Consider the following 368,014-nt stretch of genomic DNA (forward strand, 5'->3'; position numbering starts at 1 on the left):
ACGTCGTTTTTAAAACCTCACCACTCATAACATTGCTCTAGAAACGAAAAAGCCCGCTGCTTATACAAGCAGCGGGCCTTTAAAGAAGTGCTTACAAGAAGCTTTGTTATAATCCGTAAGACATTAGACGCTGGTAGCGACGCTCGACCAACTCTTCAGTTGAAAGCGCTTCTAGCTTATCTAATACTTCAAGTACTTTTGTTTTATAACGCTCAGCCATCAAAGCAGGGTCTGTATGCGCTCCACCTAGTGGCTCTTCTAGAATTGTATCAACAAAGCCCAACTCTTGAAGACGGTCTGCAGTAATGCCCATTGCTTTTGCTGCGTCTGATGCACGCTCCGCACTCTTCCATAGAATTGAAGCACAACCTTCTGGAGAGATAACAGAGTAAGTACCATATTGAAGCATCATTAACTCATCACACACACCAATAGCCAATGCCCCACCAGAACCACCTTCACCAATAACGGTCGAAATGATTGGTGTTTTTAATCGTGACATGACAGCAAGGTTGAAAGCAATCGCTTCACTTTGACCACGCTCTTCAGCGCCAATCCCTGGGTAGGCTCCAGGAGTATCAATCAAAGTCACGATTGGCATATTGAAACGCTCAGCGGTTTCCATTAAGCGCAAAGCTTTACGGTAGCCTTCTGGACGCGGCATGCCGAAGTTACGCATGACTTTTTCTTTGACTTCACGACCTTTTTGGTGACCTATCACCATGATTGGTCGACCTTCAAGACGAGCAATACCACCGACAATTGCACGATCGTCAGCGTAATGACGGTCACCATGCATTTCTTCAAAGTCAGTAAAGACGTTTTGAATGTAGTCTAATGTGTAAGGACGCTTAGGGTGACGAGCAAGTTGAGAAACCTCCCAAGCACCTAAATTACTGAATAGGCTCTGTGTTAGAGTAATCTTCTTGTCTTCTAATCGGCTGATCTCTTCACTGATGTTAAGATCATTATCGTTACCAACTAGTCGTAACTCTTCAATTTTTTGTTCGAGCTCAGCAATTGGCTGCTCAAAAGGTAAGTAATCTAGATTCATTTTTTTACACGCTGCTATTTAGTTGCCTAATATTCTACAGAAAGTTCTAGCTTCGAACATCCTATCGCGCCGCTCCATTGGCGTTACGCGAGTGAAAGAATGATAAAATGGCGCTAAGTATACACTAACTGCACATTTTGTTTACCGTATTGTTTTTGAAGTTCATGAATTAATTCATCATCAGGACGAATTTTCCACTGCGATCCAAGCTTCACATCACCTGCCGCCTTACTGGTTTCAAACCCTATCACTACATCGCAGCCATCGCCACGGTATGGAGCAATATGGCGCGCCAACGCTTCAATTTTTTGTTTGGTAACGTCTTCTTCAAGCCAATCGATACGTAATGCTTCAACATAACGTATCCGCGCTGTTGCCATGTCTAACACATTCCGCGCCGCCACTTTTTGGCCACCACGAAATTCATCAAAACTTATTTCACCTTCCACTACAACCACTTGATCTGGGACCAAGTATTGTTTAACGCTTTCAAATGTATCAGGAAATACGGCAACTTCAATTCGGGCTGAGCGATCATCTAGGGTGATAAACGCAATATTGCCTCCGCGTTTACTCTTGGTAATCCGCATTTCCACAATAAGCCCCGCAATCACTTGCGTTTCTCGTTTGGGCTGCAAATCTACTATGCGCTGACGTGCGAATCGACGTATTTCACTTTCATAATCGTCTATCGGATGCCCCGTCACATACAGGCCTAGCGTATCCTTTTCTCCATCTAAACGTCTACGACCATGCCATTCTTCTTGCACACCGATATCGTCATACGCATTCTCGGTTGATTCCTCAACAGCAATACCAAACAAATCGCCCATACCAGCATCTTGGCTTTTAGCGCTTTGATCGGCACGCTTTAACGCCTCAGGAATACTCTCAAATAAAGTAGCGCGATTTGGTCCAATCGTATCAAATGCACCGGATCGAACTAATGCCTCCATGACACGACGATTAACACGTCGCCCTACTCGCTGACAGAAATCAAAAATATGCTCAAAGGGACCGTCTTTACGTGCCTCAACAATGGCCTCGATAGGCCCTTCGCCGACGCCTTTAATCGCTCCAAGTCCGTAAACGATGACACCTTTACGGTTTACCGCAAATTTATAAACTGATTCATTCACATTCGGTAAGTCGACCACTAACTTCATGGCACGACATTCTTCCACGAAGATAACGATTTTATCGGTATTTTGCATATCGGCAGACAGTACTGCCGCCATAAAGGGCGCAGGGTAATGTTGCTTCAACCACGCAGTTTGATATGACACTAAGGCATAAGCTGCCGAGTGCGATTTGTTAAAACCGTAGCCCGCAAATTTCTCCATTAAGTCGAAGATGTTGCCGGCAAGGTCTTTATCGATGTTATTCTTCGCCGCACCTTCCATGAAGATTAAGCGCTGCTCTTGCATGACTTCCGCTTTCTTCTTACCCATCGCTCGACGCAGTAAGTCTGCACCACCAAGCGAGAATTTTGCCAGAACTTGGGCAATCTGCATTACCTGCTCTTGGTACAAGATAATTCCGTAGGTAGGCTCAAGGACAGGTTTTAGGTCTTGATGCTGATAATCAGGATGCGGGAAAGCAAGTTCGGAACGACCATGCTTACGATTAATAAAGTCGTCTACCATGCCCGAACCTAACGGTCCAGGTCGATAAAGGGCTACCAAGGCGATAATATCTTCAAAGCGAGAGGGTAACAGTTTCTTAATGAGCTCTTTCATACCACGAGATTCCAGCTGAAATACCGCGGTTGTTTCAGCTCGCTGCAATAAGTCGTAGGTCGCTTTATCTTCTAAATCAATTAAGGCAATGTCTAAAGGCGGCTTCCCTTGACGCTCATGGATCTCATTGATGCTTTCTAGTGCCCAATCCACGACGGTTAGTGTTTTCAAGCCTAAGAAGTCGAATTTCACCAAGCCGGCTTCTTCTACATCGTTTTTATCGTATTGCGTTACTAAGCCAGTTCCATCCTCTTCACAGTAAAGCGGAGCAAAGTCAGTCAACTTAGTGGGCGCAATGACAACACCACCGGCATGTTTACCAAAGTTACGTACAGTACCTTCAAGCTTAAACGCCATCTCCATGACTTCGGCGGCTTCTTCATCACCTTCGATAAACTCAACCAATGCGGGTTCATCTTCCAACGCTTTTTTCAGTGTCATGCCGATTTCAAACGGAATCAGCTTGGACAGCTTATCACCCAAACTGTACGACTTTCCCTGAACACGAGCCACATCTCGCACTACCGCCTTCGCCGCCATCTGACCAAATGTAATGATCTGAGAGACGGCATTACGGCCATAACGCTGGGCCACATAATCAATCACTCGATCGCGATTATCCATACAGAAGTCGATGTCAAAATCCGGCATAGACACACGCTCAGGATTCAAGAATCGTTCGAATAGCAGATCGTATTCAAGTGGATCCAAATCGGTAATTTTAAGAACATATGCAACAAGAGAACCCGCACCAGAACCACGCCCAGGCCCCACCGGAATATCGTTATCTTTAGACCATTGAATGAAGTCCATTACGATCAGGAAGTAACCAGGAAACCCCATCTGATTGATAATATCGAGCTCAAAATTAAGGCGATCTATGTACTCTTGCTTACGCGCTAAAATCCGATCGCCACCTTTTTTCACCAGTAATTCGAAGCGATCTTTTAAACCATTATGAGACAGCTCACGGAAATATTCTTCCATGGTCATCCCCTCAGGCACAGGAAAGTCTGGTAAAAAATAAGTTCCTAACAGCACATCAACGTTACAACGTTTAGCAATCTCAACTGTATTTTCAAGCGCTTCTGGAAGATCGGAAAAAAGAGCCTCCATCTCTGATGCAGTTTTAAAGTACTGTTCTTCAGAGTATTTACGTTTTCGACGCGGATCATCAAGTGTTATACCATCACAAATACTGACACGCGCTTCATGTGCTTCAAAATCTTCTCGCCTTAGAAAGCGTACATCGTTGGTTGCCACAACAGGGCAATCAAACTGAGCAGCCAATGGCACGATCTGATGAATATAATCTTCTTCTCCTGGGCGCAGCGTACGAACCACTTCGGCATAATAACGCCCTGGAAAAGTACCCATCCAACGCTTCAAGTACACTTCAGCTTCATCCGCTCGGCCTTTTGCAAGCAAGAAACCTACATCACCAAAAACACCACCAGATAAAGCAATCACATCTTCTCGATGCTCGGCCACCCATTCGCGCTTAATTACTGGTCGCCCGTCCACTTGTCCGAGCTGATAACCTTTTGAAATCACCTCAATGATGTTCTTATAGCCTTTGTTCGACATGGCCAACAGCGTCATTCGCGTTCGCTGCTCAATCTCATCATTCGCTTCAAGCATAATGTCTGCGCCACAGATCGGCTTTATACCTTTCCCCATCGCACCACTATAAAAACGAATAAACCCACAAAGGTTATTTTCATCTGTCATAGCAACCGCAGGCATTTCATTTGCTTCTGCTTGATTCACCAACCCTTTAACTTTAACAAGTCCATCAACAAGGGAAAATTCGGTGTGTACTCTGAGGTGAATAAACGACGACATACAATTAACCTTCTAAGATTCTTTTAACCGGACCAAAACTACGGCGATGCAATTCACACACACCGTACTCTTTAATCGCAGCAAGATGTACCGCTGTTGGATAACCTTTATGCTTAGCAAACCCATAGTTTGGGTACTGATTATCTAACGCAACAATTTCACGATCACGTGTCACTTTTGCCAAAATCGACGCCGCCGCAATGGCCGCGTGTCGCGCATCCCCCTTTATGACGGCCTCAGCAGGACAGGACAACTCTGGCGGGATACGATTACCATCGATCAAAGCATGCTCAGCTTGGACTGGTAACGCTTCGATGGCACGTTTCATCGCTAACATGCTGGCATGTAGGATATTAATATCATCAATTTCAGCAACACTTGCACGCGCAATACTGAAAGACAGCGCTTTATTACAAATTTCTGAAAATAAGGCTTCGCGTTTTTTCTCTGACAATTTTTTGGAATCGTTCAAACCAACAATAGGATTATCGGGGTCAAGAATAACAGCTGCTGCAACCACATCTCCGGCTAATGGACCACGTCCCGCTTCATCAGCACCAGCCAGTAATATACCTTGATAAATTGCACTCTCAAACGGCTCGACATCAAGCATTACGAAGTTCCTTTGCGATCGCTCTTGCTGCTGCATCGCCCGCATTCTTACGTAGCATTTCGTGCAACGCTAAAAACGTGCTTTGTATCTGCTGGTCTGAAGCAAAGTCTTTCCACTCTCCTACTAATGCGTTCGCTAGTTTCACAGGCGTTGCCTCATCTTGCAATAACTCAGGCACGAGTCGCTTACGTGCCAATAAATTTGGCAATGACACATAAGGTACTTTGATCATGCGCTTCATAATTGCGTAAGTCAGTTTTGTAAAGCGATAAGCCACGACCATGGGACGCTTCACCAGCATCGCTTCTAAAGCAGCAGTGCCAGATGCCAACATAATCGCTTCGCCTGCCGCCATAACATCGCGAGACTGACCATCAACAACGACGGCACTAACGCCAACCTCTTTAAGAATATGCTCTATTTGCTGACGCCTTTCCTCATTCGCGGCAGGAATGACAAATTTAGCGCTGTCGACTTGCTGTTGAATAACTTTCATTGCCTCGGCAAACACAGGCATTAAACGGCTAACTTCCCCACCACGAGAGCCGGGCAGGATAGCAAACCAGTTGTCAGATAACGATAAACCTAATCGAGCACGAGCTTCTAACTTATCACTCTCCAGAGGCACCTCATCCGCCAATGTATGTCCAACACAAACCGCCGGAATCTGGTGTTGTTGATAAATTTCTAGTTCAAACGGAAACAGCGTGAGCATTAAATCAACAGATTCTTTGATTTTGAAAATGCGCTTCTGACGCCATGCCCATACGGAGGGGCTGACGTAATGAATCGTCTTAACACCTTGTAATCGAAGTTTGCGCGCCAGTGGCAAATTAAAATCAGGCGAATCTATGCCTATAAAAGCCGATACATCTTCTTCAAGACAATGGTTAAAAACCGCTTTACGAATGCCTAACAACTCTCTTAAGCGACCCAATACTTCAACCAAGCCCATGACAGACAATCGCTCCATCGGGAATAAACTATTGAAGCCTTGTGCAATCATCAGCGGACCACCAATACCTTCAAACACAGCATCCGGGAACCGTAGTTTTAAATGCTTAATTAGGTTAGCACCTAGAATGTCTCCAGAGGCTTCACCTGCAACAATGACAAATCGCTTTTGCATAATAATCATTAACCTTCATAAAAAAACCCCGAATGAGTCGGGGTTTCTTTTCAATCAGCCAAACACTTAACGGACTATGCCACGTTTAGACTGACGTATAGAGAGCACAAAGTCAGCCACTTCTGGTACATTGAAAATATCGTTCGCTTCAATGTGGCTCAATGCTTGTTCCAATGGCATTTTTTTCAAATACACCATTTTGTAAGCAGAGCGAAGTGCCCTGATCGCCTCAGCAGACATACCACGACGACGCATACCTTCGAAATTCATACCATGCGCTTTCGCAGGATCACCCGACACCATCATATAGCGAGGGACATCTTTAGTTACCATGGACCCCATACCACACATACTGTACGAATTCACTTGGCAAAACTGATGCACACCGGTATAGCCACCTAAGATAACAGAGTCACCTACTTTTACGTGCCCCGCTAAAGCAGCATAATTAGCAAGGATGTTGTTATCGCCAACAATACAGTCATGTCCAACATGCGTACTGGCCATAAACAAATTCCCATCACCAATCTGCGTAATCCCTTGATCTTGAATTGTGCCACGATGAATTGTCGCATTTTCTCGAATCACATTACGATCACCAATGATCAATCGAGTTGGCTCACCTTTATACTTTTTATCCTGGTTTACTTCTCCAACGGAAGTAAACTGAAAAATCTCATTCTGTTGGCCAATCGTCGTATGACCATTCACAACAACATGAGATTTCAACACTGTACCTGCACCGATCTGTACGTCGGGTCCGACAATACAGAAAGGGCCGATTTCAACATCACTGTCTAGTTCAGCTTTTGGGTCAACTATCGCAGTTGGATGTATCAACACTTATAGCTTCCTGTCAGCACATAGAATGGTAGAAGAACACACTAGCCCACCGTCAACTGTCGCTTTGACTTCGAATTTCCAAATACCACGACGTTCTGTCAAAATTTTCGCTTCTAACTGAAGACGATCACCTGGTACTACTGGACGTTTAAAACGAGTATTATCAGCACCAACGAAGTAGTAGATAGAACCATCTTCAGGTGTTTTATCCATGGTTTTAAAGCCAAGGATACCAGCTGCTTGTGCCATTGCCTCAATAATCAACACACCAGGCATTACTGGATGATCTGGGAAATGCCCGTTAAAAAACGGTTCGTTTACCGTCACATTCTTGTACGCAACAATTGATTCCCCGGGAGTTATCTCTACTACTCGATCTACCAACAAAAACGGGTAGCGGTGGGGTAAGTAACGGCGAATTTCATTCACATCCATCATTTATGCATTAACCTTTTGTTAAAAGCGTATTAACTTGTTTTTCCAATTTTGAAATTTGGGCAGCCATGCTCTCTATTCGGCGTAAACGAGCCGCCGATTTTCGCCATTTTGGTGTCGAGTCTAAAGCTGTTCCAGAAGAGTATGAACCAGGCGTATCAATTGAACGAGTCACCAAACTCATCGCAGTAACATGAACATTATCCACTAATGTAATATGCCCAGCTAACCCTGCCCCTCCTGCAATTGTGCAGTTTTCACCGATAATGGTACTGCCTGCAACGCCCACACAACCCGCAATCGCGCTATTATCACCGATTACGACGTTATGAGCAATTTGAACAAGGTTATCAATCTTAACTCCGTTGCCTATAACGGTATTTTCTATAGCGCCGCAATCTACTGTAGTATTCGCACCAATTTCAACATCATCGCCAATTATGACACCGCCAAGCTGATGTATTTTGTTCCACTGACCGTCGTGAGGAGCAAAACCAAAACCATCAGCACCGATAATTGAGCCGCTATGAAGAATACAACGCTCGCCAATCTCAACATGATCATAGATTGTCACATTGCCAGCCAAACGTGAGTCGCCCCCTAAGCATACGTGCTCACCAACCACTGAGCCGGGACCTAAATAGCAATTAGCTCCAATGACAGAATAAGCGCCCACCGTAACATTAGGACCAATCAATGCAGTATTCGAAACCCTAGCGGTTTCATGTATCACAGCCGTCGGATGTATTCGGTTTGCCCAACCTTCCTCTTGATGCTTAAACAGCACCGTTACTTGGGCATAAGCAAGATATGGATTACGAACAACAATAGCATTACGAACATTTTCTGCGTCGGTAGGATTACGCAATAACACCGCTCCGGCATTGCATAGGGTCAGCTTGCTGGCAAACTTGGGGTTCGACAAAAAACTCAACTGCTCTGCACCCGCATGATCTAAAGACCCCAACGAGGATATTGGGTACTCAGGATCACCAAATAGCTCGCCGCCAACGTGGGCGGCGATTTCAGAAAGGGTGTACCCCATCCATTATTTCTCTTTATTAAGTTTATCGATCAACTCTGCTGTGATATCAACAGACTCATTCGTATAAATGGCAGCTTGACGCGAAATCACAGCATCTATATTACGCTCTTCAATGATCTCTTTAAGCGCAGCCTCTCCTCGAGGTGTTAGATCTTGAATCAAACGCTGCTCCATTTGCTGAGCTTGCTGCTGCATAGCAGACACCATTTGACGCAGCTGAGCTTGCTTCTGATTCACTTCTGATCGACGCTTTGTCACTTCTTCCGAAGACAGAGTAAGCTCATCACGCTTCAATGACTCAACCATATCTTTTAATGTACGGTTTTCTTGCTCTAATCGCGCTTTCATTTGATCTACTTGTTGACGCGGCGCTTGAGCGGCTTGCTGACCCGCATCACTTTGAAGCAACGCTGCACGAAAGTCCAAAACCGCAACCTCCGACGCTATAGTTTGCGCACTTAGCAATGTCAATAGCGCGATACCCAATAGTCTTTTCATGTTAAATCCTTAACTTTATTAGAAGGTGGTGCCTAGCTGAAACTGGAACGCATCCGTCTCATCGCCTTCTTTGTCATTCAACGTTTTCGCAATGTTAAACGACAGCGGTGCGATAGGTGTAATCCATGTCCAGTTGAAACCGACACTGTAACGGATCTCACCAGCGTCAAACCCTTCTTCACAACTTGTACTGCCAGAGAAACAGTTATCGGTAAATACGTTACCCGCATCCAAGAAAATAGAAGTACGTACTGAACTGTGATCTTCAACCATAGGCATAGGGAAGATAATCTCTGCCGTCGCTGCAACCAGCATGTTACCGCCAATTGAATCGGTTTCAGTATTGTCATTGTAGGTGTTCTTAGGCCCCAATGATGATGCACTAAAACCACGTACAGTATAAACACCGCCAGCATAATAGTTTTCAAAGAATGGTAAACGATCAGTATCACCGTAGCCAAAACCATAACCTGCGCGCCCTTTCAAATGAAAGAGCCATAAGTTATTTTCGCTTATATTCCAATAAGCTTGTGAAAGTGCACCAATTTTGGTGTAGGTTTGGTCACCCAGTGGGGTCGCTACATCTAATGTTACACGATGGCTCACACCACCTGTCGGCAATAGACCGCCCACAATGTCATTATCACTCCAAACAACATTGGCAATCACATCATCAAACGAATCACCATATTGATTCAGGTAGTCCTGCGTCTCAAGCGACGGGTTCGCACCTAGGTCTACACCAGTGTTTTTAAGCGTCATACCGAAGCTTAAACGTTGCGTATCTGTAATTGGATAACCGAAATTAACCGATACACCAATCCGATCTAGATCGTAATCCTCTACATCATCTTCGTCGTGATCGCTGACTTGATAAAATAAACTGTAGCCTCGACTTACACCGTCAACCGTAAAATAAGGGTTGTCGTAAGACAGCGTGAGGTCTTTAGTCTGATTACTACGGCTCATGTTAAACGCTAACTTGTTACCCGTTCCTAAGAAGTTACGCTTAGAGATACCAAAACCGAGCACTGCACCTTCTGATTGAGAGTAGCCAACACTCGCTTGAATACTGCCAGATGGTTGTTCTTCAACGGACACATCGAGGTCAACCTGATCAACCGTACCCGGAACAGGGCGAGTCTTCAGATCAACGGTTGAGAAAAAGCCCAAACGTTCAATAGCACGCTTTGACGATTGAATTTTAGAGTGGGTTGCAAGGGCGCCTTCAAACTGCGTCATTTCTCGGCGAAGCACTTCATCCTTAGTCTCTGAGTTGCCACTGAAATTAATGCGACGAACATAGACTTGAGGACCTGGCGCAATATGATAAGTAATATCTACTTTGTGGCCAGGCAGTTTATTAGGAATAATGTTCACATTGGTAAATAAATAACCATCATCACCTAACTCACCGGAAACATTTTCCATAATCTCAGTCACTTGCTTACGCGAGAACACGTCACCAGTCTTTTGATTAATATGCTTCCAAATGCGATCTTCACTGATCGGTAAAGAGCCGCTTAAAGCCACCTCATTGATAGAGTACGACTCACCCTCTTTAACATTGACCACCACATAAACTTCACGCTTATCTGCAGACAGACTGACTTGGCTAGAAATCAACTCGTAATCTAGGTAACCGCGGTCAAGATAAAAACTGCGCAATGTTTCAAGATCGCCTTGAATTTTTTGCTTTGAATATTCATCTGCCGAACTAAACGGATTGAAATAGCCTGTCTCAGCCGACTGAAAATTCTTGGTTAACTCGTCATCCGCAAAATCTTTGTTACCCACAATATTGATGTGGACAATCTTAGCCGTCACACCTTCTTCAATGTCGACTTTCAAAGACACTCGATTGCGTGGAAGTTCTTCAACTTCCATATTAACCTGAGCACTGTAGCGACCCAAAGCGTAGTACTGGCGCTGCAGTTCTTGTTGAATCTGATTTAAGGTTTCTGGCTTGTAAAGCTCACCTTCTTCAAGTCCAGACAGGCGTAATCCGCGCTGCAAGTCCTCAGTTGAAATCATATCGTTACCATCAATCTCTATTTGACCAATGGTAGGACGCTCTACAACTTTGAAGATAACAACATCATCTTCTTCAAATACATCAATGTCACTGAAGTACCCCGTTGCAAATAGATTATTAACAGCTTCATGGACTCTAGAAGAGTCATAGCCTTGGCCTTGTTGAAAGCCGATAGTCTCGAATGCGCGTGTTGGTGACATTTGCAACAAGCCGTCTACACGGACGTCTGCAACGGTCTTCGCATAACTTTGAGCGCTACAAATTGCTAATACTGTGGCTACAAAGACTTTCACATATACCTCTCTACAAGCGGGCAATATCATTAAATAAAGCTACGGCCATCATCGCGAACAACAATGATGCACCGAAACGGTAGGCAAACCCTTGAATACGCTCAGAAACAGGTTTGCGGCGCACGGCTTCTATCCCAAAAAACAGCAGATGCCCACCATCAAGCATAGGTATTGGTAACAAATTCAATACCCCTAGACTGACACTTAAATACGCTAAAAATTTTAAAAACGACTGCACGCCTGAATCAGCAGATGCACTCGCAACCTTGGCAATCGTAATCGGACCTGACAAATTATCAAGAGAGATTAAACCTTGAATCATTTTACCTATCGATGACACAGTCAATGCTGTCATTTTCCAAGTCTGCTGCACACCATAAACTGCTGCGCCCAAAAAGCCAAATTCACGTGTTCGAATGTCATCATCGGACAACACTGGCGGCTCAACAGCTAACCCAGCAAACCCCATCACCGTTCCGTTTACTTCGCGGGCATCCGGAACTAATGACAGATCAATTTTCTGACCACTCCGATCCACCACTACATCAAGAGCAGTGTCAGGGCTCTTTTGAACCCAGCTAACGAAACTTTGCCAATCAGAAACCGGTTCCGCATTTATCGCTTTGACGGTATCGCCCTTGAGAAAACCTGCTTTCTCAGCAGCACCACCCGTCACAACCTCTGAAATGGTTGGTACAACCTGTGGCCGCCAAGGAACAACACCAAACTCTGAAATTAAATTACTTGGTTCTTCTCCAGCTAACCAGCGATTCAGCGTAAAACGCTCTTCACGCTCTAAGTTTGTATCTAAAAATTGGTAACGAACAGTATAGGTCCCAGTCCGTCCAATCAAGTCAGCTAACGCTAAATTTACATCTTCCCAAGAATGTGTAGCCACACCATTTAATTGCGTAATTTCAGCACCCGGCTCAATTTGAGTTTGCGACAAAGGAGAGTTTTCTGTCACGCTAGCCACTTTCGGAGCAATCGCTTGAATCCCCATGCCAGCAACCACAGCATAAATAGCAATTGCTAAAATAAAATTCGCAATAGGTCCCGCAGCCACGATAGCAATTCGCTGCCAAACAGTTTTACAGTTAAACGTTTGCCCCTTTAATGCTTCAGGAACATTCCCTTCTCGCTCATCCAACATGCGTACATAGCCACCAAGTGGAATCATGGCAAGTGTAAACTCTGTCCCACTGCGAGAAACATGGCGATAAATCGGCTTACCAAACCCTACCGAAAATCGCAACACTTTGACGCCACATAAACGAGCGATGTAATAGTGCCCGAATTCATGGAAAGTAATCAGTACACCAAGCGCTATAACAATGGATAAGATATTTTGTAGCATGTTATACAAACTCCGAAGCAATCAACTGGTTGGCCAGCACTCGTGCCTCATGATCGGCAATAAATACTGTTTCCAGATCATTGACCACTTTCGCATCAGACTGTTCCAATACCCGCTCATTTAAGCGAGCAATGTCCAAGAAAGATATTTTTTCTTTTAGAAACGCATTCACAGCAACTTCATTCGCCGCATTCAATATCGCCATTGCCGTTCCGCCAGCGTACCAAGCATCACTTGCTAGCCTAAGATTTGGAAAACGCTGTAGGTCAGGTGCCTCAAAATTCAGTTGAGCTAAGCGATAAAAATCTAATGCTTCAACGCCAGTGTCAATACGTGCCGGCCACGTCATCCCATAAGCAATCGGTATTTTCATATCCGGGTTTCCCATTTGAGCGATGACGGATCCATCTTTATAGGAGACCATTGAATGAATAATACTTTCAGGATGAACCACCACTTGCACATCCGCAGGCGTAACATCAAATAACCAACAAGCCTCAATCAACTCCAAGCCCTTATTCATCAGACTCGCAGAATCAACCGAAATCTTTTGACCCATAGACCAATTAGGATGCGCACAGGCCTGAGCAGGCGTAACAGACGCCATCTGTTTAGCGCTAAACGTTCTAAACGGTCCTCCTGACGCGGTCAACAAAATACTGGAAACATCTCGCTTACTGACACCAGCATCTGTTTGCGGCAAACACTGGAAAATAGCATTGTGCTCACTGTCAATTGGCATCAAGGTTACGTTGTAACGCGCTACCTCATCCATAAACAAACGACCAGCGGTCACCAGACTTTCTTTATTAGCAAGTAACACTCGCTTTCCTGCTCGAATCGCCGCTAACGTTGGGCGCAGCCCCGCAAACCCGATAATAGCGGCCATTACTTGGTCGCAACCATCGCTTGCAATACTCTCCATTGCTTCATGGCCCCACTCAAACTCCGTTGACAACCCCAAGCAACGTTGAGCCAACGCATCTCGTGCTTGCTCCGACCCCATTACCGCACGTTCGGGTTTGAACCGCTGACAAATTTCAGCCATTCGATCCACATTTGCATTCGCTGCGACACTCATCAATTGAAATTGCTCTGGATATTGAGCAATCACATCAAGCGTACTACTGCCAATGGAACCGGTCGCCCCCAGAAGGCAAATTTTCTGCATTAGACCCAACCTACAAGACAAAGAAGCAATACATAGATTGGCGCAGCAGATGTCAAACTGTCTACTCGGTCCATAACGCCACCATGCCCTGGAATCAGATGACTGGAATCTTTCAAGCTTTCATGACGCTTAAATAAACTTTCGGTCAAATCTCCTAACACAGAGGTTATTACGGTTACCAACGCAAGCATACTCAGAGCCAACCAATTCAAGTCGCTGTAAAAAACAAATACAGCCACTCCAATTTGTGTTAATACCATCCCACCAATAACGCCTTCCCAGGATTTTCCTGGTGATACCGCGGGCGCTAATTTACGCTTACCAAACGCCTTACCTGAAAAGTACGCTCCAGAATCCGCCCCCCAGATTAGCCCCATAAGTAGCAAAATCCACAGCACAAAATTACTGGACTCACGCAGCACAACCAGAGCACACCAAGTCGTTAGTAGAATCAACAAACCAAACACCATTCGAGCAAAGCGAGACTGCCACCCTCTTTCATCTGGATAACTAATCACCCAAAACAGTGCAATAAGCCAAAGTACTGGTGCCACCATTAACAGGAATCGCTGCAACTCGAACAGTGCAGCCCCATAACATAAAGTCACGACTAGACCTGCATAAGCGATGCGACCCTGCTGCCCTTCCAGACCAGACAATCTGGCCCACTCCCAGCCAGCCAGCAGCACGACACCACCCATAGCAAATTGAAAGCTAGATGCCTCTAGAACAAACACCGCATATATAAATAGCAGCGCCATAACGATCGCGCTAAGAACTCTTGGTAAAAGCATAAAAACTACCGGCCACCGTAACGGCGTTGACGTTGTTGGTAAATAGACAAAGCTTCATTAAAGCATTCGCCATCAAAATCTGGCCAAAGTACTGGCATAAAAATAAATTCAGCGTACGCAAGTTGCCAAAGCAAAAAGTTACTCACTCGCTCTTCACCTGATGTACGGATAATAAGATCCAATTCTGGCAAACCTGCTAAGCACACATGCTGACCTAAACGCTCTTCTGTGATGTCATCGGGCAGTAATTCACCGGCCGCCACCTGCTGAGCCAACACTTGGGCTGCTTGAGCAATATCCCAACGGCCGCCATAATTTGCTGCAATCGCAAGCACCATACCTTGATTAGTTGCTGTTGCCTCTTCCGCTAATGCGATCTGCTCTTGAAGGCTTTTACTAAAGCCTGATTTATCCCCAACAACAACAAGTCGAATGGAGTGTTCATTCAAGCGCTTCGCCTCTTTTTTCAAAGAACGCATAAAGAGTGCCATCAAACCATCAATTTCAGCCTGTGGACGCCTCCAGTTTTCACTTGAAAAAGCAAATAAGGTCAACACTTTTACACCACTGCGCGCAGCAGATTCAACCGTTTTACGAACGGCTGCCGCACCTGCTCGGTGCCCTGCAATGCTTGGTAAGTGCTTTTTTTTCGCCCAGCGATTATTGCCATCCATAATAATGGCGACGTGAGCAGGAACTGATTGGCCATCAACGACCAACATTTGGTTCGACATAGAACTACCTAGTCAGAAAAAAGGCAAGCGCACAGCGCCTGCCTTCTTACTCAGATTTCCATTAGATCTTTTTCTTTAGCAGCCAAACGCTCTTCAATTTGAGCAACATACTTGTCTGTTAATTTTTGAACTTGATCTTGACCACGACGTTCTTCGTCTTCAGAAATCTCTTTTTCTTTCACTAGGTCTTTTAGACTATTGTTCGCATCGCGGCGAATATTACGGATCGCAATACGACCGTTTTCGGCTTCAGACTTAGCTTGCTTGAAGTAGTTACCGCGAGTCTCTTCTGTTAAAGCTGGCAAAGGAATACGGATCAAACTACCTGTAGAAGATGGATTCAAACCTAAGTCAGACTTCATGATTGCCTTTTCAATTTCAGACACCATGTTACCTTCCCAAGGAGAAACTCCCAATGTACGAGCATCTTCAACTGTGATGTTCGCCACTTGGCTTAGAGGTGTTTCGCTTCCGTAGTAGTTCACTCTGACAGAATCTAAAAGGCTTGGGTGCGCGCGACCTGTGCGAATCTTTTTAAAGGAATTATCAACGGCAACGATTGCCTTGCCCATGCGCTCTTCCGCATCTTTTAAAATCTCGTTAATCATTATTTCCTCACTTAATAACGGTACCTTCGTCGCCACCGGTCATGACGTTAATCAGAGCCCCTGGCTTGTTCATATTAAATACTCGAACAGGCATTTGGTGATCACGCGTCAAGCAGATTGCTGTTAAATCCATGACACCTAACTGTTTTTCCAAAACCTCATCGAAAGTTAATGTATCATATTTCACTGCATTTTGATCCTTCATTGGATCAGCAGAATAGACACCATCAACTTTTGTTGCTTTGAGCACGACATCCGCATCAATCTCAATACCACGTAAACACGCAGCAGAGTCAGTTGTAAAGAATGGGTTACCGGTACCAGCAGAAAAAATAACGACATCACCATCTTTAAGATGACGCATCGCACGACGACGATCGTACGGCTCGACAATGCCTGTCATCGTAATAGCAGACATCACACGCGTTGAAATATTGGCTCGCTCTAGCGCATCACGCATTGCAAGGGAGTTCATAACCGTTGCCAGCATCCCCATATGGTCGCCAGTCACTCGGTCCATCCCCGCCTGACTCAACGCCTGCCCACGGAACAAGTTACCACCACCGATAACAATCCCTACCTCAACACCGATACCACGCAACTGGCCAATCTCTAGCGCAATCCGACTCAACACTTTAGGATCGATACCAAAGGTTTCATCGCCCTGTAGCGCTTCGCCACTTAATTTCAACAAAATGCGTTTGTATTTTGGATTCGTTTCTTTAGGCATTAGAACCTCCGGTAATGGTGAGAAGCCTGTATTGAGATCAGATAAGCTTAATCTCAATCAGTTATTCATAAAAAGGGGCAGTCAAGCTGCCCCTTAATTTGCACTGAAAACTTATTAGCGATTAGCCTTTAAGTTGTGCAGCAACCTCAGCAGCGAAGTCAGTCGCTTCAACTTCAATGCCTTCACCTACTTCTAGGCGAGCAAAAGAAGCAATCTTAGCACCAGCATCTTTCGCTAGCTGACCAACTTTAATTTCTGGGTTTTTAACAAATGCTTGCTCTTCTAGGCTGTTTTCAGCCAAGAATTTTTTGATACGACCGCCGATCATTTTCTCAACGATCTCAGCTGGTTTACCAGCCATGTCTGGTTGAGCTCGAATGATTTCTTCTTCTTTTTCAAGAACTTCAGCAGGCATATCTTCGCCACGCACAACACGTGGAGAAACAGCTGTTGCGTGCATAGCAATATCTTTTGCTAGCTCGTCACTGCCACCTTCTAGTTGAACTAGCGCAGCAATTTGACCATTGCTGTGTAGGTAACCAGAAACAACACCACCTTCTACAACCACTGCGCGGCGAGGAGTGATGTTTTCACCGATTTTCTGAACAAGCGCTTCGCGAGCTTCTAGCAATTCACCAGAGATCACAACTGCCATGTCCGTTTCTTTTGTAGCGAAAACAGCGTCAGCTACTTTGTTAGAGAAAGCTAGGAAACCTTCATCACGTGAAGCAAAGTCAGTTTCAGAGTTGATTTCAACCAACACACCGTAAGAGTTATCATCAGCAACTTTCATGATGATAGTACCTTCAGCTGCAGTACGACCAGCTTTTTTAGCTGCTTTCATACCACTAGACTTACGTAGTTCTTCGATTGCTACTTCAATATCACCACCAGCGGCTGTAAGTGCTTTTTTACACTCCATCATGCCAAGACCAGTACGTTCACGTAGCTCTTTTACCATTGCTGCAGATACTGCGGCCATGTTAATTCCCCTTGTACGATAACAATTTTAAAAAAGGGAGAGAGTCATCCCCTCTCCCTTGATCAGTAAGACCAGATAAGATCAGTAAAATTACGCTTCAGCGGCGTCGTTTACTTCAACAAACTCGTCAGCACTACCTGCTGCTGCCGCACGACCTTCTAGAGAAGCATCAGCGAAAGCAGAAACGTACAGCTGTACTGCACGGATAGCATCGTCGTTTGCAGGGATAACGTAATCAACACCATCTGGATCGCTGTTAGTATCAACGATACCGATAACAGGGATACCTAGCTTGTTAGCTTCTTTAATAGCAATACGCTCATGGTCAACGTCTACAACGAAAAGAACGTCAGGAAGACCGCCCATATCCTTGATACCACCTAAAGAACGCTCTAGCTTCTCAAGTTCACGCGTACGTACAAGTGCTTCTTTTTTAGTCAGCTTCTCGAATGTACCGTCAGCTTGTTGACCTTCAAGGTCACGCAGGCGTTTGATAGAAGTACGGATTGTTTTGTAGTTCGTAAGCATACCACCTAACCAACGGTGATTAACGTACGGCATACTTGCGCGAGATGCTTGTTCTGCAATAGATTTAGCCGCTGCACGCTTAGTACCAACAAACAATACCTTGTTTTTGTTCTCAGCCATTTTCTTAACAAGCGCTAGCGCTTCGTTAAGAGCAGGAACAGTGTGCTCAAGGTTGATGATATGGATTTTGTTACGAGCACCAAAAATGAATGGCTTCATTTTTGGGTTCCAGTAACGAGTTTGGTGACCGAAGTGTGAACCAACCTGTAGCAGGTCGCGCATTGAAACTGTAGGCATTTTAATATCCTTTACGTTTGGGTTAGGTTAACTTGCTAGCCCTAACTTCTCAGCCTTTTGAAATTTAAAGCAATTTCAGGCACCCCAGAGACGCTATTTTTAATTAGACAGCAAGGTCGTTAAATTAATTAGTTTTAGCTTACCCCTTTTCAAAAGAAATAAGCCGGCGTTTTATACCATAAAAGCGCAACATTCAAAAGCAGATATTCGTCTGTTAGCGCACCTTTGTTCATGATTTTTTCTTAAGTCAGGGCGAATAACCGAGTTAAGTCATGTAGAATATCTTCATCCTTAAGACTAGCGAAGATTTAAGACAGTTTTATTATGAGCAACGAGATTCTGCAAACAGTAAAAGAGTTAACTAAAAACGGTCGTGTTGATGTACCTCAATGGACGCCGCGTCCGAGTGCAACACGCTTCAATGACATCAATGATATCGAAGGCATGCGTACAGCGGGTCGCTTAGCCGGTGAAGTACTAACCATGCTTGAACCATTTGTCATACCTGGTGTTACTACTGACGAGCTTGACATTATTGCGCACAACTACATTGTGTCAGAGCAAGGTGCCATTCCTGCGCCATTGAATTACCATGGCTTCCCTAAATCCTGCTGCACCTCTGTAAATGATGTGATTTGTCACGGCATTCCGAACGACAAGCCGTTAAAGAAAGGTGATGTACTCAACATCGATATCACCATTATTAAAGATGGCTACTACGGCGACACCAGCAAAATGTTTTTTGCAGGTCCTGCGCTAGCGCACGCTGAACGCCTATGCAACATCACTCAACAAAGCCTTTATTTAGCCATTAATATGGTCAAACCTGGCGTACGCTTAGGGGACATCGGTGCGGCAATTTCTGAGTTTGCGCACAAGAACCACTATTCAGTCGTAGAAGAATACTGCGGTCACGGCATTGGTACGACCTTCCACGGCGAACCCCAGGTAGCCCATTATGGTCGCTCTGGCACAGGTGTCGTTTTAGAAGAAGGCATGACCTTTACGATCGAGCCGATGATTAACGCTGGCAAAAAACAAGTCAAACACTCTGGTCCCGATGGCTGGATTGCCAAAACCAAAGACGGCCGCTTATCAGCGCAGTATGAGCACACACTATTGGTGACAGCTGATGGTGTTGAAGTACTCACTTTACGCCCAGACGATACGCTTTAAGCCTTTCATCTAAGCAGTGCAACCAAAGAGGCCTTGTATGGACTTTCCAGCTTTTCCTGATGCCCCACCTTTGTTCAGCCAAGCCGAAAAGCATGAATTGGCATCCTCGAACACCAGTCCCAGACGGTTTCGAGAACTCTTAAATGAGAAAACAAAGGCGTATAATGACTTATTTCACGATTTATACCCTATCGAAAAGCTTGTCAAAGGCCTCTCAAGCCTCTACGACGAAGTAATGCAAGCCGCTTGGTTACGCGCTGGTTTAGACTCAGAGCAGGACGTTGCCATGGTCGCCGTTGGCGGCTATGGCCGTAGTGAACTGCACCCCAACTCTGACATTGATTTATTGATTTTGTTGCGTGATGACAGCGAACCCAAAACAGAGAAAATTGAAGCATTTATCACTTTTCTTTGGGATCTAAAGCTTGATGTAGGGCACGCCGTTCGCTCTGTCAGCGAATGCGCAGAATTAGCCGCCAGCGATATCACCGTCATCACTAACCTCATTGAATCGCGCACTCTGTATGGTTCCCCAGAACTACGAGCCAACCTAAAACTGAAGATCGATGTCAGCCAAATGTGGGATGGTGAAACATTTTATCGCGCCAAATTGGCCGAGCAAGAAGCCCGTCACGCTAAATACCAAAACACTGCTTACAACCTTGAGCCCAATCTAAAAGAGTGCCCCGGTGGCCTTCGCGATATGCAGATGATCGATTGGGTTGCAAAACGCCACCTACACACAAATCGGCTCAGTGCACTGATCGATAAAGAGTTCTTATCTGACGATGAATACACCCAGCTCAAAGGCGCCGTCTCACACCTTTGGCGCATTCGTTGGGCACTGCACACGATTGTAGGTCGTAAAGAAGACCGTTTATTGTTTGATCATCAACGAACGCTTGCCAAAGAGTTTGGTTTTGACGACGAAGATCTTAAGCGCAATGTTGAGCGTTTTATGCAAGGTTACTACCAGAGCGTAGCAGCAATTCAGCAGCTCAATGATCTATTATTACAGCATTTCGAAGAGTCTTTTTTATGCTTTGAAGAAGAACCTGAAATCGAAGTCATCAACGAACGCTTCCAAGTCACTAATGGTCAATTGGAAATTTGCTCTACTGAGGTGTTTCAAGAAACGCCGTCAGCGATGTTGGAAATGTATAAGATCATGGGAGATCGAAGTGACATCAAAGGCATTCGAGCCAATACGATGCGCGCACTTCGAGACAACTTAGAAGCCGTTGACGAAGACTACCGCAACAACCCGATCAACACAGCTCTGTTTTTGGATATTATCGCCAGCCGTCATCGCATGACCACCGTCCTTCGTTCAATGAAACACATTGGATTGCTAGGGCGCTATTTACCTGAATTCGGTGCCATCATCGGTCAGATGCAGCACGACCTATTCCATATCTATACGGTGGATGCCCACACCTTACATTTGGTAGAAAACCTACGCCGATTCTTATTGCCTGAAAGTCGCGCCATATTTCCTATCTCTTCCCAAGCCATCCGTCACATTGCAAAAGTTGAGCTGCTCTACATTGCCGGTTTATATCATGACATCGGTAAAGGCCGTGGCGGAGACCACTCCGAACTTGGTTGTGTCGATGCACGTGAATTTTGCGAGCGCCATGGCCTGAATAAACACGAAACCAATTTGATCGAATGGCTAGTACGTCACCACCTACTCATGTCAGTAACCGCACAACGTAAAGACATATCTGATCCAGAGGTTATATGGGAATTTGCCAGCATCGTTAAAAACCAAGAGCGGCTGGATTATTTATTCCTATTAACGGTTGCGGACATTAACGCCACCAACCCAAGCATGTGGAACAGCTGGCGAGCTTCTTTAATGCGTCAGCTTTATTTGGAAACTAAGCGAGCATTACGTCGCGGCCTAGACTCGCCTATTGATGCCGACATGCAAAGTGACGAACACAAACAACGTGCACTGGAAATTTTAATTGAGCGTAACGCTGACATTATGGAGGCGGAGAATATCTGGGAAGACATCGAGGAAGAATACTTCATTCGCTCAAGCGGTGAAGAGATTGCATGGAATACAGAAGCCATCCTCAACCATCGTCCTAGCACCAAGCCGCTAGTTGAAATCAGCCCTCTTGGCGGTCGTAACTTCTCCGGCGCTAGCAAAGTATTTATCTACACACCGAATGCCAGCCACCTATTCGCAGTCACAGCGGCGCTGTTTGAGCAAATGGGGCTGACCATTCTTGATGCGAAAATTAACAGTACGTCCTACAACTATACACTTGACACCTTTGTAGTAATGGAAAGCGCAGAAAATTGCGACACAGATCTCCATTTAGACCACAGCCGCATTGAATTAATGAAAAAAACCCTTATTGAGCAACTCGACTCTCCTTCTTTATATGAGAGTGTTGTTAAACGCTTTACTCCGCGCCATTTGAAAATATTCAATGCGCCTTCTACTGTGCATTTCGTGAGCCAGCCTGAAGAGGTTTGGTCGGCAGTAGAAGTCACCGCCCCTGACCGACCTGGCCTGCTGGCTTTAATCGGTCAGTTCTTTATGGAACACAACTTAATGCTACACAAAGCCAAAGTTGCCACTCTGGGGGAGCGCGTAGAAGATACCTTCTATATCACCGAAGAAAATGGCGATTTGATTACTGGCAGTGCACGCATGAAACACATCTGTGACGCCCTAAAACACAGCATAGACCGTTTTTCACAAGCTACGGAACAATAAACGCATGAATCCGCTGATCCACTCTTTACACCCATACCCATTTCAGAAGCTAGCTGACTTACTGTCTAGTGTTGAACCGAACGGTGAGCTTCCTGTTATCAAGCTCACTATTGGCGAGCCGCAACATGACGCACCAAGCATTGTGCTTGAGACATTAAAAAATGCTTTGGATGGTGTGTCTAAGTACCCTCTTACAAAAGGGGAAAATAGCCTACGCGAAGCCATCTCTGACTGGGCTTGTAATCGCTTCAACCTTCCTCAGCTGAGCGCTGATAGCCAAATTTTACCCGTAACTGGCACACGTGAAGCCCTATTTGCCATTACACAAGCTTTGGTGGGCGAGAAAAAAGATCCGTTAGTAGTGAGCCCAAACCCGTTCTATCAGATCTATGAAGGTGCTGGCATCTTAGCAGGCGCTGAGCTGCACTACTTACCTTGCGAAGCAGACAAACAATACAAAATTGATTATCAAGCCGTGCCCGATTCCATCTGGCAACGCTGTGAGTTACTTTTCGTATGCTCGCCTAACAACCCAGCAGGCTCAGTCACGACACTGGACGAGTACCGTTTCCTACTTGAGAAAGCAAAGCAATATAACTTTGCCATCATTGCTGATGAGTGCTATTCAGAGATCTATTTTGAAGAGAAACCGCTTGGCTTATTAGATGCCTGCATTCAATTAGGCAATCATGACTACAGCAACTGTCTTATTTTCCAGTCGCTCTCCAAGCGCTCTAACTTGCCTGGATTACGCTCTGGTTTTGTGGCGGGGGATGCAAGCTTACTGAAGCCATTCCTTCAATACCGCACTTATCACGGCTGCGCTATGCCCCTGCATCACCAACTTGCCTCAATCACCGCCTGGAACGACGAAGCGCACGTCGCTAATAATCGCGATATTTACCAGCGTAAATTCAAGCAAGTGTTAGACATCTTATCGCCTGTCATATCCGTGAGTAAGCCTGAAGCCGGTTTTTACTTATGGCCCAAGCTACCCATGAATGACGAAGAGTTCTGCACCAAGCTGTATCACGAAGAATCGGTATTGGTCCTTCCTGGTAGCTACCTTGGCCGCGACGTGGATGGCCATAACCCCGGACAAAATCATGTCCGCATGGCACTCGTTGCCGAAGAATCCGAATGTGTTGAGGCTGCTCAACGTATCGCACGGTTTATGAAAAAACACCAAAACCTTTAAATTATTATTTTAGGAGCACTTTCTCTAATGAGCGACTCTACTTTCGCAATTGGCCTTGGCATTGGTACCCAGAACAAAGAAGGTACTTGGTTAGAAGTTTTCTACCCATCTCCAGTGGCGTCTCCAGAAAAGAGCATCATTGATGCAGTCATGGAAAGCACTAACTACGAAGGCGGCAACGCAACGTTAGTACTGGATGAAAGCGATCTTAACCGCCTTCACCTAACACTTCTAAAAGCAGGCCATATCGAATTGGCTGAACGCGCCTCTCGACTGAAGCCATCGACTCAGCCAGTCGTACTTTGTGTACTAGAAGCAGATGAAGCGCCAGCAAACCCGGCTGAAGTTTACTTGAAGCTACAACTGATCTCACACCGTCAAGTACAACCGCACAAAACAAAACTTGACGGCATGTTTGGTCTTCTAGTCAACACAGCTTGGACAAGTGAAGGCCCAATCGATGTGCGCGAATTGGCAGACCGCCAACTAAGCGCTCGCATGGAAGGTCGCACTATCGAAGTATTCAGTGTCGATAAATTCCCTAAAATGGCGAATTTCGTAGTACCTACCGGCATTCGCATTGGTGATGCAGCGCGTATTCGCTTAGGTGCTCACCTAGGTGAAGGTACCACGGTTATGCACGAAGGCTTCGTAAACTTCAACGCTGGCACACTTGGCACAAGCATGGTCGAAGGCCGTATTTCTGCGGGCGTTGTAGTCGGCAATGGCTCAGACCTAGGTGGCGGCTGCTCTACAATGGGCACTTTATCCGGCGGCGGCAACATCGTTATCGCAGTTGGTGAAGAATGCCTAATCGGCGCTAACGCTGGTATTGGCATAGGTCTTGGTGATCGCTGTACCGTTGAGTCTGGTCTATACATCACAGCTGGCTCTAAAGTAGCCCTACTTGACGAGAACAACAGTGTCGTATCTGTCGTTAAAGCTCGTGAATTGTCAGGTCAATCCGATCTACTATTCCGTCGCAACTCGGAAACAGGTGCAATCGAATGCAAGACAAACAAAACAGCCATTGCTCTAAATGAAGCACTGCACGCACATAACTAATTAAGTGTGTCCTAATGCCGGAGCTCCCTTAGGACTCCGGCATTTTTGCAACTAAACAATAGGATAAACACCGTGACAACTATTTATGGCATTAAAAACTGTGACACGATGAAAAAGGCATTACGCTGGCTAGATGAGCATAAGGTCACCTATCGTTTTCATGATTACCGAAAAGATGGCCTTGAACGAGCGCAACTAACCCAGTGGATAGAGCAACTAGGCTGGGAATCAGTCGTTAACAAACGCGGCACCACGTGGCGCAAGCTTGATCCTGAAATACAAGCAACAATGAACAATGAAACTGCGGTAGAAATACTACTGGAGCAACCTGCCATGATTAAGCGACCATTGTTGGATCATGAGCAATCCCTTACACTTGGCTTCAAAGCAGAACAATACCAAGCAATTTTTCCATCATAATCCCCTATTTAATCGGTTATGACAGGAATATAGAATGCTCTCTCAGAATTGCTAGGTTCATCAGAACGATGAACCGGATATGCTTTTGGTGCTGCATTGACAGGGCGATCTCCCGTAATAACAGGGACATAGTAGGCTTCTTGAATATGAGAGTTTGAGCCACCTATAAGCGCACAACCTGTCAGCCATAAAGCGGTAAAACTAAGTAAGCCCAATTTCATTATGTCACCCTTATTAGTCTACTAGACACACGCTAAGGTAACGAAACTCAACGCAAAGGTAAAGAATGACGCAACTTACGCCTACTCTAGAACTTGCTCTAGATTTAATTTCACGCCCTTCTGTAACACCAGAAGATGCTGGCTGCCAAGATTTGATGATCGAGCGATTAGAGAAGATCGGCTTTAAGATTGAACGTATGCCGTTTGGGGATGTAAAAAACTTCTACGCAAAACGCGGCATCCAAGGCCCCAACCTTTGCTTTGCAGGCCATACCGACGTGGTGCCAACTGGGCCAGAAACGGAATGGAAAGCACCTCCGTTTAAGCCAGAAATCGTTGACGGCATATTATATGGCCGAGGTGCGGCGGATATGAAAGGCAGCTTGGCCTCGATGATTATTGCGGTGGAAAACTTTGTTGCCGAACACCCAAATCATGATGGCCAGATTTCATTCTTAATTACCAGCGATGAAGAAGGCCCATTTGTCGACGGCACAACGCGTGTTGTTGATGCATTAATGGCGCGCCAAGAGAAAGTAGATTGGTGCATCGTCGGCGAGCCATCTAGCACTAAAACTGTTGGCGACATCATAAAAAATGGACGTCGTGGCTCTTTCAGTGGCGATGTGACCATCTATGGCAAACAAGGCCACGTTGCCTATCCTCACTTAGCCATCAATCCGATCCATTTGGCCGCACCAGCTTTAGCAGAATTTGCGACAACCAAATGGGACGACGGCAATGAATTCTTTCCGCCAACCAGCTTCCAAGTGTCCAATATTCATTCTGGCACGGGTGCAACCAATGTTGTTCCCGGTGCGCTTAAGGCACAATTCAATTACCGTTTTTCCTCTGAGCTAACATTCGATGACCTAAAAGAAAAAGCATTAGGCATTCTTGATAAGCACAACCTTAAATACGATATCGAATGGACCTATAATGGCCTACCGTTCTTAACGAAACCTGGTGAGCTTGTTGATGCCATGGTTGATGCCATACAAACAACCGTCAACATCACACCAGAGTTATCAACCTCTGGAGGCACATCGGACGGCCGTTTCATTGCTAAGATGGGTACGCAAGTGGTTGAACTTGGTCCAATCAACGCCACCATTCATCAAATTAACGAATGCGTAGAGGCTGAAAGCTTGAATCAACTTTCCCTAATTTATCAGCGCATTTTAACTAACTTGATGGCAAAATAGGTCTATCGTGAGCAAGCCATTCGCTTTTCTTCATAAACTTGCTATCAGACTGGGCCAGAACCCAAGACTGGCCCTAATGAAGTTAATTCAAGGTGGGCTACTTTTTGCTTTTGGCGTGCTAATGATATTTATAGCCAACAATTTGGTTATAGAATCCATTCAACGAGAGCTCATAGCCCTGTTAGGTCTAATCATTTCAGGATTGGGCATAACATGGTCATTGATTGGCTATTTATCTATGAGCGTATTGCGTATCTACCACATGTTAAATAAGAAGGATTAATCCGATGCAGCCCGATATCGAAATCTACCTCTTGTCATGCCCGACAGAGCGTATCATCCGCTGGCTGGAGCAAGACTTCTCCATTATAGATATGCACAAGCCCAGCGACATTGTAACTAAACTGCACTTAGAACATAACGGTGAAGTCATTCCCGTCACCATTCTCGAAAAAGCTGCAGGAAAGCGCTTCACTTCCATCTGGTTTGATTCTGACAAAACCCCTTGGGAGAATGACACGGAATGCTCTAAATGCGCGTTCGAAGCGTTAGAGTGCGAGGTTCGCTGTAATTATCAAGGGTGGCAAGAAGATGGGCAGGAAGACCCCGATCTTTGGTGGCACATTAACGCTGAAGGCGAAGGCCCATTCATTTGGCGGTTATAGCAACACACCCTTTTTTGCTAAAACATCGAGAGTAAGAGAAATACACTATGCAAATCACATTGCTTAAAGGCAAACTTCACATGGCCTCTGTCACTCAAGCAGAGCTATGGTACGACGGCTCTTGTGCTATCGATAGCGACCTTGTGAAACTGGCTGGTCTTCGTGAATTCGAACAAATAGACATTTATAACGTTGATAATGGCGAGCGCTTCCATACTTACGTCATTCTTGCTGAGGCAGGCTCTGGCACCATTTCTATGAACGGTGCAGCGGCACGTAAAGTACAAGTTGGCGATCGTGTCATCATCGCAGCTTATGCGCAGATGGATGAAGCGGAAGCTAATAACTTTTTACCAAAGCTCGTGTACTGCCATAAAGACAATACCGTTGAACGCACAGCGAATACCATTCCTGTTCAAAAAGATTAGCAATATTAATTGCACATAAAAAAGGTCGCCTAAGGGCGACCTTTTTTGGATCTGAACATCACGAATAGAATGAAAACTTATTCAACCGCAGCAAGTGCTGCATCGTAATTAGGTTCTTCCGCAGTTTCTGAAACTTGTTCAGTGTAAACCACTTCACCAGACTCATTAAGCACAACAACTGAGCGTGATAGCAAGCCTGTTAGAGGGCCTGTAACGAACTCAACACCGTAGTCTTTACCAAAGCTAGAACGGAAGCTAGAACCCGCCACAACGTTATCTAAACCTTCAGCACCGCAAAAGCGTGCTGCTGCAAAAGGTAGATCTGCAGACACACACAATACAACCGTGTTCTCAAGGTTCGACAATGACTCGTTGAACTTACGAACAGAGGCCGCGCACACACCAGTATCAACAGATGGAAAAATATTTAAAACAACTTTCTTACCAGCATAATCTGCTAATGATGTCGTCGACAAATCCGTCTTAACTAACTCAAACGATGGCGCTTTAGAGCCGACTTCAGGAAGTTCACCGATCGTTTCTAACGGGTTACCTTGTAATGTTACTGTAGCCATAATGTCCTCTCAATATAATGTGGGTGAGGAAACAACACCCTGTATTTTAACCTTTAACGATGGATACGTTTTCCGCCTGTTTGCCTTTCTCGCCTTCCGTTACAGTAAAGCGAACTTTCTGGCCTTCAATTAAGAAGCGGCGGCCACGTCCACGGATCGCACGGTAATGTACAAATACATCATCACCGTTTTCCATGGTAAGGAAACCAAAACCTTTGGAAGAATTAAACCACTTTACGGTACCAACTTCACGATCATCATCTTCTTCCTCACTTGTTGCGTCATCTGACTCAAAAGTTGAAGAAGTGTCATCTGTCGTTGCGGCACTAGATTGAGACAATACCGTACCCAGGTAAACAGTCACCAAGGTTACTAAGAAGTACACAATATAGTGTTGTGCAATATCGACCCCAACCAAAGGCGCAATGATAAGCGGCGTCACCAAAGCTAAAATAAGACTCACTAAAAATGCACGTACAGATAAAAACATTGGAGTTCCTTGAATATGTTTAATGATTTTTTGTTATTTATTACTAATACACTTTATACAGTTTAGTAACGCGTACTACACCTCTATTTCAACAGCTAGATCAATGTTTAAAAAGAAAAGCCAAGCTATTGAAAAAAACAATTCACGTCACCATTAACATACTGACACAAGTGTATAGAATGTCAGCAAAATTTGCGCAAAATACATTACGAAACTTATTTCGTTAAACTCTTATTGACACACGAAATTAAGTACTTAGCACATTAAAAGACTACCATATAGCAGCCATCTATGAACACCTCAGACTTATTAAACCGTATTGACGATCTTGAGATTCGCAATCAATTTCAAGAAGAAACCATTGATGCACTCAATAACGCCCTAACCAAGCAACAGCAAGATATTTTGCTGCTCAAAGAGCAAATCAAACTACTTGCCCAGCGCATGGGAGATCAACGCCAAAATTCAGGTATCGACTCAGCTATCGAGAAGCCACCTCATTACTAAAGTTTAATGCAACGAAACGCCAACCTTTTTAGTCGGCGTTTTCTAACGACCGCTTTACGTAAACATCAAAGCGTCCAGACTTACCATCTATCCGGTAACTCGGCGCCTGATCATTTAAGTAAGGCGCACCTTTAGGTCGCTTAACTACCACTCGAAAACGCGCTAATTGCTGAGCCTTAGGCAAAAGCAAATCAGCGTCCTCATCATAGCCAACCAAGTCACGAAAAAACGCCATCTCTTTCTTGACGGCCGCGGAGGATTTATCGTTGTGTGGAAACATAGGGTCTAGATACACCACATCAACGCAATCTTCTTCCATCACATCAAAGATAGTGCCATGAGCCAGCATCATATTCGACATAATATCTTCGATATCGGCCACTAATCGCGCTCTTTCTAAACCATCGGCCAGCAATTCTCTAACAAAACCCACACGTTCAAACAGCGAAACATGACAACCTAAGCTGGCCAACACAAAACTGTCTCGTCCAAGGCCCGCTGTGGCATCGAAGACAGTTAACGACGAACGCTTATTTAAACCACAGGCTTTAGCAATGTCTTGTCCTTTACCACCACCAAACTTACGACGATGATCAACTGCGCCAGTCGCTAATTCTACACTCACAGGTTTAGGTGCGCCTTTCCCAGTTTTAGCAATGACCAGAGCATCCTCTTGGTGCATCAATAAATACTCATACGTGGTCGAAAATTTTAATTCGGTGGAAAGACGAAAAGTGGTTAAGCCAAGACGCTCGGCAAGATCGCGAACATGGCTGTCTGAATTGCGGTATGCCACCGCAAGGGAGCTAGGCGTAAACATCGATACCTATTAGTTGATGGCGAGGGTTATTAGAAGACAAGGACTCAGTAGACTGATACGCCGACATGGCTTGTTGCGCTAAAGCACTTAAGCCATCAACCTTAAAAAAGCGTGGCGACTCAGTGCTCGAAGCCCGCTCAAAGGCTTGCATTGAGCTAGGCAACATTGCCGAAGATCGCTGCTCTGAATTTTGGCCAGCCACAACGGGGACTGAGGATCGCGCACTTTGATTTGCACCACCTTGAGGAATAACTGGAAAGTTACCGCCAATTTTCATATTACCCGCTCACCATTACTAACCAAAGAAGCCCAAAGCCCAATATAAGTCGATAAATCATAAATGGCAAAAAACCTATGCGGCTAAGCCATTTTAAAAATAGATGTATACAAAGATAGGCACTGATGCCCGAAAGCACAATCCCCCAGCCTAAAGACTGATAGTCAATTGGGACAACGGATTCCGCAGTTAACAACTCAAAGGTCTTCAAACTGCCAGCAGCGAGAATAATAGGGATCGACAACAAAAATGAAAAACGCGCCGAACACTCACGACTAAATCCTAAGAAGCGTGCCGCAGTCATTGTTATACCCGAGCGAGACGTGCCCGGTATAAGTGCTAGCGCTTGTGCTAAACCGATGATTAACACTCGTGACCACGTGAGGTCATTTTGTTGTTTGTGATGACTAGCAAATCGGTCCGATATCCACAGCAACACACCAAAGCCGATGGTCGTGTACGCAATCACTTCAATCGAGCGCAAATACTGCTCGATAACACTATTGAATAGCAAGCCAACAATAACAGCCGGTATCGTTGCTAAAACAACCCACATTCCTAATCGACTGTTTTCAGTATGACGATGAGTAAATAAAACCCCAACTGTGTCACGAATAATAAGGCTAATATCACGCCAAAAATATCCAACTACCGCGACCAAAGTACCGACATGAACCGCGACATCAAATGCTAGCCCTTGATCCGGCCATCCCAACAACTGAGAAGGCAAAATCAAATGAGCGGAGCTAGAAATCGGTAGAAACTCAGTTAGCCCTTGAATTAAAGCTAGGAAAATGACGTGATACCACAACATATTTTAGCGTTTGCCAATCCGTGCAGGTTGCTTTTCCCAAGTGATCTCATCACGAAGATAAACAGGAAGCGCTTCATTTGCCATCACAACCTTACCAAGCGAAAAATCATAGTCCGCCAACTGAGCAATACAGGCGGCTCGAGGCGCAATATCAGACAGAACGTTTGCAGCGGGCTCTGGCAACACAGCATTTAATTGGTCTTGATAAATCCAGCCAGATCCAACGCCATGGTATCGCTCAGAAATAGAGGTAAGATTATCAGGCGAAATAACACGCTCCGATAAAATCTCTTCAGCTACCCAAAACTCATCTTTTTGCTCTATCGAATATCCACCTAAATAGATTTCACCCATACGGGCATCTAGGGCAGCCAACCAATGTGAGTAATGCGTTTTTTGATGCGCTTCAAGTGCCATCGCCGCTAACGTCGAAACAGGTACAACCGGAAGATCTGCACCATACGCGAGCCCCTGCACAACACCTGCACTGATGCGCAGTCCAGTAAAAGAACCTGGACCCCGACCAAACGCAATGGCGTCTAGCTGAGATAAAGACAATTGAGCTTGAGCAAGAATTTGATCTACCATTGGCAGGATCAAATCGTTATGTTTTCGGGGCGCCATGCGGAAATCTTCCAGCACCACGCCATCTTGAATCAACGCCACCGAGCAGGCAGGCGTTGATGTGTCCAAAGCAAGAATAGCAGTCATTGCAGGATTAGGCCTTAAGTGCTGACAGCAAACCTTGCTTGATTTCGTTCAGATCACCGACACCGTTCACTTTCACAAACTTAGGTGCTGTAGCGGCATCTTCTTTTAACCAAGCTTGGTAATAACCAATTAGAGGCGCTGTTTGATCGTGGTAGATAGCAAGGCGTTTACGTACCGTTTCTTCCGTATCATCTGCACGCTGAATCAAGTCATCACCTGTTTCATCATCTTTGCCTTCCACTTTAGGAGGGTTATAAATCACGTGGTAAGTACGACCAGACGCTTCGTGTACTCGACGACCGCTCATACGCTGTACGATTTCTTCATCAGCCACGTCAATTTCAACAACGTAGTCAATCGCAACACCAGCATCTTTTAATGCATCCGCTTGAGGTAGCGTACGCGGAAAACCGTCGAACAAAGCACCGTTTGTACAATCATCTTGTTGCAAGCGCTCTTTTACCAGGCCAATGATGATGTCATCGGAAACCAGTTGACCAGCATCCATTACTGCTTTTGCTTTTAAACCAAGCTCTGTGCCCGCTTTTACGGCTGCACGAAGCATATCGCCAGTTGAAATTTGAGGAATACCAAACTCTTCTGTAATAAATTGAGCTTGCGTGCCTTTACCTGCGCCTGGCGCTCCTAACAAAATAACTCGCATAAATTTTCTCCAATAGTCTGCGTAAAATCGACATGGCGAGCGAAACAGCTCAATATAAAAGGTCGCGGATGACAGCAAAAAAAGCGCCCAGAATCCACCGTTTGCTCGCTGATTATAATTTTGAGGCAGCTAGCATACCCAAGCCTATGCAAATTATGCAAACGAACTTGTCGGTTTTTAGATTTTTGGGCGCGTTATGTTACGTATTTTTGTCAATTTTTCCAGATTAGCCCGTATTTTGCATGCCGCTGGCGATGCCAGCCATGGTAATCATTAGGGCTTTATTCACCGCGACGTTGTCACCGTCAATACGACTACGGTGCAATAATTCTGCTTGCAGGTAGTGCAACGGATCAATGTAGGGGTTACGCACATCGATTGATTGGCGGATAGTTTTATTGTCCTCAATCAGTCGTTCTTGCTGCTTAATTTCTTTTACTAACTCGCGTACCTGATTTAATTTACGGCGCAATAAGTGACCCAAGCCACGTAACTCATCTGGCACTAAACGTTTTTCATAATATTCTGCTATGTCCGGCTCCGCTTTTGCCAGCACCATATCAAGCATGTCTAAATAGGCGCCAAAGAAAGGCCACTTTTTATGCATTTCTCGAAGACGTTCTAAGTTGCCAGACTCTACACTCTGCTGCAAAGCGCTTTCAGCTCCAAGCCAAGCTGGCAACATCATACGGATTTGCATCCACGCAAAAATCCAAGGGATTGCACGTAAACTTTCCACACCACCGTCTGAGCGACGACGTGCAGGACGAGATCCCAACGGTAATTTAGCTAACTCTTGTTCTGGGGTAATGGTTCTAAAGTACGGAACGAAGTCTTCATGACCGCGTACAATAGAGCGGTATTGATTCATACCCTCTTCAGCCATTTCATCCATCAAAGCACGCCACTCTTCTTGCGGAGACTCTGATGGGATCAAAGACGCTTCTAAAACAGCAGAACAATAAAGCTCCAGTGAGCGAACAGCAATGTCTGGAATGCCAAATTTGAAGCGAATCATTTCACCTTGTTCAGTGACACGGATCGAGCCTTTTACTGATCCTGGTGGCTGCGACAAGATAGCCACATGAGCCGGACCGCCGCCACGACCAACGGTACCACCTCGGCCATGAAACAAAGTCAGATGAATACTGTGCTTTTTACACAAGCGCGTCAGGGCTTCCTGAGCTCTGTACTGCCCCCACGTTGCGGCTATTTGTCCTGCATCTTTTGCTGAGTCAGAATAACCAATCATGACTTCTTGATGTCCATTGATATAGGCTTTATACCAAGGCAATGAGAATAGCTGTTCGATAATAGGCTCGGCGTTATCTAAGTCAGCTAATGTCTCAAACAAGGGCACAATGCGCATATTAAAACGCACCCCTGACTCTTTAAGCAGAAGAGCCACCGCTAGAACATCAGAAGGCGCACTGGCCATAGAAATAACGTACGAACCAAAGGAATTCTGATAGCCGCTAGCAATGGTTTTGAACGTCTCTAGCACTTCGGCTACCATCGGATCAGGTGACCAGTCTTTTGGCAGCAAGGGGCGTTTTGAATTTAACTCCGCTAACAAGAATGCTTGGCGTGAAGCTTCATCCCATTCTGCGTAATCCCCCAGACCATAAAAACGAGTAATCGCTGACAGGGTTTCAATGTGCTTGGACGCATCTTGACGAACATCTAACCGCACTAACGTCATGCCAAACGTAGCTGCCCGACGAATCAGGTCTAATACAGAACCGTTGGCAATCACTTTCATACCGCAGTCTAATAGTGATTGATAACATAGAGATAGATCATCCATTAGCTCTTTGTTATCGAGCATGATGCCTTCATCACTGACAGATTGACCATCGAGCTTAGCCTTAGCCCAAACTTTGGTTTTTTCCATTTTACGCTCTAAACTACGCACGACCTCACGATAAGGCTGAGCGCTGTCGCCAACGCGTTCACGCAGTGCATCGTTGCATTGTGTCATGGAAAATTCAGCGCGCAGTGCAGTAAGGTCTTTCAAATATAAATCAGCGGCCATCCAACGGGCTAATAAGACCACTTCTTGAGTCACAGTGTGTGTGACATTAGGATTACCGTCTCGGTCTCCGCCCATCCATGTGGCGAAGCGAATCGGTGCCAGGTCCAGTGGTAAGCGCTCCTGTTCCGCATGCTGTTTAAATTGCTCATCTAATTGTCGAAAGAAGTGCGGTACTGCTTCCCAAAGAGACTGCTCAATCACAGCAAACCCCCACTTAGCTTCATCGACAGGTGTTGGGCGCTGTTCACGAATTTCATCCGTATGCCAAGCTTGGGTGATGATTTCTTTTAATCGGCGAACATGCTTTTCATGCTCAAGAGGCAAGATATTATCTTTGTCGAGGGCTTCCAACTCAGTGGAGATGTTATCGTATTTTCGAATTAATGAACGACGCACAACCTCTGTTGGATGCGCTGTCAACACTAGGTCAATGGCTTGCCCGCGGAGCGCTTCAACCATCTGTTCAGACGTGAAATCTTGCTCTTTTAAGCGTACCAATAAGTCACCGATAGGGTTTTTATAGATACCCAAACTTTCATTCGAACGACGTCGATGAACACGATGATATTGCTCAGCAAGATTAGAAAGGTTTAAAAACTGATTAAACGCTCTAGCGACAGGAACAATATCTTGATCATCAAGATTTTCCAGTGCTTTGATTAAGGCACTGGAATCGCCACTTTGTCGTCCATCTTTGGATAACTGACGAATGTTTTCGACCGTATCTAGAAAGCGTTCTCCCAAATGATTACTCATGGTTTCCCCTAAGCAATCCCCCAACAAACGCACATTTTCTCGTAACGAGGCTTGACGATCGGTCACAATACGTCTCCTTTCTTCTTCTGTTATCGCTCGCCCATGCGAGCCAGATATCGCTATAAACCGTTGGCTTTAGCGCGCTCCCACAACTGATCTAACTCTTCTAAAGAGCAATCCGTTAACGGTGTGTTCAGTTCTGATAATTGATGTTCTATAAAAGCAAAACGACGACGAAATTTCACATTGGTCTGCATCAATGCATGCTCAGGCGAAATCGATAAGTGCCTTGCTAAATTTGATACGGCAAATAACACATCGCCAAGCTCCGCTTCAGCTTCGGCATGCGATAAATGATCAATCGCTTCCTCTAATTCATCAAGCTCTTCTCGAATCTTAGCAAAAACAGGCTTTACATTTTGCCAGTCAAAACCAACTTTACCTGCTTGCTTTTGCAATTTCACCGCTTGGCTCAACACTGACATACTACTGGGCACGGAGCCCAATAGACCTTGCGACGCTTGGCCTTTAGCACGTTTTTCTTCGGCTTTGATTTTCTGCCATTGCTCACCAATTTGTTGTTCAGACAACGCATTCGGCGTGGCATAACTGTCAAACGTACCATCAGGAAAAACATGAGGATGACGACGCAGCATTTTTTCTACGATGGTATTAACTACATCAGAGAAATTGAAGGCATTTTCTTCACTGGCCATTTGCGCATGAAATACCACTTGAAACAGCAAATCCCCTAGTTCGTCTTGAAGGTCTTCTCGATCGCCTCGAACAATCGCATCCATGACTTCATAAGCTTCCTCAATCGTATAGGGCGCGATGCTGTCAAAGCTTTGCTTTTGATCCCACGGACAACCATACTTGCGATCACGCAACATGGTCATTAACGCTAATAAGTCATTCAGGCCGTATTTCAATTATCGCGCTCCCTAAAGACATCCAATACATTTGGCAATTGATTGATGCGATGAAGCAAACGAGAAAGCGTACTGATTTCACTCACCTCGATAGTAAACCGTATGGCGGCAGTGTGATCTTCCTTGGCAGAAATCGTATTCATCGACAGCAAATTCACCTTCTCATTGGAAAGCAACGCCGTAATGTCATTCAGCAAACCAGTGCGGTCATAGGCTGAGACGCGAATATTCACAGGATATAAGTTATCGACTTCTTCTCCCCAATTCACTTCCACTATTCGCTCAGGCTCTTCAAGCTGTAATTGCGCTGCATTAATACAGTCTTGGCGATGAATAGACACTCCTCGACCTTGTGTAATGTAGCCAATAATGTCATCACCAGGAATCGGAGAACAGCATTTTGCCATTTGTGTCAGTAGCTTCCCCACACCTTGAATATGAATATCATTATCCGAAGATTTATGACGGCTTTTTTTCAAGCGAACAGGGCGAACGGCAGGATCACCATCTAAGCCATGCAAATCATCTATGACACGCAGCACACGGCCTAATTGGATGTCTCCTGCACCAAGAGAGACGTATACATCTTCTCCTGTTGAAAAATTGAAGCGTTCAGCAATGGCATTAAAATTCAGCTTATTTTCTTCAATACCAAGACGCTTTAGCTGCTTATCAAGAACACTCTGCCCCGCCTCAAGATTTTTCTCACGATCTTCTCGTCTGAACCAACTTTGAATCTTAGCTCTGGCTCGGTTGGTGTTTACATATCCTAATGTTGGATGTAACCAATCTCGGCTCGGACCACCCTCTTTGGTCGTCAAAATTTCAATTTTATCACCCGTTTTAAGATGCGTAACAAGGGAAATAATCTTACCGTTCACTTTAGCACCACGACAGCGATGCCCAATTTCTGTGTGCACACGGTAAGCAAAATCTACCGGCGTTGCATTAATAGGTAAATCGACCACATGTCCATCTGGCGTAAATACGTAGATACGGTCTTGCTCAATGTCGTTAAGCACTTGCTCACTGAGTGACTCTAAATCGCCTTGCACTTCATTGAAATCTAGAATCGTACGCAACCACTGCAGCTTTTCTTCATAGCTTGAGCTGTTCGATGTGAGGTCAGTACCCTTGTATTTCCAGTGCGCGCATACACCAAGCTCTGCATCTTCATGCATTTTATGGGTTCGTATCTGAATCTCTAACACACGCCCTTCTGGTCCAACAACCGCCGTGTGGAGAGATTGATATCCATTGGATTTGGGGTTGCTGATGTAGTCGTCAAACTCCTGAGGAATAGGCTTCCAAAGATTATGGACGATACCTAATACACCGTAACACTCCATCGTTTCATCAACGAGAATTCGCACTGCACGAACATCATATACTTCATCGAACGGGATGTTCTTACGACGCATTTTGCGCCAAATGCTGTAAATATGTTTCGCTCGTCCCATCACATCCGCATGGATATTAATCGCTTCCATACGCAATTTAAGATCTTTGATAGCGTCATCAATAAACTGTTGGCGATCTAATCGCTTTTCATCAAGCAATTTGGCGATGCGCTTGTAATCAGCTGGGTAAAGATAACGGAACGATAAGTCCTCAAGTTCCCACTTGATATGACCAATACCAAGTCGATGAGCAAGCGGGGCATAAACACTCTGCACCTCCAAGGCGATCGACTCTTTGCGTTCATCACTCTGATGCTTGGCCTCTTTTATAGCGCAGGCTCGTTCAGACAGCTTGATCAATACAACGCGGACATCGTCAATGATAGACACCAACATTTTACGCAGTGATTCAAGCTGGTTTTCATGACTACCAAGTACTTCTGCAGTGCTGTCTTTGGATAAGTTTTTCGACACCTCACCCATGCGAATCACGCCCTCAATCAATGACGCCACCTTACGGCCAAACATGTCACTGACTTTGGAAAGTTCTAATTGGTCCTCACGCACGACACGGTAAAGCGCTGCAGCCAAAAGAGAGTCTTGATCGGCACGGAAACCGGCAAGAATTTCGACCATTTCGAGGCCAGCTCTAAACGTGCTCGCCTGTGGCCCCCAGTAAGATGATCGTCCCGACGCGGCTTCCGCCTGCCTTGCCAACTGACAAGCCATTCTCAAAGGAACGCGACTCGCTTCATCAATCTTGTCAGCAAAGTGAGACATCCAAGCATCGATATCGACACTCCCGTCTGCTAATACCGGGTGATCCTTTCTTACCGTAACCATATAACTACCCTTCTGGTAACAACTTACTTCTGCAACAACATCATTGCTTCAACATGCGACGTTTGCGGAAACATATCCATCATACAAACCTTTGTCACACGAAATCCATTTTCGACCAAATACTCTGCATCCCTTGCTAAAGTTGAAGCATTGCAGGAAACATACAAAATTTGCTGCGGTTTTAAGCGCACCAAAGTCGGTAAAAACTCAAGTGCCCCGGCCCTAGGAGGGTCCAACAGAGCTTTAGTGATTTTAGCTTTTTTTATGCGATTTGGCGGGCTTTGAGTCAAGTCAGCTGCGATAAACTCTATATTATCTAGATGCGCTTGACTGGCATTAAACCGCCCCATTTCAACCATCGTCTCAATCGCTTCTACTGCCAATACATGGCCTGCACGCTTAGCCATTGGCAAAGAGAAATTCCCGGCACCACAAAACAAATCCAACACAACGTCGTCTTCACTTAACGCTAGCCACGACATCGCTTGCTCTACCATAGCCTCGTTGATTTGCGCATTCACTTGGATAAAGTCTTGTGCTTGAAAGTTCAATACTAAATCATCTACTACATAATGACGCACTGCGTGATGACCAACTTTGTTCTCAGAAGGAGCCTGCCACAACAAAGTAACAGAAGAGGCTTTAGCCCAGTCATTGAGTGCAACCTTATCAGCATCTTGAATATCACGTGACTGCCTTAAAACAACGCACACACCTTGGCTGTCATACAGCAACTCGATATGCCCTAGTTTGGCTACAAGCGCAGAAGCTTTAAGATAGGAGCGCAATGCCTGATAAGTGTCTTGCAAAAAAGGTTCCAAAACTTGGCATTGATCAATATCAACAATCTCATTTGAGGATTTCGCACGGAACCCTATTTGAGCATGGTTGTTTTTAACGAACACCGAAATGCGAGCGCGTCGACGATAACCGAAAGGCTGTCCTTCAAGACGACTCATCTCGGCAGGCAGCGATAGCTTACGAAATTGACCAGCTAACCAGTTCTCTTTTAAATGACGTTGCGCAGAAATATTCATGTGTTGCAATTGGCAACCGCCACATTGCTCAAAATGAGGGCAAGTAGGCAATATTCTATCTGGACTGTCCTGCAGACGCTTTACTGCGATGGCTTGGTTAAATTGACGGCCTTCTTTTACAATACGCGCCTCAACTCGCTCACCTGATATTGCACCTACAACAAAAGTCACTTTGCCATTTTCGCGCGCGACGCCATGACCTTCATGAGTCGTATCCTCGATAGAAAGCAAACGAATAGGGGAAGAGATAGGCTTATTCTGAGAAGGTCTAGCTCGACGATGAGATCGATTTTTCAAGGTAACGTCTCTAGCAATAAAATTTACCGAAGATGATACCTCATTCGCACCCATCGACCTAGAGTAAGCCAACACTTTGCCGGAATGACGGGCTTATTTAATTAAACACGCCTGTTGAAAGATATCGATCGCCGCGATCACAAACAATCACAACAATAGTCGCATTATTCACTTGCTCTGAAAGCGCCATAGCAGCACTGACAGCGCCACCAGATGAAACACCACTGAATACACCTTCCTCTTTCGCTAAACGACGCATTACAACTTCGGCGTCCTGCTGCGCAATATCCATCACGCGATCAACACGTTTTTCATCAAAAATGGTCGGCAGATACTCTTTAGGCCAGCGGCGGATGCCCGGGATGCTACTGCCTTCAGATGGCTGCAAACCCACTATTTCAACTTCTGGATTTTTCTCTTTTAGGTATTTCGAGATTCCCATGATAGTGCCTGTGGTTCCCATAGAGCTCACAAAATGTGTCACTGTGCCTTGAGTTTGTTGCCAAATCTCAGGGCCTGTAGACTCATAGTGGGCGTTCGGGTTGTCTTGGTTACCAAACTGGTTCAACACAACACCTTTTCCTTGCGCTTGCATTTCTAGCGCTAAGTCTCGAGCTCTTTCCATGCCTTCTTCTTTGGTAACAAGATGCAAAACGGCCCCATAAGCTGACATCGCAGATTTACGCTCTTGGCTCATGTTATCAGGCATTATCAAATGCATTTCATACCCTTTTATGGCGGCAGCCATCGCTAAAGCGATCCCCGTATTGCCACTGGTCGCCTCAATCAGGCTATCCCCTGGCTTAATATCACCTCGCAACTCCGCTTGGACAATCATGTTTAGAGCAGGGCGATCTTTCACTGAACCTGCAGGGTTTTGCCCTTCAAGTTTAAGCAAAATCGTATTACTGGGGTTAGGATTAATACGTTGCAACTTTACCAGCGGCGTATTGCCTACAATGGATTCAATAGTTTGATATTTGATCATACAACTCAGACACTTAAGATGTTCTATAAATTAATGGTTTACGCTTTTTTACTCGAACTTATTAGAATGCATATCAAATACGTATTAAAATAAAAACTTGTTATAAAGTTAGGCCAATTTTGTTGCACTAGGAGTGACAGACCATGCATAAACCTCTTGTACTCAGCGCATTACTCGCAGCCGCTACAATTTCTGGCTGCGATATATTCGGCGGCCCTGCAGCGGATATTCCCGACGCAGAACTGCGCCAAAAATGGCGTGAATGTAAATCCATCAGCAATCCATCACGCACAAAAGTCTTGGCTTGTGAAAATTATGTTCGCGAGTGTGATCGCCGCAAAAGCAAAGGTAACATAGCTTGTTACTAAACTTCTTGTAGAGAAATAGGAAAATGGGAAATGCGCCCAATCGATAATCCACCTTTACAACAGAAGTTATGGAAAGCTATTTTTCTCCCTGTACTCGCAGTCATCGCCAGTGCAGCCATTATCATTTATCTAAGTGAGATTTTTGACCGCAAGAAGCAATTCGAATATCTCAGCCGCTACCAAACAGAGCAAGTTGCAGACTCCAGTGAATACGCACTCTTGTTTAATGATCAAAATCTAATCGCCAGCAATATCCATGGCTTATTACGCCAACAAGACATTATTGGTGTTACTTACTTTAACAATCAACGTCAAATCATTGATAAAGTGGGTCAGGTTACCCCACCTCAAACAGACCTACCAACCCAAATAGTCAGCCGCTATGTCAACAACGGCAATCATTATGTTTCAATTGCTCCTATTTTCTATCTCAACACCACTCAAGAAAATATGGTAGAGATACCGTTTAATCAAGCAAACCCGACGCTGATTGCAGACTCAATCGGACTAGCCAAAAGCCCTCAACGAGAGTTACTAGGATGGATACAAGTAACTGCCAGCACCCAACGCATCCAACTCGAAAAGATCTCCTTTGCCCTCTCCATTTTTGGTTACTTTATCGCTGCAGTAATCGCCAGCGCATTTTTATGCTGGAAATACGCCGTTCGTTTGTCTGCACCTTGGCTACACATCACACGCACCTTAACAAATATCACCAGCGGCGATTACGACTCAAGCAACACACTATCTTTGCCTAAACACCTTCAGAAAACCCAAGAAGAACTGAGATATATTTCAGAACGACTCAAAAACTACCGTTCTGACTTAGAAACAGAAATTGAGCAAATCACCAAAGAAACCCGTGAAAACTCAATTTTATTAGAAGAAAAAAGCGCACAACTGCATATAGCCAACAAAGAAGCGATGGAATCGAACCGCTTAAAAACTCAATTTTTGGCCAACATCTCTCACGAGGTACGCACACCATTAAGCGCTATTCTTGGTTATACTAAGCTATTGCAGAAAGACCGTCTCGAAGCACAGCAGAAAGACTACGTAGAGACCATTGCGCAATCCACCAATGATCTACTTACAACCATTGGCAATATTTTAGATTTTTCCAAAATCGAAGCGGGAAAAACGGTCGTCTTAGACAGTGAAGATTTTAATCTTCGAGAGAGTATCGACGATGTTCTTCATTCGCTCGCTTCAACGCCATCCACTGAAGCCAAAGACATCGATTTAGTTCCTAGCTTTAATCCTAACTTACCGGACTGGGTAAAAGGCGATAAAACTCGCTTACGCCAAATACTCAACAACCTCATTGGTAACGCCATCAAGTTCACTCAGAAAGGCTCAATTCAGGTCATTGTTGATGGCAAGCAAGTCAGTAGCGAAGAGCTCGACATATCAATCGAAGTGATCGACACTGGCTGCGGAATCCCCAGCGAGAAAATCAATCAATTATTCAAACCTTTTTCGCAAGTAGACTCCAGCCACACTCGAAGCTACGCAGGTACAGGCCTTGGCTTAGTGATCACCAAAAAACTAATTGAGCAAATGAGTGGTGAAATTGGTGTCATCAGTGAACAAGGGCGTGGCTCCAATTTTTACTTTACCATTCGCTTAAAAGCGTCAAAAAAGACAACGGAACCGCTAGCGCCACTAGAACACCACCTACTCATTTTAGAACCTAGCAATAACTATCGAGCCTACTTAAGCTCATGCCTTGATGCGTTTTCATCAAGCTATGTTTTTACCAGCTCAACAGAGCAGTTCATAAACTCTTTGCATCATTCGGATAAGCCTTACACGGCAACATTAATCTGTGCAGATAGCGATCAAGAAACAGCGCAAGATATTCATGAATTGGTGCAGTATTTAAATCAACGCTTTCAACTGCCAAGCCTCATTTTAGCGAAGCCCACAAGCCACATCACACTTCACGCCCAACACTATCAACATTTAAGCGCTATTGTGCAGAAGCCATTGTCTGCTTCTAAGTTACATCACGCGTTGACGCATTTAAGCACTCAAAATGGATCTTTAGACACAATTGAGACAAACACTAAAGAAATTGAGCCGCCAGTCTATGAGCGTCTAAATGGGTTACATGTATTAGCAGTCGATGACACACAAATCAACTTACAACTATTGGGGCATTGGCTTGACCCTCATGGCATTAAACTCAGCCTTGCCCACTCTGGGCAACAGGCTCTGACTATGGCCCAGACTCAATCGTTTGATTTAATCTTGATGGACATACAAATGCCGGAAATGGATGGCATGGAAACCACAAGACGATTGCGTCAGATAGACGACTATAAAGACACCCCGATTATTGCATTAACAGCACACGCCCTAGCTCAAGAACAACAATCTATTCTAGCAAGCGGCATGAATGCTTACCTAACCAAGCCAATCAACGAAGAAACTCTGCTCAATACATTACAAGATTGGTGCCATAGCGATAAGAGCTTAAGTGCTCAAGTAGAAGAGGAATTATCCGAAGTATTTGACTTGCATAAAGCGCTTTCAATGACGGGCAATCGAGCACAAGCTGCCAAAGACTTATTTGAAATGCTCATGCAATCACTTATCGAAGATAAACGCCTGCTTAGCCATCACTTCGAACAGCGAGATTTAGATAAACTGATCGCCACCGTACATAGAATCCATGGTGCGAGTAAATATTCTGGCACCATCGAGCTCACTAAACATGCAAATTTCCTAGAAACCCACCTAAAGGAACTAGGGTTCGATGAAACAGAGGATGTATATAACGACTTTATCAATGCGTTAGAACGACTTGAATACGCACAAAGCCTTATTCCTTGGCCTCTAGCGTCACAAAGGCAAGAGCAAACTGCTTCTCATCCGACAAGCTAAGATGCCAAACAGCAGGCCGCCCGATCAGTTGATGTATGCTGTCAGCGGCCTCTAGCACAGGCTTTCCTGAGTCTAAATTGCACACTGTAAAATGCTGAAAACTCACCCCTGAGCCGATCCCAGTCCCCAACGCCTTCACTGCGGCTTCTTTGGCTGCAAACCGCTTAGCCACAAAAGACACTGCACGATGTCCCGATAAACCAAGGTATTGAGCCTGCTCAGGCTTTGTTAAAATACGATTAACAAATCGATCACCTAAGCGCTCAATCGACTCCGCAATCCGACTGATTTCAATAATGTCTGTTCCAATACCAATAATCATCTATTCGCCTAAACCGTCACTCTGATTACAATACATTAAACAGAGAACCTAAAAAGCGGCACATGCCACAATCGTTCGCCCTCATAGGGCTTTGAGGGCAGCAAAGAACGCGATTTTAACACACGAGCACCCAGCGCATGATCTAACCATGCTCGGTGCAGCTCTTTCGCCAACATTAACACCTGCCTATTATCCCATCGACCTTTGGCGTAGGCTAACGCTGCCGCACCGTCTAAATACACAATAGGCTTCACTTTAGGCTGCTCACCATAATAAGGGCGCAGACCAAATCGATGATGTAACTGGTAGAGTTGCTGTGACTCCAGTGGCTCACCACGACTGGTCGCACTCATATTGACTTGAATACCTAACTCTTCGAAGACACCTAACTCAAAGCGTCGCAACAACGGCGCTATTGGTGCCTCACCTTGTAGATGCGTAATTAGCCATCGATACAAGACAAACAAAGGTTCTAGGGGAAGCCCCACCGGCAACAGACGCTCAATCAATTCATGTACATAAAAAGCACTGTATAGGGCATTACCCTGTAATAAAATAGGGGATTCCAGCGCCTCAGCGGAGCGGACACTCTTAAGTTCAGAGCGACCAGACAACTCAAACTCCATCAACAAAAAAGACCCGGGGGATACCCGAGCCTCTTTTGCTTTTTTACGCCATACACTACGAATCAAGCCTGCTTCTTTTGTCAGAATATCCAAGAGCACTTTTTCATCTTGAAAGGGGCGAGTGTGTATGATGTATCCTTGGACGCGCACAGTTTAATCGTCTTGATAACCTAAACTAGCCAATGCCCGCTCGTCATCAGACCAGCCCGATCGCACCTTCACCCACAAGTTAAGCATGACCTTCTGCTGGAACAGATTCTCCATATCAATGCGAGCTTCTTTACCAATTAACTTAATCTTAGCGCCTTTATCACCGATGATAATGCGCTTTTGCCCATCACGCTCAACTAAGATCAAAGCTGAAATATGAATGGTAGCCCCTTCAAATACAAACTCTTCGATTTGCACTGCCACTTCATAAGGTACTTCTTGCCCCAATTGACGTGTGATTTTTTCACGCACAATTTCAGAAGCAAGAAAACGAGAGCTACGGTTGGTAATCTGATCTTCTGGGTAATACTGCTCACCTTCCGGAATATAGCTTTCAACCAGCGACTCTAAACGATCCAGATTCTTGTTACGCAGTGCCGAAATTGGAATAATCTGAGAGAACGTCATTTTTTCAGAGAACGCTGCAAGCTTCGGTAAAAGCTCTTCCTTATCATCCAATTGATCAACTTTGTTAACCACCAACACGACAGGACAGTCCGCATAACGAACTTTTGCTAACACGTTATCATCTTCTTCTGTCCAGCGCTCAGCATCGATCACAAACAACACAACATCGACATCTTTTAGTGCAGAGCTTGCTGTTCGGTTCATATATCGGTTAATCGCTTTATCTTGGCCTTTATGCAGCCCTGGCGTATCCACATATACTGTTTGGATGTGCCCCTTGGTCTGCACTCCCAAGATTTGATCTCGAGTGGTTTGCGGTTTACGCGACGTAATCGACAGCTTTTGACCGAGGATGTGGTTCATTAAGGTTGATTTACCTACATTTGGACGACCAACAATCGCCACAAACCCACAGTGCGTAATCTCTTGATACTCTTCTTCGTGATCCATTTAGTTCTTTTCCAGCTCTTTAAGCGCTTTGGCAGCAGCATTTTGCTCTGCAATTCGACGACTTCCACCCTTGCCTTCAACAGGCGTATCGAACAACTCAATTTGGCAGTGGACAAAGAACATTTGATCATGAGGCTCACCTACAATCTTCACTACTTCATAAAGAGGCAGTGAATGCTTACGCGCTTGTAAATACTCTTGTAAACGTGTCTTAGCGTCTTTCGTAACCACTTTTAATGAGGTTGCGTCTAAGCGCTCTTTGTACCACTCCAAAATGTGCTGACGGCAGACATCCATTCCAGCATCTAAATAGATAGCACCAATAATGCCTTCTACCGCATCGGCTAGAATTGAGTCGCGACGGAAGCCACCACTTTTTAATTCACCCGCTCCCAATTTTAGGAAATCACCTAATTGAAACTCGCGAGCTAATTCAGCTAACGTATCACCTTTCACCAACGATGCTCGAAGGCGACTTAGCTCACCTTCTTTAGCTTTTGGGAAGCGATGAAATAACTCTTCAGCGATAACATAATTTAAGATTGAATCTCCTAAAAACTCCAACCGTTCATTATTTCTACCACCGAAGCTTCGGTGCGTTAACGCCAGTTCAAGTAGCCCTAGGTCAGCAAAGAAGTAGCCTATTCGCCGACACAATTTTTCATAAATAGAGCTCAAAATTTCTCCAAAAGTATTATTCAATTAAACCATTATTCTTAAAGCTTGGAAGACTAAAAAATTCATTCCAATGCAGCCATACATAAAACGCACGACCCTTCATATTCTCTTCTGGCACAAAGCCCCAAACGCGACTATCAGCACTGTTATCACGGTTATCACCCATAACAAAATAGTGGCCTTCCGGCACGACCCAATCCCCTTCTAACGGATTGCGACGATAGCTTTTATAGATTTGATGACTAACACCGTCTAAGTTTTCCTCATAAACCGCGACCGGTTCACGACTAGGATTAAGAGAAACAGGTAATTCAGCCAACAACTCTTCGTCCATAAGTTTGCCATTAATCATCAAGCGCTTATTGTGGTAACTGATGACATCACCCGGTAAACCAATCATACGCTTAATATAGTTCAGGCTTGGGTTTTCTGGGTACTTAAACACCACTACATCACCACGCTCGGGCTCTGTGGTAGGGATAATCGTCTTATTCAACACTGGCAGGCGAAGTCCGTAATCCATTTTATTCACCAGAATGAAGTCACCAATCTCTAACGTTGGCAACATTGACCCTGATGGAATCTGAAATGGCTCAGCCACAAATGAACGTAGACCAAAGATCACCGCAACAATCACAAAATAAGATTTCACTTCCAGCAACCACTTAGGTGTATCCGCCAGATTTAGTTGGGCATTCTTATCTAATGCAGCCACCGCTTCCGGTGCCATTTGAGACAAAATATTTTTGCGTTTTGGAGCATAAGCGATGCGATCGTAAAGCCATGCGGCAAACGTTACAAAAAACGCAATCGCCAAGATCAGTTCGAAATCAAAATCCATACATCTTCTCCAAGTAAAAGAGCCGCACATATGGGCGGCCCTTTATCATTCCCGTCTTAGCTATCTACTTTTAACACGGCTAAGAACGCACTTTGTGGTACTTCAACATTACCTACTTGCTTCATGCGTTTTTTACCTTCTTTCTGCTTCTGCAGTAGCTTTTTCTTACGGCTAACATCCCCACCATAACACTTCGCGGTTACGTTTTTACGTAATGCTTTAACCGTAGTACGCGCAATAACTTTTGCTCCGACGGCTCCTTGAATCGCGACATCAAACATTTGTCGAGGGATCAAATCCTTCATTTTTTCACACAATGCTCGACCTTTGGTTTGAACATTGTCACGGTGCATGATCGTAGCCAAAGCATCCACACGCTCACCGTTAATCATGATATCCAAACGAACTAATGGCGCAGCTTCGAAATGATGGAAAGAATAATCCAATGATGCAAAACCACGACTGCAAGATTTCAAGCGATCAAAGAAATCCAACACCACTTCGTTCATCGGTAAGTGATATCGCAATTGCACTTGACTACCGACATACAGCATATCTTTCTGAATACCACGTTTTTCAACACACAAGGAAATAACGTTCCCAAGATACTCTTGTGGCACTAGAATATTAGCCTCAACAACTGGCTCACGCATCTCACGAATAGTACCTGGATCAGGCATTTTCGATGGGCTGTCTACATTAATTGTATCGCCACTGTTTAACTCTACTTCGTATACTACAGTCGGTGCCGTAGTAATCAGATCCAAATCGTATTCACGCTCTAAACGCTCTTGAATGATTTCCATATGCAGCATACCTAAGAAGCCACAACGAAAACCAAAGCCTAAGGCGTCAGATGTCTCTGGCTCGAAGAATAGCGAAGCATCGTTCAAGGTGAGTTTGTCCAGCGCCTCACGGAAGTCTTCATAGTCATCAGAGCTGACAGGGAAAAGGCCAGCATAAACCTGAGGCTTCACTTTTTGGAAACCTTCTAGCTGAGGTACATCAGGTGTCGAAATGTGAGTGATCGTGTCACCCACAGGTGCACCATGAATATCTTTGATACCCGCGATCACATAACCCACTTCACCAGCACGCAGTACACCCGTCTCTTTACGTTTAGGGGTAAAAATACCGACGTTATCTACTGGATGAGACTGTTTTGTCGACTTAATAAAGATTTTATCTTTTTTCGCAAGTGTTCCCTGCTTAATACGCACCAAGGATACAACACCTAAGTAATTATCAAACCATGAGTCAATAATAAGCGCTTGCAGAGGTGCGTCGGTATCACCTTCTGGAGGTGGAATTGTAGCGACAAGCCGCTCAAGTACATCTTCTACGCCCATGCCGGTCTTCGCCGAACAGGTAACGGCGTCGGTCGCATCAATACCAATGATTTCTTCAATCTCTTCTGCAACTCGAATAGGCTCAGCTTGAGGCAAATCGATTTTATTCAGAACAGGCATAACTTCCAAGCCTTGTTCAATAGCCGTGTAGCAGTTGGCCACCGACTGGGCCTCTACACCTTGCGCTGCATCAACAACCAACAACGCACCCTCACAGGCGGCTAGAGAACGAGACACTTCATACGAAAAGTCCACATGCCCAGGTGTATCGATGAAATTTAGCTGATACGTTTTACCATCTTTGGCATGGTAGTCTAGTGTGACACTCTGAGCTTTGATTGTGATGCCACGCTCACGCTCGATGTCCATGGAATCTAACACTTGGTTAGACATTTCACGTGCAGTTAAGCCTTCACAGTTTTGAATAAAACGGTCCGCTAACGTCGACTTACCGTGATCGATATGCGCAATAATACTGAAATTTCGGATGTGCTTTAGATTGTTCGACACTTTAAACTCACACTTAAAAAGCGATTTTTAAAAGAGTACCTGTTGATAAGTCAACTACACAGTTAGACGCAGTCTAATCGTTGAAGGCTAACCTTCACATTGCAATAAATGACTTATAAACAGGTTCTCAGGGCAAAATATGGCGCGCATTCTACCGAAATAAAGCGCTATACTCCATTTATTTCAATGTTTTCACGCCATATCCATGGTATTTACGTTACGGTAAAACAATGCCTCGTTGCTTCAATACTCGCTCAACAGTATCTACTGTTGCCTGAGTATGCGCATCAATCTCAAGGTTTACCAAATCACCAGCCTGTAAAAGACCAAACGTGGTCAAACGAAGCGTTTCAGGAATCAGGGAAACCTCAATCCAATCATCCCCGATGGCACTGATTGTTAAACTAGCGCCATTTAACCCCACATAGCCTTTATCAAACAGGTAACGACGAGCATCCACTTGTTGATTATCAACAGCAAAGCGAATGTGGAAACTTTCTTCTATTTGCTCCACTTGATGGACTACTACTGTCGTCATGATGTGCCCTGACATGACGTGTCCACCGACCTCATCCCCCATACGAGCGGCACGCTCGAAGTTCACTTTGATACCGGGTTTAAGCTTACCAATGTTAGTAAGTTTCAGGGTTGTATCAATGACATCAAACGTCAATACATCCCCTTCAATTTTAGCCACTGTTAAACAGACGCCATTAATGGCAACACTGGCACCCAGCTGTTGTTGAAGCATCATACCTTGAGGGAACACCACCTCAAGAATTCGGTTACGACCATTTTCTTGACAGGAGCGCACTTCCGCCATACCTTGAACTATACCGGTAAACATAATTCGATCCTCTGTTTGATCATTTGAGCGCCAAAGCCTATTTTTGGTGCATGATTACTGTGTGACTGAAGAATTTATATACTATACCGCCTCAAAGCAGACAGAGTAAGGCTTTGAGGAAGTTATCACATAGTCTCTACATGGGTTATCCACAAGCATCGTGGATAATCCCTTACTGTTTCATGATAATCAAGCAGCCTATCCCTATGCGCCATTCTATCTATTTCTTAAAGTGTATCTTTATCGCGCTGCTAGTCATAGTACAAGCACCCGCATTCGCATCATCTTATCAACCATTCATGTGGAAGCTGCAGCACCACGCCGCAACAGTCTACCTAGTCGGCTCAATTCACGCATTAACGCCAGACTTCTACCCTCTGCCAAAAGCCTACGAAGACGCCTTTTCTGAAGCGGATAGAATTGCAGTTGAACTCGACCCCGAAAAGCTTGACCCTAATAAATCAGCTCGTCTAATACAATCAAAAATGTGGTTACCAAAAGGCGTCACCATCGACTCCTATTTATCGGACAGCCAAAAAATACAACTAAAAACCTTTGCCGAGCAAAATGGTTCGCAATACGAACGTATTGTCCACTTGCGCCCATGGATGCTAGTAGAGCAACTCACCCAAGCTCAACTAAAAGACTCTCAATATCAGTCTGAGTTTGGGATTGATATGCACTTCTTAAAACAGGCAAAACAAAGAAACTTACCGGTTCTTGAAATCGAAACGCTACAACAGCAAATTAACGCCATTGCAGACGCTCCTTTTCAAGCACAATTAGCCATGTTGACGACCAGTCTCGAGCAGATGGATGATGTCGACTATATGGCACAAATGACTGAATACTGGCGACAAGCGGATGCTGATGGGCTTTACCATTTTGTCTATCAAGACGTTCTGGATACACCGCAACTAAAGCCTATGATGGAATCCTTACTGGATCATAGAAACGAACGGATGGCTGATGTAATTAGCATCTATGTTGGACAAGCTGAAAGACAACCAATGACTACTTTTATTGTGGTGGGTGCATTACACCTAAGCGGTCCTAACAGCATCATCAAAGAACTTGAACAAAAGGGATTTCACTTACAACCCATGTTCAACACTGAGACACACAAAAAAGCCCTAACAAAGTAGGGCCTTTTGCATCAAACAGAGCTCATAATAACGCTCATTCTGTTTGAGGAAGCTTATCTATCATTTTCTGAGTCACCAGCACAATACCATCTTCATTACGGTAAAAGCGCTCAGCGTCTGCAACAGGATCCTCACCAATAATAATATTAGGCGGTAATTTTGTATCTGAGTCCACAATAACGTTCGTCAATTGGCAATGTCGGCCAATATCACAACCTGGCAAAATCACCGACCTTTTAACGTAAGAGTAGGAATTCACGCGTACATTATTAAACAAAATTGACTGTTCAACCGTTGACCCTGAAACAATGCAACCGGCCGAAACGACAGAGTTAAGCGCTGTACCGATACGTTCTTCATAGTTGTAATTGAATTTTGCAGCAGGTCGCTGATATTGAGCCGTTCGAATGGGCCATGACTCATCATAAAGATCCAATTCAGGAACCAGCTTAGTTAAATCCATATTAGACTCCCAAAAAGCGGTCAATGTGCCAACATCACGCCAATACGGACTTTCTGGGTAGCTTTCGTTCGGGATACAGCTATTAGCAAAATAATGCGCTTTGATTTTAGAGCGGCCGACAAACATTGGAATAAGGTCTTTGCCAAAGTCATGGCTAGACTGACGATCCTGAGCATCATTCATCAAGTTATCGCGTAAAAACTTAGTACTGAAGATATAAATCCCCATACTTGCAAGCGAAACCTCAGGATTTCCAGGCATCGTCGGAGGGTTACTCGGTTTCTCTTCAAACGAAATGATGTTGTCGTCTTCATCTACGTGCATGATGCCAAATTGATCGGCTTCTTTAACAGGCACCTCAATGCAAGCGACCGTTACATCAGCATTGTTTTGAATATGCTCTTGTAACATGACACTGTAATCTTGGCGGTAAACGTGATCACCCGCTAAGATCAAGATGTATTCACTGTTCAGCTCATCAATCATTTTAAAGTTTTGATAAACCGCATCGGCCGTGCCACGATACCAATCTTCGCCTGTTTGTTGCTGCGCCGGCCACAGTTCAATAAATTCATTAAAGTCTGAACGTAAAAAGTTCCAACCTCTTTGCACATGCTGATTTAACGTATGAGAGCGATACTGTGTCAGCACCGCAATTTTTCTCATCCCTGAATTAATACAATTAGATAAAGGGAAGTCGATAATCTTATATTTACCAGCTATCGGCACCGCTGGCTTCGATCGATGGTCTGTTAGATCTTTTAAGCGAGACCCTCTTCCTCCCGCTAAAATTAACGAAAGAGTACTCATACGTGCGGCATTCAAATCCATATATCACCTTTACTTTTTTATCCGGGCCCTACACTACATTAGGCTTTTATTAGGTATACTCTGGTCATATTACTAAATCAATATGAAAACAAAATTATGAAAGTCCTGTTTGCATCATCTGAAATCCATCCACTCATTAAAACCGGCGGTCTTGCAGATGTTGCAGGTGCGCTGCCTATTGCACTACGCAAAAAAGACATTGACGTTAAGCTTATAATGCCGGCTTATAAAGGGATCTTGGATAAACTCCCTCCAGTAAAAAACAGCATTAATTTAGGCAATCCATTTGGCTGTGGCGACCTGATTTTGCTTGAAACACAATTAGCAGAATCACACACCCCTATATATTTAGTTCAGTGTCAAAGCTTATTCGAGCGAGATGCTGGCCCGTATTTGGATGCTCATGGCCATGATTTTTACGACAATGATATTCGCTTTGCCGCATTTTCATGGGTATGTGCCTTCATCACCCAATATGGAGCATTAATTGGGTGGCAACCAGACCTTTTGCATTTAAATGATTGGCAAACAGGCTATGCCGCCGCTTACTTAGCAGCATGGCGTCTAAATCATCCCCCCATAGTCACAACAGTACATAATTTACGTTACAACGGCAGTTTTCCCATTGAGCGATTTGATGAGGTACGATTACCGCATGATTTACTGTCCATTCATGGTATGGAATTTTACGGCCGCTACTCCTCCTTAAAAGCAGGGTTGGTGTATGCTAATGCCATCACAACCGTTAGCCCTACTTACGCCCATGAAATACTAACATCTGCTTATGGGGATGGCTTAGACGGCACGCTTCGAGCACAAAGCCACAAGCTGTCAGGTATCTTAAACGGCGTAGATTACAATGAGTGGTCTCCAAGTATCGACCCATTCATTCATACCCATTACGACTTACATTCCTTAGATAATAAACAACAAAACAAGCTGGCGTTACAGCGCGAAAATGGCCTACCAGAATCTCCTAATGCTCCTATATTTGGAGTAGTTAGTCGTTTAACAGAGCAGAAGGGCTTAGATTTAATTCCTGCCGCAATTGAACCAGCCTTACAGCAAGGGGCAATGTTCATTCTATTAGGCTCTGGCGACAAAGCACTCGAACAGCAATATTTAGATCTGCAAGCACGATACCCAGATCAAGTCAGTATACGCATAGGTTACGATGAAGCGTATTCGCATCGACTTCAAGCGGGGATTGACATGTTATTGATTCCATCACGCTTTGAACCTTGCGGTCTCACACAACTTTACGCACTAAAATATGGAACCTTGCCTATCGTTCGACGTACAGGTGGGCTTGCAGATACCGTGTTCGAAGAAGGCCAACATGCTAATGGTTTTGTTTTTAATCATGCAACAGCCGAAGAACTTAGGTCTGCAATAGATCGCTCGTTACTAGCTTACCGAGATTTATCAACTTGGCGCACTCTGCAAATACAAGCCATGTCTCAAGATCACAGCTGGGAGCGCGTAACCGAACAGTGGATTAACCTTTATCAATCCCTGATCAACTAGCAACAAAAAAAGCCGACGCAAATTTATGCATCGGCTTTTACTGACTGCAATCACAGCTTATCAGACAACAGTACTATCGCGTCTTGCTGGACCACTCAGCTAGAGCATTAACAAGCACATCTTGCGGAACACCTTCATCAACCAGCTCTCTGAGTGCGGTTGTAATGCGACTTCTAAGTTCAGGGGTATTACATGGTGAGAGTTTTGATATCGTCAGAAATAACCCTTCACTACTAATAGAAGGCTCTACGGCTTCAACAAGCCCCTCTAGAGACATATGCCGAACGTAAGCAACCCCTGGGCTGCGTTCATACAGCACATAATCGGCCCGGCCAGCATCAAGCATTGAAAACGCTTGTTCTAAACTCGCAACGGTCAGCAGACTTAAGTTTTTCTTCGCATAGTCATCAAAGTCTTGTCCGAAACTGTTGTTAATAACCGTAACACCCCAATTATTACGTAAGTCTGACCACTTTTGATAGTCGAACTTGCGACGACTAGACTGCCATACCATACTTTTCGTAAACATCATTGCCGGAGCAAAATACGCCATGTAATCAGCACGCTCAGAAGTGTAAAAAGCACCTGCCATCAGATCAACACGACCACTTTTGACCTCCTGTTGAGAGCGAGACCAAGGACCAACATAAATGGTTTTAATCGGAATGTTGATTTTCTCACTGAGCTTGCCCATCAAATTAGCAACGGCGCCACGGAGCTGACCTGTTTGCTCTTGTTGCCACAAAAAAGGAGGGTATTCTGGATTACCTGTCGCTGTAATCGATGAGCACACCGAGCCACTTTCCGCCGCCATACCAGAGATGGGATTTAGAAGCGCCCCACAAAAAGCAACAGACGCTAAAATAGTTTTCACCGTGCTTTTTACATTTACTATTTTTTTCATTATAAGCACTTCACTTCTTCTACTGAGACTATCACTTACTTCTTATAACAAGTCGAAGAAAGTCTGTATTTTTTCAAAGAAAAGCATATATATCAGTAAATTACAAATCCGTATTCAATCCAATCGATAAATTGTCAAAAGAACCAAAAACAAGAACTAGATGATTTGGGTTGAGTCCCTTCAATAAAAGGAAGCTCGACCTTTTCTTTACAACGATCCGCCGCTATTTCAAATTCATCCAGTGTCACATGATAATAATTCGCTCCCCGAGGAAGCGCCTTGGGCAGTGACCTCTGCGGTAACGCCTTGGCAAAATCAATCCAAACCCACTGGGCTCCCGAGCTACCGGTGATATTCATGGATGAATTATCATCTTGGCCAAGCCATACGGTACTTAAAAAGTCATCGGTAACCGCGACAAACCAGCTATCTCGCTGATCATTGGTCGTACCGGTTTTAGCGGCAAACCTCAACCAAGGTAGCTGACCTTGAGCTGCCCGTGCTGTTCCTATTTCAGGGGATTTTGTCATCCCCGCTAACGTCACCGCTAGCGCTTCTTGAGTAAAAGGTACTTCACTGCTTCGATCAAATCGTTTTAATACTTTACCATTTTGATCCATAACAGACAGCACAACACCTAACTCTGCACTTTCACCCGTTGAGGCCAACGGCTGATATAAACGTGCGACTTCAAATGGAGAAAGCTCTAAAGACCCTAAAGCAACCGATGGGTACATGGTAAAAGGTCTTTTGACCCCCAACTGACGTAGCGTATCGGCTACACGATCAAAACCTAAGTTACTGGCTAAATCGATGGTGGCTAAATTGTACGATTTTGCTAATGCTTCGTATAACGGCACTTCGCCATGAGTCGTTCGACTGTAGTTTTGTGGCTCCCACAGTTTGCCGCCTACCTTGAAACGTTTTGCTTCATCTTGAATTCTATCCCACCAGGTGTAACGTCCTGAAGCGATTGCAGTAAGGTAGATCGAAGGTTTTACCAAAGAGCCAATCGGACGCACGGCCCCTAATGCTCGATTAAAGCCACTGTAATATTTATCAGAAGACCCAACCACCGCACGTACTTGGCCGTTATGACGGTCGGTGACAACCATCGCGCCCTGCAAGCCTTTCAACTGCCTTTTTTGCTGAACCAAAGCAGAAACACGACTGTGCATCGCCTTAAGAGCGGCTTTCTGAGCACGAATATCAAGTCCAGTGTAGATTTTAAGGTCTTTTGTCGCCAGCGTAGCTTGGTCAAAATCACGCTCTAGCTGCATCGAAACCAAATCTAAGTAGTCGCCATAGACAGATCGGCGTTTCCCTGGCGGAGACAGTTTGAGTGGCTGTTTTTTCAGTACGGTGGCATTGCGCGCAGTTAATTTCCCTTGATCAAGCAGCAAATCAATCACCACATTTCTACGTTGTTTCGCACGCTCTGGATTGCGTCTTGGGTTATACAGTGAGGGGCCTTTGACCATACCGACTAACAATGCCAGCTCGTCTAAGTTCAACTCATGCAGCGGTCGTCCATAAAAGTATTCACTCGCGGCTGCAAACCCATGTAACGCGCTATCACCTTCTTGAGCCAGATACACCTCATTAACATAGGCGGTAATAATTTCTTCTTTGCTGTAGTGGTACTCAAGCAGCAAAGCCATAAAAACTTCCGTAATTTTACGAGTGTACGTCCGCTCAGAGGTTAAGAACATATTCTTAATCAACTGCTGAGTCAGTGTCGACCCCCCTTGCCTACGACTCCCTGACGTCACATTAACAAAAGCGGCTCGCGCAATTCCTGTTGGCGATATACCAAAGTGATGAAAAAAATCACGGTCTTCGGTAATCGTCAGGATTTCAATCAAACTCTTAGGAATCTGTTCGTATACTAGAATGTCACGATTCTCTGTATTACCGCCGTATAAATAACCAATTTTTTGAGGTTCAAGCACTGCATTGCGATAACGTTTACCTGAGATATCTTGAATCTGCAGCTGGCCGTTTGCAAACGAAAACATCCGACGTGATGAAGGGTGGTAACCTGTATGATCGGTATAATCACGTAAATGAGCACTTACTTTTGTTTGGCTGCGTGCCGCCCACCCTACTTTCTGGCTATTTTTACCAAAACGATACCCGTATTCAGACAAAACATTCTCAAGATCTTGCTTACGCCAAGGCGCGCCATCGGTTAACTCCAGAGGCGCACTGTATACTTCTGAAGGCACTTGCCACTTCTGGCCTTCAAAACGAGCGACAACTTGCTCATCTAGCCACCATAACCATAGGCTAAAGGGAATACTTAAAATCAAACTGAGAATAACCAGCCACTTAAATAGCCTACGCCAAATAGAAGGTCGTTTAGGCGAGCGTTTGGTCTTTTTGGCACGCTTTTTTGGTGCTGATTTTTTCTTAACGGAGGAGGGTTTATTAGTCATAGTGCGGAGTATAAAGGGCCTCTGTAAAGACAGCAATCAGCCATTAAACAATGGGCGCTTCTTTGCATTCTCGATACACTTTATACTCATAAAAATGATAACTGGAAATGCGCTATGCTGGTTTTATCTAACATTCAGAACAATACAATTCATGCCCTTAAAAATGAACAAAGTTACGTGTTTGACATCAATTCAGCTCACTTCCTTGCCCTTGTGTCAAATAACACTCTTTTTATTTATCAAAATCTTTGCCCACATTTAAATAAACGCATTGCAAACGACAGCTTCCATTGCTTTGACGAAACTTTCAGTCTAATTGAATGTCAATTTCACGGTGCGCAATTTACACCTGAAAAAGGGGAATGTGTTTCAGGGCCATGTGTTGGCGAACGTTTACAACGTTTTATCATTACCGAGGTCGACGACGTCTTTTGCCTACTGCCGACATCAAACGAATTGAAACAGCACACCTAACTTTTATCTGATATTCTGACAGTATTTCATCAACTAGATTGAACGATTCCTCTATGGCTGACATTGAACGCGATATACAAACTGCTTTGATTGGTATTATCTCCGGACTGAAACATGCAATGCGTTTTGCTATGCAAGAAAGCAGCACACCTCTTTCGCCTTTGTACTTCATTATTTTAAAAATGATCCATGATCATGAAAACTGTACAGCCATTATGATTGCTCAGCACTGTGGCAGAGATAAAGGTCAAGTTACGCGGCTCATAAAAGAGCTAGAAAAGTACAATATGGTTCGCAAAAAGCAAAACCCAGAAGATAAGAGAAGTTCTTTTATTGAATTAACTCAGCAAGGCACTCAGTCTTTCAAAACATTAGAAAGCTATGATTTAGAAGCGCTTACAGCCATGACCCAAGGATTATCAGATGAACAACTTCAACAATATCTTGAAATATCTATGGTTATGGCAGACAACCTAGCTCGTTATGAAAGATCCTCTAACTGATCTCAAAACGCAACTGTTCCAAGTATTCTCGCATAAACTGTGTTCTGCGTGCAGCTTCAGCTCGCCCAGCTTGTGTTTGGAATGTTGCCTCTAAACGTAGAAGTTTCTGATAGAAGTGGTCTAAAGTAAATTCAGAATCATTCGGTTCGCGCTCTGAACAGAATGGATCCTCCAGCTCGTACAATAAGCGAGACAACTGCCCTCCTACCATCATACACCGCGCAATTCCGATCGCACCTAAAGCATCCAATCGATCGGCATCCTGCACAACTTGAGCCTCAAGTGTTCTTGGTGTCACCTGAGCACTAAAACTGTGAGTTATAATGGCATGCTGGATGGCACTAACCTGCGAATAATCAAACCCTAAATGTTTAAGAAAAGGTTCAACTAAAGATGCAGAGTCAAAAGACGCTTGGCTTCTCTTAGGATGATCCTTTGGATAATTAATAACATCATGCAGCCACGCTGCCGCAATCACAAGCGTCGACTCTGCACCCTCTTTTTGAGCAAGCCGCTTTGCTTGTTTGACAACACGCTCAATATGAGCCAAGTCATGGGCATTGTCCGTTTGCATTCGTTCAACAACATACGCTTTACAATGTCGCTCTAGCTCATTCGATTCAGGCATCGTTTACTCACAATCAAAAGCTTTCCATTGATCGTACCATTCTAATACCTTTTCTGCAGGCATCGGACGTGAAATGTAATAGCCTTGACCTAATTCGCAACCTAACTCAATGAGACGTTTAGCATGACCCGCTGTCTCAACACCTTCTGCGATAACGTCTAACGAAAACGCATCCGCAAAGCCTATAACCCCTTTAATAATAGCAAGATCATTTTCACCTTCTAACATTTCACGCACAAAACCGTGATCAATCTTAAGGATATCAACCGACAGCTCTTTTAAGTGGCTTAAGGTCGAATAACCCGTTCCAAAATCATCCAGTGAAAGCTTGACCCCCATTTCTTTACAGGCTTCAATCACACCTGAAACCGTCGCCAAATCCTCTATCGCACTGGTTTCGAGGATTTCCAGCTCTAGCGACTCCGCTACAGAACGGGGATAACCCGCTAACAGACCTTTCATTTCCGTAATAAAGCCACCCTGCTGTAACTGATAACTTGCCAAATTAACACTCACGGTTTGGTTATAGCCCAGCTGCTGCCATTGCCATAACTGCGCTAAAGCGGTTTTTATTACCCAATTACCAACCTCTAATTCCAAAGGCTGATTGGTTAAAGCCGGTAAGAATAACGCCGGTGCCAAAATGCCTCTGGTTGGATGCTGCCATCGAATCAAAGCTTCATACCCAAACACTTCTTTGGTACGCATATTCACTTTAGGCTGATAGTACAACCTAAACTGCTCTAACTCATACGCCTGCTGCAATTCTTCATAAAAACGGTGCTGTTCAACCAAAATATCTTCTTGGCTTAAATTAAACGCTTTTAATCGATTGCGACCACTAATTTTCGCCTGATACATCGCTTGATCCGCTTGACGAATCAATTGGTCAGCTTCAACTTCACGGTTTTGAGGATAAAAAGTCACGCCTATGCTGGCACTAATATGAAGCGTTACACCAGATACTTTAAACGGTTGAGCTAATGCATCTAACAAGCACTGCAGTTGTGGCTCAATTTCCGAAGAATTTTGTAGAATTGGCACCAACAAAACAAACTCATCTCCTCCAAACCGAGCGACAATACTTTCGCCACCAAGCGTCTCGCGCATACGTTTAGCCACATCCACGAGTAATAAATCTCCAGTATCATGACCAAAGGTATCGTTTACCTCTTTGAATCCATCCAAGTCTAGGAAGGCTAAAGCGAACTTCGTACCATAAATAGTCGCGTTTCTGATTTTGATATCGAGAGAATTGGTTAAGTTCGTTCGGTTTGGCAACCCTGTTAACGAATCAAAGTAAGCAATATGTTCTAACTGTTCTTCATTACGCTTCTGACGTGTAATATCTGAAAAAAGCGATATATAGTGGCTCACGTTTCCTAACACATCACTGACAGCGACAACGGTTAGGTTTTGAGCATAAATACTACCATTTTTACGCTTATTCCAGATTTCACCTTCCCAAAAGCCAGCACTGACAATCTGCCGCCACATTTCTTGATAAAAATCTTTACTTTGCCGTCCTGAGTTTAAAACTCGTGGATTTTGACCGATGATTTCAAACCGGCTGTAGCCTGTTATTCTAGAAAAAGCAGAATTTACATCAAGGATATCGCCCTTCGGGTTCGTAATGGCAATACCTTCACGAGCATTGGCAAAGACACTGGCCCAAAGCTCTAGCTGTTCTTCATTTAAATGCCGTTCTGACACGTCCGAATGAGCCCCTACAAAGAGGGTTACCTCACCAATATCATTACGTAACGCCTGAAGTCGATCTTCAACCCAAATCCAGTCGCCTTGTCGAGAGATCCGATATGAAAAAATCAGAGTTCCTAGGCAACCATCAACGCGCCATTGGCGAAACGTAGCTAAGGCTTTGATTAAATCGTCATCATGAATAGACTTCTGCCACCAGTTACGAATAGTCTTCACTTCTTCTGCCGTTTTACCGTACAAGTGGTAGCAATTACTGCTGATGAATTGAAGCTGACAGTACTCCGGGTCAAGGGAATAAATGACAGTAGGACTGCTGCTTAGCAATGCGTCCAATTGTTTGTTACTACGCGTAAGTAGCTCTTGGGCTTGCTTTTCTTTTTTAATCAAGCGAGCCAAATGCTTGTTTTGTCGAAACGTATTCCAGGACAAGAAGATCAATGACAAAGCGATCATGTTTGCCAATAAAAAGTACGTGGCATAGCTTTTCAGAAAGTCGATCCAACCTAAGCTTTCATCGTCATAAGGCGGCAGCGAAAGCTCTTTTAACATCAGCTCCACAGGTAAATAATCTAAGGAAGGAACAAAACCATACAATCCATAATCTCGAGCTTGTTTGCGATCAATCTTCATATTAAGCAACGCAGCAGTCACTTCACGGGTAACGTCTGTGTCTACACTTGCTTTAGCAACAAACGCCCATTCAGGAAACAGTCTTGTCGAAACAGAAAACGGATAACCTGCGAAGTTCTGTTCGTTTAGAATTTTAAAAGCATTTGCCTCGATGCGCCCCTGCTGAACAAGCTTTTCCAGCACACCACTTCGAACAAAACCTGTCTCCTGTCGCTTGGAAAGTACCGCATCAACTACCTGCTCAGCGTCAGCATATTGTTTAAGCGCATCAACAGAAGGAATATTGAACCCATTACTTTTAAGTTCATAAATTTGAGCAGTATAATTCTCTAAATAAGTCGGAGCCGTTGCAGCAACTGGGAATTGATAAAGGTTATCAAGTCTTATCGTTTGGTTGTCACGTCGAGTAAAAATCACGCCACCCATAAAGCTTGTAGTCTTCCCTTCAAAGCCACGTCGAAGCGTCAGCAAGGCTCCACTTAAGCGACCTGTACTGCGAAATTTCAAATAATGGACAGGGTCTAATAACATCAAATCATATTGATAACGTTCGATAGTACTGCTCAAATTTTCAGCACTAGAAACTTTAAGGTTAATATCATAATTCGGTAATCGTTCAGTCAAATCATCCACAATCGACTGAAATAAAAGAACCGTAGAGACATCAGGATTGTAGGAGAGAATAACAAGATTCAGTTTTTTCGACTCACCATGGGCCCATAGTGGCAAAAAGATACAAAAGAAGCAGACAATCCGTTTCAGCATGAATGCATGCACCTAATTAAGATCATATAAGTAAACAGGCAGATTCAGAATGTTACATTGGCTATCAGTAAATTGTGTTCTATACATGTCACGATCCCGTTTCATTGCCTCGAAAAACTGAGTGGAGCCATTAAGCATTCGCTAAACTCTAAGTCTGGCTAATGTAAGCCATCAAATGCCTACCCTTCTCATCGATGGTTTATAGTCTCCAGCAGGACTTCGTACATTTAACTAACGTACCAGTTTTCATCAAAAACTTACTCAGTACAATATACCGAATAGCATTCCCTTCTCGTCCGGCACGCTTAATTGATTTCGATCAATGGTTAACTTGGAATATTTTTGCACTTAAGCATTGAGCAGAACGCTACATACCTTGTAAATCATTCACTATTAGCCGATATGCTTCGTGGTAAACTCCCGTCTCGGTTTTATCCGGTTAATGAAAATTTGTTTTTAGGAGAACAGTGATGAGAATCACAGTAGAGAAAACGGGACTTTTAGCTCTTACATTGATCCCAGGAATGGCATTGGCACACCCTGGACATGAGCATACTTCTAGCTTTTTATCTGGCCTTATTCACCCACTTACCGGTTTAGATCATTTGTTAGCCATGTTTGCTATCGGCCTTTGGGCTACAAGCCTCGGCGGTCGATCGTTGACGTTAGTACCGACAATGTTTGTGACCGTTATGCTACTAGGTGCTGGTGCTGCCATGCTGGGCATGAATGTACCATTTATTGAATCGGGTATTTTATTGTCAGTCATCTTAATGGGCGCACTGTTATTAAGTGCTAAGCGTCTACCACTGGCAGCCTCTATCACAATTGCTGGGACGTTTGCCATTTTCCACGGCGCTGCTCATGGCATGGAAATGCCTTTAAATGCAAATGGCTTCGAATACGGCCTTGGCTTTGCACTGGCAACCATTGCACTTCATCTAGTGGGTATTGGGACCGGGCGTATGCTGCAATCACTTAATCTTACTCGATTAAATCAAGTGGGCGGAGCAGCCATTAGTTTAGCCGGGGTGTTCTTAGTTTTCGCTTAATCGCAAAATACCAGAACTAAGACCTAGATCAAGCTGCGTAGCATTTCCTACGCAGCTTGATCTATATACCTATTATCACTCTACGCAAAATTGTTATATTGCAATATGGATAAAATTTATTAATAGTAGCTTCATACAGATACTGTAAAAATATTGATCTGTTAAACACGGTAATAAGTAAAAAATACATGGAGTTTATAGGATATATGCTCACACCACGTATCAAAGACAAGCGCGCCTTTGTTATTTCTATGAGTATATTTGCGCTAATTTCAGCGCTCGGCATTTATTTTATTACTCTTTCCAACACCAATTTCATCCAAAACCAGCGTTTGATGCTCAGTAGTATTGCGCGTTCTCAAGCGACAGAAATAGAACGCAGCCTGAGCCTATCGTTTACATCGACACGGATTTTAGCCCACCAACTCTCACTAACAGATAAAAAGCTTGATCATTTTGACAGCTATGCCAAAAACATCATGCAATCCATACCTGGCATAGACAGCATGCAATTAGCCCCAGGTGGGATTATCGAACATATTTATCCTCTTGAAGGCAATGAAGATGCACTTGGACTAGATGTCCTTAATCACCCCAAATACAGTGAAGCGGCGTACACGGCAATAAAAAATCACAACATGATCATGATTGGCCCTCTAAGTTTAGTGCAAGGTGGCTCTGCCGTTATCAGTCGTATGCCAATTTATGAAGCGGCTCAGGGGCCTAAATCTAGCGAGTTTTGGGGGTTTGCCTCTGCACTCATCATGCTAACACCGCTTATAAATAACACAGGCATTCATGAACTAGAAAACGAAGGCTACGCGATCAAGATAGAACGTGAACACGCTGACTCCAACGAGATATTTCAGTTCTATAACCCAATAAAGCCCCTCAACCCTGACACTTTAGTGCAAGCTGGTATCGGCTTACCAACAGGCACTTGGACGCTTTCTATCTCCAATGATATTAGCAGCAATATCATAACCCGCACCTTCAATATGCTGCTCATTACCATTCTTCTTGCAACTGCATGCTCTTTAAGCCTTTACCATATCCTTATCCGCCCCATTGAGCTTCAGAAAGAAGTCAATAACAAGACATTAGAGTTAAAAGAACTGGCATTTAAGGACCCTTTAACCAGTTTACCTAATCGACGATACCTGAACGACCACTTCCATCAAATCATTCATCAAATCAAAGAAAACCAAACTCTGGGAGCGTTTATTTATTTTGACTTAGATAATTTCAAATCGATAAACGATACCATTGGCCACGATGTTGGCGATAAAGTTTTGGTTGAGGTCGCCAAGCGCTTATCTCAACATAAACGAGAGCAAGACATCTTAATACGTTTAGGGGGCGATGAATTTGCGATTGTTGTGACACAAGCAAACTCCGTTCAGGATATAAAAGACATTGCTCAAGAAATCCTATCTAGCACACAAGAAATCATCCATATTGGTCATAGAGAATTCAAGCAAAGCACCTCTTTAGGTATTACCCTCATTCCGGAGCATGGTTCACAAATCTTAGAACTCATGAGATGCGCTGATGTCGCTCTGTATGAGGCAAAACGTCGTGGTAAGAATCAATTCGTGGTCTTTGATGAAGCCATGCGCAAACAATCACTCGATACACATGCAGAAGAGCTCGCTCTTACAAAAGCCATAGCAGAAGATCAACTCATTCTACACTTTCAGCCTCAGTTTGATTTAACCTTAAATACAGTCATTGGAGCCGAAGCACTAGTCCGCTGGAATCATCCTGAAAAAGGATTAGTCTTCCCTGACAGTTTTATTCCATTAGCGGAACAGTCAGGGCAAATTTTAGCATTAGGTAACTATGTGATTCGTAAAAGCTTTGAGTACTTGGCTCATCGCGAAGCACTTGGACTTTACCCTATTTTACTGCACATCAATTTGTCATCCTTGCAACTAAATGATCCAAACTTAGTGCCTTATGTACGGGCAATGATTCAACAGTTCAATATTCCTGGGCACTACATCGGCTTCGAAATTACCGAAACAACACTGTTAACCGATTTGAAGCAAGCTAAGAAAACGTTGGAATACTTAAAGGCAATGGGAATTTGTATCGCCATTGATGATTTCGGTACGGGGTTCTCATCACTAGGACAACTTAAAAACTTGCCTGTCGATTTACTAAAAATTGACCGAAGCTTCGTATGGGATTTAGAAAACGATAACGATGATCGCATGATGGTAGAAGCCATTATCGCCATGGCACACAAACTTGATATTTTGGTCATTGCAGAGGGCGTTGAAACCCGTGCTCAGCTTGAAATGCTGGAGTCCTTTCACTGTGACCTTGGGCAAGGTTATTTTATCAGCCGCCCTATCCCTCAAGATCTATTCGATCAGTTCCCGGAAAACATTGAAGTGGATCAGCTAGCACATGCATAAAAAAACCCAGCTTGTCTGCTGGGTTTTTAAAGGTCGAGATCTTTTAGCTTACGACGCTAAACAAATTGCTCGGCCGTGGTTATGCGATTCAACAAGCTCTTTGTGTAGGCTGCGGATCGCGACTTCGTAGTCTTCCTCATCCACCACAAACTGCATGTCTACCTGACGCATTGACTGATGCATCGCTATCACGTTAATACTTTGCTCTGAAATGGCTTTCACAGCACTTGCTAACATACCAGTCGTCTTCATATCAGAACCAATAGCCGATACGATAGCGACTTTACGCTGTGTAATTTCAGCTTCCGGGAATTCTTCACCCAGCATACGAAGAACACGCTTTAGCGTCTTAAGATTTGCCGCTAAATAGTGAGTGATGCTATTCGCATTGATGTCTTTAGCGATAATGTGCGCACCCAGTTGGTTCAACACTTTCAACACGCCCATATCAAAGGCATCAATTTCACCGGCCATTTCTTGGTCGAATAATTCAACGGCGTAGACGCCGCGACTGCCAGCAATGATCTCAACACATGGCGCATCGGAGATGTAATCACCTGTAATGAGGGTACCACTGTGCTCAGGTTCGAATGTATTCTTCACACGCAATGCAATTTTACTTTGACGAAGACCTTTAGCCGCTTTAGGGTGAATCGCTTCCATACCTAAGTTTGCCAATTGATCGGCCACATCGTAGTTAGTTCGACCAATAGGAACCGCTTTATCTTCACCGACCAAACGCGGATCTGCACTGCTTAAGTGAAACTCTTTGTGGATGATCGCTTCGCGTGCTTGTGTCAGTACGGCAATACGGCTAAACGTCATTTCAGAATAACCACGGTCAAACGTTGTCATTAGACCCGTTTCACTGTGAGCATAACCTGTCGCAATCGGCAACTGAGTTGCTAAATCAACGTCGTTGAATGACTCAACAATCCGCTCGTCTAACGACATGTGAACGCTAGCATTCCAGCCTGTGAGGTCAACAAAGACTGCGTTTACACCGTCACGTTTAAGCAAATTCGCCATGTTCCATGCACTGTGCGCTTCACCAAGACTGGCAAGCATTTCACGAACTGTCGCAAGATGTTCATCAATTGCAAAGTGACCGTGAGAACACAAACGGCTCAAGTCCTCTAGCGCTTCTTGCGCTTGATCAAGACGAGCTGCTAGAAAGTCATTCGCTTCTTTAAGAAGTTCACTCTCACCGAACAAATCACGGTTGATGTCCAGCATGGTTTGACGAGTTTCATCAAACGCTTCACGCCAACCACTCTGGTTACGGTCTTTTGCAAAGTGAGCGTAAATTCCCGCATCACCACTCTTCTTGTGTTCCAGCAACTTATCGGTAATACCGCCGTATGCCGATACTACAAAAACGCGTTGATACAGGTCTTCTGTACCTGCTGGCTTAAAAATAATGTTATCTCGTACCGAACGGTAGTCACTCATGGACGTACCGCCGATTTTATCAACTGTATGTTGTCCCATTTTCTTTCCGAATTTCTTATGTTGGGTTAAGAGAACCTCAACCTATATTAGTGAGCGCCGGCGGGTAGTTTGTCATAAGGAAGCTCAAATATTAAGCATGAATTACACTAATTTTAATTAAAAATGACACTTTTAATAGGTTTGATGCTATGCCGTGCGCCGATGAACTCAGGTCTAATAGAATCACTTGCAAAAGGTTGAGACACTTTGTTGCTTAATGCATTGTATACAAAGAATAAATTAGATCTTGGATAAGGGGTTATATTGCCATTTGAACCGTGCAATGTATTACAGTCAAATAGTATGATGCGCCCAATATCCCCTACAGCGGTTTCAATACCACCCTGCTCAATCAAGTCAGCAACAGAGGATTGATCTGGAATACCAAACTCTTGCTGCTTCAGTGATGACAAATAATGATCTTTAGGAGTCTCACCGACACAAGAGATAAACGACCTATGTGATCCTGGAATAAGCAATAAAGGACCATTATTGTGGTCATTAGGTGTCAATGTGATCGACATACTGAGTGCCCGCATTCTTGGCATTCCGTCTTCTGCATGCCATGTTTCAAAGTCTGAATGCCAATAAAACTCTTTTCCTTCAAAACCCGGCTTGCAATTTAATCGACTTTGATGAATATAAACACTATCGCCAAGTATGTATTCAGCAACAGCCACTAGCCTCGGGTCTTCAGCCAAATTGGCAAAAACTTTATTCAGTTGGTGCACTGAAAAGACAGAACGCACCTCACCACTCCCCTTCTCCGTAATGGTTTCAGGTCTGCGCTTTATGGCCTCATCAAGACACATACTCTTCATTTCCCTGATTAGGGAAGATAATTCTTCAGGACTAAATATATCATCCAGAAATAAAAAGCCTTTTTCTTCGTACTCCGCTAGCTGCGCTTTCGTTAAAGGCGCAGCTTTTTGTGAGTCGGAGTAAACAACCGGATCTTGGCGGCTAAATTTAACAGGCTCTGGATACGTCCGTGAAGGATACAAATCACGATCGGATGCAGTTGAAGTCTGCACAACAGCCATCGGTATATTCTCCTTTGAAATTAATCGACTAATTCGTAGGCACCGTCTTTGTTATGCACCTCTTTCCCTGTAACAGGCGGATTAAACACACACGCAAGTTTCAACTCTTTAAAGGCTCGTAATGTATGACGATCGTGCTCATTAAGGTTATAAAGTGTGCCCGGTGTAATCGGATAGACTTTGCCATCTTCGCGGCTTTCAATCTCACCTTCACCTTCCATACAGAACACCGACTCAAAATGATTCTGATAATGGAACTGGCACTCTTCGCCAGCAAAAATAGTTGTAATATGAAATGAATAACCCATGTCATCACCTTTAAGCAGCATACGTACGCTTTGCCACTTGCCATCAGGGGATACCACACGACGCTCTGTTTTCTCACACTCACTTAACTGACGTACAATCATTGTTGCTCCTTCATAGAATTCATTATTGACGGGCAGAGGGTGAGCAAAATGAGCTCACCCACTTCTAAGCTACACAGCGATGTCGTAGTTCTCATCAAAGTAACTACGCTCTTCCGGCATTTCATCTGTTTTCGCACACACTTCACGAATAGCCTGCTCTACTATGTCTAGACCTTGCTTTAGCTGCTCATCCGTAATAACAAGAGGACACAAGAACTTAACCACTTGATCATCTGCACCAGAGGTTTCTATCATCAGATTTTGCTTGAAACATGCTCTTGTGATTTGGCTTGCCAGTTCACCGCTAACACAGTTAATGCCTCGCATCATGCCGCGACCGCGCACAGTAAAGTTACCATCACCAAGCTCATCAACAATGGCATTAAGTCGATCTTCTATGTATTGGCCTTTACGACGCACGTCTTTAGCAAACGAGTCATCTTTCCAAAAGGTTTCCAGTGCATGCTTAGCTGTTACGAAGGCGAGATTGTTACCACGGAAGGTTCCATTGTGTTCACCTGGTTTCCATTGATCCAGTTCCGGTTTAAACAGAACAATAGCAAATGGCAATCCGTAACCACTGATTGATTTAGACAAGGTCACTATGTCCGGATTGATACCGGCCGGCTCAAAACTAAAAAAGGTACCTGTTCGACCACAACCAGCCTGGATATCATCAATAATCAACAACACATCATGTTTGCGACAAACCGTTTCAAGATTTTTCAGCCAATCCATAGACGCTGCGTTAATGCCACCTTCACCTTGAACGGTTTCGACCAATACGGCCGCTGGGTGATCAATACCGCTTGAAGAATCAGACAGCACCTTATCTAAATACTCAGTGGTTTCAATACCATCACCTAAGTAGCCATCAAAAGGAACGCGGCTAATACCGCCAAGCGTAGTGCCCGCTACCCCACGATGATGAGAGTTGCCTGTTGCAGACAATGCTCCCAAACTACAGCCATGGAAACCATTAGTGAACGTGATGATATTTTCTCGACCCGTAACATTACGCGCCAATTTCATCGCCGCTTCGATCGCATTAGTCCCCGTTGGTCCAGTAAACTGCATCACATACTCAAGGCCGCGAGGTTCTAAGATATATTCTTTGAAGGCTTCTAAAAACTCACCTTTTGCTTTGGTATGCAGATCCAAACCATGGGTAATACCATCGTCCATAATGTATTCTAGGACAGCTTTTTTAAGGACTGGATGATTGTGGCCATAATTAAGTGTGCCTGCACCTGCTAAAAAATCGAGGTATTGATTACCCTCTTCATCGTACAAATAGCTGCCTTGAGCTTTATGAAATACACGCGGAAAAGAGCGAGCGTAGGATTGTACTTCGGATTCAATTTCCTCAAAAATCTTCATGGATAGTCCTCTATGTTTAATAATTTATAATGTTATTTGAATATGCTAGACCTGAGTATGGGGGTACTCAGATGGTCAAGAAAAGGGGCCGATTCGTACTAGGTACTCGGTATTATGTTTCCCTTTAAAATGTTTCTGCTCATCAAAGAAAGGCTCTTCCTCAATGGCGGCATTCAGCTCCTTGGCAAGACTTTTAAAAAGTCCCCAAGACGCTTTATTGTCTAAGGTAATCGTCGTTTCTATATATTTCACATTCGTTAAGTTTTGACGCTCAAGTACTGACTTCAACATACGTTTAGCTAGTCCGCAGCCTCGAGCCTCGGCATCTACCGCCACCTGCCAGACAAACCAAACATCGCTCGTTGAAGGTTTCAAATATCCTGAAACAAAACCCACCAAACGATCATTACGTGTCGCAGCAACACCTGTTTCAGCGAAATGACTGCAGTGAAGCAAATTGCAATAAGATGAGTTGGGGTCTAACGGTGGACAACGCTCGACCAACTCAAATAAGTCCATTCCATCTTCGGCCTTTGGTTTGCGTAAGGTAATAACGTCATTCATCATTTGAAAATTACATCTCTAATAAGTTAAATAACAATTTCTTCTTTAAAATTCCGTTCTTAGCTGTGTAAGCCTATAAAAATAGTTACATGTCTAAATATTTATATCAACCACTGTTGCTGAGTTTTCGTATTTGTTGGTAAAAATCAGCCCGTCACTAAAGCTCTCGATCATTGATTTTTGGCGCGTTATTGACCAAATCGACAGATTTAACTTGAAAAGCTTGAACAAAATTTGCAAAATCGCCCGCCAAATCAGAGTGATTATGTAATGCAAATCGCATTACGACCTGGATATCACCTGTGGGAAGGTATTTAGGTAAGATCTCTGTAAGCAGTTCTTCCATTAACAAAATTAAGCATGAGAACCGAGCCTGCAGTCCGGAAAGTCGCCGATGAGCGATGCTCTCAACATATCCTCAAAAAGGATGTGTCACTTGCTTAGAACAAAGAGAATTTTATGCAAGAGAAAAAATCCATCCACGGCTCTTGGGCGAGCCGCTGGATCTTTATCTTAGCCGCAACGGGATCGGCGGTTGGCCTAGGTAACATCTGGAAATTTCCTTACATTACTGGCGAAAATGGTGGTGGTGCGTTTGTACTGGTTTACCTGCTGTGTATTGCTCTGGTTGGTATTCCGATCATGTTAGCCGAAGTATTCATCGGTCGTCGTGCTCGTCAAAGTCCTTACAATGCGCTGCAAGAACTTGCTGAAGAATCAGGCAAAAGCAAAAATTGGGGCTTAATAGGCCTTATGGGCATGTTAGCTGGCGTGATGATACTGTCTTTTTACTCTGTCGTTGCAGGCTGGGTTTTACAGTACATTGTTTCTACCGCAAATGGCTCATTAAACGATATTACATCTGAACAAGCTGGCGCTGTTTTCTCTGGCTTACTTGCTGATCCATCTACGCTGCTGATGTGGCACAGTATCTTTATGATCATGGTTGTTGTGGTCGTTATTGGTGGTGTGAACGCGGGGATTGAGCGCGCAACACGTATCATGATGCCAGCTCTATTTATCTTGCTGTTTGTACTGTTTGGTTACGGCATGAGCACAGATGGCTTTGAAGCGGGCTGGGATTTCATGTTTGACTTTGATTTCAGCAAGTTAACTTGGGACTCTGTATTAGTTGCTGTGGGCCACTCCTTCTTCACCCTATCATTGGGTATGGGCACGATCATGGCTTATGGCTCTTACATGCCTAAACGCGCATCAATCGGCTCAACCGTTCTTGCGATTGGCTTCCTTGATACCTTAGTAGCCTTGGTAGCGGGCCTTGCGATTTTCCCTATCATCTTCTCTAACGGAATGGATCCTGCTGCAGGCCCAGGCTTGATGTTTGTCTCTTTGCCAGTAGCCTTTGGCCAAATGGCTGGTGGTCAATTCTTTGGTACATTGTTCTTTATCCTGATTGGTGTAGCCGCTTGGACATCCGCGATTTCTCTGCTAGAACCTACCGTTGCTTTCCTTGTTGAACGCATGGGCATGAAGCGCTCTACCGCTTCAATCTCTATCGGTATTGTTGTATGGGCGGTAGGTATTCTATGTCTAGGGTCATTCAACTTTATGTCTGATGTAACCATTTTCGGCAAAAATATTTTTGATACGCTGGACTACGCCACTGCCAATATTATGCTACCTCTTGGTGGTATCTTCATTGCTCTGTTTGCTGGCTGGACTGTTAAGCAAAAGATTGCGGCAGATGAGCTGAACTTTAAATCTGAAAGCTTATTCAAACTTTGGTTGTTTGTTATCAAGTTTATTGCACCCGTCGCCGTTGCTATCGTGTTTGTACTTAACCTTTAACAACGAATACACTTAGAAACACAAAAACCCTGCTAAGCAGGGTTTTTTTATGAGCTTTTTAAGGCATACGTATCAAATACTGAGCGCAAACCAAGCCTTAAAGAAGCTTGCTTCTCTGGCGTCATGCGCTGCCAAAATTTTTCATGGAAGTAATACGCTACGGTATTAATTGCCGGCTCAATGGTGGCAACCAACCCACCGACTAAGAAACTACCAGTGATCAAATATGCGACAGAGAAAGCGACTGTAAAATGCATAACGGCGAAGGTCAGTGTTTTAGTCATTTGAGTTACCTCTGAGTGTTATTGAATACACTCAGAGTAAATAAAAACCAATAATACCTAAAATTAATTAAATATATAACATTGATAGCCAAAGCCACTATGATAGAAAAGCGGATACATCCGAATAAGCCTTTATACCAACGATAGGCTTAGTATCAAGCACACCTAACCAAAACCCAGAGCCAATCAGAGATAGATTCTCTAAAGGCGCTTCAGATAAAAAACTTAGCCACTTTTCCGCTTCAGCTTGCGTCAAACTTTCCGCCACCAAAATAGTAGCGCCGGGCTGCAAGGCGCCAACTAATACAGACACCTCAGCAGCAGTTTTAACGCCTTCGATATAACGATACAACTGCTGACTTTCAGATAAGGACCAACAAACAAGATGCGACATCAGAGCACTATTATCCGCATTAATAATCAGTGTTATTGGACCGTCCGTTTTAACTTTAGATCCACTCGTTTTTATGGATGATACCCGTTCTACTAACGCACTTTGCAAGCATAACCGAGCGACTAAAGCGCTTTTTTGATTACGTAACTTTTGCAGAGCGGGTAGTAAGCCCTTCTTCAAAAGCACACTCACAGGGTACTGCTTACTGGCTTCTTGAAATAAACGTTGCCACTTACTCTGATTCAATTCAACAACCGCTGCAATAAACTGCCACTGCCAATCAGGCCATTGGTCCTCATCACCTTTCATACGTAGATCATCTGAACCAGAATCCAACAACGCACGAACCTTACCGACGGATACCCCCTGATTAATCCAATACAAAATCCGCTTCACGCGCTCAACATCTTGTAGACAATATAAGCGATGACCTTTTTCAGTTCGAAACGGTTTCAATAAACCATAGCGACGCTCCCACGCCCTTAAGGTGACAGAATTGACACCTGTCTGCTCTGAAAGAATTCGTATTGGAAAGTAATCCGAAGCTATTAATTCAGTCGTAATGTTCATTCATGCATACCTGAGGCTTGTACAAAATCATTTTATGTACAAAAATTAACTTATACAAAATATATTCTTGTATAAGATTAAAAAACAAATATCACATAGAGAACATAAATATGACATCCGGTATTCCTCGCACACAATTTGCTATCATCGGAGCAGGCCTTGCAGGCGCAACATTTAGCTATCTTGCCCGTAAACAAGGGCTTGAATGCATGATACTTGAAAAGTCTCGTGGTACCGGAGGCCGGGCAGGAAGCAAACGCTTAGGTGAATACAGTGTCGACCTTGGCGCGAGCATTATTAGTTTTGGCGATGAAGAGCTTACTGAATTGCGAGAAGCACTGCTAAAGGATCACATCATTGAACGCTGGCAAAGCGCCTACGTGGGCGTTCCACGCATGTCTTCAATCGCTCGATTCCTAACCCAAGATACGCCACTCCTCACTGAGACCAAAGTTCATCATATTGAACGACAAGGTAGCAAGTGGCTACTGCGTGACGACAAGTACCAGCCAATTTGTCTGACAGAACATGTTGTGATCGCAACCCCAGCAGTGCAGTCTGCTATGTTATTAGCAACCATTCCAAATTCTGGCGCTTTACTCCAATTCGCCAACCAAGCGGGAAGCCAAACACAACCCCAATGGAGCATGTGGGTAACAACCGAACCTACAGACAGCGCGCCACTACAGCCTTGCCAGCATCCTATCCTAGAGTCTCTGATTAAAGACTCAGATAAACCTCAAAGAGTTGCCGGCTCGATGGAAACATGGGTTATTCAAGCGTCCCCTCAATGGAGTAAAACGCATTTAGATACACCCAAGGAAGACGTTAAAGCCATTCTGATTGAAGCATTTACAAAGACAACCGAATCAAACGTACAGGAGTCTGGAGAGCCACATCGCTGGCTGCTCGGACGTCAGGCGATGGCCCTTTCTCCAAACCCGTACTTTTTCGACAGCACACTAAACATCAGTTTGATTGGAGACTGGCTATGCCAAGGCGATGCAGAGGGTGCCATGTTGAGCGCGAAATTTGCTTTCGAAGCACTTCAAAAAACACTGACGGAAACGAATGCATAGGAGGCTGTTATGACAGTCAATGAATGCCATCCAGATCATATCAGCAAAAAAATACCGGTAGGCATTAGTGCCTGTTTATTAGGTGAAAATGTTCGTTTCAATGGTGGTCACAGTCGTTCATTGTACTGTTTAGGGCCACTTTCCGAGTACTTTGATTATCAAAAATTTTGCCCCGAAATGGCGGCGGGGTTTGGTACACCAAGACCGACTATGCGATTAGAAGGCGATCCTAATGATCCACGCCTTGTGTTTTCGAACAAGCGCGATGTGGAGATAACCGATCAACTCGTAAGCTCTAATGAGCGTTATTTAGATAACCTGCCCGATATAGATGGCTATATCGTAATGAAGAACTCTCCCTCATGTGGCTACGAGCGCATTAAGGTATACCAAGAAAATGGTCACCCTCACATGCAAAGGGTGAGAGGTCTGTTCACTCAATCATTGATGGATCGTTATCCTCACCTCCCGATCGAAGAAGACGGCCGATTAAACGACCCTCTTTTACGAGAAAACTTTTTATTACGAGTGTTTGCTCACCATGAATTTCGCAACACAGTACTGAACGATCTATCAATGAAAAACTTAATCGACTACCACAGTCGCTATAAGTACATCGTGATGGCGCACTCCCAAAAAGCCTACAAGACTATTGGCCGTCTTCTTTCTGGCCAAGAAAAAATGTCTATTGAAGACCTTTCTGAAGAATACTTTAAGCAATTTATGGATGCGCTCGCAAAACCAGCAAAACGCAAAGACCATTGCAATGTGCTGATGCACTTAGTGGGGTATTTAAAGCGTGAAGTCGACTCTGAAGTACGACAGGACATACTTAGCGTCGTAGAACAATACCGTCGCGGGGAAGTGAACCTAACCACACCGACTACACTGCTATATCATTATCTAAAACTGTACGGCAGTGAATACGTTAAAGAGCAACGCTACTTTGCTCCATACCCACAAGCATTAGGCATTAGGAATACAGTGTAACCATGGCAATCACGCAATTAGTTTGGCTCCGAAATGATCTTAGGCTAGATGATCACCCTGCTATCGCTCAAGCCCAACAACAAGGGGAGGTGGCTGTCGTTGTATGCTTAACACCTGAGCAATGGGATGAGCACCATGAGTCCCCAGCTAAAGGTAGCTTACGCTTAAAACTCATACAGACACTACGACAGCAAGCACATGAGCTCAACATCCCCTGCCATGTGCTACCTCTGAGGCGTTTTTCGGACTGTCCAAATGCACTATTAACGCTCTGCCAAGAGCAGAACTATCAGCAAGTTTGGTGGCAAAATGAATTACCCGTTCATGAAGCCCAACGTGATGATAATACAGAGAACCATCTTCGTGAGCACAATATAGAATGCCAGCGATTTGCACCGGACTTAATCGTTTCTCAACCCGTATTGAATCAACAAGGCCAGCCCTTTAAAGTCTTCACACCCTTTTATAAGCGCTGGCTGGCGACATTGTCAGCAAATGTTCAATCCCCCTACGACCTGCCAAATAAGCAAACACAAGGGGAGGCTTTGCCCAATGAGTTCGTCATACCTTCTGAACAATCGAGCTACCGGGAAGATCTATGGCCCGCAGATTATCAAGCTATTCGTGAAAAGTTATGGCATTTTTGTCATACCAAGGAAGCGCTGTACGACGAGCTACGTGATTTTCCAGCAAAACCAAATACGAGCTTATTGTCACCTTATTTAGCACTGGGCGCTATTGGACCAAGAGCGTGCCTAGAGGCCATTATTTATTCTGCCTCTCAAGACAACCGTGACTGGCACGCAAGCGTCTGGTTAAAAGAGCTCGCTTGGCGAGATTTTTATAAGCAACTAATGGGCTTTTTTCCTGACTTATCTAAGTCACTCCCTTTTAAGCCTGAAACAGTGAACGTCATTTGGAACAATAATGAAGCGGGCTTTAAGGCCTGGTGTGAAGGAAATACTGGCTTCCCTATCGTTGATGCAGCCATGCGCCAACTCAATCAAACAGGCTGGATGCACAACCGACTACGCATGATTGCAGCGAGCTTTCTAACCAAGTTATTGCTAATCGATTGGCGTAAAGGCGAAGCATATTTTATGAGCAAGTTAATTGATGGTGAGTTCGCTGCCAATAATGGCGGTTGGCAATGGAGCGCATCAACCGGTTGTGACGCCGCCCCCTATTTCCGAGTATTCAACCCGACGCGTCAATCTGAACGATTCGACCCAGACGGCACCTTTATCAAAAAATTTATTCCTGAACTAAAGAGTATTCCAGCCAAAAACATTCATAATCCAAGTAGTGCTATTCGTGATCAATGCAATTATTCAGAGCCAGTAATCGACTATAAGTTAGCTCGACAACACGCCATAGCGGCATTTGAAAACCTCAAAAAGGAGAATGAGTAGACTCAGGGCAGGTCTACTCATTGACTTTTACTGGCTCGGACACTATTTTGAAGTCTAATTAATCCACTTTAGAGAGTTTGTTGCCCCCAAGGGGTTCATCCTGCTGGAAGTTCTCTCTATAATGCGCGTCTTTACAGACACCTCAGACATCAAAACAAGTGTTATATGCCCGAACAACAACATCTACATGACGTCCTCGTTCATTTGCGCCGCATCATTCGTGCAACAGACCTTCAATCTAAACGAATAGTAAAAGCGTGTGGTCTTACAATCCCTCAAATCATGGTGTTACGTGCCATTGAGGAGCTCGGAGACGTCACCGTACGCAAAATTTCTGACAATGTATCTTTGAGTCAAGCGACCGTGACAACGATCCTAAATCGTTTAGAAGAACGAAAGCTAGTTGAGCGCGTACGCGCGCAAAAAGACAAACGCATTGTGAACGCACGCCTTACCGAAGAAGGTAGAAACGTATTGCTAACATCGCCGCCGCTGCTGCATGAAAAATTCATTTCTGAATTTGAATCGCTGCAAAGCTGGGAACAGACACAAATTCTATCTTCTTTACAGCGTGTTGCTGTAATGATGGACGCAGAAAAGCTAGACGCTGCACCGTTACTCGATATTAACGCTCCAGGTTCGCACTAACTGGAATTGATGAGCAACAAAAAAGGCCGCATAAGCGGCCTTTTACTCTTCTACGTCTTTATTTAAGATTTAAAACATCTTGCATGTCATATAGGCCGGCAGGTTTACTTTCTAACCACGCTGCAGCTCGAACTGCGCCTTTAGCAAAGGTCATACGACTGCTGGCTTTATGAGCAATCTCAATACGCTCACCTTCTGTGGCAAACCATACACTGTGCTCGCCTACAACATCGCCTGCGCGGATGGTTTCAAAGCCAATCTCTTTTTGCGTGCGTGGACCAATTTGGCCTTCACGACCATAAACAGCGCATTCTTTCAGATCACGACCTAAGGCTTCAGCAACCACTTCACCCATGCGCAATGCTGTGCCCGATGGTGAATCTACTTTATGACGATGGTGCGCTTCAATCACTTCAACATCATAATCATCACCAAGGATCTTAGCCGCTAGAGACAACAACTTCAAAGTCAGGTTAACGCCAATACTCATATTAGGTGCGAAAACAACAGGCGTTTGCTTGCCAGCTTCTTCTAATTGAGATTTTTGCTCATCGTTAAGACCCGTTGTGCCGATGACAATTGATTTGCCATGCTTAGCACAAAAAGCAGCATTACCAACACTCAGCTCTGGCGTCGTAAAATCAACAAGTACATCAAAATCATTAATGCATTGCTCAATGCCGCTCACAATGCTGACGCTCAACTTGCCAACGCCTGCTACTTCACCAGCGTCTGCGCCCAACAAAGAACTCGTTGGCTCAACAATGGCCGCGCCAAGCTTAACACCGTCTGCATCGGTAATGGCTTGAATTAATGTTTTACCCATGCGGCCAGCTGCGCCGATTACTGCAATTCGCATCATTAAAATCCTCAAAAAATTTTGCCAAGAACCATAGCAAAAAACCTCTAAAAGCGCATCAGAAGAACCAAAAAAGCGACGTATCACGTCGCTTTTTTGGTTCTATGTCATTAGAAAATTTCATTCGGGTTTAACTCAAACCCACCATCACCTTCGGTAAATAGATCATTCGTATCTGGTTCATCACCTAACCCTGGTGGATATTCAGGCTCAATCACATTCGGACGCGCTAAGTCATTTTGACGTATAACAATTTCAACCCGACGATTAGTAGCGCGATTTTGAGCGGTATCATTTGGAACAAGGGGCCGGGTATCTGCAAAGCCCGTTACAGAAAAGCGACTTTGTTCAAGTTGCCCTGTTGCAAACAATTCTTCCGCCACAGAAATTGCTCGGGCCGATGATAACTGCCAGTTAGAGCGGAACCGTCGACTATCAATTGGAATATTGTCTGTATGACCCTCTACCGCAATACTGCCATCTAAACCAACCAATAAGTCACGCACCATGTCGATAATTGGAATAAAGTCGTAGTTCAGCTCAGCTGACCCCGACTGAAAAGACCCTTTATCTTTTAAGCGTATCGTGATGGTATTTTCTTGCGTTTCAACCTCAACAGTTCCTTTAGAAATTTCTTCACGCATGACCGACGCCACCTGTTGTGCCGTTTCTTCAGTCTGCTGAATCTGCTGTTCCCGCTGCATATCTGCTTGCGACATATCGACCGCAGTATTCGGCGAAGGCTGTCCTGCACCGTCTTGCTCGTTTAATTGAGCAGAATCCGGTTTACACATCACTTCTAGAGTGTTTTCAGGAACATCATCTGCTTTTTGTTTTACTTCGTTAATCGGTGTTGGCTCTGGCCGCCCAGGACTAAACTCCTGCGCAATGATCGAAGTCCCCATAGGAATAGATTCCGCTTCAATCTGCTTTTGCACACCAAATGCTTCTCGCATCGAACCTGCCAACTGCTTAAATTTAAGTACATCCATTTCAGCAAACGAAAGCAGCAATACGAAGAAACACATCAGCAACGACATCAAATCGGCAAATGTCCCCATGTAGGCTGGGAGACCCTCTATACATTCGGGGCAGTCGTTTTCGTCTTCTTCATCACTCATGATATTTAAATCCAGTTACTAATCTGAAGAGTATTACTCTCTCTCTGTCCGTTTGCCTTCGGCAATATAGGTTTTTAAGGCACCATCCAAGACTCGAGGGTTTTGACCGGCTTGAATCGCTAATAAAGCATCTAGAATAAGCTGCTGACACAATAACTCTTCGTTGGCACGGTTAGTTAATTTCGCTTGGAGAGGCAAACACAACATGTTCGCCAGCATGGCGCCATATAATGTTGTTAAAAGAGCAACGGCCATCGCAGGCCCTATGGATTTTGGGTCGTCCATGTTGGCCAACATTTGCACTAGACCTACCAAGGTCCCGATCATCCCCATCGCTGGGCCAGTATCACCGAAGGCTTTAAAGACTTTTGCGCCATTATCATGGCGCGTATATGATTGGTTCATGTCTTTTGATAACTGCGCTCGAACGACTGTACCATCATGGCCATCCACAAGCATTTGAATGCCTTTTGATAAAAATGGATGACTGACCTCTTTCCCTTCCAAGGATAGTAATCCCCCTTTACGCGCTTCGTCCGCTAAACCGTAAATTTCATCAATCAACGTATCTAAAGGAATGCTTTTGAACATGAACGCTTTGGCAGCGGATTTACCTGCGCCTAAAAATTGCTTCAATGGGTATTGCATCAATACGACAAATGTAGAACCAATCAAAACGATAAGTACGGAAGCAGGGTCTAGGAACATACCCGCCGAGCCGCCAAAAATGATGGCCATCAATACGATGGCAAATGCCCCAACAAGGCCTATTAGCGTTGCGATATCCACACACGTCTCCTACGAATAAAGCTATAATGCAACTTAACTTCTTTCATTTTAAACAAATAGTAGCGGCGCGTCTTAATATACCGTTACTATTTTGTAACTTTAGAGTGTCATCGCTCTTGAATTATGCGGAATTCCGTTACAAATTGTAGATTACCAAAAGAGAAGTCATTATGTCTCGAAAAACCAGCGTGCGTCACTTCGAAGAAAACCTATCGGAATTGGAAACCATTGTCGCGCAACTTGAATCTAACCAGCTATCCCTTGAAGAAGCATTAAAAGCGTTTGAAAAGGGTGTGAAACTTAGCCAAGATTGCCAGTCTGTACTCACCCAAGCAGAGCAAAAAGTACAAATATTGCTTGAAACCAATGAAGGCGAGCGCCTAGAAAACTTTGATCCGGAACCTGAACAGTGAACCTAGAGCAATTTTCGCAGTACGCTTGTGAGCGCGTAAACCGCTACTTAGACCAAACTTTATCTGCATACACACCAGCAAACACGCTTCAAGAAGCCATGCGCTACAGCCTTTTTAATGGCGGAAAGCGCGTTCGCCCTATGCTGACGTATGCCGTAGCACATCTTTTTGCAGAGCCCAATGAGCTGACAGATGCTAGTGCGGCGGCAGTCGAATCAGTGCACGCCTATTCTCTTATACACGATGATTTACCTGCGATGGACGACGATGCCTTGCGCCGTGGCAAGCCAACATGTCACATACAGTATGATGAGGCGACAGCGATTTTAGCGGGTGACGCATTACAAACTTATGCTTTCGAATTACTAAGCCAACACCACCTAGGCAAAGCCGATGATCAGCTTGCGTTAATACAAACACTGCAACAGGCATCTGGGCGTCACGGCATGGTCACAGGCCAAATGATTGACTTATCAAATGTCGATAAGGAAATGACGCTTGAAGACTTAGAACTAATGCATCGCCACAAAACAGGCGCCATTATCCGTGCAGCCGTTAGAATGGGTGCGCAAAGTGTCGGTGTAAAAAACTCGGAGCAACTTAATGCTCTCGATCTATACGCCTCTGCTATTGGTCTTGCCTTCCAAGTTCAAGACGACATAATCGACATTACTAGTGATACCGAAACGCTTGGTAAAACACAGTTTTCCGATGCGGATGCAAACAAACCCACTTATCCTAAATTACTTGGATTAGAGGGTGCTAAAGCACTCGCAAAGCGCTTGCACAACGACGCAATCGCGCAAGTCATGCCATTTGGCCCAAAAGCGACACCATTAGTAGAGCTGGCTAACTATATTATTGCCCGCAACCACTGATATAATGCATCGCTATTTTAAGACAGAATAAGTGACCTTCCGGTGCCCATGTTCGAAACGATACCTACATCGCGTCCTTTGACGCCTCTATTAGATCAAATAGACAGCCCTGCTGATCTGCGCGAGCTAAATAAGAAAGATCTCAGTACGCTGATTCGCGAACTGCGCGCCTACATGCTTTACAGTGTTGGGCAAACAGGTGGTCACTTTGGGGCTGGATTAGGCGTCATTGAATTAACAGTCGCGCTGCATTACGTATTCAATACACCAGAAGACCGTTTAGTGTGGGATGTCGGCCATCAAGCTTACCCTCATAAGATTCTAACTGGACGCCGCGATTCTCTGCTTACCATTCGCCAAGAGAACGGTATATCTGGCTTCCCAAAACGGGAAGAAAGCGAATTTGATACCTTTGGTGTCGGCCACTCCAGCACATCAATTGGTGCGGCATTGGGCATGGCTCTCGCTTCTCGCCAACTGAAAACAAACCGCAAAGCAGTCGCGATCATTGGCGATGGCGCCATGTCGGCGGGTATGGCTTTTGAAGCCATGAATCACGCTGGTGACGTTGAGGCAGACATGCTAGTCGTCCTTAACGATAATGAGATGTCCATTTCTAAACCTGCTGGCGCGCTATCAAGCTCCTTAGCTCGAATCTGGGCCAGCAAGACCTATGAGAACCTTCGTGAAGGGGGTCGTAAAGTTTTCTCAGGCATGCCATCCGCACTGGAATTGGCACGCAAAGCAGAAGAGCATATGAAAGGTATGGTTGCGCCAGGCACCATCTTTGAAGAGTTAGGTTTCAACTATATTGGTCCAATTGATGGTCATGATATTGAGCTACTCACCCAGACGCTTAGCAATCTTAAAGACCGAAAAGGTCCTCAGTTCCTACATGTCATTACCAAGAAAGGTAAAGGTTTTGAACCTGCTGAAGGGGATCCTATTGGCTATCACGCCATTAATAAAATTGAACCAGATCCTAAACCAGATACTGAAGAACCAAAAGTTAAATTGCCAAAATACAGCAATATCTTTGGTCGCTGGGTATGCGATGCAGCCGCTTTAGATGAAAAGTTAGTTGCCATCACGCCGGCAATGAAAGAAGGCTCAGATCTCATAGAATTTGCCGACAGTTACCCTGACCGTTATTTCGACGTCGCCATTGCTGAACAACATGCGGTAACACTTGCTGCGGGTATGGCCTGCGATGGTTTAAAACCGGTTGTTGCCATTTACTCAACCTTCTTGCAACGCGGCTACGACCAGCTCATTCATGATGTAGCACTGCAAAAGCTAGACGTATTATTTGCGATTGATCGCTCGGGTTTAGTCGGCGAAGACGGTCCAACCCATGCTGGCGCATACGATTTAAGTTATCTGCGCTGTATTCCTGGTATGGTAGTGATGGCACCGTCTGATGAAGACGAATGTCGAAAGTTGCTGCACACTGGCTACCAACACCAAGGCCCTGCTGCAGTGCGCTACCCTAGAGGCACAGGTCAAGGAGTTACAATAAGCAGCACTCTTGAGACAGTTAAAATTGGGCAGTCGCGAATACTCCATCAAGGTAATTCAGATATCGTAATTTGCGGTTTTGGTCGCCCTACATACGACGCTCTACTTGCTGCTAAAACGTTAAATGCCACACTGATCGACATGCGTTTTGTTAAGCCTATCGATGAAGAGGTTCTTTTAAGTTACCGTCATGCTAAGTTGTTTGTCACAGTAGAAGAAAATGCCATCATGGGCGGTGCAGGTTCTGCCGTATCTGAATTCTTGCAAAGCCATGACATCGCTTCATCGATACTGCAGCTAGGGTTACCGGACAGATATGAAGAACATGCAAGCCATAGTGCAATGCTTAAACGTATTGGCTTAGACCCAGAAGGAATCCTTTCTCAAATTCAAGCAAAACTAGAACGCCTGACTTATTAATATCTCAGGCGGTGATGCACACCGCCTGAACAATCTAGGAAAAATATCAACATAGTGTGAAAGCACTATTTCTCCATATTAGCTGCTAACTTATTGGCTACGATTAATTAAATTCAAAAACAAGGGCCAATAACCATGAAAACTATTTTGGTAATCGGCGCAACCGGTCAAATCGGGCAACGTGTTTGCCATACTCTCATAGAGAGAGGGCATTCTGTTCGAGCGATTGTACGAGACAGTCAACGCGCCAGCGAACTAGAACACCTTAATTTAGAAATTTATAAAGTCGATTTAGAAGACGATTTTTGTGATGCCTATGAAGGCGTACAAAAAGTTATCTTTGTCGCAGGATCAGGCAGTGCCACAGGTTTCGACAAAACCTTATTAGTCGACCTTTGGGCCGCTAAGCGAGCCATCGATTACGCTGAGGAAGAGCCTTCTGTCGAACACTTTATTCAATTAAGTTCGTTTGGTGCAGACGATCCAGATGAGATCAACTCAAGTATCAAACCTTATTTGATCGCAAAACACATCACAGATGAGTACCTAACCAAAGCCAGCCTACCTTATACTGTGCTGCGCCCGGGAAAACTCACCAACACGCCAGCAACAGGCGGATTTACTTGTGATCGACCAAGCATTGGTGAAGACACTAGTATATCGCGAGCGGATGTTGCCAATGCTATTTGCTACTGTGTTGAACATGATTCGACGAAGATCAAAGTAGTTGAATTATTTTCAGGTCACGAAACTATTGAACGAATATTAGGCTGATTTTCTAGAATTAGGGCTAGACTACACATTCAACAGTGACTCTAGCCCTATATCTCCCAAATTTAAGTATCTATTCTTTTAATAAATGCTTAACTAGCATTTCATTCCACCCTAATGTGCACTATATTTGCACGCTAACCACTACCATTTGCTCAAAGGCCCATAGGAAGGAGTCGACTTGCAAAGATTTGAGGATTTCAGCCTTAATAGTATAAAAAATCCTATATGGATCTATGACGTTCAAAATTTCCAAGTATATTGGGCCAATAATGCAGCCTTGAATCTGTGGGAAGCCAATGACTTAGATGAACTAATAAGTCGAGATTTTAAATCAGAAAGTTCCGATGCTGTTACTCAAACACTGCTTGGCTATTTAAACGACTTTGAGGCAGGAAGAATCATAGACTGTTGGTGGCGCATTTCTCCAAAAGGCATCGATAAACAAGTATTTATGCGGTTCAGCGGCGTAGAAATTGAAGGCAACCGTACAGCAATGCTCGCCGAGGGGATCCATTCAGACATTCTAAATCGTTATGTTGGCGAAGTCGGAAAGAGTGCTATTTTAGGCCTATTTAATAATGAAGGTCATTTACTAAGTTTCAACCCTCCATTCAAAGACCAATTTGGCCACGAAATACAGACATTCTCAGACCTATTTCCCGAAGAAATTGATCTTGAGTCCTTTGTTTTCTCAGGAGAATCTCTGTTCGAAAATGATTACTTATTGCCCACCAATAAAGGGAAGCGCTGGCATAGGTTAGAGCTTAGCAAAGACATTCATGCGAAAAGTGTCATTGCCACATTGAACGACATAAATGAACGAAAAATAAGCGAATTAAAATACGTCCACGCCTCTATTACAGACTCGTTAACAGATTTACTCAATCGCCGTGGTTTACAAAATAAGCTGAAGGATATTCATGGCCTACCCTACACCTTATTTTATATTGATCTTGATGGTTTTAAACCCATTAATGACAGCTATGGACACTCCGTTGGAGATTCCTTACTTGTAAAAGTCGCTGAGATCTTACAGAACTCTATGCATTCAAATTCTGTCTGCGCCCGCTTGGGAGGTGATGAATTTGTCTTAATCATTCCTGAAGATTTACCAAAAGAGCAACGTGAGACTATCGCTAATAAGTTAGTGCAAAAGCTATCTTCACCCATGCAACTGGATGATATACACCGTACCTTAATTTCAGCGAGCATCGGGGTTGCGCACAACAACGACAACATAACCAATGACCCCTTACAAGTATTAATCTATGCTGATGCAGCGCTTTATGTGGCAAAACGGAGCGGACGAAACCGATTCATAAGCTACATTCCGGGCATGGAAGAGCATCAACTCAAACGTAGCCTCATCATTAAAGAGCTAGAAAGCGCCATTGAAAACAACCAACTAAATCTTCACTATCAACCCATTTATAAAACCTCTACCACTGAAGTCGCTGGTGTTGAAGCATTGCTTAGATGGCAACACCCTTCGTTAGGCAACATCCCTCCACTTGAATTGATCTGCGCCGCTGAAGAAACAGGGCGAATCGCCGTTTTAGAAAATTGGGTGATTCGTCGTGCCTGTTTAGACCTACCAAACCTCAAGAAGCATCATAAAGACAGTTTTGCAGTTGGCATCAATATTTCCGGCGCACATCTGACGCAGCTAAATTTTTTGGATGATATCAAAGCTATTCTTGAAGAGACTAAAACAGAAGCGAGCGATATTGTTCTGGAGCTGACAGAAAGTGTACTTGTGAATTTCTTAGAAAAAGACCACAACATATTACTGGAACTTTGTGATTTAGGATTCGTTTTTGCTATTGATGACTTTGGTACTGGCTACTCATCCCTTGCCTATTTGAGCCAAATCCCTGCGAGCTTCGTTAAAATAGACAAAGCTTTTACTAATAATATCGAGAACGACCCTCACACCATTCGCTTCATTCGCGACCTTTGTCAAAACCTTAATATGGAATGCTTAATCGAAGGTGTGGAAACACAGGAGCAAGCATTCCAATTAGATGCGTTGGGGATTAGTTATCGACAAGGGTATTTTTACGCAAGACCCGCACCGTTAAGTCAATTAACTTAACTTTTTTCTAGCAGAAATCATCGAACTCAATATTCATTAATTGCGCTTTAGCACAAAATAAATAGATATCGAGTTCGATAGGGTCGACCGTTAAATTTCTTTTAACCTAGCAACTAACGCCGCCATTTCAGCATCCGTACCAATCGTAATACGTAAGAAATCTCCGATGCGAGGTTTGTTACCAAAGTAACGCACCAAAATACCCTGCTCTTTTAGACCTAAGTACAATGACTCCGCTTCACGTTCAGGATGCGTCACAAAGACAAAGTTCGTCGCTGATGGTAAAACTTGGAAGCCTAATGCCTCAAGCTCAATTGTCGTCCATTCGCGTGTTGCGACAGTCTTTTGACAAATTTCTTCCAGATAATCCGTATCTTCCACCGCTGCTGTCGCGCCGGCTAGTGCAATACGATCAACAGGATAAGAGTTGAAAGAGTTCTTTAAACGCTCTAAACCTTCAATTAACTCTGGCTGAGCAATGGCATACCCTACTCGTATACCCGCTAAGGCACGCGACTTCGACAAGGTTTGCACGACCATGAGATTCGGATACTGGCCAACTAACGTCACAGCACTTTGCGCACCAAAATCCACATACGCCTCATCAACAAGAACGACAATATCAGGATTCGACTGCAGTACTTTTTCAATGTCTGCTAACGGCAATGCTTTACCTGTCGGTGCATTTGGGTTGGTAATTACAATGCCTGAAACATCCAGATTTTCGTAGTCACTTGGCACCACATCAAAATCATCGTTCAGCGGCACGATATCTGGTGTAATGCCATATAAGTTCGCGTACACCTTATAAAAACTGTAGGTGATGTCTGCAAACGCTAACGGTTTACCACCTGCAAAGTAGCCCATGAACGCCAGCGCCAGCACTTCATCAGAGCCATTGCCGACAAACACATGATCCGCATCTACCGAATACGTCTTTGCCAACGCATTTTTCAGTGTTTGGCAATTTGGATCAGGGTACAAGCGTAACTTTTCACTCACCTGATCCTGCATCGCTGCCAACGCTTTAGGGGAAGGACCATACGGGCTTTCATTGGTATTTAGTTTAATGTATTGCTTATCTTGTGGCTGCTCGCCTGGCACATAAGGGTCCAGTGATGCAATTTTATCCGTCCAAAAGCGACTCATTTCAACGCTCCATTTTTTAAAAATTTAACCGTTAAGAAGTTTTTAAAACCATAAAATAAGGCCTCAAAAGAGGCCTTATACAAAATCAAACGTGTGCTACGTGAGACGCCTCAATTAGTCCTGAGGGCGCATATGAGGGAACAATAGCACATCACGAATTGATGGCGAATCGGTAAACAGCATCACCAACCGGTCGATGCCAATACCCTGACCAGCCGTTGGTGGGAGACCGTATTCCAATGCATTGATGTAATCAGCATCGTAATGCATCGCTTCATCATCACCCGCATCTTTTTCTTCCACCTGACGGCGGAAACGCTCTGCTTGATCTTCAGCATCGTTAAGCTCCGAGAAGCCATTAGCGATCTCACGCCCCCCTACGAAGAATTCAAAACGATCCGTAATAAACTCATCATGGTCATTACGACGTGCCAGCGGTGATACTTCTGCAGGGTATTCTGTAATAAACGTCGGCTGAATCAGCTTGCTTTCTGCCGTCTCTTCAAAGATCTCTGTCCACAACTTACCAAGACCCCAGATTGGCTTCACGTCAATATGCAATGCCTTCGCAACAGCGGTCGCTTTTTCAACCGTTGAAACGTCATCCGCCGTTAGCTCAGGATTGTAGTGCAAGATTGCTTCAAGCATGGTCATACGTGTGAATGGCGCACCGAAGTCAAACTCATATTCACCGTACTGAACAACCGTTTTACCTAGAACCGCTTCAGATACTGTACGCAGCATCTCTTCCGTCAGATCCATAAGATCTTTGTAATCCGCATAAGCTTGGTAGAATTCGATCATAGTGAATTCTGGGTTATGACGTGTCGACACGCCCTCATTACGGAAATTACGATTAATCTCGAAAACGCGCTCAAAACCACCAACCACTAAACGCTTCAAATAAAGCTCTGGTGCGATACGTAGGAACATGTCCATATCCATCGCATTGTGGTGGGTTACAAACGGACGTGCCGATGCACCACCAGGAATGGTTTGCAGCATAGGTGTTTCCACTTCCATGAAACGACGATCTTCTAAGAAGCGACGAATAGTAGAAATGATTTTCGAGCGTACTTGAAACGTATTGCGAGACTCTTCGTTTACAATCAAATCTACGTAACGCTGGCGGTAACGCATTTCCATATCAGCCAAGCCATGGTGCTTATCAGGCAATGGACGTAACGATTTTGTCAGCAGCTCAACAGACTGCATGTCAACGTAAAGGTCGCCTTTACCGGATTTATGCACTGGACCAGTTACGCCAATGATGTCACCCAAATCCCAGCTTTTGATGTCTTTCAAAAGCTCTGGATCAAGCGCTTTACGGTTTACATAAGCTTGAATTTGACCACTCATATCTTGCAGCAGCATAAATGCGCCACGGTTACGAACGATACGACCCGCAATGCTCACCACGTGGTTCTTTTCTTCTAACTCTGGCTTTTCTAGCTCAGCGAACTCAGCCTGTAGGTCAGCAGCGTAAGCATCACGGCGAAAGGTATTTGGAAAAGCATTACGCTCTTCACGAATGGCAGCCAACTTAGCGCGACGCTCGGCAACTAAACGGTTATCTTCAGAATTTACGCTGGTCTCGTTTTGAGTTTCGTTAGACATGATCTTGTAAGGTACTCTTGTCAAAAGGTTTTAGTGCACTAAAGGCCTTGTTTAAGGCTCGCCACAATAAATTGATCTAAATTGCCATCAAGTACGGCACCAGTGTTGGAGCTTTCCACACCGGTACGCAAATCTTTGATACGAGAGGCATCCAATACATAAGAACGGATTTGGCTTCCCCAACCGATATCAGACTTAGTGTCTTCTAGCGCTTGAGCGGCTTCCGTACGCTTTTGCATTTCCATTTCGTATAATTTCGCACGCAACTGTTTCATAGCGAAGTCACGGTTAGCATGTTGCGAGCGTTGGTTTTGACACTGAACCACAATACCAGACGGTTCGTGTGTGATACGTACCGCGGAATCGGTCGTGTTCACGTGCTGTCCACCAGCACCTGACGAGCGGTAGGTATCAATGCGCAAGTCTGATGGATTAATATCGATATCAACGTTGTCATCAATCTCCGGAGAAACAAACACCGATGCAAAAGACGTATGACGACGATTGCCTGAGTCAAAAGGCGATTTACGCACTAGACGATGAACGCCCGTTTCAGTCCGTAACCAACCGAATGCATAGTCACCTTCGAAACGTACCGTCGCTGATTTGATGCCTGCAACTTCACCTGCGGAGACTTCAAGCAGTTCCACTTTAAAGCCTTTATCTTCACCCCATCGCAAATACATGCGCAGCAATATATTGGCCCAATCTTGTGCTTCAGTACCGCCCGAACCAGACTGAATGTCTAAAAATGCACTGTTCGGATCCATTTCACCGGAGAACATACGTCGAAATTCTAGCGCCGCCAATTGCGTCTCAAGCTCTTCAAGCTCAAGTTGAACGGCGTCAACTGAGTCTTGATCGTCTTCTTCAACGGCCATATCCAATAATACCGAGGCGTCTTCAACGCCCGTTTCCATATTATCGATAGTGGATACCACACCCTCAAGTGTTGAGCGTTCTCTACCTAGCTTTTGAGCGTAATCTGGGTCGTTCCAAACGTCTGGATCTTCCAGTTCACGGTTCACTTCTTCTAGTCGTTCTTTCTTTGACTCGTAGTCAAAGATACCCCCGAAGTACCTGAGTTCGTTCGGAAAGGTCTTTTATCTTTGAAACAATCGGATTAATTTCCATTTTTTCGTCAATTTACTATAAATTTAGGGTGGATTTAGCGAATCATCAATTGTAACGAATTTACCAGCGGCATAAAATGTTATTCGTTGCGAAAATAATGGAAATTCAACTCACTTAACACTTATCTAGCTGTCGGAGATACTATGGAAAAGCCAACTGTTGCTGTCGACATTCTGGGCAAGCCTTTCAATATCAACTGCCCGAAAGGTCATGAGGCAGAATTAAAAGAAGCCGCAGAATATCTGAACGCCCAAATGCGTGAGCTTCGCGCAAGTGGCAAGGCGGTCGGTCTTGAAAAAATTGCTATTATTACCGCTTTAAACATTACTTATGATTTGCTATCGAGCCGTCGTTACGCTCGCTCTAATGAGCAGCAACTTCGCGAGCTAACATCACAGCTGGATTCGGCTCTGGGCCAACAGACTAAAGTTAGCTAATAGTTTTCATCATAGGTTTTACAGCGTTTAGCAAGCGTTTTGTTCACGAAAATTCTTCAAGTAACACCCCACCTCACAAGATTATTAGGGTGATTTTTCATATCGTCTCCCCTATACTGGCGGTGTTTCCTGGGTTGTTCGGAACGGCTTAACGCCCTTGAGCCTATGAGTATACCCCCGGAAAGATGCTGTAAGTTCGGTGAGCATGTCCGTGCGTCGGAAAGCCTAAAGAGCTTCAGCTATTTCCACCTTGAACCACTGGGTTCAAGGCCAATAGTCGAAACGGCAACTTGGGAAACTCTTTTTTATGTCTTTAGATCGTCAAACGCTTCGTAAATCTCTTCGCCTGCTACGCAAACAACTCTCCGACACAGAGCAACAACATGCTGCAGATGCTTTACAAAAAGAATTTTTACAAGCCTTAGCCCCCTCTCTACCGACATCGGCCAATGTTGCCCTGTATCTCACCAACGATGGTGAAGTCTCACCTAGCAGCATCTGTGACTGGTGCTGGAACAACCAAATAAACGTCTATCTTCCTGTTCTAGATGGCAAGGCACTCCTGTTTGCACGTTATGACGAACACAGTCAATGGCAAACAAACAGCTTTGGCATTCTTGAGCCTGTCGACCTTACACCGGCTACCGGTGCGGAGATGGACATTGTGCTGATGCCACTAGTAGGCTTCGATGCACAAGGTGGGCGCTTAGGTATGGGTGGCGGCTTTTATGATCGCACCTTCGAAAACAAGGCTGAGCGGACCCATTTAATTGGTTTGGCACATGATTGCCAAGAAGTCGAACAACTACCAATTGAGTCTTGGGATGTATCGCTAAGTGGTATTTTAACGCCTAGCCGCTATATTACCTGCTCGAACTAATCAGAGAGTATCTTTCTTTTTTATGAAAGACAGGACTAGTCCAACGTGATCCGTAAGCTGACTAGCCCTGACTCGATTTTTTCTATTTGCATGCTCTCAATGATTACGCGCTGCTCACGCAGCGCTTCGAACCATGCTGACACAACCGTAAATGGCACGCGCGACGACCACACCTGAATGCGCCCATCTCTTTCCACCTGAATACGATCTGCCACAAAACCCACTTGGTTTGCTGTTTGTGTTAAGACATTACGTAACGCATTCGTGTCCCGATCTTCTAATACCTGCTCAGGTCGAGCTTGAGCCAGCACATCGGCACCCATTACAAGACGCTGGTATTGGTTTTGAGCATTGGACAATCGAGTGATTGCTTGCTGGTGTGCCACTTGAGAAGGCTCAATGGTCGTATAAAAAACCATCACTAATACAAATACAGATACCAAAACAAGAATAAGAAGGCGCTCTCGTGCGCTTCTAGCTTGAAAAGAAATCATCATGCGTTGCAGTACAGTACTCTGCTGCAACTGTTGAACAAACCAGCTTTTCATCTCGTCACCCCTTGTACTCGGTACACACCCAAGTATTGCTCACCTTGCCGCGCCCATTGAACCAATTCGATCGAGACATTCTGCTGCACTAGAAAGGTTTGTATACGCTCTAATTCAGTTCGCGACGCAGCCAACCATTCAAAACGATATACTTGCTGACGCAATGTCACCTGCTGTAAACCGGACTCAATATTTAACGTCTTTTGTAAATCACCAAGCTTGCCAAGCAGTTCGTAGGCAGACCAGTGCGTTGACTGGTCTTGTTGCTGCGAGGCTTGTTGTAAGCGTGCGTCCAACTGTCGAGACAAATTCACAACACGCCCAGCGCTCGGCACCAGACTTAAAAACAGTTCATTAGAAGCTTGTTCAACCTCCAACGCTTGCGAATTTATTTCTTGCGTAGCGAGCTCACTATTCAACCATTGCGCCGCCAAAGCGACCACGACCAACCCAGCCGCCCATTGCCAACGGGGAGCCGTTATCTTCACGCCCTCAGTGATTTCTTTTATTTCACCTATACGCCACCGTTTCCATTGCGTTTCCTGAGCCAACGCCTCATTTAGACTGTCTAAATCATAGACTTGGCTAATCGTCGTTGGGGGATGAGTCGCCGACAGCTCTTCAGGTAGCCAGCACAGTTGATCCTGACTGACTTCAAAACGCTCGCCCAATACTTCCGCAGCGCCATTTTGAGTTTGATGTGAGACTACGAACTGCAGTGGTAGTATGACGCCTGTAGTGCGACTAATACTTTGTAGATCTGCTTGCCAATCCGCCAATAGCGATTTATCCATCGTCATTGCCCAGATCTGATTGGGGCTGTCAGGAACCCAAAAAAACGCCAATGACTCAATCGGTTGCGCTAAATAAGGCTCCATTAAATATGGCAGCACTTTGTCCATATGGCGACGCTGATGTTTGGTCACGGCCAGCTTACGAACATGAAAACGATGATGTGGAGGAAAGAAAAAAACACGTAAATCACTGTGTTTAGACGCCATTTCTTGATACAATGCCGCCATCTCAGTATTAGATTCAACCATACCTTGCTGTATCATTTTTTGGTCATCAAAACACCACCAGTCATACACCCAGTGGCCATGTCCTAAATGCGTTTCGCGTAGCTGAATCATCAATCTTTGCACAGCATCTCTCAATCGTTTGGTAATCGTATTTGTTCGTTTACTAAAGCTTTCGATAATACGTCAAAGGCAATAAAGGAGCGAGATAAAGGCACCACGATACCCGTTTCTTCATCCTGCCTAAGTACTGTTCTTAGATAACGCTGGTGTGCCCCATCCTTTAACGTAATCAACACTTCAAATGTGCTACTTTGTACGCACCAATCCTGCGTTTGTAATGCTTGATCAGCTAATATTGGCCAGTTGGTTAACTCTTCAACCGAACTAAAACCCGCCGAGGCAATACGGGCCTCTAATGCCTGCCGTTTTCGCTCTGTCAATTCGGGGAAATAAGCACGTAATAACGGCGGTGTTAATCGGTTGATATTGATCGCACTATCTTGAGGTAGCACACACACATAAGGCATCAACCTAAGCCAGGTTTGCTCGGGTACCGGTAGTAACCGTAACTCTGAAACATCAGCCAAGAGCGAATCCGCCGTTCGATAGGCGGGTTGCAACCCTGCATAGTATTCATCCTCATGACTAGAGGCTGCACTCAACACTTGATCGTTATCAACCCAATCTTTAACCAAATACACCCACTCATCAGAAAGAGATAACTCAGATGACAGGCGCAGTAACCGATCTTGAACAGCTTTGGTACGATTGGCGTCAGCCAGATCATTCAGATTAATACAGGCTTGCCGATCTATCATGTCCACTTGTATAGGCACTTCTTGCAGCACAAACTCGCGCGACGCTAAATGCCACGGGCGACTTGTATCCGGTGATGCCAGTCGGTCCGATACATGCAACTGTTGGGCAAGCCACGCTGACGACCACGCCTCTCCAGCTAATAATCGATGACGTACTGTTATGTCCGATTGGACTCTCGATACCACCGCAACACTCTGCTCGACATAATTTAATACCTGAATAGACAAGGTCGCTACAACAGCAAACACCATTAAAGCGACCAGCACTACAACGCCATTTTGAGAGGATTTCATTGCTCCTCCTTTCGCTGCATTGATACGCCACGGGGCAACTCAAATAAGCGCGTTATACCCCCAAATCTAGGCGTATCTAAGGTTATACGGAGCGCTATGGCTATAGACGAACGCTCTTGTCCTAGCAGTGAAGAGTTGATTGGCCATTGCTCATACCACCCCTCTGTCGTAAGCACCTGAACTGAAAAACGAGTCGCTGGTGTTAACTCTTGTATTTGAGGCGTGGAGCTCTCTACTTGATCTAATACTGGCCAGACAACTCGCTGCAGTCCATTATTGACGACTTGATACGCGATCCGCTGTAGCTGTGACTGCGTCTTATCAAGCGCATTCGAGCGCCCCAAATGAGTAAAGCTTAGTGCTTGATCGGCGACCATCAAACTTGGTAGAGTCTCGCCCAATTCGTTTCGTACTGGTTTGCCAATATATTGTGTGACGTCTCTCTCCAGCCAGTTCATCGCTCGGCTGAGTTGATTTAGTTCCTTCGTATGATCTGCAGTGGTGTCAGACATCCGCACAGACGTTCCGAGCATTTGATAACCAACCCCCCCCATCACTGCGGTTATGAACACCACCACCAGTAGCTCTATCAGGGTAAAACCACGCTTATTGGGCCTCATAAAATTGATGCCTCGCGCGGTAGAAAAGACTCTAAACGATACAGTGGTTGATCCACATCCGATGGATAAAAGACTGAAACCTCGATCGTTTGCAGAAACTCAGTCTGCTCGATTTTCAACACCCGAGTACGAAAACGTAACGTTCCTTGCTCAGTCCATACGTCGCCTAGCTCTAAGGGTTGCCCTAATCGAACAGCCAAACGCAACTCAGTCGCCCGGTCTTCAGCAACCCAAGCGGCCAGTATTTTCTCGGTTAAATAGTCACTTTGCTTCGTCCCAGTAACACTGGTCTGCATTAACACCACACCCACAGACGCCAAAATAACCAGCGCAACCAGCACTTCGATCAAAGTAAACCCAGTAACTTTACTCCACCGAAAGAACATTTAAGCCATCCCCAACGACTGTCACTTGATGGTCACCTTCTACGACGCGCCAACGAAAGGGCAAATACTCCCCCGACTCTAAAACGAACAAGGCCATTGGCACCGACATATTGACTGTCTGCTGTGCACTACTTAAACGGTTTTTGTTAAATGACAGCTCATAGTCCAACTCATTATTAAACGTATACACCACCTCAGCGGGTCGCCATGTTCCTGTAACGTTTTGCCATAATACAAGCTGCTCCTGATCCACCTGTAAAAAGGAGGTTTGCCGAGACATCCATTGCTGATCAAAGACACGCTGTAAGGTTTTTTGCAACGAATGGGCTTCGCTATTAGCACGACTGTTTGCCGCAATCCTAACTAAATTAGGCGCTACCAAACTGGTCATCACCGTTAAAATCACCAGCACTACCAGTAATTCCAATAAAGTAAAACCTTGCCGCCCACTTTTAAGTGTCACTACAGATCTCGGCTACTGATATCTGACGCATCCGCCTCGCCACCATCGCGGCCATCCGCCCCCAACGTTACAAGCTCGTATTCACCTTGAGCACTGGGACTAATGTAAAGAAAGTCAAAACCCCAAGGGTCTTGAGGCACACTTGATAAATACCCTCCTTGTTTCCAATTACGCGCCTCTGGGTACCCCGTGGGGCGATTAACTAACGCCTGTAACCCTTGTGCTGTAGATGGATATTGACCGTTATCAAGCTTGTATAAATCCAGCGCCGAGACGATATTACGTAATTGAGTTTTAGCAACCGCCACCTTAGCATCATCCGAACGCCCCAAAATATTTGGGGCGACCAACGCCACCAGCAAGCTTAAAATTGCCGCAACGACCATTAATTCAAGCAGCGTAAAACCAGCCTGTCGCTTTGCAATTAAAGAGCGTTTACGATGCTTCGAAACCATTTTCATGGATGCCTTCCTTTGTTCTTTGTCTGTATTTGAAACTGCATTAGTTCAACAACTGATTCATATTCATAATAGGTAGCAAGATGGCCATCACAATCAACATGACGGCCGCCCCCATAATCAACAACATGAGAGGTTCAAACAGTGTCATAAAGTTATTCATCTGATATTGGCTTTGTTCGGACTGTTGCTTAGCCGCTTTATCCAACATCCCCGCCAGCTCACCACTGCGCTCGCCACTGTCAATCAGTTGCATCATCATAGGCGGCACTAACTGCGTCTCTTTAAGCGCTTTTGTTAACGACACACCTTCTTTTACTTGTACCTGAGCACGACCCAATAAGCATTGCACAGAGTGATTTAAGACAACCCGATTAGCGATCTCCATCGCATACACTAATGGCACCCCACTTCTAAACAGCATAGCCAGCGTCGACACATAGCGCGTCATAGAACTCACACGAATCATCCGGCCAATAACAGGCAAATTAAATAACATGACATCACGACGAAGCCTAAAACGCTCATGACGTAACAACAGCCGATAACTGACCAAAATGATAACAAGCCCTACAAGAAGACTGTCGCCCCATGTAACGACCCAGTTACTTAGAGACATCATACTGATAGTCAAGGTCGGCAAATCAGCTTTTTGGCGCTCAAATACGGCGACAATATCCGGCATCACCGAGCCTAACAAAAAACCGACGATCGCAATGGCCACTAGCGTTAATAAAGCAGGATACAAAAGTGCCGATTTTAGTTTTTGCTGATTGCTCTGTTCGCGTTCTGAATGCTCGGATAATTCCAGCAAAACCGTAGCGAGCTTGCCTGATTCTTCACCTGCTTGAACACTGGCACGAAACAACATTGGAAACGCTTTAGGATACGTATCTAAGGCTTGCGCTAATGAAAAACCTTCCAGTACGCGTGCCCGAATGGCTAACAACATGGAGCGAATATGACGCTGCTGGCTTTGGGCGGCCGCGCCTGAAATGGCTTCTTCTATCGGCAGCCCTGCATCGATTAATGTTGCTAACTGGCGAACTAGCAACGCACGCTCTCGAACAGACAAACGGCGTTGAAATACGAGTCGAGCACTTGGCTTGGCATTATGAAGCTCAAGTGGTAGCAACCCTAAGTCACGCAGCTTTTGCCGAGCGTGACGTTCATTATCCGCTTCCAAAACACCTTTCTGCTTGGCGCCTGATGGCGCTAACGCACGATATTCAAACACCGCCATGACTAATGCCCATCGCTGCTTGTTGCATCTGGATTTAAGATATCCAAGCTATGCTCTGATGTCACACGAAGCACTTCCTCTAAAGAGGTTAACCCTTGACATACTTTATCTAAACCGTCTTGTCGTAAGCTTGGGCGAGACTTTCGAATTAACGCCTCAAGCTCATACTCTCCAACACCATTGTGAATCAATTGCTGGAGCTCCTGACCGACTGGCACGACCTCGTATACCCCAAGACGTCCGCGGTAACCTTGATGACACTGGTCACATCCTTGAATGTTCGCTGCATAAAGGGCCGAAGGCGATGCATGATAATTAAAATGAGCCAGATTGGCCTCATCCAACGAGACCGGTATTTTGCATGCGTCGCATAAGCGACGTACCAGACGTTGTGCCACAACGCCTACCACACTTGAGGACAACAGAAAGCTTTCAACGCCCATATCTTGTAAACGTGTAATCGCAGCAATCGCACTATTGGTGTGCAAAGTAGACAACACTAAATGACCCGTTAAAGACGCTTGAACGGCAATGTCCGCTGTTTCGCGGTCACGTATTTCGCCGACCATCACCACATCTGGATCCTGACGTAAAATCGCCCTCAACCCTCTAGCAAAGGTCATATCTGCTCTAAGATTTACTTGAGTCTGCGCCACCCCTTCTACGTGATACTCAATGGGATCTTCAATAGTCATAATATTATGATGACCATTGTTTAAGTGATTCAATGCAGAGTAAAGCGTGGTCGTTTTACCGGAACCAGTGGGTCCAGTGACTAGCACAATGCCGTTTGGACGAGTGATTAATTGTTCAAGGCATGCTTGATCCGCTGACGACATACCCAAATGTTCTAAGCCCATTTGCCCAACACGTTTGCTCAGGAGCCGCATCACCACTCGCTCACCGTAGGCAGAGGGCAACGTCGATACTCGTACATCTGTATCTTGCCCTGAAATTCTTAATAAAATTCGACCATCTTGAGGCACGCGTTTCTCGGCAATGTCCAACTTCGCCATCACTTTAATTCGCGATATCAGCATGGGGGCTAAGGCACGTTTCGGGGAGATAATATCTTGTAACATGCCATCAATACGGAAACGCACTTTCAGCAACTTTTCATAGGTTTCTATATGAATATCCGAGGCACCGTCTTTCAACGCTTCGCTTAGGATCGCATTGATTAACCGAATAACCGGAGCATCCCCTTCTCGCTCAAGCAAATCTTCACTTTCTGGAATCGATTCAACCATGCTCTCTAAGTCATAGTGATCATCAAAAGCGCTTACATTGGCTAACGTTTGCTGGCCTTCGTGCTGGTAATACTGCACCACAAGGCGCTCAAAGTCTGGGCCTTCTAAGAGGGTAAGATTGGGCGCTAACGGGCTCAAGCGAAGTGCTTCGTTAATCGCCGCAAGGGCAGTGGTTGCTTTATAAGCCAGAGTCAAACCGCTTCGTGATTCAAAAAGCAGCACACCGTGTTCTTTTACAAAAGCGTAATTGAGCGTAAGCAAAGTTCAGCCTTAGGAGTCACCTCCAATAATGTTAAAAACTACTGTGCCACCGTATAAGGTGCATCGAAACGATCATTCAGAGCCTCTGGACGTGTAAGCGGGAACCCTTGAGAGATTTCAATACTGCGAAATGCATTGAATTTATCATCCGTCACCTGCTGCATATCTTGCTGAGAACGAAGAATGGTTGGACGAATGAATACCAGCAAGTTTTTCTTTTGATTCTCATGAGAAGTACTGCGAAATAAAGCGCCGATAACTGGTAGATCCCCCAACAATGGCACCTTCTGCTGTACTTCTATTACATTATCTTCAATCAACCCACCAAGCACGATAGTACGACGGTTGCCAGCGATCACTGTGGTTGAAATCTCTCGTTTCGTGGTAATCGTGCCGAGTGAGCTGGGCTCCGCTGATGCGGCTTCAACAATCTGTAATACTTCCATACGCACTTCGTCGCCGGCATTAATATGCGGCGTGACTTCTAACGTCAGACCTATGTCTTCACGGGTCGTGGTGACAAACGCATTACTACTACTGTCGGCGTAACCACCAGTTTGAAACGGACGGGTCTCACCCACTAGGATTTTAGAGGTCTGGTTATCGAGCGTCATGATTTTGGGTGTCGAAAGCAGGTTGGCATTAGAGTTACTTTCAATGGCCTGCAAAATGCCCGCTAAATTTAAGTCGCCATTGCTGTTAAAGCGGATACCTGCCGCTGTTAAACCATTACTCAACGTCGGGCGCCCTGTTGCTATCCCCGTTGCAATCTCCGTAATACTATTTCCAGCGGCATTAAAATTTGTCCCAAAGACAGGAGAAGAGGAATCCGACACATCACCGAAAAGCCACTGAAAACCAAATGCTTCCGCATCATCCATGGTCACTTCCGCGATAATGGCTTCTACCAATACTTGCGCACGCGGCACATCCAACTCCTTTAAAACAGACTGTATATCAACCAACACATTAGGATTTGCACGAATGACTAAGGCATTCAAGTCCTCATCTGCTTTAACATAAATAGTTTGGTTGACACTGCCTTCCGTTAAGCCATTTGCTCCCATTAAGCCACTGATTAATTCAGCCGTTTTTGGCGCGTCCGCATAGCGAAGTGGAATAACAGATAAGCGACTGGAAGATTTTGTTGGCGTATCCAATTGTTGAATCAAGTGAACTAATGACTCTATTTCTTCCGCTTCCCCCTTGAGTACCATACGATTGGTACGATCATCTGCAATGACTTTGGTACTGAGTATTGCAGAGGAAGACTGTTTTTCAGGACCGGCAGAGCCGCTATTAAGCTCAGTCAGCAGGTCTAAAATGTCATTCGCCCACGCATGATTAAGTCCTATCACTCTAACAGTCCCTTCATTAGAGTTATCCAATCGCTCAATCAGAGATTCTAGCTCACGAATATTATCGGCGTGGTCACTGATAATCAGAGCATTAACGCTGTCTACCGCCGCAAGGTGACCATATTGTGGAATCAAAGGACGTAGAATAGGAACCAATTCCGAGGCTGTCGCCTGCTTGACAGGAATCATGCGTGTAACCAACAAGCCCCCGGCAGCGATGCCTTGACTGTCAAAATCTACGCCGCTCTGTTTAGCAATATTTTGCGGTACAACTTTTACGCCATCGGGTGTTTCTACCGCAGCAAAACCATGCACGCGCAAAACCGACAGCAAAAGATGGTACACCGCCTCTTCGTTCAGCTCTTGACTGGAAATTACACTGACTTTACCTTTCACTCGCGGATCAATAATAAAGCTTTTACCCGTCATTTTTGACACTTGCTGAATAAAGACACCGATGTCAGCCTGCTGTAAATTCACTTGCCACGTTTGCGCCACGCTGATGTTTGCGCCCAGAGCAATCACGCAAAACCAAGCCGTAATGAGTTTTCTAATCGCCAGAGGCAACATGGTTTATCCTTTAATGGGTTGAAACATTTATAATGAAGCGCTTACCTTTGCGTTCCACTTCAACACGCAAATTTTCAGCGTTGCGCAACGCTTTCATTGCCTCAACACTTGGTGTTGCATCCTTCAGTAGTACGCCATTTACCGAGACAATTTTATCACCTGGCTGCAAACCAAATTGACTCAATGCATTACCCTGATTTAATTGATACCCTTCACTGGTTATAGTGACGCCTACGCCCTCTAGAAACGCTTTTGGCTGATCCAAAAATGCTTGGGAGGTTGACTTCCATCGCTCGTCTGCACTCTGTTTTCCCGCTATAACGACGTCCGTTTGATGCCGTTCACCACCTGAGGCTTGCTGAACAGTATCCGTACTCACAAATAACGCATTATTAGGATCATCGTCAGATGTATTCACCAAAAACAACGACTCCATTTTCCCAGCACGATCAATCACGACATAGTCATCATAAACCCCAACTAACCTTACGCCTGGCAGGAGTTCTGCCCCGACATCATAAGTAGCATCAGAAACACTAGGCGAACGTATTATTGCAACGCCATCGGTTGGATCTTGACTTGGCAACACACCCACTAAAGACAATTTAAGCTGGGTTGGCTTTAATGCTTGTTGTGCAATGGGAACAGCACCAAATAATTCAGCGTTCAGCTTTATTGCAGGGGAATCTAATGCAGATGTGACATTTGAAGGAGCAGCCAATGAAAAAGCCGTTGTCGGAAAATACCATCGAGCAAAACTTGCACCCACCGCAACAGCACAAGCTGTCACAGCAGCAAAAATAATTAGCCTGACGGCATATTTTTCAACAGATTTCCAAGGCACGAGCGCAACCTAATGAAGATTTAGCGGATGAGTTGCCCTTTATATTCAACAAATAGGTAATATAATGCAAGAAAATCGCACTTACGATTGTGTGAAACGTTCATTATCTGAGCTCATTCAAAGGCTGTACTACGACAAATGCCGGATACTCTTTTTTTCCTGGCCAGCGTTGGCCCAGAGACTCAATCAGTTCTGGCATTACGGTCACTTCTAACGCATGACTCGATAACAACTTTATCTCAAGCAGTTCACTTCCTTGTAAAGATCGCAGTGACACAACAGGCTCTTGCCCTAACAAATAGCCATGCAATTGCCATTGCTTAACTGGCGCGTCAATCTCTCGATTTCCCGCTGGGTAACGAATGTTGCCTTCAGGCCAATTGGCCTGAACTTTGAACGTATCAAAAGTATGATCACGCCAAACGTAATGACTGTACCAACGACTCACAGTGATGGGCTGACCGGACAATGCTATTCCCTGCTTTGCTAACACCGGGTTTAAAACGCTTGCTTGAGCACTCAAACCATCTACCCAAAGACTTACGCCAAACAGTTCAGGCTTAAGCTTGCCATAGCCCATTACTTGCGGATGATTAACTTGCCACGAGATGGGGGACAAAAAACCAGCAGTGGTCCAGCTTAACAAAGCAGGTTCTTTTGAATAAGGAACGGACAATGCTGCGCGGCCAGACCACCAATGACCAGAAACTTGCATCAAGCTAATGCCTTGAGGCATTAGCTCACGCAGCTGTGGTGACCAATAATGCAGAGGAACATACAGCCCAACCGCCAAGAAAGCGACCAAGACAAACCAAACTGCAAGCAATGCGTATGTCTTGAATCTCACAAGTTACTCCTACTGCGAAGAGAGTTTTTGAGTCAGCGCCTGAAGATCTTCTGGGGTGTCGACACCGTGCGGAGGGAGCTCTTGTGTAACCGCTACCTGGACCTTAATGCCTTGGTGTAGGAATCTTAGTTGTTCTAGTTTCTCCCACTTTTCAAGTGGCGACATCGGCATGTGCGCATAGCGATCAAGCAAAGACACACGATACACATACAGACCCACGTGGCGCAGAGCCGGATACCCGTCACTGATGACTTTAGGTTCTTGAGCAAAGCCATCGCGATCCCATGGCATGGTGGCACGACTAAAATACAATGCACGACCTTTGGCATCGCATACTACTTTCACCACACTTGGATTGAAGATATCTTCAGAACGATGAATAGGGCACGCTACAGTCGCCATTTCAGATTCATCATCTTCGGCAAGGGCACGAACTGCATCCTGAATCAGCGCAATCGGCAACAGTGGTTCATCACCTTGCACATTAACGACAATCTCATCGCCAGACCATCCCTTTAGCATAGCGACTTCTGCCAGACGTTCAGTACCGTTTTCATGGTCGTCTCGCGTCATCACCGCGTCTGCACCAAACGCTTTCGCCGCAGCAAAGATCGATTCGTGATCGGTAGCAATGGTCACCGACTCAGCACCTGCTTTAAGTGCCAGCTCATAGACCCATTGCACGACTGGCTTGCCTGCCAAATCAGCCAGCATCTTCTGCGGAAATCGCTGCGATGCGTATCGCGCCGGTACGACAATATGGAACGGAGGTAAATTCATATTACTTTTTCTCAAATTCAGGCCGCTTGGCAAGCTCATAAGCCGCTTCAAGCTCCATGCGTGTCGCTAGAATTAAGTCAGCTACTTCTCGAGCAACCCCTTGCCCACCTGCTTTACGTAAGCAAATATCACAATGGCGCTGCAAAAGAATATGCGCATCGTTTGGACACAAAGACACACCTATTTTCGGCATCACTTGTAAATCAATGACGTCATCTCCCACATAAGCCACTTGCTCGGGCTCAAGCTTTAGCGTTTTCATCAAATCATCAAACGCGGCCGCTTTATCATGACAGCCATAGTAAACGTGTTTGATGCCAAGATCCGACATTCGCTTACGCAACGGCGCAGAGTCTTTCGCGGTAATTACCGCCACATCTACGCCCCACTGTGGCAAAAGTTTCAACGCTACGCCATCTTTGACGTTGAAGCGTTTGATCATCTCGCCGTTGCCATCAAAGTACAAACCGCCGTCCGTCAACACGCCATCCACATCAAAGATGGCCAGCTTTAAAAACGGCAGTTTTTTCATCAACACATTGCCTTGCTCAAGCTCTGCGTATTGCGCTAGAAACTGCGTATCCATTAGGCACTGGTATCCAAGGTTTCAAAGGTTTTAACCAGCTCATCCAGCTGCTTAATCTGCTTCAAGAAGGGCTCTAGCTTGTTTAAAGGCAAGGCACACGGGCCGTCACACTTAGCATTGTTTGGATCTGGGTGTGTTTCAAGGAACATGCTTGAAAGACCTAATGACATACCCGCACGCGCCAACTCAGTGACTTGCGCTCGACGGCCATCCGCTGAATCTGAACGACCACCAGGACGTTGTAACGCATGGGTCACATCAAACATCACCGGAAACCCAAATTGCTTCATTTCCCCAAAGCCCAGCATATCAACCACTAAGTTGTTGTAACCAAACATAGTACCGCGCTCACACAGCATCAGTTGGTCGTTACCAGCCTCTTGGCACTTGGTCATGATGTGCTTCATTTCATGCGGCGCTAAGAACTGCGCCTTTTTGATATTGATCACCGCCCCCGTTTTCGCCATTTCAACCACAAGATCAGTTTGACGAGATAAGAACGCGGGCAACTGGATTACGTCTGCTACCTCAGCAACTGGCTTACATTGTTCATTCTCATGAACGTCTGTAATCACCGGCACATTAAATGTGTCTTTTATTTCTTGAAGAATCTTCAAACCTTCTTCTAGGCCAGGACCACGAAATGAATTGATTGAAGAGCGATTGGCTTTGTCAAAAGACCCTTTAAATACATAAGGAATACCAAGCTTTTCCGTGACTTTGACATGCTCTTCCGCCACCTTCATCGCAAGGTCTCGAGACTCAAGCACATTCACTCCACTGAATAATACAAACGGTAGGTGGTTTGCGACTTCTACTTTGTCACCAATGCGAATAATTTTGCTGGTTTCAGACATACTCTGGAGTTCCTTTAGTTTAACGGTCGTATATTTCTAATAGGCCAACGACATTTTTTGCGTCATCAACGGCTACCAATAGGGTAATTTTATCGCGCAGCATACGTTCTTCTGCTTCGACAATCATCGTCTCTTGAGAAATGGTTTTGGGGTTCGCCGTCATCAATTCGGCCATGGTCTTAGTCAACATCCCTGCCGCATCATGTAGCATTGAGCGACGTAAATCACCATCGGTAAATATGCCCACTAAGCGCTCATCTTCCTTCACTAACACCACACCTTTACGACCTTTTGTCATGACGGCAATGGCTTCTTGAAGCGATGTATCTGGAGTACAAAACGGCAGATTATCTTTATGCATTAGATCGCGCACCCGAGTCAGCAACTTACGCCCTAAGCTTCCCCCTGGATGAAAACGCGCAAAGTCTTGAGGTTGGAAGTCACGGCACTGCATTAGCGCAACAGCCAATGCATCGCCCATAGCAATCGTCATCGTTGTTGATGTAGTAGGCGCTAAATTGTTTGGACACACTTCTCGATCAATAGCGATGTCTAACACACTGTCACAGTGTTTCGCTAAGGTGGACTGCGAATTACCGACGATGGCAATTGATTGATTGCCGAAGCTTTTAAGGGATGGCAGTAAGCGAATCACTTCTTCTGTTTCACCGGAGTAGCTAATCAAAATCAATAAGTCATCTGGGTGCACCATGCCAAGATCACCGTGGAAAGCTTCGCCAGGATGCATAAAGAAAGATGGGGTACCCGTTGAGGCTAATGTAGCAGCAATCTTTTTACCAACAATGCCAGACTTCCCCATGCCACAAATAATCACGCGACCACGACAATTAAGCGCCATGTTTACCGCGTCAGAAAACTGCGTATCAATGCGCTCGGCTAAGCCCATTAGCGCTTGCCCTTGGGTTTTTAACGTCGTTTTAGCACTGTCGATCAGAGTATCCGTAGAACAAGATACAGAAGAAAGGGTATCACTCATGGGTCAACTCGAACTGATGAATATGACGCCATTATACAGAGGCAAATGCAGAACGCCTACCGTGATTGGTAGACGTTCATGAGTCGATTATTTAAGGCAAGAAATGTACTGGTCTGCCAAACCCGTTAAGAACATCGCGTAGCTGTTTGCACCTAGCTCAACATTGGTACCTAGTGGATCAAGTACCGCCGTTTTAACATCGGTTCCATCGATCAATGTCTCGACGATCGCAGGACTGAATTGAGGCTCACTGAAGACACAAGAAACGTTATGCTCTTCAATTTCTTCTCGAATATGCGCTACAGTTTTTGCGCCTGGCTTACGCTCCGGACTGAGTGCAATGGCGCCTTTGTTGTTCAACCCATAATGATTTTCAAAATAGCCGTAAGCTTCATGGAACACAAAATACGGCACATCTGCGACATCAGCTAATCGCTCAGCAACATCATGATCTGCGTGCTCTACGCTACTCATAAAGGCTTGGAAATTCGTTTGGTAATCCTGCTTGTGCTCTGGATCGATTGAAATCAGTTGCTCAGTGACGGCTTTTGCCAAAACTTTTGCATTAACCGGATCTAACCACACATGTGGATCGGTGCCTGAGTGATCGTGACCTTCATGCCCATGCTCTTCGTGATGCTCATCCTGGTCGTGGTCTTCGTGATGCTCATCCTGGTCATGGTCTTCATGATGCTCATCATGGTCGTGGTCTTCGTGATGCTCATCATGGTCGTGGTCTTCGTGATGCTCATCATGGTCGTGGTCTTCGTGATGCTCATCATGGTCATGGTCTTCATGATGTTCATCTTGGTCATGGCCTTCGTGATGTTCATCATGGTTGTGCGCTTCTTTGTCACCAAATTCACGCAGGAAAGCATCATTTAATGCCATCCACTCTAGATCTTTTTTAGCGGAAAGGTTCGCTAACGGCTTTTCCATAAAGGTTTCAAGGGATTCTCCGACCCAAACAACTAAATCGGCTTGATCAAGTTTTCGTAGATCAGAAGGTCGCATAGCAAAATCATGAGGAGATGCCTGGTTACTAACAAGTTGTTGCACTTCTATATGCTCACCACCAATGGCTGACACAATCATAGACACAGGCTTCACCGAGGTGACAACTTGAGTTTGTGCAAAAGCTGATACGGATAATAAAAGGGATGCAGGTAATACGTACTTAAACATGAGTAAAAATCCAATCCATAATAGATGTTATAACATAACAATAACAGCATTCATTTTTACACTCAATCCCTAATGGCAGGTTTCATTAGACTGTACGAAAGGTTTCCCAACTGTCCTGTCGCACGACTAGGCCCGCACGCTGACCCACCGGTAAATTCACATTTGGAAACACAATCGCATCACCACTCTGTTTAATTTGGTAATGACTCACATTAGATGTTGCCAGCTCAAACCCCGCTTCAAATGCGGTAAAGTTTTTGACGTCATCAGCAATCTTAAGCAGATAATCATCAGCGTCCTTAATAAGCACTTCGACAACAGAGAAGAGCTTCACAGTCGTTGCATCGGCGCACGACAACTCGCCTTGTTCAATAAGCAACTTGAGCGCTTTGCTAAGCTTTTCAAGACTTAGCAAATCATTCTGTCCAAACGGACGTACTTGCCCAAGCTCAATAGTGGCCGCCTGCGCACCATGATTAATATACGAATGATAAGAAAATGTTGTGGTTGGCTGATGAGACAACAGCACCGCTTCCAAACCGATTGCTGCGTAGAAATCGAACTGTTGCTGCTGATAAGGTTGGCCATGGGTAAATGGATGTACGGCAAATTTCTCGTATTCAGAACCACGAATGGCGGTATGCAGATCGTAATGGAGTTTACACCCGGTCTGATGCGCCTCAAAGAACTGAGCTACCGAGTGTTCCAGTTGTTGAGCTCTCGCCACTTCTTGCCCATTGTATTTGCGCCATGCACCACAAAAAAGTCGATTTAAGTTTACATCACAAAACCGCTCACCCGTACGCATCGCTTCTGGATGACCCAATATAATCAGCAAACGTATTGAGAGCGTCAGTTCCCCATCAAGTATCTGTTTTAGTAACGTATTAAGCAGCTCAATGGGGGCCGTTTCATTACCATGAATGCCAACCGACAACACCACGCTGTGCTTTGCCTCGGCAATCGGTTCCAGCTGAATAATGCCCTGCCCTAAAATCTGCGCACTCCCTGTGGCAAAGAGCACCTGCTCTATCGTGTCATTTATTGGTTTGGACAAGGTGTAGTCTAAAAAATCATGGTTGGGCAATGTCATCAACGGTCTCCATTTAAATCGTATACTGGCTATGCTAACGAAATTTCTCGCTGACAAAAGAAAGAGACAGTCGAGCACTTTCAATTACTTAAGTATCTGTCGCAATTTCGTAACTTATCTATTCTCCTACTGAATTGGATTAAGTCTTTAAAATCCAGCGCTAAATCGTTACCCTTCTGGCTTTGCTTACAACTAAGAATAGTCCTATGTCTGAAACTGATGAAATAATTACGCTCGTTGATCGCCAAAACCAAGTAATTGGTGATATTCCTCGACGTTTAATGAACTTTCAACAAGACATACACCGTGTAACATTTATTTTAGTATTCACCAAACAAGACACTTTGTTAGTTCAGAAAAGAACCGATACAAAAGCATTTTGCCCAGGCTATTTTGGCATCACAACCGGTGGCGTCGTTGCTAAAGATGAAAGCTATGATTTATGCGCGAGCAGAGAGCTTGAAGAAGAGCTTGGCGTCGAGCTGACACTGGCGCCACAAGGAATGTTTTTCACTGAGGGGGAAGGGTTTCGTATTTGGGGTAAGGTCTATACATGTCAGTATGATGAAGCGCGACATGGTCCACTACACTTGCAGGCTAAGGAAGTGTCCGAAGTACGTGAAATGCGTATCCAAGATATTCTTGAAAATACCCATAACCTGCCATTCACTCCTGATTCTTACGACGCTTTACTGCATTACGTTAATGATAACCTTAAAGAGCATGTCCATGTTCCGTAACTACTGCTTGTTAGTCATAAGCCTCTTCCTGACTATTTCTGCCCACGCCAAAGAGCAATACCATTGGCAAGAGCGTGATTTTATCATTAACAGCTTTATAGACATTGCACTGCAACGGGAATACGACCGAAAACAAACACCTATGTTGGTACGCTGGGAACGCCCTATCCATATTTACGTAGAGAGCGATTATGGCGACAGCCAATTGCAAGCAGAATTACTGAGCATTCATGCTCGACACCTATCAAAAATCACCGGCGTCCCCATCTATTTCACGCCTAATGTGAAAAAAGCCAATATTATCGCTATTTTTACAGATATGGACTCCGTGGAAGATAAAGTACGCCGCTATATTGGCCCACCTGACACGATTAGAACCGCATTAGACGAAGCAATCTGTTTAGGTAATTTTAGCATCAATGGTAAAGGCCAGATCCAACGTGGCGTCATTATCATCCCCGTAGACTATGCTCGACAGAACGCACGCTTCTTAGATTGTATTGTTGAAGAGATCACTCAGTTAATGGGGCTACCTAATGACTCAGATGATGTGTACCCCTCGGTTTTTAACGACTCCAGCACAGATATATATCTATCCCCATTAGATTTCATCTTATTAAAAGCTCTCTATTCGCCTCGCTTTTCAGCTGGTATGGGCGTCGATCAAGTTGATCAAAACCTGTTTAAGGTGATTGATGATTTGTACTATTCAGGAGTCATCGACAATGCGGCTTCGCTGGTACAAGAAGGCAGCCTTAAGAGCTATCTAGGGGAATAATCATTTATTTTTCTAAGTTTTAGTGCATTTTTCTTAACCAGAATCATAAATTCTGGTTATTGCATCTTTTTTTTGATTCAACTTAGGTAAAATGCCGAAAACTTGAAACTCATCGGAGAAATTGAATGTTTCCAGAACTCAAGAACGACCGTTTTCTACGTGCTCTTTTAAAAGAGCCTGTTGACGTAACACCTGTATGGATGATGCGCCAAGCGGGGCGTTACCTTCCAGAATACCGACAAAGCCGTGCGACTGCGGGTGACTTTTTGAGTCTATGTAAAAACGATGCGTTCGCTTGTGAAGTTACCTTACAGCCATTAGAGCGCTACGACCTAGACGCTGCCATTTTATTCTCTGACATCCTAACGATTCCAGATGCGATGGGATTGGGACTTTACTTTGAAACGGGTGAAGGCCCAAAGTTTAAACATGTCGTGCGTACCGCGGCCGATGTAGACGCCCTACCGATTGCCAAAGCGTCTGATCTTGATTACGTGATGAAAGCCGTTACCACCATTCGTCATGCTTTAAATGGCCGTGTCCCTCTTATTGGTTTCTCCGGCAGCCCTTGGACGCTAGCTACTTACATGGTCGAAGGAGGCTCAAGTAAAGATTTTCGCCATATCAAAGGCATGATGTACGCGCAACCTGAAGTACTGCACGCACTGCTTAACAAGTTAGCTATCTCGGTTACCGATTACCTAAACGGCCAAATCAAAGCAGGCGCGCAAGCGGTGCAGATCTTTGATACATGGGGCGGCGTATTAAGTGGCCCGATGTACCAGCAGTTCTCTTTGATGTACATGCGTCAAATTATGGATGGTCTGATTCGCGAACATGAAGGCCGCAAAATTCCCGTTATCATGTTTACCAAGAACGGCGGTCAATGGCTTGAAAACATGGCGGCGGCAGGCCCAGATGCACTGGGGTTGGATTGGACGACGGATATGGCTGAAGCCCGCGCACGTGTGGGCGACAAAGTCGCATTGCAAGGCAATATCGACCCTTGTGTCTTGTATGCAGGTAAAGAGGTCATTGAACGCGAAGTTGCAGCCGTATTGGAAGGCTACGGTACAGGAACAGGCCACGTATTTAACCTTGGGCACGGCATACACCAATTCGTAGACCCTGAGCGTCCTAAATACTTAATTGATGCAGTACATGAACTAAGTCGTCCATACCATGAGCAAAAATTCGACGACCTAGATGCCTTAAATGATTTGAAATAGCATTCTAACGCTTGTTCTCATCCCTAAGGCGCTGTGTTTTAAACTTCTTAAATAGGAGACTGCAGACGACTCCAAGTCTGTAAACACATCGCCTCAGGGATGTTTTTCTCCCTCACCCACAAGCCATTTTTCTTGCGCTTTATCGCTTCAAATGCGCTGTTTAAATAGCAACATATATGATCACGCCCTTTGGCATCGAGCCAAGATAAACGAGCCAGCATCGTTGTGGGGGTATACCCAATGACAACTAATCGAAGAAAATAGGCGTTCGCACGATCATCCGCTACCTTATAGCTTTCCAAACATTGGGGCATAGTTTGATGGGTAACATGCAGTTGATCCTGCTGCAGACTCTTTTTCAAATTCGACATGAATTGATCCATACCCTCTTCAAAGCTCATTAAGTCATGATTATCCATTACGCCCCCCTTTTAAAACCGAGTATCGTTCCCATATCGTGATTAACTGTAGAACAATTTTATGCATTTAGTAGCGGGGTCCGCTTTTGAATGGTAATTTATAGAAAAACATTGCCTTAAATGGAGAGAATCTATGAAATTAGTAACAGCCATAGTTAAACCTTTTAAACTAGATGAAGTGCGTGAAGCGCTTTCTGAAATTGGTATTAACGGCATCACTGTTACAGAAGTAAAAGGCTTTGGTCGCCAGCGTGGTCATACTGAGCTATATCGCGGCGCAGAATACGTAGTCGACTTCCTACCGAAAGTGAAGTTGGAGCTGGCGATTGATGACGACCAAGTGGACGTAGCAATCGAAGCCATCCAAAAAAGCGCTAACACAGGCAAAATTGGTGACGGTAAAATATTCGTTACAGCTCTTGAGCAAGTTATCCGTATTCGTACTGGCGAAACGGGCGCAGAAGCAATCTAATCGCTTACCATACTGATCATAAAGAAAGGCGCACCCTAGAGGGATGCGCCTTTCTTATTTCTAACATTCAAAACGCAAAGCCACTCTTAACCTTTATCAGGCACTTTGATCGACAAGGTTCCTAAATAGCGATTCTGGCGCTTCTCTACCAGCCTAAAGATGTAAATCACCAAAATACTAATCACTAAGTAAATACCACCCGCCGCTAAAAATATTTCGATTGGTGTGTAGGTTCGCGCAATAATCGTACGCGCCATTCCTGTTAGATCCAGCAATGTAATCGTACTGGCCAATGCACTGGCTTTGAGCATCAAAATAATCTCATTACCGTAAGCGGGCAAAACAATACCAAATGCACGCGGTAATAAAATACGACAATACATTTGAGTTTTTGTCATACCAATCACTTTACACGCTTCCACTTCCCCCTCAGGAATCGCCTGAATCGCGCCACGGAAGATCTCAGCCGTGTAAGCGGAGGTATTTAACGTAAAGGCGATAATTGCACACCAAAATGGCTCCCGTAGAATCGGCCACATAAAGCTTTCTCGAACCGCTTCAAATTGAGAGGCACCGTAATACACCAAAAAGATCTGCACCAATAACGGTGTGCCTCGAAAAAAGAAAATAAAAGCAAAAGGTACGCCGCTGATAAACCAATTTTTCGAGATACGAGCCAGTGCAATTGGCAGCGCAACAAGCGCGCCCAGCACAATCGACAACAACACCAACTTGATCGTCATCCACGTGCCGGTTAGCAAACGCGGGAAATATTCTATAACAACAGAAAAATCTAATTCCATGTACTTATCCTCGGCTCAAACCACGACTGGCGCGCTTTTCTAAGAAGTGCACCACCGCCATCGACACAATCGTCAATGCTAAGTACATAAACGCCGCGACTAAATAAAATAGGAACGGCTCTTTGGTATTGCTTACTGCCACATTGGCCTTACGCATAATGTCTTCAAGACCCACCACGGAAACCAAAGCTGTATCTTTAAGCAATACCAAAAACAAGTTACCAATGCCCGGCAAAGCAACACGCCACACTTGAGGTAGAATGATGCGGAAGAATTTACGCTGTGAGCTCATTCCTAATACAATTGCAGCCTCATGTTGCCCTTTAGGGATCGCTTGCAACGCCCCCCGAAAGACTTCTGTTGCGTACGCGCCAAACGTTAGTCCTAACGCCGTAACACCTGCCGCAAATGGGCCTATTTCTATGTATTCTTCATAACCAAATACGCTGGCAATGGACATCAGTACCGTAGTGGCACCAAAATAAATGATCAATACCGTCAGCAGCTCTGGCACACCGCGGATGATCGTCGTGTAAAAGTTTGCTATCCATTGCAAAGGTTTAATATTGGACAGTTTTGCGGACGCCCCTAACAAGCCGAGAACTAACCCAACCGCCAAAGAACAAAGCGCCAGCTGAATGGTTATACTCGCTCCTTGTAAGAGCTGATCACCAAAGCCGTGAAGATCTAACATAAAGATATCTCAGTCTGAATATAAACAGTGCGCAGGAAAGAACCTGCGCGCTGTTTGTTTTCATCTTAATAGATGGAGAATGGGAAGTACTTAGCATTGATTTTTTGGTAAGTGCCATCTTCCATGATTTCATCCAACGCTTTGTTGAACTTTTCTTTCAGATCGTCGCCCTTACGTACTGCAATGCCGATTTCATCTTCTTTCTTAAAGGATTTACCTTTAAATTCAAATTTGTCGCCATTACCTGATGTTTTCAGCCAATCATAAGTAGGCAATTCATCCGACAAAACGATATCTAAACGCCCTGATATCAGATCAAGGTAAACACTGTCTTGAGTGTCATAGAATTTAATATCTGATTTATCCATGAAGTTGTCTTCTAAATACTGAGCGGCAAGCGTCGCACGCTGAGCACCGATGACTTTGCCATCTAATTCTTCAAGGTTAAATTCTTTACCCTTTGGCGCTAAGAAACGAAGACCACCAGAATAATATTTATTGGTAAAGTCGACTTGACGTAAACGCTCTTCAGTAATGGACATGGATGCAATAATCGCATCAAACTTACGCACTTTTAGACCTGGAATCAGACCATCCCAATCTTGCGTCACGACTTTACAATCGGCTTCCATCTTCTCACATAATGCCCACGCAATATCTACATCAAAGCCCTGTGGCTTTCCCTGGTCGTCGATGTAGTTAAACGGTGCCCAAGCACCTTCCGTTGCAATACGCACCGTATCTGCAGCGTTAACAGAAAGAGAGGACACAGCAGCCGTTAATACAACCGCTGAGCTGAGTGCTAATTTCTTCATATTCATTGGTAGTTCCTTTTGCTAGGTTATTGATTTTATATAGTACGTCTTATCAGTTTTCACCCTATTCAGGTGCATTAAAACCAGCGACGCTAGACAGCGCACTAGAAAACGGTTGATAAGAAAGCTTTACAACGCTCAGAGTCTGGCGAGCCAAACACTTTGTCAGGTGTGCCCTTCTCTTCCACCAAACCTTGGTGCAAGAAAACCACTTCACTAGAAACTTCTTTGGCGAAATTCATTTCATGAGTCACGATCAACATGGTACGACCCTCTTCAGCCAAACCACGCATAACCCCCAATACTTCCCCGACCAACTCTGGATCGAGAGCAGAAGTAGGTTCATCGAATAAAAGGATTTGAGGATCCATCGCCAAGGTACGAGCGATGGCAACACGTTGTTGCTGGCCACCCGACAATTGATTGGGATACATGTATTTTTTATCGGCAATGCCTACTTTATTAAGCAGGTATTCCGCGTATTCCAAGACTTCCTTTCTAGGACGCTTCAATACATGCAGCGGACCTTCCATGACATTTTGTAAAATCGTCATATGAGGCCAAAGGTTAAAGCTTTGAAATACAAATCCAATTTTCTGACGCATACGAGTCAATTGCTTCATATCAGCGGCATAGAGATCCGTTTCGCCAGGCTTTAAGTTCAACTCTTCGCCATTAAAACGGATTAATCCTTTAGTCGGATTCTCTAATAAGTTAATACAACGCAAGAACGTACTTTTGCCGGAGCCACTAGAACCGAGAATAGAAATCACATCCCCGTCACGGGCTTCTAACGAAATTCCCTTTAAAACTTCATGGTCCCCAAAGGTCTTATGGATATCCTTTAGCTCTAAAGCAGGGTCTTTAGACATTCTTTTTACCTTTTTTGATGACTCTGTTTGCGCAAAAGATAAGTTGGATAAAACTTAAAACTTACGCATAAATTTAGGTTCAGGTAGAACGTATCAAAAATCACGCCAACTACATTGTCGCCTATTCTAAAACTTTTTTCGCCAAAGTTGGCGTGTTTTCTTATCCAGATGGACAGCATTGTCAAAATTAATGGTCAAATTTTTCCGCTCTTCTCTCGGCGAAACCCCAAAAAAACTCTTATACGTCGTGCTAAAGTGGGGTGCAGAAGTAAATCCGCAGGCTTGTCCAATTTCTAAAATGCTCTTATCTGTCTGCATGATCAACTGTTTTGCATGCTTTAACCTTAGCTCTAAATAATAGCGCGAAGGTACCGTTTCCAGATTTTGCTTAAACAAACGCTCCAAATGCCGACGTGACAGGCCAACATGATAAGCAATGTCATCAGACGATAGTGGCTCTCGAATATTCGCCTCCATCAATTGCACCGCTTCAATCAATTTAGGTTGTCCTGTCCCTATTCGAGCTTGAAGCGGAATACGTTGTGGATCTTGATTGGTGCGAATACGTTCACAAACAAACTGCTCTGAGATATGGCTAGCCAATGTCATACCATGCTGTTTGCCAATTAAAAAAAGCATCATATCCATGGCCGCACTGCCGCCACTGCAGGTATAACGATCTTTATCGACTTCGAACAAGTGACTCGACACAATGACGGACGGAAACGCTTCCCGCAGACTGGCAATATCGCCCCAGTGAATCGTCGCTCGATAGCCATCTAATAAACCTGCCCGTGCCAAAATATGGCTTCCAGTACAAATTCCCGCCAATGCAATGCCACGTTTCGAGCAAGAAAGTAACCAAGCGTCTAAACTAAGATCATCGTCTTGACCAGCGGTCGATGCACCACAAATAAATAAGGCATCTAAATCTTTAGGAGCGTCATCCAACGTGTACTCTGTTGTCGTAGCCACACCAGAATTAGAAAGTACGACTTTTGTATTTTTACCTAGCGTACAAAACTGGTACAAGTCTTTACCACTGACCCAGTTGGCCATATGTATCGTTTCGATAGCAGAAGAAAATGCAAGCATAGAAAAGCTCGGCATCAGTAAAAAGCCGTACTTTTGCACTTTTTTACTGGCTTGCATGATTTCACGTGATGCGAATTGGGTATTGTACAAATTATTATCCTGCGATAAGCACATTAAAAAGATATTTATATCGTTTAGAATGAATAACAGAGGCTTTTGATATCGACATCAAGCTTTTTTTGACAGCAATATCGCTTCCTCAAAAGCATACGTCGCATTTTGAAAAGTCACCAGCTATCTATGGCGCTTATTTTTCATAATAATCAACTTAAGCGGTTTTTGGATAGCCAATAATAACAACAAACAGATCTTCAATAGACACCACCACTCATAAGGATGAGTAACATGACGAATACAAAAAAAAGTGAACTAATCACTCGTATTGAAGCAGAGATTAAAGAAAACGTTGGTAATCAATCCGCTGACGCCATCATCCAACTGGCCCATATCTATTTTCAAGACCTACTCATTGAAGATATGGAGCATGAAAATATTGATAACCTATATGGCACGGTTATTTGCCTATGGGACTTTATCCAACAACGTAACGCTAACACCCCAAAAGTTCGTGTTTACAATCCTAATTTTGAAGAGCACAGCTGGCAATCAACCCATACGGTTGTTGAAGTCCTGACCGACGATATGCCCTTTATCGTTTCGTCTTTCAATATGGCATTAGTGAGACTTGGCCATACCATTCACTTCACAGCACACCCTATCATTGCAACAGACCGCTCCAAACATGGCGAACTAGAAGCCATTAAAGATCGCCATCAGAAAGGCCATCAAGAAGCGTTAATTCGTTTTGAAATCGACCGTATTTCTGATCTTGCCAAAATGGAAGAAATCAAAGAAGGTCTGCTAGACACACTGAGCGATGTAAAACAGTCAGTTGAAGATTGGCCAACCATGAAAGAAAAGTTGGCAGAGGTCATCAAAGCATCGGAACAAGTAGAACATTTAAAAGACAACGAACAACACCAAGAAAACTTGGCCTTCCTACGTTGGGTTGAAAACAACCATTTCACTTTTGTCGGTTTCCGCGCCTACGATCTGGTACAGGAAGACAATAAAAGCCACCTGCGATTTGTTGAAAACTCAGCCCTAGGCACATTCCGTAAAACGAAGAAAGAAAAATACGACATTGTTCTAAACGATCACCTAGCCAAACTGGCATATGATCATGAAAACTTGTTAGTACTTACAAAATCGACGGCTATCTCAACGGTACACCGTCCTGTTCACTTAGATTACCTTGGCATCAAACGCTTTGATAAGAAAGGCAATGTCATTGGTGAATGGCGCTTCTTTGGTTTGTATTCATCAGCCGCGTACGTTGCGCGCCTACAAGATGTACCACTGCTGCGTAAGAAGCTACAGCTGCTTGTTGAACAAATGAATGTGGAGCCAAATAGCCACAAGGGTAAAACCCTTAAACATATTCTAAACAGCTACCCTCGTGATGAAATGCTGCAAGCACCAGTGGATGAGTTGTATCACAGCATCGAAGGTATCTTGGCCATTCAAGAGCGTCGCCAGCTACGTATTTTCCTACGTAAAGATATTTATGGCCGCTTCTTAAGCGCTCTTGTGTACGTCCCACGTGACCGCTACAACACTGAGCTGCGTATTAAGATGCAAGACATCTTGATGAAAGCCTGCAATGGCGCCAGTTCAGAGTTTAATGTGCAGTTCTCTCAGCAAGTACTAGCGCGTGTAAATTTCACCATTCAGATTGCTGATCCAGAAAACAGCCCGACCGTCGACATTGATGACATCCAACGCAAGATGCAAGACGCGGCTCTTTCTTGGGACGACAAATTGCTGGCGGCACTGCATACCAGCATAGGTGAAGAAAACGGCAACAAACTCTACACTGAGTACGCACCGTACTTGCCAGCTGCGTACCGAGAAGACTTCTCTGCCAACACTGCTGTATTGGATATTGAGCGCTTAAGCGAACTCACCGACGACAGCGATATTTCGACCCACCTATATCGCCAAGTTGGTCAAGCGAAAAACCATTACTTCTTTAAAGTCTATGGCGCAGGCACAACACTGATTCTGTCCGATGTATTGCCGATCCTTGAATGCATGGGTTTACGTGTATTGGAAGCTCGACCCTACGAGTTGGATCAAAATGGTGACGGCCAAGCCAACACCTGGGTGGTAGAGTTTGCTATCAGCGTTAACCCTAGTGTTAACCTAGATAAAAAAGCCTACCGTGACGACTTCCAAGATGCCTTCAACGCCGTCTTCAAACGTCGAATTGAGAATGACCGTTTCAACTCTTTAGTACTGGACGCCTCTTTGACATGGCGTCAAGTGACAATGCTACGAGCAATCACTAAATACCTAGTACAACTGCAAGTCCCTTTCTCACTACAATACATGCAGCAAACGCTAGAGAAAAACGCGCCAATTGCACGCCTACTGGTACAACTGTTCGAGCAGCGATTTGATCCTGCACTGGAAAGTAAACGTGACGATAAAGTCGTCAAGCTTCAAGAAAAAATCGAAGAGGCGCTTGAAAACGTTGCCAATCTAGATGAAGACCGCATCTTGAAACACTACTTATCCGTGATTCAGGCGATGCTACGTACTAACTTCTATCAGCCAGCAGAAGACGGCAACGTTAAAGACTACGTTTCCTTCAAACTGGACCCAAGCTTAATTCCGGCTGTACCACTGCCTCGCCCACGCTTTGAGATTTTCGTCTATGCCCCATGGGTTGAAGGCGTCCACATGCGTGGCGGCAAAGTCGCTCGTGGTGGCTTACGTTGGTCTGACCGTATGGAAGATTTCCGTACCGAAGTACTGGGCCTTGTAAAAGCGCAAATGGTTAAAAACGCCGTCATCGTACCAGCGGGTGCAAAAGGTGGTTTTGTTGCTAAACAGCTGAAGAAAACGTCCTCTCGTGAAGAAACCCAAGCTGAAGTAGTGCGCTGCTACACCACCTTTATTTCAGGTCTATTAGACATCACCGATAACCTAGTACAGCGTGAGCTAGTACCGCCTGTTTCAGTAAAACGTTATGACGAAGACGATCCATACCTAGTCGTTGCAGCTGACAAAGGGACAGCAACGTTCTCGGATTTAGCCAACAGCATCTCTGAAAAATACGGTTTCTGGTTAGGCGATGCCTTTGCGTCTGGTGGTTCAAACGGTTACGACCACAAAAAAATGGGCATTACCGCTCGTGGTGCGTGGGAATCGGTGAAACGCCAGTTCCAAGAGTTAGGCATTGATTGCCAATCCACCGATTTCACAGCGGTAGGTATTGGTGACATGGCTGGGGATGTATTTGGCAACGGTATGCTGCTGTCTAAGCACATACGCCTTGTGGCAGCCTTTAACCACATGCATATTTTTATCGACCCAACGCCAGATGCAGCAACGTCATTCGAAGAACGTCAGCGCTTGTTCAATTTGCCACGTTCATCTTGGGAAGATTACAACGCCGAGCTAATTTCTAAAGGTGGCGGTATCTTTAACCGTAGCGCTAAATCAATCCCAATTAACGCCGACATTCGCAAAGCCTTAGGGATCGAAGGGAACGTCAAATCCTTGCCACCGACAGAATTGATTTCCCACATTCTTAAAGCCCCTGTCGACCTACTTTGGAACGGTGGTATCGGTACCTACGCAAAAGCCTCATCAGAGACGCATGCGGAAGTGGGTGATAACGGTAATAACTCGCTGCGTGTGAACGGCAACGAGCTACGCTGTAAAATGATCGGCGAAGGTGGCAACCTTGGGTTTACGCAAAAATCACGTATTGAGTTTGCTCAAAAAGGCGGACTGATTAGCACCGACGCGATCGATAACTCTGCCGGTGTAGACAGCTCGGACCACGAAGTAAACATCAAAATCTTACTAAACCGTATCGTCGAAAACGGCGATATGACCGAGAAACAACGTAACAAGTTACTCGCTGAAATGACCGATGAAGTCGGTGATTTGGTTATTCGTCATAACAAGGGTCAAAGCCATCTGCTATCACTGGTCAATGCTCGTGCGCCTGAGCGCATTGCCGATCACTGGCGTTTGATGCTGTCATTAGTGCGTGAAGGTCGCCTAAATCGAGAAATCGAGTTTTTACCAACAGATGTGCAGATGAAAAAACGTATGGGTAAAGGCCAAGGCCTAACTCGTCCGGAAATCTCTGTGTTATTGGCGTACTCAAAAATCAAGTTTGCTGAGCAACTGGTGGAAGATGGCATTGGCAAAGATCCAGATTTGCGCGCGCAAATCAAAGATTACTTCCCAACGCCATTAGTAAAACGTTTCTCTGAACACATGAGTGACCACCCGCTGGCGCAAGAAATCATTGCAGCACACGTCACTAACAATGTTGGTAACCGTATGGGCTCTACGTTCTCAACCTATGTGCAGGAAGAAACCAGCGCATCGGCTTTGAATGTATTGCGTGCTTACATGGCGGCCGAACAGATGTTTGATATTCCTGCTTTGTGGGATGCCATTAACGAGCTGGACTTTAAAGTAGACAACTCCTTGCAAAATCAGTTGTTTATCCAAATCCAAAGTTTGCTAGAAAAAGCGACGCTGTGGTTAATTCGTAACACGCGTGAAGCGCTGGCGATTCAGAAGTTAACGGATACCTACAAACCCGGTATTGGCATTATTCGAAGCAACTTAGATGCGATATTGACGCAGCCAACTTGCGAATACATCTCTGATGTAAGTAAACAATTGCAAGAGCAAAACGTCCCTGCAGAGATTGCCGATAGACTATCTGCCCTACCATTCCTGTTCTACGGCTTAGACATTATTCGTGTCGCGGCTCAGACAGAGAAGGAAGTGCTAGACACAGCACAAACTTACTTTGCCCTAGAAATGGACCTTGGTTTGTACTGGCTACGTCAAAGCATCAACCAGCTACCAGCGGACGATATGTGGGAGCGTCGCGCCAAAGCAGGCCTTGGTGACGAAGTTGATAATGCTTTACGTACCATCTCGCAAGAGGTGATCCAGGCCAGTATCGAAGTCAATGACTTAGACAGCCGTTTGGCAAACTGGAAAGAGCTCAACCATGACAATATCCATCACTACCACAGCACATTTGGCGAAATAAAATCAGAGCCAGAATTGTCGCTGTCTATGGTAAGTGTTGCTATTCGTGAGTTGAGAAATTTGATATAAATCGTGAAGCGGCCTACTTGAGGCCGCTTAATTTTAAGAGGTATTGATAAGTGACTGAACAAGTAACGAGAGCAACATTTGATGACGTAATGTGTCCAAACTATGCACCAGCGGCGATTATCCCTGTTCGTGGTGAGGGCTCTCGCTTGTGGGATCAGGAAGGTAAAGAGTACATCGACTTTGCAGGCGGCATTGCCGTGACTGCATTGGGGCACTCGCACCCAACTTTGGTTGACACAATGCGTGAACAAGCTGGCATGCTTTGGCATCTATCCAACGTGATGACCAATGAACCAGCACTCCGTTTGGCAAAAAAACTGACAGAAAAGACCTTTGCAGATCGTGTCTTTTTTGCTAACAGTGGCGGTGAAGCCAACGAAGCGGCATTTAAGTTAGCTCGACGTTACGCGTTTGATCACTTTGGTCCGGAAAAGAATGAAATCATTTCCTTCTACCAATCTTTCCATGGTCGTACTTTGTTTACAGTGTCGGTTGGAGGCCAAGCAAAATACACCGAAGGTTTTGCACCGGTACCAGGTGGTATCAAGCATTGTGAATACAACGATATTGAAGCCCTTAAAGCACTTATATCTGACAAAACATGCGCTGTTGTGATGGAACCAATTCAAGGTGAAGGCGGCATAATCCCTGCTGATCCAGAATTTGCGAAGCAAGTACGTGAACTGTGTGATCAACACAGTGCTCTATTGGTCTACGACGAAGTGCAATCGGGTGTTGGCCGTAGCGGTACGCTTTACGCTTACCAACAACAAGGCATTACACCTGATATTCTAACCACAGCGAAATCGTTGGGTAACGGTTTCCCTGTAGGCGCGATGCTAACCACTGCTGAGATTGGTAAAAGTTTGGCTGTAGGCACTCATGGTAGTACTTACGGCGGTAACCCAATGGCAGCGGCGATTGCCGAAGCAGTTATAGACATTGTAGACACGCCTGAAGTGTTAGAAGGCGTTAAGAAACGTCACCAACTATTTGTTGACGAACTGACAGCCATCAATAATAAACATCATGTCTTTAAAGACATTCGAGGTATGGGTTTGTTGATGGGTGCTGAAGTGACTGATGAGCTAGCAGGTCATGCGAAAGACTTCCTAACTCACGCGGCGAACGAAGGCCTATTTGTCTTAGTAGCGGGCCCAAATGTGGTTCGTTTTGCGCCGTCACTGATCATTCCAGAAGCCGATATCAAAGAAGGCTTCCAGCGTTTTGAACGTGCTGTTGCAAAAACAGTAGCGGATCTAAAAAAATAAGTTCGTTTAGCAAACACCTTAAGTGTTCAAAAGCTGTGTCCTAGCGATAGGTCACAGCTTTTTTGTTGCGACGGCTTTTCGAACACAAAAAAATTGTCTAGTTTTTGTCAGCGAACTTTAAAGAGCATAAGATAAATGCACTGTGTAAAAGGACGCCTGCCCATGCTATATGCCAAATCGTTGACCCAAGCACTAATCGCTACCCTATTTGTAGCATTGCTAACTGCCTGTAGCTCAATTCCAGACAACACAATTCGTGTCGACACAGGCACTCTGAGCATTCAAAACGAACCCACTATTGCACAGCACCTTTACCAACACTATCAAGACTGGCGTGGCACGCCTTATGCTTGGGGTGGCATGAGCCGACGCGGAGTTGATTGTTCAGGATTCGTCTATTTAACATTACGTGATCAATTCGGTGCCTACCTTCCTCGTACAACCGCGAAACAAGTTCAAACGGGCTACCATGTGGATAAGGACGAGCTTGAAGCAGGCGATCTAGTCTTTTTTAAAACAAGCTCTAAAGTACGCCACGTGGGTATTTACGTGAAAAATGGTACGTTTTTACACGCGTCCACCTCACAAGGCGTTATTATATCGAGCTTGGATAATGTCTATTGGAAAAAACATTACTGGCACGGCCGCAGAATCCGCTAAGTTTATCCGTTTATTTGCATGATCATTTAACAAGTTCCGTTGTCGAAGCGAATACTCTGGTTTAAGCTCTAACGGTTTTTTACACACCTTATTAGTTAATTCAACACCTTACTGAGCTCCACTCACCTACTGACATAGAGAGATAAACTGTGTTTTTATCCTTTTTCCCGAAGCCCAAACTATTCTTTTTGACGTTTGCCCTCTGGGCACTCGTTTGTGTAATTAGCTGGTACACCATTGGACAGGACCTTGGGGCCACGTTAAGCCTTGGCCAATTTTTTGGTGTTAACTTTCCTGCTGCACTGGGCGAAGGTGCTGATCAAGCCGCGCAAGCGGCCTTTCAAGAAGCCTATAGCTTCGCTAGCGATGTTTGGCTCTATCAATACATGCTGGTGTGTTACGCGTTATTTGTCGGCGCTTGGATGGTTTACGGCGGTCACAAATGGGCAAAATGGTCGGTAATGGGGTCGGCCCTGATCGTCTTTATCACATGGTTCCAAGTACAAGTCAGTGTCATGATCAATGAATGGTACGGCAGTTTCTACGATCTCATCCAAAAAGCCTTAACCGCACCAAATAGCATTACCCTAACCGAGTTTTATGGTCAACTTTTAACGTTTGCCACCATCGCCCTAGTCGCTATTTCCGTCGCTGTCTTCAACCACTTCTTTGTCAGTCATTATGTGTTTCGCTGGCGCACTGCTATGAATAATTACTACACCGCTCTATGGCCAAAAGTACGCCATATTGAGGGTGCTTCCCAACGGATTCAAGAAGACACCATGCGCTTTGCCAGCATAATGGAAAGCCTAGGTGTTCGCTTTTTAGACTCGATTATGACATTACTCGCTTTCTTACCTGTTCTGTGGGCGCTTTCAAGTTACGTGACTGAGCTACCTCTAATCGGTGAAGTACCGCAAGCCTTAGTGTTTGTCGCCATTCTTTGGTCCATTATTGGTACGGTTCTTCTAGCAACGGCTGGGATCAAACTACCAGGACTGGAATTCAAAAACCAAAAAGTAGAAGCAGCCTACCGTAAAGAGCTGGTCTATGGTGAAGATTACGCTGACCGCGCAGAACCCGTGAAACTCGCTGAGTTGTTCGATAATGTGCGCAAAAACTACTTCCGCCTGTACTTTCATTATCTTTATTTCAACGTAGTCCGTTACGGCTACTTGCAAGCTGGTGTACTAGTACCGCTGATCGCATTAGGCCCCTCTATCGTAGCAGGTGCCTTCACACTAGGGGTCATGCAACGTATTTCGAATGCCTTTAACCAAGTAGAAAGCTCTTTCCAATTTCTCGTTAATTCTTGGACAACAATTGTCGAGTTGCTGTCGATCTACAAGCGTCTAAAAGCCTTTGAGTCAGCGATTGCTGATGTCCCAGATGACGTAATTGAAGAACAAATACAACCCTAACCTAATACCATGACAACTTTTGCGCCAGCCTAACTATTTTTCAAACTGGGCTGGCGCTTAGTTTTTTCCAGCCCACGCCAGTGCTATGATTAGCTTATAAATGAATTGCCTACTGCTCGCAGTTTCGCTTGAGCAGTTGCTTGGAGACACGAATGAAGAAAGTATTTATTGACGGTGAAACGGGCACGACTGGCCTACAGGTACGTGAACGCCTAGTAAATCATCCTGATATCGAAGTGATCAGCATCGATCCTGATAAAAAGCGCGATGTAGAAGAAAAACGCCGTCTGATGAAAGAAGCCGACGTAACGGTTTTATGCTTGCCAGATGACGCAGCAAAAGACACCGTTGCTCTCGCAAAAGCAGAAGGCTGTCGTGTACTGGATGCAAGTTCTGTTCACCGTATTGCGAATGGTTGGGTTTACGGTCTTGCGGAACTCGATGCCAGCCAACGCGGAAGCATTCAGGATGCGCAATTCGTATCCAACCCAGGCTGCTACCCAACAGGGATTATCTTGTTGCTTAAACCATTGGTTGAACAAGGCCTTTTAGCCAAAAACGGTCACTACACTGTGAACGCTATTTCTGGCTACACAGGGGGCGGTAAGCAGCTGATCGAGCAATACGAAGGTAACAGCGGCGCTGCTTCATACGGCACTTACGGCTTAAACTTCAAACATAAGCACCTACCTGAAATCCAAAAATGGTCTCAGCTAGACAACACGCCAATCTTTATCCCAAGTGTGGGCAGCTTTGCCCAAGGCATGCTAATCAGCATTCCTTTAACACTGTCTGGCGATATGACGGGTGAGAAATTACAAGCGGCGTTAGCGGCAACTTACGAAGAAGAAGACTTTGTCACTGTCCACCCATTCAATGAAGTGAAAGACAGCCACGCGCCGTTCTTGACACCGCACGGTTTAGAAAATACGAACCAAGTGGAATTAGCCGTATTTGCTTCTGAAGATGGCCAATCAGTCGTTCTTTCAGCGAAGCTTGATAACCTTGGTAAAGGCGCTTCTGGTGCCGCGGTACAGAACTTAAACCTAATGCTAGGTTTTGCTGAAAACGTTGCCGTAGAGCTGTAATCAATACACAGCTAGATTGATATCAGTTGAAGTCTAAAGCCTCATGATACGGTTGTAACATGAGGCTTTTTTTGGTTCTTGCTAGTCCGCAAGGTTATCTGGCTATTGCAATGCGCTTTGCTTTAATCGCGTTTTTACGAACCCCAATCTCTGGCGCAAGTGTAAATAGGTCGCCGTTTAATCCGGTCAGTTGACGTGGTACATGCGCAGCTTTAGCGATTCGAGCATTGGCGGCCATATGTTCAGGTTCACCATGGGTAGGTATTGCCACTTCTGGACGCACCCAGTCATACATGGAAGCAAGTTCTTCTTCGTAAGGATGGCCACTAACATGAATCGGTAAAACGGTATCGTGACCTTGAATCGTTCGAATACCTTGGGCTTTAAAAGACGTTACCAAGCGCTCAATCGCGTCTTCGTTACCTGGAATAATCATAGCGCTGAAGAGAACTACATCGCCTTTTTGAAGAGATAAATCGAAACAGTCATCCCGCGCTAGGCGGTTTAACATCGCTCTTGGCTCACCTTGGCTTCCAGTAGCAACCGCCAACACCTCATCTGCAGGTAAATAACCAAGATGCGAAGGGTCAATCACAGGTAGATCATCAGGCCAATAGCCTGCAACTCGAGCCGCACTGACCATGTTTTGTAACGAGCGACCTAACAGTGCTAAATAACGCCCTGTTTCCTTAGCTACGTAACCCAGTGATACCAACCGCGCAATATTACTGCTGAAGCAACCAACCACCACACGCCCCTGCTCATCCCTAATAACGTCCAGTAAGGCTTTATAGCAGTCATATTCCGATACAGAGTGACCCTTTTTTAAGGCATTCGTGGAATCACACACCATCGCTTTTACATCACGCTTGCGTAACGTCGACAAGACGGCAGGGGAAAACTTTTCACCAATCACAGGACTGTGATCAATCTTCCAATCCCCCGTATGAAAAACATTACCCGCTGGTGTCTCAATCATTAACCCACTTGGCTCAGGAATAGAATGCGTCAAGGTAATCCACTGTAAATCAAATACGCCCACGGAAAACTGACTCCCCATCGGCAATTCGTGAATTTCAACGTCTCCTAATAAACCAACTTGAGCAAGTTTTCGACGTAAAATTTCGGCCGTAAAAGGCGTGGTATAAACGGGCACTTGGAAGCGGCGCCACAAAAATGGCAAAGCTCCGACATGGTCTTCATGCGCATGGGTAATAACAATCCCAGCTAAACGATGGCGCTGTTGTACAATAAAATCAGGGTCAGCACACACCAGCTCGTGTGTTCGCGCACTATTTTCGTCAATCGGTTCGTTGAATGATACCCCACAGTCGACCATCAACCACTGTCCATCGTGACCATACAAATTTAAATTCATTCCTATTTCCCCCGTTCCTCCTAGGGGCAGAAACCAGAGGTCGCTTCGCGTTGGCATCAGCAAATCCACACATTTCTCCTTTTGTAAATATTTTCCATTCTACGCGAATCAAATTGAACTTAACTCATACAATTACTATAATCATGCAATAAATGTTCAAGTTGCTCGACTAATATGTTGACGTAGCTGCCCGATCGTTATTGCGGCGTTACATACTATGACAGCTAGATAAAGGATTTAGCATGCGTAATATAACGGTTTGGGGACTGTCTCTCGGACAAGCTTTGTTGATAACAGGCAACATACTTCTTGTATCTGTGACCGCACTCATCGGTCAAAGTTTAGCGCCGAGTTTTGCATTGGCAACATTACCTGTTGCACTTCAATTTTTAGGTCTTATGGGAGTCACACTTCCAGCCGCTCTTTTAATGGGCTGGCTAGGCCGTAAAAAAGGTTTTCTTGCGGGTAACCTCATCGGTGTTGGCGGTGCTTTTCTCGCCTTTTACGCCGTAAAACATGGCTTATTTGAGCTATTCTGTGGCGCGACTTTTTTACTGGGCATGGCGATTGGTATTGGTCAGCAATACCGTTTTGCCGCCACTGAAAATGTACCGAAAGAAAAAGCGCCTCTTGCCATCAGCATGATTATGGGGGCTGGCGTTATCGCCGCGGTACTGGGGCCTAATATGGCGATCTGGTTTGAGCACTGGGCACCCGAAACTCAATATTTAGGGGCGTTTGCGGCTTTAATCGTGCTGTACATCTTTAATACGGTGTTGATTGCAGTATTACCGATGCGCGCGCCCACAGCACAAGAGCTAAATGGCACACCACGCCCTTATCGTGAACTCCTCAAACAGTCAGATTTAATGAGTGCAATCGTGGCTGGTTCTATTGGCTATGCTGTGATGGTGTTAATTATGACCGCTACCCCTTTGGCAATGCAGGCATGCGGCTTTGATTTTGGTAACACCGCACACATTATTCAATGGCATGTACTGGGGATGTTCTTACCTTCTTTCTTTACCGGTCGGCTGATCATGCGTATTGGCACCTACAGCGTCATCCAAATTGGCTGCTTAATGTTACTCGGCTGCGTCTTCTTAAATCAATTTGGTGTGAGCTATTGGCACTTCTTCATTGCTCTAGTATTGCTCGGCATTGGCTGGAACTTCACGTTCATCGGGGCAACTGCATTACTAACAAAAACCTATAGGCCTGCTGATAAAGCCCGTGTTCAAGGTGTTAACGATTTGATCGTGTTCTCAAGTGCCGCGGCCGCCAGCTTGTTATCCGGTTACTGGCACTCGCTTTTTGGTTGGGAGATCCTAAATTTGCTGATGATCCCAGCGATCTTAGTCGCTATGTTTACGCTTATGTCGAGCCGCAAACGCGCAGTTATCATAACGCCTAATATTACGCCACAAAGCTAATCTTTTACGGCTTTATTTGACTCTAAGCCAAAATCCATGACAATGAAGGTTATCCTAATTACCAAGGGCTTTTATTGTCATGGGCTTTCTTTCTAAAATTACTCAAATGTTTTCTGGTGATGGAACCACCTCAAATGTGCGTACGTTTGACCCTGTTGAACACAATGGTTTCATCATTATTCCAACCCCTCAGCCAGATCAAGGCCAATACCGAGTTTGCGCGACAATTACTAAAGGCGAATTCGAAGACCAAAAAGTTCATACGTTTATTCGTTCTGATCTAGTCGCTAGCCTTGATGAATGCGTTGAACTCACCATTCGAAAAGCAAAGCTCACCATCGATCAATTAGGCGATCAAATTTTTTAGATTGTTATGATTGACTCTTGGCAGCACCTACATAGCAAACCTGATATTCTCGGTAACCCATTTGTGGCTCACACCTATCGCTTTGACGGTGCCGTGTCGGCCGTTGTGACCACCGTTATTGAATACGTCACTCCCGCGCCAAGTCATAAAGCAATTTTATACTTGCATGGCTATACGGATTATTTCTTTCAAGACCTACTGGCACATCACTTCGATCAGTTAGGGTTGCGTTTTTTTGCACTCGATTTACAAGGTTACGGTCGTTCTATTCGTCCAAATAGTGTACCTAATTGGTGCGAAAGCCTGTCTCAATACCACGATGACATCCACATCGCGCTGACTGAGATGTATAAACTCGGCGTTACTGAAGTGACTCTACTAGCGCATTCGACAGGGGGATTGATCGCGTCGAGTTATGTATCGACTCAGCAAGCATCCGAACAAGACACAAACAACAAACCACGTATTACCGGGCTGATGTTAAACAGCCCCTTTTTAGCTCTGCCCTTTTCACCCAACATCATAAAACACGTAAGTTGGCCTATCTGGCTGGCGGTGTCCCTGCTGCCATACCATTCATTACGAGCCCATAAAATCAGTTTATACGCTCAAACCTTACACCAAGAGTTTGGTGGCGAGTGGAGCTACCGCCTAGATTGGAAACCTGCGCACGGGTTCCCTCTTTCCTTTCACTGGCTTAAACAAGTGATTCTGACCCAACGTGCTTTGCAGAAGCATCCGATTGCACTACCAACCTTGATGTGCCATTCAAAAACTACAACACGCCATGCATTGGATATTGAAGAAGTCAAACTAGGGGACGGTGTTTTAGATGTGGACAGTATGAACCTAGCAGCGAAGAACGCTTTTTCTCAGCTTACAGCAGTTGCCATAGAAGGCGGCTACCATGATTTGTTTTTATCACCGAAGCCCATACGTCAGCGCTATTTAACCGCCATCGATCAATGGCTACTGGGTCATAACGTCATCAGCTCGCTACCAAATATAGCCAACGGCTAATTACCATTCGATTTCATGATACGGTCCAACAAACACGTTGGTAGCACACGACGCATCAAACCAGCTGCGTACGTTGGCCAAGTCACATAGTAACGCGGCTTAGGATTAGGTGATTCCAATGCATGCAATAATTTCTTTACGACCGCGCTCGCAGGTAATGTGCCACTTGCCGCTGGGCCAACCTTGCTTAAACGAGTAATGGCTTGCTGATAGCCTTTTTGATGTCGGCTGTTTTCCACATCAATGTTAGATTGCAACGCAATTAAAGCATTGTCTCTAAAGCGACTGACAATCGGACCAGGCTCAATGGTTGACACTTTAATCGGCGTATCGCTTAACTCCATGCGCATGGTGTCTGTAAGTCCCTCTAATGCGAACTTGCTCGCATTGTAAGAACCCCGAAACGGTGCCGCAACCAAACCAAGTACTGAACTGTTTTGCACAATACGGCCATAGCCTTGCTGAAGCATCACTTTCACAACACGTGTCGTCAGATCGTGCGTACCGAAGACATTCACCTCAAACTGTTGGCGTAATACGTCTACTGGCAAATCTTCCACTGCCCCAGGCTGTCCATAAGCACCGTTATTAAACAGCGCGTACAAAGCCCCACCAGTGATCTCTAGGGTTTGCTTTAACCCTTGCTCAATGGATTTAGAGTCCGCCAAATCCAGCTGTACAACATGTTTAATGCCTTGGCGACGCAGCGCATCAACATCAGCGGCTTTGCGGCAGCTCGCTACCACTAAAAAGTTGTTTTTTTGCAGCATCAAGGCGGCTTCTAAGCCGATGCCACTGCTGCATCCGGTGATCAAAATAGAGTAACGCATAGGAATCCCTAATCGGTTTTTTGAAAAATATGAAAGCCATGTCTTCTATAAGCTAAAAACGTAATCTATTAGTTTCAATTATATTCAACTAATGATCTATATCAGCACCCCGACCTCTAAAAAACCATAACCTCTGCTTATTAAATTTTCAGGAGGAAATCATGCGGATTGCCGATATCAAAGTCAGTCGTAAATTATGGGGCCTAATTGCACTATTAGTAGGTTTATTGGTTATTTTTGAGTTTCAAGCTTACTCAAGCCAATATCAAAGTGCGCTTGAGGCACGTAAGTTACAAGTTAAAGAGCAGGTAGACAACGCCTACTCATTGATCGAGTTCTATCATGCTCAAGCGCCTATCATCGGTGAACAACAAGCCAAAGAGCAAGCTCTGCAAGCAGTTGCTGCGCTGCGTTATGGAAATGGCGGTTATTTTTGGGTAAACGACTATCAGCACACACTGTTAATGCACCCACTCAAACCTCAACTTAATGGCAGTAATGTCAAAAATAAAACCGACGCAGGTGGCAAATATCACTGGCAAGCCATGGTCTCAACTGTAAAACAAAACGGTGAAGGCTTTGTGGAATACACTTACAAAGGCCCTCAAGTAGATGAGCCAGAAGACAAAGTTTCGTATGTAAAAGGCCTTAAAGATTGGGACTGGATTGTCGGTTCAGGCGTCTTTTTAACGGATGTTCAGCAGGCTTTTTGGGACAACACCTTAGTCTCAGTCATTGTTGAAACCCTGATGGTTCTGGTCGCATTGACAATGAGCTGCTTTCTAGTGCGTAGCATTGTTCGACCATTAAAAGCCGTCACAGCCCACCTACAAATTGTGGCAAGTGGCGATATGACTCACCACTTAGAGCTCAACCGTAAAGATGAGCTTGGCATTCTTGCGGATTCAGCTAATCAAATGTCTAGCTCGTTAGCAAAAACTTTAGGCAGCGTGGCACAGGCGATTGACGAGCTGCAAGCAGTCTCTGTTCAAATGCAAGGCAACACAAGCAACACTAAGCGTGGCATGGATAACCAATTTAATGAAGTGGAAAAATTGGCCACGGCTATGAATGAGATGTCTTACTCTATTCGTGATGTGGCGAACAACGCCAAAGATACAGCACAAGCCACACAAGTCGTACAAGACACCACGCGCAGCTCTAGCACCGATTTGAATGAAACCAATCACAACATTCAAACGCTGACACATCATGTTGAAGGCGCCAACTCTGTCATCATTGAGTTATTGTCACAGACAAAAGATATTGAATCGGTCTTAGGTGTGATCGGTGATATTTCTGAGCAAACAAACTTACTGGCCTTAAATGCGGCCATCGAAGCAGCCCGTGCAGGTGAACAAGGTCGAGGCTTTGCCGTCGTCGCCGACGAGGTACGTACTCTTGCCAGCCGTACCCAAAGCTCAACCGTCGAGATTCGTCAAATCATTGAAAAGCTACAACAGCAATCTTCTGAAGCCTCAAGCTCAATGGCATCCAGCACGCAACAAGCAGAATTGGGCGCAGAACGTATGCGTAATGCCGCACAGAATCTTGAAAAGATGTTAATGCAAGTCGATGACGTGTCTGATCGCAGCGTACAAATAGCCTCCGCTGCTGAACAACAAGGGCATGTCGCCGAGGAAATAAACAGCAACCTAATGGGGATTCGAGAAGTATCAGAACGCGTACTTCAAGAAGCCGATGAAGTGGCGCAAGGCTCGCAACTGGTGACTAAAATGGCAGAATCGCTACGTATTCAAATCAGCCAGTTCCGTTTTAACTAGTATTGTTTCAGCGTTAAAACACCAAGCATTAAAAAGGCGAGCTACTCAGTCAGTAGTTCGCCTTTTTTGTCTCTCTATGCAAAAGCGTAATTAGGTTTATAGACCCAATGCTTTTGCATGATGAACCAGATGGTCATCTACAAAGCTAGAGATAAAGAAATAGCTGTGATCGTAGCCAGACTGACGGCGTAACGTCAATTCATGACCCGCTTTTTCACACGCTTGTTCTAACGCTTCAGGTTTCAGCTGCTCTTCTAAGAAGTTATCCGCTTCACCTTGGTCCACCAATAATGGTAAACGCTCAGTGGCCGTCGCGATCAACTCACAGGTATCCCATGCTTTCCACGCTTCACGATCGTCACCTAGGTAACCTGTGAACGCTTTCTCGCCCCAAGGGCACTGCGTTGGGTTGGTGATCGGTGCAAACGCCGACACAGACTGGTAACGGCCTGGGTTCTTAAGCGCACAAATCAGCGCACCGTGCCCCCCCATAGAGTGACCCGAGATAGAACGCCTATCCGTCACTGGGAAGTGTTCTTCCACCAATGTTGGTAGTTCTTTTACCACGTAGTCATACATGTGGTAAGTGTTGGCATAAGGTGCAACCGTTGCGTTCACATAAAAGCCAGCACCGGAGCCGAAATCGTAGCTTTCGTGCTCGCCAGGGTAATCCGTACCACGTGGGCTGGTATCCGGCATCACAATCGCTAAGCCAAGCTCAGCGGCTTTCTTGAAACCACCTGCTTTTTGCGAAAAGTTCTCGTCGGTACATGTTAGACCAGACAACCAGTACATTACTGGAACACTCGCGCTCTCCGCCTGAGGCGGTAAGAAGATTGCGAATACCATGTCGCCTTTTACGGACAAGCTTTCGTGACGGTAGCGTTTTAACCAGCCACCACTTACTTTTGTACTTGATAAAAGTTCCATATATCCCTCTTTGTATCAGTAAAAAAGCCCATCATCTAGATGGGCTTTTTGTGACAAATCACTCTTATTTTGTATCAAATTCGATGACAGTACGGATACTTTCACCTTCATGCATAAGATGGAACGCTTCGTTAATATCTTCAAGCTTCATCTTGTGCGTTACGAATGGGTCGATTTCAATCTTACCGCTCATGTAGTCTTCTACGTAACCTGGCAATTCAGTACGACCTTTAACGCCACCGAATGCAGAACCACGCCATACTCGACCAGTCACTAGCTGGAATGGACGCGTTGAGATTTCTTGACCTGCGCCAGCGACACCAATGATGATCGACTCGCCCCAACCTTTGTGACAACACTCAAGTGCTGCACGCATAACGTTGACGTTACCGATACACTCGAAAGAGTAGTCCACACCGCCGTCCGTCAATTCAACAATCACTTCTTGAACAGGCTTATCGAACTTAGATGGGTTGATGAAGTCCGTCGCACCGAATTGCTCAGCCATTTCGAATTTAGATTCGTTTAGGTCGATCGCGATGATACGAGCTGCGCCAGCTAGACGAGCACCTTGGATACAAGACAGACCGATACCACCTAGACCAAAGACAGCAACCGTCGCGCCCTCTTCAACCTTCGCAGTGTTTAGAACCGCACCAATACCCGTTGTAACGCCACAGCCTAATAGACAAATTTTGTCCATGGCAGCTTCAGAGTTAACTTTCGCCAACGAAATTTCTGGTACAACGCTGTACTCAGAGAAGGTAGAACAACCCATGTAATGGAAAATCGGCTCGCCATTGATGCTGAAACGGCTTGTACCGTCAGGCATTAGGCCTTTACCTTGTGTCGCGCGAACAGCCTGACAAAGGTTAGTTTTGCCAGATTTACAGAATTTACACTCGCCACACTCAGCCGTGTAAAGTGGTATAACGTGATCGCCAACTTTAAGAGACGATACGCCTTCACCAACCGCTTCAACAACACCTGCACCTTCATGGCCTAGGATTGCTGGGAAGATACCCTCTGGGTCTTCACCAGAAAGTGTGAATGCGTCAGTGTGACACACACCTGTTGCTACCATGCGAACAAGTACTTCACCCGCCTGCGGATCTTGAACATCAACTTCTTCGATTTTAAGAGGTTGACCTGGACCCCAAGCTACGGCCGCTTTACATTTCAACATTGTGAACTCCGTCTTAACTTAATAGTTAGTGAAACATGTACAAGTAGTGTAATCCTAAAAAACTATTGCGATAATACTTATTTTAACAAATAATTATTGTCATACAGCAACAATCAGGATTTACCACTTATGAAACAATGGGAAGCAATGGAAGCCTTTGTTGAAGTTGTCCACCAAGGCAGCTTCTCAAAAGCCGCTAATCGGCTGAATGTCTCCGCCTCACACGTAAGTCGATTGATCACACACCTTGAACAACGCCTAAACACCACACTGCTGTTTCGTACCACACGTAGCATTCGACTTAGCGAAGCCGGCGAGCGCTTTTACCAACATTGTCGAGATCTACCGAATACACTCGCTGCCGCCGAAGAAGCTGTAAGTGCCCTAAACCAAGCCCCCATGGGGACGCTTCGTATCACCTGTGCAACGACTTTTGGCGAGCGCTACTTAGCGCCATTGCTGAATGACTTTCTGCTGCAAAACCCACAAGTTGATCTTGATCTACACCTGACCAACCGCGAAGTGGAATTAATTGAAGAAGGCTACGATTTGGCGATCAGAATGGGCGCATTAAGAGACTCTAGCTTATTATCAAGACGCTTGTGTGACCGAGCAGAATATCTCTGCGCTTCACGGCAATACGTGGATCAGAACGGTATGCCACACACCTTGGCAGAACTCAATAAACACAGCTGTTTAATGGGGTCGAAAACCCATTGGGTATTTAGTCAAAATGGACAACGTAAAGAAATCAAAGTATCCAGCCATTGGCGCAGTAACTCCGGTCCCGCTTTACTCGACGCCATACGTCGCGGGCTAGGGATCGCCCAACTGCCGGATTATTACGTGAAAGATGATTTAGCATCCGGCAAATTAGTCTCACTGCTAGCACAGTATCAGTACCCCTATACAGGCGTTTGGTTGGTCTACCCAAGAACTCAATTACCGTCACCCAAGCTGAAATCTATATGTGATTATTTAATCCACCGCTTTGACCAAGAAGACATCTTCGGCAGCTGGAGCAAAAGACCCTAGCATCAAGCGTCATTGAGATTGCAATGGATCACATACAAAACGTTTTGTTTTCCATTGAGCCAATCACCTTCGCAGGGTTGCCACCAATGATATTATTACCTTCAAATGAAGACACCACATTGGCTGAGGCAGACACTATTGAATGAGCACCGATAGATACACCTTTCAAAATCGTAGAATTAGCACACACCCATACCGATTTGCCAATGAAAATAGGCTTATCTGGGTTTAAGCAAACACCATCATTGTTAGTAATTGCATGAAAATCGGTGTCCATAAACAACGTTCGCCATGACACCAAGCACCCTTCCGATATGTCGATCTGCTTTTGACACGTGATACTCGTTTCACCACTAAAATTGACATTTTTACCAATGCTTAATGCACCAGACACAAATAACTTAGAGCCTGTACCAATTCTGACATTATGCCCAAACGTGACCGAGCCATTTTTCTCTAAACTCCAGATGAATCTTGAATAAGACGCATCGGCCACCTGAACCTGCCCAAACCCTAATTTAATCTTTCCAGTTTTAGCGTTTTTGGGAACGACAATGCAGCCCTTCCTATTTAAAAACTGTGTTCTATGACTAACAATCACAGGAAGCTTAATGGCCTGCTTAAACGGTAAGTAAGAAAAGTTAAATAGAAGTGTTTTGGGGATACAGCGAATGTAATTATAAAGTTTCGAGAGCGCTTTCATTGTGCAGTCCATGAATGAGGCGAATAAGAGCAGACACCGCTGCTTTTATAAGAGGTAATTATCTAAAGCGCTATGATAATTCTGCGAACATACTCCGTCTATTGATAAATGCCTTATTCGATAACGCTCAGGTGAATGAACCGACTCAGACTTTACGCTGCACTTTATAGGTGTCTAAAGCACCCTCGACTTGGCTTTCTGGTGTGGTGGTATCAGGAAATAACCCGTAGCTTGGCGCCATAATTTTAGACGAAGACTCTACGGTCACAGCAAAAATATTTTTGATTGGGTAACTTTCACCGGCTAATACCTTCAGCGCTGCCAAATACTCTGACCAATCTCTGTCTTCTGTTGTCACCACCTGAGCTGTGCCTTTTACTTTGAACCCGCGCTGTTCGAAGATATCGATAAAGGACACACAAACCTTTGGATTTACCTGAATGTTACGTTCACTCTCTGGTGAGGCAATGTTTGCAATCAATACCAAGTTTTCATCAATAAAGGTGAAAATTTCCTTAGGTGACACATTGGGCGCAGCATCCGCCGATACAGTCGCAAGCCAACACAACACACTTTTTTCAGCAAAATCGAGAAGCTTCATAGGCACTCCAGATATTCGTTAAATGAGGTAGCGGCATTAGATCGCTCAAGTCATCGCTGCTAGGGAAGCGTTTCAAAGTAATGCTTCTCCTGCTCTAAAATGCGTTCACTGTTAAGCGATGCCAATGAGATATCGGACGCATGCGGTAACATTCCTATCGTCTGTAAATGCAAATAACGCATTGCACAGACACGCAGAAACGAAGTGAAGTTTTCCAAATCATGGCCCGCGTCCAATGCTTCGTGATTTAACTTCACAATCAGTTGCGATAAAGAAAGCTGGTCACGTTGGGCAATTTCTTCCAAAGTAAACCAAAAGATATTTTCCAAACGGATACTGGTTACCATGCCATCAATGCGAAGAGAGCGCGTTATGTTCTGCCATAAACCAGGATCGGCATTGATAAATAGTTGGCACATGCTGTCGTCCTTACTAGCGTAATAGGACTAATTAATATAGAGCCAGTATCCACCAAACACAACGCCAGCTAATTAAAGACCGCCAATAAAGCAAAAAAGGCGCGTCATTAGGCTGACGCGCCTTAATCATACAACATATACCTCAAGCGCACTCGATCACTGAAATACAGTCAACTTTTATGAATTAATCATGGTGATCGCACACAAAACTAATAGTGCGATGTTCGACAACAATCCCATTAAGAAAAAGTACGAACGAGGGCTTGGATTTTCATTGGTCGCTACAGCGTAATACATCAGCATATGAAGAATACGCGCCACTGCAAAACTCCAAATACAGATCATCACCCAAAAAGCATCCGCACCTACGAGTATCGCCAGAAAGATCACACCCAACATCGCCGGGACGTTTTCAAGCGAATTCATAAAAGTACGATGGGCACGAAACGTAAACGATTTATGTCCTAGGGATTCATCGATTTTACCAGGCACCGCATCCGCTTTTTTACCTTTACTTCCAGCAGCTATAAACCACTGCACCATCCAAGTTAGTAGGATAACAAAGATCCCCCAAAACGCTGTTCCATATAACGTCGCCAGTTCCATACTGTGCCTCACCTTTTATTAATGACTGATAATAGGTTATTAAACTGACATACCTAATGTTTCTATGCACCACCTTGGGTATAAGACACACTGGCTTTTCACGGTTGTTGAACAATGCATTAAAATAGGCACATAAGACAAAATATACTTAACCCACCTCTCCACATTTGACAGTGATCCAATTCATTCTCGGAACCAACAGCATGGGGAAAATACGCAATATAAAGCAAAGGAATTGAGATTAAGACGCTAACAAAAACGCTGTTTGTTACGATGAGAAAAGAACTAATGTATCTATTCAGCAGCTATGAATAAAACATAAGGTGCGCCATTACGCGACGCACCTTATTTATGATGGTTAGTTATTCAGTAGCGTATAAAATTGAGCCAGCCACGCAGGGTGTGCAGGCCATGCTGGTGCCGTGACGAGGTTGCCATCGGTAACCGCTTGATCAACCTCAATCGACGCATAGGTTCCTTTTGCCAGTTCTACTTCGGGCTGACACGCTGGGTACGCTGAACACTTTCGTCCTTCTAACACACCCGCTGCTGCCAACAACTGCGCGCCATGACAAATCGCCGCCACAGGCTTATTGGCCGTAAAGAAATGCTGCACCATCGCAATCACCTCTTTATTTAACCGTAGATACTCAGGAGCACGACCACCAGGAATGACCAAAGCATCGTAGTCTTCAACGTTGACCTCGCTAAAGCTCGCATTCAAGGCGAAACGATGTCCAGGCTTTTCGGTGTAGGTTTGGTCCCCTTCAAAATCATGGATCGCCGTCGCCACCGTATCCCCAGCTTTTTTATCTGGACATACAGCATCAACAGTATGGCCGACGCTGATCAGCGCCTGAAATGGCACCATCGTTTCGTAGTCTTCCGTGAAATCACCCGTGATCATTAAGATTTTCTTATTCGACATGATGCTTCCTCTTACCTTGTTGTAAACAGCATTCAGTTGTAACAGCCTAAACAGCGTAAAAGGTATTAACCGGTTGCTACATGATCACCTTAAGAAAAAAGCTCCGAATGGAGCTCCTAATGTTTGAGTTTGGCTCGATAACTGTGTTTTATCAGCCAGTAACAGCCGCCTAACCCTAAAATAATAAGCCCTAAACCAATGATGGCTAACGGTTCATACTTGTCTAGATCAAGCAAAATCACTTTGCGAGACACGGCGATCACAGCAACCAGCAATACAACCTCGGCGTGTATAACGTTATCTTTGAAATACATCTCGACTGTCTCAACCAGCTCAAACCCAATCAGAATGATGAAGAAAAAGCCGAAGATCTGAAACAACTCATCGATTTCAAGGAAAAGAACATCGTCTGTTGGATCAAATATGTCTAAAAATAAAATAATACCCAACTCTACAATGGCGATTGCAACGATGATGGTCATCAATATAAGGACTATAAATGACATCCATTTTTTCGCCTTATGAACCAAAGAAACGGCCTTATCCATATTGTCACTCATTTAGTAGAACCTCGTATTTGGCATAGCAACTATTGCAAATGGATGACTAGTGCTCTCTTAAACCCTAAAAAACCTATTTTTCATTGGCTACCAATGACCGTGGACTCACCGATGCTGGCGCTTTTGTATTCTTCTATCTGTTTACTGATATCACTTCCCAAACGATCCACTAACTCGGACATAACGGAAACTGAGTAGTGATAGCCCGAGCGGTTAAGCGGTTCACTTAATGAGAAACGCTGCTTCTTAAGGGGCTTGCCATCCTCCTTTAAAGCAAAGTTACCCGCTAAAATGACCGAGTCTTGGTCAATGACATGAAAATAATCGATCACTAGGTCTAAGTGTATTGGGGAGGTTTCGCCCACGGTCGTTAACGAAACATGTCGAGATAACGCTTTTTCAATCCCTACTTTGAGCGGCTCCGCCCAAAGATGATTGGTAGAAAAAAACAATTCATGATCGGATACCTGCAAAACCATATTAGAGGTTCGCAAGTAATCCGCCAACGCGATGTTATCAAGCGTTACCTGAGTCGAAAGCTCATCCTGAACCGCACTTGTACTGGGTGCCCCGCTCAATACATAGTACTTCGGCAGCTCCAAGGTCGTCGTCGAGCAGCCACTTAACAACAGAGCACTTAGCAGCCCTATTACAATTTTCATCGATTTACTCCTCGTGGCTCAATATCAGGCGCTACTTGGCTTTTGAAAATAAGACTGTTTGGCGCGCTATTCATTTTTTGTAACAGCGGCTTCAACTCGCGAATCGCTTCTTGAACCTCCACCATCGTTTGATTGACAGACGACAAGCCCTGATCATCTGCAGCTAGCGAAGACAACAACGCATTTAGACTGTTAAGCGTCCCATTAATACCTTGCATATCCAGCTCATCAAGCTTAGTAGTCAGCGAACTACTGGTCGCGTTAAACGCTTTGGTGCTGCTGGCTAGGTCTTGAAGTAGCGTTCGTAAGTCCTGCGCCATGCCGTTAATCGGTAAAGAATTGATCTTATCCAAAGTGGTATTGAGCTGATCGGCGAACTGGACGATCTGATCAGGTACAGTAGGAATGACAGCAAAGCCCTGCATACGCCCTAAGCTCTGATCGGGCAAATTCTCGTAATGTTGCAAGTCTACAAACACGGCCCCCGTTAACAGGTTGCCTGTTTTAAGAGAAGCCCTAAGACCGCGCCCTACCCAAGCAGAGATTTGCTTTGAGATCATCTCTTTACCTGCTTGGCTATCACCTAAATTGACCAATGCAGGTTGCACCGAAATCAATACTGGAATCTTATACGCTTCGGCACTTAACGAACGCGCCATGTCCTTAAGCTCAAAGTTAATCTCTTCGACTTGACCTATCTGCAAGCCTCGATACTCCACAGGGGCGCCTTCTTCCAATCCCCTGACAGAGCTTTCCATCATCAGAATGTAATACACTTTTTCTGAATAACGGTGGGACTCAGCGCTCTTTTTAGAAGAATAAATTTTGAAGACAGTGTCTTGTTTCAAAGGCTCACCCGCTGCCATCCCCTTGGGTTCATCAAAGGTAATCCCGCCAATTAAAAGGGATTCAAGGCTGGATGTGGTTAAGCCCACACCGTCGGCGCCGAGCTCTACCTCGATGCCACTGGAATTCCAAAAGCGTGTGTTTGAGGTAATCAATTGATCAAACGGCGCTTCAATAAAAGCACTGTATTTAGCCTGCTGCGCCTCTAAGTCATATTCTACCGTTTCAATTCGCCCGACCGATAAACCTCGATACACCATAGGATCTCCGACCTGCGCTGTAAACGTCTGTTCACTCTCCATATACACACGCAATCCTGGGGTACCAATCGGCGTCACAGGCGGCTCTTGTAATGCTTTAAACGCTCGTTTTGGCTCGCCTTCTATACCCGGAGACATATCAATATAAGCACCTGACACCAAGGTTTGCAGACCAGAAATTTCTCGTAAAGACACTTTAGGAGAAACTACCCAAAAGCGTGTGTCTGAGCGTAGAAACTTATCTGCGTCTTCATTCAGCTTTGCTGTTACAAGCACGCTTGATGAATCATCACTTAAACGGATCTGCTCCACTCGCCCCATCACAACATCGCGTATTTTGACTTTAGTCTTTCCTTCTTCAAGGCCTGACGCCGTATCAAACTCAATCTCAATGGACACCCCTTGGCGCTGAATATCTTGATAAATAAACCAGCCACCAAACAGCAAGGTAATCAATGGGATCAGCCATATTTTTGAGATTTTCTGCGTACTTTTTACAACCGCTGTTGCTGCTTTATCGCTACCGCTTTTCTGCGAATCACTCATGATTGTTCATCCCACAACATTCTACTATCAAATGACATTGCTGCCATCATGGTCAATACTACTACAGCGCAAAAGGCCACCACAGCAGGGCCTGGATACACACTCATGGTACTTCCTAATTGCACTAATCCGGCCAAAATAGCCACTACAAAGACATCAAGCATCGACCAACGTCCCATAAATTCCGTCACTCGATAAAGAAGATAACGCTGCTTTGCGTTATACACATAAGGAGCACGCACTGAATAACTTAAGTACGCTAACGCCAAAATCTTAAAGATAGGTACTAACACACTCGCCACAAAGATCACGATCGCGATAAAGTAAGATTGATTTTGCCAAAGTGTGATCACACCCGCGACAATGGTTGAAGGAGAATCCTCACCTAAAAATCGAGTGGTCATAATCGGCAACAGGTTCGCCGGAAGGTACAAAAGTACTGACGTAGCAAGTAATGCCCAAGTCCACTGCAAGCTCTGTTGCGACTGTAATGGCTTGGGCTCTGATGATGCTCGCTGCAGCAATGCCAACTCAAGTTGATGACGATCCAATAGCTGCAACACCAGCATAAACATAACGATAAAGGCGCCGTAAAAATAAAAGGCAGGGCCTAACTCAACTTCGGCAATGGTCACTAACTTGATCATACTGACTAAGGCACTGACGATAAAGACTTCGGGCATACACCATTTTAGAAAAGCAAAACACAGCTTTACCTGTGTTTGTGCCGCACGAACCCCTAAGCCAAACTTAATGGCCAGCATCCAAAATAACAGCATAGAAATAACGCCTGCAGGCAAGATAATACAGACAGTGAAAATCAACACCGCCAACCCCAAATAAGCCTGATCAGCCAAAGATGCCACCACCGATGCTAAGGTGATGGACGTTTTCATGCCATTAATATCAAACGATAAAAAAGAAAAGCTTAGAGATAGAACTAACAAAAACAACGCAGAAAGGCTTAACGCTAAAATCTTATCGACCCAGTTTGCCGATAAAACCGTCAGAGTATGATCACAACGTGGGCAATGGGCTTTTTGTTTAGGTGACAGAACAGGTACCAAAGTGTGTAAACCACAATGGCGACATGTCACTGACCTACAGTCATCCGCGTGCTGCATCATAAAATGCAATTATCCTAAACCCAATTTCAGAGCCTTCATTAAGCCAAAAAAAGCGTGTTATAGCCATAGCACGCCGCCATTGCCATGACCTCCTTTTTAAAGACACATTCAATCAAGCTCTTAATACACCTGTGTTGCGTGGATGAGACGCCTAAATCACGGCTTTAGAAACGATATGGGAAAGATTAAGAATGACGGCTAATGACTGCAGACGAGCCTATTCAGTCGTATTAATTCGTGTGTTAGATGCCGTAGTCACGCTCTACTTTTGATATTCGTGTTTTAAACGATGAATACCACTTGTCATGACCCAGCCTTTGGGCAACTAGGTGCTCGGCATTGGCTTTCCACTGTTTAATGGACTCAAGATCAGACCAGTACGATACGGTAATCCCGACCTCTTCTCGCGCAGACTCTATCCCTAGAAAACCGGGCTGCTTTGACGCTAACTCAACCATTCGATCCGCCATTTGGTTGTAACCGTTACCATCATCCGTTCTGTGAGATGTAAAAATCACCGCGTAGTACGGCGGTTTCGGTGTGTTAGCGATGAGAGACATCTTTACTCCTTTAGGGATTAACGCAGCCCACAGTGGTGAGTCAATTACTCGCCCTTATTACACGACCGCATAATTAGAGACCTCAATTAGATTTCCGTCAGGGTCCCTGAAGTATGCCGAATGAATTGTACCTAAAGCACCTGTTCTCGAAACTGGGCCTTCGATCACTTTAACACCGTTACGCTCAATGTCTTTTATTGCATCAGTGATAGGCGTATCTATGATAAAGCATAAATCTTCTGAACCCGCCTTAACATTTAATGCCTTGGGCTCAAATTCATTTCCTAATTGATGAAGATTGATTTTTTGCTGACCGAAACTTAATGCCTTGCGGCCTTCGCCGAACTCAATTGCCTTCATTCCCATAACAGAAGTATAAAATTGAACGGTCACATCAATATTTTTTACAGTGAGAACTAGATGATCAATTCTATTTACTTGCATACTGTATAAACCCTTTTATCGTCTAACACGCTTAAGTGGTGAGCATCCAATGCGGAGCTTAACCATACCATCGTAAACACAAAGCCCAACAATAAAATGGAAAATGCTAAATATTGAGAATCACTCTTAAATGTCTGTTATGCGTAATTATGGCTCAGCAATGATTTCTTTTAACACTTTCGCTGGGTTACCAGCAATGACGACGTTGTCTCCAAAACTCTTCGTTACCACTGCACCAGAGGCTACCACCACATTGTTGCCAAGGGTGACGCCAGGATTGATAACTGCATGACCACCAACCCAACAATTGTCACCTATAGTGATTGGCTTTGCTAACTCTAAACCACTGCTCCTCTCGGTTGGGTCTAAAGGGTGTGTCGCAGTATAAATTCCAACTTGAGGTGCAAGTAAACAATTCTCACCAAACGTTACTTGGGCAGCATCTAAAATTACACAGCCGAAATTAGCGTAGAAATTATCACCAACATGAATGTTAAAACCGTAGTCACAATTGAAAGAAGACTCAATGTGGATAGTGTTACCTGTAGAGCCAAATAAATGCTTCACTATCTCAACGCGCTTTTGATGAAACGCAACAGACGTAGTATTTAACGCTTCAGTTAACAACCTAGCGCTCAATCTAAGCTTTAATAACTCTTCATCACTTGGATCATAAAGCCTACCTGCCAACATTTTTTCTTTTTCAGACATTAAACTTAGACTCCAAAAGCGACTTATTTATAACGCCGCATTAAGCGGACTAAAATTGTGGGTTATACTGTGTAGCGAAGCGGAACGTAACCCACTGTTTTAGTTCCGTTTAAATGCCTTGTTAGAGCACCGTTAAATGAGTGGCACCTCATTTGATAAAGCACTGAACTTATTATCTTTTTTTGCAAACTTTTCAGTGAAGTTAATAGCCAAGCATAGATATATTAATGCATGTCTCGTTTGTTTGAAAACATACATTCCTTTATCAACGAGCTCATCAGACGTAATCTTATACGCATAATCATATTCGTTTTCCCAAGTAGAGAAACCTTCACAATCAGGGTTTACAACTCTAACCCAACCGTGTTCTAGTTCATTGCGTAGTTCTCGCACTTCGAAAGCCGAATCATCAAGCCAATAAGAAGGTCTTCTCTCATCATCATCGTGCTGGGTAAAGTCTTTGCTTAACCAGAACAATGCAGTTAAAAATGGATTATTCTGGTCTTTTAATTTTTTCTGCTTATCAAACCATTGCCGATTAAACGCAATCTTGGAGCTGTCTAATTCATAGTACTTATCTAAGAGTCTTGAGATTTTGTCTAGTACACTAAAACAGCCTTTCAAAGCACTCTTTATTTTTTCAATGTATCCTTCGTAGATTACGCCGTCTAATGTGTCTGTTAGATATTTATCTTTGTCAGTGAATTTTACGTATTTTTTATTCAACCCTTCGTAGAACAAATGACGATAGAAGCAATACTCATTTTTCATTGATGAAAATGCCGCAGATAGATACGGGCCTTCAAAAACTGGAGTGCTATATGATGGAAAATTGAGAACGTCATGATCTACAACCCAAGCATTTTCTAGATCATTTAATGGATTGAGGAATAGTATATTATCTTTACACCAGTTCCGATATTTTGTTTCTTCTTTTGAATAGTCTGGCTTATAAGGGTGAGCTAATAGATCAGGATCTTCGTCAAATGAATTTTGAACATGTTGGAGGAAGCGTCCAAATTCAGAGCCTGAATCAACTTTGATACTTTCTCTAATGCCATTATGATAAATATCATCTTTAGCTAGTAGTTTTTTTGCATAGTTGTATGCATATAGCTGGTAATAATGAATATGCTCTTCATCGTATAAATAGTGAGAAATCCAAAGCAGACCAGTTGTAAGTCTATATAATCCAACTTCTTCGGCATCCCCAAAATGGGAAATCCCTTGCTTCCAAAGAGGAATGGCTTCAAAGGTTCTACATAATTTTTGTAGTGTATTTGCATGGTTTACTTCTACTTGAGGAAGTAGTTGATAAGCCTGATTTTCATATCGATAAAATTTCCTATGGCAAATGATAGCATTACCATAATTTGGATTGTTCCATATGTCATTTCTATCAGAAGCTAAATGCTGGTATATATTCGATAGGTAGTAAGTCAATATACTTTTTATAATATCGGGAGCTTTACTTTCATCAGAGATGATTTTCTTTAACTCATCACAAAAACGTACTAAAGAGTCAACATCATCAGATTCAATACAACTATCAATGTTTCTTGCAAAAAAAGCGATCTTTTCGTTCCAGCCGTCCATGCATTCTCTCGATTAAATGTGATGTGGATTTAGGTGCTCTAACAATTAAGGGTTATACGGCAGCGTAGCTGCGGCTATAACCCACTGTTGAACGGCCGCGTTTCTATATAGGGGATTTGCTTTTTTCATGGTGGGACGTCCCTGTAAAATAACTCGCTTAATACCAAAATCTGTTTGGACTATGCCGCTTCAGATCGTCTTTGATCGCCGCTATGTTGGTTCATAATGTACCTTTTTGTAGCGTGATTTTACCAGAGAGGCAAGCTATTCCCTCAGGCCTTTTAACCTAATCTTTTTTATACTCTGATCTCACTAAGCGCTAACCGCTATTGTCCCATGGCAGCATGACGCGAAGCCGTTCTATCACTTTTTACTGAGCAAAAAGTCGTAAAGCCGCTTGGTAATTCAATCGGCTGTAGTTAGTCCCTCGCACGGCGAGGCTGTTGGCTCATTCCCATGCGTTTGATTAGCGCTGACGCGTCGAAGCATGAGACATAGCGCAAGCGAATTAAATGCCATGGAATGAAGCATCAATGCAGGTTGATGTGCCGAAGCTGGATAGCTTCGGCACATTGATGATTTATTTCGGTGTGGCGAGATTGATCCCCGATGGAATCGGGTCGTACGGCTCCCTCGCTCTGCGAGGTCTTACAGGTCGCGGCACGGAGTGCGCTCCTACTAGAATTAATTTGGGATGCTTAATCCCTCGCGCAGCGAGGTCGTACAAGAGCTTTTCTGCCTTGGCTTATTGGCGATACTCCATGCGTTTGATTCGTGCGCTCTTTAAATAAACACTAGGTCGAAGCATGAGACATAGCGCAAGCTAATTAAATGCCATGGGATAGAGTATCAAAGCAGGTTGAGATACCGAAGCTGGATAGCTTGGAATGTTGATGATTTATTTCGGTGAGGCGAGATTAATCCCCGATGGAATCGTACGGCTCCCTCGCGCAGCGAGGTCGTACTGAGCTTTTTTGACTTGGTTCATTAGCGAAATCCCATGTGTTTAATTTGCGCTGACGCGTCGAAGCATGAGACATAGCGCAAGCGAATTAAATGCCATGGGATTGAGTATCAATGCAGGCTGGGGTTATCCCCGATGAAATCGGGTCGTACGATTCCCTCCCGCAGCGAGGTCGTACAGGGATTTTGTGTGGTAGTATTTGCGGCTTGTTAGGGAGTGGTTTGGGTTATGATTGAGAAACAAGATTTGCTGGATATTGCGCGTCAGAAGATGCCATTCGGGAAGTACGAGGGGCGTTTGATCGTGGATTTACCAGAGGAATATTTACTTTGGTTTAACCATAAAGGTTGGCCGGAGGGTAAGTTAGGCCGTTGGTTGCAGCTGGCGTTGGAGGTGAAGATTAACGGTTTGGAAAAGATCGTCGAGCCGCTGAAATTGCCTGAAGCGCAGAAACCTAAGCAGCCAAAAGTACAAATTCGTTTTGATGATTTAGACTAATTTATACTGATGCGCGTCGCGAAATGTGCACTTTTAACTTGTCGCTTGATTAAAGTTTGAGTAAAGTCACGCCACTTTTTATTTTACAAAGCGGCTGACTGTGAAACAACGCACTCACTTTTTCTTGATCCTCTGCTGGCTAGCGTACTTTGCTGTACCGCTGGTGAACGGTATTGGTCAGTCAGGTGTGCAACGGATCGAGCTTTGTACCACTCAAGGCGTCGAGAGCTATTTTGTTTACGCGTCCGACCTACAGCAAGAGATACAACAAGACTCTCAAGCGAGTCAGCATAGCAGTTCCCATTCTTGTCCCTGTACGCATTTCTTTATGGACACCGCCACCACCGCACTGGCGTTCCATATCCATCAAAAAGTTGTAGACCAACCGACTCACTCGTCTCAAACACCACAAACACGTCCAATCCGCACCACTCAAGCCCGTGCGCCTCCTGCATTCATTGCGTTAAGTGAAGATCAAAAACTAGCATGATGCCCTGACAATTGTCGGGGCATCAACTTTGTATGCCCGAATAGTTGCAGGAATTCTAATGTTTGGTTCTAAGGACTTTTACCGCTCTGTATGGCGCTGGCACTTCTTCGCCGGTCTATACGTCACTCCGTTTTTAATTATGCTCTCCATCACTGGTTTAATGATGCTGTTTGCGCCGATTGTTGAGCGTATGCAACACTCAGATTTGTACTATGTTGATCAAGCTACCAATACCCCATTGACCTATGAACAGCAGTATCAGTTGGTCGCGGATCAATACCCAGCAGATCAAATCCAACGCGTTTATGTGTCGGATTCCGCAACCGACGCCACTCGCTTTCAAGTGAAAATGGACGATGACACACGCTCTGTTTTTGTCGACCCTTATCAGGGCAAAGTACTGGGTGATTTGACCGTCAGTAACTCTCTTTATGCATGGGCGGACGATACCCATGGCACCTTCATGATTGGCTTAACAGGCGATTGGTTAATTGAGATTGCCATCAGTTTTACAATTTTGTTGATCCTAACCGGCGTGTACATGTGGTGGCCAAGTAAAGGGCAGTCAAAGTGGCGTGCGGCTACGACGGTCCGTGGTAAAGGCCGCTCCATGTGGCGCAACCTGCACAGTGTGACCGGTGTTTGGATCGCTGTTATTTTACTTTTCTTCAGCATCTCGGGGTTATCTTGGGCCAGTGTCTGGGGCGGAAAATTAGTTCAAGCCTGGAGCACGTTTCCAACCGAACAAAGCGCTAAAAACGTGTCTTCAACGCTGACGCATAACGACTTAAATCCAGAAGGCGTGAAGCAAATCCCTTGGAACCTTGAGCAGTCCCCTTTACCTGAGTCATCCGCATTTGGTGATCACACCATTACATTAGATCGTGTGGTGAACGATGCTAAAGACATGGGCTTCACTCGCTTCCAAGTGCATTTTCCGCGTGGAGAACAAGGTGTTTTTACCGCGACAGCCAGCACAATGGGACGCGATATTAACAATGCGTTAGATGATCGAACCGTACACCTTGATCGTTATTCAGGCTCTGTGATCGCTGATGTTGGCTTTATGGATTACAACTGGTTTGCGAAATCCATGGCCTTTGGCATTGCCTTGCACATGGGACAGTTTGGTGTTTGGAACTTAGTCGCCTGCACGGTGTTCTGTTTGGCCGTGATTCTCATGTGCGTCTCTGGTGTGGTGATGTGGTGGAAGCGTCGCCCTAGCAATGCGGTGGATCTTTCTGCGCCCCCAATGCCTAAAAACCTAAAGCGCTGGCAACATGCGGTTTGGTTACTGCTGCCAATTTCATTACTGATGCCGATGGCAACCATCGGCATGGCTGTGATCATACTAGTTGATGTATTCGTTCTACTCTCTATCCCTAAACTACGAGCAAAATGGGCTTAGTCTACTAAAGCAAAAATGGACTGGGAGAAAGTTCTCCCAGTCCATGCCATCTTCCTTGATGGGGCCGACTCGGTTTGTCTAGCAATAGAGTGGCTTATAAACCGCCTTTCGTCAGTTTGGCGGGATCTAATAAACCTTCAAGCTCTTCATGGCTTAGTTCCGTTTCTTGCGCTGCGACATCGATCACTGGACGTTTTTCTTGATACGCTTTTTTGGCGATTTCTGCAGCTTTTGCATAGCCAATGATCGGGTTCAATGCGGTGACTAAGATTGGATTTTTAGCCAGCGCTTCATTTAACTTATCTTCATTTACGGTCAAAGTGGCAATGGCTTTATCTGCAAGTAAGTGCCCACTATTGGTTAGTAACTGAATGCTACTTAATAGGTTGCTGGCGATCACTGGAAGCATGACATTTAATTCAAAGTTGCCCGATTGCCCTGCAACCGTGATGGTGGCATCGTTGCCCATCACTTGCGCAGCCACCATCGCTGTGGCTTCAGGAATAACGGGGTTTACTTTACCAGGCATGATGGATGACCCCGGTTGAAGTGCTTCAAGAGTGATCTCCCCTAGCCCTGCGAGCGGACCTGAATTCATCCAACGTAAATCGTTAGCAATTTTCATGTAAGTGACAGCGATCGTTTTTAATGCTCCTGATAACGCTACGGCGGTATCTTGCGAACCAATTAGAGCAAAGTAATCGTCTGCGGGTGAAAACGTCACTTCGGTAATGGCAGACAGTTCTTGGCAAATTTTGGTCGAAAAATCTGGATGGGCATTGATGCCTGTACCAACGGCGGTGCCCCCTTGAGCCAGCTTAGTGACTTTAGGGAGTAAGGCATTTAGATTATCAATGTTGTCTTGCAGCTGCGCCGCCCAGCCATTAAAGGTTTGATCAAAGCGCACCGGCATCGCATCCATTAAGTGGGTACGGCCCGTTTTGGTGTAACCTTTCAGTGCTTGACCCTTTGTGTGTATCTCACTTTGTAAATGGCGTAATGCCGGAAGTAAGCGTTTGCTAACCTCAATAGCAGCACTCGCATGTATCGCACTGGGGATAATATCATTACTACTTTGACCAAAATTCACATGGTCGTTCGGCCCCACTTTATCACCCAGCTTGCGGCTAGCAAGCGTGGCAATAACTTCATTGGCGTTCATATTGGAGCTGGTTCCAGAACCCGTTTGAAACACATCAACAGGAAAATGCTGCATTAGATTGGGTTGCTGCAACAGTTCGCTACAAGCTTCATCGATCGCCGATGACATTTCTACAGTAATACAATCTAAAGATTGGTTAGCACGGGCCGCGGCCTGTTTCAGTTGTACCAGTGCTCGAATAAAAGGTTCTGGAAGTGATTGCCCACTTACAGGAAAATTATTAATTGCTCGCTGAGTCTGTGCGCCATATAGCGCACTTTCAGGGACGCTTAATTCGCCCATGCTATCGGCTTCAATTCTGGTGTTCATTGGTTAACTCCTAACTGTGCTTACTCGACATGAAGTAGTGACTTAACGCACGCAGTTCATGTTCTAGACGAAAATATTCCAAAGCATCTTGTTCGGTAATGACAAATCGTTTTAATTGCATCAATGGACGATGGATTGTATCTAAGCATAGTTCACGCCAGTGCATTGGCACAGAGGCATCACACACAGTTTCTAATAAGACTTGATAGACTCGCTTGAACAGGTCGTATGCATCTGAAATACCGATCTGCTCAGCATAAGCTTCACTGGTATCTAGATACTGAAACAACACTTTTGGTGAGTCAGCCGCCATGCCACGTTTGATGGTTTGCTCAATAACAGAAAACGGAACGATATGAGAAGTCATGATGAACACCTTTGATGCAAATGATAATAATTATCAATTAATCATTGAAGTCTAGACTTGTCAAGTCACGTAATGATGTTTAACACCACTTTATAACGCTTTGGATGTGCTCGAATAAAGAGAGAAAACGATTTTTAGCGCAAAGATAGCGTCTTTTTACGTGTTTTAAACAAAATAATGGGACGTTCTAAAAGAAGGGAAAACAAAATAACAAGATAGGAATAATTGCTGTCGATCAATAAAAAACCGACAGCAATGTCATCAGTACTTAGTGGTGATGGCCACCTACACCGTGGGCATGACCGTGAGAAACTTCCTCTGCAGTCGCTTCACGCGTGTCAATGACTTGTACGGAAAATGTAAGCTCTTTTCCGGCCAAAGGATGGTTTAGATCCACTGTCGCATGTTTAAGACCCGCTTTAACGATGGTCACTTGGCGTGCGCCTTGATCTGTGCGTACGGTTGCAACCATACCTGGCTTCCACTTTTTAGCGCCGTGTAGGTGCTTAACAGGAATCTGCTGTGTTTTGCCTTCTTCGCGCTCACCGTAGCCTTCAGCGCAGGGTACAGTCACTTCAAACTCATCACCTGCAGATTTACCCAGCATGGCTTTTTCAAGACCTGGAATGATGTTACCGTGACCATGTAGGTACGCCAGCGGATCATTCCCAGCCGATGTTTCAATTAGAGTGTCGCCTTCACGAAGCGTGTAGTGAAATTGCACTACCGAATTGTCTGCAATAGACATAAATTATCCTCATCTAAAAAATGGGTGCTATGCTAACTTAAACAGCACCTGTTACCTAAAAAATCATAAATTCAATGCTATCGTCGGTGATAACGATGTTTTTCACCATTTTCGCAGCCGCTTTTTCCATTGATGAATGGTTAAGCACATACACTGGGTGCGTATCAAAATAACCCGCCAGCGCTTTTTCGAACTCATCGTGTAATGAGCCAAGCGTATTACGTAACATCTGATCACTGATACTTGAGCCTTGAACGGTTATCTGTGTCAACTTTGCACCCACTAGATACACACGATCTTCTTCAATACGCAGTCCCGATTCAAACGACGGATCCAGCTGAGTTTGCATACTCATATCTTGGCCAAATACGTTCAACGTACCGCGAATATCGGTTTTCATATCCACCATTACCAATCCGCCATCTCGCTGGGTAAGATCGATTTTGGCCTGTTTGATCAATAGATCAAGGTTTAACGTGGAACCCTCTAACGTCAGCTGAATGATATCTGGCTGAGACGTTTCTAAACGCTGTGCGACTTCACGATTCAATTCGTCTTCGGTCACACTCATATCAGAGCAACCGGACAGCATGACTGTCACAGCCAAGCCCGCTAGCCACATTAGCTTTTTCTTCATAGTGATCGCGCCTCCTACAATTGACGCTTTTTATCAAACCAAATGCGCATAAAGTCTTCGGTGACTTTCTGCTCAATTTCTGAAGCTTCCTGCGTCGGGCAAAACAGTGAGACAGTAAACACGTTGTAGCCTTCAATCGTCGTACGGACTCTTACTTTGGGTTCAGGGCCCGCTATTTTGATGTCCAACCGTTTTTCAATCAAATTATTATACCGAATCGCCACTTCATGAAAGTGCTCACTGTATTCCTTTATTTTGGCAAGGATCGGCTCTTTTATTTCAAACAAATTTACGTCGTCTGTCAGTCTAGAAATCGAAAAGGTATGTTCAATATAACGACGCATGTAGTTTAAGTTTTGCACCGAGTTTGTTAGCAATACACTGTTTGGCACCACGGTTGTTCGGCCAGTATAGGCGTAGCTACCACCCTTAAAATCAACTTCAAACAAGGTGGTGGACAACCAATCGCTGTCGGTGACCTCTCCGTCATAATTGCCAATACGCACCCAGTCGCCTACGGTATAAGGGCGTGTGCTGGCCTTATAAAACGCGCCAACGATACAAGAAATAAACTCTTTTGTGGCAATGACCAATGCCACCATAAACGCTGCAATGGAAATGGCGATGTCTTGCAGTTCTGCTGACCAGATGATCACCAGACCAATCACGATCAGTAGATTAAACACATTATCAACGGTGTTTAATCGACGACGCTTGCGATCTACATCCAGCTTTTCATTGGCTCGCAATAGTCGTTTAACATAGCGACCAACTAGCACAACCCCTAATATCCAAAGTAACGTAGCAATGTATTCAAAATTGTCCGTTAATAACGACCAATTAATTTCAGACCATTCAACGCCAAACATAATTTCTTTAAGCCTCCTATTTTGCCGCCACTTTACCATGTCCCCGCCATTAGCCAAACAAAATACTAGACAACCCTAAATTATTATCTGTATATTTATACAGTATTCTAAATGAGGTGCGATTTATGCCTGTCGTAATTAAATATGTTGTTGAACGCAATGGTGTTGAAAAGATGACCTTCTCCTCTAAAGCGGAAGCAGATCACTATGACAAGCTATTGGAAACTGCAGAAAGCCTAGAAGATTTACTGCTCTCCAGCGGCGTTGTAGACGATGAAAAATTGACCGCTAAGCTAGCCATGTACTTAGCCGAAAACAAAGACGATGTGCTTGAAGCCTTCGGAAATAAACGTAAAAAAACCGCTAAGAAGTCGAACAATGAGCGCTCTTCTAAATCGGGCAGTAAGCCTGAATCGGAGGTGCTTGAAGACCTAGTGATCGAACCGGATGAAACCTCTTACGTTGACGACAACGGTGACGATTACCGCGCCAGTGACGATGCCATTGATTACAACAAAGATGAGATCTACAGCGACAGTGATGCAGCTTAAGCTGCATCACTGATGCCTTATTACACGGGAATATTCCACAGCCAAACTAGCCATGCGAGCCCTAGGCCAAGCGACAACACTGCGCCAACTCGTGGTGTTTGTATTGTCTCGTTCGACTCTCCCCGTTTGAGCTTTTTGCCGTGTAGCATAGCTGCGACCAAGCGCTCTTTGAAACGCACTTCATGGTACAACACAGCCAAGATATGTAAGGCAACCAACGCTAATAATATATTGGGTAAAAAATGATGAACGCTGCCTAACTGAGCGGTCATCTCGTCTGAGATAGAACCGTAGAAAGGCCCAAACCAAAAAATCTCATCACTGGTAAATAAGCCACTGCCCCACTGAGCCGTCAAAGCAAGCAATAACAAAATCACCATAACACCCCCCACGGGGTTATGGCCTAAATACTCCTCTCCCTTCCCTATTAGTAAGGTTTTGCTGTACTTAAATACATCTACAGGATGATATATAAACTGTTTAAATCTAGCAAAATCCGACCCAATGAAACCGTAAATAACCCGCGCGATAATGACGGCCGATAACCCATAGCCAAAGTAAAAATGCAGCTCCATGAAATCGCCATCACTTTTTCCGGTGATGATCAGCCCCGTAAACAATATCACCAATAACCAATGCATTAGCCGCACTGGCCAATCCCAAACTAATACCTTTTGTGCCTGCATGGCTGTCTCCTTAAAGAATGCATTCATTGTTTTAACGCTTTATGTCTTACTATACTGACTATAGGATTTGCCTTTTTCCCCAATATTAGGGACAGTAAAGAATCGAATGGATTTCACTTCTGTCCGCAGTTACGAGGCAGTAAGGAGCGCAAGACCGTGATCATTGGGCTTATCATAATCGTAGTGGTGCTACTCTTTGTAGCTGGCTACGTTTTATTTACGCAAAAATACCTTTACGTACATCACTCGACATTACTAACCTCTCCCGTTGACTCGTTGCAAGAGCATACTTTGCAATTAGAGTTTTGGTCGAGTTGGTTGCCGTGGGCACTGTATGACGAAAGTGCATCAGTACTGGTAAACCAACGTAACAGTCAATCCTTGAACGGTGCTTTGATCCAGCTCAAAGGCCAACACTTAGGTACGCTTTCTTGCCATATAGAGCAAGGTGACGACCCAAAATTAATTCGGTTTTATGTGACATCGGATCACTTTTATCTAAACCCAATTCAGATTCAAGTCGAGCTTACACACACAGAAGGCCAACAAACATTGTTAAATGTTACCGCCAGCAGTGAACTCAACTTTTGGCATCGCTACCGTCAAAATACAGAACTTAAACAACTGCATTCTGACATGCACTTACTGCTGATTCGCTTAAAAGCGCGCATGCCAAGCTCTCGCGACGCGAGCATTCATTTTGACGTGCAAGGCTGTCGAGCCTTACAAAATGTCGACGCTGTTACACGTCCCTTTATTGTGAGTGACCGTCCTATGTCAATGAAAATGGAACAAGGCTTTCGCGACCTCAATACAGCCTTAGGCCCTGATAACCCTCCGGCTGGACCTCGTTTTGCACTTTATGAAGCCGCAAACCTTAGCCAGCATTACTTTGTCGGTAAACTCGGTATTCCCATTCAGTGCTTTAGCCCCTGTGAGGCACAACCTGAGAAAATAACATTTAAAGGCAAATACATTGGGCTTAAATATCAAGGCAGCTACCAACATTTGTGGTTGGCGTGGCATGTACTTCATACTTACAGCAGATTGCATGGCTACAAACATGCCAAGCAACGTATGAGTCTAGAAGTGTATGAAACGTCTCCTCGGGAAACACCTGACGAAGAAAATTACATAACGGTTCTGCACCTGCCCATTCAATAAATTCGATGACGTCTGCTTACAATGAGCTCAGACCCCATTAATCGCTAAGCTGTACATACCATGTCCAGTTGCGCCCTTAGGATTAGATAAAGTGAACAACACTATGGATAATGCTTTGTACATTCGACATTTAGAAACATTACTACAGCGCTATCGCATTGCTAGCAGTCAATTTCAACTGGACACCATCGTGGTCGGTGCAGGCTCATTAAGTCACTACTTTGAAGACGATAACGCTCACCCCTTTAAGCCCTTTGCGGCGGCTCAACAGTGGCTCCCTTTTACGTTGCCTGCGGGAAGTTTTATTGTCATCAAGCAGGATAAGCCAGAGTTAATTTGGCCCGCGCAGCAAGATTTTTGGCATATGGCTAATGCTATCCCTGAAGGCGAATGGCAATCCCACTGGCGAATTACCCCGGTCAACGATGATAGCTGGACGCAATCACTTTCAGGCAACAGCGCCTTCATTGGCCCAGACGCAATCGGCTCTCTGACCCACCACCATGGCTTAATGACATGGCTAAACTATGACCGTGCGATTAAAACAGATTACGAAATCGCATGCTTAGAAACCGCAAACAAAATTGCAGCGAAAGGCCATATTGCCGCTCAGCAGGCCTTTTTATCTGGTGCCAGCGAGCTTCAAATACATCTTGCTTACCTTGATGCCACGCAACAAGATGCCATCAGCACACCGTACCCAAATATTATTGGCATCAATGAACACGCGGCAGTTTTGCACTATGAGCAAAAATCTTCCCTACGCCCGTTCCGGTCTTTGACATTACTGGTTGATGCGGGAGCAAGCCATCATGGTTACGCCAGCGATGTTACCCGTACCACGACAACGCTCAATGATGAGTTCAGTGCCTTACTCCACGATATGGACATCTTACAGCAATCCATTGCTAACCAAGCGGTCGCTGGCGTTGCGTTTGTGGAACTGCATCAAAAAACACTGCATGGTGTCGCCCATCTGCTAAAACAGCATGACATTTGCTCACTCAGCATTGAAGAGCAATTGGCTAAGCAAATTCCTCACCACTTTTACCCTCATGGCTTAGGGCATTTCTTAGGCCTCCAAGTACATGACGTAGGTGGACGTCAACTCGATGCAACCGGCGCACTACAAAACCCTCCTGCTGACAGCCCTTTCCTACGCCTAACCCGCGATCTCGTTCCTAATATGGTCATCACCATAGAGCCAGGCTTGTATTTCATTCCAATGTTGTTAGAAAAGCTCAGAGCTCAGCAGCCCAAGCATGGATGCGATATCAAGAAAATCGAAAGACTCATACCTTATGGCGGAATCCGCATTGAAGACAACATCGTTGTCGGTATAGAAGGTATCCGAAATCTAACCCGTGATGCGTTCGCGACACTGAGCTAACGCATTCATGTCAGATACCTTTTTCGGTATATTAATTTCATGTTCTTTTATAAACCCCCTTAAATACGACTTATGATTGACATATTTAAGGGGGTTAGCGGCTTTAAATTGCAGACGATTAATTAACCATATCAAAAGTCGTATATTTATCTTTTCAAGATCTACAATCCAGTGTGTAATATAGCCCGTCTGAATTATCGAGTTGAGGGTCAAAAGGCATGATGGAAAACCGGATTAAGTATCGCCACTTAGAATGCTTTTTAGAAGTGATTCGCCAAGGTAGTGTTGTACGAGCCGCAGATGCACTTTCCCTTACCCAGCCCGCAGTCTCCAAAAAATTAAAAGAGCTAGAAGAAATTCTAGGAGTACGTTTGCTTGAGCGAAGTAAAAAAGGCATTGAACTGACTCAATACGGCAACCTTTTTCTGGAACACGCCAGTACCAGTGTTGCGGCGCTTAGGGAAGGCGCGGAGCGTGTGAATCAAGCTTTGGTGACTGGTCAGCAAAAACTCAGTATCGGCGTACTGCCGACCGTTGCTACCAGTGTATTACCCGAAGCCGTAAAACGCTTTCGTGCCAACAATGTCGATGTACGCTTACACCTTGTCTCTGGCCCTAACTCCTTATTAATGAGCCAGCTGCGCGTTGGCGAGCTGGACTTAGTCGTAGGCAGAATGGGAGTGCCCGAGGCCATGGCTGGCATATCCTTTCAACATTTATATTCCGAGCAAATTGTATTCGCGGTGCGCCCAAATCACCCTTTACTGACAAAAAAAGACTTCCAATTAACTGAAATCACTCGCTTTACGGTGCTTTATCCGCCTGAAGAATCCATCACAGGTCCAACTGTCGACAGCTTCTTGCTAGCTGAAGGCGTGAGCAGTATTCGTGATCGTATCGATACGGTATCCGATGCTTTCGGTAAAGAGTTTATCCGTCACACCGACGCTATTTGGATCATTTCGCGTGGTGTTGTCGCCCGTGAAATTGCGGATGGCGAATTAGCAGAATTACCGGTCAATACTAAAGAAACCCTTAGCGCCGTTGGACTAAGCATTCGTGCCGATACTAATGAATCCATGGCACTGCAGTTGTTTGGTAAAGCAGTTAAAGAAACAGCGGCGCAATTAGACAGTTATTACAACCCCGACCATTAGCCGAATACATTGAAGTGGATTTCATCGATAACCACATTAGGTCATCGATGAAGACCCATTTTGATACATACGCGCATCATTTATCTAACAAATCATTACGACACATTTCATGGTTATAAATTAGTCTAACTGCTACAGATACATGCTTGAGGAGATCTGACATGTTCGGATTTAAAAGATCAGAGGCCATCTCTGACACAAGCATTGTAAAGGACGACAATGCTGACTTTATCAACTCATTGAATGAGTACTGCGCCACCATCAGCTTTACACCGGAAGGCGTTATACTCGATGCAAATCCTCTTTTCCTGAAGGCTATTGGTTATTCTTTGGATGAGATTCAAGGCAAGCATCATCGTATCTTTTGCCAAACCCAAGAAGCAGATTCCATTGAATATGCCTCATTTTGGAAACAGCTTTTAGAAGGGAAAAGTCAAAAAGGCCAGTTTTTACGTCGCAGGAAAGATGGCAGTAACTTATGGATCGAAGCAACCTATTTTCCAATAAAACAAAATGGCACGGTTGTAAAAGTATTCAAGATTGCTAATGACATCACCTGTGAAAAAGTCCGTACTCAAGCTCAGGATGCCTTATTAAATGCAATCGATAAATCCAATGCTACGATTGAATTCCAACCGGACGGTACTGTCATCAGTGCCAATCAGAATTTCATCAAAGCTATGGGGTATCGATCAATAAGAGACATTCAAGGCAAACATCATCGGATCTTTTGCCACGATGCCTTCTATAAACAACACCCACACTTTTGGCAGGAACTTGCAGCAGGTCAAACGAAAACAGGGCTGTTTCAGCGAAAGCGCCAAAATGGCTCAGACATTTGGATAGAAGCGACGTACAACCCTGTTTACACACCTGATGGTGACATTATTCGCATAGTAAAAGTTGCAACAGACGTCACCGAGCGCGTGGAAAGTCAACGGTCAGTCAGAGAAGCGGCGAATATGGCGTATCAGTCAACTCGAAAAACCGCTGAAGATTCCGCCCAAGGCGCGGATTTACTGCGTCAATCGGTAGACAGTTCAAACTTAATCATTCAACAAGTCACTCAGTCTGATCAACTGATCGAGAAACTTAATCATCAATCAGAAGAAATCGGCAAGATCGTTACAACAATCGGCGCCATTGCGGAACAGACAAATCTTTTGGCGCTTAACGCTGCAATCGAGGCTGCTCGCGCGGGTGAAAACGGCCGTGGCTTTGCGGTTGTCGCAGATGAAGTGCGTACCTTAGCGGCACGAACCAGTACATCGACGTCAGAAATAGAGAGTATGGTTTCTAAGAACACGAATCTTGTCGGCGAAGTCCGCATCAGTATGCAGAGCGTGAGCAACCACGTTACCACGAGTGAACAGCTAATTAATGATGCATCGAGCATTATCAACAGCATTTTAGAAGGGGCAAACGAAGCCTACCTAACCATCGGCGACCTCGTTACCAAGGCGGAAAAACCTTAACTGCGCCTCCCTAGTCCCGATAAGAGGCTAGGGAGCCCTATCTTACTTTGCGAGCTTATGTAGTAAGCCTTGCATACCTAACACATAGCCTTGAACGCCCATTCCAACCACAATACCAATGGCGCACGGTGAAATATAAGAGTGATGGCGGAACGCTTCGCGGGCGTGAACATTGGAAATATGAACCTCTACGACCGGCACTTCCGCACCTTTGATCGCATCATGTAACGCTATGGAGGTGTGTGTGTAAGCACCAGGATTAAAAACAACGCCTAGTAGTTTACCTGCTTTAATAAGTTGGCCCGCTTCATGGATTGCGTCTATCAGAACACCTTCATGATTCGACTGACGAAAATCAATTTCATAGCCGTGCTTTACAGCCTCCTCTCGACACATCACTTCAACATCAGCTAATGTTTCATGGCCATATTGATCAGGTTCGCGTTGACCTAAAAGGTTTAAGTTAGGGCCGTTTAATACCATGATGGTAGACATATTGAATCCTCAGACAACCGTATAAATTTGTATTTAAAATATAACGCTAAATATACCACCGCTTGTTCTTCAATAACCTTCTATGCCTATAAAAAATACGCTTGCTAGAAAGCTTATATCAGCACCTATGACTGCAGCGACACTCTTATTCTCATCACAGGACGTTCATCAATAAACACATGAATCCCTGCTGTGATTAATGCCATGATAGCGGCCGCCCACCAAACAACATCGTAAGAACCTGTCGTATCGTATAAATAGCCCCCCATCCACACACCACAGAAAGACCCAATCTGATGGCTCAGGAAGACAATGCCATAGAGCATTCCCATATGCTTTAGACCGAACATTTGCCCCACCAAACCGGATGTAGGAGGCACCGTCGCAAGCCAAAGAACACCTGTTACAATCGCAAATATATACACGCTTGTTATGCTGATAGGCCATAACATAAAAGCGGTAATGGCAACCGCTCGCAGCGCATAGATATAAGTTAATAAGTATTTCTTGGAATATTTTCCAGACCACGAGCCGGAGAACAAACACCCTATAATATTAAACAAACCAATCAATGCGAGGCTCATCACCGCAACATTTGGCATGAACCCTTTGTCAGACAGGAACGCAGGCATGTGTACCGTGATAAAGGCAAGCTGAAAACCGCAGACAAAGAAGCCCGACACGAGCAGCCAATAATGAGAATAAGCCCCCGCTTCCTTCAATGCTTCACGGACGGTTTGACTGGATTGCGAAGCAGCATTGGAATGAGAGCTGTCACCACGCGAAAGTGGTAACGCAAAAATCACCATTAACAGCGCACATCCTGCCAACAGTAATAACGCGACACTCCAACCGTAAGAAGAAAGAAACGCTTGCGCGATAGGCACGACCAATAATTGTCCGGCCGATCCAGCTGCACTGCCTAGACCTAACGCAAATGCTCGCTTTTCCGGTGCAACCATCCGCGCCATAGCGGGTAACACAACGCCAAAACCTGTCGCTGAAATCCCCATGCCCATTAAAAAACCAGAGCCAATATGCAACGCTGTTGCGCCATCGGCATTAGCGGTGACATATAAGCCAAGGGCATATAAAAGTGCGCCGCACAGTACTGTTTTAAGCGTCCCAAAGCGATCAGATAGCGCACCAGCAAAAGGTTGCGCTAACCCCCACCAAAGATTCTGCAATGCCAACGAAAAGGCAAAAACTTCACGTCCATAGCCAAACTGGTCTGAAATGGGCGCCATAAAGAACCCCATTGACGAGCGTAGGCCAAAGTTTAAGGCAAGCAAAATACACGCAAAAACGATCGCGATGCTTAATAACCGTACTGGCTGAGACATGAGCGTTCCTTTCTTAGTCACATAGCATGAAATTCAGACAATACGCCAAAAGATAAAACGGAACAATTTTATTTAAATTTACATTTAAAAGACTTTAAACTCGCCTACTTGCACCACCGCTCTTTGATAGGCCGCATCTTTTCGTACCGCAACAAGCCAACGCTCGATATGCGGGTAGCCCTCTAGAGGCATCGAGGCGCTCATAGCTAAAATAGGGAAACTCATCTGCATATCTGCGGCACTGAGTTTGTCGCCAGCAAACCAATTGTTTTGGGTTAGGTGATCTTCGATGAGGCTCAATACGTCCCTCAACCGTGGCTCAATGAAGCTGGAAACCACTCTATTACAAATAGATTTAGCAACTGGCCGTACAAAAAATGGCATGGGCTGCTTCGGTATTTTACGAAACAGTAACATCATCACCAACAGGGGCATAAATGACCCTTCGGCAAAATGAAGCCAGTATCGATAATCACGTAGCGACTTTTTATCTTCTGGTTTGAGACGGCATTCAGGATCATATTCGTCTGCCAAGAATTCTAGGATTGCGCCAGATTCGGCAATGGTAATCTCACCATCTTGCAACACCGGAGCATGCCCTAACGGATGTATTCGCTTTAGTGTGTCTGGTGCTAAATTGTCAGGCGTACGTAAGTAAGTCTTTACTTCATATTCAACGCCAATCACCTCTAATGCCCAAGCAATACGTTGCGATCTAGAATTTTCTAAATGATGCAATACCAACATACTCACCTCCTTTATAGTTTCGTTACTAACTATACGTAGCGCTGAGCTTTTTGGCTTTGCATAACAAAAAAAACGCCCTAATGAGTTTTCATTAAAGCGTTTTCTGAAAGTGTACGGTAATTAACCTGCTATTTCGTCTAAGAAAAAACGAAGTGCATGTCGTGCTCGAGCATTCGCTGCAGCACTGAACGCATGACCCTCTTGAGGGGCATTGGCATCAGGTAACATAAACGAGTGCTTCGTCTGACCAAAATCGATAAATTGCCAATCCAAACCTTGTTCATCAAAGTAAGCACGAGCCTTATCCGCTGACTCTACATCGACCATTGGGTCTTGGTAGCCATTAAAAATGAGGATTTTTGTCTTCTGATTAATCTCAACTGAAGAGGTCGCTCGATGAAAATTCATCAATCCATGAAAGCTAGCCGCACCTTGACTGGTTGGGATATGCAACCCTGCTTCCAGTGATAGGCGCCCGCCTAAGCAGAAGCCAACATGGACAAGTTTCTTATTAGGGTGCGCTTCAGCAATGTCTTCACATATGCTTGTTTGCAAGGCAATCAAGGACTCTTTGTTCGCCACTAGCGCCATCATGGTGTCGGCTTTCGCTTGCAGTTCCGTAGGATTGTTCCCAACACCATATAGATCAACTGCTGTAGCAGTATGACCCCAACTAACAATGTCTTCTGCAAATCCTTTTTCAAAGTCACTTAGGCCACTCCATGTGGGCCAAATTACAACGTGTACTTCAGATGAATCATCGCCATCCCATGCCACGTGTACATGTGCACGTTTGATGTTATTAACGAACTGCTTTTCAAATTCCGTAGCCATATATACTCCAACGGTGATACCAACAGGAGCACTATAATAATTGTGTAAACAACAGTTCAAGATTTTGCAACGTTATCCATGAGAATTACATAATCCCATGCCTAAAACTGCCACAACCAGTGCTCAAGTTAAGCCATGTGACCGGTTCCATTCCTTGCGCCATGCCAAAAATTCATCAATCGGCATAGGCTTACCAATGAAATACCCTTGAGCTTCTTCACACCCAAGTTCACCTAACGCTTGGTACATTTCACCAGTTTCCACGCCCTCTGCTACCACATCTAAGCCAAGGTTATGAGCAAGATCAATGGTAGATTGGACAATCATACGGTCACTGTTATTTTCAATCATGCCAAACACAAAGGATTGGTCAACTTTTAATTCATTTACCGGCAATCGTTTTAGGTAAGCTAATGAAGAATACCCCGTACCAAAATCATCAATCGATAGCCTAAACCCCATCGCTGACAGCTTTTCTAGCGTTCGCTGAGCAAAGTTTGGATCATCCATAATGGCACTTTCTGTGATCTCTAAACATAAGCCAGATGCAGGCACATTGTATTGCGCAAGCGTTTCCTCTAAGAATGTAGGGAAACTCGCCGTCATGAGGTCTCGTGTTGATAGGTTAACCGAAACTCGAAAGGGTGTATCGTTCGTCTGTAAAACATGCCACTGGCTCGCTAATGAGCGAATCATCCACTTAGTAATCTCGCGAATATAGCCGGTTTGCTCCGCAAACGGTATAAAACGAAAAGGCGGTACCAAGTTCTTTTCAGGATGTTGCCAACGAATTAATGCTTCGGCGGCGATCACTTGATTATCTGCGGTTGCTACTTTAGGTTGCAGATACACCCTCAGTTCATTATTAATCACAGCTTGGCGTAACTCAGACAACAAGCTTAAACTGTCAGGTGTCGAGGTAACTAACTCACTCTTGTAAACAGTGATATCTTCTGTACGTTGTTTCGCCGCGTACATGGCAACTTGAGACGCGTTGATCAGAGCATCGCACGTATTCACATCATCAGGCCACGTGGCAATACCAATACTGGCACTTAGATCAATCTGATTATTATCGACCTCTAACGGTTCATTGAGTTTGCTTAGCAAGGATTTTGCGACCTCTAACGCAGAGTCACCACCGGGCACAACCAACACTGAAAACTCATCTCCGCTAACACGCGCTAATTTGTCATGTTGAGCACAGTGAATCCCCAACAAGCGAGTGGCGGTTGCTTTGAGGATCTCATCCCCCATTTCGTACCCTAAAATATCATTCACTTGTTTAAAACGGTCTAGATTAATGGTGATGATACTAAGAGAATCATGCTGCCCACTATCAATGTGGTGAGCAACTTTATTGCGAAAACTCAAGCGGTTAGGCAGACCCGTTAACGAATCATAGTAGGCTAATTTTGTAATGGTATCTTGCTGTTGCTTAATACTGGTACGCATGCCATCAAAACTTCGCGCCAACACCCCGACCTCATCGGTTCGAGTTGACCCGCTTACAAGAGCATCATAATTACCTTGCTGTAAGGCTTCAGTCGCTTTAGTTAATACTTCAAGAGGTCGCGCAACTCGACGACTTAACCATGTAATCGCCACGCCGAAGATTAACAAACCCACGAGCGTGACAGAGAAGTATTTATCAAACAATTCATCAAACTGGCGACGAGCTTCTTGCAGTGATTTCATAAAGGCGAGACTGATATACCCCCCAATCACTTCTTGGCCATGAATGACACTGACATAGGTATCCTCACCCACATTCATATCAAAGGATAAATCTTCAAGAAAATAATCACCGGGAATGTCTTCTAAGAAATGCTTTTCTAAGCGACTGGAGTTAGCCAACACCCTCACTGCACTGGAGCTACTGTTGGCCATTAACGCCATATCTATGCCAGCCAAGTCACTGGTCTCTGCGATCATGTCTCGCTCAATCGTAAAGCCCATTAATACATAACCAATAACACGAGGAGCTCGAACAGGAACGACAACGAACTGAGTTGGAGAGCCTTCATATAGCGCGGTTAAATAGGCATTGTTTTCCTTTTTAAGGCTTCTATCAGATAGAGATTCAATCAAAAACTGGGTATTAGAAGAGCTGGCCATATCCGGCAACGAGGAGCCTTTAATATTCCATTGCTGATCGACTAAAATCGCAATCGAGGCGCCAATTCTTCCTGCACTGTTTGCCAGCGCTGAGGAAATGGTGTTTTCATCTCTCGACGCAACAGCGGACCGGAAACCAAAATCAGAGGCAAGCAGTTCCGCACCTTCCTCTAAGCGCTGATGATTCTGCACCAGCAATTGATTCCAGACCCGTTCTGCAACAGCAATCGAGTGTTGCACTTCTTCTCTTACATAACGCTCAACCGTTGCCTGTACAATCCAAAAACCAATCGCTTGCAGCAACGCTAACAGCAGTAATGTCATAAAAATAAATCGAAATGACAGGCGAGCTCGAATAAGGTTTAACAAAGCGCCCATTAAAGCGTGACCCCTTCTGTTTTTAAGCTCAATACGTGCTCTTGTGTCATTTGATTATCAAACTTAAAAGATTCATAGGGGGCACCATACGGAAAGTCTCGGTGCCATACATCAACACTGTATCGCCCTTCACTCTGATCATTAAAAGACACGTAGCCAGCAGCATCCGTTTTGGCAAAAACAGCAGTATCATTTACTAATACCCAGCCCAGCATGCTGTCATGTATATTGCAGCCCAATTCCACCACACCAACAGAATCAAACACGACAGGGTCTTCTGGTTTGCCTGCATAGAGTTTCAATTCAAAAGTCTTAGCTTGAGAAAACGAGTAGACATGATGACGGACATCATCACGGTTGGGGAAATCAATCGCCGTACCCACTGTCACGACTTGAACCCCCGGAACAAAGGCACGATTTTGCTGTGCAATCTCAGCAGCGGCTAAGGGTTTGGTTTGCGCCAAAATTGTGGGCGATTTCAGGAACACCACAGCATTGCTCAGTGGCTTTCCATTTTTATCTGTGACTTTAATAGTGACGTCAGACCACGCCAAAGCTGGCAGCGACATCTGTGCTACCAGCCCAATCATTGTTAAGCGTTTCAACATGTGTATAAAAGGTCCTTTTGTTATGGCTCGATAGCCATACCAATGACATGACTCCCAGTACCAAATATACCAATAGGCGAAGCCATTCCTGTTTCTAAATCAATCGTTACCAATTGGGTCTTGGTTTCTTTAACCGATAATACCGCAGCTAGTGCCGTATTGCTGACATCACTGATATCAAATGAGGCATCTTTTAATGGGCCCATTCCTAAATTACCAACGCTATACAACACGCCAAGGTTAGGCGAAACGGATGGTGAAGCGCCTTCTTTCGTACCCTGCATCAAAAGCATACCTTTTCTTCGATCAATCGCATAATTGGTGGTCAATTTACTGTCATTTGGATTGTAAGTATACGCGGCTGCAACAATATCAGGAGACTGCCCTGCAAACTGGTCTTCATGATCAAATGCCAAAGCGGGATCCGTTTGTACGCCCGATGTCGTTTTATCAAAATCGACCCTAGCGCCACTGTCAGGATCAAGGCGCAAGTTATCATTACGGTTACCGACGACACGAAGCTTGTCCGCAGCTGGGTTGAAGTCAAAACCGTAAGGGCCGACAGCCATTTCGGCTAAAGGCTCGGACCCTTCGATTAGAACAGCATTCCCAGTTTGGGTATCGAGCCTATAAATACGCCCCGTATTAGCTAACGCGTATAAATCGCCTCGAGCGACACGATAATCGATACCTATCAACTGATCGCCCTCGACTAAATTTTTGATTTGTAATGATGTCAAAATATTTGATGGTTCATCAGGATGTACATTAAATAGTGTGTGATGATCATCAACCCCCCAAACAGAGGTCGGTGTTTTTGATAGCGTAGGCGCCGCTAGCGTTAGACTCGATGCTAACACTGCGCTAACAGCGGTCAGACCTAGATTCCATTTTGAATTCAATGCGCACATACGTTCGTTACCCCGTTTTAAAAATGTAGTAAGTTGGTAGACAACAATAAAAGCCATCTTACGTCTTCTTACGAAAAATACAGTAAAGCCGATGACATAAACATAACGGATGAAGTTTTCCACTAAACCGAAGAATGTTCCTTGAGTCATTGCGAACAACCCCTTATAATTCGCGGCTTAATTGATGCACCCGTAGCTCAGCTGGATAGAGCGCACCCCTCCGGAGGGTGAGGTCGAAGGTTCAAATCCTTTCGGGTGTACCATTTTAGTAACCATTGCTGGTTAACAGGCATTTATAAAATGCTGATAGATCCCATCATTATTAAGTCGAGCTCATTGATATCTTAGATGTTTTTTTATGTAGGATGCTATTGAGTAGGCTTGAGGCGATGTCAATTGTGAAAACATCGGCATCTTCTTATCGTCTTTATGATCATAACGAATTAACTGATCTATTTCTGACATCGTTAGCTCAGTATCTTTGATGCGCGGGATACCAAAAAGAAAGTTCCCAGTGCCTCTGTCTCGATGACAAGACGCACAATAGGCGCCATACAATTCTTTACCGCTTTGAATATTCGTCTTTTCTTCGTTCTTTTTAGAACATCCAAGCATAGAAATCATGATGAATAAAAGAATCCATTTTTTCATGATGCCCCCATTAAGTAAGACCTAAGGTCATGTTACGTCTAATCGCATAGCAATAATGGTTACATACCCTTTGTCATCGGTCACTAAACGCTATGATTACCTAGTTTTTAGTAAAAATGGAGCGAGGGCTATTTGCAATAGCCTATATTTATTGTAGCAGTAAAAACCAACAGCGGTGATACTGAGACACCATCAGTTAACCTGACTTTTGGATTTGCTCTGCAAAACGGTTCTTAATGTTTATCACTTCAGGCAAAGCCTGCACGAACAATGGCACAAGCTCTGGGTCGAAATGCTTGCCAACTTCACTTTGTAACAGCGCAATCGCTTCATCAACGGACCACGCTTGCTTATAAGGACGCTCGCTGGTCAACGCATCAAACACATCGGCAATGGCGGCTATACGCCCTTCCAAAGGAATCTCTTTTCCCTTTAAACCTTTTGGATAACCACTACCGTCCCACTTTTCATGATGAGCAATCGCAATCGAACGGGCCAATGCGACTAATGGCGATCGTGGGTTAGACAAAATATCCGCACCAATTTGGGCATGAGCTTTCATCATTTTAAATTCGCCCTCATCTAAACGGCCCGGCTTTAGCAAAATATTATCTGGAATGGCAATTTTGCCTAGATCATGCATTTGCGCAGCCAACATAAGTTCATTAGCGGATATCTCATCAATCCCCGCTGCGATGGCTAACACATAAGAATAGTGGCTCATTCGCAGTACATGCATGCCAGTTTCATTATCTTTGTACTCGGCAGCTCGCCCTAATCTCTGGATCAAATCGACTTGTGTTTCTTTCAACACATCCGCTTGAACTAAGGATAAATGTGTTTTGACTCGCGCTCGTACAATTGCAGGCACAATGGGCTTGGTAATGTAATCCACGGCTCCTAGTGCAAACCCTTTCTCTTCATCAATCGTTTCTTTAAGCGCCGTGACAAAAATAACAGGAATACGGGCAGTCTCAGGTGTCTGTTTCAGTCGTTCACACACGTCAAAACCGGTCATATCCGGCATCATGATATCCAGCAAAATCAGATCGATATTTTCTGTCTTCAGTAGCTCTAGAGCGGCTTCGCCCGATCGCGCAAACGATAAGCGATATTGATCCTGTAATACCTGCCGCAACACTTTTAGGTTCGCCGGTTCATCATCTACGATCAATAAGCGAGGTTGAGTTCTTTCTAGTAATCCCATAGGTTTCTCTTATTATTGTCGGATGAGGCTACGTGCTTGGAGAATAAACTCCACAGCATCGTTAAACTCGAATTCGTCGATGGCATGAATGGCTTGGGCGACTAATGTTGCAATATCCTGTCGCGCACCTTTTGCTATCGACTGAGACAGTTCGTCATCAATCTCACCTGACTCGGTAATGTAAAGCCACTCTGTCAGTAGCTTATTCATGGTTTGATCGGCCAATACAGTTTCCATGGCTTGCTCATCTATACATTCCTTTTGCTTTTGCTCAGACTCTAACCACACTACATCCTGCCCAAGCTTATCCCATGTCTGCTGCAACGCCTCTAACACCTGTGAGACTTCAGCGTCACGACGATTAACCACAGCACTTTCTAACATAATAAAGTGTTGGTAAAGCGGCAGTAAGGCTAAGTTACCTGTGAGGCCTTTCAGTGCATGCGCTTGTTCCGCCAATAAAGGCCAGTCCTGCTGCTCAATAGTTAGATTAAGTGTGCTCAATAATGCTTGGTGTTTATGGTAAAACTTTATTACTTCTCTCGTAAAAACACTGTAGTCACCCCATAAATCCATGCCTTTGGTAACGTGTACGACTGATAATTGTTGGCTATTATCAGGTTTAGCGCTTGAGGTAGTGTCGAGACTTTCTAATTCAAGATTTAAAGCTCGGGCCATTTCTTGACTCAGCTTGATGAGATCAACAGGTTTATTAGCAAAACCTGACATACCGGCTTCTTGGGCCTGTAATCTGTCTTCTAAAAGAACACTGGCGGTCAAAGCAATCACAGGCGTTTCTTCTAATCCTGCAAGAGCTTCAAATTCTCGGATGCCTTTGCAGGCTTCTAATCCATCCATACGAGGCATTTGGATGTCCATAAGGACTAACTGTGGTCGTAAGGACTTATATTGCTCTACTGCTTCAACGCCGTCATTGGCCATAAAGACCGTGTGACCTTGTTTGCTTAAAAGAATATCCAGTAAGGTTAAGTTTTCTTCAATGTCATCTGCAACCAGAATTCTTAATGGAGGTAATTGTAATGATTGCGTAGGGACTTCCTCTTCTTGCTCAGCAGGCGGCAAAGGAATATCAAAGTAAAAACAACTTCCCTCACCTAAGCGACTTTCAAGATAAATTCCCCCACCCATTAACTCTACTAGTTGCTTTGAAATTGTGGTGCCTAAACCAGTACCACCAAAGCGTCGACTCATAGAAGCATCGGCTTGAGTAAAGGCATCAAAGATTGCATTGACACGCTCTTCTGAGATACCAATGCCAGTATCCTTTACGGCAAAACGCACCCAGTTATCTCGCTCAACAATAGGCGCTACCGACAGCGTAACAGAGCCAGTTTCAGTAAACTTAATGCCATTGCCAACTAAATTCATAAGCACCTGTCGAATACGATCCTCAGCCCCTGTGAAAACACTGGGTAATTCAGGGCTGATATTGAAATTCAACTCTAGGCCTTTGCTTTTCGCTTGCAACCATAGGGTCGAGATCACGGTATCAACACTGGTTGTTAAGCGAAATGGCTTCAACTCCAACTCTAGTTTATGCTTATCTAGTTTCGCGCTGTCCAAAATATCATTCAGCAAATGCAGTAATGATTGGGCAGACTGGCTAATAGTCTGCAAATGTTTACGCGTCTCAACCGGCAAAGAAGAATCAAGCAAAATACTACTAAAACCAATGATGGCATTCATTGGGGTACGTATTTCATGACTCATATTGGCTAAAAACGAAGCTTTGGATTCTGCTGCGTCTTCCGCTTTTAGTTTGGCTTCGCGTAGCTCATCTTCCATTTCCTTACGCTTGGTAATATCCAACATGACCCCATCAAGCCATTTTGCGTTGCGGTCCTCATCGTAAACAATGGTACCGCTTTCTAAGATCCAAACTGTAGAGCCATCTTTATGAATTACGCGGTACTCAAGTTCGTATTTATCTTGCTTTCCCACTACATTATCGAAAAATTCAACTACTGCTTCTTTATCATCTGGATGCAACCACGAAGCGAAACCTAAACGCCCTTCTAAGTAATCTTCCACTTTTTCGCCACTAAGCTCTTCAATCGCGTCGGAAACAAACAATGGCGTCCAGTTTTCATCCAGTAAACAGCGATACGACACTCCTGGAATATTGCGAATTAAGGAACTTAAACGTTCTTCACTCTTCGAGATACGCGCTTCCATTTCACGGCGCTGAGAAAGATCTGAGGTAAAACCCACATACAGCAGCTCTCCATCAGGCAAATTGATACGACCAATACCAAGCGAAATAGGAAATAATCGACCGCTTTTGTGGCGCGCTATAAGTTCACGTTGGGTGCCAACGATATTATTCTCGCGCCCATCAAAGTAATCTATGAGAAAGCCATCATAAGAATCATCACTGGAATCAGGAAAAAGCACACCTACAAATTGATCCGTCGCTTCGCACTCGGTCCATCCAAACATATTCTGAGCAGATAAATTAAACTCTTGAATCACTCCGTTTGAATTAATTGTCATAACGGCATCTGTCGCTGTATCCAGTACTGCTTGGGTATGTGCTTCACTGGCTGTTTTCTCTATCAATAACTGACGATAACGCAACTGTGAACTCACATTAACCGCTAGAATAAAAATCAAAAATGAGAAGATAGACACCGCATACGCTAACTCGACATTTTTGTCATTCGACTGAACCAGCAAACTGATAGAGGAATCATTTATAAAATATGCAGCAGCCATTCCAGTATAATGCATGCCAGAAATCGCAAGCCCCATGATCGTTGCAATCACCAGTTTAATTCGAATAGTCGGGACATTAGGAAACATTAACCGCATGCTGCGACGCGCCAACAATGCAATACATGCCAGCACAACTGCAACCAGCAGAGATAACACAAACAAATATGGGTTGTACTTTATAGAAAGGTGCATATCCATGGCTGCCATGCCTAAGTAATGCATAGCACCAATGCCCGCGCCGACAATAACACCATTTCTTAAGGTTAAACGTAACGACAGAGCGTCCTTTTCTTGTACATATATAAGCGACTTAAGCACACTATAACTTGCAATAATGGCAGGAAATAAAGAAAGGATCGTCAGGAACAGGTCATAGTTCATTGCATGAGGAAAATCTAACGCCAGCATGCCAACAAAATGCATACTCCAAATACCGCCAGCCAGAATAACCGCACCAGTCACAGTCGCTATATGACGGTATCGCGTCAGCACAATATGCCGCGCTGTTTCCGCTAGCCGTAAGGCAAAAAACGAAGCACTGGACGCCAGTAATATAGACAACACGACTAACAGCGGGTCATACTCCCCTGTTACTAGTAAAGACGGATCTACGTCAGTCGTGAAAAATTGATTTAACCAGCTCATATTCGACTCATTCCGTATCATCAAAAATGCCATTCATTTACTTCACAGCTCGTTCATTAATGTTAACAATAATAAACGTCTCGTTATGTAGTGATAGCGTAACGCTTCTTGGCAATTTTCATCATAAGTCATAAAGTATGGAGGATTTATCATGCCACCACAGTTTGATCAGCCAGATTTTTTACAGCAACACACTCATAGCATATTAAATTTTTATGAGCCGGTTGTACTAGATCCAAATGGCGGTTTTTATCAAAGTTTTTTAGATGACGGGCAGGTCTTCGATCCTCACTCCAAGCACCTTGTTTCTTCCTGTCGATTTGTCTTCAATTATGCCGAAGCCTACCGCCGAGGTTATGGTGATCATTATGCCGATTGGGCAAGACAAGGCTTAGACTACCTCGAACAAAAGCATTATCTGCCTAAGACTGATCATTATGCTTGGATGCTAGGGGATGACACGGACAAAACCGCTATGGCGTATGGCCATGCGTTTGTTGTCCTTGCCTATTCCCATGCCCATCTTGCTGGTCTCATCGATGCAACCGACAAGCTAGTACATCTTTATCACTGGCTCGACACACATTTTTACCAAGCTGAATTCTCTGCCTACGCCGATGAATTATCCACAGACCTCACCTCACTAGACCCCTATCGTGGCCAAAATGCCAACATGCATCTGTGTGAAGCCTTTATTGCAGCCTATCGTGCCATTGGCGACCAACGTTTTTTATCTCGAGCAATGACACTTGCTCAACGCTTTGCTGGTGAACTGTGTGATCAAGCAGGCGGTATGATCTGGGAACATTACGATAAAAATTGGCAACCCGACTGGCAATACAATATCGATAAACCAGATGACTTATTTAAGCCGTGGGGATTCCAACCTGGACACCAAGTGGAGTGGACCAAACTACTCCTTCAACTCGATCAATTAAGTCCAGACAAATGGTTAAAAGAGCGCGCTCGATCTTTGTTTGATCAAGCGGTATCAAAAGGCTGGGACGACGAATTTGGTGGATTGGTCTATGGCTTTGCTCCGGATACGGGGGTGTTTTCCGATGCCCAGAAATACTTCTGGGTGCAAGCTGAAGCCATCGCCGCGGCCTATCGCCTATATCAAACGACTCAAGAGCCCGTCTACTTAGAGTGGTACAACAAGCTTTGGCAATACAGCTGGGATCATTTAATCGATCATAAGTACGGAGCTTGGTTTCGCATCGTTGCCCGTGACGGCAGCAAAATCACCAACGAAAAGTCGCCAATGGGGAAAGTTGACTACCATACGTTGGGGGCTTGCTGGGACGTGTTGGACACCATTAATAATTATTGATGCCATACACTCAAAAGCCCCGCCGTGTATTACCACAGCGGGGCTTTATATATGGGGTCAGGAATAAAGTGTATTACATGTTTGGGTAATTGGGACCACCAGTGCCCTCAGGCGTGACCCACGTAATATTCTGCGCTGGATCTTTAATATCACAGGTTTTACAGTGTAAACAGTTCTGCGCATTGATTTGGAATGTTGGCCCAGACGCTTGTTCGACTATTTCATACACACCAGCTGGACAATAACGTTGAGCAGGTTCTGCAAATTGACTTAAGTTACTGCCCGTCGGAATACTGTCATCCGCTAAAGTAAGATGACAAGGCTGATCTTCTTCATGATTTGTATTCGATAGAAAGACAGAAGACAAACGATCAAAGCTTAATTTTCCATCCGGTTTTGGGTAGTCAATTTTCTTCGCTTGCGCTACCGTCTGCATTTGAGCGTGGTCTAGCGATGTGTCATGCAGGGTAATCGGCATTTTACCGCCTAAGATATTCTGATCGAGGTAGTTAAACGCGCCACCCAAAACCGTACCAAATTTATGCATAGCAGGTGCAAAGTTACGCGTGCTGTACAACTCTTGCTTCAACCAAGACTGATCAAAGGCATCACTAAAGGTTTTACCTAAAGATAGACTGTCATCAGCCAGTACTTGGCTAATTGCCTCAGCCGCTAACATCCCAGATTTCATCGCCGTATGGGTGCCTTTGATTTTTGCTACGTTCAGTGTTCCTGCATCACAGCCCACTAACATCGCGCCAGGCATGGTCATGGTTGGCAAGGCATTCCAGCCTCCTTTTGTGATCGCACGGGCGCCGTAAGACACGCGTTCGCCACCCTCAAGGTATTGTTTGAATAACGGATGATGCTTCAACCGTTGAAACTCTTCATACGGACTAAGCCAAGGGTTGCGGTAGTTTAGATCAACGATTAAACCCGCTACGACTTGATTGTTGTCGGTGTGATATAAGAAGAAACCACCACTGGCGTCTTCAAGAGGCCAACCCGCCCCATGCACTACCAGACCCGGTTGATGTTTTGCCGGATCAATCTGCCATAATTCTTTAATACCTAGAGCGTAATGCTGAGGATCCGCATTCGTGTCCAGAGAAAACTTTTGAATCAGTTGTTTGCCTAAGTGACCACGACAGCCTTCTGAAAACACTGTATACGTGGCATGTAATTCCATGCCTTCCATATAAGTCGGCAGTTGTTCGCCACTGGCAGAAATCCCCATATCACCCGTCGCGACACCTTTCACACGGCCGTCTTCGTGATACAAAATTTCGGCTGCAGCAAAGCCAGGAAAGATTTCTACCCCTAACCCTTCCGCTTGTTCCGCTAACCAGCGACTCAAATTACCCACACTGACGATATAGTTACCGTCATTCTTCATAGAATTAGGCACTAATGCATGGGGAATTTCTTTACTCACTTCACCATTTTTTAAGACGTAGACTTCATCTTTAGTAACCGGCGTGTTTAGAGGAGCGCCCAGATCCTGCCAATTCTCAAACAATTCATTTAAGGCTCGGGGCTCAAGCACGGCACCGGATAGGATATGCGCACCGACCTCAGAGCCTTTTTCTAATACACAGATGTTTAACTCAGCATTAAGCTGTTTTAAACGAATGGCAGTAGAAAGACCTGAAGGACCAGCTCCAACGATGACTACATCAAATTCCATCGATTCACGCATAACTGCACTCCTCTTATTGTTATCGTTATAGTTTTTCAGTCATTTCAGGGAGAACCTCGAACAAGTCTCCCACTAAGCCGTAATCAGCCACTTGGAAGATAGGCGCGTCTTCATCTTTGTTAACCGCAACAATGACTTTAGAGTCTTTCATGCCCGCCAAATGCTGAATGGCACCCGAGATGCCAAATGCCATGTACAGGCTCGGTGCAACAATTTTACCAGTTTGGCCTACTTGTAAATCGTTAGCGACAAAACCAGAGTCGACGGCCGCTCGAGATGCCCCAACAGCTGCGCCCAACTTATCAGCTAAGGCTTCAACCAAAGCAAAGTTTTCGGCGCTGCCCACACCCCGACCACCAGATACAATGCGTTCTGCGGCCGTTAGTTCAGGACGTTCAGACTTAGAAAGCTCATCGCTGACCCAAGAAGAGTGGCTGTTTGCTTCCGGTGCAGCAATGGATTCAACCGTAGCTGAACCACCGGTTGTTGCTACTTTATCAAACGCTGCGGCACGTACCGTAATGACTTTCGTTGCATCTTTCGATGTTACCGTCGCAATCGCATTACCCGCATAAATTGGGCGTTGAAACTGATCGCCACTTAATACCGCAGTAATATCCGACAGCTGACCAACATCCAACAAAGCCGCCACGCGTGGCATGGTGTCTTTGCTCACAGAATTAGCCGGCGCCATGATGTGTGAATAATCACTTGCCATGGACATAACCAACTCGCTTAGGTTTTCAGCTAAGTCATGGGCTAAACTATCGCCCTCTGCCAACAAGACTTTACTCACGCCTGCGCATTGCGCCACCGCATCAGCCACGGCTTTAACATCGGCGCCAGCGACTAGAACCGTTACATCAGAACCGATCTGTTGTGCGGCGGTTAAAGCGCTCAAGGTTGCAGGCGCTAATTCTGTACCATTATGTTCTGCAATCAATAGAGTAGCCATTTAGATCACCTTCGCTTCATCTTTCAGTTTCTGGATAAGCTCATCAACCGAGCCGACTTTCACGCCGCCTTGGCGCGCTGCGGGGGCCTCCACTTTATCAAGCTGAATATGTTGCTTCACTTCGATACCAAGATCTGCAAAAGAGGTATTATCCAGTGGTTTACGCTTCGCTTTCATAATGTCTGGAAGCTTGGCAAAACGAGGTTCATTTAAACGCAGATCCGTTGTCACAATCGCCGGCAGCGCCAATTTAATCGTGCGCAAACCGCCATCGATTTCACGTGTAACCGATACACTGTCGCCATCAACGGTTACATTTGAGGCAAATGTGCCCTGAGGACGTTTCGTCAATGCCGCCAACATTTGGCCAACTTGGTTGTTGTCTGAATCAATAGACTGCTTACCTAAGATCACTAGGCCTGCCTCTTCTTGCGCCATAATTTTGGCGAAAGCTTTGGCCACATTCAGGGGCTCAACGGTCCCTTCGGCTTCCACTAAAATAGCACGATCTGCACCCAGCGCCATGGCTGTGCGTAATTGCTCTTGGCTAGCACTAGAACCCACGCTTACCGCAATCACTTCTGTGGCAATACCCGCTTCTTTCAGACGAATGGCTTCTTCAACTGCGATTTCACAAAATGGGTTGATCGCCATTTTGGTATTGCTTAAATCTACATCTGTGTTGTCAGACTTTACGCGTACTTTTACGTTGTAATCTATTACGCGCTTAACACCGACTAATATTTTCATAATCGTCACCTAAAGATACTTTTTCTTATAACAATAAACGCCAATCACCCCTTTAGAGTCGCTTCAAGGCTGGTTTTCTTCAATAACATTAAACGCTAATTACACTGACAGATTTAGGCTCTTGATATAATTCGTCAACTTGATCAGCGCGATAGTCTTGGACATTGCGTTGATTCAATGAACCTTTATCGGTTACTTCATTGGCATCGATGCAAGGCGCTTCATGTTGCAACAAAATGCGATTCACCACAGTAGAGCTCCCAGTACCTTGTGCTTTGAAGGCTTTTAATTTCTCCTCAAATGCTGCGCGGATAATAGGATGTTCCACCAGTTCTTTAGTAGATAATGCTGAACCGTTGTCTACTAACGTTTGGCAATACACCACATCGGGGAAAACTAACCCAGTAATAAAGGAGCGGTTGGTGCCGCACAGCACAACATCTTGTACCAATGGCGCAAAAGCACTGATGAATTTTGCTCGTAATGTCCCGGCACTCACCCATGTGCCACTGTCCAATTTAAAGTCTTCTGAAACCCGTCCGTCAAAACGAAATCCGCGCTCAGGCTTGTTTTCATCCAAGTATGCGATTGCATCCCCTAAACAGTAAAAGCCTTCGTCATCAAAAGATTTAGCAGTTAATTCCGGCTGGCGCCAGTAACCTGGCATCACCGTCACCGCTTTTACTCTGGCTTCCAGCTTCCCTTCGTTAGGTACTAACTTAAGTGTGACACCTGGTGCAGGCTTGCCAATCACACCCGAAGCACTCTCTTCAATCGAAGCGAAGGTCACAGATGGCGCGGTTTCAGTCGCCCCTAATCCGGTTAAAATAGGAATCTTTTTACCCGTGTACTTAATCGCTAATGCGTCAATGTCATCCCAAATATGCTGGGCCATACCTGCGGCGGCAAAAAACATAAACTGCAGACGAGAGAAAAACTTACGCGCTAACTCATCATCTTGTTGCAGCTTTTTCACTAATAACTCAAAACCTTTAGGCACATTGAAATAAACGGTAGGTGCTACTTCAGCAAGATTATTTAACGTTTTATGAAAATGCGCTTCGGTTGGTTTACCGTCATCAAGGTAGAACGATCCACCGTTGTACAAGGCAATGCTGACATTATGGTTGCCACCAAAAGTATGGTTCCACGGTAGCCAGTCGACCATCACAGGTGGCTCGTCGGCTAAAAAGGCCATGGTGTCACGGATCATGACGGCATTAGCACACAACATACGATGAGTGTTTATCACCCCTTTAGGCATCCCTGTTGTGCCTGACGTAAAGAGAATCTTGGCTACGGTATCGCCATTCAATGCTGCGTTACGTTCTTCGATCTCTGGGTTTTGTGGATGCTGCCAGAACTGGGCAAAAGATACCGTTGGATTATTGATCAACTCAGAAGTCGTATCGCCATACATCACCGCCACTGGTACGTCACTATCGGACACTGCCTTAATCGCTTTTTCATAAGGCGCTAATTTATCTACCACGATCAAGCCTGGGGTCAATAAATCAATCACGTGCTTTAACTTTGCGTAATCGGTGGCCACTAATGAGTATGCCGGTGATACTGGCGCATGGGGCACACCAACGTAGTAACCCGCCATAGCAAGCATCAAATGCTCTAAACTGTTGCCTGATAAAAAGGCAATCGGACGTTCTGAGGAAACAGGTTGTTCTAACAACCACGAAGCGAGCTGACGTACCTTTTCTAAGGCTTCAGCATAAGTATATCGATCCCATTTGTTTTCATCATCGCGTTGCGCGACAAAGACAACATCGGGTGTACGCTCAGCCCAATAGACTAAACGGTCTGTTAAACAGCGTGCATATTCTGCAAGCTCTGTTTGGCAGCTTATGATTTGTTCACCATTATCACGTTTCTCGATCGCAACAGAGTGACTCACCACCTTGATCGGATGGAATTCGCTGGTCATTTTATTCTCCTGAGACTTGTTATTTTTATTCGTTCAAAGAAGGCTTACACCTTTTGTATTAGACGCTAAAACTGATAAGCACCAACTCCATTCTGTTCTTGGCTTACGGTTGTTAAGGCCGCTTGTGCAAGCGGTAATTGGTACGCACTGTAAAAATCGGCTAAGGCCACCACATTTCTAAAGAAGCCATCATCTTGTGTTTGATTGATTTGTACTTGCTGCGCCAATCGAGCTAATTGCCACGCACAACAAATCCCCCCCATGGCATTTAAAAATGGCACCGCCACAGCGTCTAATTTGGCCGTATCCGCATTCGGATTGAGCAATATTCTATCAACAACGTGTGCCAGCTGATCCACTGCTACAGCCAAACGCTGATGGGGTTGGCTTTGTGGCGCTGCACTGATGTCATCACGCATATCTGTTAACAGCTGACTCATAGCAACACCTTGATCCATTCGGATTTTTCGATGCACTAAGTCTTTAGCCTGAATGCCTGTAGTACCTTCGTAAATCGTTGTTATCCGAGCATCGCGCATCACTTGTGCAATACCGGTTTCTTCTACAAACCCCATACCGCCAAAAATTTGGATCGCCGTGCCAGCCATGTCATTCGCTTGCTCAGTCGCGAAGCCTTTAAAGATAGGCGTCAATAAGGCAATGCGACTTTCAGCCATTCGCACGCGTGCTAAATCTTGCGAATGCTCCGATACATCAAGCAAAGCGGCAATTTGATAACCCAAAGCACGTAAGCCAAATGTTTCCGAGCGAATGCTAAGTAGCATACGCTGCACATCAGGATGCTCGATAATCGCCACACGCTTTCCGCCTGCTCCCGCACCTTGTACTCGTTCATGGGCATATTGCAGGGCTTTCTGATACGCAAGCTCTCCTAATGCCACTCCTTGTAGACCACAACTTAGGCGAGCTTCATTCATGAGCACGAACATAGCCATTAGACCTTGATTGAGTTCACCAATAAGTTCCCCCACACAAGCGTCGTTATCGCCGTAACTGATGGAACACGTAGGACTGCCGTGAAGACCCGTTTTATGTTCAATACCGGTACAACGAACATCATTAAATTCGCCACAGACACCCTCATCGCTGACGCGATATTTCGGTACCGCAAACAATGAAATTCCTCGGCTGCCAGCAGGCGCATCCGGTGTACGCGCCAACACAAGATGAACAATATTGTCCGCCATATCGTGTTCGCCGTAGGTAATGTAAATCTTTTGACCTTTGATTTGGTAAGTGCCGTCAGCTTGAGGAACGGCTTTTGTCGTTAACGCACCTAAGTCAGAACCTGCATTCGGCTCAGTCAAAGACATGGCTACGGTCCATTCACCTGTCACGATTTGAGTTAAATAGCGTGCTTTCACATCGTCTGACGCAAACTTTAATAAAATCTCTGAGCCACCTTGCGCCAAGGCTGCGAACATAACAAACGCTAAGTTGCTGGATAGCCACATCTCATTAACAGGTTGAGCTATGTATTTGGGTAAACCTTGTCCACCAAACGCTTCCGGAAGCGCTAAGCCAATCCAGCCTGAGTCTCGAAACTGAGCATACGCTTCTTTCCAACCGTTTGGGGTTGTGACCTGTCCATTGTCAAATTGACAGCCTTGCGTGTCGCCAACTGCGTTTAATGGCGCCAAAACATGACTGGCAAATTTATTAGCTTCATCAATGATGGCATTGGCTAAATCCAAATCGAAGTCTTGCAATGAATTCAACTCAGCTAAGTTTTGCGACTGATACGCTTGTTCAACTAACCATTGCATGTCTTTGTATGGGGCTTGGTAGCTCATCGCGCCTCTCCTACTTCGCAGCCATACGAATCGCACCATCTAAACGAATGACTTCACCGTTTAACATGACGTTCTCAATGATTTGCTGAACCAGTTGCGCGAATTCATCTGGGTCGCCTAGGCGTGGAGGAAAAGGCACGGCAGCGCCTAAAGATTGTTGAACTTCCTCAGGTAGCACGTCCATCATCGGTGTTTTAAAGATGCCCGGTGCAATGGTCATAACACGGATACCAAAACGTGCGAGTTCTCGAGCAATCGGAAGCGTCATCGCTGTGACACCACCTTTTGATGCGGCATACGCGGCTTGACCAATTTGGCCATCAAACGCGGCGACTGAGGCCGTATTAATGATGACGCCACGCTCTAAATTAGGCTGTTGCTCATTATTCTGCATTTTATCCGCCGCAAGACGAATCATATTAAAAGTGCCTAACAGGTTGACTTTGAGCGCTCGTTCAAAACCAGAAAGTGTATGCGGACCTTCACGTCCAACCACTCGTTCAGCCCCTGGAATACCCGCACAGTTAATCAGACCATTGATCTCACCAAACGCTTCAACCGCTTGATCAATCGAAGCTTGAACGGAAGCTTCATCAGAAATATCCGTCACGGCAAATTGCACACGTTCACCTAAGCTTTTTGCGACACGCTTAAGTCCCTCTTCATTTAAGTCTGCAAGTGAAACACTCGCACCTAGACGATGTAATCGACGAGCAACGGCTTCACCAATACCCGACGCAGAACCTGTCACAACAAAATGACGACCTTGAATATCCATAGTACCCTCCGAGGAATTATTGGCTTTTCTTACGATTCAAAAATGACTCAATGCGCGCTTTGACTTCTTCACTGGTTTGAGTGATGCCACAAATCAGTGATTCGGTGTAAAGACCATCGTCAGCGGACATGCTGTCGATGCGGTTAAGACCAGTGGTCATGGCCCAGTTAGAGTATTTTGAGTTTTTCGCAATGCTGGCTGCCAACGCCATCGCTTTATCCAAAGAGGCACCATTTTCAACGACATAATGACCGAGACCGATACGATAGCCTTCCTCAGCATCCACATCTCGACCGGTTAACATCATTTCAGTCATTCGGCTGGCGCCAATTACACGCGCCACATTAACCGAGGCTCCGCCACCCACAAAGATGCCATGACGACCTTCAGGTAAACGGAAGTACGTGCCTTTTTCCGTTACACGAACATGGGCACAAATGGCCAATTCAAGACCCCCCCCAATCACTGCACCTTGCATAGCGGCCACAACAGGAATGCCTGAGTTTTGGATGTGACCAAACACTCGATGCCACATATTGGAATGCTTAACCACTTCAAATGGTTCGCGAGCTTTATGTTCGCTTAGATCTAAGCCCGCACAGAACTCAGGGCCAGCGCCAGAAAAGACAATGACATTAACGTCATCAGAAAGGTTAATGAACACGTGTTCGATCTCTAAACATAGAGAATCGTTGATGGCATTCTTCTTGGCAGGTCGGTTCAGTCGAAGATGGCCGATGCCATTGTCTACTGAAAATTCGATGAATTGATAAGGGGTCATTCGCTTACCTCTATGTTGTTATGTTTATGGGCTGAGGTGCCTTAATAAGCAGTTCGTCTATTATTTAAAAACATAATAGTTGTATAACTAAACAAATGTCAAACACAACCATTTAACTTTTTTGCAAAAAAAAGCCACACCCAAGTGTGGCTAAACTGGAGACGGAATTTAGTCTAACGATCCGATACTCGGATCACGGTTGCCATACCTGTATCACCCGCTGCACAGCCAGTAAACAAGCCGTAGCCCCCGCCCCGCAGGGTAAGCTCTTCGATCATTTCAATCATGGCACGTAAACCCGTCGGCCCCTGAGGGTGCCCCCAGATCAGCGAACAACCGTAGTTGTTCATGCTCATCACATCGATGTCCAAGGCTTTAGCTAGCGCCACATCATTTACTGCAAAGGGATTATGAGTCTTGATCGCATCCACTTGGTCAATACTAATACCTGCCATTTTCAGAGCACGTTTCGAAGCTTCGATCGGTGCAGCAGGCATATAACCTAAGTCGTCACGCGCCTGACCAAACCCCAATACTTCGACTTTAATAGAGCGATCACTGGACAACTCTTGAGCTTTATCAGCATGACACACAACCATAGCCGCGTTGCCGTCAGCTGGATGCGTTTGATTTCCAAAGGTAATCACCCCACCTTCTACGACCGGCTTAAGCTTAGCTAAGCCTTCCGCCGTCGTTGGAAAAACACCTTCATCACCAGTGATGACACAGGCTTCTTTCTTAAAATTGGGGGTTGGCACAGACAGCGGTAACGTCATAAAGCGCTTTTGGAACGCCTGCTCATCTTTCAACGCCTCTTGGTACTGCTCATAGCGACGCAATGTCACCGCATCAAGCTCTTCACGGGTAATATCAAAACGTCGCGCTACGTTTTCACCAGTTTGCATCATAGAGTGGCCACCAACACAATCATTCATCATGTTGTAAACCACTTGATCTTCAGACTGCCCTGAACCACCAATGCCTGCAGGATTAGGGTAAAAAATATGCGGTCCATTCGAGCAACGGTCAGCACTCATCAACAAAGACACATTGGCCATACCACACATCACTTCAGAGGCGGCTGCAAACAATCCCCGTGCACCGGTCGCACATACCTGATTCACTGCATGACCTGGTGTGTGCACCGCGCCAATTTCATACAAAGGCCAAGGAGCACCATTGAAAGACTGATATTGGTTGATGGTCATACCCAATACACCCGAGTCGAACACCGTCGGATCAATTGAACGTTTTGCTAATTCTTGTTTTGCCACGTGTGCAGCAAACTTCATGGAGTGCAAGTGCTGCAATGAGCCCTGCCATTTTGTAAACGGCGTACTCCAGTAAGCACCGTACGGAATCTCAACATTTTGCATTGTCATTTTAGTCACCCTTTTTTGTTATTCTACAGTGCTGGCCATGTAGTCACCCAAACCACCCCACTGCTGCTGGAAGATGGCTTCAGGCATGGTTTTTAAGTCATCAGCAATGATCGGTTTGAAGTCCATCACGCTTAATACATCTTTTTCAAGATCCAGCCCTGGTGCAATTTCTGTTAATACCATGCCTTCTTTGCGTAGCTCTAAAACACAGCGTTCTGTAATAAAGAACACGGGCTTATCATTTTCTCGCGCAAATTCACCACTGAATGTAACGTGATCCACTTGCTCGACAAATTTTCGAGTTCGCCCTTCTTCTAGAACCGTTAACTTGCCACCTTCCAAGGACAATTTAGCGCCATTAACCAAGGTGCCACAGAACACAACTTTTTTAGCGGTCTGCGAAATATTGATAAAACCACCTGGCCCAACCACTTTTGGGCCAAATTTACTGACATTGAGGTTGCCGTTTTGATCGGCCTGCGCCAAGCCAAGGAAAGCGATATCCAGACCACCACCATCATAAAAATCGAATTGCGCTTCGTGTTCAATAATCGCTTCTGGATTCCACGCCGCACCGAAATCACCGCCTGAGGCAGGGATGCCGCCGTAAGTTCCCAATTCTGTTGTCAGCATAAAGCGGCTCGCGACATTCTCTTCCGCTGCGATCGACGCCACACCATCAGGCATACCAATACCAAGATTTACGATGGCATTATCGTAAAGCTCCATGGCCGCACGACGAGCAATGATTTTTCGTTCACCAAACGGAACAGGAGGAATAGCATTTAGAGGAACACGAGCATTACCTGCAAGACCTGGATTGTAATCCGTGGTAATGGTTTGCTTATGTTGTTCCGGTGGTGCAATCGTAACGTAATCGACTAGTACCCCCGGCACTTTGACTTCTTTCGGTTTGATGGTTTTTGCTTCGGCTAAGTATTTAACCTGCGCAATGACAATACCGCCACGGTTACGCGCCGCTTGCGCCATCGGTAGGATTTCTCCGAGCATGGCCTCTTCTTCAACTGAAAGGTTGCCGTTTTCATCTGCCGTCGTAGCTCGAATCACCACAACATCTAACGGAAAGGTTTTGTATAGCAGCCAATCTTCGCCTTCAATGTCGATGCGTTTAACAAGATCTTCCTTGGCTTTAGAGGTCACTTTTCCGCCGCTGATTAGAGGGTCTACATACGTCCCCATACCCACTTTCGTAATGACACCCGGTTTATTGCCTGCAATTTGACGCCACATAGTGGTTAAGACACCTTGAGGTAATAGATAGCCTTCAATTTTGTCTTCAACAATCATGCCTGCCATGCGTGGCGCCTGTCCGGTATGACCCGAAATCAGTCGCTTAACCAAACCATCGTGAGCAAGATGAGACATACCTGCGTCTTTGCCATCGCCACAACCACAATCATGGATCAGGGTTAAGTTTTTCGGGTAGCCCGTTTCTAAAAAACGCTTTTCTAATTGGCTAGCTACCGCTTCTGCGAAATAAGACATACCTATGGTCGACCAAGCAACCGAGTCGCCATCTTTGATTAGGCTTGCCGCCTGCTCTAGAGATATCACCTTGCTCATGTTTCACCTTCTATTTTTAGCATTGTTCCGGTGTATAAAAATTCTACGACATGATGTAGATTGCCTTTTGTTGTACTACACAACAATTATTTTTACAAATAGTTTTGCTATATATTAATAAGTCTTCTACAAATTCAAGGCGGTATCTTTTTTTCGGATAGGGGGTGGGAAAATTCTATGAGCCATATTGTTGAAATGCTCAACAATATGTGCAAAAAATGTATAAATCGGCCGTCGTTAATACGCTCAGCCGAAACAAAAACCATTAAGACTCTTATAAAAAAAACAATGTGAGGTGGAAAATGAAGTATCTAGGACGCAAAGGCTTAGCCTTAATTGCAGGCACAGTACTTTCCGTAAACGCTATGGCTGAAGCAGAGTTCACGCTCAAGCTACACCATATGCTACCGCCAATGGCGATGGCACATGCTCAATTCTTAGAGCCTTGGGCAGAAAAAGTTGAGGCAGAATCCAATGGCCGCATTGATATTGAAATTTACCCAGCCATGCAATTAGGGGGCAAGCCACCTCAACTGTTTGACCAAGTTCGCAAAGGGATCTCAGACATCACTTGGACAGTGACTGGTTACACACCTGGACGATTCCCTAAATCAACTGTATTTGAGCTACCTTTTATTCCAGGCACGGCTCAAGCGACCAGTTTGGCATTACAAGAATATGCCCAAACAGAAATGCAAGATGAAATGGAAGATGTGCACTTGCTTGCTATGCACACTCACGCTCCGGGATCTCTACACTCACGTGACAAAGCCATCAAAAAGCTTGAAGACATCGAAAGCATGAAAGTTCGCGCACCAAACAAGATTATGAATAATGCTTTTCGCTCTTTAGGCGCAAACACAACGTTTATGCCGGTAACGGAAATGGCCAGTGCTATTTCAAAAGGTGTATTAGATGTTGCGGTATTGCCATACGAAGTGGTGCTTCCCATGAAAATTTACGAGCTCGTTGACCACCATACCGAATTCAAAGGTGATCGCGGCTTGTATACCAACACTTTCATTTTTGCCATGAATAAAGATGTCTACAACGACCTACCAGCGGATCTACAAAAAGTCATTGATGATAACTCAGGGCTCGCACTAGCAGGCCACCTAGGAACGCTTTGGGATAACTACGAAATCACAGCGCGCGACTATGCAGTCAAAGAAGGTAATAGTTTTGATTATATCGAAGGGGCAGAATACGATCGTTGGAAAGAAAAGTTAGAGCCTATTACCGAACAATGGGTTGAAGATATGAACGACGATGATTACGACGGTCAACGTTTGTTAGACAAAGCACGTGAACTCGTTAAAAAATACGAAGCAATGTAAGCCGACATAGGTATTTGGCATGACTCAATCTATGACACAAGTTGTATCTAAGGGAATGATGCGCTTATCACAGGCATTTGCCCTTACAGGTGGTCTAATCATGCTGTCGCTAGCGATCATTACGGTCGCTAGCATCCTAGGCAGAACATTCCTTGGTCAATCCATTGAAGGCAACTATGAGTTAACTGAGGTCGGTTTAGCGATCTCTGTTTTTCTCTTTCTGCCGGAATGCTATCTAAGGCAGGGGCACGTCATTGTAGATTTATTCACAAGTGGGTGCCGCCCTGCCACGATTCGCTTTTTAGACAATGTTGGGCACTTTCTATTTACCTTAGTTTGCGCGTTGTTTGCTTATCGCATGACACTGAGTGGTATCGAATCCAAAGACTACTATGAACAGACAATGATTCTCGAGCTGCCAATATGGTGGGTGTATGTTGTAGGCGTGATCTGTTTTAGCTTGTGCGCGTTATGCGGTGCGCTGCAGTTATTTTCACGCAATTCGGGAGAGCACAATGAGTGATATCCAACTGGCATTTTTAATGATGGCGTTGTTACTCGTATTAATGAGTATTCGCATCCCTATTGCTTTGGCAATGCTTGTGTGTGGGGCCATTGGTTATACCTCTATCGGCGGAATGCCTGCTTTGATGGAGTACTTAGGGACCGCCTCGGTTGCGAAATTCTCAACCTACGATCTATCTGTGGTGCCTTTATTCTTATTAATGGGGGAACTAGCTACTCGCTCAGGTATTACCACAGAGCTGTTCCGTACCTGTAATACATGGGTTGGACGACAAAAAGGAGGCATAGCAATGGCCGCTGTTGCAGGCTGTGCTGCCTTTGGTGCCATTTGTGGGTCTTCACTTGCAACCGCTTCAACAATGGGGAAAGTAGCCTTACCTGAAATGCGCCGCTTAAATTACTCCGGAAGCTTAGCAGCAGGGGCTCTGGCAGCGGGTGGTACGCTGGGTATTTTAATACCGCCCTCTATGGTTCTGATAATCTTCGCTGTTCTAACCGAGCAAAACATTTCTAAAATGTTTATGGCGGCGTTTATACCTGGCTTTCTAGCGGCGGGCGGTTACATGCTGACCATCGCGATTTACGTACGAATGTTTCCTAACACTGGACCTCGTGGTGAAAAAACGACTTGGGCAGAAAAGTTCAAATCAACGCGCAACGTTTGGCATATTTCGATCATCTTTTTGATCGTTTTAGGTGGCATCTACTTGGGTTTTTTCACGCCTACAGAAGCTGCATCGGTAGGCGTTGTACTAACGGCTATCCTAGCGATTACTCATGGTAAAATGCGCTTAGATGGTTTCATGGCGAGCTTGATCCGCACTGCAATTTCCTCAGCGATGATTTTCTTTATCGTGTTAGGAGCCGATTTATTCAGTGTGTTCATCGCCCTGTCTAAACTACCCGATGTGGGCGTCGATATTCTGACGAACTCAGGTTTATCGCCGTACACTATTTTAGTGCTCATGCTGGTGACCTATTTGATTATGGGATGTTTTCTAGACAGTTTGGCAATGATCTTGCTGACAATCCCGATTTACTTTCCAATCATTATGGCGATGGACTTTGGCATTCCAACTGCTGACTTAGGCATTTGGTTCGGCATCATCGCGCTGGTGGTAGTAGAAGTGGGCCTCATAACCCCGCCAGTTGGGATGAACATTTTTATTATCAAGTCCTTTGATAATACGCTGCCTCTTAAAGAATGTTTCAAAGGGGTCGTTCCGTTCCTAATTTCAGACTGTGTACGGGTGGCATTACTGGTCATGTTCCCTGGCATTACACTCTGGCTAGTACACGCTATAGGTTAGTTTAAAATCAATCGCTGCAAGTCGATTTAAGGGCTCCCTAATTGGAGCCCTTTTCTTAAACTTGATAATGTCAACAACTGTTATACCTTTCACCAAACTCATGCGTTGGTATACAATACAAGGCTTTAATTTAGACAGCGTTAGGAACCCTACACATGCAAGATCACCCAAAAAAGTCGGATCAAAACATTGATTTTGGAGTACTAGACGAGTTTTTAGGTTATCGCTTGCGCCGTGCTCAAATGAATTTTTTCGCGAAGTTCGGTGAAGTGTGTGACGATTTAGGCATCAGCCCAGGGTTATTCGCGGTACTTGCTATTGTTGATCGTAACCCAGGCCTTACTCAAACGGCTGTTGCGCAGGCGCTTGGTAACGATCGTTCCGCGATGGTCGCTGCGGTTGACAAGCTAGAAGGCAAAAAACTGCTGGAACGTCGTCCCGCCGCAAACGACCGCCGCTCTTATGCCTTATTTATGACGGAAGAAGGCACCGCCTTTTTTGCCAATGCAGTCGAGCGCGTAAGTTGTTACGAGAACGAAATGGCTAAGTGCTTAGAGAGCGACAAGGAAAAACAATGGTTGCTTGATATGCTTGAACGTCTGGCTCATAAATCACTTTAGTCACTGGCTTTCGAGCTTTAAAATCGCCACATAAAAAAAACCCTTGCGACATGCGTCACAAGGGGTTTTTTAATCCCTGTCAGAGGATTAGCACTCGATAGCGTTTACCGCCAAACCTCCACGGGAGGTTTCTTTGTATTTGTCTTGCATGTCTTTACCTGTATCACGCATCGTGCGGATCACTTTATCCAATGAGATAAAATGCTGACCATCACCACGTAAAGCCATCTGTGTAGCGTTAATTGCTTTCATGGCCGCAATCGCATTACGTTCAATACAAGGTACTTGAACCAAACCACCTACAGGATCACATGTTAGACCTAGATTGTGTTCTAAACCGATTTCCGCTGCGTTTTCAACTTGCTCAGGTGTACCGCCTAGAATTTCACATAGACCTGCTGCGGCCATAGCACACGCTGAACCGACTTCACCCTGACAACCTACTTCGGCACCAGAAATAGAAGCATTCTTCTTACACAACGCACCAATTGCAGCCGCCGCAAGGAAGAAATCAACGACATTTTCTTCTGTCGGGTTGGTCATGAATTCCATGTAATACATCAATACCGCTGGAATAATACCTGCCGCACCATTTGTTGGTGCAGTGACCATACGGCCGCCACCAGCGTTCTCTTCATTAACCGCCAATGCATAGAGGTTAACCCAATCCATTGCACTTAACGTTGAACTGATGATATTTGGACGTGTCGCACGGATTAATGACTTGTGCAGACTCATGGCACGGCGACGAACATTCAGGCCACCCGGTAACAGACCTTCTTTATGAAGCCCATTAGCGATACACTCTTTCATCGCACCCCAGATGTCCATCAGGCCATCACGCACTTCTTTTTCAGTACGCCATACTTTCTCATTTTCCATCATCAACTGGCTGATACTTAGGCCACTTGATTTACAAAGGTTCAACAGCTCAACAGCATTATTGAAGTCGTACGGGACATCAACTTGTGGAACAACGTGAGCAACATGTGTCGCTTCTGTTTCATCGATGACGAAACCGCCACCGATAGAGTAATAAGTGTTTTGATACAATACGTTTTCAGACGCATCGTATGCCGTCAGACGCATTGCATTTGGATGGTACGGTAGGACTTCTTCAAGAAGAAGCATATCGCGATCCCAAACGAAATCGATCTCATGACCGCCCGACAGCACTAGGCGACTGCTTGCTTTTAACGTTTCAATACGACCCAAAACACTTTCAGGATCGATTCGGCTAGGACGTTCGCCCATTAACCCCATGATCACTGCATTGTCAGTACCATGACCGATACCTGTTGCACTCAAAGAGCCATAAAGATCACAGACAACACGCGATGTGTCTTGCGTTACTTTCTTCTGTGTCAAAGCATCAATGAAGTCAGCAGCTGCCGCCATCGGACCAACTGTATGTGAACTCGAAGGACCAATGCCGATTTTAAATAGGTCAAATACACTGATAGACATAAAGCCTCCAGAAAATTCCAATCTAGGAAGTAGATAGATGTATAAGAATAGCCATAATAAAACGGGATCGAGGTACTTCACTCGACCCCGTCTTAACTATGTACGACATGGTTAAATGGGTATAACCAGAACGGTAAGTAGAAATAATTTTTTAAATAATCTTAACGACCAAATACAACCGTGCGCTTACCGTTTAAGAAAACGCGCTTTTCAACATGACACTTGATGGCATTAAACAATGTAACGCGTTCAACGTCTTGCCCTTTTGCGACTAAATCTTCTGGATAATGCGCATGATCCACTGTTTGGATGCCTTGAGAGATGATTGGACCTTCATCAAGGTCGTCATTTACGTAATGAGCCGTTGCACCGACCATTTTCACGCCTTTTTCCCACGCTTGATGATAAGGGCGAGCACCTTTAAAACCAGGAAGCAATGAGTGGTGAATATTGATCGCACGACCGTCAAGGTACTGACACATTTCAGAAGACAAAACCTGCATATAACGTGCTAAAACAACCAGTTCCGCATCGTATTGTTCGATCAATTCACGGATTTGAGCTTCTTGCTGAGGTTTGGTATCGGCGGTAATTGGCAAGTGGTAGTAAGGAATATTATGCCACTGCGCTAGAGACTCAAGATCAGGGTGATTAGAGATAATAACTGGCACTTCAATGTTTAGCTGACCTGTACGGTAACGATACAGTAGATCATTAAGACAATGATCGTACTTGGAAACCATGATTGCAACACGAGGGCGATGGTTTGGTGGTGTTAGCTCCCATTCCATTTCAAACTGCTTCGAACGAGACGTGAATTCTGCAGTAAATTCATCAGCCGTAAAATCCGCAGATTGAGGGTAAAACTCAACACGAATGAAAAAACGATTGGCTTCGCGATCGTCAAAAGAATGAATTTCATCAATGTAATTACCGGCTTCTGCCATGTAGCCTGTGACTACGTCAACAGTACCAATAACGCTGGGACAGCTAGCGGTGAAAATCCATGGTTTTGTAGTTGCTTTCATAGGAAGTTCTCTTAGGAAAAAAAGGCCGACCTAAAAGGTCGGCCTATTATGGGGGCAGTATTAAGCTTAAGCTTCGACTACAAGGCCGAATTCACGACTTGCGTCTTGAATCCAAAGCCATAGGTAGTCAGAGAAGCTACGGCGAACTACCAATTCAAACTCGCTTTCACCTGAGCGGCGAATGATCGCAGAGCTCTTGGCGAAAGTTGTTGATACAACCTTACCCACTGGGAATACACTTGGGTGTACATCTACAATAGTAGATTTTTTCAATACATCCACAACATTCGCACCAGAAAGCTTAAAGATTGTCCAACCACCGCTGATGTTCACTACTTGGTAGTGACCACTTAGCTCTGCATGCAGTGCAGACTCTACTTCAAAGGCTTTCAAGCCAGGAACAACGATCAACCATTCGTCTGGAGACATCCAACGAACCGATACTTCGCCTTTCACTACAGACGTTAGCGGTTGAGTTGGCAAAGCCACGCCCAACGCCTTCTCTGCGGCTTTTAGTTGCTCAGCGTTTTCAGCATTCAAACGTAGCGTGATTTGCCCCATCAACGCTTCTTCTTTGAATGTCACACCACCTGTTTTCGGGCCGTTTTTAGCAACAGTCGCTAGGTCAGCATGAAACAGAGGTGACTGGCCTTGGATTGAAGCATCTGGCAACTGATCCATAACGGCTACAGTTGGTGCCACAGTTGCTGCTTCTTGTTTAACATCAGACATTTTGACGTTCCCCTTTTGGATCTAGGAAAATTGGGCTGCAGATTTCTGCTTCAACGATACGACCATCTACAAGTGGGTAGTAAACTTTCTCACCCATCTTGTCTAAGCCACCTTTCACAAAACCTAGGGCTACAGAACGGCCTAAGCACGCACTCCAGTAACTAGAAGAAATGTGACCAACCATTGGCATTGGAATTGACGCAGTTGGGTCAAATACAGCTTGAGCACCTTCTGGCAATACAACGTTTGGATCAATCGTTTTAATACCCACCATTTGCTTACGTTCCGCACGTACACAGTCTTCACGCTGCATACCACGCTTACCGATAAAGCTGAATGGTTTGTTCATAGAAACAGCCCAGCCCATACCTAAATCGTACGGGTGAACAGAGCCATCAGTATCTTGACCTGCGATAATGAAACCTTTCTCTGCACGAAGGATGTGCATTGTTTCAGTACCGTAAGGCGTCAAATCGTACTTAGCACCATGTTCGAACAGTTTTTCCCAAACATGCAGACCGTAGTTCGCTTGTACGTTGATCTCGAAAGACAACTCACCAGTGAACGAGATACGGAATACACGAGCTGGAACGCCCGCTACAGACATTGGCTTCCAATCCATGAACTTGAAGCTATCTTTAGAAACGTCAACATCACCGTCAATCAATTCTTCAAGCAGCTTACGGCTGTTCGGACCAGAGATCGTCATCGTCGCCCAATGATCAGTCACAGAAGTGAAGTACACTTCTAGTTCTGGCCATTCTGTTTGATGGTAGAATTCTAGCCAATTAAGAACCGTTGCAGCACCGCCAGATGTCGTTGTCATCAAGAAGTGGTTTTCAGCTAGGCAAGATGTAACACCATCATCAAATACCATGCCGTCTTCTTTCAGCATTAGACCGTAACGACACTTACCTACAGGTAGTTTCGCCCAAGCATTCGAGTATACGCGACCTAAGAATTCACGCGCATCTTTACCTTGGATATCGATCTTACCTAGCGTCGATGCATCAAGGATACCGATGGACTCACGAGTCGCTAAACACTCACGGTTCAACGCTTCTTGCATTGATTCGCCAGCTTTCGGGAAGTACCAAGGACGTTTCCATTGGCCTACATCCTCAAACTTAGCACCGTTCTCTAAGTGCCACTTATGCATTGCACTGTAACGCTCAGGATCAAACAACGCACCACAGTCACGACCTGCGATCGCACCGAATGTGATTGGCGTGTAGTTAGGGCGGAAGATCGTTGTACCAGTTTGTGGAATCGTCTGGTTAAGAACTTTCGCAGCAACAGCCATACCGTTGATGTTACCCAATTTACCTTGGTCAGTACCAAAGCCCATTGCTGTGTAACGTTTAACGTGTTCGATTGACTCAAAACCTTCGCGACAAGCAAGTTCGATACCCGCTGCAGTTACGTCGTTTTGGTAGTCAACGAATTGCTTAGGTGCTTGAGACGTTGGTTTCGTGTGAGGCACATGGAACAACGCCATTGCTTTAGATTCTTTCACTTCAGTTGTAGCTGGAACTTCTACTTCAACTGCGCTAAGACCTAGCTTAGACAATGCTTCAAGACCTGCTTTTTTACCTTCTTCAAGCGCACCAGCGGTATTAAATGTACCGTTGATCGCACCTGCAGTAAGTTGCTTCTGTACTGTTTTACCAGGTAGGAAGCCAAGTACATCTTCGTTCCAAACTGGCTTAGAACCAGTGTGACAAGATAGATGGATAACAGGGCTCCAGCCACCAGATGAAGCCACTGTATCAGCACTCAGTTTCTTAACAGAACCTGTTACTTTTGAACCGTCTTCACTGATTGGTGCAACCGATACACCCGTTACACGCTTGCTACCTTGAACATCGATGACTGCAGAACCCGTCATTACAGTGATGCCACGCTCACGCGCTGCTTCAACAAGTGCACCTGTTGGGTTCTTACGCGTATCAACGATCGCTTGTACTTTACGACCTGCATCGTGCCAGTCAATCGCTGTACGGTATGCATTATCGTTCGTTGTCATCAGAACAAGTTCGTTACCTGGTACAACACCGTAACGGTTGATGTAAGTAGAAACAGCGTTCGCTACCATACAACCTGGAACATCGTTGTTACCAAATACTAATGGACGCTCATGTGCACCAGTAGCCAATACAACCCACTTCGAACGCACACGGTGGTAACGCTGACGAACCTGACCATTAGGCGCGCGATCAGCAATGTGATCAGTCATACGCTGGTGGATCGTTAAGAAGTTGTGATCGTGGTAGCCGTTAACAGTAGAACGAGGAAGAACGATTACGTTTTCGTTCGCTTCAAGCTCTTTCACAACACCTGCAACCCAAGCGCCTGCTGCTTTGCCGTCAACGCTTTCTTTGCTGCTTAATAGGCTACCACCGAATTCGTTTTGTTCGTCCGCGATGATTACGCGAGCGCCGCCACGAGCCGCGGTCAACGCAGCGATCAAACCAGCAGGACCCGCACCGACTACTACTAGATCGGCGTGCTGGTTAACTTTGTCGTACGTATCTGGATCGTATTCATTTGGAGAACGACCTAGACCCGCCGCTTTACGGATAACTTTTTCGTATGTTTCCCACATAGTTGCAGGGTACATAAAGGTTTTGTAGTAAAAACCTGGAGGCATCATCTTGCCGCCAACTTTACCCAAAAGACCCATAATGTCGTTATCAACACTTGGCCAACCGTTCGTTGAACCAGAAACAAGACCAGAGAAAAGTTCTTGCTGTGTTGCACGAACGTTCGGTACTTGAGTCGCTTCAGTTGCACCAAGCTGCATGACAGCATTTGGCTCTTCAGCACCCGCTGCAACGATACCGCGTGGACGGCTGTATTTGAAACTACGGCCAATTATATCAACACCGTTTGCTAACAATGCTGACGCTAGTGTATCACCGGCGAAACCTTCGAACTGCTTACCATTGTAGGTAAAAGTAAGTGGCTTAGAACGGTCAATTCGGCCACCGCTTTGTAGACGATTTTTTTGAGACATGATCCGCTCCCTTACTCCGCAACTACTTTAGGTTGCTCACCCATTTTGTAAACTTCTTTAATTTCATACGTTACTGTATCGCGTGTAACGTTGAAGAACTTACGGCAGCCCGCTACATGATCCCAGATTTCATGGTGTAAGCCTTTAGGGCTCTTACGGAAGAACATGTAGTTCCCCCACTCTTCATCTGTACAAGAGTCTGGATCAGCTGGACGCTCAATGTGAGCTTGGCCGTGGTTATGGAACTCTTCTTCTTCGCGGTGTTCACCACAGTAAGGGCAATAAATATAAAACATGAACTAAATCTCCCGTTAGTGTGCTACACCAGCTGCGCCGTGCTCATCGATAAGCGCGCCGTTGTGGAATCGGAACATTGAGAATGGCTCAGCCATCTCATGCATTTCACCTTTCGCCAAAGAAGCAGCGAATACGTTGCCAGACCCTGGCGTCGCTTTAAAGCCACCTGTACCCCAACCACAGTTGAAGAAAAGGTTCTTAACAGGTGTTTTAGAAATGATCGGACAAGCATCAGGACATGTATCAACAATACCACCCCATTGGCGGTTCATGCGTACACGGCTGAAGATTGGGAACATTTCCACAATCGCTTGAACTGTATGCTCGATCGTTGGGTAAGAACCACGCTGACCGTAACCTACGTAGCTGTCGATACCGGCACCGATTACCAAGTCACCTTTGTCAGATTGAGATGCATAACCGTGTACATGGTTAGACATTACAACTGTGTCTAGGATTGGTTTGATCGGCTCAGATACCAATGCTTGTAGCGGGTGAGACTCTAGTGGCAGTTCAAAGCCAGCTTTCGCAGCCATAACACTTGAGTGACCTGCAACAACACAACCAACGCGATCTGCTTTGATGTCGCCGTAACGGTCAGTTTTAACACCAACTACAGTACCGTCTTCAATGATGAAGTCCGTTACTTCTGTTTGTTGAATCAAATCAACGCCGTGCATATCAGCACCACGAGCAAAGCCCCAAGCAACCGCATCGTGACGAGCAACACCCGCACGTGGCTGCCAAGAAGCGCCCATAACTGGGTAACGAGCGTTATCAGAACAATCTAGGATTGGTACGATTTCGCTTACTTGCTTCGCGTCTAGTACTTCGCCATCGATACCGTTTAAACGGTTAGCGTTTACACGACGTTCGATATCACGCATGTCTTGTAGCGTGTGGCCCAAGTTTAGACAACCACGCTGAGAGAACATTACGTTGTAGTTAAGATCTTGAGAAAGACCTTCCCATAATTTCATTGCGTGCTCATATAGGTGAGCAGATTCGTCCCAAAGGTAGTTAGAACGAACGATCGTTGTGTTACGAGCGGTGTTACCACCACCTAAATAACCCTTCTCGATAACAGCAACGTTAGTTACGCCAAACTGCTTCGCTAGGTAGTAGGCCGTGGCCAAACCGTGACCACCACCACCGACGATGATGACATCGTATTTCTTTTTCGGTGTCGGGTTGCGCCAAACCCGCTGCCAATTTTCATGATGGCTTAGACTGTGCTTTAACAAGCCAAATCCGGAATACTGCTGCATTGTGTCAGCTCCTTATCATGGCAGCCCTTCTGAGGACTGCATTACAAAGTGGTAATACTAGCGATAGACTGGGTAGTCGGCGCAAAGCGCTTTTACTTGCTCTTTCACTGCGGTGATTTTCTCTTCCTGTCATTTCAATCATTGAAACAACATTTCAAAAGCGACGTCATCTTATCAATACGGGCTACCCAAAAGCCAACAGCGTAGATTTTCGTTCGTTTTTGTCTTAATAAATGCAGTTCAATAGAAGAAATAATTTACAATTGAAATACTATGAAAACCCCCTACATGTCACATTCTTGAATGCGTCACATAGATGGTTATTTACGACAGCAAAAATATGACATTTCTACCTTGAAAAGGTGCTTTTTTGCTGCAACAACGCAATATTTCTATAGGTTTTACGTACTTATGCCTTACCTTGGATGATTGTTTCCCTTACACTTGCACAATTACTGACGAACTCCCCCACCAGGAATCACAGTTTAAAAATGACCCAAACCTACCATAAGAAACACTTCAGCCCATCAAACGCGGATCACAATCACGCTCATGTCACCTCACATGACAGCGAGAAAAAACCGATCATGATTGGCTTTGTTCTATTGAAGCACTTCTCCATGGTGGCCTTTACTGGCGCAGTGGATGCTCTAGTCACCGCCAACCTTGTACAAACAGAAAAACTGTTCGACTACGCCACCTTGAGTATGGAAGGCCCCTCGGTAACCAGTGATCTAGGAATAGAGATTGCGACGGGCACAAGTATAGAAGAACAACTGCAACATGCCAGCGCTCATTTTGATGTGGTCATCGTTTGTGGCGGTTACCGTTGCCAACTGTCCGAGCAAAACAAGCTAACGGACTATCTGAAAAGCTGCCACAAACAAGATGCCTATTTAGGTGGTTTATGGAATGGTGCCATCGCTTTGGCACACGCGGGACTCACTAACAATACTCGTATAGCGATCCATCCTGACAACCACCCTTACGTTCGCGAGCATTTCCAAGACACCGTTATTGCAAAAGAAACGTCTGTTTTAGATGGCCGCATTTTAAGTTGCTCGGGGCCGGTCAGTGCATTGGCCATGACATTATCGTTGGTTGAACATTTACAAGACAGCCGTATAGCACGTGCCGCAAAAGAAATTTTGACCTGTGACCAACTGTCGGAAAGTACTGTCACACCCATTACTAAACCGGCAGACGACGGTAAATACCCAGAATCTTTAAAAAAGGTTCTTGAGTTAATGCGCAGCAACATCGAAGAGCCATTAACGCTAGAGGAATTATTGCATTACGCCAGCGTATCACGGCGTCAACTTGAACGTTTGTTTCAAAATCACTTAGAAACCAGCCCATCGCGTTATTATCTTGAACTGCGCATTACTTATGCGCGACGCTTGTTACAGCAAACCAACAAGCCGATCATCGAAGTGGCCATAGCCAGTGGTTTTGTTAGCTCTAGCCATTTTAGTAACTGCTTTAAAGACTACTTTGGCGTGGCACCAAGCAATTTCCGTAAACGCTCAAACCAGCAACAACAATAGAATATAAAATAGATCCCATAAAAAAGGCCCCTAATCTTACGATAGGGGCCTTTTTACATGAGTTTGAGTCAAAATAATTTATTCGACTTCAATCACTTCGTAGCTATGCACAATATTCACGCCGCCACGCTCTAACATTAAAGAAGCTGAACAATACTCTTCAGCAGATAGCTTAACAGCACGCGCTACATGGCTTTCTTTAATCTTACGACCGGTTACCACAAAGTGAATACGAATTTCCGTGAATACAGACGGTATCGTATCCGCACGATCCGCATCCACATGCGCCACACAAGACACAACATCTTGGCGCGCTTTCTGCAGAATATTCACAACATCGTAAGAGGTACAGCCACCTAACCCAGCAAGGATAAGCTCCATCGGGCGTGATCCTAAGGTTTGGTTGCCATCGATTTCGACTTTAAAACCACTGCCCGTTTCTGCGGTAAAATGCTTATCTTCTTGCCACGCTATACTTGTTTTCATTATCCCATCTCTCAAACTATTTAAACAAATCCGCCAGTTTCTCACCCGGATTGTCTGCTTTCATAAAGGTTTCGCCCACCAAAAAAGCATGAATATCGTTTTCACGCATTGCCGCCACATCGTCACGAGTATGAATACCACTCTCAGTGACAATCAAACGATCTTTTGGCACATCATTCATCAGCTCAAATGTATGCTGTAAACTCAGCTCAAAGGTATGTAAATCACGATTATTAATACCTAGCAACTCTGTGTCAGTGTATTCCAATGCTAGCTCTAATTCAGCACGATTATGAACTTCGACCAACACATCCATGGACAAATCACGTGCCATTTGATCCAGCTCGCGTAACTCTTTACCCGTCAAACAAGCTGCAATCAACAAGACACAGTCGGCCCCAATAGAACGAGCTTCCATCACTTGGTACGGATCAACAATAAAATCTTTACGAATGACAGGTAAAGAACAAGCGTTACGAGCTTCGACTAAATAATCTTCATGGCCTTGGAAAAAGTCTTGATCTGTTAACACAGACAAACATGCTGCGCCGCCTTTTTCATAAGAAGCAGCGATTTCTTTTGGCAAAAACGGGTCACGTATAACGCCTTTGCTTGGCGATGCTTTCTTTATCTCAGCAATCACCCCCGCTTTTCCTTGACCAATTTTACGACGCAGTGCTGCAGCAAATCCACGAACTGGATTATGTGCGTTAGCCGCCGCGGCCGCCACCTCAAGGTTTGCAAACGGCGTGCGAAGCTGACGTTCCGCGATTTCTTCGTACTTACGCGCAACGATCTTTCTTAAAATTGTAGGCGTCTCAACCTGCATGATGAACCTCTATTAGTCTGCTGCTTCTGTCGACTCTGGCATATAGCAACGTGAAAAACTGGCCAGCTCTTGTAATTTGATTTTTGCTAAGCCGCCACCAATGACATCTTCCGCAATGGCCACACCTTCTTTAAGGCTGTCCGCCACACCAGACACATAAATTGCAGCACCGGCATTCAATGCCACAATATCACGTGGAGCGTTTACAACACCCTTACCTTCAATCGCAACTTTCAGCATAGCCAAACTGCTTTCAGGATCTTCTGTTTGCACACTGGCCAACGGCTGACGCTCCATCCCAAAATCTTCAGGGGCAATTTCGTACTCAGTAATCTGACCGTCTTTCAGTTCTGCAACATAGGTTTTATCTGAAATGCTGATTTCATCAAGCCCATCCGCGGAATGCACAACCAACACATGCTTACTGCCCAATGCTTGTAACGCTTCAGCGATTGGACGCACCCAATAACGATCAAACACCCCCATGACTTGACGTTTCGCGCCAGCGGGATTCGTTAACGGTCCAAGCAAGTTAAAGATCGTTCGCGTTGCCATTTCTTTACGTGGCGCAATCGCGTACTGCATCGCTGAGTGATAATTAGGCGCAAACATAAAGCCCAAACCAATCTCTTGCACGCTGCGCTTTACTTGCTCGCTGGTCAAATTTAAATAAACACCCGCTCTTTCTAAAACATCTGCACTGCCGGATTTTGACGACACCGAGCGGCCACCGTGCTTGGCAACATGCGCCCCCGCACCCGCAGCAACAAAGGCAGAAGCGGTTGACACATTAAACAAGTTACCGCCATCGCCACCGGTTCCGCAAGTATCTACAATCTCATCTCCACCAAGATCTACTTTGGTGGACAATTCGCGCATCACTTGAGCCGCGGCAATAATTTCATCAACTGTCTCACCTTTCATACGTAAGCCAATCAAAAAACCACCAATCTGTGCATCGGTAGTTTGACATGTCATGATGCTGTTCATGACATCACGCATTTCTTCACCGGATAGATCCTGCTTATTTACTACTCGAGCGATCGCCTGTTGTATGTCCACCAGCCAACTCCTACTGTTTGAAAAAATTATCTAATAGAGCGTGACCATGCTCCGTCAAAATCGACTCAGGATGAAATTGCACCCCTTCTATGTTCATAGATGTGTGACGCAACCCCATGATTTCATCCAGCTCACCTTGCTCGTTCTGTGTCCACGCGGTCACATCAAAACAATCCGGCAGCGTTGCTTGCTTCACGACCAATGAATGGTAACGGGTAGCATTGTAGGGATTCGGCAAATCACGGAACACACCAATTCCTTTATGGTACACCTTAGAGGTTTTACCATGCATTACTGTTTTGGCACGAATTACATCACCACCAAAGACTTGTGCAATACTTTGATGCCCAAGACAAATACCTAAAATAGGAATATGGCCGGCAAAAGTGTTAATTGCAGCCAAAGATATCCCTGCCTCATTGGGCGTACACGGACCTGGGGAGATGACGATATGACTTGGCGCAAGCGCCTCAATATCTTGGATCGTAAGCGCATCATTACGACGCACATCGACTTCATAACCTAACTCACGAATGTACTGCACCAAGTTATAGGTGAACGAATCGTAGTTATCGATCATCAGAACCATAGAGTTTTAAACCACTGAAATGTAAAACTTTTTAGATAGTCAGCCCAATGGTTTCCTCTACTTTCCCTTACAGGTGATCAATGGAGGTATTTTGAGCTCGCACAATACTACATGATTGTCATATTGCGCGCTATGCAACGACGCTAATCGGCACACCAGCATGCTTTACAGACAAAAAAAACGCCAGACATATAAGTCCAGCGCTTTGTTTGACAAAAAAAGCACTCTGAGCGGTTACAAATCGAGCTCGATGACATCGCCCGCATTTTTTGCGCGAGAACAACAAGTCAGTATTTGTTTGCCTTCCGCTTTTTCTTGTTTGCTTAAGAACACATCACGATGCTCAATATCGCCGCTAATCACGTCCGTTAGGCAGGTACCACAAACGCCCTCACAACATGAAACAGGAACAAAAAGAGCATGCTCTTCCAAGACATCGCTAATGGATTGGTTAGCGGCAACCTCAAACACTTGACCAGTACTAGCGACTTTCACTTGGAAAGCGTGATTATCCCCCTGATCAATGTCCATGGCTGGCGCAGCAAAGAATTCCCGATGCAGCTTCTCTTCAGGCCAATTCAGTGCCTGCGCATGTTCTAATACGCTTGAGATAAATTCAGCCGGGCCACAGACATACAAATCCGAATCAGCAACATGCTGACTCAGAACCGAACGGATATCCATACGCCCAGACGTTTGCGGTTCACTACTAAAATGGAACTGCATTTTATCGGCAAACGAGGCTTGCTTAAGAATGCCACTAAACGCCGCGGTACGAGGCGATTTACCGCAATAGTGAAACTCAAATGTCGTGCCTGCACATTGCAGCGTTTGCGCCATGGGCAACAATGGCGTTACACCAATGCCTCCTGCGATTAGAAGAGACTTGGCTTCTTTGCTTCGCAATGGAAAATGATTTTTAGGTTCACTGACGTGAACCACCTCCCCTATGGTTAAAGCATGCACTTCTGTAGATCCACCTCGTGATTGCGGGTCTTTTAAAACCGCGATTTCGTAATAGCGTGGATCTGATTGCAAGCGGCACAACGAGTACTGTCTTACCAAACCACTTGGCAACCTGATATCTATGTGAGCGCCCGCCTCAAATGAAGGTAGCGCCGTATCATTGGCCTTACCCAATACTAAACGCACTACTGCTGCGGCTTCATCCACTTTATTTAACACAACGACTTCAATCATAATAACCGCCCTCAGAATGAGATCGTTTGCAATGGCACTTCGTTTGACGCAATTTTGCTCGCATTTTCCGCCTTAATAATACGTTCAATCACACGACGAGACTGAACACCACCCGCATCAATATTCAACTTCAAAAGATCGTAGTCAGGGAACGCTTTTAAGTTGGCTTGTTGGCGTTCTAGCACGTCTAAATCTTCTTGAAAAATACCGCCTTGTCCTTCGCGAATAGAGTCTGTAAGAGCTTGATCATCGGCTTTAAAGTTGCGCGCCATGCCCCAGAAATACCACATAGTGTCTTCTGTTTCAGGGGTAATAAAGTCGACAACAATGCTGCTCGCTTTCTTTGCTTTCGGCGCATCAAACCCGCCATTACCTTCAAGTGCGACACCTACATCAATCATGACATGAGACGGTGGTGTAAAGCGGCAGCGCTGCCAACGATCCACAGACGCGTCTTTTGGCAAACCATTCGCTTCCAGAGCTGCTTGCCAAAATGGCGGTGCTGTAATGTTTTCCATGGTTCGGCTGGTAATCACTTCGTCACCGTTAACACTGGTGTCTACTGGCGATTCATCGATTTCTTTCTGCCCAATGCTGGACGCGTGCACATAGGTTTCGTGGGTCAAATCCATTAGATTGTCGATCATTAAACGGTAATCACAATGAATATGGTACAAACCGCCGCCGTAGGCCCAATCGTCACTCACCGCCCACTCTTGAACAGGAATCAAACTAGAGTCAGCTAAGTCTTGATCACCCGGCCACACCCAAATAAAACCGTAACGCTCTTCCACAGCAAACGACTTCATACACGGAAAGCCTTGCACACGCTGTAAGGGCATTTCTTTGGTTTCACCATCAGCGCCCATTTTCAAACCATGGTAACCGCACACCAACAGCCCATCTTCTACATAGCCTAACGACATGGCTGCACCACGGTGGGGACAAAAGTCTCGCACAGCGGCAATTTCGTTGGCTGATGGACGGTAGAAGGCGATGCTCTCCCCACAAATTTTACGCCCTAATGGCTTCTCTGTGCCGATTTCGTCAGACATCGCTGCGACATACCACGTGTTTTTTGGGAAAGTTGGCTGGCTCATACAAATCTCCTAATTGTTTTATTTTTGTTCTGTATGGATCCAATATAGCCCTATTTAGAGGATGGCACCCATTAAAAAAACGCATAAATGGATCCAATAAATAGATATTGCGCTCAATTAAGCAATATTTTTACTTTATCCACTGGTTTAGAGCATAATATTGGATCCAATAAAAACTTGGTTTAACGCTATGAAGAAGACCCAATCGAACGTTGTCACCTCACTTCGTCAAATGATTCTAGACGGCGAGTTAAAAGCAGGAGCGCGCTTGGCGGAAATCCCGACGTCAGAAAAGCTTGGAGTTTCACGAACTCCTGTTCGTATTGCCTTTCGTGCTCTGGAACAAGAGGGCCTGCTAACTAAGCTACCCCGTCGTGGTTACGAAGTGCGCTCTGTCTCGACTGAGGAAATCATTGGTGCGGTAGAAGTGCGTGGTGTACTGGAAGGCTTGGCAGCTCGACAAGCCGCGGAACGGGGGTTGAGTGAGGACCACCAAAAAGCCTTAGCGGTACTACTTGAAGAAGGTGATCGAATCCTAGCAGTTAAAGAGTTGAGCGAGTCCGACTTGGAACACTACCAACAAATGAACAAGCGTTTTCATGATATTGTCATTGAAGCAGCTCATAATCCGGCCATCCATGCCGCGTTGAGCCGTAACGAACATTTACCTTTTGCCTCCGCCAGCGCATTAGCATTCGATAAAGCACACATGTTGCGTGAAGCTAAACGCTTTGAGTTTGCGCACATGCAACATCACCATGTGTATCATGCCATTGTAAATGGCTTAGGCACACGCGCCGAAGGCATCATGCGCGAACATGCTAATGCAACGCTTGGCTACATAAATAGCCCACGAAATGCTGACCAATTAACAGTGATAAGCGAACGTGATACTCAAAACACCTAAAAACGCTCTAAATACAACGTTTTATAGATGTTTAGTTGATTGATTCTAAAGGTGAATTCACTCACACTGACAGCATTAAAAAAAGATGTATAAGGGGTCAGCCCGTGTCCAACCCGATCGCAGAACTGATTGAACTACTCACTCAAGAAAACATTTCTACCATCGCTATTAATCAGGCCATCAGTTCGATGCCCCCTGATGATGTCGCCCTAGCCCTTGAGTCGATCCCAGTCGCCCAACGACGCTTTGTTTGGGACAGTATTAAACAGACCAATCGCTTAGACATTTTGGTGGAGATGCGTGGCGAATCGCGCCTACTTCTATTAAAAGAGCTGAACGAGTTTGAAATAGCGGAACTCTTTTCAGACGTAGACGCTGAAGATCTGCTGGAGATCGCAGATTCCCTGCCAGATCCTATGATCGACATTGCGTTGCAAAAGATGGACGCCAAACAACGGGATTACTACCGTCAGGGCGTCACTTACGAAGAGGATGAAGTAGGTCGCTGGGTCGACCACGAACTATTGGTGGCCGCGCAATCAATTCGTGTATCGGAAGCCATGCGCTTATTCCGCCGTACCACCGCATCCTATTCAAACACCATGTACTTGGTTAATCGAACGGGGCGTTGGGTCGGGTGTGTGCATCTAAAAACCCTGCTGAATGCACAACCCCATGAGCATGTCTCTGGGCTAATGGAAGAAGATTTTCCTTTTCTTGAAGCGCAAACCGATGTCATAAAAGCAGCTGACTTACTTGAAAAAAGCGAAGTCTCTGCGCTGCCAGTATTAGATGAAAACCATTTATTAGTGGGCCGCTTTCATGCAGGTCATGCCTTAGAAGCCCGCCGTTTAGAGCAAGAAGCGGTGCAGATGTCGAACACCGGTCTCGACGAAGACTCGGACTTATTCTCGCCGGTTCGACGCAGTGCTACCTCTCGTGGTTTGTGGCTAGGTATCAACTTACTGACCGCGTTTATGGCCTCCGCATTCATTGGCTTGTTTGAAGCAACACTTGAGCAAGTGGTGGCCTTAGCCGTGTTAATGCCAATCGTAGCATCGATGGGCGGCATTGCAGGCAGCCAAACATTAACACTGATTGTTCGTGGTTTGGCTTTAGGGCAGATCACCCGTGCCAACTTAGTCTCACTTTTAAAGAAAGAACTTCAAGTGGGCGGTTTAAATGGCATTGTTTGGTCGTTGAGTATCGGTGCCGTCGTCTCTTGGTGGTTCCAAAGCCCACTGCTCGGGTTGGTAATTGCACTGGCTATCGTTATTAATATCTTAATGGCTGCACTTTCTGGCGTCATAATCCCTGTGGTATTGGATAAACTCAAAATCGACCCAGCTTTATCAGGCTCTGTAATCTTAACAACGGTAACGGATATCGCCGGTTACATCGCTTTCTTAGGCTTGGGTACATTGTTATTACTGTAAAGAACAGCACATAAGGACCTTAAATGAACTGGACTTGGGAAGAGATTCAACCGTATCTAGGTCTTGGCGATGAGCCTATGCACTGGATCGTAAAAATCTTCATCATTGTATTTGCGACACTGGTGATAAATTTTGTCATCAATAAATTGCTACTTCGTCTCGATGATAAACTAAAGCAAACACGTAACCCTTGGGACAACATGGTAGTCGAGTCAGCTCGGCTACCAATGCGCCTTTTAATTTGGCTAATCGGTTTCAGTATTGCCGTTGAAATTCCAGACGCAAACTTTGATGAGAACATTACTGAGATTGTCCTTAAAGTTCGAGAAGTGGGTGTTATCGCAATTTTTTCTTGGTTCCTATTACGCTGTGTAAAAGGAGTCGAACGCGCACTGACAACAGGGCATGCGACCAAAAAACCGGTTGATTACACCACCGCGAACGCTATTAGTAAGCTTTTGCGTGCGGCCGTTTTTATCACAGCGGCGCTCGTGATATTACAAACACTGGGCTTTAGTGTCTCTGGTGTTTTGGCTTTTGGTGGTTTTGGTGGTATCGCTGTTGGTTTTGCAGCGCGTGATTTACTTGCTAACTTATTTGGCGGTTTAGTGGTTCACTTAGACAGGCCTTTTTCAGTTGGCGACTGGATTCGCTCACCTGACCAAAATATCGAAGGTACGGTTGAAAACATAGGCTGGCGTCAAACCCGTATCCGCACCTTTGATATGCGCCCTCTGTATGTACCGAACGCCACGTTTTCGACCATTTCCGTCGAAAACCCATCTCGCATGTCACATCGTCGAATCAATGAAACAGTGGGTGTTCGCTACGGTGATTTCAGTAAATTGCAGAAAATCACTGCTGAGATTAAAGAAATGGTCGGCAACCATGATGAAATTGATAGTAACCAAATCTACATGGTTAACTTCAATCAATTTGGCCCGTCTTCACTCGACTTCTTTATCTACGCCTACACAAAAACCACGAATTGGGCTAAGTTCCATGATGTGAAACAGGACGTATTATTTCAAGCCATGAAAATCATTGAAAATCACGGCGCGGAAGTGGCCTTCCCGACTCGCACCTTGCATTTGTTTAATGAAAACGAAGTGGCTGACGAAGCGGAAGCCAACGAGCAAGCGGCTAAGCCACAAAGCGGCTCTCAATCAACAGAAACAAGTACTAAAGGCAGAGGTGGTAAAGCCGCCAACAGCCAAGCGCGCTCTGCTAAGGTTGGCGAAGTTGATGGTGATGGGGACGCCTAGTCTCACGTACGCACATCTCGAAGCATAAAAAAGGGGCATCATTGATGCCCCTTTCTCGTTTAAGCGCTCCTAATCCTTACAACCTCTTAGAACTTAGCGGCAACACTCGCCCAAACGGTACGTCCAGGCTCATTGAATGACGTATCCGCAGGGTAGCCAAACGCAGAGCTACCAGCTTTATTCAAGTGTTCGGTGTACGTACGATCGAAAAGATTATCAATGCCGGCACTCAAGGTCACGACCTCATTAAAGCGGTATTCACCATTAAGATCGATGGTGGTAAACCCTGTCGACTCAGCAAAATCATACCCCACAACATTGCCTTTATCTTTAGCAATACGATCTTGTTTCGCGACTAAACGCAACACAGAATTAATGGTCCAGTCTTGCTCATCGTAGGTAATGCCTAGTTTGGTTTCCAATGGTGCAATCTGTGGCAACGGCTCACCGTCTGTACGGTTTCTGCCCCACGCATAAGCCAAAGATGCATTCGTACTCCAGTTGTCGGTCAACTGGTAACGTGCACCTGTTTCAGCCCCTGCAATATACCCATCAACATTACCCACTTGCGTCATACCCGAATAATCAAAGATGATGTAATCGTCAACTATCCCCGCGTAAGCAGATGCCCACCAAGTCATTGCGTTTTGCTGATAGTTTATACCTAGATCTAATTGCGTTGTCTGCTCTGGTTGAACACCTGCAAACGCGTTGACATCGCCTGACAAGCTGCCATTGCTTGGCTTCATTTCCCAGTAATCTGGGAAGCGTTCCACATAGCCAAGACCAATATAGGTACTGGCAGGTAACGTTGTAAGATCACTTTCTAGACGAAAGAAGCCACTGATTAAATCGTCGCTACGTTCTTGGCCAGCCGTTGCCGTTGACGCTAATTCATCTGTTGCTGTCACATGATCAACGCGCAATCCAGTGACCCATTGCTGGGTATCATTCGCAAACCACGTTAGCTCTGAGAACAACCCCGCTTGATCGCTGCTGTAGTCCACCATGGTATTGGCGGTATTAATCCCGCGACGATGTTCTTCTTGCTTAGCATCAATACCGACCACCAAAGAGTAGTTTCGCCAATCCCAAGTAGAGGCAACACGACCACTTCTTGTACGACGATCTAATTCCATTGCCATCGGCATACCACCCATGCTCATTCCCCCCATACCACTCATAGGTGCTGGATCTCGCAAGGTAAAGTTATCCATAATATGATCGGCATAACCATAATTATACTGCGCTTCTAATTTGCTCCAGCGATCGCCTAGATTGCGCTTTTCAAAACGTAATGCTGCCGTTTCACGCAGGAACTTGGTGCCATCCATGGAGCGGCCAGCGTACTTCGACTCGCCATCACCTCGGCTTACTTCCAACTCTAGCAGTGTGTCTTCGTCCGGCGTCCAGCCTATGGCAGCATTGGTATTCCACTTATCCCATTCAGATGCCACCACATTGTCGTCGCCATCCTCGTAATCATCGGACTCCGACGCATTGGCACCAAGACGTAAATAGCCTTTTTCATTCCCGACTGCACCTTCAAGAAAACGGTCTAAACGACCATTCGAGCCGACCAGTGCACGGGCTTCAAAGCGCTGATTTTTGTCTGAGAAGTCTTCCGCCTGACGATCAAAGCGAACGGTCGCAGCAGAACTCCCCGGCCCCCATAGTACGGTTTGTGGGCCCTTTACAATGGTCACTTCATCATAAGTGTAAGGGTTAATATAAGCGCTTGGATTATCCATGCGGTTCGGACAAGCACCTGCCATTTGCGCACCATTGGTCAAAATGGCTAGACGCGAGCCAAACATGCCTCGGAACGTCGGATCACCATTCGTACCACCATTTCCTACTGCAGAAAAGCCCGGAATTTGCGTCAACACTGTCGCGCCATCCGTAGCAGATTGTAGAACAGGCGTTTCGCTTAACTGGACACGGGTCGTGGACGGTGCCGTAAGTTCTGGTGCCGAGACTACAATGGCATTATTTAATAACCGTGTTTCTTGGGCCATTGCCTGATTAGCCAACAGTAGTGCCATTGCTAAAGGCGCTAGAGTAAATAGACGTGTGCTGTTCTGTGGACGTGTTTGTCCACAAGTTTGATGATTCATCATTCTTGAGTTCTCTAAATCAGTTTAATAAAAAGTAGGGCGTTGAATTAACTGTTTAGAGGCGGCGGGGCGCGATTAGGGGCATGCAAAAACAACGCATCGGAGACATGAGCGCTGCGAATCGAGGCAACTTCTCCCGACAACGCAGGCAGGGTAACCGACGCATACTGCGGGATGTGATGACTTAAAAAAGGAAAGTGTTGTACCAGTGAACAGTATTCACACTGCTCGTACCACATGTGCTTGTGGTCAGCGCCATGATGCCCCATGCTTGACGTTTGTACGTCATCGCCACAAACCCAACTTGGGGATAGCGAGGAAGAATGGGGCTCGGCATTCAGCTGACCGACCAACGGACCAAAGGTTAACAGCATCATGGCCAAAAGGCCCATGCGTGCTAACGCTACCGCTTGATGAGTAAAGTGCTTCAGCATACCGTCCAGTCCATAACAAGGCGCAGGTATTTTAAGCAAAAAAAATGGCAACGTCATGCCTAAATCCGCACAAACATTACCATTTTCTGATATAGATCGTTTCTAAAGCCAATGTTTACATCAATAATTCCGCTAAATCATCGATCAAGGCGTCGGCTTCAAGTTCCCTCAAATCAACGCCGTGATTATAACCGTACGTTACCAGCGCCACTTTAAAACCTGCGGCCTTCGCTGCACGGTAATCGGCTAGCGAGTCACCAATCATTAAACACTTTTCAGGCAAAGCTTCGATATCTTCCATGCAATGCTGCAATGGCATCGGCGAAGGTTTTTTCTCGCTTAAGGAATCACCGCCCAGCATCCAACTGAAGTAGGTTGAAATACCAAAATGATCCAACAGTGGCTTAATAAACAGACTTGGCTTATTCGTCACTAACGCCATAGGCACTTTTTGATATTTAAACGCTTTGAGCAAAGATTCTACATTTGCATACAGTTTCGAAGCGCCAGCAAGATTAATGAAGTATTCTTTTAAGAAGATTTGATAGCCTTCTTCATAGCGATCTTCTCCCAACCCAGCCCACTCCATGGCTTGCTGAACCAGTTTAGCGGAGCCATACCCTACCCAACCGCGCACGCGTTCTTCTCCAGCGGGCGTCGCACCAAGTGTCACTAGGCTCTTGTCCATTGCTGCGGCAATGTCTGGCACACTGTCCACCAAAGTACCATCAAGATCCAAACACACCAGTTCTGGCCACCCATCAAACATGGTTTTAAAATGTCTCGGGGTTCTCATTACTTCACACCAGCCAACTCGGCACGCATTTGATCAATCACAGCTTTGTAGTCAGGCTTGTTAAAAATAGCGGAGCCCGCTACGAAAGTATCAGCACCTGCAGCCGCAATCTCTGCAATATTTTTCTCGCTCACACCACCATCCACTTCAAGACGAATGTCATAACCGCTTTCATCGATCAAACGACGCGCTTCACGTAATTTAGCTAACGTTGAAGGAATAAATTTCTGGCCACCGAAGCCTGGATTCACCGACATCAGTAGAATCATGTCGACCTTATCCATTACATATTTCAGATCATCAAGCGGTGTCGCAGGGTTAAATACTAGACCAGACTTACAGCCCCCTTCGCGAATCATTTGTAACGAGCGATCAATGTGCTCACTGCCTTGTGGATGAAACGTAATGTAGCTGGCACCAGCTTCAATAAAGTCACCAATCAAACGATCAACAGGCTTCACCATCAAATGGACATCAATATCGGCTGTCACACCATGATTCCGTAATGCTTTACATACCATCGGACCAATCGTTAAGTTGGGTACATAGTGGTTATCCATGACATCAAAGTGAACGATATCAGCACCCGCTTCCAATACGTTATCTACTTCTTCTCCTAAACGAGCGAAGTCAGCTGATAAAATAGACGGCGCAATTAGAAAGTCTTTCATATTTCTCTCCGGCAGTGACAGAATGTTGTTTGCGCAATATTCTAACAAGGCCGATTGCATAAGTATTGAATACAATGAAGAAAATAACGCTGGCCACTTGGCTTTTATTGCTCAGCCCTGCTGTCTTATGGGCTGAGGGTGAAGAGAACGAAACATCTCCAGATGCACCTGCGGGGGCGCCTTCTGTGATACAGAGTGATGTGCCACGGGTCATGCCGACACCTCAAGAAACTCGTATTGCGGGGCTGATCAATCGCCTTAGTGAAAACCACTCTCATGAAATTGAGACGCTAACCGCTGAAGGCGAAGAGTTCTTAGGACTTTTTAGGGAATCCGAAAGCGGTGATCCTCAAGGTTGCGTGATCATTTTACATGGCGATCATGGCCACCCTGATTGGCCTCAAGTTGTCTCGCCGCTCAGAGAAAAACTCACTCAGCACAGCTGGTGTACGTTAGCCATAGAAATACCAGACATACGTAATCGCGCAACGCCCGTGCAAATTCAGGCTGAGCCAACTCAAGACACACAAGATGACAACACACCTGAATTACCGAATGAGGCAACCGTATTCGCGCGCATTGATGCGGCCGTAGCGTTGACCCAAGACAAAGGCTATAGCCAAGTTGTCTATCTTGGTTACCGAACTGGAGCCGCATATGCTTTACGCTACACCGCTGAAAAAGGCACCTCTAATCAAGCTCTTATTCTGATTGAGCCACGCACTTCGTTACCTGTGAGCGAATACGATCTGGCTCAAAACATAGAACGCTTGCGTTTACCGGTGCTGGATTATTATTTTAACCGAAATACTCTGGTAGAACGATTTGCCAACTACCGCCAAGCTGCTGCCAATAAACGGACTAACCGCTCAGTAAACTATACTCAAATCGATGCACTGCCCGATGCCCGCTATGATCCGGCAGGAAATAAGCGTTTAGTGCAACGGGTTTGGGGCTTTTTGAAACAGAATACGAATCAGCAGAGTCAGAGAAAAGAGCTGCCAGAATTTGAAAAAGAGCTGTTCTATAAAAGCCCAATCGACTGATTGGGCTTTTATTCATTATTTGCGAGATTTCTTGATCATCTCGTAAGCTGACTGGATTTCTTGAGTGCGCTCTTTCGCCAGCTCGATCATTTCATCTGGCAGGCCTTTCGCACTCAATTTGTCAGGGTGATTTTGACTCATCAGCCTGCGATAGGCTTTTTTGATTTCATCATCGGTCATACTTTGATTGACATCTAACACATCATAAGCGGCTTTTAGCAAGTCTGGAGAAGACTGACCTGACTGACCTTGACGCTGATAGCCTTGGTGAAAATGAGACTGACGCTTAATCTGCTCATGGATACTGTTGTATTCCGTTTCAGACATGCCCAATTTCACACAAATTTTCTCAAGCAGTGACTTTTCTTCTAACGATAAGTGACCGTCGGCATACGCTGACAGCAACAATACTTCGATTAAAGAGCGACGCAGCATGCCACCCCCAACCACTTGGCTAAAACGATTTAACACCGCATCGTCATCAAAGTTTTCTGACTTACCTTGATTAAATAACTCCTGAGCTTGACGCTGCGCTTCTGGCGACAGACGTAAACGCTGCATCACCGCCTTCGCCAGCTGAATCTCCTCTTCTGAAACACGGCCATCAGATTTCGCCAGTCGTCCCATCATTTGAAACAACGTTTGGAAAAACACTTGCTGCTGTTCCAGCAAAGAAGCGCCTGTGCGGCGGTATCCCCTACTTGATCCTTTAGCTCGGTCGATGAACATACCGATAAAAAAACCACCAACTAAGCCAAAAAAGCCGCCAAACAATAGGCCGACAATCGATCCAATCCATTTCCACATAAAGTATTTCTCCGAATCGGTAGCCCCTTAGGGGGCGCATAGATTATTATTTGTCGCCAATATGGACCGACAAGTGCAGCGCCTTATGTTCGCGCCAGCACGCAAATGAGATTTAGTATACTCCGCATGCCAAAGCATTTACGTTACTACGCACTATTATTTCAAAGTCTTTTCATCTTGCCTATGGCTGAGGCAAATGAATGGGACTGGGTACCTCGCGAATCACTAAGCGAATCACAGCAGGCAACACTTGGCCAGTATTGCCGTGGTGCGTACGTCGACAGCTGGCAAGTGGTCGATGGTGACAATACACACTTGCTCGCGGATCTGATCTATCGCGATGAGCAAGGCACTCTGTATATGGAAGGTGCCGCGACTTTACGTCAACCTCTATCAGAACTGGATGCCGATACAATTAAAGGCGTACCGGGGGATTATTATCAAGCTCAAGGCAATGTCGCGTTACGCTCAAAAGGGCAAGTAATCAGAAGTGACAACGCTTATATCAGTACCGCAGAAGGTAACCAGAGCGCGCAATTTGATAATGCTCGTTTCCTTGCGCACGATAGCCGCCTGAGAGGGGAAGCGGGGCAAATCGCACGAAACAAAGAAGGTCTGATTTTTATTAAAGAAGGCTTTTACACTACCTGTGAACCCGGTGAAGATAGTTGGCAACTGTATGGTTCTAGCATTGAGCTGGACACTGACAGTGGTTTCGGTACCGCTAAGCATGTTCAAATTCGTGTTCACGATGTGCCTATTTTCTACTTCCCTTGGCTGCGCTTCCCTCTGGATCAACGCCGTCAAACGGGGTTTTTGTTCCCCAGTTTTGGCTTTAGTGGCAAGCAGCTCACCCTGTCAACGCCCTACTATTTGAATCTTGCTCCCAATTACGATGCGACTATCACACCTAACCTAGTGATTCCGATCGTCTCTGAGGACAGCAATGATAAAGATGACAGCGGTCAAGGATTTGATATAGAGCTGCGCCATCTTGGCCAATATGGCAAAACCCAGTTTGAACAATCTACGTTTTACGATAACCATGGCAACGAAGGCACATTGCGCAAATTCACCAGTGACCAGCAACTCACTCAAAGCTTTGGTATTGGTGCTTACCTAGAAGATAACCCCACAGAAAACGTGGAACCGGACGTAAACAACACCAGCATTCAAGAAGAAGACAACTACGAGCGCCGAGGCTATGCTCGCTATAATCTGGGAAACTTTAGCTCGAATGTTCAAGTTCGACGCTTCCAGACACCCGATCCAACAGAAGATAAACCATTGGAATGGCTACCTCGCTTGAGCGCTTCTTATCGCTATGCGGATACCCGTTACAGCTATCGACCAGATGTTGAGTTCACCGACTTCTATGAGCCGGATAAAGAAGGCTCTGATGGCAAACGTATGGTATTGAACCAAGATATCAATATCAGTACGGGTAATGCTTGGGGTCAAGCTACGGCAGGCGTGTTACACCAATACCGCGACTACAGCTTGCATAATTACGATACCAAGCAAGACAAAGACACTAGCGTCAACCACCTGTCTTATTACTTAGATACCAGTGTTGTGTTCGATCGCCGCTTTAATACAGATTGGCGTCAAACATTAGAGCCACGGGTCAATTACTTATACGCACCTTACGAAGATCAATCTGACATTCCGGATTTTGACGCGAATGAAATGGAAATGACTTATGGGCAAGCCTTTTCTCATCGTCGCTTCAGCGGTAACGACCGCATCGGGGATACAGAACAAGTCGCACTGGGTTTAGAAAGCCGCCTTTACAATGGTAACAACATAAACCGTTGGACATTCCAAGGTGGGCAGGTATTTTACTTACGTGATCGCAAAGTCGACATTGATGGTGAGACAGGAAACATTGTAGACAGCAGCCATCATAGTCCAGTGCTAACCACAGCCGCTTACAACGGCGATAATTTCACACTGGCGAATCATTTTAACTATGATTTTGATGAAGATCGTGTAGATCTTGCGCAAACTGCTTTGAAATACACACCAGACAGTGGCTTTGTCTTCAATCTTAGTTTCTCATACCTACATGATGACAACGAAGATGATATGACGAAACAATCGAGTTTTGGCACCATCATTCCAATTAATGAAAACTGGCACTTCTTCCATCAGCAATCCTATGATTGGATAGACCGAGAGCAAACCGCTCAGGTGGAAGGGTTTGGCTATGAAAACTGCTGTGTCAAAACATCGTTTAGTTACCAACGCTGGCGTGATAATGACGGGCAGTTTGACGAAGGTGTATTCTTACAATTTATTTTACGTAGTTTAAGTGGTGTGGGGCGAACCAATTCGGATATCGACACCATCGCAGATGACTACTGGAACCAAGGCAAGGTCGGATATTAATGATGTATAAGAAGTTTATTTGCTCACTGTTAGTAACATCCGCAGCGTGGACAGCAGCACCTGTGCTTGCGGAGCCTGTGAAAATTGACGGTTTAGCAGCAGTCGTTGATGCTCGTCCGATTTTGGACAGTGATGTCAACGCCCGCTTCCAAGTGGTTAAAGACCGAATTCCTGGCGGCATACTGACCGATACCATCCACCGTCAAATCGTTAACCAGCTGATCGAAGAAGCTTTGCAAGTGAATTACGCACGCAAGCAAGGCATTCGAGCAAGCACCTCAGAAGTTGACCAAGCTATCATGGGCGTGGCGTCCAATTTCAACACCGATATCAATGGTCTAAAACAGCTTCTGGCGAACCAAGGTGTAGATTACAAACGCTACCGTCAGCAAATCGAAAATGAGATATTGATCGGCAAAGCGCGTCAACAAGTGGCTCAGTCCCGTATTTCTGTCACCGAGCAGGAAATTGAAGACTTTCTTCAAAATCAACAAGCAGACGGTCAAAACCAAGCAGAATTCCATCTTCGTCACATTGTTGTGCGCGCATCGGATGTCGCGGAAGCACGAGCGCAAATTGAAGCGATTGCGGACCAAATTGGTTCAGAGCAAGATTTCATTAACCAAGCCATTGCCAATTCTCAAGGCCAATTTGCAATCGAAGGTGGCGACCTAGGCTGGCGTAAAGCGAATGAGCTACCCCGTCTGTTTACGCAAGCGGTTAGTTCACAAGAAGAAGGTACTTTAGTCGGCCCATTGCAAAGTAACGCAGGCTTTCACCTATTATGGGTGATTGAAAAACGCTCACAAGATGTCGCCGTTCAGCAAGAGACGAAAGTCAGCCACTTACTGTTGCGCCCAAATGAAATCCGCAACAATAAACAAACTCGCGAATTGGCTGAGCAACTTCACACTCGCTTAGAACAAGGCGCTAACTTTGCCGACCTTGCTCGCGAGTACAGTGAAGACCAAGGTTCGACCATTCAAGGCGGTGACTTGGGCTGGGTAACACCAGGAACCATGGTGCCTGAATTTGAAGAGATGATGAACAAAACACCTGTGGGCAGTATCAGTGAACCGTTCCAGTCTCAATTCGGCTGGCATATTCTTGAAGTCGATGGTCGTCGTCAAAACGATATCAGCGATCAAGTAAAGCGTCGTAATGCAGAGCGTGCAATCATGACCCAGAAGCAAGACTTTGTTTTGGATAACTGGCTATCTGAGCTGCGTGCCGATGCGTTCATTGACCGCAAAAGCGACTCATAAAGGAGCGACACTGTGAGCCCACGTATCGCTATTACCTCAGGCGAGCCTGCCGGTATTGGTCCTGATATCATTCTTTCTGCGCTGCAAGACTCATTTGCCGCGCAGTTAGTGATCGTCGGCGATCCAGACCTTTTTCGCCGCCGTGCGACAGAGTTAGGCTTAAACATTAAGGTCATCGTTCGTGATGATCTTAAGGATCTAACAGAACACCAAGCGGGCACACTGCAAGTATTGCCTACCCCATTGGCGAATGCCGTAACCACAGGGGTACTAGACGTTGCGAATGCGCCGTATGTACTTGAAACCCTGCGTATCACTGGTCAAGGTTGTCTTAATGGTGACTTTGACGCAGTGGTGACACCACCGGTCCATAAAGGCGTTTTGTGTGAAACCGGCGTACATTTCTCTGGACACACGGAATTTTTCCAAGAGTTATGCAGCAGCCCACAAGTCGTTATGATGTTGGCCAGTCAAGCCATGCGAGTGGCATTAGTCACCACGCATTTGCCACTTAAAGACATTCCCGCAGCCATCACGCCTGAAACAATCAAAACGGTGACTCGTGCCTTGCACCATGACCTAAGAACCCGTTTTGGCTGCAACAACCCGCGCATTTTAGTGTGCGGATTGAATCCTCATGCAGGGGAGGATGGGCATTTGGGGCACGAAGAGATCGACATCATCATCCCGGCCTTGGAAAGCCTACGCCAAGAAGGCATGAATCTGATAGGCCCGCTTCCTGCGGATACTTTGTTCCAGACGAAATACCTAGATCAGGCTGACTGCGTGTTAGCCATGTATCACGATCAAGGATTACCTGTGTTAAAGTACTCTGGATTTGGTAATGCGGTAAACATCACCCTTGGCCTACCAATCATCCGAACGTCCGTTGATCACGGCACGGCTCTCGATTTAGCGGGAACCGGACAAGCAAGTGATGGCAGCTTGAAAGTTGCCATTGAACATGCCATTACCATGGCAACCAACGCCCAAGAAAGTACTTAAATGAGCAAACCACAGCCCCACAAAGCGCGTAAACGCTTTGGTCAAAACTTCCTTCATGATGTCGGCATTATTCGTCGCATTGTTGCCTGTATCGCGCCGAAAGAAGGACAACGTATTGTCGAAATCGGTCCCGGTAAAGGCGCGCTAACAGAGGGCATCATCAGTGCCACTAAACGCATGGATGTGGTGGAGCTTGACCGTGACTTAATCCCAATTCTGCGAGTTAACTTATTCCGTTACCCAGATTTAACGGTACACGAAGCCGACGCGATGAAATTCGACTTTTCAACGCTCGCCACTGAAGGCAACATTCGAGTAGTCGGTAACCTACCCTACAACATTTCGACACCGTTAATTTTCCACCTACTTAGCTATGCTGAGAAAATCGACGACATGCACTTTATGCTACAAAAAGAAGTGGTGGTTCGTTTAGCCGCTCGCCCTGGCGACAGTCTATACGGACGTTTGAGTGTCATGGCACAATATTACTGTCAAGTTGAGTCTTTGTTTATCGTAGGCCCTGAGTCGTTCGATCCACCGCCGAAAGTGGACTCTGCGATTGTACGTATGACCCCCCATAAGACTCGACCATTTGTTGCGCAAGACCTTAAGACACTTGAGGATATGGTACGCATTGGCTTTCACCAACGCCGTAAAACACTGCGCAACAATTACAAAGGCGTATTGAATGACGCTGACTTCGAAGCACTTGGTATTGATCCAAGTTTGCGTCCTGAACGTTTAGATGTAGAAGACTTCGTCAACATCGCCAACTTAGTAAGCCAAAAGGACTAACCATGCAGTCGGAACACGATATCGTCGTTACCGTTCGTACGGAATTTTTACCTGAGCAGTCAGTTTCCGAAGATGATCGTTTTGTGTTCGCTTATCACATTACAATAACCAACTGCGGTACTGAAGCGGCAAAGTTATTGTCTCGCCATTGGGTCATCACCAATGGCAATGAAAAAGTACAAGAAGTAAAAGGCGCTGGCGTGATTGGCGAATACCCTTACCTAGCGCCAGGTGAGTCATATGATTACAGCAGTGGTACGGTACTGGATACCGTGGTTGGTGTGATGCACGGCAGCTATCGTTTTCTAAGCGATGACGGCACGGAATTTGATGCACCGATCTCGCCTTTTATTTTAGCGGTACCCAACCAAGTACATTAAGGTTTGATATGTCTACCTACGTCATCGGTGACTTACAAGGGTGTTTTACGCCACTGCTAAAACTGCTTGAACAAATTCAATACAACCCTGAGGTCGATCACCTGTGGTTCGCAGGTGATCTAATTAATCGCGGCAAAGAATGCTTAGAGACCCTGCGTTTTGTGAGCTCCCTAGGGGACAAAGCCAAAGTTGTTTTAGGCAACCATGATTTGCATTTATTGGCCGTTGCCCATGGTTTTGCCACCCTAAAGCGTGGCGACACTTTGGTTAACATTCTACAGGCCAGTGACCGTGACGAACTCATGGCGTGGCTAAGACAACAGCCGCTGTGTCATTACGATGAGCAGTTTAATGTCATTATGACGCATGCGGGCGTGCCTCCTTGCTGGGATATCCAAGACACTTTACGCTTAAGCAATGAAGTCGAAAGCGTACTGCGTTCCGAGCAACTAGAGGATTTTCTTCAGGTCATGTATGGTAATAAGCCAAACGTATGGTCAGAAGACCTAATCGGAATGGATCGCTTACGAGCCATCACAAACTATTTAACCCGAATGCGTTTTTGCCGTGCTGACAGCAAGCTTGACCTGAAGTCTAAAGAAGGCCCAAGCACCGCTCAAAAGGACTATTTACCTTGGTTTCAATTACCCAGCAAACTCCCTCAGGAGACGCGCGTAGTATTTGGACACTGGGCAGCCTTGGAAGGTGTTACCAATGCATCAAACATCTATGCATTAGACACAGGCTGTGTCTGGGGTGGTACGTTAACGGCACTACGACTGGAAGACAATCAACGCTTCAGCACTCCTTGTAACTTAGCCTGAGAGAACCATGAGTACCTATTCTTGTATTGATATTAACGATGCCCTACCCCTTCTTGAAAATGACGCTGTTGTTGTAGATATTCGCGATACAGCCAGTTTTGAAGCGAGCCACATGAACACAGCGATTAGTCTTAACAACGACAACGTGCAAGCATTTATCGCCAGCACGAATAAGGACGTCCCTGTTATCGTATGTTGTTACCATGGCAACAGCAGTAAAGGTGCGGCTGAATTTCTTGCTAGTCAAGGTTTTCGCGAAGTCTACTCACTGAATGGCGGTTTTAGTCAGTGGAGTGCCATGTACCCAGAACAGTGCGAGCAGGGCTAACTCATGTTGCATACTGTTTACCTAGTAGGCGGCGCCGTTCGCGATGAGCTATTAGGCCTACCTGTAAAAGATAAAGATTGGGTTGTAACAGGCGCAAAGCCAGAACACATGTTAACCCAAGGCTACCAACAAGTGGGTAAACAGTTCCCTGTCTTTCTACACCCTGATACGAAAGAGGAATATGCGCTCGCTCGAAAAGAGCGCAAGCAAGGCATTGGCTACACAGGTTTTGTCTGTGACTTTGCACCAGACATACGTTTGGAAGAAGACTTGGAGCGTCGAGATTTGACCATCAATGCCATCGCTAAAAGTGATGACGGCACATTGATTGACCCCTTCAACGGTCAACAAGACATTGCCGAACGCATCCTACGCCATGTCTCCGACGCATTCATTGAAGACCCCTTAAGAGTCCTTCGAGTGGCTCGATTTATGGCACGTTTCGCTGAATTTGGCTTTCAGATCGCGCCAGAAACCAAAGCTTTAATGAAGGCTATTGCGGATTCTGGAGAGCTTAGCAGCTTAACGCCAGAACGCGTCTGGCGCGAAACTGAAAACGCTTTAAACAGCCCTCACGCACATGTCTATTTCGATGTATTAAAAGAAGTAGGTGCTTTAAACGACCTCTTCCCTGGCATGGTGTACCACACTCAAACACTGTCAACACAATGGGATAAACACAGCCGCTGGAGCTTAATCACGGCCGACACTCCTATTATTGCGTTATCAGAGCTGAACGCGCATTTACGTGCGCCCAATCAATTTTGTTGGTACAGCCAACAAGCTCGCGCTTTTATTGAAGCCAATACATTGCCTTTGCCAGCGAGCGCTTGGGAGTCATGGCTCGCAAGTGTGGCGGCAGTCAAAAAGCCGCAACCCTTTGAAAAGTTGGTACAAGTACTCGCGCAGTTAACTCAAACGGATGCTGTCTATTGGTTGGAGTTGCGCTCGAACATCGCCAAAATGAATGCGCAGGTTTTGATTAAACAAGGTTTTAGTGGTGCGGAGTTGGGACAAGCTTTAAAGCAAACGCGAGTTGAAGCACTTGAAGCGCTGGACAACCCGCTGTTGCTCAAAGCAGAAAACCTCAGAGAGGCGTTAGCCGATTAGGCACTACGACGAATTTTGACACCCACCGCTCGAGCCGATGGCACTGCACCGGGCTTACGCAATGTCATCGTAATTGAGGTCAAACCAAAACGCTCAATCAATACCGCACAAAGGCGCTCCGCTAACGTCTCAATCAACTCGAATTGATGTTCTTTACAAAAACCAATAATGGCATTCGAGATCGCTTCATAGTCTAGCGTTTTCTGAATGTCATCGTTTGCAGCTGGCACACGGTTATCATGCTCCATCTCAATGTCGAACACCAAATCTTGCCAAATAACTTTTTCCCACTCGTATACACCAATCACGGCTTTAGTGTGTAGGCCTTCAATAAATACGATGTCTTGCATGATTACACTGCCTCTGTGATGTCTGGCAAATCAGCCAATGGCCAACGAGCACGAATAGAAAGATTAAGGGGAGAACTTTGGCCTGCTAACAAACGCTGAGCCCCCGCGTAAGCAATCATTGCCCCATTATCGGTACAAAACTCAGGGCGCGCATAGAATACGCCGGCATTAATCTTCGACAATTGCGTTTCCAACTGTGTTTGCAAACGCTTGTTTGCACTCACACCGCCCGCAATGATCAACTGATTTAAGCCCTCTTGCTCCAATGCGCGACGACACTTAATAACCAATGTGTCGACCACGGCCTGCTCAAACGCTAACGCAATGTCTGCTTGAAACTGGTCATTAAACGCTTCTCGGTCCAATGCATCGTGCACCGCGGTTAAAAACGCGGTTTTAAGGCCACTAAAACTGAAATCTAATCCGGGTCTATCTGTCATCGGACGCGGGAACTTAATGCCCGAGTCTGGATTACCTTGTTGAGCAAGCTTAGCGATGTATGGACCACCCGGATAAGGTAAACCAATCATTTTCGCCGCTTTGTCGAATGCTTCACCGGCTGCGTCATCTAATGACTGACCTAGAAGTTTGTATTCACCAATAGCATCCACACGCACAAGCTGTGTATGACCACCAGAGACCAACAAAGCAATAAAAGGCATTTTAGGCTGTTTCTCTTCTAGCATTGGCGCTAGCAAGTGGCCTTCCATGTGATGCACACCTAACGCAGGAATTCCCAATGCATACGCCATCGAACGACCTATTGTAGCGCCTGCCATCAAAGCGCCAACTAAACCTGGCCCAGATGTATAAGCAACAGCATCAAGATCCGACTTCGTTAATTTGGCATCCTCAAGCACCTCATCAATCAAAGGCAGCGTTTTACGCACATGATCACGAGAGGCAAGCTCCGGCACGACACCACCGTACTCGGCATGCTGAGCAATCTGAGTGTAAATTTTATGGGTCAGTAGGCCTTTATCGGTGTCATAAATGGCAATACCGGTCTCATCACAAGATGTTTCTAAACCTAAAACTATCATGGTATTCCTACACAAGTGTTAATGCCGCCATTGTACCCAATCTTGATTCACTTAGCAGTCACATTGATGAAAGCATTGGACATATTCGATTAGATCGCATACACTATCGCCCGATTTAATCGTTTAATTAAAAGGCAGGTGATTTTTTATTATTGTCCCCTACATGATGGGACACACTGTATAAGCCACACATAAAGGCTCATACCAATTTATTTTATGAAGAAAAATCGGTATGATTCGCGCCGTTTTGTGTTTACTAAACGAATTAAACTCTTTTATAGGTAATTAGATATGCCACAAGTTAAAGTTAAAGATAACGAACCATTTGACATCGCTCTACGTCGCTTCAAGCGCTCTTGTGAAAAAGCAGGTGTTCTTGCTGAAGTTCGTCGTCGTGAATGCTACGAGAAGCCAACAACTCTACGTAAGCGCGCAGCAGCAGCAGCTGTTAAGCGTCACGCTAAGAAAGTATCTCGCGAGCAGAAGAAATTCCAACGCATGTACTAGGCAATTGCGAGTTGCAGTTTAGCAACTAACGCATTGCAGTAGAGTCGAAAAGCTTTACGATACGAAATCGGCTAGTTCTACAACTAGCCGATTTTTTTTGTTTCAATAACCTGATTAACCATTCCAGAGGAAGACCCCAATGTCAGAATTGAGAAAACAGATCTCCGATACTCTAAAAGCTTCTATGCGCGCCAAAGAAAAAGAGCGTGTTACCGTAATTCGTACCATTCAAGCCGAAATCAAACGCGTTGAAGTGGATGAGCGTATCGAAGTTGAAGACGATCGCGTACTGGCAATTCTTGATAAAATGGTTAAACAGCGCAAAGACTCTTTCCAACAGTTTACCGATGGTGACCGCGCTGACCTTGCCGAGATTGAAAAGAAAGAAATGGACATCATTGCCGAGTTTCTTCCTCAGCCATTGAGCGACGAAGAAGTGACGGAAATCGTTAAACAAGCGATTGCTGAAACAGGCGCTACCAGTATGCAACAAATGGGCGCAGTAATGGCCATCGTTAAGCCACAGGTACAAGGCCGTGGTGACATGTCTGTTGTTAGCAAGCAAGTTAAAGCGCTTTTAGGCTAATACAACACTATGTCGGGACGCATTCCAGATCAATTTATTGATGAGCTATTGGCTCGCACAGACATCACAGATGTTGTCGCGTCCCGCATAACCTTAAGAAAAACTGGGCAAAATTTCTCAGCGCTGTGTCCTTTCCATAACGAAAAATCCCCCTCCTTTAGCCTAAACCCTAACAAACAGTTTTATTATTGCTTTGGCTGCGGCGCAGGCGGTAATGCGATCTCGTTTGTTATGGAGCATGATCATTTAGATTTTGTTGACGCCATTGAAGTACTCGCAAAAGACGCAGGTTTGGAAGTCCCTAGAGATCAGGGCGCACCGGATCGCTATGAACAAAATGCGGAGCTACTAAAGCGCTTAAGCGAAAGCGCTACCTTTTTCCAAGAACAACTGGTGAAACACCCTACTAAGGAAAAAGCCCGCGATTACCTTGCTAAAGAACGTGGTCTCACTGGACAAATTGCGAAAGTATATGGCATTGGCTATGCCCCTCCAGGGTGGGATAACCTACTAAAGTCGATTGGTAACCATCGTGCTGAGCACGAAGAGCAGCTCCTACATGGCGGCATGCTAATCGAGAAAAAAGAACAAGCCGGACACTATTACGATCGCTTCCGTGATCGAATCATGTTTCCGATTCGCGATAATCGTGGACGCGTGATTGCCTTCGGTGGACGAGCCTTTGGCGACGAAAAACCCAAATATCTAAACTCACCAGAAACACCTGTTTTCCATAAAAACCAAGAACTATACGGTCTTTACGAAGCTAAGCAGAACACCCAAATCCTTGACCATATTATTGTGGTCGAAGGCTATATGGATGTCATTGTACTGGCTCAGTACGGCATCACCAATGCGGTCGCGACTCTTGGCACATCGGTCAACAGTCAACATTTCAGAAAACTGTTCAAACTGGTCGATAAAGTCACACTGTGTTTTGATGGTGACAAAGCGGGACGCTCAGCCGCCATTCGCGGCCTAGAAGCCACCTTGCCGGTGATTCAAGATGGCAAACAGGTACGCTTTTTATTCTTACCTGAAGGCGAAGACCCAGACTCTCTTGTTCGTAAAGAAGGCTCAGATGGTTTTCTAACGCTATTAGAAGACTCTTCATCCCTTGCCCACGTGCTGTTTGAACATGCTCGATCTCTAGTCACACTGGCAGATGAAGAAGGTGAGGCTCAATTTACACAAAACGCGATGGCGCTGATCCAAAGCATTCCAGCCGAAAGCACCTTAAGGTCTTTACTGGTCAAGCAACTGTCTGAGCAATCTGGTTTAAGTTCAGATACGTTAACCGCTAATGCGCCAACCCCAAGACATCAAGAATACTCGCCACAAACTAGTGATGCGCACCCTGCCACAAGCAGCGGTCAATACGACCCCTACGGATACGATGATGGCTATGCGCCAATGGATTATTCTGAGGGTGATTACACCCCTTATCCTGACGAAGCCCCTATTCCACACCACAGCCCAAAAGGTGCCACAGGGAGCAAACCGTTCAAAGGAGGTGGTCAATCCAAGCAAGGTAAATGGCAAGGTAAAGGTAAGTGGCAGAACAATAGTGACCGCGAGCAGTTTGCACCAATGTCGCAACAACCACGCTTAGGGCGCATTGCCCATGCCACACTTTGTATATTGATGCACCCGGCTATCGCTCACGAGATTGAAGTGCCGGACCCCTTGTTGACGGGCGATACCCCTGAACGCCAAGCATTTAGCCGAGTGTGGCGCTATTTTGCTAAACACCCAAACAACAATGCTGGGCATTTTTTATATCAAGAGCGCAATCAAGATTTATTGAACACTGTTTATGCCCTGCTAAACCACCCTGATGCCACCACAAAGCAGCAGCTCACCAACGCTAAACAAGAAGTTTTAGACATGGTTGCAGAACAATCTGATGCACTTGGTTTAAATTCTAGTATCCAACGGTTGAAAAGTCGTGGCAATGACGCCATTAACAACCCTGAAGCACAGCAAGAACTACGCGCATTGATGGAACAGTTACGCAAAAAGAAGTCTAAATTTTGACTAATTATTGCCCAATGTAATCGAGAATATCTGGATAAAATCGGAAGATTTTGTTATAATACGCGGCTTGCTAATCTCCCAAACGAATTTCTAAACGATAGGTTGTCGAATGCCAGACACTCAACAGTCACGTCTTAAAGAGCTGATCGCCAAAGGTAAAGAACAAGGTTACTTAACTTTTGCGGAAGTTAATGACCATCTACCTGATGACCTTTCTGATCCAGAGCAGGTTGAAGAAATCATTGCCATGATTAATGACATGGGCATCGTGGTTTCTGAATACGCGCCTGATAAAGAAAGCCTTCTTATGGAAGAAGGCGACTCAACCGATGACGACGCAGCTGAAGAAGCTGCTGCAGCACTTGCTGCTGTAGAAGGTGATGTAACCCGCACCACCGATCCTGTACGTATGTACATGCGTGAAATGGGTACTGTAGAACTGCTTACTCGTGCCGGCGAAATCGCTATTGCTAAGCGAATCGAAGAAGGTACGCGTGAAGTAATGGCAGCTCTGTCTTACTACCCAGGCGCTGTCGATGTATTGATCAATACATACGATCGAGTACTTGAAGAAGAAGGTCGCCTAAGCGATATCTTCAGTGGCTTTATTGACGGTGATGGCGAAGAGCCAGTATTCGAAGAGCTAGAAGAGCCTGTTGTAGAAGCCGCTGAAGACGACGCTGATGACAGCGACGACGAAGAAAGTGACGACGATGATGATAGCGAAACTGAAAGCGGTCCTGATCCAGAGGAAACAGCTTTACGTTTTGGAGAGATTCGCCGCACTCATCGCGAGCTGCAAGCATTACTTGAACAACACAACTACGATCGCAAAAATCCAGATGTGGTGGCTAAGCAAGAAACGCTCAGCATCATGTTTGCACCCATCAAACTTGCGCCTAAACTGTTTGATGAACTAATCGATCGTGTACGTTCACGTATGGACAAACTGCGTGAGCAAGAACGTCTAATCATGCAACTGTGTGTACGTAAAGCAAACATGCCTCGTACCGAGTTTTTGAAGCGTTTCCCGAACAATGAAACGAATCCTACTTGGATTCAAGAGCGTATCGAAGCAGGTGTTGCCTACTCTGAAGGCCTACGTGAAAACGAAGCTGAGTTTATGCGTTGCCAACGTAAACTACGTGGCATCGAGAAAGATACTGGCTTAACGATCACAGAGCTTAAAGAGATCAACCGTCGTATTTCGATTGGTGAAACTCGTGCTCGTCGCGCTAAGAAAGAAATGGTTGAAGCTAACTTACGTCTGGTTATCTCGATCGCTAAGAAATACACCAACCGCGGCCTACAGTTCTTGGATCTCATCCAAGAAGGTAATATCGGCCTAATGAAAGCGGTTGATAAATTCGAATACCGTCGTGGTTACAAATTCTCTACTTACGCGACATGGTGGATTCGTCAAGCAATCACTCGTTCGATTGCAGACCAAGCTCGCACAATTCGTATTCCTGTACACATGATTGAGACGATCAACAAGCTAAACCGTATCTCTCGTCAAATGCTACAAGAAATGGGGCGTGAAGCGACGCCTGAAGAGTTGGCTGTGCGCATGGACATGCCAGAAGACAAGATCCGTAAAGTATTGAAGATTGCGAAAGAGCCTATCTCAATGGAAACGCCTATCGGTGATGACGAAGATTCGCACCTAGGTGACTTCATTGAAGATGATGGTGCCGTATCACCAAGTGATACTGCGACTAGCGAAGGCCTAAAAGAATCAACAACAATGGTTCTTTCTGGTTTGACTGCACGTGAAGCGAAAGTATTGCGTATGCGTTTTGGTATCGATATGAACACTGACCACACCCTAGAGGAAGTGGGCAAGCAGTTCGACGTGACACGTGAGCGTATCCGTCAAATCGAAGCAAAGGCACTGCGTAAGCTACGCCACCCAAGCCGCTCCGAGCACCTACGTAGCTTCCTAGACGACTAAGAAGTTATATAGAGACAAGCTCTAAAGCCCCTAGTCGTTCCCACGACTAGGGGCTTTTTTGTATCTAAGTCTTAATGTTTTATTTTGTTGTTAAACTTCACACTTGTCGCATTTTTGTCATACACTGAAAATATGCTCAAGGTTAAGAAGCAAGTTAGCTTGTCTAATGTTAGTGAATGCCGTTAATGACAATGCGCAACGTATACCTCCATCCACAAGGGAAAGGTGATACTTAATGACCCAAGAGACTCGACACCCCTCCCTGCCCACGCGTTATTGTACGCAGCACTTCGCCGTATTCCTCACATACTACACAAGCGTATCTAAAGGATTATTTATCTCTAAGTAGAGGAGAGAAGTACTATGGAAAAGATCTATGTGTTAGATACCAACGTGTTACTTCACGACCCAATGGCCATCTACGCCTTTGCGGAACACAAAGTCGTTATTCCTATGACAGTCTTGGAAGAGTTGGATGAAATTAAGGATCGCAGAGATAAAGATGTCAGCCGAGAAGCACGCCTAGCAATTAATATCATTGATAAAATTGTTGGGGACGCTTCACCTAAAGAACTGCAAAACGGTGTCCCTATCCATACCGCCGAAACGGAGCAAGTGGCAAAAACCTTTGGTACTTTGGCTATTTTCCCAGACCAACAAATTACCAACATCGACAACGTTCCATTCTTAAATGGCAATCACCATCATGCCAACGATAACCGTATTATCAATGTCGCACTGAGCTTACAGGCCACTAATCCACGCGCCAGTGCATGCCTAGTCACTAAAGACATTAATATGCGTATCAAAGCCAAAGGTTCGGGGCTTGAGCGTGTTGAAGACTACCGTAAAGACAAAGTCTTAGACGATGTTGACCTTTTAAATAAAGGTTACGTACATATCGAGGGCCGTTTGTGGGACGGTATTTCAAACGTAGAAACAGAGAGTCATGGCTCTCACACAGTTCATAAAATCAAAAAAACAGAACTCCCAGACGAACTGTATTTAAACATGTTCGTTATTGATGATGAGGAGTTCAGTGGCTTTGTAGTCAATATTGACGAGGAATTCATCTATTTGGTAGATGTAAATCGTCAAAGCCTGATGCATCAAAGCTTCTGGGGAATTGAGCCGCGCAACTTAGAGCAAGCCATGGCTTTTTATCTACTCCGCCATGAGAACAGCGACATGATGATTATGACTGGACCCGCAGGCTCTGGTAAAACACTGCTCGCCTTGGCATATGGTCTGCATGTCACCATGGAAGAGAAACGCTTTAATAAAATCATCGTAGCCCGATCAACTCCACCACTGGCGGAAGACATCGGTTTTCTACCTGGGACAGAGGAAGAGAAAATGGCGCCTTGGTTGGCCGCTTTTGACGATAACCTTGAAATACTGCACGGCAGCGATGAGCACTCCGTCAGTAGCATTGAATACGTGAAACAGAAAGCCAACATACAATTCAAGTCGCTGAACTTTATGCGTGGCCGCTCGTTTAACAACGCACTGATCATTGTAGATGAGGCGCAAGGCCTAACCCAGTTCCAACTTAAGTCCATCGTCACCCGTGTTGGCGTAAACTCAAAAATCATCGTGTTGGGTAACCTAGCGCAGATTGATAACAAATATATTACGCCACTAACCTCAGGTTTAACCTATCTGGTTGAGCGCTGTAAGCCCTTCAAATACACCAGTATTATGCATGTAAACGGCATCGAACGTAGCCGCTTAGCGGAGTTTGCTGAAGAAAACTTATAAGGACTCACTATTAAGAGCGCAGTATACCTGCGCTCTTAATGTTACCTCTAGTGAGGGCGAGCCTCGATACGCTGATCAATATCAGGATGAGACTGTAAATAGTTCCAACCCTTCTTATCATCGCTATCAGTCATTGGATAGGCACTTTTTAGCTTGCGTAATGCCATCGCAAAGTCATTGCTTGAACGGTCTATTTCAAGCAAATGCTGATACGCGAACTGATCCGCTTCGCGCTCCATTTCCCGTGAAAAAGAAAGATCGACCAAGCCAACCCCTGCCCCCAAAACAACCTCTCCTGCCCCCTCTATGTCGCCAAAAATAATGGCGTACAATACCGTGGTGATGGTGGTACGAATGACAGCTTGAAGACTATGTCGATGTTCCACATGCCCAATTTCATGCAACAGAATAGCGTCCAATAGATGCAAATCGTCCTGCATCAACTCAACAATACTGTCTGTAACAACAACCGTACCATCAGCAAGCGCCATTGCATTCGGCCCTAGATGCCAGCTACGAAATTGTAATTGATAATGCTCTTGAGGTAACTCTAAGCGTTCAAGTAAAACATCCCAGTTGCCCTGTACTTGAGCCATCGTATCCGATTCCAGCTCACTCTCTTCAAAGTATAGTTGGTCTAACAATGATAGGCTCTGCTGACCCATTCCTTGAGAAATCGTCATGGGCACAACCGAGGCGACTTGAACAGCGGCAAAAGGAATCGCCACCTTTACCATGCCAGTCAAAAAACCAATCATTAACCCAATGGCAAGTAACCCGTAGAGCCATTTACGCTCTAGCCAATAGATGAAGGAAGAAGATTTGCTGCTATTAGGCCAAGAAAAATCAGGATCAGCTGGCGTGAAGCTTGCTCCATCACCAAAAGAAAGCGTCATCGGAACACCAGGCAAGCGTGACGACATGCTACAGCTTGAATACGACTGCTGTTGTAAGACACCGTCTGACAAGTGATCAGATACAATGATCTGATCACCATCAAGATCTAGACACAGCTTAGCAGCATCAATACGTGACGATGCTGCGTGCTGAAATGTCCCGACTATTGGCTCAGAAATGGCCGTCATAGACGGAGCCCCTTAGGTGATAGACAAGTCTGCGTCGAAGAAACCAGACATTTCCTCTCCGAACGCGGAGTCCAATTCACTGGAAGAGGCCACAAGACGATCAATTTCAGGCGTTAGATGAACTTCTGTCGCGTCGGCCAATAGCTTATTCATACGAACTTGCGCTACAGGAAAGCCTAACCCTAAGGTGAAAACCACAATCAGAGCATTACTTGCCATCACCCCTAGGTAACGACCGATTTGAAGGTCCGAGCGGAATGAAGCTAAGTTGCGAGCGCTTAGACCGTTCATAATATGGTTGCGGATGATCACATGAAAAACACTGAAAGCAACAAAGAATAATGCATAAGAGGCGAAAACCATACCCAATGGTGGACCGCCAGCAGCACTCATTGTTTGCATACCGATAACAAACAGCAGAACTACTGGTACCATGAACAAAGCAAACGCAATAAGCCCTGCTTTGTAGAAAGTTTTCAGTGACAGATCTGCTTCGAATTCATGCTTACCAAATAAAATGTTGTTGTAAATATAGTGACTGGTACGAAAAATCACCCAAGGCATTGCAAGACCCAAACTTAGTACACCAAGCAAAGGCAGCAACATAAAGTTCATATATGCACCACCAATCGATCCGGTAAAACCAAATCGTACATTTCGGTAGGCAGTATGACGCAAGCTAAATTGTAGACCTTTAACCATCAAATATGGCGTCGCAAACATCACAACTAACGCTAACAAGGCCGCAACGAGCGGCATAAAAGTCGAACTTAACATGTAAATAATGAACAACACTAGAGCGATTAAACGCCCTTTTAACAGTTGCATCGGAGTGGCTAGGTATTGTAAGCGATGGCCTTCAATTTGCGTATGGCCATAAAGATACTGAGTGTTGCGAACCTTCGCCCAAGCACTGTAAATGCCTAGAGTGACGACGGTTAAAACCAAGTTCACAATCCAAAGTTTAAAGTATTCCCACTTACCAGCAGAAAAAGAAATAGCGCTGACACGCGTGTCAGTTGAGAGAGATGAATCCATATCAAATTGTCCATTTAGCAATCAAAATTCGAAGCGGAATTATCCACAACCGTTACTAAAAAACAATATGCAAATGAAAATCAATATTAAATAGACAATAAAAAAGCGGCATAATCGCCGCTTTTTACACTACCTTTACAAGCGTCATTCTACTTTTGACAGGATATCCTTTAACGTCGCTGTCAGCTCAGCATTGGTTAGCACGCCTTTGTCGGTATCAAAGTTATCGTTAAACGAAGGCACAGATAGACTGCCCTTTAAATCCATTGCGAAAAACTCTGCCGACCCTACAGCAGCCGACAAGACACTGTTTGCACCACCAGGACCAGGCGACGTCGACAATAATACGGTTGGTTTGTTTTGGTAGACTTTCATGTCGATGCGCGATGTCCAGTCAAACAAATTTTTGTAGACTGCTGAGTAAGAACCATTGTGCTCTGCAAATGAAATAAGCACGACATCCGCTGCACCTATTTTATCGAAAAACTGCTGCGCCAACGGGTGCATGCCATTTTCAGTTTGACGCTCGATGCTATAAATAGGCAACTCATAGTCATTTAAATCGAGTACTTCAACGTCAGCACCTTTATTTTCAGCCAACACGTTAGCTGCATAGGTAACCAGTTGTTTGTTAATTGATGCTTTATGGTTTGTTGCGGCAAAGGCTAATACTTTCACAGATTGTCCCTCAAATTGGTATTTAAATATCTTGGTTACTCTTAATAGAGACTACGATAGCACGCTATTAAGGATCAAATATGTTAAAAGAAAACCGATTAGTTAATACTTTATTTACTTTAATGCAAAAGTCACTGCGGCTTGCGTATGAATCGCTGTTGTATCAAATAAAGGCACATCTGTGTCTTTTTGTTCAACCAACATACCAATTTCAGTACAACCAAGAATCACAGCTTCAGCGCCCTGCTCTTTTAGAGATTGGACAATACGTAGGTACTCAGCTTTAGCGGCGTTAGTCGTAATACCTAGACACAGCTCTTGGAAGATAACTCGATGTATCAAAGCTCTATCGCCATCCTCCGGAACCATCACATCCAAGCCAAACTTATCAGTCAAGCGACCTTTATAAAAGTCTTGCTCCATTGTAAACGCCGTACCAAGCAAACCAACACGTTCGATACCAGCGCGAACTAACGCCTCGCCAGTTGCATCCGCAATGTGAATAAGCGGGATATTAATAGCGTCTTCAACTTGATCCGCCACTTTGTGCATGGTGTTGGTACAAATTAATAGGCAGTCTGCTCCGGCAGACTCTACACCACGAGCGGCTTGCGCTAGTATTGAACCTGCTTGCTGCCAATCAGAATTGCGCTGGCATTCTTCTATTTCAAAAAAATCGACACTGTACAACGCAATCTTCGCAGAATGTAGACCACCCAAAGACGCCTTGATGCCTTCATTCAGAGCTCGATAATAGCTCTGCGTACTTTCCCAGCTCATACCACCTAACATACCAATCGTTTTCATTGCGTCTTAAATACTCCCTTAAATAGTTCTACTGTTTTACCTTATCCTATGCTCCGTTATCGATCAAAGGTGCTACAAACTTATGTTCTTACTGTAACCGAAAAGCAGTGCTAAATCAGACATAGCCTCCTCAGTAAACCGTCTTTTTGCGCTCACCTGTAGTATTCACACAGAACGCCTCAATCACGAAAAATCGATTTTTCTAAATTAACGCGTACATTTTTGACTCATATTGTAGAGCGAACTATTGAGATATTTACGTTAAAGAATAAGCTATTTACCCCTTAACTGATTACGTGTAATTGCTCTTTTGTGTACGTAAAAACATATAGACAAGAACAAAAAATGATACAATCCTCAACCAACTAACGAGTCCTTTAGATTTCAGTATATTGACGCTTCATTTTTTATTGGAAGACCTAAATATGATTCCAAATCAGTTAAATACATTTAACACTGTTGTTAAAAATGGCAGCTTTTCCAGCGCAGCCAGATTACTCGGCGTATCATCTGCTGCGATCAGTAAATCTATTTCGCAGTTAGAAAAAAACTTAGAATTACGACTTTTTCATCGCTCTACTCATTCCCTTACATTAACCGAAGATGGCCAGGAGCTTTATAAACGTACCGGCCATTTAATCGAGCAATTAGAAGATCAAATACGCTTAAGTACCGACAAGCAAAAGTCACCCCATGGTCGCTTAAAAGTGAATTTACCTGATAGCTTTGGAAGAATGTTTGTCTTACCCCTAGTTCCCGCGTTCTTAGAAAAATATCCAGATGTTGAATTAGATTTGAAGTTTGATGACCGCATGGGCGATTTGGTTAAAGAAGGTGCAGACGTAGGTATTGGTGTATTGGGCAACGACGACAGCTCACTGATTGCAAGGGAGTTCTACTCATTACAACCAGTACTGGTTGCTAGTCGTGACTACCTTCTTAAATACGGTGAGCCCTCGACGCCTCAAGACTTATTGCAACACAACTGCATTGCATATCGTTCAAATACCACAGGTAAGAAGAAACTCTGGAACTTCAGAACAGACGGTGAGCAGATTCAAATGGAGCCCGAGGGCAATCTCATTGTTAACAACTTGTCAGCCGCCATGACAGCAGTAGAAACAGGGGTCGGTATCGCGGCAGTAGGTGTTGGCAACTATGGAGCGTGCCTTGAACAAGGCGGCTTTCGCCGAGTATTACGAGGCTATGAATCAGATCCGATCAAAGTTATGATTTATTATTCATCAAGGCATTACCTTCCAGCTAAAACGCGTGCTTTTATCGATTATATGATTGCTAATGTGCAAGAGAAATGTCCACTAGAACTTGAAGAAATGATCCATGCTTTATAAATAGAAAGGCGACCCTAAATTCAGGATCGCCTTTTGATGTCTAAACAGAATTTCGATTAAGGTTTTTCCGCTCTAGCGCCGTCATTGCCATATAAAATACCGGCGTAAATAATAATCCAAAAATAGTGACACCAATCATACCTGAAAAGACAGCAATCCCCATTGCCTGACGCATTTCAGCGCCGGCTCCCGTTGCTAACACCAAAGGCACGACTCCTGCAGTAAAGGCAATTGATGTCATCAAGATTGGGCGTAAACGCAAACGACACGCAGATAATATGGCCTCTAATCTAGACTCACCTTGATGACGTTTATCTCTAGCAAACTCCACCATCAAAATAGCATTTTTACTGGCCAATGCGACCAATACGATCAGAGCAACACTGGTAAAGATATTGTTATCTCCCCCCATTAACCACACTCCAAATAGTGCTGACAGTATCGTCATCGGTACGATTAAAATGATCGCTAACGGTAACGTTAAACTCTCGTATTGAGCGGCAAGAACCATAAACACTAGCAGCACTACAAGTGGAAAAATATAAACCATTGTATTACCCGCTAAAATTTGTTGGTAGGTCACTTCTGTCCACTCAAATGCCATACCTTTATCAAGTTGCTCACTAAGAATTCTCTCAATCGCTTCTTGTGCCTGATCCGAGCTGTAGCCAGGTGCAGGATTACCATTTAATTCAGCGGTTGGATAACCGTTGTAATGCATGACACGGTCAGGTCCAATTGCCGATTCAACAGTAAGAATGGATCCTAGTGGCACCATGGTTCCAACCTTATTACGCACTTTTAAGCGTAAAATCTGCTCTGGATCAACACGATGTTCAGCTTCTGCTTGGGCATTTACTTGATACGTTTTTCCAAATAAATTGAAGTCGTTTACATACGCTGAACCCAAATAAATCTGTAGCGTTTCAAAAACTTGATCAAGAGGAATCCCTTGTAGTAAAGCTTGCTCACGGTCCACTTCAATATCCATCTGCGGTACCTGAATACGGAAACTTGAGAAAACTCCAGTAAGAGCAGGTTCCTGATATGCGGCATTCATCACTTTCTGTAGATTAGCAAACAAAGCATCAAACCCTAGACTTGCTCGATCTTCAATTTGAAGTTTAAAGCCTCCCGTTGACCCCAAACCAAGAATCGGTGGTGGTGGAAAGATCGCTACAAACGCTTCATCTATGGTGCTAAATCGACCGTTCAGTTGTCCTGCTATGGCACCAGCAGAAAGTTCAGGTGTCTTACGTTTTTCAAAGTCCTCCAATGTCACAAAGACAATGGCACTGTTGGAGCTATTGGTAAATCCGTTTACTGACAAACCAGGGAATGAAACGGTTTGCAGTACACCGGGGGTAGCCAACGCAATTTGTTCCATCTCTCGAACGACAGCTTCTGTTCTATCTAGACTAGCGGCATCCGGTAGTTGAGCAATGGCCACTAGATATTGCTTGTCTTGTGACGGAATAAAACCGCCAGGAACCGCGTCAAACAGTTTAATAGTACTGCCCAACAAACCGATATAGACCACACCAACCACAACGCCTAAACGAATGAGCTTTTTAACGCCTTTTTCATAAGCTCTTCCACCTCGCTCAAACAATCGGTTGAATGGTGCAAACAACCAACGACCAAACATTGCATTCATCACTCTTGTCAGTGCATCCGGCTTCGCATCATGGGAACGTAGCAATAACGCAGACAAAGCTGGCGATAAGGTCAACGAGTTAAAGGCTGAGATAAGCGTAGAGATCGTAATGGTTAAAGCGAACTGCTTGTAGAACTGACCACTTAAGCCTTGAATAAACGCAGTTGGGATAAACACTGCGCACAAAACTAAAGCTATCGCGATAATTGGCCCAGTTACCTCACTCATTGCTTGGCGTGTAGCGGCCACGGGAGAAAGGCCATTTTCAATATTACGTTCTACGTTCTCCACCACTACAATCGCATCATCGACCACGATACCGATGGCCAATACCAAACCAAATAAAGACAACGTATTAATAGAAACGCCCAACCATTGCATGACTGCAAAGGTTCCAACAAGAGACACAGGTACAGCAATCAATGGAATAACCGATGCGCGCCATGTTTGTAAGAATAAAATAACGACAATAACTACCAATACAATCGCTTCTAACAAAGTGTTGATGACAGCATCGATTGAGCCTCGAACAAAGACGGTCGGATCATAAGCAATATCGTACTCAACACCTTGAGGAAAACGCTTTGCCAATTCCTCCATTTGCGCTCGTACTTGATTCGATAATTCAATTGCATTGGAGCCTGGTCGCTGAAAAATAGGGATAGCTACCGCAGTTTGTCCACTTAACAACGCTCTTAATGAGTAAGAGTCTTGTCCAAGCTCGATTCTAGCCACGTCCTTTAAGCGTGTCATCGCACCATTGCTACCAACTTGAACAATGATATTTTCAAATTCTTCAATGCTTTCAAGACGTCCTTTTACATTGAGAAGTATTTGAAATTCACTGTCCAACGCTACAGGTTGTCCACCTAAACTCCCTGCGGCCACTTGCTGGTTTTGTGCTCGTACAGCCTCCACCACATCACTCGGAATTAGACCTCTCGATGCCAATTCATCGGGATCCAACCACAAACGCATAGAGTACTTACCTCCTCCAAACATTCGCACATCACCCACTCCTGGCAAACGCGCCAAAGCATCTTTAATGTAAATATCGGCATAGTTTGAGAGGTAGCTAATATCTTGATCACCTTTTGGGGAAAACAAATGCACTACCATGGTCAAGTTTGGCGATGATTTCTCTGCCACTACCCCAAGACGTTGCACTTCCTCAGGAAGCCTTGGTAAGGCACTGGATACACGGTTTTGCACCTGCACTTGAGCTCGATCTAGATCGGTCCCAAGCGCAAATGTCAGCGTCAATGTCATACGTCCATCGCTGGTTGCTTGAGAGAACATATACAGCATGTTTTCCACGCCATTCATTTCTTGCTCAAGTGGTGCCGCCACCGTTTCAGCAATAACTTTCGGATTGGCTCCAGGGTAATTCGCAGTCACAACAACCGTTGGAGGCACCACCTCTGGATATTCACTGACGGGAAGTTGAAACAGAGAAATGCCACCACCAATTAAAATCAGCAAGGATAGCATCGCCGCAAAAATGGGTCGGCTAATAAAAAAATGACTGAACTTCATTATAAGTGAATCCTTATGATGCTGACGGTTTAACGTCTGCTAAGGCCAATTCAGCCGTTTTGATTGATACATTTCTAGGAGCAATTATCATACCTGGCCCCACTCGAGCAGGGCCATTTACCGCAATCCGCTCATTGGGCTGCAAGCCCGACTCAATGACGCGGAGTTCACCCTCACGACGCCCGAGCTGAACCTGGCGGTATTCCAACATATTGTCTTGATTAACCACTAAGACAAAGCGATTTTCTAAGTCCGTTCCTACCGCGCGATCAGGTACTAAAATAGACGGCTGACTTGCCGCGGCCTGTAGCTGGATACGAGCAAACGCACCGGGTCGAAGTACCTCATCATTTGACTTAAATGACGCTCGCACACGTAACGTACCACTCTCAATATTGATTTGATTGTCTATGAAGTCTAAAAAACCATGATATTCATTCTGAGCTTTGCCTGATAAAACTAAAGTGGCCTGTGTTTGGCTATTTGCTTTAACCTGTAAAAATGAGTCATTCCATGTACGCTCATCCACATCAAAGTATGCATGTAGATAATCCGTTGCGACCAGTTTCGTTAGGACACTTTGCCCCGCTTGTACGGTATTACCAACGGTAATAAATGCATTAGATACTTGTCCATTAATCGGCGCTCGAACCTCGGTAAACTGTAGATTTAACAAAGCGGATTCCAACGCAGCTTGTACTGAAGCCAGTTCAGCACGACGCTGCTGAGCAACGGACATTCGGGACTCTGCTTGCTCTGCTGACATAGCGTTACGTCCTTGCAGACTTTTAGCCCGTTGTGCTTCAGACTGAGCCTGAGTGAGCGCCGCTTGTGCACGGTTTAGTTCCGCAGTTAAGCGAGCGACTTCAGCAGAAAATGGGCGAGGGTCGATTTTGAATAGTAAATCACCGCGTTTAACTTGACTGCCCTCTTTAAAAGACACTTCATCAATGACACCTGACACTCGTGGGCGCAAGTCCACTTGCTGTGGCGACTCTAAGCGCGTAGTAAATGTGTACTCGGGGCTGTATTGGGCGTAAACCACCTTCGCTACATCTACGGGTTGAGATGGTTTTTTTGTAGCAACCGTTGAATCCGCTTCTGCGGAGCAACCGACTATGACTGTAGCCAAAAACAAAACAGAAAATATTCGCAAAGACATGTACCTAACTCCGTTGATAACGATTGCGTCAAAAGAAAGTCGGCAAGTATCTACGAATGGCCTTTAACTCTGTAGTAGGCACCAAGTTAAATTGGTTTAAACCTAAAGTTACAACAAAACGATGCAATAGCTCCTGAATCACTCACTATCAATAAAAATGGCACCATTCTTATTGAAATAGTGCCATTCAAGGTTGAGAATGTGACGATCACCTTGTCATGCTTAGAGAGTGTAAATGGATCTACTGCTGACTTGGAAAGGCAAATTGTGCTGCTTCATGAGTTGCACGTTTTGGCCAACGCTGGCTGATTGCTTTGCGTCGTGTGTAGAAACGAACGCCATCCGGGCCGTATGCGTGTAAGTCGCCAAAAAGCGAGCGCTTCCAGCCACCAAAACTGTGTGAAGCAACAGGGACTGGTAATGGCACATTGACGCCGACCATGCCAGCTTCAACTTCATCGCAAAACATCTCAGCCGCTTCACCATCGCGCGTAAAGATACAGGTACCATTGCCGTACTCATGCTCATTAATCAACGCGATGCCCTCTTCTAAGCAGTTCACACGTACAATGCAAAGCACAGGCCCAAAGATTTCTTCTTGGTAAATACTCATCTCTGTGGTCACTCGATCAAACAGACAACCACCAATGAAGTAACCTTCTTCATATCCCTCTACGTTTAATCTACGGCCATCTACTAACAAGTTAGCGCCACTGGAAACACCTTCATCGACATATTGAGTCACTTTGTCAAAATGCTCTTTAGAGATCAGCGGCCCCATTTCTGAGCTTTCTTGAGTGTATGCGCCTACTCGCAACGCTTGAATTTGCGGAATAAGCTTTTCTATTAAACGTTCTGCTGTTTCATCGCCAACGCATACCGCTACGGAGATCGCCATGCAACGCTCACCACAAGAACCAAAAGCAGCGCCCATTAAAGCACTGACTGCACCCTCTAGCTCTGCATCAGGCATAACGATCGCATGGTTCTTGGCTCCGCCTAGCGCCTGCACTCGCTTGCCTTTCGCCGTACCTTGAGAATAGATATACTCCGCTACTGGCGTCGAGCCGACAAAACTCATGGCTTTCACCTGAGGCGCCTCGATCAATGCATCGACAACTTCTTTGCCGCCGTTGATGACACTCAATACGCCTTTTGGCAACCCCGCTTCCACGAGAAGTTTCGCAATATAAAGCGTCGAACTTGGATCTTTTTCTGACGGCTTCAAAATAAAGCAATTGCCACATACTATGGCTAACGGATACATCCACAAGGGCACCATAGCAGGGAAATTGAAGGGGGTTATGCCCGCCACAATACCAACAGGTTTACTGTCACTCCACGCATTAATCCCAGGGCCTGTATTAGAAGAATACTCACCTTTAAGTAACTCAGGTGCACCACAAGCGTATTCAACATTCTCAATACCACGTTGCAATTCACCTAATGCATCAGGAAGCGTTTTACCGTGTTCTTCACTGATCAGCTTTGCGATCGTTTCTTTGTTCTGCTCCAGCAGTTCTTTGAAACGAAACATGATGCGTGCACGCTTTAACGGCGGTGTGGCTTTCCACTCAGGTAACACCTCTTCGGCCGCCGCTATGGCCGCTGTAACAGTCTGAGCATTGCCCATTTCCATAGAGCACGTAACTTTACCTGTTGCAGGGTTAAATACATCGATGACTTGTTCGCTGTGGCTGATCATTTCACCTGCGATAAAATGCGTTACTGTTTCCATAACTTTGTATACCTATTGATACGGTTTAAATATGTGATGACTTAATCTAACTCGTGTAGCGTCTCATGGACGGCACTAAACAAACGCTCTAAGTCTTCTGGATCGGCATTAAAAGTGGGCCCAAATTGCAACGTATCACCTCCTGCTCGAACACAATAGCCTTTGTCCCAAAGTGCCAACATGGCTTTGAAGGGGCGAATGGTTGGATCACCGTCTTTAGATTGAATTTGAAGTGCGCCCGCTAAACCACAATTACGTATATCTATCACGTGATCGGTTCCCTTAAGGGCATGCAATTTATTCGCAAAAATAGGGGCTAATTCCGCCGACTGCTCAATTAAATGATCGCGCTCAAGTAAATCTAAACAGGCCAACGCTGCTGCACAAGCCACAGGGTGAGCGGAATACGTATAACCATGGGTAAATTCGATCGCATGATCGGCTAGAGGTTGCTCCATAAATGTTTTATAGATCTCCTCTGAAGTCACTACGGCCCCCATCGGAATGGCGCCATTGGTAAGCTGCTTAGCTGTATTTAAAATATCCGGCGTGACGCCGAAATACTCCGCTCCCGTCCAGCGACCCATTCGGCCAAACGCAGTAATGACTTCATCGAAAATAAGTAAGATGTCATGTGCATCACAGATCTCACGTAGGCGTTGCAAATACCCTTCTGGCGGCACCAAAACACCAGCAGAACCTGACATAGGCTCAACAATCACTGCGGCGATGTTTGAGGCATCGTGAAGTTCAATCAGTTTCAAAAACTCATTCGCCAATGCCACACCGCCGGTTTCAGCCATGCCTTTGGTAAAAGCTAACTCTGGCTGCAGAGTATGTGGAAGGTGATCTGCATCTAGGAGTTGGCCAAAGGTTTTACGGTTACCATTTATACCGCCTAGGCTGGTGCCACCGAAATTTACCCCGTGATAACCTCTTGCTCGACCAATTAGCTTAGTTTTGCTGGGCTTACCTTTCGCCCTCCAATAGGCACGAGCTAGTTTTAACGAGGTATCAGCGCTTTCCGAGCCAGACCCTGTAAAAAGCACGTGATCAAGACCCTTTGGCATTTTCGCAACGATGCGCTCAGCAAGCTGAAAAGACAACGCATGCCCAAATTGGAAGGCTGGTGAGTAATCGAGAGTCCCTAGTTGCTCTGCGACCGCTTTCTGGATTTCTGGACGTGAATGACCCGCACCACAAGTCCAAAGCCCTGACAGAGAATCGTAGACATCGCGCCCATGCTGGTCTTTGAACCAAGATCCAGCTGCCGATGCAATAATACGAGGATGGCTATGAAAGTGGCGATTGGCTGAAAACGGCATCCAATGCGCACTCAAATCAACCTCTGTTTCTCCCTGCGAAAATCGATAATGACTCATGCTAACCCCATATTTTTCTATTCTATAGGAGTCTTTTTCGCATGAGTTTGGCCGCTATTAAATACAAACTTACTTTACTCAGCTTAAGTAAAAACGAAACTGAGTCGCTCATTACTCGCAGCAAAAGCTTAATATCAGGCCGAAGCTTTCTGTCAATTTAGTAGATTCCATTGGTTTATAAGCATTTTTTAAATGAGAAAAGCACCGTTAACCGATATAACAAAAACTTATCCATAAGCGACTTATTACTTTACAGATAAAAGGTAATATGTTTCTGTGTGTAATAATGGTGCAAATAAACAGGAAAAAACCTGAAGCAACTACTCGTAATCTGTTAGTAAAAATGGGAGAGGGGATTTGAAGTATCGTCATAGTTACCTACTGTGTAGTGGACTTTTACTTCTTAGCAGCCCCTCGGTTTACGCGGCAGAAGAAATAGTGCTTTACAGCATGCACTTCCCTCCCTACTCCATTGATGCGCGCGTTGCGCCTTCGTACGAGGCTGACGTCGGAGAAGATGGTTTCTATGGCGTTGACATTGAAGTCATTCGAGCAGCCTACGCTTCGCAAGAAATCGAGGTCACATTTAAAAGCGCGCCTTGGAAACGCATGATGCGTGATGTAAAAGCTGGGCTTATCCTAGGGGTTGTATCATGTCGTCCTATCTCAGCGCGAGCACCTTTTAGCTACTTTTCAGATGCTGTTAGCTACTCCACTATGGTAATGGCAACACAAAAAGGCCAATTTGGAGATCAGAACTCTTACCCACTGGAAAAACTGAACTTTTACAAAAATATCGTGATGGCGGGGTGGGCCCAAGAGCATATTTTAACACGCAACAATATCAGCTACACCGTGGTCAATGGTATAAACCAAGGTGTTTCACTTATATTACATCGCAATCAAGATGTCTTTATGACAGACAAAGAAAGTCTGCTTTACGTATTGGATCAGATGGATGTAAAGGATCAATTTAGTCTCTACAACATAGATAACATTGACTATACAGACTATAGCGTTTGCTTTAGTAAGCGATACGAACAGTCAAAACGCCTACGACACGCTTTAAATCAAGGCTTACAGGTTCTTCGAGAATCAGGAAAAATCAATGCCTTGTATGCAAAGTATGGGATTACGAATCCCAACGTTGATTCTTAACTTTACGAAGACTCTTTATGTTGGCACTTCACAAACGCTTATCCTATAAACAAGCTAAATGGGCCTTAGTACTCCTGATTGCTATGGGGATCTTAGGTAGCTCTTTTCAAATATATACGGATTGGCACGAAGAAAAAGAAAATATTACCGGCCGCATAATAGGGACATTAGAGACCGTAGAAAACGCCGCAACCGAGTCAGCCTATACATTAGACGCCAACTTGGCTAAGCAAGTTGTTGCAGGATTAGTGCGAACCAATGTATTTATTGAAATCGTACTAACAGACGATTTAAACAACCAAATGGCTTACTACAGTAGGCCTGCCTCTTCCAATGCTTTCAGTTGGGTGTCTCATTACCTAGCCATTGATTTAAAGCAGACGTATACCCTAGAGCTCAAGCGAGGCAAGCTTAAAGTCGGTGAACTGATTGCCAACATCGATAATGGAGCCGTCACAGAAAACTTTATTCGTCGCAATCTTCGCTTAATCACGACCGCAATCCTGGCGACGCTCGTATTAAGCGCTGCGTTCCTCACCTTAATTTACCTTCAAACGTCGCGACCTTTATCTAGATTTATTCAACAGCTTGAAAGTGTTGGCCGTAGTAAATTCAGCGATGGCGATGTGCATTTCACTGAAATTAAACGTGACGATGAACTCGGCGTCTTGGCTAGGACCTTCACAACGCTATGGCACCAACGTCAAACCGTAGAAGCAGAGCTCGAAAAGCGCGAGGCCTATTTTCGCGCCGTAATGCAACAATCACGTGAATGTATGCTACTGACGTCTCAAACAGGGCAAATACTAGATTATAACGACGCGGCGATACATTTATTAGGCTATCGAGAATCTAGTATCAAATCGATGAACCTAAAAAACATTGATCATAAATTTAACCAAGAAGTATTGATCGATTGGTCACAAAATGCGCTCGGAAAAGTCTCTACGTTTGAAACCCGTTATGTACGTCATAACGGCACCATGGTGCCCGTTGAAGTATGTGCCAGCATGATCACATTAGAGAATATTCCCCGCTATCTTGTCTCTGTTCGTGACATCACTCAGCGAATAAAGGATCAAGAACAGGTCAAATACCTCGCCTACTATGATGCTTTAACCAACCTTCCTAACCGACGCCTTCTGCATGACCGCTTAGAAAATGCGATCGCTGTCGCCCGAGAACATCGTCATATTGGTGGTGTTCTGTTTATCGATCTAGATCGTTTTAAAACCATTAATGACTCCATGGGACACCATGCGGGTGATCAGCTGCTTATTGAAGTATCAAAGCGTATCAACACCTTAATCTCTAAAGGAGACACCGCGTCTCGCTTAGGCGGCGATGAGTTTGTCTTACTGTTACCAGATATCTGCCACGATATGCAGGATGCACAAGCCATGGTGTCTCATCTTGCAGAGCAACTTTTGGGCACGCTGAGCACCGCCTTTGTCATTCAAAATGTAGAACTTTATGTATCAGCCAGTATTGGTATCAGCCTGTTCCCTCTGGATCAATCAGATGGCATGCGTATATTACAACAAGCCGATACCGCGATGTACAAAGCCAAAGAAAGCGGCCGTAGTGGCTTCCATTTCTACCGTAGTGAAATGCAACAGTTTGCAACGGAACGCTTAAAAATGGAAAAAGCATTACATCATGCATTAGAACGGGACGAGCTCTATTTAGTCTACCAACCTCAAGTAAATGGTCTGGGAGAACTCATCGGCTTTGAAAGTCTGGTGCGCTGGTTAAGCCCTGAGCTTGGGCCGATTTCACCAGCTGAATTTATTCCTATCGCAGAGGAAACTGGCTTAATAGCGCCTTTAGGTGAATGGGTATTGATGGAAGCGTGTCGTCAATTGCGCACATGGCAACAGGTCGTTGGTCTACCAGCAAGCTTTAAAAGCCTAGCGGTAAACATCAGTCCATTCCAATTTTCACGCGAAGACTTTGTCGAGCAAATTCAACACGTTATTGATACCACAGGAGTTGATGCCGCCCAGCTCGATTTAGAGATCACCGAAGGCATGTTGGTTGAAAACATCAAAGCCGTGGCCGCAAAAATGCATGCCTTACAACATCGCGGTATTCGTTTTTCTATTGATGACTTTGGTACTGGCTATTCATCTTTACGCTATTTACAGCATTTACCATTAGATCAGTTAAAAATTGATCAGTCTTTTATTCGAGACATTACAGAAGACCCTAACAGCTACGAAATCATTAATACGATTATCTCCATGGCAAAACATATGAAGCTGTCCGTCATCGCAGAAGGTGTCGAAACTAACTTTGAAGAAAACATTCTAAGCAGCATTGGCTGCCATCGATTCCAAGGGTTCTATTTCTCCAAACCCTTAGACAAGCATACGGCTACACAATGCTTAATAGAAAAAAAACGCTTCCCGTTGCAGCTTAATGAAGTATCTACCACATCCTAAATTGACACTCTTAAAGCCTGATGTATTGAAACAAAAACTAGAACGTTAACGCCTCATGCCACGACATATCCGAGGCGATAACTTTTGCTGGAGAGCCTGCAGCGACTTCATTATTAGCAATGCTTTTTGTCAACGTGGAATTGATCCCAACGATAGAGCCCTCGCCAATGGTAACCCCTTTTAGTACCGTAACATTATCAGCCAACCAAACAGAACAACCTACAGTGATGTCTTTAGCAAAATTAACACGCTGTCCCGCTTTCAAAATATCATGGCCATCACTGGTCATCAGCTTTACATTACGCGACAACATACAATCAGCACCAAGTGCTAAGCGTGTGCCTTCTTCACGGGATGACAGATAGCAATTCTCACCAATCACGCACCCTTCATCGATCGTAATCGAACAGTTGTTACCCAAAATTTCTATGTGTACATTACGGAGATTGCACCCTTTCGCAATTCGTAAATGGTTGTTTCGACCTTTCACTATGATCTTACATCCGCGAATTTTTGCAGAAGCATCAATCGATACATGATTGCCTTGCGCTACCTTCATCTTATTTCTCAGGTTTAATTTTAGAAAATCAATAACGTTCATAAAGGGTCCAATTCAAATCAACCAGCAGCACAAAAAGCACTTATCCGATAACATAAAAGCAAAGAATACGCTTGAGCGACTAAGCCACGCAAGCTAGAACAATGATATCGACTAAAATACGACGCTGATAAAAAACATTGTGTCTAATACTTAAACAGCAGCTGCTTTCAAGCTAGAATGGCGCAAAATCTGAGAAACACCCTAGAATACGAATAAGCGAGTCCATCTATGAAATTGTTCATTAAACTGATCCGTAACTTACTTGGAGGCATCATAGCCTTACTTGACTTAATTACCCGTGGGTCTAAAAAGAAGCGTACTCCTGAGCAGCAGCAGGAAGTGAATCAAGCAGCACAAGATCTTACCCTTTATCAATTTTTTGCTTGTCCGTTCTGCACTAAGACTCGACGCGCGATTTACAAGCTCAACCTTCCAGTGGAAAAACGCAGTGCCTCCGAAGGATCGCCTTACCGAGAAGAGCTAAAACAAGGCGGTGGTAAAGTAAAAGTACCTTGCCTGCGCATTGAAAAAGACGGCCAGACAGAATGGCTGTATGACTCGAAAGAAATCATTCGCTACTTAGAAAACCGCTTCGCTTAATGACTTTAAATAAGCGTCCCCTTAAAGTGCCCCTGAGATAAATCAACGGGGCATTTTTTATTTCCACCGTACTTCTCCACGCTCAATAAAGAACCACATCCCATCACATGAATACCATCATATAAAATGAAAACGAATCTCAATATCACTTGAAAACAAAGATTTTCTCCCTACAATAGACGCCAATAATTCTCGTTTACACTATAAGGATACCTATGAAACGTTTCGTTTTGGCAGCGTTAACAACCTCGCTTATGGCTGCATCTGCTCATGCTGACATCCAAACCATTGAAGATGTATTAGGGCGCAGCGTAAACGTTGATGTCCCCGCTCAACGCGTCGTTCTAGGTTTTTATGCTGAAGACTATATGGCTATTGGAACCGAACAGGCCTTTGATCACGTTGTAGGTATCTCTCGAGATACATGGGAAGCTTGGCGCCCTGCCAGCTGGAAGTTATATACAGATTACCGCCCATCACTTAAACAAATTCCCGATGTTGGCGAAGTCGAGTCTCAGACGTTTTCCGTTGAAAAAATCATTAGTCTAAACCCTGATGTTATCTTACTAGCAGACTGGCAATACAAAGGTTTAGGCATGGACGTGGACACCTTGGAAGACGCCGGCATTCCTATTGTCGTGGTGGACTATAATGCTCAAACACTTGAACGCCATCTCAAAAGTACACAAATCATTGGTGCTCTGACCGACCAAAAAGACCGCGCGCAAAAAATTTCTGACGAATACGAAGCATTGGTGGAACACATTCATACCACCATAGAAAACGCCCAACAGCCCAAACCTCGAACCTATATAGAGTTTGGTAATCAAGGACCAAGTGAATATTCATTTACCTATGGTAAAAACATGTGGGGCGCTATGGTAACCAGCGCAGGGGGCGACAATATTGCCGCGCCTTTTGTTGAGTGGTGGGGGCCGATCAATCCTGAGCAAGTGTTAGCATCAGACCCGGAAGTCATCTTCATTACTGGTACTGAAACAGGAAAACAATCGAACGCTATGGTCATGGGCCAAGGTATTCGACGAGAACAAGCTAAAGAAAGACTTGAAGGTTTTACTAAACGACCAGGTTGGGAAAGCTTATCAGCGGTAGAAAACAACCGTGTATATGGAATTTATCAAGGCGCTTCTCGAACCATCCTTGATGGTAGCATGTTGCAGTTTATCGCTAAATCTCAATACCCTAAATTGTTTAAGGAGCTAGATCCTGAACAACACTATCTGGATTTTTATAAACGCTATTTACCTGTTGTCCCAAAAGGTACTTTCACCGTCAGTCTTGATAAGTAACTCAATAAGAACGCATAGCAAGGCAGACTTTCATGCTTTGCTATGCGACATTAGGAAGATGTGAACATGATTAAATTTTCAACGCCTATACTCTTAAGTATGGTATTGTTAGCGACTAATAGCCTCGCCAAAGATTGGCAAATTCAAATGCTAAATTACGGTGAATCAGGATCTATGGTCTTCGAGCCAGATTACATTCATGCCAACGTTGGCGATACCGTAACCTTTATTCCAACTCAATCAGGGCACAACGCCAAGTCTTATATTGTCCCTGAAGACAGCTCGGCTTGGTCAAGTAAGTTAAATCAGGAGCATACCCTGTCTTTAGAAAATGAAGGTGTTCACGTGTATTATTGCCCACCACATTTAATGATGGGGATGGTAGGCGTTATTCAAGTTGGCAATGCCAAAAATCTTGAAAAAGTGTCTAGTAAATACCCTCGTTTACGTTCCAAGATTGCATTACAACCTGAACGAGTCGATACAACCATCGCTAAAATCCGCTAATTTTTACTAGGCGCTCGCCCAAGCCATCACATATTCTCTGTGGCCTGTGTGCTCATTCAGCTGCTCACTGGCTACTTTGAAACCTTGCGACATATAAAAACCTATACTCGGCTCATTCGCAGCATAAACCGTTAACGTCAGCGCTTTTTGCTGAGCTTTAGCATGCGCTAGTAAGCACTTACCTACACCTTTAGCTTGCTCATCTGGTGCCACAAACAATGCCGCCAAAGTGCTATTAGTCAGTGCGTAAAAACCCACCACTTTGCCCTGCTTTTCGTACACGTACACTTTTGCAGAAGGTAAGTAAGCATCGCGCATCGCTTCAACTTGCGAAGCCCAAAAATCAGGCGCCACAAAATCATGCGTTTTAATAGAAGCGGTTAACCAGATACTCAGTACCACATCCATATCGCAGTCTTCAAACGCCCGCACGCCGTCTAAAGCACCTTCGCCCAACAATCGACCTACACGATCTTTCGCTTGGTGCTTTACCCCATCGTCAATACACGAACCGACAGCCACTAACGCCGCTCCAATCATGCCGATATCATCGGTGTACCCGAGCAATGGTGTTAAATCGGGAATCGCGTCAATCGGCGTCAGTAAATACCCTAACGCCCCATAGATTGCGGTCTTATGAGCGAAGGTACAGTTTTTGTGCTCCGTCGCGTAATACAACGTAAACGCTTTTTCTAACCCTGATCGACCAATCGAACCAGCATAACGCTTACACTTCGTCCAAAAGCTCACGTCATCGTAGGCACAAGCGTATTCCTCGGCGGCTTCCGCCACGCTCATCGGCTGCTCAAGTAGATCATCATCGATCAGAGGATCATGACTCTTTCGCTTAAACGTCAGCTTATTAAACATGCCACTCCTCCATCATTTGCTGTCTATCGACAATCGCGCTATGAATACAGTATGTCTTAGTAAAGTATAAAAATAAAAGTTCAAATCAAAAAATGCCCCGCTGTTTTCACAGAAGGGCATTTAGAAAAGCACTGGAACGCTGAAGAATTACTGTTGAACCGATTTTGCCAGCTCGGTAATCTCGTCCCACTTACCCGCTTGTACAAGATCCGTCGGTACAATCCAAGAACCACCAACACACAGTACACTTTCAAGTGCTAAGTAGTCTTTGTAGTTCTTTTCATTAATGCCGCCTGTTGGGCAAAAACGGATATGAGGCATCGGGCCAGAAAACGCTTTAAGCGCTTTTACACCACCGTTCACTTCCGCAGGGAAGAATTTAAAGTGGTCGTAGCCGTATTCAAGGCCCAACAAGATATCAGAGATGGTCGCCACAGCCGGCAAGTAGGGAATATCATATTCTTTGCCGACGGCTAACAAATCAGGTGTCAGGCCAGGACTAATAATAAACTGGGAACCTGCTTCAACCGCTTGTATATATTGCGCACGTGAGCACACTGTTCCAGCACCGACGATCGCATCAGGTACTTCTTTACGCAGTGCAGTAATCGCCTCTAGAGCGGCGTCGGTACGAAGCGTTACTTCTAAAACAGGCACGCCACCTGCAACCAATGCCTTACCAAGGTTGACGGCTTGCTCCACATTATCCACAACAATAACTGGGACAACTGGCGTTGCTGTCATCACTTGAGCGGCGGTATAAGTTGTCATAATAAAGTCCTTAACTTAATAATCGTGCCAGTTACGGCCATCTTTAATCGGAAGCGCCATAGACGCGGCGGGTCCCCAAGAACCAGAAGCATATTCTTTTGGACGCTCACTGGTTTGGCTCCAAGCGGCCATAATGCCATCTACCCATTTCCAAGCGGCTTCCACTTCGTCGTAACGCATAAACAATGTTGCATCATCACGCATAACATCAAGTAACAAACGTTCGTAGGCTTCAGGGCTGCGCTTGTTATTAAACGCTTCACTTAAACTTAAGTTCAAATCAACGGGCTGCAGATTCATACCTTCTCCCGCACCCGGTACTTTGTTCATGACCGTTAAAGAGATTTTTTCTTCTGGTTGCAGGCGAATAATCAATTGGTTACGTTGCAGCTGACGGTTACTTTCATCATTAAAGATGCTGTGCGGGACCGACTTATACTGAATCACGATTTCAGAATAACGCTGACCTAAACGCTTGCCAGTACGCAGGTAAAAAGGCACACCAGCCCAACGCCAGTTATCAATATCCGCTCGTAGCGCAACGAAGGTCTCAGTTCGAGACTCAAGGTTAGAGCCTTCTTCATCGAAATACCCTTTAACGTCTTTACCGTTAATCATGCCTTTCGCATATTGGCCACGTACAGTCTTGGTGTAAGCATTCGCCCCTTCGATAGGACGCAGAGCTTTTAACACCTTGATCTTTTCATCACGAACTGAATCGGCGTCGTTGCGACCAGGAGGTTCCATCGCCACCAAGCACAACAACTGCACTAAGTGATTTTGAACCATGTCACGTAGCGCACCCGCTTTGTCGTAGTAACCCCAACGCCCTTCTACACCAACGGTTTCAGATACAGTGATCTGAACGTTATCAATGTGCGCGCTGTCCCATAATGGCTCAAACAAGGTATTACCAAAACGGATCGCGAGGAGGTTTTGTACCGTTTCTTTACCTAGATAATGGTCGATACGGAAAATTTGTTTCTCACCGAAGTTTTGCGTCACTTCATCGTTGATCGCACGTGACGAAATTAAATCACGGCCTAACGGCTTCTCAAGCACCACACGCATGCGCTCTTGGTTTAAGCCATGATTGGCAAGCGACGAACAAATTGAACCAAATAGATCCGGTGACGTAGCTAGGTAAAACACGACATCTTTCTCGTCGTCGCCAACATTGTGTTCATTAAAACGAGCAAAGTCAGACTCTTCCTGCGCATCAACAGAAACATAGCTCAAACGCTCTTTAAAACGTGGCCACGTGTTTTTATCACCAACGCTGGTAGGAACGAATTCATTCAAGGCTTCGCGCACTTTGTCTTGGTAATCCTGCGCGCTCATGTCGCGGCGTGACGCACCAATAATGCGGGTATTTTTTGCCAGCAGACCGTCTTGGTCTAAATGATAGAGAGCTGGAAGAAGTTTGCGCATGGCCAAATCACCACCGCCACCAAAAATTACCACATCACAGGCTTTTAAACTTGCCTTCATCTTTTTCTCTCCGGTTCTATTAGGCTTGATCTACAAGATACGATGCGTAGTTGGCGCACCCTACCAGCCCTGGGTATTCAGACATCACAACAAACGTCGGGATCGGCGATACAAATGCCTTCATACGACCTTTATCTTGCATTGCGTCACGAAACGCACTGCGCTTAATATGCTCTAGATAACGCGGCACAATACCGCCTGCGATGTATACACCACCGCGTGTTTCAACAGATAAAATTAAATCTCCAGTGAAGCGTCCTAGAAAGGTAAAAAATTGAGCAAGTGTCGCGTCAGCTATAGGGTCATCGCCTCGCTCTAAGGCTGCACCTATTTCAGGTGCAGATAAACGTTTTGACGTACCGTCTCTTAAAGCCAGTGCTTCATAAATGTTTTCCAGTCCCATGCCGGATATAACACGCTCAGCGGAGACACGATAATGACGATCACGAAGGAAATGTAAAATATAGTCTTCTTGGTCATTACACGTCGCTAAATCCACGTGTCCGCCTTCACTAGGCAAAACAATATTTACGCTATTCTCTTGCGGAACCACACACGCAACACCGAGTCCCGTCCCCGCACCCAATACCCAAGCTGCGGCTTTAGGATCGACTGCTGAAGGCTCACCAATCTGCACCAACTCTTCCGAAGGAATCACTTCAAGACTGTGAGCAATGGCATCAAAGTCGTTCAGCAACGCAATTTTTTTATCAGCGCCAAAATGCTCTTGGATCTGCTGGCGAGTAAAATGCCACGGATTGTTAGAAAAACGAATCACATCTTGGTTCACTGGCCCTGCAATAGCTAAGACAATCGCATTAATAGAGTCAAAGTCCACACTACATTGATCAACATAAGCAGAAACGGCATCAAAGAAAGACTCATACTCTTTGCATGAGTAAACGCTCACTTCCTGTGGTTGGTATTGATTGATCGGTACCAAGGCAAAACGTGCGTTTGTCCCTCCCAAATCCGCGATCAAAGCATGAGACATAGTAAACCTCTTAGGAGTTTTAATTTTTTTGAAATTTTACAACGAAAAAGCGTGTAAAAACACCTGAACATGAAAATAATACCGGCCAAAAATGTAATTTTATTACATTTAGCGTATTTTGTTCAGAAATTTGAAGACTTTCGTAGGAACAGATCGCTTGCGGTTGTTTTTGTAGTTATAGAGACGCTCGTCCGCTATTTTCAGCAATTGCTTATAGCTACTAGGGGCATCAGATAATACGCTAGCACCACCATAACTGATGGTGATTGGCACAAGATTGCTTTTGTAACGTAAAGGATTCGATTGCAAGTAGTCATGAACAGACTCCGCAATCGCGATGGCTTGCTCATAACTTTTCCCAGGTATTACAAAAACAAACTCGTCTCCGGCAAAACGGAACGCCAACCCCTGCTTATACACATGCCGCAAAAGACGTTTCGCTATGTATTCTAGCACTTCATCACCACAATTGTGCCCTAAAGTGTCGTTGATCGATTTAAAAGCATCGCAATCAATAAAGACAGCGGTTAAATCCCGATTTTGACCTTTACAGCGAGCAAATTCTCGCTCGAGCATCAACTCTAGTTGGCGGCGATTAAGTAAGCCAGTAAGGGGATCGCGGGTCGCTAGATATTCTAACTTCTCCCGAGCGGTCACATTGCTCAAACAAATGGATATTTTAATCGATAACTGATCCAACAGGAATGTATCCTTGGTGGCAGAATCATAGCGGGTTGGGTCTTGGTCAGCTTGGCAAAATAGTCCCACTAACTCACCGTCTATGGTCAATGGAGAAATCGCTACGGACCCAACAATGCCTCGATAAGACTGTGGGATCACTTCCCAATAACGCTCGATATCTTGGTTGACCTGTACTGTTTTAATGCCCGTACCGATTGCATCGATCATTGCACTGCGTCGCGTGAACAAAACGCGATCTTTTAAACCAACGGTTTTTTCTAAGGTTTCAATCAGATGGGCAAGAGGGGCTTCATTAATAAGGTTGACCCAAACGAATGGGACATTAAATTGTTTTTGCACTTCTTTAGTAAGCGTGGAGACAAACTGATCACAACGGCCAATCGATAGAATACAACGCTCAATGTCAAAAAACTTCAGCGCGATCTGCTCGTTATGCCTTACGTTATCTATTAGCTCATCTATATTGTGCATCCAACCAACCTAATCAGACTTGGGAACTAAGCGATTTGCTAGCTAAGCACTATCCTCTCTTGGTAGTGTCTAGATTTTGTGCAAACATCACTTTATTCAATACCTTTATAAACGTACTGTCTATGAAAAACTTTAGCTTAATTTGCTGACTTTATTAAAGAATTTATATAAATGCCGATAACATAACTATCCAAGAGACGTGGCATTTATGAATATTAGAGACGTTTTAGAAACACAGCTAACCCATGAGGTGAAAGCAGGCGCCCGGGTATCCGGGAACGCCAACTTTGCACTGTTCATGAGTCTCTTTAGCCAGCCAGGGCCAAGTCTACGCAACGCAGAAGACACGCTGAACCAACACCAACCTCATGCGGTCAACCGTCCAATCCAGTTCTCAGCAGGGATTGGCAGTAACCCAACGGCCAACATAGCTTTGCTTAAAGCTCTCAGCCACGAACCTCTAGCTCAAGGTGCGGCCACTGCTTACAACGCCGTAGACGCAGTCGACAACTTACTGACAGCTCAAGCCTAACCCACACCTTCTCCACACATTGCAAAAATACGACTCCACGCTCGACCGTGCTCCCGAGAAGCCATTAAATAACGCTGCCACTCACTGCTTGACGACTTCATATCAAACTGACCAATAAATTCGCGCCACTCGGAATGATCAATTGGACTTTGTACCCCTAGTTGTTGCACCACAGGTAATACTTGATAAGCCACTGTGTTTATACGCGCCATGTAAGGCTGTAAAACATCGATATAATGTTTTTCAAACTGCTGCCTAAGAAAGTTTAATGGAGCACCACATATTTCCTGACTTTGGCTTAATGGTTCAAGCGCCACACTGGTTTGCTCTAAGTAATGACGAATATGACTCATGCTGTACAACAACTTTCCCAGATACTCACTTTCATAAATAGCCTTCATGTCGGCTTCGATTTGAGCACTGCTTACTTGCGGAATCTCATCTAAGTGATCACTAACACGTTTAAGATGCTGTAACGCAGTGATCAATTCTTGGTAGTGGGACTCAGCAGGAGAAAGCGGAAGATAACCATTAGCCATGCTAAATAATGAGGCCGTTTCTTCTCCGGCCCAGAGCATATTAGACAAAGCGAACGGCAGTTCACTGGCTTTTACTTGCGCCACATTGGTCAACTTTGTCGCAAGTTCGGTATTCTCTATCTCACAGGTTCGAATCGCGTGAATAATCGCCAGCTCGTATACAAAACGCTGACTTGTCGCCATGACCCGTCCAAGTATACTATTGCGTTGTCCAGCTAAAGCGCCAACATCACAGCGTTGCAGAGACAAAAATTCTAATAAGCCAACATCAAATTGACTCAACTCCATCTGCCGTGTCCTCAATGCTGGCATTGGCAACAACGACACGTTTGAATCCACCTCGATTTGAACAAACGCTGACCGATTCAGGTCATTTAAATAGGATTCAAAAAGCGCCTGTGGAGCGAAACGGCGATCACAACCTGCCAGCAGCACACCCAATAGCAATAATATAATCGATTTTCGAGAGAGCAATAACGTCATGATGAACACTCTTTTAATTCAAAAGCGCGAAGAAATATCTGAAACGCGGGTCGCTAAAATGGTCTTCCCAAGTACCACAAACCACTATGACACGCTCTTTGGTGGTGAAGCACTCAAGTGGATGGACGAAGTGGCTTACATTGCCGCAACACGCTTTGCCCGCAAACAAGTGGTTACGATTTCGACAGGGCAAGTGGATTTCAAACGCCCTATCCCATCCGGAATTTTAGTTGAGCTTGTCGCCCGTGTCGTAAAAGTTGGCCGCACTTCTTTGAAAGTCGAGGTCAATATCTTCCTAGAAGAGCTCTACAGCGATAAGCGAGAAAAAGCCATTACCGGCCATTTTAATTTTGTCGCAATCGATGAGCATAAAAAGCCGACGCCTATATTTGAAGAGTAGTGCCATATATTTATAACGCATATGATTAGCACAAAAAAAGAAAATGACGCCAATACACTCATTAACATCGAAGACCAGCCGATATAAAAACACATATATTTTTATATCGTATACAAGGAGTGTCACATGAGTGATTCGTTATCAATGAATCTCAAAGCGATTAGACCTGCCTCTTCCATGGTTTCTGAAACAGGGAAGCTTTCAGGCGATCGCAATGTCACAAGCTATGCTGAAAAGTCACGCCAGTCACTTGATGAACAGCGTGGCGCCTCATCAGGCAGCCCAGAAATGCGCAAACTAAAGAGCGAATTGGCGGATCTAAAAATAGAACTAAAAGCCGCGCTTCAAGAAGGCGGTGGCGATGAAGCACAGCAAAAGATCCAAATGATTCAAGCTAAGATCGATCAAATAAACGCTCGGATTCGCGAGCTAGAAAAGCAAGAAGCAGAAAAACGCGAGCAACGAAACAACCCTAATCAAGAAGACAGCGATCAAGCCAAAACCGATATCACTGCGCTTGATATGGGCGCACTGATCAATGTTAAAGTTTGAGCGCTATGGTCGCTAGGCAAATGTATTGATATACAACGCTTCGACCTTGTCTCTTGCCCACTGGGTTTTGCGCAGGAATTTTAACGAAGACTTAACCGATGGATCATTACTAAAACACTTTACATTGACCTCTTTATAAAGACCTTCCCAACCGTATTGCTCAACCAAACGTGTGAGAATTTTTTCTAGGCTTAACCCGTGTAGTGGGTTGTTCTGTTGCGCATGGCTCATTGGGATTCCTATATCTATGAGACCGCCTAATTAGGCAAAAAGGCAGTCTAACAGAGAATGCGTTAGAAGCTCGAATTTGGCTGCTGTAAAAATGACAGCTCTTCTTGGCTAGAGTTACGCCCTAAGATTTCATTGCGATGAGGGTAACGCCCAAAACGATCGATAATGGCTTTATGTTGCTGCTCAAACTTTAAATTATTGTCATTGCCAAGTGCGGTAAATAATACCACTGCTTGCTCATGAATCTGCTTGGATTCACTGTGCATAAAGGGCATATATAAAAAGCTTCGTTGCGTCTCGGGCAATTCAAGATCAAAGCCCTTTGTAATGGCCGTCTGTGCCAACGCCAACGCGAGTGGATCACTGGCAAAAGACTCAGGCTTATCGCGGAAAATATTGCGAGAAAACTGATCCAATACAATGATTTCCGCCAAGCTCCCTAATGCGGTACTGCGCCACTCAAACAATTCGCATGCCCTAGCTTGAACATGAAGCGCTTCAAATCGATGCTTAATCGCTGTATCCAATGCCGCATCTTTTTGCCACCATTGCTTCGCTTCAAGCTCGGAAAACCAAAAGTCGATAACCGATTGATACATAGAGTACTCCCACATCATTTAAGGTGTTGTTCGTTTAACAATGTTTAAGCTACGACCACGAGGCTCATCTACTTTTTGCAATACGATGTCCGAATGTAAAAATTCTGCCGCCGCGGCAGAGTCTTGTACTTTCACTGAGCTGCGAGCCAACATTTGCGCTTCAAAGTCTGTGAGGATCGCCTCTCGAATGCCCTTGTCTCGCCAAGCAGACAGCGGCCAACATCCAGTAGAAATATCTCGCGCCAACCCCAGCGCATCCAGTAACGCTTGGTTCGCGCCTTGACCTTTAAAGGGGCTCATCGGATGCGCTGCGTCACCAATAAGCGTCGCTTGCTGTGCTTCAGAAAAGTGCTCAGGCGTTAACAGTTCTCGGTCATAAACAGGGTAACCGGAGACCAAAGCTTCATCGGTAGCGGATAAGATTTGTGGAATCGGATCATGCCATTGAGTTCGACGGCGCGCTTCTTCTTTTAAAGCCACTGGTCCTTTTGCACTAAGCTGAAGCGCGTCTTCTTCACTCATTCTAAAGCTTAACTGCCACATCACGGAATCGGCTTTGTAAGGCATGATGTAGATTCTCTCATTACCATTGGCGGTCTGAAATACCGTCGCCGCATCTAACAAATCACTTTGCAGATCATCAAGCGCCTCTAAAGCGCAAATGCCCAAAATCACAATACAGCCAAGGTAACGTAATGGGGTTTGTGCCTCCCCAATGATCTGCTCGCGCACAATACTGCGAATGCCATCGGCTCCGACGACTAAATCTGCTTTGGCGTGTTTTACCTCACCAGACACATTCAGCGTCAGATCGACACGCCCTTCCGGAGATCTTTCAAACGACATTAATTGATGGTTCCATTGCACGTTATTTTGGCGATCAAGTTGTTGAATCAACGCTTGTCGCAACGATTGACGCGCCACATGAATATTCGTGCGCTTAGGCGCTGTTTTAGTGCCTTCGTGCACCCACTTTCGCATGCCCCATTCACCAACGACCTTTCCCTCAGGGGTGTGAACCACGTGTCGTGTCGACACAACGCCTTCAGCCAACGCAGTGATGCCTAACCCCGCCATCTCTTTATTGGCTTGCTGAAGCGTCAACCCATAGCCTTGAGAGCGCGCGTCAAAACTGCTGTCACGCTCATACAGTGTGTAGGGAATACCGCGATGCAAACACGCCACTGCTAATGCCACCCCGCCGATACCGCCACCAATAATGGCCACGTGCGGATACGCTTCATTCACTGGTAAAAAACGATCACTAGCAAGCAAACCGCTGCCGTGGCACTTCCAGCATGTTTCTGGGTGCCCTTTAGGGCGCTCTGGTGCATCGCCTTCACCGCCTTGATCTTCGAAGGCAGCTAACTCTTTTTGGTATTGTAAACGTACTTTTTTACGCAACCGTCGGCTACGCTTGCCTCGGCCTTGGCACTCGGAGCACATCGCCCAACAGCGCTTTTCACTTTCTACATTGGTCACAGTTTAAGTCGCCTGATTATCCTGTTCTTTAATAAGCGAATGATAGCTGATCCAGACACAACTGGGGGACTCGCTTATGCTTTTTTCAACCGACACTGGCATTAAGGTCAGAAAATAACGACTGAATGAGTCAGTCAAGAAAGTGTTTCGATATGATATATAATCACGATAAATCATGAGTAATGCGTTAACGTAGGACAAGAAATGAAAGACATCGAATTTTCAAAAGATCAAAAAGATAATATGGTGCATAAAGTAAAACGTTATTTTGACGATGAATTAGACCAAGACATTGGTGCCTTTGAGGCAGAGTTTCTAATCGATTTTTTGGCTAAAGAACTTGGACCCTATTTTTATAATCGCGGGTTACAAGACGCGCAGCAAGCGTTGAATGACAAAATGGAAGAAGCCAATTACCTCATCCATGAGCTGGAACAGCCAGAGGGCTATTTATAAGTTAGCCTGTCTAAATTAAACGATTCATTGTCTCATCTGGCCCTTGGATATAACTCCCAACATGATGGCTGAAGTCCTTTTGTCTCACTTTATCGACTAGATATAGCAAGTCATCTGGATAAGATCGACGTTGAGGCAACTCGCTAAATGGGACCCATTCTACCGCTTGGATAACGGACTCGTCGTTTAAGCCTTCTAAATTCTCTAAATGAGGTTCCCCAGTGTAATTCGTCACATGATAGTAAAGCTCGATATTATAGCGATTCGTCTCACATTCTAAAAATTCACGGACACAAATAAGCTCGCCGATTGTGGTTTCAATACCGGCTTCTTCGAAGTATTCACGGCGTAGGCAGCCTTTGCTTGTAACGTCTTCAGGCTCAAATCCACCGCCTGGCGGCACCCAATACTCACCGGTTTCATCTTCTATTCGAAGTAATAAAATAGCGTCATGCCGAATCAATATTCCAGCGGCGCGAATACGATGCTCCACGTTTACTCTCTCCCTATCGAATAAATGACAAGTACTTGTGACCAACTTAGATTAACAATCAGAAATCTTAGCTTTTTTTTATGAACCATTTCTAGACTTCTTTCGTACCATTACGCCTAACCGTGGCGTAATCTGCAGTGACGCAAATAGACCTTAAATCGATGCACTCAGATTAGCTTTATTTGCACTCTTCGCACGATAAAAGTAAATGCCTTTTTTACAGCAAATGCATACGGCATGCTGCTATAAAAACAAGCATTAGCCGCGTAGAATGTCGCCAAATAACTCAACCTTTACAGAATGAGCGAAGTTAATGACTCAAACACTTACAGGTGAAAACTTGCGCGCAGCTAAAGCTAAGAAAGTAGCTGTTGTTGGCGCAGGAGTCGCGGGCTCGACCATCGCATTACGTCTGGCCGAGCTGGGAATCGATACAACCCTAATCGAGAAAGGTCCAAGCTTAGTCAATGGCCCTCCATTTTGCCATTTACATGCGGGCGGTAATCTCTACCGTGAAATTTCAGACCAGCAGTGCTTGACCTTATTGCAGCAATCCATTGACACAACAAAAGTCTACGTGCAGAGCATCAATGTACGTCCAACGGTTTTGGCCGTACCAACATCGGATCCAAGTGAACCTTTGGACTTATTGCCTCGCTTGGAAAAACTACGCACACAGTATCAAGTACTGGTCGATCAAGATGCCAGCAACGAAGTATTAGGCAAACCTGCTGATTACTTTCGTTTGTATGACCGAGCAGAAATTGAAGCCATTGGGCAAAGACCTCTACCAGAACAAGCACAATGTGACGAAGATTGGTTGGTCGCGTTTGCCAAACAGGTAAATTTAGACACGATAAAATTTCCTTTGGTTGTCGTTCAGGAGTACGGTTTATCCGCTTTTCGTTGGGCTGCAATCGCGAACCTCGCGATTGACCGTTTGCCGAGTTGTCACCTTCAAACTCATACCAGTGTTGTCGACATTCGCCGCAGCGAAACCGGTAAAGGCTGGCAAATCATCACCAAACCGGCATCCCGAAATTCAGAATCAACGGTCAATCAAGACGTTCAAGTGACTGAGTACGATTACGTAGTAAACGCCTGCGGTTTTAAAAGTGGTGAGCTAGACGATATGATCAAGGCCAAACGACAACGTATGGTCGAATTCAAAGCGTCTTTTGTCACACATTGGCCAGAGTGCCAAGGCCTATGGCCTGAAATTGTTTTTCATGGTCAACGCGGTACACCTCAAGGCATGGCGCAGTTAACGCCCTACCCTGGTGGTTACTTCCAATTACATGGTATGACGCAAGCGATCACTTTATTTGAAGGCGGTTTAGTTGCCAGTAGTGAGCAAAGTGCGCAGCCTAGATTGGCGCCACATTTTATTAAAAAAATTGATGAGCAATGGCCAGAGCACTTAGTGACAGAGCGTACGGTTAGTAATATTGCGCATATTGCTAAATTTATCCCTGACTTTAAATCCGCAAAAACCGCGTCAAAACCGTTATTTGGTGCGCAGCAAATTCCAGGGGAAGACCCAGATTTACGAGCAGCGGATGTCTCGTTTGATCAGCAAGGCTACGCACGTGCCGAAATTGTCAAAGCCTCCTCAGCTTTAGCAACGGCTGATGCCATTTTGAAGGACTTACTCGAAACAGGTGTGATCAAATCGGAGCTGGCGCAGCACTACTTAACTGAGCATTACTTCCCAGTGACAAAGCAATGCCGAAGCGATGAGATTACTAAACTGGCGGAACAATTTGCCCGCGACCGTCACTATCCAGATGCGCTGGCGAGGAACTTCAGCTAACACTTAAAGAGTACGTCATAAACAAAGCTTGGTTATTTGGCCAAGCTTTGTTTTAACATTTTGAACCTGACTCTTAGAAGCAATAATAGATCATTGAAGCATCGGGGGTTGCATGCCATGAACCAGATACACGACGGCGTTCACTTTGGCAGATAGCGATAATGACCCGTAATTGGGTAATCAAACAGCATATCCTCAAGTTCTGGCCCATAACCAATATTATGAACCATTAATGGCCGTTCTTGGTCTTTTGACCAGAGATCTGAAACGATGCCAATGTGTGGCTTATTGCCTGGAAGCATCCATGTGACAATATCTCCTGATTGATACTGAGCCCCCTGCTCATAAATAGGCAACTCACTACCATGACGACTGAAAAATGTTTGTAGGTTCGGGACACGCCGGTGATCAATATTAGCGTCGGGGCGCTTTAGTCCCCAAATTCTATTCGACGGATAGAGTGAAAAGTTAGCCGTCATATCCTCGTGCACCCGCTCTTGAAGATCTATCCCCAACGCTCGATAGCTGCGAATAATTACATCAGTGCATACGCCAAAATGCGCAGGAACATCGCCATTGGGGTAATCCAGTTTATAATAACTGCCATGATAAATGACATAATGCTTTGTGCGTTCTTTCGCGGCGTCGGAAAGAGTCACAATATCGGGTTGATCAGCAAACGAGTAAGTTGTTGCACATAGCATGAAAAAGAGTGCGTTAAAGCGTCTCATATTAATCCCTTAAAGCCCTTTCTGTTCTGAATCCATCATTAATAGAGAGGTCCATGCTGACATTCAATCTCTCCATCTCAACATTACACTAACCTGACTTTTCAGACAGACAAACATGACATATAACACTGTCGATTGGCCCTAACCTCATAGCCCCATCACATGCGCGTTATCACACAAGAATGCCACAGCACTGGCGTGTGACACTCTTGATCATAAATTATACTTATATGATTTAGATCATCACTCTCTGAGCATAGACGCCCTATGCTATGCACCAGTCTTATCACACACAGAAGCGCTGAACACTAAGGAGAGAACATGAAAGCGGGTGGAGTAAACGTTGTTCCCGGAATTTTATCGGTCGTTTTAACCTTAGGACTTTGGTTTGTCGTCCCCATTCCTGATGGCGTTTCAGTTAATGCTTGGCATTTATTGGCGTTATTTGTCGGCACCATCGCGGCCATTATTGGTAAGGTCATGCCCATTGGCGCTATAGCGATTTTAGCCATTACGCTAGTAGCTTTAACCGGTGTAACCAATGATTCCCCATCCGGTGCCATTAAAGATGCATTAAGCGGCTTCTCTAACTCGCTCATCTGGCTCATTGGTATCGCAATTGTCATTTCTCGGGGGTTATCAAAAACAGGGCTCGGTAACCGTGTAGGTTATTATTTTATTGCGCTTTTTGGCAAAAAAACCATTGGTGTAGGCTACGCACTGGCTTTGTCAGAACTCATAATTGCCCCGGTAACGCCCAGTAACACGGCTCGTGGTGGTGGTGTTATTCACCCTATCATGAAGTCTATTGCCAACAGCTTTGGCTCCTCACCCGAAGCGGGCACCTCTCGTAAGATCGGCCATTATCTGGCACTGGTAAACTATCATATTAACCCTATCACATCGGCTATGTTCATTACCGCCACGGCGCCTAACCCATTGATTGTCAAGTTTATTGCAGACGCCACAGGTGCCGACATCAGTATTACATGGGGAACCTGGGCGCTCGCCGCGTTATTGCCTGGTTTAGTATGTATCGCGTTGGTTCCGCTGGTGGTATACGCCATCTACCCGCCTGAAATTAAAAACACACCTGACGCAAAAACCTACGCTCAATCAAAATTAACCGAAATGGGCGTCATGAGTTACGGTGAGAAAGTAATGGTATTCGTGTTTACACTACTATTATTACTGTGGGCAGGTGTACCGGCCCTTTTGTTTGGTGATGACTTTATCGTCAACACCACCGCAGTCGCTTTTTTAGGATTGTCCATTTTGCTTGTCACCGGGGTGCTCAGTTGGGAAGATGTGCTCAAAGAAAAGTCCGCATGGGACACAGTGGTATGGTTTTCGGCTTTAGTGATGATGGCGACCTTTCTTAACAAGCTTGGATTGGTCAACTGGTTCTCTTCAGTCGTAGAAAACAACATTGAGCATTTTGGCTTTGATTGGCCTATTTCTGTGATGATTCTAGTCGCCATTTACTTCTATGCGCATTACTTTTTTGCCAGTACCACCGCACACATTACCGCGATGTTTGCAGCCTTCTACGCGGCCGGATTAGCGCTTGGGGCACCACCACTCTATTTAGGGTTGCTGCTTGCCGGCGCGTCGTCACTGATGATGTCTTTAACACATTATGCTACAGGTACCTCGCCAATCATCTTTGGCTCTGGTTATGTGTCGATGGAAGACTGGTGGCTCATGGGCTTTATTATGAGTCTAGTTAATTTGACCATTTGGGGCTGCGTCGGTGGACTCTGGTGGAAACTCTTGGGGTTTTGGTAATAAAACACATTGTTTAGCGCATTTGAATAGCGCCATATTTAAGCTCATACAACGGAAAAAGCTCGGCCGTTTGACCAAGCTTTTTCGTTTTATCATTCTTAAGCAGGCTCTTGAATCCCCTTTAGAACCGACAATAATCCCTTAAAATCACTGAAAAGATGATTGGGTTGATGGACGGCTAAATCTTCATCGTAGTTATAGCCATAAGTTAAGCCAATACTGTCCATGTTGGCGGCTTTAGCAGCCAGAATATCATTTTTAGAATCACCAATCATGACGCATTGATCGACCGATACCTCAAACCATTTGCACGCAGTATACAGTGGCAATGGGTGAGGTTTTCGCTCTGCAAGCGAATCGCCCCCTAAAATGAGCTCAAAGATCCCTGATAAACCTAACCCATCTAATATTGGTGCAACAAACTTTTCCGGCTTGTTGGTAATAATGCCTAAGCGATAGCCCTGTGCTTTAAGAGCCAGCAAAGTGTCTTTCACATTCCCATACAGCTTAGACTTATCACACACACACTTCGCATAAAAGTCTAAGAATACCGCCAACGCGTTATCCACCAATGTCTGAAGCAATTCGGGATCGACGTCTTTATCACCACTTAAGGCACGTAAAATCAACATCAATGCACCGTTGCCAACCCAATTACGAACTGTCGCTTCAGGAAAAGGCTCTCGACCTAAATGAATAAGCGTTTGGTTAACCGCAGCGGCTAAATCGGGCGCACTGTCTACCAGCGTGCCGTCCAAATCAAATAACAATACTTGTTTATCTTCTAAAATCACGCTAGCTCTCTACGATTGAATACGCTGACAAATAAAAAGGGATGCAAAAGAGCCCTTTCGTCCTATTTACCAAGGTAACACTTCACCATTGGAATGCCAAAAAGTCCCCGAGTTCTCAAGTGTTAGTTCTTCGATACGTTGTGCCAAACGCTCCGCAGCTTGATCGGGTGTAATATCACCGAAACCACCGATCATTTGTGTGCCGACTAAGCCAGGATGCAAAATTGCCACCGCGACACCATGCGGTTTTAAGTCGTGTGATAAAGACATGCCAGCAATATTAAGAGCGGCTTTTGACATGCGGTAGCCATAGCGGCTACCGCTGGTATTGTCTGTCACAGACCCCATACGACTGGTAATCAATGCCAGTTTCGCACGCGCACTAAACTGTCCCATCAATGCTTCAGTCACGGCCAATGGCGCCAAAGCATTTGTCTCAAACTGACGCCGCACCGAGGCTTTATCAATGGAACCCAATTTTTCGTTTTCCAAGATACCCGCATTGTTAATCAACACATCAATTTCGACGCCATCTAAGGCTTCAACCAGGTGTGCAATACCCGATTCTTGTGTGACATCAACGCCATCAATCACCGTGACGCCCAATGCCTTTAACTCGGCACTGGCATTGCGACAGGCCGCATAAACATGATAGCCACGCGACTGATAAAGCCCCGCAAAAGACAAACCAATACCGCGACTGGCTCCCGTAATGACGACATTTTTAGCAGACATAAAATTACTCGTTATTTAAAATGGATAGGCGTTATCTGGGGGCAATAAAAGGAAGATCAAAGTAAAAGTTTGGTCCAATAAAGCACAGCGTAGGACTGCGCCTACGCTGTGCTTTATCTTGAAAGTCATATGCCGAATTAGTAAGGCTGGTTAACGCATCATCAAATCAAGTTCATCGACGACTTCAGCCCAATCCGCATCTTCGTCTTTCATTTGCTTAAGCATTTGAGCTTGAGACTCAGACCACATTGGCGCTTGCCAAAGAAGCACACCTTGTGGAATAGAATCATTCTCAGAAACAAAAGCTTCAATTCCCTGCTCTGAACTATCTAATCCTAACTGATCAAACAACGCTTTTAACGAATGTTCGTGAGTTTCCATGTTCGCCTCCAAAAAATTGTTTTTCGTTCGAAAATCGCTCATTTTATAGCCTATAAGATTAAAAGCTCAGAGGCTATGGTTTCTTAGAAAGAAACGCCTACAAAGAAATTGATCAAATCAACTGTCTATTTTTTGCACACTTCGTATTCCTATCCTAAGCTAAGTTTTAACCAGCTTTTATATCAACACTCGCAAGCAAAGGATCTGATCATGCGTCTACATTCTATTCGAGTAAAAGTTATGCTTCCCATCGTATGCTTAGCATTAGTTCTAGTAGGATTATTCGGGTTTATGATGCTAATAAGCTCCTTCCAATCAAACGCAATGAGAACCCAAGCGGAACATTACTTCGAAGCCATATCAGAGGTTCTAAATGCCGATAGAGATCTATACCAAGCTCGACTAGCCCAAGAAAAACTCATCACGGGCGAAGGGGATATTTCTCAAAATAAAGCGACATTTTCTGAAAATGCACAACAAGTTTTTGATCGTTTTCAACTTTATCGAAACTACTTAAAAGATGAGCCTAAGGAGCTGGTTGAGCCATTTAGTCATTTTGATCAGCTGTATCAAGAATGGATCAATCGAAGTAAAAATTTAAGCTTCGCCAGTGATTCGCTAAAAAAACGCTCTGACATTGTCCTTGAAATTGAGCAGCAGTTTTCAGTACTTCGAGCGATACTGGATGATGCAGGCGAGACGCTCAGACAACACACTCGAGACTCAGCAGATGACACAACACAAGCAAAGCTTGAAAGGCATTTAGAAGCCATATCTGCAGTCTTAAATGCCGATCGAGATCTGTACCAAGCACGGTTAGCTTTTGAACACAGTCGCAATGGCTTGGTTCCTTACAGTGAAGCGAGTAAAAACTTTCACACTAACGCGGCACAAGTCATCGAACACTTTAATGAGTATCGTATCTATTTAAAAAGCGAACCCAAACTAATCAATAAATACTTAAACTTTGATATGAAATTTAATGATTGGTATCAGAACAGCTCAGACTATATAGCAAATCACGTAAATTCTACCTCATTGATCAACTCTTCAGAGTTTTCAGAAGTCGAAGATAGCTTCATTGCAATACGGAAGATTCTGGATAATGCTGGGGCGAAAGTACAAAACTACTCTCGTCAAATGGAGAAAAATACTAACCAGCAACTTGCTAATTACCAGTCCATTGCAATTGTTGTCATTAGCATTGCCTTCATTTCAGCTTTGATATTTGGCTACATTGTGCCGCTTCGTTTGACTCGTAACATCCAAAACATCAGTGAACGTATTCGAGAAATCGCAGAAGGCGATGGCGATCTGACTCAGCGTATTCGATCTTCTTCTAAGGATGAACTCGGCGACCTAGCGCATGAATTTGATGGTTTTGTTGAAAGCCTACAGAAGATGATCATCAATATAAGTGAGCAATCACATTCTCTAGGTTCAATGACCACACATTTAAAATCGGCTTCTGACCAAACAGAAGATATCGTCAACGCTTTAGTATCGTCGTCAGAGTTTATTGTGAGTGCTGGCCACGAAATGAATATGTCGAACCAAGAAATGTCGAGTATTGCGAGCAATGCAGCTAAAGAAGCGACCGATTCGAATCGATTAACAGAGCAAGGCACCAAAGCCGTTCATGCTTCACAACACGCTGTTTCGACGCTCGTAAAAGAAATTAAACAAGCATTAGCTCACTCAGACGAGCTGGAGAAAAACTCAGAATCCATATCTTCCGTACTAGAAGTTATTCGCAATATTGCGGAACAAACCAATCTTTTAGCGCTTAATGCAGCAATAGAGGCCGCACGTGCTGGCGAACAAGGAAGAGGTTTTGCCGTTGTTGCCGATGAAGTGCGCACCCTAGCCACACGAACCCAAGACAGCACTAATGAAATCGAAACCATGATTGCGCAACTTAAACGAAGTGTTAAAGCATCGTCCCAATCGACTCAGAATAGCCGCGACAATGCACTCGCTACCTCTGAAAATTTCGACAAGGTCATCAGCATTTTTGAGTCCTTGCATGTTTCTTTTACCAAAGTAGAAACGATGGCGGCTCAAACAGCCCAAGCCACCCAAGAACAATCTCAAGTGGCCAATAACATCAATGAAAGTTTGGTCTCATTAAAAGACCAAACCGACGCAGTACAAGAGGTTTCAAACACGATCAATCATCAGTCAAAAAATATATCTCAGCTTTATCAAGCTCTGCAAAATCATGTCGGCAGCTTTAAAGTGTAAGCTTTGTTCTTGCTTATGAAGTTTATGGGGTTGGCTACTGACAATGATTAACATAGCGAGTCCCTATTCAGAGTCGCCTTTTCAAGCAATGCTGTATTCAAGCATGCTATTTTCGACTGACTGCAACAATATGGACTAAATTCGATGGGCAAAGTTGACCAACTTAAGAAGGCATTCATACCTTAGTTGGCCTCTTTTTCCTGTTTCACACATCACTAAAACGGGGCAATACGCCCAATGAAAGTGCGATATCTTGTTAAGTAGACCCATATTGAGATATTTGTTGTCATTAAAGCGACTGACCGCCTATTACTTAACGCCCATACATATTAAAATTGCTCGCAGCTTTACTCTTCTCGTTAAGGATCTTTAATGACTTTGTCTACCAGCTACCCAAGCAACGTCGTCGTTGTTAGCAACTCTTCTGATAACCCTTTTGCCATTGATGTCGCCTATGCAATGGGCCAACATGAAGACATCGCTGATATCATCAGTATGAAGCACTTTATGAACTCCGAGTTCTGCCCTCGCTTCATTTCTGACGAAGCCGACTTCGATAACATCGGACGCAAGCTAAAAGGTAAATCAGTCATCATTGTCAGCACGACCAGCCATGTGCAGAGCCGCCAAGAGCTTGCCATGACAAACTTCATCATTGCCCGTGCAGCCAAAGAAAACGGCGCCGAGCGTGTGATTCTCGTAGAACCCGATCTATTCTACAGCGCACAAGACCGTGGCCCTGATAAAAACCTTGGTAAGACAAGCTTTGAGCGTGATGTGAAAGACATCAAAAAGTTTGATGGACAGCCGTTCACCGCTAAACTTTATGCTCAAATGTTAAAGTTCTCTGGCGTTGATACCGTCATGACGATCCACAACCACTCAGATTCTGTTCAGCATATCTTCAATGAAGTGTTTGATGGTGACTTCCACAACCTGATTCCATACGAAATCTACGCCCACTATCTACTGAACTCAGATATTTTAAGCTACGGCGAAGATGGCGAAGGTCTAGTATTGTGTGCGCCAGATAAAGGTGCCCGTGACTTCGTTAAGCAAATGTACAACACGCTTGGTTTGACGAAAGCGAAATTCATTATGCTCGATAAAGAGCGTACAGCAGAACGCAAAGTTGAAATCACGCTGCACAAAGAAAGTGAGAATACATTTGAAGGCCTAGACGGTGCCAGCATCGTACTGTTTGATGATATGGTTCGCACCGGCTCAACCATCATCAAGTCTTGCCAATTCTTGAAGCAAATCAACCCAGAGCGCATGGTCTTTGCCGTGTCACACTTCTACGCCAGCAATGAAGGCCGTGAACGTATGGCGCACCCTGCACTGGGTGAAATTTTAACATTGAACACTCTCCCTACGATCTTGAACCGTGATGAACAGGGTCGCCTACGTAAGAAAATCGTCGTGTTGAAAGTAGAAAAATGGCTCGCTCAAGAACTGTGCAATATTCTGGGTCTACCGCAAGCGCACGAACAAAATCCTTACAAGATCGACATGTCGTCTAAGAATCCGCGTTTTAAACGTAAAATCTGGCACAGCGAAGAGCTAGAAGAACTTAACAAGCTCGGTAAGTAGTCAAATAAAGCCAGTCTTAGACTGGCTTTATTGTTTCTAGAAGATGTTCAAAGACTAAGCCTTTGACTCCAACAATACTCTGAGTGACGTAGGAAACAGTAATCGTAGCTTTTAGGTGATCGTTTTTACCAAGGTACTTCGAGAAAAACACTTCCCAGACCAATGACAGTCAGCGCCATGGGAAATAACCAACTATCTTTGAGTTGCTACTTAAGCAAACCAACGAACTATGAGGCTAGATTATGTTAATGACTTTCCAGTGCAACGCATCCGCCGACATTACAATGTTTGGCTCAGTAGGACTGAAAATGGTAACGATGATGGGACAACCTGAAACTAATTCAGGTGCGATTAAAGCAGACAATATTCCACATGCTCTGGAGCAGCTAAAAGCCGCCGTCACGCGTGAAAAAGAAAATGACCAACCAATGCAATCGAATGACAATGCTGAGCAAGACGAACCCACTGTAAGCCTAGCAACCCGTGCCGTCCCCTTGATCGAGATGCTCAACGCTGCGATTCAGGAAGATTGCCCAATCATGTGGCAGTGCCAATAACCACTTCCCCCTTGAAGAAGTACTGTCCATTGAAACCATAAAATCCCGTCTTAGACGGGATTTTATGGTTGTCATTTGGCTCTATTAACCGTTCTAAAGCCAAGCTTCCATTTCAAACTGTTTATAATGTTTTAAGCTTTACGTGGATTTCCATTTCAAGATGCATCACCTCGTTAGTGACACGAGCAGGATACAAATCTGAAGGGCTAAACTCTTTTCTATACTTGCTAGAAATTTTTCCAATCTTGCTATTCTTAATTTTGTCAGGGTTCCGTATCTCAGACGGACTGAAGCCAAAGTGACGTTTTACTGCTTTTGAAAAATTGGCTGTTGACGAAAAGCCGTTTTCTAAAGCGATCTGCGTAACCGATAATTCAGTTCTAAAGATCAATAAATTGACCGCGCACTCAAGTCTGCGTCTAACGATGTAATCATTGACCGTTTCACCAACCATACCGGTAAAAATCCGATGAAAGTGATAGTCGGAAAAGTGGCTCACACTTGCAACGTCGGCCTGCGAAATTTTATTCGCAAGATTGCTTTCAATGTATTGAATTGCTCGATCGATACGAGCTTTGTATTTTTTATTCATATTAGACACATAGACGAATGAAAATCTAGCTCGCGCTTAAGTTCGTCATCAATGGACACAGCAGTATAATCACTTCGCTGATTTGAGTAGAAACTCATTAGTATGTCTCTGATATATTGTACTTTTTCATGAATGCACTGGAACTGAAGCACCCAATAAGACTTCCTGAAGCGATGGAAAATGCAACAATAAAAATAATCGCTTTTGAAACATCTCCTACGAAGATGTTACCGCCAAATAAATACGCCATTACTGACAACGCGAAGACTAAAAAAGTATATTTATTCACAAGGAAAAACCATGGTATTTCAAAAGCCCAAAGCTCGCTTCGACCTTGAAACGTAGATAAGCCTCCAAATACATACAGTACTGAACCAGCAACAGCCAACAGCAATACGACGCAAACGTAAGGAAAGAAAGCCTTACCTTCCAGCAGAACGTAGCCCATACGCAACGTAAAAGAGAAAGCCGCTACCCATAAAAGAATCACTGGCCCAATTATTAGTCCCATGCACCCTCTCCAACTTTAATGTCCTTTAAAATAGACTCTATTTTCATCCTCCCTCACTTCTTTGTCTAGATGTGCCTCTTTTTTGACGTATGCTAGATACGATATACACTTACTGTACCAAGCATTCAGGGCATCACGGATGAAGATTGTTCTCTTTTGTCTCACTCTTATAATTATGTCGATCAAGGCATACGGTATAGACAGGTCTGATATAAATGGCGCGTATCTTAACGAGCCCTTGCCCACATGGATTGAAAACGAGCCCATTTCACCTACGGAAGCATTGAAGCAAGTCTATTTAACTGAGCATTATCCTACTAGTGGGTTCTCAGATAACGCTTACTGGAATAAATTGACATTCCCAGCCTCTGGACACAGTAATGCTACAACGTACTACCTTAAAGCCAGTAACTTTATGATCGATGAGCTTAATTTTTATCTGTTCCACGGAACGAGCTTAGTAAAGCAGTGGGCAAGGGGCGATCGTCAGACTTGGAATGACAATGAAACTTACGAAGGTATTTGGATTCCCATTACCTTGGACGCCAGTAAAAAGACCAGTTTACTGATTCGCCGTAGTAGCAGTGGCCCTATTTTATTGCCCATTGCACTGTATGATCAGAGCGTGATCTATCAAGCCAAAAAACAGCAAAACACTCTGTGGGTCATGTCGCTGACCGCGTTAGTCTTGTTGCTTGGCTACAACATTCTGATCTATCTACTGACTCGTGAGCGATCGTTTTTCTATTACGTATTATTCAATGCTGGATTGATTTTGTCTCTCGGATTTGTCTTAGGGTTTAGCCGCTACTTAGTGCCAAATGATCGGGTACATGAGTGGCTTTCGGTGAATATTTTAACGCTGCACTCAATACTGCTTTGGACCGTGTGCCGTTTTAGCCTCAGCTTCCTTAATATTGAAAAGCACCACCCTTTCTTCTGGACTCATCGCTTTAAAATGGATGCAATTTTTGCCGCTTTAATCGTGATCAGTGGTTTGCTTGAAGAAAATAAAATGGCGCCGATTTTTCTAGCTATGCAAATAGCTGGCTCTGCATTGTGTACTTACTGGGCATTTTATACAAAATCCGTTCATACCTTAGCAACACGTCTGTACTTGTTTTCGTGGAGTATTTTTATCTTAGGTGCGCTGACTGGCTCCCTCATTTATTGGGAACTGATGCCCTACAACAGTTGGACAGAATACGCGTTTTTATTGTCGTCCCTTTGTCAGTTACTAGGGTTTTCGTTTGCCTACAGCGCTCGCATTAGACAGCTCAACGAAGACCGACACTTTACGAACTTAACCGATTCGTTAACGGGGCTTCCAAATCGCCAGTTCTTACTGACTGAGATGCAAACTTTACGCCCCGTATTGGACAATGAAGACGACGCTGATTGCCTTGTCTTAATTGTATTGGCTGGACATCACTCTTTGATCCAAGCTGTTGGGCCAGCCAAAGCCGATATTGCCGTCAAAAAAATGTTTATTAACATTAACCATGCACTCATGCGTTTGCATGCAGTACAGAGTATGCCTTGGCTAGAGAACACCAGAGTCAGATTTATTCGAGCCAGCACTAGTAATGGCGTTTTTGTCACTACACGTAAAAACGTTGATCGAATATTGTCTAAATTAATGCCGACTTTAGAGCAACATCTATCAATTGAAGGACTAGAATTTTCTTATCCAACTAATATTGGAGTCGCCTATTTTTCAGAAAGCGCAAACACGATTGAGAAGCTGTATCAAAATGCCCAATTGGCAGCCGAGGTGAATCAACATAGTCATGATGATTGGAGTACGTTTAACAAACAAATGAAGTCCGATCATAAATACCATCTGCATGTTCTATCACTACTCAACAGAGATCTGAAAAATGGCCAACTGAGCTTTGTACTACAGCCGCAAGTAAACCTAAATGATCAACGTATCATAGGTGCGGAAGTATTATTGCGCTGGCACTGTAAAGAGCTGGGTAACGTCTCCCCCGCGCTATTTATACCACTAGCAGAAAAGACAGGGCTGATTGTTAAAATCACTCAATATGTTTTTAATACAGTTTTTTCATGGATGAGTAAGAACCCGAATGTCGTCAAAGACCGTAGTGTATCCATCAATATATCCGCGAAAGATTTACTGCAACCCGGCTTTTGCGACAAAATTATTGAGTTGAAACAGCGCTACAAAACCCCAGCACATCAAGTACTACTTGAGGTAACTGAAACCGCAATCTTTGATGACAGTAGTGTTTTTAAAGCAAACTTATCACGTCTAAAAGAACATGGATTTAACTTCTCGATCGATGACTTTGGTACTGGCTACAGCTCCATGCTCAATGTTATTTCATTGTCACCTGTTGAGATAAAACTTGACCGGATGTTTGTTAGCTCGATTGATACCTGCAACATAAACCATATTTTGAGCGACTGCATCATCAACCTTTGTCATAAAACCCAAGCCCAAAGTATTGCAGAAGGCATTGAAACATACGAAGAAATGCTGACAGTAAAAACGCTCAACTGCCAAATTGGTCAAGGTTACTACTTCTACAAACCTATGACTCCCGAGGACTACTTAGTTACATTAGAGAAGAATTGATAAGGAGATTGAGCTGATTCGGCACTTACCAAATGAAATTTTCAGCGTCAGGCATTATCTAACGCCGCCCAAAAAAAGAAAAAAAACGACAACTTCATTCCTAAAAGCGACATCAAAAAACAATAAAACTAGGCTCCATCAACGCCATATACATGCGTTATTACAAGCCTCTTACTGAGTAATAAACAGACTATTTTAAACCTATCTGACAGTAGGAAGAAAAGCGTTGCTATTGTAAAAAAGCGATTAAAAATACTTATTTATGAGTAAAAACTTCTACACAGGCTTTCCTATAGACCAATCAGATTCATCTATTCTTTACATATCTTCTGGCCTAAAAATTTCTCTCTAGAGCGCACGCTACAATCATCGCATCAAGAGCACCTCCATCTTTCATATCATTGAAATACTGCATCACTTCTCATATTATTTTTTTTAATTAAACGTTTAATTAAAAATAAAAAACAAAAAACACTAACGCACTGAAAAAGATCTTGTGGATAAAAATTGATCCGCACGAGCATCAAATTACATGTAAGAAAAGAGAGCATGTAGCGTTATACTGATCTGGAGAGATTCAATGCTAGCCAAAAAATATGATCGCACTACCCTCAATATAAGCGATAACAGGTATTTTCTAACTGAGCCATTCAGTGCAAACAAACCTAATCTAAATCACAATGAGGCACTGGGTTCAGTCTTACTCAGTCAGACTACCAAAAGCGTGGTGACGCTATGAATATTCTTTTATCGTCAGGACTAATCTTCTCTTTCATCGCTATAGCGGTAATTTTATTCAAATGGTGGAATGTAAAGTGCGTCGGAGTAACGCCAGTGCGCACTCTTACATTTATCGCGATCCTGTTCACATCAGGATTGGATGTAGGTCTAATAATGTTTCCACTAACCGAATTTAGCGGCTACGCAAACCTTGTTGAAGGTCCAGAATACAGCTTTGCCAACCCTTTAGCGATTGAGTTTGGTTTTTGGGCTTTCTTGATATGGGGCTTTTATTTCCTTACCTGTTTCTACTTCTGCATCATCGAGCCGCACGTTAAATTTTTCGAAATCCCTTTAGTAAAACTGATCAATAACATCGTGATTATAGGAACCTGTGCATTCACAGCATGCCTACTACTGATTAACTTACCTTGGTATTTACCACAGATTGGTGATGGTGAGTCAGTGGTATCTGCCTTCTACCTAATTGTACTCGCATCTATCGCTCTTGCAGTCTATTCAAGCAGCAGCATGAAACTTCTCCGATTACTTAGCTTAGGTTCCAGTATTCTTTTTATCGGACTGATCGCTATTATGTGGTACCGAGCTTTCATGACGGACAACGGTTTTCCTGCGGATTTCTTAAATAAGGCCAGCTTGATCGGAGAATACTTCACCAATATTCACCAGTTCATGTTGCCACTTAACGACTACCATGCCTTTTATCTATTCTGGTGGTTTTCTTGGAGTATCATGATTGGTCAATTCACGGCACGTTTCGTCAGTGGAATCCGCACTTGGCAGCTACTGCTAGCAATGGTGGCACTTCCATCTATCGCAATTGGTATCTGGTTCGCTATTCTTTACCACTACCACATTGAAGGCATACAGATTGCAGGCTTTATCAATGACTTAATGATCATTGTTGGGATCTTGATGGTGGTAAACTCGCTGGACTCGCTGATTCGTCTATATAGCGACAACCTTAACCTAACCGTAGAACGCTTTGGATTAATCCCTTATATCATTGGTAACCTCGTTGTGATGTGCGGCCTTACGCTATTATTCCAACTCGATTTTCTACGTATAGAATGGGTCGGTGCTTTAGTAATTGGACTTTACTTCAGCTGTTTTGGTTACATCATGCTGAAAAAGCGTACCGAAGTTGCCAGTATTGAATGCCCTAGTAAGAAAAATGCTTTCGAGTTTAATCAAGTTGATGCAGCCAGCTAGGAGATAGGAACTGGGTCTCAGATGAATGAAAGTCATATGTTCATCTGAGTCCTCTCTTGATTAGTTTGCAAGATCAAATGATTTCAGAAAGGTAGGCTTTAAATTGATCAGCAAGCTCGTCAAAGCTATCCATTGTCCCAGCATGCCTATTTAGATTACCAGCATCTACACTGTGCGTTTGATAATGTATCACGACAGTTTCTAACTCATCATCCACCGTATTTTGCAACAAGGCCATATAGATTCCTTGGTTTGCTGAATTCTTATAAGAGATGTAAAAATCGATATACTTCTTACCAGAAATCATATCACCACCAGCTTTCACACCATTTTTTAGTTTATTACCAACTAAATCAAATTCCTTCGCCAGCTCATTATAAAAAGCAGCTAACTTCTCACTTGCGACAGAGCCTTTCGCACCAAAGATACGCTTTGCAGCTCTTGGAAAACGGACTCTAGTATTTTTCTCAATCGCCTCTATTAGCAACTCTTTCTCTAATTCATCCAAACCTTTCTTAGCAATCGCATTGTTATAGAGATTGATTAATTGTTTCTCAGTGTATTTGTCTTCTTGGATATTTTTTATTAGGTCTTTGATTTCCATATTCTTACTGCTTATATAAATGTAAACATTGTGATTGGTTAAATTTTTAATTAGTAAAGTTTAAGCGAAAGTAACGACAAAAACTGTCGTTTGATGCCCTAAGGGAGCTTTTAGGGTCAGATGAAAATTAACCCTATTAGACCATTCTTCCAGCAAGACTATTACCCTATTAGCTCTCACTCCTACGTTTGACTTACGCTGACGTTCGATGCTGAAGCACAAGCCGAGACTGACGCAAGCAAATTGAATTGCATAGGATAAAGGTTGAGAGGCCCAAGCTTGAGAACTAGCGACTTCTGCGATTTACTTCAAGGTGCGAGCTATATCCACGATGGAATCGGGTCATACAGGCAATAAAAAAGGAGCACCGAGGTGCTCCTTTTAGAGAGTTAACTAAAAGTTAAGATTAACCAGCTACAAAGCCGGCTTTTTCTTCTTCAGTGACTTCTTTGATAGATAGCTTGATACGGCCGCGTGCGTCTACGTCTAAGACTTTAACGATTACGTCTTGGCCTTCTTGTAGTACGTCAGCCACTGCGCGGATACGCTCTTCAGCGATCTGAGAGATGTGTACTAGACCATCTTTACCAGGAAGGATGTTCACGAATGCACCGAATTCCGCTAGACGAACTACTTTACCTTGGTAAAGCTTGTCGATCTCAGCTTCTGCAGTGATTTCATGAATACGTAGCATTGCCGCATCAGAAGCAGACTTATCAGGTGCGTAGATACGTACAGTACCGTCGTCGTCAAGATCGATAGAAGCGCCAGTTTCTTCAGTAATAGAACGGATGGTTGCACCGCCTTTACCGATTACTTCACGAATTTTCTCTGGATCAATTTTGAATGTCGCCATAGAAGGTGCATTCGGAGAAACTTCTGGACGAGCGTAGCCGATCACTTCCGCCATTTCACGTAGGATGTGCTTACGTGCTTCCATCGCTTGAGATAGCGCGATGTCCATGATTTCTTCGTTGATACCTTCGATCTTGATATCCATTTGAAGCGCTGTGATACCTTCTTCAGTACCCGCTACTTTAAAGTCCATGTCACCTAGGTGGTCTTCGTCACCTAGAATGTCTGTTAGAACTGCAAAGCCGTCGTCTTCTTTGATAAGACCCATTGCGATACCCGCAACCGGTGCTTTAAGAGGAACACCCGCATCCATCATAGACAGAGACGCGCCACATACAGACGCCATTGAGCTTGAACCGTTAGATTCAGTGATCTCAGATACCACGCGGATGGTGTATGGAAATTCGTCTTCAGACGGAAGAACCGCTTGAACACCACGACGTGCTAAACGGCCGTGACCGATTTCACGACGGCCAACACCGCCCATACGACCACACTCACCTACAGAGTAAGGAGGGAAGTTGTAATGCAGCATAAAGCTGTCTTTTGATTCGCCTGCAAGACCGTCAGCGATCTGTGCGTCACGGCTTGTACCTAGTGTACAAGTCGCAATGGCTTGTGTTTCACCACGTGTAAACAAAGCTGAGCCGTGAGTTTTCTTCAACATGCCCACTTCAACGTTGATGCCACGAACCGTTTTATTGTCACGGCCGTCAATACGTGGTTTACCGTCGATTACGCGACGACGAACGATGTTTTTCTCAAGTTTAGAGAAGACACCTGTTACATCTGATTCAGAGTATGGGCCTTCTTCAGAAACAAGCTGAGCGATTGCTTTTTCACGCACTTCACCAAGTTTGGTGTAACGCGCCAATTTCTCAGAAATACCGTAGGCTTCTTCAATTTGATCCGCGTAGCCAAGTTTAACCGCGTCAACTAGATCAGCGTTTGCTTGTTCAGCAGACCATTCCCAACGAGGCTTACCAGCCTCTGCGGCGAAGTCATTGATCACAGAGATCGCTGTTTGCATTTCTTTGTGTGCGTAAAGTACCGCGCCAAGCATTTCGTCTTCAGTCAGTTCTTGTGCTTCAGACTCAACCATTAGGACAGCATCTTTTGTACCCGCAACAACCATGTCTAGTAGAGACTCAGAAAGCTCAGAGTTAGACGGGTTTAGTACGTAGCCAGTTTCATCACTGAAACCAACACGTGCACAACCGATTGGGCCATTGAATGGGATGCCAGAGATCGTTAGCGCTGCTGATGTTGCAAGCATTGCTGCGATGTCAGCGTCCAGATCAGTGTTAGTCGACATAACCGTACAAACTACTTGAACTTCGTTCATGTAGCCTTTTGGGAAAAGTGGACGGATTGGACGGTCGATCAAACGAGACGTTAGCGTCTCTTTTTCTGAAGGACGGCCTTCACGCTTAAGGAAACCACCTGGGATTTTACCTACTGCGTAAGTACGTTCTTGATAATGTACTGAAAGAGGGAAAAAGTCTTGACCTGGTTTAGCCGTTTTAGAGCCAACCACGGTTGCAAGCACTTGCGCATCACCCATTGTACATAGAACAGCACCTGTCGCTTGACGTGCAATGCGACCTGTTTCTAGTGTGACTTCTTGATTTCCGTATTGAAACGTTTTTGTCGTAATACTCACTCGTATTCCTTAACTTATTTTTTGTAACTTTCTCTCAAAGACGTTCTTTGTTAGCCAGTACTCAAATGCATTCTTGCAGAGATAAAAAATACATTTGAAGTACAGGCTGTCTCTTGAGAGGCCTATAAGAAAAAAGGGCCATAGATTCTATGGCCCTTCTTCAGTCTTAGCGACGTAGACCTAGCTTTTTGATTAGGCTAGTGTAACGCGCTGCGTCTTTACGCTTAAGGTAATCCAACAACTTACGACGTTGGTTTACCATGCGGATAAGACCGCGACGAGAATGGTGGTCGCCTTTGTGAGACTTGAAGTGACCTTGTAAACCTTCGATGTTCTTAGTTAGCAATGCAACTTGAACTTCTGGTGAACCTGTGTCGCCTTCTTTAGTTTGAAACTCAGCAACCAATGCTGCTTTTGATTCTGCAGACAATGCCATAATCTTAATCTCCAATGTAATATGCTATTAAAAATCCAGGGTGGCCGAGCATATTTTCAGTCACTCTAGTAGCGAGGATTATAGCACTAATTCTTGGCTAACTCACTCGTATTTACCAGTCGTTGAGGCTTAATTTTGCCATTTTTAATGACCCCTAAGCCCATGAAAGCACGCGTGCCTTCAACGTATAAACGCAGCAACTGATCTTCGTCAAAACCACGGCTGTTGTCCAACAGTCTACCGAAGACTATATCTTTCGATTCTTGCAAAGACATGACGATCTCCGGTAAATGCAAAACGGCCGTGTCTGAGCCCATTAAGTTCTGATCAAGAACGTCTTCGCCCTGCTCTGCCAATGCCTCAAACTCTTCGATGCTCAGCATGTCTGCCGGATCATAATCCGCCGTTGACACACGATGAAGGGCTTTCAAATGCGCACCACAGCCCATCGCCTCTCCGATGTCTTCACCAATGGTTCTAATGTAGGTGCCTTTCGAACAGCTAATATCCAGCGTCAGAGTATTCTCTGTGCGCTCTAATACTGCTAGATTCGAAATGTGGACCTTACGGCGCTTACGCTCTATGGTAATTCCTTGACGAGCATACTCGTACAATGGCTTGCCTTCGTGCTTTAACGCAGAATACATGGGTGGGACTTGTTCGATGTCACCACGGAACTGATTAAGCAAACTTTCCAATTCATCATCGGTCAGTTGCGGCACAGGTTCGTTGCTTAAAACATCGCCTTCTTTGTCGCCGGTGGTTGTGCGTATCCCCAGTTCAATACAGGTGATATAGCGTTTATCGGCATCAAGCAGGAATTGGGAGAACTTGGTCGCTTCACCTAAACAAAGAGGAAGCATGCCAGTAGCAAGAGGATCAAGAGCCCCCGTGTGCCCAGCCTTAGCGGCACGGAACACACGACGGACTTTTTGTAGCGCTTGATTAGAACTCAGACCCAGAGGTTTGTTTAGTAGCACGACGCCATCGATGGCGCGCCATTGCGTTTTACCCATGGTAATCGCTTACTCTTCTGAATCTTTATTCTGGTCATTACGGACCGCTTCTTCGATCAAAGCAGACATACGTGCGCCGTTCACTACACTGTTATCGTAGTGGAAACGTAGATGTGGCATCACACGTAGTTTTACTTCTTTCGCTAAGCGATGACGTAAAAAGCTTTTTGCACTGTCCAAAGCCGTTTGGTTTTCTGCCAAACGCTCTGCATTGTCATCCAAACCTAGCACTGTGTAGTAAATATCAGCGTAGCCCAAGTCTTTAGCGACTCGGACTTCGTTGATGGTTACTATGCCAAGGCGTGGATCTTTCACTTCAAACTGTATAAGGGATGCCAGCTCTTTTTGGAGCTGGTCACCGATACGACTAGTACGACTGAATTCGCCTGCCATTATGTATCCCTATTAAAGTGTACGAGCGACTTCGATGGTCTTGAAGACCTCGATCTTATCGCCTTCTTTCACGTCGTTGTAGTTCTTCACGCCGATACCACATTCAATGCCTTGACGAACTTCGTTAACAGCATCTTTGTAGCGACGTAGCGACTCAAGCTCACCTTCGTAAATTACTACGTTGTCGCGTAGTACACGGATGCTTTCGTTACGGAAAACCGTACCTTCAAGTACCATACAGCCGGCCACAAGACCGAACTTAGGTGAACGGAAGACGTCACGTACTTCAGCAGTACCGACAATATCTTCGCGAAGATCAGGAGACAACATGCCAGATAGAGCCGCTTTCACATCATCGATGATGTTGTAGATGACGCTGTAGTAACGTAGGTCTACGCTTTCACGATCGATAAGTTGCTTAGCCGAGCTGTCCGCACGAACGTTGAAACCAAAGATTACCGCTTCAGATGCCAATGCTAGCGTCGCATCCGTTTCAGTAATACCACCTACACCGCTCGAGATGATGTTCACTTTTACTTCATCAGTGCTTAGATCGTTCAACGATTTAATCAAAGCTTCTAATGAACCGCGAACGTCTGCTTTCAATACGATGTTCAGAGTACCGACTTCGTCTGCACCCATTCCTGAGAATAGGTTTTCAAGCTTAGCAGAGTGCTGACGTGCGAAGCGTACTTCACGGTATTTACCTTGACGGAAGTTAGCCACTTCACGCGCTTTACGCTCATCAGCAACAACGATGAATTCTTCACCCGATTCTGGTGTACCGTCTAGACCTAAGATCTCTACAGGAATAGATGGGCCCGCAGACATTACCGCCTTACCGTTCTCATCCAACAACGCACGTACACGACCCATTTGTAGGCCAGCCAATACGATGTCGCCTTTCTTAAGCGTACCATTTTGTACCAGTACCGTTGCAACCGAACCACGGCCACGATCAAGACGAGATTCAACCACCACACCACGACCCGGCGCACTTGGTACAGCCGTAAGCTCTAGTACTTCTGCTTGAAGCAATACTGCTTCTAGAAGTGCGTCGATACCTTCACCAGACTTAGCGGAAACGCCTACGAATTGGATGTCACCACCCCATTCTTCTGGTACCACTTCTTGTGCTACCAATTCGTTTTTCACTTTGTCAATGTCTGCGCCTTCTTTGTCGATCTTGGTCATCGCCACAACCATTGGCACACCGGCAGCACGAGAATGCTGAATCGCTTCAATGGTTTGAGGCATAACGCCGTCGTCTGCCGCACACACTAGGATAACGATATCTGTCGCTTGAGCACCACGTGCACGCATAGACGTAAACGCCGCGTGTCCAGGTGTATCAAGGAAACTTACCATACCGTGGTCCGTTTCTACGTGGTAAGCACCAATGTGCTGTGTAATACCACCAGACTCTGCAGCCGCTACGCGTGTTGTACGAATGTAGTCAAGTAGCGATGTTTTACCATGGTCTACGTGGCCCATTACCGTAACAACAGGTGCGCGTTTGATCGCTTCACCTTCGTAATCAATCGCTTCTAGCATGTCATTTTCGACAGCATTTTCATCGATAAATTTCGCTTTGTGGCCCATTTCTTCAACCACAAGTGTCGCAGTATCACGGTCAATTGTTTGGTTAATGGTTGCCATAGCACCCATTTTGAACATTACCTTAATCACCTCTGCTGCTTTAATTGCCATTTTATCGGCCAATTCAGCAACAGTAATGCTTTCAGGAAGTGCTACTTCGTGAATCATTGGAGCGGTCGGTTTTTGGAAACCGTGCTCTTGTTTTGAAGGTCTCTTAAGCTTGCGCTTACCGCCGCGACGAGAAAATTCATCGTCATCATTCAAAGAAATACGACCGCTACGCTTAGAGTCTGGCTGACGGCCACGAGCTTTTTCTTTATCACGAGCAGGTGCCGCAGCTTTCTTACCTTTCGGTGCTGGTGCACTTGGCTTAGATTCGCCAGGCGCTTGAGAAACCTTACGATTGGTTTTGGTCTCTTTCGAATTTTCCACGAGTTTATCCGCTCCCATATCGGAGTCGTTTGGCTCCGCTTGCTTTGTTGCTCGTTGTTCTGCATTACGTTCTGTATTTAGACGTTCCGCTTCTTTACGAGCTTGTTCTTCAGCTTCAGCTTTTGCTTTGGCTGCCTGTTCGGCTTCAAGTTTAGCTGCTTCTTCGCGAGCTTTCTCAGCCTCTATACGTGCTTGTTCTTCTGCTGCGCGCTGCTCTGCAAGCAATTCTTGCTCGCGTGTCAACGCATCATCAGCATCCGGACGTTTTACGTAGGTGCGCTTTTTCTTTACAGCAACATTTACTGTTTTGCCACCACCACCAGCAGACAATGTGCTTTTGGTGCGACGCTGTAAAGTGATGCGTTGCTCACCTTCCGTCTCACCTGCATCGCCATGCTGACGTTTAAGATAGTTTAACAGTATTTGCTTCTCAACATCAGATACTTCTTGGTCAACACTCTTATGAGGCAAACCAGCATCTTTCATCTGAGTTAATAATTTCTCGACTGGCGTATTTACCAGTTCGGATAGTATCTTAACGGTTTGAACTGTCATTAAGTTCCCCCTTTTTACTCAGATTTCATTCAGATTCAGCAAACCATGGCGCACGCGCTGTCAGTATCAATGTCGCTGCACGTTTTTCATCCATTCCATCAATTTCGATTAATTCATCAACTGACTGTTCTGCCAAATCTTCCATCGTAACTACGCCTTTCGACGCTAGAACCAAAGCAAGGTGATTATCCATACCTTCCATTTCAAGCAGGTCTTGAGCAGGTTTTGCACTGTCTAGCTGCTCTTCTTCTTGTAGCGCTTGGTTCAATAGCGTTTCTTTAGCACGTGTACGCAACTCGTTTACTAAATCTTCATCAAATCCGTCGATGTCTAACATCTCTTCCATAGGCACATATGCAATCTCTTCAACAGATGCAAAGCCTTCTTCCGCTAGCTGAATCGCTAGGTCATCATCAATGTCCAAAGCAGACACAAACAGATCAATCAGCTTTTGTGATTCTTCTTGTTGTTTCGCTTCAGCATCTTCAGCAGTCATTACATTCAAAGTCCAGCCTGTCAAAGCTGACGCTAGGCGAACGTTTTGACCATTACGACCAATCGCTTGAGCAAGATTGTCACTCTTAACCGCTACATCCATAGCGTGTGAGTCTTCATCAATAACGATTGAGTCAACTTCTGCAGGTGCCATCGCATTGATTACTAATTGTGCTGGGTTGTCATCCCAAAGCACAATATCAACACGCTCACCGTTCATTTCGTTAGAAACCGCTTGCACACGTGCGCCACGCATGCCGACACAGGCACCGATCGGGTCAATACGACGATCGCTTGTTTTCACAGCGATTTTTGCACGAAGGCCAGGATCACGAGCCGCGCCACGGATGTCGATCACTTCTTCAGAGATCTCAGGCACTTCCAAACGGAATAACTCAACCATGTACTCAGGTGCCGTACGTGAAAGTACTAACTGAGAACCACGGTTGTCTTCACGAATTTCTAATAACAACGCACGAATACGATCGTTTAAACGGAACGTTTCGCGATTGATTAAATGTTCTTTTGGTAAAGACGCTTCCGCGTTCTCACCCAAATCAATAATCAGACTGTCACGAGTGACTTTCTTAACTTGACCATGAACAAGCTTGCCCACTTTGTCGCTGTACTGAGCCACCATTTTCGCACGCTCTGCTTCACGTACTTTTTGCACGATCACTTGCTTAGCAGTTTGTGCCGCGATACGGCCGAACGCTTCAGATTCGATTTCTTCTTCAAAAATTTCGCCAGCACCCAATGCCAGGCCCATTTCTTCCATATCATCAGTCGTCAATTCAGAATCTGGAGTAGAGTAATCTTCATCTACTACGATGTCCCATTGACGGTATGTTTTGTAATCACCAGTACGTTGGTCAATCGATACACGTACTTTGGCTTCGCCTTCAAAACGTCGTTTTGCAGCGCTTGCTAGTGCAGTTTCTACGGCCTCAAAAATCACCTGTTTAGGCACATCTTTTTCGTTGGATACCGCTTCTACTACCAAAAGAATTTCTTTGCTCATCCTTTTAGCCTCTCTCAAAGGTTGAATAAATTAAAACTGAGGAACTATGTTTGCTTTTTCAATCAACTCGATTGGCAGCAAGTACTCTTCGTTATCTACGAGCAGCACTACTTCATCACCTTCAATACTGGTGAGCTGACCTTTAAATTTGCGGCGACCATCAAACGGCACACGCAAGCGTAATGACACAACAGAACCAAGAAAACGTTGGTACTGGCTGAGTTCAAATAATGGGCGATCTAGACCTGGTGATGAAACCTCAAGGTTGTATTCGCCGGAAATAGGGTCTTCTACATCCATAATCGCACTTACTTGACGACTAACCGATGCACAAGCCTCCACATCAATACCTTCTTCGGAGTCTGTTTCAATGAAAACACGTAGAACAGAATCCTTGCCGTGAGATAGGTATTCGAGCCCCCAAAATTCAAAGCCTAAACCTTCAACAACGGGCCTGATAAGCTCTTCTAATTGTGTGAACTTAGTAGACAAATGACTTCTCCGATAAAAAGCGTAGAAACAAAAAACGGGCTCAAGGCCCATTTAACTGCAGTTCAGATAGCAAAAAACCCCATATAGGGGCCATCCAAACTATAAGATCTTCTCAGACCTTAATCTTACTATGTAACCATAATAAGACTAGGTTGGTTGCGGGAGCCGGATTCGAACCGACGACCTTCGGGTTATGAGCCCGACGAGCTACCAGACTGCTCCATCCCGCGACAACGAGAATACATTCTACTACAGGAATGCGTTACTCTTCAAGAAATGGTGCCGATGGCCGGACTCGAACCGGCACAGCCGTAGGCCACTACCCCCTCAAGATAGCGTGTCTACCAATTCCACCACATCGGCATAATCGTAGAGTAGATAATTAATCTACTGTAGGAATATCTTGACCACCTGTAGATTCTGCCGCGCTATCAAGCTCTGGCATTTCCACAGTTTCTTCAACTTGTGATGCTGTAGGAACGTATTCCAAACCACCACCAACTGTTTTGGCTTGCTCGCTAGCGAAAAACGCTAGACCAAAGCTCGTCAAAAAGAACACAACGGCAAACAGTGCAGTTAGTTTACCAAAGAAGCTACCGCCACCTTGACTACCAAATACAGTTTGAGAAGAGCCACCACCAAAGGAAGCACCTGCATCAGCACCTTTACCTTGCTGTATTAACACCAACCCGATAATAGCAACGGCCGCTAATACATGAACAACTAAAACTAAAGCTTCCATTTAATTTACTTCGCAGATTCTATAATCGAATTAAATTCTGTAGCATCCAGCGATGCACCGCCTATTAGCGCGCCATCGATGTCAGCCTGAGCAAATAGCTCAGCGCTGTTAGATGCTTTAACACTGCCACCGTATAAAATCGCAACTTTCTCTGCAACTTTTGAGGAACGTTTAGCAATGTTATCTCGAATACCTTTATGTACTTCTTGAGCTTGTTCAGAAGAAGCAGATTTGCCGGTACCAATCGCCCAAACAGGCTCGTACGCAATCACCACTTTTTCAAACAACTCAATGCCGATCTCTTCCAACACAGCATCCACTTGAGCGTTACAGACCGTTAAGGTTGTTCCCGCTTCGCGTTGCTCCAGTGTTTCACCAACACATAATATTGGCGCTAGACCCGCTTCTAGTGTCGAGGCTACTTTCCTCGCCACTTGAGCATCACTTTCTGCGAACAGAGAACGACGCTCGGAGTGCCCCAAAATAACATGAGACACAGAGAAATCTTTCAGCATTGATAAGCTGACTTCCCCAGTGAACGCACCTTTTGCAAATTCTGATACATTTTGCGCAGCCAACATAACCTCTGATCCAGTCAGAGATTGGGCTACCAAAGGCAAATATACATAGCTCGGTGCAACCACTACATCAACGGCATCATTGGCTTGAATACTTTCAACCAGTTCAACAACCGACTCTACTGAGCCATTCATTTTCCAGTTACCAGCGACTATCTTGCGACGTGTCATAGCGATACCCTTGATTTAGAGGCGCTTATTCTAGGTAATTGTACTACCTAGATCAAGCGCTATTTTTTGATTTTTGAGTTATGAATCAGCCAATTGCTTACTCTTGTCTTGAGCAACCCGCTCAACTTCAGTTGCTAAATAGTCTACAAGCTCGTCAACCATTTCCTGATCACGACCTTCTACCATCACACGAATCAGAGGCTCAGTGCCTGATGCACGCAGTAAAACACGCCCAAGCCCATTGAGTTTTTCATTGGCCATTGCAATCGCTTTTTGTAACGCTGGCTCCTCTGCGGGCGCAAAACGCGCGGCTACTCGAACGTTTTTCAGCTTCTGAGGAAACTTAATTAAACCTTCTAATAACTCGTGCAATGCTTTGCCTTCTTCTATCATGGCACGCAATACTTGCAACGCCGCAATGATACCATCACCCGTCGTTGTGATATCGCGACACACAATATGACCAGAAGGCTCACCGCCGAGTACCCAACCGTGCTGAATCAGCTTTTCATTCACATACCGGTCGCCAACTTTCGCACGACTAAAGCCTATACCATTTTCAGAGAACGCCAACTCGAGGCCGAAGTTACTCATCAAGGTCCCAACAACACCGCCATTAAAACGACCAGTGTGCATAAGGTGGTTGGCGATAATATAAAGCACATCATCACCATCACAAACCTTGCCGAAGCGATCCACTAAGATCAGACGATCACCATCGCCATCTAACGCAATACCAATGTCTGCTTCTTCAGCTAAGACATTTTTACGCAGCAACTCAGGCTTGGTTGCGCCGCTGTCTTCATTGATATTCAAACCATCGGGATTGACGCCAATAGGAATCACGTCTGCTCCCAATTCGGAGAACACTCGAGGAGCAACGTGATACGTCGCACCATCCGCGCAATCTACAACAATTTTAAGACCCGAGAGCTGCAAGCCAATCGGAAATGTACCCTTACAATATTCAATGTAACGCCCAGCCGCGTCATCAATACGCTTGGCACGCCCAATCAAACTAGACTCAACAACGACCATCGGCTGATCTAAAAAATATTCAATCTTTTCCTCAAGCTCGTCCGAAATCTTACCGCCCTGAGCAGAGAAAAATTTAATACCATTGTCCGTATAAGGATTATGTGATGCACTGATAACTATCCCAGCACTGGCGCGGAACGTTCGAGTTAGATAAGCGATGGCTGGCGTCGGCATTGGACCGACTAAACGCACGTCAGCACCCGCCGCTACGATGCCTGATTCAAGTGCCGATTCAAACATGTAGCCAGAAATGCGCGTATCTTTACCAATCAGGATTTTTTTATCATGCTCTTTGAACACTTGACCCGCTGCCCAACCTAGCTTGAGCATGAACTCTGGTGTGATAGGATCCTTGCCCACCTCACCACGAATACCGTCGGTACCAAAATATTTACGCATTTCGACTCTCTTCTATTTGATGCATCACTTTCAACATATCCACATGGGGCTTGACGTCGTGCACACGAAAGATTCTCGCGCCTTTCATGTACGTCGATGCGTTTGCCCCCATTGTGCCATATAAGCGCTCAGAAACAGGCACACCAAGAATATCGCCAATCATGGTTTTCCGTGAAACCCCAATCAGGACCTCATGACCAAGATCCAGCAGTCGCCCAGTGCAATTCAATAACGTTGTGTTATGAATCAGGGTTTTACCAAAACCTATTCCCGGATCAAGAATAATATTCTCTTTATTAATACCCGCGGCAATTGACGCCTCGATTCGCGTTATCAGGTAGCGTTCGACATCGTCAATTAAATCGCTGTACGACGGTGATTGCTGCATAGTCTGCGGCGTACCGCGCATGTGCATAAGACACACAGGTAACGCCGTCGCTGCAGCCGCCTTCAATGCACCTTCACGCTCTAATGCACGTACATCATTAATCAAACCCGCACCAAGCGCAGCCGATCCTGTTATCACCGAAGGCGTACTGGTATCCACCGAAACGATCACATTAAAACGCGCTTTAATAGCCTCAACAACCGGAAGAACCCGATTCAGTTCTTCCTGCTCGCCCACAACAGCGGCACCAGGACGAGTTGATTCTCCACCCACATCAATAAAATCAGCGCCATCGTCTATCATGCGCTCGGCTTGTTTTAATGCAGAATCTAAAGAATTGTGCTTGCCGCCATCAGAAAATGAATCGGGCGTTACGTTTAGGATACCCATAACGCGAGGAAGCGATAAGTCCAAAGACTTATCGCCAAAAACCATCACAGACATTGTTTATTCACTTTATTCGGAAAAACAAAACCGACGAAGCTTACGCTTCGCCAGTTGGTTTTTGAGAAACCGGTGTCTCACCTGTTGAATCAGACGAGTCGGTCATTTGATCAGGATTTGCAGGATCATTTGGTGCTGCTTCAGTCGTACCGCCAGCTTCCGCTGCACCACCACCTGAAACATCACTACCAGCACTTGGATCAGACCAACCCGCTGGCGGACTTGGCTTTTTGCCGTCCATGATTTCTTTGATTTGGTTCGCATCAATTGTCTCGTAGACCATCAACGCATCCGCCATTACTTCAAGCTTCTCGCGGTTTTCTTCAAGAATTTGCGTCGATTTTTGGTAACAACGGTCAATGATGCCACGCACTTCAGAATCCAGTTTCTTACCTGTTTCAGGTGAGAAATAATTATTCTTGCTGCCCGTCATACTTTGTTGATCGTCTTCTTCGTAGGCAAATGCACCTAACTCCGCAGACAGTCCCCATTTAGTTACCATGTTACGCGCTAAACTTGACGCACGCTCGATATCATTTGACGCACCGGTTGATACACCATCAAAGCCATGAATCATCTCTTCGGCAATTCGGCCACCGTAAAGGCTACAGATTTGCGATTCAATACCACGCTTACTGAGACTGTACTTGTCTTCTTCCGGCAAATACATGGTTACACCTAAAGCTCGACCACGAGGAATGATCGTTACTTTGTAAACAGGATCATGCTCTGGCATCAAGTAACCAACAATCGCGTGCCCCGCTTCGTGGTATGCCGTGTTGCGTTTCTCTTCTTCTTTCATCACCATGGACTTACGCTCAGCACCCATCAGGATTTTATCCTTAGCAAGCTCAAGCAATTCCATGTTAACCAAGCGACGATTCGAACGCGCTGCAAATAACGCAGCTTCGTTGATCAAGTTCGCAAGGTCTGCACCAGAGAAACCTGGTGTACCACGGGCAATGTTTTTCGGCACTACGTCATCTGCCATGGGCACTTTACGTAGGTGAACTTTAAGAATTTGTTCACGACCACGAATGTCTGGCAAACCCACCATAACTTGTCGATCAAAACGACCAGGACGAAGCAATGCAGGGTCTAACACGTCGGGACGGTTTGTCGCAGCAATGACGATAATACCTTCGTTGCCTTCAAAGCCATCCATCTCAACCAACAATTGGTTCAATGTTTGCTCACGCTCGTCGTTACCACCGCCCATACCTGAGCCACGGTTACGACCTACCGCATCGATCTCATCAATAAAGATGATACAAGGGGCGTGTTTTTTGGCTTGTTCGAACATGTCACGTACACGCGACGCACCTACACCAACAAACATTTCAACGAAGTCTGAACCAGAAATCGTGAAGAAAGGCACTTTCGCTTCACCAGCAATCGCTTTTGCAAGCAATGTTTTACCTGTACCTGGAGGTCCACACATTAGAATACCACGTGGAATCTTACCGCCTAGGCGCTGGAATTTGCCTGGCTCACGTAAAAAGTCTACAAGCTCTTCTACGTCCTCTTTGGCTTCATCACAACCGGCAACGTCCGCAAACGTTGTTTTAATCTGATCTTCTGGTAATAAACGCGCTTTAGACTTACCAAACGACATTGGTCCGCCTTTACCACCGCCACCACCTTGCATCTGGCGCATGAAGAACACAAAAATCGCCAAAATTAAAAGGATCGGGAAACTGGCTATCAATAGTTGCGTCCAAATGCTTTGTTGTTCAGGCATACGACCTTCAACAACCACATTGTTACTCAGTAGATCATCCATGATTTTTGGATCAGCTGCTGCTGGACGAACCGTTTCAAAACTGTCACCACTCGAACGCGAACCACTGATGGTGTAACCCTCAATGACCACTTTCGCAATACGACCGTCATGAACCTCCTGTACGAATTCAGAATAAGAGATTCGATTGGTTTCCGTAGAGGTATTAAAATTGTTAAACACTGTCAGTAAGACCGCAGCGATCACCAACCACAATAAAATATTTTTAAGCATATCGTTCAAGAGCACACCTCTTAACGGTTAGTTTACCAAGCGCTGTCACCGCGCTGGCTTAGTAACCTTTAATTTGTCGTCCTAGTAAGCACACTTAGCAGCCTAAGCTGAGAAGTATAGGGTTTACGGGTGACAACAGAACCCAAAGGGCCCTGCATCGATTTCAGGTTCTAAAAGCCAAGCTTTTAAGGACCTCAACAAGAATTCCACTAAGGCGTTATGTCTAGACAGCAATCGTTTCGCTGAGCCAGCCACACACAATCTGTGTCATCAATGACATTGCTACCACAGATATTGGGATCAATGGTTGAAATTACAAGATATAACGCCCGCTTTCCAACCCCTAAAGGTATTTTTTCGTATACCTTAGGTGCATAAGCAGCGTCTTATATCATTTACCATGTCACAATAACGCAGCATTGATAACAGAAATTACGATCTAACTATAATTTCCGATCACTTGAGCGGCATTATACGATAAATTACTCGTAAAACGGTCATTTGTAGGCGTAATCATTCAACCAATTCATTCGTTTCTAACGTCGTTAGATGCTCAGAATATCATCCGTCAAAATCACCGCCCTCTTGCCAAGAAATTTTGACAAAAAGATCGTTCAAATGTTCCGCTTAGATAAGATCGTTAGTTTTTGATCTTACACTGTTTCATCATACCTAATTCACCCGATATTCCGCTATAATATCGCTTAACCTCTGAAGCCTCCAATAAAGAGGGTCAACTAAGATGAGAAATTTTAATTATGAGTTTGACAAACGTTCAAAAAAAGCAATATCGCAACATTGGGCATACACTTAATCCTGTTGTCACTGTTGCAGGTAACGGCCTAACAGAATCCGTTCTGACTGAGATCGACCGTGCTCTAGAAGACCACGAGCTAATCAAAGTTCGCTACAGTGTTGTAGACCGTGAAGCCCGTTACGCGCTGATCGAAGAGACTGGCAAAGTGCTAAAGGCACAAGTTGTTCAGACTATCGGTAAAGTTGCACTATTCCACCGTGCAGCGTTAGAAGCGAATCCGAAGCTATCTAACCTACTTCGTTAAGCATATTAAGATTAAGGTCAGCCACTTGCTGGCCTTAATTTTTGAACTAAAGCGCCGATAAGGTCTCATAATTAAAAAAGTGAGTGCGCGCTATGCTTTTCATCGACACGGTAAAACGAATCAACCAACTTCCTGAACGGGAAGACCACGCCCACTTTCGTCGGCGTCGTAACCGCCCATCAAATGACAGCCTCACACTCAGTGACGCCGCATCTCATGTACAGCAAATCACCTTAACGTATGAATATGCCACCGAACTAACCCCTACGGACAGCATTATTGCCAACATGCTAGAAGCTGTTATTCAACAAGTAGATCAGCTTCATGTTCACGTAGAAGCGCTTAGCCATTTCGCACCAGCTAACGACTCTTGGCAACTGCCGCTGCAAACCCCACCCCGGTCGTTTACAACCAACGAACCCAGTTATGGTGACAGCGCCAAAGACCTGAAACATGAAAAACAAAACAAAAAAATAGAACTGCATTTATTGGGCGCAGACGGAACTGAAAAGGTGTGCTTATTGACGTTTGTAACACATCACTTGTCTGACACATTACGTCAAGCGCTGATCAAGCTATCGCCTAAGCAAACACTGCATACACCCTACTCTGCTGAGCAACTTGAGCCTTTACCACAACAATGGTTATTTGAAATTGACCAAGATGGTGAAGCAGAACCTTTAGAAGATTTATACCTCAGCGGAACGGCGCCCAAAGCGGATTACGACGTAAGCTTCGCAGGATTGCAAATATGGTTTGAGCGACAAAACGATGCACTGCCATTACTTATCAGTGATGTGACACTGGGCTATATTTACATCGGCAATTACGAAGCCTACGGGCATGATGCCAACGCACCAGAAGAAAGCAATACGTCTTCTGGTACATTAGACACCCGCGCCTAGTCATACATTATGAACGGACGAGCTTATCTCGCTTTAACTTGCGACGAGACAACCACCAAGCGACCAATGTCACCAAGGATACAATCAAGATAATCAGCGTCGCTAATGCGTTAATTTTAGGTGACACCCCTAAACGAACAGAGCTAAACACTTCAATCGGTAACGTCGTGGCTCCTGGACCCGATACAAAACTCGCTATCACCACATCGTCTAACGATAACGTAAATGCCAACAACCAAGCCGACACCAACGCTGGCATGATAATTGGTAAGGTAATCTGCACAAAAGCTTTAACGGGCGCCGCGCCTAAATCCATAGCAGCTTCGACAAAAGAACGGTCCAACTCCTTCAAGCGCGAGCTAATAACCACCGTCGCGTATGCCGTACCGAAGGTTGCATGGGCGATCCATATAGTGAACAAACCACGTTCTTGAGGCCATCCTAATACATCTGTCATCGATACAAACATCAGTAAAAGCGATAAGCCAATGATCACATCGGGCATTACCAAAGGCGCTGCGACAAGGCTGTGCAACATCGAGCGACCACGAAAGCGTCCAAAACGTGTCAGTGCCACAGAGGCCAAAACCCCCAAGCAAACAGCCGTATTAGCGCTCCAAAATGCCACTTCCAAACTGCGCCATACGGCAGCCATTAGGCCTTCATCACGGAATAACTCACCGTACCACTTGGTTGACCAACCCGCCCATACGGTCACTAAGCGGGAACTGTTGAATGAATAAATCACCAAACTCAGCATCGGCAGGTATAGGAATGCCATGCCAAACCAAAACATCACACTAGAGAAGCGAATAGGCTGTTTCATTTACCTTCCTCCCATTCTTTCTCTTGATACTTTCTAAAGAAATGAATCGGCAACATTAAGAGCAACAACATAATCAAAGCCAACGATGACGCCAGCGGCCAATCGCGATTATTAAAAAACTCTTGCCACAACACTTTACCAATCACAATCGAATTAGTACCACCGAGCAACTCAGGAATCACATACTCGCCCACCACAGGAATAAACACCAACATGCACCCTGCAATAATACCGTTGCGCGATAGCGGGAAGGTGATTCGCCAAAACGACTGCAGCCAGCGCGCACCAAGGTCTTGTGACGCCTCAATCAAGCTGTGATCGTGCTTAACAAGATTGGCGTATAGCGGCAATATCATAAACGGCAAGTACGCATACACAATGCCTATGTAGACCGCCACATTGGTATTCAAGATGGCTAATGGCTGATCCACCACACCAAGCCACATAAGAGTATTATTTAAAATACCGTTACTTTTCAAAATACCGATCCACGCGTAAATACGAATCAAGAACGATGTCCATGACGGCAGCAGTATCAATAACAATAGGACGGTTTGCGTAGAAGGCTTAGCTCGGGCAATGTGGTACGCCATAGGGTAACCAATAAGCAAGCATAAAAACGTCGATATCGCGGCCATCTTTAAGCTGTTCAGATAGGCAGTCAGATACAACGCATCTTCGGTTAAGAAAATAAAGTTGCCAAAATACACATGCAAATCAAACGCGTCATCCGCCATAGTTAACAGTTGCGTGTATGGCGGAATCGCGATCGCCGATTCCGCAAAGGCTATTTTTAAGACAATCAAAAATGGCAACGCAAAAAACAGCATCAGCCATAAGGTTGGAACGGCAATAACCCAGCGTTTACCGTGCTCAGCATGGCGCTTTAGACGCTCAGTGACTTTCTTCATGGACGCAACACCAGACCACTGTCATCAGACCAATAAACGTAAACTTGCTCTTCCCACGTAGGTTGATCAGCAAAACGATCAGAGTTCACCATGAAAGAGTAAAGGATTTTGCCATTATTTAAACGGATATGGTAAACCGAGTGCCCTCCAAGATAAGCAATGTCATGTACAACGCCACGACACCAGTTGTACTCACCTTGTGGCTGATCACGGGAAATCAGCGTTTTTTCAGGACGAACCGCAAACACCACGTGTTTGTCTTCAATCGCCGTAGTAACGCCATAGGAAACATACAACTGGTTGTTAATTTCGTCTGAATCAATTACTGCATGATCTTGTGCGTCAACGGTAATCGCACCGCGGAACAAATTCATGCTACCAATAAACTCTGCCGCCTGAAGACTGTTCGGCGCTTCATAGATATCTCGCGGAGTACCAGACTGCACAATACTGCCTTCTTCCATAATAGCAATACGGTTGGCCATGGTCATGGCTTCTTCCTGATCGTGGGTAACCATGACACACGTCACGCCGACACTTTCGATGATATCCACCACCTCAAGCTGCATACGATTACGTAGTTTTTTATCCAACGCCCCCATTGGCTCATCCAACAGCAAAAGCTTTGGTGACTTCGCCAAGCTGCGCGCTAACGCCACACGTTGACGCTGCCCACCGGACAGCTGCTCTGGTTTACGCTTTGCGTATTTCTCCATGTGCACCAAACGCAGCATCTGCACAACTTTGTCAGCAATCATTGCTTTGGGCATACGGTCTTGCTTCAAGCCATACGCAATATTCTGCTCAACCGTCATGTGTGGAAACAAGGCATAGGATTGAAACATCATATTAATCGGGCGACGATACGGTGCGAGCGAGACAATGTCTTCGCCATCTAAGATAATTTTGCCTGAGTTCGGCGTTTCAAATCCAGCCAACATACGCAGCAAGGTTGACTTGCCTGACCCTGACGCACCAAGCAATGCAAAGATATCGCCTTTTGCTATATCTAAAGAAACATCATTAACGGCAACCACATCGTCGTAGGTTTTTACGATACTTCTTATCTGAAGAAAGTGGCCATCTACGCCATCACGTGAAAGACTTGGCTCAATCATTTAAAACCCTCAAAGCTAAAAATCATGCCAGCGAGCACCGCCCGCTGGCGATGTGGTTATTGACCGGATTTAATCTTGTTCCATGCACGCGTAATGGTGCGCGTCGTGCGTTGATCCAACACGCTCGGTAACCACAACTTGTCGCGCACTTCTTGTGTCGGAAAAATACTTTCATCATTGGCTACGTCGGCATCCACCATGCCCATAGACGCTGGATTGGCATTGGCGTACCAAACGTAATTCGTTATGTTTGCCGTGATCTCAGGACGCAATAGGAAATTGATCAGTTCATGAGCGCCTGCTGCATTCTTCGCATCACGAGGAATGGCCAGCATATCAAACCACATCAGCGCGCCCTCTTTCGGAATCACATAACGGATATCAACGCCATTGTTGGCCTCTTCTGCACGGGCAGCCGCTTGCGCCACATCGCCCGACCAAGCAATCACAACACAAACGTCACCATTAGCTAGATCATTGATGTATTTCGAGCTATGGAAATAGCGGTAGTAAGGACGCACAGACAACATTAGCTCCGTTGCCTTATTAAGATCCGCTTTATCCGTGGTATTCGGATCAAGACCTAAGTAGTTCAATGCAGAACTGATAATCTCTGTTGGTGCATCCAACGCCACGACACCACAAGACTGCAGCTTTTCTAAGTATTCTTTTTCAAACACCAAAGACCAGCTATCAATCGGAGCATCTTCACCCAAAAGCGCTTTGACTTTGGCTTCATTTATACCAATACCTGTTGTGCCCCACATGTAAGGCACAGAGTATTTATTACCAGGATCAACGCCTTCTAACAAAGACATGATCTTAGGGTCCAGATTCGACCAGTTTGGTAACGCTGAACGATCAAGCGGCATAAACGCACCCGCCTGAATTTGTTTGCCAATAAAGTCATTCGTGGGAACCACTAAATCAAAGCCAGATTGGCCAGAGAGCAACTTGGCTTCCAGCACTTCATTACTATCGAACACATCGTAGACAACCGATGTACCCGTTTCTTGTTCAAAGCTTGGCAACGTTTCTTCGTCGATGTAATCCGACCAGTTATAAAAGTGCACAACATCTTCTGCTTGAGCAGAGAACGGAACCGCCGCCACTGCCGTCAGGGCCAACGCCGAAACGTAAGACTTAAATTTCATATAACTTCCCCTAGTCGGTTTCATTAAAAAGCGGAGTATCATACGTACCCGCACTCATTAGATAAAGGTCATGCTGTGGAAATTCTAAGCAAGTCCGCTTCAATCACTCGATTATCATGCAATAAGCTTACCGATGACGTCGTTATTGACCTAGCATCACCTCTCACTACCTCCATCATTCAAAACAGCGTCATAACCAGATAGAGGTCATAAAAAAACCCTCGGTATTACGCGAGGGTTTTCTAAGACTACTGGTAACGCTTTCGCAATGCGAATCCCTATATACTAAAACTCGCACCACAACCACAAGTAGAAGATGCATTAGGGTTAGCCACAGTAAAGCGTGCACCTTCTAAGTTTTCTTTATAATCGACTTCTGAGCCCACCAAGTACTGGAAACTTAACGGATCAACTACCAGCTTTACGCCATTGCGCATCACTTCTGTGTCGTCCTCTTGATACTCTTCATCAAATGTGAATCCGTATTGGAAGCCAGAACAACCGCCACCTGTCACGTACACACGCAACATCAAGCGCTCGTTTTCTTCCTCCACAATCAATGACTGCAATTTTGCTGCGGCAGCATCCGTCATTGAAATAGGGTCAGCTGATTCGACCATTGCTTTCTCCACTAAGGTATCGAGACACCTTTACACCATTAAAATAATGGCAAGATTATCCTCTTAACCAAGTAAATTAGTCAAGTATAGATCAGTGCTCACGCGTTGCTCGGAACTCAACTTCTGGGTAACGTTCTTTTGCTAGGTTCAAATTCACCATTGTCGGCGCAATATAAGTTAAATTATCACCGCCATCCAATGCTAAGTTTGCCTCGCTCTTACGTTTGAATTCTTCGAACTTCTTACCTTCTTCCGCCTGCACCCAACGCGCTGTTGCCACGTTAATATTTTCGTAGATGGCTTCCACGTTGTACTCCGCTTTTAAGCGCGCCACAACCACATCGAACTGAAGAACACCGACCGCACCAACGATTAAGTCATTGTTTTGCATCGGGCGGAACACTTGCACCGCACCTTCTTCTGAAAGCTGCACCAAGCCTTTTAATAGCTGTTTCTGTCGCAATGGATCTTTTAAGCGAATACGACGGAACAATTCTGGCGCAAAGTTTGGAATACCAGAGAACTTTAAGTTTTCGCCTTGGGTAAAAGTGTCACCAATCTGGATCGTACCGTGGTTATGCAACCCAATAATGTCACCGGCAAAAGCCTCTTCAGCACGTGAACGATCACCCGCCATAAAGGTGACGGCATCGGAAATACTGATTTGCTTGCCCAAACGAACATGATTCATTTTCATGCCCTGCTTGTACGTACCCGATACCACACGCATAAACGCAATACGATCTCGGTGTTTCGGGTCCATATTGGCCTGAATTTTAAAGACGAAACCAGAGAATTTCTCTTCTGTGGCTTCCACTTGGCGATCATGTGTTTCACGCGGCATTGGGGCCGGTGCCCATTGCGTCAAGGCATCCAGCATGTGATCGACACCAAAGTTACCCAAGGCCGTACCAAAGTAAACTGGCGTTAACTCACCCGCTAGAAACAGCTCTTGATCAAATTCATTCGATGCACCCATCACCAACTCAAGCTCTTCTCGTAGCTGCTCGGCCAACTCTTCGCCAACGGCTTCATCTAGCTCAGGGTTATTCAACCCTTTAACAACTCGTAACTCTTGAATTTTGTGACCCTGACCCGTGGAGTAAAGCAGCGTTTCATCATTATGGATGTGGTACACACCTTTAAACAGCTTGCCACAACCAATGGGCCACGTGATCGGTGCACACATCATTTTTAATTCGTTTTCTACTTCATCCAGAAGATCCATCGGATCACGAATATCACGGTCCAATTTGTTCATAAACGTTACAATTGGCGTGTCACGCAGACGCGTTACTTCCATTAACTTACGGGTACGTGCCTCGACACCTTTTGCCGCGTCGATCACCATCAAACAAGAATCCACGGCCGTTAGCGTACGGTAGGTATCTTCCGAGAAATCTTCGTGTCCAGGAGTGTCCAGCAGGTTAACCAAGCAATCATTGTATGGGAACTGCATCACCGACGTCGTGATCGAGATACCACGCTCTTTCTCCATATCCATCCAATCGGATTTGGCGTGCGCATTGGAACCGCGACCTTTTACCGTACCGGCAGACTGAATCGCACGTCCGAACAACAATACTTTTTCAGTAATCGTTGTCTTACCGGCGTCGGGGTGGGAAATGATCGCAAACGTGCGGCGCTTGTTTACTTCATCAAGAAAATGCTGGTCAGCCATTTAGAAACTCTTTTGTATTCACAAACTCACATGTCGATAAAAAGTCCCTAATGAGGGACTTTTTCACTGCAAGCTTGTTTTGGTAATAGGGATTGGGCGCTATTTTCGCTCATATTGAGTATATAAACAATCTAGGAACACGACTGCTTGTCATTATTCCCCTTATACCACTTAAACTAATCGACCATATAGACGGAAGAGGCTTGAACCTGCTCTAACAATCGCTTTGCTTGTTCATCAAATTGTGAATCCGGCTTGATGATGTAACTTGCTAATGACACTTCCAATGCTTTTTTTAAGTCATTAAGCTGCACCACTTGCTCTGGCGTTACCGCCATAAATACTTGGCCTTGTAACTGGCTCAACCAGCGGTTAAAAGACGCAGGCGAGTTAAACAAGGCGGCCAAGGTTAATTCAGGTTCCGCAATCATCGCCTTCAAGATATAAGGCGAGATTTCAGCGGTTAACGCACCATCACGGTGCTCCCACACTAAAATCACGGTATTTAAAGCCGGTAGAAAGTTCTCTTCTTCTGCGGACGATAAACTCATTTCAACCTGTTCTTGGTGCTGTGTCAGCCAAGACATATTTGTCTCAATCAAGGTCTGAGCCGATGCCATGAAAGAACACAGCAACAGTCCTGCCGCCATCAATTTCCGAATCATTCTGAAGCGTCTCCTATAATTGAATTACTAATCTCGATCGTTATGCGCTGCGCCCCAGCTAGATGCGCTTTTATTTCATTAAACGCAACTCGGCTTCGTCCAACAGCAAGATCATTGTTGTCTGACATTTTCACTTTGCCGGGCATTAGACACCCCTCGGTATTAGAGTGAAAATTACCAGGGTGAATCAAAATGTATGTACGACCGGGCACGTCTTTCAACTCGAATGCATCAGGATACTTGGGTGAAGAATAAGACGTCACTCGATACGTCCCCTGAGGAATGCGTTGATCCGAGCCTTCCGTTGTGGAGTCGGGGCCACTTGGCTCTAAAATGTACCAAGTGCCCGCTTTGCCACCGATGGTTAATACGCCACGAGTGGCATTGGCAGAGGTTTCTTGTCGATCAAGCTTTATTCGCACGTGAGTGTTATTACCCATACGTAAATCCTTATATATACTGCGCTTTTATACAGCGGCTATGCTAACACCGGATAAGTAGGCCACTAACCTCGACTCGCGAGTATTTCGAATTCCTGACACCGCAACACACAAAACTCACAACAAACTGACAATAGAAAATTCGTTTGTTTAATTTTTTTAATGGAGGATCAAACAACGATCATCTAAACCAAGCTTGATTCCAAAGGGTTTCGCTACTCCAACATTTTTAGCGCAAATCATCAGTGGTAAATATCAATACGCCTTGCCACTGTATCGCCAAGAAGCGCTGTTTAAGCAATACGGCATTGAGCTTAGTCGGCAATCCATGTCTAAGACTGGATAAAAAAGTGTGCAATAGCGATACAGCCTATTATGACCGCTAGCATGAGTTGCTGTTGAAGCAGCCAGCACTCCATGTGGATGAAACCATACTTAATGTGGTCAAAGAGGCGAAAAAACACCTGTTACATGTGGGTGTATTGCAGTGACTACCTACAAATTGATGGCTATAGTGGATATGAAGAAACAGGCGCACAACTGGTTGGTTGCTGGTCTCACGCACGTCGCTACTATACTGATATTGCCAAAACGTCTCCCAAGGGAAAAGCGGGTAAACACACCCTTGCACTGAACCATATTCAAAAGTGGTATGTGATTGGATCCCGAACACAACAATGTAAATCGCCTGAAGAAGCGTTTACCTATCTCAGAACCATGCGCTGCAAGCGCTAGCAAATTACAAAGCATGGTTAGAGAAAAGGGTGCCACTCAAACCGCCAATAGACAAACTGACCGAAGCGCTGAACTACAGTTTAAATCAATGGGATAAACTGGTGCGTTACATTGAGGCCCCCCTCTCAATAACGACAACAACGTAAGCGTCCGGCAAACCACACCTTGAGGATGTTTTTTGATCTATCGCATCTTTGTGATGCTTTAGAGATGCAAGCTGACCATTATGTCTCTAAAGTGTTGTTCAGACAGAGAGCCACGGATGGTTTACGCTCCCAGGATGGGAGCTCTGTCTTTCTTCAGGGCGATCAATGAGCTGCATGGAAGCGGCGGAGAGTCTCTTAAGGCGTTAACGTCACATTACAAGGCAGCAAGTCGTCGATGTCTGCGCCTGTTTTCCTTTTTGGCAGTTCTTCAAACACTTTAACAAGGTAGTCGTAAGCGATTAAGCCATTGGCTTTAGCGGTTTCGATCATGCTGTAGAGTACCGCGCTGGCCTCGGCACCGTTTTCTGTATTTGAGAAGAGCCAGTTCTTTCGTCCAATCACGAACGGCTTGATGGCTCGCTCGGCACGGTTGTTGTCGATGCTAAGATGTGGGTCGTCAACATAGCGCACAAGCTTCTCCCATTGGTTGAGACAGTAATTTAAGGCGCCTGTGAGTTTGTCTTTTGGCGGCTTGTTTTTCACTGTTTTTTCTAGCCACTTTTTAAAGTCGTTTAGCACTGGGATCGTCTGTTCACGGCGATAAGCAAAGGCCTTTTCCGTTGTCTCGCACTGTGCAGCTCTACTTTCAATCGCATAGAGCTTTTGTATCCAGTTCAGTGCCACGGTATGTGTGCCCGTCTTGTTCTTTCCTAAGCTTTTGGCGATGTCCATAAATTTACGACGTGCGTGGGCCCAGCATCCGACGAGCTGTGTGTCGGTTTGTTCGTATCCAGCATAACCATCGGCGTGTAGATACCCTGAGTAATCATTCAAAAAGGCCTTTGGATGGGTCGCTTGGCGCGTTTTTTGGAACTCGTATAAAACGATCGGTTTCAATGCCGTTTTGTACATAGGGTGTGGTGTATCTGGCCCATCCGTTCCACTGCAATAGACCCACATGTAGCATTTATCTCGGTCTTCTTTTACCAAATTGAGCGGTGTTTCGTCCGCATGAAGAGCGGGGTGTTGAAGCAAAATTTCTTTCAGCCGTTGATAAAGAGTCGGCTAAAAACTGGTCAACTGAAGAAGTACTAAGCCGTTGGCATACACTGCATAAAGGCACCATGATCACACAACAATATATGATGGATGGGGCCGTTCCAGACTACTTACAGCCACTACTTAATGCTATGGTCGAAACCTATCGCCAGCGACTCATGGACATTAGCTGGTTCATGAAAGAGCTAAATGAGAACATCGCTTGACAAGCAAATCTGGAAGATAATTGCACCGGTAGATTCTGGGAAGGCCGCTTTAAGTCCCAAGCCCTACTCGATGAGGCAGCATTAATCGCTTGTATGGCATATGTTGATTTGAATCCAGTAAGGGCAAAGATTGACCGAACGCCCGAGACATCCAAGCACACCAGCATCAAAAAACGCATCCACGCCGCCCAAAAAAACTATCAACCTAATTCTCTACATCCTTTTGTGGGCAATCCAAGAGAAAACCAGCCGAACGGCCTGCCCTTTCGTTTGGAAGACTACCTAGAACTTGTCGATCTTACGGGTCGTATTGTGCGCCAAGATAAACGTGGCAGCATAGAGCTCTCGTTTGCACCGATCTTACAGCGCCTAAATATCCCATCTGAAAACTGGATGACCATCGCCATCGAGTTTGAACAACATACCCACGCCGCAGTGGGTACAGAGTTAATCTTATCTAACTACTACCAAAAAGTAGGCTATAAACGGCGACCTAAGATCAGTAAAACGAAACAGCTACTCGCCTAGGAAACCAAACTCATCACTCAACACATATGATCTGAACTGATCAGGACTCCTCACGTCTCGTTTTCACTAAATGCCCTAAAACATATAAATCTAGACCCAAAAGAGTGTAAATAAGCCCGTTATAATCGGAACAGGCTTATTTTTGTGGCTCTGCTAAAAGTGAGCAGAGAGTCACTTTTTAAGATGGGTGTCATGTTAAACTGCGAAGTAGTAGTAAATACCTTCTTCTTCAAATAGTCGGGATAAAAAGTCAAAATCACTTTCTTTGTATTGAACACAATACTCGCGTGCGGGGTGTTGGCCTGCCAAGCGAAAGGAAAAATCACTAAAACCGTTTTCAGCGAAAATAGCAGAAGCGATTTCTTTTACCGTTTTGAACTGAAAAACTTTGCAGTCACTGGTTTGTGTTAGGAACCAAAACCAAGGTACGACAACAGCCGTGTAACTTTGTAAATCTTGTAATTTGTTACCATCCTGACGAAAGCTCTGTACGTAGCCGTTAATATAGCGATAGCTACCCGCCTGAAATAACGCATTGTCATCGGTAAGAGAGATTTTTAGGGTGACGTTTTTGCCCACTATTTGTGCTGGTGGAATGTCTTTGAGTAAGGAGTATGCTTCGATCTCAAAGCCAAACAGTGTCGAAACCTTCTCTTCCCCGACCAAACGAGTTAATAGCAATGTGTCTGGCACCGTATATGATCGTAATTTTTTAGCTATCGTTACCGATGACTTTATCTCGGCCTTTTGTAGCTGCGGTCACTAGAGTCCCAAAACAATTCAATTCCATCTATTTCAGCTACAAATTCCTTAAAGCAACTATTATTTCTTATCTCAGACAACAGATCGAACCAGTGCTCTGCAGAATAAATAAAGTCATCGATGTCTAATTCAAAAGCATCAAAAGGTAACTGTATACGACCTTCAATAAAATCCACACCTTCTTTTAGAAGTAATGTATTATCACCATATTTATCAGTTATCTTCTTCAATACTGGACTATCTTTAGCTTTATCTAAAATAAGACTAATTTTCTTATTATCGTAAATAAAACCAGAAAACAAAAAGTATATTTCACCCATTATTCAACCTATATAAAAGCATTTTCAATAATTCAAAAAAATATGAAACTAAGAAAAAAAGTTCATCATAGCTATTAAAAAAAGGTTTTTTTACCGTATCCAACTTTACATTAGATAGACTCCGAATAATTTTCGAAACAGGATAAGCTATACCTTCGCTATCATTAATAACAAAAATAAATTCACAACATCCATATTTTATTGAAATATTCATATAAACTTCAGGAGTATAAAAAACACTAAAAAAACGCTCTTTTTTAAAATATTTAATATTAAACCCTTCCTCTGAAAATAGATTTAAAATATAACTTATATCAAATTTCTCAAGAGGGTCTCTTTCAGGGTATTTTTCACAAATCAAAAAATACTTATCAAAAAAACCAATGTCTAAAAAAGCTTCTTTAAGATTATCATTCATTTCTGTACCTTATTTTAACACCCTTACTTTCAGCAATCGATTCGAATTTATATTTATTTAATGAATTAAAATTTCCATCAGGAACCTCTAAAATCCGGTCTCCTTTCAACTCTTTACCATTAATATCAGGATACTTCCTAGAATTTACCTTCGTTCCTGGTGAGTATTTTTTATTAATTTCATCTACATAACCCTCAAAAGTCGATTCTTTTATTTTATCAAAATCGGTACTTTTTCTAGAGACTATTTCTCCTTCAGAATATGAGTCTAATCGCTTTCCATTTTCCAAATGAACTTCATTATAATCATACCATCCCTCTTTTTCAGCTTTTTTATTGAAACGATTACCTCGTGCCATTGGCGAATCATTTTTCCAATAATCTGACTCTGTTTTCCACGAATCTCTATCTCTATAAGCCTTACCTTCAGATTTTTTACGAGATACATACTTTTGATAATCTTTTTCCAATTCAGGGTCATTAAATTTCCCGCCACCCTCAACATACCCACCATCTTTACCCTCACCCTCTTTTGGCCCTTCAGTATCCTTATCTTTCTTCGGGGGCTTGCTTGGTGGTGGGGCGTCGGCTTTCTTGGCCGCGGCTTCAGCGGCTTCAGCGGCTTCTTGCTTGGCCTTCGCTTTGGCGCCCGCTTCTACGGCTGTTTCGGCAGCTTTGGCGCCATATTTCGCGGCCGTAACGCCCTGACCTGCACCGGGAATCATGGCTAAGACACTTACACCTGCGGTCGTGAATTCCCCTTGCACTGCATAAAATATAGCATTGGCCGCATCCGCAAAGATACCTATAACGGGGATCATCCCCGCTGCATCAAGGGCTGCATGCGCTGCATCGGATTTATTCTCTTCCCACCAATCTCCTTCCCCTTCTATCGGCTCGATTGTTGGGGCACTGTTACCTGCCCCACTGGCTTCGGGACTGGTCTTGGGAACAACCATTCCAGAGGTGTTAGGTGGCGCAGCGGGTGCTGGTTGGCTATTTGGGTGAACGCTTCCTTCCTTTGGCTCAGGTAGTTCACATTCTTCGCCTGTTTCTCGATCTACACACACATCAAGTGTTGCTAATGTAACTTGTTCCATGTGCTTTCTGTACCTTTCTTCCTGATTCACAGCTACCTTGTATAAAAGGTCAGCTCTTTTAAATTAGCTAAGGCTTCTCAGCGTTCATCCAGGCTTGATCGCCCGTTCGCACAATGGGTTTGCCATTGACGTATACGGTGCTGCTTTTCAAAATGCTGTAGCTGATTTTGACGTGGGTTCCAGACACCACGCCCATTCCCGCGCCAGGCTCGTCCCCTGTGATGTTGTCCACGAAGCTTTCATCGTGCAGGTAGGCGGCTTTTTTCCGAAAAAAGACATTCGTGAGCATTGCTTACTTTTATCCATGGTGTGCGTAATCATGTAAGGCACCGGCACACCCACCGGTTTACTGGGGGTTAAGCACACATCGGGGAGCAGGGAGATCAGCATAAAGTCCCCGTCTTGTGCGGTGGCGGATTCATTGGCCATGGTGTTTTTCGTCCTCTTTAACGGTGTTAACCAGCGGCTAGCGCTTGTTGGATTAACTCAGCGTTTTTTGCCCGAGCCGCCTCAATGTCCCAAGTGCCTAGCTCCATTTGTTTGATACCCGCCTTGGCGGCGACTAAGGCTCGGCGTACGACCGATACGGTTAGTTGTTGCATATCAAAAATAAGAGTGTCGGTTTCCATCGGCTTGAACAACGGTACGCCAGCTTCCAGTCGAAGCAGTAATTTGATATCCGGGACAGGTAATTTAAAGCGCAGCGTACCTTGTGGATGCAGTCCGATGAGCACTACCTCTTCACCCCCCTGCGGGTAGTCGATCTGTTGGTTCTTGGGCGCGGCGTTCCAATAAGCAAAGTCAAAATCGAGAGGCAGCTTCGGCCAACGTGTGGCTTTCCATTCGGCGTCGTAGGTGCCTGCTAAGCTGGCTCTGGGTTGCCACCAGCGACCCACAGGTCCAAGCCCTACCGTAGGGTAATCTTCGTTGTCGGCGTTTTTGGCACTAAAAGGCGTTTCAAACGCTTCGATAGACGGGGCGTAAGCGTAATCCACGCCGCTTTTTTTGCGCCAAGCTCGACGGCTAAATCCGCATCCAATGAAGTTGAGTTAGGCTCAGTATTTTTTGCATCAGGGCACTTTATTGAGAAAGAAAAAAGTTTAAAAAATCAAATTGTTAAAGATCAGGCCTACATGTAGGTTAATTAAGCGCGCAGGTTGCCATCGGCATGTATTGATTACATGCCGTGTGGTTTTAAAGTTTCAAATAATGCCAAAAAGCGCTAACACACTCTGATACGTCTTGCTCTGAGGTTATCAGCCACGAAGTTAGGTTGTTGATACGCTGCAAATTGCCCCGCTAGATAACGGGTGTATTGTCGTGCGCTTTGGTGCAGATCAATGAAGCCTTCGGGCGAGTGAGTTTGCCCTCCGAGGTAGCGATTATTCGGATCGAACGCTTGTTCATGCTGTCGCCACCAGTTGGGGGCGAGGATCGGATCCGGCATGGGTAAATCAGCGTAATCACTGTTGGCGGCTTGGGGCTCAAAATCACTGGCGACATCCAGAGACAAGCTTGCATCATCCAAATGCATTCCAGTGATCACACTAAACACCATGCCGGCTTGTTGGTTGTAAGCCGGATCGTTAATCGCGTCTAATACTTCCGTCATGCGATGCGGTAAACCCGCCACCATCAAAGCGAATAAACGCAGTTCTAGCGGCAAGCCTGTGTGAAACCATTGGTCGAGCTGCTGCTCAATATCAGCCTTCGAGAGCACACTAAACGCAGCCATCACGGCTTCATTAAAATGCTCGTTGGGCTTTTCTAGATAAGGCTTCAACCGTCTTACAAAGTCTTTATTGCCCAGAAGTAGCGCCGCTCGGATGGCATAAAAGACCTCCGTACTATTGGCCTTTTCAATATTCAGCAACTGACCAAGCTGTTGCGCGATAGCAGGAGTCGTGGCTTTCAGGTCACCGATTAACTGAAGCGCTGCAACACGCTCTTCATCACTCCCAGCCGTTAGCCAATGTAATAAGCTTTGCTCGTCAGGGGGCTGTTTGAGAATGCTCAATGCTTCAATGCCACAGGCGCGAACCTTTGCCGAGGCGTGCTTGAGTGTTTGCTTAATGGCTTTGACACTTCGCCCTATGGGCAACCATGTCAGAGCAGAGACCAACTCATCGTATTGGGTATCACGCTCGGCGATGTCATCTAATATGACGGTAAAACGCTCAGTATTGTGTTGCTCTATCGCGACGACCGTCAGAATAAACACGGCACCCCATGTATCCGGCCCCATGGCTGACAGATAATCGACCTCACCTTCTGTGTCTAACCGAACAAGCTGCAAGTACTCCGCTAGCTTGTGTTCATACTCGTCAATGTGCTGCGGCGTAAGTTGGGAAGAAAAGAGCCCATGATAACGACGAAACCAAGCATAGGGCGCATCATGCTTCACATGGGCAAACAACCAAGGAGAAAGCGCCATCTAGCCCTGCCCCTTCGCGGATTTTAACTTGTCGGCTAATTCTGTCAGCTCATCAAGCTCTTGCTCGGCTTCTTTCGTCAACATTTCCAGCAGCATGGCCTCTTCTTTTGGCGATGGACCGCCGCCATAGAGATATTGCCAACGTTCGCCATCATACAAGGCAACACTGTTAAGGCTGGCCGCCAGCAATAGGCCATACCCTGCATCCAAACGACGCGCATTTAATGGGGCAATTTGCCCTTCAAAGTCATAAGGCTGACAGCTCAGCGTATCGGTATTTTGCTCTGCCACATACACGCCACTCTCACTGCCAAAAAAGACTCGACCTTTATAAGCCACGGTATCGCAGAACTTTACATTTTTATCGGTATGAAAAACGTCCCATTCTTCACCTCGACCACGTAGGACAATCCCCCACGCACAGCCGATGTAGACATAACCGTCTTCGGCACAGCATACGGAGAGCGGCAACATTTGTTCATCGCAAACATCAATATAACGCCACTTCTCACCATCAAAGTGCCAAATATCATTAGTTCCGCCTACGGCGTACAAATCATTTTTTGAAAACCCATCCATGTCTTCAAACCCACAGCCATTACCACTGGGGGCTTTGATCTCGGTGGAGATACATTCCCATTGCTCAGGGCCTAAGCGTTTAAACACATCACGCCCCCAGCCGACGCCGTACACTTGGTCATCGACTTTTGCTAACTGATGAAAGCGCGTTTTAGGTGAAAGCTGTTTTTCAGCAAACTTATTATCACCAAGACCTAGATAATAACCTTGCCCCGCATCGTCCATCATTAAGCACTCTTTAGGTTCAGTGTTCACTAAGCGAGTATTGAAAAAAGAATGTCTACCCCACCTCATCCCACCCCAAATAGCAGGACCTCCATCTTCTTGACGAGCTGAATTATATACAGCTAGCCTACTTTCCCCTCTAGATGTGTAATAGTCATACTTCTCTTCATCTAAGATTTCTTCAACTGAAACAGCGTAATAACCTTCAGCTGCTACACAACAGTCATGAATAGTGAAACCATCTAAATACTTATATTTATCAGTCGTTACATTAGCCATTTAATTAATCCAGAATATCATTATCGCTTTGAGCATTATCTGTTCCACCCACTTTATCTTTTACCGTAGGCTCACATTTAAAATCTTTATAAAACGCTTTGAGCTGAGCATTAATACAATCTGGGTCACAATGCTTCCCAAACCACCTTTCACCAAAGTCTGTATTCACCGCATTCTGGTGACCTTCTTGTGCAAGGTTAATTGCCTGATCTATAGAAACTTGTTCACCAAGATGTTTCTTTGACACTTCATCCGTTTTCGTATGAAACGTTCCATGGGTGCCATCACTATGGCCCACCCCTTCCGCACAGACGGTTGGTGCCTTGTTGTGCTTTGACTTGCTGTAACCACACTTGCTATCCGATAACCACGCCTCGGGGAGTAGGTGGTGGCCCGTTTGACCGGGGCAGCAACCGCCTGTCGAGGCATTGCCTAGCTTGCCAAACAGATCATCCGCATTTGTCTTACCCGCACTACTGGTCTTGGCGACGTTTGAAGAAGTCTCTTTACCATGCTTTCCGCCTTTTTGACCCGAGTCGTAGGGCACTAACATACATTTACGCGCTTTAAGACACTCATTATCTTCGACGAACTCTTTCATATCTACGCGGAAAGACTCCCAAAAATCAGACTTTAATTGATCCATTTCTTTTTGGCTGGTTGCACGACTCAACTGTGATTCATACTCTGCCAGCTTACTCATGTATTTTTTGGAAGTACGCGCTTGATCAACTAACGTCCCCGCTTCAAAGCGCATCCCATACACTTCAACCGCGGTACTGCCTGCCGTCCATACGCCATCCAGCACATTATATACGCCTACACCAATCTCGCAGGCTGCCGTTCCTGCTGGAGTAAATACGGTACAACCTAATGCGCCAACATGCTTTGCCCCAGCCCTGATGGCATAATCCTTTCCTGTTTCAATAGCATAATCTTTTAAGACGCCTTCCATGTCAGCAATCATACCGGTGGCTTCTTCTTTTAATTCACTAAGCCTATCTTCTAACTCTTTAATATTGGTCGGTTTGATCATCACACCAGTACAATGTTTGTCTTTCCATGTCATATTGCGTGGTTTACTAGACTTAGAGGAAGAAGCCGAGTTTTTCTTTTTGCGCTTTGAGGCTTTTTCTTGGCGTTTCTTAAAACGATCATTATCCTTTTTAGAAACACCGCACTCGTCTTCAACACGCTTTCGATCTTTCTCACAAGCTTTAGCGGCAGAGGCGCTATCGAGATATTGCCAGTGTCCTGTATTACCCGGATCAGAGCCGTGGTTATGGGTCATATTATCGGTATGACGACAGACGTTATACCCTTCTACAAACACGTCCATGGACCAAGATCGGAAGTAGGCTTTGCCCGTTATCACTTGGGTCTTTAACCCTCTAGCGTAGTTATTGGTCGCTGGTTCATTGCCGGTACTGGTCGCAAAGAACGATTTATCTTTCAGAGCGATAGGCTTATTCGTGATAAAGACTGTGGTGCTAGCATTGGCGAGGTCTTTCGCAAAGGTCGTATTCGGATACGGGATCAAATAAGGACTGAAACACGGATCTGGAAAAGCCGCGGGGGACAAACCAGCCGCCGCTTTACAGGCGATTTCTAGTCCATTAGCAAAAACTTGGTTAGCCATGACGCTCTCCTGTGTATTCCATTATAAAAGCACCGCGAGCGCTGTCATCGTTGCTACAGTGGGCGATCACATGGGCACCTGGGGCCATACCACGCTGATTGGCATAACGAGCCATCGTAATCATCCCTAACCCTACACTTGCCCCCGTTTCACCGATGTAGCTGGCTGGCAGCCACAATGGTTGCGATTCGGTTTTTTGTGTCAGGGCACGGGTCTGTGCCAAACCTGCTTCTTTAAAGAAGTATTGCTCGCCAGAGATACTCGCCATACGGTATCGGCAGTCATGTAAAGGCGTTTCCGCCCTTTCAGAGACTTGTCGATACGCCGATGTAAGCGCTTGCCCCTTCAATACGTCAGAGGTATCGATTAAAGCACTTTCATGTTGAATGCTGGTGCCGAGCACTTTTAAATCGGCGTTATGAGCCTGTCGACTTATGATCATCCCGCCGACTGCTTCGCCGGGGATAAAGCCATTACTGTTGCGCTCAGGTATTAGGACTCTTAGTTTGTGCGGAATACGCTCTCTATAAGGAGGATTGGCTAGAGCCGATAACGTCCCACTCATTAAGTAAGTATCAACAAATAACACTAATACTTTATCGACATTTTGGTTTAAAACAGCATTGGCTTTTTCAAAAGCATATACCAAAGAAGCACGGCCGCTGTTTAAAATAGAGAGCGGTTTACCGCCGATTCGTTGACGAATGTCTTCATCATCAAGTAACGCTTCGCTTAGTTGCTTTAGGTGAATATCTGCGATCAAGCCAGCGCGCGTGGGTTCACTGGTACACAGCAAGACATGACCAATATCCTTAGTATCCATTTCTTGAATCGAGTCTTTGAGTAAGCTCACCAAACGACGATAGCCGCGTACCTGACGATCTAATGCACAACGAGCCACTTCATCGTAACGACCGTTGTAGCCTAGCATCATCGCAGCCCCGTTAATTTCCCAACCACACCCTAATGATGAATAAAAGCCGATGTCTTCAATGTAAAGAGGCGCACTCACGCTCACGGGTAAAGTATTGGCGGTACTCATACTGTTTTAGGCCTTTTCAATGATCGATATTCCTTGCCTTTGGCTCTCGCTCGGCGCCAACCGGGTGTAGGGTGCCCAACAATAAGTTTGTCGATTTCCCCTGGGTAATATTCGATAGGAACATACGCGCGCCAAGTGATAGTAAAACGCTCAAGTTCAGGCTCTAGAAATAAGGTATCCGCGTGACAGTCTAGTATTTCCTCTTGTCCACCCGACTTGATAACGGCCATATAAAGCTGTGTCGTTGGTAGCTGAAATTGACGAAACTGATCCGGTGTCACGCCTGCTAATGTTACCGTTTCTCCACCTTGTAAATAGTTCATCTGCTGATCTTGGGGCGCAAATTGGTAATACTGCTCATCGAAGTCATCAGGGAGAAATGGGCTGACATTCTCTAGCCAGTTTTGGTCATAAGTGCCACCAAAGCTTAAACGAGGCTGTGATCGCCGTGCGATTGGACCAAAAGCCATTGGGCGATAATGTTTTTTATCTGGACTTTTAATGGGCTGGTCAATTGCCTCAAGTTGTGGAGCGGAAGTCCCCACTATGTCTTGTAGTGGCGTTTTTGGCGCATACCCTATGCCAATAGGATTACTTTCACATTCATGCATTTTTCCTTTGCTATCGTAGTCCGTCATATCAACGCCACCAAAGGCAAGGTCATAACGTATTTCTTGCTTGAGATAAGGCTGTGCTGTATCAGGCTCTGCGCCTAACATTGTGCGTTTCCATGCACGTGGGCCAAATACGCGAATGCTTTTATCAATTTGATCGGCAACGATTAGATTGACCACGCGCTCTGCCACGGCCTCATCATTAGGACTATATGCGCACGCATGCATCACCACATCGCATTTGGGCTTAATCGGTGCGAGATCATTTTCATATAACGTGGGACTGGTGGCAGGATCGCCCTGCGTGCTGTCGGCCACCATGATTTCAACAGGATTATCATATATCAGCGTCGGCGCTTCTCCCTGACTGGGAATACGCCAAGTGCCTTTTGCCACCAGCACAATCACTTCGCGTCCATCTTTTAACGTACTGCCGACATATTGCGCTTGTAGGTTGGTAAAGTTATTCAGTTCCATCAGTTAATTTTCACCACACCGCCTTTCAGCTGATTTGTACCATAGGCTTGTGTATTAATCGTGCTACCTTGAACAAATACACCGCCTGTAGGATCTAACACAATCTTTCCTTGACCACACTTCAGCTCAATACCATGCTCGTTCTCTAAAACAAGTGGTTCTTCATCTTTTTCAAATGCCGGTTCTTGAATCACACCGATAATAATCGGCTTACTGGCGTCTCCTTGATTGAAGATTAAGGTAACAGGCTGATCTATATCGTCTTCTTTTAGTTTCACTGTTGAAAGTGCTTTGATATGAGGAAGATCACTGTAATCATGCGAAATATAAGGAGCCCCCTCTTCATCGTACCCAAGTAGGATGCCCAGAACAGGAACGTTTATTTGCACATGTCTTTGCGATCCAGAGTTCACGGCAGACTCTACCCAGTTGCCTTGCATTGAAGCAGTTTCGGTTTGAACTTCAGCACTTGCTGATGTTTCAGCTGCTTGGCTATTCACGTCACTCATGCTAATTAATTCTCCAAAATCTTCTTGGCTTTCTGGGTAATCAGGCCACTGGCTTTCATATTGGTGTCTTTGGTTGAAACGGTATTGATGTTCTCTTCCGCTTCAATTTTGATATTCACACCAGAAATGGTGATGGTGCCGTCAGCAAGCATGTGGATGGACGATTTCCCGGTGCGAATGATGATTTCTTCTCCGACATCCACACTCATTTTTTTACCAACAGACGTTGTTTGCTCTTGTCCAACACTGGTCGTTTGCGTCATACCAATTGTGTTGGTTTGCTTCATGCCTATGGTATTTTGCTGCGCAACGCCTACGGTATTGGTTTCATTAATACCGACAGAGTGTACGCGCACAAGACCAACAGATTTGATTTCAGCCATGGCCGTAGTGTGCATACGATTTTGAGAGACGGTGACCATTTCATTACTGCCCACAGTTTCCGTTCGGTTAGCACCGATGGCAATGGTTTCGTTAGCCCCGACGGTTTCCGTGCGGTTAACGCCGATGCCGATCGTTTCGTTGTTACCTACCGTCTCGGTACGATCAACGCCAATGCTGATGGTTTCGTTGTTGTCGACGGTTTCGGTACGGTCGTGGTGGACAAAGACGGTTTCGTCGTTGTCGATGGTTTTGGTGCGGTCGTGACCGACCCAGTGGGTTTCGTCGTTTTCGACTTCGATGTCTTGGTTTTTCTCGGCGTGTAGGAAGACTTGCTCTTCGCCGATTTTGTCTTCAAAACGCAGCCAGTTAGCATTGGCGGCGGTGCCTTCTTTGGTCGAGCGCGTCAGGATACCGCTTTGGGTTTTATTGGCAGGCAGGTCCCAAGGCGGCATTTGGTCCGCATTGTAGACACGACCAGTAATAAGAGGACGATCTGGATCGCCATCCATAAAATCAACGATGACTTCTTGACCAATACGCGGCAAGAAGATCGCACCCCAGTTTTTACCCGCCCAGTTGTGGCTGACACGCACCCAGCAGGAGCTGTTTTCGTCGTAGCTGCCGTAGCGATCCCATGGGAACTGGATTTTGACACGACCGTATTCATCGGTGTAGATCTCTTCCCCTGGCGGCCCCACGACCATGGCATTCTGCGGGCCTTGCATTTTTGGCCAGCCGGTCGTCATCCGTGGGCGGTAAACGGTCGCCGATGGGATACACTGAAAGCGGTTTTCGTATTGCATTTCCGCTTCGTCATCGACCGTGTAAGAATAATCCTGAGCTTCGTGTCGCACCGATAGCAGTGCGTATTCGGCGATTTCACTTGGGGAATCATCATGACGAGCAAGAGTAAACTTATGACCCGGAGTGAAGCTGCGACAGCCACTTTCACCATGAACAATGTCGTGATGGGCTTCATCCGACTCAACACGTAAGCGTGTCCAACCATCGCCTACGCCCTTTTCTTCATAGCGTCCAGGGTAAACGAAGTGTTCATACTTGCCCACACCGGGGACTTGCATGCTGGCGTTTTCGCCGGTTTGAAGCGTGTTGCGAGGCTTTTTAAAATCGTAATCACGTTTGGCGTAAGCGCCAGTGCGAAATTCGTAACGGTGATTCCAACCATGAACGGAATGCGCTGTCTGTGTACCACTGCGATAATCCACAGCCGCTTCATCGCATTGACCGTAGCCACCGACATGATCACTGATCACTAAGGTGTGCGTCCCCGCCGAATGCTCGAAATAGTAGTAAATACCTTCTTCTTCAAATAGTCGGGATAAAAAGTCAAAATCACTTTCTTTGTATTGAACACAATACTCGCGTGCGGGGTGCTGGCCCGCCAAGCGAAAGGAGAAGTCACTAAAACCGTTTTCAGCAAAGACCGCTGAAGCGATTTCTTTTACCGTTTTGAACTGAAAAACCTTGCAGTCACTGGTTTGCGTTAAGAACCAAAACCAAGGCACGACAACGGCTGTGTAACTTTGCAAATCTTGTAATTTGTTACCATCTTGACGAAAGCTCTGTACGTAGCCGTTAATATAGCGATAGCTACCGGCTTGAAATAACGCATTGTCATCGGTAAGAGAGATTTTTAGGGTGACGTTTTTGCCCACTATTTGTGCTGGTGGAATGTCTTTGAGTAAGGAGTATGCTTCGATCTCAAAGCCAAACAGTGTCGAAACCTTCTCTTCCCCGACCAAACGAGTTAATAGCAATGTGTCTGGCCCAAGCGGCGAGTCGATGGCCAAAAGGCGACTTTTTTGGGAGAAATCAGCCATATACTTCCTTGTTGTTCCTAATTAAGAAATAAGAATTAAACTATCCAAACCAAATGCACTATAAAACAAACCACAGCCCAAGGGCTGCGGTTTGTATACATAGCTTACAGACGTGTACCTGTAGCCAAGTCGTAACCTGATGGCACGCTGCCTTCTGGCTGATGCTGTTCGTTCCAAGACGTGTATTTCATCTCAACTTTAGTGAAGTTAAGAGCGATAGCTTCAACAGGACGATCGCCATTCGATACAACGTTGTAACCGCTGATTAGCGTATTGGTCAGCGTGTATTCCATGTACGTTTCAATGCCTTCAGGAGTCGTCTGAACAAGGTGAATCAATGCAGTTTTACCTTGACCTACACAAGACTCAACGAAGAACAACGGAGACGTTTTATCCATCTTTGTTGTTAACGTGATTTCACCAATAACAGGTGTTGTAGACTCACGATCTTTACCTTGACCAGGTTTAGTAGACAGGCTGCGGTTGATATTCCAATCCAATGAGTCACACTCAACCCAATTTTCATGACCCGCTGCTGTTACGTCGCCATCAATGCCATCAATTTTTAGATAGATTGCCATGGTTTTACACTTCCTTTTTTAAAAATTTAAATTACTGGATTTTTACCCCATAAAAATAAGTAAATTCCGATAACTTAGAAAACAAGCCCTGGAATTATTTCACTCTATTTTATGAAATAAATCTTTAGTAGTTAGTAATTTTGGAAAACCAATAACAGGATGAGGAGTTCTAATATAAAGAAACATTAGAACAGACATCCTTGTCTTACTATTTGACTAATGCATTATGCTTATCAGTCAATCTACATTTTTTATTCAAATACTAGGAAAGACCTTCTCCCTGATATTTATTTTTGAACAAATATTTTATCGACTAGTTTACCTTCTAAACCACAATCTTCGCCACTTTCGCACAAAGCACTGTTACTTAGGTAACGGTCAAACCACTTAACTTCCTTTACAGAAAACTTAAAGTCTTTACCTTTATTTGTCTCGTAATGACTGTATATATATGTTCCGTAATCGCTTAAATATAATCGACCTCGTTCGAATTCATAGCTACCAGCGCTATTTACCTGTTCGCACGTACTCCACCAGTTAATATGCTGGCCATTATTGTAGTGCCTAACCCGTCCAATATTTACCTCATAATTTACACAATCTTTCGTAAGCCTTGTCGATAAAATCGTTTTTGCAAAGCGAGAAGGATTCGATACGGCCTGCTTTTGTAGGTCTGAAGGCATGTATTCCATTAAATAACTTTGTAAGCGTAATCGATTACTGCCATTACTCGTTGCAAAGTTAACCAAGCCACCGTCTAAATTCGCATTCGTTGTGTAAGAAGCCACCTCATAACCTTCCGGTAATGCCACACGAAAGTTATCATTTTCTGCCGCTAAGGCGGGCCCTGACAATAAAGCAGCCCCCCCTAATACACCGAGAGCAAAACAACGTGCTGATAAGCGCTTCAATACGCTATGCATTTTTAGGGCTCCGCTGAAGTTGGTAAGTGAATTGACTGTTATCGTCCATATCAATGGTGACGCCTATAATGCTTTGCTCTTCACCCATCGATTCGAGCACATGCATTGAGATTTCAGGCAACAAGGTACGATTGATGATGTGAATCGCATTACGTGCCCCTGTATCCACTTCTTTACAACGACTTACGATGGTGTCGATTACGGCATCACTGAACTCAAACTGTGCTTTGTATTGCTCAGCTAAACGCTGGCCGACACGATTTAGCTGAAGACGAATAATGTTGCCCATCACGTTGTCTGTCAGGGGTAAAAACGGTACCAATCGGGTACGCCCTAAGAAGGCTGGTTTAAAGTAATTCAACATCTCGTCTTTGATCAGACCTTCGAGCTTCTCTGGTGCTGGCGCGGTATCAGGGTCAGCGTAATACTGAGAAATGGTCTCAGTACCAGCATTAGAGGTCATAATGATCAGCGTATTACGAAAATCAATATCACGCCCTTCACTGTCTTTCATGCTGCCTTTATCAAAGATTTGATAGAAGATATCTTGCACGCCAGGGTGCGCTTTCTCCATTTCATCAAGCAAAATAACGCTGAATGGCTTACGTCGAACGGCTTCGGTCAGTACGCCCCCTTCACCGTGGCCAACATAGCCCGGAGGCGCGCCCATTAGCAGCGATACTTTATGTTCTTCTTTAAATTCGGACATATTGATGACCGTAAGATTTTGCTCGCCGCCGTACAGTAAATCCGCCAACGCCAACGCAGTTTCTGTCTTACCGACGCCACTGCTGCCGCAGAACATAAATACGCCAATTGGCTGCTTCGGATCTTTCAGCTTAGCACTGGCAATACGCACACTTTGGCTGACCGCATCCAATGCATGGTCTTGGCCGATGATGCGTTTTTGCAACTCTGTTTGAACCGTCAGAACTTTTTGAATCTCACTAGAAACCATGCGACCCGCAGGTATGCCTGTCCATGAAGAAATGACTTCTGCAATCACTTGACTGTCCACATGAGGACGAACCAACGGCGCTTCACCTTGCAGAACGTCTAATTCAACCAGGTGGGCGGTCAACTCTTCTTTCCAAGCCACCAATTCCAACGCTTGCTCAACATCAGCGTCACTGATCTGTTGGCGTAACGCTACAATCTGATCAACTAACGCCTTTTCCTTTTGCCACGCTTGCTCGACGATAACCTTCTCAGATTCCAGTTGATCAATCGTCGCGCGCAGCGCTTCAACTTCTTCGACAAAGCCACCATAAAGGCTGTTTTCACGCTCTAATGCGGACAGTTCACGTTGCTGCTGATCTAAACTGGCATTTAAGTTATCCAGTGCAGCGGGGGCATTACGGAGTTCTAGGTTGACGCGTGAACACGCTGTATCCAGTACCGATACACACACATCTGGCATCTGACGGCCGGAGATATAACGCTTCGACAATAATACCGCATCGCGAATGGCTTCATCCAAAATCATGACTTGATGATGGGCTTCAAAATGCGGTGCTAACGTACGCAGCATGCGCATGGCATTCTCAGGGCTTGGCTCATCCACTTTGACCACTTGGAAACGACGCGTTAATGCCGCATCTTTTTCGAAGTACTTTTTATACTCGGCCCAAGTTGTCGCAGCGATAGTGCGCAACTCTCCTCGTGCCAAGGCTGGCTTCAAGATATTAGCCGCATCCCCTTGGCCACCAGAGTTGCCCGCACCAATTAAAGTATGCGCTTCGTCTATAAAAAGAATGATTGGCTTAGGTGACTGCTTAACTTCTTCAACGACGCCTTTAAGGCGATTTTCAAATTCCCCTCGTACACCGGCTCCGGCTTGCAGCAGCGTTAAATCAAGAATACGGATATCGACATCTTGCAACGAGTCTGGGACATCGCCATCGACAATGCGCTGTGCTAACCCTTCTACGATAGCCGTCTTACCGACACCCGCTTCACCGGTCAGAATGGGGTTGTTTTGACGGCGACGACACAAAATATCAATCACCTGACGAATTTCTGCTTCACGGCCGACCACTGGGTCTAACTCACCTGAGCGCGCTCGCCCGGTTAAATCAAGCGTATATGACGCGAGTGCACTGTCCCCTTGAGCAGGATTGCCAACACTGGCCTCAGCCGCGCCATCGGCTTGAACACCTTGGCTCCCTCCAGCATTCGGGTTTTCAAGCTTGATAAGATTCGGGCCATTGCGAACAAAGTCCTCTTGATCAAATTGAGCCAACGCAGGAAGCTGAGAGGTCAATTGTAATGCCATTGCTGGCTCTTTAAACAAGGCAACCAGTAATGCGTTGCCCGCGACGTCTTCATCGCCGTATTCAAGGCTCGACAATAGCCACGCCTTACGAATCAGCTCAACCACATTGGGGGAGAACGACGGCGCGCCGGTATGACCTTTGTCAAAGCGTTCAAAGACGGTCAAGATATTCCCTTGCAGCTGATCAACATTGACGTTGTAACGGCTAAGCGCTTGACGTGCACCGGTTGCAGGCGCTTGCGTAAGCGCCAAGACAATGTGCTCAAGCTCAACGGCGTAATGCTTGTGAGTGACCGCTAAGGATGCAGCGCTTTCAAAAGCGGCTCGGCTGGTTGCGGATAATTTACCAATTAGTGCTCGTGTGTTCATGTAACATCCTCTGTTTTGCGGATTACCACGGTTTTATTGTCATCGGTTTCGATCTCAGATTCGCTCAGCTGTGCTTGCTCAATATCTGGATCAGATTCTTTAATAAAGGTTTCCATTTGCTCTGCCAGTTCATTGAACTGACGTTTGGCATAGCCCACTTCATCTATTTTGCTTACCGGTAAGCGGGTAAAGTAATTGCCGACATAAAGGCTCTGCATGGCTTTTCCCAAATGCTTAAATTCGCTGGTAAAGAAACGGCAGATAAAAAATACCAATGCAGAAATAGACATGCAGACAAGTAAAATAAAGCAGACTAATACAGACGTCGTACGCCACCACACATCGTCAATAGAACGTGCTGACAACCCCATTACGACACTGCCAATGACCTTGTCGTTAAATAAAATCGGCGCTTTGAAGTTGTAGACCCGCTCGCCATTGTTCGCACTGGGAGGCAACTGTGAAACTCGGCTACCTTGATGCTCAGTCAAAGGCTGTAACTCAGCAGGGGCTCGATAGACGGTGCCAATACTTTGCGCATCACTAGAGGCTTTGATCGTGCCACTGTGGTCTGTGATGTATAAGTAATTTACTTGTTCATTCGAGGCGATACGCTCTGCTGAAACAGCCAAAGCCAGACCGTCGTTCAGTAGCAAGGCTTCATCCACTTGCTCTTTGGTCTGCTGTACCAACATGCTGCCGTAATCGCTGAGTACTTGTGTCAGGTTTTTTGATAAATCATTCAGCGTGAATAATAAAAACCCAATTAACAAAATACTGCAGGCTCCCGCTACTACGGCGGTATAGAGCCACGTAGCCGTAATACGCTCACTCCATTTACTGGCTTGATTGGCCAACTCTAAATCCAAAGCTTCTAGTTGTCTGAGCAGCTCTTTGGCATTGGTATAACGGAACGTAGCCTTTTTATGCAGCAAGCGACGAATGACTTTTTTCACTGCATGAGGACAACGAGATGTGTGTAAATTCGCATCTGAGGTTTGAATAAGATTAAACAAATCGCGAATAGTCGAGGCTTCGAAAGGCAAGGTCCCAAACACCAATTGATACATGACGACCCCAAGGGAATACAAATCACTGCGTTGATCAGGTGTTTTGCCTGCCAGTTGCTCAGGAGACATATAGTAAGGCGTCCCCACAATCATTTCGCCTTCTTCGACCTGTTGAACATCGGTCTGTTCATGCAGATATGCGACGCCGAAATCGGTCAAGCGAACACGGCCATTCGATTCAATCAGTACATTGCTCGGTTTTAAATCCCGGTGCACAATGCCCTTTGAATGAGCGTATTCTAAAGCAGCGCCAAGTTGCCCAACAATATCAATCACCGTTTCCAAGGGGACTTCGTGCTGTCGAGCTAACCATTCATCAAGGCTTTCACAGTCGACAAATTCCATCACAATAAACGGTACATCATCGACTTCACCCACATCAAAAATCTGTACGATATTGGGGTGATTCAGCTTTCCAGAGATGGTCACTTCGTTTAAGAAGTAGCTGAGGCGCTCTTTGTCTTGCGCAAAATCAGGTTTTAATACTTTGATGGCCAGCGTACGCTGCAACGCGGGGTCATAGGCTTTATACACCTGAGACATCGCACCTTCGCCGATCAATTCTTTTAATTCATATCGTCCAAGTTGATTCATAGTCACACCAGATTAACGATTTAAGTTATAAACAGTATCTGCAACATCATGGTCAGCCGGTTCACTGGATAACCAGAGTCCTTCACCAAGCGCTAAAGAGGGTTGCGAGCTTGAGCCCTCTCCTATTTGCAGTGCTGGCCGATCGTGCCCTTTCAATACAACTTGTAGGTCTACCCAATAGTCGGCCCCAAGAAAGGAAAATAAGACCTCTTTAAGACGCTCAAACAAAACACCGCCGGGTCTAATGCGCTGAAATGCAGAATAATCCAGTGGCTCTGTGCGTAATCGCATACTAAAACCCCCTTCATAAATAGCCCCACCCGCAACAAAGCTTTGACCCAATGCACAATTGGCCTTACCTAAAACATTGCGCTGACTCGGTTCAAGCTCGAACCAGCGACCAAAAAACTGTTTTAAGGACACATCACATCCCAAGACATGGCCAATGATTTTACGTAGCGCATTGGCATTACGAGGTCGCTGACTAAAGTAGCCCGAAAAATAATAGGCAATGTCTTCACAGCTCGGCACATTTAGCTCGTCATCGGTAGACGCTTCCTCAGGGCTATGCTCAACGCTTTCAGATGCCGATTCGCCATGGCGAAGCCCGGTGTAACTCATTATCATTTTTCGGGCGGGATGAATCTGAGTACTCTGCGGATTTTTCCCTACTTGTTCTTCTAAAATGGCTAAGCGATTTTTTTGCCAAGCGCGATATAAAAAGCTAATAGCTCGGGCATTGAAGCCATCCAATAACACTTTTAAGGCCGTATCTTTGTCACGATTACGCTGAGCAAGCATCTCGGTATAGTGCTGAGGTAACACGCCAGACGGGCCGGTCAAACCAAAACAAGCCACATGAAGCATGCGTTTCTGATAGCCATGCTCTATAGGCGTAATCTCAATTTTTTGTTTGGCCGCATAAGGTGAAACCAAGGATTGTATGACACAAAAATCCACAAACTCCCGATACAACGGATAATCGTACCCAATGGGGGCATCAGCCAGTTCCTTGCTTTTACGAGCATCGGCCTCCAGAAGCCGAAGTCGTTGGAAAAAATCGATGTCTGGTAATGCATACGGAACAGAGGCATTCATCATAATAGTGCCTGATCCCCACTGCGTGGCGGCCAAGCGCATAACGGCATTTCTCTGCCTTGCAACTCAACCGTTAGCTGAACAAAAGAGTTAATTTGCGTATAAAGACCAAGAAAGCGTTCCAGCACTGCGGCAAATAAATACGGTGAACTTCCCGCAAAACGAGACTCGTCTAGTAGCAACGTCACTTGACTGCCACGACAAAAAAACGGTATCCCACTGTCATCAAGAATGCGCATAGTACTTGGGGATACGGACTGAATTTGGACGGCATTAACAACGCTTTCGTTCTCGCCAGTCTCATTAAAATTATACAGCGAGAGAATTTTCTGGAAGGCATTAGAGCCTAATGCCCCAGCGGTCAAAGAAATATGATTCAAATTCAGATGAGACAATAGCTGCCAATAAATATCATCGTCTATACGCGGACGAACCGTGTCAGTAAAGGCTGTCTCACTGACAATTCTACCAATTGCTGCCGAGCCAGAGCGAGGTAAAAGATTCGGCTGGCTTTCTCTTTGGTTAATGACATACGGTAATCGACCATTTGAGCAAGTCAAACTCGCAATAAACATACCGCCTTTATTTTTACTAAGCGCCGCTTCTAAATTTATCAGTGATAAATGAAATAAACTGCGCACATTGCCTTGCTCTAATTCTTCACGACGTGTGTGCCAACGAACTTCACTCAACTCAGAATTTGGCGTTGCACTCACACCAAAGAAAGGATTGATATAATCAATATTGGCACCATCTATGGAAATGGACAGTGAATCAATATTGTAAATCTCATCTCGATCAGGATGACGGGCATCCGCAATCACTGGGTATTCGTATATAGAAAAGTCCAATAATGATGGTTCAGAGCGCTTTTCAAATAAATTAATTTGAGGTGTTGCGTTTAACACGAAGTTGTTTTTATCTACCGTCGCTTCGATATCCGGCAAAGCTTTATTTAGATAGAAATACAGCTCAATATGCTGCCCTTCTAAAACATTTTGGGCGGTACTGATATCAACGTCGAAAAATAAGAATTTCTCTGGGTAAGCAAAATATTCTGTCAGCAATCGATAACCAATAAACGACTGCTCAGGATACGGCAACATGCCCTCGTCTTCTTCAAACCCTACGGTTTTGAGTGCAGTTTTCACATCTAAGAATACTGCATCAGGGTCATGTGGACCTTTTGCTACCGCTATTTTCAGGCTGTGATTTAAAATAAGTTCATACAAAGCGAAGCTGTAGTGACGTGTTCCTTTTATGTAAAAACGAACGGTATTTAAATCAAGTTTCTCAGCTTCTACAGCACTATTAATGGCATCCAGACCAATGCTTAATACGGCTTTAATATCATTAAAACTGCCGGGATTCGGTGCTTCAACAGGACAAGTTTGTAAGCGCGCGCTACCCACTTTAAACGGTAAAATCTGGGCGTCATATACCGTTTTAAAGAAACATAACTCACTTGAGTTCTGCCCACTGTGCTCAACCACTAAACCTTTAGGGACATGTGACACACTGGTAAGGTTTTTTTCCGGCTCAAAGCTGATAATGTTATAGCTTGGCAATGGGCGTAAGTAATGTGGATAAATCACATCCAATAGCGTCTGACACAACTCTGGGAATTCGTCGTCTAACTTTTTACGAATTCGTGCATTCAGAAAAGCGACACCCTGAATAATACGCTCAACATGAGGATCGCGAGCATTATCATCCATGATATGCAAACGCGCACCAATTTTAGGATGCTCTTTAGCAAACGCTTCACCTCGCCGCTTAAGGTAGCTTAACTCCTTTTGGTAAACATCTATCAGTGCTTGTTTCATTATCTTCCTGACCTGAAATTAAACATTTTTAGCGCGGGTTCGAATAAAGCCGTGATCATCACGGCTTCCGACTCCCCGTAAAACATAAGCTTGGCTTTAATATAAAAGCCCAAGCTATTGGTCTCGATTTTCTCTTCACTAAGCGTGACGCTTATATCGCTTAAGCGTGGCTCATTTAGACGTAATGTTTCCTGTATCTTTAACCGTAACTCATCACGCCCGCTCAACGACGAAATATTGATGTGAGCAAAGTCTGTTACACCATAGGTCAACAAAACATCACCCTTTACCACTGAAAAAGGAGCTAGAGAACGACATCGGCTGTTCAATAAGTCCTGTAGATCTCGCATCACACTGTTTTTGTACTGAATGTAATACTCAACCTCAGGACGATGCCGATCAATTTTACTTTCAGGGGCTTCGTCTTGAATCAGCTCAATAAAGGGTAATTGCAGTGCGTCACTCAAATCCGGTTACTCCTTTGCTCAACTTACTTGTCGACGCTGAAGGGATTGAATTTGTAAAATCGGCACCAGATCATCGCCAATCAGCCAACACTTTTGACCAATACCTGTAACGATTTCAGTTGTCGGACAGGCGTCCCAATCCGTTGCGCGGGCCAAGGAGGCTTGAGTGTCTGTACTGCTGGTGCCAGCATATATTGTCGGAACAAATACGTGCATTGGCTGCGCTTCCTCACCGTCTTGCGGTAATAAATGCACCATTGCTTTGCGATATAACAAGTCGATCGGTTTTTCATACGGAAAAAACTCGATGCTTTGTATTTCTTGCCAAGGCAGCCATGCATAGCCCTGATTCGCCACAAACACTTCTAAGGCAAACGCCGTTAAATCATCCGGCTCAATCAATTCACCAGTCAGTGTTTCTTCACCTGATTTACATTCAAATAATGGCTGTGGTCGATCGGCCAATAATTCCTGCGCCTGATCTTTGGTCATGGAACCATCAGCAACACCTTTCATCAAAGCAAAGCTTGGCTGCAAGAACGCTTCGTGCGCTTCGTTCAATGCTGGCATAGTTGTCAATGAAGAAAAGAAAGCGCGTCGCTGGTTATCTGCTTTGAGCATCTCTGCCATCACTTTAAGTGTCATAAACGAAGGCAGATCATCTTGGTATTCTTTTTCTAGGATCGTAAGCTGACTGATGGCTTTATCGACTTCGCCAACAAACAAATAAAACTGCAGTAATAGGCTTCGACCTTCATTGCTTTCCGGATTATCTCGAACAAATGTCTTGGCATGTGTCAGAGCAGAGGAAAGATCCCCTTGATCATACAGTTCGCTAATTCCTTTAATATCCATGATTATCCTGTCACTCTGTTGGAGACAACCTCAGCACTAAACTGTATTGAGGTTTCAATAGTTTCTAGTTGAAAGTGCGGTTTTAAGTGCACCACACATGTATAGTTACCACTCACTCCCGCCTTTTCATTAACGGATACTCGAGCATCTCGGAGTGGATAACGAGCCAGTAATTCATCACTCGCTTCATCGGTTGCCATGACGTAATTCATGATCCAGCTTTGTAAAAACCGGCGACACTCTTCAGCCGTATAAAAAGAGCCTACATGGTCTCGTACGATCACTTTAAGGTAATGCGCAAAGCGTGAAGTGCATAACACGTACTGCAACATGGCCGAATAGCGAGCGTTGATATTGGCTTGTTCGCTGGTATATACCGGCGGGCTTTGAATCGACGGAGCACTATAGAACACACCAGAGCCACCATTAGCACTGTAACAAGCTGAAATAAAACCGTACTCCGTAAGCGTTCGCTCTAAATTATCTGGAATCATAATTTCAGCTGCGACAATGGACTCAAGATCTGCTTCAGATCTATGCTCGTTAGGGTTAACAATCACGCCGCCACCAAAATGACGTTCTCCTGTTATTTCAGCCAACCAGCTGGTGTTAGCAAAACAACGAGCCATAACCGCACCTAAAGCAAAAACAGCACCTGTCTTTAATCGGTCCGAGCGATGCGATAAACGCTCTTGGTAAACAAATTGGTCGGTACGAGTAGGGCTATGTTCATAAAGCCGACGTAAATAAATATTCGGAAGTGTTAAGCCAATAAAACGCGCATCTTCTTTACGTCGCAGGTTTTTCCATTGCATAAAATCCAACTGCTGATAGGTGCGCTGTAAGTTCAGCAGCGAGTTCATGTTAGTAAACTCGTCTAGATCTAATAGGGACGGATGAGTATTGAAAATAAACGGGCAAAAAGCAGCTGCTGCCACTTGTGCCAAACTATCCACTAAGCGAAGATCATCAACCCCGTGATAATGCGGTTTCAACGCCACATCGAAATTACACAGCATGGCGCTAAAGGGTTCACCGCCAGCAATACCAAATTCACCGTTATAGACTTTATTGAAGATTTCACTCTGATCAATTTCAATCGCACGCATCACATCGCGATTCAGTTCAGACCAAGACACATTCAGCATTTTCACTTTGATTTGATAGCTCAAACCAATTTGGTTTAGCAAAAAATGACAACCGAGCCAACTTGCTTCTAGTGCTTGAAACTGAGGATGGTGCAATACTTCATCTAACTGAGTTTGCATTAGACGATCAAGCTTAGCGATGTGTATTGCCAACAGATGAATCACTTCCTGCTTGCTTGGTACATAATCAAGTTCATCAAGGCTTAATGCATCGATAAGCTCATTTACCCAAGCATATTGCGAAGCGGATTCTGCTCGCGATGTCTGAATTTTCTGATGAAAACCGCCGGGTGCATCCATGGCTTGATCTCCTTTGAACGAGAACTGCTAATTGCTGACAATTGCAGTCCTCGTTGTGCTATATCTAGCTTAGTTGCCCATTTGAGGGATACGCGCAACCATACGCATGGATGCCGTCAACTCTTCCAGCTGTAGCCAAGGGCGCATCCACGCGACAACGTTGTAAGACCCCGGACGACCTGGAATTTCAGTCACCTGAACCTTCGCTTCACGTAGCGGGTAACGGGCTTTCATATCCTGCCCTGAATCTGGGTTGTTATTCACATAGTTAAGCAACCAGCGGTTTAACCAAGATTCAACATCGTCTTTTTCCATGAAGGAACCGATTTTGTCCCGACCCATTACTTTCAGATAATGCGTAAAGCGAGAGGTAGCCATCATGTAAGGTAGACGAGCAGAGATCGCCGCATTAGCGGTCGCTTCTGGACGGTCGTAGATTTTTGGTTTTTGAGCCGTTTGTCCACCAAAGAACACAGCGTAATCTGTGTTTTTATAATGACACAAAGGAAGGAAACCTAATTTCGATAGCTCAGCTTCTCGACGATCCGTCAAACCAATCTCGGTTGGACACTTAAGGTCTAAATCACCATCATCACTCGTGAAAACATGCGTTGGTAAATCTTCTACACGACCACCACCTTCCGCACCGCGGATCGCAGTACACCAGCCCGTTGTTGAGAAGGCATGAGTCATACGCGAGCCCATTACATAAGCAGCGTTCATCCAGCAGTAATCATCATGATCACTCACACGTGCTGTACCACCTTGATCAATCGGTGCTTCTTCGTAACCGAACGCATCAATAGGCTTGGTTTTGTCTCCATAAGGCAAACGGGCCAAGACGCGTGGCAGCGTTAGTGATAGAAAACGTGAGTCTTCCGTATCACGGAAACTACGCCATTTAATATATTCTTTAGAATCGAAGATTTTTTCTAGGTCGCGTGGACGTGATAATTCAGTCCAGCTTTCCAGCCCGAACAGCTGAGGGCCGGCAGATGCAATGAAAGGACAGAATGCTGCAGCAGAAATGTTAGACATTTTCGACAACAGTTCAATATCATTTGGAGAGCTATCAAACGCATAATCGCCAATCATAGCACCAAACGGCTCACCACCCGGTGTACCAAACTCTTCCTCGTAAATCTTTTTAAACATTTCGCTTTGATCAAACTCTACAGCTCGATCTAAGTCTTTATAAAGATCACGCTTACTCAGATTTAGCATTTTTAGTTTTAACGCAGAGTTTGTTTCAGAGTTATGCACCAAATAGCTAAGACCGCGCCATGAACCTTCTAATGCTAAAAACTCTTCTGAGTGCATGACTTCATTAAGTTGCTCAGAAAGCTTACGGTCCAGTAGATCAATCGCTTGGTTGATGGTTTTGGCGATATTTCGATCCCAAACCACAGTACCTTCCATCGCGCCATCTACTAATGTTTTAAGCAGATCTTTCGCTACCGTGCTCTCAGTTTGTTTGGTCGCACCGATCACTTGATCAAGTAAACTTGTTTGCTCAAGCGTTTGGGTTTGCGTCTGTGGGTCTAGTGTTGCTGTAGTATCTGTCATCCCTGTTGCCTCTAGTTTACATCACTGTCTTGCAGTTCATTGGAAAGCTTCTGTACGCTATCAGTACTTTGCAATACTTGCTCTAGCAAAGACTCCAATTCTTCTGAGCGATCGGCCTTAGTAAGCAGGTCACGCAATTTGTTACGTGTATCCAGCAAATTTTTCAATGGCTCAACTTGCTCAACAACCTGACCAGGCTCAAAGTCATTCATCGAACGAAACTTCAAATCAACCGGAATAGTGCCTTCTTGATCGGTCAATTTATTATCGACTTTAAACGCTAAACCAGGCTCAAGCTTAGCCATCACATCGTTTAGATTGTCACGGTCAATTTGTACAAACTTACGATCTTTGAGGCTCTTCAATGGCGCACCTGGATTGTTTCCGGTGAACTCCCCCATGATTCCCATGACAAACGGCAGCTCTTTAACAACAACAGCGCCCTCTGTTTCAACATCGTAAGTGATATGAACTCGTGGTTTACGAACCCGCTCTAACTTTTTGTGAATACTTTCGCTACTCATGTTTCGTCCTCGACTATTCCTTTATTTCGTATTTGCTTTGGCTTAAGCGCTTGAGCAAACATCTCGAACTGTTACGCGTACCACTCAATCGCGCATACAATCCCATTAGCTCCCGGTATTCGGGTTTAAGCCAATTAGACGGAAGAACTGTTGCCGTGCATTATCATCGTCCAATAGTTCTTCCATTAACTCAGCCAAGCTCATTCTTCCCCAACGCTCTACTCGTTTCATTTGGTGGGACAATGGTGAATGAGGCTCAGTATTTTCAAAAAACAAACTAAGTCTTGAAGTCATCACCAATGCTTCTTCTCGAGAGGCGGGGTAATAACTGGTCGGATCAATTACGCCTGCGCGCATCACTGGTTTTGATTCCGCCTGATCACCATCCTCAAACGCTTCTAATTCTGGCTCTGGTATGTCTTCAGGCTCTTCAGAACGAGCTTCAATATGAGCAATAACTTTCAAGGCTTCTTGAGCCACCGACAAGGTGTTTTTTATGGCAGACGTTGGCGGTGCATCGAAGCCACACATGTCACTCAAAAAGCCCTCTAAGGAAATAAAGCTTTCTTTGGCTGCATGCACTGCATCAGCGGTGGCACGTATCGCCGTCAAGTCATTGCCATGAACCCGTTTTTGTAGCTGGGCAATGGTCTGCTCACCATTATCTGTTCGACGCTTTAGTTTATTTTGGTCTTGAATTTGGGCCAGCTCACAGGCTTTAATGTAATCCCATACCAACACTGGCTCTTGTTCGGCACTGTACATAAAAGGTGCCATGCGAATCGGCATAATAAGAGTGCCTTCGCCGTTATCACCATTTAAGCCACTTAACGGATACAGGGTAGCTTGAATGCCATCTTCATCGGGGCGAGGATACAAGTCCCCCCAATATTGACGGATAAGCTGATCAGCTAACTCTAAGGATTGAGCTAGACCTTGGAAGCCTTCTAATCGAATACTGGCTTCAATAAGCCATGCAAGCACTTCCACATCTTTTGAGCATTGAGACAACACAACAAGACATTCGTCTCGCACAGGCTTCCATTCACCCGTCAGGCCTTGTAAGTCTTCCAGCTGAACAACTTGTCGTTCTTCTGCTCGAATACGGTTACGCAGGTCACGTAAGGTAAAATATTGCTCACTAAAGTCTGCGTGTTCGCGGATATCAAATCCTGCAGGAGCATCTTGGGTGATTGGCGTAAGTACGCTACTAAGTTCCATACCATCCCTGTCATACGATTTTGTTCAGTCAATTGATTCTTGAATCGTTTTCAACCTTTCTAGCAATTGCATACATCTCGCTCGGTATACACTTGCTTGTGAATACGTCGGATCAACACTTAGCACTTGATCGAACTCGTTAACGGCTTGTTCAAGTTTTTGCTCTTGATACAACGTTAGACCTCGAGCATAAGGCTGTTCAATTAATTCACGTTTTAAGTCACTTAGGACTTTTCGCCCTTCAGTAGAAAGGTTTGATGCAGAGACTAACAGAGAATAAGCCACCTTGTGTGAGCCTTTACGATATTCAGACAAACCTTTTATCTCTTCTTTAGACTTGGCAAGAGTTTCCTTAGAGTTATGCTTTGTTCCTCCATGATTCGACTGAGGGTGTTCATTTAAAATATCGATTTTCGGTGATTTATTAGCACCTGTTTTATTAGAACGCTTATCTAATATAATTGTTTTTCCCGGCTCAGAAAGAGCAACCACGCCTGCCTCTTTATTGGTAGACACTGCTTTTACATTAACTTTTTTTACACTTTCTTTTCGGTTAGCCAGACTAGCTTTGTAAGCTTTTTTAATAGGCAATGGTTTTGAAGCATTCTTTTTAAGGGGAATCCAAAGCTGTCTTTTCTCATCCAGGTTTATTCCAGAAAGCTTATTTAAACGCATCAAAAATATTAATCCGTCTGTATTGCCATAAAACCGTTCAGCGATACTTTTCAAGTTATCATTTGCTTTGGTGATATAAACGACCTTATCCGCATTTAGGTCAAACCCTTCCTTAACCGCTAACGCAGCTAATTCGCTAGATATTTGATTGTATAATTCGATCGCTTCCGAGTTATCTTGATCTTGGTAAAAGACTTTACCTAATTCAAGACGAGCTTGATCATAATCCGCAGACGCATAAATCCACTGCTTCGCTTTTTCTATAAGATCATTTGGACTTTCAGTGGAAGGTGTCAGTGTTATTACACCAATACGCTCCATGCCAATATAGCTGTCTATACTCGGTTCAATCTGTTGTTGATCCGCAACGGTGACAGTTTGCCAGCTTTCTTGCGCACGATCTTCAGCGGTCTGAAAAGCCGAACACCCTGATAACGCTAATAAAGTTGAGAGGCAGTACAATACTATCCTCATAGTCACACCCCTTCTTTATCGACAATTAACGCGGTGACATTATCCGTCGCTTGTTTCGCTATAGACATGTTGATCAAGTTAGCTACAGCTCGGTGTTTGTCTTCGCTGTAATAAATAATTTTTGCCATATCAAGTTGGCTAATGATGTTTGACAATCCATCGCTGCACATCATAAAGACATCACTGTCGCCTAATTCAATATCGAGCTCTTCAATTTCACAGTAGGTGCTCGCACCCAACGCTCTGGTTAACATATGATTGCTAGGGTGATCAGAATTCGTCATTTCTAAGACACCTTGATTGGCCAATTCTTGAAACTGGGTATGGTCTTCCGTCATTAATTCAAACGCCAAATCTCTCATGCGATAAAGACGGGAGTCGCCTACCCATAGCACCTTCGCTTGGCGATCATGAATAATTAAAATGACGATAGTCGTTCCTATAACCTCCTGCTCATAAAAGCTGCTAGACATCGCACAAAGAGACTGATTCACCTCATGAATCGTGTCTTTAACCGCTTGAGTCACTTGTTCAATAGAGGTGAACTGCTGGCGTTGTAAGTCTTCAAGACTTTGCGTGGCCAAATGACTGGCTATGCCACCTTCTTTGTGGCCGCCCATGCCATCGGCTACACACCAAACGCCAATCTGATCAAGAACGGTTAGGCTGTCCTGATTTTCTTTACGAAGCGGCCCAATGTCCGTTTGTCCGTGCCCAGTCCAACTTGGCTTAGTCATAGTTAACCTTAACTTTGCATTGCTTTATGTTTACTTTGAATACTTACTGCTGTACCAGTTAACAAAAACTCATATTCGCTTGGTGTTGGTAAAGCACGGCATTTGAAAAACGGTTTTTGATGTTTATTGAGATCACTAAAAGTCCATAAACAAACACCATCTAACTGCGCCAATGGCTGCTGTAAAAACGCATCATTAGACATGGAAGGTTGCTCACAACTAAACTCCAATGCCTCAGAATTCAAGGAATTTGGTAGCACGGGCTTTTGACCAAAATTAAAGCCTTCCAGCTTATTCGCTAAGAGACTCTTAAGTTGTGTAAAGCTAAGCTGCTGCTGTAGCGCACGCATAGCCACCGCTTCCATCGCTGCAAATAAATCAGTGGCTTCCTTAAATAACCACTCGACTGTCAACGTTTTGAACTCTGTTTCAAATACTATAAAAAGTGGAAAATATCGCCCTAAAGCATCTACACTGGGGACCATAACGCCTACCCAATCGTGCGTACGATGCTCATTTTTTGGCACAACCATACGCCAAATTGGCGACACCAAATAAGCTGAAAGCCATTTGTTCTCGCTCATTTTCTCACGGCTGTAATACATAACCGTTTGCGCCCAGTCATACAGTTCATTAGAAATGTCGGCATGAAGGGAGTCAGATATAAAATCTGAGTGGGCAGGCACCTTACCATATATACCTACTTTTAAGACTGACATTATTGACACCTCACTTGCTGTAACTCAGACATTAGAAACGGGTTATAAACACTCCCAGCTCTTAGCTCAAGAGAGATCGAATAAGTGTTATTAAGGGTAAAATCAAGCAGGTAGCGCTCGCTGTCAACGCGTCGAATTTTAGCCTGATCAAATAGCTTAAAGAGTGCCCAATCCCCTTGCTCAGTAATCGATTCTTGACCATCACTTGTGACAATAACTAAGCGCGCTAGACCACGTTCAGCATGCCCATCAGACTCAGGCCACTGAAAGCGTTTACCTCGTTGAGGACCGTGCGCATAAGCCATTTGCTGTCCGTTAATTGTTAAGCTCATACGCAAAATAGACTTATCCATACTGATAGGTTTCAACTCAAAGTTGATATTTGGATTAGGATGCCCATTACGATAGAAGGTATCTCGGATCACTCGGCCTGTTTCAAGCTGCGTTAACACTTCATCGGAAAAACCAAGGCTAATCCCATTCGTTGTATTCCACTGCCAAGGACGGCGAGTCGTGTCGACATAATCAATCATCACTTCGTCAAAATAACTTTCAACAATTCCACCTGGACCGAAGTAAGCACTTACATCATCCAATGTTGCTTCTCTCTTGCTGGATTTGTCGAACGGATAGCGGCCCTCAATCATCGCTTTACACTGCTGAACCACATCATTTTCCCAACGGCGCGCCATATAACCTTTTGCATCGGTGGTCGTTAATCGACGAGCATTATCGGTGACTCGGCCAATGAAACCAGCCAATGGTTGTGGAAAGCGAGAAGCTTCCACATCTATTTCACGCAGAACAGCAGAGGGTCCATTAGGATCAGAGGTATTTTGGAAAGCTGCCTTACCTCGATTTAAAGATCCATCCATTGCACTCATATACACATACAGCTCATCCAAAAGCTTGAGTATTTCATCAATGGGTAGAGCACTTCCTTCACTGCCCTCAACCATTAGATTAAGGTCTTTAAAGTACGCCACAACTGGATTCTCTGGCCTCTCAAATTGCCCAACAGGCGCTTTATTATTAATCGACGTTAAGACCGATGAAACATTACTCATCACACCTTCTTTTGACTCTGATGGCAACACAGAAAATGCTTCAGCAGAGGTGTGCTTTTTAATGCCTTGCAACAATCCTATCAGAGGGGAATCATCGCGAGACAATCGCTTTAGCAGCAGCAGGCTTTCTTGATTAGAATGCACTGGCTTAAACGCAATGCTTTCAATGTAACCACGCCACTGAGACAAATAATCCTCTAAGTACAAACGCTCTACTTGTTTAAATAATCGGTCGCCATTGGCACCCACAGCAGATAAACCATACTCATCCCCCATCACCCACTCGTCCGTAAGTTGATCTTGAATCAGGATATGACGTTGTTTAATAAAGTAATGTTGATACGCCGTTCCCGTATAAAACCCATTAATACCTGCCGTAAGCTTCTGCCCGTTATTAAAACGGAATAAATAAATAGAATCCGCACCAACAGCATCTACTAGACGGAACTCACCCAATTCAGGGTTATTTAAACCATCTTGTTTTAGATGTGCGTAAAAACGGCGGGCGGGCGGCTGTTTACTTAAAATGGTACGCGCACTGGCAATCAGCTCTTCGTTAGGCTGTAGCGCTGGAAGACCAGGCATGAATTCCATTAAGGCACTCAAGTGTTCTTGCAAGCGGTTGATCAATTCTTGCTGACGAGCATTGGGCAAACTTTTCTGCCAATCCCGTTCAAACCATCCACTCACGACATCAGCGTCAAAATGCTGTGAGTCAGACAACATCAAGTAAACCCTCAGTGTTTCATATAGCGCATCCGCACTGCTTCGCTCTTGATACATAGCCTCTTCCAAGCGCGCCATAATGCGCGGCAAGAAACTTTTATAAAGCAGCTGTTTATAAGCTTCTATCGCCTCTTGACCCAGCTTATCGCCTTGATACAAACCCATTTGGAATACCGACTGCAGACGGCTAGCATCTTTATCAACGTAGCCTGTCGTAATATTGCGCACTTTATCTAACGCTGGTACAGGTGCCATCAGGTTATGATCGTAAGCACTAATATTGCTGATTTCATCTTGTGCTGCCGCAATGTCTTGTTCTACTTGGGCAATCAGCTGTTTGTTATCGAAGTAGCTGTAGATCCAATAACTGGAGAGTCCTAATGTCATTAATGCTGCGGCGCCATAAGCAGCCAAATGCATCCACAACATACGCCGCTCTTGCTTAATGTTAACGCCAGCAAGACCCGACTCTTTGAAAATCACCTTTGTCATTAAGTTATGCAGGAAATATGCTTTACCTTTGCCAGTACGATGGGATGAGGTATCGCTCTTAAGGCCGAAGTTCGCACCCAATGAACTTATGACGCGGTCCAGCGTCGTACCGTCTTGTGTACCGCTGGTGAAATACACACCACGTAACAAAGGTTGCGTCTCATAACGTGTTGGTTTGAATATTTCGCCCAAGAAAGTCGCAATAGGTGCTTGCAGCAACCCCAATGTACGAGGAAAAACATAGATAAGTTCGCGGCGATTTACATCACTTTCCGCTTGCAGTCGACTAGACTCTCGCGATTGAATTCGCTCTTGCAAAGTACGGTATTCGGTTAAGAAATCAGGCACAACATCCTGTTCTTGATCTTCGCTGACAGGGAACGTCATTCCCCAGACTTGAGCTCGATCTTCTTTACCTAAGTCGTCAAAATACTCACTAAAACCAGGCATTAAATCGCTTTTAGTGAGCGTGATGTAGACAGGGAACCGAATCTTAAAGGTTTCTTGGAACTCTTGGATTCGCTGTTTAATAAACTTAGCGTGCGCAATCAACTCAGATTCAGGCAATCTTAGAAAATAATCCACGGGAAAAGAGACGATCAAACCATTAATCGGCTTACGGGATCGGAACTTTTTCAACAATCCTAAAAAGCCTTTCCATTCAGCCTCATCTAACTCACTTTGATTATTTTGAGTCGTATAACGCCCTGCGGTATCCAGCAAGACAGCTTCATCAGTAAACCACCAGTCACAGTTTCTGGTACCGCCCACGCCTTTAACAGATGCGCCAACGGAATCCATTAATGGAAAGTGTAAATCCGAGTTTAATAGTGCGGTCGTTTTACCTGCACCTGACGGGCCAATAATCGCGTACCAAGGCAAAACATATAAATAACTACCTCGTCCGCCTTCTTTGGTTTTTACCTTCTTAAGCGCTTCTAGGGCAGACTCAAATTTACCTTTCAGCTCAGCGACTTCTGCCTCACCAACCGCTGCTTGTGGAACATCAGGCTTTTCTGTCATCTCTTTGGCCATTGCAGCGTTATTTCGCTTACGACCAATATATTGTTTCAGCTTATAGGCCCCTGCCATAGCAAACATAGACACTATGCCGACAATACGTGTCATAGATGACCCAAAAGGCGTACTGCCACCAATACTGATCATCGGTAGGACAAACCAAATCAATATGGCAACAATAACCAGTGCAAGCAGCCACAATAGGCCCTTAAAAAGACGTAGGAATGACGTCATAAAACGCATTAGTTACTCCCTCCTTGGGAACGCCAAATCACATTGGAAAGCAAAACAATTTCTACTCGACGATTTTGAGCTCGACCATCACGGGTGCTGTTATCTGCCACGGGTTGACTATCCGCTTTCGCTTCAGATTTAAAGCGTTGACTTTCATTTGTATAGTCGCGCAATTCAGTTGCTACGGCTTCCGCTCGAGCTTTCGATAAATGCCAGTTTGATGGGAACTGAAGTGTATTGATCGGCTGGTTATCGGAATGACCTTCTACCAAGACGGAACCTTCAACCTCCAGTAACGCTTGAGCGACTCGCCTCACCAGAGAGTCGTATTTAGACGTCAGTTGAGCACTGCCTGAGCGGAAAAATAAATCACCTTGCATGATTATTCGTACATTGGCGTTGCGCTCTTCCACCTTAACCAAACCCTGCTCTATCTCAGGTTTCAAGAATTCTCGAAGCGTCTGCAGCGCCGAGACATCAATAATGCGCGGACGATCCAGCGTTGTAACCGTCTGTTCAGATAAGCTAGTAAGCTGATGGTAAGGCGGGTTAGAAGACTGATTTAAAACATACAGTAGAACAAACAGTAATAGTGCTAAGACACCGCTAAGCACGGCAACAAAGACCCACAACGGCACAAACCGGCGCAGCCCTTGATTACTCATACTTTCACCTTGCCAGTTTGCTGAAAGGTAGCGTGCTGGATCCTTACGCTGAGTACTGATTAACCGGTACAAACGCGATCTGATTTGCATAAGCTTACCAGCACGATCTTCCTCAACGGCATAGCGCCCTTCAAAGCCCAGCGAAAGGCAGACATACATCAACTCAAGCAGATCAATATTGCCCGCAGGATCTTTTTCAAGATTCTCAAGCATGACAAAAAAGTTCTCGCCGCCCCATGTCTCTTTATGAAACAGGCTTAGCAATGAATCATTTTGCCAATCACTTTGCCCACCCCAAGGAGTATTCAATACGGCTTCATCTAATACCGTGCACAGAATATAGCGACCAATCATCACTGTGCGAGCATCAATCCCAGCTTTACGAGCGGAAGCTTCATAGACCTCGATTTCCTCAACGATCTGTTGACGTAACAAAGCTAAGCTAGGGTTGGTTTGAGACTTACGAATAGCGGGCACCAAAGACAGCAACTTAAATGCAGAACTCTCTAAGCGATTCAGCCCTGAACACGTAAATTTTTCAGGGTCATCAAATAAACCTGACCAATTAACGTCGCCCTGCGTACTTGTAGGGGGCGCTTGCTCTGAAAGGGAAGTTTGCCCGCCAGGCATAGGAATGATGACGGTGCGATTACCATTAAAATCCATTTTCGAACTCTTCCTGTAAGTCGTTATTTAATAACCCAGAGTTCCAAGGAAATACCTGGGAACTGGCTACCTACGTGTAATGCAAGACCTTTACTATCAACAACATCTTGCCACCACTTGCCTTGCGTCTTGAGTTCGAAGTACACAGCGCCAGAATAAAATGGAATTTGTCGCGGCGCAGAGGCCAAAGGATCAATTTGAATACCCGGCAGCTGCTTATTGACCAAATTATTAATTCTTTCGATTGAGCCAATTTTTGCCTGCATAGGCAACTGACGACGTAACTCTTCATTCGGCATTTCAGCTCGTGCGCACAAGACAAAACTTGCACTGGATTCGAGCTGGGGAATATAGCCGATGCGAATACCAAAGCCTTTGTTCTCAAGCTCTATCTGAATGGCACTTTGATCTAACAGCAAGCTCAACGGCTGCTGTAACAATGGCTCAAAGCTTTCAAACGTCACTTGCAAATCATCATGCAAATAAGGTGGCACGGATGCCAAACGCTTATCTTGATGCGTAAAGGTTGCTAGCTCACTCGCAAGCTGAGCAAACAACTGATAGACACGTTCTGGATGAACACTGTCTGCTGTTAAGTAATGCGCTAAAATTGGTTGATAGCGATTCAACATCTGCAGCAACAGAAAGTCAGCCATTTCAACGCCATTACCATCCGCTAAAGACTTCAAACGCTCTGCTAGCAAAATCGTACGCTTCTGCGCTAACCCTTGGACATCTCGAATAATATTGACTAAGGCTGCGCTCGACTGCACATCTAACGCAGCTGGAATGAAGCGCTCGTCAAGCTCAATCGCTTTATTTTTTACCGATTTCACTTTAGCGATTGCAATGGCAGAATACTGTTGCGGGCCATCTCGCTCAGTAACAACACGTACCTTTTTACTGGCAAGCTCGATGTTGGCAGCGGTATTAGAGCTGCTAACGATATCCGGAACTTCCATATGACTTAGGCGGTAACGCGCATTGCTGTCATCCGCATTTTGGCGATCAATATCGTTTGCACCGGCCCGCCAAATAGGTAAGGCCAAATATATAAGTAGACCTTCGTCTTTCTCTTGTATAACGATGGGGTCTGGAATGCCATCTTCACTAGGCATATCAATAACGCTGCCATCGGGAAGAAATGCTCGACATTTCTTAATCACAAAGTGCCCTAAACGCAGTGCAGCGACATCAAACTCTAATTCAGATATTCCCCAACCATAGCTGTGTAACTGATGCGTAAGGGAAGCAAGACTCCACTCCAAATGACGATCTTGCTGCTGAAAATGCTGAGGCCGAATGAATGCCCCTTCCTGCCATGCAACTTTCCTGTGCCAACTCATGCAAATTCACTCTTGCTCAACTATTAGGGAAACCTGATCTTCACTGGCTTTTGCCTGTAAAGTCATTCGCTTATGGGAACCGATTAAACGCAGTAAAAAACCCCGTTCATCGCGTACTCGAATGGAGTCATGCCAGATAGCGTTATCTAAATCTCTATAACCTGCCACAACCCCGATAAACTGTGTATTTATGTCTAAATCTGTCTCTACAAAAACCTCTTCACCGGGTTTCACAATAAAGATACGTGTATCCAGTAAACTCGAGGCTAAAGGTTTTTCAGTAAACAAGTCGAAGAAATCGGCTTGATGAAACTCTGTTAAAGAGTTTAGTTGATACAATCGAATCTCTATTGGTGAAGGTTTGCCTTGTATATCTGGATTGAGGTCCTCTGACGCCTTTATTTTGAACACCAGCGTCACTGCATTTTCATCCGCATCGGAAAATGGATTTAAAGAGCACCCTATCAAGAACAAACAACTAAGAACCATTCCCTTTAGAAGTCTCGATTTCATCGTAACTTCCTTAACTGACTTTCGTAGGCTTTACCAAACTCATTAGAAAATAGGTCTTGGAACTCGTCTTCCATCATCGTACAAATATCTTGATAGTAATCTTGATATTCACGCCAATAATCTGTTTTACCTCGAGCCAGCAAGCCTTTGTTATAACGCGGGCGCGCGTCAAACTTTTGCACCAGTTTTTGTGGGTCAAAGCGATTCAATAAGTGTGAAAACGCACCCTGAATGCCAGACATCATCGCAAGCTGATGAGCTTGAATGTCTTTGAAACCTTCTTGTATTGCGTTTTCAGCAGGCAAATACGCCGCCGAATCGGCCATCAACATAACTTTCAATGCTTCATCACCTGATGGCGACAATTTTAGGGGGTTATTATCAACGGGGCGTATCATCGTTTGCTGTAAACGAAACTCACTTTTTACCATATTGCGAGTCGCTAACGTTTCCGTTGTCCCTTGAGCAAACTGTCTTAACATACGCCCAATTTGCAGTGCCATTTCTGTATGATCTTTGCCTTTATAGAGATGCTCAGGAAGTCCGGCTTCCTTCATCATCAGCTCAAACAAGTCATTATTCTCTGGTGTCTTTTGGGATACCGGTGTTGATTGAGCGGGGGTCTGTACCGAGGGTTTGCTAGTAGGCTTAATAACATAAGGCTCTGCTTTGGGAGGCGTGTCTGTTTGCGCTGGCGACGCCACGTTTTCAAACGAACCCAACTCTTGCTTTGTCAGATCACTCGCTTGGCTCGTTACCTCTCCCCTTTCCGCTTGCGCTACAGATGCCGCAGCTTGAGACATTTCTTCATGAACGGGTGCTGTTTCACTTTCATTTCCTGCCACTAAATCAAGCCAGTTATCAGGAATGGCATCATGGCTATTATCTTCTGCATGAGGTGTCTCAGTGTCATGCTTCTGATCTGGCTGAGCAGCAGACTGTACTTTAGGCGGTACGTAGTAGGCTTTTTCTGGCGCAATGGGCCGTAGCAGCTCACTGATTGTAGGATCTGGTGATAAGGTACTAGCGGGGGCCGCGCTTGAATTCACTAATTCACTGACCGCCGTTTTATGAGAGTCTTGGTCCGCTTTGACAGGATCAGTATGAGTCAGTACATCTCGAACAACGTCAGACACCGATGCGGATTTCATATCACGCGATTCGGCTTCTTGCATAGCTTCCGCAATAATAGCGCTTTGATCCAACTCTTGGTGGGTTGGCGTTTCGACCAAGCTTTCTGAATAAGCATCACTTCCGATCATATCGGCATAAACCGTGTACTCACCGATCACTAGCACATCACCCTGCTTTAACACTTGGCTTCGGCCACGTCCAAGAGGGTCTGATGAACCGTTTAGATAAACACCATTGGTGCTGATATCAGTGAGATGAAACTCATTATTCTTACGATGAATTACACAGTGTTTATTAGAAATATGAAGTCTAGGATCGGGTAATACCCAAGAATTGTCGTTTCCACGGCCAATGGAATAGACATCGGCATCCACTAAAACACTAGCGCGATTACCTAGTAACTCTTTTCCCTGATGAGCAGTAAGCTTCAAATCCATGAATAATTAACCCTTTAAAAACACAAAAGCTTTAATCAAAGACGAACGAAGAACCGAGACACTCTGTGCCACTGTCTACCTTCACCTCTATACGGGCATATTTTTAACATCAGTTACATTGTTAAGCCTAACTCCGCCGCAAATCATTCATTTTTTTAAAGCAGTCTTTACATTTTACAAGCACGAACCTACACAAAACTTTCAAAGCGAGAGGCCATAAAAGAGCATTACTTTAGACTTACCTAATACTCATAAAGGGGGATTGAAAACAGAAAACTATTGATTTTCGCTTTATACACTAAGGGGCATCTGAGTTAGAGCTCACAACCATCAGAAAATCAGAAAGCGACGGCGCAGAATAGGAAGAAGACAAGAGGTTTTCTACATGATGCTTTTTACATGGTGGCAGCATCTCATATTGTTTCGTTACGGAATATACACGGGAAGGTGCAGCAGAAAGCTGGCCAAGAGAACGATAAAAAGTAAAGTCGGTATAGCTTTCCAACTGCGCACAATAGGTACTAAAATCCGAAGGGGTTACCTCTATTTTTGCAACCTCCTGATTGAGACGCTGCTGGTATTGCTGCAACAGTTGCTTAGACTCTGGGTATTGCTGCGCGTAACGGAATAACAGCAGCTTATTAAACTGACTTACTCCACTGTCCTCATTCGCGAAACGTTCAGAATCAGCAGGTTCTAAGCCAACCATTCCGCCAACATCTTTACCATAATGCACGGCAACGCCTGCATCCCACGCTCGAGCCGCGTATCTCAACATTGACTTACGCATACCAAAAAAGACCGTTTCGGCATCTTCTTCACTCATGCTTGGCAAGCCTAACAATTGGCCAATGTCATCGTATTTAATCGTACTCTTGATTTCGTTATCAACCGCCATCAAGAAATAGGTTTTAGAGGGGAATACTTGCTTAATTTGAGAGGACTGGTGCTGTTCTGTAGAAAGATTTCCGGCGTATGTTGTTAGAGGTAGAGCGCAGACTAACGGTAAATACAACGACTTTTTCAGCATCGGAATCTCTTAAGCAAATTGGATAGTTGTGTGTAAGAGGCCCCGTGACTAAGTCACGAAACACGTTTTAGCTCAATCCGTTAACGCTAACGAATCCATCCGTTTGTTGCAATGGCTACAGGGAGAAGCTTTTTGCAAAAAAGGTGAATAAGTTTTACGCACTGTTACAGGCTTTCAAAGCAACTCTGAGGTACGATATGAAAATTTACAGATAGGTTTGGAGCATTCCCTATGAATTCTATGGCGACAGATGTGACGTTACCGTCAATTATCGCAGGCCCTATTTTGCGCAAAGTAGAGGCTAACGCTGTGCATTTATGGCTGGCCACAAGCCTTGATCTCACACCAACGGTGAGCGTATTTCATGGGGCCAACTCACTTATCAGTGAAACGCAATGTACATCAATCCACGTCGGCGCACGCTTATTCATTAAACTCATCAGCGTCACACTTAAAGACTCGCTCCCTAACACAGAAGCTCTTGGCTACCGTTTAGCATTTGAGGAAAGCTACCCAGTAGAACTCGACAGTGGCAACTACCTCTACGACGAACAAGACGACAAAATCCAATTCATTTGGAAGCCAGAAATTTCATCACTGCTTCATGGCTCCTGTCGTAAAGCCCATTTTGGCTATCAGCAGCTTACTAGCAGAGCCTCCATTGGCGATGGTCTAGCGCAAGCAGATCGACATTTGTCCCGCACCAACATAAGCGATTGGCCCTCCCTGTTAATGCTATCAGGCGATCAAATCTACGCCGACGACGTAGCCGGACCGATGCTGTACGCGATTCGCCAAGCCGTTGACTTACTAGGTATCAAGGAAGAGCGTTTACCCGAGTCAGGCCACCGTTTGCACGACGATCCATTCTATTACTGTCGTGAAGCGCTGTTGCCCAAGTCAGAACAAGGTGACGACGTTCGCCGTCAGTTTTTTAAAGGCAAAAAGAAACCTGTCTTTACCACGGACACAGCACACAATCATTTGATTAGCTTTGCCGAAATCATGTGTATGTATCTACTAGTTTGGTCGCCGGCATTATGGGCTTACATATCGTTAGAAATACCAGAAGGTTTAACCAATGAAGACCATAGAACACGCTACTTAGAAGAGCGCAAAGCTATTAAAGAATTTGTTGAGACATTACCTCAAGTGCAGCGCGTATTGGCCCACTTACCTACCGCGATGATATTTGATGACCATGATGTCACCGATGACTGGAACTTAACCGCTGACTGGGAGCAAACTGCTTACGGCCATGAACTGTCTAAACGAATTTTAGGCAACGCTCTTTTCGGATATATGATTTGCCAAGGTTGGGGAAACAACCCGTCACAATACGATGATCAATTCTTAAAACAGGCGGAACTCGCCCTACAAAGCCAAGACAGTGTCTTACAGGATGAGTACATTGCTCAACTCTTGGCCTATGAACAATGGCACTATCAATGGGATACTCAACCACGACTGGTGGTACTAGATACACGAACTCGCCGCTGGCGCTCTGAACAAAACTTTAATCACCCTTCAGGGTTAATGGATTGGGAAGCGATCACCGATTTACAACAAGACATCAAAGACTTGGACTCGGTGATTTTAGTGTCTCCTGCCCCGATGTTCGGGGTAAAACTGATCGAAGCCATTCAGGAAGTGTTTACTTGGTTCGGTAAACCCTTGATGGTCGATGCGGAAAACTGGATGGCACACCCCGGTTCAGCTTATGCTTTAATGAATTTATTTACGCACGCAAAAACCCCCACCAACTTCGTGATTTTATCGGGCGATGTGCACTACTCTTTTGCCTACGATATTAAACTACGCAGCTATAAAAGCAGCCCAACTATTTGGCAGATCACCAGCAGTGGCTTACGCAACGAATTCCCGAATACGTTATTAGAATGGTTTGATCGCCTAAACCGTTGGCTTTATGCCCCGTGGTCTCCGCTGAATATTTTTACTAAACGACGTTCTTTGCGAATCTCCCCTCGAAAGCCCGAACACGCCTCTCGAGGCGAACGCTTGATCAACCAATCAGGCATTGGCTACGTACGTTTAGACACGGTGGGCCGCCCGACAGAAATAGCTCAACTGGGTAATAATCATCAGAAAACTCGCTTCCTTGTTAGCAAAAAAAAATAAAACACACACTAAACAGCGCTTGCTAAAAACAAAGAAGGAGCCGAGAGGCTCCTTCTTAATGCAGATCACGTCAGCATGATCATTTAGTCTTCAATCGGGCGTTTCGGGAATAATCGACGCACTATGACGAAGAACAAAGGTACAAAGAAAATCGCCAGAACCGTAGCGGTCAATGTCCCACCTACGATCCCCGTACCAATTGAAATTCGACTGTTAGCACCTGCACCAGAAGACAAAGCTAACGGCAACGTGCCCACGATAAACGCTAACGATGTCATGATGATCGGACGTAAACGCAATCGCGCGCCTTCGGTCGCAGCTGTCCAAACATCTTCACCACGGCGATAAGCCGCTTCAGCAAACTCCACGATTAAGATGGCATTCTTCGAGGACAAACCAATGATGGTCAAGAGTGCCACTTGGAAATACACATCATTCTGAAGACCGCGTAGATAGATCGCACCTGCCGCACCAATGACCCCCAAAGGAATCACCATGATCACAGAGAACGGTACCGTCCAGCTTTCATAAAGCGCCGCCAGACACAAGAACACCACCAAAATGGAGACCGCGTACAAGAAGTACGTCTGACCACCGGATTGTTGCTCTTGGTAAGACAAGCCACTCCATGCATACGACGTTCCCTGAGGCAGCTTGTTCGCTAACCGCGCCATTTCATCCATTGCATCACCCGAGCTTAAACCCGGTGCCGCAGAACCTTGGATCTCATAGGATGGCAGTCCATTAAAACGGGTCAGTGCTTTCGGACCAAACGTCCACTCGCTGTCAGCAAAGGCTGAGAACGGTGTCATTTTGTCGCCATTGCCACGCACATACCAATGCTGTAAGTCAGATGGCGCACCACGGTATTCCGCATCGCCTTCTATATAAACGCGCTTAACACGGCCTCGATCAACAAAGTCATTGACGTAATTGCCTGCCCACGCAGCCGACAGCGTACTGGAAATATCTGCCATAGATAGACCCAATGCTGATGCTTTCTCTTGGTCGACATCAATATGAAGTTGCGGCGTTTCACTCTGCCCCCCCATACGAACGCCTTCCAAGATCTGACTTGCACGCGCATCACCGAGCAATCGATCACGCATTTCTAACAAGGTATCACGGTCAGTATTACCCGCTGCTTGAAGCTCAAACGTAAAGCCATTACTTTGTCCCATACCTCGAATAGACGGCGGCAACAAGGAAAAGATTTGCGCATCACGAATGCCAGCAAGCCCTGGATAAGAACGTCCAACAATGTCTGACGCCGAACTACCAGGCTCGGTACGTTCATCCCAATGCTTTAACAGCACGAACGCCATACCAGAGTTTTGCCCTGTTCCCATAAAGCTAAAGCCAGAAATGGTAAAAATAGAATCGACGTAGTCTTTTTCTTTGATTAGGAAATGATCTTGAATCTGATCCATTACCTCTTCAGTACGCGCCATGGAGGCGCCTTCAGGCAAAGAAACAATCACCATCACGTTACCTTGGTCTTCCGTTGGCAGGAAACCAGTTGGTACATTGACCATCAAGTAACCCATCCCCGCAATAATCACTAAGTAACCCGCCAACCAACGCATTGGCTGCTTAATTAATTTAGATACACCACTGCTGTAGCGGTTGGTGGTTGAATCAAACTTGCGGTTAAACCACCCCCCTAGTCCACGTTTCTGACCGTGCTGCCCCGGTTTTAGTAACGTCGCACACAGTGCTGGAGACAACGTCAGCGCCACAATCACAGACAACACCATCGACGACACAATGGTGATCGAGAATTGACGATAGATAACACCGGTCGAACCACTAAAGAAAGCCATAGGTACGAATACCGCTGACAACACCACCGCAATACCGATCAAGGCACTGGTGATTTCTTTCATAGATTTGATGGTCGCCTCTCGTGGTGAAAGCTTTTCTTCCTCCATCACACGCTCAACGTTTTCCACCACGACGATGGCATCATCCACTAGAAGACCGATCGACAGCACCAAACCAAACATGGTCAATGTATTAATCGAATAACCAAACGCCTGCAGTACACCGAACGTCCCCAACAATACCACCGGTACGGCAATGGCTGGTATCAAGGTCGCACGCCAGCTTTGCAAGAACACGAACATTACGATGACAACCAGCACGATGGCTTCAAACAGAGTCTTCACCACCTCTTCAATAGAGATCTTAATGAACTCGGTCGAATCCAGTGGTAACGCTGTTTTATAGCCATCTGGCAAGTTTTTATTAAGCTCTTCAATCGCCGCCTTCACGCGTTCAGAAGTCTCTAATGCGTTTGCACTCGGAGCCAACATCACGGCCATACCCGTTGCTGGGTGGCCATCTAGGCGTGGTGAGAAGTTGTAGTTTTCACTGCCGATTTCAACCGTTGCCACGTTTTTAATACGCACTGTGGCACCATTGTCGTCGTACTTAAGAATGATGTTTTCAAACTCTTCCGGCGTTTCCAGCTTAGATTGAGCGGTCACCGTAGCATTCAGCTCTTGGCCTTTCGCAATCGGATAACTCCCTAAACTACCTGCAGCCACTTGGACGTTTTGTGCTTTGATCGCATTAGCCACGTCCGCAGGGATCAGGTTATAGGTCGATAGTTTAAGTGGGTCTAACCAAATACGCATAGCATAGGCAGAACCGAACACCTGCACACTACCCACCCCCTCTAATCGAGATACCGGATCTTGCATGTTTGATACAAGGTAATCTGATAAATCACTCGCGGTGTCTTGGTCGTTCTCATCGTACAGCGCCATAATCAACAAGAAGTCGGATTGTGACTTGGTCACTGTGACCCCTTGCTGCTGTACAGACGAAGGAAGATTGGACGTGATTTGCTGTACTTTGTTTTGTACTTGAACTTGAGCCGTATCAGCATCAGTGCCTTGTTCAAAGGTCACACTAATACTGGAACGACCGGTTGAACTACTGCTTGATGAGAAATAGAGCAGTCCATCTATACCTGTCAGTTGTTGCTCAATAATCTGAGTCACACTGTTTTCAACGGTTTCCGCCGACGCACCATTATAAGTGGCCGAGATACTGACCGTTGGCGGCGCAACATTGGGGTATTGAGATACCGGCAGTTGAGTAATCGCAAGCACACCCGCCAACATAATAACGATGGAGATAACCCACGCGAAAACCGGACGCTTTACGAAAAAATGCGCAATCATTTATAGCTCCCTTTGCTACTGGCCAGTCGTCGCGGCATTAACCTCTACCATACGACCGGTTTGAGGGTCTCGCTTTAACTCAACCGTCGTGACATCAGCGCCGGGGCGCACTTTCATACTGCCTTCAACGATCACTTTGTCGCCATCTTTAATACCATCAGTAATGTACCATTGGTTGCCAAGTGCACGTTCGGTGGTGACAAAACGACGCTCTACTTTATTTTCAGCGTTCACAACCAATGAAAAAGCATTACCTTTTACATCTCGCGCAACACCTTGTTGAGGCACTAGAATCGCTTGGCTATCGGTTAAATCGTTGATACGACCACGTACAAACATACCCGGTAGCAACAAACCGTCTGGATTATCAAATTCTGCGCGCAGCGTCACACTGCCCGTCATTTCATCGACATTGACTTCACGTGTTTTTAAGCGACCCTCATATGGGTAGATCGATCCGTCTTCTAACACTAGAGTGACATTTTGGTCACCCAACTCAACATGCTCAAGACTCAAAAGGTTGCGAATACGAAGTTGCTCTACACTGGTTTGTGCTAGATCTACATACATCGGATCAGTGGTACGAATCGTCGTCATTGGCGTCGCTTGTCCAGCGGTCACCAAAGCCCCCACCGTCACTTCGGAGATGCCGATTTTACCGTCAATAGGCGCTGCAATCTGTGTGTACTTCAGGTCAATCTTAGCGCTATTTAAAGAAGCCACCGCACGCTTTTCAGCTGCGACAGCAGACAAATAAGCCACATTGGCATCGTCTAAGTTTTGCTGAGAGACGTTATTACGCTCTTTCAGCTGACGATAGCGCTCGTAGGTTTGCTTGGTCGACGTTAACGTCGCACGTGCACTGTCTAAATCCGCTTGCGCTTGCTCTAGGTTGGATTCGTAAATGGAATCGTCCAGTTGATACAGTAAATCACCTGCGGCAACGGTTTGTCCTTCTTCAAACAAACGTTTTTCTACGATACCGCCAACCTGTGGGCGAATCTCCGCTTCCAAACTGGATTTCGTGCGGCCAGGTAACTCGGACGTTAATTCAACAGCTTGTTTTTCTATGGTGATAATCCCCACTTGGGTCTTAGGCGCTTGCTGAGCTTGCGCATTACCTCCGGCTGCACTGTTTTCGCTTTCTTGACATCCTGCCAAAATAGCTGAGGCCAGCACTACCCCTGTTAATAAAAAGTTCCGAGACAGCATAAACTGTGACAACTCCAATAATTAATTATCATTTGAGAATGAGCGTTCATTCCTACTATAATCTAGGGACGTTACACTTCCCATCTTTTAATCGTGCAAATAAATATGAAAAAGTCTCCGATCAACGAGCAACAACGTCGCCAGCAAATCATGGATGCATTTATCGTACACGTTGTGGAAAAAGGCTTCCATAAAGCCAGCATGGCAGACGTCGCTAAGACGGCAGAGTTAAGTGTCGGTCAAATTTACCGTTACTTTGCACACAAAGAGAACATCATCCGCGCCGTTGTAGAGCATAAAACGGAAGAATACATGGAAATGATGGAAGACTTTTTAGAAAAGCGAAATTGGCTAGCACGCGTCTTCGAACAAAAAAACAGTGAAGAGTTTCGTATAGAACGCATTCTTAACATGGAAATCAAGGCTGAGGCTAATCGTTCTCCAGCGCTGGCAGAAATTCAAGCGAACGCTGACCGTCGTTTAACCGAACACGCCGTGAATATCGTTCGCCAACGCTATGCTCTCAATGATGAAGCAGATATTCAGGCACGTGTACGTTTTCTGGTCGCGTTAACCGATGGTTTATTTCACCGCAGTGCTGATTACGCAGAACCATTTAGTGAGCCGTCTCATCGCCTCTTCGAGCATATGCTCAACGAGCTTTTTCCAGATGAATGAATGGCACCCCTAACGTAGACGCAGAAAAACCAACACTTGTTGCCATTTACTCACCAACATCGCGACAAAGATCAAACAGCATCCAAACATTTGCAACGCCGTCATTGTCTCACTGAACCATATGGCGGCTAGCAACGCCGTCCACACTGGCTCTAAATTCATAATCACCGCTGCATGGCTGGCGGGCGTTAAGCTTTGTCCATAGGTTTGTAACAAAAAACGTAAACTGGTCGCTATCACGGTGCTGGCTAAAAACCAGCCAACGATCGGTATCGACACAGAATGGGGAATCTCTTCTACTGTTGGTGAGATGATCAATAACAATACGCCCGCTGTTACCAGTTGGATCGAAGTAAGTACCAACACATGTAAGCGGCTCGACATACGCGTCAGTAGATTGAATTGCAACGCAAAGGTCACCGCGGCAATAAAAAAATACACCTGCGCGAATTCAAAAGCCAAACCATTACCCAACGCCAAAAACGCTAGACCAATTATTGCGATAGGCAAGGCAAACCAAATACTTTTGGCTGGGCGCTCATTAAATAAAAAGCGCGCAAACACAGGCACCAATATAACCCCAAGGCTATTGATGAAAGCCCCAACGCCTAAGTTACTGACCTGATCAAGCCCAATGATCCAAAACATCATGGCAATGCCCATGACAACCCCGACAATCATCGCGCCTTTTAAGTCATGCCATGTAACGCCTTTAAAAAAGCGTGCGCCCGCAAAAAACAAAATCAGCCCAGCCAAGACAAAGCGTACGCCAAGAAAGAAAATCGGCGGTAAGCCAGCCAGTGCTTCTTTGGAAAAAATCCAACCAAACGCAGCGATAACAGTGACCAACACTAAAATCAGTTCAGCTTTAAGATGAGAAGAGGTGCTCACAGAAGCGTCCTATGCATGACACGAATTTCGTTGAATAGATGATTGTCAGATCAGTGACTTACAGAGCCAACGTGGTCACATCATGACCATAAATATTATCCAGTTTAGACTCAATAATACGACTGAAGTATTTTGATGCAACGCCAAGCGCTTTGAGCTTTAAGCGCCCTTCCCAACCACCATGCATATGATACAAGGCGGCATTATCACGAGACTGACGCTGAACTGCAGTTGCTCGCGGTTTACGAACGCTTTCGTATTTCTCAAAAGCGTCTTTAAAAGGATACTTTGTCAGTGTTGTAACAAGTACAAAAGCGTCTTCAATGGCCATCGCTGCACCTTGCGCCATAAAAGGCAACATTGGGTGGCATGCATCGCCCAGCAACACTAGGCGTTCATCATGCCATTTAGGGAGCGTTGGACGACCATTCAAAGCCCATAAAAACGTTTCGTCACAGGCTTCTAAAACAGAGGTAACTTCAGGGTGCCAACCGACGAACTTACTACGTAACTCTTCGACATCTCCCGCTTCACGCCACGATTCAGACCGCCATTCAGCTCGCTCTTCCACGGCAATAAAGTTAACCCACTCACCACCGCGCAGATAATAGGTCACAAGGTGCTTGTTCGGCCCCGCCCAAACGGTGGCATTTGGTTCAATCATGGTACCTTTGATCGCGGCCGCAGGAACCGTACCGCGCCATGCTACTTGGCCAGTAAAAATAGGCGCTTGAACGCCTAGCATTAGCTCCCGCATTTTGGAATGAATGCCATCAGCGCCGATCACAATGTCCGCATGTTCTGTACTGTTTTCCAGTAGTACCGTGGCATTTTTATGATCTTCACGATAACCCAACACTTTATGGTCCAGTTCTATTTCGACCCCAGCGCTGTAACAGGCTTGCACTAATTCTTTGTGTAAATCAGCTCTGTGAATGTGCCAATAAGGCGCGCCATAACGTTGCTCAATATGCTTGCCAAGTGGTGCTTCTAAGTAATAACGACCAGAATGATAATCTCGAATACAGGCTTTCTGCGGAGTAAAGGCGTGACTTTCGAGGCGGTCTTTTATACCAAACTCACGAAGCACTTTCATTGCATTAGGGCTAAGCTGCAAGCCAGCACCCACTTCACTTAACGCCGATGTTTGCTCAAAGATTCTGACATGAAAGCCCTGCTTGGCTAATCCTAAAGCAACCGTCAAACCACCGATGCCAGCGCCAACGACGATTACGTGCTTGGCTTGGTCAAAATGCGCCACAGTATTTTCCTTACTCATTTATCAATCCATTCCGCATCATAACAAAAACTCTCGCTAGAAACCTGACATAAATACGGAAACCCAACAAGTTTACTCAGTCACTTAATGGGAATATTTAGCCGGTATTCTGGCGTAATAATTGCTAAGTCCATAACAATTGTATTAGTAAATTCGAAGTTTCACTTGCTTAATGCATGCTTTTGGTTCATCAATAACCTATACGCAAATGAGGATGAACTGTGTTGACGCACTCCCGCAGACGTTAACGGGGATAATAAGATATGGATAAATTGACAGATAATTACAACACCAGCGTTTTTTTCGATGAGCTTATTACTTCATCTGGACAAGCCCATCCACCCGCTAAAGAATTGCTAGACTACTTAAACAGCCTACCAACAGACGAGCTTGAAAAGCGGCGAATTATGGCTGAAGCAACGGTTCAAGAGATGGGCATTAGTTTCACAGTGTATACCGAAGAAGGCAACATTGACCGAGCTTGGCCCTTCGATATCGTACCTCGCACCATTGCCGCCAAAGATTGGGAGATTACCGCCCAAGGCCTCAAACAACGACTCACCGCCCTTAACCGCTTCATCGACGATCTCTACCACGACCAAAACTGCATCAAAGACGGCATCATTCCAGAACATATTATTAAAGACTCTAAGAACTTTCGCCCAGAATGTGTTGGCGTGTCACCGAAATACGGTGTTTGGGCACATATTTGTGGTACAGACTTAGTGCGTGATGAGCACGGCGATTTCTATGTATTAGAAGATAATCTTCGAGTGCCTTCTGGCGTGTCTTATATGTTAGAAAACCGTGCAATCACTAAGCGCGTGTTACCAGAACTGTTTGAAAACGATGAAATATTGCCCGTTGGTGCTTACACATCCAACCTATTTGACACGCTTGCCGCCCTATCTCCACGTGATATTGAGCGACCAGAAATTGTCGTCATGACGCCAGGTATTTATAACTCGGCTTACTTTGAACACGCCTTTTTAGCGCAGAAAATGGGTACTGAATTAGTCGAAGGTTCTGACCTGTTCGTCGACGAAGACGATTGCGTCTATATGAAAACCATCTACGGGCCTGAGCGCGTTGATGTCATTTATCGCCGTATTGACGATTTGTTCCTCGACCCTGAAGCGTTTGATCCTGATTCAGTATTGGGCGTTGCAGGTCTGATGCGCGCTTGGAAAGCGGGCAATGTGGCCTTAGCCAATGCCCCTGGGGCAGGCGTTGCCGATGACAAAGTGGTTTACGCGTATGTACCAGAGTTAATTCGTTACTACCTAGACGAAGAGCCGATTCTGAAAAATGTCAAAACCTACTTATGCGATAACTCAGAAGAGCGCGAATATGTGCTAGCGCACCTTGACGAATTAGTCGTAAAACCAGCCAATGAATCTGGCGGCTACGGCATGCTTGTTGGACCACACTCAACCAAAAAAGAGCAGCAGCAGTTTGCGGAACTGATTAAAAACAACCCTCGTAACTACATTGCTCAACCCACCTTGAAACTGTCCACAGCACCTACCTTGATCGGAAAAGGATCGTTAGAACCGCGTCACTTGGATCTACGCCCATTTATTTTGCAAAGCAAAGACACCTATGTCACGACGGGAGGATTGACCCGTGTGGCGATGAAAAAAGGCTCTCTGGTCGTTAATTCGTCACAAGGTGGTGGTAGTAAAGATACTTGGATTGTGGATACAAAAGGAGCCTAATCATGCTTTCAAGAGTTGCAGAACGCCTATATTGGAGTGCTCGCTACCTAGAGCGCGTGGAAAATACGGCCCGTTTAGTTAGCGTATACGACGATTTACTGTACGACTTACCGCACAATGTGGTCGAAATTTCTTGGTATAACCTTATCGAGATCAACAGTGGTATCGAAGCGTTTAATAATCGCTACAAAGTACAAGATGAGCGCAATGTGGTGAAATTTTTATTGTCAGACGACGATAACCCAAGCTCATTGTTAAATTCCATCAAATTGGTACGCGAAAACATTCGTACGACACGCGATGTATTGCCTAACGAAATGTGGGAACTGATTAACGAGCTGGATTTATTTGCCAAACAGAATATCAAGCAAGGCATTAATCGATCAGCGCGACACGCTTACCTCAATACAATTATTGAAGGCTGTCAAAAAATCATAGGTTTGCTGGCTGGAACAATGGATCGCGATGCGGGTTGGCAGTTCCTTATTTTAGGGCGTTACCTAGAACGCGCCGATATGAATACGCGTATCATCGATGCCGCCACTTCTTTGATGGTTCAGTCTCAAGAAGAGCAAGACCTAGAACTTGGACAGATTGTCTGGTCCAAAGTACTGAAATCGCAAAGTGCGTACTTGAGTTTTCGACGTACTATGCGCAGCTCGATTCGCGGCGCTAAAGCGGTGACCTTCTTGCTGAACGATAAATACTTCCCACGCTCACAGCGTTACTGTTTAGAACAAATTAAAGTGGCAGCAGCAGAGCTACCACGCTCTGGCATTGTCATTATGAGTGCGGATCGATTACTTGAAGAGACGCGCTCCATCGAACTTTCAAGTGATCTTAACCATGAGTTTAGTGACTACTTAAACGACATTCAGCTGAGTATTATTACCTTGAATCAGCAAATCACGGAAAACTGGTTTAACTTCCAGAAAGGAGAAGCGGCATGACCATTCGCGTCGCGATACAGCATAAAACCACCTATGAGTTTGATCGCTTTATCAATGTTTCGCCGCATATTCTACGCTTACGTCCAGCACCACATTCGCGTACACATATTCATGGCTATTCACTTAAAGTGCAGCCCGGAGAGCATTTTGTTAACTGGCAGCAAGACCCGTACGGCAATTTTCAAGCACGTCTGGTTTTCCCAGAAAAAACCAATCGTCTTGAATTTGAAGTAGAAGTTATTGCCGATATGACGGTACTTAACCCGTTTGACTTCTTTGTTGAAGAATACGCGGATAAGTTCCCCTTTAAATATGACCAACAGCTGTTAGAGGAGCTGCAACCGTATTTAAACAAATCCGAAAGTTGCGCTGAATTAGACGAGTGGCTGAAAAGCGTTGATCTAACCCCCATGGTGACGATCGACTTTTTGGTGGCGTTAAACAGCCGCCTAGCAAATGAAATTGGCTACGGTATTCGTCTTGAACCCGGAGTACAGACTTGTGCTGAAACGCTGACGCTGAAAAAAGGCTCCTGCCGTGACACGTCTTGGTTGTTGGTACAGATTTTACGCCACCTCGGTCTAGCCGCACGTTTCGCGTCAGGCTACTTGGTTCAGCTTACCTCTGACATCAAAGCATTAGACGGTCCATCTGGCCCAGAAGAAGACTTCACCGATCTTCACGCCTGGTGTGAAGTTTACTTACCGGGTGCAGGCTGGGTGGGTCTTGACCCAACCAGTGGCTTGTTCGCTGGCGAAGGTCATATTCCACTGGCGTGTACAGCCGAACCTATTTCTGCTGCGCCTATTTCCGGTCTTATTGATGAGTGTGAATGCGAATTTAGCTACACCAACAAAGTCATTCGTATCCATGAAGACCCACGTGTCACCAAACCTTATGACGACGACGAGTGGGAAAATATCAAAGCGCTAGGCCATGCAGTGGATAAGCGTTTAGAGGAAGGCGACGTTCGCCTGACCATGGGCGGTGAACCAACGTTTGTCTCCATTGATGACATGGATTCAGAGCAATGGAATACTGACGCGCTGGGCGCTGATAAATTACGCCTTGCCAAAGATTTACTGTTGCGCATGAAACAAGAGTTCGGTGCCAACGGTTTGCTGCATTATGGCCAAGGTAAGTGGTATCCAGGTGAAGAAGTACCGCGTTGGGCTTTAGGTTGTTTCTGGCGAACTGACGGTGAAGCCTTATGGCAGGATCCTAGCTATTTAGCACGTGTCGACAAAGATTACGGTCATACTGAAAAAGATGCCGGACGCTTCGGCCAAGCACTGTGTAAAAAGCTAAAGTTGGATGCGCAATTCCTTCAGCCTTCTTACGAAGATACGCTTTATTACCTTTGGTTAGAGCGCTCTTTACCGGATGATGTGAACCCGCGCAAAGCAACGCTAAAAGACGATCTAGAGCGTCGTCGCTTAGCCAAACTTCTAAGCCGAGGCTTAGAGCGTGTCAGCGGTTATGTGTTACCCATTGAGTTTGATGGTGCAAAATGGCAAAGCAGCTTATGGCCAATGCGTTCAGACGTGATCACCTTAATTCCGGGTGACAGTCCTATGGGTTACCGCCTGCCATTGAATTCTTTACCAGCGATCAAAGAAGAAGATCAAACACCTGAATGCGATCCTTTTGCAGAACGTGGACCATTGCCTGCATTTAGTCAGTCCGATGCGCCTAAAACGACGCCTCAAGTGCGAACGCTTCAGGCACGAATGGCGCAACGTCAAGCGGCTAAAAATGCGACCAAACCGATCATTCGTACCGCATTATGCGTGGAAGCTCGTGAAGGACGACTGCACTTATTCTTGCCACCACTTGAAAACTTGGAGCATTACGTAAGCTTGCTTCACAGCATTGAAAAAGTGGCAACCGAACTGAAACTGCCGGTGGTTATCGAAGGTTATGAACCTCCGAAAGACCCTCGTATGCAGAAGTTCTTAATCACCCCAGACCCAGGTGTTATCGAAGTAAACATTCATCCAGCAAAAAACTGGAACGAACTGCTGCACAATACCGAAACACTTTATGAGCAGGCCTATCAGTCTCGTTTGGGGGCTGAAAAGTTCATGAACGATGGCCGCCACACTGGCACCGGCGGTGGTAACCATGTCACCTTAGGTGGCGTTACGCCAGCTGACAGCCCATTACTACGCCGCCCCGATCTATTGCGCAGTTTAGTGACCTTCTGGCAACACCATCCAGGACTTTCGTACTTGTTCTCAGGCATGTTTATTGGCCCAACCAGCCAAGCACCTCGCCCGGATGAAGGGCGTGATGAAGCCTTATATGAGATGGAAATTGCGTTCCAAAACATCCCCGAAGGCTTGGTCGATGAACCTTGGTTAGTCGATCGCTTAATGCGTAATTTACTAGTGGACATCACTGGCAACACGCATCGCTCAGAGTTCTGTATTGATAAACTGTATGCCGCAGGCACCAGCAGTGGCCGCCAAGGCTTACTTGAGTTTCGTGGATTTGAAATGCCTCCGCATGCGCGTATGTCATTAGTACAGATGCTGTTGTTACGTTGTTTGGTGGCGCGTTTCTGGGACAAACCGTATCACAAGCCATTAGTACGTTGGGGCACCTCGCTACACGACAAGTTTATGTTGCCGCACTTTGTTTGGCAGGACATAAAAGCTGTCGTAGACGATCTTCAAGAGCACGGCTTACCATTCAAACTTGATTGGCTAGCACCGTTTGAAGAGTTCCGCTTCCCGCACTATGGCCGTCAACAAATCGACGATATTGAGCTGGAATTGCGTTGGGCAATTGAGCCATGGCATGTACTGGGCGAAGAAATTTCTCAGTCAGGTACGGCACGCTATGTGGATTCCTCTGTAGAACGCTTGCAAGTGCGCTTGTCAGGACTAACCGAAGGGCGCTACGTATTGTCTTGTAATGGACGCCGCGTTCCGCTTAGAAACACCGGCCGTAAAGGCGAAGCGGTTGGCGCGGTTCGCTACAAAGCATGGGCGCCGCCGTCTGCCCTGCATCCAACACTCGGCACGGATACGCCATTAGTGTTTGATTTGATCGATACTTGGAACGGGGTTTCTATTGGCGGCTGTACTTATCATGTTAGCCATCCAGGTGGCCGCAGCTACGATACTTTGCCAGTCAACAGCAACGAAGCCGAGGCTCGACGTATCAATCGTTTCTGGGATCATGGTTTTACGCAAGGCACGTTACCCGCGCAGCCGGAGCTGAGTAAATTGCGCCATCTAATGCCTCACGACAAAGCAACTCGTCCTATGGCGCCGCCGGAAGAGGAAGTCTGTCATGAATATCCTCATACTCTTGATCTAAGGAAGAGGTATACTAGGCTCTAATTTCCATTAGAACGTCTAACTATGACAGATACAGTTGCTCCATCCATAACAACCACTGCTGATGAGTTGTTTGTTGCACCTTACCTTGCACCATCAAATGCCTACGACGAGGCATTTGATGGTCGTGGCTCGGTTCGCTTGCCTTGGCAAGCGATCACGACCGCGATGCAACAGCTCGGTGCAGAAGGGATGCAAGACCGCCATCTGCGAGCGCAACGGATTTTGCGTGATGATGGGGCCACCTATAACTTAAAAAGCGATCCCCTTTCACCTAATGTTTGGTCATTAGACATTATTCCTAATGTCATGATGAAAGCCGAATGGTTGAAACTGGAAAGCGCATTACAACAGCGCGCAAAGCTGTTTGATTTGCTCTATAAGGATTTATACGGTGAGCAACGACTGCTCAAAGAAGGCGTCATTCCTTCTGAAATCATTTTTTCTCATCCCGGTTTTTTACGTCAATGCCATGATATGCCGTGGCCAAGCGAACATCGACTGACCTTTCATGCCGTGGATCTGGTGCGCGACCAAAGTGGTCGATTTATTGCCACAGGCGACCGTACTCAAGCCCCGAGTGGGGCGGGTTATGCACTGGAAAACCGCACGGTCGTGTCTCGTATTTTGCCCAGTTTGTTTCGCGACAGTCGTACCATGCGACTCTCTGGCTTCTTTCAAACGGTGCGTGAAACCATTAGCCAGCTGGCGGCACACATTACCGAATCACCCCGTATTGTAGTGCTGACACCAGGGGCTTACAGCAGCACCTACTTTGAACAAGCCTTTCTAGCAAATCATTTAGGCTATCCATTGGTTCAAGGGGGCGACTTAACGGTTCGCAATGGCAAAGTGTGGATGAAGTCTTTAGATGGTTTGTCTCGCGTCGACGTCATATTACGTCGTGTCGAAGATGCCTTCTGTGACCAAGCCGAATTGCGCTCAGACTCTGGATTAGGTGTGCCTGGACTGCTCGAAGTCGCGCGTCAAGGCAATGTCATCGTCACCAATCCACTTGGTTCAGGCTTATTAGAAACCCCCGCCCTATTGGCATTTTTACCCGACATTGCGCAATGTTTAATGGGCGAAGAATTACTGCTTCCGTCAGTAGACAGCTATTGGTGTGGCAATGCGAAGCAGCTCGACTATGTCTTAAATAACTTGCCACAGCTGATCATCAAACCAGCGTTCCGTAGCCAACTTAGCAAAAGCGTTTACGGACACCAGCTTGATAAGCAAGGTCTAGCTGATATAACGGCCGCGATTTTAGAAAACCCAATCGCCTATGTCGCTCAAACGTATATTCCCGGTTCCCATAGCCCCATTTGGGAAGATGGTGCGCTCAGCTCAAGACCCTGTATTTTGCGTACCTTTAGTGTCGCAAGTGATGAGGGTTATCGTGTAATGCCGGGAGGGTTAGCGCGCGTTGCGGACTCTCGTGACCAAACAATCGTCAGTAAGAATTTATCGGGTTCACGCAGCAAAGATATGTGGATCTTAAGCGATACGGTGGAAGCCGATATCGACGTGCCGTTGGACAATTTACCGGGCGCGCAGGCCGAAGCCGCAAACTTGCCTAGTCGTGTCATTGAAAACTTATTCTGGTTTGGGCGATATGCCGAACGTGCGGAAATGAGCTTACGCTTAATGCGCACGATCTTTAAACAACTGAATGGCATTGATATTTTCCCTACAGAAAGCCGCAAAGTACTGCTGTGCGCCATGTCTGATATCAGTGGTTCACTCCCCGGTTTCCACGATCAGCCTGAGCTGCTTGAAAATCCGAACGATGAATTGGCTGCACTGGTAGTCGACAGTCAACGTATGGGATCGATCAAGTCGAATTTACAACAGATGCTAGCTTGTGCCGAGCAAGTAAAAGAAATGCTATCCGCGGATACGCGTATCATTTTGAACGAACTGCGCGACCACATTCACAGTATTGATCGGGCCTACATCAATGGTCTCCCCCCCGTTCCAGAAGAGTCATTAGACAGCCTTGTAACGTCTTTGCTAGCGATTTCGGGGCTCAATCATGAAAGCATGCTGCGCGGTATGGACTGGATGTTCCAAGAAATTGGCCGTCGAACAGAACGGGCAATGCTGACGGCAAACCTACTGAAAAACACCTTGTCTGAACCGCTTCCGAGCTTGCAACAGCAACAAGTACTCGAGTCGGTATTACTCAGTGTAGAAGCGCTAATATCCTTCCGTCGCCGCTATCGAACACGAGCACGTGTGTCCTACGGTTTAGATTTATTGATGATCGATCGATCCAATCCACGCTCCTTAATTTATCAAGTCGAGCAACTGCGCAAGTACGTCAGCGAGCTACCAACGACAGATCAAGGCACATTGGGCTTATCACCGGAAAATCGTTTCATCATAAAATCGTTAAACGACATTCAATTGGCAGACTTGGATTCCTTAGCGCAAATCGATGAGACTAGCCAAACTCGTCATAACTTAACCGAGCTGATGACTCAGGTAATGGATAACCTCGAGCATCTGACGACCATTCTAAGTGATAAGTACTTTGATCACACCGCAGGACCGCAGCAGCTCGTGAAAGCGAAATGGAAGAATAACGTATGAAATATCGAGTCCGCCACATAACGGAATACCTATACAATGCGCCCGTCACCTTGTGTTACAACATGGCGCATCTACTTCCGCGTGATACGCTGAATCAACGTTGCTTAAGCCGTCGAATTAAAGTAACACCGACACCGGTGTATCAGACCAACGGGGAAGACTATTTTGGCAACCCGACGTTTTATTTTTCTGTGCAAGAGCCCCATAAAAAACTCGCGATTGATGTGGAGTGTTATTTTGAAATTGAACAAAATGATGTCTCTGGACAGTTATCACTGCATGGCCTGACCTGTAAAGAGTTACGCGATCAGCTTACCGAAGCATCCACACCACAGCTGCGCATGGTCAAAGAGTACACCTTAGATTCTTTGCATATTCGTCGTAGCAAAGCATTAGCAGATTACGCACGCGACTGCTTTCTGGATGATACCCCCGTACTTCAAGCCAGTATGGACTTCACGCACAAGATTTTTGAAGAATTCGCCTTTGACCCAGCGGCGACCAGCGTCAGCACTCCGGCGGAACAAGTGCTGGAAGAAAAACGCGGTGTGTGCCAAGACTTTGCCCATTTAGCCATCGCTTGTATTCGCTCTATTGGCTTGCCTGCACGCTATATGAGTGGCTATTTAGAAACACTGCCACCTCCTGGGCAAGAGAAATTAGTTGGAGCCGATGCCTCCCATGCGTGGTTTGCTATTTTCATTCCTGATCTAGGGTGGGTAGAATTCGACCCCACAAATGACTTAATGCCTAACGAACAGCACATCGTCACCGCTTGGGGGCGTGATTACGCTGATGTCACACCGCTACAAGGCGTGATTTTCGACGGTGGCGACAGTCAATCACTTAATGTTTCTGTGGACGTGCAGCGCGTTTAATACAGCGTTGCCTCCCTCAATTTGGTACTACAATGACCTTTGCAACACTTGGTTTATCTTCCGCTGTCACGGACATACTCAAAGAACTGGGCTACCACACCCCGACACCGATCCAAGCACAAGCGATTCCACTGATTCTATCGGGTAAAGACGTATTGGCCGCGGCGCAAACCGGTACTGGTAAAACCGCTGCCTTTACTCTGCCAATCATCGAGCAACTGAGCAAAGGTAAACGTGCCAGTGCAACACAAGTTCGTTGTTTAATTCTGGCCCCTACTCGCGAACTCGCCAGCCAAATCGGCGACAGCGTACGCACCTACAGCCAAGGTCTAGGGCTGCGTAGCCAGACCATGTACGGCGGCGTTCAAGCTTACCCGCAAATCAACGGCATGAAACGCGGAGCAGACTTACTGGTCGCCACACCTGGACGCTTAATGGACTTGTTTAAGCAAAATGCCGTGGCGTTCGATGAACTGGAGTTTTTAGTATTAGACGAAGCCGATCGTATGTTGGATTTAGGCTTTGAAGAAGCGCTTAATGCGCTGCTGGCGCTGCTGCCTAAAACACGTCAAAGCATGATGTTTTCTGCGACCTATTCTGATGCCGTCAAACAATTAGCCAAGCTATGGCTACGAGACCCAGAAGAAGTCGCCGCAAAACAAAGCAACCGCGTTGCAAACACCGTTCGTCACCAAATTTACACCGTCGATAAAGTGCGTAAACCGGAACTGTTAGCTGAACTACTTAATCGTCAACACTGGAATCAAGCGTTGATCTTCACCAAGACAAAGCGTGGTGCTGATGAAATTACGGAGATCCTGCAAGCAGAAGGCTTTAATGCCCTCGCGATGCATGGCGACAAACCACAGTACGCACGTTTATCAGCAATTAATGCTTTTAAAAAAGGCGAACTGGCCTACCTTGTGGCAACCGACGTCGCCGCTCGTGGGCTGGACATCGAAGGCTTGCCAGTGGTGATCAATGTTGACCTGCCACACGTCGCAGAAGACTACATACACCGTATTGGTCGAACCGGACGTGCTGGGCTAGAAGGTCGCGCTGTCTCCTTAGTGTGTGCCGATGAGGTAGAAAACCTACGTGCTATTGAAGTGCTACTAAAACAACGCGTACCACGCAAAGAAATCCCAGGCTTTGAGCCGGAACATCGCGTGCCCGATACCCATCCTCGTAGCCAAAAGAAAGTCGTCAAAGCTGCGCCAGAAGTTCAAGGCAAAAAAGCCAAGATTGACCCCGTCAAACCGGATGTCACAAAAGGCCCTGGACTGCGCAGTAACCCCTTTGCGAAAGCCAAAAAGTAATCGACAAAAAAGCCGCTCACAAGCGGCTTTTTCTTACATCGTGACACGCCACCAACGACTAACGTAGTCGGTAAGACTGTAACTCTTTAAGCACCGCATCAAAGCGATCCTGAGTTTGACGCGCCTCAGACTCGGTTAAATTAACCGTTTCCGTAATATGGCTTGAGCGATCTCGCACCATCTGCACATTACGGTTAATGTCTTCGGTGACTTGAGACTGCTCCTCCGACGCCGTAGCAACACGCTCAATGGTCATATTGATCTCGTCCACAGACTCAAGCAATGATTCAATCATTTCCGCATTGTTGATCACTTCCGATGCGGTGCTCGTCGCCATCGAAGAACAACTTTCCATCGACGATAACGCATTTTTACTGGAGCTAATCAACGTCTCGATCATCGAACGAATCTCTTCTGTCGAGTCTTGGGTTCGCTGTGCCAAGCTACGCACTTCATCCGCGACCACCGCAAAACCGCGACCTTGTTCACCCGCTCGTGCGGCTTCAATAGCAGCGTTCAGCGCTAACAAATTAGTCTGCTCGGCAATCGACTCAATCGTTTGTAGGATCGACGCAATTTGTTCCGTTTGATTGGTGACCTGTTGCACAGAATCAAAACCACCGGTCACTTCACGGCTCAAGGTTTCAATCGATGACTGAATTGAATGCATGCCTGCACGGCCTTCCGAAGCACGAGACTGAATGGTTTCCGTTGCTTTTGCAGCCGCTTGCATGTCTGCTGAAATAGTTCCGCTGGTTAACGACATCTCCTCAATCGCAGCGGCAATTTGATCCGTTCGAGCCAACTGGTCTTGAGTCTCTGCCGCGGCCTCTTTGGCTTGCACGATTAAGCCATCCATACTGCTGTTTGATTCTTGAGACTTCTGCGCCAACATTCCAAACGTGCTAGATAAATGCTCAAGATGCAAATTCAGCTCATGCATTATATGGCCCAATTCATCTTTAGAATTGACCTCTAAATTCACCGTGAAATCTTTCTTCTCACCCACAGAACTCAATGCATTATGAACCATAGCAACACGGCTAGAAACGGACCGAATCACACTGATCGTCAGCAGTAGCACCAATAAGCCCACTACTAAGATGGCGATAACAACTAACGTAAAGGTTGTTACATCACGGCTTTCTTGAGCATCCGCAATATCATCTACTGTTGACCCAATCTCGTCTGACAAGCTCTTAACAAGACCGATCTTCGCAGTCGCCAACGCAAACCAGTTATCTGGACCTTGAACGGCTTGAAGGTCACTGGTATTCATAAAACCAGACAGTACTTGCTGAACGCTTTTCCACTCAGACTGACTTTTCAGACTTTCAAGTTGACGCTTACGTTCAGGCGTGGCGACATCGTTAAAATAGCTTTCCCAGACAGATTCATCTGCAATAAAGCTCGACACTTGAACAAAACGACGCTCACTGACACTCCCAGCCGCGAATACACCATTCAGAGCCCCTCGGTATTGCCCAATACGCTCTTTCATCCAAAGCAGACTTAAACGCGATGACAACGCTTGGGTAATCTTAGGACTTGCCACTTGATTAATACCGCGTTGAATAGCGCGTAAAGCCGAGGCATTAAGATCAGAATAAAAGGCAAATGCCCCATTATCAGTAGATAAACTGTCGACTTTATTGCGAACTGAGGATTTGTTGTTAAGAAGCGCCAAAGTAGGTTGGATTAACGTATTAATTTCAGACTGGGTCAGCGCATGAAAATCGTCGGCAGAAAGATTCCGTAACGACTGTTCGGCTTGGTCAGCGACCGAGCGCTGTTTTAAAACCTTGTCTTTTCCTTGCTCACCATTAGACCCTAAAAAGCCTGCTGTTAAACCACGTTCAACGGCAAAGTTGTGAGCAATTGCATCAAGCCTTTCCGTTAAATGCACAATGTCATTGGCTTTCTGAGTATCTCGGATACTGTTCATCAAACTCGAACCCAAGAAAAAAGCGAGTATTACAACTAATAACAGTGGTACAAAGCCCACCAACGCGATCGCGTTAGATACCTTAAGATTTTTAAACACGCATCTCTCCCTACGTTCCTTCTTGCGTCTTATTATCATGGTTCAACTTATTTACCTAAGCAAACGTAAATGTCAATTTATGGTAAGAAAAGTCTAATGCATCAATAGAGAGTGAAGTGAAGATGGAAAAACGAACAGGCCAACATCAGTACGACTTTTTAGAAAGATAAAGTTTACTAGACATGAGTCTTTATGAAGCAGGCCGCCATAGGCGAAGTTTGGGCCGACATGGGGCATTATTTTCTCAATGCGGTTTGGCGCGATGCATTCAAAATCGTTTTCTTAGAGGGGGCTTAGGTTGTATTAAACGCCCACTACAACAGCTAAAAATCAACGCCTATCAGATTTTACGCTCAAGCCTGCACTGGTAATCACTTTACCAGTGATCGCCTAGAGACACTCGAAATACTCGGCTTCATTCTTTTGACGATGAGCCAATATCATTCATGGTTTCTTCCTTGGACGAAGCAAGTTCACTAATTATTAACAGTATTTATAGAGCAATAACTCTCATAGCGGATAACGCCCGCTTAAGCCGCTGCCAACGCAATACAACGGCTACCGCATTGCGCCTTAAACACAATAATTACTGCAAACCAAAAGTGCCACGCGTTGGGTGTCGGTTTGAAGCTTTTGTTAGGCTTTTATTGTGCAGACTCTAGCTTCAAGTTCCTAAACGTAACTGAACGATCTGCCCCAAAATAGTGAAAGTTAATCTGAAGTTTTTTAACCAGATCGGAATTTGACTTGGCTGACATTTTAAAATACAGAACCAAGTTGGTAGAAGACTTTTTGGTCAAGTGAATTTTTTCCCAGCGTCCAACTCCTTGATTATCAAAGATCACTTTTTCGCGTACTCCTTGATTATTGCTCTGGTCATACAAGAAAACACGATCAAATCTAGAAACATCATAATCCTCGTCTGTTTTATTAGAGACTTTCAGGTCACATTGGATTAGCGTCCCAGATTTAGAACAACTCTGAACCTCATACTCAAGCCCTGATTCAACTTGAACCAAACCATAATTGACCTTCATTTCCTTACCGACTATATAAGATGTCAATGAAGAAGTTGGGGCATAAAACTCTCTGAGGCTCAGTGAAAAAATAAAGATAAGCGAAAAGGATAATACGTAGTAGAAATACTTCTTGAATGTCGTACAAGCGGTAGAAGATGTTGCAAGCTTACTAACTATGTATAAGATAAGAAATGCAGATACAACAGCTATGAATGCAAACAATCCCTGATAGAGCATCAACCCATCAAAATCTAAGGATTTCAACCTACCAAAAAAGTCGACGTTCTTAAATGTCGGAAACAATACTGCAATTGCAGTCAACACTAAGGTTTGGATTACGCTCAACTCTGTAACAAAGTGAAAAAATCCATTTGATTCTTTTTTTTTATTCATATTCTCCTCCAAAATACACCCCCTAATTTGAATATTTTTGAATCCTAACAGCTTAATAGTGTGAATGCGCATTTACGCAATGCCAGTGAGCTTAAATAAAACCCACTAACGTGATGGTTTTTCAGCCTTTTTTTGGCTTATCCCGTCACAATGTAAAACACATATTTAAGCATGCGTGTTATATCATTTGTCCACAGCACGTTATTCTGACTGTGATATTGGTTAATGATTGATCTTAATACACTTTCGTTGACGCTTCCATGACAAACCGAGAAGCTGAGCCGCGTTCAGATCATAAAGCTGAGCATTCAATTTGATAAAGCAAAAATAGACTGTATATACAAACAAGTTTTTGGGCTTATCCACAAGGGCTATAAAAGTAGTTGAATCATCGAGATCATTTCAAATTAAAGTATGTTCAATCCCTCTCGCAGCGCGGTTCTACAGAGTAAGCGGTATTCCATGCGTTTAATTTGTGCTGACGCGTCGCTGGCGAGGTACGAGGCGAGACATGGTGCAAGCAAATTAATGACATGGAATGAAGCAACAAAGCGGCTGGTAAGCACCGAAACTCGTTATTCTTAGTTTTTAATAAGATCATTTGATCTGAGACTGTTTCCCTCGGAGACCGAGGTTATATGGACCCGCCCGACTGTTGCAAGCTATTTCGATAAGACAGAGTAAAGTTGCACGCTTATATTCGGCCTACT

General features: G+C 45.1%; 332 protein-coding genes, 3 tRNA genes, 1 other RNA gene and 1 pseudogene. 108 read left to right on the plus strand and 229 right to left on the minus strand.

Annotation, left to right across the window (positions count from 1 at the left end; translation table 11 throughout):
- Positions 1 to 106: 106 nt before the first annotated feature.
- From accA to rpsB, 17 genes are all read right to left on the minus strand, one after another.
- A complete protein-coding gene (gene accA / locus AYW76_RS03930) occupies positions 107 to 1,054 on the minus strand; it encodes an acetyl-CoA carboxylase carboxyl transferase subunit alpha (RefSeq protein WP_067216126.1) in 948 nt (315 codons plus the stop codon).
- 113 nt (positions 1,055 to 1,167) lie between these two features.
- The gene (gene dnaE, locus AYW76_RS03935; protein ID WP_067216129.1) at positions 1,168 to 4,638 is read right to left on the minus strand and encodes a DNA polymerase III subunit alpha; all 3,471 of its coding nucleotides are present in this window, start codon (positions 4,636 to 4,638) and stop codon (positions 1,168 to 1,170) included.
- A 4-nt stretch (positions 4,639 to 4,642) separates the two neighbouring features.
- Positions 4,643 to 5,251, minus strand: a complete 609-nt coding sequence (gene rnhB, locus AYW76_RS03940; protein ID WP_231872546.1) for a ribonuclease HII — start codon at positions 5,249 to 5,251, stop codon at positions 4,643 to 4,645.
- Positions 5,244 to 6,380 (minus strand): lipid-A-disaccharide synthase, encoded by a 1,137-nt coding sequence (gene lpxB, locus AYW76_RS03945; RefSeq protein ID WP_067032626.1) that lies wholly within the window; start codon positions 6,378 to 6,380, stop codon positions 5,244 to 5,246. The genes rnhB and lpxB overlap by 8 nt, the downstream gene beginning before the upstream one ends.
- A gap of 66 nt (positions 6,381 to 6,446) precedes the next feature.
- Positions 6,447 to 7,223, minus strand: coding sequence for an acyl-ACP--UDP-N-acetylglucosamine O-acyltransferase (gene lpxA / locus AYW76_RS03950; RefSeq protein WP_197467762.1), 777 nt, complete (start codon positions 7,221 to 7,223; stop codon positions 6,447 to 6,449).
- Complete coding sequence (gene fabZ, locus AYW76_RS03955) at positions 7,224 to 7,661, minus strand: 3-hydroxyacyl-ACP dehydratase FabZ (RefSeq protein ID WP_067031502.1); 438 nt, start codon at positions 7,659 to 7,661, stop codon at positions 7,224 to 7,226.
- Positions 7,662 to 7,668: 7 nt separating this feature from the next.
- Entirely contained in the window at positions 7,669 to 8,703 is a 1,035-nt protein-coding gene (lpxD, locus tag AYW76_RS03960; RefSeq protein WP_067216131.1) for a UDP-3-O-(3-hydroxymyristoyl)glucosamine N-acyltransferase, read from the minus strand.
- Between the two features lie 3 nt (positions 8,704 to 8,706).
- Positions 8,707 to 9,201: an OmpH family outer membrane protein gene (locus tag AYW76_RS03965; RefSeq protein WP_067216134.1), complete on the minus strand. Its 495-nt coding sequence runs from the start codon at positions 9,199 to 9,201 to the stop codon at positions 8,707 to 8,709.
- An 18-nt stretch (positions 9,202 to 9,219) separates the two neighbouring features.
- Positions 9,220 to 11,529 (minus strand): outer membrane protein assembly factor BamA, encoded by a 2,310-nt coding sequence (gene bamA, locus AYW76_RS03970; protein ID WP_231872547.1) that lies wholly within the window; start codon positions 11,527 to 11,529, stop codon positions 9,220 to 9,222.
- A gap of 10 nt (positions 11,530 to 11,539) precedes the next feature.
- Entirely contained in the window at positions 11,540 to 12,886 is a 1,347-nt protein-coding gene (gene rseP, locus AYW76_RS03975) for an RIP metalloprotease RseP (protein WP_067216138.1), read from the minus strand.
- A 1-nt stretch (position 12,887) separates the two neighbouring features.
- Entirely contained in the window at positions 12,888 to 14,057 is a 1,170-nt protein-coding gene (gene ispC, locus AYW76_RS03980; RefSeq protein WP_067216141.1) for a 1-deoxy-D-xylulose-5-phosphate reductoisomerase, read from the minus strand.
- Entirely contained in the window at positions 14,057 to 14,851 is a 795-nt protein-coding gene (locus tag AYW76_RS03985; protein WP_067216145.1) for a phosphatidate cytidylyltransferase, read from the minus strand. Before AYW76_RS03985 ends, ispC begins: the two co-directional genes overlap by 1 nt.
- A 5-nt stretch (positions 14,852 to 14,856) precedes the next feature.
- Positions 14,857 to 15,585, minus strand: coding sequence for a polyprenyl diphosphate synthase (gene uppS / locus AYW76_RS03990; RefSeq protein ID WP_139084474.1), 729 nt, complete (start codon positions 15,583 to 15,585; stop codon positions 14,857 to 14,859).
- Positions 15,586 to 15,635: 50 nt separating this feature from the next.
- Positions 15,636 to 16,193, minus strand: a complete 558-nt coding sequence (gene frr, locus AYW76_RS03995) for a ribosome recycling factor (protein ID WP_067031523.1) — start codon at positions 16,191 to 16,193, stop codon at positions 15,636 to 15,638.
- A gap of 7 nt (positions 16,194 to 16,200) precedes the next feature.
- Entirely contained in the window at positions 16,201 to 16,923 is a 723-nt protein-coding gene (pyrH, locus tag AYW76_RS04000) for a UMP kinase (protein ID WP_067031526.1), read from the minus strand.
- A gap of 121 nt (positions 16,924 to 17,044) precedes the next feature.
- A complete protein-coding gene (gene tsf, locus AYW76_RS04005) occupies positions 17,045 to 17,905 on the minus strand; it encodes a translation elongation factor Ts (protein ID WP_067031529.1) in 861 nt (286 codons plus the stop codon).
- Positions 17,906 to 17,995: 90 nt separating this feature from the next.
- Complete coding sequence (gene rpsB, locus AYW76_RS04010) at positions 17,996 to 18,730, minus strand: 30S ribosomal protein S2 (protein ID WP_067031531.1); 735 nt, start codon at positions 18,728 to 18,730, stop codon at positions 17,996 to 17,998.
- A gap of 324 nt (positions 18,731 to 19,054) precedes the next feature.
- Here rpsB and map point away from each other — a divergent pair, with 324 nt between their 5' ends.
- The 5 genes from map to AYW76_RS04035 all read left to right on the plus strand — a co-directional run bounded on the left by map (position 19,055) and on the right by AYW76_RS04035 (position 25,326).
- Positions 19,055 to 19,906 (plus strand): type I methionyl aminopeptidase, encoded by an 852-nt coding sequence (map, locus tag AYW76_RS04015; protein WP_082866097.1) that lies wholly within the window; start codon positions 19,055 to 19,057, stop codon positions 19,904 to 19,906.
- Between the two features lie 37 nt (positions 19,907 to 19,943).
- Entirely contained in the window at positions 19,944 to 22,643 is a 2,700-nt protein-coding gene (glnD, locus tag AYW76_RS04020) for a [protein-PII] uridylyltransferase (protein ID WP_067216148.1), read from the plus strand.
- A 4-nt stretch (positions 22,644 to 22,647) separates the two neighbouring features.
- Positions 22,648 to 23,841: a succinyldiaminopimelate transaminase gene (gene dapC, locus AYW76_RS04025; RefSeq protein WP_067216150.1), complete on the plus strand. Its 1,194-nt coding sequence runs from the start codon at positions 22,648 to 22,650 to the stop codon at positions 23,839 to 23,841.
- A gap of 27 nt (positions 23,842 to 23,868) precedes the next feature.
- Positions 23,869 to 24,906: a 2,3,4,5-tetrahydropyridine-2,6-dicarboxylate N-succinyltransferase gene (dapD, locus tag AYW76_RS04030; protein WP_067216153.1), complete on the plus strand. Its 1,038-nt coding sequence runs from the start codon at positions 23,869 to 23,871 to the stop codon at positions 24,904 to 24,906.
- 72 nt (positions 24,907 to 24,978) lie between these two features.
- Positions 24,979 to 25,326 carry an ArsC family reductase gene (locus tag AYW76_RS04035; protein ID WP_082866098.1) on the plus strand — a complete coding sequence of 116 codons (348 nt, stop codon included), beginning with the start codon at positions 24,979 to 24,981 and terminating at the stop codon, positions 25,324 to 25,326.
- 8 nt (positions 25,327 to 25,334) lie between these two features.
- Here the strand turns inward: AYW76_RS04035 and AYW76_RS04040 are convergent, their stop codons facing one another.
- The gene (locus tag AYW76_RS04040; RefSeq protein WP_067216157.1) at positions 25,335 to 25,547 is read right to left on the minus strand and encodes a hypothetical protein; all 213 of its coding nucleotides are present in this window, start codon (positions 25,545 to 25,547) and stop codon (positions 25,335 to 25,337) included.
- Positions 25,548 to 25,612: 65 nt separating this feature from the next.
- Here AYW76_RS04040 and dapE point away from each other — a divergent pair, with 65 nt between their 5' ends.
- From dapE to panD, 3 genes are all read left to right on the plus strand, one after another.
- The gene (gene dapE / locus AYW76_RS04045) at positions 25,613 to 26,752 is read left to right on the plus strand and encodes a succinyl-diaminopimelate desuccinylase (protein WP_067216161.1); all 1,140 of its coding nucleotides are present in this window, start codon (positions 25,613 to 25,615) and stop codon (positions 26,750 to 26,752) included.
- A 287-nt stretch (positions 26,753 to 27,039) separates the two neighbouring features.
- Positions 27,040 to 27,417: a hypothetical protein gene (locus AYW76_RS04055; protein ID WP_067216165.1), complete on the plus strand. Its 378-nt coding sequence runs from the start codon at positions 27,040 to 27,042 to the stop codon at positions 27,415 to 27,417.
- Positions 27,418 to 27,464: 47 nt separating this feature from the next.
- On the plus strand, positions 27,465 to 27,845 hold the full coding sequence (gene panD, locus AYW76_RS04060) for an aspartate 1-decarboxylase (protein ID WP_067031553.1): 381 nt from the start codon (positions 27,465 to 27,467) through the stop codon (positions 27,843 to 27,845).
- A gap of 77 nt (positions 27,846 to 27,922) precedes the next feature.
- Here panD and tpx read toward each other — a convergent pair whose 3' ends face one another.
- Together tpx and AYW76_RS19495 are read right to left on the minus strand one after the other, a co-directional pair.
- Positions 27,923 to 28,420, minus strand: a complete 498-nt coding sequence (tpx, locus tag AYW76_RS04065) for a thiol peroxidase (RefSeq protein WP_067031556.1) — start codon at positions 28,418 to 28,420, stop codon at positions 27,923 to 27,925.
- Positions 28,421 to 28,466: 46 nt separating this feature from the next.
- Positions 28,467 to 28,910: a cold-shock protein gene (locus AYW76_RS19495; protein ID WP_067216168.1), complete on the minus strand. Its 444-nt coding sequence runs from the start codon at positions 28,908 to 28,910 to the stop codon at positions 28,467 to 28,469.
- A 291-nt stretch (positions 28,911 to 29,201) separates the two neighbouring features.
- Between AYW76_RS19495 and AYW76_RS04075 the strand changes: the two genes are divergently transcribed.
- Complete coding sequence (locus AYW76_RS04075) at positions 29,202 to 29,417, plus strand: SlyX family protein (protein WP_067096278.1); 216 nt, start codon at positions 29,202 to 29,204, stop codon at positions 29,415 to 29,417.
- Positions 29,418 to 29,445: 28 nt separating this feature from the next.
- Here the strand turns inward: AYW76_RS04075 and AYW76_RS04080 are convergent, their stop codons facing one another.
- From AYW76_RS04080 to cysM, 10 genes are all read right to left on the minus strand, one after another.
- A complete protein-coding gene (locus AYW76_RS04080; protein WP_067216171.1) occupies positions 29,446 to 30,237 on the minus strand; it encodes a class I SAM-dependent methyltransferase in 792 nt (263 codons plus the stop codon).
- A complete protein-coding gene (locus tag AYW76_RS04085) occupies positions 30,224 to 30,514 on the minus strand; it encodes a hypothetical protein (protein ID WP_067216173.1) in 291 nt (96 codons plus the stop codon). Before AYW76_RS04085 ends, AYW76_RS04080 begins: the two co-directional genes overlap by 14 nt.
- Position 30,515: 1 nt before the next feature.
- Entirely contained in the window at positions 30,516 to 31,328 is an 813-nt protein-coding gene (locus tag AYW76_RS04090) for an undecaprenyl-diphosphate phosphatase (RefSeq protein WP_067216177.1), read from the minus strand.
- A gap of 3 nt (positions 31,329 to 31,331) precedes the next feature.
- Positions 31,332 to 32,039: a tRNA (adenosine(37)-N6)-threonylcarbamoyltransferase complex dimerization subunit type 1 TsaB gene (tsaB, locus tag AYW76_RS04095; protein WP_067216181.1), complete on the minus strand. Its 708-nt coding sequence runs from the start codon at positions 32,037 to 32,039 to the stop codon at positions 31,332 to 31,334.
- A 7-nt stretch (positions 32,040 to 32,046) separates the two neighbouring features.
- Positions 32,047 to 32,703 carry an adenylate kinase gene (adk, locus tag AYW76_RS04100; protein ID WP_067216186.1) on the minus strand — a complete coding sequence of 219 codons (657 nt, stop codon included), beginning with the start codon at positions 32,701 to 32,703 and terminating at the stop codon, positions 32,047 to 32,049.
- Between the two features lie 226 nt (positions 32,704 to 32,929).
- Positions 32,930 to 35,560, minus strand: coding sequence for a phosphoenolpyruvate carboxylase (ppc, locus tag AYW76_RS04105; protein ID WP_067216188.1), 2,631 nt, complete (start codon positions 35,558 to 35,560; stop codon positions 32,930 to 32,932).
- Positions 35,561 to 35,613: 53 nt separating this feature from the next.
- Positions 35,614 to 36,426: a nucleoside triphosphate pyrophosphohydrolase gene (gene mazG, locus AYW76_RS04110; protein ID WP_067216192.1), complete on the minus strand. Its 813-nt coding sequence runs from the start codon at positions 36,424 to 36,426 to the stop codon at positions 35,614 to 35,616.
- Entirely contained in the window at positions 36,423 to 38,669 is a 2,247-nt protein-coding gene (gene relA, locus AYW76_RS04115; protein WP_067216196.1) for a GTP diphosphokinase, read from the minus strand. Before relA ends, mazG begins: the two co-directional genes overlap by 4 nt.
- A gap of 23 nt (positions 38,670 to 38,692) precedes the next feature.
- Positions 38,693 to 40,003 carry a 23S rRNA (uracil(1939)-C(5))-methyltransferase RlmD gene (gene rlmD, locus AYW76_RS04120; RefSeq protein WP_067216887.1) on the minus strand — a complete coding sequence of 437 codons (1,311 nt, stop codon included), beginning with the start codon at positions 40,001 to 40,003 and terminating at the stop codon, positions 38,693 to 38,695.
- A 97-nt stretch (positions 40,004 to 40,100) separates the two neighbouring features.
- Positions 40,101 to 40,991, minus strand: coding sequence for a cysteine synthase CysM (cysM, locus tag AYW76_RS04125; RefSeq protein ID WP_067216199.1), 891 nt, complete (start codon positions 40,989 to 40,991; stop codon positions 40,101 to 40,103).
- Positions 40,992 to 41,134: 143 nt separating this feature from the next.
- Between cysM and AYW76_RS04130 the strand changes: the two genes are divergently transcribed.
- Positions 41,135 to 41,359, plus strand: a complete 225-nt coding sequence (locus tag AYW76_RS04130) for a hypothetical protein (protein ID WP_067216202.1) — start codon at positions 41,135 to 41,137, stop codon at positions 41,357 to 41,359.
- 30 nt (positions 41,360 to 41,389) lie between these two features.
- Positions 41,390 to 44,248 carry a response regulator gene (locus tag AYW76_RS04135; RefSeq protein ID WP_067216205.1) on the plus strand — a complete coding sequence of 953 codons (2,859 nt, stop codon included), beginning with the start codon at positions 41,390 to 41,392 and terminating at the stop codon, positions 44,246 to 44,248.
- On the opposite strand, the gene acpS is transcribed toward AYW76_RS04135, so the two are convergent.
- The 7 genes from acpS to AYW76_RS04170 form a co-directional block, all read right to left on the minus strand.
- Positions 44,187 to 44,570 (minus strand): holo-ACP synthase, encoded by a 384-nt coding sequence (gene acpS, locus AYW76_RS04140; RefSeq protein WP_067216208.1) that lies wholly within the window; start codon positions 44,568 to 44,570, stop codon positions 44,187 to 44,189. The two genes, AYW76_RS04135 and acpS, sit on opposite strands and share 62 nt — an antisense overlap.
- Before the next feature lie 35 nt (positions 44,571 to 44,605).
- Positions 44,606 to 45,346, minus strand: a complete 741-nt coding sequence (gene recO, locus AYW76_RS04145) for a DNA repair protein RecO (protein WP_067216212.1) — start codon at positions 45,344 to 45,346, stop codon at positions 44,606 to 44,608.
- Between the two features lie 3 nt (positions 45,347 to 45,349).
- Positions 45,350 to 46,264 (minus strand): GTPase Era, encoded by a 915-nt coding sequence (gene era / locus AYW76_RS04150; RefSeq protein WP_067031610.1) that lies wholly within the window; start codon positions 46,262 to 46,264, stop codon positions 45,350 to 45,352.
- Entirely contained in the window at positions 46,265 to 46,942 is a 678-nt protein-coding gene (rnc, locus tag AYW76_RS04155) for a ribonuclease III (RefSeq protein WP_067031613.1), read from the minus strand.
- Between the two features lie 16 nt (positions 46,943 to 46,958).
- Positions 46,959 to 47,783: a signal peptidase I gene (gene lepB, locus AYW76_RS04160; protein WP_067216216.1), complete on the minus strand. Its 825-nt coding sequence runs from the start codon at positions 47,781 to 47,783 to the stop codon at positions 46,959 to 46,961.
- A 56-nt stretch (positions 47,784 to 47,839) separates the two neighbouring features.
- A complete protein-coding gene (gene lepA / locus AYW76_RS04165) occupies positions 47,840 to 49,642 on the minus strand; it encodes a translation elongation factor 4 (protein ID WP_067031619.1) in 1,803 nt (600 codons plus the stop codon).
- 217 nt (positions 49,643 to 49,859) lie between these two features.
- Positions 49,860 to 50,489: a riboflavin synthase gene (locus tag AYW76_RS04170; RefSeq protein ID WP_067216219.1), complete on the minus strand. Its 630-nt coding sequence runs from the start codon at positions 50,487 to 50,489 to the stop codon at positions 49,860 to 49,862.
- Positions 50,490 to 50,695: 206 nt separating this feature from the next.
- On the opposite strand from AYW76_RS04170, the gene AYW76_RS04175 reads away from it, so the two are divergent.
- Positions 50,696 to 51,634: a TraB/GumN family protein gene (locus tag AYW76_RS04175; protein ID WP_067216223.1), complete on the plus strand. Its 939-nt coding sequence runs from the start codon at positions 50,696 to 50,698 to the stop codon at positions 51,632 to 51,634.
- A gap of 34 nt (positions 51,635 to 51,668) precedes the next feature.
- Here AYW76_RS04175 and glgC read toward each other — a convergent pair whose 3' ends face one another.
- The gene (glgC, locus tag AYW76_RS04180) at positions 51,669 to 52,928 is read right to left on the minus strand and encodes a glucose-1-phosphate adenylyltransferase (RefSeq protein WP_067216227.1); all 1,260 of its coding nucleotides are present in this window, start codon (positions 52,926 to 52,928) and stop codon (positions 51,669 to 51,671) included.
- 96 nt (positions 52,929 to 53,024) lie between these two features.
- Between glgC and glgA the strand changes: the two genes are divergently transcribed.
- Positions 53,025 to 54,455 (plus strand): glycogen synthase GlgA, encoded by a 1,431-nt coding sequence (gene glgA / locus AYW76_RS04185; RefSeq protein WP_067216230.1) that lies wholly within the window; start codon positions 53,025 to 53,027, stop codon positions 54,453 to 54,455.
- A gap of 73 nt (positions 54,456 to 54,528) precedes the next feature.
- On the opposite strand, the gene AYW76_RS04190 is transcribed toward glgA, so the two are convergent.
- Together AYW76_RS04190 and mrcB are read right to left on the minus strand one after the other, a co-directional pair.
- Positions 54,529 to 55,359, minus strand: a complete 831-nt coding sequence (locus AYW76_RS04190) for a substrate-binding periplasmic protein (RefSeq protein ID WP_082866100.1) — start codon at positions 55,357 to 55,359, stop codon at positions 54,529 to 54,531.
- Positions 55,360 to 55,493: 134 nt separating this feature from the next.
- On the minus strand, positions 55,494 to 57,671 hold the full coding sequence (gene mrcB, locus AYW76_RS04195; protein ID WP_231872549.1) for a penicillin-binding protein 1B: 2,178 nt from the start codon (positions 57,669 to 57,671) through the stop codon (positions 55,494 to 55,496).
- 240 nt (positions 57,672 to 57,911) lie between these two features.
- On the opposite strand from mrcB, the gene AYW76_RS04200 reads away from it, so the two are divergent.
- Together AYW76_RS04200 and AYW76_RS04205 are read left to right on the plus strand one after the other, a co-directional pair.
- Entirely contained in the window at positions 57,912 to 58,271 is a 360-nt protein-coding gene (locus AYW76_RS04200; RefSeq protein WP_067216236.1) for a Rieske (2Fe-2S) protein, read from the plus strand.
- 53 nt (positions 58,272 to 58,324) lie between these two features.
- Positions 58,325 to 58,774, plus strand: a complete 450-nt coding sequence (locus tag AYW76_RS04205) for a MarR family winged helix-turn-helix transcriptional regulator (protein WP_067216240.1) — start codon at positions 58,325 to 58,327, stop codon at positions 58,772 to 58,774.
- Here AYW76_RS04205 and AYW76_RS04210 read toward each other — a convergent pair.
- Together AYW76_RS04210 and AYW76_RS04215 are read right to left on the minus strand one after the other, a co-directional pair.
- On the minus strand, positions 58,767 to 59,402 hold the full coding sequence (locus AYW76_RS04210) for an HD domain-containing protein (RefSeq protein ID WP_067216243.1): 636 nt from the start codon (positions 59,400 to 59,402) through the stop codon (positions 58,767 to 58,769). The genes AYW76_RS04205 and AYW76_RS04210 overlap by 8 nt on opposite strands.
- A 3-nt stretch (positions 59,403 to 59,405) precedes the next feature.
- Positions 59,406 to 62,516 (minus strand): EAL domain-containing protein, encoded by a 3,111-nt coding sequence (locus AYW76_RS04215; RefSeq protein WP_067216247.1) that lies wholly within the window; start codon positions 62,514 to 62,516, stop codon positions 59,406 to 59,408.
- 470 nt (positions 62,517 to 62,986) lie between these two features.
- Between AYW76_RS04215 and AYW76_RS04220 the strand changes: the two genes are divergently transcribed.
- Together AYW76_RS04220 and AYW76_RS04225 are read left to right on the plus strand one after the other, a co-directional pair.
- Positions 62,987 to 63,568, plus strand: coding sequence for a HupE/UreJ family protein (locus tag AYW76_RS04220; protein ID WP_067216251.1), 582 nt, complete (start codon positions 62,987 to 62,989; stop codon positions 63,566 to 63,568).
- Positions 63,569 to 63,774: 206 nt separating this feature from the next.
- On the plus strand, positions 63,775 to 65,991 hold the full coding sequence (locus AYW76_RS04225; protein ID WP_067216254.1) for a bifunctional diguanylate cyclase/phosphodiesterase: 2,217 nt from the start codon (positions 63,775 to 63,777) through the stop codon (positions 65,989 to 65,991).
- 48 nt (positions 65,992 to 66,039) lie between these two features.
- Here the strand turns inward: AYW76_RS04225 and AYW76_RS04230 are convergent, their stop codons facing one another.
- The 5 genes from AYW76_RS04230 to ectA all read right to left on the minus strand — a co-directional run bounded on the left by AYW76_RS04230 (position 66,040) and on the right by ectA (position 70,882).
- On the minus strand, positions 66,040 to 67,482 hold the full coding sequence (locus AYW76_RS04230) for an aspartate kinase (protein ID WP_067096020.1): 1,443 nt from the start codon (positions 67,480 to 67,482) through the stop codon (positions 66,040 to 66,042).
- Between the two features lie 113 nt (positions 67,483 to 67,595).
- On the minus strand, positions 67,596 to 68,525 hold the full coding sequence (thpD, locus tag AYW76_RS04235; protein ID WP_067216258.1) for an ectoine hydroxylase: 930 nt from the start codon (positions 68,523 to 68,525) through the stop codon (positions 67,596 to 67,598).
- Between the two features lie 20 nt (positions 68,526 to 68,545).
- Positions 68,546 to 68,935 (minus strand): ectoine synthase, encoded by a 390-nt coding sequence (locus tag AYW76_RS04240; RefSeq protein ID WP_067096013.1) that lies wholly within the window; start codon positions 68,933 to 68,935, stop codon positions 68,546 to 68,548.
- Between the two features lie 69 nt (positions 68,936 to 69,004).
- Positions 69,005 to 70,315, minus strand: coding sequence for a diaminobutyrate--2-oxoglutarate transaminase (ectB, locus tag AYW76_RS04245; RefSeq protein ID WP_067216262.1), 1,311 nt, complete (start codon positions 70,313 to 70,315; stop codon positions 69,005 to 69,007).
- Positions 70,316 to 70,390: 75 nt separating this feature from the next.
- Positions 70,391 to 70,882 carry a diaminobutyrate acetyltransferase gene (ectA, locus tag AYW76_RS04250; protein ID WP_067216265.1) on the minus strand — a complete coding sequence of 164 codons (492 nt, stop codon included), beginning with the start codon at positions 70,880 to 70,882 and terminating at the stop codon, positions 70,391 to 70,393.
- A 456-nt stretch (positions 70,883 to 71,338) separates the two neighbouring features.
- Here ectA and AYW76_RS04260 point away from each other — a divergent pair, with 456 nt between their 5' ends.
- Entirely contained in the window at positions 71,339 to 72,688 is a 1,350-nt protein-coding gene (locus tag AYW76_RS04260) for a sodium-dependent transporter (RefSeq protein ID WP_067216268.1), read from the plus strand.
- Positions 72,689 to 72,735: 47 nt separating this feature from the next.
- Here AYW76_RS04260 and AYW76_RS04265 read toward each other — a convergent pair whose 3' ends face one another.
- A complete protein-coding gene (locus tag AYW76_RS04265; RefSeq protein ID WP_067031674.1) occupies positions 72,736 to 72,972 on the minus strand; it encodes a DUF2061 domain-containing protein in 237 nt (78 codons plus the stop codon).
- A 97-nt stretch (positions 72,973 to 73,069) separates the two neighbouring features.
- The gene (locus AYW76_RS04270) at positions 73,070 to 73,936 is read right to left on the minus strand and encodes a MerR family transcriptional regulator (protein ID WP_067216272.1); all 867 of its coding nucleotides are present in this window, start codon (positions 73,934 to 73,936) and stop codon (positions 73,070 to 73,072) included.
- A 110-nt stretch (positions 73,937 to 74,046) separates the two neighbouring features.
- Between AYW76_RS04270 and AYW76_RS04275 the strand changes: the two genes are divergently transcribed.
- From AYW76_RS04275 to AYW76_RS04290, 4 genes are all read left to right on the plus strand, one after another.
- The gene (locus tag AYW76_RS04275; protein ID WP_067031680.1) at positions 74,047 to 75,015 is read left to right on the plus strand and encodes an NAD(P)/FAD-dependent oxidoreductase; all 969 of its coding nucleotides are present in this window, start codon (positions 74,047 to 74,049) and stop codon (positions 75,013 to 75,015) included.
- A gap of 9 nt (positions 75,016 to 75,024) precedes the next feature.
- A complete protein-coding gene (locus tag AYW76_RS04280) occupies positions 75,025 to 76,005 on the plus strand; it encodes a DUF523 and DUF1722 domain-containing protein (protein WP_067031683.1) in 981 nt (326 codons plus the stop codon).
- A gap of 2 nt (positions 76,006 to 76,007) precedes the next feature.
- Positions 76,008 to 77,417: a cryptochrome/photolyase family protein gene (locus AYW76_RS04285; protein ID WP_067031685.1), complete on the plus strand. Its 1,410-nt coding sequence runs from the start codon at positions 76,008 to 76,010 to the stop codon at positions 77,415 to 77,417.
- A 165-nt stretch (positions 77,418 to 77,582) separates the two neighbouring features.
- Positions 77,583 to 78,065, plus strand: coding sequence for a MarR family winged helix-turn-helix transcriptional regulator (locus tag AYW76_RS04290; protein ID WP_067031688.1), 483 nt, complete (start codon positions 77,583 to 77,585; stop codon positions 78,063 to 78,065).
- 58 nt (positions 78,066 to 78,123) lie between these two features.
- Here AYW76_RS04290 and dapB read toward each other — a convergent pair whose 3' ends face one another.
- From dapB to pomA, 3 genes are all read right to left on the minus strand, one after another.
- Complete coding sequence (gene dapB, locus AYW76_RS04295; protein ID WP_197467763.1) at positions 78,124 to 78,927, minus strand: 4-hydroxy-tetrahydrodipicolinate reductase; 804 nt, start codon at positions 78,925 to 78,927, stop codon at positions 78,124 to 78,126.
- 107 nt (positions 78,928 to 79,034) lie between these two features.
- Positions 79,035 to 80,045: a flagellar motor protein MotB gene (locus AYW76_RS04300; protein WP_067031691.1), complete on the minus strand. Its 1,011-nt coding sequence runs from the start codon at positions 80,043 to 80,045 to the stop codon at positions 79,035 to 79,037.
- A 33-nt stretch (positions 80,046 to 80,078) separates the two neighbouring features.
- The gene (gene pomA / locus AYW76_RS04305; protein ID WP_067031695.1) at positions 80,079 to 80,834 is read right to left on the minus strand and encodes a flagellar motor protein PomA; all 756 of its coding nucleotides are present in this window, start codon (positions 80,832 to 80,834) and stop codon (positions 80,079 to 80,081) included.
- Between the two features lie 170 nt (positions 80,835 to 81,004).
- Between pomA and AYW76_RS04310 the strand changes: the two genes are divergently transcribed.
- The 5 genes from AYW76_RS04310 (at position 81,005) to AYW76_RS04330 (ending at position 86,932) form a co-directional block, all read left to right on the plus strand.
- Positions 81,005 to 81,247 (plus strand): exodeoxyribonuclease VII small subunit, encoded by a 243-nt coding sequence (locus AYW76_RS04310; RefSeq protein ID WP_067031698.1) that lies wholly within the window; start codon positions 81,005 to 81,007, stop codon positions 81,245 to 81,247.
- Positions 81,244 to 82,125 (plus strand): (2E,6E)-farnesyl diphosphate synthase, encoded by an 882-nt coding sequence (gene ispA / locus AYW76_RS04315; protein ID WP_067031701.1) that lies wholly within the window; start codon positions 81,244 to 81,246, stop codon positions 82,123 to 82,125. The genes AYW76_RS04310 and ispA overlap by 4 nt, the downstream gene beginning before the upstream one ends.
- A 48-nt stretch (positions 82,126 to 82,173) precedes the next feature.
- Positions 82,174 to 84,063 carry a 1-deoxy-D-xylulose-5-phosphate synthase gene (gene dxs / locus AYW76_RS04320; RefSeq protein ID WP_067031705.1) on the plus strand — a complete coding sequence of 630 codons (1,890 nt, stop codon included), beginning with the start codon at positions 82,174 to 82,176 and terminating at the stop codon, positions 84,061 to 84,063.
- Between the two features lie 135 nt (positions 84,064 to 84,198).
- Positions 84,199 to 84,837, plus strand: a complete 639-nt coding sequence (locus AYW76_RS04325; protein WP_067031708.1) for an SDR family oxidoreductase — start codon at positions 84,199 to 84,201, stop codon at positions 84,835 to 84,837.
- A gap of 178 nt (positions 84,838 to 85,015) precedes the next feature.
- Complete coding sequence (locus AYW76_RS04330; protein ID WP_067216275.1) at positions 85,016 to 86,932, plus strand: putative bifunctional diguanylate cyclase/phosphodiesterase; 1,917 nt, start codon at positions 85,016 to 85,018, stop codon at positions 86,930 to 86,932.
- Positions 86,933 to 87,022: 90 nt separating this feature from the next.
- Here AYW76_RS04330 and hisC read toward each other — a convergent pair whose 3' ends face one another.
- The 3 genes from hisC to prfB all read right to left on the minus strand — a co-directional run bounded on the left by hisC (position 87,023) and on the right by prfB (position 90,832).
- Positions 87,023 to 88,081 (minus strand): histidinol-phosphate transaminase, encoded by a 1,059-nt coding sequence (gene hisC / locus AYW76_RS04335; protein ID WP_067216277.1) that lies wholly within the window; start codon positions 88,079 to 88,081, stop codon positions 87,023 to 87,025.
- Positions 88,082 to 88,195: 114 nt separating this feature from the next.
- Positions 88,196 to 89,698 (minus strand): lysine--tRNA ligase, encoded by a 1,503-nt coding sequence (gene lysS, locus AYW76_RS04340; protein ID WP_067031718.1) that lies wholly within the window; start codon positions 89,696 to 89,698, stop codon positions 88,196 to 88,198.
- Positions 89,699 to 89,736: 38 nt separating this feature from the next.
- Positions 89,737 to 90,832 (minus strand): peptide chain release factor 2 gene (gene prfB, locus AYW76_RS04345; protein ID WP_139084476.1). Its coding sequence is split into 2 segments (ribosomal slippage): positions 89,737 to 90,759 and positions 90,761 to 90,832, totalling 1,095 coding nucleotides; the frame shifts between segments, so codons are not numbered across the junction.
- Between the two features lie 143 nt (positions 90,833 to 90,975).
- Between prfB and AYW76_RS04350 the strand changes: the two genes are divergently transcribed.
- The 3 genes from AYW76_RS04350 (at position 90,976) to AYW76_RS04360 (ending at position 92,149) form a co-directional block, all read left to right on the plus strand.
- Positions 90,976 to 91,269, plus strand: coding sequence for a cell division protein ZapA (locus AYW76_RS04350; protein ID WP_067216280.1), 294 nt, complete (start codon positions 90,976 to 90,978; stop codon positions 91,267 to 91,269).
- Positions 91,270 to 91,392: 123 nt separating this feature from the next.
- Positions 91,393 to 91,570, plus strand: a non-coding RNA gene (gene ssrS, locus AYW76_RS04355) — 6S RNA.
- A 6-nt stretch (positions 91,571 to 91,576) separates the two neighbouring features.
- Positions 91,577 to 92,149 (plus strand): 5-formyltetrahydrofolate cyclo-ligase, encoded by a 573-nt coding sequence (locus tag AYW76_RS04360; RefSeq protein WP_067216897.1) that lies wholly within the window; start codon positions 91,577 to 91,579, stop codon positions 92,147 to 92,149.
- A gap of 35 nt (positions 92,150 to 92,184) precedes the next feature.
- Here AYW76_RS04360 and gspM read toward each other — a convergent pair whose 3' ends face one another.
- The 18 genes from gspM to astE all read right to left on the minus strand — a co-directional run bounded on the left by gspM (position 92,185) and on the right by astE (position 108,629).
- Positions 92,185 to 92,697 (minus strand): type II secretion system protein GspM, encoded by a 513-nt coding sequence (gspM, locus tag AYW76_RS04365; protein WP_067216283.1) that lies wholly within the window; start codon positions 92,695 to 92,697, stop codon positions 92,185 to 92,187.
- Complete coding sequence (gene gspL, locus AYW76_RS04370) at positions 92,694 to 93,842, minus strand: type II secretion system protein GspL (RefSeq protein WP_156489022.1); 1,149 nt, start codon at positions 93,840 to 93,842, stop codon at positions 92,694 to 92,696. The genes gspM and gspL overlap by 4 nt, the downstream gene beginning before the upstream one ends.
- A gap of 8 nt (positions 93,843 to 93,850) precedes the next feature.
- Complete coding sequence (gspK, locus tag AYW76_RS04375; protein WP_067216289.1) at positions 93,851 to 94,831, minus strand: type II secretion system minor pseudopilin GspK; 981 nt, start codon at positions 94,829 to 94,831, stop codon at positions 93,851 to 93,853.
- On the minus strand, positions 94,828 to 95,451 hold the full coding sequence (gspJ, locus tag AYW76_RS04380; protein ID WP_067216292.1) for a type II secretion system minor pseudopilin GspJ: 624 nt from the start codon (positions 95,449 to 95,451) through the stop codon (positions 94,828 to 94,830). The genes gspK and gspJ overlap by 4 nt, the downstream gene beginning before the upstream one ends.
- On the minus strand, positions 95,448 to 95,837 hold the full coding sequence (gspI, locus tag AYW76_RS04385; RefSeq protein WP_067216296.1) for a type II secretion system minor pseudopilin GspI: 390 nt from the start codon (positions 95,835 to 95,837) through the stop codon (positions 95,448 to 95,450). The genes gspJ and gspI overlap by 4 nt, the downstream gene beginning before the upstream one ends.
- Positions 95,818 to 96,300, minus strand: a complete 483-nt coding sequence (locus AYW76_RS04390) for a prepilin-type N-terminal cleavage/methylation domain-containing protein (RefSeq protein WP_067216299.1) — start codon at positions 96,298 to 96,300, stop codon at positions 95,818 to 95,820. The genes gspI and AYW76_RS04390 overlap by 20 nt, the downstream gene beginning before the upstream one ends.
- Positions 96,300 to 96,761, minus strand: coding sequence for a type II secretion system major pseudopilin GspG (gene gspG / locus AYW76_RS04395; RefSeq protein WP_269448092.1), 462 nt, complete (start codon positions 96,759 to 96,761; stop codon positions 96,300 to 96,302). Before gspG ends, AYW76_RS04390 begins: the two co-directional genes overlap by 1 nt.
- A 40-nt stretch (positions 96,762 to 96,801) precedes the next feature.
- Positions 96,802 to 98,001 (minus strand): type II secretion system inner membrane protein GspF, encoded by a 1,200-nt coding sequence (gspF, locus tag AYW76_RS04400; RefSeq protein ID WP_067216302.1) that lies wholly within the window; start codon positions 97,999 to 98,001, stop codon positions 96,802 to 96,804.
- A gap of 2 nt (positions 98,002 to 98,003) precedes the next feature.
- A complete protein-coding gene (gspE, locus tag AYW76_RS04405; RefSeq protein ID WP_067216304.1) occupies positions 98,004 to 99,512 on the minus strand; it encodes a type II secretion system ATPase GspE in 1,509 nt (502 codons plus the stop codon).
- A 38-nt stretch (positions 99,513 to 99,550) separates the two neighbouring features.
- The gene (gene gspD / locus AYW76_RS04410) at positions 99,551 to 101,440 is read right to left on the minus strand and encodes a type II secretion system secretin GspD (RefSeq protein ID WP_067216306.1); all 1,890 of its coding nucleotides are present in this window, start codon (positions 101,438 to 101,440) and stop codon (positions 99,551 to 99,553) included.
- Between the two features lie 10 nt (positions 101,441 to 101,450).
- Entirely contained in the window at positions 101,451 to 102,284 is an 834-nt protein-coding gene (locus AYW76_RS04415; RefSeq protein ID WP_067216309.1) for a type II secretion system protein N, read from the minus strand.
- 103 nt (positions 102,285 to 102,387) lie between these two features.
- Complete coding sequence (locus AYW76_RS04420) at positions 102,388 to 103,131, minus strand: hypothetical protein (RefSeq protein WP_067216313.1); 744 nt, start codon at positions 103,129 to 103,131, stop codon at positions 102,388 to 102,390.
- A gap of 9 nt (positions 103,132 to 103,140) precedes the next feature.
- Positions 103,141 to 103,911 carry a 3-deoxy-manno-octulosonate cytidylyltransferase gene (kdsB, locus tag AYW76_RS04425; RefSeq protein ID WP_067216316.1) on the minus strand — a complete coding sequence of 257 codons (771 nt, stop codon included), beginning with the start codon at positions 103,909 to 103,911 and terminating at the stop codon, positions 103,141 to 103,143.
- Between the two features lies 1 nt (position 103,912).
- The gene (locus tag AYW76_RS04430) at positions 103,913 to 104,497 is read right to left on the minus strand and encodes a KdsC family phosphatase (RefSeq protein WP_067216319.1); all 585 of its coding nucleotides are present in this window, start codon (positions 104,495 to 104,497) and stop codon (positions 103,913 to 103,915) included.
- Entirely contained in the window at positions 104,497 to 105,354 is an 858-nt protein-coding gene (kdsA, locus tag AYW76_RS04435) for a 3-deoxy-8-phosphooctulonate synthase (RefSeq protein ID WP_067216323.1), read from the minus strand. Before kdsA ends, AYW76_RS04430 begins: the two co-directional genes overlap by 1 nt.
- A 19-nt stretch (positions 105,355 to 105,373) precedes the next feature.
- Positions 105,374 to 106,351: a KpsF/GutQ family sugar-phosphate isomerase gene (locus AYW76_RS04440; protein ID WP_067216326.1), complete on the minus strand. Its 978-nt coding sequence runs from the start codon at positions 106,349 to 106,351 to the stop codon at positions 105,374 to 105,376.
- A gap of 87 nt (positions 106,352 to 106,438) precedes the next feature.
- Entirely contained in the window at positions 106,439 to 107,536 is a 1,098-nt protein-coding gene (gene znuA / locus AYW76_RS04445) for a zinc ABC transporter substrate-binding protein ZnuA (RefSeq protein ID WP_067216329.1), read from the minus strand.
- An 85-nt stretch (positions 107,537 to 107,621) separates the two neighbouring features.
- Complete coding sequence (astE, locus tag AYW76_RS04450) at positions 107,622 to 108,629, minus strand: succinylglutamate desuccinylase (protein ID WP_067216333.1); 1,008 nt, start codon at positions 108,627 to 108,629, stop codon at positions 107,622 to 107,624.
- A gap of 206 nt (positions 108,630 to 108,835) precedes the next feature.
- On the opposite strand from astE, the gene AYW76_RS04455 reads away from it, so the two are divergent.
- From AYW76_RS04455 to hemE, 3 genes are all read left to right on the plus strand, one after another.
- Positions 108,836 to 109,369 carry an NUDIX hydrolase gene (locus tag AYW76_RS04455; protein ID WP_067216336.1) on the plus strand — a complete coding sequence of 178 codons (534 nt, stop codon included), beginning with the start codon at positions 108,836 to 108,838 and terminating at the stop codon, positions 109,367 to 109,369.
- Positions 109,359 to 110,147: a DUF2927 domain-containing protein gene (locus tag AYW76_RS04460; protein WP_231872550.1), complete on the plus strand. Its 789-nt coding sequence runs from the start codon at positions 109,359 to 109,361 to the stop codon at positions 110,145 to 110,147. The genes AYW76_RS04455 and AYW76_RS04460 overlap by 11 nt, the downstream gene beginning before the upstream one ends.
- Before the next feature lie 125 nt (positions 110,148 to 110,272).
- A complete protein-coding gene (gene hemE / locus AYW76_RS04465; RefSeq protein WP_067031791.1) occupies positions 110,273 to 111,376 on the plus strand; it encodes a uroporphyrinogen decarboxylase in 1,104 nt (367 codons plus the stop codon).
- A gap of 47 nt (positions 111,377 to 111,423) precedes the next feature.
- Here the strand turns inward: hemE and AYW76_RS04470 are convergent, their stop codons facing one another.
- Positions 111,424 to 111,795: a hypothetical protein gene (locus tag AYW76_RS04470; protein WP_067216342.1), complete on the minus strand. Its 372-nt coding sequence runs from the start codon at positions 111,793 to 111,795 to the stop codon at positions 111,424 to 111,426.
- A gap of 133 nt (positions 111,796 to 111,928) precedes the next feature.
- Between AYW76_RS04470 and glnK the strand changes: the two genes are divergently transcribed.
- Positions 111,929 to 112,267, plus strand: a complete 339-nt coding sequence (glnK, locus tag AYW76_RS04475) for a P-II family nitrogen regulator (protein WP_067031797.1) — start codon at positions 111,929 to 111,931, stop codon at positions 112,265 to 112,267.
- 86 nt (positions 112,268 to 112,353) lie between these two features.
- Here the strand turns inward: glnK and AYW76_RS04480 are convergent, their stop codons facing one another.
- From AYW76_RS04480 to AYW76_RS04500, 5 genes are all read right to left on the minus strand, one after another.
- Entirely contained in the window at positions 112,354 to 113,070 is a 717-nt protein-coding gene (locus AYW76_RS04480; RefSeq protein WP_067216345.1) for an ABC transporter permease, read from the minus strand.
- A gap of 4 nt (positions 113,071 to 113,074) precedes the next feature.
- Positions 113,075 to 113,764: an ABC transporter permease gene (locus AYW76_RS04485; protein ID WP_067031803.1), complete on the minus strand. Its 690-nt coding sequence runs from the start codon at positions 113,762 to 113,764 to the stop codon at positions 113,075 to 113,077.
- Between the two features lie 65 nt (positions 113,765 to 113,829).
- Entirely contained in the window at positions 113,830 to 114,585 is a 756-nt protein-coding gene (locus tag AYW76_RS04490) for a transporter substrate-binding domain-containing protein (protein ID WP_067031806.1), read from the minus strand.
- Positions 114,586 to 114,683: 98 nt separating this feature from the next.
- Positions 114,684 to 115,451, minus strand: a complete 768-nt coding sequence (locus AYW76_RS04495) for an ABC transporter ATP-binding protein (RefSeq protein WP_067031809.1) — start codon at positions 115,449 to 115,451, stop codon at positions 114,684 to 114,686.
- 126 nt (positions 115,452 to 115,577) lie between these two features.
- Positions 115,578 to 116,603 (minus strand): GlxA family transcriptional regulator, encoded by a 1,026-nt coding sequence (locus AYW76_RS04500; protein ID WP_067216900.1) that lies wholly within the window; start codon positions 116,601 to 116,603, stop codon positions 115,578 to 115,580.
- Positions 116,604 to 116,891: 288 nt separating this feature from the next.
- Between AYW76_RS04500 and AYW76_RS04505 the strand changes: the two genes are divergently transcribed.
- From AYW76_RS04505 to argC, 5 genes are all read left to right on the plus strand, one after another.
- Positions 116,892 to 121,709 (plus strand): NAD-glutamate dehydrogenase, encoded by a 4,818-nt coding sequence (locus AYW76_RS04505; RefSeq protein ID WP_067216347.1) that lies wholly within the window; start codon positions 116,892 to 116,894, stop codon positions 121,707 to 121,709.
- Positions 121,710 to 121,759: 50 nt separating this feature from the next.
- Entirely contained in the window at positions 121,760 to 122,980 is a 1,221-nt protein-coding gene (locus tag AYW76_RS04510) for an aspartate aminotransferase family protein (RefSeq protein ID WP_067031815.1), read from the plus strand.
- 162 nt (positions 122,981 to 123,142) lie between these two features.
- Complete coding sequence (locus tag AYW76_RS04515; protein WP_067216350.1) at positions 123,143 to 123,640, plus strand: NlpC/P60 family protein; 498 nt, start codon at positions 123,143 to 123,145, stop codon at positions 123,638 to 123,640.
- A 149-nt stretch (positions 123,641 to 123,789) separates the two neighbouring features.
- The gene (gene sbmA, locus AYW76_RS04520) at positions 123,790 to 125,061 is read left to right on the plus strand and encodes a peptide antibiotic transporter SbmA (protein WP_067216354.1); all 1,272 of its coding nucleotides are present in this window, start codon (positions 123,790 to 123,792) and stop codon (positions 125,059 to 125,061) included.
- 152 nt (positions 125,062 to 125,213) lie between these two features.
- The gene (gene argC, locus AYW76_RS04525; RefSeq protein ID WP_067216357.1) at positions 125,214 to 126,149 is read left to right on the plus strand and encodes an N-acetyl-gamma-glutamyl-phosphate reductase; all 936 of its coding nucleotides are present in this window, start codon (positions 125,214 to 125,216) and stop codon (positions 126,147 to 126,149) included.
- A gap of 94 nt (positions 126,150 to 126,243) precedes the next feature.
- Here argC and AYW76_RS04530 read toward each other — a convergent pair whose 3' ends face one another.
- On the minus strand, positions 126,244 to 127,527 hold the full coding sequence (locus tag AYW76_RS04530) for a ribonuclease J (RefSeq protein ID WP_082866103.1): 1,284 nt from the start codon (positions 127,525 to 127,527) through the stop codon (positions 126,244 to 126,246).
- A 242-nt stretch (positions 127,528 to 127,769) separates the two neighbouring features.
- Here AYW76_RS04530 and AYW76_RS04535 point away from each other — a divergent pair, with 242 nt between their 5' ends.
- The 3 genes from AYW76_RS04535 to AYW76_RS04545 all read left to right on the plus strand — a co-directional run bounded on the left by AYW76_RS04535 (position 127,770) and on the right by AYW76_RS04545 (position 130,347).
- Positions 127,770 to 128,960, plus strand: coding sequence for an MFS transporter (locus AYW76_RS04535; RefSeq protein WP_067216361.1), 1,191 nt, complete (start codon positions 127,770 to 127,772; stop codon positions 128,958 to 128,960).
- A gap of 79 nt (positions 128,961 to 129,039) precedes the next feature.
- Positions 129,040 to 129,327, plus strand: a complete 288-nt coding sequence (locus AYW76_RS04540; protein ID WP_067031847.1) for an HlyU family transcriptional regulator — start codon at positions 129,040 to 129,042, stop codon at positions 129,325 to 129,327.
- A 6-nt stretch (positions 129,328 to 129,333) separates the two neighbouring features.
- A complete protein-coding gene (locus AYW76_RS04545) occupies positions 129,334 to 130,347 on the plus strand; it encodes an alpha/beta hydrolase (protein ID WP_067216364.1) in 1,014 nt (337 codons plus the stop codon).
- Here the strand turns inward: AYW76_RS04545 and AYW76_RS04550 are convergent.
- On the minus strand, positions 130,344 to 131,177 hold the full coding sequence (locus tag AYW76_RS04550; protein WP_067031853.1) for an SDR family NAD(P)-dependent oxidoreductase: 834 nt from the start codon (positions 131,175 to 131,177) through the stop codon (positions 130,344 to 130,346). The genes AYW76_RS04545 and AYW76_RS04550 overlap by 4 nt on opposite strands.
- Before the next feature lie 161 nt (positions 131,178 to 131,338).
- Between AYW76_RS04550 and AYW76_RS04555 the strand changes: the two genes are divergently transcribed.
- A complete protein-coding gene (locus tag AYW76_RS04555; RefSeq protein ID WP_067216367.1) occupies positions 131,339 to 132,961 on the plus strand; it encodes a methyl-accepting chemotaxis protein in 1,623 nt (540 codons plus the stop codon).
- A 96-nt stretch (positions 132,962 to 133,057) separates the two neighbouring features.
- Here AYW76_RS04555 and fghA read toward each other — a convergent pair whose 3' ends face one another.
- A complete protein-coding gene (gene fghA / locus AYW76_RS04560; RefSeq protein ID WP_067216371.1) occupies positions 133,058 to 133,891 on the minus strand; it encodes an S-formylglutathione hydrolase in 834 nt (277 codons plus the stop codon).
- 64 nt (positions 133,892 to 133,955) lie between these two features.
- Positions 133,956 to 135,074: an S-(hydroxymethyl)glutathione dehydrogenase/class III alcohol dehydrogenase gene (locus AYW76_RS04565; RefSeq protein WP_067216906.1), complete on the minus strand. Its 1,119-nt coding sequence runs from the start codon at positions 135,072 to 135,074 to the stop codon at positions 133,956 to 133,958.
- Positions 135,075 to 135,206: 132 nt separating this feature from the next.
- Here AYW76_RS04565 and AYW76_RS04570 point away from each other — a divergent pair, with 132 nt between their 5' ends.
- Positions 135,207 to 136,112 carry a LysR family transcriptional regulator gene (locus AYW76_RS04570; RefSeq protein ID WP_067216374.1) on the plus strand — a complete coding sequence of 302 codons (906 nt, stop codon included), beginning with the start codon at positions 135,207 to 135,209 and terminating at the stop codon, positions 136,110 to 136,112.
- Between the two features lie 28 nt (positions 136,113 to 136,140).
- On the opposite strand, the gene AYW76_RS04575 is transcribed toward AYW76_RS04570, so the two are convergent.
- The 13 genes from AYW76_RS04575 to AYW76_RS04635 all read right to left on the minus strand — a co-directional run bounded on the left by AYW76_RS04575 (position 136,141) and on the right by AYW76_RS04635 (position 146,681).
- On the minus strand, positions 136,141 to 136,815 hold the full coding sequence (locus AYW76_RS04575; RefSeq protein WP_197467764.1) for an acyltransferase: 675 nt from the start codon (positions 136,813 to 136,815) through the stop codon (positions 136,141 to 136,143).
- Between the two features lie 145 nt (positions 136,816 to 136,960).
- On the minus strand, positions 136,961 to 137,416 hold the full coding sequence (locus AYW76_RS04580; protein ID WP_067031861.1) for a pyridoxamine 5'-phosphate oxidase family protein: 456 nt from the start codon (positions 137,414 to 137,416) through the stop codon (positions 136,961 to 136,963).
- Positions 137,417 to 137,475: 59 nt separating this feature from the next.
- Entirely contained in the window at positions 137,476 to 137,835 is a 360-nt protein-coding gene (locus AYW76_RS04585) for a ribbon-helix-helix domain-containing protein (RefSeq protein ID WP_067216380.1), read from the minus strand.
- A 177-nt stretch (positions 137,836 to 138,012) separates the two neighbouring features.
- The gene (locus AYW76_RS04590) at positions 138,013 to 138,441 is read right to left on the minus strand and encodes an MAPEG family protein (RefSeq protein WP_067031864.1); all 429 of its coding nucleotides are present in this window, start codon (positions 138,439 to 138,441) and stop codon (positions 138,013 to 138,015) included.
- Positions 138,442 to 138,799: 358 nt separating this feature from the next.
- The gene (locus tag AYW76_RS04595; RefSeq protein ID WP_067031867.1) at positions 138,800 to 139,369 is read right to left on the minus strand and encodes a DJ-1/PfpI family protein; all 570 of its coding nucleotides are present in this window, start codon (positions 139,367 to 139,369) and stop codon (positions 138,800 to 138,802) included.
- Positions 139,370 to 139,485: 116 nt separating this feature from the next.
- The gene (locus tag AYW76_RS04600; protein WP_082866104.1) at positions 139,486 to 139,929 is read right to left on the minus strand and encodes a phosphate-starvation-inducible PsiE family protein; all 444 of its coding nucleotides are present in this window, start codon (positions 139,927 to 139,929) and stop codon (positions 139,486 to 139,488) included.
- An 80-nt stretch (positions 139,930 to 140,009) separates the two neighbouring features.
- The gene (locus tag AYW76_RS04605) at positions 140,010 to 140,591 is read right to left on the minus strand and encodes a PqiC family protein (protein ID WP_067216383.1); all 582 of its coding nucleotides are present in this window, start codon (positions 140,589 to 140,591) and stop codon (positions 140,010 to 140,012) included.
- Positions 140,588 to 142,243 carry an intermembrane transport protein PqiB gene (gene pqiB / locus AYW76_RS04610; RefSeq protein ID WP_067216386.1) on the minus strand — a complete coding sequence of 552 codons (1,656 nt, stop codon included), beginning with the start codon at positions 142,241 to 142,243 and terminating at the stop codon, positions 140,588 to 140,590. Before pqiB ends, AYW76_RS04605 begins: the two co-directional genes overlap by 4 nt.
- Positions 142,240 to 143,370: a paraquat-inducible protein A gene (locus AYW76_RS04615; RefSeq protein ID WP_082866105.1), complete on the minus strand. Its 1,131-nt coding sequence runs from the start codon at positions 143,368 to 143,370 to the stop codon at positions 142,240 to 142,242. Before AYW76_RS04615 ends, pqiB begins: the two co-directional genes overlap by 4 nt.
- Positions 143,371 to 143,612: 242 nt before the next feature.
- Positions 143,613 to 143,930: an antibiotic biosynthesis monooxygenase family protein gene (locus tag AYW76_RS04620; RefSeq protein ID WP_067216389.1), complete on the minus strand. Its 318-nt coding sequence runs from the start codon at positions 143,928 to 143,930 to the stop codon at positions 143,613 to 143,615.
- 57 nt (positions 143,931 to 143,987) lie between these two features.
- Positions 143,988 to 144,374 (minus strand): VOC family protein, encoded by a 387-nt coding sequence (locus tag AYW76_RS04625; protein WP_067216393.1) that lies wholly within the window; start codon positions 144,372 to 144,374, stop codon positions 143,988 to 143,990.
- A 147-nt stretch (positions 144,375 to 144,521) separates the two neighbouring features.
- Positions 144,522 to 145,085, minus strand: a complete 564-nt coding sequence (locus AYW76_RS04630) for a sugar O-acetyltransferase (RefSeq protein ID WP_067216396.1) — start codon at positions 145,083 to 145,085, stop codon at positions 144,522 to 144,524.
- Between the two features lie 132 nt (positions 145,086 to 145,217).
- The gene (locus AYW76_RS04635; protein WP_067216399.1) at positions 145,218 to 146,681 is read right to left on the minus strand and encodes an LA2681 family HEPN domain-containing protein; all 1,464 of its coding nucleotides are present in this window, start codon (positions 146,679 to 146,681) and stop codon (positions 145,218 to 145,220) included.
- 1,192 nt (positions 146,682 to 147,873) lie between these two features.
- On the opposite strand from AYW76_RS04635, the gene AYW76_RS04640 reads away from it, so the two are divergent.
- From AYW76_RS04640 to AYW76_RS04650, 3 genes are all read left to right on the plus strand, one after another.
- Positions 147,874 to 148,143 carry a DUF3820 family protein gene (locus tag AYW76_RS04640; protein WP_067031908.1) on the plus strand — a complete coding sequence of 90 codons (270 nt, stop codon included), beginning with the start codon at positions 147,874 to 147,876 and terminating at the stop codon, positions 148,141 to 148,143.
- Positions 148,144 to 148,243: 100 nt separating this feature from the next.
- Positions 148,244 to 148,633 (plus strand): DUF2946 family protein, encoded by a 390-nt coding sequence (locus tag AYW76_RS04645; RefSeq protein ID WP_067216403.1) that lies wholly within the window; start codon positions 148,244 to 148,246, stop codon positions 148,631 to 148,633.
- Positions 148,634 to 148,691: 58 nt separating this feature from the next.
- Positions 148,692 to 150,041, plus strand: coding sequence for a PepSY-associated TM helix domain-containing protein (locus AYW76_RS04650; protein WP_067216406.1), 1,350 nt, complete (start codon positions 148,692 to 148,694; stop codon positions 150,039 to 150,041).
- A 94-nt stretch (positions 150,042 to 150,135) separates the two neighbouring features.
- Here AYW76_RS04650 and AYW76_RS04655 read toward each other — a convergent pair whose 3' ends face one another.
- The 5 genes from AYW76_RS04655 to AYW76_RS04675 form a co-directional block, all read right to left on the minus strand.
- Entirely contained in the window at positions 150,136 to 151,512 is a 1,377-nt protein-coding gene (locus AYW76_RS04655; protein ID WP_067216410.1) for a class II fumarate hydratase, read from the minus strand.
- A gap of 10 nt (positions 151,513 to 151,522) precedes the next feature.
- Positions 151,523 to 151,879 (minus strand): hypothetical protein, encoded by a 357-nt coding sequence (locus AYW76_RS04660; protein ID WP_067216418.1) that lies wholly within the window; start codon positions 151,877 to 151,879, stop codon positions 151,523 to 151,525.
- A 268-nt stretch (positions 151,880 to 152,147) separates the two neighbouring features.
- A complete protein-coding gene (locus AYW76_RS04665) occupies positions 152,148 to 152,627 on the minus strand; it encodes an FKBP-type peptidyl-prolyl cis-trans isomerase (RefSeq protein WP_067031924.1) in 480 nt (159 codons plus the stop codon).
- A gap of 55 nt (positions 152,628 to 152,682) precedes the next feature.
- On the minus strand, positions 152,683 to 153,264 hold the full coding sequence (locus AYW76_RS04670) for a DUF1439 domain-containing protein (protein WP_067031927.1): 582 nt from the start codon (positions 153,262 to 153,264) through the stop codon (positions 152,683 to 152,685).
- Positions 153,265 to 153,278: 14 nt separating this feature from the next.
- Positions 153,279 to 154,133: a mechanosensitive ion channel family protein gene (locus AYW76_RS04675; RefSeq protein WP_067031930.1), complete on the minus strand. Its 855-nt coding sequence runs from the start codon at positions 154,131 to 154,133 to the stop codon at positions 153,279 to 153,281.
- A gap of 125 nt (positions 154,134 to 154,258) precedes the next feature.
- On the opposite strand from AYW76_RS04675, the gene AYW76_RS19620 reads away from it, so the two are divergent.
- Positions 154,259 to 154,684: a YebG family protein gene (locus tag AYW76_RS19620; RefSeq protein WP_067216421.1), complete on the plus strand. Its 426-nt coding sequence runs from the start codon at positions 154,259 to 154,261 to the stop codon at positions 154,682 to 154,684.
- Positions 154,685 to 154,704: 20 nt separating this feature from the next.
- Here the strand turns inward: AYW76_RS19620 and AYW76_RS04685 are convergent, their stop codons facing one another.
- Positions 154,705 to 155,370 carry a cytochrome b/b6 domain-containing protein gene (locus AYW76_RS04685; protein WP_156489024.1) on the minus strand — a complete coding sequence of 222 codons (666 nt, stop codon included), beginning with the start codon at positions 155,368 to 155,370 and terminating at the stop codon, positions 154,705 to 154,707.
- A 156-nt stretch (positions 155,371 to 155,526) separates the two neighbouring features.
- On the opposite strand from AYW76_RS04685, the gene AYW76_RS04690 reads away from it, so the two are divergent.
- The 4 genes from AYW76_RS04690 to AYW76_RS04705 all read left to right on the plus strand — a co-directional run bounded on the left by AYW76_RS04690 (position 155,527) and on the right by AYW76_RS04705 (position 160,556).
- A complete protein-coding gene (locus AYW76_RS04690) occupies positions 155,527 to 156,534 on the plus strand; it encodes a hypothetical protein (RefSeq protein WP_067216427.1) in 1,008 nt (335 codons plus the stop codon).
- A gap of 91 nt (positions 156,535 to 156,625) precedes the next feature.
- Positions 156,626 to 157,924, plus strand: a complete 1,299-nt coding sequence (pepQ, locus tag AYW76_RS04695) for a Xaa-Pro dipeptidase (protein WP_231872551.1) — start codon at positions 156,626 to 156,628, stop codon at positions 157,922 to 157,924.
- 218 nt (positions 157,925 to 158,142) lie between these two features.
- Positions 158,143 to 159,081: a pca operon transcription factor PcaQ gene (gene pcaQ, locus AYW76_RS04700; RefSeq protein ID WP_067216432.1), complete on the plus strand. Its 939-nt coding sequence runs from the start codon at positions 158,143 to 158,145 to the stop codon at positions 159,079 to 159,081.
- Between the two features lie 161 nt (positions 159,082 to 159,242).
- Positions 159,243 to 160,556, plus strand: coding sequence for a methyl-accepting chemotaxis protein (locus tag AYW76_RS04705; protein WP_067216435.1), 1,314 nt, complete (start codon positions 159,243 to 159,245; stop codon positions 160,554 to 160,556).
- Between the two features lie 42 nt (positions 160,557 to 160,598).
- Here AYW76_RS04705 and aroQ read toward each other — a convergent pair whose 3' ends face one another.
- From aroQ to AYW76_RS04740, 7 genes are all read right to left on the minus strand, one after another.
- Positions 160,599 to 161,051, minus strand: coding sequence for a type II 3-dehydroquinate dehydratase (aroQ, locus tag AYW76_RS04710; protein ID WP_067216438.1), 453 nt, complete (start codon positions 161,049 to 161,051; stop codon positions 160,599 to 160,601).
- Between the two features lie 125 nt (positions 161,052 to 161,176).
- Entirely contained in the window at positions 161,177 to 162,394 is a 1,218-nt protein-coding gene (locus tag AYW76_RS04715) for an MFS transporter (protein ID WP_067216442.1), read from the minus strand.
- Positions 162,395 to 162,478: 84 nt separating this feature from the next.
- Positions 162,479 to 163,141 carry a glutathione S-transferase family protein gene (locus tag AYW76_RS04720; protein ID WP_067216445.1) on the minus strand — a complete coding sequence of 221 codons (663 nt, stop codon included), beginning with the start codon at positions 163,139 to 163,141 and terminating at the stop codon, positions 162,479 to 162,481.
- 120 nt (positions 163,142 to 163,261) lie between these two features.
- Positions 163,262 to 163,975, minus strand: a complete 714-nt coding sequence (locus AYW76_RS04725; RefSeq protein ID WP_067216449.1) for a dienelactone hydrolase family protein — start codon at positions 163,973 to 163,975, stop codon at positions 163,262 to 163,264.
- A gap of 123 nt (positions 163,976 to 164,098) precedes the next feature.
- The gene (locus tag AYW76_RS04730) at positions 164,099 to 166,471 is read right to left on the minus strand and encodes a bifunctional diguanylate cyclase/phosphodiesterase (protein ID WP_067216452.1); all 2,373 of its coding nucleotides are present in this window, start codon (positions 166,469 to 166,471) and stop codon (positions 164,099 to 164,101) included.
- Complete coding sequence (locus AYW76_RS04735) at positions 166,471 to 167,079, minus strand: methylamine utilization protein (protein WP_067216457.1); 609 nt, start codon at positions 167,077 to 167,079, stop codon at positions 166,471 to 166,473. Before AYW76_RS04735 ends, AYW76_RS04730 begins: the two co-directional genes overlap by 1 nt.
- Before the next feature lie 20 nt (positions 167,080 to 167,099).
- A complete protein-coding gene (locus tag AYW76_RS04740; RefSeq protein WP_082866106.1) occupies positions 167,100 to 168,140 on the minus strand; it encodes a DUF4394 domain-containing protein in 1,041 nt (346 codons plus the stop codon).
- A 36-nt stretch (positions 168,141 to 168,176) separates the two neighbouring features.
- Here AYW76_RS04740 and AYW76_RS04745 point away from each other — a divergent pair.
- Positions 168,177 to 168,253 (plus strand) — tRNA-Arg (locus AYW76_RS04745).
- A gap of 70 nt (positions 168,254 to 168,323) precedes the next feature.
- On the opposite strand, the gene AYW76_RS04750 is transcribed toward AYW76_RS04745, so the two are convergent.
- From AYW76_RS04750 to AYW76_RS04760, 3 genes are all read right to left on the minus strand, one after another.
- Positions 168,324 to 168,641: a c-type cytochrome gene (locus AYW76_RS04750; RefSeq protein ID WP_067216461.1), complete on the minus strand. Its 318-nt coding sequence runs from the start codon at positions 168,639 to 168,641 to the stop codon at positions 168,324 to 168,326.
- A gap of 196 nt (positions 168,642 to 168,837) precedes the next feature.
- On the minus strand, positions 168,838 to 169,848 hold the full coding sequence (locus tag AYW76_RS04755) for an HD-GYP domain-containing protein (protein ID WP_067216464.1): 1,011 nt from the start codon (positions 169,846 to 169,848) through the stop codon (positions 168,838 to 168,840).
- Between the two features lie 12 nt (positions 169,849 to 169,860).
- Positions 169,861 to 173,229 (minus strand): MHYT domain-containing protein, encoded by a 3,369-nt coding sequence (locus AYW76_RS04760; RefSeq protein ID WP_067216468.1) that lies wholly within the window; start codon positions 173,227 to 173,229, stop codon positions 169,861 to 169,863.
- A 151-nt stretch (positions 173,230 to 173,380) separates the two neighbouring features.
- Between AYW76_RS04760 and AYW76_RS04765 the strand changes: the two genes are divergently transcribed.
- Positions 173,381 to 174,562: an AGE family epimerase/isomerase gene (locus tag AYW76_RS04765; protein WP_067216471.1), complete on the plus strand. Its 1,182-nt coding sequence runs from the start codon at positions 173,381 to 173,383 to the stop codon at positions 174,560 to 174,562.
- 73 nt (positions 174,563 to 174,635) lie between these two features.
- Here the strand turns inward: AYW76_RS04765 and AYW76_RS04770 are convergent, their stop codons facing one another.
- The 9 genes from AYW76_RS04770 to AYW76_RS04810 all read right to left on the minus strand — a co-directional run bounded on the left by AYW76_RS04770 (position 174,636) and on the right by AYW76_RS04810 (position 186,244).
- A complete protein-coding gene (locus AYW76_RS04770; protein ID WP_067216474.1) occupies positions 174,636 to 176,261 on the minus strand; it encodes an electron transfer flavoprotein-ubiquinone oxidoreductase in 1,626 nt (541 codons plus the stop codon).
- Between the two features lie 25 nt (positions 176,262 to 176,286).
- Positions 176,287 to 177,216 carry an electron transfer flavoprotein subunit alpha/FixB family protein gene (locus AYW76_RS04775; protein WP_067216478.1) on the minus strand — a complete coding sequence of 310 codons (930 nt, stop codon included), beginning with the start codon at positions 177,214 to 177,216 and terminating at the stop codon, positions 176,287 to 176,289.
- On the minus strand, positions 177,217 to 177,966 hold the full coding sequence (locus AYW76_RS04780) for an electron transfer flavoprotein subunit beta/FixA family protein (protein ID WP_067216482.1): 750 nt from the start codon (positions 177,964 to 177,966) through the stop codon (positions 177,217 to 177,219).
- 88 nt (positions 177,967 to 178,054) lie between these two features.
- Positions 178,055 to 179,905 (minus strand): feruloyl-CoA synthase, encoded by a 1,851-nt coding sequence (locus AYW76_RS04785; protein ID WP_067216486.1) that lies wholly within the window; start codon positions 179,903 to 179,905, stop codon positions 178,055 to 178,057.
- 65 nt (positions 179,906 to 179,970) lie between these two features.
- On the minus strand, positions 179,971 to 181,719 hold the full coding sequence (locus tag AYW76_RS04790) for an acyl-CoA dehydrogenase (RefSeq protein ID WP_082866108.1): 1,749 nt from the start codon (positions 181,717 to 181,719) through the stop codon (positions 179,971 to 179,973).
- 10 nt (positions 181,720 to 181,729) lie between these two features.
- Positions 181,730 to 182,497, minus strand: coding sequence for a 3-hydroxyacyl-CoA dehydrogenase (locus AYW76_RS04795; RefSeq protein ID WP_067216489.1), 768 nt, complete (start codon positions 182,495 to 182,497; stop codon positions 181,730 to 181,732).
- Between the two features lie 16 nt (positions 182,498 to 182,513).
- Positions 182,514 to 183,278, minus strand: a complete 765-nt coding sequence (locus AYW76_RS04800) for a crotonase/enoyl-CoA hydratase family protein (protein WP_067216493.1) — start codon at positions 183,276 to 183,278, stop codon at positions 182,514 to 182,516.
- A gap of 173 nt (positions 183,279 to 183,451) precedes the next feature.
- Positions 183,452 to 184,660: a thiolase family protein gene (locus AYW76_RS04805; RefSeq protein WP_067216496.1), complete on the minus strand. Its 1,209-nt coding sequence runs from the start codon at positions 184,658 to 184,660 to the stop codon at positions 183,452 to 183,454.
- 18 nt (positions 184,661 to 184,678) lie between these two features.
- Entirely contained in the window at positions 184,679 to 186,244 is a 1,566-nt protein-coding gene (locus AYW76_RS04810; protein WP_067216500.1) for an acyl CoA:acetate/3-ketoacid CoA transferase, read from the minus strand.
- Positions 186,245 to 186,546: 302 nt separating this feature from the next.
- Here AYW76_RS04810 and AYW76_RS04815 point away from each other — a divergent pair, with 302 nt between their 5' ends.
- The 4 genes from AYW76_RS04815 (at position 186,547) to AYW76_RS04830 (ending at position 190,036) form a co-directional block, all read left to right on the plus strand.
- Positions 186,547 to 187,581: a TRAP transporter substrate-binding protein gene (locus AYW76_RS04815; protein WP_067216502.1), complete on the plus strand. Its 1,035-nt coding sequence runs from the start codon at positions 186,547 to 186,549 to the stop codon at positions 187,579 to 187,581.
- Positions 187,582 to 187,600: 19 nt separating this feature from the next.
- A complete protein-coding gene (locus AYW76_RS04820) occupies positions 187,601 to 188,104 on the plus strand; it encodes a TRAP transporter small permease (RefSeq protein ID WP_067216506.1) in 504 nt (167 codons plus the stop codon).
- Complete coding sequence (locus tag AYW76_RS04825) at positions 188,097 to 189,416, plus strand: TRAP transporter large permease (protein ID WP_067032013.1); 1,320 nt, start codon at positions 188,097 to 188,099, stop codon at positions 189,414 to 189,416. Before AYW76_RS04820 ends, AYW76_RS04825 begins: the two co-directional genes overlap by 8 nt.
- Before the next feature lie 155 nt (positions 189,417 to 189,571).
- Positions 189,572 to 190,036, plus strand: coding sequence for a MarR family winged helix-turn-helix transcriptional regulator (locus tag AYW76_RS04830; RefSeq protein ID WP_067032016.1), 465 nt, complete (start codon positions 189,572 to 189,574; stop codon positions 190,034 to 190,036).
- A gap of 87 nt (positions 190,037 to 190,123) precedes the next feature.
- On the opposite strand, the gene AYW76_RS04835 is transcribed toward AYW76_RS04830, so the two are convergent.
- From AYW76_RS04835 to AYW76_RS04860, 6 genes are all read right to left on the minus strand, one after another.
- Entirely contained in the window at positions 190,124 to 191,503 is a 1,380-nt protein-coding gene (locus tag AYW76_RS04835) for an L-serine ammonia-lyase (RefSeq protein WP_067032019.1), read from the minus strand.
- A gap of 161 nt (positions 191,504 to 191,664) precedes the next feature.
- Positions 191,665 to 192,531, minus strand: a complete 867-nt coding sequence (gene purU / locus AYW76_RS04840) for a formyltetrahydrofolate deformylase (protein ID WP_067032022.1) — start codon at positions 192,529 to 192,531, stop codon at positions 191,665 to 191,667.
- A 66-nt stretch (positions 192,532 to 192,597) separates the two neighbouring features.
- Positions 192,598 to 193,263, minus strand: a complete 666-nt coding sequence (locus AYW76_RS04845) for a sarcosine oxidase subunit gamma (protein ID WP_067032025.1) — start codon at positions 193,261 to 193,263, stop codon at positions 192,598 to 192,600.
- The gene (locus tag AYW76_RS04850) at positions 193,256 to 196,279 is read right to left on the minus strand and encodes a sarcosine oxidase subunit alpha (protein ID WP_067032028.1); all 3,024 of its coding nucleotides are present in this window, start codon (positions 196,277 to 196,279) and stop codon (positions 193,256 to 193,258) included. Before AYW76_RS04850 ends, AYW76_RS04845 begins: the two co-directional genes overlap by 8 nt.
- Before the next feature lie 11 nt (positions 196,280 to 196,290).
- Positions 196,291 to 196,575: a sarcosine oxidase subunit delta gene (locus AYW76_RS04855; RefSeq protein ID WP_067032031.1), complete on the minus strand. Its 285-nt coding sequence runs from the start codon at positions 196,573 to 196,575 to the stop codon at positions 196,291 to 196,293.
- 15 nt (positions 196,576 to 196,590) lie between these two features.
- Positions 196,591 to 197,844: a sarcosine oxidase subunit beta family protein gene (locus AYW76_RS04860; RefSeq protein WP_067032035.1), complete on the minus strand. Its 1,254-nt coding sequence runs from the start codon at positions 197,842 to 197,844 to the stop codon at positions 196,591 to 196,593.
- Between the two features lie 491 nt (positions 197,845 to 198,335).
- Between AYW76_RS04860 and AYW76_RS04865 the strand changes: the two genes are divergently transcribed.
- On the plus strand, positions 198,336 to 199,391 hold the full coding sequence (locus AYW76_RS04865) for a GlxA family transcriptional regulator (protein WP_067032038.1): 1,056 nt from the start codon (positions 198,336 to 198,338) through the stop codon (positions 199,389 to 199,391).
- 78 nt (positions 199,392 to 199,469) lie between these two features.
- On the opposite strand, the gene AYW76_RS04870 is transcribed toward AYW76_RS04865, so the two are convergent.
- From AYW76_RS04870 to AYW76_RS04895, 6 genes are all read right to left on the minus strand, one after another.
- Entirely contained in the window at positions 199,470 to 199,877 is a 408-nt protein-coding gene (locus tag AYW76_RS04870; protein ID WP_067216509.1) for an OsmC family protein, read from the minus strand.
- A gap of 16 nt (positions 199,878 to 199,893) precedes the next feature.
- Positions 199,894 to 200,706, minus strand: coding sequence for an indole-3-glycerol phosphate synthase TrpC (trpC, locus tag AYW76_RS04875; protein WP_067032044.1), 813 nt, complete (start codon positions 200,704 to 200,706; stop codon positions 199,894 to 199,896).
- A gap of 12 nt (positions 200,707 to 200,718) precedes the next feature.
- Positions 200,719 to 201,768: an anthranilate phosphoribosyltransferase gene (gene trpD, locus AYW76_RS04880; protein ID WP_067032047.1), complete on the minus strand. Its 1,050-nt coding sequence runs from the start codon at positions 201,766 to 201,768 to the stop codon at positions 200,719 to 200,721.
- A gap of 10 nt (positions 201,769 to 201,778) precedes the next feature.
- A complete protein-coding gene (locus tag AYW76_RS04885) occupies positions 201,779 to 202,357 on the minus strand; it encodes an anthranilate synthase component II (RefSeq protein ID WP_067216515.1) in 579 nt (192 codons plus the stop codon).
- Positions 202,358 to 202,591: 234 nt separating this feature from the next.
- Positions 202,592 to 203,557, minus strand: a complete 966-nt coding sequence (locus AYW76_RS04890; protein WP_067216518.1) for a PDR/VanB family oxidoreductase — start codon at positions 203,555 to 203,557, stop codon at positions 202,592 to 202,594.
- Positions 203,558 to 203,568: 11 nt separating this feature from the next.
- On the minus strand, positions 203,569 to 204,657 hold the full coding sequence (locus AYW76_RS04895) for an aromatic ring-hydroxylating oxygenase subunit alpha (RefSeq protein ID WP_067216521.1): 1,089 nt from the start codon (positions 204,655 to 204,657) through the stop codon (positions 203,569 to 203,571).
- A 190-nt stretch (positions 204,658 to 204,847) separates the two neighbouring features.
- On the opposite strand from AYW76_RS04895, the gene AYW76_RS04900 reads away from it, so the two are divergent.
- The 3 genes from AYW76_RS04900 (at position 204,848) to AYW76_RS04910 (ending at position 208,265) form a co-directional block, all read left to right on the plus strand.
- Positions 204,848 to 205,564, plus strand: a complete 717-nt coding sequence (locus AYW76_RS04900; RefSeq protein ID WP_067216524.1) for a GntR family transcriptional regulator — start codon at positions 204,848 to 204,850, stop codon at positions 205,562 to 205,564.
- Between the two features lie 104 nt (positions 205,565 to 205,668).
- Positions 205,669 to 207,000, plus strand: a complete 1,332-nt coding sequence (locus AYW76_RS04905; RefSeq protein WP_067216527.1) for a magnesium transporter — start codon at positions 205,669 to 205,671, stop codon at positions 206,998 to 207,000.
- A gap of 23 nt (positions 207,001 to 207,023) precedes the next feature.
- Positions 207,024 to 208,265 (plus strand): mechanosensitive ion channel family protein, encoded by a 1,242-nt coding sequence (locus AYW76_RS04910; protein WP_067216530.1) that lies wholly within the window; start codon positions 207,024 to 207,026, stop codon positions 208,263 to 208,265.
- Between the two features lie 86 nt (positions 208,266 to 208,351).
- Here the strand turns inward: AYW76_RS04910 and AYW76_RS04915 are convergent, their stop codons facing one another.
- Genes AYW76_RS04915 through rpe form a run of 4 tightly spaced genes read right to left on the minus strand, consistent with a single transcriptional unit; the run spans position 208,352 to position 212,283 of the window.
- Complete coding sequence (locus AYW76_RS04915; protein ID WP_067216534.1) at positions 208,352 to 210,385, minus strand: TonB-dependent copper receptor; 2,034 nt, start codon at positions 210,383 to 210,385, stop codon at positions 208,352 to 208,354.
- Positions 210,386 to 210,429: 44 nt separating this feature from the next.
- Positions 210,430 to 210,873 carry a DUF2946 domain-containing protein gene (locus AYW76_RS04920; RefSeq protein WP_067216538.1) on the minus strand — a complete coding sequence of 148 codons (444 nt, stop codon included), beginning with the start codon at positions 210,871 to 210,873 and terminating at the stop codon, positions 210,430 to 210,432.
- A 58-nt stretch (positions 210,874 to 210,931) separates the two neighbouring features.
- A complete protein-coding gene (locus tag AYW76_RS04925; RefSeq protein ID WP_067216542.1) occupies positions 210,932 to 211,612 on the minus strand; it encodes a phosphoglycolate phosphatase in 681 nt (226 codons plus the stop codon).
- A complete protein-coding gene (gene rpe / locus AYW76_RS04930) occupies positions 211,612 to 212,283 on the minus strand; it encodes a ribulose-phosphate 3-epimerase (RefSeq protein ID WP_067216545.1) in 672 nt (223 codons plus the stop codon). The genes AYW76_RS04925 and rpe overlap by 1 nt, the downstream gene beginning before the upstream one ends.
- 74 nt (positions 212,284 to 212,357) lie before the next feature.
- Here rpe and AYW76_RS04935 point away from each other — a divergent pair, with 74 nt between their 5' ends.
- On the plus strand, positions 212,358 to 213,329 hold the full coding sequence (locus AYW76_RS04935) for a DUF3530 family protein (RefSeq protein ID WP_067216549.1): 972 nt from the start codon (positions 212,358 to 212,360) through the stop codon (positions 213,327 to 213,329).
- A 15-nt stretch (positions 213,330 to 213,344) separates the two neighbouring features.
- On the opposite strand, the gene djlA is transcribed toward AYW76_RS04935, so the two are convergent.
- Positions 213,345 to 214,136 (minus strand): co-chaperone DjlA, encoded by a 792-nt coding sequence (gene djlA, locus AYW76_RS04940; RefSeq protein WP_067216552.1) that lies wholly within the window; start codon positions 214,134 to 214,136, stop codon positions 213,345 to 213,347.
- 126 nt (positions 214,137 to 214,262) lie between these two features.
- On the opposite strand from djlA, the gene AYW76_RS04945 reads away from it, so the two are divergent.
- The 8 genes from AYW76_RS04945 to AYW76_RS19500 are packed head-to-tail and all read left to right on the plus strand — an operon-like array spanning position 214,263 to position 222,234.
- Complete coding sequence (locus AYW76_RS04945) at positions 214,263 to 216,527, plus strand: LPS-assembly protein LptD (protein WP_067216555.1); 2,265 nt, start codon at positions 214,263 to 214,265, stop codon at positions 216,525 to 216,527.
- Complete coding sequence (locus AYW76_RS04950; RefSeq protein ID WP_067216559.1) at positions 216,527 to 217,792, plus strand: peptidylprolyl isomerase; 1,266 nt, start codon at positions 216,527 to 216,529, stop codon at positions 217,790 to 217,792. Before AYW76_RS04945 ends, AYW76_RS04950 begins: the two co-directional genes overlap by 1 nt.
- A gap of 12 nt (positions 217,793 to 217,804) precedes the next feature.
- Positions 217,805 to 218,797 (plus strand): 4-hydroxythreonine-4-phosphate dehydrogenase PdxA, encoded by a 993-nt coding sequence (pdxA, locus tag AYW76_RS04955; RefSeq protein WP_067216562.1) that lies wholly within the window; start codon positions 217,805 to 217,807, stop codon positions 218,795 to 218,797.
- Positions 218,798 to 219,592 (plus strand): 16S rRNA (adenine(1518)-N(6)/adenine(1519)-N(6))-dimethyltransferase RsmA, encoded by a 795-nt coding sequence (gene rsmA / locus AYW76_RS04960; protein ID WP_067032091.1) that lies wholly within the window; start codon positions 218,798 to 218,800, stop codon positions 219,590 to 219,592.
- A gap of 2 nt (positions 219,593 to 219,594) precedes the next feature.
- Entirely contained in the window at positions 219,595 to 219,972 is a 378-nt protein-coding gene (apaG, locus tag AYW76_RS04965) for a Co2+/Mg2+ efflux protein ApaG (protein WP_067216565.1), read from the plus strand.
- A gap of 8 nt (positions 219,973 to 219,980) precedes the next feature.
- The gene (locus AYW76_RS04970; RefSeq protein ID WP_067216568.1) at positions 219,981 to 220,796 is read left to right on the plus strand and encodes a symmetrical bis(5'-nucleosyl)-tetraphosphatase; all 816 of its coding nucleotides are present in this window, start codon (positions 219,981 to 219,983) and stop codon (positions 220,794 to 220,796) included.
- A 7-nt stretch (positions 220,797 to 220,803) separates the two neighbouring features.
- Complete coding sequence (glpE, locus tag AYW76_RS04975; RefSeq protein WP_067216571.1) at positions 220,804 to 221,124, plus strand: thiosulfate sulfurtransferase GlpE; 321 nt, start codon at positions 220,804 to 220,806, stop codon at positions 221,122 to 221,124.
- Between the two features lie 3 nt (positions 221,125 to 221,127).
- The gene (locus AYW76_RS19500; protein WP_067216574.1) at positions 221,128 to 222,234 is read left to right on the plus strand and encodes a tRNA nucleotidyltransferase; all 1,107 of its coding nucleotides are present in this window, start codon (positions 221,128 to 221,130) and stop codon (positions 222,232 to 222,234) included.
- On the opposite strand, the gene folB is transcribed toward AYW76_RS19500, so the two are convergent.
- Entirely contained in the window at positions 222,231 to 222,584 is a 354-nt protein-coding gene (gene folB, locus AYW76_RS04985; protein ID WP_067032105.1) for a dihydroneopterin aldolase, read from the minus strand. The two genes, AYW76_RS19500 and folB, sit on opposite strands and share 4 nt — an antisense overlap.
- 2 nt (positions 222,585 to 222,586) lie before the next feature.
- Entirely contained in the window at positions 222,587 to 223,627 is a 1,041-nt protein-coding gene (tsaD, locus tag AYW76_RS04990; protein ID WP_067216578.1) for a tRNA (adenosine(37)-N6)-threonylcarbamoyltransferase complex transferase subunit TsaD, read from the minus strand.
- Between the two features lie 291 nt (positions 223,628 to 223,918).
- On the opposite strand from tsaD, the gene rpsU reads away from it, so the two are divergent.
- The 5 genes from rpsU to AYW76_RS05015 all read left to right on the plus strand — a co-directional run bounded on the left by rpsU (position 223,919) and on the right by AYW76_RS05015 (position 230,472).
- Positions 223,919 to 224,134, plus strand: coding sequence for a 30S ribosomal protein S21 (gene rpsU / locus AYW76_RS04995; protein ID WP_067032111.1), 216 nt, complete (start codon positions 223,919 to 223,921; stop codon positions 224,132 to 224,134).
- A 139-nt stretch (positions 224,135 to 224,273) separates the two neighbouring features.
- Entirely contained in the window at positions 224,274 to 224,720 is a 447-nt protein-coding gene (locus AYW76_RS05000; protein ID WP_067032114.1) for a GatB/YqeY domain-containing protein, read from the plus strand.
- A 9-nt stretch (positions 224,721 to 224,729) separates the two neighbouring features.
- Complete coding sequence (gene dnaG, locus AYW76_RS05005; RefSeq protein ID WP_067216582.1) at positions 224,730 to 226,757, plus strand: DNA primase; 2,028 nt, start codon at positions 224,730 to 224,732, stop codon at positions 226,755 to 226,757.
- Between the two features lie 109 nt (positions 226,758 to 226,866).
- Positions 226,867 to 228,711, plus strand: a complete 1,845-nt coding sequence (gene rpoD, locus AYW76_RS05010) for an RNA polymerase sigma factor RpoD (protein WP_067216585.1) — start codon at positions 226,867 to 226,869, stop codon at positions 228,709 to 228,711.
- A gap of 363 nt (positions 228,712 to 229,074) precedes the next feature.
- The gene (locus AYW76_RS05015) at positions 229,075 to 230,472 is read left to right on the plus strand and encodes a PhoH family protein (RefSeq protein WP_067216589.1); all 1,398 of its coding nucleotides are present in this window, start codon (positions 229,075 to 229,077) and stop codon (positions 230,470 to 230,472) included.
- A gap of 47 nt (positions 230,473 to 230,519) precedes the next feature.
- Here the strand turns inward: AYW76_RS05015 and AYW76_RS05020 are convergent, their stop codons facing one another.
- The 4 genes from AYW76_RS05020 to AYW76_RS05035 all read right to left on the minus strand — a co-directional run bounded on the left by AYW76_RS05020 (position 230,520) and on the right by AYW76_RS05035 (position 234,080).
- The gene (locus AYW76_RS05020) at positions 230,520 to 231,557 is read right to left on the minus strand and encodes a M48 family metallopeptidase (protein WP_067216593.1); all 1,038 of its coding nucleotides are present in this window, start codon (positions 231,555 to 231,557) and stop codon (positions 230,520 to 230,522) included.
- 12 nt (positions 231,558 to 231,569) lie between these two features.
- On the minus strand, positions 231,570 to 232,595 hold the full coding sequence (locus AYW76_RS05025; protein WP_067216597.1) for a YjgN family protein: 1,026 nt from the start codon (positions 232,593 to 232,595) through the stop codon (positions 231,570 to 231,572).
- Between the two features lie 144 nt (positions 232,596 to 232,739).
- Positions 232,740 to 233,273: an NADPH-dependent FMN reductase gene (locus tag AYW76_RS05030; protein WP_067216600.1), complete on the minus strand. Its 534-nt coding sequence runs from the start codon at positions 233,271 to 233,273 to the stop codon at positions 232,740 to 232,742.
- A gap of 114 nt (positions 233,274 to 233,387) precedes the next feature.
- On the minus strand, positions 233,388 to 234,080 hold the full coding sequence (locus AYW76_RS05035) for an aspartate/glutamate racemase family protein (protein WP_067216604.1): 693 nt from the start codon (positions 234,078 to 234,080) through the stop codon (positions 233,388 to 233,390).
- Positions 234,081 to 234,505: 425 nt separating this feature from the next.
- On the opposite strand from AYW76_RS05035, the gene AYW76_RS05040 reads away from it, so the two are divergent.
- Positions 234,506 to 235,432: a LysR family transcriptional regulator gene (locus AYW76_RS05040; protein WP_067216607.1), complete on the plus strand. Its 927-nt coding sequence runs from the start codon at positions 234,506 to 234,508 to the stop codon at positions 235,430 to 235,432.
- Between the two features lie 40 nt (positions 235,433 to 235,472).
- Here the strand turns inward: AYW76_RS05040 and AYW76_RS05045 are convergent, their stop codons facing one another.
- The 4 genes from AYW76_RS05045 to AYW76_RS05060 form a co-directional block, all read right to left on the minus strand.
- The gene (locus AYW76_RS05045; protein WP_067216611.1) at positions 235,473 to 238,625 is read right to left on the minus strand and encodes an efflux RND transporter permease subunit; all 3,153 of its coding nucleotides are present in this window, start codon (positions 238,623 to 238,625) and stop codon (positions 235,473 to 235,475) included.
- 13 nt (positions 238,626 to 238,638) lie between these two features.
- Positions 238,639 to 239,787: an efflux RND transporter periplasmic adaptor subunit gene (locus AYW76_RS05050; RefSeq protein WP_067216616.1), complete on the minus strand. Its 1,149-nt coding sequence runs from the start codon at positions 239,785 to 239,787 to the stop codon at positions 238,639 to 238,641.
- A gap of 241 nt (positions 239,788 to 240,028) precedes the next feature.
- Positions 240,029 to 241,525 carry a CoA-acylating methylmalonate-semialdehyde dehydrogenase gene (locus AYW76_RS05055; RefSeq protein WP_067216619.1) on the minus strand — a complete coding sequence of 499 codons (1,497 nt, stop codon included), beginning with the start codon at positions 241,523 to 241,525 and terminating at the stop codon, positions 240,029 to 240,031.
- A 41-nt stretch (positions 241,526 to 241,566) separates the two neighbouring features.
- Positions 241,567 to 242,907 (minus strand): aspartate aminotransferase family protein, encoded by a 1,341-nt coding sequence (locus AYW76_RS05060; RefSeq protein WP_067216623.1) that lies wholly within the window; start codon positions 242,905 to 242,907, stop codon positions 241,567 to 241,569.
- A gap of 357 nt (positions 242,908 to 243,264) precedes the next feature.
- Here AYW76_RS05060 and AYW76_RS05065 point away from each other — a divergent pair, with 357 nt between their 5' ends.
- Positions 243,265 to 244,065, plus strand: a complete 801-nt coding sequence (locus tag AYW76_RS05065) for a substrate-binding periplasmic protein (RefSeq protein ID WP_156489026.1) — start codon at positions 243,265 to 243,267, stop codon at positions 244,063 to 244,065.
- 17 nt (positions 244,066 to 244,082) lie between these two features.
- Positions 244,083 to 246,509 carry a putative bifunctional diguanylate cyclase/phosphodiesterase gene (locus AYW76_RS05070; RefSeq protein WP_067216629.1) on the plus strand — a complete coding sequence of 809 codons (2,427 nt, stop codon included), beginning with the start codon at positions 244,083 to 244,085 and terminating at the stop codon, positions 246,507 to 246,509.
- Positions 246,510 to 246,546: 37 nt separating this feature from the next.
- Here the strand turns inward: AYW76_RS05070 and AYW76_RS05075 are convergent, their stop codons facing one another.
- The gene (locus AYW76_RS05075) at positions 246,547 to 247,068 is read right to left on the minus strand and encodes an acyltransferase (RefSeq protein WP_197467765.1); all 522 of its coding nucleotides are present in this window, start codon (positions 247,066 to 247,068) and stop codon (positions 246,547 to 246,549) included.
- Between the two features lie 270 nt (positions 247,069 to 247,338).
- Here AYW76_RS05075 and AYW76_RS05080 point away from each other — a divergent pair, with 270 nt between their 5' ends.
- The 3 genes from AYW76_RS05080 (at position 247,339) to AYW76_RS05090 (ending at position 249,527) form a co-directional block, all read left to right on the plus strand.
- Positions 247,339 to 247,710, plus strand: a complete 372-nt coding sequence (locus AYW76_RS05080) for a glutathione S-transferase N-terminal domain-containing protein (RefSeq protein WP_067032164.1) — start codon at positions 247,339 to 247,341, stop codon at positions 247,708 to 247,710.
- Positions 247,711 to 247,925: 215 nt separating this feature from the next.
- Positions 247,926 to 249,020: an ABC transporter substrate-binding protein gene (locus tag AYW76_RS05085; RefSeq protein WP_067216635.1), complete on the plus strand. Its 1,095-nt coding sequence runs from the start codon at positions 247,926 to 247,928 to the stop codon at positions 249,018 to 249,020.
- A gap of 66 nt (positions 249,021 to 249,086) precedes the next feature.
- A complete protein-coding gene (locus AYW76_RS05090) occupies positions 249,087 to 249,527 on the plus strand; it encodes a pseudoazurin (RefSeq protein WP_067216638.1) in 441 nt (146 codons plus the stop codon).
- Positions 249,528 to 249,533: 6 nt separating this feature from the next.
- On the opposite strand, the gene AYW76_RS19195 is transcribed toward AYW76_RS05090, so the two are convergent.
- From AYW76_RS19195 to AYW76_RS05115, 5 genes are all read right to left on the minus strand, one after another.
- Positions 249,534 to 250,397 carry an N-acetyltransferase gene (locus AYW76_RS19195; protein ID WP_197467766.1) on the minus strand — a complete coding sequence of 288 codons (864 nt, stop codon included), beginning with the start codon at positions 250,395 to 250,397 and terminating at the stop codon, positions 249,534 to 249,536.
- Between the two features lie 147 nt (positions 250,398 to 250,544).
- Positions 250,545 to 251,168 (minus strand): bifunctional 4-hydroxy-2-oxoglutarate aldolase/2-dehydro-3-deoxy-phosphogluconate aldolase, encoded by a 624-nt coding sequence (locus tag AYW76_RS05100; RefSeq protein WP_067216642.1) that lies wholly within the window; start codon positions 251,166 to 251,168, stop codon positions 250,545 to 250,547.
- 15 nt (positions 251,169 to 251,183) lie between these two features.
- The gene (gene zwf, locus AYW76_RS05105; protein WP_067216645.1) at positions 251,184 to 252,659 is read right to left on the minus strand and encodes a glucose-6-phosphate dehydrogenase; all 1,476 of its coding nucleotides are present in this window, start codon (positions 252,657 to 252,659) and stop codon (positions 251,184 to 251,186) included.
- Between the two features lie 19 nt (positions 252,660 to 252,678).
- Positions 252,679 to 253,653 (minus strand): glucokinase, encoded by a 975-nt coding sequence (gene glk, locus AYW76_RS05110; protein WP_067216648.1) that lies wholly within the window; start codon positions 253,651 to 253,653, stop codon positions 252,679 to 252,681.
- A 108-nt stretch (positions 253,654 to 253,761) separates the two neighbouring features.
- Positions 253,762 to 254,826, minus strand: coding sequence for a sensor domain-containing diguanylate cyclase (locus AYW76_RS05115; RefSeq protein ID WP_067032182.1), 1,065 nt, complete (start codon positions 254,824 to 254,826; stop codon positions 253,762 to 253,764).
- Positions 254,827 to 255,034: 208 nt separating this feature from the next.
- Here AYW76_RS05115 and AYW76_RS05120 point away from each other — a divergent pair, with 208 nt between their 5' ends.
- Positions 255,035 to 255,358, plus strand: coding sequence for a hypothetical protein (locus AYW76_RS05120; RefSeq protein WP_067216653.1), 324 nt, complete (start codon positions 255,035 to 255,037; stop codon positions 255,356 to 255,358).
- Here the strand turns inward: AYW76_RS05120 and AYW76_RS05125 are convergent.
- Positions 255,355 to 256,380 (minus strand): DUF3080 family protein, encoded by a 1,026-nt coding sequence (locus AYW76_RS05125; RefSeq protein WP_082866109.1) that lies wholly within the window; start codon positions 256,378 to 256,380, stop codon positions 255,355 to 255,357. The two genes, AYW76_RS05120 and AYW76_RS05125, sit on opposite strands and share 4 nt — an antisense overlap.
- On the opposite strand from AYW76_RS05125, the gene AYW76_RS05130 reads away from it, so the two are divergent.
- Both AYW76_RS05130 and AYW76_RS05135 read left to right on the plus strand, forming a co-directional pair.
- Positions 256,379 to 256,780 (plus strand): acyl-CoA thioesterase, encoded by a 402-nt coding sequence (locus tag AYW76_RS05130; RefSeq protein ID WP_231872552.1) that lies wholly within the window; start codon positions 256,379 to 256,381, stop codon positions 256,778 to 256,780. The two genes, AYW76_RS05125 and AYW76_RS05130, sit on opposite strands and share 2 nt — an antisense overlap.
- 126 nt (positions 256,781 to 256,906) lie before the next feature.
- A complete protein-coding gene (locus AYW76_RS05135; protein WP_067216656.1) occupies positions 256,907 to 257,332 on the plus strand; it encodes a FlxA-like family protein in 426 nt (141 codons plus the stop codon).
- A 12-nt stretch (positions 257,333 to 257,344) separates the two neighbouring features.
- Here the strand turns inward: AYW76_RS05135 and AYW76_RS05140 are convergent, their stop codons facing one another.
- The 3 genes from AYW76_RS05140 to AYW76_RS05150 form a co-directional block, all read right to left on the minus strand.
- Complete coding sequence (locus AYW76_RS05140; protein ID WP_067032191.1) at positions 257,345 to 257,563, minus strand: VF530 family protein; 219 nt, start codon at positions 257,561 to 257,563, stop codon at positions 257,345 to 257,347.
- A gap of 62 nt (positions 257,564 to 257,625) precedes the next feature.
- A complete protein-coding gene (locus tag AYW76_RS05145; RefSeq protein WP_067216660.1) occupies positions 257,626 to 258,162 on the minus strand; it encodes a DUF924 family protein in 537 nt (178 codons plus the stop codon).
- Positions 258,163 to 258,180: 18 nt separating this feature from the next.
- A complete protein-coding gene (locus AYW76_RS05150; protein WP_067216663.1) occupies positions 258,181 to 259,644 on the minus strand; it encodes an FAD-dependent oxidoreductase in 1,464 nt (487 codons plus the stop codon).
- Between the two features lie 204 nt (positions 259,645 to 259,848).
- On the opposite strand from AYW76_RS05150, the gene AYW76_RS05155 reads away from it, so the two are divergent.
- Complete coding sequence (locus AYW76_RS05155) at positions 259,849 to 260,100, plus strand: DUF2164 domain-containing protein (protein WP_067032197.1); 252 nt, start codon at positions 259,849 to 259,851, stop codon at positions 260,098 to 260,100.
- Positions 260,101 to 260,110: 10 nt separating this feature from the next.
- Here AYW76_RS05155 and AYW76_RS05160 read toward each other — a convergent pair whose 3' ends face one another.
- The gene (locus AYW76_RS05160; RefSeq protein WP_067216667.1) at positions 260,111 to 260,593 is read right to left on the minus strand and encodes an NUDIX domain-containing protein; all 483 of its coding nucleotides are present in this window, start codon (positions 260,591 to 260,593) and stop codon (positions 260,111 to 260,113) included.
- Between the two features lie 313 nt (positions 260,594 to 260,906).
- Between AYW76_RS05160 and AYW76_RS05165 the strand changes: the two genes are divergently transcribed.
- The gene (locus tag AYW76_RS05165) at positions 260,907 to 262,406 is read left to right on the plus strand and encodes an FAD-dependent oxidoreductase (RefSeq protein ID WP_067216671.1); all 1,500 of its coding nucleotides are present in this window, start codon (positions 260,907 to 260,909) and stop codon (positions 262,404 to 262,406) included.
- Between the two features lie 140 nt (positions 262,407 to 262,546).
- On the opposite strand, the gene AYW76_RS05170 is transcribed toward AYW76_RS05165, so the two are convergent.
- Complete coding sequence (locus tag AYW76_RS05170) at positions 262,547 to 263,137, minus strand: DUF1287 domain-containing protein (RefSeq protein ID WP_067216674.1); 591 nt, start codon at positions 263,135 to 263,137, stop codon at positions 262,547 to 262,549.
- A 321-nt stretch (positions 263,138 to 263,458) separates the two neighbouring features.
- On the opposite strand from AYW76_RS05170, the gene AYW76_RS05175 reads away from it, so the two are divergent.
- Positions 263,459 to 264,925, plus strand: coding sequence for a DASS family sodium-coupled anion symporter (locus AYW76_RS05175; RefSeq protein WP_067216678.1), 1,467 nt, complete (start codon positions 263,459 to 263,461; stop codon positions 264,923 to 264,925).
- Between the two features lie 98 nt (positions 264,926 to 265,023).
- Here AYW76_RS05175 and AYW76_RS05180 read toward each other — a convergent pair whose 3' ends face one another.
- From AYW76_RS05180 to AYW76_RS05190, 3 genes are all read right to left on the minus strand, one after another.
- Entirely contained in the window at positions 265,024 to 265,719 is a 696-nt protein-coding gene (locus tag AYW76_RS05180) for a phosphoglycolate phosphatase (protein ID WP_067216681.1), read from the minus strand.
- A 66-nt stretch (positions 265,720 to 265,785) separates the two neighbouring features.
- Positions 265,786 to 266,454: an SDR family oxidoreductase gene (locus tag AYW76_RS05185; protein WP_067216685.1), complete on the minus strand. Its 669-nt coding sequence runs from the start codon at positions 266,452 to 266,454 to the stop codon at positions 265,786 to 265,788.
- Between the two features lie 150 nt (positions 266,455 to 266,604).
- Positions 266,605 to 266,835, minus strand: a complete 231-nt coding sequence (locus tag AYW76_RS05190; RefSeq protein WP_067032219.1) for a DUF2789 domain-containing protein — start codon at positions 266,833 to 266,835, stop codon at positions 266,605 to 266,607.
- Positions 266,836 to 267,045: 210 nt separating this feature from the next.
- Here AYW76_RS05190 and AYW76_RS05195 point away from each other — a divergent pair, with 210 nt between their 5' ends.
- The 3 genes from AYW76_RS05195 (at position 267,046) to AYW76_RS05205 (ending at position 271,229) form a co-directional block, all read left to right on the plus strand.
- The gene (locus AYW76_RS05195; protein ID WP_067216688.1) at positions 267,046 to 269,079 is read left to right on the plus strand and encodes a methyl-accepting chemotaxis protein; all 2,034 of its coding nucleotides are present in this window, start codon (positions 267,046 to 267,048) and stop codon (positions 269,077 to 269,079) included.
- Between the two features lie 372 nt (positions 269,080 to 269,451).
- A complete protein-coding gene (locus tag AYW76_RS05200; RefSeq protein WP_067216690.1) occupies positions 269,452 to 270,672 on the plus strand; it encodes a phosphoribosyltransferase family protein in 1,221 nt (406 codons plus the stop codon).
- Between the two features lie 242 nt (positions 270,673 to 270,914).
- Positions 270,915 to 271,229, plus strand: a complete 315-nt coding sequence (locus AYW76_RS05205) for a DUF1840 domain-containing protein (protein ID WP_067216692.1) — start codon at positions 270,915 to 270,917, stop codon at positions 271,227 to 271,229.
- 121 nt (positions 271,230 to 271,350) lie between these two features.
- Here the strand turns inward: AYW76_RS05205 and AYW76_RS05210 are convergent, their stop codons facing one another.
- On the minus strand, positions 271,351 to 271,821 hold the full coding sequence (locus tag AYW76_RS05210) for a helix-turn-helix transcriptional regulator (protein WP_082866110.1): 471 nt from the start codon (positions 271,819 to 271,821) through the stop codon (positions 271,351 to 271,353).
- 97 nt (positions 271,822 to 271,918) lie between these two features.
- A complete protein-coding gene (locus AYW76_RS05215; protein WP_067216694.1) occupies positions 271,919 to 272,332 on the minus strand; it encodes a hypothetical protein in 414 nt (137 codons plus the stop codon).
- Between the two features lie 139 nt (positions 272,333 to 272,471).
- Here AYW76_RS05215 and AYW76_RS05220 point away from each other — a divergent pair, with 139 nt between their 5' ends.
- Together AYW76_RS05220 and AYW76_RS05225 are read left to right on the plus strand one after the other, a co-directional pair.
- Positions 272,472 to 274,934 (plus strand): EAL domain-containing protein, encoded by a 2,463-nt coding sequence (locus AYW76_RS05220; protein WP_082866111.1) that lies wholly within the window; start codon positions 272,472 to 272,474, stop codon positions 274,932 to 274,934.
- Positions 274,935 to 275,768: 834 nt separating this feature from the next.
- Entirely contained in the window at positions 275,769 to 276,887 is a 1,119-nt protein-coding gene (locus tag AYW76_RS05225) for a BCCT family transporter (protein WP_231872553.1), read from the plus strand.
- 73 nt (positions 276,888 to 276,960) lie between these two features.
- Here AYW76_RS05225 and AYW76_RS05230 read toward each other — a convergent pair whose 3' ends face one another.
- From AYW76_RS05230 to ftsH, 15 genes are all read right to left on the minus strand, one after another.
- Positions 276,961 to 277,491 carry a hypothetical protein gene (locus tag AYW76_RS05230; RefSeq protein ID WP_067216702.1) on the minus strand — a complete coding sequence of 177 codons (531 nt, stop codon included), beginning with the start codon at positions 277,489 to 277,491 and terminating at the stop codon, positions 276,961 to 276,963.
- Between the two features lie 406 nt (positions 277,492 to 277,897).
- Positions 277,898 to 280,009 carry a polyribonucleotide nucleotidyltransferase gene (gene pnp / locus AYW76_RS05235; RefSeq protein WP_067032249.1) on the minus strand — a complete coding sequence of 704 codons (2,112 nt, stop codon included), beginning with the start codon at positions 280,007 to 280,009 and terminating at the stop codon, positions 277,898 to 277,900.
- Positions 280,010 to 280,175: 166 nt separating this feature from the next.
- Entirely contained in the window at positions 280,176 to 280,445 is a 270-nt protein-coding gene (gene rpsO / locus AYW76_RS05240) for a 30S ribosomal protein S15 (protein ID WP_067032253.1), read from the minus strand.
- An 86-nt stretch (positions 280,446 to 280,531) separates the two neighbouring features.
- Positions 280,532 to 281,461 (minus strand): tRNA pseudouridine(55) synthase TruB, encoded by a 930-nt coding sequence (gene truB, locus AYW76_RS05245; protein WP_082866112.1) that lies wholly within the window; start codon positions 281,459 to 281,461, stop codon positions 280,532 to 280,534.
- Between the two features lie 9 nt (positions 281,462 to 281,470).
- A complete protein-coding gene (gene rbfA, locus AYW76_RS05250) occupies positions 281,471 to 281,854 on the minus strand; it encodes a 30S ribosome-binding factor RbfA (RefSeq protein ID WP_067032259.1) in 384 nt (127 codons plus the stop codon).
- Positions 281,855 to 281,866: 12 nt separating this feature from the next.
- On the minus strand, positions 281,867 to 284,440 hold the full coding sequence (gene infB, locus AYW76_RS05255; RefSeq protein ID WP_067216709.1) for a translation initiation factor IF-2: 2,574 nt from the start codon (positions 284,438 to 284,440) through the stop codon (positions 281,867 to 281,869).
- A 25-nt stretch (positions 284,441 to 284,465) separates the two neighbouring features.
- Positions 284,466 to 285,956, minus strand: a complete 1,491-nt coding sequence (gene nusA / locus AYW76_RS05260; RefSeq protein ID WP_067216712.1) for a transcription termination factor NusA — start codon at positions 285,954 to 285,956, stop codon at positions 284,466 to 284,468.
- 30 nt (positions 285,957 to 285,986) lie between these two features.
- Positions 285,987 to 286,448: a ribosome maturation factor RimP gene (gene rimP, locus AYW76_RS05265; RefSeq protein ID WP_067032266.1), complete on the minus strand. Its 462-nt coding sequence runs from the start codon at positions 286,446 to 286,448 to the stop codon at positions 285,987 to 285,989.
- Between the two features lie 153 nt (positions 286,449 to 286,601).
- Positions 286,602 to 286,678: transfer RNA gene (locus AYW76_RS05270), tRNA-Met, on the minus strand.
- Positions 286,679 to 286,725: 47 nt separating this feature from the next.
- Positions 286,726 to 286,811 (minus strand) — tRNA-Leu (locus tag AYW76_RS05275).
- A gap of 19 nt (positions 286,812 to 286,830) precedes the next feature.
- Positions 286,831 to 287,190 (minus strand): preprotein translocase subunit SecG, encoded by a 360-nt coding sequence (gene secG / locus AYW76_RS05280; protein WP_067032268.1) that lies wholly within the window; start codon positions 287,188 to 287,190, stop codon positions 286,831 to 286,833.
- 5 nt (positions 287,191 to 287,195) lie between these two features.
- Complete coding sequence (gene tpiA / locus AYW76_RS05285; protein WP_067216715.1) at positions 287,196 to 287,939, minus strand: triose-phosphate isomerase; 744 nt, start codon at positions 287,937 to 287,939, stop codon at positions 287,196 to 287,198.
- A 78-nt stretch (positions 287,940 to 288,017) separates the two neighbouring features.
- On the minus strand, positions 288,018 to 289,376 hold the full coding sequence (gene glmM, locus AYW76_RS05290) for a phosphoglucosamine mutase (protein ID WP_067216718.1): 1,359 nt from the start codon (positions 289,374 to 289,376) through the stop codon (positions 288,018 to 288,020).
- Entirely contained in the window at positions 289,369 to 290,208 is an 840-nt protein-coding gene (gene folP, locus AYW76_RS05295) for a dihydropteroate synthase (protein ID WP_067216722.1), read from the minus strand. Before folP ends, glmM begins: the two co-directional genes overlap by 8 nt.
- A gap of 40 nt (positions 290,209 to 290,248) precedes the next feature.
- A complete protein-coding gene (ftsH, locus tag AYW76_RS05300) occupies positions 290,249 to 292,222 on the minus strand; it encodes an ATP-dependent zinc metalloprotease FtsH (protein ID WP_156489030.1) in 1,974 nt (657 codons plus the stop codon).
- Between the two features lie 758 nt (positions 292,223 to 292,980).
- Here ftsH and AYW76_RS05305 point away from each other — a divergent pair.
- A complete protein-coding gene (locus tag AYW76_RS05305) occupies positions 292,981 to 293,283 on the plus strand; it encodes a YhbY family RNA-binding protein (protein WP_067216728.1) in 303 nt (100 codons plus the stop codon).
- A gap of 92 nt (positions 293,284 to 293,375) precedes the next feature.
- Positions 293,376 to 294,188 carry a hypothetical protein gene (locus AYW76_RS05310; RefSeq protein ID WP_067216732.1) on the plus strand — a complete coding sequence of 271 codons (813 nt, stop codon included), beginning with the start codon at positions 293,376 to 293,378 and terminating at the stop codon, positions 294,186 to 294,188.
- Positions 294,189 to 294,195: 7 nt separating this feature from the next.
- Here AYW76_RS05310 and AYW76_RS05315 read toward each other — a convergent pair whose 3' ends face one another.
- The 8 genes from AYW76_RS05315 to AYW76_RS05350 all read right to left on the minus strand — a co-directional run bounded on the left by AYW76_RS05315 (position 294,196) and on the right by AYW76_RS05350 (position 301,603).
- Entirely contained in the window at positions 294,196 to 295,014 is an 819-nt protein-coding gene (locus AYW76_RS05315) for an ABC transporter permease subunit (protein ID WP_067216735.1), read from the minus strand.
- A complete protein-coding gene (locus AYW76_RS05320; protein WP_067216739.1) occupies positions 295,011 to 295,925 on the minus strand; it encodes an ABC transporter permease subunit in 915 nt (304 codons plus the stop codon). The genes AYW76_RS05315 and AYW76_RS05320 overlap by 4 nt, the downstream gene beginning before the upstream one ends.
- Positions 295,922 to 297,043, minus strand: a complete 1,122-nt coding sequence (gene potA, locus AYW76_RS05325) for a polyamine ABC transporter ATP-binding protein (protein ID WP_067216742.1) — start codon at positions 297,041 to 297,043, stop codon at positions 295,922 to 295,924. The genes AYW76_RS05320 and potA overlap by 4 nt, the downstream gene beginning before the upstream one ends.
- Positions 297,044 to 297,099: 56 nt before the next feature.
- On the minus strand, positions 297,100 to 298,197 hold the full coding sequence (locus AYW76_RS05330) for a polyamine ABC transporter substrate-binding protein (protein WP_067216745.1): 1,098 nt from the start codon (positions 298,195 to 298,197) through the stop codon (positions 297,100 to 297,102).
- 278 nt (positions 298,198 to 298,475) lie between these two features.
- Positions 298,476 to 298,817, minus strand: coding sequence for an iron-sulfur cluster insertion protein ErpA (gene erpA / locus AYW76_RS05335; protein WP_067032299.1), 342 nt, complete (start codon positions 298,815 to 298,817; stop codon positions 298,476 to 298,478).
- 91 nt (positions 298,818 to 298,908) lie between these two features.
- Positions 298,909 to 300,498: a peptide chain release factor 3 gene (gene prfC, locus AYW76_RS05340; RefSeq protein ID WP_067216748.1), complete on the minus strand. Its 1,590-nt coding sequence runs from the start codon at positions 300,496 to 300,498 to the stop codon at positions 298,909 to 298,911.
- Positions 300,499 to 300,674: 176 nt separating this feature from the next.
- Positions 300,675 to 301,163, minus strand: a complete 489-nt coding sequence (locus AYW76_RS05345) for a hypothetical protein (RefSeq protein ID WP_067216750.1) — start codon at positions 301,161 to 301,163, stop codon at positions 300,675 to 300,677.
- Positions 301,160 to 301,603, minus strand: a complete 444-nt coding sequence (locus AYW76_RS05350; RefSeq protein ID WP_067216753.1) for a DUF5675 family protein — start codon at positions 301,601 to 301,603, stop codon at positions 301,160 to 301,162. Before AYW76_RS05350 ends, AYW76_RS05345 begins: the two co-directional genes overlap by 4 nt.
- Before the next feature lie 196 nt (positions 301,604 to 301,799).
- Between AYW76_RS05350 and AYW76_RS19625 the strand changes: the two genes are divergently transcribed.
- The 3 genes from AYW76_RS19625 (at position 301,800) to AYW76_RS19630 (ending at position 302,484) form a co-directional block, all read left to right on the plus strand.
- The gene (locus AYW76_RS19625; protein ID WP_197467767.1) at positions 301,800 to 301,949 is read left to right on the plus strand and encodes an IS66 family transposase; all 150 of its coding nucleotides are present in this window, start codon (positions 301,800 to 301,802) and stop codon (positions 301,947 to 301,949) included.
- A 125-nt stretch (positions 301,950 to 302,074) separates the two neighbouring features.
- Positions 302,075 to 302,338 (plus strand): IS66 family transposase, encoded by a 264-nt coding sequence (locus AYW76_RS05355; RefSeq protein ID WP_067216757.1) that lies wholly within the window; start codon positions 302,075 to 302,077, stop codon positions 302,336 to 302,338.
- Positions 302,339 to 302,367: 29 nt separating this feature from the next.
- Positions 302,368 to 302,484, plus strand: coding sequence for a hypothetical protein (locus tag AYW76_RS19630; RefSeq protein ID WP_407942996.1), 117 nt, complete (start codon positions 302,368 to 302,370; stop codon positions 302,482 to 302,484).
- 195 nt (positions 302,485 to 302,679) lie between these two features.
- Here AYW76_RS19630 and tnpC read toward each other — a convergent pair whose 3' ends face one another.
- The gene (gene tnpC / locus AYW76_RS05360; RefSeq protein WP_082866115.1) at positions 302,680 to 303,519 is read right to left on the minus strand and encodes an IS66 family transposase; all 840 of its coding nucleotides are present in this window, start codon (positions 303,517 to 303,519) and stop codon (positions 302,680 to 302,682) included.
- Here tnpC and AYW76_RS19325 point away from each other — a divergent pair.
- Together AYW76_RS19325 and AYW76_RS05370 are read left to right on the plus strand one after the other, a co-directional pair.
- Positions 303,483 to 303,749, plus strand: a complete 267-nt coding sequence (locus AYW76_RS19325; protein ID WP_067216768.1) for a hypothetical protein — start codon at positions 303,483 to 303,485, stop codon at positions 303,747 to 303,749. The genes tnpC and AYW76_RS19325 overlap by 37 nt on opposite strands.
- A 93-nt stretch (positions 303,750 to 303,842) precedes the next feature.
- Positions 303,843 to 304,277 carry a hypothetical protein gene (locus tag AYW76_RS05370; RefSeq protein WP_067216771.1) on the plus strand — a complete coding sequence of 145 codons (435 nt, stop codon included), beginning with the start codon at positions 303,843 to 303,845 and terminating at the stop codon, positions 304,275 to 304,277.
- 195 nt (positions 304,278 to 304,472) lie between these two features.
- Here the strand turns inward: AYW76_RS05370 and vgrG are convergent, their stop codons facing one another.
- From vgrG to AYW76_RS05540, 34 genes and pseudogenes are all read right to left on the minus strand, one after another.
- Positions 304,473 to 304,970, minus strand: coding sequence for a type VI secretion system tip protein VgrG (vgrG, locus tag AYW76_RS05375; RefSeq protein ID WP_067216775.1), 498 nt, complete (start codon positions 304,968 to 304,970; stop codon positions 304,473 to 304,475).
- 41 nt (positions 304,971 to 305,011) lie between these two features.
- Positions 305,012 to 305,359: a hypothetical protein gene (locus tag AYW76_RS05380; protein ID WP_067216779.1), complete on the minus strand. Its 348-nt coding sequence runs from the start codon at positions 305,357 to 305,359 to the stop codon at positions 305,012 to 305,014.
- Positions 305,352 to 305,777, minus strand: coding sequence for a hypothetical protein (locus tag AYW76_RS05385; protein ID WP_067216781.1), 426 nt, complete (start codon positions 305,775 to 305,777; stop codon positions 305,352 to 305,354). The genes AYW76_RS05380 and AYW76_RS05385 overlap by 8 nt, the downstream gene beginning before the upstream one ends.
- The gene (locus tag AYW76_RS05390; protein WP_067216783.1) at positions 305,770 to 306,876 is read right to left on the minus strand and encodes a hypothetical protein; all 1,107 of its coding nucleotides are present in this window, start codon (positions 306,874 to 306,876) and stop codon (positions 305,770 to 305,772) included. Before AYW76_RS05390 ends, AYW76_RS05385 begins: the two co-directional genes overlap by 8 nt.
- 67 nt (positions 306,877 to 306,943) lie before the next feature.
- Positions 306,944 to 307,305, minus strand: a pseudogene (locus AYW76_RS19635) (PAAR-like domain-containing protein).
- Between the two features lie 26 nt (positions 307,306 to 307,331).
- Positions 307,332 to 307,916: a DUF2169 domain-containing protein gene (locus AYW76_RS05400; protein WP_082866117.1), complete on the minus strand. Its 585-nt coding sequence runs from the start codon at positions 307,914 to 307,916 to the stop codon at positions 307,332 to 307,334.
- Between the two features lie 182 nt (positions 307,917 to 308,098).
- Positions 308,099 to 309,310 carry a hypothetical protein gene (locus AYW76_RS05405; RefSeq protein ID WP_067216788.1) on the minus strand — a complete coding sequence of 404 codons (1,212 nt, stop codon included), beginning with the start codon at positions 309,308 to 309,310 and terminating at the stop codon, positions 308,099 to 308,101.
- Entirely contained in the window at positions 309,311 to 310,393 is a 1,083-nt protein-coding gene (locus AYW76_RS05410; protein ID WP_067216790.1) for a hypothetical protein, read from the minus strand. It lies immediately after the preceding gene.
- 4 nt (positions 310,394 to 310,397) lie between these two features.
- Positions 310,398 to 312,032 (minus strand): PAAR-like domain-containing protein, encoded by a 1,635-nt coding sequence (locus tag AYW76_RS05415; protein WP_067216793.1) that lies wholly within the window; start codon positions 312,030 to 312,032, stop codon positions 310,398 to 310,400.
- A complete protein-coding gene (locus AYW76_RS05420) occupies positions 312,025 to 313,074 on the minus strand; it encodes a hypothetical protein (protein WP_067216796.1) in 1,050 nt (349 codons plus the stop codon). Before AYW76_RS05420 ends, AYW76_RS05415 begins: the two co-directional genes overlap by 8 nt.
- Positions 313,071 to 314,165 carry a DUF2169 family type VI secretion system accessory protein gene (locus tag AYW76_RS05425; protein ID WP_067216799.1) on the minus strand — a complete coding sequence of 365 codons (1,095 nt, stop codon included), beginning with the start codon at positions 314,163 to 314,165 and terminating at the stop codon, positions 313,071 to 313,073. Before AYW76_RS05425 ends, AYW76_RS05420 begins: the two co-directional genes overlap by 4 nt.
- Complete coding sequence (locus AYW76_RS05430; RefSeq protein ID WP_067216802.1) at positions 314,165 to 314,674, minus strand: DUF6484 domain-containing protein; 510 nt, start codon at positions 314,672 to 314,674, stop codon at positions 314,165 to 314,167. Before AYW76_RS05430 ends, AYW76_RS05425 begins: the two co-directional genes overlap by 1 nt.
- 5 nt (positions 314,675 to 314,679) lie before the next feature.
- Positions 314,680 to 316,899, minus strand: a complete 2,220-nt coding sequence (locus AYW76_RS05435) for a type VI secretion system Vgr family protein (protein ID WP_067216805.1) — start codon at positions 316,897 to 316,899, stop codon at positions 314,680 to 314,682.
- Between the two features lie 104 nt (positions 316,900 to 317,003).
- Positions 317,004 to 317,480, minus strand: coding sequence for an Hcp family type VI secretion system effector (locus AYW76_RS05440; RefSeq protein WP_067216808.1), 477 nt, complete (start codon positions 317,478 to 317,480; stop codon positions 317,004 to 317,006).
- A 287-nt stretch (positions 317,481 to 317,767) separates the two neighbouring features.
- Positions 317,768 to 318,403: a hypothetical protein gene (locus AYW76_RS05445; RefSeq protein ID WP_067216810.1), complete on the minus strand. Its 636-nt coding sequence runs from the start codon at positions 318,401 to 318,403 to the stop codon at positions 317,768 to 317,770.
- Entirely contained in the window at positions 318,396 to 321,047 is a 2,652-nt protein-coding gene (gene tssH, locus AYW76_RS05450; RefSeq protein WP_067216812.1) for a type VI secretion system ATPase TssH, read from the minus strand. Before tssH ends, AYW76_RS05445 begins: the two co-directional genes overlap by 8 nt.
- Entirely contained in the window at positions 321,044 to 322,711 is a 1,668-nt protein-coding gene (locus AYW76_RS05455; RefSeq protein WP_067216815.1) for a serine/threonine protein kinase, read from the minus strand. Before AYW76_RS05455 ends, tssH begins: the two co-directional genes overlap by 4 nt.
- Before the next feature lie 12 nt (positions 322,712 to 322,723).
- Positions 322,724 to 323,812 (minus strand): type VI secretion system baseplate subunit TssG, encoded by a 1,089-nt coding sequence (gene tssG / locus AYW76_RS05460; RefSeq protein ID WP_067216818.1) that lies wholly within the window; start codon positions 323,810 to 323,812, stop codon positions 322,724 to 322,726.
- Positions 323,809 to 325,635 carry a type VI secretion system baseplate subunit TssF gene (gene tssF, locus AYW76_RS05465; RefSeq protein ID WP_067216821.1) on the minus strand — a complete coding sequence of 609 codons (1,827 nt, stop codon included), beginning with the start codon at positions 325,633 to 325,635 and terminating at the stop codon, positions 323,809 to 323,811. The genes tssG and tssF overlap by 4 nt, the downstream gene beginning before the upstream one ends.
- Positions 325,635 to 326,102: a type VI secretion system baseplate subunit TssE gene (gene tssE / locus AYW76_RS05470; protein WP_067216824.1), complete on the minus strand. Its 468-nt coding sequence runs from the start codon at positions 326,100 to 326,102 to the stop codon at positions 325,635 to 325,637. Before tssE ends, tssF begins: the two co-directional genes overlap by 1 nt.
- 18 nt (positions 326,103 to 326,120) lie before the next feature.
- Entirely contained in the window at positions 326,121 to 326,957 is an 837-nt protein-coding gene (locus AYW76_RS05475; protein WP_067216827.1) for a type VI secretion system accessory protein TagJ, read from the minus strand.
- 2 nt (positions 326,958 to 326,959) lie between these two features.
- Complete coding sequence (gene tssC, locus AYW76_RS05480) at positions 326,960 to 328,405, minus strand: type VI secretion system contractile sheath large subunit (protein ID WP_067216830.1); 1,446 nt, start codon at positions 328,403 to 328,405, stop codon at positions 326,960 to 326,962.
- 69 nt (positions 328,406 to 328,474) lie between these two features.
- Complete coding sequence (gene tssC / locus AYW76_RS05485) at positions 328,475 to 329,971, minus strand: type VI secretion system contractile sheath large subunit (protein WP_067216834.1); 1,497 nt, start codon at positions 329,969 to 329,971, stop codon at positions 328,475 to 328,477.
- Between the two features lie 11 nt (positions 329,972 to 329,982).
- Positions 329,983 to 330,495 carry a type VI secretion system contractile sheath small subunit gene (tssB, locus tag AYW76_RS05490; RefSeq protein WP_067032361.1) on the minus strand — a complete coding sequence of 171 codons (513 nt, stop codon included), beginning with the start codon at positions 330,493 to 330,495 and terminating at the stop codon, positions 329,983 to 329,985.
- A 105-nt stretch (positions 330,496 to 330,600) separates the two neighbouring features.
- Positions 330,601 to 331,716, minus strand: coding sequence for a type VI secretion system protein TssA (gene tssA, locus AYW76_RS05495; RefSeq protein WP_067216837.1), 1,116 nt, complete (start codon positions 331,714 to 331,716; stop codon positions 330,601 to 330,603).
- A 24-nt stretch (positions 331,717 to 331,740) separates the two neighbouring features.
- A complete protein-coding gene (locus AYW76_RS05500; RefSeq protein WP_067216840.1) occupies positions 331,741 to 332,865 on the minus strand; it encodes a hypothetical protein in 1,125 nt (374 codons plus the stop codon).
- Positions 332,866 to 332,867: 2 nt separating this feature from the next.
- The gene (locus AYW76_RS05505; protein WP_067032371.1) at positions 332,868 to 333,602 is read right to left on the minus strand and encodes a PP2C family protein-serine/threonine phosphatase; all 735 of its coding nucleotides are present in this window, start codon (positions 333,600 to 333,602) and stop codon (positions 332,868 to 332,870) included.
- Positions 333,603 to 333,610: 8 nt separating this feature from the next.
- Entirely contained in the window at positions 333,611 to 334,321 is a 711-nt protein-coding gene (gene tagF, locus AYW76_RS05510) for a type VI secretion system-associated protein TagF (RefSeq protein ID WP_067216842.1), read from the minus strand.
- Entirely contained in the window at positions 334,321 to 337,869 is a 3,549-nt protein-coding gene (gene tssM, locus AYW76_RS05515) for a type VI secretion system membrane subunit TssM (protein ID WP_067216843.1), read from the minus strand. Before tssM ends, tagF begins: the two co-directional genes overlap by 1 nt.
- Positions 337,869 to 339,191 (minus strand): type IVB secretion system protein IcmH/DotU, encoded by a 1,323-nt coding sequence (gene icmH, locus AYW76_RS05520; protein ID WP_067216846.1) that lies wholly within the window; start codon positions 339,189 to 339,191, stop codon positions 337,869 to 337,871. The genes tssM and icmH overlap by 1 nt, the downstream gene beginning before the upstream one ends.
- Before the next feature lie 23 nt (positions 339,192 to 339,214).
- The gene (gene tssK, locus AYW76_RS05525) at positions 339,215 to 340,537 is read right to left on the minus strand and encodes a type VI secretion system baseplate subunit TssK (protein ID WP_067032382.1); all 1,323 of its coding nucleotides are present in this window, start codon (positions 340,535 to 340,537) and stop codon (positions 339,215 to 339,217) included.
- Between the two features lie 6 nt (positions 340,538 to 340,543).
- Positions 340,544 to 341,050 (minus strand): type VI secretion system lipoprotein TssJ, encoded by a 507-nt coding sequence (gene tssJ / locus AYW76_RS05530; RefSeq protein WP_067216849.1) that lies wholly within the window; start codon positions 341,048 to 341,050, stop codon positions 340,544 to 340,546.
- Positions 341,047 to 342,621, minus strand: a complete 1,575-nt coding sequence (gene tagH, locus AYW76_RS05535; protein WP_067216851.1) for a type VI secretion system-associated FHA domain protein TagH — start codon at positions 342,619 to 342,621, stop codon at positions 341,047 to 341,049. The genes tssJ and tagH overlap by 4 nt, the downstream gene beginning before the upstream one ends.
- Positions 342,622 to 342,919: 298 nt before the next feature.
- A complete protein-coding gene (locus AYW76_RS05540; protein ID WP_067216854.1) occupies positions 342,920 to 343,651 on the minus strand; it encodes a hypothetical protein in 732 nt (243 codons plus the stop codon).
- Between the two features lie 231 nt (positions 343,652 to 343,882).
- On the opposite strand from AYW76_RS05540, the gene AYW76_RS05545 reads away from it, so the two are divergent.
- Positions 343,883 to 345,790 (plus strand): alkaline phosphatase D family protein, encoded by a 1,908-nt coding sequence (locus AYW76_RS05545; RefSeq protein WP_067216857.1) that lies wholly within the window; start codon positions 343,883 to 343,885, stop codon positions 345,788 to 345,790.
- 83 nt (positions 345,791 to 345,873) lie between these two features.
- Here the strand turns inward: AYW76_RS05545 and AYW76_RS05550 are convergent, their stop codons facing one another.
- Positions 345,874 to 348,981, minus strand: coding sequence for an efflux RND transporter permease subunit (locus AYW76_RS05550; protein ID WP_067216859.1), 3,108 nt, complete (start codon positions 348,979 to 348,981; stop codon positions 345,874 to 345,876).
- A gap of 15 nt (positions 348,982 to 348,996) precedes the next feature.
- A complete protein-coding gene (locus AYW76_RS05555) occupies positions 348,997 to 350,193 on the minus strand; it encodes an efflux RND transporter periplasmic adaptor subunit (RefSeq protein ID WP_067216862.1) in 1,197 nt (398 codons plus the stop codon).
- 105 nt (positions 350,194 to 350,298) lie between these two features.
- Between AYW76_RS05555 and AYW76_RS05560 the strand changes: the two genes are divergently transcribed.
- Positions 350,299 to 350,871, plus strand: coding sequence for a TetR/AcrR family transcriptional regulator (locus AYW76_RS05560; protein ID WP_067216866.1), 573 nt, complete (start codon positions 350,299 to 350,301; stop codon positions 350,869 to 350,871).
- Positions 350,872 to 350,880: 9 nt separating this feature from the next.
- Here the strand turns inward: AYW76_RS05560 and AYW76_RS05565 are convergent, their stop codons facing one another.
- On the minus strand, positions 350,881 to 351,762 hold the full coding sequence (locus AYW76_RS05565) for a DMT family transporter (protein ID WP_067032406.1): 882 nt from the start codon (positions 351,760 to 351,762) through the stop codon (positions 350,881 to 350,883).
- Between the two features lie 58 nt (positions 351,763 to 351,820).
- On the minus strand, positions 351,821 to 353,041 hold the full coding sequence (locus AYW76_RS05570) for an FAD-dependent monooxygenase (RefSeq protein ID WP_067216867.1): 1,221 nt from the start codon (positions 353,039 to 353,041) through the stop codon (positions 351,821 to 351,823).
- A 263-nt stretch (positions 353,042 to 353,304) separates the two neighbouring features.
- Between AYW76_RS05570 and AYW76_RS05575 the strand changes: the two genes are divergently transcribed.
- From AYW76_RS05575 to AYW76_RS05600, 6 genes are read left to right on the plus strand one after another with little or no spacing between them, the layout of a single operon-like run.
- Positions 353,305 to 354,759, plus strand: a complete 1,455-nt coding sequence (locus AYW76_RS05575; protein WP_067216871.1) for a circularly permuted type 2 ATP-grasp protein — start codon at positions 353,305 to 353,307, stop codon at positions 354,757 to 354,759.
- Positions 354,760 to 354,761: 2 nt separating this feature from the next.
- A complete protein-coding gene (locus AYW76_RS05580) occupies positions 354,762 to 355,709 on the plus strand; it encodes an alpha-E domain-containing protein (RefSeq protein WP_067032413.1) in 948 nt (315 codons plus the stop codon).
- Positions 355,706 to 359,059, plus strand: coding sequence for a transglutaminase family protein (locus AYW76_RS05585; RefSeq protein WP_067032417.1), 3,354 nt, complete (start codon positions 355,706 to 355,708; stop codon positions 359,057 to 359,059). The genes AYW76_RS05580 and AYW76_RS05585 overlap by 4 nt, the downstream gene beginning before the upstream one ends.
- A 21-nt stretch (positions 359,060 to 359,080) precedes the next feature.
- A complete protein-coding gene (locus tag AYW76_RS05590; protein WP_082866119.1) occupies positions 359,081 to 361,651 on the plus strand; it encodes a circularly permuted type 2 ATP-grasp protein in 2,571 nt (856 codons plus the stop codon).
- Positions 361,648 to 362,529, plus strand: coding sequence for a transglutaminase family protein (locus tag AYW76_RS05595; RefSeq protein ID WP_067216873.1), 882 nt, complete (start codon positions 361,648 to 361,650; stop codon positions 362,527 to 362,529). The genes AYW76_RS05590 and AYW76_RS05595 overlap by 4 nt, the downstream gene beginning before the upstream one ends.
- A gap of 32 nt (positions 362,530 to 362,561) precedes the next feature.
- Positions 362,562 to 363,848, plus strand: coding sequence for a DEAD/DEAH box helicase (locus AYW76_RS05600; protein WP_067032422.1), 1,287 nt, complete (start codon positions 362,562 to 362,564; stop codon positions 363,846 to 363,848).
- 58 nt (positions 363,849 to 363,906) lie between these two features.
- Here AYW76_RS05600 and AYW76_RS05605 read toward each other — a convergent pair whose 3' ends face one another.
- On the minus strand, positions 363,907 to 365,892 hold the full coding sequence (locus AYW76_RS05605) for a methyl-accepting chemotaxis protein (protein WP_067216875.1): 1,986 nt from the start codon (positions 365,890 to 365,892) through the stop codon (positions 363,907 to 363,909).
- A gap of 644 nt (positions 365,893 to 366,536) precedes the next feature.
- A complete protein-coding gene (locus tag AYW76_RS05610; protein ID WP_067216878.1) occupies positions 366,537 to 367,304 on the minus strand; it encodes a hypothetical protein in 768 nt (255 codons plus the stop codon).
- Between the last annotated feature and the right edge of the window lie 710 nt (positions 367,305 to 368,014).

It is taken from the genome of Marinomonas gallaica (genome assembly GCF_001639745.1).
Classification (GTDB): Bacteria; Pseudomonadota; Gammaproteobacteria; order Pseudomonadales; family Marinomonadaceae; genus Marinomonas; species Marinomonas gallaica.

Excerpts from the sequence above, each read along its gene's own strand:
- potA (WP_067216742.1), bottom strand. The coding sequence starts at position 297,043 with ATGATTGAGCCAAGTCTTTCACGTGATGGCGTAGATGGCCACTTTCTT.
- AYW76_RS04870 (WP_067216509.1), bottom strand. The coding sequence starts at position 199,877 with ATGAAAACAAGTATAGCGTGGCAAGAAGATAAGCATTTTACCGCAGAA.
- dxs (WP_067031705.1), top strand. The coding sequence starts at position 82,174 with ATGTTCGAAACGATACCTACATCGCGTCCTTTGACGCCTCTATTAGAT.
- AYW76_RS04555 (WP_067216367.1), top strand. The coding sequence starts at position 131,339 with ATGCGGATTGCCGATATCAAAGTCAGTCGTAAATTATGGGGCCTAATT.
- AYW76_RS04280 (WP_067031683.1), top strand. The coding sequence starts at position 75,025 with ATGACAGTCAATGAATGCCATCCAGATCATATCAGCAAAAAAATACCG.
- AYW76_RS04290 (WP_067031688.1), top strand. The coding sequence starts at position 77,583 with ATGCCCGAACAACAACATCTACATGACGTCCTCGTTCATTTGCGCCGC.
- AYW76_RS04780 (WP_067216482.1), bottom strand. The coding sequence starts at position 177,966 with ATGAAAATATTAGTCGGTGTTAAGCGCGTAATAGATTACAACGTAAAA.
- AYW76_RS04785 (WP_067216486.1), bottom strand. The coding sequence starts at position 179,905 with ATGACCAGCGAATTCCATCCGATCAAGGTGGTGAGTCACTCTGTTGCG.
- AYW76_RS05155 (WP_067032197.1), top strand. The coding sequence starts at position 259,849 with ATGAAAGACATCGAATTTTCAAAAGATCAAAAAGATAATATGGTGCAT.
- rseP (WP_067216138.1), bottom strand. The coding sequence starts at position 12,886 with ATGCTACAAAATATCTTATCCATTGTTATAGCGCTTGGTGTACTGATT.
- znuA (WP_067216329.1), bottom strand. The coding sequence starts at position 107,536 with ATGTTTAAGTACGTATTACCTGCATCCCTTTTATTATCCGTATCAGCT.
- AYW76_RS05200 (WP_067216690.1), top strand. The coding sequence starts at position 269,452 with ATGACTTTGTCTACCAGCTACCCAAGCAACGTCGTCGTTGTTAGCAAC.
- AYW76_RS04545 (WP_067216364.1), top strand. The coding sequence starts at position 129,334 with ATGATTGACTCTTGGCAGCACCTACATAGCAAACCTGATATTCTCGGT.
- dapB (WP_197467763.1), bottom strand. The coding sequence starts at position 78,927 with ATGATGCGAATTGCAGTAATCGGCGCAGCTGGCCGCATGGGTAAAACA.
- ectB (WP_067216262.1), bottom strand. The coding sequence starts at position 70,315 with ATGAAGATTTTTGAGGAAATTGAATCCGAAGTACAATCCTACGCTCGC.
- AYW76_RS04795 (WP_067216489.1), bottom strand. The coding sequence starts at position 182,497 with ATGGATATTCAAGGTCGTCATTTTGTTGTGACAGGTTCTGCGTCGGGT.
- hisC (WP_067216277.1), bottom strand. The coding sequence starts at position 88,081 with ATGAGTCGCTTTTGGACGGATAAAATTGCATCACTGGACCCTTATGTG.
- AYW76_RS05060 (WP_067216623.1), bottom strand. The coding sequence starts at position 242,907 with ATGAGTCATTATCGATTTTCGCAGGGAGAAACAGAGGTTGATTTGAGT.
- AYW76_RS05345 (WP_067216750.1), bottom strand. The coding sequence starts at position 301,163 with ATGATTCGGAAATTGATGGCGGCAGGACTGTTGCTGTGTTCTTTCATG.
- AYW76_RS05425 (WP_067216799.1), bottom strand. The coding sequence starts at position 314,165 with ATGGAACTGAATAACTTTACCAACCTACAAGCGCAATATGTCGGCAGT.
- AYW76_RS05015 (WP_067216589.1), top strand. The coding sequence starts at position 229,075 with ATGGAAAAGATCTATGTGTTAGATACCAACGTGTTACTTCACGACCCA.
- AYW76_RS04270 (WP_067216272.1), bottom strand. The coding sequence starts at position 73,936 with ATGAACATTACGACTGAATTAATAGCTTCGGATTACTTTCCAATACGA.
- AYW76_RS04485 (WP_067031803.1), bottom strand. The coding sequence starts at position 113,764 with ATGTTAGATCTTCACGGCTTTGGTGATCAGCTCTTACAAGGAGCGAGT.
- AYW76_RS05410 (WP_067216790.1), bottom strand. The coding sequence starts at position 310,393 with ATGGCTAATGTAACGACTGATAAATATAAGTATTTAGATGGTTTCACT.
- aroQ (WP_067216438.1), bottom strand. The coding sequence starts at position 161,051 with ATGTCTACCATCATGGTATTAAACGGCCCTAACTTAAACCTTTTAGGT.
- AYW76_RS04300 (WP_067031691.1), bottom strand. The coding sequence starts at position 80,045 with ATGAGTGATGAAGAAGACGAAAACGACTGCCCCGAATGTATAGAGGGT.
- AYW76_RS05210 (WP_082866110.1), bottom strand. The coding sequence starts at position 271,821 with ATGAATAAAAAATACAAAGCTCGTATCGATCGAGCAATTCAATACATT.
- rpe (WP_067216545.1), bottom strand. The coding sequence starts at position 212,283 with ATGAAAGACTTTCTAATTGCGCCGTCTATTTTATCAGCTGACTTCGCT.
- tssM (WP_067216843.1), bottom strand. The coding sequence starts at position 337,869 with ATGCGTTTTATGACGTCATTCCTACGTCTTTTTAAGGGCCTATTGTGG.
- erpA (WP_067032299.1), bottom strand. The coding sequence starts at position 298,817 with ATGGTCGAATCAGCTGACCCTATTTCAATGACGGATGCTGCCGCAGCA.
- fghA (WP_067216371.1), bottom strand. The coding sequence starts at position 133,891 with ATGGAACTTTTATCAAGTACAAAAGTAAGTGGTGGCTGGTTAAAACGC.
- AYW76_RS05090 (WP_067216638.1), top strand. The coding sequence starts at position 249,087 with ATGATTAAATTTTCAACGCCTATACTCTTAAGTATGGTATTGTTAGCG.
- tssK (WP_067032382.1), bottom strand. The coding sequence starts at position 340,537 with ATGAGTTGGCACAGGAAAGTTGCATGGCAGGAAGGGGCATTCATTCGG.
- AYW76_RS05055 (WP_067216619.1), bottom strand. The coding sequence starts at position 241,525 with ATGGAAACAGTAACGCATTTTATCGCAGGTGAAATGATCAGCCACAGC.
- AYW76_RS05215 (WP_067216694.1), bottom strand. The coding sequence starts at position 272,332 with ATGGGACTAATAATTGGGCCAGTGATTCTTTTATGGGTAGCGGCTTTC.
- AYW76_RS05175 (WP_067216678.1), top strand. The coding sequence starts at position 263,459 with ATGAAAGCGGGTGGAGTAAACGTTGTTCCCGGAATTTTATCGGTCGTT.
- tsaD (WP_067216578.1), bottom strand. The coding sequence starts at position 223,627 with ATGATAGTTTTAGGTTTAGAAACATCTTGTGATGAGACCGGTATTGCC.
- AYW76_RS05330 (WP_067216745.1), bottom strand. The coding sequence starts at position 298,197 with ATGAAATTTAAGTCTTACGTTTCGGCGTTGGCCCTGACGGCAGTGGCG.
- AYW76_RS04085 (WP_067216173.1), bottom strand. The coding sequence starts at position 30,514 with ATGAAAATTGGCGGTAACTTTCCAGTTATTCCTCAAGGTGGTGCAAAT.
- AYW76_RS05045 (WP_067216611.1), bottom strand. The coding sequence starts at position 238,625 with ATGAAGTTCAGTCATTTTTTTATTAGCCGACCCATTTTTGCGGCGATG.
- AYW76_RS05415 (WP_067216793.1), bottom strand. The coding sequence starts at position 312,032 with ATGGCTAACCAAGTTTTTGCTAATGGACTAGAAATCGCCTGTAAAGCG.
- AYW76_RS04215 (WP_067216247.1), bottom strand. The coding sequence starts at position 62,516 with ATGCTGAAACGGATTGTCTGCTTCTTTTGTATCTTTTTGCCACTATGG.
- AYW76_RS05440 (WP_067216808.1), bottom strand. The coding sequence starts at position 317,480 with ATGGCAATCTATCTAAAAATTGATGGCATTGATGGCGACGTAACAGCA.
- gspK (WP_067216289.1), bottom strand. The coding sequence starts at position 94,831 with ATGAAATCCTCTCAAAATGGCGTTGTAGTGCTGGTCGCTTTAATGGTG.
- AYW76_RS05595 (WP_067216873.1), top strand. The coding sequence starts at position 361,648 with ATGAAATATCGAGTCCGCCACATAACGGAATACCTATACAATGCGCCC.
- AYW76_RS05145 (WP_067216660.1), bottom strand. The coding sequence starts at position 258,162 with ATGTATCAATCGGTTATCGACTTTTGGTTTTCCGAGCTTGAAGCGAAG.
- AYW76_RS04600 (WP_082866104.1), bottom strand. The coding sequence starts at position 139,929 with ATGAGTGACAATATGGATAAGGCCGTTTCTTTGGTTCATAAGGCGAAA.
- icmH (WP_067216846.1), bottom strand. The coding sequence starts at position 339,191 with ATGGATTTTAATGGTAATCGCACCGTCATCATTCCTATGCCTGGCGGG.
- AYW76_RS19195 (WP_197467766.1), bottom strand. The coding sequence starts at position 250,397 with ATGTTTAATAAGCTGACGTTTAAGCGAAAGAGTCATGATCCTCTGATC.
- AYW76_RS04670 (WP_067031927.1), bottom strand. The coding sequence starts at position 153,264 with ATGAAGAAAAAGCTAATGTGGCTAGCGGGCTTGGCTGTGACAGTCATG.
- rpoD (WP_067216585.1), top strand. The coding sequence starts at position 226,867 with ATGCCAGACACTCAACAGTCACGTCTTAAAGAGCTGATCGCCAAAGGT.
- AYW76_RS05380 (WP_067216779.1), bottom strand. The coding sequence starts at position 305,359 with ATGGGTGAAATATACTTTTTGTTTTCTGGTTTTATTTACGATAATAAG.
- rpsO (WP_067032253.1), bottom strand. The coding sequence starts at position 280,445 with ATGGCATTGTCTGCAGAATCAAAAGCAGCATTGGTTGCTGAGTTTCAA.
- AYW76_RS05445 (WP_067216810.1), bottom strand. The coding sequence starts at position 318,403 with ATGCATAGCGTATTGAAGCGCTTATCAGCACGTTGTTTTGCTCTCGGT.
- AYW76_RS04595 (WP_067031867.1), bottom strand. The coding sequence starts at position 139,369 with ATGTCGAATAAGAAAATCTTAATGATCACGGGTGATTTCACGGAAGAC.
- AYW76_RS04890 (WP_067216518.1), bottom strand. The coding sequence starts at position 203,557 with ATGATTGAAGTCGTTGTGTTAAATAAAGTGGATGAAGCCGCAGCAGTA.
- AYW76_RS04455 (WP_067216336.1), top strand. The coding sequence starts at position 108,836 with ATGTCTGAAACTGATGAAATAATTACGCTCGTTGATCGCCAAAACCAA.
- djlA (WP_067216552.1), bottom strand. The coding sequence starts at position 214,136 with ATGTGGAAATGGATTGGATCGATTGTCGGCCTATTGTTTGGCGGCTTT.
- AYW76_RS04275 (WP_067031680.1), top strand. The coding sequence starts at position 74,047 with ATGACATCCGGTATTCCTCGCACACAATTTGCTATCATCGGAGCAGGC.
- rsmA (WP_067032091.1), top strand. The coding sequence starts at position 218,798 with ATGAGCAAACCACAGCCCCACAAAGCGCGTAAACGCTTTGGTCAAAAC.
- AYW76_RS04835 (WP_067032019.1), bottom strand. The coding sequence starts at position 191,503 with ATGTCTATCAGTGTATTTGACCTATTTAAAATCGGCATTGGTCCTTCG.
- gspJ (WP_067216292.1), bottom strand. The coding sequence starts at position 95,451 with ATGAGGCCCAATAAGCGTGGTTTTACCCTGATAGAGCTACTGGTGGTG.
- tssA (WP_067216837.1), bottom strand. The coding sequence starts at position 331,716 with ATGGAACTTAGTAGCGTACTTACGCCAATCACCCAAGATGCTCCTGCA.
- rpsB (WP_067031531.1), bottom strand. The coding sequence starts at position 18,730 with ATGCCTACAGTTTCAATGCGCGACCTGCTACAGGTTGGTTCACACTTC.
- map (WP_082866097.1), top strand. The coding sequence starts at position 19,055 with ATGAGCAACGAGATTCTGCAAACAGTAAAAGAGTTAACTAAAAACGGT.
- AYW76_RS05550 (WP_067216859.1), bottom strand. The coding sequence starts at position 348,981 with ATGATTGCGCATTTTTTCGTAAAGCGTCCGGTTTTCGCGTGGGTTATC.
- AYW76_RS05165 (WP_067216671.1), top strand. The coding sequence starts at position 260,907 with ATGACTCAAACACTTACAGGTGAAAACTTGCGCGCAGCTAAAGCTAAG.
- AYW76_RS05475 (WP_067216827.1), bottom strand. The coding sequence starts at position 326,957 with ATGGATATTAAAGGAATTAGCGAACTGTATGATCAAGGGGATCTTTCC.
- AYW76_RS04135 (WP_067216205.1), top strand. The coding sequence starts at position 41,390 with ATGCGCCCAATCGATAATCCACCTTTACAACAGAAGTTATGGAAAGCT.
- AYW76_RS05070 (WP_067216629.1), top strand. The coding sequence starts at position 244,083 with ATGTTGGCACTTCACAAACGCTTATCCTATAAACAAGCTAAATGGGCC.
- AYW76_RS05555 (WP_067216862.1), bottom strand. The coding sequence starts at position 350,193 with ATGCTGTCTCGGAACTTTTTATTAACAGGGGTAGTGCTGGCCTCAGCT.
- truB (WP_082866112.1), bottom strand. The coding sequence starts at position 281,461 with ATGGGTAAAACGCAATGGCGCGCCATCGATGGCGTCGTGCTACTAAAC.
- cysM (WP_067216199.1), bottom strand. The coding sequence starts at position 40,991 with ATGATCAAATATCAAACTATTGAATCCATTGTAGGCAATACGCCGCTG.
- tssJ (WP_067216849.1), bottom strand. The coding sequence starts at position 341,050 with ATGAAATCGAGACTTCTAAAGGGAATGGTTCTTAGTTGTTTGTTCTTG.
- secG (WP_067032268.1), bottom strand. The coding sequence starts at position 287,190 with ATGGAAGCTTTAGTTTTAGTTGTTCATGTATTAGCGGCCGTTGCTATT.
- AYW76_RS04675 (WP_067031930.1), bottom strand. The coding sequence starts at position 154,133 with ATGTTTGGCGTTGAATGGTCTGAAATTAATTGGTCGTTATTAACGGAC.
- AYW76_RS04720 (WP_067216445.1), bottom strand. The coding sequence starts at position 163,141 with ATGTTGGTATTGCATCATTTAGAAAATTCTAGATCGCAACGTATTGCT.
- argC (WP_067216357.1), top strand. The coding sequence starts at position 125,214 with ATGAAGAAAGTATTTATTGACGGTGAAACGGGCACGACTGGCCTACAG.
- AYW76_RS05100 (WP_067216642.1), bottom strand. The coding sequence starts at position 251,168 with ATGACAACTTATACCGCCGCTCAAGTGATGACAGCAACGCCAGTTGTC.
- AYW76_RS04260 (WP_067216268.1), top strand. The coding sequence starts at position 71,339 with ATGCAAGAGAAAAAATCCATCCACGGCTCTTGGGCGAGCCGCTGGATC.
- AYW76_RS04495 (WP_067031809.1), bottom strand. The coding sequence starts at position 115,451 with ATGTCTAAAGACCCTGCTTTAGAGCTAAAGGATATCCATAAGACCTTT.
- AYW76_RS05190 (WP_067032219.1), bottom strand. The coding sequence starts at position 266,835 with ATGGAAACTCACGAACATTCGTTAAAAGCGTTGTTTGATCAGTTAGGA.
- AYW76_RS05035 (WP_067216604.1), bottom strand. The coding sequence starts at position 234,080 with ATGAAAACGATTGGTATGTTAGGTGGTATGAGCTGGGAAAGTACGCAG.
- AYW76_RS04265 (WP_067031674.1), bottom strand. The coding sequence starts at position 72,972 with ATGACTAAAACACTGACCTTCGCCGTTATGCATTTTACAGTCGCTTTC.
- AYW76_RS05170 (WP_067216674.1), bottom strand. The coding sequence starts at position 263,137 with ATGAGACGCTTTAACGCACTCTTTTTCATGCTATGTGCAACAACTTAC.
- AYW76_RS04480 (WP_067216345.1), bottom strand. The coding sequence starts at position 113,070 with ATGGAATTAGATTTTTCTGTTGTTATAGAATATTTCCCGCGTTTGCTA.
- AYW76_RS05545 (WP_067216857.1), top strand. The coding sequence starts at position 343,883 with ATGAATTCTATGGCGACAGATGTGACGTTACCGTCAATTATCGCAGGC.
- AYW76_RS04325 (WP_067031708.1), top strand. The coding sequence starts at position 84,199 with ATGAAAACTATTTTGGTAATCGGCGCAACCGGTCAAATCGGGCAACGT.
- gspF (WP_067216302.1), bottom strand. The coding sequence starts at position 98,001 with ATGGCGGTGTTTGAATATCGTGCGTTAGCGCCATCAGGCGCCAAGCAG.
- AYW76_RS04850 (WP_067032028.1), bottom strand. The coding sequence starts at position 196,279 with ATGTCTCAAAAAAATCGTCTACAAAGCGGTGGCCGAATTGACCGTTCT.
- AYW76_RS05220 (WP_082866111.1), top strand. The coding sequence starts at position 272,472 with ATGAAGATTGTTCTCTTTTGTCTCACTCTTATAATTATGTCGATCAAG.
- gspD (WP_067216306.1), bottom strand. The coding sequence starts at position 101,440 with ATGTTGCCTCTGGCGATTAGAAAACTCATTACGGCTTGGTTTTGCGTG.
- AYW76_RS04515 (WP_067216350.1), top strand. The coding sequence starts at position 123,143 with ATGCTATATGCCAAATCGTTGACCCAAGCACTAATCGCTACCCTATTT.
- purU (WP_067032022.1), bottom strand. The coding sequence starts at position 192,531 with ATGAAAGCAACTACAAAACCATGGATTTTCACCGCTAGCTGTCCCAGC.
- AYW76_RS04530 (WP_082866103.1), bottom strand. The coding sequence starts at position 127,527 with ATGAATTTAAATTTGTATGGTCACGATGGACAGTGGTTGATGGTCGAC.
- AYW76_RS04945 (WP_067216555.1), top strand. The coding sequence starts at position 214,263 with ATGCCAAAGCATTTACGTTACTACGCACTATTATTTCAAAGTCTTTTC.
- AYW76_RS05320 (WP_067216739.1), bottom strand. The coding sequence starts at position 295,925 with ATGAAGAAAGTCACTGAGCGTCTAAAGCGCCATGCTGAGCACGGTAAA.
- AYW76_RS04040 (WP_067216157.1), bottom strand. The coding sequence starts at position 25,547 with ATGAAATTGGGCTTACTTAGTTTTACCGCTTTATGGCTGACAGGTTGT.
- glnD (WP_067216148.1), top strand. The coding sequence starts at position 19,944 with ATGGACTTTCCAGCTTTTCCTGATGCCCCACCTTTGTTCAGCCAAGCC.
- dnaG (WP_067216582.1), top strand. The coding sequence starts at position 224,730 with ATGTCGGGACGCATTCCAGATCAATTTATTGATGAGCTATTGGCTCGC.
- dnaE (WP_067216129.1), bottom strand. The coding sequence starts at position 4,638 with ATGTCGTCGTTTATTCACCTCAGAGTACACACCGAATTTTCCCTTGTT.
- ectA (WP_067216265.1), bottom strand. The coding sequence starts at position 70,882 with ATGATGAATGACGTTATTACCTTACGCAAACCAAAGGCCGAAGATGGA.
- AYW76_RS05405 (WP_067216788.1), bottom strand. The coding sequence starts at position 309,310 with ATGGCGCTTTCTCCTTGGTTGTTTGCCCATGTGAAGCATGATGCGCCC.
- AYW76_RS05355 (WP_067216757.1), top strand. The coding sequence starts at position 302,075 with ATGTGGGTGTATTGCAGTGACTACCTACAAATTGATGGCTATAGTGGA.
- AYW76_RS05305 (WP_067216728.1), top strand. The coding sequence starts at position 292,981 with ATGAGTTTGACAAACGTTCAAAAAAAGCAATATCGCAACATTGGGCAT.
- AYW76_RS05140 (WP_067032191.1), bottom strand. The coding sequence starts at position 257,563 with ATGAGCCATGCGCAACAGAACAACCCACTACACGGGTTAAGCCTAGAA.
- acpS (WP_067216208.1), bottom strand. The coding sequence starts at position 44,570 with ATGATTATTGGTATTGGAACAGACATTATTGAAATCAGTCGGATTGCG.
- AYW76_RS04285 (WP_067031685.1), top strand. The coding sequence starts at position 76,008 with ATGGCAATCACGCAATTAGTTTGGCTCCGAAATGATCTTAGGCTAGAT.
- AYW76_RS05185 (WP_067216685.1), bottom strand. The coding sequence starts at position 266,454 with ATGTCTGCTAAAAATGTCGTCATTACGGGAGCCAGTCGCGGTATTGGT.
- AYW76_RS05125 (WP_082866109.1), bottom strand. The coding sequence starts at position 256,380 with ATGACGTTATTGCTCTCTCGAAAATCGATTATATTATTGCTATTGGGT.
- glgC (WP_067216227.1), bottom strand. The coding sequence starts at position 52,928 with ATGGATTTGAATGCCGCACGTATGAGTACTCTTTCGTTAATTTTAGCG.
- AYW76_RS05600 (WP_067032422.1), top strand. The coding sequence starts at position 362,562 with ATGACCTTTGCAACACTTGGTTTATCTTCCGCTGTCACGGACATACTC.
- AYW76_RS19495 (WP_067216168.1), bottom strand. The coding sequence starts at position 28,910 with ATGTTTTTATCTGTACGTGCATTTTTAGTGAGTCTTATTTTAGCTTTG.
- AYW76_RS04630 (WP_067216396.1), bottom strand. The coding sequence starts at position 145,085 with ATGTCTGAAAAAGAAAAAATGTTGGCAGGTAGGCTTTATGATCCAAGT.
- AYW76_RS04725 (WP_067216449.1), bottom strand. The coding sequence starts at position 163,975 with ATGGCTACGGAATTTGAAAAGCAGTTCGTTAATAACATCAAACGTGCA.
- AYW76_RS04640 (WP_067031908.1), top strand. The coding sequence starts at position 147,874 with ATGATTGAGAAACAAGATTTGCTGGATATTGCGCGTCAGAAGATGCCA.
- AYW76_RS04360 (WP_067216897.1), top strand. The coding sequence starts at position 91,577 with ATGTCTTTAGATCGTCAAACGCTTCGTAAATCTCTTCGCCTGCTACGC.
- zwf (WP_067216645.1), bottom strand. The coding sequence starts at position 252,659 with ATGAAGGCAAGTTTAAAAGCCTGTGATGTGGTAATTTTTGGTGGCGGT.
- tpx (WP_067031556.1), bottom strand. The coding sequence starts at position 28,420 with ATGGCTACAGTAACATTACAAGGTAACCCGTTAGAAACGATCGGTGAA.
- tssC (WP_067216834.1), bottom strand. The coding sequence starts at position 329,971 with ATGACAGATACTACAGCAACACTAGACCCACAGACGCAAACCCAAACG.
- AYW76_RS05590 (WP_082866119.1), top strand. The coding sequence starts at position 359,081 with ATGACAGATACAGTTGCTCCATCCATAACAACCACTGCTGATGAGTTG.
- AYW76_RS05115 (WP_067032182.1), bottom strand. The coding sequence starts at position 254,826 with ATGCACAATATAGATGAGCTAATAGATAACGTAAGGCATAACGAGCAG.
- AYW76_RS05430 (WP_067216802.1), bottom strand. The coding sequence starts at position 314,674 with ATGAGTGACGTGAATAGCCAAGCAGCTGAAACATCAGCAAGTGCTGAA.
- AYW76_RS04660 (WP_067216418.1), bottom strand. The coding sequence starts at position 151,879 with ATGACTTCTCATATCGTTCCGTTTTCTGTTATTGAGCAAACCATCAAA.
- AYW76_RS05310 (WP_067216732.1), top strand. The coding sequence starts at position 293,376 with ATGCTTTTCATCGACACGGTAAAACGAATCAACCAACTTCCTGAACGG.
- glgA (WP_067216230.1), top strand. The coding sequence starts at position 53,025 with ATGAAAGTCCTGTTTGCATCATCTGAAATCCATCCACTCATTAAAACC.
- glpE (WP_067216571.1), top strand. The coding sequence starts at position 220,804 with ATGAGTACCTATTCTTGTATTGATATTAACGATGCCCTACCCCTTCTT.
- AYW76_RS04900 (WP_067216524.1), top strand. The coding sequence starts at position 204,848 with ATGAAGAAGACCCAATCGAACGTTGTCACCTCACTTCGTCAAATGATT.
- AYW76_RS04620 (WP_067216389.1), bottom strand. The coding sequence starts at position 143,930 with ATGTCTCTCATCGCTAACACACCGAAACCGCCGTACTACGCGGTGATT.
- apaG (WP_067216565.1), top strand. The coding sequence starts at position 219,595 with ATGCAGTCGGAACACGATATCGTCGTTACCGTTCGTACGGAATTTTTA.
- AYW76_RS04820 (WP_067216506.1), top strand. The coding sequence starts at position 187,601 with ATGACTCAATCTATGACACAAGTTGTATCTAAGGGAATGATGCGCTTA.
- AYW76_RS05350 (WP_067216753.1), bottom strand. The coding sequence starts at position 301,603 with ATGGGTAATAACACTCACGTGCGAATAAAGCTTGATCGACAAGAAACC.
- tpiA (WP_067216715.1), bottom strand. The coding sequence starts at position 287,939 with ATGACACGTCGCAAGATAGTCGCTGGTAACTGGAAAATGAATGGCTCA.
- AYW76_RS05370 (WP_067216771.1), top strand. The coding sequence starts at position 303,843 with ATGGCATATGTTGATTTGAATCCAGTAAGGGCAAAGATTGACCGAACG.
- AYW76_RS04790 (WP_082866108.1), bottom strand. The coding sequence starts at position 181,719 with ATGAGCTACCAAGCCCCATACAAAGACATGCAATGGTTAGTTGAACAA.
- AYW76_RS04230 (WP_067096020.1), bottom strand. The coding sequence starts at position 67,482 with ATGGGACAACATACAGTTGATAAAATCGGCGGTACGTCCATGAGTGAC.
- AYW76_RS04175 (WP_067216223.1), top strand. The coding sequence starts at position 50,696 with ATGCGCCATTCTATCTATTTCTTAAAGTGTATCTTTATCGCGCTGCTA.
- AYW76_RS04740 (WP_082866106.1), bottom strand. The coding sequence starts at position 168,140 with ATGACTCAAGGAACATTCTTCGGTTTAGTGGAAAACTTCATCCGTTAT.
- AYW76_RS04765 (WP_067216471.1), top strand. The coding sequence starts at position 173,381 with ATGCCACCACAGTTTGATCAGCCAGATTTTTTACAGCAACACACTCAT.
- AYW76_RS03985 (WP_067216145.1), bottom strand. The coding sequence starts at position 14,851 with ATGCTTTTACCAAGAGTTCTTAGCGCGATCGTTATGGCGCTGCTATTT.
- AYW76_RS05120 (WP_067216653.1), top strand. The coding sequence starts at position 255,035 with ATGAATATTAGAGACGTTTTAGAAACACAGCTAACCCATGAGGTGAAA.
- AYW76_RS19500 (WP_067216574.1), top strand. The coding sequence starts at position 221,128 with ATGTTGCATACTGTTTACCTAGTAGGCGGCGCCGTTCGCGATGAGCTA.
- AYW76_RS04705 (WP_067216435.1), top strand. The coding sequence starts at position 159,243 with ATGTTCGGATTTAAAAGATCAGAGGCCATCTCTGACACAAGCATTGTA.
- AYW76_RS05435 (WP_067216805.1), bottom strand. The coding sequence starts at position 316,899 with ATGGCTGATTTCTCCCAAAAAAGTCGCCTTTTGGCCATCGACTCGCCG.
- nusA (WP_067216712.1), bottom strand. The coding sequence starts at position 285,956 with ATGAGCAAAGAAATTCTTTTGGTAGTAGAAGCGGTATCCAACGAAAAA.
- AYW76_RS04080 (WP_067216171.1), bottom strand. The coding sequence starts at position 30,237 with ATGTTTACGCCTAGCTCCCTTGCGGTGGCATACCGCAATTCAGACAGC.
- pqiB (WP_067216386.1), bottom strand. The coding sequence starts at position 142,243 with ATGAGTGATTCGCAGAAAAGCGGTAGCGATAAAGCAGCAACAGCGGTT.
- AYW76_RS04815 (WP_067216502.1), top strand. The coding sequence starts at position 186,547 with ATGAAGTATCTAGGACGCAAAGGCTTAGCCTTAATTGCAGGCACAGTA.
- era (WP_067031610.1), bottom strand. The coding sequence starts at position 46,264 with ATGGATCACGAAGAAGAGTATCAAGAGATTACGCACTGTGGGTTTGTG.
- AYW76_RS04350 (WP_067216280.1), top strand. The coding sequence starts at position 90,976 with ATGGAAAAGCCAACTGTTGCTGTCGACATTCTGGGCAAGCCTTTCAAT.
- AYW76_RS05040 (WP_067216607.1), top strand. The coding sequence starts at position 234,506 with ATGATTCCAAATCAGTTAAATACATTTAACACTGTTGTTAAAAATGGC.
- AYW76_RS04170 (WP_067216219.1), bottom strand. The coding sequence starts at position 50,489 with ATGTTTACCGGTATAGTTCAAGGTATGGCGGAAGTGCGCTCCTGTCAA.
- dapE (WP_067216161.1), top strand. The coding sequence starts at position 25,613 with ATGACGCAACTTACGCCTACTCTAGAACTTGCTCTAGATTTAATTTCA.
- pcaQ (WP_067216432.1), top strand. The coding sequence starts at position 158,143 with ATGATGGAAAACCGGATTAAGTATCGCCACTTAGAATGCTTTTTAGAA.
- AYW76_RS04865 (WP_067032038.1), top strand. The coding sequence starts at position 198,336 with ATGACCCAAACCTACCATAAGAAACACTTCAGCCCATCAAACGCGGAT.
- AYW76_RS04075 (WP_067096278.1), top strand. The coding sequence starts at position 29,202 with ATGAACACCTCAGACTTATTAAACCGTATTGACGATCTTGAGATTCGC.
- AYW76_RS05050 (WP_067216616.1), bottom strand. The coding sequence starts at position 239,787 with ATGTCTTTGCGAATATTTTCTGTTTTGTTTTTGGCTACAGTCATAGTC.
- AYW76_RS05205 (WP_067216692.1), top strand. The coding sequence starts at position 270,915 with ATGTTAATGACTTTCCAGTGCAACGCATCCGCCGACATTACAATGTTT.
- AYW76_RS04550 (WP_067031853.1), bottom strand. The coding sequence starts at position 131,177 with ATGCGTTACTCTATTTTGATCACCGGATGCAGCAGTGGCATCGGCTTA.
- AYW76_RS05505 (WP_067032371.1), bottom strand. The coding sequence starts at position 333,602 with ATGACTAAGCCAAGTTGGACTGGGCACGGACAAACGGACATTGGGCCG.
- tssF (WP_067216821.1), bottom strand. The coding sequence starts at position 325,635 with ATGAAACAAGCACTGATAGATGTTTACCAAAAGGAGTTAAGCTACCTT.
- AYW76_RS05585 (WP_067032417.1), top strand. The coding sequence starts at position 355,706 with ATGACCATTCGCGTCGCGATACAGCATAAAACCACCTATGAGTTTGAT.
- AYW76_RS04500 (WP_067216900.1), bottom strand. The coding sequence starts at position 116,603 with ATGCAAGCCAGTAAAAAAGTGCAAAAGTACGGCTTTTTACTGATGCCG.
- AYW76_RS04540 (WP_067031847.1), top strand. The coding sequence starts at position 129,040 with ATGGGCTTTCTTTCTAAAATTACTCAAATGTTTTCTGGTGATGGAACC.
- AYW76_RS04915 (WP_067216534.1), bottom strand. The coding sequence starts at position 210,385 with ATGATGAATCATCAAACTTGTGGACAAACACGTCCACAGAACAGCACA.
- AYW76_RS04665 (WP_067031924.1), bottom strand. The coding sequence starts at position 152,627 with ATGTCTATTGCAGACAATTCGGTAGTGCAATTTCACTACACGCTTCGT.
- hemE (WP_067031791.1), top strand. The coding sequence starts at position 110,273 with ATGTTTCCAGAACTCAAGAACGACCGTTTTCTACGTGCTCTTTTAAAA.
- lpxD (WP_067216131.1), bottom strand. The coding sequence starts at position 8,703 with ATGGGGTACACCCTTTCTGAAATCGCCGCCCACGTTGGCGGCGAGCTA.
- AYW76_RS05580 (WP_067032413.1), top strand. The coding sequence starts at position 354,762 with ATGCTTTCAAGAGTTGCAGAACGCCTATATTGGAGTGCTCGCTACCTA.
- glk (WP_067216648.1), bottom strand. The coding sequence starts at position 253,653 with ATGTCTCATGCTTTGATCGCGGATTTGGGAGGGACAAACGCACGTTTT.
- glnK (WP_067031797.1), top strand. The coding sequence starts at position 111,929 with ATGAAATTAGTAACAGCCATAGTTAAACCTTTTAAACTAGATGAAGTG.
- AYW76_RS04800 (WP_067216493.1), bottom strand. The coding sequence starts at position 183,278 with ATGACCCCTTATCAATTCATCGAATTTTCAGTAGACAATGGCATCGGC.
- tsf (WP_067031529.1), bottom strand. The coding sequence starts at position 17,905 with ATGGCCGCAGTATCTGCAGCAATGGTAAAAGAGCTACGTGAACGTACT.
- kdsB (WP_067216316.1), bottom strand. The coding sequence starts at position 103,911 with ATGAATTTACCTCCGTTCCATATTGTCGTACCGGCGCGATACGCATCG.
- gspM (WP_067216283.1), bottom strand. The coding sequence starts at position 92,697 with ATGAAAAGCTGGTTTGTTCAACAGTTGCAGCAGAGTACTGTACTGCAA.
- AYW76_RS04775 (WP_067216478.1), bottom strand. The coding sequence starts at position 177,216 with ATGGCTACTCTATTGATTGCAGAACATAATGGTACAGAATTAGCGCCT.
- AYW76_RS05455 (WP_067216815.1), bottom strand. The coding sequence starts at position 322,711 with ATGAATCAACTTGGACGATATGAATTAAAAGAATTGATCGGCGAAGGT.
- AYW76_RS04590 (WP_067031864.1), bottom strand. The coding sequence starts at position 138,441 with ATGGAACTGGCGACGTTATATGGAACAGCGTTTTGGGGGATCTTTGTT.
- AYW76_RS05540 (WP_067216854.1), bottom strand. The coding sequence starts at position 343,651 with ATGCTGAAAAAGTCGTTGTATTTACCGTTAGTCTGCGCTCTACCTCTA.
- AYW76_RS04860 (WP_067032035.1), bottom strand. The coding sequence starts at position 197,844 with ATGCAGCAGTATTCCGGATTTGGCTTGTTAAAGCACAGTCTAAGCCAT.
- ispC (WP_067216141.1), bottom strand. The coding sequence starts at position 14,057 with ATGCAGAAAATTTGCCTTCTGGGGGCGACCGGTTCCATTGGCAGTAGT.
- AYW76_RS05390 (WP_067216783.1), bottom strand. The coding sequence starts at position 306,876 with ATGGAACAAGTTACATTAGCAACACTTGATGTGTGTGTAGATCGAGAA.
- AYW76_RS04570 (WP_067216374.1), top strand. The coding sequence starts at position 135,207 with ATGAAACAATGGGAAGCAATGGAAGCCTTTGTTGAAGTTGTCCACCAA.
- AYW76_RS05085 (WP_067216635.1), top strand. The coding sequence starts at position 247,926 with ATGAAACGTTTCGTTTTGGCAGCGTTAACAACCTCGCTTATGGCTGCA.
- AYW76_RS04810 (WP_067216500.1), bottom strand. The coding sequence starts at position 186,244 with ATGAGCAAGGTGATATCTCTAGAGCAGGCGGCAAGCCTAATCAAAGAT.
- AYW76_RS04910 (WP_067216530.1), top strand. The coding sequence starts at position 207,024 with ATGAACTGGACTTGGGAAGAGATTCAACCGTATCTAGGTCTTGGCGAT.
- AYW76_RS04225 (WP_067216254.1), top strand. The coding sequence starts at position 63,775 with ATGCTCACACCACGTATCAAAGACAAGCGCGCCTTTGTTATTTCTATG.
- AYW76_RS04685 (WP_156489024.1), bottom strand. The coding sequence starts at position 155,370 with ATGCAGGCACAAAAGGTATTAGTTTGGGATTGGCCAGTGCGGCTAATG.
- gspI (WP_067216296.1), bottom strand. The coding sequence starts at position 95,837 with ATGTTCTTTCGGTGGAGTAAAGTTACTGGGTTTACTTTGATCGAAGTG.
- frr (WP_067031523.1), bottom strand. The coding sequence starts at position 16,193 with ATGATTAACGAGATTTTAAAAGATGCGGAAGAGCGCATGGGCAAGGCA.
- AYW76_RS04535 (WP_067216361.1), top strand. The coding sequence starts at position 127,770 with ATGCGTAATATAACGGTTTGGGGACTGTCTCTCGGACAAGCTTTGTTG.
- AYW76_RS04855 (WP_067032031.1), bottom strand. The coding sequence starts at position 196,575 with ATGTTTTATATTTATTGCCCTTACTGTGGTGAACACCGCGAAGAAGAA.
- AYW76_RS05020 (WP_067216593.1), bottom strand. The coding sequence starts at position 231,557 with ATGACGGCCATTTCTGAGCCAATAGTCGGGACATTTCAGCACGCAGCA.
- AYW76_RS04920 (WP_067216538.1), bottom strand. The coding sequence starts at position 210,873 with ATGACGTTGCCATTTTTTTTGCTTAAAATACCTGCGCCTTGTTATGGA.
- AYW76_RS04925 (WP_067216542.1), bottom strand. The coding sequence starts at position 211,612 with ATGAGAACCCCGAGACATTTTAAAACCATGTTTGATGGGTGGCCAGAA.
- AYW76_RS04615 (WP_082866105.1), bottom strand. The coding sequence starts at position 143,370 with ATGATGCAGCACGCGGATGACTGTAGGTCAGTGACATGTCGCCATTGT.
- AYW76_RS05230 (WP_067216702.1), bottom strand. The coding sequence starts at position 277,491 with ATGGAAATCAAAGACCTAATAAAAAATATCCAAGAAGACAAATACACT.
- AYW76_RS04575 (WP_197467764.1), bottom strand. The coding sequence starts at position 136,815 with ATGAAAGCGCTCTCGAAACTTTATAATTACATTCGCTGTATCCCCAAA.
- tssB (WP_067032361.1), bottom strand. The coding sequence starts at position 330,495 with ATGAGTAGCGAAAGTATTCACAAAAAGTTAGAGCGGGTTCGTAAACCA.
- AYW76_RS04200 (WP_067216236.1), top strand. The coding sequence starts at position 57,912 with ATGCTGGTTTTATCTAACATTCAGAACAATACAATTCATGCCCTTAAA.
- AYW76_RS04440 (WP_067216326.1), bottom strand. The coding sequence starts at position 106,351 with ATGAGTGATACCCTTTCTTCTGTATCTTGTTCTACGGATACTCTGATC.
- AYW76_RS04950 (WP_067216559.1), top strand. The coding sequence starts at position 216,527 with ATGATGTATAAGAAGTTTATTTGCTCACTGTTAGTAACATCCGCAGCG.
- AYW76_RS05080 (WP_067032164.1), top strand. The coding sequence starts at position 247,339 with ATGAAATTGTTCATTAAACTGATCCGTAACTTACTTGGAGGCATCATA.
- ftsH (WP_156489030.1), bottom strand. The coding sequence starts at position 292,222 with ATGCTTAAAAATATTTTATTGTGGTTGGTGATCGCTGCGGTCTTACTG.
- AYW76_RS05575 (WP_067216871.1), top strand. The coding sequence starts at position 353,305 with ATGGATAAATTGACAGATAATTACAACACCAGCGTTTTTTTCGATGAG.
- AYW76_RS05135 (WP_067216656.1), top strand. The coding sequence starts at position 256,907 with ATGAGTGATTCGTTATCAATGAATCTCAAAGCGATTAGACCTGCCTCT.
- AYW76_RS05610 (WP_067216878.1), bottom strand. The coding sequence starts at position 367,304 with ATGAATAAAAAAAAAGAATCAAATGGATTTTTTCACTTTGTTACAGAG.
- fabZ (WP_067031502.1), bottom strand. The coding sequence starts at position 7,661 with ATGATGGATGTGAATGAAATTCGCCGTTACTTACCCCACCGCTACCCG.
- AYW76_RS04755 (WP_067216464.1), bottom strand. The coding sequence starts at position 169,848 with ATGGGATTACTAGAAAGAACTCAACCTCGCTTATTGATCGTAGATGAT.
- thpD (WP_067216258.1), bottom strand. The coding sequence starts at position 68,525 with ATGGCTGTTGTGCAGACTTCAACTGCATCCGATCGTGATTTGTATCCT.
- AYW76_RS04090 (WP_067216177.1), bottom strand. The coding sequence starts at position 31,328 with ATGTTGTGGTATCACGTCATTTTCCTAGCTTTAATTCAAGGGCTAACT.
- AYW76_RS04430 (WP_067216319.1), bottom strand. The coding sequence starts at position 104,497 with ATGGATACGCAGTTTCTAGCGCAATACGCAGAGCTTGAGCAAGGCAAT.
- AYW76_RS05315 (WP_067216735.1), bottom strand. The coding sequence starts at position 295,014 with ATGAAACAGCCTATTCGCTTCTCTAGTGTGATGTTTTGGTTTGGCATG.
- AYW76_RS05000 (WP_067032114.1), top strand. The coding sequence starts at position 224,274 with ATGTCAGAATTGAGAAAACAGATCTCCGATACTCTAAAAGCTTCTATG.
- tagF (WP_067216842.1), bottom strand. The coding sequence starts at position 334,321 with ATGTCAGTCTTAAAAGTAGGTATATATGGTAAGGTGCCTGCCCACTCA.
- AYW76_RS04635 (WP_067216399.1), bottom strand. The coding sequence starts at position 146,681 with ATGGACGGCTGGAACGAAAAGATCGCTTTTTTTGCAAGAAACATTGAT.
- rbfA (WP_067032259.1), bottom strand. The coding sequence starts at position 281,854 with ATGGCAGGCGAATTCAGTCGTACTAGTCGTATCGGTGACCAGCTCCAA.
- trpC (WP_067032044.1), bottom strand. The coding sequence starts at position 200,706 with ATGCAGGTTGAGACGCCTACAATTTTAAGAAAGATCGTTGCGCGTAAG.
- infB (WP_067216709.1), bottom strand. The coding sequence starts at position 284,440 with ATGACAGTTCAAACCGTTAAGATACTATCCGAACTGGTAAATACGCCA.
- AYW76_RS04210 (WP_067216243.1), bottom strand. The coding sequence starts at position 59,402 with ATGCCTGAATCGAATGAGCTAGAGCGACATTGTAAAGCGTATGTTGTT.
- AYW76_RS04885 (WP_067216515.1), bottom strand. The coding sequence starts at position 202,357 with ATGGTTCTGATGATCGATAACTACGATTCGTTCACCTATAACTTGGTG.
- panD (WP_067031553.1), top strand. The coding sequence starts at position 27,465 with ATGCAAATCACATTGCTTAAAGGCAAACTTCACATGGCCTCTGTCACT.
- AYW76_RS05195 (WP_067216688.1), top strand. The coding sequence starts at position 267,046 with ATGCGTCTACATTCTATTCGAGTAAAAGTTATGCTTCCCATCGTATGC.
- pyrH (WP_067031526.1), bottom strand. The coding sequence starts at position 16,923 with ATGCCTAAAGAAACGAATCCAAAATACAAACGCATTTTGTTGAAATTA.
- glmM (WP_067216718.1), bottom strand. The coding sequence starts at position 289,376 with ATGCGTAAATATTTTGGTACCGACGGTATTCGTGGTGAGGTGGGCAAG.
- relA (WP_067216196.1), bottom strand. The coding sequence starts at position 38,669 with ATGGTTACGGTAAGAAAGGATCACCCGGTATTAGCAGACGGGAGTGTC.
- AYW76_RS04735 (WP_067216457.1), bottom strand. The coding sequence starts at position 167,079 with ATGTTGAAACGCTTAACAATGATTGGGCTGGTAGCACAGATGTCGCTG.
- rpsU (WP_067032111.1), top strand. The coding sequence starts at position 223,919 with ATGCCACAAGTTAAAGTTAAAGATAACGAACCATTTGACATCGCTCTA.
- lepB (WP_067216216.1), bottom strand. The coding sequence starts at position 47,783 with ATGGATTTTGATTTCGAACTGATCTTGGCGATTGCGTTTTTTGTAACG.
- AYW76_RS04605 (WP_067216383.1), bottom strand. The coding sequence starts at position 140,591 with ATGAAAATTGTAATAGGGCTGCTAAGTGCTCTGTTGTTAAGTGGCTGC.
- folP (WP_067216722.1), bottom strand. The coding sequence starts at position 290,208 with ATGTCTGTGATGGTTTTTGGCGATAAGTCTTTGGACTTATCGCTTCCT.
- AYW76_RS05560 (WP_067216866.1), top strand. The coding sequence starts at position 350,299 with ATGAAAAAGTCTCCGATCAACGAGCAACAACGTCGCCAGCAAATCATG.
- AYW76_RS04490 (WP_067031806.1), bottom strand. The coding sequence starts at position 114,585 with ATGAATATGAAGAAATTAGCACTCAGCTCAGCGGTTGTATTAACGGCT.
- AYW76_RS04970 (WP_067216568.1), top strand. The coding sequence starts at position 219,981 with ATGTCTACCTACGTCATCGGTGACTTACAAGGGTGTTTTACGCCACTG.
- AYW76_RS04655 (WP_067216410.1), bottom strand. The coding sequence starts at position 151,512 with ATGAACACCAGAATTGAAGCCGATAGCATGGGCGAATTAAGCGTCCCT.
- AYW76_RS04585 (WP_067216380.1), bottom strand. The coding sequence starts at position 137,835 with ATGTGCCAACTATTTATCAATGCCGATCCTGGTTTATGGCAGAACATA.
- lpxB (WP_067032626.1), bottom strand. The coding sequence starts at position 6,380 with ATGCAAAAGCGATTTGTCATTGTTGCAGGTGAAGCCTCTGGAGACATT.
- AYW76_RS04055 (WP_067216165.1), top strand. The coding sequence starts at position 27,040 with ATGCAGCCCGATATCGAAATCTACCTCTTGTCATGCCCGACAGAGCGT.
- AYW76_RS05025 (WP_067216597.1), bottom strand. The coding sequence starts at position 232,595 with ATGGATTCATCTCTCTCAACTGACACGCGTGTCAGCGCTATTTCTTTT.
- AYW76_RS04190 (WP_082866100.1), bottom strand. The coding sequence starts at position 55,359 with ATGAAAAAAATAGTAAATGTAAAAAGCACGGTGAAAACTATTTTAGCG.
- prfC (WP_067216748.1), bottom strand. The coding sequence starts at position 300,498 with ATGGCTGACCAGCATTTTCTTGATGAAGTAAACAAGCGCCGCACGTTT.
- gspG (WP_269448092.1), bottom strand. The coding sequence starts at position 96,761 with ATGAAAATGGTTTCGAAGCATCGTAAACGCTCTTTAATTGCAAAGCGA.
- tssH (WP_067216812.1), bottom strand. The coding sequence starts at position 321,047 with ATGAACACACGAGCACTAATTGGTAAATTATCCGCAACCAGCCGAGCC.
- accA (WP_067216126.1), bottom strand. The coding sequence starts at position 1,054 with ATGAATCTAGATTACTTACCTTTTGAGCAGCCAATTGCTGAGCTCGAA.
- AYW76_RS04310 (WP_067031698.1), top strand. The coding sequence starts at position 81,005 with ATGTCTCGAAAAACCAGCGTGCGTCACTTCGAAGAAAACCTATCGGAA.
- AYW76_RS03965 (WP_067216134.1), bottom strand. The coding sequence starts at position 9,201 with ATGAAAAGACTATTGGGTATCGCGCTATTGACATTGCTAAGTGCGCAA.
- AYW76_RS04130 (WP_067216202.1), top strand. The coding sequence starts at position 41,135 with ATGCATAAACCTCTTGTACTCAGCGCATTACTCGCAGCCGCTACAATT.
- kdsA (WP_067216323.1), bottom strand. The coding sequence starts at position 105,354 with ATGTCTGAAACCAGCAAAATTATTCGCATTGGTGACAAAGTAGAAGTC.
- folB (WP_067032105.1), bottom strand. The coding sequence starts at position 222,584 with ATGCAAGACATCGTATTTATTGAAGGCCTACACACTAAAGCCGTGATT.
- AYW76_RS04770 (WP_067216474.1), bottom strand. The coding sequence starts at position 176,261 with ATGCGTGAATCGATGGAATTTGATGTAGTCATCGTTGGAGCTGGTCCT.
- AYW76_RS04845 (WP_067032025.1), bottom strand. The coding sequence starts at position 193,263 with ATGTCTGATGTTAAACAAGAAGCAGCAACTGTGGCACCAACTGTAGCC.
- AYW76_RS04205 (WP_067216240.1), top strand. The coding sequence starts at position 58,325 with ATGGCTGACATTGAACGCGATATACAAACTGCTTTGATTGGTATTATC.
- rnhB (WP_231872546.1), bottom strand. The coding sequence starts at position 5,251 with ATGCTTGATGTCGAGCCGTTTGAGAGTGCAATTTATCAAGGTATATTA.
- AYW76_RS04750 (WP_067216461.1), bottom strand. The coding sequence starts at position 168,641 with ATGAAAAAATGGATTCTTTTATTCATCATGATTTCTATGCTTGGATGT.
- lysS (WP_067031718.1), bottom strand. The coding sequence starts at position 89,698 with ATGTCTAACGAAACTCAAAACGAGACCAGCGTAAATTCTGAAGATAAC.
- AYW76_RS05570 (WP_067216867.1), bottom strand. The coding sequence starts at position 353,041 with ATGAGTAAGGAAAATACTGTGGCGCATTTTGACCAAGCCAAGCACGTA.
- AYW76_RS04505 (WP_067216347.1), top strand. The coding sequence starts at position 116,892 with ATGACGAATACAAAAAAAAGTGAACTAATCACTCGTATTGAAGCAGAG.
- AYW76_RS04895 (WP_067216521.1), bottom strand. The coding sequence starts at position 204,657 with ATGAGCCAGCCAACTTTCCCAAAAAACACGTGGTATGTCGCAGCGATG.
- AYW76_RS04625 (WP_067216393.1), bottom strand. The coding sequence starts at position 144,374 with ATGCAAGTAAATAGAATTGATCATCTAGTTCTCACTGTAAAAAATATT.
- AYW76_RS04935 (WP_067216549.1), top strand. The coding sequence starts at position 212,358 with ATGAAGAAAATAACGCTGGCCACTTGGCTTTTATTGCTCAGCCCTGCT.
- astE (WP_067216333.1), bottom strand. The coding sequence starts at position 108,629 with ATGACATTGCCCAACCATGATTTTTTAGACTACACCTTGTCCAAACCA.
- tsaB (WP_067216181.1), bottom strand. The coding sequence starts at position 32,039 with ATGACTGCTATTCTTGCTTTGGACACATCAACGCCTGCCTGCTCGGTG.
- AYW76_RS19620 (WP_067216421.1), top strand. The coding sequence starts at position 154,259 with ATGCCTGTCGTAATTAAATATGTTGTTGAACGCAATGGTGTTGAAAAG.
- AYW76_RS04730 (WP_067216452.1), bottom strand. The coding sequence starts at position 166,471 with ATGGGCGCTTTGTTAAACCTTATTCGAGCTCGCCTGTCATTTCGATTT.
- tagH (WP_067216851.1), bottom strand. The coding sequence starts at position 342,621 with ATGGATTTGAAGCTTACTGCTCATCAGGGAAAAGAGTTACTAGGTAAT.
- AYW76_RS04715 (WP_067216442.1), bottom strand. The coding sequence starts at position 162,394 with ATGTCTCAGCCAGTACGGTTATTAAGCATCGCGATCGTTTTTGCGTGT.
- uppS (WP_139084474.1), bottom strand. The coding sequence starts at position 15,585 with ATGTCGAACCAAATGTTGGTCGTTGATGGCCAATCAGTTCCTGCTCAC.
- AYW76_RS04240 (WP_067096013.1), bottom strand. The coding sequence starts at position 68,935 with ATGATTGTACGTCAGTTAAGTGAGTGTGAGAAAACAGAGCGTCGTGTG.
- AYW76_RS05130 (WP_231872552.1), top strand. The coding sequence starts at position 256,379 with ATGATGAACACTCTTTTAATTCAAAAGCGCGAAGAAATATCTGAAACG.
- AYW76_RS04805 (WP_067216496.1), bottom strand. The coding sequence starts at position 184,660 with ATGACAATGCAAAATGTTGAGATTCCGTACGGTGCTTACTGGAGTACG.
- dapD (WP_067216153.1), top strand. The coding sequence starts at position 23,869 with ATGAGCGACTCTACTTTCGCAATTGGCCTTGGCATTGGTACCCAGAAC.
- adk (WP_067216186.1), bottom strand. The coding sequence starts at position 32,703 with ATGCGAGTTATTTTGTTAGGAGCGCCAGGCGCAGGTAAAGGCACGCAA.
- AYW76_RS04650 (WP_067216406.1), top strand. The coding sequence starts at position 148,692 with ATGTTTGGTTCTAAGGACTTTTACCGCTCTGTATGGCGCTGGCACTTC.
- AYW76_RS05075 (WP_197467765.1), bottom strand. The coding sequence starts at position 247,068 with ATGAAGGTAGCGCAAGGCAATCATGTATCGATTGATGCTTCTGCAAAA.
- dapC (WP_067216150.1), top strand. The coding sequence starts at position 22,648 with ATGAATCCGCTGATCCACTCTTTACACCCATACCCATTTCAGAAGCTA.
- AYW76_RS05385 (WP_067216781.1), bottom strand. The coding sequence starts at position 305,777 with ATGAATGATAATCTTAAAGAAGCTTTTTTAGACATTGGTTTTTTTGAT.
- AYW76_RS04460 (WP_231872550.1), top strand. The coding sequence starts at position 109,359 with ATGTTCCGTAACTACTGCTTGTTAGTCATAAGCCTCTTCCTGACTATT.
- AYW76_RS05420 (WP_067216796.1), bottom strand. The coding sequence starts at position 313,074 with ATGAGTACCGCCAATACTTTACCCGTGAGCGTGAGTGCGCCTCTTTAC.
- AYW76_RS04580 (WP_067031861.1), bottom strand. The coding sequence starts at position 137,416 with ATGAAGCTTCTCGATTTTGCTGAAAAAAGTGTGTTGTGTTGGCTTGCG.
- tssC (WP_067216830.1), bottom strand. The coding sequence starts at position 328,405 with ATGGATGCACCCGGCGGTTTTCATCAGAAAATTCAGACATCGCGAGCA.
- AYW76_RS04470 (WP_067216342.1), bottom strand. The coding sequence starts at position 111,795 with ATGGATAATCATGACTTAATGAGCTTTGAAGAGGGTATGGATCAATTC.
- AYW76_RS04830 (WP_067032016.1), top strand. The coding sequence starts at position 189,572 with ATGCAAGATCACCCAAAAAAGTCGGATCAAAACATTGATTTTGGAGTA.
- tssG (WP_067216818.1), bottom strand. The coding sequence starts at position 323,812 with ATGATGAATGCCTCTGTTCCGTATGCATTACCAGACATCGATTTTTTC.
- AYW76_RS04760 (WP_067216468.1), bottom strand. The coding sequence starts at position 173,229 with ATGAGCTGGTTAAATCAATTTTTCACGACTGACGTAGATCCGTCTTTA.
- AYW76_RS04220 (WP_067216251.1), top strand. The coding sequence starts at position 62,987 with ATGAGAATCACAGTAGAGAAAACGGGACTTTTAGCTCTTACATTGATC.
- AYW76_RS04825 (WP_067032013.1), top strand. The coding sequence starts at position 188,097 with ATGAGTGATATCCAACTGGCATTTTTAATGATGGCGTTGTTACTCGTA.
- AYW76_RS05500 (WP_067216840.1), bottom strand. The coding sequence starts at position 332,865 with ATGAGGATAGTATTGTACTGCCTCTCAACTTTATTAGCGTTATCAGGG.